Source organism: Rhodococcus sp. ACPA1, assembly GCF_002300195.1.
Taxonomy (GTDB): Bacteria; Actinomycetota; Actinomycetes; order Mycobacteriales; family Mycobacteriaceae; genus Rhodococcus_F; species Rhodococcus_F opacus.
In genome coordinates, this window is the sequence record NZ_NSDX01000001.1 from 918,954 (window position 1) to 1,375,363 (window position 456,410).

Annotated in this window: 448 protein-coding genes, 4 tRNA genes, 1 other RNA gene, 5 pseudogenes and 2 riboswitches (1 of these 460 only partly in view); of the genes and pseudogenes, 313 read left to right on the forward strand and 145 right to left on the reverse strand. The window is 67.9% G+C overall.

Features of this window, described 5'->3' with window-relative positions:
- Nucleotides 1-180: 180 nt before the first annotated feature.
- The 14 genes from CJ177_RS03850 (at nt 181) to CJ177_RS03915 (ending at nt 15,671) form a co-directional block, all read left to right on the forward strand.
- Complete coding sequence (locus CJ177_RS03850) at nt 181-1,416, forward strand: acetyl-CoA C-acetyltransferase (RefSeq protein ID WP_095867301.1); 1,236 nt, start codon at nt 181-183, stop codon at nt 1,414-1,416.
- 20 nt (nt 1,417-1,436) lie between these two features.
- Nucleotides 1,437-3,611, forward strand: coding sequence for a 3-hydroxyacyl-CoA dehydrogenase NAD-binding domain-containing protein (locus CJ177_RS03855; RefSeq protein WP_095867302.1), 2,175 nt, complete (start codon nt 1,437-1,439; stop codon nt 3,609-3,611).
- A gap of 1 nt (nt 3,612) precedes the next feature.
- The gene (locus CJ177_RS03860; protein ID WP_061041827.1) at nt 3,613-4,602 is read left to right on the forward strand and encodes a nitronate monooxygenase family protein; all 990 of its coding nucleotides are present in this window, start codon (nt 3,613-3,615) and stop codon (nt 4,600-4,602) included.
- Nucleotides 4,599-5,390 (forward strand): enoyl-CoA hydratase, encoded by a 792-nt coding sequence (locus CJ177_RS03865; protein ID WP_095867303.1) that lies wholly within the window; start codon nt 4,599-4,601, stop codon nt 5,388-5,390. Before CJ177_RS03860 ends, CJ177_RS03865 begins: the two co-directional genes overlap by 4 nt.
- A 126-nt stretch (nt 5,391-5,516) precedes the next feature.
- Nucleotides 5,517-7,109: a fatty-acid--CoA ligase FadD5 gene (fadD5, locus tag CJ177_RS03870; protein ID WP_095867304.1), complete on the forward strand. Its 1,593-nt coding sequence runs from the start codon at nt 5,517-5,519 to the stop codon at nt 7,107-7,109.
- Nucleotides 7,110-7,173: 64 nt separating this feature from the next.
- The gene (locus tag CJ177_RS03875; RefSeq protein WP_005239607.1) at nt 7,174-7,983 is read left to right on the forward strand and encodes an ABC transporter permease; all 810 of its coding nucleotides are present in this window, start codon (nt 7,174-7,176) and stop codon (nt 7,981-7,983) included.
- Complete coding sequence (locus CJ177_RS03880) at nt 7,983-8,843, forward strand: ABC transporter permease (protein WP_025432232.1); 861 nt, start codon at nt 7,983-7,985, stop codon at nt 8,841-8,843. Before CJ177_RS03875 ends, CJ177_RS03880 begins: the two co-directional genes overlap by 1 nt.
- Complete coding sequence (locus tag CJ177_RS03885; protein ID WP_061041829.1) at nt 8,843-9,895, forward strand: MCE family protein; 1,053 nt, start codon at nt 8,843-8,845, stop codon at nt 9,893-9,895. The genes CJ177_RS03880 and CJ177_RS03885 overlap by 1 nt, the downstream gene beginning before the upstream one ends.
- Entirely contained in the window at nt 9,892-10,908 is a 1,017-nt protein-coding gene (locus tag CJ177_RS03890) for an MCE family protein (protein WP_095867305.1), read from the forward strand. The genes CJ177_RS03885 and CJ177_RS03890 overlap by 4 nt, the downstream gene beginning before the upstream one ends.
- Nucleotides 10,905-11,945 carry an MCE family protein gene (locus CJ177_RS03895; protein WP_095867306.1) on the forward strand — a complete coding sequence of 347 codons (1,041 nt, stop codon included), beginning with the start codon at nt 10,905-10,907 and terminating at the stop codon, nt 11,943-11,945. Before CJ177_RS03890 ends, CJ177_RS03895 begins: the two co-directional genes overlap by 4 nt.
- Nucleotides 11,942-13,033, forward strand: coding sequence for an MCE family protein (locus CJ177_RS03900; protein ID WP_257014372.1), 1,092 nt, complete (start codon nt 11,942-11,944; stop codon nt 13,031-13,033). The genes CJ177_RS03895 and CJ177_RS03900 overlap by 4 nt, the downstream gene beginning before the upstream one ends.
- Nucleotides 13,030-14,079, forward strand: a complete 1,050-nt coding sequence (locus tag CJ177_RS03905) for an MCE family protein (protein WP_095867308.1) — start codon at nt 13,030-13,032, stop codon at nt 14,077-14,079. Before CJ177_RS03900 ends, CJ177_RS03905 begins: the two co-directional genes overlap by 4 nt.
- Nucleotides 14,076-15,263 carry an MlaD family protein gene (locus CJ177_RS03910; protein ID WP_061700650.1) on the forward strand — a complete coding sequence of 396 codons (1,188 nt, stop codon included), beginning with the start codon at nt 14,076-14,078 and terminating at the stop codon, nt 15,261-15,263. Before CJ177_RS03905 ends, CJ177_RS03910 begins: the two co-directional genes overlap by 4 nt.
- A 30-nt stretch (nt 15,264-15,293) precedes the next feature.
- On the forward strand, nt 15,294-15,671 hold the full coding sequence (locus CJ177_RS03915; protein WP_061041833.1) for a hypothetical protein: 378 nt from the start codon (nt 15,294-15,296) through the stop codon (nt 15,669-15,671).
- Between the two features lie 20 nt (nt 15,672-15,691).
- Here the strand turns inward: CJ177_RS03915 and CJ177_RS03920 are convergent, their stop codons facing one another.
- The 4 genes from CJ177_RS03920 to CJ177_RS03935 all read right to left on the reverse strand — a co-directional run bounded on the left by CJ177_RS03920 (nt 15,692) and on the right by CJ177_RS03935 (nt 19,081).
- On the reverse strand, nt 15,692-16,540 hold the full coding sequence (locus CJ177_RS03920; RefSeq protein WP_025432234.1) for an ABC transporter permease: 849 nt from the start codon (nt 16,538-16,540) through the stop codon (nt 15,692-15,694).
- A complete protein-coding gene (locus CJ177_RS03925; RefSeq protein ID WP_005239620.1) occupies nt 16,537-17,352 on the reverse strand; it encodes an ABC transporter permease in 816 nt (271 codons plus the stop codon). The genes CJ177_RS03920 and CJ177_RS03925 overlap by 4 nt, the downstream gene beginning before the upstream one ends.
- Nucleotides 17,349-18,317, reverse strand: coding sequence for an ATP-binding cassette domain-containing protein (locus tag CJ177_RS03930; protein WP_005239622.1), 969 nt, complete (start codon nt 18,315-18,317; stop codon nt 17,349-17,351). The genes CJ177_RS03925 and CJ177_RS03930 overlap by 4 nt, the downstream gene beginning before the upstream one ends.
- Before the next feature lie 287 nt (nt 18,318-18,604).
- On the reverse strand, nt 18,605-19,081 hold the full coding sequence (locus CJ177_RS03935; RefSeq protein WP_061700655.1) for a hotdog fold domain-containing protein: 477 nt from the start codon (nt 19,079-19,081) through the stop codon (nt 18,605-18,607).
- A 466-nt stretch (nt 19,082-19,547) separates the two neighbouring features.
- On the opposite strand from CJ177_RS03935, the gene rpsJ reads away from it, so the two are divergent.
- From rpsJ to map, 24 genes are all read left to right on the forward strand, one after another.
- Nucleotides 19,548-19,853, forward strand: a complete 306-nt coding sequence (rpsJ, locus tag CJ177_RS03940) for a 30S ribosomal protein S10 (protein ID WP_003938093.1) — start codon at nt 19,548-19,550, stop codon at nt 19,851-19,853.
- A gap of 20 nt (nt 19,854-19,873) precedes the next feature.
- On the forward strand, nt 19,874-20,530 hold the full coding sequence (rplC, locus tag CJ177_RS03945; protein WP_005239628.1) for a 50S ribosomal protein L3: 657 nt from the start codon (nt 19,874-19,876) through the stop codon (nt 20,528-20,530).
- Nucleotides 20,527-21,216 carry a 50S ribosomal protein L4 gene (gene rplD / locus CJ177_RS03950; RefSeq protein ID WP_005239630.1) on the forward strand — a complete coding sequence of 230 codons (690 nt, stop codon included), beginning with the start codon at nt 20,527-20,529 and terminating at the stop codon, nt 21,214-21,216. The genes rplC and rplD overlap by 4 nt, the downstream gene beginning before the upstream one ends.
- Nucleotides 21,213-21,518, forward strand: coding sequence for a 50S ribosomal protein L23 (gene rplW, locus CJ177_RS03955; RefSeq protein ID WP_005239632.1), 306 nt, complete (start codon nt 21,213-21,215; stop codon nt 21,516-21,518). The genes rplD and rplW overlap by 4 nt, the downstream gene beginning before the upstream one ends.
- 40 nt (nt 21,519-21,558) lie before the next feature.
- On the forward strand, nt 21,559-22,395 hold the full coding sequence (gene rplB, locus CJ177_RS03960; RefSeq protein WP_005239633.1) for a 50S ribosomal protein L2: 837 nt from the start codon (nt 21,559-21,561) through the stop codon (nt 22,393-22,395).
- Nucleotides 22,396-22,408: 13 nt separating this feature from the next.
- Entirely contained in the window at nt 22,409-22,690 is a 282-nt protein-coding gene (gene rpsS / locus CJ177_RS03965) for a 30S ribosomal protein S19 (protein WP_003940820.1), read from the forward strand.
- On the forward strand, nt 22,687-23,091 hold the full coding sequence (rplV, locus tag CJ177_RS03970; RefSeq protein ID WP_005239634.1) for a 50S ribosomal protein L22: 405 nt from the start codon (nt 22,687-22,689) through the stop codon (nt 23,089-23,091). Before rpsS ends, rplV begins: the two co-directional genes overlap by 4 nt.
- Nucleotides 23,091-23,897 carry a 30S ribosomal protein S3 gene (gene rpsC, locus CJ177_RS03975; protein ID WP_005239635.1) on the forward strand — a complete coding sequence of 269 codons (807 nt, stop codon included), beginning with the start codon at nt 23,091-23,093 and terminating at the stop codon, nt 23,895-23,897. Before rplV ends, rpsC begins: the two co-directional genes overlap by 1 nt.
- 3 nt (nt 23,898-23,900) lie before the next feature.
- Complete coding sequence (gene rplP / locus CJ177_RS03980; protein WP_005239636.1) at nt 23,901-24,317, forward strand: 50S ribosomal protein L16; 417 nt, start codon at nt 23,901-23,903, stop codon at nt 24,315-24,317.
- On the forward strand, nt 24,317-24,553 hold the full coding sequence (gene rpmC, locus CJ177_RS03985) for a 50S ribosomal protein L29 (RefSeq protein ID WP_005239637.1): 237 nt from the start codon (nt 24,317-24,319) through the stop codon (nt 24,551-24,553). Before rplP ends, rpmC begins: the two co-directional genes overlap by 1 nt.
- A complete protein-coding gene (gene rpsQ / locus CJ177_RS03990; protein WP_005239638.1) occupies nt 24,550-24,831 on the forward strand; it encodes a 30S ribosomal protein S17 in 282 nt (93 codons plus the stop codon). The genes rpmC and rpsQ overlap by 4 nt, the downstream gene beginning before the upstream one ends.
- A gap of 169 nt (nt 24,832-25,000) precedes the next feature.
- Nucleotides 25,001-25,369 (forward strand): 50S ribosomal protein L14, encoded by a 369-nt coding sequence (rplN, locus tag CJ177_RS03995; RefSeq protein ID WP_005239639.1) that lies wholly within the window; start codon nt 25,001-25,003, stop codon nt 25,367-25,369.
- On the forward strand, nt 25,369-25,686 hold the full coding sequence (gene rplX, locus CJ177_RS04000) for a 50S ribosomal protein L24 (RefSeq protein WP_005239640.1): 318 nt from the start codon (nt 25,369-25,371) through the stop codon (nt 25,684-25,686). The genes rplN and rplX overlap by 1 nt, the downstream gene beginning before the upstream one ends.
- Nucleotide 25,687: 1 nt before the next feature.
- The gene (gene rplE, locus CJ177_RS04005) at nt 25,688-26,254 is read left to right on the forward strand and encodes a 50S ribosomal protein L5 (RefSeq protein WP_005239642.1); all 567 of its coding nucleotides are present in this window, start codon (nt 25,688-25,690) and stop codon (nt 26,252-26,254) included.
- A 4-nt stretch (nt 26,255-26,258) separates the two neighbouring features.
- Complete coding sequence (locus CJ177_RS04010) at nt 26,259-26,444, forward strand: type Z 30S ribosomal protein S14 (protein ID WP_005239644.1); 186 nt, start codon at nt 26,259-26,261, stop codon at nt 26,442-26,444.
- Between the two features lie 153 nt (nt 26,445-26,597).
- Nucleotides 26,598-26,996, forward strand: a complete 399-nt coding sequence (gene rpsH / locus CJ177_RS04015) for a 30S ribosomal protein S8 (RefSeq protein WP_005239657.1) — start codon at nt 26,598-26,600, stop codon at nt 26,994-26,996.
- A 14-nt stretch (nt 26,997-27,010) separates the two neighbouring features.
- Nucleotides 27,011-27,550 carry a 50S ribosomal protein L6 gene (gene rplF / locus CJ177_RS04020; RefSeq protein WP_005239658.1) on the forward strand — a complete coding sequence of 180 codons (540 nt, stop codon included), beginning with the start codon at nt 27,011-27,013 and terminating at the stop codon, nt 27,548-27,550.
- 1 nt (nt 27,551) lies between these two features.
- Nucleotides 27,552-27,959, forward strand: a complete 408-nt coding sequence (gene rplR / locus CJ177_RS04025) for a 50S ribosomal protein L18 (RefSeq protein ID WP_005239660.1) — start codon at nt 27,552-27,554, stop codon at nt 27,957-27,959.
- 37 nt (nt 27,960-27,996) lie between these two features.
- Nucleotides 27,997-28,653 (forward strand): 30S ribosomal protein S5, encoded by a 657-nt coding sequence (gene rpsE / locus CJ177_RS04030; protein ID WP_005239662.1) that lies wholly within the window; start codon nt 27,997-27,999, stop codon nt 28,651-28,653.
- Nucleotides 28,653-28,832, forward strand: coding sequence for a 50S ribosomal protein L30 (gene rpmD / locus CJ177_RS04035; protein ID WP_005239665.1), 180 nt, complete (start codon nt 28,653-28,655; stop codon nt 28,830-28,832). The genes rpsE and rpmD overlap by 1 nt, the downstream gene beginning before the upstream one ends.
- Before the next feature lie 2 nt (nt 28,833-28,834).
- Nucleotides 28,835-29,278, forward strand: a complete 444-nt coding sequence (gene rplO / locus CJ177_RS04040; protein ID WP_005239667.1) for a 50S ribosomal protein L15 — start codon at nt 28,835-28,837, stop codon at nt 29,276-29,278.
- A gap of 190 nt (nt 29,279-29,468) precedes the next feature.
- Complete coding sequence (gene secY / locus CJ177_RS04045; RefSeq protein ID WP_005239668.1) at nt 29,469-30,782, forward strand: preprotein translocase subunit SecY; 1,314 nt, start codon at nt 29,469-29,471, stop codon at nt 30,780-30,782.
- Nucleotides 30,779-31,324: an adenylate kinase gene (locus CJ177_RS04050; RefSeq protein WP_005239670.1), complete on the forward strand. Its 546-nt coding sequence runs from the start codon at nt 30,779-30,781 to the stop codon at nt 31,322-31,324. Before secY ends, CJ177_RS04050 begins: the two co-directional genes overlap by 4 nt.
- A complete protein-coding gene (map, locus tag CJ177_RS04055) occupies nt 31,324-32,121 on the forward strand; it encodes a type I methionyl aminopeptidase (protein ID WP_061041834.1) in 798 nt (265 codons plus the stop codon). The genes CJ177_RS04050 and map overlap by 1 nt, the downstream gene beginning before the upstream one ends.
- Before the next feature lie 18 nt (nt 32,122-32,139).
- Here the strand turns inward: map and dtd are convergent, their stop codons facing one another.
- On the reverse strand, nt 32,140-32,577 hold the full coding sequence (gene dtd / locus CJ177_RS04060) for a D-aminoacyl-tRNA deacylase (RefSeq protein ID WP_005239675.1): 438 nt from the start codon (nt 32,575-32,577) through the stop codon (nt 32,140-32,142).
- A gap of 264 nt (nt 32,578-32,841) precedes the next feature.
- On the opposite strand from dtd, the gene infA reads away from it, so the two are divergent.
- The 9 genes from infA (at nt 32,842) to CJ177_RS04105 (ending at nt 38,224) form a co-directional block, all read left to right on the forward strand.
- Entirely contained in the window at nt 32,842-33,063 is a 222-nt protein-coding gene (infA, locus tag CJ177_RS04065; RefSeq protein WP_003418601.1) for a translation initiation factor IF-1, read from the forward strand.
- Nucleotides 33,064-33,150: 87 nt separating this feature from the next.
- Nucleotides 33,151-33,264 (forward strand): 50S ribosomal protein L36, encoded by a 114-nt coding sequence (gene rpmJ / locus CJ177_RS04070; protein WP_003938068.1) that lies wholly within the window; start codon nt 33,151-33,153, stop codon nt 33,262-33,264.
- Nucleotides 33,265-33,485: 221 nt separating this feature from the next.
- Nucleotides 33,486-33,860: a 30S ribosomal protein S13 gene (rpsM, locus tag CJ177_RS04075; RefSeq protein ID WP_005239677.1), complete on the forward strand. Its 375-nt coding sequence runs from the start codon at nt 33,486-33,488 to the stop codon at nt 33,858-33,860.
- Nucleotides 33,860-34,273: a 30S ribosomal protein S11 gene (gene rpsK, locus CJ177_RS04080; protein ID WP_005239680.1), complete on the forward strand. Its 414-nt coding sequence runs from the start codon at nt 33,860-33,862 to the stop codon at nt 34,271-34,273. The genes rpsM and rpsK overlap by 1 nt, the downstream gene beginning before the upstream one ends.
- 22 nt (nt 34,274-34,295) lie before the next feature.
- Nucleotides 34,296-34,901 carry a 30S ribosomal protein S4 gene (gene rpsD, locus CJ177_RS04085; RefSeq protein WP_005239683.1) on the forward strand — a complete coding sequence of 202 codons (606 nt, stop codon included), beginning with the start codon at nt 34,296-34,298 and terminating at the stop codon, nt 34,899-34,901.
- Nucleotides 34,902-35,017: 116 nt separating this feature from the next.
- Nucleotides 35,018-36,079 (forward strand): DNA-directed RNA polymerase subunit alpha, encoded by a 1,062-nt coding sequence (locus tag CJ177_RS04090; RefSeq protein WP_005239684.1) that lies wholly within the window; start codon nt 35,018-35,020, stop codon nt 36,077-36,079.
- A 27-nt stretch (nt 36,080-36,106) separates the two neighbouring features.
- Complete coding sequence (rplQ, locus tag CJ177_RS04095; RefSeq protein ID WP_005239685.1) at nt 36,107-36,676, forward strand: 50S ribosomal protein L17; 570 nt, start codon at nt 36,107-36,109, stop codon at nt 36,674-36,676.
- Between the two features lie 5 nt (nt 36,677-36,681).
- The gene (gene truA / locus CJ177_RS04100) at nt 36,682-37,575 is read left to right on the forward strand and encodes a tRNA pseudouridine(38-40) synthase TruA (protein WP_179443155.1); all 894 of its coding nucleotides are present in this window, start codon (nt 36,682-36,684) and stop codon (nt 37,573-37,575) included.
- Between the two features lie 82 nt (nt 37,576-37,657).
- Nucleotides 37,658-38,224 (forward strand): NADPH-dependent FMN reductase, encoded by a 567-nt coding sequence (locus tag CJ177_RS04105; RefSeq protein ID WP_005253865.1) that lies wholly within the window; start codon nt 37,658-37,660, stop codon nt 38,222-38,224.
- On the opposite strand, the gene eccE is transcribed toward CJ177_RS04105, so the two are convergent.
- Nucleotides 38,221-39,321 (reverse strand): type VII secretion protein EccE, encoded by a 1,101-nt coding sequence (gene eccE / locus CJ177_RS04110; protein WP_257014373.1) that lies wholly within the window; start codon nt 39,319-39,321, stop codon nt 38,221-38,223. The two genes, CJ177_RS04105 and eccE, sit on opposite strands and share 4 nt — an antisense overlap.
- Before the next feature lie 890 nt (nt 39,322-40,211).
- Here eccE and CJ177_RS04120 point away from each other — a divergent pair.
- Nucleotides 40,212-42,017: a zinc ribbon domain-containing protein gene (locus CJ177_RS04120; protein WP_095867309.1), complete on the forward strand. Its 1,806-nt coding sequence runs from the start codon at nt 40,212-40,214 to the stop codon at nt 42,015-42,017.
- Nucleotides 42,018-42,248: 231 nt separating this feature from the next.
- Here the strand turns inward: CJ177_RS04120 and CJ177_RS04130 are convergent, their stop codons facing one another.
- Nucleotides 42,249-42,701, reverse strand: a complete 453-nt coding sequence (locus CJ177_RS04130) for an Lrp/AsnC family transcriptional regulator (RefSeq protein ID WP_061041837.1) — start codon at nt 42,699-42,701, stop codon at nt 42,249-42,251.
- A gap of 81 nt (nt 42,702-42,782) precedes the next feature.
- Here CJ177_RS04130 and ddaH point away from each other — a divergent pair, with 81 nt between their 5' ends.
- From ddaH to CJ177_RS04170, 8 genes are all read left to right on the forward strand, one after another.
- On the forward strand, nt 42,783-43,700 hold the full coding sequence (gene ddaH, locus CJ177_RS04135; protein ID WP_095867454.1) for a dimethylargininase: 918 nt from the start codon (nt 42,783-42,785) through the stop codon (nt 43,698-43,700).
- A 6-nt stretch (nt 43,701-43,706) separates the two neighbouring features.
- Nucleotides 43,707-44,933, forward strand: coding sequence for an ornithine--oxo-acid transaminase (gene rocD / locus CJ177_RS04140; protein WP_061041838.1), 1,227 nt, complete (start codon nt 43,707-43,709; stop codon nt 44,931-44,933).
- A 168-nt stretch (nt 44,934-45,101) separates the two neighbouring features.
- Nucleotides 45,102-45,545 carry a 50S ribosomal protein L13 gene (gene rplM / locus CJ177_RS04145; protein WP_005239728.1) on the forward strand — a complete coding sequence of 148 codons (444 nt, stop codon included), beginning with the start codon at nt 45,102-45,104 and terminating at the stop codon, nt 45,543-45,545.
- The gene (gene rpsI / locus CJ177_RS04150; protein WP_005239729.1) at nt 45,542-46,078 is read left to right on the forward strand and encodes a 30S ribosomal protein S9; all 537 of its coding nucleotides are present in this window, start codon (nt 45,542-45,544) and stop codon (nt 46,076-46,078) included. Before rplM ends, rpsI begins: the two co-directional genes overlap by 4 nt.
- A gap of 137 nt (nt 46,079-46,215) precedes the next feature.
- Entirely contained in the window at nt 46,216-47,553 is a 1,338-nt protein-coding gene (gene glmM / locus CJ177_RS04155) for a phosphoglucosamine mutase (protein WP_095867310.1), read from the forward strand.
- A gap of 86 nt (nt 47,554-47,639) precedes the next feature.
- Nucleotides 47,640-47,948, forward strand: coding sequence for a type VII secretion target (locus tag CJ177_RS04160; protein WP_005239737.1), 309 nt, complete (start codon nt 47,640-47,642; stop codon nt 47,946-47,948).
- A complete protein-coding gene (locus tag CJ177_RS04165) occupies nt 47,945-50,065 on the forward strand; it encodes a hypothetical protein (RefSeq protein ID WP_257014374.1) in 2,121 nt (706 codons plus the stop codon). Before CJ177_RS04160 ends, CJ177_RS04165 begins: the two co-directional genes overlap by 4 nt.
- Before the next feature lie 38 nt (nt 50,066-50,103).
- Nucleotides 50,104-50,286, forward strand: coding sequence for a hypothetical protein (locus CJ177_RS04170; protein ID WP_025432244.1), 183 nt, complete (start codon nt 50,104-50,106; stop codon nt 50,284-50,286).
- A 9-nt stretch (nt 50,287-50,295) separates the two neighbouring features.
- Here CJ177_RS04170 and CJ177_RS04175 read toward each other — a convergent pair whose 3' ends face one another.
- On the reverse strand, nt 50,296-51,132 hold the full coding sequence (locus CJ177_RS04175) for a dienelactone hydrolase family protein (RefSeq protein ID WP_025432245.1): 837 nt from the start codon (nt 51,130-51,132) through the stop codon (nt 50,296-50,298).
- A 97-nt stretch (nt 51,133-51,229) separates the two neighbouring features.
- Here CJ177_RS04175 and glmS point away from each other — a divergent pair, with 97 nt between their 5' ends.
- A complete protein-coding gene (gene glmS, locus CJ177_RS04180) occupies nt 51,230-53,092 on the forward strand; it encodes a glutamine--fructose-6-phosphate transaminase (isomerizing) (protein WP_005239742.1) in 1,863 nt (620 codons plus the stop codon).
- Nucleotides 53,093-53,125: 33 nt separating this feature from the next.
- On the opposite strand, the gene CJ177_RS04185 is transcribed toward glmS, so the two are convergent.
- Entirely contained in the window at nt 53,126-53,467 is a 342-nt protein-coding gene (locus tag CJ177_RS04185) for a plastocyanin/azurin family copper-binding protein (protein ID WP_257014375.1), read from the reverse strand.
- 85 nt (nt 53,468-53,552) lie between these two features.
- Between CJ177_RS04185 and CJ177_RS04190 the strand changes: the two genes are divergently transcribed.
- Genes CJ177_RS04190 through tsaD form a run of 7 tightly spaced genes read left to right on the forward strand, consistent with a single transcriptional unit; the run spans nt 53,553 to nt 60,023 of the window.
- On the forward strand, nt 53,553-55,034 hold the full coding sequence (locus CJ177_RS04190) for an NAD(P)H-hydrate dehydratase (protein ID WP_095867312.1): 1,482 nt from the start codon (nt 53,553-53,555) through the stop codon (nt 55,032-55,034).
- A 17-nt stretch (nt 55,035-55,051) separates the two neighbouring features.
- Nucleotides 55,052-56,257 (forward strand): alanine racemase, encoded by a 1,206-nt coding sequence (gene alr / locus CJ177_RS04195; RefSeq protein ID WP_095867313.1) that lies wholly within the window; start codon nt 55,052-55,054, stop codon nt 56,255-56,257.
- Between the two features lie 3 nt (nt 56,258-56,260).
- Nucleotides 56,261-57,325: an alpha/beta fold hydrolase gene (locus CJ177_RS04200; RefSeq protein ID WP_095867314.1), complete on the forward strand. Its 1,065-nt coding sequence runs from the start codon at nt 56,261-56,263 to the stop codon at nt 57,323-57,325.
- Nucleotides 57,315-57,803: a tRNA (adenosine(37)-N6)-threonylcarbamoyltransferase complex ATPase subunit type 1 TsaE gene (gene tsaE, locus CJ177_RS04205; RefSeq protein WP_005239749.1), complete on the forward strand. Its 489-nt coding sequence runs from the start codon at nt 57,315-57,317 to the stop codon at nt 57,801-57,803. Before CJ177_RS04200 ends, tsaE begins: the two co-directional genes overlap by 11 nt.
- A gap of 50 nt (nt 57,804-57,853) precedes the next feature.
- Nucleotides 57,854-58,513: a tRNA (adenosine(37)-N6)-threonylcarbamoyltransferase complex dimerization subunit type 1 TsaB gene (tsaB, locus tag CJ177_RS04210; protein WP_025432247.1), complete on the forward strand. Its 660-nt coding sequence runs from the start codon at nt 57,854-57,856 to the stop codon at nt 58,511-58,513.
- Entirely contained in the window at nt 58,510-58,989 is a 480-nt protein-coding gene (gene rimI / locus CJ177_RS04215) for a ribosomal protein S18-alanine N-acetyltransferase (protein WP_061041844.1), read from the forward strand. The genes tsaB and rimI overlap by 4 nt, the downstream gene beginning before the upstream one ends.
- The gene (gene tsaD, locus CJ177_RS04220; RefSeq protein WP_095867315.1) at nt 58,986-60,023 is read left to right on the forward strand and encodes a tRNA (adenosine(37)-N6)-threonylcarbamoyltransferase complex transferase subunit TsaD; all 1,038 of its coding nucleotides are present in this window, start codon (nt 58,986-58,988) and stop codon (nt 60,021-60,023) included. Before rimI ends, tsaD begins: the two co-directional genes overlap by 4 nt.
- Here the strand turns inward: tsaD and CJ177_RS04225 are convergent.
- Entirely contained in the window at nt 60,016-61,620 is a 1,605-nt protein-coding gene (locus CJ177_RS04225) for an Hsp70 family protein (protein WP_005239754.1), read from the reverse strand. The two genes, tsaD and CJ177_RS04225, sit on opposite strands and share 8 nt — an antisense overlap.
- A 207-nt stretch (nt 61,621-61,827) precedes the next feature.
- Between CJ177_RS04225 and CJ177_RS04230 the strand changes: the two genes are divergently transcribed.
- Nucleotides 61,828-62,364: a potassium channel family protein gene (locus CJ177_RS04230; RefSeq protein ID WP_005239755.1), complete on the forward strand. Its 537-nt coding sequence runs from the start codon at nt 61,828-61,830 to the stop codon at nt 62,362-62,364.
- Here the strand turns inward: CJ177_RS04230 and CJ177_RS04235 are convergent.
- Nucleotides 62,361-64,079 (reverse strand): TIGR03767 family metallophosphoesterase, encoded by a 1,719-nt coding sequence (locus tag CJ177_RS04235; RefSeq protein WP_095867316.1) that lies wholly within the window; start codon nt 64,077-64,079, stop codon nt 62,361-62,363. The two genes, CJ177_RS04230 and CJ177_RS04235, sit on opposite strands and share 4 nt — an antisense overlap.
- A 230-nt stretch (nt 64,080-64,309) precedes the next feature.
- On the opposite strand from CJ177_RS04235, the gene groES reads away from it, so the two are divergent.
- Together groES and groL are read left to right on the forward strand one after the other, a co-directional pair.
- Entirely contained in the window at nt 64,310-64,609 is a 300-nt protein-coding gene (gene groES, locus CJ177_RS04240; RefSeq protein ID WP_003940763.1) for a co-chaperone GroES, read from the forward strand.
- 92 nt (nt 64,610-64,701) lie between these two features.
- Entirely contained in the window at nt 64,702-66,315 is a 1,614-nt protein-coding gene (gene groL, locus CJ177_RS04245) for a chaperonin GroEL (protein WP_005239759.1), read from the forward strand.
- 85 nt (nt 66,316-66,400) lie between these two features.
- Here the strand turns inward: groL and CJ177_RS04250 are convergent, their stop codons facing one another.
- The 3 genes from CJ177_RS04250 to CJ177_RS04260 form a co-directional block, all read right to left on the reverse strand.
- On the reverse strand, nt 66,401-67,120 hold the full coding sequence (locus CJ177_RS04250) for an anti-sigma factor domain-containing protein (RefSeq protein WP_025432249.1): 720 nt from the start codon (nt 67,118-67,120) through the stop codon (nt 66,401-66,403).
- A 1-nt stretch (nt 67,121) separates the two neighbouring features.
- Nucleotides 67,122-67,754: a sigma-70 family RNA polymerase sigma factor gene (locus CJ177_RS04255; protein ID WP_095867317.1), complete on the reverse strand. Its 633-nt coding sequence runs from the start codon at nt 67,752-67,754 to the stop codon at nt 67,122-67,124.
- A 166-nt stretch (nt 67,755-67,920) separates the two neighbouring features.
- Nucleotides 67,921-68,214 (reverse strand): WhiB family transcriptional regulator, encoded by a 294-nt coding sequence (locus tag CJ177_RS04260; protein WP_005239766.1) that lies wholly within the window; start codon nt 68,212-68,214, stop codon nt 67,921-67,923.
- Nucleotides 68,215-68,462: 248 nt separating this feature from the next.
- Here CJ177_RS04260 and CJ177_RS48075 point away from each other — a divergent pair.
- The 5 genes and pseudogenes from CJ177_RS48075 to CJ177_RS04280 all read left to right on the forward strand — a co-directional run.
- Nucleotides 68,463-68,711, forward strand: a pseudogene (locus tag CJ177_RS48075) (MerR family transcriptional regulator); the annotation flags it as partial.
- A 96-nt stretch (nt 68,712-68,807) separates the two neighbouring features.
- Nucleotides 68,808-69,479, forward strand: coding sequence for a hypothetical protein (locus CJ177_RS48080; protein ID WP_025432251.1), 672 nt, complete (start codon nt 68,808-68,810; stop codon nt 69,477-69,479).
- A 34-nt stretch (nt 69,480-69,513) separates the two neighbouring features.
- A complete protein-coding gene (locus CJ177_RS04270; RefSeq protein WP_095867318.1) occupies nt 69,514-70,347 on the forward strand; it encodes a hypothetical protein in 834 nt (277 codons plus the stop codon).
- A gap of 160 nt (nt 70,348-70,507) precedes the next feature.
- The gene (locus tag CJ177_RS04275) at nt 70,508-71,086 is read left to right on the forward strand and encodes a sigma-70 family RNA polymerase sigma factor (RefSeq protein ID WP_005239770.1); all 579 of its coding nucleotides are present in this window, start codon (nt 70,508-70,510) and stop codon (nt 71,084-71,086) included.
- Nucleotides 71,070-72,092, forward strand: coding sequence for an anti-sigma-D factor RsdA (locus tag CJ177_RS04280; RefSeq protein ID WP_095867319.1), 1,023 nt, complete (start codon nt 71,070-71,072; stop codon nt 72,090-72,092). Before CJ177_RS04275 ends, CJ177_RS04280 begins: the two co-directional genes overlap by 17 nt.
- A gap of 85 nt (nt 72,093-72,177) precedes the next feature.
- Here the strand turns inward: CJ177_RS04280 and CJ177_RS04285 are convergent, their stop codons facing one another.
- Complete coding sequence (locus tag CJ177_RS04285; protein WP_005239778.1) at nt 72,178-72,582, reverse strand: DUF5319 domain-containing protein; 405 nt, start codon at nt 72,580-72,582, stop codon at nt 72,178-72,180.
- A gap of 243 nt (nt 72,583-72,825) precedes the next feature.
- Here CJ177_RS04285 and guaB point away from each other — a divergent pair, with 243 nt between their 5' ends.
- The 4 genes from guaB to guaA all read left to right on the forward strand — a co-directional run bounded on the left by guaB (nt 72,826) and on the right by guaA (nt 79,110).
- The gene (gene guaB, locus CJ177_RS04290) at nt 72,826-74,349 is read left to right on the forward strand and encodes an IMP dehydrogenase (protein ID WP_095867320.1); all 1,524 of its coding nucleotides are present in this window, start codon (nt 72,826-72,828) and stop codon (nt 74,347-74,349) included.
- 33 nt (nt 74,350-74,382) lie between these two features.
- Nucleotides 74,383-75,522, forward strand: coding sequence for a GuaB3 family IMP dehydrogenase-related protein (locus tag CJ177_RS04295; RefSeq protein WP_005239789.1), 1,140 nt, complete (start codon nt 74,383-74,385; stop codon nt 75,520-75,522).
- Between the two features lie 209 nt (nt 75,523-75,731).
- A complete protein-coding gene (locus CJ177_RS04300) occupies nt 75,732-77,474 on the forward strand; it encodes a GMC family oxidoreductase N-terminal domain-containing protein (protein ID WP_005239790.1) in 1,743 nt (580 codons plus the stop codon).
- Nucleotides 77,475-77,538: 64 nt separating this feature from the next.
- On the forward strand, nt 77,539-79,110 hold the full coding sequence (gene guaA / locus CJ177_RS04305) for a glutamine-hydrolyzing GMP synthase (RefSeq protein ID WP_061042063.1): 1,572 nt from the start codon (nt 77,539-77,541) through the stop codon (nt 79,108-79,110).
- A 60-nt stretch (nt 79,111-79,170) separates the two neighbouring features.
- Here guaA and CJ177_RS04310 read toward each other — a convergent pair whose 3' ends face one another.
- Together CJ177_RS04310 and CJ177_RS04315 are read right to left on the reverse strand one after the other, a co-directional pair.
- The gene (locus CJ177_RS04310) at nt 79,171-79,401 is read right to left on the reverse strand and encodes a hypothetical protein (protein ID WP_095867321.1); all 231 of its coding nucleotides are present in this window, start codon (nt 79,399-79,401) and stop codon (nt 79,171-79,173) included.
- Nucleotides 79,394-80,851 carry a PspC domain-containing protein gene (locus CJ177_RS04315; protein WP_082764515.1) on the reverse strand — a complete coding sequence of 486 codons (1,458 nt, stop codon included), beginning with the start codon at nt 80,849-80,851 and terminating at the stop codon, nt 79,394-79,396. The genes CJ177_RS04310 and CJ177_RS04315 overlap by 8 nt, the downstream gene beginning before the upstream one ends.
- A gap of 68 nt (nt 80,852-80,919) precedes the next feature.
- Between CJ177_RS04315 and CJ177_RS04320 the strand changes: the two genes are divergently transcribed.
- The 6 genes from CJ177_RS04320 to CJ177_RS04345 all read left to right on the forward strand — a co-directional run bounded on the left by CJ177_RS04320 (nt 80,920) and on the right by CJ177_RS04345 (nt 85,334).
- Nucleotides 80,920-82,302, forward strand: a complete 1,383-nt coding sequence (locus CJ177_RS04320) for a PspC domain-containing protein (protein WP_373560032.1) — start codon at nt 80,920-80,922, stop codon at nt 82,300-82,302.
- Between the two features lie 155 nt (nt 82,303-82,457).
- On the forward strand, nt 82,458-82,961 hold the full coding sequence (locus tag CJ177_RS04325) for a YbaB/EbfC family nucleoid-associated protein (protein ID WP_095867323.1): 504 nt from the start codon (nt 82,458-82,460) through the stop codon (nt 82,959-82,961).
- Nucleotides 82,958-83,272, forward strand: coding sequence for a WXG100 family type VII secretion target (locus CJ177_RS04330; protein ID WP_005239798.1), 315 nt, complete (start codon nt 82,958-82,960; stop codon nt 83,270-83,272). Before CJ177_RS04325 ends, CJ177_RS04330 begins: the two co-directional genes overlap by 4 nt.
- Entirely contained in the window at nt 83,272-84,129 is an 858-nt protein-coding gene (locus tag CJ177_RS04335) for a hypothetical protein (protein WP_095867324.1), read from the forward strand. Before CJ177_RS04330 ends, CJ177_RS04335 begins: the two co-directional genes overlap by 1 nt.
- A complete protein-coding gene (locus tag CJ177_RS04340; RefSeq protein ID WP_005239803.1) occupies nt 84,126-84,635 on the forward strand; it encodes an RDD family protein in 510 nt (169 codons plus the stop codon). Before CJ177_RS04335 ends, CJ177_RS04340 begins: the two co-directional genes overlap by 4 nt.
- A 39-nt stretch (nt 84,636-84,674) precedes the next feature.
- The gene (locus CJ177_RS04345; protein WP_015889975.1) at nt 84,675-85,334 is read left to right on the forward strand and encodes a response regulator transcription factor; all 660 of its coding nucleotides are present in this window, start codon (nt 84,675-84,677) and stop codon (nt 85,332-85,334) included.
- A gap of 11 nt (nt 85,335-85,345) precedes the next feature.
- Here the strand turns inward: CJ177_RS04345 and CJ177_RS04350 are convergent, their stop codons facing one another.
- On the reverse strand, nt 85,346-86,557 hold the full coding sequence (locus CJ177_RS04350; protein ID WP_061042055.1) for a serine/threonine-protein kinase: 1,212 nt from the start codon (nt 86,555-86,557) through the stop codon (nt 85,346-85,348).
- A 211-nt stretch (nt 86,558-86,768) separates the two neighbouring features.
- Between CJ177_RS04350 and CJ177_RS04355 the strand changes: the two genes are divergently transcribed.
- The 9 genes from CJ177_RS04355 (at nt 86,769) to CJ177_RS04395 (ending at nt 94,307) form a co-directional block, all read left to right on the forward strand.
- Nucleotides 86,769-87,608: a hypothetical protein gene (locus tag CJ177_RS04355; RefSeq protein ID WP_025432258.1), complete on the forward strand. Its 840-nt coding sequence runs from the start codon at nt 86,769-86,771 to the stop codon at nt 87,606-87,608.
- Complete coding sequence (locus tag CJ177_RS04360; RefSeq protein WP_025432259.1) at nt 87,605-89,158, forward strand: DNA polymerase Y family protein; 1,554 nt, start codon at nt 87,605-87,607, stop codon at nt 89,156-89,158. The genes CJ177_RS04355 and CJ177_RS04360 overlap by 4 nt, the downstream gene beginning before the upstream one ends.
- Nucleotides 89,151-89,753 carry a dihydrofolate reductase family protein gene (locus CJ177_RS04365; RefSeq protein ID WP_095867325.1) on the forward strand — a complete coding sequence of 201 codons (603 nt, stop codon included), beginning with the start codon at nt 89,151-89,153 and terminating at the stop codon, nt 89,751-89,753. The genes CJ177_RS04360 and CJ177_RS04365 overlap by 8 nt, the downstream gene beginning before the upstream one ends.
- 145 nt (nt 89,754-89,898) lie before the next feature.
- Nucleotides 89,899-90,282 (forward strand): VOC family protein, encoded by a 384-nt coding sequence (locus tag CJ177_RS04370; protein ID WP_005239815.1) that lies wholly within the window; start codon nt 89,899-89,901, stop codon nt 90,280-90,282.
- A gap of 40 nt (nt 90,283-90,322) precedes the next feature.
- Nucleotides 90,323-91,108 (forward strand): alpha/beta fold hydrolase, encoded by a 786-nt coding sequence (locus tag CJ177_RS04375; protein ID WP_095867326.1) that lies wholly within the window; start codon nt 90,323-90,325, stop codon nt 91,106-91,108.
- 152 nt (nt 91,109-91,260) lie between these two features.
- A complete protein-coding gene (locus CJ177_RS04380) occupies nt 91,261-92,235 on the forward strand; it encodes a R2-like ligand-binding oxidase (protein WP_005239820.1) in 975 nt (324 codons plus the stop codon).
- Nucleotides 92,236-92,297: 62 nt separating this feature from the next.
- Entirely contained in the window at nt 92,298-92,810 is a 513-nt protein-coding gene (locus CJ177_RS04385) for a hypothetical protein (RefSeq protein ID WP_005239822.1), read from the forward strand.
- 10 nt (nt 92,811-92,820) lie between these two features.
- The gene (locus CJ177_RS04390; RefSeq protein ID WP_005239823.1) at nt 92,821-93,399 is read left to right on the forward strand and encodes a YdeI family protein; all 579 of its coding nucleotides are present in this window, start codon (nt 92,821-92,823) and stop codon (nt 93,397-93,399) included.
- 29 nt (nt 93,400-93,428) lie between these two features.
- Complete coding sequence (locus CJ177_RS04395) at nt 93,429-94,307, forward strand: sucrase ferredoxin (protein ID WP_005239831.1); 879 nt, start codon at nt 93,429-93,431, stop codon at nt 94,305-94,307.
- Nucleotides 94,308-94,312: 5 nt separating this feature from the next.
- On the opposite strand, the gene CJ177_RS04400 is transcribed toward CJ177_RS04395, so the two are convergent.
- The gene (locus CJ177_RS04400; protein WP_005239833.1) at nt 94,313-96,307 is read right to left on the reverse strand and encodes an SDR family oxidoreductase; all 1,995 of its coding nucleotides are present in this window, start codon (nt 96,305-96,307) and stop codon (nt 94,313-94,315) included.
- A 32-nt stretch (nt 96,308-96,339) separates the two neighbouring features.
- Nucleotides 96,340-98,460 (reverse strand): MMPL family transporter, encoded by a 2,121-nt coding sequence (locus CJ177_RS04405; protein WP_095867327.1) that lies wholly within the window; start codon nt 98,458-98,460, stop codon nt 96,340-96,342.
- A gap of 100 nt (nt 98,461-98,560) precedes the next feature.
- A riboswitch (cobalamin riboswitch) is annotated at nt 98,561-98,695 on the forward strand.
- A gap of 94 nt (nt 98,696-98,789) precedes the next feature.
- On the opposite strand from CJ177_RS04405, the gene CJ177_RS04410 reads away from it, so the two are divergent.
- The 7 genes from CJ177_RS04410 (at nt 98,790) to CJ177_RS04440 (ending at nt 107,005) form a co-directional block, all read left to right on the forward strand.
- The gene (locus CJ177_RS04410; RefSeq protein ID WP_095867328.1) at nt 98,790-99,785 is read left to right on the forward strand and encodes an ABC transporter substrate-binding protein; all 996 of its coding nucleotides are present in this window, start codon (nt 98,790-98,792) and stop codon (nt 99,783-99,785) included.
- Nucleotides 99,782-100,870, forward strand: a complete 1,089-nt coding sequence (locus tag CJ177_RS04415; protein ID WP_095867329.1) for an iron ABC transporter permease — start codon at nt 99,782-99,784, stop codon at nt 100,868-100,870. Before CJ177_RS04410 ends, CJ177_RS04415 begins: the two co-directional genes overlap by 4 nt.
- Nucleotides 100,867-101,643, forward strand: a complete 777-nt coding sequence (locus CJ177_RS04420; RefSeq protein ID WP_095867330.1) for an ABC transporter ATP-binding protein — start codon at nt 100,867-100,869, stop codon at nt 101,641-101,643. Before CJ177_RS04415 ends, CJ177_RS04420 begins: the two co-directional genes overlap by 4 nt.
- A complete protein-coding gene (locus CJ177_RS04425) occupies nt 101,636-102,379 on the forward strand; it encodes a (2Fe-2S)-binding protein (protein WP_095867331.1) in 744 nt (247 codons plus the stop codon). The genes CJ177_RS04420 and CJ177_RS04425 overlap by 8 nt, the downstream gene beginning before the upstream one ends.
- A gap of 149 nt (nt 102,380-102,528) precedes the next feature.
- Entirely contained in the window at nt 102,529-105,783 is a 3,255-nt protein-coding gene (locus CJ177_RS04430; RefSeq protein ID WP_025432261.1) for an error-prone DNA polymerase, read from the forward strand.
- Nucleotides 105,784-105,806: 23 nt separating this feature from the next.
- A complete protein-coding gene (locus tag CJ177_RS04435) occupies nt 105,807-106,700 on the forward strand; it encodes a DUF4349 domain-containing protein (protein ID WP_037203749.1) in 894 nt (297 codons plus the stop codon).
- A complete protein-coding gene (locus tag CJ177_RS04440) occupies nt 106,697-107,005 on the forward strand; it encodes a rhodanese-like domain-containing protein (protein WP_005257071.1) in 309 nt (102 codons plus the stop codon). Before CJ177_RS04435 ends, CJ177_RS04440 begins: the two co-directional genes overlap by 4 nt.
- Nucleotides 107,006-107,026: 21 nt before the next feature.
- Here CJ177_RS04440 and CJ177_RS04445 read toward each other — a convergent pair whose 3' ends face one another.
- Nucleotides 107,027-108,076, reverse strand: coding sequence for a TDT family transporter (locus CJ177_RS04445; protein WP_095867332.1), 1,050 nt, complete (start codon nt 108,074-108,076; stop codon nt 107,027-107,029).
- Nucleotides 108,077-108,165: 89 nt separating this feature from the next.
- Here CJ177_RS04445 and CJ177_RS04450 point away from each other — a divergent pair, with 89 nt between their 5' ends.
- Nucleotides 108,166-109,110: a LysR family transcriptional regulator gene (locus CJ177_RS04450; RefSeq protein ID WP_005239857.1), complete on the forward strand. Its 945-nt coding sequence runs from the start codon at nt 108,166-108,168 to the stop codon at nt 109,108-109,110.
- On the opposite strand, the gene CJ177_RS04455 is transcribed toward CJ177_RS04450, so the two are convergent.
- The gene (locus CJ177_RS04455; protein ID WP_025432262.1) at nt 109,091-109,558 is read right to left on the reverse strand and encodes a tRNA (cytidine(34)-2'-O)-methyltransferase; all 468 of its coding nucleotides are present in this window, start codon (nt 109,556-109,558) and stop codon (nt 109,091-109,093) included. The genes CJ177_RS04450 and CJ177_RS04455 overlap by 20 nt on opposite strands.
- Nucleotides 109,559-109,601: 43 nt before the next feature.
- On the opposite strand from CJ177_RS04455, the gene CJ177_RS04460 reads away from it, so the two are divergent.
- Genes CJ177_RS04460 through CJ177_RS04470 form a run of 3 tightly spaced genes read left to right on the forward strand, consistent with a single transcriptional unit; the run spans nt 109,602 to nt 111,387 of the window.
- Nucleotides 109,602-110,207 carry a pentapeptide repeat-containing protein gene (locus CJ177_RS04460; RefSeq protein WP_095867333.1) on the forward strand — a complete coding sequence of 202 codons (606 nt, stop codon included), beginning with the start codon at nt 109,602-109,604 and terminating at the stop codon, nt 110,205-110,207.
- A gap of 33 nt (nt 110,208-110,240) precedes the next feature.
- Nucleotides 110,241-111,101, forward strand: a complete 861-nt coding sequence (locus tag CJ177_RS04465; RefSeq protein WP_005239862.1) for a bifunctional methylenetetrahydrofolate dehydrogenase/methenyltetrahydrofolate cyclohydrolase — start codon at nt 110,241-110,243, stop codon at nt 111,099-111,101.
- A gap of 1 nt (nt 111,102) precedes the next feature.
- Nucleotides 111,103-111,387, forward strand: coding sequence for a DUF3017 domain-containing protein (locus CJ177_RS04470; protein WP_005239865.1), 285 nt, complete (start codon nt 111,103-111,105; stop codon nt 111,385-111,387).
- A gap of 31 nt (nt 111,388-111,418) precedes the next feature.
- Here the strand turns inward: CJ177_RS04470 and CJ177_RS04475 are convergent, their stop codons facing one another.
- Nucleotides 111,419-112,543, reverse strand: a complete 1,125-nt coding sequence (locus tag CJ177_RS04475) for a homoserine O-acetyltransferase (protein ID WP_095867334.1) — start codon at nt 112,541-112,543, stop codon at nt 111,419-111,421.
- Nucleotides 112,540-113,823, reverse strand: a complete 1,284-nt coding sequence (locus CJ177_RS04480; protein ID WP_005239868.1) for a bifunctional o-acetylhomoserine/o-acetylserine sulfhydrylase — start codon at nt 113,821-113,823, stop codon at nt 112,540-112,542. The genes CJ177_RS04475 and CJ177_RS04480 overlap by 4 nt, the downstream gene beginning before the upstream one ends.
- 117 nt (nt 113,824-113,940) lie before the next feature.
- Nucleotides 113,941-114,061, reverse strand: a riboswitch (SAM riboswitch).
- Nucleotides 114,062-114,335: 274 nt separating this feature from the next.
- Between CJ177_RS04480 and CJ177_RS04485 the strand changes: the two genes are divergently transcribed.
- The 5 genes from CJ177_RS04485 to yhjD all read left to right on the forward strand — a co-directional run bounded on the left by CJ177_RS04485 (nt 114,336) and on the right by yhjD (nt 119,942).
- Nucleotides 114,336-115,559: an NADP-dependent isocitrate dehydrogenase gene (locus CJ177_RS04485; RefSeq protein WP_005560536.1), complete on the forward strand. Its 1,224-nt coding sequence runs from the start codon at nt 114,336-114,338 to the stop codon at nt 115,557-115,559.
- Nucleotides 115,560-115,760: 201 nt separating this feature from the next.
- A complete protein-coding gene (locus CJ177_RS04490) occupies nt 115,761-116,984 on the forward strand; it encodes an MFS transporter (protein WP_095867335.1) in 1,224 nt (407 codons plus the stop codon).
- 35 nt (nt 116,985-117,019) lie between these two features.
- Nucleotides 117,020-117,826 carry an exodeoxyribonuclease III gene (locus CJ177_RS04495; protein WP_095867336.1) on the forward strand — a complete coding sequence of 269 codons (807 nt, stop codon included), beginning with the start codon at nt 117,020-117,022 and terminating at the stop codon, nt 117,824-117,826.
- Nucleotides 117,827-117,879: 53 nt separating this feature from the next.
- A complete protein-coding gene (gene trpS, locus CJ177_RS04500; RefSeq protein WP_005239873.1) occupies nt 117,880-118,914 on the forward strand; it encodes a tryptophan--tRNA ligase in 1,035 nt (344 codons plus the stop codon).
- The gene (gene yhjD, locus CJ177_RS04505; RefSeq protein WP_095867337.1) at nt 118,911-119,942 is read left to right on the forward strand and encodes an inner membrane protein YhjD; all 1,032 of its coding nucleotides are present in this window, start codon (nt 118,911-118,913) and stop codon (nt 119,940-119,942) included. Before trpS ends, yhjD begins: the two co-directional genes overlap by 4 nt.
- A 15-nt stretch (nt 119,943-119,957) precedes the next feature.
- On the opposite strand, the gene CJ177_RS04510 is transcribed toward yhjD, so the two are convergent.
- The 6 genes from CJ177_RS04510 to sdhC form a co-directional block, all read right to left on the reverse strand.
- The gene (locus CJ177_RS04510) at nt 119,958-121,238 is read right to left on the reverse strand and encodes a D-alanyl-D-alanine carboxypeptidase family protein (protein ID WP_005239875.1); all 1,281 of its coding nucleotides are present in this window, start codon (nt 121,236-121,238) and stop codon (nt 119,958-119,960) included.
- Between the two features lie 118 nt (nt 121,239-121,356).
- Complete coding sequence (locus tag CJ177_RS04515; RefSeq protein ID WP_005239876.1) at nt 121,357-122,352, reverse strand: malate dehydrogenase; 996 nt, start codon at nt 122,350-122,352, stop codon at nt 121,357-121,359.
- A 155-nt stretch (nt 122,353-122,507) separates the two neighbouring features.
- Nucleotides 122,508-123,287: a succinate dehydrogenase iron-sulfur subunit gene (locus CJ177_RS04520; RefSeq protein WP_005256985.1), complete on the reverse strand. Its 780-nt coding sequence runs from the start codon at nt 123,285-123,287 to the stop codon at nt 122,508-122,510.
- The gene (sdhA, locus tag CJ177_RS04525; RefSeq protein WP_005564176.1) at nt 123,287-125,038 is read right to left on the reverse strand and encodes a succinate dehydrogenase flavoprotein subunit; all 1,752 of its coding nucleotides are present in this window, start codon (nt 125,036-125,038) and stop codon (nt 123,287-123,289) included. The genes CJ177_RS04520 and sdhA overlap by 1 nt, the downstream gene beginning before the upstream one ends.
- 15 nt (nt 125,039-125,053) lie before the next feature.
- Complete coding sequence (locus tag CJ177_RS04530) at nt 125,054-125,497, reverse strand: succinate dehydrogenase hydrophobic membrane anchor subunit (protein WP_005239887.1); 444 nt, start codon at nt 125,495-125,497, stop codon at nt 125,054-125,056.
- A gap of 1 nt (nt 125,498) precedes the next feature.
- The gene (gene sdhC / locus CJ177_RS04535) at nt 125,499-125,903 is read right to left on the reverse strand and encodes a succinate dehydrogenase, cytochrome b556 subunit (protein ID WP_005239889.1); all 405 of its coding nucleotides are present in this window, start codon (nt 125,901-125,903) and stop codon (nt 125,499-125,501) included.
- A gap of 255 nt (nt 125,904-126,158) precedes the next feature.
- On the opposite strand from sdhC, the gene CJ177_RS04540 reads away from it, so the two are divergent.
- From CJ177_RS04540 to CJ177_RS04550, 3 genes are read left to right on the forward strand one after another with little or no spacing between them, the layout of a single operon-like run.
- Nucleotides 126,159-126,563 carry a cytidine deaminase gene (locus CJ177_RS04540; RefSeq protein WP_005239890.1) on the forward strand — a complete coding sequence of 135 codons (405 nt, stop codon included), beginning with the start codon at nt 126,159-126,161 and terminating at the stop codon, nt 126,561-126,563.
- Nucleotides 126,556-127,851, forward strand: coding sequence for a thymidine phosphorylase (locus CJ177_RS04545; protein ID WP_005239891.1), 1,296 nt, complete (start codon nt 126,556-126,558; stop codon nt 127,849-127,851). The genes CJ177_RS04540 and CJ177_RS04545 overlap by 8 nt, the downstream gene beginning before the upstream one ends.
- 9 nt (nt 127,852-127,860) lie before the next feature.
- Nucleotides 127,861-128,946 carry an adenosine deaminase gene (locus tag CJ177_RS04550; protein ID WP_005239892.1) on the forward strand — a complete coding sequence of 362 codons (1,086 nt, stop codon included), beginning with the start codon at nt 127,861-127,863 and terminating at the stop codon, nt 128,944-128,946.
- A 19-nt stretch (nt 128,947-128,965) separates the two neighbouring features.
- Here CJ177_RS04550 and CJ177_RS04555 read toward each other — a convergent pair whose 3' ends face one another.
- Nucleotides 128,966-130,210: a primosomal protein gene (locus tag CJ177_RS04555; RefSeq protein WP_095867338.1), complete on the reverse strand. Its 1,245-nt coding sequence runs from the start codon at nt 130,208-130,210 to the stop codon at nt 128,966-128,968.
- 236 nt (nt 130,211-130,446) lie between these two features.
- Between CJ177_RS04555 and CJ177_RS04560 the strand changes: the two genes are divergently transcribed.
- Both CJ177_RS04560 and CJ177_RS48085 read left to right on the forward strand, forming a co-directional pair.
- Nucleotides 130,447-131,301, forward strand: a complete 855-nt coding sequence (locus CJ177_RS04560) for a hypothetical protein (protein WP_257014376.1) — start codon at nt 130,447-130,449, stop codon at nt 131,299-131,301.
- Nucleotides 131,302-131,310: 9 nt separating this feature from the next.
- Nucleotides 131,311-131,691: a M23 family metallopeptidase gene (locus CJ177_RS48085; protein ID WP_257014377.1), complete on the forward strand. Its 381-nt coding sequence runs from the start codon at nt 131,311-131,313 to the stop codon at nt 131,689-131,691.
- A 3-nt stretch (nt 131,692-131,694) separates the two neighbouring features.
- Here the strand turns inward: CJ177_RS48085 and CJ177_RS04565 are convergent, their stop codons facing one another.
- The gene (locus CJ177_RS04565; RefSeq protein WP_257014378.1) at nt 131,695-131,835 is read right to left on the reverse strand and encodes a hypothetical protein; all 141 of its coding nucleotides are present in this window, start codon (nt 131,833-131,835) and stop codon (nt 131,695-131,697) included.
- Nucleotides 131,836-132,049: 214 nt separating this feature from the next.
- Between CJ177_RS04565 and CJ177_RS04570 the strand changes: the two genes are divergently transcribed.
- Nucleotides 132,050-133,192: an RNA-guided endonuclease TnpB family protein gene (locus tag CJ177_RS04570; protein ID WP_095867339.1), complete on the forward strand. Its 1,143-nt coding sequence runs from the start codon at nt 132,050-132,052 to the stop codon at nt 133,190-133,192.
- Nucleotides 133,193-133,399: 207 nt separating this feature from the next.
- Nucleotides 133,400-134,023 carry a uracil phosphoribosyltransferase gene (upp, locus tag CJ177_RS04575; RefSeq protein WP_095867340.1) on the forward strand — a complete coding sequence of 208 codons (624 nt, stop codon included), beginning with the start codon at nt 133,400-133,402 and terminating at the stop codon, nt 134,021-134,023.
- Between the two features lie 8 nt (nt 134,024-134,031).
- Here upp and CJ177_RS04580 read toward each other — a convergent pair whose 3' ends face one another.
- Nucleotides 134,032-135,621: a phospho-sugar mutase gene (locus tag CJ177_RS04580; RefSeq protein WP_095867341.1), complete on the reverse strand. Its 1,590-nt coding sequence runs from the start codon at nt 135,619-135,621 to the stop codon at nt 134,032-134,034.
- A complete protein-coding gene (locus tag CJ177_RS04585) occupies nt 135,618-136,400 on the reverse strand; it encodes a purine-nucleoside phosphorylase (RefSeq protein WP_095867455.1) in 783 nt (260 codons plus the stop codon). Before CJ177_RS04585 ends, CJ177_RS04580 begins: the two co-directional genes overlap by 4 nt.
- A 20-nt stretch (nt 136,401-136,420) precedes the next feature.
- Here CJ177_RS04585 and CJ177_RS04590 point away from each other — a divergent pair, with 20 nt between their 5' ends.
- From CJ177_RS04590 to CJ177_RS04600, 3 genes are read left to right on the forward strand one after another with little or no spacing between them, the layout of a single operon-like run.
- Complete coding sequence (locus CJ177_RS04590) at nt 136,421-137,119, forward strand: enoyl-CoA hydratase-related protein (RefSeq protein ID WP_095867342.1); 699 nt, start codon at nt 136,421-136,423, stop codon at nt 137,117-137,119.
- A gap of 12 nt (nt 137,120-137,131) precedes the next feature.
- Complete coding sequence (locus CJ177_RS04595) at nt 137,132-138,292, forward strand: M20 family metallopeptidase (protein ID WP_095867343.1); 1,161 nt, start codon at nt 137,132-137,134, stop codon at nt 138,290-138,292.
- On the forward strand, nt 138,289-139,440 hold the full coding sequence (locus CJ177_RS04600) for a M20 family metallopeptidase (RefSeq protein ID WP_061698309.1): 1,152 nt from the start codon (nt 138,289-138,291) through the stop codon (nt 139,438-139,440). Before CJ177_RS04595 ends, CJ177_RS04600 begins: the two co-directional genes overlap by 4 nt.
- Before the next feature lie 19 nt (nt 139,441-139,459).
- On the opposite strand, the gene CJ177_RS04605 is transcribed toward CJ177_RS04600, so the two are convergent.
- Nucleotides 139,460-139,921 (reverse strand): gamma-glutamylcyclotransferase, encoded by a 462-nt coding sequence (locus CJ177_RS04605; RefSeq protein WP_005239924.1) that lies wholly within the window; start codon nt 139,919-139,921, stop codon nt 139,460-139,462.
- Nucleotides 139,922-140,037: 116 nt separating this feature from the next.
- Here CJ177_RS04605 and CJ177_RS04610 point away from each other — a divergent pair, with 116 nt between their 5' ends.
- Together CJ177_RS04610 and CJ177_RS04615 are read left to right on the forward strand one after the other, a co-directional pair.
- Entirely contained in the window at nt 140,038-141,441 is a 1,404-nt protein-coding gene (locus CJ177_RS04610; protein ID WP_095867344.1) for an NAD(P)H-quinone dehydrogenase, read from the forward strand.
- 169 nt (nt 141,442-141,610) lie between these two features.
- Entirely contained in the window at nt 141,611-142,795 is a 1,185-nt protein-coding gene (locus CJ177_RS04615; protein WP_095867345.1) for a PLP-dependent aminotransferase family protein, read from the forward strand.
- Here the strand turns inward: CJ177_RS04615 and glpK are convergent.
- Nucleotides 142,780-144,273 (reverse strand): glycerol kinase GlpK, encoded by a 1,494-nt coding sequence (gene glpK / locus CJ177_RS04620; protein WP_061044096.1) that lies wholly within the window; start codon nt 144,271-144,273, stop codon nt 142,780-142,782. The two genes, CJ177_RS04615 and glpK, sit on opposite strands and share 16 nt — an antisense overlap.
- A 50-nt stretch (nt 144,274-144,323) precedes the next feature.
- Between glpK and glpD the strand changes: the two genes are divergently transcribed.
- Nucleotides 144,324-146,066 carry a glycerol-3-phosphate dehydrogenase gene (gene glpD / locus CJ177_RS04625; RefSeq protein WP_005239930.1) on the forward strand — a complete coding sequence of 581 codons (1,743 nt, stop codon included), beginning with the start codon at nt 144,324-144,326 and terminating at the stop codon, nt 146,064-146,066.
- On the opposite strand, the gene CJ177_RS04630 is transcribed toward glpD, so the two are convergent.
- Nucleotides 146,044-146,580, reverse strand: a complete 537-nt coding sequence (locus tag CJ177_RS04630; RefSeq protein ID WP_005239931.1) for a hypothetical protein — start codon at nt 146,578-146,580, stop codon at nt 146,044-146,046. The genes glpD and CJ177_RS04630 overlap by 23 nt on opposite strands.
- A gap of 184 nt (nt 146,581-146,764) precedes the next feature.
- On the reverse strand, nt 146,765-147,724 hold the full coding sequence (locus CJ177_RS04635) for an oxygenase MpaB family protein (protein WP_095867346.1): 960 nt from the start codon (nt 147,722-147,724) through the stop codon (nt 146,765-146,767).
- A 53-nt stretch (nt 147,725-147,777) separates the two neighbouring features.
- Between CJ177_RS04635 and CJ177_RS04640 the strand changes: the two genes are divergently transcribed.
- Complete coding sequence (locus CJ177_RS04640) at nt 147,778-148,356, forward strand: TetR/AcrR family transcriptional regulator (RefSeq protein ID WP_005239936.1); 579 nt, start codon at nt 147,778-147,780, stop codon at nt 148,354-148,356.
- Nucleotides 148,357-148,363: 7 nt separating this feature from the next.
- Nucleotides 148,364-149,095 (forward strand): DUF1353 domain-containing protein, encoded by a 732-nt coding sequence (locus CJ177_RS04645; protein WP_005239938.1) that lies wholly within the window; start codon nt 148,364-148,366, stop codon nt 149,093-149,095.
- Here CJ177_RS04645 and CJ177_RS04650 read toward each other — a convergent pair.
- Together CJ177_RS04650 and CJ177_RS04655 are read right to left on the reverse strand one after the other, a co-directional pair.
- Nucleotides 149,092-149,841, reverse strand: a complete 750-nt coding sequence (locus CJ177_RS04650; RefSeq protein ID WP_095867347.1) for a DNA-formamidopyrimidine glycosylase family protein — start codon at nt 149,839-149,841, stop codon at nt 149,092-149,094. The two genes, CJ177_RS04645 and CJ177_RS04650, sit on opposite strands and share 4 nt — an antisense overlap.
- Nucleotide 149,842: 1 nt before the next feature.
- Nucleotides 149,843-154,351 (reverse strand): ATP-dependent helicase, encoded by a 4,509-nt coding sequence (locus CJ177_RS04655; RefSeq protein WP_218835076.1) that lies wholly within the window; start codon nt 154,349-154,351, stop codon nt 149,843-149,845.
- A 76-nt stretch (nt 154,352-154,427) separates the two neighbouring features.
- On the opposite strand from CJ177_RS04655, the gene CJ177_RS04660 reads away from it, so the two are divergent.
- The 3 genes from CJ177_RS04660 to CJ177_RS04670 all read left to right on the forward strand — a co-directional run bounded on the left by CJ177_RS04660 (nt 154,428) and on the right by CJ177_RS04670 (nt 156,128).
- Nucleotides 154,428-154,889: a DUF222 domain-containing protein gene (locus CJ177_RS04660; RefSeq protein WP_005239944.1), complete on the forward strand. Its 462-nt coding sequence runs from the start codon at nt 154,428-154,430 to the stop codon at nt 154,887-154,889.
- 8 nt (nt 154,890-154,897) lie between these two features.
- The gene (locus CJ177_RS04665; RefSeq protein WP_226955724.1) at nt 154,898-155,455 is read left to right on the forward strand and encodes an HNH endonuclease; all 558 of its coding nucleotides are present in this window, start codon (nt 154,898-154,900) and stop codon (nt 155,453-155,455) included.
- Between the two features lie 136 nt (nt 155,456-155,591).
- Nucleotides 155,592-156,128, forward strand: a complete 537-nt coding sequence (locus tag CJ177_RS04670) for a LiaF domain-containing protein (protein WP_025432270.1) — start codon at nt 155,592-155,594, stop codon at nt 156,126-156,128.
- Here CJ177_RS04670 and CJ177_RS04675 read toward each other — a convergent pair.
- From CJ177_RS04675 to CJ177_RS04685, 3 genes are read right to left on the reverse strand one after another with little or no spacing between them, the layout of a single operon-like run.
- Nucleotides 156,125-157,129, reverse strand: a complete 1,005-nt coding sequence (locus tag CJ177_RS04675; protein WP_082764762.1) for an acyl-CoA dehydrogenase family protein — start codon at nt 157,127-157,129, stop codon at nt 156,125-156,127. The genes CJ177_RS04670 and CJ177_RS04675 overlap by 4 nt on opposite strands.
- 30 nt (nt 157,130-157,159) lie before the next feature.
- Entirely contained in the window at nt 157,160-158,677 is a 1,518-nt protein-coding gene (locus tag CJ177_RS04680; RefSeq protein ID WP_061044103.1) for an aldehyde dehydrogenase family protein, read from the reverse strand.
- Entirely contained in the window at nt 158,674-159,948 is a 1,275-nt protein-coding gene (locus tag CJ177_RS04685; RefSeq protein ID WP_095867349.1) for a 2-oxoadipate dioxygenase/decarboxylase family protein, read from the reverse strand. The genes CJ177_RS04680 and CJ177_RS04685 overlap by 4 nt, the downstream gene beginning before the upstream one ends.
- Before the next feature lie 30 nt (nt 159,949-159,978).
- Here CJ177_RS04685 and CJ177_RS04690 point away from each other — a divergent pair, with 30 nt between their 5' ends.
- From CJ177_RS04690 to CJ177_RS04700, 3 genes are all read left to right on the forward strand, one after another.
- Complete coding sequence (locus tag CJ177_RS04690) at nt 159,979-160,443, forward strand: Lrp/AsnC family transcriptional regulator (RefSeq protein ID WP_025432271.1); 465 nt, start codon at nt 159,979-159,981, stop codon at nt 160,441-160,443.
- 65 nt (nt 160,444-160,508) lie between these two features.
- On the forward strand, nt 160,509-161,852 hold the full coding sequence (lat, locus tag CJ177_RS04695) for an L-lysine 6-transaminase (protein WP_095867350.1): 1,344 nt from the start codon (nt 160,509-160,511) through the stop codon (nt 161,850-161,852).
- A complete protein-coding gene (locus CJ177_RS04700; RefSeq protein ID WP_005239957.1) occupies nt 161,849-162,637 on the forward strand; it encodes a tyrosine-protein phosphatase in 789 nt (262 codons plus the stop codon). Before lat ends, CJ177_RS04700 begins: the two co-directional genes overlap by 4 nt.
- Here the strand turns inward: CJ177_RS04700 and CJ177_RS04705 are convergent.
- The 7 genes from CJ177_RS04705 to CJ177_RS04735 form a co-directional block, all read right to left on the reverse strand.
- A complete protein-coding gene (locus tag CJ177_RS04705) occupies nt 162,601-162,933 on the reverse strand; it encodes a VanZ family protein (protein ID WP_005239960.1) in 333 nt (110 codons plus the stop codon). The two genes, CJ177_RS04700 and CJ177_RS04705, sit on opposite strands and share 37 nt — an antisense overlap.
- 2 nt (nt 162,934-162,935) lie before the next feature.
- Nucleotides 162,936-163,274, reverse strand: coding sequence for a hypothetical protein (locus CJ177_RS04710; protein WP_095867351.1), 339 nt, complete (start codon nt 163,272-163,274; stop codon nt 162,936-162,938).
- Between the two features lies 1 nt (nt 163,275).
- A complete protein-coding gene (locus CJ177_RS04715; RefSeq protein WP_061044100.1) occupies nt 163,276-163,686 on the reverse strand; it encodes a DUF1707 domain-containing protein in 411 nt (136 codons plus the stop codon).
- A 69-nt stretch (nt 163,687-163,755) separates the two neighbouring features.
- Complete coding sequence (locus CJ177_RS04720; protein WP_095867352.1) at nt 163,756-165,546, reverse strand: acetyl/propionyl/methylcrotonyl-CoA carboxylase subunit alpha; 1,791 nt, start codon at nt 165,544-165,546, stop codon at nt 163,756-163,758.
- Between the two features lie 131 nt (nt 165,547-165,677).
- Complete coding sequence (locus CJ177_RS04725; protein WP_005239966.1) at nt 165,678-167,054, reverse strand: condensation domain-containing protein; 1,377 nt, start codon at nt 167,052-167,054, stop codon at nt 165,678-165,680.
- A gap of 21 nt (nt 167,055-167,075) precedes the next feature.
- A complete protein-coding gene (locus CJ177_RS04730) occupies nt 167,076-167,492 on the reverse strand; it encodes a SufE family protein (RefSeq protein ID WP_005239978.1) in 417 nt (138 codons plus the stop codon).
- Nucleotides 167,489-168,388 (reverse strand): sulfurtransferase, encoded by a 900-nt coding sequence (locus tag CJ177_RS04735; protein WP_005239980.1) that lies wholly within the window; start codon nt 168,386-168,388, stop codon nt 167,489-167,491. The genes CJ177_RS04730 and CJ177_RS04735 overlap by 4 nt, the downstream gene beginning before the upstream one ends.
- A 147-nt stretch (nt 168,389-168,535) precedes the next feature.
- On the opposite strand from CJ177_RS04735, the gene CJ177_RS04740 reads away from it, so the two are divergent.
- Nucleotides 168,536-168,946, forward strand: coding sequence for a group III truncated hemoglobin (locus CJ177_RS04740; RefSeq protein WP_005239982.1), 411 nt, complete (start codon nt 168,536-168,538; stop codon nt 168,944-168,946).
- Here CJ177_RS04740 and CJ177_RS04745 read toward each other — a convergent pair.
- Together CJ177_RS04745 and CJ177_RS04750 are read right to left on the reverse strand one after the other, a co-directional pair.
- Nucleotides 168,913-170,355: a condensation domain-containing protein gene (locus CJ177_RS04745; protein WP_061043413.1), complete on the reverse strand. Its 1,443-nt coding sequence runs from the start codon at nt 170,353-170,355 to the stop codon at nt 168,913-168,915. The genes CJ177_RS04740 and CJ177_RS04745 overlap by 34 nt on opposite strands.
- Entirely contained in the window at nt 170,355-171,872 is a 1,518-nt protein-coding gene (locus CJ177_RS04750) for a condensation domain-containing protein (protein ID WP_061043414.1), read from the reverse strand. The genes CJ177_RS04745 and CJ177_RS04750 overlap by 1 nt, the downstream gene beginning before the upstream one ends.
- A gap of 249 nt (nt 171,873-172,121) precedes the next feature.
- On the opposite strand from CJ177_RS04750, the gene CJ177_RS04755 reads away from it, so the two are divergent.
- Nucleotides 172,122-173,840: an MFS transporter gene (locus tag CJ177_RS04755; RefSeq protein WP_095867353.1), complete on the forward strand. Its 1,719-nt coding sequence runs from the start codon at nt 172,122-172,124 to the stop codon at nt 173,838-173,840.
- On the opposite strand, the gene CJ177_RS04760 is transcribed toward CJ177_RS04755, so the two are convergent.
- The 3 genes from CJ177_RS04760 to CJ177_RS04770 are packed head-to-tail and all read right to left on the reverse strand — an operon-like array spanning nt 173,823 to nt 176,477.
- Nucleotides 173,823-174,467, reverse strand: coding sequence for a nucleoside triphosphate pyrophosphatase (locus CJ177_RS04760; protein ID WP_061043416.1), 645 nt, complete (start codon nt 174,465-174,467; stop codon nt 173,823-173,825). The two genes, CJ177_RS04755 and CJ177_RS04760, sit on opposite strands and share 18 nt — an antisense overlap.
- Before the next feature lie 10 nt (nt 174,468-174,477).
- On the reverse strand, nt 174,478-174,840 hold the full coding sequence (locus tag CJ177_RS04765; RefSeq protein ID WP_005239992.1) for an acyl-CoA carboxylase subunit epsilon: 363 nt from the start codon (nt 174,838-174,840) through the stop codon (nt 174,478-174,480).
- Nucleotides 174,837-176,477, reverse strand: a complete 1,641-nt coding sequence (locus CJ177_RS04770; RefSeq protein WP_061701058.1) for an acyl-CoA carboxylase subunit beta — start codon at nt 176,475-176,477, stop codon at nt 174,837-174,839. Before CJ177_RS04770 ends, CJ177_RS04765 begins: the two co-directional genes overlap by 4 nt.
- A 116-nt stretch (nt 176,478-176,593) precedes the next feature.
- Here CJ177_RS04770 and CJ177_RS04775 point away from each other — a divergent pair, with 116 nt between their 5' ends.
- From CJ177_RS04775 to CJ177_RS04795, 5 genes are read left to right on the forward strand one after another with little or no spacing between them, the layout of a single operon-like run.
- Complete coding sequence (locus CJ177_RS04775; protein ID WP_005239995.1) at nt 176,594-177,442, forward strand: biotin--[acetyl-CoA-carboxylase] ligase; 849 nt, start codon at nt 176,594-176,596, stop codon at nt 177,440-177,442.
- 16 nt (nt 177,443-177,458) lie between these two features.
- Complete coding sequence (locus tag CJ177_RS04780) at nt 177,459-178,016, forward strand: HdeD family acid-resistance protein (RefSeq protein ID WP_025432275.1); 558 nt, start codon at nt 177,459-177,461, stop codon at nt 178,014-178,016.
- Nucleotides 178,017-178,031: 15 nt separating this feature from the next.
- Nucleotides 178,032-178,589 (forward strand): PH domain-containing protein, encoded by a 558-nt coding sequence (locus CJ177_RS04785; protein WP_005240001.1) that lies wholly within the window; start codon nt 178,032-178,034, stop codon nt 178,587-178,589.
- Between the two features lie 39 nt (nt 178,590-178,628).
- Complete coding sequence (locus CJ177_RS04790; RefSeq protein ID WP_025432276.1) at nt 178,629-179,309, forward strand: response regulator transcription factor; 681 nt, start codon at nt 178,629-178,631, stop codon at nt 179,307-179,309.
- Between the two features lie 8 nt (nt 179,310-179,317).
- Nucleotides 179,318-180,652: a HAMP domain-containing sensor histidine kinase gene (locus CJ177_RS04795; protein WP_025432277.1), complete on the forward strand. Its 1,335-nt coding sequence runs from the start codon at nt 179,318-179,320 to the stop codon at nt 180,650-180,652.
- 3 nt (nt 180,653-180,655) lie between these two features.
- Here the strand turns inward: CJ177_RS04795 and CJ177_RS04800 are convergent, their stop codons facing one another.
- On the reverse strand, nt 180,656-181,201 hold the full coding sequence (locus CJ177_RS04800) for a GtrA family protein (RefSeq protein WP_037179117.1): 546 nt from the start codon (nt 181,199-181,201) through the stop codon (nt 180,656-180,658).
- Nucleotides 181,202-181,331: 130 nt separating this feature from the next.
- Here CJ177_RS04800 and CJ177_RS04805 point away from each other — a divergent pair, with 130 nt between their 5' ends.
- The 3 genes from CJ177_RS04805 to CJ177_RS04815 are packed head-to-tail and all read left to right on the forward strand — an operon-like array spanning nt 181,332 to nt 183,496.
- Nucleotides 181,332-182,591, forward strand: coding sequence for a 5-(carboxyamino)imidazole ribonucleotide synthase (locus CJ177_RS04805; RefSeq protein ID WP_061043492.1), 1,260 nt, complete (start codon nt 181,332-181,334; stop codon nt 182,589-182,591).
- A complete protein-coding gene (purE, locus tag CJ177_RS04810) occupies nt 182,584-183,102 on the forward strand; it encodes a 5-(carboxyamino)imidazole ribonucleotide mutase (protein WP_005240013.1) in 519 nt (172 codons plus the stop codon). The genes CJ177_RS04805 and purE overlap by 8 nt, the downstream gene beginning before the upstream one ends.
- Nucleotides 183,103-183,139: 37 nt before the next feature.
- Complete coding sequence (locus CJ177_RS04815; protein ID WP_257014407.1) at nt 183,140-183,496, forward strand: hypothetical protein; 357 nt, start codon at nt 183,140-183,142, stop codon at nt 183,494-183,496.
- Here CJ177_RS04815 and CJ177_RS04820 read toward each other — a convergent pair.
- Both CJ177_RS04820 and CJ177_RS04825 read right to left on the reverse strand, forming a co-directional pair.
- The gene (locus CJ177_RS04820) at nt 183,481-184,200 is read right to left on the reverse strand and encodes a TIGR03089 family protein (RefSeq protein ID WP_061043493.1); all 720 of its coding nucleotides are present in this window, start codon (nt 184,198-184,200) and stop codon (nt 183,481-183,483) included. The genes CJ177_RS04815 and CJ177_RS04820 overlap by 16 nt on opposite strands.
- Nucleotides 184,201-184,223: 23 nt before the next feature.
- Nucleotides 184,224-185,687, reverse strand: coding sequence for an LCP family protein (locus CJ177_RS04825; protein WP_061043494.1), 1,464 nt, complete (start codon nt 185,685-185,687; stop codon nt 184,224-184,226).
- A gap of 134 nt (nt 185,688-185,821) precedes the next feature.
- Between CJ177_RS04825 and rfbD the strand changes: the two genes are divergently transcribed.
- Genes rfbD through CJ177_RS04840 form a run of 3 tightly spaced genes read left to right on the forward strand, consistent with a single transcriptional unit; the run spans nt 185,822 to nt 188,673 of the window.
- Nucleotides 185,822-186,670, forward strand: a complete 849-nt coding sequence (rfbD, locus tag CJ177_RS04830) for a dTDP-4-dehydrorhamnose reductase (protein ID WP_095867354.1) — start codon at nt 185,822-185,824, stop codon at nt 186,668-186,670.
- A gap of 34 nt (nt 186,671-186,704) precedes the next feature.
- Complete coding sequence (locus tag CJ177_RS04835; RefSeq protein WP_061043495.1) at nt 186,705-187,604, forward strand: glycosyltransferase family 2 protein; 900 nt, start codon at nt 186,705-186,707, stop codon at nt 187,602-187,604.
- The gene (locus tag CJ177_RS04840) at nt 187,594-188,673 is read left to right on the forward strand and encodes a sugar phosphate nucleotidyltransferase (protein ID WP_005240024.1); all 1,080 of its coding nucleotides are present in this window, start codon (nt 187,594-187,596) and stop codon (nt 188,671-188,673) included. The genes CJ177_RS04835 and CJ177_RS04840 overlap by 11 nt, the downstream gene beginning before the upstream one ends.
- Nucleotides 188,674-188,760: 87 nt before the next feature.
- On the opposite strand, the pseudogene CJ177_RS04845 reads toward CJ177_RS04840, so the two are convergent.
- The 4 genes and pseudogenes from CJ177_RS04845 to cofD form a co-directional block, all read right to left on the reverse strand.
- Nucleotides 188,761-189,111 (reverse strand): annotated as a pseudogene (locus CJ177_RS04845) (zinc ribbon domain-containing protein); the annotation flags it as partial.
- A 297-nt stretch (nt 189,112-189,408) separates the two neighbouring features.
- On the reverse strand, nt 189,409-189,957 hold the full coding sequence (locus CJ177_RS04855; RefSeq protein ID WP_005240029.1) for an NUDIX hydrolase: 549 nt from the start codon (nt 189,955-189,957) through the stop codon (nt 189,409-189,411).
- Between the two features lie 10 nt (nt 189,958-189,967).
- Nucleotides 189,968-191,332 (reverse strand): coenzyme F420-0:L-glutamate ligase, encoded by a 1,365-nt coding sequence (locus tag CJ177_RS04860; protein WP_095867355.1) that lies wholly within the window; start codon nt 191,330-191,332, stop codon nt 189,968-189,970.
- On the reverse strand, nt 191,329-192,318 hold the full coding sequence (cofD, locus tag CJ177_RS04865) for a 2-phospho-L-lactate transferase (protein ID WP_061041180.1): 990 nt from the start codon (nt 192,316-192,318) through the stop codon (nt 191,329-191,331). Before cofD ends, CJ177_RS04860 begins: the two co-directional genes overlap by 4 nt.
- A gap of 467 nt (nt 192,319-192,785) precedes the next feature.
- On the opposite strand from cofD, the gene CJ177_RS04870 reads away from it, so the two are divergent.
- Nucleotides 192,786-193,046 (forward strand): WhiB family transcriptional regulator, encoded by a 261-nt coding sequence (locus CJ177_RS04870; protein ID WP_166680705.1) that lies wholly within the window; start codon nt 192,786-192,788, stop codon nt 193,044-193,046.
- Nucleotide 193,047: 1 nt separating this feature from the next.
- Here CJ177_RS04870 and CJ177_RS04875 read toward each other — a convergent pair whose 3' ends face one another.
- Complete coding sequence (locus CJ177_RS04875; RefSeq protein WP_029539455.1) at nt 193,048-193,539, reverse strand: metallopeptidase family protein; 492 nt, start codon at nt 193,537-193,539, stop codon at nt 193,048-193,050.
- An 80-nt stretch (nt 193,540-193,619) separates the two neighbouring features.
- Between CJ177_RS04875 and CJ177_RS04880 the strand changes: the two genes are divergently transcribed.
- The 15 genes from CJ177_RS04880 to secA all read left to right on the forward strand — a co-directional run bounded on the left by CJ177_RS04880 (nt 193,620) and on the right by secA (nt 212,320).
- Nucleotides 193,620-194,015, forward strand: a complete 396-nt coding sequence (locus CJ177_RS04880) for a DUF3499 domain-containing protein (protein WP_025432287.1) — start codon at nt 193,620-193,622, stop codon at nt 194,013-194,015.
- A 103-nt stretch (nt 194,016-194,118) separates the two neighbouring features.
- Nucleotides 194,119-195,486 (forward strand): phosphomannomutase/phosphoglucomutase, encoded by a 1,368-nt coding sequence (locus CJ177_RS04885; RefSeq protein WP_025432288.1) that lies wholly within the window; start codon nt 194,119-194,121, stop codon nt 195,484-195,486.
- 77 nt (nt 195,487-195,563) lie between these two features.
- On the forward strand, nt 195,564-196,643 hold the full coding sequence (locus CJ177_RS04890; RefSeq protein WP_025432289.1) for a hypothetical protein: 1,080 nt from the start codon (nt 195,564-195,566) through the stop codon (nt 196,641-196,643).
- Nucleotides 196,643-197,875 (forward strand): mannose-6-phosphate isomerase, class I, encoded by a 1,233-nt coding sequence (gene manA / locus CJ177_RS04895; protein ID WP_005240047.1) that lies wholly within the window; start codon nt 196,643-196,645, stop codon nt 197,873-197,875. The genes CJ177_RS04890 and manA overlap by 1 nt, the downstream gene beginning before the upstream one ends.
- Before the next feature lie 78 nt (nt 197,876-197,953).
- A complete protein-coding gene (locus CJ177_RS04900; protein ID WP_005240048.1) occupies nt 197,954-198,880 on the forward strand; it encodes a cation diffusion facilitator family transporter in 927 nt (308 codons plus the stop codon).
- Between the two features lie 28 nt (nt 198,881-198,908).
- On the forward strand, nt 198,909-200,417 hold the full coding sequence (locus CJ177_RS04905; protein ID WP_005240049.1) for an amino acid permease: 1,509 nt from the start codon (nt 198,909-198,911) through the stop codon (nt 200,415-200,417).
- Between the two features lie 84 nt (nt 200,418-200,501).
- The gene (locus tag CJ177_RS04910; RefSeq protein WP_005240050.1) at nt 200,502-201,122 is read left to right on the forward strand and encodes a TetR/AcrR family transcriptional regulator; all 621 of its coding nucleotides are present in this window, start codon (nt 200,502-200,504) and stop codon (nt 201,120-201,122) included.
- Nucleotides 201,123-201,212: 90 nt separating this feature from the next.
- Nucleotides 201,213-202,697, forward strand: a complete 1,485-nt coding sequence (ahcY, locus tag CJ177_RS04915; RefSeq protein ID WP_061041179.1) for an adenosylhomocysteinase — start codon at nt 201,213-201,215, stop codon at nt 202,695-202,697.
- Between the two features lie 56 nt (nt 202,698-202,753).
- The gene (locus CJ177_RS04920) at nt 202,754-203,437 is read left to right on the forward strand and encodes a dTMP kinase (protein ID WP_095867356.1); all 684 of its coding nucleotides are present in this window, start codon (nt 202,754-202,756) and stop codon (nt 203,435-203,437) included.
- 45 nt (nt 203,438-203,482) lie between these two features.
- Nucleotides 203,483-204,160, forward strand: coding sequence for an MtrAB system response regulator MtrA (mtrA, locus tag CJ177_RS04925; RefSeq protein ID WP_005240059.1), 678 nt, complete (start codon nt 203,483-203,485; stop codon nt 204,158-204,160).
- Entirely contained in the window at nt 204,157-205,929 is a 1,773-nt protein-coding gene (gene mtrB, locus CJ177_RS04930; RefSeq protein ID WP_005240060.1) for an MtrAB system histidine kinase MtrB, read from the forward strand. Before mtrA ends, mtrB begins: the two co-directional genes overlap by 4 nt.
- A complete protein-coding gene (lpqB, locus tag CJ177_RS04935) occupies nt 205,926-207,719 on the forward strand; it encodes an MtrAB system accessory lipoprotein LpqB (RefSeq protein WP_005240062.1) in 1,794 nt (597 codons plus the stop codon). The genes mtrB and lpqB overlap by 4 nt, the downstream gene beginning before the upstream one ends.
- A 31-nt stretch (nt 207,720-207,750) precedes the next feature.
- Nucleotides 207,751-208,449, forward strand: a complete 699-nt coding sequence (locus CJ177_RS04940) for a ComF family protein (RefSeq protein WP_095867357.1) — start codon at nt 207,751-207,753, stop codon at nt 208,447-208,449.
- Nucleotides 208,450-208,620: 171 nt separating this feature from the next.
- The gene (gene hpf / locus CJ177_RS04945; protein ID WP_005240066.1) at nt 208,621-209,298 is read left to right on the forward strand and encodes a ribosome hibernation-promoting factor, HPF/YfiA family; all 678 of its coding nucleotides are present in this window, start codon (nt 208,621-208,623) and stop codon (nt 209,296-209,298) included.
- 151 nt (nt 209,299-209,449) lie between these two features.
- Nucleotides 209,450-212,320 (forward strand): preprotein translocase subunit SecA, encoded by a 2,871-nt coding sequence (gene secA / locus CJ177_RS04950; protein WP_061041175.1) that lies wholly within the window; start codon nt 209,450-209,452, stop codon nt 212,318-212,320.
- Between the two features lie 16 nt (nt 212,321-212,336).
- Here the strand turns inward: secA and CJ177_RS04955 are convergent, their stop codons facing one another.
- A complete protein-coding gene (locus CJ177_RS04955; RefSeq protein WP_061041174.1) occupies nt 212,337-212,861 on the reverse strand; it encodes an Rv3235 family protein in 525 nt (174 codons plus the stop codon).
- A 105-nt stretch (nt 212,862-212,966) separates the two neighbouring features.
- Here CJ177_RS04955 and CJ177_RS04960 point away from each other — a divergent pair, with 105 nt between their 5' ends.
- The 6 genes from CJ177_RS04960 to CJ177_RS04985 all read left to right on the forward strand — a co-directional run bounded on the left by CJ177_RS04960 (nt 212,967) and on the right by CJ177_RS04985 (nt 219,242).
- A complete protein-coding gene (locus tag CJ177_RS04960) occupies nt 212,967-213,404 on the forward strand; it encodes an HAD-IA family hydrolase (RefSeq protein ID WP_025432293.1) in 438 nt (145 codons plus the stop codon).
- Complete coding sequence (locus CJ177_RS04965) at nt 213,398-214,822, forward strand: wax ester/triacylglycerol synthase family O-acyltransferase (protein ID WP_061041173.1); 1,425 nt, start codon at nt 213,398-213,400, stop codon at nt 214,820-214,822. The genes CJ177_RS04960 and CJ177_RS04965 overlap by 7 nt, the downstream gene beginning before the upstream one ends.
- Nucleotides 214,823-214,852: 30 nt before the next feature.
- Nucleotides 214,853-215,365 (forward strand): hypothetical protein, encoded by a 513-nt coding sequence (locus CJ177_RS04970; RefSeq protein WP_009479537.1) that lies wholly within the window; start codon nt 214,853-214,855, stop codon nt 215,363-215,365.
- A 91-nt stretch (nt 215,366-215,456) separates the two neighbouring features.
- A complete protein-coding gene (locus CJ177_RS04975; RefSeq protein WP_005240076.1) occupies nt 215,457-216,572 on the forward strand; it encodes a ferredoxin reductase in 1,116 nt (371 codons plus the stop codon).
- 62 nt (nt 216,573-216,634) lie between these two features.
- A complete protein-coding gene (locus tag CJ177_RS04980; protein WP_061041172.1) occupies nt 216,635-217,891 on the forward strand; it encodes an acyl-CoA desaturase in 1,257 nt (418 codons plus the stop codon).
- A 112-nt stretch (nt 217,892-218,003) separates the two neighbouring features.
- The gene (locus tag CJ177_RS04985; protein ID WP_005240079.1) at nt 218,004-219,242 is read left to right on the forward strand and encodes a fatty acid desaturase; all 1,239 of its coding nucleotides are present in this window, start codon (nt 218,004-218,006) and stop codon (nt 219,240-219,242) included.
- 29 nt (nt 219,243-219,271) lie between these two features.
- On the opposite strand, the gene rsgA is transcribed toward CJ177_RS04985, so the two are convergent.
- Together rsgA and aroA are read right to left on the reverse strand one after the other, a co-directional pair.
- Nucleotides 219,272-220,312, reverse strand: a complete 1,041-nt coding sequence (rsgA, locus tag CJ177_RS04990; protein ID WP_082764406.1) for a ribosome small subunit-dependent GTPase A — start codon at nt 220,310-220,312, stop codon at nt 219,272-219,274.
- A complete protein-coding gene (gene aroA / locus CJ177_RS04995) occupies nt 220,258-221,574 on the reverse strand; it encodes a 3-phosphoshikimate 1-carboxyvinyltransferase (RefSeq protein ID WP_095867358.1) in 1,317 nt (438 codons plus the stop codon). The genes rsgA and aroA overlap by 55 nt, the downstream gene beginning before the upstream one ends.
- Nucleotides 221,575-221,652: 78 nt before the next feature.
- Between aroA and CJ177_RS05000 the strand changes: the two genes are divergently transcribed.
- A complete protein-coding gene (locus tag CJ177_RS05000; RefSeq protein WP_061041189.1) occupies nt 221,653-222,411 on the forward strand; it encodes an SOS response-associated peptidase in 759 nt (252 codons plus the stop codon).
- Here CJ177_RS05000 and ybaK read toward each other — a convergent pair.
- On the reverse strand, nt 222,398-222,892 hold the full coding sequence (gene ybaK, locus CJ177_RS05005; protein WP_025432296.1) for a Cys-tRNA(Pro) deacylase: 495 nt from the start codon (nt 222,890-222,892) through the stop codon (nt 222,398-222,400). The two genes, CJ177_RS05000 and ybaK, sit on opposite strands and share 14 nt — an antisense overlap.
- Nucleotides 222,893-223,068: 176 nt before the next feature.
- Here ybaK and CJ177_RS05010 point away from each other — a divergent pair, with 176 nt between their 5' ends.
- Nucleotides 223,069-223,728: a sigma-70 family RNA polymerase sigma factor gene (locus tag CJ177_RS05010; protein ID WP_373560033.1), complete on the forward strand. Its 660-nt coding sequence runs from the start codon at nt 223,069-223,071 to the stop codon at nt 223,726-223,728.
- Nucleotides 223,725-224,006 carry a mycothiol system anti-sigma-R factor gene (gene rsrA, locus CJ177_RS05015; protein WP_005240092.1) on the forward strand — a complete coding sequence of 94 codons (282 nt, stop codon included), beginning with the start codon at nt 223,725-223,727 and terminating at the stop codon, nt 224,004-224,006. Before CJ177_RS05010 ends, rsrA begins: the two co-directional genes overlap by 4 nt.
- A gap of 70 nt (nt 224,007-224,076) precedes the next feature.
- Here the strand turns inward: rsrA and CJ177_RS49315 are convergent, their stop codons facing one another.
- Nucleotides 224,077-224,151 carry a 50S ribosomal protein bL37 gene (locus tag CJ177_RS49315; RefSeq protein ID WP_022597109.1) on the reverse strand — a complete coding sequence of 25 codons (75 nt, stop codon included), beginning with the start codon at nt 224,149-224,151 and terminating at the stop codon, nt 224,077-224,079.
- Between the two features lie 94 nt (nt 224,152-224,245).
- On the opposite strand from CJ177_RS49315, the gene CJ177_RS05020 reads away from it, so the two are divergent.
- Entirely contained in the window at nt 224,246-224,461 is a 216-nt protein-coding gene (locus CJ177_RS05020) for a biotin/lipoyl-binding carrier protein (RefSeq protein ID WP_005240095.1), read from the forward strand.
- Between the two features lie 17 nt (nt 224,462-224,478).
- On the forward strand, nt 224,479-225,981 hold the full coding sequence (locus tag CJ177_RS05025; protein ID WP_005240097.1) for a sensor histidine kinase: 1,503 nt from the start codon (nt 224,479-224,481) through the stop codon (nt 225,979-225,981).
- 60 nt (nt 225,982-226,041) lie between these two features.
- On the opposite strand, the gene CJ177_RS05030 is transcribed toward CJ177_RS05025, so the two are convergent.
- Together CJ177_RS05030 and CJ177_RS05035 are read right to left on the reverse strand one after the other, a co-directional pair.
- Nucleotides 226,042-226,296, reverse strand: coding sequence for a WhiB family transcriptional regulator (locus CJ177_RS05030; protein ID WP_005240099.1), 255 nt, complete (start codon nt 226,294-226,296; stop codon nt 226,042-226,044).
- A gap of 239 nt (nt 226,297-226,535) precedes the next feature.
- Entirely contained in the window at nt 226,536-227,492 is a 957-nt protein-coding gene (locus CJ177_RS05035) for a diacylglycerol kinase family protein (RefSeq protein ID WP_025432298.1), read from the reverse strand.
- Nucleotides 227,493-227,568: 76 nt separating this feature from the next.
- Here CJ177_RS05035 and CJ177_RS05040 point away from each other — a divergent pair, with 76 nt between their 5' ends.
- Nucleotides 227,569-228,006: a hypothetical protein gene (locus CJ177_RS05040; RefSeq protein WP_061041170.1), complete on the forward strand. Its 438-nt coding sequence runs from the start codon at nt 227,569-227,571 to the stop codon at nt 228,004-228,006.
- Here the strand turns inward: CJ177_RS05040 and CJ177_RS05045 are convergent.
- Both CJ177_RS05045 and CJ177_RS05050 read right to left on the reverse strand, forming a co-directional pair.
- The gene (locus tag CJ177_RS05045; RefSeq protein WP_095867359.1) at nt 228,003-228,482 is read right to left on the reverse strand and encodes a GNAT family N-acetyltransferase; all 480 of its coding nucleotides are present in this window, start codon (nt 228,480-228,482) and stop codon (nt 228,003-228,005) included. The genes CJ177_RS05040 and CJ177_RS05045 overlap by 4 nt on opposite strands.
- Nucleotides 228,479-229,093, reverse strand: a complete 615-nt coding sequence (locus tag CJ177_RS05050) for an acid phosphatase (RefSeq protein ID WP_005240106.1) — start codon at nt 229,091-229,093, stop codon at nt 228,479-228,481. Before CJ177_RS05050 ends, CJ177_RS05045 begins: the two co-directional genes overlap by 4 nt.
- Before the next feature lie 69 nt (nt 229,094-229,162).
- On the opposite strand from CJ177_RS05050, the gene CJ177_RS05055 reads away from it, so the two are divergent.
- On the forward strand, nt 229,163-229,960 hold the full coding sequence (locus CJ177_RS05055) for a ParA family protein (protein ID WP_025432299.1): 798 nt from the start codon (nt 229,163-229,165) through the stop codon (nt 229,958-229,960).
- Here CJ177_RS05055 and CJ177_RS05060 read toward each other — a convergent pair.
- Both CJ177_RS05060 and CJ177_RS05065 read right to left on the reverse strand, forming a co-directional pair.
- The gene (locus CJ177_RS05060; protein ID WP_095867360.1) at nt 229,932-230,762 is read right to left on the reverse strand and encodes an SDR family oxidoreductase; all 831 of its coding nucleotides are present in this window, start codon (nt 230,760-230,762) and stop codon (nt 229,932-229,934) included. The genes CJ177_RS05055 and CJ177_RS05060 overlap by 29 nt on opposite strands.
- An 8-nt stretch (nt 230,763-230,770) precedes the next feature.
- Nucleotides 230,771-231,601, reverse strand: coding sequence for an NAD(P)H-dependent oxidoreductase (locus tag CJ177_RS05065; RefSeq protein WP_095867361.1), 831 nt, complete (start codon nt 231,599-231,601; stop codon nt 230,771-230,773).
- Between the two features lie 100 nt (nt 231,602-231,701).
- On the opposite strand from CJ177_RS05065, the gene CJ177_RS05070 reads away from it, so the two are divergent.
- Entirely contained in the window at nt 231,702-232,688 is a 987-nt protein-coding gene (locus tag CJ177_RS05070; RefSeq protein ID WP_005240114.1) for a GlxA family transcriptional regulator, read from the forward strand.
- Between the two features lie 54 nt (nt 232,689-232,742).
- The gene (locus CJ177_RS05075; RefSeq protein ID WP_095867362.1) at nt 232,743-233,156 is read left to right on the forward strand and encodes a VOC family protein; all 414 of its coding nucleotides are present in this window, start codon (nt 232,743-232,745) and stop codon (nt 233,154-233,156) included.
- A gap of 9 nt (nt 233,157-233,165) precedes the next feature.
- Here the strand turns inward: CJ177_RS05075 and CJ177_RS05080 are convergent, their stop codons facing one another.
- Together CJ177_RS05080 and CJ177_RS05085 are read right to left on the reverse strand one after the other, a co-directional pair.
- On the reverse strand, nt 233,166-234,380 hold the full coding sequence (locus CJ177_RS05080; protein WP_095867363.1) for a hypothetical protein: 1,215 nt from the start codon (nt 234,378-234,380) through the stop codon (nt 233,166-233,168).
- Between the two features lie 9 nt (nt 234,381-234,389).
- Nucleotides 234,390-236,030: a DEAD/DEAH box helicase gene (locus CJ177_RS05085; protein WP_095867364.1), complete on the reverse strand. Its 1,641-nt coding sequence runs from the start codon at nt 236,028-236,030 to the stop codon at nt 234,390-234,392.
- A 322-nt stretch (nt 236,031-236,352) separates the two neighbouring features.
- Here CJ177_RS05085 and CJ177_RS05090 point away from each other — a divergent pair, with 322 nt between their 5' ends.
- Nucleotides 236,353-237,033, forward strand: a complete 681-nt coding sequence (locus tag CJ177_RS05090) for a ferritin-like fold-containing protein (RefSeq protein WP_005240122.1) — start codon at nt 236,353-236,355, stop codon at nt 237,031-237,033.
- A gap of 112 nt (nt 237,034-237,145) precedes the next feature.
- Nucleotides 237,146-237,376 carry a DUF3107 domain-containing protein gene (locus CJ177_RS05095; protein ID WP_025432303.1) on the forward strand — a complete coding sequence of 77 codons (231 nt, stop codon included), beginning with the start codon at nt 237,146-237,148 and terminating at the stop codon, nt 237,374-237,376.
- 57 nt (nt 237,377-237,433) lie between these two features.
- Here the strand turns inward: CJ177_RS05095 and CJ177_RS05100 are convergent, their stop codons facing one another.
- Nucleotides 237,434-238,105 carry a TetR/AcrR family transcriptional regulator gene (locus CJ177_RS05100; RefSeq protein ID WP_005259707.1) on the reverse strand — a complete coding sequence of 224 codons (672 nt, stop codon included), beginning with the start codon at nt 238,103-238,105 and terminating at the stop codon, nt 237,434-237,436.
- 224 nt (nt 238,106-238,329) lie between these two features.
- Here CJ177_RS05100 and CJ177_RS05105 point away from each other — a divergent pair, with 224 nt between their 5' ends.
- From CJ177_RS05105 to CJ177_RS05115, 3 genes are all read left to right on the forward strand, one after another.
- Nucleotides 238,330-239,469, forward strand: a complete 1,140-nt coding sequence (locus CJ177_RS05105; protein ID WP_005240130.1) for a DUF3152 domain-containing protein — start codon at nt 238,330-238,332, stop codon at nt 239,467-239,469.
- A gap of 134 nt (nt 239,470-239,603) precedes the next feature.
- Nucleotides 239,604-240,788 carry an adenylyltransferase/sulfurtransferase MoeZ gene (moeZ, locus tag CJ177_RS05110; RefSeq protein WP_005240132.1) on the forward strand — a complete coding sequence of 395 codons (1,185 nt, stop codon included), beginning with the start codon at nt 239,604-239,606 and terminating at the stop codon, nt 240,786-240,788.
- An 81-nt stretch (nt 240,789-240,869) separates the two neighbouring features.
- Entirely contained in the window at nt 240,870-241,724 is an 855-nt protein-coding gene (locus tag CJ177_RS05115; protein WP_005240135.1) for a TIGR02569 family protein, read from the forward strand.
- Here CJ177_RS05115 and CJ177_RS05120 read toward each other — a convergent pair.
- On the reverse strand, nt 241,721-242,386 hold the full coding sequence (locus tag CJ177_RS05120) for a FadR/GntR family transcriptional regulator (RefSeq protein ID WP_061041166.1): 666 nt from the start codon (nt 242,384-242,386) through the stop codon (nt 241,721-241,723). The two genes, CJ177_RS05115 and CJ177_RS05120, sit on opposite strands and share 4 nt — an antisense overlap.
- Nucleotides 242,387-242,397: 11 nt before the next feature.
- Here CJ177_RS05120 and CJ177_RS05125 point away from each other — a divergent pair, with 11 nt between their 5' ends.
- The 6 genes from CJ177_RS05125 (at nt 242,398) to CJ177_RS05150 (ending at nt 250,093) form a co-directional block, all read left to right on the forward strand.
- Nucleotides 242,398-243,648 (forward strand): MFS transporter, encoded by a 1,251-nt coding sequence (locus tag CJ177_RS05125; RefSeq protein WP_025432304.1) that lies wholly within the window; start codon nt 242,398-242,400, stop codon nt 243,646-243,648.
- 131 nt (nt 243,649-243,779) lie between these two features.
- On the forward strand, nt 243,780-245,192 hold the full coding sequence (locus CJ177_RS05130) for an MFS transporter (RefSeq protein WP_095867365.1): 1,413 nt from the start codon (nt 243,780-243,782) through the stop codon (nt 245,190-245,192).
- A gap of 52 nt (nt 245,193-245,244) precedes the next feature.
- The gene (gene nirB, locus CJ177_RS05135; RefSeq protein ID WP_095867366.1) at nt 245,245-247,755 is read left to right on the forward strand and encodes a nitrite reductase large subunit NirB; all 2,511 of its coding nucleotides are present in this window, start codon (nt 245,245-245,247) and stop codon (nt 247,753-247,755) included.
- An 81-nt stretch (nt 247,756-247,836) separates the two neighbouring features.
- Nucleotides 247,837-248,238 carry a nitrite reductase small subunit NirD gene (gene nirD, locus CJ177_RS05140; RefSeq protein WP_005240142.1) on the forward strand — a complete coding sequence of 134 codons (402 nt, stop codon included), beginning with the start codon at nt 247,837-247,839 and terminating at the stop codon, nt 248,236-248,238.
- The gene (locus CJ177_RS05145) at nt 248,235-249,392 is read left to right on the forward strand and encodes a uroporphyrinogen-III synthase (protein WP_005240143.1); all 1,158 of its coding nucleotides are present in this window, start codon (nt 248,235-248,237) and stop codon (nt 249,390-249,392) included. The genes nirD and CJ177_RS05145 overlap by 4 nt, the downstream gene beginning before the upstream one ends.
- Complete coding sequence (locus CJ177_RS05150) at nt 249,389-250,093, forward strand: sirohydrochlorin chelatase (protein ID WP_025432305.1); 705 nt, start codon at nt 249,389-249,391, stop codon at nt 250,091-250,093. The genes CJ177_RS05145 and CJ177_RS05150 overlap by 4 nt, the downstream gene beginning before the upstream one ends.
- A 4-nt stretch (nt 250,094-250,097) precedes the next feature.
- On the opposite strand, the gene CJ177_RS05155 is transcribed toward CJ177_RS05150, so the two are convergent.
- Together CJ177_RS05155 and CJ177_RS48095 are read right to left on the reverse strand one after the other, a co-directional pair.
- A complete protein-coding gene (locus tag CJ177_RS05155; protein WP_095867367.1) occupies nt 250,098-251,846 on the reverse strand; it encodes an NTP transferase domain-containing protein in 1,749 nt (582 codons plus the stop codon).
- 22 nt (nt 251,847-251,868) lie between these two features.
- Nucleotides 251,869-251,994, reverse strand: coding sequence for a hypothetical protein (locus CJ177_RS48095; protein WP_257014379.1), 126 nt, complete (start codon nt 251,992-251,994; stop codon nt 251,869-251,871).
- 61 nt (nt 251,995-252,055) lie between these two features.
- Between CJ177_RS48095 and CJ177_RS05160 the strand changes: the two genes are divergently transcribed.
- Nucleotides 252,056-253,501: a PLP-dependent aminotransferase family protein gene (locus tag CJ177_RS05160; RefSeq protein WP_095867368.1), complete on the forward strand. Its 1,446-nt coding sequence runs from the start codon at nt 252,056-252,058 to the stop codon at nt 253,499-253,501.
- Nucleotides 253,502-253,643: 142 nt separating this feature from the next.
- Complete coding sequence (locus CJ177_RS05165) at nt 253,644-254,909, forward strand: lipase family protein (RefSeq protein ID WP_095867369.1); 1,266 nt, start codon at nt 253,644-253,646, stop codon at nt 254,907-254,909.
- Between the two features lie 13 nt (nt 254,910-254,922).
- Here CJ177_RS05165 and CJ177_RS05170 read toward each other — a convergent pair whose 3' ends face one another.
- Nucleotides 254,923-255,231: an MGMT family protein gene (locus CJ177_RS05170; RefSeq protein WP_005240150.1), complete on the reverse strand. Its 309-nt coding sequence runs from the start codon at nt 255,229-255,231 to the stop codon at nt 254,923-254,925.
- 10 nt (nt 255,232-255,241) lie between these two features.
- Nucleotides 255,242-256,027, reverse strand: coding sequence for an alpha/beta fold hydrolase (locus CJ177_RS05175; RefSeq protein WP_061041188.1), 786 nt, complete (start codon nt 256,025-256,027; stop codon nt 255,242-255,244).
- A 56-nt stretch (nt 256,028-256,083) separates the two neighbouring features.
- Between CJ177_RS05175 and CJ177_RS05180 the strand changes: the two genes are divergently transcribed.
- Both CJ177_RS05180 and CJ177_RS05185 read left to right on the forward strand, forming a co-directional pair.
- A complete protein-coding gene (locus tag CJ177_RS05180; protein ID WP_095867370.1) occupies nt 256,084-259,380 on the forward strand; it encodes an ATP-dependent DNA helicase in 3,297 nt (1,098 codons plus the stop codon).
- The gene (locus tag CJ177_RS05185; RefSeq protein WP_005240158.1) at nt 259,377-262,724 is read left to right on the forward strand and encodes an ATP-dependent helicase; all 3,348 of its coding nucleotides are present in this window, start codon (nt 259,377-259,379) and stop codon (nt 262,722-262,724) included. The genes CJ177_RS05180 and CJ177_RS05185 overlap by 4 nt, the downstream gene beginning before the upstream one ends.
- Here CJ177_RS05185 and CJ177_RS05190 read toward each other — a convergent pair.
- Nucleotides 262,690-263,088, reverse strand: coding sequence for a MauE/DoxX family redox-associated membrane protein (locus CJ177_RS05190; protein WP_005240160.1), 399 nt, complete (start codon nt 263,086-263,088; stop codon nt 262,690-262,692). The genes CJ177_RS05185 and CJ177_RS05190 overlap by 35 nt on opposite strands.
- Before the next feature lie 121 nt (nt 263,089-263,209).
- Here CJ177_RS05190 and CJ177_RS05195 point away from each other — a divergent pair, with 121 nt between their 5' ends.
- Nucleotides 263,210-264,277, forward strand: a complete 1,068-nt coding sequence (locus CJ177_RS05195) for a TrkA family potassium uptake protein (RefSeq protein ID WP_005259666.1) — start codon at nt 263,210-263,212, stop codon at nt 264,275-264,277.
- A 20-nt stretch (nt 264,278-264,297) separates the two neighbouring features.
- On the forward strand, nt 264,298-265,209 hold the full coding sequence (nudC, locus tag CJ177_RS05200; protein WP_005240164.1) for an NAD(+) diphosphatase: 912 nt from the start codon (nt 264,298-264,300) through the stop codon (nt 265,207-265,209).
- On the opposite strand, the gene CJ177_RS05205 is transcribed toward nudC, so the two are convergent.
- The gene (locus CJ177_RS05205; protein WP_005240166.1) at nt 265,206-265,460 is read right to left on the reverse strand and encodes a mycoredoxin; all 255 of its coding nucleotides are present in this window, start codon (nt 265,458-265,460) and stop codon (nt 265,206-265,208) included. The two genes, nudC and CJ177_RS05205, sit on opposite strands and share 4 nt — an antisense overlap.
- A gap of 80 nt (nt 265,461-265,540) precedes the next feature.
- Between CJ177_RS05205 and CJ177_RS05210 the strand changes: the two genes are divergently transcribed.
- Nucleotides 265,541-267,679, forward strand: coding sequence for an ATP-dependent DNA helicase UvrD2 (locus CJ177_RS05210; RefSeq protein WP_095867371.1), 2,139 nt, complete (start codon nt 265,541-265,543; stop codon nt 267,677-267,679).
- Nucleotides 267,680-268,130: 451 nt separating this feature from the next.
- A complete protein-coding gene (locus tag CJ177_RS05220) occupies nt 268,131-268,472 on the forward strand; it encodes a WhiB family transcriptional regulator (RefSeq protein ID WP_016883149.1) in 342 nt (113 codons plus the stop codon).
- Between the two features lie 86 nt (nt 268,473-268,558).
- Here the strand turns inward: CJ177_RS05220 and CJ177_RS05225 are convergent, their stop codons facing one another.
- The 3 genes from CJ177_RS05225 to CJ177_RS05235 all read right to left on the reverse strand — a co-directional run bounded on the left by CJ177_RS05225 (nt 268,559) and on the right by CJ177_RS05235 (nt 272,350).
- A complete protein-coding gene (locus CJ177_RS05225) occupies nt 268,559-269,914 on the reverse strand; it encodes an AarF/ABC1/UbiB kinase family protein (protein ID WP_005564833.1) in 1,356 nt (451 codons plus the stop codon).
- On the reverse strand, nt 269,911-270,804 hold the full coding sequence (locus tag CJ177_RS05230) for a hypothetical protein (protein ID WP_095867456.1): 894 nt from the start codon (nt 270,802-270,804) through the stop codon (nt 269,911-269,913). Before CJ177_RS05230 ends, CJ177_RS05225 begins: the two co-directional genes overlap by 4 nt.
- A gap of 118 nt (nt 270,805-270,922) precedes the next feature.
- Nucleotides 270,923-272,350, reverse strand: a complete 1,428-nt coding sequence (locus tag CJ177_RS05235) for a zinc-dependent metalloprotease (protein ID WP_005240179.1) — start codon at nt 272,348-272,350, stop codon at nt 270,923-270,925.
- A 113-nt stretch (nt 272,351-272,463) separates the two neighbouring features.
- On the opposite strand from CJ177_RS05235, the gene CJ177_RS05240 reads away from it, so the two are divergent.
- A complete protein-coding gene (locus tag CJ177_RS05240; protein WP_179443156.1) occupies nt 272,464-273,486 on the forward strand; it encodes a PDZ domain-containing protein in 1,023 nt (340 codons plus the stop codon).
- A gap of 4 nt (nt 273,487-273,490) precedes the next feature.
- Here CJ177_RS05240 and CJ177_RS05245 read toward each other — a convergent pair whose 3' ends face one another.
- Nucleotides 273,491-274,102, reverse strand: coding sequence for a PPA1309 family protein (locus tag CJ177_RS05245; protein ID WP_005240184.1), 612 nt, complete (start codon nt 274,100-274,102; stop codon nt 273,491-273,493).
- 154 nt (nt 274,103-274,256) lie between these two features.
- Here CJ177_RS05245 and CJ177_RS05250 point away from each other — a divergent pair, with 154 nt between their 5' ends.
- On the forward strand, nt 274,257-277,235 hold the full coding sequence (locus CJ177_RS05250; protein WP_025432310.1) for a UPF0182 family protein: 2,979 nt from the start codon (nt 274,257-274,259) through the stop codon (nt 277,233-277,235).
- A gap of 76 nt (nt 277,236-277,311) precedes the next feature.
- Here the strand turns inward: CJ177_RS05250 and CJ177_RS05255 are convergent, their stop codons facing one another.
- Together CJ177_RS05255 and CJ177_RS05260 are read right to left on the reverse strand one after the other, a co-directional pair.
- Nucleotides 277,312-277,866 carry a transglycosylase family protein gene (locus tag CJ177_RS05255; protein WP_005240188.1) on the reverse strand — a complete coding sequence of 185 codons (555 nt, stop codon included), beginning with the start codon at nt 277,864-277,866 and terminating at the stop codon, nt 277,312-277,314.
- Nucleotides 277,867-278,341: 475 nt separating this feature from the next.
- Nucleotides 278,342-278,671 (reverse strand): annotated as a pseudogene (locus CJ177_RS05260) (transglycosylase family protein); the annotation flags it as partial.
- 440 nt (nt 278,672-279,111) lie between these two features.
- Here CJ177_RS05260 and CJ177_RS05265 point away from each other — a divergent pair.
- Nucleotides 279,112-279,188, forward strand: a tRNA-Met gene (locus CJ177_RS05265).
- Between the two features lie 73 nt (nt 279,189-279,261).
- Here CJ177_RS05265 and CJ177_RS05270 read toward each other — a convergent pair.
- The 4 genes from CJ177_RS05270 to CJ177_RS05285 all read right to left on the reverse strand — a co-directional run bounded on the left by CJ177_RS05270 (nt 279,262) and on the right by CJ177_RS05285 (nt 282,758).
- Nucleotides 279,262-279,906, reverse strand: coding sequence for a GntR family transcriptional regulator (locus CJ177_RS05270; RefSeq protein ID WP_061041159.1), 645 nt, complete (start codon nt 279,904-279,906; stop codon nt 279,262-279,264).
- Nucleotides 279,907-280,017: 111 nt separating this feature from the next.
- Nucleotides 280,018-281,073, reverse strand: a complete 1,056-nt coding sequence (locus CJ177_RS05275; RefSeq protein WP_095867374.1) for an isopenicillin N synthase family oxygenase — start codon at nt 281,071-281,073, stop codon at nt 280,018-280,020.
- Nucleotides 281,074-281,097: 24 nt separating this feature from the next.
- A complete protein-coding gene (locus CJ177_RS05280) occupies nt 281,098-281,979 on the reverse strand; it encodes an ABC transporter permease (RefSeq protein ID WP_061041157.1) in 882 nt (293 codons plus the stop codon).
- Nucleotides 281,976-282,758, reverse strand: a complete 783-nt coding sequence (locus CJ177_RS05285) for an ABC transporter ATP-binding protein (RefSeq protein WP_025432312.1) — start codon at nt 282,756-282,758, stop codon at nt 281,976-281,978. The genes CJ177_RS05280 and CJ177_RS05285 overlap by 4 nt, the downstream gene beginning before the upstream one ends.
- 347 nt (nt 282,759-283,105) lie before the next feature.
- Here CJ177_RS05285 and CJ177_RS05290 point away from each other — a divergent pair, with 347 nt between their 5' ends.
- The gene (locus tag CJ177_RS05290; protein WP_095867375.1) at nt 283,106-284,284 is read left to right on the forward strand and encodes a nitrate ABC transporter substrate-binding protein; all 1,179 of its coding nucleotides are present in this window, start codon (nt 283,106-283,108) and stop codon (nt 284,282-284,284) included.
- Here CJ177_RS05290 and CJ177_RS05295 read toward each other — a convergent pair.
- The 5 genes from CJ177_RS05295 to CJ177_RS05315 form a co-directional block, all read right to left on the reverse strand.
- Nucleotides 284,271-285,905, reverse strand: coding sequence for an acyl-CoA synthetase (locus CJ177_RS05295; protein WP_095867376.1), 1,635 nt, complete (start codon nt 285,903-285,905; stop codon nt 284,271-284,273). The two genes, CJ177_RS05290 and CJ177_RS05295, sit on opposite strands and share 14 nt — an antisense overlap.
- 164 nt (nt 285,906-286,069) lie before the next feature.
- The gene (locus CJ177_RS05300; RefSeq protein WP_095867377.1) at nt 286,070-287,275 is read right to left on the reverse strand and encodes an acyl-CoA dehydrogenase family protein; all 1,206 of its coding nucleotides are present in this window, start codon (nt 287,273-287,275) and stop codon (nt 286,070-286,072) included.
- A 29-nt stretch (nt 287,276-287,304) separates the two neighbouring features.
- The gene (locus tag CJ177_RS05305; RefSeq protein ID WP_095867378.1) at nt 287,305-288,717 is read right to left on the reverse strand and encodes an acyl-CoA dehydrogenase family protein; all 1,413 of its coding nucleotides are present in this window, start codon (nt 288,715-288,717) and stop codon (nt 287,305-287,307) included.
- Between the two features lie 466 nt (nt 288,718-289,183).
- Entirely contained in the window at nt 289,184-289,972 is a 789-nt protein-coding gene (hisN, locus tag CJ177_RS05310) for a histidinol-phosphatase (RefSeq protein ID WP_005240212.1), read from the reverse strand.
- A 49-nt stretch (nt 289,973-290,021) separates the two neighbouring features.
- Nucleotides 290,022-290,516: a carbonic anhydrase gene (locus CJ177_RS05315; protein WP_005240214.1), complete on the reverse strand. Its 495-nt coding sequence runs from the start codon at nt 290,514-290,516 to the stop codon at nt 290,022-290,024.
- 166 nt (nt 290,517-290,682) lie between these two features.
- Between CJ177_RS05315 and prfB the strand changes: the two genes are divergently transcribed.
- From prfB to CJ177_RS05395, 16 genes are all read left to right on the forward strand, one after another.
- Nucleotides 290,683-291,789: a peptide chain release factor 2 gene (gene prfB / locus CJ177_RS05320; protein ID WP_005572212.1), complete on the forward strand. Its 1,107-nt coding sequence runs from the start codon at nt 290,683-290,685 to the stop codon at nt 291,787-291,789.
- Nucleotides 291,790-291,794: 5 nt separating this feature from the next.
- Nucleotides 291,795-292,691, forward strand: coding sequence for a mechanosensitive ion channel family protein (locus CJ177_RS05325; protein WP_061041155.1), 897 nt, complete (start codon nt 291,795-291,797; stop codon nt 292,689-292,691).
- Nucleotides 292,688-293,149 carry a hypothetical protein gene (locus CJ177_RS05330; protein WP_005240220.1) on the forward strand — a complete coding sequence of 154 codons (462 nt, stop codon included), beginning with the start codon at nt 292,688-292,690 and terminating at the stop codon, nt 293,147-293,149. The genes CJ177_RS05325 and CJ177_RS05330 overlap by 4 nt, the downstream gene beginning before the upstream one ends.
- A 55-nt stretch (nt 293,150-293,204) precedes the next feature.
- Complete coding sequence (gene ftsE / locus CJ177_RS05335; protein ID WP_005240222.1) at nt 293,205-293,894, forward strand: cell division ATP-binding protein FtsE; 690 nt, start codon at nt 293,205-293,207, stop codon at nt 293,892-293,894.
- 66 nt (nt 293,895-293,960) lie between these two features.
- Nucleotides 293,961-294,866, forward strand: coding sequence for a permease-like cell division protein FtsX (gene ftsX, locus CJ177_RS05340; protein WP_005240225.1), 906 nt, complete (start codon nt 293,961-293,963; stop codon nt 294,864-294,866).
- Between the two features lie 76 nt (nt 294,867-294,942).
- A complete protein-coding gene (gene smpB, locus CJ177_RS05345) occupies nt 294,943-295,416 on the forward strand; it encodes an SsrA-binding protein SmpB (RefSeq protein ID WP_005240226.1) in 474 nt (157 codons plus the stop codon).
- An 8-nt stretch (nt 295,417-295,424) separates the two neighbouring features.
- Nucleotides 295,425-296,279, forward strand: a complete 855-nt coding sequence (locus CJ177_RS05350) for a DMT family transporter (RefSeq protein WP_080578160.1) — start codon at nt 295,425-295,427, stop codon at nt 296,277-296,279.
- A 95-nt stretch (nt 296,280-296,374) separates the two neighbouring features.
- Nucleotides 296,375-296,746, forward strand: a transfer-messenger RNA (tmRNA) gene (ssrA, locus tag CJ177_RS05355).
- A gap of 86 nt (nt 296,747-296,832) precedes the next feature.
- Nucleotides 296,833-297,210 carry a CrcB family protein gene (locus CJ177_RS05360; RefSeq protein ID WP_005240230.1) on the forward strand — a complete coding sequence of 126 codons (378 nt, stop codon included), beginning with the start codon at nt 296,833-296,835 and terminating at the stop codon, nt 297,208-297,210.
- Nucleotides 297,207-297,551, forward strand: coding sequence for a fluoride efflux transporter CrcB (gene crcB / locus CJ177_RS05365; protein ID WP_005240232.1), 345 nt, complete (start codon nt 297,207-297,209; stop codon nt 297,549-297,551). Before CJ177_RS05360 ends, crcB begins: the two co-directional genes overlap by 4 nt.
- A 74-nt stretch (nt 297,552-297,625) precedes the next feature.
- The gene (gene pgm, locus CJ177_RS05370) at nt 297,626-299,257 is read left to right on the forward strand and encodes a phosphoglucomutase (alpha-D-glucose-1,6-bisphosphate-dependent) (protein ID WP_025432316.1); all 1,632 of its coding nucleotides are present in this window, start codon (nt 297,626-297,628) and stop codon (nt 299,255-299,257) included.
- Nucleotides 299,258-299,316: 59 nt separating this feature from the next.
- Nucleotides 299,317-300,543, forward strand: a complete 1,227-nt coding sequence (locus tag CJ177_RS05375) for an MFS transporter (RefSeq protein ID WP_005259609.1) — start codon at nt 299,317-299,319, stop codon at nt 300,541-300,543.
- A gap of 26 nt (nt 300,544-300,569) precedes the next feature.
- The gene (locus CJ177_RS05380; protein ID WP_005240245.1) at nt 300,570-301,058 is read left to right on the forward strand and encodes a MauE/DoxX family redox-associated membrane protein; all 489 of its coding nucleotides are present in this window, start codon (nt 300,570-300,572) and stop codon (nt 301,056-301,058) included.
- 41 nt (nt 301,059-301,099) lie between these two features.
- Nucleotides 301,100-301,831, forward strand: coding sequence for a DsbA family protein (locus CJ177_RS05385; protein WP_005240246.1), 732 nt, complete (start codon nt 301,100-301,102; stop codon nt 301,829-301,831).
- A gap of 162 nt (nt 301,832-301,993) precedes the next feature.
- Nucleotides 301,994-302,066 (forward strand) — tRNA-Ala (locus tag CJ177_RS05390).
- An 87-nt stretch (nt 302,067-302,153) separates the two neighbouring features.
- Nucleotides 302,154-302,363 carry a hypothetical protein gene (locus tag CJ177_RS05395; protein WP_005240247.1) on the forward strand — a complete coding sequence of 70 codons (210 nt, stop codon included), beginning with the start codon at nt 302,154-302,156 and terminating at the stop codon, nt 302,361-302,363.
- Between the two features lie 279 nt (nt 302,364-302,642).
- Here the strand turns inward: CJ177_RS05395 and CJ177_RS05400 are convergent, their stop codons facing one another.
- Complete coding sequence (locus CJ177_RS05400) at nt 302,643-303,044, reverse strand: PAS domain S-box protein (protein WP_005240249.1); 402 nt, start codon at nt 303,042-303,044, stop codon at nt 302,643-302,645.
- A gap of 127 nt (nt 303,045-303,171) precedes the next feature.
- Here CJ177_RS05400 and CJ177_RS05405 point away from each other — a divergent pair, with 127 nt between their 5' ends.
- Nucleotides 303,172-303,657, forward strand: coding sequence for a DapH/DapD/GlmU-related protein (locus CJ177_RS05405; protein ID WP_005240250.1), 486 nt, complete (start codon nt 303,172-303,174; stop codon nt 303,655-303,657).
- On the opposite strand, the gene CJ177_RS05410 is transcribed toward CJ177_RS05405, so the two are convergent.
- Entirely contained in the window at nt 303,597-304,121 is a 525-nt protein-coding gene (locus tag CJ177_RS05410) for a MarR family winged helix-turn-helix transcriptional regulator (protein ID WP_025432317.1), read from the reverse strand. The two genes, CJ177_RS05405 and CJ177_RS05410, sit on opposite strands and share 61 nt — an antisense overlap.
- Before the next feature lie 64 nt (nt 304,122-304,185).
- Here CJ177_RS05410 and CJ177_RS05415 point away from each other — a divergent pair, with 64 nt between their 5' ends.
- Genes CJ177_RS05415 through bluB form a run of 3 tightly spaced genes read left to right on the forward strand, consistent with a single transcriptional unit; the run spans nt 304,186 to nt 306,779 of the window.
- Nucleotides 304,186-305,040, forward strand: coding sequence for an alpha/beta fold hydrolase (locus CJ177_RS05415; protein WP_061041154.1), 855 nt, complete (start codon nt 304,186-304,188; stop codon nt 305,038-305,040).
- Between the two features lie 45 nt (nt 305,041-305,085).
- On the forward strand, nt 305,086-306,123 hold the full coding sequence (locus CJ177_RS05420) for a GTP-binding protein (protein ID WP_095867379.1): 1,038 nt from the start codon (nt 305,086-305,088) through the stop codon (nt 306,121-306,123).
- Nucleotides 306,120-306,779: a 5,6-dimethylbenzimidazole synthase gene (gene bluB, locus CJ177_RS05425; RefSeq protein ID WP_005240257.1), complete on the forward strand. Its 660-nt coding sequence runs from the start codon at nt 306,120-306,122 to the stop codon at nt 306,777-306,779. Before CJ177_RS05420 ends, bluB begins: the two co-directional genes overlap by 4 nt.
- Here bluB and CJ177_RS05430 read toward each other — a convergent pair.
- The 4 genes from CJ177_RS05430 to glp all read right to left on the reverse strand — a co-directional run bounded on the left by CJ177_RS05430 (nt 306,776) and on the right by glp (nt 311,008).
- A complete protein-coding gene (locus CJ177_RS05430; protein ID WP_025432318.1) occupies nt 306,776-308,194 on the reverse strand; it encodes a DEAD/DEAH box helicase in 1,419 nt (472 codons plus the stop codon). The genes bluB and CJ177_RS05430 overlap by 4 nt on opposite strands.
- A 252-nt stretch (nt 308,195-308,446) precedes the next feature.
- Complete coding sequence (locus CJ177_RS05435) at nt 308,447-308,860, reverse strand: molybdenum cofactor biosynthesis protein MoaE (protein ID WP_025432319.1); 414 nt, start codon at nt 308,858-308,860, stop codon at nt 308,447-308,449.
- Nucleotides 308,853-309,827: a bifunctional molybdenum cofactor biosynthesis protein MoaC/MoaB gene (moaCB, locus tag CJ177_RS05440; protein WP_095867380.1), complete on the reverse strand. Its 975-nt coding sequence runs from the start codon at nt 309,825-309,827 to the stop codon at nt 308,853-308,855. The genes CJ177_RS05435 and moaCB overlap by 8 nt, the downstream gene beginning before the upstream one ends.
- Nucleotides 309,824-311,008, reverse strand: a complete 1,185-nt coding sequence (glp, locus tag CJ177_RS05445; protein ID WP_095867381.1) for a gephyrin-like molybdotransferase Glp — start codon at nt 311,006-311,008, stop codon at nt 309,824-309,826. Before glp ends, moaCB begins: the two co-directional genes overlap by 4 nt.
- A 121-nt stretch (nt 311,009-311,129) precedes the next feature.
- On the opposite strand from glp, the gene moaA reads away from it, so the two are divergent.
- Entirely contained in the window at nt 311,130-312,185 is a 1,056-nt protein-coding gene (moaA, locus tag CJ177_RS05450) for a GTP 3',8-cyclase MoaA (protein ID WP_005259589.1), read from the forward strand.
- Nucleotides 312,178-312,435: a MoaD/ThiS family protein gene (locus CJ177_RS05455; RefSeq protein WP_095867382.1), complete on the forward strand. Its 258-nt coding sequence runs from the start codon at nt 312,178-312,180 to the stop codon at nt 312,433-312,435. The genes moaA and CJ177_RS05455 overlap by 8 nt, the downstream gene beginning before the upstream one ends.
- Here the strand turns inward: CJ177_RS05455 and CJ177_RS05460 are convergent.
- Both CJ177_RS05460 and nadE read right to left on the reverse strand, forming a co-directional pair.
- On the reverse strand, nt 312,432-313,217 hold the full coding sequence (locus CJ177_RS05460) for an SDR family oxidoreductase (protein WP_095867383.1): 786 nt from the start codon (nt 313,215-313,217) through the stop codon (nt 312,432-312,434). The genes CJ177_RS05455 and CJ177_RS05460 overlap by 4 nt on opposite strands.
- A gap of 4 nt (nt 313,218-313,221) precedes the next feature.
- Entirely contained in the window at nt 313,222-314,061 is an 840-nt protein-coding gene (gene nadE, locus CJ177_RS05465) for an ammonia-dependent NAD(+) synthetase (protein ID WP_005240272.1), read from the reverse strand.
- Nucleotides 314,062-314,111: 50 nt separating this feature from the next.
- Between nadE and CJ177_RS05470 the strand changes: the two genes are divergently transcribed.
- Nucleotides 314,112-314,663: a nucleosidase gene (locus tag CJ177_RS05470; protein WP_005240273.1), complete on the forward strand. Its 552-nt coding sequence runs from the start codon at nt 314,112-314,114 to the stop codon at nt 314,661-314,663.
- On the opposite strand, the gene CJ177_RS05475 is transcribed toward CJ177_RS05470, so the two are convergent.
- Together CJ177_RS05475 and CJ177_RS05480 are read right to left on the reverse strand one after the other, a co-directional pair.
- Nucleotides 314,660-315,430, reverse strand: a complete 771-nt coding sequence (locus CJ177_RS05475) for an META domain-containing protein (RefSeq protein WP_095867384.1) — start codon at nt 315,428-315,430, stop codon at nt 314,660-314,662. The two genes, CJ177_RS05470 and CJ177_RS05475, sit on opposite strands and share 4 nt — an antisense overlap.
- A 34-nt stretch (nt 315,431-315,464) precedes the next feature.
- Nucleotides 315,465-316,064: a TetR/AcrR family transcriptional regulator gene (locus CJ177_RS05480; protein ID WP_005240279.1), complete on the reverse strand. Its 600-nt coding sequence runs from the start codon at nt 316,062-316,064 to the stop codon at nt 315,465-315,467.
- Between the two features lie 101 nt (nt 316,065-316,165).
- Here CJ177_RS05480 and CJ177_RS05485 point away from each other — a divergent pair, with 101 nt between their 5' ends.
- Nucleotides 316,166-316,729, forward strand: coding sequence for an NAD(P)H-dependent oxidoreductase (locus tag CJ177_RS05485; protein WP_095867385.1), 564 nt, complete (start codon nt 316,166-316,168; stop codon nt 316,727-316,729).
- A 28-nt stretch (nt 316,730-316,757) separates the two neighbouring features.
- Here the strand turns inward: CJ177_RS05485 and CJ177_RS05490 are convergent, their stop codons facing one another.
- The gene (locus CJ177_RS05490) at nt 316,758-317,591 is read right to left on the reverse strand and encodes a siderophore-interacting protein (protein WP_061041152.1); all 834 of its coding nucleotides are present in this window, start codon (nt 317,589-317,591) and stop codon (nt 316,758-316,760) included.
- Between the two features lie 564 nt (nt 317,592-318,155).
- Between CJ177_RS05490 and CJ177_RS05495 the strand changes: the two genes are divergently transcribed.
- The 4 genes from CJ177_RS05495 (at nt 318,156) to nrdF (ending at nt 322,138) form a co-directional block, all read left to right on the forward strand.
- Nucleotides 318,156-318,389 (forward strand): redoxin NrdH, encoded by a 234-nt coding sequence (locus CJ177_RS05495; RefSeq protein WP_005240286.1) that lies wholly within the window; start codon nt 318,156-318,158, stop codon nt 318,387-318,389.
- An 88-nt stretch (nt 318,390-318,477) separates the two neighbouring features.
- Nucleotides 318,478-318,954 carry a class Ib ribonucleoside-diphosphate reductase assembly flavoprotein NrdI gene (gene nrdI, locus CJ177_RS05500; RefSeq protein ID WP_005259574.1) on the forward strand — a complete coding sequence of 159 codons (477 nt, stop codon included), beginning with the start codon at nt 318,478-318,480 and terminating at the stop codon, nt 318,952-318,954.
- Nucleotides 318,912-321,095: a class 1b ribonucleoside-diphosphate reductase subunit alpha gene (gene nrdE / locus CJ177_RS05505; protein ID WP_005240290.1), complete on the forward strand. Its 2,184-nt coding sequence runs from the start codon at nt 318,912-318,914 to the stop codon at nt 321,093-321,095. Before nrdI ends, nrdE begins: the two co-directional genes overlap by 43 nt.
- A gap of 77 nt (nt 321,096-321,172) precedes the next feature.
- On the forward strand, nt 321,173-322,138 hold the full coding sequence (gene nrdF / locus CJ177_RS05510) for a class 1b ribonucleoside-diphosphate reductase subunit beta (protein WP_005240291.1): 966 nt from the start codon (nt 321,173-321,175) through the stop codon (nt 322,136-322,138).
- Nucleotides 322,139-322,249: 111 nt separating this feature from the next.
- On the opposite strand, the gene CJ177_RS05515 is transcribed toward nrdF, so the two are convergent.
- The 3 genes from CJ177_RS05515 to CJ177_RS05525 are packed head-to-tail and all read right to left on the reverse strand — an operon-like array spanning nt 322,250 to nt 324,842.
- A complete protein-coding gene (locus CJ177_RS05515) occupies nt 322,250-322,723 on the reverse strand; it encodes an NUDIX domain-containing protein (RefSeq protein ID WP_095867386.1) in 474 nt (157 codons plus the stop codon).
- A gap of 8 nt (nt 322,724-322,731) precedes the next feature.
- The gene (locus tag CJ177_RS05520; protein ID WP_095867387.1) at nt 322,732-323,799 is read right to left on the reverse strand and encodes an iron-siderophore ABC transporter substrate-binding protein; all 1,068 of its coding nucleotides are present in this window, start codon (nt 323,797-323,799) and stop codon (nt 322,732-322,734) included.
- Nucleotides 323,800-323,834: 35 nt separating this feature from the next.
- Nucleotides 323,835-324,842 carry an iron-siderophore ABC transporter substrate-binding protein gene (locus tag CJ177_RS05525; protein ID WP_005240297.1) on the reverse strand — a complete coding sequence of 336 codons (1,008 nt, stop codon included), beginning with the start codon at nt 324,840-324,842 and terminating at the stop codon, nt 323,835-323,837.
- Between the two features lie 301 nt (nt 324,843-325,143).
- Here CJ177_RS05525 and ctaD point away from each other — a divergent pair, with 301 nt between their 5' ends.
- From ctaD to CJ177_RS05540, 3 genes are all read left to right on the forward strand, one after another.
- Nucleotides 325,144-326,934 carry a cytochrome c oxidase subunit I gene (ctaD, locus tag CJ177_RS05530; RefSeq protein ID WP_005240299.1) on the forward strand — a complete coding sequence of 597 codons (1,791 nt, stop codon included), beginning with the start codon at nt 325,144-325,146 and terminating at the stop codon, nt 326,932-326,934.
- 104 nt (nt 326,935-327,038) lie between these two features.
- Complete coding sequence (serB, locus tag CJ177_RS05535) at nt 327,039-328,259, forward strand: phosphoserine phosphatase SerB (RefSeq protein WP_005240300.1); 1,221 nt, start codon at nt 327,039-327,041, stop codon at nt 328,257-328,259.
- Nucleotides 328,256-329,035: an aminoacyl-tRNA hydrolase gene (locus CJ177_RS05540; protein ID WP_005240302.1), complete on the forward strand. Its 780-nt coding sequence runs from the start codon at nt 328,256-328,258 to the stop codon at nt 329,033-329,035. The genes serB and CJ177_RS05540 overlap by 4 nt, the downstream gene beginning before the upstream one ends.
- Before the next feature lie 644 nt (nt 329,036-329,679).
- On the opposite strand, the gene glgX is transcribed toward CJ177_RS05540, so the two are convergent.
- The gene (gene glgX, locus CJ177_RS05550; RefSeq protein ID WP_095867388.1) at nt 329,680-331,827 is read right to left on the reverse strand and encodes a glycogen debranching protein GlgX; all 2,148 of its coding nucleotides are present in this window, start codon (nt 331,825-331,827) and stop codon (nt 329,680-329,682) included.
- A gap of 50 nt (nt 331,828-331,877) precedes the next feature.
- Here glgX and CJ177_RS05555 point away from each other — a divergent pair, with 50 nt between their 5' ends.
- From CJ177_RS05555 to CJ177_RS05575, 5 genes are all read left to right on the forward strand, one after another.
- Complete coding sequence (locus tag CJ177_RS05555) at nt 331,878-332,702, forward strand: ABC transporter ATP-binding protein (protein ID WP_009479645.1); 825 nt, start codon at nt 331,878-331,880, stop codon at nt 332,700-332,702.
- Nucleotides 332,703-332,767: 65 nt separating this feature from the next.
- Entirely contained in the window at nt 332,768-333,610 is an 843-nt protein-coding gene (locus CJ177_RS05560) for an NUDIX hydrolase (protein ID WP_095867389.1), read from the forward strand.
- Between the two features lie 57 nt (nt 333,611-333,667).
- Nucleotides 333,668-334,447, forward strand: coding sequence for an enoyl-CoA hydratase/isomerase family protein (locus CJ177_RS05565; RefSeq protein ID WP_005240312.1), 780 nt, complete (start codon nt 333,668-333,670; stop codon nt 334,445-334,447).
- 55 nt (nt 334,448-334,502) lie between these two features.
- Entirely contained in the window at nt 334,503-335,474 is a 972-nt protein-coding gene (locus CJ177_RS05570; protein WP_005240313.1) for a class I SAM-dependent methyltransferase, read from the forward strand.
- Between the two features lies 1 nt (nt 335,475).
- Nucleotides 335,476-336,633, forward strand: coding sequence for an SAM-dependent methyltransferase (locus tag CJ177_RS05575; RefSeq protein ID WP_095867390.1), 1,158 nt, complete (start codon nt 335,476-335,478; stop codon nt 336,631-336,633).
- A gap of 39 nt (nt 336,634-336,672) precedes the next feature.
- Here the strand turns inward: CJ177_RS05575 and CJ177_RS05580 are convergent, their stop codons facing one another.
- On the reverse strand, nt 336,673-337,980 hold the full coding sequence (locus tag CJ177_RS05580) for a PQQ-binding-like beta-propeller repeat protein (protein ID WP_095867391.1): 1,308 nt from the start codon (nt 337,978-337,980) through the stop codon (nt 336,673-336,675).
- Nucleotides 337,981-338,119: 139 nt separating this feature from the next.
- Between CJ177_RS05580 and CJ177_RS05585 the strand changes: the two genes are divergently transcribed.
- A complete protein-coding gene (locus CJ177_RS05585) occupies nt 338,120-338,863 on the forward strand; it encodes an acyltransferase (protein ID WP_095867392.1) in 744 nt (247 codons plus the stop codon).
- Nucleotides 338,864-338,888: 25 nt separating this feature from the next.
- Nucleotides 338,889-339,146, forward strand: coding sequence for a DUF3253 domain-containing protein (locus tag CJ177_RS05590; protein ID WP_061041312.1), 258 nt, complete (start codon nt 338,889-338,891; stop codon nt 339,144-339,146).
- Between the two features lie 8 nt (nt 339,147-339,154).
- Here CJ177_RS05590 and CJ177_RS05595 read toward each other — a convergent pair whose 3' ends face one another.
- From CJ177_RS05595 to CJ177_RS05605, 3 genes are read right to left on the reverse strand one after another with little or no spacing between them, the layout of a single operon-like run.
- On the reverse strand, nt 339,155-340,399 hold the full coding sequence (locus CJ177_RS05595; RefSeq protein WP_005240323.1) for a glycosyltransferase family 4 protein: 1,245 nt from the start codon (nt 340,397-340,399) through the stop codon (nt 339,155-339,157).
- Nucleotides 340,396-341,994, reverse strand: coding sequence for a glycoside hydrolase family 57 protein (locus tag CJ177_RS05600; RefSeq protein WP_179443157.1), 1,599 nt, complete (start codon nt 341,992-341,994; stop codon nt 340,396-340,398). The genes CJ177_RS05595 and CJ177_RS05600 overlap by 4 nt, the downstream gene beginning before the upstream one ends.
- Nucleotides 341,991-342,818 carry a bifunctional 2-polyprenyl-6-hydroxyphenol methylase/3-demethylubiquinol 3-O-methyltransferase UbiG gene (locus CJ177_RS05605; RefSeq protein WP_095867393.1) on the reverse strand — a complete coding sequence of 276 codons (828 nt, stop codon included), beginning with the start codon at nt 342,816-342,818 and terminating at the stop codon, nt 341,991-341,993. Before CJ177_RS05605 ends, CJ177_RS05600 begins: the two co-directional genes overlap by 4 nt.
- A gap of 241 nt (nt 342,819-343,059) precedes the next feature.
- Between CJ177_RS05605 and CJ177_RS05610 the strand changes: the two genes are divergently transcribed.
- From CJ177_RS05610 to CJ177_RS05650, 9 genes are all read left to right on the forward strand, one after another.
- Nucleotides 343,060-343,860 carry an electron transfer flavoprotein subunit beta/FixA family protein gene (locus CJ177_RS05610; RefSeq protein ID WP_005240334.1) on the forward strand — a complete coding sequence of 267 codons (801 nt, stop codon included), beginning with the start codon at nt 343,060-343,062 and terminating at the stop codon, nt 343,858-343,860.
- 46 nt (nt 343,861-343,906) lie between these two features.
- On the forward strand, nt 343,907-344,863 hold the full coding sequence (locus tag CJ177_RS05615) for an electron transfer flavoprotein subunit alpha/FixB family protein (RefSeq protein ID WP_005240335.1): 957 nt from the start codon (nt 343,907-343,909) through the stop codon (nt 344,861-344,863).
- 134 nt (nt 344,864-344,997) lie between these two features.
- Nucleotides 344,998-345,831 (forward strand): GNAT family N-acetyltransferase, encoded by an 834-nt coding sequence (locus CJ177_RS05620; RefSeq protein WP_095867394.1) that lies wholly within the window; start codon nt 344,998-345,000, stop codon nt 345,829-345,831.
- Complete coding sequence (locus CJ177_RS05625; RefSeq protein ID WP_061041310.1) at nt 345,828-346,751, forward strand: 1-acyl-sn-glycerol-3-phosphate acyltransferase; 924 nt, start codon at nt 345,828-345,830, stop codon at nt 346,749-346,751. Before CJ177_RS05620 ends, CJ177_RS05625 begins: the two co-directional genes overlap by 4 nt.
- A gap of 17 nt (nt 346,752-346,768) precedes the next feature.
- Nucleotides 346,769-347,989 (forward strand): cysteine desulfurase family protein, encoded by a 1,221-nt coding sequence (locus CJ177_RS05630; RefSeq protein ID WP_005240338.1) that lies wholly within the window; start codon nt 346,769-346,771, stop codon nt 347,987-347,989.
- Nucleotides 347,989-349,083 (forward strand): tRNA 2-thiouridine(34) synthase MnmA, encoded by a 1,095-nt coding sequence (gene mnmA / locus CJ177_RS05635; RefSeq protein WP_005240340.1) that lies wholly within the window; start codon nt 347,989-347,991, stop codon nt 349,081-349,083. Before CJ177_RS05630 ends, mnmA begins: the two co-directional genes overlap by 1 nt.
- A complete protein-coding gene (locus CJ177_RS05640) occupies nt 349,080-350,102 on the forward strand; it encodes a methionine synthase (RefSeq protein ID WP_095867395.1) in 1,023 nt (340 codons plus the stop codon). Before mnmA ends, CJ177_RS05640 begins: the two co-directional genes overlap by 4 nt.
- Nucleotides 350,103-350,143: 41 nt before the next feature.
- Nucleotides 350,144-352,234, forward strand: coding sequence for an NAD-dependent DNA ligase LigA (gene ligA / locus CJ177_RS05645; RefSeq protein WP_005240344.1), 2,091 nt, complete (start codon nt 350,144-350,146; stop codon nt 352,232-352,234).
- Nucleotides 352,235-352,291: 57 nt separating this feature from the next.
- A complete protein-coding gene (locus CJ177_RS05650) occupies nt 352,292-352,780 on the forward strand; it encodes a GNAT family N-acetyltransferase (RefSeq protein ID WP_095867396.1) in 489 nt (162 codons plus the stop codon).
- A 37-nt stretch (nt 352,781-352,817) separates the two neighbouring features.
- Here CJ177_RS05650 and CJ177_RS05655 read toward each other — a convergent pair whose 3' ends face one another.
- Entirely contained in the window at nt 352,818-353,468 is a 651-nt protein-coding gene (locus CJ177_RS05655) for an amino acid-binding protein (RefSeq protein ID WP_025432327.1), read from the reverse strand.
- Nucleotides 353,469-353,672: 204 nt separating this feature from the next.
- Here CJ177_RS05655 and CJ177_RS05660 point away from each other — a divergent pair, with 204 nt between their 5' ends.
- The 3 genes from CJ177_RS05660 to gatA are packed head-to-tail and all read left to right on the forward strand — an operon-like array spanning nt 353,673 to nt 356,068.
- Nucleotides 353,673-354,230 (forward strand): antibiotic biosynthesis monooxygenase, encoded by a 558-nt coding sequence (locus tag CJ177_RS05660; protein WP_005240350.1) that lies wholly within the window; start codon nt 353,673-353,675, stop codon nt 354,228-354,230.
- A gap of 60 nt (nt 354,231-354,290) precedes the next feature.
- On the forward strand, nt 354,291-354,590 hold the full coding sequence (gene gatC, locus CJ177_RS05665) for an Asp-tRNA(Asn)/Glu-tRNA(Gln) amidotransferase subunit GatC (RefSeq protein WP_005240352.1): 300 nt from the start codon (nt 354,291-354,293) through the stop codon (nt 354,588-354,590).
- Nucleotides 354,587-356,068 (forward strand): Asp-tRNA(Asn)/Glu-tRNA(Gln) amidotransferase subunit GatA, encoded by a 1,482-nt coding sequence (gene gatA, locus CJ177_RS05670; RefSeq protein WP_025432328.1) that lies wholly within the window; start codon nt 354,587-354,589, stop codon nt 356,066-356,068. Before gatC ends, gatA begins: the two co-directional genes overlap by 4 nt.
- Here the strand turns inward: gatA and CJ177_RS05675 are convergent.
- Complete coding sequence (locus CJ177_RS05675) at nt 356,065-357,516, reverse strand: alpha/beta-hydrolase family protein (RefSeq protein ID WP_005240357.1); 1,452 nt, start codon at nt 357,514-357,516, stop codon at nt 356,065-356,067. The two genes, gatA and CJ177_RS05675, sit on opposite strands and share 4 nt — an antisense overlap.
- The gene (locus CJ177_RS05680; RefSeq protein ID WP_005240359.1) at nt 357,513-358,154 is read right to left on the reverse strand and encodes a hypothetical protein; all 642 of its coding nucleotides are present in this window, start codon (nt 358,152-358,154) and stop codon (nt 357,513-357,515) included. Before CJ177_RS05680 ends, CJ177_RS05675 begins: the two co-directional genes overlap by 4 nt.
- Nucleotides 358,155-358,292: 138 nt before the next feature.
- Between CJ177_RS05680 and CJ177_RS05685 the strand changes: the two genes are divergently transcribed.
- The 4 genes from CJ177_RS05685 to gatB all read left to right on the forward strand — a co-directional run bounded on the left by CJ177_RS05685 (nt 358,293) and on the right by gatB (nt 362,843).
- Nucleotides 358,293-359,489, forward strand: a complete 1,197-nt coding sequence (locus CJ177_RS05685; protein WP_005240361.1) for a sensor histidine kinase — start codon at nt 358,293-358,295, stop codon at nt 359,487-359,489.
- 9 nt (nt 359,490-359,498) lie between these two features.
- Nucleotides 359,499-360,161, forward strand: coding sequence for a response regulator transcription factor (locus CJ177_RS05690; RefSeq protein WP_005240363.1), 663 nt, complete (start codon nt 359,499-359,501; stop codon nt 360,159-360,161).
- Between the two features lie 96 nt (nt 360,162-360,257).
- Complete coding sequence (locus tag CJ177_RS05695) at nt 360,258-361,289, forward strand: ATP-dependent 6-phosphofructokinase (RefSeq protein WP_005240365.1); 1,032 nt, start codon at nt 360,258-360,260, stop codon at nt 361,287-361,289.
- Between the two features lie 42 nt (nt 361,290-361,331).
- A complete protein-coding gene (gene gatB / locus CJ177_RS05700; RefSeq protein ID WP_005240367.1) occupies nt 361,332-362,843 on the forward strand; it encodes an Asp-tRNA(Asn)/Glu-tRNA(Gln) amidotransferase subunit GatB in 1,512 nt (503 codons plus the stop codon).
- A gap of 75 nt (nt 362,844-362,918) precedes the next feature.
- Here gatB and CJ177_RS05705 read toward each other — a convergent pair whose 3' ends face one another.
- Entirely contained in the window at nt 362,919-364,067 is a 1,149-nt protein-coding gene (locus CJ177_RS05705) for a sorbosone dehydrogenase family protein (protein ID WP_005240369.1), read from the reverse strand.
- 98 nt (nt 364,068-364,165) lie between these two features.
- Here CJ177_RS05705 and CJ177_RS05710 point away from each other — a divergent pair, with 98 nt between their 5' ends.
- On the forward strand, nt 364,166-365,035 hold the full coding sequence (locus tag CJ177_RS05710; RefSeq protein ID WP_025432330.1) for a DoxX family protein: 870 nt from the start codon (nt 364,166-364,168) through the stop codon (nt 365,033-365,035).
- Nucleotides 365,036-365,104: 69 nt separating this feature from the next.
- Here the strand turns inward: CJ177_RS05710 and CJ177_RS05715 are convergent, their stop codons facing one another.
- The 3 genes from CJ177_RS05715 to CJ177_RS05725 all read right to left on the reverse strand — a co-directional run bounded on the left by CJ177_RS05715 (nt 365,105) and on the right by CJ177_RS05725 (nt 369,356).
- Nucleotides 365,105-366,640: an amino acid permease gene (locus CJ177_RS05715; RefSeq protein ID WP_005240375.1), complete on the reverse strand. Its 1,536-nt coding sequence runs from the start codon at nt 366,638-366,640 to the stop codon at nt 365,105-365,107.
- A gap of 321 nt (nt 366,641-366,961) precedes the next feature.
- On the reverse strand, nt 366,962-368,806 hold the full coding sequence (gene ilvD, locus CJ177_RS05720; protein WP_005240376.1) for a dihydroxy-acid dehydratase: 1,845 nt from the start codon (nt 368,804-368,806) through the stop codon (nt 366,962-366,964).
- Between the two features lie 52 nt (nt 368,807-368,858).
- The gene (locus CJ177_RS05725) at nt 368,859-369,356 is read right to left on the reverse strand and encodes a PH domain-containing protein (RefSeq protein ID WP_025432331.1); all 498 of its coding nucleotides are present in this window, start codon (nt 369,354-369,356) and stop codon (nt 368,859-368,861) included.
- Nucleotides 369,357-369,623: 267 nt separating this feature from the next.
- On the opposite strand from CJ177_RS05725, the gene CJ177_RS05730 reads away from it, so the two are divergent.
- The 5 genes from CJ177_RS05730 to CJ177_RS05750 all read left to right on the forward strand — a co-directional run bounded on the left by CJ177_RS05730 (nt 369,624) and on the right by CJ177_RS05750 (nt 376,019).
- Nucleotides 369,624-371,567: an acetolactate synthase large subunit gene (locus CJ177_RS05730; RefSeq protein WP_005240381.1), complete on the forward strand. Its 1,944-nt coding sequence runs from the start codon at nt 369,624-369,626 to the stop codon at nt 371,565-371,567.
- Entirely contained in the window at nt 371,564-372,067 is a 504-nt protein-coding gene (gene ilvN / locus CJ177_RS05735; protein ID WP_005240383.1) for an acetolactate synthase small subunit, read from the forward strand. Before CJ177_RS05730 ends, ilvN begins: the two co-directional genes overlap by 4 nt.
- A 49-nt stretch (nt 372,068-372,116) precedes the next feature.
- A complete protein-coding gene (ilvC, locus tag CJ177_RS05740) occupies nt 372,117-373,118 on the forward strand; it encodes a ketol-acid reductoisomerase (RefSeq protein WP_061700158.1) in 1,002 nt (333 codons plus the stop codon).
- A gap of 223 nt (nt 373,119-373,341) precedes the next feature.
- On the forward strand, nt 373,342-374,937 hold the full coding sequence (gene serA / locus CJ177_RS05745) for a phosphoglycerate dehydrogenase (RefSeq protein ID WP_005240386.1): 1,596 nt from the start codon (nt 373,342-373,344) through the stop codon (nt 374,935-374,937).
- A gap of 71 nt (nt 374,938-375,008) precedes the next feature.
- Nucleotides 375,009-376,019: a 3-isopropylmalate dehydrogenase gene (locus CJ177_RS05750; protein WP_005240388.1), complete on the forward strand. Its 1,011-nt coding sequence runs from the start codon at nt 375,009-375,011 to the stop codon at nt 376,017-376,019.
- Here CJ177_RS05750 and CJ177_RS05755 read toward each other — a convergent pair.
- The gene (locus CJ177_RS05755) at nt 376,016-377,260 is read right to left on the reverse strand and encodes an MFS transporter (RefSeq protein WP_061041986.1); all 1,245 of its coding nucleotides are present in this window, start codon (nt 377,258-377,260) and stop codon (nt 376,016-376,018) included. The two genes, CJ177_RS05750 and CJ177_RS05755, sit on opposite strands and share 4 nt — an antisense overlap.
- Nucleotides 377,261-377,375: 115 nt before the next feature.
- Here CJ177_RS05755 and CJ177_RS05760 point away from each other — a divergent pair, with 115 nt between their 5' ends.
- From CJ177_RS05760 to CJ177_RS05775, 4 genes are all read left to right on the forward strand, one after another.
- Entirely contained in the window at nt 377,376-378,149 is a 774-nt protein-coding gene (locus CJ177_RS05760; RefSeq protein ID WP_005240391.1) for a fumarylacetoacetate hydrolase family protein, read from the forward strand.
- Between the two features lie 73 nt (nt 378,150-378,222).
- Nucleotides 378,223-379,698, forward strand: a complete 1,476-nt coding sequence (gene gltX / locus CJ177_RS05765) for a glutamate--tRNA ligase (RefSeq protein WP_061041987.1) — start codon at nt 378,223-378,225, stop codon at nt 379,696-379,698.
- Nucleotides 379,699-379,840: 142 nt separating this feature from the next.
- Nucleotides 379,841-379,912: transfer RNA gene (locus CJ177_RS05770), tRNA-Gln, on the forward strand.
- A gap of 76 nt (nt 379,913-379,988) precedes the next feature.
- Nucleotides 379,989-380,061, forward strand: a tRNA-Glu gene (locus tag CJ177_RS05775).
- A 61-nt stretch (nt 380,062-380,122) separates the two neighbouring features.
- Here CJ177_RS05775 and CJ177_RS47270 read toward each other — a convergent pair.
- The 3 genes from CJ177_RS47270 to CJ177_RS05785 form a co-directional block, all read right to left on the reverse strand.
- Complete coding sequence (locus tag CJ177_RS47270) at nt 380,123-380,290, reverse strand: DUF5302 domain-containing protein (protein ID WP_005240394.1); 168 nt, start codon at nt 380,288-380,290, stop codon at nt 380,123-380,125.
- Between the two features lie 82 nt (nt 380,291-380,372).
- The gene (locus tag CJ177_RS05780; RefSeq protein ID WP_005240396.1) at nt 380,373-380,891 is read right to left on the reverse strand and encodes a pyridoxamine 5'-phosphate oxidase family protein; all 519 of its coding nucleotides are present in this window, start codon (nt 380,889-380,891) and stop codon (nt 380,373-380,375) included.
- 38 nt (nt 380,892-380,929) lie between these two features.
- Entirely contained in the window at nt 380,930-381,631 is a 702-nt protein-coding gene (locus CJ177_RS05785; protein ID WP_005240398.1) for an IclR family transcriptional regulator, read from the reverse strand.
- A 138-nt stretch (nt 381,632-381,769) separates the two neighbouring features.
- Between CJ177_RS05785 and leuC the strand changes: the two genes are divergently transcribed.
- From leuC to CJ177_RS05800, 3 genes are all read left to right on the forward strand, one after another.
- Nucleotides 381,770-383,191, forward strand: coding sequence for a 3-isopropylmalate dehydratase large subunit (gene leuC / locus CJ177_RS05790; protein WP_025432333.1), 1,422 nt, complete (start codon nt 381,770-381,772; stop codon nt 383,189-383,191).
- A gap of 27 nt (nt 383,192-383,218) precedes the next feature.
- Nucleotides 383,219-383,827 (forward strand): 3-isopropylmalate dehydratase small subunit, encoded by a 609-nt coding sequence (gene leuD, locus CJ177_RS05795; protein ID WP_005240402.1) that lies wholly within the window; start codon nt 383,219-383,221, stop codon nt 383,825-383,827.
- A 158-nt stretch (nt 383,828-383,985) separates the two neighbouring features.
- Nucleotides 383,986-384,681 carry an HU family DNA-binding protein gene (locus CJ177_RS05800; RefSeq protein ID WP_095867397.1) on the forward strand — a complete coding sequence of 232 codons (696 nt, stop codon included), beginning with the start codon at nt 383,986-383,988 and terminating at the stop codon, nt 384,679-384,681.
- A 104-nt stretch (nt 384,682-384,785) separates the two neighbouring features.
- Here CJ177_RS05800 and CJ177_RS05805 read toward each other — a convergent pair whose 3' ends face one another.
- From CJ177_RS05805 to cofC, 3 genes are all read right to left on the reverse strand, one after another.
- On the reverse strand, nt 384,786-385,721 hold the full coding sequence (locus CJ177_RS05805; protein WP_005240406.1) for an NUDIX hydrolase: 936 nt from the start codon (nt 385,719-385,721) through the stop codon (nt 384,786-384,788).
- A 34-nt stretch (nt 385,722-385,755) separates the two neighbouring features.
- Nucleotides 385,756-387,960: an RNA degradosome polyphosphate kinase gene (locus CJ177_RS05810; protein WP_005240409.1), complete on the reverse strand. Its 2,205-nt coding sequence runs from the start codon at nt 387,958-387,960 to the stop codon at nt 385,756-385,758.
- A gap of 68 nt (nt 387,961-388,028) precedes the next feature.
- Complete coding sequence (gene cofC / locus CJ177_RS05815) at nt 388,029-388,751, reverse strand: 2-phospho-L-lactate guanylyltransferase (RefSeq protein WP_025432335.1); 723 nt, start codon at nt 388,749-388,751, stop codon at nt 388,029-388,031.
- A gap of 149 nt (nt 388,752-388,900) precedes the next feature.
- On the opposite strand from cofC, the gene CJ177_RS05820 reads away from it, so the two are divergent.
- From CJ177_RS05820 to CJ177_RS05830, 3 genes are all read left to right on the forward strand, one after another.
- Complete coding sequence (locus CJ177_RS05820) at nt 388,901-389,899, forward strand: NAD(P)H-dependent glycerol-3-phosphate dehydrogenase (RefSeq protein ID WP_005240412.1); 999 nt, start codon at nt 388,901-388,903, stop codon at nt 389,897-389,899.
- Between the two features lie 4 nt (nt 389,900-389,903).
- A complete protein-coding gene (locus CJ177_RS05825; protein ID WP_005240414.1) occupies nt 389,904-391,028 on the forward strand; it encodes a cystathionine gamma-lyase in 1,125 nt (374 codons plus the stop codon).
- Nucleotides 391,029-391,120: 92 nt separating this feature from the next.
- Nucleotides 391,121-392,227 carry a D-alanine--D-alanine ligase family protein gene (locus tag CJ177_RS05830; RefSeq protein ID WP_005240416.1) on the forward strand — a complete coding sequence of 369 codons (1,107 nt, stop codon included), beginning with the start codon at nt 391,121-391,123 and terminating at the stop codon, nt 392,225-392,227.
- A gap of 19 nt (nt 392,228-392,246) precedes the next feature.
- Here the strand turns inward: CJ177_RS05830 and CJ177_RS05835 are convergent, their stop codons facing one another.
- Nucleotides 392,247-392,843, reverse strand: a complete 597-nt coding sequence (locus tag CJ177_RS05835; RefSeq protein ID WP_025432336.1) for a DUF3515 domain-containing protein — start codon at nt 392,841-392,843, stop codon at nt 392,247-392,249.
- A gap of 2 nt (nt 392,844-392,845) precedes the next feature.
- Nucleotides 392,846-393,079, reverse strand: a complete 234-nt coding sequence (locus CJ177_RS05840) for an Lrp/AsnC ligand binding domain-containing protein (RefSeq protein WP_005240420.1) — start codon at nt 393,077-393,079, stop codon at nt 392,846-392,848.
- 246 nt (nt 393,080-393,325) lie between these two features.
- On the opposite strand from CJ177_RS05840, the gene CJ177_RS05845 reads away from it, so the two are divergent.
- The 3 genes from CJ177_RS05845 to CJ177_RS05855 are packed head-to-tail and all read left to right on the forward strand — an operon-like array spanning nt 393,326 to nt 395,442.
- Nucleotides 393,326-394,237 carry a thiamine-phosphate kinase gene (locus CJ177_RS05845; RefSeq protein ID WP_005240422.1) on the forward strand — a complete coding sequence of 304 codons (912 nt, stop codon included), beginning with the start codon at nt 393,326-393,328 and terminating at the stop codon, nt 394,235-394,237.
- A 9-nt stretch (nt 394,238-394,246) separates the two neighbouring features.
- The gene (locus CJ177_RS05850) at nt 394,247-394,768 is read left to right on the forward strand and encodes a gamma carbonic anhydrase family protein (protein WP_005240423.1); all 522 of its coding nucleotides are present in this window, start codon (nt 394,247-394,249) and stop codon (nt 394,766-394,768) included.
- A complete protein-coding gene (locus CJ177_RS05855; protein ID WP_025432337.1) occupies nt 394,768-395,442 on the forward strand; it encodes a uracil-DNA glycosylase in 675 nt (224 codons plus the stop codon). Before CJ177_RS05850 ends, CJ177_RS05855 begins: the two co-directional genes overlap by 1 nt.
- Nucleotides 395,443-395,519: 77 nt before the next feature.
- Here CJ177_RS05855 and CJ177_RS05860 read toward each other — a convergent pair whose 3' ends face one another.
- Together CJ177_RS05860 and rpmB are read right to left on the reverse strand one after the other, a co-directional pair.
- Nucleotides 395,520-396,308, reverse strand: a complete 789-nt coding sequence (locus CJ177_RS05860; RefSeq protein WP_061041990.1) for an enoyl-CoA hydratase/isomerase family protein — start codon at nt 396,306-396,308, stop codon at nt 395,520-395,522.
- Nucleotides 396,309-396,456: 148 nt separating this feature from the next.
- A complete protein-coding gene (gene rpmB / locus CJ177_RS05865; RefSeq protein WP_005240429.1) occupies nt 396,457-396,648 on the reverse strand; it encodes a 50S ribosomal protein L28 in 192 nt (63 codons plus the stop codon).
- Nucleotides 396,649-396,884: 236 nt separating this feature from the next.
- On the opposite strand from rpmB, the gene CJ177_RS05870 reads away from it, so the two are divergent.
- From CJ177_RS05870 to mutM, 10 genes are all read left to right on the forward strand, one after another.
- Nucleotides 396,885-398,579: a DAK2 domain-containing protein gene (locus tag CJ177_RS05870; RefSeq protein ID WP_095867398.1), complete on the forward strand. Its 1,695-nt coding sequence runs from the start codon at nt 396,885-396,887 to the stop codon at nt 398,577-398,579.
- Between the two features lie 8 nt (nt 398,580-398,587).
- A complete protein-coding gene (recG, locus tag CJ177_RS05875) occupies nt 398,588-400,846 on the forward strand; it encodes an ATP-dependent DNA helicase RecG (RefSeq protein ID WP_095867399.1) in 2,259 nt (752 codons plus the stop codon).
- Nucleotides 400,847-401,001: 155 nt separating this feature from the next.
- On the forward strand, nt 401,002-404,406 hold the full coding sequence (locus CJ177_RS05880; RefSeq protein ID WP_095867400.1) for a pyruvate carboxylase: 3,405 nt from the start codon (nt 401,002-401,004) through the stop codon (nt 404,404-404,406).
- Nucleotides 404,403-404,969, forward strand: a complete 567-nt coding sequence (gene rsmD / locus CJ177_RS05885) for a 16S rRNA (guanine(966)-N(2))-methyltransferase RsmD (RefSeq protein WP_061042902.1) — start codon at nt 404,403-404,405, stop codon at nt 404,967-404,969. Before CJ177_RS05880 ends, rsmD begins: the two co-directional genes overlap by 4 nt.
- A complete protein-coding gene (coaD, locus tag CJ177_RS05890; RefSeq protein WP_005240440.1) occupies nt 404,966-405,460 on the forward strand; it encodes a pantetheine-phosphate adenylyltransferase in 495 nt (164 codons plus the stop codon). The genes rsmD and coaD overlap by 4 nt, the downstream gene beginning before the upstream one ends.
- Nucleotides 405,461-405,568: 108 nt before the next feature.
- Nucleotides 405,569-406,342: a DivIVA domain-containing protein gene (locus CJ177_RS05895; protein WP_005240442.1), complete on the forward strand. Its 774-nt coding sequence runs from the start codon at nt 405,569-405,571 to the stop codon at nt 406,340-406,342.
- 157 nt (nt 406,343-406,499) lie between these two features.
- Nucleotides 406,500-407,060 (forward strand): DUF177 domain-containing protein, encoded by a 561-nt coding sequence (locus CJ177_RS05900; protein WP_095867401.1) that lies wholly within the window; start codon nt 406,500-406,502, stop codon nt 407,058-407,060.
- Nucleotides 407,061-407,062: 2 nt separating this feature from the next.
- Nucleotides 407,063-407,245: a 50S ribosomal protein L32 gene (rpmF, locus tag CJ177_RS05905; protein ID WP_005240446.1), complete on the forward strand. Its 183-nt coding sequence runs from the start codon at nt 407,063-407,065 to the stop codon at nt 407,243-407,245.
- A 19-nt stretch (nt 407,246-407,264) separates the two neighbouring features.
- Entirely contained in the window at nt 407,265-408,023 is a 759-nt protein-coding gene (rnc, locus tag CJ177_RS05910) for a ribonuclease III (protein ID WP_005240448.1), read from the forward strand.
- Nucleotides 408,016-408,894 carry a bifunctional DNA-formamidopyrimidine glycosylase/DNA-(apurinic or apyrimidinic site) lyase gene (gene mutM / locus CJ177_RS05915; protein ID WP_095867402.1) on the forward strand — a complete coding sequence of 293 codons (879 nt, stop codon included), beginning with the start codon at nt 408,016-408,018 and terminating at the stop codon, nt 408,892-408,894. Before rnc ends, mutM begins: the two co-directional genes overlap by 8 nt.
- On the opposite strand, the gene CJ177_RS05920 is transcribed toward mutM, so the two are convergent.
- Nucleotides 408,836-409,540: a pyridoxamine 5'-phosphate oxidase family protein gene (locus tag CJ177_RS05920; RefSeq protein ID WP_037179138.1), complete on the reverse strand. Its 705-nt coding sequence runs from the start codon at nt 409,538-409,540 to the stop codon at nt 408,836-408,838. The genes mutM and CJ177_RS05920 overlap by 59 nt on opposite strands.
- A gap of 147 nt (nt 409,541-409,687) precedes the next feature.
- On the opposite strand from CJ177_RS05920, the gene CJ177_RS05925 reads away from it, so the two are divergent.
- From CJ177_RS05925 to trmD, 14 genes are all read left to right on the forward strand, one after another.
- Nucleotides 409,688-410,128 carry an OsmC family protein gene (locus CJ177_RS05925; RefSeq protein WP_005240454.1) on the forward strand — a complete coding sequence of 147 codons (441 nt, stop codon included), beginning with the start codon at nt 409,688-409,690 and terminating at the stop codon, nt 410,126-410,128.
- Nucleotides 410,128-411,057, forward strand: coding sequence for a hypothetical protein (locus CJ177_RS05930; RefSeq protein WP_095867403.1), 930 nt, complete (start codon nt 410,128-410,130; stop codon nt 411,055-411,057). The genes CJ177_RS05925 and CJ177_RS05930 overlap by 1 nt, the downstream gene beginning before the upstream one ends.
- 5 nt (nt 411,058-411,062) lie before the next feature.
- The gene (locus CJ177_RS05935) at nt 411,063-411,332 is read left to right on the forward strand and encodes an acylphosphatase (protein ID WP_011598391.1); all 270 of its coding nucleotides are present in this window, start codon (nt 411,063-411,065) and stop codon (nt 411,330-411,332) included.
- Nucleotides 411,333-411,354: 22 nt separating this feature from the next.
- Complete coding sequence (gene smc, locus CJ177_RS05940) at nt 411,355-414,960, forward strand: chromosome segregation protein SMC (protein ID WP_095867404.1); 3,606 nt, start codon at nt 411,355-411,357, stop codon at nt 414,958-414,960.
- Nucleotides 414,961-415,026: 66 nt separating this feature from the next.
- Nucleotides 415,027-416,442 (forward strand): signal recognition particle-docking protein FtsY, encoded by a 1,416-nt coding sequence (gene ftsY, locus CJ177_RS05945; RefSeq protein ID WP_095867405.1) that lies wholly within the window; start codon nt 415,027-415,029, stop codon nt 416,440-416,442.
- A gap of 259 nt (nt 416,443-416,701) precedes the next feature.
- Nucleotides 416,702-418,021, forward strand: coding sequence for an ammonium transporter (locus CJ177_RS05950; protein WP_210752954.1), 1,320 nt, complete (start codon nt 416,702-416,704; stop codon nt 418,019-418,021).
- Between the two features lie 4 nt (nt 418,022-418,025).
- Complete coding sequence (locus tag CJ177_RS05955) at nt 418,026-418,364, forward strand: P-II family nitrogen regulator (RefSeq protein WP_005240467.1); 339 nt, start codon at nt 418,026-418,028, stop codon at nt 418,362-418,364.
- A complete protein-coding gene (locus CJ177_RS05960; RefSeq protein ID WP_005240469.1) occupies nt 418,354-420,906 on the forward strand; it encodes a [protein-PII] uridylyltransferase in 2,553 nt (850 codons plus the stop codon). The genes CJ177_RS05955 and CJ177_RS05960 overlap by 11 nt, the downstream gene beginning before the upstream one ends.
- A gap of 76 nt (nt 420,907-420,982) precedes the next feature.
- Nucleotides 420,983-422,569, forward strand: a complete 1,587-nt coding sequence (gene ffh / locus CJ177_RS05965) for a signal recognition particle protein (RefSeq protein ID WP_005240471.1) — start codon at nt 420,983-420,985, stop codon at nt 422,567-422,569.
- A gap of 3 nt (nt 422,570-422,572) precedes the next feature.
- On the forward strand, nt 422,573-423,658 hold the full coding sequence (locus CJ177_RS05970; protein WP_061042899.1) for an amidohydrolase family protein: 1,086 nt from the start codon (nt 422,573-422,575) through the stop codon (nt 423,656-423,658).
- Between the two features lie 179 nt (nt 423,659-423,837).
- Nucleotides 423,838-424,299 (forward strand): 30S ribosomal protein S16, encoded by a 462-nt coding sequence (gene rpsP / locus CJ177_RS05975; RefSeq protein ID WP_005240477.1) that lies wholly within the window; start codon nt 423,838-423,840, stop codon nt 424,297-424,299.
- The gene (locus CJ177_RS05980; RefSeq protein WP_005240479.1) at nt 424,296-424,538 is read left to right on the forward strand and encodes an RNA-binding protein; all 243 of its coding nucleotides are present in this window, start codon (nt 424,296-424,298) and stop codon (nt 424,536-424,538) included. The genes rpsP and CJ177_RS05980 overlap by 4 nt, the downstream gene beginning before the upstream one ends.
- Nucleotides 424,539-424,551: 13 nt before the next feature.
- The gene (gene rimM / locus CJ177_RS05985) at nt 424,552-425,103 is read left to right on the forward strand and encodes a ribosome maturation factor RimM (RefSeq protein WP_005240481.1); all 552 of its coding nucleotides are present in this window, start codon (nt 424,552-424,554) and stop codon (nt 425,101-425,103) included.
- 10 nt (nt 425,104-425,113) lie between these two features.
- Entirely contained in the window at nt 425,114-425,806 is a 693-nt protein-coding gene (gene trmD, locus CJ177_RS05990) for a tRNA (guanosine(37)-N1)-methyltransferase TrmD (protein ID WP_005240483.1), read from the forward strand.
- Nucleotides 425,807-425,831: 25 nt separating this feature from the next.
- On the opposite strand, the gene CJ177_RS05995 is transcribed toward trmD, so the two are convergent.
- Nucleotides 425,832-426,869 carry a class A beta-lactamase-related serine hydrolase gene (locus tag CJ177_RS05995; protein WP_257014383.1) on the reverse strand — a complete coding sequence of 346 codons (1,038 nt, stop codon included), beginning with the start codon at nt 426,867-426,869 and terminating at the stop codon, nt 425,832-425,834.
- A 75-nt stretch (nt 426,870-426,944) separates the two neighbouring features.
- Here CJ177_RS05995 and CJ177_RS06000 point away from each other — a divergent pair, with 75 nt between their 5' ends.
- The 7 genes from CJ177_RS06000 (at nt 426,945) to CJ177_RS06030 (ending at nt 433,668) form a co-directional block, all read left to right on the forward strand.
- Entirely contained in the window at nt 426,945-429,278 is a 2,334-nt protein-coding gene (locus tag CJ177_RS06000) for a Tex family protein (RefSeq protein ID WP_179443158.1), read from the forward strand.
- 74 nt (nt 429,279-429,352) lie between these two features.
- Nucleotides 429,353-430,258: a hypothetical protein gene (locus CJ177_RS06005; protein ID WP_025432344.1), complete on the forward strand. Its 906-nt coding sequence runs from the start codon at nt 429,353-429,355 to the stop codon at nt 430,256-430,258.
- Between the two features lie 94 nt (nt 430,259-430,352).
- Nucleotides 430,353-430,694 carry a 50S ribosomal protein L19 gene (gene rplS, locus CJ177_RS06010; protein WP_005240490.1) on the forward strand — a complete coding sequence of 114 codons (342 nt, stop codon included), beginning with the start codon at nt 430,353-430,355 and terminating at the stop codon, nt 430,692-430,694.
- Nucleotides 430,695-430,775: 81 nt separating this feature from the next.
- Nucleotides 430,776-431,558, forward strand: coding sequence for a signal peptidase I (gene lepB, locus CJ177_RS06015; RefSeq protein ID WP_061042895.1), 783 nt, complete (start codon nt 430,776-430,778; stop codon nt 431,556-431,558).
- Entirely contained in the window at nt 431,555-432,235 is a 681-nt protein-coding gene (locus tag CJ177_RS06020) for a ribonuclease HII (RefSeq protein WP_095867407.1), read from the forward strand. The genes lepB and CJ177_RS06020 overlap by 4 nt, the downstream gene beginning before the upstream one ends.
- 37 nt (nt 432,236-432,272) lie before the next feature.
- On the forward strand, nt 432,273-432,590 hold the full coding sequence (locus tag CJ177_RS06025; RefSeq protein WP_005240496.1) for a DUF2469 domain-containing protein: 318 nt from the start codon (nt 432,273-432,275) through the stop codon (nt 432,588-432,590).
- Nucleotides 432,591-432,624: 34 nt separating this feature from the next.
- Nucleotides 432,625-433,668 carry a patatin-like phospholipase family protein gene (locus CJ177_RS06030; RefSeq protein ID WP_095867408.1) on the forward strand — a complete coding sequence of 348 codons (1,044 nt, stop codon included), beginning with the start codon at nt 432,625-432,627 and terminating at the stop codon, nt 433,666-433,668.
- A gap of 52 nt (nt 433,669-433,720) precedes the next feature.
- Here the strand turns inward: CJ177_RS06030 and CJ177_RS06035 are convergent, their stop codons facing one another.
- Nucleotides 433,721-435,064, reverse strand: coding sequence for an MFS transporter (locus CJ177_RS06035; protein WP_061699604.1), 1,344 nt, complete (start codon nt 435,062-435,064; stop codon nt 433,721-433,723).
- Nucleotides 435,061-436,779 carry an amidohydrolase gene (locus CJ177_RS06040; RefSeq protein WP_061042892.1) on the reverse strand — a complete coding sequence of 573 codons (1,719 nt, stop codon included), beginning with the start codon at nt 436,777-436,779 and terminating at the stop codon, nt 435,061-435,063. Before CJ177_RS06040 ends, CJ177_RS06035 begins: the two co-directional genes overlap by 4 nt.
- Before the next feature lie 222 nt (nt 436,780-437,001).
- Between CJ177_RS06040 and CJ177_RS06045 the strand changes: the two genes are divergently transcribed.
- Nucleotides 437,002-437,904, forward strand: a complete 903-nt coding sequence (locus CJ177_RS06045) for an Lrp/AsnC family transcriptional regulator (RefSeq protein ID WP_061042891.1) — start codon at nt 437,002-437,004, stop codon at nt 437,902-437,904.
- Between the two features lie 53 nt (nt 437,905-437,957).
- Entirely contained in the window at nt 437,958-438,830 is an 873-nt protein-coding gene (locus tag CJ177_RS06050) for an LLM class F420-dependent oxidoreductase (RefSeq protein ID WP_061042890.1), read from the forward strand.
- Nucleotides 438,831-439,072: 242 nt separating this feature from the next.
- Here the strand turns inward: CJ177_RS06050 and CJ177_RS06055 are convergent, their stop codons facing one another.
- Nucleotides 439,073-440,488 carry an IS110 family transposase gene (locus tag CJ177_RS06055; protein ID WP_231914196.1) on the reverse strand — a complete coding sequence of 472 codons (1,416 nt, stop codon included), beginning with the start codon at nt 440,486-440,488 and terminating at the stop codon, nt 439,073-439,075.
- 490 nt (nt 440,489-440,978) lie between these two features.
- Here CJ177_RS06055 and CJ177_RS06060 point away from each other — a divergent pair, with 490 nt between their 5' ends.
- The 3 genes from CJ177_RS06060 to CJ177_RS06070 all read left to right on the forward strand — a co-directional run bounded on the left by CJ177_RS06060 (nt 440,979) and on the right by CJ177_RS06070 (nt 446,108).
- Entirely contained in the window at nt 440,979-442,784 is a 1,806-nt protein-coding gene (locus CJ177_RS06060) for a zinc ribbon domain-containing protein (RefSeq protein ID WP_095867459.1), read from the forward strand.
- A 924-nt stretch (nt 442,785-443,708) separates the two neighbouring features.
- Entirely contained in the window at nt 443,709-445,256 is a 1,548-nt protein-coding gene (locus CJ177_RS06065; RefSeq protein ID WP_061046001.1) for an acyl-CoA carboxylase subunit beta, read from the forward strand.
- Nucleotides 445,257-445,328: 72 nt separating this feature from the next.
- The gene (locus CJ177_RS06070) at nt 445,329-446,108 is read left to right on the forward strand and encodes a siderophore-interacting protein (RefSeq protein WP_061046002.1); all 780 of its coding nucleotides are present in this window, start codon (nt 445,329-445,331) and stop codon (nt 446,106-446,108) included.
- Nucleotides 446,109-446,126: 18 nt separating this feature from the next.
- Here the strand turns inward: CJ177_RS06070 and CJ177_RS06075 are convergent, their stop codons facing one another.
- Nucleotides 446,127-447,296 carry a multidrug effflux MFS transporter gene (locus CJ177_RS06075; protein ID WP_061701007.1) on the reverse strand — a complete coding sequence of 390 codons (1,170 nt, stop codon included), beginning with the start codon at nt 447,294-447,296 and terminating at the stop codon, nt 446,127-446,129.
- A gap of 49 nt (nt 447,297-447,345) precedes the next feature.
- On the opposite strand from CJ177_RS06075, the gene CJ177_RS48100 reads away from it, so the two are divergent.
- Complete coding sequence (locus tag CJ177_RS48100) at nt 447,346-447,576, forward strand: site-specific integrase (RefSeq protein ID WP_197436410.1); 231 nt, start codon at nt 447,346-447,348, stop codon at nt 447,574-447,576.
- A gap of 189 nt (nt 447,577-447,765) precedes the next feature.
- Nucleotides 447,766-449,045, forward strand: a pseudogene (locus CJ177_RS47930) (tyrosine-type recombinase/integrase).
- Here CJ177_RS47930 and CJ177_RS06085 read toward each other — a convergent pair.
- Nucleotides 449,042-449,643: pseudogene (locus CJ177_RS06085) on the reverse strand (M23 family metallopeptidase). The pseudogenes CJ177_RS47930 and CJ177_RS06085 overlap by 4 nt on opposite strands.
- Nucleotides 449,644-449,893: 250 nt before the next feature.
- On the opposite strand from CJ177_RS06085, the gene rpsB reads away from it, so the two are divergent.
- From rpsB to CJ177_RS06115, 6 genes are all read left to right on the forward strand, one after another.
- A complete protein-coding gene (gene rpsB, locus CJ177_RS06090; protein WP_005259344.1) occupies nt 449,894-450,778 on the forward strand; it encodes a 30S ribosomal protein S2 in 885 nt (294 codons plus the stop codon).
- A 112-nt stretch (nt 450,779-450,890) separates the two neighbouring features.
- Nucleotides 450,891-451,718, forward strand: coding sequence for a translation elongation factor Ts (gene tsf, locus CJ177_RS06095; RefSeq protein WP_005240533.1), 828 nt, complete (start codon nt 450,891-450,893; stop codon nt 451,716-451,718).
- Nucleotides 451,719-451,892: 174 nt separating this feature from the next.
- Complete coding sequence (gene pyrH, locus CJ177_RS06100) at nt 451,893-452,621, forward strand: UMP kinase (protein ID WP_005240535.1); 729 nt, start codon at nt 451,893-451,895, stop codon at nt 452,619-452,621.
- An 81-nt stretch (nt 452,622-452,702) separates the two neighbouring features.
- Nucleotides 452,703-453,260, forward strand: coding sequence for a ribosome recycling factor (frr, locus tag CJ177_RS06105; protein WP_005240537.1), 558 nt, complete (start codon nt 452,703-452,705; stop codon nt 453,258-453,260).
- 28 nt (nt 453,261-453,288) lie between these two features.
- On the forward strand, nt 453,289-454,215 hold the full coding sequence (locus CJ177_RS06110; RefSeq protein ID WP_082833611.1) for a phosphatidate cytidylyltransferase: 927 nt from the start codon (nt 453,289-453,291) through the stop codon (nt 454,213-454,215).
- A gap of 10 nt (nt 454,216-454,225) precedes the next feature.
- Entirely contained in the window at nt 454,226-454,927 is a 702-nt protein-coding gene (locus CJ177_RS06115; protein WP_005240542.1) for a class I SAM-dependent methyltransferase, read from the forward strand.
- 10 nt (nt 454,928-454,937) lie between these two features.
- On the opposite strand, the gene CJ177_RS06120 is transcribed toward CJ177_RS06115, so the two are convergent.
- Complete coding sequence (locus tag CJ177_RS06120; RefSeq protein WP_005259336.1) at nt 454,938-455,789, reverse strand: CoA ester lyase; 852 nt, start codon at nt 455,787-455,789, stop codon at nt 454,938-454,940.
- Nucleotides 455,790-455,872: 83 nt separating this feature from the next.
- Entirely contained in the window at nt 455,873-456,286 is a 414-nt protein-coding gene (locus CJ177_RS06125) for a lipopolysaccharide assembly LapA domain-containing protein (RefSeq protein WP_095867460.1), read from the reverse strand.
- A gap of 114 nt (nt 456,287-456,400) precedes the next feature.
- Between CJ177_RS06125 and rlmN the strand changes: the two genes are divergently transcribed.
- Nucleotides 456,401-456,410 carry the 5' end (the start) of a 23S rRNA (adenine(2503)-C(2))-methyltransferase RlmN gene (rlmN, locus tag CJ177_RS06130; RefSeq protein ID WP_061701006.1) on the forward strand. The gene runs 1,100 nt beyond the window's last position, so the window shows 10 of its 1,110 coding nt (coding positions 1-10); the start codon lies at nt 456,401-456,403; its stop codon lies off the right edge, out of view.

The window sequence follows — 456,410 nt, forward strand, 5'->3', positions numbered from 1 at the left end:
GAAGTCGTCACCCCACATTGTCGGAAAATGCCGGTGAATCTGGCTGTCGAGTTGCCGGAGAGCTATTGACACGTGAGGAACGCGCAGAATAAGTTAACCGCAATTCGCATGTGTCCGCGGTCTCCTGACGGTCGTGCGCTCCTGGATGTCACATTTCGAACTATCGGAGGTAGCTGGATCATGAGTGCAACCCGGCAGAGCGGGCAGGCATTGATCTTCGACGCGATCAGAACCCCTCGCGGACGGGGCAAGAGCAACGGTGCCCTCCACGGCACCAAGCCCATCGACCTGGCGGTCGGGTTGATCGAGGAGATCCAGGTCCGGAATCCGAATCTGGACCCGGCGCTGATCGACGACATCGTGCTCGGCATCGTGTCGCCGCTGGGTGAACAGGGCGGCGTGCTTCCGCGTCTCGCGGCGCTGGCCGCCGGACTGCCCGAGACCGTCGCAGGTGTCCAGATCAACCGCTTCTGTGCCTCCGGGCTCGAGGCCGTCAACCTGGCCGCGCAGAAAGTGGCCTCCGGCTGGGAAGACGTCGTTCTCGCGGGTGGCGTCGAGTCCATGTCGAAGGTGCCCATGGGATCGGACGGCGGTGCATGGGGACTCGATCCGGCGACCAACTACGACACCTACATGGTCCCGCAGGGGATCGGCGCCGATCTCATCGCGACGATCGAGGGATTCAGTCGCAGCCAGGTCGACGAGTTCGCAGTTCGCTCACAGGAACTGGCGGCCGACGCCTGGGCGGATGGGCGGTTCGACCGCTCGGTCGTCCCGGTGCGGGACCGCAACGGTGTCGTCGTCCTCGACCGGGACGAGCACATGCGGCCCGGCGCCACCGTCGAGGGCCTGTCGGCATTGACGCCGTCGTTCGCCGCTCTCGGGGAGCAGGGCGGATTCTCCGCGGTGGCACTGCAGAAATACCACTGGGTGGAGCGCATCGACCATGTCCACCACGCCGGCAACTCTTCCGGAATCGTGGACGGTGCCTCCCTGATGCTCATCGGCAGCGCAGAAGCAGGTGAACGGGCCGGCCTCGCGCCGCGCGGCCGGATCGTGTCCACCGCAGTCATCGGCTCCGAGTCGACGATCATGCTCACCGGTCCCGCACCCTCGGCGCGCAAAGCACTGGCGAAGGCCGGGCTCGACGTCTCCGACATCGATCTGTTCGAGATCAACGAGGCCTTCGCCTCCGTGGCGCTGAAGTTCGCCAAGGACCTCGAGATCCCGCTCGACAAGGTGAACGTGAACGGTGGCGCCATCGCGATGGGCCACCCCCTGGGCGCCACCGGCGCAATGATCCTCGGCACGCTGCTCGACGAACTCGAACGCCGGGGCCAGCGTTACGGCCTGGCCACCCTGTGCGTCGGCGCGGGCATGGGCATCGCGACGGTCGTCGAACGCATCCAGCACTGACCACAGGAGAAGCGAACAGTATGACTGACAGCACAATTCGGTACGAGAAGGACGCCGACGGAATCGTCACCCTCGTTCTCGACGACCCCGCCCAGTCCGCGAACACGATGAACGAGGGGTTCATCGTGTCCCTGGGCGAGGTCGTCGACCGCTTGACCACCGAGCGCGACACCATCGCCGGGGTCGTGGTCACCTCCGCGAAGAAGACATTCTTCGCCGGCGGCGACCTCAACGACATCCTGAAGTCCCGCGCGGGACAGGCCGAGGCTGTGATGGCGAACGTCGACCGCATCAAGGAACCACTGCGCAGGCTGGAGACGCTGGGCAGACCCGTCGTCGCGGCCATCGGCGGCGCCGCCCTCGGCGGCGGACTCGAGATCGCACTCGCCACCCACCATCGGATCGCGCTGAATGCCGCAGGCGTGCAGATCGGACTCCCCGAGGTGACGCTCGGTCTTCTTCCCGGCGGGGGTGGCGTCATCCGGACGGTGCGCCTGCTCGGAGTCGTCCCCGCTCTCACCCAGGTTCTCCTGCAGGGGCAGCGTCACACCGCGGAGAAGGCGCACGGTCTCGGCCTGATCGACGAACTCGTGGACGACGTCGATCACCTGGTGCCCGCGGCGAAGAAGTGGATCGCCGACAACCCCGACGCACTGCAGCCGTGGGATGTGAAGGGGTACCGGATTCCGGGTGGAACTCCCGCGTCCCCGGCGCTGGCCGCGAACCTTCCCGCCTTCCCCGCCAACCTGCGGAAACAGCTCAAAGGCGCGCCCTATCCGGCTCCGATCGCGATCATGAGCGCTGCCGTCGAAGGCGCGCTCGTCGACTTCGACACGGCTCAGAAGATCGAGAACCGTTACTTCGCCGGGCTGGCCACGGGGCAGATCTCGAAGAACATGATCCGCGCGTTCTTCTTCGACCTCCAGAAGGCCAACAGTCTGGTGAAGCAGTACGACGGAGCCGGCAGCGCACCCGTCGGCACGGTCGCGGTGCTCGGCGCCGGGATGATGGGCGCCGCCATCGCGTACGTGTGTGCCAAGTCGGGCATGAACGTGGTGCTGAAGGACGTGAGCCTGGCCGCGGCCGAGAAAGGCAAGGGCTACTCGAAGACTATTCTGGACAAGGCGGTCGCCAAGGGCCGGACGTCCCCCGAGAAGGCCGAATCGATCCTCGCGCGGATCCTCCCCACCGACAGGCCCGACGACACCGCGGGCGCCCAGCTGGTCATCGAGGCCGTGTTCGAGGACCCGGCCGTGAAGAACACGGTGTTCGCCGAGATCGACGGATTCATCGCGCCCGACGCACTGCTCTGCTCCAACACGTCGACACTGCCGATCACCCTCCTCGGCGAGAACGTCTCGCGCACCGAGGACTTCATCGGCCTGCACTTCTTCTCGCCGGTCGACAAGATGCCCCTCGTCGAGATCATCAAGGGGGAGAAGACGAGCGACGACACGCTCGGACGCGCGCTCGCCGTGGTCCGGCAGATCGGCAAGACTCCGATCGTCGTCAACGACAGCCGCGGGTTCTTCACGAGCCGCGTCATCGGTACCTTCACCAATGAAGGCATCGCGATGCTCGGCGAGGGCGTCTCCCCGGCGTCGATCGAGCAGGCTGCGTCGCAGGCCGGATACCCCGCTCCCGTCCTCGCGCTGATGGACGAACTCACGCTCACGCTGCCCCGCAAGATCCGCGAGGAGACGAAGGCCGCGATACTCGCCGAGGGGAAATCCTGGGAGCCGCATCCGGCGGATTCCGTGGTCGATCGCATGATCGACGAATTCGGCCGCAAGGGCCGCTCCACGGGCGCCGGCTTCTACGAGTACGCGGACGGTAAGCGCGTCGGATTGTGGTCCGGGCTCGAGACGTTCCGGCGCGACGGTGCGCACACCGAGATCCCGTTCGAGGACATCAAGGAGCGGATGCTCTTCATCGAGGCCGTCGAGACGGTCCGCTGCCTGGAAGAGGGGGTGCTCGAATCGACCACCGACGCCAACGTCGGTTCCATTCTGGGCATCGGCTACCCCGGCTGGACCGGTGGCGTGGCCCGCTACATCGACCAGTACCCGGGCGGGATCCAGGGATTCGTCTCCCGGGCGCAGCTGCTCGCCGCGCGGTACGGGGACCGATTCCTCCCACCCCGACTACTGCTGGACAAGGCCGCCACCGGCGGCACGTTCGAAGAGGTGAACTGACATGAGGACGAAATTCACCGAGGCCTTCGGTGTCGAGCACCCGATCGTCCAGGGTGGCATGATGTGGGTCGGCCGTGCCGAACTCGTAGCGGCCGTGGCCGATTCGGGGGCGCTCGGATTTCTCACCGCGCTCACCCAGCCGACTCCCGCAGATCTCGTCGCGGAGATCGCCCGCACACGGGAGCTCACCGACAAACCGTTCGGCGTGAATCTCACCATCCTCCCGTCGATCAACCCGCCGCCGTACGCCGAGTACCGCCAAGCGATCATCGATTCCGGAATCGGCATCGTCGAGACCGCCGGCTCCAATCCGGTGGACCACCTCCCGCACCTCAAGGACGCGGGGATCAAGGTGATCCACAAGTGCACGAGCGTGCGGCACGCGGTGAAGGCGGAACAGGTCGGTGTCGACGCGGTCAGCATCGACGGCTTCGAATGCGCAGGCCACCCCGGCGAGGACGACGTCGCGGGCCTGATCCTGATCCCGGCCGCCACCCGAAAGCTCACGATCCCCGTGATCGCGTCCGGCGGCATCGCGGACGCGCGCGGCCTCGTCGCCGCGCTCGCACTCGGCGCCGACGGCGTGAACATGGGCACCCGATTCATGTGCACGGTCGAATCCCCGGTGGCGCACGCCGTCAAGGAACAGATCGTCGCCAACACCGAACGCGACACCGAACTCATCTTCCGATCCCTTCGCAACACCGCCCGCGTCGCGACCAACGCGGTCAGCGCCGAGGTGGTCGACATCGAGTCCCGTGGCTGCGAATTCGCCGACATCCAGCATCTCGTCGCCGGAGCCCGCGGACGCACGGTGTTCGAAATGGGCGATCTCGACGCCGGAATCTGGACCGCGGGACAGAGCCAGGGCCTGATCGACGACATCCCGACCGTGCGCGAACTCGTGTCCCGGATGGTCACGGAGGCGGAATCGATCATCACCGGACGGCTCGCGCGCACGGTCGACTCGCGCATCGGAGCGGTGTCGTGACCGCGCCGGCGGTCGACGGGCTGCGCGTCGTCAACGAGGCCGGGGTCCTCCGGATCACGATCGACCGGCCCGACCGGATGAATGCCCTCGACCTGGCACACATGACGGCGCTGGGCGACGTGCTCACCGCAGCCGCCACGGACTCCTCTGTTCGTGTGGTGGTCATCGCGGGGGCGGGCAAGGCGTTCAGCACGGGCGCGGACCTCGCGGCGGCCGCCGCGGCCGGAGGCCGGGAAGCGCCCGCGGAGGTGGTGATGGACTCCGCCAACAGGGTGGTTCGTGCCATCGTCGAGTTGCCGGTCGCGGTCATCGCGCAGGTGAACGGGGCAGCCGCGGGCGTCGGGGCGTCCATCGCTCTGACGGCCGACCTGACGTATGCCTCCGAGAATGCCTATCTACTCCTCGCGTTCGTCAACATCGGGTTGATGCCCGACGGCGGTTCGAGCGCGCTGATCGCGGCGTCCATCGGCCGGGCACGGGCTACCCGGATGGCTCTCCTCGGGGAGCGCTTACCCGCCGCACAGGCGGAGCGGGACGGACTGATCGCGGGCGTCCTCCCGCCGGATGAACTCGCCGCGCACGTCGATGCCGTGGCGGCCCGGCTGGCTCGTGGTCCGAGGCGGGCCATCGAACTCACCAAGCGGGCACTCACCGCAGCGACGCTCACAGCTCTGGACGCATCACTCGACCGCGAGAAGGCAGGCCAGGCGGAACTGCTGCAGGCCCCCGACTTCGTCGAAGGTGTCACCGCGATGCTCACGAAACGCGCTCCGAGCTTCCGGAGCTGATGCGAATTGCGGTTAACAAGACTGTTCCGATAGACGTCGAGATCTGTAATACTCGTCACAGCTCGATGCAGGTCCGAACAGACGGTCGGGCGCCGGGCACGAGTACAGCGAAGGGACCACCACCACATGCCGTCACGTAGCGAGCTGCTGGAGCAGCCACTGCAATCCCGCCGCAACCACTGGAACAATTGGGTTGCGTCGCACGCGGAGATGAAGCCCGATCAGGCCGCGTTCCGCTTTCTCGGCCACCGTACGACCTGGCGCGAATTGCACGACCGATCGGAGGCGCTCGCCGGCGCGCTGTCCCGCCGAGGTGTGAACTTCGGCGACCGTGTTCTGCTGCTCACCCTCAACCGCACCGAATTCTTCGAAGCGGTTCTCGCGATCAATGCCCTCGGTGCCATCGCGGTCCCCGTCAACTTCCGGCTCACCCCGCCCGAGGTCGCGTTCATCGCCCGTGACTCGGGGGCTCGTGCGGTGTTCACCGAGCCTGCGCTCGCACCGCTGGTCGCGGCGGTGCGTCAGGACGTTCCCGAACTGAGCCTGGTCGTGAACATCGGCGCCGACACGGAAGCCGACGTGCTCGGTTACGAAGAACTCGTGTCGGAGGCCGGCCCGGCGTATGCACCTGTCGATCTGCCCGAGGACACACCGTCCCTGATTCTCTACACGTCCGGAACGACGGGTACACCCAAGGGTGCGGTGCTGTCGCACTCGAACATGGTCGGACAGTCCATCACCTGTATCCGCGCGATGCGCTACGACCGCGGCGACGACATCGGGTTCCTCGCGTCCCCCGTGTTCCACGTGGCCGCGCTCGGTTCCGTCGCCCCGATGCTGATGCTGGGCAGTACCACGGTGATTCACCCGCTCAAGGCGTTCAACCCCACCGAGATGCTCGACGTGTGGGAGCAGGAGCGGATCACGACGGTGTTCCTCGTGCCGGTGCAGTGGCAGGCCGTCTGCGCCGACCCGACCGTCCGGGGTCGCGATCTCGCCCTGCGCGTCATCAGCTGGGGTGCGGCGCCCGCATCGGACACGGTGCTGCGCGCCATGGCGGACACGTTCCCGCGGGCGCTCATCGTCGCCGTGTTCGGGCAGACCGAGATGTCGCCGATCACCTGCGTCCTCGACGGGGACGACGCGATCCGCAAGCTGGGCTCGGTCGGCAAACCGATCCCGACGATCCAGACGCGCGTCGTCGACGACGACATGAACGACGTCGCACCCGGGACCGTCGGCGAAATCGTCTACCGCGGACCGACGATGATGCTCGAGTACTGGCAGAACCCGGCCGCCACGGCGGACGCATTCGCCGGTGGGTGGTTCCACTCCGGAGATCTGGTGCGGCAGGACGACGAAGGATTCGTCTACGTCGTCGACAGGAAGAAGGACATGATCATCTCCGGCGGCGAGAACATCTACTGCGCCGAGGTGGAGAACGTCCTGTTCGGACACCCGCGGATCCGGGAGGCCGCCGTGGTCGGCCGGCCCGATCCCAAGTGGACCGAGGTGCCCGTCGCCGTCGTCGCACTCGACGACGAGGGATCCGACCTGACCGTGGAAGAACTCGCGGCGTGGCTCGACGACAAGCTTGCCCGGTACAAGCACCCGAAAGACGTCGTGATCGTCGACGCACTGCCCCGCAACGCCAGCGGCAAGGTTGTCAAAGGCGAGCTCCGAAAGGCACACGGCGCAACCGGCGTCGCGGTCGTCTGACCCAGTATCGAACATCTCGAGGCCGGTCGCCGCTCTGCGGTGACCGGCAACGGGGGAGGACCGCGTGACATTCGAGTTGCCACCCGCCAAAGGGCCCGTGAGTCATTTCGCCAACGAAGTCGGCGCACTCATCGGATTCTCGATCGCGACTACGGTGGCCGCGGTGCGAGTTCTGGTGCGGCGCAAGCTGGCCTGGCGGGAACTGCTGGACCAGGCCTGGCGGATCGCGTCGGTCACGTCGGCGCCCGCCCTGCTGTTGATGATCCCCATCGGAGTCCTCATCGCGGTCACGATCGGTAGCCTCGCCGGTCAGCTCGGTGCCGAGGGGTACACCGGGGCGGTCGTGGGGTTCGTGATCGTCGGGCAGGCGTCCGCCCTGGTCTGCGCGCTGATGCTGGCCGGGGTCGGGGGGTCCGCGATCTGTGCCGACCTCGGCTCGCGCACGATCCGCGAAGAGGTCGAGGCCATGGAGGTCCTCGGGCTCAACGTGATCGAGCGGCTCGTGGTCCCGCGAGTGCTCGCGGCGGTGATCGTCGGCGTCGCACTGTGCGCGATGGTCACCGCCGTCGGAGTGTCGGCCTGCTTCCTCTTCCAGGTGGTCGTCCAGAACAGTTCGGCGGGAAGCTTTCTCACCGCATTGTCCCAGTACACGCGGTTGTCGGATTTCGTGGTCGCCCTCGTCAAATCGATGGCCTTCGCGGTGACGTCGGCGCTCGTCGCCAGTTTCAAGGGACTGCACGCCAAGGGCGGGCCCAGCGGTGTCGCCGACGCCGTCAACGAGGCCGTGGTCCTGGCCTTCATCCTGGTCTTCATCGTCAACACTGTGCTCAGTCAGCTCTATTCCGTTCTCGTCGTCCCGGTAGGTGGTTACTGATGGTCGTGAGCACCAGATGGCCCGCCGTGCACTGGGTGCGGGCCCGGTCCCGCCAGCCCCTCGACCTGATGACGGGGCTGGGCCGGGAATTCACGTTCTACGGCAGCGTGATCGCCGGAGTTCCCCTCGCGATCGTGAAGTACTGGCGGCACATCATGCGTCAGATCGGCGACATCAGTTTCGGCGGTGCCACACTGCTCGCCGGCGGCGGAGCGATCGGCGTCGTCTTCGCGATGTCCGCCGTCGCCGCGACGCAGGTGGGCATCGAGGGGCTGCGCGGACTGGACCTGCTCGGCATGGGATCCCTGTCCGGACTTCTGTCAGCGATCCTCAACACCCGCGAACTGGCGCCCGTGATCGCCAGCATCGCGCTCGCGGCGAAGGTCGGAACCGGGTTCACCGCCCAGCTCGGAGCCATGCGCATCTCGGAGGAGATCAGCGCGCTGGACGCGATGGCGATCCGGTCGCTGCCGTTCCTCGCGAGCACACGACTCGTCTCGTGCCTGATCTGTGTGGTCCCGTTGTACGTCGTCGGCCTGCTGTCGTCGTACCTGGCTTCGCGGCTGGTGATCGTCACGTTCGGCGGGCAGTCGGCCGGAACCTACGACTACTACTTCCATCTCATGCTCACACCCACCGACGTCGTGTACTCGTTCGTCAAGGCTGTCGTGTTCGCGACGATCATCGCGCTCGTCCACTGCTCGTACGGGTACCACGCGTACGGCGGCCCGGAGGGCGTCGGCCGTGCGGCCGGACGCGCCTTGCGTACCAGCATCCTCGCCATCGGCATCGTCGACCTGCTGCTGACGCTCTCGCTGTGGGGCCTCGTCCCGTCCGCCCCCGCCCTGGGGTTGCCGTGATGCGCGGCCGCCCGGGGGGACCGGGCAACGGCGCACTCGCCGTGCGGGGGGTGATCGGAGTGGCCGTCCTGATCCTGGGATCGGCATTGCTGGTCGGTTTCGGCACCGGTGCGATCGTCACCGATCCGGTGGTGACAGCGACGCTTCCGGCCGACGCCGGTGCAGTGAAGTCGCACACCACGGTGTCCTACAAGGGGGCGACCGTGGGGACGGTGTCGAGTGTCGACCCCGGAATGAACGAGACGGGTATGGACATCAGTCTCCGCCCGGAACAGATGCGTCACATCCCGGCGTCCGTCCAGGTGCGGGTCGTGCCCCGCACGCTGTTCGGCGACCAGACCGTCGAGCTGGTGTCGACCGCCGGAACCGGCGGCGCCCGACTCGAGGCCGGCGCGCGGCTGCAACCCGACACCTCGGCCGAGACCGTGCAGATGTACGACCTGTACTCGAAGGTCTACGACATGCTGTCGCGGGTGAAGCCCGAGCAGATGCAGGCCGCACTCAGCGCGGTCGCAGACGCGTTGCGCGGCCGCGGTGAGCAGTTGGGGCACACCATCGACAGCCTCCACACGGTGGCGACGTCGACCGCGCCTCTCGTCGAGTCGGTCTCGGAGCGGGCGCCGCAGATCGCCCGGATCAGTGAGCAGCTGGCCGCGGCCGCACCGGACGTCCTCGCCACCATGGACGCGGCGGTGTCCCTGTCGAGCACTCTCGTCGAGAACACCGACAGCTTCACCGGTTTCCTCGCCGCATCACTCGTCGTGTCGAGGAACTCCGGCGACGTCCTGGAACAGAACGCGGACAACATGATCGCGGTGGCCCTGAACGTCTCGCCGACCCTGGGCACCATGGCCAGCAAGTCCGATCTGCTGCGGGCCACCCTCGACGAGGCAGGCCCGTTCGGCGAGGCCGGCGCCGCCGTCTTCTCCACCGGCAAGTTCGCGGTCCGCGTTGCCGCGGACCTGTCCAACCCGCGGCCCTACACGTCGGCCGACTGCCCGCGGTATCCCGGCGTGGACGGACCGAACTGCGGGGGAGGTGGCGGAGGATGAGCGTCCGGAACTCGGCAATCAAACTGGCGATCTTCGCCGTCCTCGGCATCCTCTCGGCAGTGCTCGTGGTGAACACTCTGCGGGTGCCGGTCGAGGGGCAGACCGTGACGTACAAGGCGTTGTTCACCGACGCCCAGGGGGTCACTCCCGGCAGCGACGTCACCATCGCCGGGGTGCGGGTGGGACGCGTCGATTCGATCGACATCGTCGACGGCGACGCCGGAAGTGCCACCGCCCTGGTGGACTTCGAGGTGCAGCGCGATCAGGAACTTCCCGCCGACACCACCGTCGCCATCCGGTACGGCGACCTGCTGGGGGTCCGGTATCTCGATCTCGCGGCCGGGCCGTCGGGCGAGGGCACTCTCGGGGAGGGCGACACGATCCCGCTCGACCGAACGTCGCCCGCACTCGATCTCACCAGTCTCTTCAACGGATTCAAGCCGCTGTTCGACGCCATCGACCCGAAACAGGTCAACGCACTCGCCACCGAAGTCGTCGCCGTGTTCGACGGCAGGAAGACGAGCATGGAAACTCTGCTGCGCAGGGTGACGGACGTCACCGGCAACCTGGCGAATCACGATCAGCTGATCGGTGATCTCATCCGAAACCTCGAGGTGGTGGTGGGAACGGCGGCGGCGCGGGGTCCCGAGCTGTCCCACCTCGTCGACAGCCTCACCCAGTTCACCGGAATGCTCGCCGAGAACAACGAGGTGCTCATGGACACCCTCGATCAGAGTGCGGCGGTGAGCCGCTCGGCGCTGCAGATCGTGGACGGCCGCGTCCCGGAGCTCAGCCGCACCGTGGAACAGCTCGATTCGCTGACGGGGTCGATGCTGGGCGCCAACCCGGAATTCGATCACCTGATGGTGGCAATGCCGGAGTTCTTCTCGTCCGTCGACCGCTCGGGCTCGTACGGCTCGTGGCTCAACATCTACCTGTGCACCTTCATCGTCAACGTCGACGGTCGCGAAGGTGTCCTCGGTCCCGACCTGCATTCGAGGTACTGCCAATGAGTGTCACCGAGAAGGTGCGCGACGTCTGGGACTCGCTGGCCGGAAATCAGCGAGTGCGGCCCGTAAACCCGCTGATCGTCGGTATCGCCGGAATCCTCGCGGCAACGCTGGCGCTGGCGCTGGTTCTGGTGATCCCGCGGGTGAGCTTCGCCGTGCGGACCGACGGTTACACGGCCGAACTCGCGAACGCTGCGGGCCTGACCGATTCGGACTACGTGTACGTGGCGGGTGTCCCCGCCGGCCGGGTGGCCGCAGTGGACCTGGCGGGCGATCACGTGGTCGTGCACTTCCGGCTCGACGGTGAACGTCACCTCGGATCGACGACGTCCGCGGGAGTGAAGCTGTCGACCATCCTCGGCAAGCGATATCTGGACGTGGCGCCGTCGGGGCCGGGAGACCTGGGGGACGACGGGGTGATTCCACTCCGCCGCACCAGCGTTCCGTACTCGCTCGACGACATCGGGTCGTCCGCGATCGAGACGGCGGACGAACTCGACCTCGGGGGACTGCAGAAGATGCTCGCCGTCGTGACGGAGACATTGCCGCAGGACGCGAATCTCAACCGGGAGGCATTGGCGGGTGTGAGTGCGGCGTCCGCGATCCTGGCGAAGAACGCCGATCAGGTCACGCAACTGCTCGACAGCTCGCGGACCCTCACGGACGTGCTGGTCGGTCAGCAGGATCAGCTCACCACCCTGCTCGGTAACGCGGACGTCGTGATGAACACACTCGCCACCCGGCGTGCGGCCATCCGCCAGATGGTCGACGATCTCCAGGCGCTCGTCGCGCAGGCATCCCAATTCCTGGGCGAGAACACCGCCGAGCTGGATTCCCTGCTCGCGAACGCGAGACAGGTGACGGACCGGCTGCAGGCGAACCTCGCGAACCTCGACGCGCTCCTGACCACGGGTGCACCGGCCGCGAGGGCGCTCGTGAACGCGACCGGGACCGGCGACTGGGCCGACGTCTCGGCGCCGTCGGCCGTGATCGCCGACAACCTGCTCTGCGTCGTCGGGCTGATCACGGGGTGCTCGTGAACGCGGGCACCGCGCGCAGGGCCGCCGGGATCGGCGGCGTGCTCGCCCTCGTGGTAGCGATCGTCGGGGCCGGCTGGCTGCTGATCTTCCGTACGTCGTCCACCGTCGTGCATTCCGAATTCGCCTACGTCAACGGCGTGTTCCCCGGCACCAAGGTCTCGGTGCTCGGGGTTCCGGTCGGCACCGTCGAGGCGGTCGAGCCGAGAGGCGCGACCGTGATGGTCACGATGTCCGTCGCGTCGGACGTCGTGCTGCCCGCGGATGCGAACGCGTACGTGCTGGTGACGTCCGCGATCGGTGAGCGCTTCGTCGAACTCGGTCCCGCGTACACCGGCGGCCCGGTGTTCGAGAGTGGGCAGACCATTCCACCCGAACGCAGTCATTCGCCCATCACCTGGGACCAGCTGATGGACAGCGTCGACACCGTCGTCAAGGCGCTCGGCCCGGACGGAGGCGACGCCGGCGCCGCGATCTCCGCTGCCGCCGCGTCCACGGACGGCCTCGGTCCCGCGATGAACGACGCCATCCGCACACTGTCGCAGGCGAGTTCGGTGGTCGCAGGCAACAGCGCGGACGTCGGCGCGCTCGTCGACAACCTCGAGGTACTCGTGAACACGATCTCTTCGCGTCAGGCGCAGGTCGATTCACTGGCCGGTTCGCTCACCGCGATCGGGGACGAGTTCACCGGCCAGCAGTTCGCGATCGGCGACACGGTGAACCAGTTGTCCGCGCTCCTGAACCAGATCGACCAACTCGTGTCCGCCAGGGGCGGCGACGTCGCCGCCGGCATCGACAACCTCGCGGGCGTGAGCGAGGTGCTGCAGCGGCACGACACCGACCTCGCCGAGATCATGGACCTGGTGCCCTTGCTGATCGACAACATCCAGCGTGCGGTCACTCCGGACCAGCGTGCCCGCATCCGACTGAACATCTCCACGAACCTGGCGCAGGCCGAGCCGACGTCCCCGCTCTGCGCGGTAGTCGATCCGATCCTCTGCCGCGGAGCGGGAATCACCAACCCGATTCAGTTTCCGCCCAGCATGTCCGACCCGTTCGGGCTGCGCGAACTCATGGTCGGAGGACGATGACGATCCGGACGACAACGAAATCGCTGACGGCGGCGCTGATCGTCGGTGTGACGCTGCCCGCCGCAGGGTGTTCGCTGAGCCTGCAGGATCTGTCGGTGGGCCGTTCGCCGGACGGTCCGTCGTATCAGATCTCCGCGCAGTTCGACGGAGTCGATCGCGTCGTCCCGGGCGCCGAGGTCCGGGTGGGCCAGGAAGTGGTGGGCCGCGTCTCGGACGTGTCGACCCGGGACTTCGCCGCTCACATCGAGATGCGGATCCGCGACGACGTCCCGATACCGCGGGATGCGACGGCCCGGATCGAATTGCCCACGGCCCTCGGCAATCCCTTCGTCCGGCTCGACGTCGGGGACGCGGCGGGCGCGCCGATGAGCGAGGGCGACACCATCCCACTGGATCGGACGTCGCGCGGTCCCGACATCGAGAGCGGCCTGGCCGCGCTGGCCACCGTGCTGAACGGCAGCGGCATCGACCAGATGCACGCCATCATGAACGAATTGACCGTCGCCTTCACGGGCCGCTCGGACAAGGTCCGGGAACTGGTGGACATGCTGAACGACACGTTGGGGGTCGTCGACGACCATCGGGACGAACTCGACCGGGCGATGGTGGCGTCCAATGCCTTTGCGGCGGAACTCGCTGCCGGGCAACCGATCCTCGACCGGGCGATGACCGGCCTGGCGCCCGCGGTGGATCTCCTGGTGTCGCAACGAGATCAGATCGTCGCGCTGATGGGGGAGGCGTCCCGTCTCAGCCGCGAGGCACAGCACGTCCTCGGAAGCGCCGGATCCGAACTGTCGGCCGAGATCAGCGACGCGGGGGCGGTGCTCACGGCGCTCGACGGGTTCGAGTCACAACTCGCGCCGACATTGAATTCGGTGGCCACGTTCCTGGGTGGATTCGCCGCGGCCACACCCGGCGATTACACGACGTTCGACGGAACGTTCGACGTCACCGCGGTCATCGCCAAGCTGCTCACCGGATCAGCTCCGCTCGAGGTGCCGGAAGCCCGCACGCTGCCCGAGGTACTCGGCGGAGGCGTCCGATGATGACACGTCACGTGGTGGCGCAGCTGGTCCTGTTCCTCGTGATCTCGATCGCCGCGATTCTGTTCGGGCTGCGGTACGTCGCCGGCCCGGACACGTTCGGAACTCCCATTCACCTGAGTGCCCGGCTCGACCACGCCGCGGGCCTCGCCCAGGGAGCGTCCGTCAACTATCGCGGCGTCGGAGTGGGCACGATCAGCTCCGTCGACGTGAACCCCGAAGGGACGGGCGTCGTCCTCGGCATCGAACTGCATCCAGGCACGCAGGTGCCGGCTGGTTCGACCGCGAAGATCACCACCGAGAACGCGATCGGCATCCAGGCGCTCGACATCATGCCCGACGGCGCGGAACCGCCGTACCTCGCGGACGGAGACGTCGTCGAGGTTCCGCAGGAGGGAATCCCGCGCTCGCTCGATGCGACCCTCGTCGAGACCACGGACCTCGTGAACTCGATGGACGTCACCGCTCTGTCCTCGCTGGCCGACACGTTCGGCACCGCCTTCGGGGGCACGGGACCGGACCTGCAGAACCTGCTCGACGGTTCCGCCGAGATCGCCCGGACACTCGAAACACGCACCGACGCACTGTCGACCATCGTGAACAACGGCATGCCGCTCCTGGACACGGCGGACGGCCTCACCGCGGCTCTGCCGGAATCGGCGAGCACTGCGCGGAACGTCCTCGAGCAATTGCGGGCCCACGACTCCGCCCTCGTCGACCTGCTCGGACGCTCGCCGCAGACGATGGCGAGCCTGGACGCGTTGCTGTCGGGGAATCGGGACTCACTGGGCGCGCTGATGGCGAATCTGGTTCTCCCCACCCGGATCGTCGGTGACCGCACACCCTCCCTCGACTACGGCCTGACGATCATGCCCGGCGCGCTGCCGAAGATCGCGTCGATCGAGAAGGGGGGACTCGCCGACCTACTCCTGGTCGGAACGCAGGGACCGATGTGCGTGTACGACGCCCCTCGCCGTCTGGTGACCGACGCGGAACCGAGTCAGCCCGCCCTGGACTGGACGTGCCAGTCGCAGCAGTACCTGGAGCAGCGGGGTGCCGTGAACGTTCCACGACCGGACGACCTGGGTCAGGAGAACGCGACGAGGAACGGCGGCGTCTACGGACCACCGGCTGCGGACGATCCGCTGGTGATCGAGCCGCCACTCACGGGGCACACCCCGCGCTAGGTCCGTGCACGAGCCGAGGAGAGAACATCGATGAGTAAACCGACGGGTGCGGCGGCGGGCGGCGTCGACACGGCCGGCCGTATCAGGAGGCTCACCCAGGCCGCACTCAATGCCGACGTCACGATCGGCCGCGTCGATGGCGTGGCACACGAGATCGGGACGTCCCTCGACGAATTCACCCGTGTGCTGGGCAGGTTCGACGCGTTGCTGGACAAGTTCGCCGACGGGCTCGACACCTTCGCAGGCACGGTCCGGTCGGTGGACGGCGTCGTCGGGTCGCTGGCGACCACCGAACAGGACCTCGACGAGCTACTGCAGCGCGTCGGCCGGATCGTCGAGACGGTCGACTGGCTGCTGACCCCCGCGACGGCGGCGCGTCACCGGTTGGCCGGCATCAGATTCTTCTGACGTCCGGGGAGGCGAGTGGGCTACGCCGGGTTTCCCGCGGCCCTGCGATAGCCGCGCACCGCGGGGTAGGTGAAGATCAGCAGCCCGGCGACCGACCACGCGATGGTCTTGAGCAGAGGTTCCGCGACGGGTCCGCCCATCGACAGTCCCTTCATCGCGTCGATCGCGCACGACATCGGCTGGTTCTCCACGAACGGCTGAAGCCAGGTGGGGTAGGCGCCGGTGGGTACGAAACCCGAGTTGAAGAACAGCAGGAGGGTGCATAGCAGGGAGAGGATTTCGACGAGCGGCGCCTTCGCCGCGTTGACGGCGAGGGCGGTCACCATCGTCGCGAAACTCACCCCGAACAGCAGCGGCAGGAGCATCAAGGCGATACCGGCGAGAATGCCCTGATCGAACCGGAACCCGATGGCGAAACCGACGGCGATGATCAGCACTGTGGTGAGCATGATCCGCACGGATTCGGCCATGAGTCGGCTGAGCAGGCCCGACGCGCGGTGGACGGGCAGCACCCAGAACCGGCTCAGGAGCCCGTCCGCCCATTCCTTCTTCAGCGACAGACCGCCGGCGATGGAACCGAACATCGCGCCGACGAGCGTGATCATCGGAACGGTCCCGAAGACGCTGTTGACCCCGGTTGCCTTGGTGATCGAGATTCCGAGCACCGCCCAGAACATCAGCAACATCAACGACGGGTACACGATCGCCTGAAGCATGGTGTACGGGTCGCGCGCCCAGCGGAGCAGCAGTCGTCTGGTCTGCAGCAGGCTGTGGGAGAAGAGTGCGGCAAGGGAATTCTCCGGGTGGGGCTCGAGCACCTCGGGGAATGTCACCGTCGCCGGTGTGTCGGATCGGTACTCGGTGGTCATCCGCGCCTCACATTCGACCAGATCGACAACGGAATGAAGACCAGCGCCAGCCCTCCGCACCACAACAGGGTGGGTGTCAGCTGGTGGAACGTGATCGTGCCTTCCGTCATGGCACGCATGGACGAGGAAAACTGCGAGATGGGCTGATTTCGCACGAAACCCTGCGCCCACTCCGGGAACTGCGACACCGGAACGAATCCGGACGAGAACATGCCGAGGATCAGCTGGGGGAGCGTCAGCGCCTGACTGGTGACCTCGGGGCTCCGGGTCAGGGTGCCGAGGGCGTCGGCGCCCGTCGTGAGCGTGAACCCGATCAGCATCGCCAGCCCGCAGAACGCCGCGGTCAGCCCGAAGCCGCCGTCGAACCGGAAGCCGATCGCGTATCCGTAGCCGATCGCGGCGACGAGTGAGATCGTCGAATGTACGAGGGAGGCCGTCATGCGCGCGGCCAGTGGGACCGCCGCCCCGACCGGCATCGTCTGGAACCGCGAATTCATGCCGTTCGACGCTTCGGTGGCCGCGCGGTGCGCCGCCGAGATCGCGGTGAAGGCCATGGCCTGCAGGACGATGATCGGCATGACGAATTGCGCGTAGTCGATGCCCTGGAACTTCATCACCAGACGCAGTGGCAGATAGAAACCGACAGTGAAGATCAGCGGGGCGAACACCGCGATGAAGAATTGACCGAACACCCACATCGTGTGCAGGTTCCGCTGGGACAGGGCAATCCACTGCTGGACGATCGACGGTTGCGGCCGCCGGTGCCTGCCTTCGAGGGCACTCTCGAATCCGAGCTGGGCGGGCGCCGTCACGACGGCAGGCTCTCGTCGACGCGGACGTGACCGGTGAGGGAGAGGAAGACGTCGTCGAGGGACGGGCGCCGCAGGGCGATGTCGGCGAGCGTGACCCCGGCGAGGTCGAGGCGGCGCAGCACCTCGGCGAGGGTCTGGGCGCCGTGTTCGGCGGGAATCGACAACCGGTCGGTGCCTTCTTCGATGACCCGGCCGGGTGGGCACAGGCTCGCGAGGATCTCCCGGACGCGCGGCAGGTCGTCGAGACTCACCGGGACGACCTCGCAGTAGCTTCCGCCGGTCCGGGCCTTCAGTTCGTCGGCCGTACCCTCGGCGATCACGGTGCCCTTGTCGATGACGACGATGTTGTCGCTCAGCAGGTCGGCCTCTTCGAGGTACTGCGTGGTCAGCAGGATCGTGATGCCCTGCTCCTTCAGCGCGGACACGAGGGACCACACGCCCTGGCGGCTGCGGGGGTCGAGACCGGTGGTGGGCTCGTCGAGGAACACCACCTCGGGGCGGATCACCAGGCCACAGGCGATGTCGACGCGCCGGCGCATGCCGCCGGAGTACCCGGACACCTTCCGGTCGCCCGCCTCGAGCAGATCGAACTGGGTCAGTAGGTCCTGCGCGCGCGACTTCGCGGACGCCTTGGGCAGGCCCATCAGGCGGCCGAAGAGCACCAGATTCTCGCGACCGGTCAGCGACTCGTCGAGGGCGGCGTACTGGCCCGTCATCATGATGCTGCGACGGACGTTCGCCGACTCCTCGACGACGTCGTGTCCCGCGACGAATGCGCGGCCCGCATCGGGTCGCAGCAGAGTGGACAGCACGTTGACGGTGGTGGTCTTCCCTGCGCCGTTGGGGCCCAGGATGCCCAGGACCGTGCCGCGGGGCACCTCGAAGCTCACACCCCGCAACGCTGCTACGTCACCGAAGGATTTCTCGATTCCCTCGACAAGAACGGCGGTGTCAGCTGCTGGCATGTCCCGAGTATGTCACGCGAAGAGGGTGATCAAGGCAGACCGGGGAACACCTTCGCGCCCGGGGAACGGGAGCGGAAATCTTCTGTAACGCGTAAAGACAGGTACGCGATAAATGCCGGACGTCTGTACCACTTCGGCCCCGGCGACCACGGTGGAAACCGGTCCGTCCGGCCGGAAGGTCGTGCTGTGCCGCGACGTTCCGGCTCCGGGGAAGTGCCACACGGCAATTCGGGTCACCGCCGATGACGCCGGAACGAATGTGAGCTTCGACATGCGCCTTTCGCGTTCTACCGCGGCGTGACCCACGTCGTGATGTCGGCGTGAACCACCTCTACCCCCTGCCCGTCGAAGATGCGTACCGGCACGACGACGTCGGTGCCCGCGGTGATCGCGGTGAAGTCCGGCAGCTCCGGCAGTTCCGCTACGGCGCGCAGCGTTCCGTTCGCCTTGGCGAGGTAGTCGACCGTCATCGACTTCGGGATCCACCGGTGGGTCGAGGGCACGGTCGCCTCGGACAGCATGCCCATCGCGGCCTCGGCGAGGTTGCACGCCGCGATCGCGTGGAACGTGCCCAGGTGGTTGCGGACGCCCCACCACTTCGGGGCGCGGACCTCGCAGCGGCCGGGCTGCATCTCGACGACGCGGGGGAGCACCGAGCCGAAGTAGGGGACACGGAGACACATGCCGACGGAGAAGAGGGCGTGTCCGAGCGCGTTGTCGGGGAGCTTCTGCCACGCGGTGTACGTGGGACTCGAGGTCGTCATCCCCATATCTTACTTCAGAGTAAGTTCAGGTACTCGCGGGTGGGATCGACCCCGGTTTGTAGTCTCCCGCCCGGTACGGCATACTGGTCGGGTTGCCTTGTCTGGGACGCGATCGTTTGCGGCCCGAAACAGGTGGGGTGAAACGTCGCGGTGTAGATCAAATGACCTGCTCGCGGCCACATGCAAGACGGAAGCAGTACCTACTGGCACTCGAATTCGAGTGCATCCGGTGCGCGTTCCTGGCCCGAAAAGCTGAAAAGTTCCGGGTCGGAGAATGAGTGGGAGGGCGACACGCCCGACCGCGTGTACCGGAGAACCATGACAGATGAACAGCGGCAGCGGATCGGGTGTGTCCCGGTCGCCTAGCGTTCGGACAGTTGCGGCCCAGGTAAGGGACTGTGCAGACGAGGTAGTTCGGCCCGACTCGGGTGGGACTACGAAACGCGGCAAGAAAAGGACACTAAGCGTGGCGGGACAGAAGATCCGCATCAGGCTCAAGGCCTACGACCATGAGGCGATCGACGCGTCAGCGCGCAAGATCGTCGAGACGGTGACCCGTACCGGGGCCCGCGTCGTTGGACCCGTGCCGTTGCCGACCGAAAAGAACGTGTACTGCGTCATCCGCTCGCCGCACAAGTACAAGGACTCGCGCGAGCACTTCGAGATGCGTACTCACAAGCGGCTTATCGACATCCTCGACCCGACGCCCAAGACGGTTGACGCGCTCATGCGCATCGACCTTCCGGCCAGCGTCGACGTCAACATTCAGTGAGCGCGGCGGAGACAAAAACAATGACTGATACCAAGATCAAGGGAATCCTGGGCACCAAGCTCGGCATGACCCAGGTCTTCGACGAGAACAACCGGGTCGTTCCGGTCACCGTCGTGAAGGCCGGACCGAACGTCGTGACCCAGATTCGTACCGAAGAGCGTGACGGCTACAGCGCCGTGCAGCTCGCGTTCGGCGCCATCGACCCGCGCAAGGTGAACAAGCCGACTTCCGGCCAGTTCACCAAGGCCGGCGTCACCCCGCGCCGCCACGTTGTGGAGCTCCGCGTTGCCGACACCTCGGAGTACGAGGTCGGCCAGGAACTTACCGCCGAGGTCTTCGAGGACGGCGCCTACGTCGACGTCACCGGAACCAGCAAGGGTAAGGGCTTCGCCGGAACCATGAAGCGCCACGGCTTCGCCGGTCAGGGTGCATCGCACGGTGCGCAGGCCGTTCACCGTCGCCCCGGTTCCATCGGTGGTTGCGCCACTCCGGGCCGCGTGTTCAAGGGCATGCGCATGTCCGGCCGCATGGGTAGCGACCGCATCACGACGCAGAACCTCTCCGTTCACAAGGTGGACGCCGAGAACGGCCTGCTGCTGATCAAGGGTGCGATCCCCGGCCGCAAGGGTGGCCTCGTGATCGTCAAGAGTGCAGTGAAGGGTGGTGCACGAGCATGACCAGCACCGAGACATCGACGACCAAGCTGACGCTGGACGTCAAGGTCGCCGGCGGCAAGACCAACGGCACCGTCGACCTCCCCGCGGAGATCTTCGACGCGCCTGCCAACATCGCGCTTCTCCACCAGGTTGTCGTCGCGCAGCTCGCTGCTGCACGTCAGGGCACCCACGCCACCAAGACCCGCGGCGAGGTTCGCGGCGGTGGCAAGAAGCCGTACCGCCAGAAGGGCACCGGCCGCGCTCGTCAGGGCTCGACCCGTGCACCGCAGTTCGCCGGTGGTGGCACCGTCCACGGCCCGCAGCCGCGCGACTACAGCCAGCGGACCCCCAAGAAGATGAAGGCCGCCGCCCTGCGCGGAGCCCTCTCCGACCGGGCCCGCAACGAGCGCATCCACGTGATCACCGAACTGGTTGCCGGTCAGACTCCGTCCACGAAGTCTGCCCGCACCTTCCTCGGCGAGATCTCGGACCGCAAGAAGGTCCTGCTCGTCGTCGGACGCGAGGACATCGCGGCCTGGAAGAGCGTGCAGAACCTGGACGGCGTGCACCCCATTGCACCCGACCAGCTCAACACCTACGACGTGCTCAACAGCGATGACGTCGTGTTCAGCGTCGAGGCGCTCAACGCGTTCATCCACGGGCCCGCCGAGACCGCCCAGGAAGAGAACAAGGAGGAGGGCAAGTGAGCACCATCGCCGATCCCCGCGACATCCTGCTCGCCCCGGTCATCTCCGAGAAGTCCTACGGACTGATCGAGGAAGGCACCTACACCTTCCTGGTGCACCCGGACTCGAACAAGACGCAGATCAAGATTGCCGTCGAGAAGATCTTCGGCGTCACCGTGACCAGCGTCAACACCGCCAACCGTCAGGGCAAGCGCAAGCGGACCCGGTTCGGTTACGGCAAGCGCAAGGACACCAAGCGCGCGCTCGTGACCCTCTCGGCCGACAGCAAGCCCATCGAGATCTTCGGAGGACCGGTCGCGTAAGCGCCCGGGACTTGACGAGACATAGAGGACGAGAAGACTCATGGCAATCCGTAAGTACAAGCCGACTACCCCGGGCCGTCGTGGCTCGAGCGTCTCGGACTTCGCCGAGATCACTCGGTCGACCCCCGAGAAGTCGCTGGTTCGCCCGCTCCACGGACGCGGTGGACGTAACGCACACGGTCGTATCACCACCCGGCACAAGGGTGGCGGACACAAGCGCGCCTACCGGCTGATCGATTTCCGTCGCAACGACAAGGACGGCGTGCCGGCCAAGGTCGCTCACATCGAGTACGACCCCAACCGCACCGCGCGTATCGCCCTGCTGCACTACGCGGACGGCGAGAAGCGCTACATCATCGCCCCCAAGGGCCTGGTCCAGGGTGCTCCGGTCGAGTCCGGCGCAGGCGCCGACATCAAGCCCGGCAACAACCTGCCCCTGCGCAACATCCCGACGGGTACCACCATCCACGCGGTGGAACTCCGCCCGGGTGGGGGCGCCAAGATGGCCCGCTCGGCCGGATCCAGCATCCAGCTGCTCGGTAAGGAAGGCACCTACGCCACGCTGCGTATGCCGTCCGGCGAAATCCGTCGTGTCGACGTTCGCTGCCGCGCCTCGATCGGTGAGGTCGGCAACGCCGAACAGTCGAACATCAACTGGGGCAAGGCCGGCCGTATGCGCTGGAAGGGCAAGCGCCCGACCGTCCGTGGTGTCGTGATGAACCCGGTCGACCACCCGCACGGTGGTGGTGAGGGTAAGACCTCCGGTGGTCGCCACCCGGTCAGCCCGTGGGGCAAGCCCGAGGGCCGCACCCGCAAGAACAAGGCGAGCGACAAGCTCATTGTCCGTCGTCGCCGTACCGGCAAGAACAAGCGCTAGGAGGGAGTGAAGGATGCCACGCAGCCTCAAGAAGGGCCCGTTCGTCGATGACCACCTCCTCGCGAAGGTGGACGTGCAGAACGAAAAGGGAACCAAGCAGGTCATCAAGACCTGGTCCCGTCGTTCCACGATCATCCCGGACTTCATCGGCCACACGTTTGCGGTTCACGACGGCCGCAAGCACGTCCCCGTGTTCGTTTCCGACTCGATGGTCGGACACAAGCTCGGAGAGTTTGCACCGACCCGCACGTTCAAGGGTCACATCAAGGATGATCGGAAGGCGAAGAGGCGATGAGCAACACCGAAACCGCCAACCCGACCGCCAAGGCAGTAGCGCGCCACGTGCGCGTCACGCCGATGAAGGCGCGTCGTGTTGTGGACCTGGTCCGCGGGCGTTCGGTTGAAGACGCCCTGAACATCCTGAAGTTCGCGCCGCAGGCAGCGAGCGAGCCGGTCGCCAAGGTGATCGCCTCCGCAGCAGCCAACGCCGAGAACAACCTCGACCTCGACCCGAGCACGCTTGTCGTCGCCACGGCGTTCGTGGACGAGGGCGCGACCCTCAAGCGGTTCCAGCCGCGTGCACAGGGACGTGCGTTCCGTATCCGCAAGCGCACCAGTCACATCACCGTGATCGTGGAGAGCCTGCCGAAGACCGGAACATCGACCCGTAATCGCCGGAAGGGAAGTGCTCAGTAGTGGGCCAGAAAATCAACCCGCACGGCTTCCGCCTCGGCATCACCACCGACTGGAAGTCTCGCTGGTACGCAGACAAGCAGTACGCGGAATACGTCAAGGAAGACGTCGCGATCCGTAAGCTCCTCGCCACCGGCATGGAGCGCGCGGGCATCGCGAAGGTCGAGATCGAGCGCACCCGTGACCGTGTGCGTGTGGACATCCACACCGCGCGCCCGGGCATCGTCATCGGCCGCCGCGGCGCCGAAGCCGATCGCATCCGTTCCGAGCTCGAGAAGCTGACCGGCAAGCAGGTCCAGCTGAACATCCTCGAGGTCAAGAACGCCGAGGCCGAGGCTCAGCTCGTCGCACAGGGTGTGGCCGAGCAGCTCTCGAACCGTGTCGCCTTCCGTCGCGCCATGCGCAAGGCCATCCAGTCGGCCATGCGTCAGCCCAACGTCAAGGGAATCCGGGTTCAGTGCTCCGGTCGTCTCGGCGGCGCCGAGATGTCCCGGTCGGAGTTCTACCGCGAAGGCCGTGTGCCGCTGCACACGCTTCGTGCGGACATCGACTACGGCCTCTACGAGGCCAAGACCACCTTCGGCCGCATCGGCGTGAAGGTCTGGATCTACAAGGGCGACATCGTCGGTGGCAAGCGTGAGCTCGCCGCCAACGTGGCTGCTCCCGCAGGCGACCGCCCGCGCCGTGAGCGTCCGAGCCGTCCCCGTCGTTCCGGTGCCACCGGCACCACCGCGACCAGCACCGAAGCCGGCCGCGCAGCGACCGCCACTGCCGATGCACCCGCTACGACTGAACAGAAGGAGGGCTGACGCATGTTGATCCCACGGCGGGTCAAGCACCGCAAGCAGCACCATCCGAGCCGTTCGGGTGCCGCCAAGGGTGGAACCCAGGTGACCTTCGGTGACTACGGCATCCAGGCTCTCGAGCCGGCCTACATCACCAACCGGCAGATCGAGTCCGCTCGTATCGCCATGACCCGGCACATCAAGCGTGGCGGCAAGATCTGGATCAACATCTTCCCGGATCGCCCCCTCACCAAGAAGCCGGCCGAAACCCGCATGGGTTCCGGTAAGGGTTCGCCCGAGTGGTGGATCGCGAACGTCAAGCCCGGTCGCGTGATGTTCGAGATGAGCTACCCCAATGAGGAGATCGCTCGTGAGGCCCTGCGCCGCGCGATGCACAAGCTCCCGTGCAAGTGCCGGATCGTGACAAGGGAGGAGCAGTTCTGATGGCTACTGGAACCCCAGCCGCAGAGCTCCGCGAGCTCACTGAAGAAGAGCTGGTCACCCGGCTTCGTGAGTCGAAGGAAGAGCTGTTCAACCTTCGTTTCCAGATGGCCACGGGCCAGATGGACAACAACCGTCGACTTCGTACCGTTCGTCACGAGATCGCGCGTATCTACACCGTTCTGCGTGAGCGTGAGCTCGGGCTGGCCGTTGGTCCGGACGCAGGTGACGCGGCATGAGTGAGGAAAAAGCAGTGAGCACTGAAGAGCGCGGCAGCCGCAAGGTCCGCACCGGATACGTCGTCTCCGACAAGATGGAGAAGACGATCGTGGTCGAGCTCGAAGACCGGGTCAAGCACCCGCTCTACGGCAAGATCATCCGGCGCACCAGCAAGGTGAAGGCGCACGACGAGAACGGCGTCGCAGGCATCGGTGACCGCGTGCAGCTGATGGAGACCCGTCCGCTGTCCGCGACCAAGCACTGGCGTCTCGTCGAGGTCCTCGAGAAGGCCAAGTAAGAACCGAATAATGTATCCAGTACGATGGTGGGGTTGCCTTGCGGCAGACGCACGGCAACCCCACCGTTGTGCCGCCCACCCGGGCGGCCCCTCTCGCAGGGCACGGGTACAGACCGCGCACGTCGGGTCGGAAATCTGCCGTGCAACAGTCCAGGTCAAGGAGAAGTAAGTGATTCAGCAGGAGTCGCGGCTGCGCGTCGCCGACAACACGGGTGCCAAGGAGATTCTCTGCATCCGCGTTCTCGGTGGTTCGTCTCGCCGCTACGCCGGGATCGGTGACATCATCGTCGCCACCGTCAAGGACGCCATCCCGGGTGGAAACATCAAGAAGGGCGAGGTCGTCAAGGCCGTCATCGTCCGTACCACCAAGGAACGTCGCCGTCCGGACGGGTCGTACATCAAGTTCGACGAGAACGCCGCCGTCCTCATCAAGCCGGACAACGATCCCCGTGGCACCCGCATCTTCGGCCCCGTCGGCCGCGAGCTGCGTGAGAAGAAGTTCATGAAGATCGTCTCGCTCGCCCCGGAGGTGCTGTGATGAAGGTGCACAAGGGTGACACCGTGCTGGTCATCGCCGGCAAGGACAAGGGCGCGAAGGGCAAGGTCATCCAGGCCTACCCCGCGACCAACAAGGTCCTCGTCGAAGGCGTGAACCGCATCAAGAAGCACACCGCGGTTTCCGCGAACGAGCGCGGAGCTTCCTCCGGCGGCATCGTCACGCAGGAAGCCCCGATCCACGTTTCCAACGTCGCGGTCGTCGACTCGGACGGCAACCCCACTCGCGTGGGCTACCGGACCGACGAAGAGTCCGGCAAGCGCGTTCGGATTTCCCGGAAGAACGGGAAGGACATCTGACATGACCTCCACTGAGAACAAGATCCAGCCGCGCCTGAAGACTCGCTACCGCGAGGAGATCAAGGCTGCGCTGAACACCGAGTTCGACTACGCCAACGTGATGCAGATCCCCGGCGTCGTCAAGGTCGTCGTCAACATGGGTGTCGGTGACGCCGCGCGCGACGCCAAGCTGATCAACGGTGCCGTCAACGATCTCGCTCTGATCACCGGTCAGAAGCCCGAGATCCGCAAGGCACGCAAGTCCATCGCGCAGTTCAAGCTTCGCGAGGGAATGCCGATCGGTGCCCGCGTCACGCTGCGTGGCGACCGCATGTGGGAGTTCCTGGACCGTCTCGTGTCCGTCGCGCTTCCCCGCATCAGGGACTTCCGCGGCCTGTCGGGCAACCAGTTCGACGGCAACGGCAACTACACGTTCGGCCTGAACGAGCAGTCGATGTTCCACGAGATCGACGTGGACAAGATCGACCGCCCGCGCGGCATGGACATCACCGTGGTGACCACCGCGACCAACAACGAAGAAGGCCGTGCCCTGCTGAAGCACCTCGGCTTCCCGTTCAAGGAGAACTGAGCTAATGGCTAAGAAGGCATTGGTCAACAAGGCCAACAAGAAGCCCAAGTTCGCGGTGCGCGCCTACACCCGCTGCCAGCGCTGCGGCCGTCCGCACTCGGTGTTCCGCAAGTTCGGCCTGTGCCGAATCTGCGTCCGTGAGATGGCGCACGCCGGCGAACTGCCCGGCGTTCACAAGAGCTCCTGGTGAGCCGGTGACGCCGTCGCCCTCTCCGGCGGCGGCGTCACCCCCACAGACTTCCGGTTCGTAACCTCGGACCGGGAAACGTAAGACCTACTTCGCGATAGGCCTGCGCCGGAAACGGCAGAGGGAACCGTTGTGAGAAAGGTAGAGGTCAACCTCATGACCATGACCGACCCCATCGCAGACTTCTTGACGCGTCTGCGCAACGCCAACACGGCGTACCACGATGAGGTGAAGTTGCCCCACTCGAAGATCAAGGCGAACATCGCCGAGATCCTCAAGCGCGAGGGTTACATCGCCGACTACCGCACCGAAGACGCCGAGGTGGGCAAGACCCTCATCGTCGACCTGAAGTACGGCCCGAGCCGTGAGCGCAGCCTTGCCGGCGTGCGTCGCGTCTCCAAGCCCGGTCTGCGTGTGTACGCGAAGTCCACCAACCTGCCCAAGGTTCTGGGCGGCCTCGGCGTGGCGATCATTTCCACGTCCACCGGCCTGCTCACCGATCGCCAGGCGGCCAATCAAGGAGTGGGCGGGGAAGTCCTCGCCTACGTCTGGTAAGGGAGGCCACCACAATGTCGCGTATTGGAAAGATTCCCGTCACCGTCCCCGGCGGCGTCGATGTCTCGATCGACGGCCAGGACGTCACGGTCAAGGGTCCCAAGGGCACGTTGGCCCTGACGATCTCCGAGCCGATTGCCATTGCGAAGAACGACGACGGCACGCTCAGCGTGACGCGTCCGGACGACGAGCGTCGCAGCCGCGCGCTGCACGGTCTGTCTCGCACCCTGGTGCAGAACCTCATCACCGGTGTCACCGACGGTTACACCACCAAGATGGAGATTCACGGCGTCGGTTACCGCGTCGCTCTCAAGGGCAAGGACCTCGAGTTCGCACTCGGCTACAGCCACCCGGTCCCGATCGAGGCTCCGGAAGGCATCACCTTCGCGGTCGAGTCGCCCACCAAGTTCTCGGTGTCGGGCATCGACAAGCAGAAGGTCGGGCAGATCTCGGCCAACATCCGTCGTCTCCGTCGTCCGGACCCGTACAAGGGCAAGGGCGTGCGTTACGAGGGTGAGCAGATCCGCCGCAAGGTCGGAAAGACGGGTAAGTGATATGAGCCAGACTGCAAACCAGAAAGCCAAGCGGATTCCGCTCGGCAAGGATGCGTCCACGAAGCGTCGCCTGTCGAAGGTGCGTCGTCACTTCCGTCTCCGCAAGAAGGTTTCCGGCACGCCCGAGCGTCCCCGCCTGGTCGTCAACCGGTCCTCGCGCCACATCCACGTCCAGCTCGTGGACGACCTCGCAGGCCACACCCTGGCCGCGGCGTCGACCACCGAGGCCGACGTGCGTGCAGCGGACGGCGACAAGAAGGCCCTCAGTGCGAAGGTCGGTCAGCTGATCGCCGAGCGTGCGAAGGCAGCCGGTGTCGAGGCCGTCGTGTTCGACCACGGTGGACACGGCTACCACGGTCGCATCGCGGCCCTTGCGGACGCAGCTCGCGAAGGCGGGTTGAAGTTCTGATGACCAAGACCGAGTACATGAACGGAAGGACAGCCTGATGCCGGGACGTCAGAGGCGTGACGGCGGAAGCGGACCCGCCGGACAGAATGGCCCCAACACGGGGGACAACCGCGGCGGCGGCGACCGTCGTGGTGGCGGTCGCGACGATCGTCGCGGCGGACAGTCGGCCGAGAAGTCGAACCACATCGAGCGCGTCGTCACGATCAACCGCGTGTCGAAGGTCGTCAAGGGTGGTCGTCGCTTCAGCTTCACCGCTCTGGTGATCGTGGGCGACGGCAACGGACTGGTCGGCGTCGGCTACGGCAAGGCCAAGGAAGTTCCTGCGGCCATCCAGAAGGGCGTCGAGGAGGCTCGCAAGAGCTTCTTCCGCGTTCCGATGATCGGCAGCACCATCACGCACCCGGTTCAGGGTGAGGCCGCAGCGGGCGTCGTCATGCTGCGTCCGGCAAGCCCCGGTACCGGTGTCATCGCCGGTGGCGCGGTGCGTGCCGTGCTGGAGTGCGCCGGTATCCACGACATCCTGTCGAAGTCGCTCGGTAGCGACAACGCCATCAATGTCGTGCATGCGACCGTTGCTGCGCTCAAGGGCCTGCAGCGTCCCGAGGAAGTTGCGGCTCGCCGCGGTCTCCCCCTCGAAGACGTGGCTCCCGCCGGCATGCTGCGTGCACGCGCACAGGCTGGGAGCGTGAAGTAATGGCCGAACTCAAGGTCACTCAGATCAAGAGCACCATCGGTACCAAGCAGAACCAGAAGAACTCTCTGCGCACGCTGGGCCTGAAGGGCATCCGTCAGACTGTTGTTCGCGAGGACAATGCGCAGAACCGCGGTCTGATCAACGTGGTGCGCCACCTCGTCACAGTTGAGGAGGTCTAACCATGACCATCAAACTGCATCACCTGCGCCCCGCACCCGGAGCCAAGTCCGACAAGATTCGTGTCGGTCGTGGTGAAGGCGGCAAGCGCGGCAAGACCGCCGGTCGCGGCACGAAGGGCACCAAGGCCCGCAAGAACGTGCCCGCAGCCTTCGAGGGTGGACAGATGCCGCTGCACATGCGTCTGCCCAAGCTCAAGGGTTTCACCAACCCGTTCCGCACCGAGTACCAGGTCGTCAACGTCGGCGACATCGCCCGTCTGTTCCCCGAGGGTGGACAGGTCACGGTCGAGGACCTCGTTGCCAAGGGTGCTGTTCGCAAGAACCAGCTCGTCAAGGTTCTCGGCGACGGCGACCTGACTGTCGCCGTCCAGGTGACGGTCGACAAGTTCACCGGCTCCGCCAAGGAGAAGATCGCTGCTGCCGGTGGTACCGCCACCGAGCTGTGAGCTATCACCGCTAGCCAGTAGATGGCCGCAGTACAGCCTCGCGCTGTACTGCGGCCATTTGCGGCTGTACGGGCAGCACTGCCGCAGGTCTCCCAACTGTGCGTTCAGTTGCCACTGTTAGAGTTCTAGAGTTCATTCACGGACAAGTCTGCTTTCGACTCGTCTCCCCACCGTCGTGCCAGGAGGATCTTTGCTTTCCGCCTTCGTCTCGGCCCTCAGGACCCCGGACCTGAGGCGGAAGATCCTCATCGCGCTCGGTCTCGTTGCGCTCTATCGCATCGGCGCCGTGATTCCGTCGCCGGGCGTCGACTACGGGAACGTCCGAGCCTGTGTCGATCAGCTGTCGGGCGGTGATTCCGCGGGTATCTACTCGCTGATCAACCTGTTCTCCGGCGGCGCACTACTCCAGCTGTCGATTTTCGCGATCGGCATCATGCCGTACATCACGGCCAGCATCATCGTCCAGCTGTTGACGGTCGTCATCCCGAAGTTCGAGGAACTCCGGAAGGAAGGCCAGTCCGGCCAGGCGAAGATGACGCAGTACACGCGTTATCTGTCGATCGCGCTGGCGATCCTGCAGGCCACCGGCATCGTGGCGCTCGCGTCGCGCGGCCAGCTGCTGCAGGGATGCCAGGAAGAGATCATCGCCGACAAGAGCATCTTCGGCCTCGTGATCATCGTGCTGGTCATGACCGCGGGCGCTGCGCTCGTCATGTGGTTCGGTGAGGTCATCACCGAGCGCGGTGTCGGTAACGGCATGTCGCTGCTGATCTTCTCGGGTATCGCGTCCCGCCTGCCCTCCGAGGGCAAGGCCATCCTGGACAGTCGCGGGGGACTGATCTTCGCGATCATCTGTGTCGCAGCCCTCGCCATCATCGCCGGTGTCGTATTCGTCGAGCAGGGCCAGCGCCGGATCCCGGTCCAGTACGCCAAGCGCATGGTCGGCCGCAAGATGTACGGCGGTTCGTCGACGTACCTGCCCCTCAAGGTCAACCAGGCAGGCATCATCCCGGTCATCTTCGCGTCGTCGCTGCTGTATCTGCCGAACCTCATCGCGCAGCTCACCGGCGCCACGTCGTCCGCCGATCCCAGCTGGTGGCAGCGGATCATCAACGAGTACCTGGTGAATCCGAACAACCCGGTGTACATCGTCATCTACTTCGCGCTGATCGTGTTCTTCGTGTTCTTCTACGTCGCGATCACGTTCAATCCGGAAGAGCGCGCGGACGAGATGAAGAAGTTCGGCGGCTTCATTCCCGGTATCCGCCCGGGTCGCCCCACCGCGGACTACCTGAATTACGTGCTCAACCGCATCACCGTTCCCGGCTCGATCTACCTCGGCCTGATCGCGGTGCTGCCCCACTTCTTCCTGTCCGGAAGCCAGACCTCCAGCAGCATCTTCGGTGGTGCGGCCGTGCTGATTCTCGTCAGCGTCGCCCTGGACACGGTCAAGCAGATCGAAAGTCAATTGATGCAACGTAACTACGAAGGGTTCCTCAAGTGAGACTTGTCCTCCTTGGTCCTCCCGGTGCAGGCAAGGGCACCCAGGCCGCGATTCTGTCCGAGAAGCTCGGCGTCCCGCACATCTCCACGGGCGACCTGTTCCGCGCGAACATCGGCCAGGCCACCCCCCTCGGCCTCGAGGCGAAGAAGTACCTGGACGCCGGCGACCTGGTTCCCAGCGAGATCACCAACAACATGGTGAAGGCCCGCGTCGGCGAGCCGGACGCGGCCAACGGATTCCTCTTGGACGGCTTCCCCCGGACGGTCGACCAGGCTCAGGCGCTCGAGGCGATCCTCGCCGAGCTGAACACGAAGCTCGACGCAGTGCTCTCCTTCATCGTCGACGAGGACGTCGTGGTCGAGCGGATGCTGGCCCGTGGCCGCGCCGACGACAAGGAAGACGTCATCCGCAACCGGCTCCGGGTGTACCGCGAGGAGACCGCACCGCTGCTGGACTACTACAAGGACCAGCTGGTGACCGTCGACGCCCTGGGCGAGGTCGACGAGGTCAACGCTCGTGCACTGGCAGCGCTGGGTCAGTAATGGGCTTCGGGCGTAAGCGCAAGGTCGTTCCGTTCCGGACCGCAGGCGAGCTCGACGCGATGGCGGCCGCCGGTGCCATCGTCGGTGCGGCTCTGGTGGCGGTCCGAGATGCGGCGAAGCCGGGTGTGAGCACGCTCGAACTCGACGAGGTGGCCGAATCGGTCATCCGCGACGCCGGCGCCGTGCCGTCGTTCAAGGGCTACCACGGGTTCAGCGGATCGATCTGTTCGTCGGTGAACGATCGTGTGGTGCACGGGATTCCCTCGGCGGAAGACATTCTCGCCGAGGGAGACCTCGTCTCCATCGACTGCGGCGCCATTCTCGACGGCTGGCACGGCGACTCTGCCTGGACCTTCGGTGTCGGAGACATCATCGAAGCGGACCAGCAGCTCAGCGAGGCCACCCGGCTGTCCATGGAGGCGGGGATCGCGGCGATGCTGCCCGGCAACCGCCTCACCGACATATCCCACGCCATCGAGCTCGGCACCCGCGCCGCCGAGGTCGCGCACGACCGCAAGTACGGCATCGTCGACGGCTACGGCGGCCACGGCATCGGCCGGGAAATGCACATGGAGCCGTTCCTCGCCAACGAAGGGGCTCCGGGCAAGGGGCCGCAGCTGGTGGTCGGTTCCGTTCTGGCGATCGAACCGATGCTGACCCTCGGCACCACCGATACCGTTGTCCTCGAGGACGATTGGACGGTTGTCACCTCCGACGGCACCCGTGCCGCGCACTGGGAGCACACGGTCGCCGTCACCGAGGACGGGCCGCGCATCCTCACCTTGCGTCCGGAGTAGCGGCCTGCGGGTGCGGGCCTACACGTCGATCAGCAGAGTCACCGGGCCGTCGTTGACGAGGCTGATCTCCATGTGTTCGCCGAACACGCCGGTCTCGACGGTCGCTCCCAGCTCGCGCAGGGCGCCGGTGAACTCGTCCACCAGTGGTTCCGCCACCGGCCTCGGCGCCGCGGCGGACCAGGACGGGCGCCGGCCCCGGCGGGTGTCCGCCATGAGCGTGAACTGACTGGCGACGAGTACGGGGGCGTCGAGGTCGGACGCGGATTGTTCGTTCTCCAGGATGCGCATGGTCCACACCTTCTTCGCGAGCAGAGCCGCCTTCGCCTCGTCGTCCGTATGGGTGACGCCGACCAGGACGAGCAGCCCGTGGCCGCCGGCCGGGGGAGTGATCCGTCCGACCTCGACGCCGTCGACGCGGACCGACGCGGACGTCACTCGCTGTACCAGGGCGCGCACGCACACCCTCCTTCGCATCGTTGCCGGTGGGTCTCGGAAGTCGAATTCTCGGCGGGCGGGCGGTCCGTCGGGGACCTCATTTGGCCTGGTGAGCAATTTCCCGTAACATGGATCAACGGTGCGCTATGCGTGCCGGTTGTCTGCGTGCCCAGTGCCGGATTCGATCCGGATTGTTCATGTTTCGGCCGGTGAAGATCCCATTGGGCGCCACGGTAACGGAAACAGATGCAATAAGCACGCCAAACCACATGGATCGCGGAGGATATGGCTAAGAAAGACGGGGCCATCGAGGTCGAGGGACGAGTAGTCGAGCCGCTGCCCAATGCGATGTTCCGCATTGAGCTCGAGAACGGCCACAAGGTTCTCGCCCACATCAGCGGAAAGATGCGTCAGCACTACATTCGCATCCTCCCGGAAGATCGCGTTGTCGTAGAGCTCTCGCCCTACGACTTGTCGCGCGGACGCATCGTTTACCGGTACAAGTAAAAGCTTCCCCGCCCGACCAGGTCGGGGAGAAGTACGTCCGCTGCGGATCTGCGTAGTGGGCTGCCACAAAACAGGAGATCAGAAGACGTGAAGGTTCAGCCGAGCGTCAAGAAGATCTGCGAAAAGTGCAAGGTGATCCGTCGTAACGGCCGGGTCATGGTGATCTGCGAGAACCTGCGCCACAAGCAGCGTCAGGGCTAGATCTCCGCTTTTCGAGGATCTGCTTGGCAACAAGCAAAGATGACCTCCCAGCACCAGCCAGTACTCACGGCTCTCGAGCAGGTACTGGTTCACCCCCGGCACGGAGGCCGGGGCCCCACTGAGTTAGTTGAAGCATTGTCGGTCGCGAGACCGCCGACGTTTGAAGAGGCACAGGGGATGGACTGGGAGCAGACCTCCGCACACCGATAGGAAATGCCGACATGGCACGTCTCGCAGGTGTCGATCTGCCCCGTGAAAAGCGGATGGAGATCGCACTTACTTACATCTACGGCATCGGCCGTACCCGCTCCAAGGAGATCCTGGACGCCACCGGCGTCAGCCCGGATCTGCGGAGCAAGGATCTCTCGGACGAGGATCTGGCCAAGCTCCGCGAGTACATCGAGGAGTCGCTGAAGGTCGAGGGTGACCTTCGCCGCGAGGTCCAGGCCGACATCCGACGCAAGATCGAGATCGGCTGCTACCAGGGCCTGCGCCACCGTCGTGGTCTGCCCGTGCGTGGTCAGCGCACCAAGACCAACGCCCGCACCCGTAAGGGTCCGAAGCGCACCATTGCAGGCAAGAAGAAGGCGAAGTAATGCCCCCCAAGTCACGTAGCACCGGTCCGAAGAAGACCCAGAAGGCGCGTCGCAGGGACAAGAAGAACGTCCCGCACGGCGCCGCTCACATCAAGAGCACGTTCAACAACACCATCGTGTCCATCACGGACCCCGCCGGAAACGTGATTTCCTGGGCGTCCTCGGGACACGTCGGCTTCAAGGGTTCGCGTAAGTCGACCCCGTTCGCCGCTCAGCTGGCCGCCGAGAACGCAGCCCGCAAGGCGCAGGAACACGGTGTCAAGAAGGTCGACGTCTTCGTCAAGGGCCCCGGCTCCGGCCGTGAGACCGCGATCCGCTCGCTTCAGGCCGCAGGCCTCGAGGTCGGCACCATCTCCGATGTCACCCCCCAGCCGCACAACGGCTGCCGTCCGCCCAAGCGGCGTCGGGTCTAGCGGGAAGGATAGGTAGAAGAAAATGGCACGTTATACCGGACCCATCACCCGCAAGTCGCGTCGTCTGCGCGTCGACCTCGTTGGAGGCGACCAGGCGTTCGAGCGTCGTCCCTACCCGCCGGGCCAGCACGGCCGCGCGCGGATCAAGGAGAGCGAGTACCTGCTCCAGCTGCAGGAGAAGCAGAAGGCTCGCTTCACCTACGGCGTCATGGAGAAGCAGTTCCGCCTGTACTACAAGGAGGCGAACAACCGCCCCGGTAAGACCGGTGAGAACCTGCTCCGCATCCTGGAGTCGCGTCTCGACAACGTCGTGTACCGCGCCGGACTGGCTCGCACCCGCCGCCAGGCCCGTCAGCTGGTCACCCACGGCCACCTCCTTGTGAACAACAAGAAGGTCGACATCCCCAGCTACCGCGTCTCGCAGTACGACATCATCGATGTCAAGGACAAGTCGCTGTCCACGCTTCCCTTCCAGGTCGCGCGCGAGACCCAGGGTGATCGCCCGATCCCGGGTTGGCTGCAGGTTGTCGGTGGACGTCTCCGGGTTCTGGTTCACCAGCTTCCCGAGCGTGCGCAGATCGACGTTCCTCTGCAGGAACAGCTCATCGTCGAGTACTACTCGAAGTAGGCCTGACGGCTCGTGCGCCTTTCCGGTAGTTCCGACTACCGGAAAGGCGCACGAGCACGAAGTGCCTTTCCCATCGTGGGCGTCAAATAGCGGACGCCCGTACAGGAGGAACTCCAATGCTCATTTCTCAGCGACCCACGCTGACCGAAGAGGTCATCGCTGACAACCGCTCGAAGTTCGTCATCGAGCCCCTCGAGCCAGGCTTCGGGTACACCCTCGGCAACTCGCTCCGTCGCACGCTGCTTTCGTCGATTCCCGGCGCTGCTGTCACCAGCATCCGCATCGACGGCGTTCTGCACGAGTTCACCACAGTTCCCGGTGTGAAGGAAGATGTCACCGACATCATCCTGAACCTCAAGGGCCTCGTCGTGAGCTCCGAAGAGGACGAGCCGGTCACCATGTACGTCCGCAAGCAGGGCCCCGGCGCTGTGACTGCAGGCGACATCGTGCCCCCGGCCGGCGTCACCGTGAACAACCCGGATCTGCACATCGCCACCCTGAACGACAAGGGAAAGCTGGAGATCGAGCTCGTCGTCGAGCGCGGTCGCGGCTACGTTCCCGCCGTCCAGAACAAGGCGTCCGGCGCCGAGATCGGCCGTATCCCGGTCGACTCGATCTACTCGCCGGTGCTCAAGGTCACCTACAAGGTGGAGGCCACCCGCGTCGAGCAGCGCACCGACTTCGATCGGCTCGTGCTCGATGTGGAAACCAAGAACTCCATCACCGCTCGGGACGCGCTCGCTTCGGCGGGCAAGACCCTGGTTGAGCTCTTCGGCCTGGCCCGTGAGCTGAACGTCGAAGCAGAAGGCATCGAGATCGGACCCTCGCCCGCCGAGGCCGATCACATTGCTTCGTTCGGACTGCCCATCGAGGACCTGGACCTGACGGTCCGTTCCTACAACTGCCTCAAGCGCGAAGGTGTTCACACCGTCGGTGAGCTTGTCGGCCGTACCGAGTCCGATCTGCTCGACATCCGCAACTTCGGACAGAAGTCCATCGACGAGGTGAAGGTCAAGCTGCATTCGCTCGGCCTGGCCCTCAAGGACAGCCCCGCGTCCTTCGATCCCACCACCGTTGCCGGCTACGACGCCGCCACCGGGACGTGGAGCGACACGGACGCAGGTTCCTTCGGTGATGCCGAGGGCACCGAGGACTACGCCGAGACCGAACAGCTGTAGCTCACGGTCCTTTACTAGGAGATCATCATGCCCAAGCCCAAGAAGGGTGCCCGCTTCGGCGGGTCGGCTTCGCACCAGAAGGCGATCTTCGCCAATCTGGCTACCGCGCTCTTCGAGCACGGCCGCATCACCACCACGGAGTCCAAGGCCAAGGCCCTGCGCCCGTACGCCGAGAAGCTCGTCACGCACGCCAAGGCCGGAACCCTGGCTCACCGTCGCGAGGTTCTGAAGGTCATCCGCAACAAGGATGTCGTGCACACCCTGTTCGCGGAGATCGGCCCGTTCTACGCCGATCGTGACGGCGGCTACACCCGCATCATCAAGACGGTTCCCCGCAAGGGCGACAACGCGCCGATGGCGATCATCGAGCTCGTCAAGGAGAAGACCGTCACCTCCGAGGCCGACCGCGCTCGTCGCGTGAAGGCATCGAAGGATGCGCCGGCTGCTGCTCCCGCCGAGGAGAACGTCGTCGAGGCCGTCGAGGCCGAGGCAACCGACGCCGAGGTCGAGAACGCTGACGCCGTCGTCGAGGCCATCGAGGACGAGACCGCCACCGCGGCCGACGCCCCCGAGGCCGAAGAGGCCAAGAAGGACTAGTCCACTTGGTTTCGGCACACGCTGAATCGAACGAGCCCGTCGTCCCCCCGAGGGACGGCGGGCCCGTTTCGTATGAGACCCGTCGCTTGCGCCTGGACATCGCGTACGACGGAACGGATTTCTCCGGGTGGGCCCGCCAGAACGGGCTGCGCACGGTGTGCGGGGAGATCGAGGAGAAGCTCGGCGCCGTCCTGCGCACATCGTTGCAACTCACGGTGGCGGGGCGCACCGACGCCGGGGTCCACGCCACCGGGCAAGTGGCGCACGTCGACGTTCCGCTCGACGCCGTGCCGGACGACCCGTCCCGGCTCGTCCGCAGGCTCGCGCGGTTCCTGCCGAAGGACGTGCGGATCAAACAGATCGCCTTCGCGCCCGAACACTTCGATGCGCGGTTCTCCGCGATGCGCAGGCACTACGAGTACCGCCTGACGTCGGCGGCCTACGGCGCCGATCCGCTCCGAGCCCGGGACACCGTGTCGTATCCGAAGGTCCTGGATCTCGAACTCATGCGCGCGGCGTCCGCGACGCTGCTGGGGTTGCACGACTTCGCGGCGTTCTGCAAACGCCGGGAAGGCGCCACGACTGTCCGCGATCTCCAACGTTTCGACTGGGAGCGCGACGGCGACGTGTTCACGGCCTTCGTCAGCGCCGACGCCTTCTGCTGGTCGATGGTGCGCAGTCTCGTCGGTGCGGTTCTCGCTGTGGGGGAGGGACGTCGCGACCTCGACTGGATCGAAGGACTCCTCCGCGAGAAGTCGCGGTCGAGTTCGATCCTGGTGGCCCCGGCGCACGGACTGTCCCTGGTGCGCGTCGACTACCCGGACGACGCGGATCTGGCGGCACGCAACGAGATCACCCGGGACGTCAGGACCGTGCCGGGCGGCTGCTGCGGCGACTGACCGGAACCCGCGGCGTCGATCGCCGCCGCGGTTGCGGAGGCGTCAGCACCTACGATGGCTCCGGAGGAGAAGGAGCCTGTTCATGACCGCAGTCGCACCCGTTCGGATCGAGATCATCATCGGATCCGTCAGAGTGGGTCGGATCGCTCCCGTCGTCGCCGGCTGGTTCGCCGAACGCGCTCGCGCCTACCCGGGACTGGACGTGGGCATCATCGATCTCGCCGACACGCCGTTGCCGCAGGATCTCGGCGCATCCCCGGTGACGGACGAATTCCGGGAGCGAGTGGGCAGAGCCGACGGGTTCGTGGCCGTCACCTCCGAGTACAACCACGGCTACCCTGCGGCGCTGAAGACCGCGTTCGACAGCGTCAAACACGAATGGCGCTCGAAGCCCATCGGTTTCGTGTCGTACGGCGGGTTGGCAGGCGGACTCCGGGCAACCGAACAGCTGCGCCAGGTAGTGGCCGAATTGCACATGGTGTCGGTGCGGCAGAGCGTGAGTTTCCACCGGGTGCGCAAGAGATTCGACGACCAGGGGCAGACGACCGACGGCGCCGCCATCGACTCGGCTGACCGCATGCTCGCGCAGCTCGTATGGTGGGCCGACGCGGTCCGTGTTCAGCGCGGGACCGCGCCGTACCCCGGCTAGAACTGGTGCACCGGCACGTACTCGTCCACCGCGCGAGGCCGGCCGATGAACGCCGTCTCGGACGAGATCGTGACCAGCATCAGTTCGATGCTCGTCCCTCCGGTCGACAGAAGAATGCGGTCGCCCAGCGCATTCGGTTGGACGATCGACAGGTCCGGTTCGGCACCGGGCCACTGGCTCGGTTCTCCGTAGAGGTAGATCGCGGTGACCCCGGCGCGGGGCGGCAGCGCGTTGACGCCGTCGAACACGACGGTGTTGAACCTGTTGTCGGACTGCGGATTGTGGCCGGCGATACGCAACCGGTCGGGCGTGGCGATGGAGTCGATCAACGACGACCACGCGTCCGGCCGATCGGTGTGAATGAGCACGCGGGCGCCGGTCGCGACGGCGCGGAACACCAGCTGCTGGGCGAGATACAGCTCACCCGCCACATAGACCATGCCGACGCCGGGACCTGCGATGCGAGCGGTGATTCCGTGACCGTAGTCGTCGGAGCCGATGAGCTGGCCGCACCCCGCTGGGGGCAACTGCAGCGCACGCAGGTCCTCGACGGACATGTCGATCAACGGCATCACGTCGTCGAGGTCCGACATCGCGACGGGAAGATTGGCAAGCAGCCCGTCCCGGTGCCTGCCCTGCATCGAGACGAGCCCGGGGATCGTGAGCGGTTCGGGCATCGTCCGGGTGGTCACCCGGCAGGCCGCACCGACCTTCACCTGCCCGTCGTGTCCGCTGGGGCGCAGCCGGATCGTCACGGTCGTGCCGAGGCTCGACGGAACCCAGAGCTTCGCGAGCAGGTCTCGCGTCAGGTAGCGCGGGTCGACGCCGTAGCCGGTGTTGCATACGCCGGGCAGCGGTGCATGCTTCCACGTCTCCGTGAAGGTCTTCGGATCGACGCCCCGACTGATCTGCAGCGCGGCCGATTCGATCTCTGGGGCGGTGAGAATGCGCGCGCGACATCCTGAATCGGCCAGTGCACGCACGACGCGACTTGCCGCGATCGTGATGGCGCGCGACGCGCCTTCCTCGCCGCCACCACGCCGCGCCACGGCAGCGACGCTCTCCGTGGCGTCGAATCGCAGGGCGAGCCAGACCATCCGGGTCGCCGTCGCCGGGAGCGGGACCTATCAGCCGGTCGTACACATCGGTGGCGAGGGAGCCCGCCGCGGCGCGACAACCGTGGCTGGCGATGTCGATTCCGCTCAGCGAGATGTCGTGCTGCACGAGACGCGCGGCGAGCGCGTCGGTGGGGAGTTCGTGCGTCGTCTGCAAGCCGTCCCGAGTGACCTGCGTGAGGCTCCAACTGTTGCCGCTACCTCTAATAACGTGGGCGCTTCGGTAGTTGGGGTGCGCAAGGAGGCATCGGAAGGCCGGTTACTTCCCGGCGTGTCGGTTCGGGTCACCGAATCATTGACCTCGCGGACCGCGACGCCTATCTGGGCAGGCCCGCATCAGAGTGGGCGGGAGCAGACGCCGGAGAGAGTGGACCGCATTGCATTGTCGGGCGCGATCGCAAGAGGCGTCGCTGCTCGATCAGGAAAAGATGTTGCGGGAGAGCGCCTGCTGGTGCGGTGTATCGGGTCTACAACGATCGCGTTCGGGTTTGCGGGAGCGGCGTGCCGCGGCTGGATGATCGACGACGCGGCCCTGGGCGGGTCGCGGTGGTGCGGGTCATGTGGCGAGATCGATTGCCTCGGCCAGCCTGCGGACTCCCACAGAGGCTAAATGTCGGAGGTCGGCGTTACAGTCGAGGTCCTGCGTGAAAAAGGGTGACGCATCGCTGGTGGAGGGGGTTGATGGATGATGTCATGGCACGGTTGGCATCGCTATCCGGCTGGTTGTCTCGGCTGCGGTCTACACGGAATCATCACCGGCTTCGGGGCGATGCCGCCGCACGGTTCGGGAAGGGGTGACCGGTGAGCATCTGGGGCGATCGCGGGTCTTCTCGGAACGCGACGGTGCTCGCCGCTCATGAATTGGGCCCGGCGTGACCGGGTCTGGATCGACCGTGCCGCGGCAGTTCTCGTTCACCACCCGCGCGTACACGGCGGTCGACGATGCGACCGGTGAGCCGATCGGCCTCGATGACGTCGATACCCGGGTGGGGTGGCTGCTCGATCTTATTGCCGCGGCCGGTGGCGAGTTGGTGTCGCGGCTGTGGCATCCGGCGACGTTCGATGTGCTCGCCGCCGGCCTAGACCGCCAGGACCGGAGGCTGCCCGCTCAGGGGCATGTCGCCGCGGCCCGTCTCGGCTGGGCTCCGATCTACCCGGCCGGGGTCTATGTGCCGTCGCGGGTGAGCCGGGTGGTGACCGCTCAGGTGGTGGCGACCCTGCGGACCCTGACATACCGGGACACCGCGATCATGGCACTGTCGGCCCTATTCGATCCGGCCACCGGGGTTGTGGCGCCGCCGATCGGGTCGGGCGATCACGTGTCGGCGGGTTTCGCTCGGGGCGTGCAACGCCAGCTCGTCGCATTCTCTCGCCGCAGTGACGGGGCGCAGTCGACCCGGTTGCGGATCACCGACCTGCAGGGACCGCCGCAGACAAGCGCGATGGCCCGACTGTCGGCCGCCGATCGGCAGCTCGCGCGGATCACCGTGGCAGACCGTGAGCTGGTGTTGACGGTGAAGCTGCCGACCAGCCCGGCCCCGGCGGGGCGGGCGCAGTGGCGGCGGGTGCGGCTGACCGCCACCATTCCTAAGCACCTGCACGGCCGGGCGATCACCGACTGGCATCTACCGACTTTGGTCCTCGACCACCGGGGCTTGCTTTGGCGGTGCGCGGCGACCGAACTCGCCCCTGCAGCCGATCTAATGGCCGGCACGGTCGCGGTGGGGGTCGATTGGTCCCCGTCCACGCTCGGTGCCGCCGCCACCGTGGTAGAGGGCCCGGCCGGGTTGTCGTCGGATTACCGGGGCTGGACTTACGACGACCGCGGCCTCGGGATCAAACTGGCGCGCCTGCAGGCAGAGGGGCAACTGCTGCACCGGAAGGCGGCCCGGCTGACCCGACTGGCCGCCACCGCCCCACAAGAGGTTCGCGCGCAGCTGGAGGAGAAGATCGCCGTCCTGAACGAGCATCGCGAGGCGGTGGGTGTCAAGCGGGGGAAGATCAATCGGGAGCTGTCTTTCCACTTCGCCCGCCAGGTTACCGACTACGCCGCCGACGCTCAGGCGCAGGTGATCGCGGTGGAAGATCTCACCACCCTCGAGACCCGCGGGCACGGGCGGGTCAACAACAATCGGGCCGCGCAGTCGGCCCGCCGCCAAGCGGCCGCCGCGCTCGCGCACACTGCCGCGGGTGCCGGTATCGCGGTAGTTTCGGTGCCCGCCCGGGGGTCGTCCGCATGGTGTCCGGGCTGCGACGCACCACTCGCCCGCCCCGGTGGGTACCACGACGCGTGGTGTCCACGCTGCCGGGTCGGCGGCAACCGCGACCACATTGCCGGGGTGAACTTGGCCAAACGCGCACTGCTCGGCAAAGGCAAAGTCACCCGTCGGCGCGGGCAGTCGCCTGCGGTCCGGGTCGCCGAGCATGCGCCGGTGCGCCGGTGCCGCGACAAGAACGGTCCAACACGGCGTAGGCCGCGGCATCGCCGGGTCCGCCGCAGCCGGCCCATCGTGACACCGCGGCTGGGGGTGACTCCGAACAAGCATGTTCCTGCATCACAAGCGTCGGTGTGGGACACGGTCAAATCCACACCACCACAAGGTGATGCGGGTAGCCGTGACACACGCATATCTCAAGCGCCCGCCACACCAGTGGCAGACAGTGTGAGATCTACGTAGACGCTACGTCAACGGTCTCGTGCTACCAAGCTGTGCAGGCGAAGTGGGACAACGCCCATGACGATCTGCTCCAGGTTCTGCAGACAATCTCGAAGGTCGTCCAGGAGGGCGCCGTCGACATGCAGACCGCGGAAGACCGGAACGCCGCGGCCTGCTCTGATCCTCACGTGACACGTCGAGTGTCCCAGCAGTTGCGGGGGCACTGTGGTCTCGGACGGTGGATCGAGTGGATCAGTCGGCAGGCGGTATCAGCCGGCTGAGGACGACGCTGCTCTTGGTCTGAAGGACAGCTGGCTCCGACCGCAGGTTCTCCAGGGTGCGTTCGAGGTGTGCCGTGTCGGTGGTGCGGACGCGGAGGAGGGCGTTGGCATCGCCGGTGACGGTGTATGCCTCCTGAACCTCGGTGTGACGAGACACGATCCGTGCGATCTCGATAGCCGAGGTGCGACCACTGCAGTACAACTCGACGAAGACCTCGACGCCGTGGCCGAGAGCGCGCGGATCGAGCGCCGCATGGAAGCCGGTGATCACTCCGGACTCGACAAGTCGATCGACCCGGCGCTTCACGGCGGGTGCGGACAGCCCGACCTCGGCGCCGATGGTGGCGAAGCTGGACCGTGCGTTGCGCTCCAGTCGCGCAACAATCCGCCGATCGAGCGCGTCCAGACGCAATGAATCATCCATGTGATGGAACGCTAGCGCATTGATCAGGTCTTTTGGTGGGTGGATACTGATTTCACCGACACCGATCGAGGGGGAGTGGAGATGGCGCCCACTGCTGGTATCGAGTCCGAGAACCCCTACGAGGAGACGGCGGAGGTGCCGGGCGACGCCGCCCGCGTGGCCCGGCGTGCTCACTCGCGGAGTTACCTGATGTGCCCGCCCACGTATTTCGACGTCGTCTATGCGATCAACGATTGGATGCGTCCCGAGGAGCCCGTGGACCGGGATCGTGCGATGTCGCAGTGGTCGGCGCTCGCGGACACCTACCGGCGACTCGGGCACGAGGTCCTCACGATCGACCCTGTCGAGGGACTTCCGGACATGGTGTTCGTCACCGACAGCGGACTCGTCGTCGACGGTGTGGCGCTCGGCGCCCGCTACCGGTCCGCCGAGCGGCGGGCCGAGGCCGAGCACGTGTTCCGGTGGTTCTCGGACAACGGGCTGATCAGGCCCACCCTGCCGCGGTACGTCAACGAGGGGGAGGGCGACTTCCTCGTCGTCGGCGACGTGATCCTCGCCGGAACCGGGTTCCGCTCCGACCCGCGGTCGCACGCCGAGGCCGCGGCGCACCTCGGCCGCACGGTGATCACGTTGAACCTGGTGAATCCCCGCTACTACCACCTCAACACCGCGCTGGGTGTGCTCGACGACTCGACCATCGCCTACCTGCCCGCGGCGTTCTCGCCGGACAGTCGCGCTCTGCTCGAGCAGATGTATCCCGACGCGGTGATCGCGGCCGAGACGGACACCGACTGGCTCGGACTGAACCTGGTCAGCGACGGCGCCAATGTGGTGCTACCCGTCCAGGCTTCGCACCTTGCCGACCAGTTGTCCGCCCGCGGGTACGAGCCCGTGCCGGTCGACTACTCGGAATTCCTCAAGTCCGGTGGTGGAATCAAGTGCAGCACGTTGGAGCTCCGCGGCTTCCGCGGGCTCCGGATCGCGGAAGATCAGGGGTGACCAGCAATGTCGGACGGAGTCGTTTCCGTGTCGGATGCCACGCGTGAGCAGCTGAGCAGGGCCGACGAACACAGCGCACACAACTACTCGCCGCTGCCGGTCGTGATCGAGTCGGGCGCGGGCTCGTGGGTGAAGGGAATCGACGGCGTCGACTACCTGGACGTCCTCGCCGGATACTCGGCGCTCAACTTCGGCCACGCACACCCCACCCTCGTCCGGGTGGCGAGCGAACAACTCGGCCGGCTCACCCTGACCAGCCGCGCCTTCCAGCACGATCGGTTCGCGTCCTTCTGCGAGGACCTGAGCCGGCTGTGCCGGAAAGAAGCCGTGCTGCCGATGAACACGGGCGCCGAAGCCGTGGAGACCGCGCTGAAACTGGCCCGCAAATGGGGTTACGACGTCAAGGGAGTGCCGCCGGGACGTGCCGAGGTGATCACGTGCGCCGGGAACTTCCACGGACGCACCATCTCGATCGTCGGGTTCTCGTCCGATCCGGACGCGTACACCGGGTTCGGTCCGTTCCCGCCGGGCTTCGCGTCCGCCGAATACGGGAACGCGGACGCGTTCGAGGCCGCGATCACCGAGAACACCGTGGCGGTGCTCCTCGAACCGATCCAGGGGGAGGCCGGAGTGCTGGTGCCACCACCCGGCTACCTCGCGGCGGTCCGGGACATCTGCACCCGCCGCGGGATCCTGATGATCGCCGACGAGATCCAGAGCGGGCTCGGGCGGACCGGCGACACGTTCGCGTGCGACCACGAGAACGTGACCCCCGACGTGTACGTCCTCGGCAAGGCGCTCGGGGGTGGCTTGATGCCGGTCTCCGCCGTCGTCGCCGACTGGCCGGTGATGGCGGTGATCGGCCCCGGACAACACGGGAGCACGTTCGGGGGCAACCCCCTCGCCTGCGCGGTCGGGAGCGCGGTCGTCGACCTGCTCGAGACCGGCGAATATCAGCAGCGAAGCCGTGAGCTGGGCGCCTACCTGCACAGCATGCTGTCGCAACTGCCCCCCGACCACGTGTCGGAGGTGCGTGGGCGCGGACTGTGGGCCGGTGTGCAACTGGCCGACGGTATGCCGTCCGCCCGAACGATCTGTGAAAGACTCCTGGCGCGCAGGGTCCTCGCGAAGGACGCGCACGAAGGAACGATCCGCATCGCCCCGCCGCTGGTGATCGAACGGGACGAGCTGACGTGGGCGGTCGAACAGCTCGCCGATGCGCTCGCCGAGTGAGTTTTGACCCTGGGCCTCACCGACCGGTATTGTTCTCCGTTGGCGTGCCGTGCGCCGCTGCGTCCTCGTGTCGCAGTGGCTGGCGGTTCCCGGGTCTCAACTGGCCGCCGGGAATCGCTCGACGATACGCAATGGCCAGCAGCGGATTGAACAAGACGAGGAAGTTCTGTGTCTACGTACACCCCGAAGGCCGGAGATGTGACCCGCACGTGGCACGTCATCGACGCCACTGACGTGGTGCTCGGCCGCCTTGCCGTCCAGGCAGCCAACTTGCTGCGCGGCAAGCACAAGCCCACCTTTGCACCGCACGTTGACGGCGGCGACTTCGTCGTCATCATCAACGCCGAGAAGGTTGCCATCAGCGGCAACAAGCGTGAGGGCAAGTTCCTCTACCACCACTCCGGACACCCCGGTGGTCTGAAGTCCCGCTCCGTCGGTGAGGTTCTCGACAAGAACCCCGACCGCCTCGTGGAGAAGGCCATCGTCGGCATGCTCCCCAAGAACAAGCTGGGTCGCGCCATCAGCAGCAAGCTGAAGGTCTACGCGGGCCCGAACCACCCCCACGCCGCGCAGCAGCCGGTGCCATTCGAGATCAAGCAGGTGGCCCAGTGACGGCGCCGGAGGAGCAGAACGTGTCCAACCCCGAAGAGATCACCGAGGCTGTCGAGGTCGCGGCGGACGAGTACGTGTCCGTCGAGGAGCCCGAGGTCGCCGAGGACATCGAGGCCGCTGCTGCGCCGCAGGCCCCGATCGTGATCGATCGCCCCATCCAGACCGTCGGTCGTCGTAAGGAAGCGGTTGTCCGCGTCCGTCTGACCCCCGGTTCGGGCGACTTCAAGCTCAACGGCCGCACCATCGAGGACTACTTCCCGAACAAGGTGCACCAGCAGCTGATCAAGGCTCCGCTGGTCACGGTCGAGCGTGCCGAGTCCTTCGACATCGTGGCGCTGCTGCACGGTGGCGGACCGTCCGGACAGGCCGGCGCACTGCGTCTCGCCATCGCCCGCGCGCTCATCGAGGTCACCCCGGAGGACCGTCCGGCTCTCAAGAGCGCCGGCTTCCTCACGCGTGACGCCCGCGCCGTCGAGCGCAAGAAGTACGGCCTGAAGAAGGCCCGCAAGGCATCTCAGTACTCGAAGCGCTGATGTGTCGCCGAAGCCGCCCTCCGGGGTCGGCTTCGGCACCTGTTCTTCCCGAGAGCAGGCGTCCATCGTTACCGGACGCCTGCTCTCGTGCTTTATCCGAGATGTAGTGGGTTTCCTAGGTGCGAGGGGTCTGGTCTGTGGGTCGATTGTTCGGGACGGATGGGGTTCGTGGTCTCGCGAATACCGAGCTGACCGCCGAGTTGGCGTTGCAGGTGGCGTCCGCCGCCGCGACGGTGCTGGCGTCGCCGGGTTCGGGGGGACGCAAGACGGCTGTGGTCGGACGTGACCCGAGAGCCAGCGGTGAAATGCTCGAGGCGGCGGTCGTCGCGGGCCTGACGTCTGCCGGCGTCGACGTTCTGAACGTCGGGGTGCTGCCGACACCCGCGGTGGCCTACCTGACCGCGGAGCTGGACGCAGCTCTCGGTGTCATGATCTCCGCCTCGCACAATCCCATGCCCGACAACGGCATCAAGATCTTCGCGGCCGGCGGGCACAAACTCGACGACGAGGTGGAGGACCGGATCGAGGCCGTCGCCGCCGGAACCACGACACGGAGAGCGCCGACCGGCGCGGGGATCGGACGTGTCCGCACGGTGCCGGACGCCGCGGAACGGTACCTGCAGCACCTGGCCACCGCACTCCCGAACAGCCTCGACGGGCTGACCGTGGTGGTGGACTGTGCGCACGGCGCGGCATCGGGCGTCGCTCCCGCCGCCTACCGGGCCGCCGGCGCCACCGTCGTCGCGATCAACGCCGAACCCGACGGACTCAACATCAACGAGAACTGTGGGTCGACGCACCTCGAGAGCCTGCAGAAGGCGGTCGTCGAGTACAGCGCCGACCTGGGGCTCGCGCACGACGGCGATGCGGATCGATGCCTCGCCGTCGATGCCGCCGGTTCCCTCATCGACGGCGACGCCATCATGACCGTCCTCGCCCTGGGCATGCGCGACGCCGGTGAACTGGTGGACAACACCCTCGTCGCGACAGTCATGAGCAATCTCGGTTTGCACATCGCGATGCGCGAGGCCGGGATCTCACTGGTCACCACTGCTGTCGGTGATCGCTACGTCCTCGAAGGGCTCCGGTCCGGCGGCTTCAGCCTGGGCGGCGAACAGTCCGGACACGTCGTGTTCCCCGCCTACGGCACCACCGGCGACGGAGTGCTGACGGGGCTGCGGCTGATGGGCCGGATGGCGGAGACCGGACAGCCGATCGCCGACCTGGCGGCGGCGATGACGACACTCCCGCAGGTTCTGGTCAACGTGAGGGTCGCCGACAAGCGCGCCGTCGCCGCGTCTCCGGTCGTGCTGGACGCGGTCGTGGCCGCCGAGCGCAGCTTGGGCGACAACGGCCGGGTACTGCTGCGACCGTCGGGCACCGAGCAACTCGTACGCGTGATGGTCGAGGCTTCGGACATCGAAGTGGCCAGGAAGCTCGCCGACGAACTGGCGGGCACCGTCGCCTCCGTGTGAGCGGACACAGCGCACCGATCGGCCGGGGGAACCGATCGGTGCGCTGTCGCGTCTAACGCAGTAGGTCGCGAAGAGAGGGTGGGGCAATGAGCGATGGGCTCGAGGTGGACGTCGCGGTGGTGACGGACGCGGGCGCGAGACTGCTGCGGTCGGCGGAGGTCCTGAGGCAGCAGGTCGCCGAGACCGCCCGGCTGGAATTCGGTGGGGCGCACGCGGGCCGCGACTACGCCGCGAAGGGTGACGCGGTGCGTGACGCCCTCGGCGTCGTCGAGGTCGCGCTCGGGCAGTGGGCCGCGGACGCGGAATCGTTCGGTCACGCGTTCCGGGCCGCCGCGGCGCGCTACTCGGGAACGGACGCGAACGTCACCGCCGACGTGAACGGGGTGCAGTGGTGACCACGGATCCGAGAACGCTGATCGACGACCCGAACCTGAGCCGCGAATACAAGGAGCAACTCCTCCAGGCCTGGGCCGCCTCCCGCGAGGAGGACGAGGAGTCGTGGCAGCCATACTTCGACGAGTACGGGCTCGACAAGCGTGACCGGACTCCGTCCGCCGATCAGCGGTACGCCGCGTTGTTGGAGGACGGCAGCGACGCCCAGACCGCGAACGCATCCCGGAACGCGCTGGGGGAGCACCTGCGCCCGGATGGTCTCAACGTTCCCGACGAGATGCTCGATCTCGGCGCGCGCGGCCTCGAATTCTTCGAGTTGTTCCTTCCCGCGGCGAGAAAACTGGGATACGAGTCTCGCGAACTCACCGACTACTACGCGAGGTTCGACGCCGAGCGGGGGATGCGACTGAACGTACTCGCCCGCGACGTCGACACCCTCGGACGCAGCCTCGACACGGCCCGCACCGAACTCGTTGAGAACGAGAGATGCGTCGCCGCAGTGCGAACCGGGTGGAGCGGAGTCGCCGCCGCGGCAGCGATCGACGCCGCCGACCGACAGAACGTCCAGGCGGACGCCACCATTGGTCGGCTCCACGGACTCGCCGAGGTGCTGTTCGAGGCGAACCTCACGCTGAGCGCCGCGGTGACGACCAAGGCGTACAAGGTGGTGTCTCTGCACCAGCCGACGGTCGGGGGGTACAGCGCGGCACAGATCGACGTTCTCGCGCAGATCTACGCCGACGGCAAGGACGGCGACAACTCCGCCGCGAAGGACTGCATGGAAGACGCGTCCTACTGGTTCCCCGAACTCGCCGACGACGACTACCGGCACGTCAACGGCCTGTACAAGGACGGGGGCGCTGGTGCGCTCCGCCGACTCGACCGTGGCGACGTGGTGCGGCGGGCCGCCGGAGTCACCAAGGACTGGCTCGACGCGAACTTCCGCCACGTGTACGAGGAGAAGCAGCAGGAGTTCACCGCTGCGTGTGCGGACTGCGCCGAAGCGGTGCACGCCGCCTACGACGCCGTCATCGCCGAGGCGCGGTCGATCGAGGTGCAGCCCGGTTTTCGTCCCGAGGACACAACCGATCCGGCACCCGCGCCGAGGGTGCCCGACGTGCCACACGCCGACACCGCCCCCACCGCTGCGCCGACTGCGCCCGCTCCCGCACCTGCTGCGCCGACTGCGCCCGCCGCGGTACCTGCAACGGACGGATCGGCGTACGTCCCGCCTCGATCCGGTGGCGGGGACGCGGTCACCAGTCCGATGGCTGCGACACCGCCGATGGCCGCGGGGCCTCCTGTGGCCGCGGCGCCCCCGACAACCGCACCGCCGATGGCCGCGGCACCGCCGATGGTCGCCGTGCCCCCGATGCCTACTGCTCCGGGCCTCGGGAGCATTCCCAGCCCCGGTGATCTGGTGCGTCAGGGGCTCGCCGGAGGTCTGGTGGATCTCGGTTCGATCCTTCGCCCGTTGATCGAGGACACCGTCTCGGCCCTCCCCGACAGGGACGACGAGGAACGGAACACCGAGGACCTCGGCGACGAACACGCCGATCCGCGGGAGGACGACGGCGAGTCGGCCGACGGCGCGTCACACGACAAGAGCCTCGAACTGAACCTCGACGGAAAGTCGTGGACGCTCGCCGTCGATGCCGACGGTCAGGGGATTCATCTGGAGATGAGCGACGGACAGGGCGGGACGGCCAGGTTCGGAGTCGAGATCGGCCCGGACGGCCTGCCGCAGATCACAGCGGAAACCGCTGCCGGCGAAGGAGACTCCGGTGACGCCGACTGCGCACCCGCCTCGCCGACCCCGGAATCGCAGGTCAGCGCTGGTGCCGCGGACGCCCCGAACGCGACAACCGAAGAAGCGCCGACGCCCGGTGGCGCTGCCGCGGACGACGTCCCGGACCACAAGAACACACCGGCCCTTGCGCCGGACGGCGCCGCCGCCGTCCCGCAACCACAGGTGGTGTCAGTGCAGCAGGAGCCGGTACCCGAGACACCCGTCGAGACCCCGCCGCTACAGGAACCGCGGTCCGCACCCGAACTGGCGACAGGTCCCGTGGCCGGATTCGACAGCGGCGCCGAGTTGGCCGAGGCCGGGCCGCTGTGAGCCACCGAGTCGCACAGTTGCGTGCACAACGGGCACAGATGCGAGCCGACCTGGAAATGTTCCGGGAGCGGATCGACGAGCGCAGAGCCAGAGACGAGGAAGCCTCGGGGAACCGGTCCGGCCGCGGCCGGACCGAGTCCGCAGAGGCGCCGCCTGCGGCTGCGCAACCGAGAACACTCGACGACGACGAGTTCTATCGGCCGCGCAGCTGGCTGGTGTGACCGGAGAACTCAGATGTGCGGGAGCACGCCCTTGAATCCGGCGTCGGTGTGCTCCTCGTGCGGATCGACGAGCGTGGTGTGGGGAAGTTCGGTATCCGCCTTCGCGAACGCCTCATACTTCTGGTCCTCGGTGAGGTGATACAGCAAAAAACCGGTGAGCAGCGCGCGTGTGATCTGCTGGGTCTTCCGCTCGGAACCGCCGATTCCGAGTGCACCCAGGAGGCGGCGTCCTTCGGTGAGCCCCGACTCCTTCGCCCCATTGACGGCGCGCAGGACGTGTTCGCCGCCCCACGCCTCGGCCAGCGCCTTGGCGTTGCTGTTCATGGTGTCGATGTCGGCACCGGCGACGACGAGACCCGGCGCTGTGATCTTGGACGCATATTTCTCGGCCTTCGGCGCGGTCGGTGCCGGGAAAAGGGCGGCGACCGCCGACACGTCCCGCTGCGCGGCGGCGAGCACTGCCACACCGGCACCCATCCCGTGTCCTGCGAACGCGACGCGGTCGGGCTGCACGCTGATCTGGCCGGGGCCGAGCCGCACGCCCACACAGATGTCGAGGGTGGCCCGCAGGTCGGTGGCGAGGCCCAGGTGGGAGGGCACGGGACCGCGTTCACTGTTGGGGGCGGCTACGACGATTCCCCACGAAGCCAGATGCTCGAGCGTCTTCCGGTAGTGGTCGGCACCTGCCATCCAGCTGTGCGCGAACGCGACGGCGGGCAGGTTGAAGCCTGATTCGGGCGTGTATACGACGCCCGGCTGTCCGGCGAGTGCGAGGTCACCCCGCAGCACGCGGTGCGGTCCTCGCTTGGACAGTTCACGGGCCAGGGTCTTCGGTTTCGGCGCCACGGGGAGAACGTTATCCGATTCACGGGCCGGCGAGAGAGCCGATGCGGCCCACACTCCGACTTCGCCGCGTCGCCCGGTCCAAGTACCCTGATGAACCATGTGCGGAATCGTGGGATACGTCGGCCACCGGCAGGCTCTGACTGTTGTGGTGGAGGCCTTGCGGCGAATGGAATACCGCGGATACGACTCTGCCGGCATCGCCGTGCTCGACGGACACGGCGGCATGGCGGTCGAGCGGAAGGCGGGTCGTCTCGCGAATCTCGAGGCCGAACTCGACGAGGTCGGGGCCGAACACTTCACCGGGAGCACCGGGATCGGTCACACGCGGTGGGCCACGCACGGCAGGCCGACCGACCGCAACGCGCACCCGCATCGTGACGCGGGCAACACGGTCGCCGTCGTGCACAACGGCATCATCGAGAACTTCGCCCCGCTGCGGGCCGAACTCGAGCACGACGGAGTCGACTTCGCCAGCGACACCGACACCGAGGTCGCGGTGCACCTCGTCGCCCGCGCCTACGCCTCGGGCGAGACGGCCGGTGACTTCGTCGCGAGCGCGCTGAGCGTGCTGCGCAGGCTCGAGGGCGCGTTCACGCTCGTCTTCACGCACTCGGACCACCCGGACACCATCGTCGCGGCGCGCCGCTCGACGCCCCTCGTCATCGGGGTCGGCGACGGCGAGACGTTCCTCGGGTCCGATGTCGCGGCGTTCATCGAGCACACCCGTGACGCGGTCGAGCTGGGGCAGGACCAGGTCGTGGTGATCACCGCGGACGGGTACTCGATTCTGAACTTCGACGGATCCGAGGCGCAGGGCCGCCCGTTCCGCATCGACTGGGACCTCGCCGCCGCCGAGAAGGGCGGCCACGACTACTTCATGCTCAAGGAGATCGAAGAGCAGCCGGCCGCCGTCGCCGACACCCTGCTCGGTCACTTCCAGGACGGGAAGATCGTTCTCGACGAGCAGCGACTGTCGGATCAGGAGCTGCGCGACGTCGACAAGGTCTTCGTCGTCGCCTGCGGCAGCGCCTACCACTCGGGGCTGCTCGCGAAGTACGCCATCGAGCACTGGACCCGCCTGCCCGTGGAGGTCGAGCTCGCCAGCGAATTCCGCTACCGCGACCCGGTCCTGGACCGGTCGACGCTGGTCGTGGCCATCTCGCAGTCCGGTGAGACGGCCGACACCCTCGAGGCCGTGCGCCACGCCAAGGACCAGAAGGCGCGGGTGCTGGCGGTGTGCAACACCAATGGCGCCCAGATTCCGCGCGAGGCCGACGCCGTCCTCTACACCCGGGCAGGTCCGGAGATCGGTGTCGCGTCGACCAAGGCGTTCCTCGCGCAGGTCACGGCGAACTACCTGGTCGGTCTGGCCCTCGCCCAGGCCCGCGGCACCAAGTACCCGGACGAGGTCGCACGCGAGTACGCCGATCTCGAGGCCATGCCCAACCTGGTGAGCCGGGTACTCGAGACGGTCGAGCCGGTGCGGGCTTTGGCGCGGGAGCTGGCGTCGTCGTCGACTGTGCTGTTCCTGGGCCGCCACGTGGGCTACCCCGTGGCGCTCGAGGGTGCGCTCAAGCTCAAGGAGCTGGCGTACATGCACGCCGAGGGCTTCGCGGCCGGTGAGCTCAAGCACGGGCCGATCGCGTTGATCGAGGACGGGCTGCCGGTGATCATCGTGATGCCGTCCCCGAAGGGGCGTGCGGTGCTGCACTCGAAGCTGCTGAGCAACATCCGGGAGATCCAGGCCCGCGGCGCGCGGACCGTCGTGATCGCGGAGGAAGGCGACGAGGCCGTGCGCCCGTTCGCCGACCACCTGATCGAGATCCCGGCGGCGCCGACGCTGCTGCAGCCGCTGCTGTCGACGGTGCCGTTGCAGGTGTTCGCGGCGGAGGTCGCGCAGACACGGGGCTACGACGTCGACAAGCCGCGTAACCTCGCCAAGTCCGTCACCGTCGAATAGCAGCGACCGTGGGGGCGTGGCCGGGCCGCGCCCCTACGGGGTGACCACGACGGTGCCCGTCATCTCGGGGTGCAGCGAACACGTGTATTCGTAGGTCCCCGGTTCGGTGAACGTGTGCGTGAACGTGCCGGTCTGCATCAACCGGCTCCGCAGCACGCTCTTCGCGGCGCCGACACCCACCACGTCGTGGGTGACGCCCCGGTCGTCGAAATTCCAGGTGACGGTGTCTCCTGCCGTGACGGTGAGCGTCGCGGGCGCATACGCCATGTTCGCGACCTGCACGACGGGTCCGGTCGGCGGCTCGGGCGGCGCGCTGTCCGGCGAACCGCATCCGGACACGGCGCCCGCCATCGAAATGCTTGCGGCGAGAGCCACTCCGGCGATCCACGAGCTTCCACGTCCACGCATGACGTCGAGCGTAGTCTGGCCCGGTACCGACCCTTCTCGACGAGGAGTTCCCATGCGGGGCTACTACACCGCTGACGAGGTTCGAGCCGCGGAGGCGCCGTTGCTGGCGTCTCTTCCCGACGGCGCGCTGATGCGACGCGCAGCGCACGGGCTCGCCGCGGTGGCGGCGGCGGAGCTGCGGGCGCGGACCGGGGGCGTCGCCGGTCGAACGATCACGGTGCTGGTGGGGTCCGGGGACAACGGCGGGGACGCGCTGTGGGCGGCGTCGATGCTGCGTAAGCGCGGTGCCGCGGCCACCGCGGTCCTGCTGAAACCGGAGAAGGCGCACGCGGCCGGGCTGGCGGCGTTCACCGCGGCCGGCGGCCGGGTGGCCGCCCCTTCGGACGAGCTGGGCCTGCCCGATCTGGTGATCGACGGGATCGTGGGGATCTCCGGCAGGGGGCCGCTGCGACCCGATGCTGCGGCGCTGGTCGACCGGATCGAGGCCCCGATCGTGTCGGCGGACCTGCCGAGCGGTGTGGACCCGGACACGGGAGCGGTCGACGGGCCCGCCGTGCGGGCCGCCGTCACCGTCGCATTCGGTGCCCTCAAACCGGTCCACGCGCTCGGTGCGGCCCACTGCGGCCGTGTCGAGCTCGTGGACATCGGACTGTCGCTCGGCGATGCCGGGATCACTGCCCTCGACGCCGCCGACGTGGGTGCCGCATGGCCGGTGCCGGGAGCCGACGACGACAAGTACTCGCAGGGCGTGGTGGGGGTGGTCGCGGGCAGCGACGGCTACCCGGGCGCCGGTGTGCTGTGCACGGGCGCCGCGGTCACGGCCACGTCGGGGCTCGTCCGCTACGCCGGGCCGTGCACGAACGAGGTTCTCGCGCACTCGCCGGAGGTGATCGCGACCGCCGATCGCGCGAAGGCGGGACGCGTCCAGTCGTGGGTGGTCGGGCCGGGCATGGGAACCGACGACGCCGCCCGTCGCACGCTGCGGACGGTGCTCGAGTCCGACGTGCCCGTGCTCGTCGACGCGGACGGTCTGACCCTGCTCGCCGAGGACCCGGACCTCGTGCGTTCGCGGACCGCCGCGACACTGCTGACCCCGCACGCCGGGGAGTTCGCCCGGCTGACGGGGACGGATCCGGGTCCGGACCGGGTGGCGTCGGCACGCGCTCTCGCTGCCGACTGGAATGTTCACCTGCTGCTCAAGGGGCGGGCCACGGTGATCGCGGAACCCGGGGGCCGGATCTTCGTCAACGAGGCGGGCGGATCGTGGTCCGCCACCGCGGGGGCGGGGGACGTGCTCGCCGGGATCATCGGCTCACTCATGGCGGCGGGCATCGCCCCGGCGCGGGCCGCCGCGGTGGGTGCGCGAGCTCACTCGCTGGCCGCGAACCTGGCTGCCCGTGGCGGTGGCGCGGACCTCTCCGCAGGGCGCGGAACAGCACCGATCTCCGCCGGGACGCTGCTCGCACACCTCAGGGAGTCGATCAGAGTCCTCCGTGCGGGGGTGTCACCCGAAGAAATGCCGGCCTCCTCGTGAATGGCAGGATCGAACATATGACGCTTGCTGAAGCAGTACCGGCCGACGACCACGGACACAGCGAACCCGCAGCGTCCGCACAGGCGGCGCCGGCACCGCAGGCCGAGGCCGTGGTCGATCTGGACGCGATTGCGCACAACGTCCGCATCCTGCGCGACAGTGCCCGGGACGCGGCGATGATGGCCGTCGTGAAGGCGGACGGCTACAACCACGGCGCGGTGCCCGTGGCACGCGCAGCGCTGGCCGCCGGAGCGTCGGAACTGGGCGTGACGACGGTGTCGGAGGCGCTGACTCTGCGCCGCGCGGGCATCGACGCACCCGTCCTCGCCTGGCTGCACACCGTCGACGCCGATTTCGCCCCCGCGATCGCGGCCGGCGTCGAACTCGGCGTGTCCTCGCCGCGTCACCTCGCCGCGGTGGTCGCAGCCGCCCGGAGCGTCGGTGTCACGGCGATCGTCACGATCAAGGTCGACACCGGACTGAACCGCAACGGGGTGGCACCCGACGAACTGGCGCAGGTCCTCGTCGATCTGGCGCGCGCACAGGCCGAGGGCTCGGTGCGGCTGCGCGGCATCTTCTCGCATCTCGCCCACGCCGACGAGCCGCACCACGCCTGGATCGATTCCCAGCGCGACCGACTGGTCAGCGCGATCGCGGATGCCAAGCGTCAGGGACTGATCCCCGAAGTGGTGCACCTGTCCAATTCCGCGGCCACCCTGACCCGTCCCGACCTGCGGTTTGACATGGTTCGCCCGGGAATCGCGATATATGGGTTGTCGCCCGTACCCGAACTCGGTCAGTTCGGGTTGCGCCCGGCGATGACACTGCGATCGAGGGTGGCTCTGGTGAAGAAGGTAGCGGCAGGTGAAGGCGTGTCCTACGGGCACCAGTGGGTGGCCCCACGGGATACGACGGTGGCGCTGCTGCCGTTCGGGTACGCAGACGGGCTCCCGCGCTCGCTCAGCGGCCGTTTCGAGGTCCAGCTGGGCGCGGAACGACGGCCGGGGATCGGGCGTGTGTGCATGGACCAGGTGGTCGTCGATCTCGGACCGGACGGCGGGGGAGTCCGGGAGGGGGACACCGCGGTGTTCTTCGGCAACGGAGATCTCGGCGAGCCCATCGCGCAGGCGTGGGCCGACGAACTCGACACCATCCACTACGAGGTGGTGACGGGGGTACGCGGACGCACGGTGCGCAGTTACGTCGGCGGAACGGGTACGTAGGACATGGGTGTGTCGAAGCGTCTGGGGCTCGTCGGCGGCCTGCTGAGCGCGCTGGCGCTCGGTTCGGTCGCCGGTGTCAACGCGCTGCGCAGCGCGACCCGGCCGGGCCGCGAGATCTACGGTGACGAGGACTTCACGCTGATGTCGCGGGACCGGCGCAGCGTCGTGGTCACCGAGGACGGCGTCGCACTCGCGGTCCGCGAGGTCGGTCCCGAGGCCGCGCCGGTGACGGCGGTGTTCGTGCACGGCTACTGCCTGGACATGACGTCGTGGCATTTCCAGCGCCGCCAGCTCGCCGAGCGGTGGGGCGACGACGTGCGGATGGTGTTCTACGACCAACGCGGGCACGGCGATTCGGGTGTGCCGTCCACTTCGAGCTGCACCATCGCTCAGCTGGGCGCCGATCTCGCGACCGTGATCGAGGCGAAGGTCCCCACCGGACCGGTTCTGCTCGTGGGGCATTCGATGGGTGGGATGACGGTGCTCGCCTTCGCCGGGCAGCGGCCCGACCTGGTGGCGTCGCGAGTGGTAGGTGTGGGCCTGATTGCCACGGCCGCCGCGGGCCTCAGCGAGACCGGATTGACGCGGAACCTGCAGAACCCGGTCATCGACGGCTTCCGGCTGGCCGTCCGGACGTCGCCCGAACTCGTCCAGCACGCGCGCGGCGCGGCCCGCGTGCTGATCACCCCGATCCTGCGGGCAGCGTCGTACGGCACGGACGTCAGCCCGCGGCTGCACAAATTCTCCGACTCCATGCTGGACCGGACGTCGGTGGTCACCATCGTGAACTTTCTGCGCACCCTCGAATTGCACGACGAGTCCACGTCACTCGAGGCGATCGAGCGCATCCCGTCCGTCGTGGTGTGCGGCGACAGCGACATGATCATCCCGTTCGGCAGCTCCCGGAAACTGGCAGCGGACCTTCCGGAGTCCGAACTGGTGCGGGTGCGCGGTGCCGGCCACCTCGTGCAGCTCGAGTTCCCGTCCGTGGTGTCGGATGCGGTCGACCGGGTGCTGCATCGTGGCCTGGCGACGTACGAATCGCGTGAGCAGTCCGATGTCGGCTGAAGAGGGAGTGTTGCCCGTGAGCGGGACCGTGGTGTTGCCGACGGCGGAGGACACCGAGCAGTTCGGGCGGGACCTCGCCCGGGGACTCGTCGCCGGGGATCTCGTGGTCCTCGACGGACCCCTCGGTGCGGGGAAGACCGCACTGACGAAGGGAATCGGAGCCGGGCTCGGCGTGCAGGGGCGAGTGACTTCGCCCACATTCGTGATCGCGCGGGAGCACCGGGCGGGAACGCGACCCGACGGGGGCGCACCGGTCGGAATGGTGCACGTGGACGCGTACCGACTGGGCGGAAGCGGCCCGCACGCGCTGGACGAACTCGACGCGCTCGACCTCGACACCGACCTGGCTGCAGCGGTTGTCGTCGTCGAATGGGGCGAGGGCATTGCCGAGCAGCTGGCCGATCGTCACCTGCGGGTGCGCCTGCGCCGCGAACCGGAGACGGATGTCCGCACCGCCCACTGGGAGTGGATTTCCTGACGGGGTCGGGTGTCGGGAGTGGTTCTGACGTGCGAGTACCCTCAGTTACCGTGCTTGTTCTCGCCATCGACACGTCCACGCCTGCCGTGACCGCCGGAGTCGTCCGGGTTTCGGCCGATTCCGCATCGGTGGAGGCGGTGGACACCCTCGCGGTGCGCGTGACGGTCAACCCGCGCGCCCACGCGGAAGTGCTCACCCCGCACATCCTCGAGTGCCTCACCGAGTCGGGTCACGTCGCCGCGGACCTCGACGCGGTGGTGGTCGGCGCCGGACCGGGGCCGTTCACCGGACTGCGCGTGGGGATGGCCACCGCCGCCGCGTTCGCCGACGCCCTCGGTATTCCGGCCCACGGCGTGTGCAGCCTCGACGCCATCGCCGCACAGGTGGACGGTGACCGGAATCTGCTCGTCGTCACGGATGCACGCCGGCGTGAGGTGTACTGGGCGCGCTACTCGGCAGGATTGCGCGTGGAAGGCCCCGCGGTGGTGAAGCCGCGCGAGCTCGAGCCGATGCCGTCCGAGGTGGTGGCGGGATCGCCGTCACACGTCGACTTCTTCGATCTGCCGGTCGAACCCGTGGAAACACCGTCGCCCGCAGGGCTGGTCGCGGTGGCCGCGGATGCCCTGTTCAGTGGTGCGGCACCGGCGGCGCTCGTACCGCTCTACCTGCGGCGCCCGGACGCGGTCGAACTGGCGGACCGGAAGAAATGACATTCCGCATCGAACCGATGGCGGCCGCGGACGCCGAACGGTGCGCGGAGCTCGAAACACTCCTCTTCGCCGGTGACGGGCCCTGGAGCGCCGGCGCATTCAGAGCGGAACTCGCCGCCCCGCACGTGCACTACACCGTGGCGCGGGACGACACCGGCCACGTCGTCGGGTACGCCGGAATCGCCCTGCTGGGCAACGGTTCGCATCCCGAATCCGAGATACACACCATCGGAACGGACCCGGCGTGTCAGCGCCGGGGGATCGGCGGGGCACTCCTCGACGAACTCCTGCGTGTGGCCGACGCGCGGGGTGGCCCGGTGTTTCTCGAAGTGCGCACCGACAACGACGCGGCGATCGCCCTGTACAGACGTGAAGGATTCGAGATCGTGGGAACCCGTAAGAAGTACTACCAACCGAGCGGTGCGGACGCCTTCACGATGCGTCGCCCCGGATCGGGTGAGGAGCCGGTGCAATGATCGTCATGGGGATCGAAAGCTCTTGTGACGAGACCGGAGTCGGCATCGTCCGGTGGAACGGTGACGGAACGTGCGAACTCGTCGCGGACGAGGTCGCATCCAGCGTCGAAGAGCATGCACGGTACGGCGGGGTGGTGCCGGAGGTCGCGTCCCGCGCGCACCTCGAGGCGATCGTCCCGACGATGCGGCGGGCCCTCGCCGCGGCCGGCATCGCCAAGCCGGACGCTCTCGCCGTCACCATCGGACCCGGTCTGGCCGGCGCCCTGCTCGTCGGTGTCGCGGCCGCGAAAGCCTATGCGGCGGCGTGGGACGTCCCGTTCTACGCGGTGAACCACCTCGGCGGTCACGTCTCGGTCGACACCCTCGAACACGGACCGATGCCGCCGTGCGTGGCGCTGCTCGTGTCCGGTGGGCACACCCACCTCCTGCACGTCGAGGATCTCGCGAAGCCCATCGTCGAACTCGGCACCACCGTGGACGACGCGGCCGGCGAAGCCTTCGACAAGGTGGCCCGCCTCCTCGGCCTCGGATTCCCCGGTGGCCCGGCCCTCGACGCCGCGGCGCAGGACGGCGACCGCAACGCCATTCCCTTCCCGCGCGGGATGACCGGGCCACGGGACGCCCGGCACGACTTCTCGTTCTCCGGGCTGAAGACGGCTGTCGCACGGTACGTGGAGTCCAAGGAGCGGGCAGGGGAGGCCTGTTCGGTGCCGGATATCGCCGCGAGTTTCCAGGAGGCCGTGGCGGACGTGCTGACGATGAAAGCGGTGCGCGCGGCCCGCGACGTCGGCGTGGACACACTCGTTCTCGGTGGCGGCGCCACGGCCAACTCGCGCATCCGCGCACTCGCCGAGGAACGCTGCGCCGAAGCCGGACTGACCCTGCGGGTGCCGAAACCGCGCCTGTGCACCGACAACGGAGTGATGATCGCCTCGCTCGGCGCGCATCTGATCGCCGGCGGCGCCGCGCCGTCCCTGCTCACCGTGGCGAGCGACCCCGGACTGTCGGTGGCGACCAGTCAGGTGTTCAGCTGACCGGAATCGTGACGGTCTGCGTGGCCGGGGGAGTGAGCGCCTCGCCGGGCTGAGCACCACTCGGTTGCGCCGCATCGGGACTCGGAGCAACGGTGCCCGGGGCCGGGATCATCGGGAAGAGCCCTTCGGGCGCCGCGGGTGCAGTGGATTCCGCGGGCGCGGCGGGCGTCTCGGTGGGCGGCGGTGCCACTTCCGGTACGTCGGGTGCGGGCGTACCCGGGCTCGGTTCGTTCGGTGTGGATTCTCCCGGAACCTGCGGCCACAGCGGCGGAATCGCGGGCCATTCGATGTGCGGCCACGACGGCTGCGACGGGTTCGTTCCGGGCAGCGTCGGACGCGGGGGAGCCGTGGGTGTCGGCACCGGGGTGGTGGTGCGCGGCGTCGTGGTCTCGCTCGTCGAATCGGGCGTCTGCTCGGGGGTCCGGTCCGTCTGCGGTTCGGACGTGGGCGGGGCAACCTGATTCGGGTAGTACTCCGACGTCGGCGTCGGATCGTACGACGGAATCCGCGTGGCGGGCGGTTCGTCCGACGTCGTGGTCGTGACCTGCTCGGTGGTCTGGAACATGTCCGTCCCCGCAGGGGAGACGTTGGGGTCGGGTGCGGGCGCGAGTTCCTTCACGCCGTAGCCGAGAACGAGTCCTCCGACCACGAGGGCGCCGACGAGTGCCCCCGACACCTTGGCGGCCGAACCGGGGCGGGTCGACTCGGTGGCCGGGTAGTCGCGGATGGCGGAGGAGACGGCGAGCAACGCCGCACCTTTCGCGGTCGCCGTGTCGGGTTCGGGCATCACGATGACCCGTGCGGTGAACGCGTCGGCGACGGCGGCGGTGATCGCGGGTATGTTCGCGCCGCCACCGACCAGGGCCAGGGCGTCCGGTTGACGCGGGGAGTCCGCGACGGTGGCACGGATGAACTCCACCGCGACCCGGACGGTCGGTGCGGCGATCTCGTCGAACCTGGTGCGGCTGATCTCGATCGGGCGGATGCCGTGCAGGTCGATGTCGACGTGCGCATTCGGCTCCGAGGACAACTGCTCCTTGGCGACGCGGCACCGCGCCGAGAGCAGGTCGCGGTCCAGGTGCCGCAGGGGATGCGGGGTGGCGAGCCTGCCGACGACGTGGTGGAAGACGAGGTCGTCGATTCCGGTGCCGCTCACGTGGCTCGTGCGGTCGGCGTGCAGGACGGTGCCGTCGACCTGGTCGACGACGGCGACGGACAGTCCGGACTCGCCGAAGTCGACGATCGCGACCGTGGCATGCTGGGCGACCTCGCCGGTGTGCCGAAGATAGGTGAGGGTGGCGGCGGTCTCGGGCACGAGATGCACGCGGTGCCGCTGCCTGCTGACGGCGCTGCGGATCGAATGCGCCTGCTCCGCCGTCCGGTACGCGACAGCGAACGCGTCGGGTGTGGTGGGGTCGGCAGGAACCTGGGTGGTCATCAGTGAGATGGAGGAACGGACCAGGTCGCCGAGGTCGGTGTGCGCCTGATCGGCCGACAGGTAACGGAACTCGACGTTCTGCGTACCGTTGGAGGCGGTGGTGACGAGGGCGGAACCCACACCGGCCGCACCGGTCGACATCCCCAAGGACATACCCATCACACACACCCCCTCACGTTTTCGACGCGTGACCTGCTGTCTCTGTCGGAACGCCCTGTTCAGCGGGGAATCCCTGCCCGTTGAATCGGCGACTGTTATCTGAACGTTACAGAAAACAAACGGATTTCGCTCCCGACTTTCGGCCGCGGAAGACGAGGATGGCGCTCGATATCCGGTCTCACCTGCACAGTTGTCCAAAGGAATCTGATGCGACGCGCCAGCGATTTTCGCAACCTCACCAGACGTGAGCGCCGACGGCTTCTGCTGCGTGCGGTTCTGCGCCCGCTGGTCACCGTCTTCCTGTGCACGGTGGTCTACTTCGCTCTGCCGTGGACGTCGCTCGGGGAAGTGTCCGCCCTGTTTTTCCTGGCGGGCGGCTTGCTCGTGGTCGCGCTGGTCGCGGGCTGGCAGATCTGGCGGATCGTCGAGTCCGACGTACCGGCGCTCCAGGCGATCGAGGCACTGGCCCTGATCCTGCCGCTCTACCTGCTCGGGTTCTCGGCAGGATATTGCCTGATGTCCGAAACTGATCCGGGTTACTTCACCGAACCCCTCACGCGGATGGGTGCGTTGTACTTCTCGCTCACCATCTTCTCGACCGTCGGGTTCGGCGACATCGCCGCGACGACGGATCCGTCGCGAGCCGTCGTGAGTGTGCAGATCATCGGAAATCTGATCCTTCTCGGCGTCGGCATCCGCGCGGTCGTCGCGGCCGTCGACTGGGCCCGCAGGCGCCGGGTCTAGCGACCCGACGCCAGTAGCAGTTCGACGTTCCGGTCGGGTGTCCCGCCGAGCAGGTCGGGGTCCGCGTGAATGTCGTTGAACGACAATTCCCGGTACAGCGACGCCAGCCCGAGCGGTGAGAGATCGGTGTGGTCGACGGAGTAGGGGCTGTCGGCCTCGAACAGCGTCGTGAGCAGCGACACGGTTCCGTCGACGTTGTCGACTACCTCGACGATCCGTCCGTGCTGGGGGAAGTCGATGTGCGAGGCTGTGTTGATCTCCCAGAACGATTGTTCCGGAGTCGATCCGGGCCACGGTGTGATCCGGTTCTCGTGGGTGTGTCCGTTGACCCAGGCGAGGACGTTCGGGAATCGGTGCAGCAGATCCACCAGTCGCGAACCCCGGATCCGGGGTTCCGCCGGGGCGGAGGGATCGGGGACGACGTTGTCCATGCTGCCGCTGGTGTGGTGACTGAACAGGACGAACCAGGTGTCGTTGCGTGCCTGGGACACCGGGTTGCCCGCCGTGTCGAAATACCGGCTGCTGCCGGCCACCAGGGTGTCCTCGATCCACCGGAACTGCGCAGCACCGAGCGAGCCGTCGACGAACCCCGCCCGGTTGGTGGAATCCATGCTGATGCCGACCACGCCGGGTGCGATCTCGAACGAGTAGTAGCCGATCCCGGTCTCGCCGGCGTCCGGTGCGAAGCCGTGACCGACCGGTCCGGGGCCGGTGTTGGCCGGGTCCAGGTGTGCGGCGATGAACTGGCGGGGAGTGAACGGGGCGCGTGCGGGGTCGGGTGTGACGACCCGCGCTGGTGTCGTGATCGCGGACAGGGCAGCGGGAATGGCGCCGGGGTCGAACCTGGTGGCGATGTCGACCGCCTTCGCCTCTTCCGGCGATCCGGGGACCTCGAATTTCAGCGAACCGGTGTACATGGCTTCGAGCGGTGGGATGCCGCTCGGGACGGTGCCCTGCACCGAGTCGTCGTGATTGCCGAAGACGCAGTACCAGGGGGTGCGCAGACCGGGGCTCGTGACGGGAGAGATCGCCGCGCCGAGCAGGCCGGGAATCTCGGGGAACCCGGCCTTCTTGTACATGTCCTGGATGGAGGACTCCGGGTTCCAGTACAGATCGGCACCCGAGTTCTGCACGCCTTCGTAGCGGTCCGGTGCGCCCGTGTTGGGGACGATGGTGCCGCCGTTGAGTGCGGTGAGGAACCAGCCGAGTTCGGCGAATTCCTTGTTGTCGGTGTTGTCGCCGGTGCTCACGACCGCGTCGAACGGGCGCTGGGTGTGCGGGCCGGATGCGAGCGCGTTGACGCGTGCGACGAGGGCGACGAGGCCCTGTGCGGTGAGTGTCTCGTGCGGGCGGAACGCGGAACCGGTGAAGGGGTGCACGTATTCGAAACGCATCGGGGACTGGGCGTCGACCAGGTGGACATCCGTGAGCTGGACGAGGGAGGCGAGGGCGGTGCGCCGGTCCTCGCGCCCGCTGCGGGCCTCGGCGAGTTCGGTGCGGACGATCGTCGGCCACCCCGGTCCCGCGCCGAGCCTGCGGTAGCCGGAGCTGCCGACGGGGACGGCCACCGCTTCGAGGGTGGTGCCGGCCCCGGACGTGGGAAGCGGCGCCGCGCCCGCGTACTGCAACCCCCACGGGCGTGCTTCGAATCCCGCTGCCCCGATCGCCCCGAGTCCGGCAAATGTCAGGAATTTACGCCGATTGATGTCAGACACCAGAGGAACCTTAGGTGACGACCCGTGAGACAGGCCGATATTCGGCTCGGCGCGGTCTACCACCCCCTTCTCCTTGAGCGTTGGCACTCTCACGTATAGAGTGCCAAGTGGCGCCGATCGAGCTCCGGCACCCGCGACGACGGGGCTGTGTGAAGTGCCGTAAACGGAACACTCAAACAGGAGTCCGGAGAAGTCTCCGGATCCGCATACCCCAAAGTGGAGGGCTCATCGTGGCGAGCGTCAACATCAAGCCGCTCGAGGACAAGATCCTCGTCCAGGCCAACGAGGCTGAGACGACGACTGCCTCCGGCCTGGTCATTCCCGACACGGCCAAGGAGAAGCCCCAGGAGGGCACCGTCGTCGCAGTCGGCGAAGGCCGCGTCAACGAGCAGGGCAACCGCATCCCGGTCGACGTCAAGGAGGGTGACACGGTCATCTACTCCAAGTACGGCGGAACCGAGATCAAGTACGCCGGCCAGGAGTACCTGATCCTGTCGGCACGCGACGTGCTGGCTGTCGTCTCCAAGTAAGCCATACGTGATCCGCCCCGGAGTCCCCACAGGATCCCGGGGCGGAGTGCGTTCACGCGCGTAACCCTGAGATCCAGGAGAAGACAGAACACATGTCCAAGCAGATTGAGTTCAACGAGATCGCACGCCGGTCTCTCGAGCGTGGAGTCGACAAGCTTGCCGACGCGGTCAAGGTGACCTTGGGTCCGCGTGGCCGCCACGTAGTGCTGGCGAAGGCCTTCGGCGGCCCGACCGTCACCAACGACGGCGTCAGCATCGCCCGGGAGATCGACCTCGAGGACCCGTTCGAGAACCTCGGCGCGCAGCTCGTCAAGAGCGTCGCCACCAAGACCAATGACGTCGCAGGCGACGGCACCACCACCGCGACCGTGCTGGCTCAGGCCATCGTGCGGGGCGGTCTGAAGAACATCGCCGCGGGTGCGAACCCGATGGCACTCGGCATCGGCATCAACGCCGCGGCCGACAAGGTCGTCGAGGCGCTGCTCGCAGCGGCCACCCCGGTCGAGGGCAAGAAGTCCATCGCCCAGGTGGCGACCGTGTCCTCGCGTGACGAGGAGATCGGCGAAATGGTCGGCGAGGCGCTCACCCGCGTCGGCACCGACGGCGTCGTGACGGTGGAGGAATCCTCGACACTGGCGACCGAGCTCGTGATCACGGAGGGCGTCCAGTTCGACAAGGGCTTCCTGTCGCCGTACTTCGTCACGGACCTCGATGCACAGAAGGCCGTGTACGAGGACGCGCTGGTGCTGCTGTACCGCGAGAAGATCACGTCCCTGCCCGACTTCCTGCCGTTGCTGGAGAAGGTTGCCGAGAGCGGCAAGCCCCTCCTCATCATCGCGGAGGACGTCGAGGGCGAGGTTCTCTCGACGCTCGTGGTCAACTCCATCCGGAAGACCATCAAGGCCGTCGCCGTCAAGGCGCCGTTCTTCGGTGACCGCCGGAAGGCGTTCCTCGACGACCTCGCCGTCGTCACCGGTGGCACGGTCATCAACTCCGACGTCGGCCTCACGCTGAAGGACGCCGGGCTGGACCTGCTCGGCAGCGCCCGCCGCGTCGTGGTCAGCAAGGACGAGACCACGATCGTCGACGGCGCCGGAACCGACGACGACATCAAGGGTCGCGTCGCGCAGCTGCGCCGCGAAATCGAGAACACCGACTCCGACTGGGATCGCGAGAAGCTCGAAGAGCGCCTGGCGAAGCTGGCCGGTGGCGTCGCCGTCATCAAGGTCGGCGCGGCCACGGAGACGGACCTCAAGGAGCGCAAGTTCCGCGTCGAGGACGCCGTCAACGCCGCGAAGGCTGCTGTCGCCGAGGGCATCGTCCCCGGTGGCGGTTCCGCCCTCGTCCAGGCGAGCACCGAGCTGGCCGACAACCTCGGTCTGACCGGTGACGAGGCCACGGGCGTCAAGGTCGTGCGCGAAGCACTGCAGGCGCCGCTGTTCTGGATCGCCAGCAATGCCGGTCTCGACGGTTCCGTCGTCACCAGCAAGGTTGCCGAGCAGCCCAAGGGCCACGGTTTCAACGCCGCGACCCTGACCTACGGCGACCTGCTCGCCGACGGTGTCGTCGACCCCGTGAAGGTCACCCGCTCCGCGGTCGTCAACGCGGCCTCGGTCGCGCGGATGATCCTCACCACGGAGAGCGCCGTGGTCGAGAAGCCTGCGGAAGAGGACGAGCAGCAGACCGGTCACGGGCACAGCCACTAGGCTCTGCCGTCGCGACCGATCGTTCGAGCGAAGAAACCCCCGTGCGGATCACCGCGCGGGGGTTTCTTCTGTCGGCAGCGCCGGATCAGCTCAATTGCAGCACCGCGAACGGTTCCGACGTCGGCTGGGGAGATCCTCCGGGCGGTTCGACGGTGACGGCCAGCTTCGACATCGACCCCACGTCGTCGAGTACGACCGTCGTGGTCGGCTGCACGTCTCCGGGAGAGATGGTTCCGGCGGGCACGGGCGCGTCCCCGGATGCCGGCATCAACCACAGCTGGTACACGGTGTCGGCACTGGGCGGGGCGACACCGTCCAGCACGAACACCACGGCGTCCTGCGACTTCGAGTAGTTGGCGGTCGCGGACCCGCCTGCGGCAATCGCACTCGTCGACGAGTGCACGTCGGAGGCGTCGAGAACCTGCTCCGCCACAGTCGGCGACGGACCTTCCGTGAGCTGCCGGACGATCACCGTCCCGCCGGCGAGCACCCCGATCGCCGCGGCGGCGGCGACGGCGACCTGCCAGCGGCGCCGGCGGGAGCGGCGTTCGGTGAGCGACGTCGGCCCGGACGCGGATTGCCGGACCTCGTCGAGGACTCGCGTCCGCACCCGGGGCGGGGGTTCGACGGCCCCCACCGCGCTCACCACCGCGAAAGCTTCGCGGATCCGCCGGACCTCGTCGGTGAACGTGGAGCGGGTGTCCTCGTCGGTGGTGGCGAGATCGGTGTCGAGTTCGCGGCGCTCACTGTCGTCGAGCGCATCGAGTGCGTACGGGTAGGCCATGCCCACGAGTTCGTCGTTCATGTCACAGACCTCCCAGGCACCCGCGAAGACGCGTCAGTCCGTCACGGATGCGCGTCTTCACCGTGGACAGGGCGACCCCCAGCTGGGAGGCGACCTCTCGGTAGGTGCGGCCGTCGTAGTACGCCATCGCGACGGACTCACGTTGTGTGTCCGTGAGCGAGTCGAGGCAGGCGAGCACCGATTGATGCTCGAGCCGGCGGGTCACCTCCTCGGTGACGTGGTCGAACGGCCCTGCGATGTTGGTGGTCTCGTAGAGCGCCTCACGGTCGGTGCCGGCCTGCTCGGACCGCACGCGGTCGACCGCCCGGCGGTGCGCGAGCGTCATCAGCCAGGACAGGACGGAACCGCGGGCCGGATCGAAGTTGGACGCGGTGCGCCACGCCTGGAGGAAGACTTCCTGCGTCGTCTCCTCCGCGTACCCGGGGTCGCGCAGGACCCGCAGGACAATGCCGTGGACCCGGGCGCTCGTCCGGTCGTAGAGTTCGGCGAACGCGTCGGCGTCCCCATTCGCGACGCGGGCCATGGTGTCGTACAGTTCCGCGGATTCGGTGGTTCGGGCCCTGTGTGCCCCGGCTGCGTCCGCCGAACACACGTCTTCTGCTGGAGTGTTGCCCTCGGGGTTCGTCACCGGCACTCGTCTCGGTTCATCGAGAACCACGGTAGCGTGCACATCCACTCAACTCCTCCAGCCGGTAGGCATTCGGAGACCGCGTCGCGGTGGATGGGTGGCGAGGGTATCGATGTGACGCGGGGAACCCCCGTGCGGCGACGAGGGTTCCCCGGTGAGTGTGGTCGAGCCGTCAGACGGCTATCCGGCCGCGTCTGTGCCGGGCGTGCATCTCGCGTTCCGTCTCGGACATTCCGCCCCAGATCCCGTACGGCTCGGACACGCTCAGGGCGTGATTGCGGCACTGGGCGAGGACCGGGCAGCGTCTGCACATTTCCTTGGCGCGGGTCTCCCGCTGCGCACGAGCTCGGCCGCGCTCTCCGTCGGGATGGAAGAACATCGAGGAGTCGACCCCGCGGCACAGTCCGTGCATCTGCCAATCCCAGATATCGGCGTTCGGGCCGGGCAGGTGGTTGGGTGCAGGCATGTGGACTCCTTAGCTGCAAGCTCGCCTCGGGCGACGAGTGGACCGTGGGCTCGTAGGTACGTTCAAGCCACTGAATCATTCACGTCGCTAACCGTAGAGTCGGTTGTGAAATCGCGTCAATAGTTGTTCACAGTGGCGATTTACATATCCCACGAGCTGAAAGTTAACCTGGAAAATATTTACTTTCCCGCGGTTCCGTGATTCCGTTTCGGGTTGAAAGACCCCCGTTCACGGGCGACGATGTCCGGGTGCCCCAGCCCGCGGAGCCTGAAACCCAGCCCCCTTCCGGATCCCCGGACGAGGGACCCACGATCTCGGTATCTGCCCTGGCCAGAAGGCTCGGGGTGGCTCCGTCGACGCTCCGCACCTGGGACCGCAGATACGGCATCGGGCCTTCCGTTCACCTGCAGGGAAGTCACCGGCGGTACACGCCGCGCGACGTCGCCCGGCTCGAATGCATGCAACATGCTCTGGACGGTGGTGCAAACTCCGCGGAGGCTGCGAGATATGCGATTAACGCAATGGCTACGTATTCGTCAGAAAGCGACCGCCGACCGGATGTGAAAAATCTGGATGACAACTCGGTGAACGGGATGAAAACAGACCCGTCGAACCTTTTGTCCTCCTTTTCCGGCCTCGGTGGCGCCGAGGCGTCCGTCCGGAATTTATCGGGTGCGTTGCTGGCGCGAGACGTCGTGACCATCCGGCGGATCGTCGTCCGCGCGGTCGCGGAGCGGGGATTCAGCTCCATGTGGACGACCCTGGTCGTTCCGGTGCTCGGATGGGCGGACGAGGGGAGGAATTCGGACGCTGCTGCTGCGAGTGTCCGCGTCTTCGCCGAATGCGTCGCAGGGATTCTGTCCACGTTGACACTGGACGCGCCGATCGGCCGCGGTGGCCGTGTCCTGCTCGTGCACGTGCCGGCGGACCCGCAGGACACGGCTCCCGCCGACCCGTACGGCCTCGAGTTCCGGGCCCTGGGCGCCGCCCTGGCCACGGCCTCGGTGGACACGCGGATGGCGCTGCCGCTGTGCCGGTCGGCGCTCCTCGCCTCCGTGACCAACGCCGAGCCGGACGTGATCGTCCTGTGGTTGCCCGCCGCCGGATGCGACCTCCCGTCGCTCCTGCGGGCGATCCGCCGTCGGCGCACAGGGCTGACGATGCTCGCGGGCGGACCTGGATGCCGGACGCAGTCGCTACCACGGTCGATAGCGGTGCTGGGCACGCTGGACGAGGCCGTGGACACTGTCACCGCGGTCACCTGACCGCAGAGCGGCCGCACGATGCGATGATCTCGGCGTGCCCGACTCCACTCTCCGTTCCGACGCCACGAGTTCGTTGCTCCGCGCGGCGTTCGGCGCCGACCCGGGCGCATGCCCGCTACCGGCGTCCGACGTTCCCGTCGAGCGCTGGATGCGAGCGGTGGTGTGGGGCGCCCGGGGGCACTACGCCCGATCCCGCGCCGAACTGGACGCACTGACGCGCGGAGAGGTGGCCGACCCCGCGGTCGTCTCGCTCGCCTGGAGCACGCAGGCGTCGTTGCTGAGGCAGCTCGGCTGGCACGGTGTGGCGTCCGGGTTCGACGGCCGGGCTCTCACCGCCGTCGGGATGCGTCCCGGCGACGAGGACGGCGTCCTGGTTCGCGAAGCTCGGTGCGACGCGTTGACGGGGCTGGCCGCCGACGCACTGGGGTGCGGCCGGCTGGAACTGGGCCGGCGGCTTCTCGCCCGGTGCTCCGAGCACCTGGACGAGCGTGCTCCCGACGAGCTGTGGCGACAGCGCGTCCGCAGGCACTGGGTCAGCGCGGAGTTGTTTCTCGCGGGCGGCGACTTCGCCTCGGCGCGCCGCCACGCCGAGACGGCTGCGGAAATTTCGGAGGCCGCCGGATCTGCGCGGCACCGCGTCAAATCGGATCTGCTGCGGAGCGCGTCGATGACGGGGGAGCCCGATTCGGGTCCGGCGACACGGCTTGCCGCGGATGTGCTCGACCGGTGCGATCGGTACGGCTTGATACCTCTGAAGTGGGCAGCTGCGATGTTGCTGAGTGGTGTGACATCCGACTCACGTGCGGAGGCCGTGCGTAAGGAGTGCGAAGCCGTCATCAGGGCGCGAGGTGGGAGCTTCCGAATCTGACCCCGCTGGTCGGGCCCCGTACGGCCGGGCTGCGCGCGAATCGCTGCGAATCCGGGCGAATACCGTTCGGTCCGCACCGTTACTCTTGGAGTGTTCCGCTGAGAGCGGGAGCACACCCATCGGGGGAGGTGCCACTGTAACGCCAGGATATTCAGCAACGATGACTAATACGAGCGAGGAGTTGGACTCCGCCGTCGCCGCTGCAACGCAGGGTGACCGGGCCGCTTTAGCTCTGGTCCTGGAAAACATTCGGCCCTTGGTTGTGCGTTACTGCAGAGCCAGGGTCGGTGCTGCGGAGAGGGGACAACTCTCCGCGGACGACGTGGCACAAGAAGTGTGCCTTGCCGTGATGACGGCCTTACCTCGCTACGAGGATCAAGGCCGCCCGTTCATGGCATTCGTCTACGGGATCGCCGCGCACAAGGTTGCCGACGCACATCGGAACTCCGCCCGTAACAAGTCGGAGCCCGTCGCCGAAGTACCGGATGTCGTAGCCAACGATGACGGACCCGAACAGAGGGCGCTGGACTCGGAAGCGAGCAGGCAGATGAACGAACTGCTGAGCACGCTGCCGGAAAAGCACCGGGAGATCTTGATCCTCCGCCTCGTGGTCGGTATGTCAGCCGAGGAGACGGCCGCGGCCGTGGGTAGTACCGCGGGAGCTGTCCGCGTGGCTCAACACCGAGCCATCGCGAAACTGAAAAAAGAAGTGACGAGGGCAGGTGAGAGGTTTGGCTAGGGGCATCAAGCGCAACGGCAATCCCGATGCCGATCTCCCAGGAGACGACGCACCGGTGAACGTCGCGGCAGTGCGCCGCGACGACGCTTTGATCGACGCGATCGCCGGTGGCGGTCCCGTCGCGACGGATTCGCCGGAGCAGTACGAGCTCGCGCTTCTGCTGACCAATTGGCGCGCCGACATCGTGGCGACGCCGATGCCGACCGGGCCGCTGCTCGACGACGTGATCGCGGCGATCGACGCCTCCGACGCCCGTTCCGCACGCAGCGCTGCCCGCGGCAAGCTCCGCTTGTTGCGACCCATCGCAGGCGCTGCCGCCGCGATCGCGGTCGTCATGGGTGGCGCCACCATCTTCTCGTACAACGCCGCACCCGGCGATCCGCTGTGGAGCGTCAAGTCGGTCGTGTTCAGCCAGCAGGCCGATTCGACCGTCGCGCAGATCGACACCACGTCCCAGCTGCAGGAGGCCGAGCGGCTGATCGCCGCGGGCGACGCAGAGGCGGCGAAGAACCTGCTCGAGGGCGCCGCAGGCCGTGCCGGCGGGGTGCGTGACGCCGACATGCGCAACGAACTCGACGTGTGGCGTGCGAAGCTCGCGGCGGAGGTCGAGAAGATCGCTCCCACCACGCCGCCGGCGACGACGACGCCCGGTACCACCACCACCGACACGCCGACGCAGGCCACCGAGTTGCCGGCCACCGTGCCGGGGACACCCGGTTCCACAACCGTGCCGGGAGTCGAGCAGCTGCCGGGAACCCTGCCCACGGATCTGCAGATTCCGGGACTGCCGCCCATTCCGCTGCCGCAGCTGCCTACGCTGCCGCCGCCGCCTCCGCCCGAGACGTTGCCGTCCACGAGCCCGGATCCCACGATCATGTTGGTTCCGACGCTGCCCTCGGACATTCCGGCGACGGAGCCATCCACCCAGCAGCCGCCGCAGGAGCCTTCGACGGTGCCGCTACCCACCACCACGACCCCGGTCCCGGTGCTGCCGCCCACCAGCTAGCGGTTCGGCGGACCTTCCGCACAGACCACTGTGGCCCGACACTTCGCGTGTCGGGCCACAGTGGTCTGTATCCGGTTGTGCCGGGTCAGGCGTCGAAACCGTCGCCGTGCAGAGCGTCGTTCATCGAGGCGTCCGCGTAGCCGCGGCAGTAATCCCAGGTGACGTATGCCTCGGGTGTCGGGTCGTAGGCGGGCTCGTGCGGGCGCACGGTGCCGTCGACCAGAAGCTGGAGGAGGTTGGCACGGAGCATGTCCCAATCGTGGTAGTGATCTTGCTGGCAGTCTTCGCAGCAGACGACGAGACCGCGGATCCCGCGATGCGCCAGCAGCGCCTCGTACACGGCGAGGTCGGCCAGATCTTCCTCCACGGCGAGACGCTCGTGGGGGTCGAGTGGCTGGCCAGGTTCGATCGCATCGAGAGCTGCGGACGGGTCGGCGGGGTCGCCGGCGAAGGGGTCCGGGGGCAGACCTGGAGGCAGTTGATCGCGCACAGCACCACGGTACGCAGGTCAGCCCGGTCTGCGCCAGCCGTTCGGCGTACGCCCAGCGTGGGTGGGCTCCGTGGTGATCGCGCCGAGCCGATATCATGGTTTGTGGAGCTGGGAATATCGATCGTCGCTCCGGCCTTTTTCTTGTATCCGTGTTCCCGAAAGTTTCCACCAGATCGAAGATCTGTATGTCCGCAGACGGCGCCACCGGCGCTGCACCTATGTTCCATGGAGGGCCCGAACCGCATGACAAGTTCAGCAGGGCATGTACACACCGGCGGTGACGACCCGAACAAGGTCGCGATGCTGGGTCTCACGTACGACGACGTCCTGCTCTTGCCGGCGGCGTCGAATGTCATCCCCGGCCAGGTCGACACATCCAGCCAGCTGACCAGGGACATCCGGCTACGAGTGCCGCTCGTCAGCTCCGCGATGGACACCGTCACCGAGGCGCGGATGGCCATCGCCATGGCCCGCGCCGGTGGGATGGGCGTCCTGCATCGCAACCTGTCGGTCGACGCCCAGGCCGGTCAGGTCGAGACGGTCAAGCGGTCCGAGGCGGGGATGGTCACCGATCCGGTCACCTGCAAGCCGTCGGACACGCTCGCCGAGGTGGACGCCAAGTGCGCCCGCTTCCGGATCTCCGGACTGCCGGTCACCGATGCGGCCGGGCAGCTGGTCGGCATCATCACCAACCGCGACATGCGCTTCGAGGTCGACCAGAACCGCGCCGTGTCCGAGGTCATGACCAAGGCGCCGCTGATCACCGCGCAGGAAGGTGTCACCGCGGAAGTGGCGCTGGGCCTGCTCCGCCGCCACAAGATCGAGAAGCTGCCGATCGTGGACGGGCAGGGCAAGCTCACCGGCCTCATCACGGTCAAGGACTTCGTGAAGACCGAGCAGCACCCGGACGCCACCAAGGACCGCGACGGCCGGCTCCTCGTCGGTGCCGCCGTGGGTGTGGGTGACGAGGCGTGGAGCCGTGCGATGGCTCTCACCGACGCCGGAGTCGACGTCCTCGTCGTCGACAGCGCCCACGGCCACTCGGCCGGTGTGCTGGACATGATCTCGAAGCTCAAGGCCGAGGTCGACGAGCGCGTGCAGATCATCGGCGGCAACGTCGCCACCCGCAGTGGTGCGGCCGCTCTCATCGAGGCCGGTGTGGACGCGGTGAAGGTCGGTGTCGGCCCCGGCTCCATCTGCACCACCCGCGTCATCGCCGGTGTCGGCGCCCCGCAGATCACGGCAATCCTCGAAGCGGTCGCTGCGGCCAAGCCGCACGGTGTGCCGGTGATCGCCGACGGTGGACTGCAGTTCTCCGGCGACATCGCGAAGGCCCTGGCGGCAGGCGCGTCGACGGCCATGCTCGGTTCGCTGCTCGCAGGCACCGCGGAGTCGCCGGGTGAGCTGATCCTGGTGAACGGCAAGCAGTACAAGAGCTACCGCGGAATGGGTTCCCTCGGCGCGATGCAGAGCCGTGGCGCCGCGAAGTCGTATTCCAAGGACCGCTACTTCCAGGACGACGTGCTGTCCGAGGACAAGCTGGTTCCGGAGGGCATCGAGGGCCGGGTCGCGTTCCGCGGTCCGCTGTCCCAGGTCACACATCAGCTGACGGGCGGTCTGCGGGCCGCCATGGGCTACACGGGAGCGTCGTCGATCGAGGAGCTGCAGAACGCGCAGTTCGTGCAGATCACGGCTGCGGGTCTGAAGGAGAGCCACCCGCACGACATCACGATGACGGTCGAAGCTCCCAACTACACCGCTCGCTAGCAACCAGTCACGATTCACGAGAAAGGGGCGCGCGTGCGCGACCTCGTTGAGATCGGCATGGGCCGAACAGCCCGACGAACCTATGAGCTGGACGACATCGACATCGTCCCCTCACGCCGGACCCGCTCCTCCAAGGAGGTGTCGACGTCCTGGCAGCTCGACGCATATCGGTTCGACATTCCTGTGCTGGCGCATCCGACCGACGCGCTCGTCTCGCCGTCGTTCGCGATCGAACTCGGCAAGCGTGGTGGCCTCGGGGTCATCAACGGTGAGGGTCTGTGGGGCCGGCACGCGGACGTCGAGGCGAAGCTCGCCGAACTCGTCGCACTGGCCGAGTCGGACGTCGACGTCGAGGCGCCGATCAAGAGGCTGCAGGAGCTGCACGCGGCGCCGTTGCAGCCGGGGCTTCTGGCCGCTGCCGTGGCCCAGGTCCGCGATGCAGGTGTCACGACGGCGGTGCGGGTCAGCCCGCAGAACGCCCGGGCGCTCACCCCGCAGCTGCTGGAGGCGGGCATCGACCTGCTGGTCGTGCACGGCACGATCATCTCCGCCGAGCACGTCGCGCACGGCGACAGCGAGCCGCTGAACCTCAAGACGTTCATCTCCGAGCTCGACGTCCCGGTGGTGGCCGGTGGGGTGAGCGATCATCGCACCGCACTGCACCTGATGCGCACGGGCGCGGCCGGGGTGATCGTCGGATACGGCTCCACCGAGGGCGCCACGACCACCGGTGAGGTGCTGGGCATCGGTCTTCCGATGGCGACGGCCATCGCGGACGCGGCTGCTGCCCGCCGCGACTACCTCGACGAGACGGGTGGACGCTACGTCCACGTCATCGCGGACGGCGACATCACGTCCTCGGGCGATCTCGCCAAGGCGATCGCCTGTGGCGCGGACGCCGCAGTGCTGGGCGCACCGTTGGCCGTTGCCGCGGAGGCCCCCGGCGGCGGTTGGTACTGGCCGTCGGCCGCGGCGCACCCCTCGGTTCCGCGCGGCACGATGCTGCCGGTCTCGTTCGGCGACCGTCCGTCGCTCGACCGGGTCCTCACGGGTCCGTCCGACGACCCGTTCGGTTCGCTGAACTTCGTCGGCGGGCTGCGCCGCTCGATGGCGAAGTCGGGGTACTCGGATCTGAAGGAATTCCAGAAGGTGGGCCTGACGGTCCGCGCCTGAGGCGTCCGTTCGTCACCGCTTCTTTCGTCGCCCGATGTCGCATCGGTGCAGTTCAACTGCACTGGTGAGGCATCGGGCGACGTGCATTTGCGGGTATCCCGACCGTTCCTGATACCTCTCGTTACAGTTAGGTGACCCTTGTGGCAGCTGTCACAGCCGCGGGGTGCATACTGGCGAGTAATAACTCAGGTGTCGTTGGAGGTCGAGTGATGAGCAAGCAGCGCGCAACGGAGTACGACGTCCTCATCGTCGGTTCCGGATTCGGTGGCAGTGTGACCGCACTCCGATTGGTCGAGAAGGGCTACAAGGTCGGCATCCTCGAGGCGGGCCGTCGCTACGCCGACGCGGATTTCGCGAAGACCAGCTGGGATCTCAAGAAGTTCCTGTGGGCGCCCGCTCTCGGCTTCTTCGGCATCCAGCGCGTCCACCTGCTGCGCGACTGCCTCATCCTCGCCGGCGCCGGCGTCGGTGGCGGTTCGCTCAACTACGCGAACACGCTCTACAAGCCGCCTGCCTCCTTTTTCCAGGACAAGCAGTGGTCGCACATCACCGACTGGCACGACGAGCTCACGCCGTACTACGAGCAGGCCCGCAAGATGCTGGGCGTGGTCCAGAACCCGCACATGACCCCGGCCGACGAGATCATCAAGTCGGTCGCCGAGGACATGGGCGTGGGCGACACGTTCATCCAGACCCCGGTCGGTGTCTTCTTCGGTGAGGCGGGCAAGACCGTGCCGGACCCGTACTTCGGTGGCGTCGGCCCCGACCGCACCGGGTGCATCGAATGCGGCGAATGCATGACCGGATGCCGGCACGGCGCCAAGAACACCCTGCTCAAGAACTACCTTGGCCTCGCAGAGAAGGCCGGGGCCGAGATCATCCCGATGACGACGGTCACCGGTCTGCGCGAGGCTTCCGACGGCACCTGGGACGTTTTCACCCGGCGCAGCGGGCCGCGCACGAACCGGAACCGCAAGACGTACACGGCCGCGAACGTCGTCCTGGCCGCGGGCACGTGGGGCACTCAGCATCTGCTGTTCGATCAGAAGGAGACGGGCGCGCTGCCCAAGATCTCCGACCGCCTGGGGGTACTCACCCGCACCAATTCGGAGTCGATCCTCGGCGCCGCCAAGAACAAGGTGGACCCCGCTCTCGAGCTCACGAAGGGCGTCGCCATCACGTCGTCGTTCCACCCGACGTCCGACACCCACGTCGAGCCGGTGCGATACGGCAAGGGGTCGAACTCGATGGCCCTGCTGCAGACGCTGCTGACCGACGGTGGCGGCCGGCGGTGGGTGACGTTCCTCAAGGAGCTGGCGAGGGATCCGAAAGCTCTGAAGGTTCTCACCCCGTACAAGTGGAGCGAGCGCACCATCATCGCCCTGGTGATGCAGAACCTCGACAACTCCATCACCACGTACACGAAGAAGGGCCTGTTCGGTCGGCGCAAGGTCACCAGCAAGCAGGGCCACGGTCAGCCGAACCCCAGCTGGATCCCGGCAGGCAACGAGGCGACCCGCCGGATCGCGGAGAAGATCGACGGCCGCGCGGGCGGTACCTGGGGAGACGTGTTCAACATCCCGCTCACCGCGCACTTCCTCGGCGGCTGCACGATCGCGTCGGAACCGTCGAAGGGCGTCATCGACCCCTACCACCGCGTGTGGGGTTACCCGACGCTGAGCGTGGTCGACGGTTCGGCCGTGTCCGCGAACCTGGGCGTCAACCCGTCGCTGACGATCTCGGCGCAGGCCGAGCGTGCGGCCTCGCTGTGGCCGAACAAAGGCGAGAAGGATCAGCGGCCGGCGCAGGGTGAGGGATACCGGCGCCTGAACCCGGTCGCGCCGATCACGCCGGTCGTTCCGGAAGGAGCGCCCGCCGCGCTCGTGCTGCCGATCGTCGAGATCCGCAACAGCTCTGTGGTGCCCGACACGCAGAAGCACGGCGTTGCATAGGGGCCGAGAGGGCCGGGTCATGGGGTCGCGCAGACCACAGAGCTGCGGCGATTAGACTGACCCGGTGGCAGATATCGAGCAACAGAGACCGGTCCTCGTCGTCGACTTCGGCGCGCAGTACGCGCAGCTGATCGCCCGGCGGGTGCGTGAGGCCAAGGTCTATTCCGAGGTGGTTCCGCACACCGCGACCGTCGAGGAGATCGCGGCCAAGAATCCCCTCGCCGTGGTGCTGTCGGGCGGGCCGTCGAGCGTCTACGCAGACGGGGCGCCCCAGCTCGATCCGGCACTGTTCGATCTGGACATTCCGGTGTTCGGCATCTGCTACGGATTCCAGGCCATGGCCGGCGCACTCGGCGGGACGGTGGCACACACCGGCACCCGTGAGTACGGGCGCACCGACCTGAAGGTGCAGGGCGGTCTGCTGCACGAGGGGCTACCGTCCAGCCAGCCCGTGTGGATGAGTCACGGCGACGCGGTCACCGAGGCCCCGGCGGGCTTCGAGGTGACGGCCACGAGCGAGGGCGCACCCGTCGCCGCGTTCGAGGACCGGGCCCGCAAGCTCGCCGGTGTGCAGTACCACCCGGAGGTGCTGCACTCGCCGCACGGCCAGCAGGTGCTCAGCCGGTTCCTCCACGAGATCGCCGGCATTCCTCCCGCATGGACGGCCGCGAACATCGCCGACGCCCTCGTCGAGCAGGTCCGCGAGCAGGTCGGCGACGGCAAGGCGATCTGCGGACTTTCGGGCGGTGTCGACTCCGCTGTCGCGGCGGCGCTCGTGCAGCGCGCGATCGGCGACAACCTCACGTGTGTGTTCGTCGACCACGGCCTGATGCGTGCAGGGGAGCGTGCCCAGGTCGAACAGGATTTCGTTGCCGCCACCGGCGCCAAGCTGATCACGGTCGACGCCGCCGACACCTTCATCGGTGAGCTGGCCGGGGTGTCCGACCCGGAGACCAAGCGCAAGATCATCGGCCGCGAGTTCATCCGCAGCTTCGAGGGTGCGGTCAGTGACGTGCTGGGCGAGAACGCCGCGCACGGCGACACGGTCGAATTCCTCGTGCAGGGCACGCTGTACCCGGACGTCGTGGAATCCGGCGGCGGTACCGGCACGGCCAACATCAAGAGCCACCACAACGTCGGCGGACTGCCGGAAGACCTGCAGTTCACGCTCGTGGAACCGCTCCGCCTGCTGTTCAAGGACGAGGTCCGGGCGGTGGGACGCGAGCTGGGTCTGCCCGAGGAAATCGTGGGACGCCAGCCGTTCCCCGGTCCCGGGCTCGGCATCCGCATCATCGGCGAGGTCACCCAGGAGCGGCTCGATCTCCTGCGTCACGCGGATTCCATTGCGCGCGAAGAGCTGACGGCCGCCGGGCTCGACGGTCAGATCTGGCAGTGCCCGGTGGTGCTGCTCGCCGACGTCCGCAGCGTCGGCGTGCAGGGTGACGGACGCACCTACGGTCACCCGATCGTGCTCCGCCCGGTGTCCAGCGAGGACGCGATGACGGCGGACTGGACGCGACTGCCCTACGACGTTCTCGAGCGGATCTCCACCCGGATCACCAACGAGGTGCACGACGTCAACCGTGTCGTGCTGGACATCACGAGCAAGCCGCCGGGCACCATCGAGTGGGAGTGACGCACTGTGCGCGGTGAGTGAGTCCTCGGACTCGCTCACCGCGCACACGGCGCTTGCGCCCTATTTTTTCCGCCGGTTCGGGGCGAACACGAGCACCACGCCGACCAGCACCGCGACCACCACGAACAGCCAGCGGAACTCGACGTTCGCGAGCGGTTCCAGCGAGAACGGCCCCGCGAGCGCCCAGCCGCTCACCAGGAGTGCGGCCAATCCCGCGATGAGCAGGAGCGGCGACGGGCGCTTCCGCGTCCGGGTCTGCTCGCTGTCCTGAGTGTCGTCGATGTCATCCACGGCGCACCTCCACACTTCCGAACTGGACATCTGCGTTGAGGTTCAGAACGGGGCCGTCCGTGCCGTCGACGCCACCGTCGAGACCGTCCGGGAGGCACTGCGCGTCGCCGAACTGGGCGGTGCAGTGGTTCTCGACGTTCATGCCGGGCGGCAGGAGCACCACGACCTCACCGAACTGCCCGCTGACGTCGACCGTCTTGTCCTCGGTGAGAGTGACGTTCCGGAGGTCGAGCGTGAAGCTGCCGAATCCACCGGAGTAGGCGGGCTCGATGGCGGCCGCTGTCGTCGGGTTCCACGTCCGATCGCCCATGTTCTCGCTGTTCAGGTCGAGGGACCCGACGATCGAGGCGAGGATCACGAAACCGATCAGGGGACCTGCGACGACGAGAAGGCCGTAGCCCTTGCGCAGGAATCCGCCGATCAGCAGCCCCACTCCGATGACGGCCAGCGCGACGGCGCCGATGCGACCGGGGTTCAACCAGTCGGATCCGGTGGCGACCGACAACGCCGTCGCCGCCGCGGCCGCGAGGATGGCCAACCCGATCACCATGGTGGTCAGACGGGAGTGGGTGCGCTCCGGTTGGACTGCGGGAGTGGTGGTCCTGGCCGGTTCGGGCAGGTCCCATGCGAACGGGGCGACACCGAGCGGGTCCCACGCCGGCGGTCGCGGTTCGAGCGGCGCGAACGGGGCCGAGGGTGCGTCGACCTGCGGACCGGAGGTCGGGGACTTCTCGAACGACACCGGACCCGATTGGGCGGCAGCGGTTTCGGGCTTCAGTGCCTCGGTGGGCGCGTCGGCCGGCTTGTCGTCCGAGATGGGAGGTGTGCTCGGCGTGTAGGAGTCGGGAAGCTTCGTGTACGGACCGTACGCACCCGGACCGTACGTGCCCGGGCCGAACGGGTTGGCGCCGAACTGACCTGGCGAGAAACTCGTCCCGGGATAGCCGGTCCCGACACCCGGGGCAACGGCTCCGGCGGGCAACGGCGGAGGTATCGGCTGCCGCTGGTATAGCAACCACAGGCCGCCGAGCATCAGCGCCATGCTGATCAGCCCGGAGCCGCCGAGGCCGACACCGAAGGGACCGACGGTGGTCAGCGCGATGGCCAGTGCGACGAGAAGGACGATGGTCTTGGTGCCCGAGTCGGAGCTGTGACCGCGTCCCACCAGCGACTCCGCGGGTGAGGCCGGGTCGCCCGACTTCGTGAGGGCGAGCCAGCACGCCAGGTAGAGGAGCACACCGGCGCCACCGAAAATGGTGGACACGACGAAGGCGACTCGTATCAGTACGGGATCGACGCCGTAGCGGTAGCCGATTCCCGCACAGACACCGGCGACGTGACCACGGCCCGGCAACCGCACCGGTCGGGTCCGCCACAGATCCTGTATCTGCTCTTGGAAGCTCCCATTGCTCATATGACCATCGTTCCGGTCGGCACGGCGCGCGTACATCGGGAACTACCCTGATCTTTCCGGCCGGGGTGGGCCGGAACGCGTGCCGAAGTCAGGGTTGGACCCTGATGCCACGGCCCGGGGATCGTGCCAGTATCGAAGATGTGCAACCTGTGTCGAACACGTCCGCGGGCGGCGCCCAGTACGCGGGCGCCGTGACCGCGCCTGTCCCGCCCGGCGGCATCCCCATGCCGCGGCTCGAACGCCGGACCGGTGGTCGCATCGTCGGCGGCGTCACGGGTGGAATCGCCGATCAGCTGGGTGTCGACGTGATGAAGGTGCGGGTCGCGTTCGCCTGTCTCGCCGCGCTCGCCGGCGCGGGCATCGTCGGCTACGGACTGTTGTGGATCTTCACGGCCGCAGGTTCCGACACCGAGAAGCCCAGTGCGTCCGAGCGACGGAGAGCGTACGGACTGATCGCGATCGGCCTGGCCGGTGCGTCCGCGCTGTCGTGGTTGTTCAGTGGCCGCGTCGGTTCGGTGATCGCGCCGATCATCGTGGTGGCGGTGGGCGCGGCCCTGGTCTGGCGCGAATTCGATTCGGAGGGGCCGCGCACCGTCATCGGGCTGCCGCAGCGTCCCACCGTCCTCACCTGGGCGCGGGTCCTCGGCGGCGTCACGTTGATCGTGTCGGGTCTCGGTGTGGTGATCCTCGCGCAGGTCGACTTCGCTGCGCTGCGTTCGTCGTTGCTGGCTGTGGTGGTCACCCTGGTCGGCGCCGGGTTGCTGACCGTGCCCCTGTGGTTGCGACTGTGGCGCGCGCTGGGCGCGGAGCGTGCCGCCAGGATCCGCAACGACGAGCGTGAGGAGATCGCGTCACATCTGCACGACTCCGTCCTGCAGACCCTGGCGCTGATCCAGAAGCAGGCCGACCATCCGCAGGAGGTCGCGCGGCTGGCCCGGGGGCAGGAACGGGAACTGCGGAAGTGGTTGTTCGGTGGGGGAGACGCCGACCATTCGAGTCTCGCGGAGGCGTTGCGCATCATCGCGGGCGAGGTGGAGGACCACCACGGCGTCACGGTGCGGCCGGTGACGGTCGGCGACGTGGCGCTCGACGTCGACGACACGGGCGAGGGTCTGTCGAAGGAGAGTTTCACGGCGGTGCTGGGTGCGACGCGGGAGGCTCTGGTCAACGCGGCCAAGCATTCCGGGGAGACGGACATCAACCTGTTCGCCGAAGCTGAGCGCGAACAGGTCAGTGTGTTCGTCCGGGACCGCGGCGTCGGATTCGACGTCGACGAGGTGTCCCCGGACCGTCAGGGCCTGGCGAAGTCGATCCGCGGACGGATCGAGCGGCGAGGCGGGCACGTCGACGTGCGGTCCGCGCCCGGCAAGGGCGCCGAGGTGCGAATCCACATGCCGCGGAACGGCCGGACGTGGGCGGCAGCGGCCGCTTCCGAGGACTCGGACACCGCCGGCGTCGAGGACGTGCCGTTCAGTCAGGGTGCGTGAGCACCACTTTCGCCGTGTCGGCACACTGGTGCGCGGTGTCTGCTCGCATGCTGTCCCACTGAAGGGGTAATGTTCGCCGGCGACACGACTGTGGGGGTCGTGTGGTCGCACCGTGCTGCGGCGGGGTGGGACGCGAGATGTCAAGGGGGGATTTCATGTTCGACCGTGAGGGTCTGCGCGTGCGCGAGCACGAGTTGCAGAATCAGATCGATTCGATGCTGGCCACGCTCGACCGGCAGACGCAGGATCTGCATGCCGCTCAGCAGCAGGTGGCGCAGCTGCGGGTGAGTGGGGCGTCGGCCGACGGACTGGTGCAGGTGGTGGTGAACTCGGTGGGCGGCGTAGTGGACGTGCACCTCGCCCCCGACGCGTTCCGGCGGTCCACTCCCGAGTCGTTGGGGCGTGCGATGACCGAAGCCGCCCGGCGTGCGGGCGAGGCCGGGCACACCGAGTCGACGCGCATCATGGGATCGATCGTGGACGCGACCGAGACTCTGCCGGATCTGCCGGACCTCGTTCCCGGTGCTCCGAGCCTTCGGGACTTCCTCCCGCGCCTCGAACCCGACGTCGGCGGCGTCCCGGCCGATCGGGAACCGGACCCGGACGATCCCGACGACGCGCGGTGGAATCGGCCGGTCCTGCGGGACGGGTGGCAGTGAGCGCGCAACTGTGGGTGGACCCGGCGCATCTGCGCAGCGTCGCGCCCCGATTCGATGCGCTCTCACAGCGGATGGCAGAGGTCGCCGCCGCACTGCACTCGACCCTCGAGGCCGAGGGGGAGTGCTGGGGCGGCGACGAGACCGGGACGACGTTCGCGAGCGGGTATGTGCCGTCCGCGGACGTGGCCGAGCGGTCGCTGGGGTTCGCGGTCGGGGCGCTTGCCGCGCTCGGATCCAGGCTCAGGAGCACCGCCGACTCGTTCGACGACACCGACCGCGGCACCGCCTCCAGCCTCACCGGGCTGTTCTGATGGGCATCGAGGTTCCGGGCAGTGTCCGGTGGCTGGCAGAGAAGGTGGTCGGGGCGGACTGGCCCGACGCGGACGAAACGGCGATGGAGCGGCTCGGGCAGGGGTGGAAGGACGCCGGAGCCTCGCTCGACGACATCATCGAGGAGGCCGACGCCGCGATGCGGTCGGCGATGTCCGGGGTCAGTGGTGACGTCGACACCGCGATGGCGCAGCACTGGGCGCGGATCGGTGCGGACGGGGCGCTACGCGAGTTGTCGGGGTTGCTCCACGAACTCGGCGACACCCTCGACTGGTCGGCCGACGACATCCGGGTCGCGAAACTGTCGATCATCGCGGCCCTGGTGGCGTTGGCGACCGAACTCGTGGCGGTAGCCGCGGCCAGCGCGATGACGTTCGGTGCGGCGAGCCCGGCCGCATTCGCGGCGGAAGCGGCCACACAGGTCACCGTCCGGATGATCATCCGGCAGCTGATCACCTCGATCCTCACCCGCGCCGCCATGGGCGCTCTGAAGGGCGCGGCAGGGACGGCGGCCATGCAGGCGACGTTGGAAGCCGGCCTGCAGTGGTACGAGAAGGAACATGGGCGGCGCGACAGCATGGACTGGGGCAACGTCGCCGAGGCGGGCGGCAAGGGTGCGGTTCAGGGAGGTGTGAAGGGTGCGGTCAACGGTGCGTTCGGGCTGAAGTTCACCGACCCTCGTTCTCAGTTCGGGGGCATGCTCGGCTCGTACGTGCAGGAGGAGACGGTCGGCACGCCGAGGTTCACCGGCGCCGACGTCGGCGAGGGGCTGGACCGAACCGGACTCGATGACGACGTCCGGCGGGCCCGCGACGAGATCGACGGGCGTCTGCCGTGAACGGCCCCGACAGCCACGGCTTCTGCCGGGAGACCGACCTGACGGTGGACTCACGCCCGGGCGTACCGAACAGGCACGGCATGCACGGTGACCCCCGCTACCCCTCGCCACGCAGGCTGCGGCGGGCGACCGCCTTCGCGATCGACTGGCTCCTCCATATCGGCGTGGCGATCGGGTTGTCGGCGGTGTGCGAGGCATTGCCGGAACTCGCGCCGTGGTCTTTTGCTGCCGCAGTGTCCTCCTGGATTGCAGTGTCGTTCGTGCACCGAACCGTTCTTCAATCGGTGTTCCATGCAACGGCGGGGAAAGCATTGTGTGGACTGTGCATCCTGAAGCCAGACGGATCGTGGCCAGGGTTCGGCTTCCTCACGAAATGGTGGGTGATCGGTGCATTCTCGACGGTTCTCGTCGCCGTCTCCGGCGCGGGTGGCGACAGTGACAAGGAGGACGACTGGTTTCCTCCGGTCGTTCGGCTCCGAGATGTCCGGCGCCTGCACGTCACCTAGAGTGGGGTGACACTACCGCCCACGCGAGGAACAGCCGCAGTGACTTTGCCTGAAACACCCCCGTACCGTGTCTTTCTCGTCGATGATCATGCCGTTTTCCGTTCCGGTGTCCGCGCCGAGCTCGGCAGGGAAGCGGACATGGAGGTGGTGGGCGAGGCGGGCGGTGTCGCGGAGGCGGTGTCCGGCATCAACGCCACGTCACCGCACGTCGTGCTGCTCGACGTCCATATGCCCGACGGCGGCGGTGTCGCGGTGCTGCGGGGCATCGAGTCGGGTCCGGTGTGCCTGGCGCTGAGCGTGTCCGACGCTGCCGAGGACGTGATCGCCGTGATCCGCGCGGGCGCCCGCGGGTACGTCACCAAGACGATCTCGGGCGCGGAACTGGCCGACGGCGTGCGCCGGGTCGCCGGCGGTGACGCCGTGTTCAGCCCGAGGCTCGCGGGATTCGTGCTGGACTCCTTCACCGGACGTTCCAATGCTCCTGAGCCGCAGCTGGATCCGGAGCTGGATTCGCTGACGCCGCGGGAGCTGGAAGTGCTGCGGCTGCTCGCGCGCGGTTACACGTACCGGGAGATCGCGGAGGAACTGGTGATCTCGGTGAAGACGGTCGAAACGCATGCGTCGAACGTGCTGCGGAAGACGCAGCAGTCCAACCGGAATGCGCTCACGAGGTGGGCGCACCGCCGGCGGATCGACTGACCGCCGGGGTGTCAGGGCTGGGCGAGGAGGACGATCACTGCCACGAGCACGGCCAGGATCAGGATCGCGACCATGACACCCATGGCGATCGGCGCCCACGCCACCACCTGGTCGCGGACAGTGGGGGCCGGCGAACCGGGAGCGGGTTTCGTCGGGCGCGGCGGCCACTGCAACCGGCCGAGCGGACGCGGCACGTTCTTGAGCGGTGTGCTCTGATGCACCGCGGGCAGACCGGCCTGGGTGGAACTCACCAGTTTGCTGCGCCGGCGTGAGTCGGGCAACGGCGTCGAGCGGTGTGCCCACGCCGGGATGGTGCCGTCTGCGGAATAGACGGGCGAGCCGACGAGGTGCGCGACGTTTCCGTCCCCGGCCATGGCCACCCGGGCCAGGGCGTCGCGGGCCTCGGCCATCGTCGGACGACGCGCCGGGTCGGGCTCGAGCAGGTGCAGCAGCGTGTCGGTGAGCGGTCCGGCCTTGCTCGGACGGTAGATCTCGGCCTTCGCGACCCGGTGCAGGAGTGCGATGGAATCCGAGTCGATCCCGAACGGCGGCTGTCCCTCGACGACGGTGTACAGCGTGGAACCGAGCGAGAAGACGTCGCTCGCCTCGGTGGGGTCCTGACCGCGGGCGACCTCGGGGGAGAAGTACGCGGGTGTGCCGGTGATGACCCCGTTCGTCGTGTCGGCGGAGTCTCCCTTGGCGCGGGCGATGCCGAAGTCACTGATCTTGACGGTGCCGAGTTCCCGGCCGCGGTCGGCGACGAGGATGTTGCCCGGCTTGATGTCCCGGTGCACGATCCCGGCGGCATGGGCGGCCGTGAGCGCGTCGGCCACTTGCGCGCCGATCTGGGCGACCTCGAGCGGGGGCAGTGTGTCGGCGATGTTCATCGCCTGGGCGAGGCTGCGGGACGGCAGGTACTCCATGACCAGCCAGGGCTCGCCCGCCTCGAGTGCGACGTCGTACATCGCGATGGAATGGCTGTGGGCGAGTTTGGCGGCGTTGCGCCCTTCCCGCATGGTGCGTTCGCGGACTCGGCGGGCCTCGTCGGGGTCGAGTCCGGCCGTCGTGGTGACCTGTTTGATGGCGACGTCGCGGTGCAGCAGGGTGTCCCGTGCGAGCCAGACCGCGCCCATTCCACCGCCGCCCAGTTTGGACCGCAGGCGGTATCTTCCGGCCACCAGGTATTCGGGTCCGATGCCCCTCTCGCTCTGCTCCTGCTCCATCACGCGTTCAGGTTAGAGGATTGTGCGGACACGGGATGCGTGACGGTCCTGACCTGGCCATTCGGGGTCCACTTGACGGGCCTCCACCGACCGGCTTTACTTGAAATGAGTTCGAAAATACGTTCGAACAAAGCGTCTGTTCGAGCCGCGTCTTCCCCGTGGTTGCCGACCGCTGTTGGTGCCGAGTGTCAGGGGTGTCGAGTTGGCTGAAGTGGCCGGCGAGCCGGGGTTTCCGGTGCCGGGGTCTCCCGAATTGTCCGGGCTGTCCCGGCAGGAGCGTCTGGACTACCTCCGACGACGGATGGCCGCTGTTCCCGCGCGCGGTGAATCGGTGGCGAGCCGCGCCCCGGTGGAGAGTGCGTTCCCCACGACGGGTACTTCCGCAGCGCCCGATTCCCATGCTGCCGGGGTACTCCCGGTTCCGGCTGCGCTGGCCGAACTCCTTCCCCGAGGCGGGCTCGTGCGCGGTTCGGTGGTGTCGGTGTCGGGTGCCACGTCGCTGCTGCTGGGGTTGGTCGCGTCCGTGACCGCGGGCGGCGGACACGTCGCGGTGATCGGGCATCCCCGGCTCGGGGTGCTGGCAGCGGTCGAGATGGGGGCGCAGCTGGAACGGCTGGCCCTGATCCCCGACCCGGGCGCCGATCCGGTGGAGATCGCCGCGGTGCTGCTGGACGGAATGGATCTGGTGGTGCTCGGACTGGGAGGGGCGTCGGTGGCGCCGTCCCGGGCGCGTGCAGTGGTGGCCCGGGCCCGGAGCAAGGGGTCGACCCTGGTCGTCACGGACGGGCACTGGGACGGCGCGGAGATGCGGCTGGAAGCCCGGGTGCACGGTTACGCCGGACTGGGCAACGGATCTCAGGACCGGGGATGCGGGCGGTTGCGTTCTCTCAGCCTGGCGGTGTGCGCCCGGGGGCGGTCGTTCCAGCCGCGCACCACCCGGCTGGACGTGCGGTCGGCGCAGGGCCGGGTGGAATGGGTGAGCACTCCGGAACCGGTGGCGTCCCTCGAGGCTGCCCCCTTCCCGGAGCCGGTGGAGGTGGTGGGTCTGTGAGCCGGGTGCTGGCGTTGTGGTGCCCCGACTGGCCCGCGGTCGCGGCGGCTGCTGCTGCGGACCTCCCGCCGACGCATCCGGTGGCGGTGACGTCGGGCAATCGGGTGATCGCTTGCTCGGCGCCGGCCCGCGCGGACGGGGTGCGCAGAGGACTGCGCCGCCGCGAGTCCCAGGCCCGGTGCCCCCGGTTGCACGTGGTGGCAGCCGATCCCGACCGCGACGCGCGGCTGTTCGAGCCGGTCGCCTCGGCCGTCGACGCGGTGGCGCCCGGTGTCGAGGTGCTGCGACCCGGGCTCGTGGTGCTGTCCGCTCGGGGCGTCGCCCGGTACTTCGGTTCGGAGGAAGCCGCCGCGGAACGGTTGGTGGACCAGGTGTCGGCGGTGGGGGTGGAGTGCCAGGTCGGTATCGCCGATGAGCTGTCCACGGCCGTGATCGCCGCGCGCAGAGCAACTCTCGTGCCGCCCGGTGAGGGGTCCGCCTTCCTGGCGCCGCTCCCGATGCGGGAACTGGCCGCCGAGCCGAGCCTCGCGGCACCTCACCGCGGTGAGCTGGTCGATCTGCTGCACCGGCTCGGGTTGCGCACGATCGGCAGTTTCGCCGCGCTGTCGGCGGGCGATGTGGCTTCGCGGTTCGGAACCGATGCTGTGCTGGCGCATCGGGCCGCGCGGGGTGAGCCGGAGCGCCCCCCGTCGGGGCGGTCGCTGCCTCCCGACCTGGAGGTCGAGGAACGGTGCGATCCCGTCATCGAACGGGTCGACGCCGCTGCCTTCGCGGGGCGTGCGCTGGCGGAGAAGCTTCATCGCACACTGTCGGACGCCGCGGTGGCCTGCACCCGGCTGTCGATCTCGGCGAGCACCGGCAACGGTGAGCAACTGTCCCGGATCTGGAGATGTGCGGAACCGTTGACGCCGGAGGCGACGGCGGACCGGGTGCGGTGGCAGCTGGACGGGTGGCTGACCGGGCGCAGCGAGAAGCGGCCCACCGCCGGTATCGCCGTCCTGCGGCTCGAACCGGTGGAAGTGGTGGCGGCCGGAGCCTTGCAGCTGGGGCTGTGGGGTGGGGTCGGCGACCAGGACGAGCGGGCCCGGCGGGCTCTGGTGCGGGTGCAGGGCCTGCTCGGGGGGGAAGCTGTGCAGGTGGGGGTCCTCAGCGGTGGGCGGGGCCCGGCGGAGCGCATCACGTTGCTGCCGTTGGGCGACGAGTTGATTCCGCGCAACGATCCGTCGGAGCCGTGGCCGGGCACGTTGCCGGAACCGGCACCTGCCGCGGTGCTGACCGCGTATCCGGAGGTGTGGATGTCGGACGAGCGGGGTATGGCTGTGACGGTCACGGAACGTGGTGTGTTCAGCGCGCCTCCCGCGCGGTTGCGGTGGGGGAGCCGAGAGTGGGCGGTGTGCGGATGGGCCGGACCGTGGCCGGTGGACGAGCGGTGGTGGGACCCTCCGGCCGCCCGGACGGCGGCCCGGGCCCAGGTGCTGCTGGAAGAGTCGCGGGCGCTGCTGGTGATCTGCACGGCAGGCCGATGGTCGGTGGAGGGAATCTATGAGTGACACGGAGCGGGACGCGCCGCACCGCAGGGTCGTCGTCCAGGAATTGACGAGCCTCGACGGGTTCGTCGCCGGGCGGTCCGGCGAGCTGGACTTCTTCGATGCGGTGCCGGATTACGGTGAGGTGGACCGGTACAACCTCCGCCTGCTCGCCTACACGGACCTCGCCCTGCTGGGGCGTAAGACGTATCAGATGTTCTCGGACTACTGGCCCACCGAACAGGCTCAGGGCGAGGTCGTGGCCGAGGCCGTCAACTCGATCCGGAAACTCGTGTTCTCCTCGACGCTGGACAGTGCCCCGTGGGGGGATCGGGAGCCGGCGCAGCTGTGGCCGGGCGACGCCGTCGAGCGGGTGCAGCAACTGCGGCAGGAGCCGGGTGGTGACCTCATCGTGTGGGGGAGCATCACCCTCGCGCGGTCGCTGCTCGCCGCCGAACTGGTCGACGAAATCCAGTTGCACGTGGTGCCGATCCTGCTGGGACAGGGACGCAGGCTCCTCGACGAGGACACCGGGATGCATGCGCTGACGTTGCTGGAGTCGAAGGGGTACGACTCCGGGGTCGTCACGTTGCGCTATCGCGTGGGGCGGGCGGCGTAACCCGCCCTGCCGATCTCCCTTGCGAACCGACCGTTCGAAATGCTTTGCTGTGCAGAGGGTCGCGTGCCGGTGGCGGACAGCGTCAGGCATGGAGGCCGGCCACGGCTGCATCGTCGGTTCGTGGCATACCTCGAAAGGGTCGACTGTGCCCATTTCTTTCAACCACACGATCGTCGCTGCCAAGAACAAGCAGGAGTCGGCGTCCTTCTTCACCACGTTGTTCGGACTGCCGGACGCCGTGCCCGCCGGCCATTTCCTGGCGGTCGCCCTCGACAACGGGGTGTCTCTCGACTTCGCGGAACCGCCGATCGAATTCCAGCCGCAGCACTATGCGTTCCTCGTCGGCGAGGACGACTTCGACAGGATCTACGGCCTGATCGTCGAATGGGGGCTCGATCACTGGGCGGATCCGCGGCAGACGCTGCCGGGCACCATCAACACCAACGACGGCGGGCGGGGCGTCTACTTCCTCGACCCGTCCGGTCATTATCTGGAGATCATCACCCGCCCGTACGGGTCGGGTCAGTAGTTCGCGGCCGGGATGTCCGTACTCGCTAGTCTGGATTCTCGTGGAGACGAGCAGGACTACCCCGACGCGAACCGGTATCGAGATCGCCTACCGAGACAGTAGCGAGTCCTCGGTGCCGGGGTCGTCGGACGTCCATCCCGTGCCGGTGGTTCTGGTGCACGGGATGGGCGGTGACGGCGGTACCTGGGACCGATTCGCCCGCGCACTCGTCGCCCGCGGGCGACGCGTCCTCGTCCTGGATCTGCGGGGGCACGGTCGCAGTGCCCGCGCCGGGTCGTATCTGTTCGAGGAGTTCGGCGCCGACGTGGTGGAGGTGTGCGACAACCTCGGGCTGACGCGGGTGGATCTCGTCGGGCATTCCCTGGGTGGTCATGCGGCGTCGCTCGCGGCCCAGGTCCGTCCCGGGCTGGTTCGCCGGCTGGTGATCGAGGAGGCGCCGCTCCCGTTGCGTCCCGGTGACCCGGAACAGGTCTTCGCGAATCGGCTGCCGTCGCTGCCGGAACTGTGGCACGCGACGACGAGCCTGATCCGGCATCCGCGGGCGGCGTTCGCCTTCGATCGGTCGATGACGGGCTCGGCGCTCGAGCAGTTCCGCCGCCCGGATCCGTTGTGGTGGGACAGATTGCCGGACATCGAGGCCGACACGCTCATCCTGCGGGGCGGTCCGGGCGGAATGGTGGATCCGCGCAGACTCGAGTCCGCGGTGGCGGCGATACAGAACTGCCGGGTGGTGGTGTTCCGCAGCGGGCACAGCATTCATCGCGACCGCTACGACGACTTCGCGGCGGCGGTCCTGCCGTTCCTGATGAAGCCTGAGACGAGCTGACAAAAAGTCCGAAAATGTAAACCGTGACGGCTTCGGCAGGACTAGCGTGGGAACCGAAGCGGGGGCTCGGAAAGAGACGGTTGTCACGACGAGCGACCCGAAGCTGCGGGGCGTCCGACGACGTCTTCCGCACGTCCGGAAGAAGGCCAACGATGTCGACACTTACGCCCGGACGCCCCTACGCGCCCGGCAGGCAGGGGTTCAGCTCGCTCCGCGCGGGAGGCCTCAACTGGGACGCGTTCCCGTTGCGGCTGTTCACGAAGGGGAACGCCAAGTTCTGGAACCCCACGGACCTCGACTTCAGCCGGGACGCGGAGGACTGGGATGAACTGAATTCGGAGCAGCAGCGCAACTCCACGTATCTGGTCGCGCAGTTCATCGCCGGTGAGGAAGCGGTCACCGAGGACATCCAGCCGTTCATGAAGGCGATGGCCGCCGAGGGGCGATTCGGGGACGAGATGTACCTGACTCAGTTCTGTTTCGAGGAAGCCAAGCACACCCAGGTGTTCCGGTTGTGGATGGATGCGGTGGGCCTGACACGCGACCTGCATCCCTTCGTCGCGGAGAACCCGTACTACCGGCAGTTGTTCTACGAGGAGCTGCCGGGATCGCTGAAGGTGCTCGAGACCGATCCCAGCCCGGCCAATCAGGTGCGGGCCAGCGTCACCTACAACCACGTCATCGAGGGCAGTCTCGCGCTCACCGGGTACTACGCCTGGCAGAAGGTGTGCACGACGCGCGGGATCCTGCCGGGGATGCAGGAACTCGTCCGCAGGATCGGCGACGACGAACGACGCCACATGGCGTGGGGGACGTTCACCTGTCGCCGGCACGTCGCCGCCGACGACAGCAACTGGGATGTCGTCCAGGAGCGGATGGCGGAGCTGATGCCGTTGGCACTGGGCATGATCGACTGGGTCAACAAGCAATTCGAGGTCCAGCCGTACGGGCTCGACGACCAGGAGTTCATCGCGTACGCCGCAGACCGGGCGCAGCGCCGGCTGGGGGCGATCGAGTCTGCGCGCGGACGCCCGGTCGAGGAGATCGATCTGGATTACTCACCCGAGGCCCTCGAGGAGAAGTTCGGCGAGGAGGATGCCAAGGCGATGTCCGAGGCCGCAGGCTGAGGCACGCGTCGCGGTGCGCGGGCTGAGGCACGCGTCGCAGTGGCAGATGGCAGGATCGGCTCATGGCGCTCACCGCACTCGACCGCAGACTCATCGGCTGGTCTGCAGCATTCGTGATCTCGCAGGCGAACATCGTCCGGCTTCTCGGTCCGGTGGCACCCCGGCTCGCCGACATCCAGACGGCCCGGTCCGCCCGGTCCTACACGGCGATCCTCGACGGAATGACCGCCGCCGACACGGCGCGCTACCGCAGTCACTACTACCCGGACTTCGTCCATCCCGTGATCTACGCGGTCGCGTTGCGCACGGGCGCACGACGTCTGGCAGAGCTGACACCACTCTCGGCGAGAACGCAGAGGGTGCTGGCGGCGGCCCCGGTGATCTCCGCGGCGGGCGACTACGCCGAGAACGTCGTCGGGCTGTATCTGCTGTCTCATCGCGAGCACATCACCGACGCGACCGTGCGCACCACCAGTGCGGTCAGCGTCACCAAATGGGTGCTCGCGCTCGGGGCGCTCGGATATCTCTCCCAGGGATTCGTCCGGGTCTGGGCGGGAAAGCTGTTCTCCCGCTAGATTCGGGCACATGTGTGCTGCCGAGCTCAGCGTCGAGTACTTCTCCGGACAGGCCGAGTTCCGGGAATGGCTCGGCGCTCATCACGACTCCTCGCCCGGCATCTGGCTGAAGATGGCCAAGAAGGGGTCGGCGCATACGTCGATCAACTACGACCAGGCTCTCGAGGTCGCGCTGTGCTACGGCTGGATCGACAGCCAGGTCCGCCGCGTCGACGACGACTTCTTCGTGCAGCGGTTCACCCCGCGCTCGTCGCGAAGTCCGTGGTCGAAGCGGAACCGGGAGTTCGCGGAGAAACTCGCCGAGGCCGGTCTCCTCGAGCCCGCGGGCGCGGCGGAGGTGGAGCGGGCCAGGGCCGACGGCCGCTGGGACCGCGCGTACGCGGGACAGAAGGCGGCGGAGATCCCGCAGGACTTCCTGGACGCCCTCGCACAGAACCCCGAGGCGGAGGCCTTCTACGCGACACTCGACAGCCACAACCGGTACGCCGTCTACTACCGCCTGCAGGACGCCACCCGCCCGGAGACGCGTGCCCGCCGTATCGAGAAGTTCGTCCAGCAGTTGTCGGAGCGCAGGAAGTTCCATGACTGATCGATTTTCGCGACTGACACAATGGCACCGTGCCTGACACGATCACCGCCACCTGCTCCGCTCTGTCCGCGACCGACGAACCCCTCGCAGGCACCGCTGCGCACGTCACGGGCTGGGTGTGCCTGGAGTTCCCCGGCGCCTGGGGCCGGGACGTACTCGACGGCACCGCGCTCGGACCGGACCTGGCCCGTGAGCTGGACGCCCGCGCCGACGCCGCCGGGGTGCGGGTCATGTTCATCCGCCGGCCGGGCCGCAGCACCGCAGCCCCGGATCGGCGGACGGTGCTGCTGGCGCAGTCGCATCCCGCGCGGTCGTGGTGCGAGCGGCTCGAGATCGCCTTCCCGGAAGACCTGCTCGACCTGGACCTCGGGCTGATCGCGGGAACCGCACCCGGTCTGGGCACGCCGGTGACGGACCCGGTCGTCCTCGTGTGCGCGCACGGGAAGAGGGACCAGTGCTGCGCCGTCCTCGGGCGGCCGGTCGCGGCGGGTCTGGCCGCGGAGTTCGGCGACGCGGTGTGGGAGTGCTCGCACACGGGTGGGCATCGGTTCGCGCCCTCGCTGATCCTGCTGCCGACGGGTTACACGTACGGCCGGCTGTCGACGCAGGAGAGTGCCGACGCGGTCCGCGCCGCCGCCCGGGGCGAGGTGTACCCGACCGGGCTGCGCGGCCGCAGTTGCTGGGACGCGCCGGGGCAGGTGGCGGAACTCGCCGTCCGCGATCTCGTGGACGCGGCCGCGGACGAGCTCACGGTGGACGCGAACTCGGTTGTCGCGCATCGCGACGGGCGCCGCTGGGTCGTCGACCTGGATCAGCGGGAACTGCCTCCCCGGCCGGCGAGCTGCGGGGCGGCGCCGAAGCCGGTGCGACCCGTCGTCGCCACCGGAGTCCGCGCCCTCGCCCCCTGAGGCGGTTACCAGTGGGTGCCGGGCACCAGCCTTCCGACCTTCCGGGCGGCGCGGCCGAGCACCGACGACGTGTGGTGGCGGGGTTCCGGCGTGTGCTGGGGGGCCGGCGCCGCGTCGTCCGTGTTCTGCCCCTTCGCCGCCGGGGAATCGGGGAACATGCGATACATCTGGTGCATCACGCGGTCCTTGACGGCGGGTGCGAAGACGTGGCCGAGTTCCCCGAGCGTGCCGGTCGGGACGTCGATGCGCTTGGGGCGTTCGATCAGCGCCCGGACGACCATCGCGGCCGCCTTCTCCGGCGAGGTGATCGGTCCGACGTTGTACCGGCCGGTGGGCGCGATCATCGGCGTCTCGACCAGTGGCATGTGGATGGTGGTGAACGTGATTCCGTCCGAGAGGGTTTCGGACGCCGCGACGTCGGTGAACCCGTCGAGGGCCGATTTGCTGGCGACATAGGCGGCGAACCGCGGCGTCGCGCCCTGGACCCCGGCGCTGCTGATGTTGACGATGTGCCCGAACCGCCGCTCGCGCATTTGCGGGAGGAAGGCGAGGACGAGCCGGACCGCGCCGAAGTAATTGACGGCCATGGTCCGCTCGAAATCGTGGAGCCGGTCAGTGGAGTGGTAGAGGCCCCGCCGGATCGACCGGCCGGCGTTGTTGACGAGCATGTCGACGTGATCGTGTTCGGCGAGAACGACTTTGACGGTGTGCTCGACCGACTCGTCGTCGGTGATGTCGCACGGGTAGCCGTAGGCGTCGCCGCCCGTCGCGCGGATCTCGGCCACCACGGCGTCGAGTTCCTCGGTGCGCCGGGCAAGGAGAATGACCTTCGCGCCCTTGCGGGCCGTCGCGATCGCGGAACTCCGGCCGATCCCGGACGACGCCCCGGTGATCACCACGTGCCTGCCCACGAGCGGTCCGGCCGGATGGGGCCGGCGCGCCCGATCGGGATCGAGGTTCTCGCGCCAGTACGACCACAGCCGGTCGGCGTACGACGCGAACCGTGGGACGTCGATGCCTGTGCCGCGCAGCGCCTTCCGGGTGTCGTCGTTCACGAACACTGTGGGCAGCGTCAGGTTCTCGACGAGTACCGGCGGGATGCCGAGGGCGCCGAGCACCACCTTGCGGCCCGTGTCGAGGGCCGAGTCGGGGGTGGGAGTGAGGAAGGGGCGGACGAGTCCGCCGGGCAGTCCGGCCGCGGGATGCGGTGCGCCGGCAGCCTTGGCAAGCGCGGCGTAGATCTCGCGGACCGGCTGGGGACGCGGATTGACGAGGTGGAACGTCTGGCCGTCCCTTCCCTGCGTGGACATCAGTTTCACGATGGCCGCGGCCACGTAGTCGACGGGTACGACGTTGGTCGATCCGATCCGGGGGACGGCCACGGGTAGGGCTGCGGGGAGCTTCGCGAGCGCCGCGATGGCGGGGAAGAGGTAGTACGGGCCGTCGATCTTGTCCATCTCGCCGGTGATCGAACTGCCGACCACCGCGGAGGGGCGGTAGATGCGCCATCGCAGGCCGTCGGCTTCCCGGACCAGCTTCTCCGCCTCGAACTTGGTGCGGTGATACGGGGTGGGGAATCCCTGCCCGAGATCGAAATCGGTTTCCCTGAACGGACCTTCGTGATCCCCCGCGACGGCGATGGACGAGACGTGATGCAGAGTCGCATCCAGTTCCCGGGCCAGCGCGATCACCGAGCGGGTGCCGTCGACGTTCGTGGTGGCCTGTTCGTCGCCCGCCGTGAGGTCGTAGATCGCGCCGAGGTGCAGGACGTGGTCGGCCGCCGGCACCGAGGTGAGTCCGAGGCCGGGCTCGGTCAGGTCGCCGATCAGTGGATGCACCCGTTCGCCGCCCGGCATGCCGTCGACGAGCGCCTCCCAGCGCGCAACGGACGCGCGCCGGACGAGGACGTGGATCTCGGCTGATGCATCGCGGTCGAGGATCAGGGGCAGCACGTGCCGACCCAGGAATCCGGTTCCGCCGGTGACGAGGTAGGTGGCCATGACCCGAACTTACTCCAAAGTAAGATAATGCACTAGTGGCCCAGACCCACCTTGGCGTGCACCTTCTTCATCCAGGCCGGGGCCCACCAGTTGGCCTCGCCCATCAGCTTCACGAGGGACGGAACGAGGAGCATGCGGACCACCGTCGCGTCGACGACGAGTGCGACGATCATGCCCACACCGAGGAACCGCATGATCGACAGACCGGAGATGGTGAACGCACCGGTCACCACCACGAGCAGCAGCGCCGCGGCCGTCACGATGCGGCCCGTGCGCTCGGTGCCGAAGCGCACCGCCTCCTCCGTGGTCGCGCCTGCCTCGTGCGCCTCGACCATGCGCGACATCAGGAAGACCTCGTAGTCGGTCGACAGGCCGAAGACCACGGCGAGGATGAGGACCACGAACGTCGCCTCCAGCGGCGCCGGACTGACCCCGAGCAGACTTGCGCCGTGGCCCAGCTCGAAGATCCAGGTGAGCACACCGAATGTGGCGGCGAGGCTCAGCCCCGCCATCGCGACCGCCTTGATCGGCAGCACCACCGAGCCGAACGCCAGGAACAGCAGCACGAGCGTCGAACCCACCATGATCGCGATCATCACCGGCATCCAGTGCACGATCGCCGCGTTCCCGTCGTCGACGGTCGCCTGACCGCCGCCGACGAGGAGTTCGGTTCCCTCGGGTGGCGTGATGGCACGGAGACCGTCCACCGCGGCGCTCTGGTCGTCGGTAGTGACGCCCTCGGAGTAGACGGCCTGGACCGCGACCAGCTCGTTGCCGGACGCGACGACGGTGGCCGCCCCGATGCCCTCCACCTGGCCGGCGGCCTGGGCGACCGCGGCGCCGTCGGCGGCGGTCGGGGCCGCGCCGTCGGTGCCCCGGAGAATGAGGGTGGCGCCGTTTCCGGTGGTGGGAAATTCGGTGGTGAGAGTGTCGGTGGCGATGCGGGCGGGATCGTTCTCCGGCAGCGCCGTGTACGTGACCTCGCCGAGTGACGCGCTGAGCAGGGGTGAGGCGAGGACAATCAACCCCACGACGATGCCGACCGCGATGGCGACCGGCCGCCGCATCACCCACGTGACGACGGAGCCCCAGAACGTGCGGGCGCGAACCTCCCCACGCTGCGCCGCATCCTTGCGCCAGGTCAGTGCGTTGATGCGATGACCCAGGATCGCGAGCAGTGCCGGGACTGCCGTGAGCGACAGCAGCGCCGCGCTCGCGACCGCGGCCATCGCACCGAACCCGAGCGACTTGATCACGTCCTGCGGAAATACGAGCATGCCCGAGAACGCGCACACGAGAAGCAGACCGGAGAACAGCACGGTGCGGCCCGCGGTCAGGACGGTGCGCCGCGTCGCCTCCGCGACGTCGGAGCCGGACTCCAGTTCCTCGCGGAAACGTCCGACGATGAACAGGCCGTAGTCGATCGCGAGCCCCAGGCCGAGCAGGGACGCCACGTTGATCGCGAACGAACTGACGTCGGTGAACAGGGTCAGCAGGCGCAGGGTGGCCAAGGCGCTGAAGATCGAGAGCAGCCCGACGAACACCGGAACGGCCGCGGCCACCAGTCCGCCGAAGATGAAGACCAGCAACACGAGAGTGATCGGGAGCGCGATCGCCTCGGCCAGCACCAGGTCCTGTTGCAGCCGGTTGTTGAACGCCACACCCACCACCGAATTGCCCGCGAACTCGGTGTCGATGCCCTCCACCTCGAGCTTCGGCAGCAGGTCGTCGAACGTGGCGGCGGTGATCCCGGCGTCGGGGTCGACGGTGATCGCGGCCGATGCCTTGGTGCCGTCCTCCGACACCATCAGCTGCTTCCTCGCCGCGTCCGCGGTCCAGTACGACGTCACGGAATACGTCGGCACCTCGGCGGCGAACCGGTCGAGACTCGCGGTGACCTCGGGGCCGATGTCGTCCAGGGTCTTCCCGTCGGGTGCCGTGTAGATGGCGATGATGTCCGGCGTCTGCGGACCCAGGTTGTCCTGGACGATCCGGGCCACTTCGGCGGATTCGCTACCGGGATCGGTGAACCCGCCAGAGCTGAGTTTCGCGAAGACACCGGTGCCCCACGCGCCGCTCACCAGAACGGCGACGACGGCGAGGCTCAGGACCCACCATTTGCGTGAAACAACGGTCGAGGCCCAACGTGTCATGCGTCATCTCCGGCTTGTCTGGGGCGGGCAGCTGCGACTGCCGACTGTAGTGCGGATCGGGGTGTCACCGACGGGGGTGTGATGCGGCTCCCGGCAAATCGTGCATACTCGGCATCGCACTTGCAGCCACACGCACGGGGGAAGCCGGTCCGAATCCGGCGCTGACCCGCAACGGTAGGCCACCAGATCATTTCGGTGGCGAGCCCGATTACCCGGCGTGGGGTGTGCGACATCCTTTTCGTCGTGGTCTACGAAGCGGAGTCCTGCAGGCGCCGCACAGGGCGTCTGCTGACTTCTCATTCGTGGCTCTGAGCCGCAATGAGGTTTACATGCACGGTCAGTTGTTCAGAAGTACCGGTCTGGTCACGCTCGCTGTGGCCGCGCTGGTGGTCGCCGGCTGTTCGCGCGGGGCGTCCGTGGGGCAGACCGCTTCCGCCGAATCCTTCGCCGAGCCGGTGTCCGTCACCAACTGCGATCGAACGGAGACGTTCGACGCCCCGCCCCAGCGCATCGTCAGCATGAACGATCACGTCACCGAGGTGCTGATCGAGATGGGGGCCGGCGACCGCATCGTCGGCACGGGTTACGGCGACGCGACCCCGCTGCCCGAGTTCGCGGACGCCTTCGCGAAGATCCCGAAACTCGCGAAGGAATACCCGACCCGGGAGCAGATCCTCGACCTCGACCCCGACCTGGTGGTCGGCGGAATGCGGAGCGCGTTCGACGAGAAGGAGGGGCGGTCGCGCGAATCCCTCGGCGACCAGGGCATTCCCACCTTCCTGTTCTCCGAGTACTGCGGGCAGGGTTTCCCCGACATCGGTCTGCTGCGCAGCGACTACACGCAGCTCGGCGAGATCCTCGGAGTCCCGGACCAGGCACGGGCGATCACCGACCGGGTGACGTCCGGATTGCAGGCAGTGCGCGACGAGATCGCGGGCACCGCCCCGGTTCCGACGTTCTTCTACGATTCCGGCGAGGACGTCCCGCTGACGATCGGCGGGGTGGGAGTCGGCCAGCTGATCGCTGACCACGCGGGTGCGGCCAACCTCTTCGCCGAGGGGGAGAAGCCGTATTCGAAGTCCACCTGGGAGATCATCGGTGAACGCGCCCCGGAGGCGATCGTCGTCCTCGACTACGGCACGACGAGTGCTCAGGCGAAGATCGACTTCCTGAAATCGCACCCGATCATGTCGACGACACCCGCCGTGAAGGCCGGCCGGTTCGTCGTGGTGCCGCTCGACGACTTCTTCGAGAGCCCGCGCCTGGTGCGGTCGGTGGAGACGATCGCGCGGGCACTGCATCCGGACGTCGTCGGCGCGCGATGACCGTCACCGCAGAACGTGCGGCACCACCGGCGCAGGCGCCGCACCCGGCCCGCGCACGCCTCGGCTTCGTGGGCCTGATGGTGCTGCTCGCACTGACGACCCTGTTCGTCGTCGGCCTCGCGGTGTCGTTCGGTTCGGTGCGCATCCCGGTCGGCGACGTCTGGGCGATCGTCGCGCACCGGGTGGCACCCGGCGCATTCGAGTCCTGGTGGTCGCAGGCGCGGGAGTCGATCGTCCTCGACTCCCGGCTGCCGCGGGCGCTGACCGCAGCGGCAGTCGGTGCGGCGCTGGCCCTGGCAGGCGCCGTGGCGCAGGCGGTGACCCGCAATCCACTGGCCGATCCCTATCTGCTCGGCGTGTCCTCGGGTGCGGGTTTCGGCGTGGTGGTGGTGACGGTGCTCGGGCTCGGGGTGGGAGCGCTCGGCTCGTTCACCATTCCCGTCGCGGCGTTCCTGGGCGCGATGGTGCCGCTGTTCCTGTCGCTGGCGATCGGCGGACGGTATCCGCAGCCGACGGCCGTCATCCTCGTGGGTGTCGCGTCGGCGCAGGTGTTCTCGGCTCTCATCACGTTCTCGATCCTGGTCGTCGCAGACGAGCATCAACTGAGTTCGGTGATGCACTGGCTGGCGGGCGGTTTCGGTGACTCGCGCTGGTCGACGGCGATCTTCCCGGCCGTGGCACTCGCGACGGTGGGGGTCGCGATGATGCTGAGCGCGAGCCGTATCGACCTGCTGCAGGCGGGAGATGACGGCGCCGCCGCCCTCGGCATGAACGTGCGGCGCTTCCGCGTGGTGCAGTTGCTCGGTGTGTCGATGCTGGCCGGGGCCGCCGTGTCCGTCGCGGGCGGCATCGGCTTCATCGGTCTGCTGGTGCCGCACCTGGCCGGATACGTCGTCGGTGCACGGGCGGTCAGGCTGCTGCCCGTCGTCGCATTCCTCGGCGCGATCGCGATGGTCGCGGCGGACACGGCCGCGCGGTCGGTCTCGCGGAGCATCGAGGTTCCGGTGGGCGTCGTCACCGCGCTCGTGGGAGCGCCGATCTTCGTGTGGATGCTCTACCGGCAGTATCGGAGGGCCGATCGGTGACCGCGCTGAGTCTGCAACGGGTCCGCGCCGAACTCGGGTCGCGGGAGGTGCTGCACGGCGTCGACTTCTCCGTGCGTCCCGGTGAGGTGCTGGCGTTGGTCGGGCCCAACGGTTCCGGGAAGACCACCGCGCTGCGCTGCTGCTACCGCGCGCTCACCCCGACCGGGGGTGCCGTCGTCGTCGACGGAGCGGACGCAGCCGATCTGGGCCGGCGGGAACTGGCCCGCACAATCGGGGCGAGCACCCAGGAACCGCGGGTGTCTGCGGGACTGACTGTGCGCGAATCCGTTTCGCTCGGACGCGTCCCGCACCGGGGCTGGTTCGAACGGGCGAACGGCGCCGACGGCGAGATCGTCGAAACGTGCGTCCGTCAGGTGGGGCTGGCCGAACTCGCCGGTCGCGACGTCCAGGCACTGTCGGGCGGGGAGCGTCAGCGGGTGTCGATCGCCCGGGCGCTCGCGCAGCAGCCGAGGGTCCTGCTGCTCGACGAACCCACCAACCACCTCGACCTGCGGCTTCAGCTGACGGTGATGAACTTGCTGCGCGACCTCGCGTGCGACGGTCTGGCGATCGTCGTGACCATGCACGACCTCCGGCTGGCCGTCGAGTACTGCGACACGCTGGCCGTGATGCACGATGGACGGGTGATCAGCACCGGTCCGCCCGCCGACGTGCTGGACGACGCCGTCCTCGGCGGGGTGTTCGGCATCCGCGCGATCGTGCGGTCGACGCCGCGGTTGTCGATGGAGATCCTGGGGTTGGCCGATGGATGAGCAACTGCGGCGTGTGTACGAGCTGACCGCCCGCCGCGTCCCGATGATCGCCGACCAGATCGAGTACTCCGGCGCCTCCTCGTTCCCGGCCGTGCGCTTGACCGATCCCGGCTGGCTCGCGGACCGGGTCGAGGACACGGCGAGGCGGTGGGGCAGCGACGATCCCCGGGTCAACGGCACCCTGTGGTGGTATTCGGCCAGCTCGACACTGGCCGGGATTCCGATCGCGACCGCGCTCGTCACGGGGGTCGCCGCCCGGCCGCGGCTCGGCGACGCCGTGGCATTCCTGCGGGACGACGGGTACCTCGGCGGCCTGACCGCGTCGTCGGCACTGCCGGTCACCGAGGGGCTGTCGGAGCTGGCGTCCGAGATGGCCGCCGCACTGACGCCGATCATCGACGCTCTCGCCGAGGCGTCCGGGGTGCGGCGGGCCGCGATGTGGGCGATCACGACGGATTCGATCGCCAACCGGGCGCTCGACGCGGGAACGGCGTGCGGCGATCGCGCACGCGGCAGCATCTTCGCCCGGGGGTTGGTGGACGCACTCCGCCGCGGCGGTGTAGTGATGCCGGACCCGCGGTTCGTCGACGTCCGGGCCGGGGCACTGTCGAGCCGGTTCACGCAGCGCGCGTCGTGCTGCCTGATCTACGAGACCCCCGGGTCGGGCAAGTGTGTGAGCTGCCCGAGGAGGCCGGCCGAGGACCGTCTGAGAGGTCTGGCCGCGCTCGTGACGTGAAATCCGGGTGGCCCGCGTTGACCGGTCCGCGCGGGTGATGGCAAACTGAAAGAGTTCGAACTCCCGTTCGAATGATGCGCCTTCCCCAGCGGCATCTTCCATGATTTCGGCACGGCACGGCACGTGCGCGACATGAAGAGGTGTGCCAGATGGGTTGGGGAAACGGTCCGCCGACGTGGTCCGAGATGGAGCGCGTCTTGTCGGGCAGGCCGGGGCGGGTCAGCCCGGAGTCGCTGTATCCGGGCGACGGCGGGGACAGCCCCGCGTGGTCCCGCAAGCGGGGGGAGTACCGGGCGGGCCGTCAGGAGCGCGCCGGCTCCACCGTTCCGTACGCCGAACTCCACGCGCACTCGGCGTTCAGTTTCCTCGACGGTGCCTCCCCGCCGGAAGAGTTGGTGGAGGAGGCCGTCCGTCTCGGTCTCGAGGCCATCGCACTCACCGACCACGACGGGTTCTACGGTGTGGTCCGGTTCGCGGAGGCGGCGAAGGAACTGAACATGCGCACCGTGTTCGGGTCCGAACTGACGTTGGACGACGCGCATCTGCTGGTACTGGCGCGAGGTCAGGAGGGGTACCGGCGGCTCTCCCGGGAAATCGCGGCGGCGCATCTCGCGGGCGGGGAGAAGGGCAAGCTGCGCTACGACCTCGACCGTCTCACCGACGCGGCCGGGGGGCACTGGCAGATCCTGACCGGGTGCCGGAAGGGGCATGTGCGTCAGGCGCTGGCCGACGGTGGCCCGGACGCCGCGGCCGCCCGGCTGCGGGAGCTGATCGACCGGTTCGGGGCCGACCGGGTCACGGTGGAACTCACCCATCACGGCATCGCGGAGGACGGTGAGCGCAACGCCGACCTCGCCGAACTCGCACAGCAGCACGGACTTCGGGTGATCGCGTCCACGGCGGCGCACTTCGCGGGACCGCCGCGCCGGAGGCTGGCCATGGCGATGGCCGCAGTCCGGGCCCGGCAGAGCCTCGACGACGCGGCCGGGCACCTGGCGCCCGCCGGGGGAGCGCACCTGCGGTCCGGTGAGGAGATGGCGCACCTCTTCGCCGCATACCCGGAAGCCGTGCGCGGTGCCGCGCACCTCGGGCTGGAGTGTGCGTTCGACCTGCGGCTCATCGCGCCGCAACTGCCACCGTTCGACGTGCCCGACGGGCACACCGAGGCGAGCTGGCTGCGGCAGCTCACGATGGACGGGGCGCGCCGCCGTTACGGTGCGCCGGCGGACCGCCCGGAGGCCTACCGGCAGATCGAGCACGAACTGGACATCATCACCGGGCTGAACTTCCCGGGCTACTTCCTGGTGGTCCACGACATCGTGTCGTTCTGCAAGAACAACGACATTCTCTGCCAGGGAAGGGGTTCGGCGGCCAACTCCGCCGTCTGCTACGCCATCGGCATCACCAACGTGGATCCCGTCCGCAACAAACTGCTGTTCGAACGTTTCCTCTCGCCCGAACGCGACGGCCCGCCGGACATCGACGTCGACATCGAATCCGATCGGCGGGAGGAGGCCATCCAGCACGTCTACGCCAAGTACGGCCGCCAGTACGCGGCGCAGGTGGCGAACGTCATCACGTACCGCGGAAAGTCCTCGGTGCGGGACATGGCCCGGGCGCTGGGTTTCTCGCAGGGGCAGCAGGACGCGTGGAGCAAACAGGTCAGCCGCTGGGGTGGCATCGGGAAGGAGGTCGGCACCGACATTCCGCCCGCCGTCCTCGAACTGGCCGCTCAGATCGAGGGGTTTCCGCGGCACCTCGGCATCCACTCGGGCGGCATGGTGATCTGTGACCGGCCGATCGCCGACGTGTGCCCGGTGGAGTGGGCGCGCATGGAGAACCGCAGTGTGCTGCAGTGGGACAAGGACGATTGCGCGGCGGTGGGTCTGGTGAAGTTCGACATGCTGGGCCTCGGCATGCTGTCCGCGCTGCACTACATGATCGACCTCGTGGCCGAGCACAAGGGCATCGAGGTGGATCTGGCGCAGCTGGACCTCTCCGAGGAGGCCGTCTACGAGATGTTGCAGCGGGCGGATTCGGTGGGGGTGTTCCAGGTGGAGTCGCGGGCCCAGATGGCCACCCTGCCGAGGCTGAAACCGCGGAACTTCTACGACCTGGTGGTGGAGGTGGCGCTCATCCGCCCCGGTCCGATCCAGGGCGGATCGGTGCACCCGTACATCCGACGCCGCAACAAGCTCGAACCGGTGACCTACGACCACCCGTCCCTGGAGAAGGCGTTGAAGCGGACGCTGGGTGTGCCGCTGTTCCAGGAGCAGTTGATGCAGATGGCGGTCGACGTCGCGGGTTTCAGCCCGGCCGAGGCCGACCAGCTCCGCCGGGCCATGGGTTCCAAGCGGTCGCCCGAGAAGATGGAACGGCTGAGGGGGCGGCTCTACCAGGGCATGCGGGAGATGCACGGGATCGGCGACGATGTGGCCGACCGGATCTACGAGAAGCTGTACGCCTTCGCGAATTTCGGTTTCCCCGAAAGTCATTCGCAGAGTTTCGCCGCCCTGGTGTTCTATTCGTCGTGGTTCAAGTTGCATCACCCGGCGGCGTTCTGCGCCGGTCTGCTGCGGGCGCAGCCGATGGGGTTCTACTCGCCGCAGTCGCTGGTGGCCGACGCCCGCAGGCACGGGGTGCAGGTGCACGGCGCGGACATCAATGCGAGTCTCGCCCACGCCACCGTCGAGGCGGGCGGGACGGAGGTGCGTCTCGGGCTCGGGGAGGTGCGGCACATCGGGACCGCGCTGGCCGAGCGGATCGTCGAATCCCGCGGCGACGGAGGGCCGTACACGTCGTTCCTCGACCTCACCGGCCGGGTGGAACTGAGCACGGCGCAAGCCGAATCGCTGGCCACCGCAGGTGCTCTCGACAGTTTCGGGTTGTCCCGCCGGGAGGCGTTGTGGGCGGCGGGCGCCGCGGCGGGGGAGCGCCGCGACCGGCTGCCGGGGATCGGGGCGTCCACCCGCGCGCCGACCCTGCCGGGGATGAGCGATCTCGAACTGGCCGCGGCGGACGTGTGGGCCACCGGGGTGTCCCCGGACACGTACCCTACCCAGTTCCTGCGCCCGCAACTCGACGCGCTCGGGGTGGTCCCGGCGGCGCACCTGCTCGATGTCCCCGACGGCGACCGGGTTCTGGTGGGTGGGGCGGTGACCCACCGGCAGCGCCCGGCGACGGCCGCGGGGGTCACGTTCATCAACCTCGAGGACGAGACCGGGATGGTCAACGTGGTGTGTTCGGTGGGGTTGTGGGCGAAGTACCGCAAGCTCGCCAACACGGCGCCCGCACTGCTGGTCCGCGGCAAGGTGCAGAACGCGGAGGGGGCGGTGACGGTGGTGGCGGATCGGCTGCAGCTGATGGATTTGCGGGTGTCCGCCAAATCCAGGGACTTCAGATGAGCGGGCACCGCTAGCATTCGGACATGAGGAGATACGTCTTGTCGGCGATCGTCGTGGCTTCGCTGGCGCTCGCGGGGTGTGGTGGTCCCGGCAGTGATTCCTCCCAACCGTCGCCCGCCCCGACACCGGGGGACTCGAGCCAGATGGAGATCGGTGGCGCAGTACAGCAACCCGCGAAGGACCAGGCGCCCACCGACCGCCAGGAGATCATCACCGGTCAGGTCGCGCTCACGGCGGACGACCCGGTGGCCGTCGGCAGGCAGATCGTGGACAAGGTCGACGATCTGGGCGGACGCGTCGACCAGCTCACCGAACAGCCCGGCTCCGACGATCAGGACGCGAGCAGTTCCCTCACCATCCGCGTGCCCGCCGATTCGCTCACCCGAACGCTGGACGATCTGCGGGAACTGGGCAAGGTCACCAGCGTCAGCGTCACGAAGAGCGACGTGACGATGCAGTCGCAGGATCTCGACGCCCGGATCGGCGCGTTGACGGCGTCCGTCACCCGGCTGCAGGGGCTCATCACGTCGGCGGCGAACACCGCGGATCTGATCGAGGCCGAGAGGGCGTTGTCGGAGCGTCAGGGCGAACTGGACAGCCTCACCGCCCAGAAGCGGTCGCTGAGCGACCAGGTGGCACTGGCGACGCTCATGATCGACGTCACCTCCACGGATGCCGAGCAGCCCAGTCCCGGTCCGGACAACTTCTGGGAAGGGCTCGTCGCGGGCTGGCACGCCCTGCTGTCCGCGATCAAGGGCGGCGCCGTGGTCGTGGGGGCGCTGATTCCCTGGTTCGGATTCGTGGCCGTCATCGCACTGGTCGTGTACGGCGCGTACCGTCTGCGCCGGATGTACAACAGGCCGCCCGGCCCACCGTCGGGCCCGGCGCCGGAACGAGAAGAGGCGAAGACGCAATGATCGAAGTCGACCTGAATGCCCTGGACGGCGCGTTGGCGTCGGGTGCCCCCGTCATCGATGTGCGCGAAGCCGACGAGTACGCCCAGGCGCGGGTGCCGGGTGTGACGCTGATTCCGCTCAGTGAGTTCGTCGCGCGCGTGGACGAGATCCCGGAAGCCGAGGTCGTCTACGTGATCTGCGGGGTGGGCGGCCGGAGCCTGCAGGCGGCGGAGTACCTGAACGCGCGGGGGATCAACGCCGTGTCGGTCGCGGGCGGGACGTCCGCGTGGATGCAGTCCGGACGTCCCGTCGAGTCGGGCGCCTGACACCCGCATCACGGTTCGCGGTCAGCGGACCGCGCTGAGGGCGTGGGCCGCGGGGTCGTCGCGGACCACGCGCCCACCCCGTTGCCCGGCGGCGTGCCGCAGTGTGCGGACCGCGACGGTGCTCCAGATCAGGACGAGCGCGCACCACAGGGTCACGCCTGCGCCGACGATCACGACCGAGTCCAGCGCGCCGCCCAGCGAGTTCGCGCCCAGCGCGCAGGTGCCGACGGGGAACGTGAAACTCCACCAGCTGGGCGTGAACGTCAACCCGCGGCGAAAAGCTCTGGCGGTCACCGTCACCAGGGTCACGAGGGCGAGGATGCCGAGTGCGCCGACCGTGGTCCCGTAGACCACGCCCACCGAGTGGAGCCACGTGTGGCCGGATGCCCCGCCGAGCAGATTGATCGCCGCCACCGACTGTCCGATCACGCCGAGCGGAATCCAGAGCGTGGGCACGAGCGGGGTGTCGGGGAGCCCGTTGCTCAGCAGATGGCGTCCGACGACGACGGCGACGGTCAGCGCGGCGCCCAGCGCCAGCGCGAACAGTGTGTAGCAGACCGCCAGCATCGCGATCTGCGGCGCGCCGTCCGGGAGGTGCTTGACCAGTGCGGCACCGGTGGCGGCCGACACCATGGGCGGCACGACGGGCATGAGCCAGGACGGCACCGGGGTCACCTGGTGGGGCCGGGTCAGCCGGCGCGCCATCACCACGTAGGTGACGAGCCCGATGACGGTCCCGACCGTCCACAGGATGGCCGACGCGGGGACGGCGACACCGCCGAGAAGTTCGCGACCGGCGGATCCGGTGCCGGCTCCGACCGTCAGCACCGCCATCGACACGGCACCGTAGAACGGGAACATCGTGTGGCTGCGCGCGTCCGCGAGTGCGTCGTCACGGCGACGGATCCAGTGCCGCGCCAGTGCGGTCGTCAGCACGACGAGCAGCGTCACGGCGATCAGCCAGAAGATCTCGGCGGCCGTCCGGGCGACCGGAAGGCCGGCCGGAAATGCCGCGGCGACGACTGCGAGGATGCCGGTGCCCATCACTGCTGCGAACCAATTCGGGGTCATACCTAGAGCTTGCCGACGCATCGTCGTGGCCGGTAGAAGGCTTGTGGTTGAATACCCACAAATCGCGTTTGTGGGACTAGCCTTGGGTTGTGCCGCTGTCTCCCCGAGTGCCCGAACTCAGTGCCCTCGACGTCCTGCTGTCCGTCGAGCGGCTCGGAAGCATGGGCGCGGCGGGGCGCGAACACGGGCTCAGCCAGCAGGCCGTCAGCGCCCGGGTGCGTTCGGCCGAGCGGCAGTTCGGTATCAAGGTGTTCAGCCGCGGCGCCAGCGGGGTGCGGCCCACGTCGGAGGGCGCACTCATCCTCGAATGGGCGAGCCACATCCTCGCCACGGCCGAGGAACTGGCGTCGGGAGTCGCGGCGCTGCGCGGCGAGCGGCAGGCCGGGCTGACGGTGGCGGCCAGCATGACGATCGCCGAGTACCTGGTCCCCGGGTGGACGGTCGCGATGCGGCGCAAGTACCCGAACGTGGTCACCAACGTGCGGCTGCTCAACTCGTCCGAGGTGACCGCCCGGGTGCTGTCCGGTGAGGCGGATCTCGGGTTCGTCGAGGGTCCGGACATTCCGGCGGGGCTGCAGGTGCGGGAGATCGGCCGCGACCACCTCGTGGTCGTGGTGCCGCCGGAGCACGAATGGGTCCGACGGTCGCCGATTCCCGTGTCCGAACTCGCCGCGACGCCGATGATCCAGCGGGAGTCCGGTTCCGGAACACGCACCACCCTGGAGAACGCGGTGCCGCAGTGCGTCCCGCCGTTGCTCGAGTTGACGTCGTGCACGGCGGTGAAAGCGGCGGTCGTGGCGGGTAACGCTCCGGCGGTGCTGTCGTCGCTGGCGGTGGCCGCCGACCTGACGGACGGCAGGCTCGCCTCCGTTCAGGTGGAGGGGTTGACGCTTCCGCGGCGGCTCTCCGCCGTCTGGGACCCGGTGCGCGGTGTTCAGGGTGCGGCGCGCGATTTCCTGGACATCGCGCTCGGTGCCGGCGCGGGCGCGGGTGTCGGGGCCGCAGCCGTCGGAGCTACAGCGCGGCCCCGCTGAATCCGTGCTGCCGCCACGCCTCGTACGTGACGAGGGCGGCGGCGTTCGACAGGTTCAGCGATCGCCGGCCGGGCAGCATGGGGATGCGGAGCCGCTCCGTCACGTGGGGATCGGCCAGCACTTCCTCCGACAGTCCGGTGGGTTCGGGACCGAACAGCAGAACGTCGCCGGGTTGGTAGGCGATGTCGGCGTACGACACGGTGGCGTGCGCGGTGAAGGCATACACCCGCGCAGGCTCCAGCGCAGCCCAGGCCGCCTCCAGGTTCTCGTGCACGGTCACCGACGCCAGGTCGTGGTAGTCGAGTCCGGCGCGTTTGAGTTTCGGCTCGGACAGGTCGAATCCGAGTGGACCCACGAGGTGCAGTTCGCACCCGGTGCCTGCCACCATGCGGATGGCGTTGCCGGTGTTGGGTGGGATTCGGGGTTCGTGGAACATCACTCGGAACACCCGCACAGCTTAGGGGCACACCGCGAGACGGCATGATGGACGCATGGATCCGGTAGAAGAGGTGGTGGGTGAGGACTACGGCGACGCACGACTCCCCGCGCAGAACTGGCAGCGGCGGCACTACACGAAATGCAACTTCCGTGACGCCGACCTGAGTGAACTCCGCACCGAGTCGGTGATCTTCACCGACTGCGATTTCACGGGCGCCGACCTCGCCGAGTCGCGTCATGTGGGGACGGCGTTCCGCTCGTGCTCGTTCACCAGAACGACGCTGTGGCACAGCGAGTTCCGTAACTGCAGCTTCCTCGGGTCGGAATTCGACAACTGCCGGCTGCGCCCGATGGTCTTCGACGAGTGTGATTTCACGCTCGCGTCGCTGGGCGGCGCGGACCTGCGCGGACTCGATTTCACGGACTGCCGGTTCCGGGAGGCCAACCTCGTCCGCACGGACGTCCGGCGCGCCGTGCTCCGCTCGGCCGACCTGTTCGGCGCCCGCACCGGCGGCGCGAAATTCGACGGCGCGGACCTGCGCGGCGCCCGCATCGACGCGAACTTGTGGACGGCGGTCTCGCTGGACAAGGCGCAGATCGAACTCACCCAGGCCATCGCGTACGCGACGGCCAACGGGCTCGTGGTGGAACCGACCTGACGCGCGTATGGCGAACCTGAGAGAATGGGGCACGTGACTGCAACGATCCTCGATGGCAAGGCGACCCGCGACGAGATTTTCGAAGACCTGAAGGTGCGGGTGAGCGCCCTGAAGGACAAGGGCATCACGCCCGGTCTCGGCACCGTTCTGGTGGGCGACGACCCGGGGTCGGCCGCCTACGTGCGCGGGAAGCACAACGACTGCGCGAAGGTCGGGATCACCTCGATCCGCCGCGACCTGCCCGGCGACATCACGCAGGAGAAGCTCGACGCCACCATCGACGAGCTCAACGCCAACCCGGACTGCACCGGCTACATCGTGCAGCTCCCGCTGCCGAAGCAGCTCGACGAGAACGCCGCCCTCGAGCGCATCGACCCCGACAAGGACGCCGACGGCCTGCACCCGGTCAACCTGGGCCGGCTGGTGCTGGGCAAGGAAGCGCCGCTGCCGTGCACGCCGCGCGGAATCCTGCACCTGCTGCGCCGGTACGAGGTGCCGATCGAGGGTGCACACGTCGTCGTCGTCGGTCGCGGTGTCACCGTGGGTCGCCCGATCGGTCTGCTGTTCACCCGGCGCAGCGAGAACGCCACCGTCACCCTCTGCCACACCCGTACGCGGGACCTCGGAGCGGAGGTCCGCCGCGCCGACATCGTGATCGCGGCTGCGGGTGTTCCCGGTCTGGTCACGGCCGACATGGTCAAGCCCGGTGCCGCGGTGCTCGACGTGGGTGTGAGCCGCACCGAGGACGGACTGCGCGGCGACGTGGCGGCGGACGTCGCCGAGGTCGCCGGCTTCCTGTCCCCGAACCCCGGTGGCGTCGGGCCGCTCACCCGTGCGTTCCTGCTGACCAACGTCGTGGAGCGGGCCGAGCGTGTCGCAGCGTCTCTCGGCTGACATGGCCGACTGGGGGCAGTTCGCGAAGAAGAATCTGCCGATGCTCGCAGTCCTCGTCGTCATCGTCGTGGCCGTCGTGTTCGTGCTTGCGGATCGGTGGCGACGAGGCGCGTTCGTGTTCGGTGTAGCCACGCTGCTCGCGGCGGTCTTCCGGTTGATGATGCCGTCGGAGCGCGTCGGACTGCTCGCGGTGCGGAGCAAGCCTTTCGACGTGGGCGCGCTCGTGGCCGTCGGGGGCGCGATCGTGTGGCTGGCCGTGTCGATCGACCCGCTCGGAACCGACTAGCGGTCCGAGCGGGCGTCGTCCGGCGCCGGTGTCAGCGTCCGGCGCGTGCCAGTTGCATCGTCTCGGAGAGCAGTTTCGCGACGGCGGCGGCCTCGGTGAGGAACCCGTCGTGGCCGTCCCGCGAGTTGAGCACCCGCAGACCGTCGCAGGTGGGGATGTCGTCGGCCAGATCCTCCTGCAGGCGGATCGGGTACAGACGGTCGGAGTCGACGCCGCCCACGATGACGGGGGCGGTGATCGTCCCCAGTGCCGCGGCGATGCCACCGCGACCGCGGCCCACGTCGTGCCGGTTCATGGCCTCGGACAGCAGCACGTACGTGCTCGGGTCGAACCTGCCGACCAGCTTGTCGGCCTGGTGCTGGAGGTAGCTCTCGACGGAGTACCGTCCGCCGCGCCACGGGTCCTCGCCGTCCTGCGGCGAGTTCGCGAACCGGGAGTCGAGTTCGCTCTCGGTGCGGTACGTCAGGTGCGCGATCCGGCGGGCGATGCGCAGACCGGCCCGGGGGATCCGGCCGGTGCCGTGATAGTCGCCGCCCTGCCAGTCGGGGTCGCTGGTGATGGCCGCGATCTGGGTGGTCTGCGTGCCGATCTGGTCGGCGGTCGCGCGGGCCCCGACCGCGAGTACGAGCGCCGCCGCCACCTGGTCCGGGTACGTGACGGCCCACTCGAGCGCGCGCATTCCGCCCATCGAACCACCGACGACGGACGCCACCTTGTCGATGCCCAGCAGGTCGGTGAACTTCTTCTCGGCCGCGATCTGGTCGCGGATGGAGATCTCCGGGAAGCGGCTGCCCCACGGGCGCCCGTCCTCGGCGATCGAACCGGGACCGGTGGTGCCGCGGCAGCCACCGAGGACGTTGGTCGCGACGACGCACCACTCGTCGGTGTCGATCGGCGCACCCGGACCGACCATTCCGGTCCACCATCCGGGGGAGGGGTGCTCGTCGGTGACGGGTCCGGTGACGTGGGAGTCACCGGTGAGGGCGTGCTCGACGAGCACGACGTTGTCCCGGTTGGGGGACAGCTCACCCCATCGCTGCACGGCAAGGGACACCGACGGGATCACTGTTCCGCTCTCGAGCTCGAGCGATCCGATGTCGATGGTGCCGAGACGTCCGTCCGCCACGGGCAGGTTCTGTACAGCGCTCACGGTCAAGATGCCGCCGCCGTAAGTCCGGTCTCGATATCGGCGATGATGTCGTCGATCCCTTCGATGCCGACAGCCAGGCGGACCAGTCCGGGGGTGACGCCGCTGGCGGCCTGCTCCTCGGGGGTCAACTGGGAGTGTGTGGTGGACGCCGGGTGGATCACCAGCGAGCGCACGTCGCCGATGTTCGCGACGTGGCTGTGGAGGGTGAGCGCGTTGACGAACTTCTTGCCCGCGTCGATGCCGCCGGCCAGTTCGAACGTCACGATGGCGCCCGCACCCCTCGGCGCGATCTGCTTGGCCCGGTCGTGCCAGGGCGACGACGGGAGCCCGGCGTATCCGACGGACACGACATCCGGTCGCGCCTCCAGGTACTGCGCGACGGCGGTCGCGTTGGACACGTGTCGTTCCATGCGAAGGCTCAGCGTCTCGAGGCCCTGCGCGATGAGGAACGCGTTGAACGGGGAGATCGCCGAACCGAGGTCGCGAAGCAGCTGCACGCGAGCCTTGAGCGCGAACGCAGGCGGTCCGAGTTCGGAGTAGACGACGCCGTGGTAGCTCGGGTCCGGCGTGGTGAAGCCCGGGTGGCGGCCCTGGGTCCAGTCGAACGTGCCGCCGTCGACGATGACGCCGGCGATCGCCGTGCCGTGACCGCCGAGGTACTTGGTGGCCGAGTGCACCACGATGTCCGCGCCGTGCTCGAGGGGGCGGATCAGGTAGGGAGTGGCCACTGTGTTGTCGACGATCAGCGGGAGTCCGTGCTGGTGCGCGATCCCGGAGATGCCGGGCAGGTCGAGGACGTCGTTGCGGGGATTGGAGATGGTCTCGCCGTAGAACGCCTTCGTGTTGTCCCGGACCGCATCCTTCCACTGCTCGAGGTCGTCGGGGTCCTCGACGAACGAGACCTCGATGCCGAGCTTGGGCAGCGTGTAGTGGAAGAGGTTGTACGTGCCGCCGTACAGCCGCGGGCTGGAGACGATGTGGTCGCCTGCCTCCGCGAGGTTCAGGATCGCAAAGGTTTCCGCGGCCTGTCCGGAGGACAGCAGCAGGGCGGCGACGCCGCCTTCGAGGGCGGCGATGCGCTGCTCGACCGCGTCCTGCGTGGGGTTCATGATGCGGGTGTAGATGTTGCCCGGCTCGGCCAGACCGAACAGCGCGGCAGCGTGATCGGTGCTGTCGAACGTGTACGAGGTGGTCTGGTAGATCGGCAGCGCCCGCGCCTTGGTGGTCGCGTCGGACGTCTGCCCGGCGTGGATCTGCTTGGTCTCGAACGACCAGTTCTCGGTCATGTGCTGTCTACTCCAGTGGTCTGACGAGGCGCGGACGGAGTGCTGGTTCGTTCGCGCGCAGGGCTTGTCTGGGGGCTATCTACGACAACAACAACACATCATGAACCTCCGATGTCGGACCCGCGCTTGTCACCCGACTGTTGTATGAATCAGGGAACCAGGTCATCACCCGGGGCACCCCACCGCGGTGGAGGGTTGCCGGCCAGCTAGCCGGGGCTCGTTGCTGGCACTCATGACCTGGAGTGAATCTTAGCGGCTGAGGTGGAACGACCGGAAACGGCACCGATCAGGGCCGCTAGCAGGGAAAAGTTACCCGCGAGTAGGGGTGGGTTGCGAGCCCCACATGTTGCGGGCCACGCGCATAGCAGTACGCTTGTCTTGTTTAGGTGCGGTCTCCCCGGGGGCCGCCTCGACCGTCTACGTTTGATAAGCGAACCGTTCGCGGACCCACTCACAAAGTGCGCCCGCAACCGTGTAACCAGGGAAACTTCCTAGGAGGACGCGAAGCACCCATGTCCAAAATCAAGGTTGAGGGCACCGTCGTCGAACTCGACGGCGACGAGATGACACGCATTATCTGGCAGTTCATCAAAGACAAACTGATCCATCCTTACCTCGATGTGAACCTCGAGTACTACGACCTCGGCATCGAGTACCGGGACGAGACCGACGACCAGGTGACCGTCGACGCGGCCAACGCCATCAAGAAGCACGGCGTCGGCGTCAAGTGCGCGACCATCACCCCGGACGAGGCGCGCGTCGAGGAGTTCGGCCTCAAGAAGATGTGGCGGTCGCCCAACGGCACCATCCGCAACATCCTCGGTGGGACGATCTTCCGCGCGCCGATCATCATCTCCAACGTTCCGCGACTGGTTCCGGGCTGGACCAAGCCGATCATCATCGGCCGTCACGCCTTCGGTGACCAGTACCGCGCCACCGACTTCAAGGTCCCCGGCCCCGGCAAGGTGATGATCACCTACACGCCCGAGGACGGCAGCGAGCCGATCGAGCACGAGCTGGTGAACTTCCCCGAGGGCGGCGGCGTCGTCCAGGGTCAGTACAACTTCACCAAGTCCATCGAGGACTTCGCGCGCGCCTCGCTCAACTACGGCCTGCAGCAGAACTACCCGGTGTACCTGTCGACCAAGAACACCATCCTCAAGGCGTACGACGGCGCATTCAAGGACATCTTCCAGCACGTCTACGAGACCGAGTTCAAGCCGGAGTTCGACGCGGCCGGACTCACCTACGAGCACCGCCTCATCGACGACATGGTCGCGTCGGCGCTCAAGTGGGAGGGCGGCTACGTCTGGGCCTGCAAGAACTACGACGGCGACGTCCAGTCCGACACCGTCGCGCAGGGCTTCGGATCGCTCGGCCTCATGACTTCCGTGCTGCTGACCCCGGACGGAAAGACGTGTGAGGCCGAGGCCGCGCACGGCACCGTGACGCGTCACTTCCGTCAGCACCAGCAGGGCAAGCCGACGTCCACCAACCCCATCGCGTCGATCTTCGCGTGGACCCGTGGACTCGAGCACCGCGGCAAGCTGGACAACACCCCCGACGTCATCGGCTTCGCCCAGAAGCTCGAAGACGTGGTCATCAAGACCGTCGAGGGTGGCCAGATGACGAAGGACCTCGCGATGCTGGTCGGCGGCGACCAGGGCTACCTGACCACCGAGGAGTTCCTCGGTGCGCTGGACATCAACCTCCAGAAGGCCATCGCCGAGCAGTAGGCACCGAGCCGCAGCGCTACGAACGGGACGTCCCCTCACGGGGGCGTCCCGTTCGCCGTCTCCGGGGCCCGGGTGAGTCATCTCACGGTCGCTCGAGGCGCGAAAGGCGGAATCCGGGGAAGAGAATTTCGATGTGGGTCGTTGCGCAACGAGGCGCCGTGCGCCGCGTAGCCGTATCTCTGCCTAGTCGAAAGTTATTCTGTGAGCACTTCCACCCCCGTCCGCCCCGAGCACCTCGGTGTCATCGCGCAACATCCGTCCGTCCGCAAGCTCGCCATGATCGCGCTCGCGCTCGGTGGCTTCGGGATCGGGACCACCGAGTTCGTGGCGATGGGACTGCTGCCCGAGATGGCGTCGAGTCTGGGGATCACCGAGCCGACGGCCGGGCACGTCATCTCGGCGTACGCGCTGGGTGTGGTCGTGGGCGCGCCCCTCATCGCGGCACTGACCGCGCGGGTGCCCCGCAAGACGCTGCTGATCGCGTTGATGGCGGCGTTCACGATCGGTAACGCCGCCACCGTGTTCGCGCCGAACTACGGCGTGCTGATGGCCGCGCGGTTCGTGGCGGGCCTCCCGCACGGCGCCTACTTCGGTGTCGCGGCCCTCGTGGCGGCGCACCTCGCGGACCGCGGCCAGCGGGCCAGGGCGGTCGCTCTCGTCATGATGGGGCTGTCGGTGGCCAACGTCGTCGGCGTTCCGGTCGCCTCGTGGCTGGGCCAGACGCTCGGCTGGCGCAGCGCCTTCGCGCTCGTGGCGGTGATCGGTGTGGTGACACTGGGCGCGATCTGGTCGTGGGTGCCCGCGCTCGCCGCCATGCGGATGTCGAATCCCCTCACCGAACTCGGTGCCCTGCGCCGCGCGCAGGTGTGGATGACGCTGATCATCGGCATGGTCGGATTCGGTGGCATGTTCGCCGTCTACACGTACATCAGCACGACGCTCACCGACGTCGCCGGGCTGTCGCGGTCGCTGGTGCCGCTGGCCCTGATGATCTACGGCCTGGGAATGGTCGCGGGCAATCTGATCGGCGGCCGGCTCGCCGACCGGGCGCTGATTCCCGGTCTGTTCGTATCGATGACGGCACTCGGGGTGTTGCTCGGCATCTTCGTGATCGCCTCCCACAACCCGTACACGGCGCTGCTGCTGGTGTTCTTCGTCGGTGCGGCGGGTGCGTCGATGGTGCCCGGACTGCAGACCCGGCTGATGGACGTCGCCGCCGACGCCCAGACCCTCGCCGCCTCGCTCAACCACGCGGCCCTCAACATCGCGAACGCGTTCGGGGCGTGGATCGGTGGTGTCGTGATCGCCGCCGGCTACGGCTACACCGCGCCCGCCGCGGTCGGTGCGCTGCTCGCCGTGGCGGGACTCGTTGTCCTCACCGTGGCGGTCGCGATGGAACGCCGCAGCGCCCGTTCGTCTCGGTAGCCGCGCTGTCGTACGCGTCCGCTACGGTGCTTGCCGTGCCACACATCATCACCACCGTCAATGTCAACGGCGTGCGCGCCGCCGCCCGCAAGGGGCTCACCGAGTGGATCGAGCGCACGGAGGCCGACGTCGTCTGCCTGCAGGAGACGCGGGCGTCCGACGAGCAGCTGGCCGAGACGCTCGCACCCGCCCTGGAGGGCGGATGGAACCTGGTGTCCGCGGAGCCGTCGTCGAAGGGGCGCAACGGCGTCGCGATCCTGTCCCGGAAACCTGCCGACGCCTTCCGCGTCGGCCACGGTGACGACGAGTTCGCGACCGCGGGCCGCTACCTCGAGGCCGACTTCGACGACCTGACCGTCGCGAGCCTCTACCTGCCCTCCGGGGAGGCCCAGACACCCCGGCAGGAGGAGAAGGAGCGGTTCATGGACTCCTTCGCCCGGTACCTCACCGACACCGCAGCGGCCGCCGTCACGGCGGGCCGGCACGTCGTGGTCTGCGGCGACTGGAACATTGCCCACACCGAACTCGACCTGAAGAACTGGAAGACCAACAAGAAGAACTCCGGATTTCTCCCGAACGAGCGGGAGTGGCTCGGGGCCCTGTTCGCCGAAGGCGCGTACTGGACCGACGTGGTCCGGCAGCTGAATCCCGACGTCGCCGGACCGTACTCGTGGTGGTCGTACCGCGGGAAGGCGTTCGACAACGACTCCGGCTGGCGCATCGACTACCAGATCGCCACCCGGGAACTGGCGGAGCGGGCCAAGCAGGCCGTCGTCGAGCGCGCCGAAACCTACGACCAGCGGTGGTCCGACCACGCGCCGGTCACCGTCCAGTACCGGTGACGGCCGGTATCTGATTCGTGTCGTCACGGGCGCACGTGAAAAGATCAGTACTCATGTCGACCCCTGCAGCTCAGAAGCCCACCGTGAAACCGCGGGTGCTCTCCGGCATCCAGCCCACCGCCGACTCGTTCCACCTCGGCAACCTCCTGGGTGCCCTGCAACAGTGGGTGCCTCTGCAGGACGACTTCGACGCGTTCTACTTCATCCCGGACCTGCACGCGATCACGGTGGCGCAGGACCCGAAGGAGCTGCGCCGTCGTACGAAGATCGCGGCGGCGCAGCTGCTGGCGCTCGGAATCGACCCCGACCGTGCCACGCTGTTCGTGCAGAGCCAGGTGCCCGAGCACGCGCAGCTGGCGTGGGTCCTCAACTGCATCACCGGTTTCGGTGAAGCGAGCCGGATGACGCAATTCAAGGACAAGTCGGCGAAACAAGGCAGTGAGAACGCGAGCGTCGGCCTGTTCACGTATCCGGTGCTGATGGCTGCCGACATCCTGCTCTACCGCCCGCAGCGGGTCCCCGTCGGCGAGGACCAGCGTCAGCATCTCGAACTGGCCCGTGACCTCGCTCAGCGGTTCAACACCCGGTTCGGGAAGGCGTTCGTGATTCCCGAGGCCCAGATCATCAAGGGCACCGCCAAGATCTACGACCTGCAGGATCCGACGTCGAAGATGAGCAAGTCCGGGCCGAGCCCCGCCGGCCTGATCAACCTCCTCGACGACCCGAAGGTGTCGGCGAAGAAGATCAAGTCCGCGGTCACCGACAACGAGCGGGAGATCCGCTACGACCCGCAGGCCAAGCCCGGTGTGAGCAACCTGCTCACCATCCAGTCCGCACTGTCCGGGACTCCGGTCGAGACGTTGGTGGCCGGGTACGAGGGCAAGGGGTACGGCGACCTGAAAACCGATACGGCCGATGTCCTCGCCGAGTTCGTGACACCGTTGAAAGCGAAGGTGGAGGGGTACCTCGCGGACGAGGCAGAACTCGATCGGATCATCGCCGCCGGTGCTCACCGCGCCCGTGAGGTGTCGTCGCAGACTCTGGCGGCCGTGTACGAGAAGGTTGGGTTTCTGACACCGAAGGGATGAGCACTGTGGCTGACGAACCGAGTTTTCTCGACAAGCAGCGGCCAGCGCGCCCCTGGTTCGACCATCTGATGCGGGCCGCACAGCGGTACCAGCAGCAGAAGGGCGACTATTACGCGGCGGGGATCACGTATTTCAGTGTGCTCGCACTGATTCCGATCCTGATGGTCGCGTTCGCCATCGCCGGTTTCGTCCTCGCCGGTCAGCCGGAATTGCTGCAGGAACTGCAGGACAGCATCACCAAGAACGTTCCCGGAAGTCTGGGTGACACGCTCAACACGGTCATCGATTCGGCGATCGCGTCCCGTGCCAGCGTGGGTGTTCTCGGTCTGCTCGGTGCCGCCTACGCGGGACTCGGGTGGATGGCGAACCTGCGCGACGCGCTGACGGCGATGTGGGAGAGCCAGCGTGAGTCGAAGGGATTCGTCCGGACCAAGCTGGGCGACGCGGCCGCGCTGCTCGGGCTGGGTCTGGCGATGGTGGTCTCTCTCGGATCCTCTGCGCTGAGCAGCGGTCCGGTGGCTCGAACGGTCGTCGAGGTGCTCAACCTCGACGACGTGACCGGGATCGACGCCGGGTTGCGAGCGCTGTCGACCGTGGTGACGCTGGTCGCGACGTGGGCGGTGTTCGCCTGGGTGATCGCCCGACTGCCGCGAGAGCCCGTGACATTCCGCAGTGCGCTCAAGGCGGCACTGCTCGCGGCCGTGGTGTTCGAGATCTTCAAGCAGGTCGGTGCCATCTACCTCTCGGCCGTCACTGCAGGTCCCGCCGGTGTGGCGTTCGGTCCGATCATCGGTCTGCTCGTATTCATCTACCTGACGTGCCGGATGTTGCTCTTCTCGACGGCGTGGGCCGCGACCACCCGCGCCAGCCTCGCGCTCGCCTATGTGCCGCCGCCGGATCCGGCCGTCATCAACCCCCGGATCGAGGTGCACGAGGGGCCGGGCGTGCGTGGGGGACTCGCCCTGGTGGGTGTGGGCGCCGTCGCGGCGCTCGGGTTGTCCGGACTGCTGACCCGCAACAAACGCTGAGACGGCCGCTGCCCGTCAGCGCCTGCGGGACAGCCGGCGTGCGCAGAGCACCAGCACCAGGACGACGGCCGCCCCGACGATCCCCACACCCGCCCGCAGGGCCAGCGTGTTGTCGGGGTGGTCGGAACCCGACGCGACGACGGAACTCGTCGCAGCGGCCGAATCCTGTTGCGGCGGTGCGGCAAGCACCGCCGCAGCGCCCTCGTCGGCCGGATACAGGTCCTCGAGTGACCCCACCTGGGCGTCGCGGTCGAGGGCGAAACCGTAGTCCAGCAGTCGAGCCGCCTGTTCCCACGGCCGGATCGGCTGGGCCTCGGCGCCCATCAACGTCACCATCAGGCGGCGACCGTCGTGATCGGCGCCGCCGACGTACGTGTGGCGGGCGTCGTCGGTGAATCCGGTCTTGCCGCCCAGCGCGCCGTCGTAGTTGTAGAGCAGCTGATTGTCGTTGGCCAGTGCGAACGGGGGCCGGTCCTGATCGTCCGGGATCGCCGGGTCCTTCGGGAAGCCCGGGAACTGCACCGTCTCGGTCGAGATCAGCTCCGCGAACGTCGGGTTCTTCATCGCGGTGTGGAAGATGAGCGCGAGGTCGAACGGCGAGCTGCTCATGCCGGGGCCGTCGAGCCCCGACGGCGTCGCGGTCCGCGTGTCGTGCGCGCCGAGGGTGTCGGCGAGGTGGTTCATCTTGTCGACCGTGGCGGCGTCGCCGCCGAGTTGCCGGGCGAGGAGGTGGGCGGCGTCGTTCCCCGACGCCATCACCAGGCCCTGCATCAGCTGCCGGTTCGTGTACTGACCGTTCTTGCCGATCCCGACCGCGCTGCCCTCCACCGCAGCGTCCTCGGCGGTGGCGGTCACGGTCTTGTCGAGATCCAGTTCGCCCAGCGCCACGAGAGCCAGCAGCATCTTGATGGTGCTCGCCGGCCGGTACCGGCCGTGCGGGTCCTTCGCCGCAAGCACGTCGCCGGTGTCGATGTCCGCGACCACCCAGCCGGACGCCGCGATGTCGGCGGGCACCGCGGGCGCATCGTCGGGAAGGATCACCCCGCACTCGGCCAGCTTCGACCCGCCCACCGGCTCGTCGGGCACCGACACGGCGCTCGGGGTCGGATCACCCGGCTGGGGTACCTCGGACAGGTCGATCGCAGGCGCGGGGGCCGACCTGTTGGGGCAGTTGTCGGTGTTCGGGGTAGTGAACGGTGTGGCGGTGGGGGAGGAGGGCACTGCAGGCGGAATCGCCCCGGCAGCACTCACCGAGAGTCCGGCCAGCAGGGTTCCGGACACGACCGCGGTACACACTCGACGCCACATCATCGAAGAGGCAGCGTATGCGACGACCGGCCGACTTCCGAAAACGGACACGTGTCGACACGATTTCGTGACGTCCGCGCGACCGTTCCGGGAGACGGACGCCGGATCAGATGAAACCCATACCCCGGACGGCGTCGCGCTCGGATTCGAGTTCCGCGACCGACGCGTCGATCCGCTTCCGCGAGAAATCGTCGATCTCCAGCCCGTCCACGATCTGCCACGACCCGCCGACCGAGCGAACCGGGAACGAGCTCACCAGTCCCTCCGGCACGCCGTACGCGCCGGTGGAGGGCAGCGCCACGGACGTCCAGTCGTCCTCGGGGGTGCCGAGCACCCAGTCGTGCACGTGGTCGATCGCGGCGTTGGCGGCGGAGGCCGCGGAGGATGCGCCGCGAGCCTCGATGATCGCGCTGCCACGGTTCGCGACCGTGGGAATGAAGTCGCCGGTGAGCCATTCGCGGTCGGCGGCGAACTCGGCACCGGACCGGTCGCCGACCCTCGCATGGAAGATGTCGGGGTACTGGCTGCTCGAGTGGTTGCCCCAGATCGCGACGCGGCTGATGTCCTTCACCGCGGCGCCGGAGTGCCGTGCCAGCTGGGCGATCGCGCGGTTGTGGTCGAGCCGGGTCAGCGCCGTGAATCGCTCGGCAGGGATGTCGGGGGCGTTGTTCGCGGCGACCAGCGCGTTGGTGTTGGCCGGGTTGCCCACGACCAGCACCCGGACTCCGTCCGCGGCAACCTGGTTGATCGCCCGGCCCTGCACGGTGAAGATCTGCCCGTTCGCGGCCAGCAGGTCGCCACGCTCCATACCCTTGGACCGGGGACGTGACCCGATGAGGAGCGCCACGTCGGTGCCGTCGAAGCCCCGCTTCGGGTCGTCGTGGACCTCGATGTCGCGGAGCAGGGGGAAGGCGCTGTCGTCGAGCTCCATCGCGGTACCTTCGGCGGCGGACACGGCGGACGGAATCTCCAAGAGCCGCAGCCGAATCGGGGTGTCGGGGCCGAGCATCTCGCCTGCGGCGATCCGGAACAGCGCCGCGTAGCCGATGCTGCCTGCCGCTCCGGTGACCGTGACCACTGCGGGACTGGGCGACTGCGCCATGGGTGAACCTCGCTGTCCGTCGGGAGCATCTGTTCTCGACACTAGCGCGGAGATTTCACCGCGGGACCGCTCGGACAGTGAGGTTGGACACGACGCAGGGCGCCCCCGGCCGGTGTGGTCGGGGGCGCCCTGGAACGTGCTCGGCAGACCTGGGGTCAGCGTGCGAAGAGCAGCGCGCGCTTGACTTCCTGAATCGCCTTCGTCACCTGGATGCCACGGGGGCACGCGTCGGTGCAGTTGAACGTGGTCCGGCAACGCCAGACACCGTCCTTGTCGTTGAGGATGTCGAGACGCTCCGACGCACCCTCGTCACGGCTGTCGAAGATGAACCGGTGAGCGTTGACGATGGCGGCGGGACCGAAGTAGCTGCCGTCGCTCCAGTACACCGGGCACGACGTGGTGCAGCAGGCGCACAGGATGCACTTGGTGGTGTCGTCGAAACGTGCCCGGTCGTGCTGCGACTGGATGCGCTCACGGGTGGGCTCGTTGCCGGTGGTGATGAGGAACGGCTTCACGGCGCGGAACGCGTCGAAGAAGGGCTCCATGTCGACGACGAGGTCCTTCTCCACCGGCAGGCCCTTGATGGGCTCGACGGTGATCGTGACCGGCTTGCCGTCCTTGGGCAGCATGTCCTTCATGAGGAGCTTGCAGGCCAGACGGTTGACGCCGTTGATCCGCATCGCGTCCGAACCGCACACGCCGTGGGCGCAACTGCGGCGGAACGTCAGGGTGCCGTCGAGGTAGCCCTTCACGTACAGGAGCAGGTTCAGCATGCGGTCCGTCGGCAGAGCCGGAACCTGGAAGCTGTCCCAGTGCTGGCCCTCGCCGGACTCCGGGTTCATCCGCGCGATCTTGAGGGTGACCATGACGGCGCCCTCGGGCACGGGAGGGAGATCCGACTTGTTCTCGCTCTTGTCGACTGCAGGTGCGCTCATCAGTACTTACGCTCCATCGGCTCGTAGCGGGTCTGGACTACCGGCTTGTAGTCGAGACGGATGTCGGAGAGCAGGCCGTCGCCCTCCTTGTATGCCATCGTGTGCTTCATGTACTCGGCGTCGTTGCGGTCCGGGTAGTCCTCGCGGGCGTGGCCGCCGCGCGATTCCTTGCGGTTCAGCGCGCCGACGACGGTGACCTCCGCCATTTCGAGGAGGAAGCCGAGCTCGACGGCCTCGAGCAGGTCGCTGTTGTAGCGCTTGCCCTTGTCCTGCACCGTGATGTGGTTGTAGCGCTCCTTGAGGGCGCGCACGTCCTCGAGGGCCTGGGTGAGGCGCTCTTCGGTACGGAACACCGAGGCGTTGTTGTCCATGGACTGCTGCAGCTCGCTGCGGATGTCCGCGACACGCTCGTGACCGTGGTCCGACAGGATGGTGGCCATCCAGTCGTCGACCATCTTCTCGGGCGCCTCGGGCATGTCGACGAACTCGCTGTTGTTGGCGTGCTCGGCGGCGGCGATGCCGGCGCGGCGTCCGAAGACGTTGATGTCGAGCAGCGAGTTGGTGCCGAGACGGTTCGCGCCGTGGACGGAGACGCAGGCGCACTCGCCGGCGGCGTACAGGCCCTGGACGATCTCGTCGTTGTTGCGCAGGACCTCACCGTTGATCCGGGTGGGGATGCCGCCCATGACGTAGTGGCAGGTGGGGTACACCGGCACCGGTTCCTTCACCGGGTCCACACCGAGGTAGGTGCGGGAGAACTCCATGATGTCGGGGAGCTTCTCGTCGAGGACTTCCTCGGGGATGTGGGTCACGTCGATGTAGACGTAGTCCTTGTTCGGTCCCGCGCCGCGTCCCTCGAGGACCTCGAGGACCATCGACCGCGCGACGATGTCACGGGGGGCGAGGTCCTTGATGGTGGGGGCGTAGCGCTCCATGAACCGTTCGCCGTCGGCGTTACGGAGGATGCCGCCCTCACCGCGCACGGCCTCGGAGATGAGGATGCCGAGTCCGGCCAGGCCTGTGGGATGGAACTGGTGGAATTCCATGTCCTCCAGCGGAAGGCCCTTGCGGAAGATGATGCCCATGCCGTCACCGGTGAGGGTGTGCGCGTTGGACGTCGTCTTGTACATGCGTCCCGAGCCGCCGGTGGCGAACACGATGGACTTCGCGTGGAAGACGTGGATCTCGCCGGTGGCCAGCTCGTAGGCGATGACGCCGGTGGCGACCGGGCCGTTCTCCGTCTCGGTGATCGCGATGTCGAGGGCGTAGAACTCGTTGAAGAACTCGACGTCGTGCTTGACGCAGTTCTGGTAGAGCGTCTGCAGGATCATGTGACCGGTGCGGTCCGCGGCATAACATGCGCGGCGCACGGGGGCCTTACCGTGATCGCGGGTGTGACCACCGAAACGACGCTGGTCGATCTTGCCCTCGGGCGTGCGGTTGAACGGCAGACCCATCTTCTCGAGGTCGAGCACCGCGTCGATGGCCTCCTTGGCCATGATCTCGACGGCGTCCTGGTCGGCGAGGTAGTCGCCGCCCTTGACCGTGTCGAAGGTGTGCCACTCCCAGTTGTCTTCCTCCACGTTCGCCAGCGCGGCGCACATGCCGCCCTGGGCCGCGCCGGTGTGGCTGCGGGTGGGGTAGAGCTTGGTCAGTACCGCGGTGCGGGCGCGGGGACCGGCCTCGATCGCTGCGCGCATGCCGGCGCCGCCGGCGCCGACGATGACCACGTCATAACGGTGTTCCTGCATGAAGTCTGTGCTCCCCTAGCTCGCCGAGATATTGGGGTCGAAGGTGAAGATGACGTACGTGCCGAGGCCCATGATCAGGATCATCGAGAGAACGAGGATCGTGGTCAGCCAGAAGCGCGTGGAGTCCTTGCGGGAGTAGTCCGCGATGACCGTGCGGAGTCCGTTTCCGCCGTGCAGCTGGGCAAGCCACAGCATGGTGAGGTCCCAGAACTGCCAGAACGGGCTGGACCAGCGGCCTGCGACGAACGCGAAGTTGATGCGGTGCACACCGTCGTCGAGCATCAGCATGATGAAGAGGTGGCCGAGCACGAGGAAGATCAGTGCGAGTCCGGAGAACCGCATGAACAGCCAGGCGTACAGCTCGAAGTTGTTCTTCGAGGTCCGGCGCGGAGAGCGCGGGTTGTCCAGGCTGGCGGGACGGTCGTAGGTCTTGCCGAGACTCTTGGCTTCTGTCGTCATGTCAGTGCCCCGCAAACATGTTGTAGAAGATGCGGCCGGCGCCCGGGATCATCACCAGGAACCAGATCGCGAGGATTACCCAGAGCATCAGGCGCTGGTACTGCGGTCCCTTGGACCAGAAGTCCACCAGCATCACCCGGACACCGTTCAGTGCGTGGTACAGCACCGCGGCGACGAGCGCGAGCTCCATGAGCCCGACGATCGGGTTCTTGTAGGTCTCGATGACACTGTCGTACGTGTCGGGATTCACGCGCACCAGCGCGGTATCCAGCACGTGCACGAATAGGAAGAAGAACGTCATTACGCCTGTGATCCGGTGCAAAACCCAGGACCACATTCCGGGGTCGCCCCGGTAAAGCGACCGTGTGCGCTCCTTGGCCGGAGCGGCTTCAGTCGTAGTACTCATCGAGTGCTGTGCCTCCAACGTCATTGGTGGACGTGTCGAGTCTGCGCAGCGTTGCGGACATACCACAACTAGGGACCCGACGTGATCCTGAACCGACTTCTCTGAACTCTAAACCCAACGGAAACGGGGGAACTAATTCGAGTCGGGGTTCGTACGCCCCCCGCAAATGAAGTTAGGTTTGCCTCTCCAATACGAACTGGGTCGTCGCGGGCGAATCTCTGCATCCATTCAGCCCACGTGATTGGATGGGAAACTATGGTCGAGATCGATTGGAAACTGTTGCGCGCCAACGCGCATGAGGTGATGGGCCGGGCCTACGCGCCCTACTCGGGCTTCGCGGTGGGAGCGGCGGCGCTGGTGGACGATGGACGAATCGTCGTCGGATGCAATGTGGAAAATGTCTCATACGGGTTGGGGCTCTGCGCCGAGTGTGTACTGGTCGGTAACTTATTTGCCGGAGGTGGCGGGCGATTAATCGCCTTCACCTGCTGTGACGCGAGTGGCGACATACTCATGCCGTGCGGACGCTGCCGGCAGATTCTCTTCGAGCACGGCGGCCCCGCACTGCTCGTCGACCACCGGGCCGGCGTGCGCCCATTGGAACAGCTGCTGCCGGACGCTTTCGGTCCGGAGGAGAAGGGGAGAATCAGCCATGCATGACGCCTCGTCGATCATCGCCGCCAAGCGCGACGGTAGGGAACTGTCCGGTGCAGAGATCGACTGGGTGGTCGAGGCATTCACCCGGGGAGTCGTGGCCGACGAGCAGATGTCGGCGCTGGCCATGGCGATCTACTTCCGCGGGATGACGCGCGAGGAGGTGAGCCGCTGGACCACGGCGATGATCTCGTCCGGTCGCCGCCTCGACTTCACCCACCTCGGCCGCCCCACCGTGGACAAGCACTCGACGGGTGGTGTCGGCGACAAGATCACGCTCCCGCTCGCGCCGCTGGTCGCCGCGTGCGGCGCCGCGGTACCGCAACTGTCGGGACGCGGGCTGGGTCACACCGGCGGAACCCTCGACAAGCTCGAGTCGATCCCCGGCTGGCGCGCCGACCTCGACACCTCCGAGATGGCCGAGATCCTGTCCGATCCCGCCGTCGGAGCCGTCGTGTGCGCCGCGGGCTCGGACCTGGCACCGGCGGACCGGCGGTTGTACGCGCTCCGCGATGTCACCGGGACGGTCGAGTCGATTCCCCTCATCGCCAGCTCGATCATGAGCAAGAAGATCGCCGAGGGCACCGGCGCGCTCGTGCTCGACGTCAAGGTCGGGTCGGGTGCGTTCATGAAGAAGCTCGACGACGCGCGCGAACTCGCCCAGACGATGGTCGACCTCGGGAACGACGCCGGAGTGCGGACCATGGCGTTGCTCACGGCGATGGACGCGCCACTCGGCCACACGGCGGGCAATGCGCTGGAGGTGCGGGAATCGTTGGAGGTGCTCGCCGGGGGCGGCCCGTCCGACGTCGTGGAACTCACTCTCGAGCTCGCGCGAGAAATGTTGAAGGCGGCCGGAATCGACGGTGTCGACCCCGCCGACAAACTGCGGGACGGGTCCGCCATGGATCGCTGGCGGAGGATGATCGCCGCCCAGGGCGGCGACCCCGACGCGCCTCTGCCGACGGCCCGGCACACCGAGGTGCTGCTGTCCGAGTCGGACGGGGTGGTGTGCGGTCTCGACGCCATGGCGGTCGGGCTCGCCGCATGGCGGCTCGGCGCGGGTCGGGCGCGACAGGGCGAGCCGGTGCAGGCGGGGGCGGGCATCGAGTTGCACGCGAAGCCGGGGGAGACGGTGTCGGTGGGCACCCCGCTCGTCACGCTGCACACCGACACGCCCGAACGGTTCGCCGCGGCGAAAGCCGCACTTTCCGAAGCCTGGACCGTCGTGGCCGACGCGCCGTCGGTGGCCACGCCGCTCGTCATCGAGCGGATAGAGGATCCCTCACGCTAACGTCGACGCATGACCGCACTGGATCTGTCGGCCCTGCGCCGAGCGCCGAAGGTGTTGCTGCACGACCATCTCGACGGAGGTCTCCGGCCCGAGACGGTCCTCGAACTCGCCCGCGACTGCGGCTACGACGCGCTGCCCGCCGACACCGCGCCCGCGCTCGCCACGTGGTTCCGGGAGGCCGCCGACAGCGGTTCGCTCGAGAGATACCTCGAGACGTTCGCCCACACGGTCGCGGTCATGCAGACACCCGCAGGGCTCGAACGCGTCGCCCGCGAATGCGCCGAGGACCTCGCCGGCGACGGGGTGGTCTACGCCGAGGTCAGGTTCGCCCCGGAGCAGCACCTCGAAGAGGGGCTGACCCTGGACGAGGTGGTGGAACAGGTCCTGCTCGGATTCGAGGCCGGGGAGTCGGCGGCGGAAGTGCGCGGTCAGAACATCCGGATCGGCGTCCTGCTCACCGCGATGCGGCACGCGGCACGGTCCCGGGAAATCGCGGAACTGGCGATCCGGTTCCGGGACCGCGGTGTCGTCGGGTTCGACATCGCCGGCGCCGAGGCCGGGAATCCGCCCAGCCGCCACCTCGACGCCTTCGAGTACATGCGGGGCAGCAATGCACACTTCACCATTCACGCGGGTGAGGCGTTCGGTCTGCCGTCCATTCACGAGGCCATCGCGTTCTGCGGGACGGACCGGCTCGGACACGGGGTCCGGATCACCGACGACATCACGATCGGCGACGACGGCGTCCCGGTGCTGGGCGCGCTCGCGAACTATGTGCGGGACAAGAGGATTCCCCTGGAATTGTGCCCCAGTTCCAACGTCCAGACCGGGGCCGTGGACGCACTCGAGAATCATCCGTTCGACCTGCTCGCCCGGCTGCGGTTCCGGGTGACCGTCAACACCGACAATCGGCTGATGAGCGACACCAGCATGAGCCAGGAGATGCTCCGCCTCGTCGAGACGTTCGGTTACGGCTGGACGGATCTCGAGCGCTACACCATCAACGCCATGAAATCGGCCTTCATCCCGTTCGATCAGCGGCTGCAGTTGATCGACGAGGTGATCAAGCCGGGATTCGCCGTGCTGGTGGGCTGAGCGCCCCGGGGGCGGGCGCTCACACCGTCCGCAGGCGGGCCTCGAACTCCCGCTCGAGCGTCCGCCACGCCTCGGCTTCGGCGTCGAACGGTGCGCTGGGCGCCATCCGCGTCGGATCCGGGTTGAGGACGAACGAGACGTACCAGCCCAGCGGCTCGGACGTCGCGAGTGCGGTTTCCACCGAATCGTCGTCTGCGAAATCGGCTGCATCGGTGAACAATTCGACGGCGAGGTCGAGCTGGTCGGCGTCGACGGACTCCGGGCCCGCGGCCAGGTCGTCGGCGAGACCGGGCAAGACGTACACGTTCTCGTCGGTGACCTCGACCTCGAGCGACCCGTCGACGGCCGCCACCTGGATCTCCTCGTACGTGCTGACCTGCGCGAGGGCGTGCTCATGGTTGTCGGCAAGGTAGCGGGCCAGCGCGCGTTCGGACGCGAAGACGAAGATCGCGCCGTCACGCCCGAGGAAGATCGCGTCGTCGTCGAGGTAGCAGCGGAGGGTGAAGTAGGTCTCCCCGGACGTGATGATCTTGACGGGGTCGACACCCACCGCACCCCAGAACGAGTCGTCCTCCTCCTCGTCCTCGGTATCGAGGTCGAGTGCGACGAACTCCTCGTCTTCCTCCGCCTCTTCGGCCACATCGTCCACGTCGACGGTGTTCTCGTCGGCGGCCACCAGTTCGGCCTCGGCGACGGCTACGGCCTCGGCGTCCACCTCGGGGGTGGCGACGATGTTGTCGACGGCGTCGAGGACGTCATCCCAGCCCTTCGCGATGGCGGTGCCGATCTGGGCCCACAGCTCCTCGCCCTCGCGGCCCTCGAATGCGCTGGCGCCTGCGGGCAGCGCGCCGAGAATGGGATTCGCGTTGAAGAACTTGGTGACCGCGTCCAGCTCGCAGACCTCACCGATGTTGCGCACCATGTTGAGCGTGTCTTCGAGTTCGCTCACGACGAGGGCCTCGGGGTCGCTCGCCGCCAGTTCCGGCACCCCGATCAGATCGAAGCAGAAGTTCTCGTCGGGCTCGAGCTCGGCGGCGGACAGTCCGGACACCACACTCCAGGCAGGGTGCTCGACGAGATCGTTGTCCGTGTTCGTGCGGATGAAGGCAGCGAGTTCTGCCACTGATTCGAACCCATAGAGGTCTTCCTCGTGACCAAGGAATGCTTCCCACTCGTCGTCGCCCTCACGCCACCGTGGTGCCCACAGTGTCACGAGGTCGCCGTCGGTGAGACCGAGTTCGATCGGGACGATATCTCCAGCCATGGCGCGAAGCCTATCGACCCCGCGGCCAAAGTTATACCCGGGCTGTGTGCGGACCGTTTCCGGCGCCCGTCGCCGCCGTGTCGCAGCAGCCGCGACCTAGTCGGTCCAATGGGGCGAACGGCGCGTATCGGAGCCCTACCATGACGTTCACTCTGCGTCGAACCGTTCGAGGAGGGTGCGTGTTCCGGACCGGCGAGGTAACTCGAAGACCCCGACGGCGACGGTCGTTCGTCTCCTTGATCGCAGTGCCGGGGATGTGCGCGGCGACGGTCGCGTGCGGCTCGTCAGACGCCTCCGGGTCGGGTTCGCCGGAGTGGGGGACTGAATGGTCCAGCGCCGAACGGCTGTCGTCGACCGCTCGGCTCGACGGTCCCTCACCCGTCGCGCTGTCCATGCCGTTCGCCCCGTCCCCCGTCGCCGCGACGGACGGTCGGAACGATCTGACGTTCGAGGTCCCCGTGACGAACACCGCGGCCGTTCCACTGGTCGTGCAGCGCGTGCAGATCGGCTCGGCCGACGGAGCGGACAGCGACCTCGCGAACTACGAGGGCGGGTCGGTCACGGCGAACATGAACCTCGTGGGTGACAACGCGACCCCGACCGATCGCCTGCAGCCGGCCCAGCTCGGTTTCTTCTTCGTCGACGTCGCCATGGACGAGGCGACCCCGGTGCCGGCAGGGATGAAGGCGACGGTTTCGGTCCGTGCGCTGGAGACGCCGCCGCCGGATCAGCCGATTCCCGGCCTCGCGGGCATGGTCGACGAATCCGGCGGTCCCGTGCCTGCCACCCTCGACACCTCGGTGACCGTCCAGGTCTTCGACGGGACGGTCCCGGTGATCGGCCCGCCCCTCCGCGGGGACGGGTGCGCGGCGATAAAAGGCTGCTGCGCCGACAACACCCATCATCGCCGCGGCGTCTGGTCGGTCGACGGACGGCTGCTGAACTTCGAGCGATACGCGATCGACTTCCTGGGGGTGGACCGCGAGGGCTTCGCGTACCGGGGCGACAACACCAAGGAGAACTACGTCGGGTGCCGGGCCGACGTGATCGCGGTGGCCGACGCGGAGGTCGTCTCGGTTCTCGACGGCTAGGAGGAGAACGTGATCGGGGAACCGCAGCCCGAGCGCAACCTCACCGAGGCGACTGGCAACCACATAGTCCTGGACCTCGGGAACGGCGTGTACGCGTTCTACGGCCACTTCGTGCCGGGCAGTATCTCGGTGAAGGAGGGCGATCACGTCGAGAAAGGGGCGGTGGTGGGTCAACTCGGCAACAGCGGACAGTCGACGGCGCCGCACCTGCACTTCCATCTGATGGACAACACGAATCCGGCGTTGGCCGAGAGCGTGCCGTTCGAGTTCGACGCGTTCGACCTGGCAGGGCACGCGACGCTCGAGGACGTCACGTATCTGCCCACTCCGGAACCCCGTACCGACGAAATGCCGCTCAGTCAGACGGTCGTCGACTTCGCTGGGGAGTGACCGTCACACCTTCCCGAACCCGTCCTGCAGCGTCGTCATGCCCCGGGTGCGCTGTCCGGTGGCGAGCCGGGCGGCCTCCTGGGTGGTGCTCGTGATCATCGTCGCGAGTGTGCGGGCGTCGAGCGTCGAGATGGAGTGGTCCATCCAGAGATCGGTCAGCGTGCCTTTCCCGTCATACTGCGGCTGTGACCTGATCGGACTCGCTCGACTCGGCGATACTCGCGGTAGCCGCCCTCAAGTCGTTCATCGTCATCCCCAGTCGGATTTGATCCGTGAATCTTTCGGGGCAAACCAGGTCCTTCAGGTCCGGGTAGCCGATCCCCTGCCTCTGGAATTTTAGGATGTTAGTCTCTCAGTCATGGCGGGGAGGGTGGTGAAGCGGGCGTTCAAGTACCGCTTCTATCCGACCGCGGTGCAGGCGGAACAGCTTGCTCGGACGTTCGGATGCACCCGGTACGTCTACAACCGGGCGTTGGCCGAGCGGTCGCGTGCCTGGTCGCAGGAACGGCGGCGGGTCACCTACAGCGACACCTCGAAGATGCTCACCGGATGGAAGCGGGACACCGAGACCGAGTGGTTGTCGGAGCCGTCGAAGGGGCCGTTGCAGGAGTCGCTGCGGCAGTTGCAGGGCGCGTTCGACAAGTTCTGGCGCAAACAGACCCGTTACCCGCAGTTCAAGAAGAAGGGCCAGTCGAAGGATTCGGCGACCTACTACTCGAACTGCTTCACCTACCGCGGCGGGCGGATCCGGTTGGCCAAGCAGTCCGAACCCCTGGACATTCGGTGGTCGAGGCCGCTACCGGAGGGGGCCGCGCCGTCGCAGGTGACGGTGTCGCGCAATGCTCGCGGTCAGTACCACATCTCGATCCTCGTCGAGGACATGATCACCGAGTTCGGGCCGACCGATCAGGTGGTCGGGCTCGACGCCGGGATCACGAGCCTCTACACGCTCTCGACGGGAGAGAAGATCACCAACCCGCGTCATGAGCGCAAGGACCGCAAGCGGCTGGCGAAGGCGCAGCGGGTGCTTGCCAAGAAGGAGAAAGGATCCTGTAACCGGGCCAAGGCCCGACAAAAAGTCGCGAAGATACATGGCCGGATCACCGATCGGCGTCACGATTATCTGCACAAACTCTCCACTCGACTGGTGCGCGAAAACCAAGTGATCGCCATCGAGGATCTGAGTGTGCGGAACATGGCCAAGAATCGGTCGTTGTCGCGGGCGATCTCCGATGCGAGTTGGTCCGAGTTTCGGTCCATGGTCGAGTACAAGGCCGATTGGTATGGGCGGCGGGTGGTGGCGATCGACCGGTTCTTTCCGTCGTCGAAGACCTGCTCGGTGTGTGGGGGAATCGCCTCGGAGATGCCGCTGACCGTGCGGGAGTGGACGTGCCGATGTGGCGTCGTCCACGACAGGGATGTGAACGCGGCGAAGAACATTTTGGCCGTCGGACTGACGGTGGCAGCCTGCGGAGATGGTGTGAGACCGCCCCGCACGTAAGTGCGGGGAGGCAACTATCTGTGAAACAGGAACCTCGGGACGCGAGTCCCGAGGGGAGTCTCGGTCGTTCACGGCCGAGAGGACGTCAAACCGGTCACCATATTGGACGGCGCCCGCCGCCGGTGAGACCCGATTCGGTTCCGCCCCCGATTCGCCGAGAATTGCTCTCCTGCGAAATCTCGCCCCGCGCCCCCTTATTCTTCGAGAATGAACACGCACGTCGTCGACCACCCGCTCGCAGCGGTCCTCCTGACAACGATGCGCGATGCGCGCAGCGACAATGCCACATTTCGCGCCGCCTTGCGAAGGCTGACACACATGTTGGTGTACGAGGCGATGCGCGAGGCTCCGGTCGAGACATTCGACGTGGTCACGCCCATCGCCACGACCGACGGGGTGCGGCTCACCCATCCGCCGTTACTCGTTCCCGTCCTGCGCGCCGGACTGGGCATGGTCGAGCAGGCCAGCAGCCTGATCCCGCAGGCGCGAGTCGGTTTCGTCGGCATGGCCCGGGACGAGGAGACGCATCTGCCGGTGCCGTACCTCGAGTCGCTCCCCGCGGACCTGTCCGGCATCCCGGTGTACGTCCTCGACCCGATGCTCGCGACCGGCGGTTCGATGGTGCACACGATCGAGTTGCTCGTCGCCCGCGGCGCCACGGACGTCACCGCCGTGTGCGTCGTGGCGGCGCCCGAAGGTGTTGCCGCCCTCTCGGCGTCGGGTCATCCCGTGCGACTCGTCACCGCTGCGGTTGACGAGGGGCTCAACGAGGACGCGTTCATCGTGCCCGGCCTCGGCGACGCCGGGGACCGTCAGTTCGGGCCGCGTTGACTCCTCGGCTACAGGGCTTCGGCGAACTCGCGCAACAGGTTCAACCGGGTCGCGGCCCTCTCGCGGGCTGTGGGTAGCGCCGATCGATCGGGCACCGGGACGACCGCCTCCAGGTAGCACTTGAGCTTGGGTTCGGTTCCCGAGGGACGCACGACCATCCGGACGGTGGACCCCGCGAGAACGACCGCGTCGGTGCGGGACTGCCCCCGCAGTTCCGCCAGATCCGTGGCCTCGATGGGTTCGCCGGCCAGTTCGGCAGGCAGATCCGACCGCAGGCGTCGCATCATCGCGGTGATGTCCGCGAGGTCGGTGACACGTCGCGACACCTGGTCTCCGGCGTGCAACCCGAATTCGAGCGCGTAGTCGTCCAGCCTGTCGAGGAGTGTCGACCCCTCTGCCCGCAGCGTCGCGGCGAGGTCGGCGGCCACCACCGCGGCGGAGATGCCGTCCTTGTCGCGCACCGACTCCGGGTCGACGCAGTGACCGATCGCTTCCTCGTACGCGTACACGAGACCCTCGCCGGCCCGCACGAGCCACTTGAAACCGGTGAGGGTGCGGGCGAAGCGGGCGCCGCGGGCCTCGGCGAGCTTTCCGAGGAGGGCGGACGAGACGATCGTCGTCGCGACGAGCGAATCGGCCGGGGCGGACGCGAGGACGTGCTCGCCGAGCAGGATGCCCGTCTCGTCGCCGCGGAGCATCCGCCAGCCGTCCGGTCCGCGCACGCCGACCGCGCACCGGTCGGCGTCCGGGTCGAGGGCCAGCGCGATGTCGGCGCCGACCTCCGCGGCGAGAGCGAGGACGGCGTCCGAGGCCCCCGGCTCCTCGGGATTGGGGAACTCGACGGTCGGGAAGTCCGGGTCCGGGTGGAACTGCGCGGCGACGGTGTGGACGTCGGTGAATCCGGCGGATTTCAGTGCGGTGACCGCGGTCTCGCCGCCGACGCCGTGCATGGCGGTGAGCGCGATGCGCAGTGTCCGCGACCGTCCCGTCGGCAGGGACGCGACCCGGTCGACGTAGAGGTCGAGGAGTTCCTCGGACGCCGGTGTCACCGGGGTGCGCGGCACGAGGTTCGCCGGCCCGACCCGGGTGATCGATGCTTCGATCTCCCGGTCGGACGGCGAGATCAACTGGGCGCCGCGGTCGAGGTAGACCTTGTATCCGTTGTCGGCGGCGGGGTTGTGGGAGGCGGTGATCTGCACGCCGGCCGCGGCGCGGAGGCGGCGGACCGCGAACGCGACGATCGGCGTGGGGAGCGGGCGGGGGAGGAGGACGACCGAGAATCCCGCGGCCGCCAGTACTTCCGCCGCGGCGACCGCGAACTTCTCGGATCCGTGCCGCGCGTCGCGCCCGACGACGACGGTGGAGCCGCCCAGGCACCGGTCTTTCAGCCACGCGCTCAGCCCGGCCGTCGTGCGGATCACGACGGCGAGGTTCATGCCGTTCGGGCCTGCCCGCACCGGCCCGCGCAGACCCGCGGTCCCGAAACTCAGCGGAGCGGCGAATCGGTCGGCGAGCTCGTCTGCGGAGAGATTCGCGAGTTCCGCCCGGGTTTCGGGGTCGGGATCGGCGTCGATCCAGTCCGCGATCGCATCGTTCATAAGCGTTCCACCAATTCTCGCAGGAGACCGCCCATGCGGTCGGCGGACGCCCGGCCCGCGGCGAGGACCTCCTCGTGGTTCAGGTGCTCGCCGGTGATGCCGGCCGCGAGATTCGTCACCATCGAGATCCCGAGGACACGGGCGCCGAGCGCCCGCGCCGCGATCGTCTCGTGGACGGTGGACATGCCGACGAGGTCCGCACCGATCGTCCGCAGCATGCGGATCTCGGCGGGGGTCTCGTAGTGCGGACCCGGCAGCCCGGCGTAGACGCCTTCGGTCAGCGACCCGTCGATGTCGCGGGCGAGGGTCCGCAGTTCGGGGTCGTACGCGTCGACGAGGTCCACGAACTCGGCGCCCACGAGAGGTGACCGGGCCGTGAGGTTGAGGTGATCGCTGATCAGCACGGGTTGTCCGACGGTGAAGTCCTCGCGGATTCCGCCGGCCGCGTTCGTCAGGATGACGGTCGTCGCTCCGGCGGCAATGGCCGTCCGCACCGGGTGCACGACGGACGACAGGGGATGGCCCTCGTAGGCGTGGGTGCGGCCGAGCAGAACGAGGATCCGCTTGCCGCCCACCTCCACGGAGCGGATCGTTCCGGCGTGACCCGCGGCGGACGGCGGTGTGAACCCCGGTAGATCGGCCATCGGGACGGTGCAGAGTGATTCGCCGAACCGGTCGGCGGCGGCATTCCACCCCGATCCGAGGACGACGGCGATCGAGTGTTCGGCGCAGTTCGTGTGCGCGGCGAGCGCGGCGGCCGCGGCGTCTGGCGTTCCCATGAGGCGATAGTCTTCCACTCATGCCCTATCTCGATCGCGACGGCGACGTATTCATCCTGAACCTCGGCAACGAGGGCCAGACGGACAACGAGAACCGCTTCCATCCGGACTGGATCGACGCCACCCACGCCGCGCTGGACGAGGTGGAAGCCCATGAGGGTCCCGCCGCACTGGTCACGACCGCGACGGGCAAGTTCTTCACGAACGGTTTGGACACCACGTGGATCTTCGCCAACACGGACAAGCTCCCGGAATACCTCGACCGTGTGCACACGATCTACAGCCGCCTCCTCGCGTTCCCGATGGCCACCGTCGCCGCCGTGCAGGGGCACAGTTTCGGTGCCGGCGCGATGCTCGCCACGTCGCACGACTTCCGGGTCATGCGCGCCGACCGCGGGTTCTACTGCCTCCCCGAGGTGTCGCTGAACATGCCCTTCACCGTGGGGATGTCGGCGCTCCTGAACACCCGTCTGCCCAAGCAGACCGCGGTCGAGGCGATGACGACGGGCCGCCGCTACGGCGGTTCGGACGCGCTCGGCGCGGGCATCGTCGACGAGATCGCGGACGGGGACGGCGTCCTCGCGGCCGCCGTGACACGGGCCGCCGCACTGACCGCCACCCGCGGCGCCAACCTCGCCGGGATCAAGCGCGGAATCCATCACGACACCCTCGCCGCGCTCGCCACGGTGACGGACAAGAGCAACTTCAGCTTCGGGTGAGAGAATGAGCACGTGAATGCGGATGTCGAGGCGGCGGTCAGGTCAATCGAGACCGATCTGATCGCGCTGTCCCATTCGATCCACAACGAACCGGAACTGGCATTCGAGGAGTTCCGGAGCGTCGCGAAGATCACCGAACTGCTCAAACGCAGCGGGTTCGACGTGCAGTCGGGCATCGCGGACCTGCCCACGGCGTTCGACGCCACGTTCGGCAGCGGCGACCTCGTCATCGGAATCTGCGCCGAGTACGACGCGCTCCCGGAGATCGGTCACGCGTGCGGGCACAACATCATCGCGGCGTCCGCGGTCGGTGCCGGCGTCGCGCTCGCCACGGTCGCCGACCGGCTCGGGATCACTGTGCGGGTCATCGGCACGCCCGCCGAGGAGAGCGGCGGCGGAAAGATCGCCATGCTCGAGAAAGGCGTCTTCGACGACGTCGCGGCCGCCCTGATGGTGCATCCGGGTCCGATCGACATCACGGGAGCGACGTCCCTCGCGCTGGCCGACATCGCGGTCACGTTCACCGGCCGCGAAGCGCACGCGTCAGCCGCACCGGAGTTTGGGCGCAACGCCGCCGACGCCGCGACCGTCGCCCAGGTCGGGATCGGCCTGCTGCGCCAACACCTCTCGCCGGGGCAGCAGATCCACGGGATCGTCTCCGACGGCGGCACCGCGCCCAACATCGTTCCCGCACGCTCCGAAATGCTCTACTACCTGCGCGCCGAGACGGCGTGGGCGCTGTCCGAGCTGACGACACGCGCGGAGGCGTGTTTCGCGGCCGGCGCACTCGCCACCGGGTGCACGCACGAGATCCGGACGGTGTCGCCCACGTACACGGAACTGACGCCGGACCCGTGGCTGGTCGCGACGTACCGGGAGCAGATCATCGACATGGGACGGACACCGTTGCCGCTCGAGTGGGAGGGCGTCCGTCCGCTGGGCAGCACCGACATGGGCAACGTCACCAACGTCCTGCCCGGAATTCATCCCGTCATCGGCCTCGATTCGGGCGGCGCGGTGACGCATCAGCCTCGGTTCGCGGCGGCGTGCATCACCGAGTCCGCCGACCGCGCGGTGATCGACGGAGCGATTGCGCTGGCTCGCACGGCAGTTCGCGCGGCGACGGACGACACACAGCGGGTGCGGTTGTTGGAAGGAGTTGATCGCCGGTGAACGCGGCAGTCGACAAATGGATTCTCGCTCACACCGACGAACTCTCCCAGTGGCGTCGACACATCCACGCCAATCCCGAACTCGCGCGACACGAATACGCGACGACGGAATTCGTGGCGACCCGGCTGGCTGCGGCCGGTCTGTCGCCCGAACTGCTGCCCGGCGGAACGGGCCTCACGTGTGATCTCGGACCGTCGAACGGTCCCCGCATCGCGTTGCGCGCCGACATCGACGCCCTTCCGCTCCAGGAACTCACCGGCGCCACGTACTCGTCGACGGTGCCGGGCGTGTCGCACGCGTGCGGACACGACGCCCACACCACGATCCTGCTGGGAACCGGTCTGGCGCTCAGCGAGATCCCCGACCTCCCGGTGGGTGTCCGGCTGATCTTCCAGCCCGCCGAGGAGGTCATGCCCGGCGGTGCGCTCGAGGTCGTCGCTGCCGGACGGCTCGAGGGGGTGTCGCGAATCTTCGCCCTCCACTGCGATCCGCGGCTCGCGGCCGGCCGGGTCGGTGTGCGGCTCGGCGCGATCACATCCGCGGCCGACACCATCGAGGTCGTGCTCGACTCACCGGGCGGCCACACCTCGCGTCCGCACCTGACCACCGACCTCGTGTTCGCGCTGGGCACCGTCGTGACCGGGTTGCCGGGCATGCTCAGCAGGCGGATCGACCCCCGCACCGGCACCGTGATGGTGTGGGGTGCCGTGAGCGCAGGCCGGGCGCCCAACGCCATTCCGCAGACCGGCATGATGACCGGCACCGTGCGGACCGGCGATCACGAGACGTGGGAGATGCTCGAGCCGCTGGTCCGGGAGATCGTCCACGGTCTGCTCGCGCCCACCGGGGTGCGGTACCAGCTCAACTACCGCCGCGGCGTCCCGCCCGTCGTCAACGACGAGGTGTCGACGCGCATGTTCGAGGACGCCATCCGCACGGTCGGCCCGGACGCCCTCGCCGACACGCCGCAGTCCGGCGGCGGCGAGGACTTCTCCTGGTATCTCGAAGAGGTTCCCGGCGCGATGGCCCGGCTCGGCGTCTGGTCGGGCGTCGGCGAGCAGCTCGACATCCACCAGCCCACGTTCGATCTGGACGAGCGGGCGCTGGGCGTGGGGGTCCGGGTGCTGTCGAGCCTCGTGCTGGGCTGAGGCGCGGCGTCAGGCGGTTCTATTCGGTGCCCGGTCCGACGTTGCGGCTGTTGCGGGTGCGCAGGTCGCGCACATAGTCGGACGGGGCCCCGGCGATCTCTGCGGCGTCGGCCATCACCCCGAGGTAGCGCGCGGACGGCAGGCCGCCCTCGTACGCGTCGAGCACGTACAACCAGGCGAGAACGGGTTCGCCCTCGGTGTCCACGCGGACGCGGATCTTGCGGTGGATGCCGAGTTCGGAGCCCTCCCATCGGTCGAGGCTGACCTCGTCCTCCTCGGGGACGTCGTAGAGCACGACGAACACCTTGGAATCGGGGTCCTCGACCACGGTTGCGAGTGCGCCCTCCCAGCCGATGTCCCCGCCACTGAACGTCAGTCGCCAGCCGTGCAGCCAGCCCGTCCCCGCCATCGGCGAGTGTGGGCAGCGCTGCAACATCTGCTCGGGATGCATGTTGGACCCGTAGGCGGCATAGATCGACACGGCGGCAAGCCTAAACGGTGGCTAGTAATCTGTTGCATGCAGTGCACGACACGACGCGCTGCGATCGCAGGAAAAGCCGGCCGGAGACCCCGGTCGACAGTTGAATTGGAGGACAGATGACCCGAATCGTGATCATTGGTGGCGGGCCTGCCGGATACGAGGCAGCGCTGGTGGCCGCACAGCACGGCGCCTCCGTCTCCTTGATCGATTCGGACGGCGTGGGCGGCGCCTGCGTTCTGTTCGACTGTGTGCCGTCCAAGACGTTCATTGCCTCCACCGGCGTGCGCACCGACATGCGGCGCGCCACCGACCTGGGCATTGCGCTCGATCCCGAGCAGGCCACGGTCGCGCTGCCGCAGATCCACGCCCGCGTGAAGAGCCTCGCGCAGGCGCAGTCCTCCGACATCCGCACCCGCCTGCAGACGGTGGGGGTCGAACTGCTGTCGGGCACCGCCGAGATCGCCGACCCGCGCCTGGGCATGGCGTCCCACCAGGTGTGTGCCACCCTCGAGAACGGCGAGAAGAAGACACTCGATGCGGACGTCGTCCTGATCGCCACGGGCGCGAGCCCCCGGGTGATCCCCGGGGCGGAGCCGGACGGCGAGCGCATCCTGACGTGGCGCGACCTCTACGACCTCGACGAGCTGCCCACGCACCTCGTCGTCGTCGGTTCCGGTGTGACCGGTGCCGAGTTCGTGTCCGCCTACACCGAGATGGGCGTCAAGGTCACGCTGGTGTCCAGCCGCGACCGCGTCCTGCCCGGTGAGGACGCCGACGCCGCCCTCGTGCTCGAGGACGTCCTCGCCGAGCGTGGCGTCACCCTGGTCAAGCACGCCAGGGCCGATGCCGTGAAGCGCACCGAGGACGGCATCGTCGTCGTGCTCGCCGACGGCCGGACGGTCGAGGGCAGCCACGCCCTGATGACCGTCGGTTCGGTTCCCAACACCCAGGGGCTCGGACTGGAGAAGGTCGGCATCGAGCTCGGCAAGGGCGGATACCTGCGCGTGGACCGTGTGTCGCGGACGCCGGTGTCCGGGATCTACGCCGCGGGCGACTGCACCGGCCTGCTGCCGCTGGCGTCCGTCGCCGCCATGCAGGGCCGCATCGCGATGTACCACGCGCTCGGTGAGGGCGTCAGCCCCATCAAGCTGAAGACCGTGGCCTCGGCCGTGTTCACCCGCCCCGAGATCGCCACCGTGGGCGTCAGCCAGGCCGCGATCGACGACGGCGAGGTGCCGGCCCGCACCGTCATGCTCCCGCTCAACACCAACCCGCGCGCCAAGATGTCCGGTCTGCGCCGCGGCTTCGTGAAGATCTTCTGCCGTCCGGCCACCGGTGTGGTCATCGGCGGCGTCGTGGTGGCCCCCAACGGCTCGGAGCTGATCCTGCCCATCGCGATCGCCGTGCAGAACAACCTCACCGTCAACGACCTCGCCGCGACGTTCTCGGTTTATCCGTCGCTGACAGGTTCGATCACCGAGGCGGCACGCCAGCTGATGCGGCACGACGACCTGGACTGATCCCGAAGTGTGGGATATGCATTTCACATAGTGGCTCCTCCAGTGAGATAGTCGAGGCACGGTTCGAAATCATCGACCCGTGCCTCGGCGCTCTCCCGCCCCGCAGACCCAGGACGGACAGGGTGTTCCTCACCTGATCCCTGCTTTGACGTGCCTCCTGGGAGTCGACATGCCGCAATCACTTGCCCGCCGCATGGATGGTCTGCGCAGCTCCGCCATCCGTGACCTTCTCACCCTCACCGCCCGGCCCGACGTGGTCAGCCTCGCAGGCGGGCTGCCCGACCCCGAATTCATTCCGCGCGAACGGATCCGGAAGGAAGCGGAACTCGCGCTCGCGGACCCGGCATCCGTCCAGTACGGCGAGACCACCGGGCTGCGCCGGCTCCGCGACGTGCTCGCCGCCCGGGAGGGCGCGAAGATCGGCCGGCCGCTCGGCGCCGCCGACGTCGTCGTCACCCACGGCTCGCAGCAGGCGCTGAGCCTTCTCGCGCAGGTGCTGCTCGATCCCGGCGACGTCGTGATCGTCGAGGATCCCGCCTACACCGGAGCGCTACAGGTGTTCCGGGCCGCGGAGGCCGACGTCCGGTCCGTCGCACTCGACGCCGACGGGATGGACACCGACGCACTGCAGGGCATGCTCGAGGACGGATTGCGGCCCACCGTGGTCCACACGGTGAGCAACTTCCACAACCCTCGCGGCGTCGTCCTGGCGCCCGGCCGCCGGGAACACCTGGCCGCACTGGCGGACCGCTACGGCTTCTGGGTGATCGAGGACGACCCGTACGGTGAACTCTACTTCGACGGACCACCGCCCGCGCCCGTCGCGGCGCTGTCGGACCGGGTGATCCGGCTGTCCAGCGCGTCGAAGATCCTGGCGCCTGCGCTCCGGGTCGGGTGGCTGCACGGCGACCGGCGGGTGTGTGAGGCCGTCGAGCTGCTCAAGCAGGGCGCGGACCTCTGCGGTTCGTCGCTGACGCACCAGATCGCCGCCGGACTGCTGTCGGACGAGCCGTGGCTGGACCTGCACCTGGAGATGCTGCGTGCCGGCTACGGGTCCCGGGCCCGAGCGCTCGCGGACGGCGTCACCTCGACGTTCGGCGACCGCGCCAGCGTGTCCTCGGCGGCGGGCGGGATGTTCTGCTGGACCGAGTTCACGGACGCAGACCTCGACACGGCGGCACTGTTGCAGACCGCCGTGGACCGCGGTGTCGCCTTCGTCCCCGGATCGGCTTTCGGCGTCGCCGCGGAGCACCGGAGCGCTGTGCGGCTGTGCTTTGCGACGTGTTCGGAGGACGTGCTGACGGGTGCGGTGGCGAGACTCGGCGCCGCGTACGCCGATCACGCCCAGTCGTAGGTCCGTTCGACCGCCTTGTTCCACTCGGCGTAGAGCCGGGTGGACTCGGCCTCGTCCATCGCGGGTTCCCACGTCTTGTCGACTGCCCAGTTCGCGCGGATGTCGTCCTCGCTCTCCCAGAAGCCGACGGCCAGCCCCGCGGCGTACGCGGCGCCCAGCGCCGTCGTCTCGTTGACGACGGGACGGATGACGGGCACGGCGAGAATGTCCGACTGGAACTGCATGAGGGTCTCGTTGACGACCATGCCGCCGTCCACCTTGAGGGAGGCGAGTTCGACGCCCGAATCGGCGCGCATCGCCTCGATCACCTCGCGGGTCTGATATGCGGTGGCTTCCAGGGCGGCCCTGGCGAGATGGCCCTTGTTCACGAACCGGGTGAGCCCGACGATGGCCCCGCGGGCGTCGGGCCGCCAGCGCGGTGCGAACAAACCGGAGAACGCGGGCACGAAGTAGGCGCCGCCGTTGTCGTCGACCGACTTGGCCAGATCCTCGATGTCCTTGGCGGACTCGATGATTCCCAGGTTGTCGCGCAGCCACTGCACCAGTGAGCCGGTGACGGCCACCGACCCCTCGAGGGCGTAGACCGCCGGCGCGTCACCGATCTTGTAACAGACCGTGGTGAGGAGTCCGTGCTTGCTGTGCACGGGTGTGGTCCCCGTGTTGAGCAGCAGGAAGTTCCCCGTCCCGTACGTGTTCTTCGCTTCGCCCTCCGACAGGCAGGCCTGCCCGAACGTGGCGGCCTGCTGGTCGCCGAGGATTCCGGCCACCGGCACGCCGGGCAGCGTCCCGTGCGGGCGTCCGACGCCGTAGACCTCCGACGAGCTGCGGATCTCGGGCAGCATCGACATCGGGATACCGAAATCGGCACAGATCTCCGGATCCCAGTCGAGGGTCTCGAGATTCATCAACAGGGTGCGGGAGGCGTTGGTGACATCCGTCACGTGGGTGCCCTCCGTGATGTGCCACAGAATCCAGCTGTCGATCGTGCCGAAGCAGAGCTCGCCCGCGTCCGCCTTCGCCCGTGCACCGTCGACGTTGTCCAGAATCCACCGGACCTTCGGCCCCGAGAAATACGTGGACAGCGGCAGCCCGGTGCGCTTCTGGTACCGGCCCGGGCCCTCGTCGCCGCCGAGTTGCGTGCACAGTTCGTCGGTGCGCGTGTCCTGCCAGACGATGGCGTTGTACACGGGTTCTCCGGTGTTCCGGTCCCACACGACCGCCGTCTCCCGCTGATTGGTGATGCCGATCGCGGCGATGTCGCGTTTGGTGAGATCGGCCTTCGCGAGCGCGGACGCCACCACTTCGCGGGTGTTGATCCACAGCTGCGTCGGATCGTGCTCCACCCAGCCTGCGCGCGGAAAGAACTGCTCGTGTTCCTTCTGGGCGACGCTGACCACGGCGCCGTCGTGATCGAAGATCATGCAGCGGCTGGAGGTGGTGCCCTGGTCTATCGCGGCGATGTACTGAATCACACGCATGAAGCTACTAGCCTGGCAGAGAATCCGTCGTCATCTCACAGGAGCCCGAGTTGAGTAGTCAGCCAGGTGTGCAGTTCCTCGGTCCCCGGCAGCGTGATGCCGCATGGGACAAGCTGCAGACCGAACAGTTCGACGTCGTCGTGATCGGTGGTGGTGTCGTCGGAGCCGGTGCGGCACTCGACGCGGCCACCCGCGGGCTGAAGGTGGCGTTGGTCGAGGCACGCGATTACGCGTCCGGGACGTCGAGTCGCTCGTCGAAGATGTTCCACGGCGGTCTGCGCTATCTCGAGCAACTCGAGTTCGGACTGGTCCGGGAGGCGCTCCGGGAGCGTGAGCTGTCGCTGACCACCCTCGCCCCGCACCTGGTGAAGCCGCTCAAGTTCCTGTTCCCGATCACCCACCGCGTGTGGGAGCGCCCCTATATGGCGGCGGGGATCTTCCTCTACGACCGGATGGGCGGCGCCAAATCGGTTCCGGCCCAAAAACATCTGACGCGAGCGGGTGCGCTGCGGATGGCACCGGGGCTCAAGCGCAACTCGCTGACCGGCGGCATCCAGTACTACGACACCGTCGTCGACGACGCCCGTCACACCATGACCGTCGCCCGCACCGCCGCTCACTACGGGGCGGTCGTGCGCACGTCCACGCAGGTGGTCGGATTCCTCCGGGAGGCGGACCGGGTCTCCGGAGTGCGCGTCCGGGACTGCGAGGACGGCCGCACCGCGGACGTGAAGGCGCACGTCGTCATCAACGCCACGGGGGTGTGGACCGACGAGATCCAGGCGCTGTCGCGGCAACGCGGCCGGTTCCGCGTCCGCGCGTCCAAGGGCGTCCACATCGTGGTGCCGCGGGATCGGATCGTGAGCGACGCCGCGATCATCCTCCGCACCGAGAAGTCGGTGCTGTTCGTGATCCCGTGGGGCAGCCACTGGATCATCGGGACCACCGACACGGATTGGAATCTCGACCTCGCGCACCCGGCGGCCACCAAGGCCGACATCGACTACATCCTCGGTCACGTCAACAAGGTGCTGGTGACGTCGCTGACCCACGACGACATCGACGGCGTCTACGCGGGCCTGCGCCCGCTGCTCGCGGGGGAGAGCGACGAGACGTCGAAACTGTCGCGGGAACACGCCGTCGCGCGTGTCGCACCGGGTCTCGTCGCCATCGCCGGCGGCAAGTACACCACCTACCGGGTGATGGCCGAGGACGCCGTGGATCTCGCCGCCGACGACATTCCCGCGCGAATGGCGCCGTCCATCACGGAGAAGGTGCCGCTCGTCGGCGCGGACGGCTATTTCGCGCTGGTCAATCAGACCGTTCACCTCGGCCAGATGTACGGCCTTCACCCCTACCGCGTGAAGCATCTGCTGGACCGGTACGGTTCGCTGATCGACGAGGTGCTCGACCAGGCGAGCGGGAAACCGGAGCTTCTCCAGCCCATCACGGACGCACCGGCCTACCTGCAGGTCGAGGTCGTGTATGCGGCGGCGGCCGAGGGTGCCCTGCATCTCGACGACATCCTCGCCCGGCGCACGCGCATCGCCATCGAGTACTCGCATCGGGGTGTGAACTGCGCCGAGCAGGTGGCGCAACTGGTGGCCCCCGTCCTCGGCTGGGACGCCGACGCCGTCGACCGTGAGGTGAAGACGTATCAGGCGCGGGTGGAGGCGGAGGTGCAGTCGCAGGCCCAGCCGGACGACCTGTCGGCCGACGCGTTGCGGGCGGCGGCGCCCGAGTCGCGGGTCGAACTGCTCGAACCACCGGTCAGTGTGTCAGAAATACCTTGATGACCACGATGATCGTCGCGATCACGGCGAGGCCGAACGCGGCGAGGTGCGTGCCGTTCGTGACTCTTTCGCGGCGGAGACGGCTGATCACGTAACTGATCGATCCGATACGGGCGATCATCACGATCTCGGCGGTCAGTTGCGCGGTTCTCGGCTCCAGCCAGCCCAGCAGGGCTGTGCCGAGGATCACGGCAGGCACCACCGCGGACGTCAGGACGGGGAGACTGTCCCGCAGTTCCCGTAGGCGTTCGGTGCTGGACAGTGATCTGCCGAGCCGGAGCGTCTGGCCTACCGACTCGGCGAACACGTGGGCGAGAAACGTGGACAGCGCGGCACCGACGACGATGGCGATGCCCAGGGTCTCCTGGGATTTGGTGACCGGGATGAGCGCGGCGAGCACCAGGATGTTGCCGTAGATGTAAGCGCTGATGCGGCTCGCCGCATGGTCGGGCGACAGCGGCTCGTCGCTGATCAGCGGCGGGCGATTCAAGAGCCTCGGAAGGTCCCAGTCCATCCTTCGAGCATTCCACGATCTCGTCGGTCAGCGGGTGTGGACGAGCCATTTCGGGGCGTGGGCGGCGACGACTCCCGACAGAGCCTTGACGACGAGGGCTGCGACAGCGATGTATTCCATGTGACCGAGCATCGTCCCGCAACCCGTGAGCGGTGTGGACGTTGTCTGTGAGCTCCCTGGGAACTCAGACCTTCGGGCTGTAGTGCTGCGGGTCGTCGCGCCGGCCGAGCGGTGGAAGATTGCGTCGGGGTGTGTGGACGAGCGGAGCGTGCGCAGGGGCGCGTCCGGTCTCGCGGTCCCAGCCTGCGCGGGCGCGCGGGTGGTAGCGGTAACGCCAGGGCACGAGCCGGAAGACGGCGCCCACGGCGCGGCCGGCGAGGGTGTGCAGGCGCTCGTCGCGTGTGGTCCAGCGGTAGCCGAGGAGGTCACGGACCGGTTGGTCGTACATGCCGACCGTCAGCCACACGAAACCCTTCGCCACCGGGATGCGGAGGATCGACCAGATCGGGTCGGGTAGCCACGACAGGAACGGGGGAACGCCGAGACCGGACAGGTCGAGGACGTCGCGGGTGGCCTTGTTGTCCTCGAGGACGTTGCGGCACATCTGATCCCAATACTTCTGGAACGCCTCCCAGGTTTCCGGGACGGGGCGCATGCTCATTCCGTACAGGCGGTACCACTGGATGTGCTCGGTGAACAGCCGGCGCTTCTGGTCCTCGGTGAGGCCACCCATGAAGTGGTCGCCCGTGAGGATGGTGCCCATGAAGAACGTGGCGTGCGCCCAGTAGAACGTGTCCGGGTCGAGGGCGTGGTACCTGCGGCCGTGTTTGTCGATTCCCTTGATGTTGTCGTGATACCCCCGCACCTGCTCGGCGGTCTGCTGAGCACGGTCGCCGTCGAAGACGACGCCGCCGATCGGGTACAGCGACCGGTAGAGCCGCTCCCACCGCTCGTCGAAGAAGCGGGAATGTTCCTCGACGCCCGCGCCGAGTCCGGGATGCATGTTCTGCATCGACCCGGCCCAGACGCCCTGCAGCATTCCGCGCCAGTCGCCGAAATACTTCCAGGTCAACGAGTCGGGTCCGAGGGGGACGGGAGCGGAGGCCGGGACGGGCGTACCGTCCGCGTTCAAGTGACTACGCACGTTGTCAGACTAAGATCTGACAACACACGTAGTCAAGGATTGGGGCGAGAAGAGTGACGCTGGAGGACCGGCGGGAAGCACGGCGGAATTCGCTACTCCGCGCGGGCATCGCGCTGCTCGGAGCCCCGGACGGGCCCGCGGTGAACGTGCGCGCGGTCTGCCGCGCCGCCTCGCTGACCGAACGGTACTTCTACGAGTCGTTCCAGGACCGGGACGAATTCGTGCGCTCGGTCTACACCGCAGTGGGCGACGAGGCGCAGGCCGCTCTTGTGGAGGCGGTCGCGTCCACCGAGACCGCGCGGCAGCGCGCCGAGGCCGCCGTGGACGCGTTCGTGAAACTCATGGTCGACGATCCCGCCATGGGCCGCGTGCTGCTGCTCGCACCGCTGTCGGAACCTGCGCTGAGCAGGCGCGGCATCGACCTGATGCCCGGCTTCGTCGCGCTCGTGCACGACCAGCTGTCCGCCGTCGCCGACGAGGTGGAGAAACAACTCGTCGCGGTCGGTGTGGTGGGCGCGCTCACGACGCTGTTCATCGGATATCTCGACGGAACTGTTGCCGCGTCGCGCGAGCAATTCGTCGCTCATTGCGTCACTCTGGTGGTGGAGGCAAACAAGGCCGGCCACGAGTGAGGTGCGCATGCCCTTCCAGGTATCCGTGGACGATCCGACTCGCCCACAACCCGAGCTTCGGGTGCTCGACCGCAAGTTCTTCCAACTCGTCGGCGAGTTCGTCTACGTCCACGGCGACACGGTGGTGACGGTGCCCGGTTGCGCCCCGATGCCGTGCCTTCTCCGCACGGATCTGGCATCGATCCCCGCGCCGCTGCAAGGCCTGCTCACCCCGTACGGCCGGCAGTTGCTTCCCGCGATCATGCACGACGACCTCTGCAAACGTGCGAGCGCGCAGGGACCGGAGGGAAACACGCTGCGACGGCACGCGGACGAACTGTTCCGGCTCGCCCTGCTCGACGAGGGCGTCGGACCGTTCCGCAGCCGCATCTTCTGGGTCGGCGTCGAGGTCGGCCGGTTCTGGACGTTCACCGACGTCGCCCGGTTCCTGCTCATCGCGCATCAGGTGCTCGGGATGCTGTGCTGGGTGGTGGGCGTGCCGTGGGCGCTGGCGACCTCGCACTTCGGCCTGGCCGCGCTCTTTCTCGTGCTTCCGGTGGTGCTGTCGCTGTTGTGGCGCAGAGACTTTCCCGTCGCCCTGCTCGGGTGCCTTCTCCTGCCCGTCATCGCGCCGACGTATCTGCTGACGATCGCCACGGCCGCGGTGCTGTGGGTGCCGGACGGTGCCGCGTGGTTGCTCGGCCGCAGGCGGACTCGCCGACCGCCGCCGCTCGGGCCGCCGACCACCGTCCTCCGCTAATCCACCATCGGCGGCTGGCAGTACGTGCAGAAGAAGATCTGCTGCTGACCGAGGTCGTGGCCTTCGATCACCGTCCCGCAACGGCGGCAACGCTTTCCGGCACGCCCGTACACCCATGGCCGATGGCGGACGGAGTTGTTCTTGTCGATGTGAATCATGCGATGCGCGAGCGTGACCAGCGCGGGCAGGTCGGCCACGCCACTCGACGGAGTGTAGGGGTGGACGCCGCGGAGGAAGCAGACCTCGTTGCGGTACACGTTGCCGAGACCGGCCAGGTTGCGCTGGTCGACCAGGGCGAGACCGATGGGCTGGTCGCCGGCCGCCCGCAGGTTGCGGATCGCCGTGTCGGCGTCCCAGTCCGGCCCCAGCAGGTCGGGGCCGAGGTGGCCGACCGCGGACTCCTCGTCGTCACGCCCCAGAATCTCGGTGATGCCGAGCGAGAATCCGACCGCCACCCTGTCGTCGGTGGCGAGCACGATCCGGGCCTGGTGCGTGGGACGGCGCCACTTCGTGTCCGGCGCGTAGATGTGCCACGCACCTTCCATCTTCAGATGCGTATGGATCGAGTAGTCGCCGACCCGGATGAGGAGGTGCTTCCCGCGGCTGACCACCTCGTCGACGAGCCGGCCGGACAGGTCGACGGTGGCGTACCGGGGGACCCGCACATCGCAGCGGGTCAGCACCTTGCCCGCGAGGGCGTCGCGAAGCGAGTTGGCGGTGCGCCAGACAGTATCGCCTTCGGGCATCTCAGGCTCGCAACCGGAATCCGCGGGGGGTGGGCGAGAAACCGGCCTCGGTCAGGATCGGCGCGAAGTCGCTGCCGTGGATGGTGTCGCCGTCGACCTTCTCGACCACGATCTTGTCGATCCCGCCGCGCTTGACCACACCGGCGAGCGTGACCGCCGCGGTGCGGAGCACGCCGGGGTCGTCGGCGAAGGTGAGGATCGTGCGCCCGCCGCGTTCGACGAACAGGATCAGGTCACCCTCCACGAGCACCACCAGGCCGCCGGCCTTGCGTCCCGGCCGGTGCGCGGGCGCGTCGTCGCCGCGCTTCGGCCAGGGGAGGGCCGCACCGTACGGGTTGGCGGGATCGCTGGCGGCGAGAGTCACAGCGGGCAGGGTGGTGTGCCTGCCCTCGAGCGAGTCGGCGTAGCTCCGGAGTCGATCCACCACGGGCGGGGTGGAGAACTGTGCACCGCCGAGCGACTCGACGAAATGGCCTCGCCGGCAGCGGCCGTTGTCCTCGAACGTGCCCAGCACCTTGTACATCAGCGCGAATCCGCCGGGAACGTTCTCGGTCATCACGGACCCGCGCGTCACCACCCCGTACCGCTCCAGGAGCAGTTCGGCCGTGGCGCTGGCACGCAGCGTGGCATCGGATTCGGCGGCGGGGAGGATCGACCACCTTCCCCCGACCGTGGGCGGTGCGGTGCGCACCGGGACCGTCAGGCTGCGGTACGCGCGGGCACGTGGGGGTCGTCGCGGCGACCGGTGGCTCGTGGTGGTCCTGGACGTGTCCGACAGCAGGGCGCGGACCGGGGCGAGTGTGTCGTTGCCGATGTGGCCCAGCCACACCAGATCCCACAATGCGGTGGCCAGCGCGGTGTCGTCGGACATCTCGAGGGTGTCCGCGAGTTGCCGGAAGAAGTACGCGCCGCCGCCGGACAGCGTGTCGAGCACCTGGCGCTGGACATCGGACAGGTCCGATTCCGCGGGCGTGGTCAGCGTGAGCGGTGCGGTGTCGGCGGGGTGGAGGCACACCCACCCGTCCTTGCCGGAGATGCTGCCCGCGCCCGACCACAGCACCTCGCCGGTGGAGGTGAGTTCGTCGAGCATGGCGGGGGAGTAGTCGGCCACCCGGGACGGCAGGATCAGCGACTCGAGTGCCGAGGCGGGCACCGGGACGCCGGCAAGCTGTTCCACCACGGTCGCGACGCCGTCGATGCCGCGCAGTGTGCCCCCCACGTGCTGCCAGCCCGGGAGGAAGCGGCCGAGCGTCGCGGTGCTGACCGGTTCGACCTCTTGCCGCGCCGCGGCCAGCGAGCGCCTGCGGAGTCGGCGGAGAACCTCGGCGTCGCACCATTCGCTCCCGGTCGCGCCGGGGCGGAACTCGCCCTCGACCACCCGCTTTCCCTGCGCAAGTCGCTGCAGCACGTCACGGGCCACCGCGGAACCGAGCCCGAAACGGGTGGCGGCGTCGGTGATCGTGAACGGGCCGTGGGTGCGGGCGTACCGGCTGATCAGGTCGGCCAGCGGATCGTCGACGGGTTCGATGAACGCGGCGGGAACACCGATGGGTAGCGGCACCCCGAGCCCGTCGCGCAGGCGGGCCGCATCCTCGATGGCCGTCCACCATTCGTGACCCGCGAAGGAGACGGCGAGCGCCCGCTTCGCCCGGACGAGTTCGTCGAGCCAGGGAGTGGGATCGCTGGTCGACCGTGCGGCGACCTCGTCGGAGGTGAGCGGACCCAGGAGGCGCAGCAGGTCGGCGACGCCTTCGAGATCCTTCGCCTTGCGGTCGGGAAGCAGGCGCTGGAGTTCGAGTTCGGCGTGGGCGATGACATCGGCGTCGAGCAGTTCGCGCAGTTCCACCCTGCCGAGCAGTTCCGCCAGCAGCGTCGAGTCCAGGGACAGCGCCGCCGCCCGGCGTTCGGCGAGCGGGCTGTCGCCCTCGTACATGAACTCGCCGACGTAGTTGAACAGCAGGGCGCCGGCGAACGGCGACGGCGACTGCGTTTCCACCTCGACGATGCGGATCTGGCGACGCGCGAGCCTGCGGAGCAGGTCCTTCAGGGCCGGTAGGTCGTACACGTCCTGCAGGCACTCGCGGACGGTCTCGAGCAGGATCGGGAACGTCGGATACCGGCGGGCCACGTCGAGCAGCTGGGCGGACCGCTGCCGCTGCTGCCAGAGCGGTGCGCGTTTCCCGGGCGTGCGGCGCGGAAGCAGCAGCGCCCGGGCCGCGCACTCACGGAACCGGGACGCGAACAGCGCCGAACCGCCGACCTGTTCGGTGACGATGTCCTCGATCTCGTCGGTGTCGAAGACGAAGAGGTCGGCGCCGGGCGGGGTGTCCTCGGTGTCGGGGAGGCGCACGATGATGCCGTCGTCGGAGGCCGTCGCGTTCGAGTCGAGGCCGTACCGCTCGCTCAGCCGTGCACTCACGGCCAGCGCCCACGGTGCGTGAACACGCTGGCCGTACGGCGAATGCAGGATCAGTCGCCAGTCGCCGAGCTCGTCACGGAATCGTTCGACCACCAGGGTGCGGTCGGTGGGGACCTGCCCGGTGGCGGTCTTCTGCTCGGCGACGAGCTGAACGAGATTGTTCGTGGCGTTCTCGTCGAGCCCGCCGGTGCGGCAGCGTTCCTGCACCTCGGTCTCGTGCCCGAGCGAGATCTCCCGCAGGAACTGCCCCAGCGCCTCGCCCAGTTCCGCCGGCCGGCCCAGACCGTCACCGTGCCAGAACGGCAGCCGCCCCGGCTGCCCGTAGGCGGGGCTGACCAGCACCCGGTCGAACGTGATCTCCTCGATCCGCCAGCTGGTGGCCCCGAGCGCGAAGACGTCGCCGACCCGCGATTCGTACACCATCTCCTCGTCGAGTTCGCCGACGCGGGACGCCTTCTCGCCGACCATGTAGACCGTGAACAGACCGCGGTCGGGGATGGCTCCTCCCGAGGTGACCGCCAGCCGCTGCGCGCCGGGGCGTCCCGTGAGCGTGTTGGCCTCGCGGTCCCAGACGAGGCGGGGCCTGAGCTCGGCGAACTCGTCGGACGGGTAGAGGCCCGCGAGCAGATCGAGGGTGGACTCGAACGCCGAGCGCGGCAGCGTCGCGAAGGAACCGCTGCGCCGGACCGTCTCGAACCAGTCGTCCACGTCGAGCGGCTCGAGCGCGGTGGCCGCCACCGTGTGCTGGGCGAGGATGTCGAGCGGATTGGCGGGGACGGCGAGCGCCTCGATCTTCCCGGTGACCATGCGCTCGACGGTGACGGCGCAGTGCACGAGATCGGTGCGGTGCTTCGGGAACACGACACCCCGGGAGATCTCCCCGACCTGGTGTCCGGCGCGGCCGACCCGCTGCAGACCGTTCGCCACCGACGGTGGTGCCTCGACCTGGATCACCAGATCGACCGCGCCCATGTCGATTCCGAGTTCGAGGCTGCTCGTCGCGACCACGCACCGCAGTCGCCCCGACTTCAGGTCGTCCTCGATCAGGGCCCGCTGGTCCTTGCTGACCGACCCGTGGTGGGCGCGCGCGAGCAGGGGGTCCGCGCCGAAATTGACCTCGGACGGCGTGCCGATCTGCGATGCCGGTTTCGGGTTCTTGTCGACGGCGGTCCCGGCGCGTTCGGCGTAGATCTCGTTGAGCCGAGCCGTCAGGCGCTCGGCGAGGCGCCGCGAGTTGGCGAACACGATGGACGACCGGTGCGCCAGGACGAGGTCGACGATCTGTTCCTCGACGTGCGGCCAGATCGACCCCGCCTGCGGGGTCGCCGACGCCGAACCCTCGGCGGGTTCGGCGAGGCCGAGTTCGGTCATGTCCTCGACCGGTACCTGCACGGTGAGGTCGAACGTCTTCGGCGACGGCGGTGCGACGATCCGGATGGGCGCCGAACCGGACAGGAACCGGCCCACCTCCTCGTGCGGGCGCACCGTCGCCGACAGCCCGATGCGCTGCGCCGGGGTCGCGAGAAGCTGGTCGAGACGCTCGAGCGACAGGGCCAGGTGGGCGCCGCGCTTGGTGCCGGCCACCGCGTGCACCTCGTCGACGATGACGGTGTCGACCTGGGTCAGCGTCTCGCGCGCGGCGGACGTGAGCATGAGGAACAGCGACTCGGGGGTGGTGATGAGGATGTCGGGCGGATTCTTGATCAGGGCGCGCCGGTCGCCTGCCGGTGTGTCGCCGGAGCGGACCCCCACCGAGATCTCCGGCGGCGTGAGCCCGAGCCGCTTGGCCGTCTGCGTGATCCCGACGAGCGGGGCGCGCAGATTGCGTTCGACGTCGACACCCAGGGCCTTGAGCGGGGAGATGTAGAGGACCCTGGTCTTGCGGTCCTTCCCGTCGGTGGCGGCGAGTTGGTCGAGGGACCACAGGAAAGCGGACAACGTCTTGCCCGAACCGGTCGGGGCCACGACGAGCGTGTGCGCGCGGCTGGCGATCGACTCCCACGCACCGAGCTGCGCGGCCGTCGGCGCCGGGAAGGCGCCGCCGAACCACTCGCGGGTGGCAGCGGAGAACCTGCCCAGGACGTCGCTCACCGTTCCATAGTGCACCGGGGGTACGACACGCAGCGGGAACATACCGTGCGGTCTCTGGAATCCGTCCGGTCAAATCATGCGGCAGATCCCGCATGCGGTCACCAACGCCGACGTCGCATTGGCGGAGTCGATCCTGGCGCAGTGTGCGAGAGGAGGTACGCCCGACGATGTCGAGAGTGCCGGCCACCGCCTCCTCTCTCATCTCGATCCCGACGGAAACCTGGGTGACGATCGTTATCGCTCCCGGCGGCGTGGTGTTTCGTTGGGCCGTCGAGATTCCGAACTGATGTCGACGATCTCCGGTGAGCTCGACCCCACAGCGCGCGCTCTGCTCGACCCGGTTCTCGCGAAATGGGCTCGCCCCGGCATGAACAACCCGGACGACCCGGAGTCACCGTCCGGCGACGCCGAGAATCCGTCGATCGACCGTGAAGCACTGGTAGCGGCAGAGAAACCACGACGCCCTCGGTGCGATATTCCGGGTCATGCTGTAATCCAGGGATCCTGGGCCGGCATCGGGGTCTGCCCGTCACGGTGATCATCACCGTGACCCTCGACCGACTCGAGAAGGCGGCGGGCGGCGTGACCACCACGGCCACCGGCGGACTCCTTCCCCTCGGCGACGCGCTGAAGCTCGCCGAGCGCGCCCACCCGGTGCTCGGCCTGTTCGACCACGACTGGTTGCGCGGCCCCCCGGCCGGCATGTGTGCGGTGCACCACGTGCAGGAGTGGCGCAACAGCGGATACACCGACATCGACTCACTGACGCTCGCGTGCGATGCCTGCCACGCCCAGGTCCACGACGGGCCTACAGCCTGGCCGACCACCAGCGCGCCAGCCGGTGACACGTACGCGGGGCGCACCGAATGGCTTCCACCACCGCACATCGACCCGGCCAGAAACCCGCGAATCAATCACCGACATCACGCCGGTGAGTTGATCGCTCGCGCTCGCCGGAACACCCGCGACCGGGCACGAACCGTGGACGGAGTGCCCTCACCGTGCGCCGCCCCTCACACTGTCGTGAGTTCCGCTGTCGCCGGAGCGAACGACGGCGACGGCAACTCGACGGTGGCGGGCTCGTGCTCGGAGACCACCACGTAGGCGCCCACAGCGAGTAGCGCCAGAGCAACTGCGCGGATCATCCTGAACACGTTGTCTCGCTTCGGTCGAAGGGGCGGTGTGTCACGGGTGTAGCCGTCAGACCGTAGACGAGGGCACCGACAGCTACGGTGGAGCCATGACTGCTGCAGGGGACAGCCACGAACTCGACCGACTCCGGGAGGCCGCACAAGCCCGCCTCGAGAAGAGGGTGGGGGACGGAAAGCTGACATTGGAGGAGTATTCGGAGCAAGCCGCGATCGTCTGGTCCCGCGACGTCGACGTCGAAGGTCTTCGGCGGCTGGTTCCCATCGAGGCTCCGGCGGCGCCGGTGTCGCGTCCTCAGTCCACCATCGTCGGAATCTTCGGCGACACCAAGCGTTCCGGCCGTTGGTCGCTCGCGGTCAAGACACTGGCCCTGCTCGTGTTCGGGGACGTGAAGCTCGACCTCCGGTCGGCCGTGATCGGCGCCCGCACATCGACGATCACACTCGTCACACTGTTCGGCGACAGCACGATCACCGTTCCGGAGGGCGTGCATGTCGAGGTGGGTGGTTTCGACCTCTTCGGCGACCGCGAACTCGACGCCGGTGCACAGGATCCCGGGCCCGGAGCCCCGACGATCCGCATCGTGTCGTACTCGCTGTTCGGTGACCTGAGGGTGCGCACCCGCTAGTCGCGGCCGAGGCGCTCCAGCAACGCCGACTTGATCGCCGGACGTCCCGCTGCGACGAGCGTGAAGGTGGCTTCACGCATGAGGCGTTCGGCGGTGTTCCCGGCCAGCAGTGACGAGCTGCCCTTCGCCGTGACGAGGGCGGTGGCGGTGCGGATGGCGAGTTCCGAAGCGCGGGCCCGTGCTTCGGCGATCTCGGCGCGGCCTTCGAGCGCCGCGTTCAGGTCGAGTCGCGCGCGTGCGGCCTGCTCTTCGAACGGGTCGGCGTCGACGCCGAGAGCCTCCAGTTCGCTGATCGCCCGGCGGGTGATCCCCATCGCCATGCACCCGTTGATCCACGACCCGAACAGCTGGCTCTTCGCGAAGTCCTCGGCGGAGACGACGGCACTCACCAGATCACGTGGCACGGCGAGCCCGTCGAATGTCAACCGGACCGTGTTGGACCCGCGGGCCGCGATCAGCGGGAGTTCCTCGGCGGTGAGTCCCCGAAGCGGTTGTGCGGGAATGATGACGTGCACGATGGAGTCGTCGAATTCGTCGCGCGCCGACACCTGGAGCAGATCGACGATGCCCCAGCCGGTGACGAACGGCGACACCCCGTCGAGCACGTAGCCGTCGTCGACGCTGCGTGCCCACAGAGTGGGCGGGACGGGAATCGCTCCGGCCAGGGCGACACCGGCCCGCACGGTGCCGTCGATGAGCCCGTCGAGGTAGCGACCCTGCAGGGCCGTGTTCGGCGAATCGGCGAGACCGGCGACGACGCCGTGATGCTGCATCCACGTGAATGCCGTCGCGAGGCAGCCGCCGCACAACGTCTCGATCACGTCGACCAGCACCGACGGCGACACACCTTCGTCGCCCGGTGCCGCGAGTCCGTAGAAGCCGTCGGCGGCGAGAGTCTCGAAGTGACTGTCGGGAATCTCGCCGTCGGCATCGACGCTGTCGGCCACCGGGAACAACACGTTCTCGGCAATTTCACGCGCCATCTCGGTCCAGTTGCTCACGCCCCGAGAGTAGCGGGTCGACGCCGCCGATCAGGTGAACTCCACCCCCTGCGCGAGGGGGAGTCGATCGGAGTAGTTGACGGTGTTCGTCGCGCGGCGCATGTAGGCCTTCCATGCGTCGGATCCGGACTCGCGTCCGCCGCCCGTCTCCTTCTCGCCGCCGAACGCCCCGCCGATCTCCGCACCAGACGTGCCGATGTTGACGTTCGCGATGCCGCAGTCGGAACCGTCTGCCGCGAGGAACCTCTCGGCCTCACGCTGATCGGTGGTGAAGATCGACGACGAGAGCCCTTGGGGCACTTCGTTGTGCAACGCGATCGCCTGGTCGAAGTCGTCGTAGGTGAGGACGTAGAGGATCGGCGCGAACGTCTCCTCCTGCACCACCGATGTCTGCGCGGGCATCCGGACGAGGGCGGGCGAGACGTAGTAGGCGGAGTCGCTGCCACCGCTGCGTTCGCCGCCGCAGACGACGGTCCCGCCGTCGGCGCGGGCCTTGTCCAACGCGGTCTGCATGGCCTCGAACGCGGAGCGGTTCACCAACGGTCCGACGAGGACGCCGTCGTCGAACGGGTTCCCGACCTTCAACTGGCCGTACGCCGAAGAGATGCGCTGCACCAGCTCGTCGGCGACGGAGGAGTGCACGATCAGCCGCCGCAGGGACGTGCAGCGCTGGCCCGCGGTGCCCGCGGCGGAGAAGACGATTCCCCGCACGGCCAGATCGAGATCGGCGGACGGAGCCACCACCGCTGCGTTGTTGCCGCCCAGCTCGAGTAGACATTTGCCGAAGCGCGCGGCGACACGCGGACCCACGGCGCGACCCATCCGCACCGACCCGGTGGCGCTGACCAGCGCCACGCGTGCGTCGTCGACGAGACGCTCGCCGACGTCCCCCTCGCCCTGGACCAGGGCGTGGATCCCGGCGGGTGCACCGACGTCACGGGCAGCGCGCGCCAGCAGCGCATCACAGGCGATCGCGGTGAGCGGAGTCCGGTCCGACGGCTTCCACACCACCGTGTCGCCGCAGACCAGCGCGACGGCGGTATTCCACGACCACACCGCCACGGGGAAATTGAACGCCGAGATCACCCCGACGACTCCCAGCGGATGCCACGTCTCCATCAGCCGGTGTCCCGGACGTTCCGAGGCCATCGTCCTGCCGTACAACTGGCGTGACAGACCGACCGCGAATTCGCAGATGTCGATCATCTCCTGCACTTCGCCCTGCGCCTCGGACGGAATCTTGCCCGCCTCGAGGGTGACCAGTTCCGCCAGGTCCGTCTTGTGCTCCGTCAGAAGCTGACCCAGGCGGCGAACCACCGCGCCGCGCTGGGGGGCGGGGACGGTACGCCACTCGAGGAAGGCGTCGTGCGCTGCGGTGATCGCCCGGTCCACGTCGTCCGCGCTGCTCGCGGTCACCGTGCGCAGTTCGGTCCCGGTGATCGGGGTCCGCGCGACGAGCGGTCCACCGGCGTCGGTGATCTCGGCGCCGCACCGGATCAGTGCTTCCTCGGCGCGTCGGCACAACTCCTCAGGGGCGGGAAGGTTCACGATGCTGTCCTCTCTCGGGTTCGATCCTGCTGCTGTCGGTAGAGCGTGAACGGGTCGTGCACGGGCCGGCCGAGTGTCTCGGCGAGCCACGGTAGGTGGTCGGGGCCGGAGTCCACCGCCACCGGGAGGTAGTCCTCGTAGAGAATGGGCTCCGCGACATGTTCGTCGCCGGACAGCCGATGGTTGAAGTACGCCAGCCCGCTCGCCTCGAGTTGGGCTTCCGTTCGCGGGAACTCGCGGTCCCAGCGGGCGGAGTCGGCGTCCGCCAGACGGTCGTACAGTTCCCGTCCGTCCGGTGTCAGTGCGATGCCGCGTGACTCCGCCACGACGACTCCGCGTGACTCCGCCACGACGACTCCGCGTGACTCCGCCACGACGACTCCGCGTGACTCCGCCACGACGACTCCGCGTGACTCCGCCACGACGACTCCGCGTGACTCCGCCACGACGACTCCGCCTGGTTCGCCGACGGCGCGGAACGACGCCTTCCGCAGAAGTACGTCCGGGCCGCTCCACGCGGGCGGTCCCTGGATGCGGTCGATCATCGTGAGGCCGCGGCGCGCCGACTGCAGGCGCAGGTCGTCGAGGTCGAAGACCCGCGGCGCCAGATGGACGATGCGGACGTTAGTGCGCCCACCGATGTCGGCGGCGACGGGGGAGATACGTTCGAGTTCGGCGTGCCAGGACCGGTCGGCCGCAGTGTCCGACGATGCGAAGGCCGTGGCCGCCAGTGCGACGAACCGCTCCGCCGTCGGCGCCGTCAGCCCGCCTTCCTCGGTCGCGAGCGTGGCCAGGTGCAACACCTCCGTGGGAAAAACCGTGCGTGCGGCGAGAACGTTCTCGAGGCGGCGCTGCCGGTCGCAGTCGAAGAACCGGCGATCGGCGGTGGTGAGCATCGACGTGAACATCCCGAACGGGTTGCGGCCCAGTTCGATCGGATCGACGGGACGAAACGCCGTCGAGACGACGGGGTCGGGTGCGGGTGCGTCGCGCAGGTCGTAGCAGCCGACAGGGTGCATTCCGAAGCCCGCGAACAGGATGGCCGCCTGGCGCAGCTCCGTGGGTCCACCGAGCCGGATCGCGCCGCGGCGTTCGGATGTGATCCGGGCGAGGCCGCCACGGCGTTCGGCGTCGGCCGGGTTTCGCGCCGCGAAGTCCGCGTTGACCGCACCGGCCACGTCGACCAGCGTGTCGTAGGCGGGCACCTCCCGGCCGTACATTGCGGCCAGCACCCGGGCAAAGCGGGCGCGGAGCTCCCACGTTTCAACCATGATGCACCTCCGCTGGGCTAGCCTGCGCTGGTGGTGGAATCTTTTCGTAGCGACGCACCCCATACTCCTCTCGACGACATCGATCGGGTACTGATGCAGGAGTTGGTGGCCGACGGCCGGGCGACCCTGGCGACACTCGCCGAGAAGGCGGGGCTGTCGATCTCCGCCGTGCAGTCCAGGGTGCGCAGGCTCGAGGCCCGCAAAGTGATCCGCGGGTACACCGCGAAGGTCGATCCGGATGCGCTCGGGCACGGTCTGTCCGCATTCGTCGCGATCACCCCTCTCGATCCGTCGCAGCCCGACGATGCACCCGCCCGGTTGCGGAACCTCCCCGCGATCGAAGCGTGCCACTCGGTCGCGGGGGAGGAGAGCTACGTGCTGCTGGTGCGCGTCGCTTCCCCACGGGAGCTGGAACACCTGCTGCAGGAGATCCGTGCCACCGCCAACGTACACACGCGCAGCACCATCATCTTGCAAACATTTTACGACAGATGAGCCCTGTTCCGGATATGTTGCCGAATTGTCGCCGGTTCACAGGAATTTTGACGTAATCTCTCGGTATGAGCACAGCGATTCGATTTACCGGAGATGGGGGCGAGCTGCCGGCGAGCCAGGTGCACGACGTGCTGCGCGAGCGCATTCTGGTCGACGGTTTCGACCTGGTGCTCGACCTGGAACGCTCACGCGGTACGCATCTCGTCGACCAGCGCGATGGCACCGACTACCTGGACATGTTCGGATTCTTCGCCTCGTCGGCGCTGGGGATGAACCACCCGGAACTGGCGGACGACGACGCCTTTCGCCGGGAACTGGCGGCGGCGGCGATCAACAAGCCGAGCAACTCCGACATCTACACCGTCCCGATGGCACGGTTCGTCGAGACGTTCGCCCGGGTGCTGGGGGATCCCGCACTGCCGCATCTCTTCTTCATCGACGGTGGCGCACTCGCCGTAGAGAACGCTCTGAAGGTCGCATTCGACTGGAAGAGCAGGCTCAATGAGAGCCGTGGCCTCGACCCCGCGCTCGGCACGAAGGTGCTGCATCTGACAGAGGCGTTCCACGGGCGCAGTGGATACACCATGTCGCTCACCAACACCGAGCCCGGCAAGGTGGCTCGGTACCCCAAGTTCGACTGGCCGCGCATCGACTCCCCGTACCTCGCGGACGGGCGGGACGTCGTCGAAGCCGAGCGCCACGCGCTGGACCAGGCACGGCGCGCGTTCGCCGAGAACCCCTCGGATGTGGCGTGTTTCATCGCCGAGCCGATCCAAGGAGAGGGGGGAGACCACCACTTCCGCCCGGAATTCTTCCAGGCGATGGAGGTGCTCTGCCAGGAGAACGACGCCCTTTTCATTTTCGACGAGGTGCAGACCGGGTGCGGTCTCACCGGCACGGCCTGGGCGTACCAGCAATTGGGAGTGCACCCGGACGTCGTCGCGTTCGGCAAGAAGACTCAGGTCTGCGGCATCATGGCCGGCGGCCGGGTGGACGACATCCCCGACAACGTGTTCGCCGTCAGCTCGCGGATCAACTCCACCTGGGGTGGCAACCTCACCGACATGGTGCGGTCCCGCAGGATCCTCGAGATCGTCGAGGAGGACAGGCTCGTCGACCGAGCACGGATGACCGGGGCGCATCTCCTCGAACGACTGCGGGAACTCGCACGCGCGAATCCCGACGTGACCGAGCCGCGGGGACGCGGCCTCATGTGCGCGATCACGGTCCCCACGCCGCAGCGACGGGACCGCGTCGTCGCCGACCTCAGGGACCGGGAGCGGGTGCTGATCCTGCCGACTGGCAAGCGCGGGATCAGGTTCCGCCCACCCCTGACGGTGACGACCGCGGAACTCGACGCCGCCGTGGATGCACTGGCCCGAGTGCTGGGCGGTACCGTCGACGCATGACGCCGATACCGCTCACGTCCGTGCCCAATCTGCGAGACGTCGGTGGCTACCGAACCCGGGACGGCGCGAAAGTGCGCACCGGCGTGTATTTCCGTTCGACCGATCTCAGCCGCGTCGCGGACACGGACATGCCGCTGCTCGACGGCCTCGGGATCCGGACGGTGTACGACCTGCGCACCGCGGACGAGCGTGACGCGGCACCCGACAAACTCCCGGACGGGGCTCGCGCGGTCGTGTTGGACGTGCTCGCCGACAAGGGGATTCGGTCCATCCCCGCGCAGATGCTCCAGGTGATCGCCGATCCGATGATCGCGGAACGGGAGCTCGGCGGCGGACGCGCGATCGAATACTTCGAGGGCAGCTACCGCGACTTCGTCGTGATGCCGAGCGCGGTGTCGTCGTACCGGGAGTTGTTCGGCGACCTGGCCTCGAACGGCAACACGCCTGCCCTCGTGCACTGCACCACCGGCAAGGACCGGACGGGTTGGGCCACGGCGGCGCTGCTGCTTCTCCTCGGAGTCAGTGAGGACGACGTGTTCCACGACTACCTGCTGACCAACGAACTCCTGCTTCCGTCGTTCGCGGGCGTGTTCGAGAAATTCGTGGACGCGGGTGGAGATCCGGCGTTGCTCGAGCCCGTGCTCGGAGTCCGTGAGCAGTACCTGGAGGTGTCCCTGGCCACCATGCGCGAGCAGTACGGGACCGTCGAACGGTACTTCTCCGACGGACTCGGCCTCGACGCCGGGGTTCAGACTCTGCTGCGGGAGCGCATGATCGCGGACTGAGCGGACAACCCGATCGCCACACCCACCATGTCGGCGCAGAGGTCCCAGACCGATCCGTGCCGGCCGATCGGCAGCACGCCCTGCAGTATCTCGGTGATCACCGCGAACGCCGCGAGCCAGAGCACGGTGATCCGTGGCGTCAGGAGCGCGTACCGGGAGGCGGCCGCCAGCGCCGCGAACAGCAGGGCGTGCACCACCTTGTCGGCATGTTCGGGACCCGACGGCGTCGCGGACGCAGGGGAGAGCAGCATGACCAGTGCCAGCACGGTGAGTACCGCCACCGGAACGAATCGCATAGTCACCGCTCGACCGTGAACCCCAGTGCGCCCTCGGCAAACCGTTGCACCGCATCCGATCCGCTCGCGAGCGCGTCCTCGTGGCCGGTCCGCGCCCAGCCCGTGAGGGTCGCGGAGTCCTCGGACGGAGTGAGGCCCACCTCGGCGAGCAGTTCGCCGGTGTTGGGCTGGCAGATCGCCCACGAATAGTGCTCGTCGCTCAGCCACTGCGCCGTGCGGCGGGCGACGTACTCGGGTTCGGCGATTCCACCGTCCGCGAGCGCCGGACGATCATCGACCCGTTCGTCCGCGCGCAGCGCGCGCAGGTACCAGCCACCCGCATTGACCTCGACAGGTTCCACGTCAGCGGTCCCGGTCGCGGCGGCGATCGCGACCGTGGCGGTCGTCGCGGGTGCCGAACAGGATGGCGCCGGCGGCAGGGATCATCAGGAAGAACAACCAGCTGTTGTCGACCGGGACGACGAAGAACAGCACGAGGGCGACGAGCGGGATCACCGACATCACGATGCGACGCCAGTTCTGGTCGCTGTCGGTGCCGGCCGATTCGGCCTTGGCGGGCGTGCCGACCGTGGTCGCGGGGAGGTCGGTGAACACTCGGTCGAGTTCGCCGCGGGTCGTGGCATTCGTGACCGCGAGACTGCGCTCATCGAACTCGGGGACCGTCAAACGGCCCGCCGCGAAATGTTCGCTCAGCAAGTTCAGGGCCTGCTCACGTTCGGCAGTGCCGATACGGATCTCGGGAACGTCAGACATGCGTACAGACTACTGTGAGTCCTTCTCGACCCCCGGGGGTCGAGAAGGACTCACGAGTGGTGCAGGTGCCTATTTCAGTTCGGCGAGGACGGTGCCCTGGGTGATGGCGGCGCCGGGTTCGACGGCGAGGCCGGTGACGGTGCCGGCCTTGTGGGCGTTGACGGGGTTTTCCATCTTCATGGCCTCGAGGACGGCGATGAGGTCGCCCTCGGCGACTTGCTGGCCTTCTTCGACGGCGACCTTGACGACGGTGCCCTGCATGGGGGCGGTGACGGCGTCACCGGAGGCGGCGCCGCCGTGGGCGCCGCCGCGGGTGCGGGCCTTGGGCTTCTTGCGGACCGCCCCGGCCGCGGTTCCGGCGCCGGTGCCGAGGGTGAACTGTCCGGGCAGGGACACCTCGACGCGGCGGCCGCCGACCTCGACGACGACGTTCTGCCGGGGCCCGGTCTCGTCCTCGTCGATCGGCTGGTTACCGGTGAACGGTTCGACCTGGTTGTCCCATTCGGTTTCGATCCACTTGGTGTAGACGTCGAAGGAGGTGCCGTCGCCGATGAAGGCGGGGTCGGAGACGATGGCCCGGTGGAACGGGATGACCGTGGCCAGTCCTTCGACCTGGAATTCGGCGAGGGCGCGGCGGGCGCGGGCCAGGGCCTCGTCGCGGGTGGCGCCGGTGACGATGAGTTTGGCGAGCATGGAGTCGAACTGGCCGCCGATCACGCTGCCGGTTTCGACGCCGGAGTCCATCCGCACACCGGGGCCGGTGGGCGGGACGAACTTGGTGACCGGGCCGGGGGCGGGCAGGAAGCCGCGGCCGGCGTCCTCGCCGTTGATGCGGAATTCGAAGGAGTGCCCGCGGGGGGTGGGGTCCTCGGTGAGGTCGAGGTGTTCGCCGTTGGCGATCTTGAACTGCTGCAGGACCAGGTCGAGGCCGGCGGTTTCCTCGGTGACGGGGTGTTCGACCTGCAGGCGGGTGTTGACCTCGAGGAAGGAGACGGTGTCGCCCTGGACCAGGTATTCGACGGTGCCGGCGCCGTAGTAGCCGGCCTCCTTGCAGATGGCCTTGGCGGAGGTGTGGATGCGGTGGCGTTGGTCGTCGGTGAGGAACGGGGCGGGGGCCTCCTCGACGAGTTTCTGGAAGCGGCGTTGCAGGGAGCAGTCGCGGGTGCCGGCGACGATGACGTTGCCGTGCTGGTCGGCGATGACCTGGGCTTCGACGTGGCGGGCCTTGTCCAGATACTGTTCGACGAAGCATTCGCCGCGGCCGAACGCGGCGACGGCCTCGCGGGTGGCGGAGTCGAACAGTTCGGGGATTTCCTCGATGGTGTGGGCGACCTTCATGCCGCGGCCGCCGCCGCCGAACGCGGCCTTGATGGCGACGGGGACCCCGTATTCCTGGGCGAAGGCGACGACCTCGTCGGCGTTTTTGACCGGGTCCTTGGTGCCAGCGGCCATCGGGGCCTTGGCCTTTTCGGCGATGTGGCGGGCGGTGACCTTGTCGCCGAGGTCGCGGATCGATTGCGGGGAGGGGCCGATCCAGATCAGGCCGGCGTCGATCACGGCCTGGGCGAAGTCGGCGTTTTCGGAGAGGAAGCCGTAGCCGGGGTGGATGGCGTCGGCGCCGGACTTTTTGGCGGCGTCCAAAATTTTGTCGAACACCAGGTAGGACTCGGCGGAGGTCTGCCCGCCGAGGGCGAATGCTTCGTCGGCCAGGCGCACGAACGGGGCGTCGGCGTCGGGTTCGGCGTAGACGGCGACGCTGGCCAGGCCGGCATCGGCTGCGGCCCGGATCACCCGCACTGCAATCTCACCGCGGTTCGCGACGAGCACCTTCGTGATGTGCGCGCTGGCATGACTGGGCACTGAGCCTCCTGTGGTTCGCATGGTCTGTCTCCGCGGTGGCTCCCGTGGGTGTCACCAGCGGTCGTTTACGGCATCACTTCGGAGTCTAAGCACCGAACCGATCCGTGTTGTCACCGGACCGAAATTTCCCGTCAGGGCTGTCCGACGCTCCGCAACCCTACCGAGGGGTAGCTGGTTGAAACCTGTTCCAGTTGCCGGCGGAGGCTCCCGACCCACGTGTGGACGCTCGCGGCAGCGATGTCGTTGCCCGGATATCGGACCGCCAGATTGACACCTCGAGGGGTGCGATTGATCCACGCGTACACGTCGTGGGTGTACTGCCGGCTCCTCAGCGCCCGGGCGTTGCGCTCGTGCCAGCGGCCCGCTTCGGGCACGAACCGGACGTCCATGTAGGAGACGACGAAGCGCGGCCGGATGGGGATGTCGAGTTCCTTCTCGATGCGGTCGAACGGGACCACCGAGATCGGTTTCGTCCGGGCCACGCTCTCGGCGGCGTCGCGGGCGACGGCGGCGAAGTCGTCCGATGTCACCTCGAAGTCGATCGGGCTGAGTCCCACGAACCATCCGAGCGCGGACGCCCACTGCGGGGAGTGCCGGGTATGGACCGGAGTGACCGTCCGAAAGCGTTGATGCCCGGCCACTTCCGCCCCGGCCATGCCCAGGCACGCGAGCAGGCCGGGGAAGAACCCCACATCCGCCTCGCGGCACGCCGAATTGAACGCCGCAGCCTGGTCGGAATCGAGAATCCAGGCAGACAGGTTCTGCTGGGCGTACGACGTGCGCGGGCCGACCTCGAGCGGGAACTCGGGGAGTCCCGGTCCCTCGAGCGCCGAGCGCCACACGTCGAGCGCCTCACGTTTCACGTCGGCGTCGGTGGAGTTCTCACGCTCCTCACGGCCGAAGTCGATGTAGCTGCCGACGGGAAACAGGTTGGCCGTGCGTCCGGACAGTGCTTCCTCGTACAGGGCGGTCAACTCGTGGGCGACGAGCACGATGGAGAACCCGTCGATGATCGAGTGATCGGCCGCGAAGAACACCGTGAATCGGTCGCGTTGGACTGTTTCGAGCGTCGCGAAGACGTACGACGGCCAACTGTGCGGCGACGCGTACTCGTCGAACAGTTGCTGCAGGTGCGCGAAGTTGTCGCCGCCGGCGGCGTCGTACCCGTGGCTGACGACGCCCACGTGCAGCCCGCCCTGCGGCACGGTGCGCCGGTGCACGCGCTCGGTCTCCGTGTCGAACGTCGTGTGCGAGCGCAGCACCTCGTGACGATCGGTCCACTTCTCCAGTGCCGACCGGAAAGCGGTGACGTTCAGCGTGCCGTGGATCTCGAACGCGGTGCCCAGCCAGGATTCGCGACCACCGGAGTCGGAGCACCGGCGCAGGTGCGCCTCGTGGATGTACGAGGCCGGGCGGGGATCGTCCACCCATTCCGAGCGGGCGCACGGTAGCCATTCGGTGAGCGCGCCCACCGGAACGGGGTAGTCGGCAAGTTCGGTGAATTCCATCAGTGTGTGTTCAGACCCTGCCTAGCCGCGAAGATGCCGCTTGATTCGCGCGAGCATCGCGGACATGCCGCGCAGTCGCAGGGGACTGACGGCGTCGGCGAGCCCGAGCGCGGAATAGAAATCGTCCGGAATGCCGAGGATGGTGGCAGCACTGTGCCCGTCCAGGCCCTGGTGCAGTATCGACGCGAAACCCCGCGTCGTCGGCGCTTCCGCGGGCGCGCTGAAATGCAGCCGCACGTGGTCGGGATCGGAGTCGTCGACCGACAGGAACAACGGAGACTGGCACTCGGGCACCGGTTCCATGGCGTCCTGCTCGAGTTCGGCAGGCAGAGGCGCCAGTTCGCGGCTGAACTCCAGCAGCAACTGCAGCTTGTCCGAGCCGTCGACGGCAGCGAAGTCGTCGACGATCTCGGCAAGCGAATCGGGTAGTTCGGTCATGACGATGCGCCGGGAACGTCTCCCGGCTCTTCACCCCTGACGATCGGAACGCGAACCATGTTGCCCCACTCCGTCCACGAACCGTCATAGTTGCGGACAGTGGGGTAACCGAGCAGGTGGGTGAGGACGAACCAGGTGTGGCTGGAACGCTCACCGATGCGGCAGTACGCCACGATGTCGTCGTCGGCGGACACACCGCCGTAGATCTCGTTCAGTTCACCGCGCGAGCGGAACCGGCTGTCGGGGGCGGCTGCCTTGGCCCACGGAATGCTCAGCGCGCTCGGGATGTGGCCGCCGCGCAGCGCCCCCTCTTCGGGGTAGTCGGGCATGTGGGTGCGTTCGCCGGTGTACTCCTGGGGCGAACGCACGTCGATCAGCGGCCCCTTGCCGAGGTGATCGAGCACGTCGTCCTTGAATGCGCGGATCGGGGCGTCGTTGCGCTCGACCACCGGGTAGTCGGTGGGGGAGGTTTCGGGGACGTCGAATGCGGTGTCCCGGTTCTCGGCGATCCACGCGTCGCGGCCGCCGTCGAGGAGACGGACGTCCTCGTGTCCGAACAGCGTGAACACCCAGAGGGCGTACGCCGCCCACCAGTTGCTCTTGTCGCCGTAGATCACGACGGTGTCGTCGCGGCTGATGCCCTTGCGGCTCATCAGGTCGGCGAACTGCTCGCCGTTGATGTAGTCACGGGTCACCGGATCGTTGAGATCGAGGTGCCAGTCGACCTTGACGGCGCCGGGGATGTGGCCGACGTCGTAGAGGAGCACGTCCTCGTCCGACTCCACCACCTTGAGGCCGGGAGTGCCCAGATTCGCGGACAGCCACTCCGTCGACACGAGCCGACCGGGGTTGGCGTACTCGGCGAAGGACTGGGTGGGATCTGGCGCTACGGGCACGGGTGGGCTCCTGGGGCAGATGCGACGGGGACGGCGTCAATTCTAGGCGGACGCCGGAAGTTCTTCCGACCGGCGTTCACACTTACCGGCCGTGGACGGTGAGGGAGCCCGCCCAGGCGCGTAGATTCGCACCCGAACGGAGGCCTCATGCCCGACATCTCGACGCGCGCCGACCTGGAACTGTTGCTCCGGCACTTCTACGGCCGGGCATTCGCCGATCCGGTCCTCGAACCGGTCTTCGAGACGCTCGCGGTGATCGGCCTGGACGACCACCTGCCCGTCATGTGCGACTTCTGGGAGACGATCCTGCTGCGCACGGGCGTCTACCGAGGCAGCGCGTTCGCCGTGCACCGGGCGCTGCACGGCCGGCACGGATTCACCGACCGGCACTTCGACCGCTGGGTCGAACTGTGGACGTCGAGCGTCGACGAGTTGTTCGCCGGCGACGTCGCTGGGCGGGCCAAGGTCGAGGCAGTCAAGATCGCCGACGCCATACGGCGACGACTGTTCGAGCCCTCCGGCGGTCAGACGACCGGCGTGCCTTCCATGTTCAGCTGACTGGTCAGCTCCGCGATGGGAGTGACGCCGTTCTCGCAGATGTCGTGCATGATCTCCCGCAGCCGCACCAGGAACTCGGTGACCGCGCGGCGTGCCGTCGGCGTCTCGGGGAACCGCGACCGCAGCGCGAGACCCCGCTGCGTGCGGGAGATCCAGAACTGCGCGTCGTCCGCGACCGTCACGTTGCTGATGTGGTGGGCGTTCAGCTCGTCGTGATCGTCGGTGCCGGGCAGTTTGCGGTAGTCGATGTACGAGACCATGAACACATCCGTGCGGGTGCGGCGGTATCCGTCACCGAGCGCCTCCCGCACCTGGGCCATCGTCACGCCCTTGAGCGTGAGGGCCGTGCGGAACGAGGCGTGGGTATGCGCCAGGGAGGATTGGAAGTCGCAGTCGGGTGTCAGTTCGACCGTCAGCGGCGCGCTCGTCGTGAGCCACCCGATCGCATTGGCCCACTGCGGGTCCTGGCGAATGTGCAGCGGAAACTGCAACGGCATCCGGGAGATGCCGTTGATCGAGTGCACTGCCATTCCCATCGCGGTGAGCGTCCCGGTGAACAGGCTTCCCCCCGAGTCCAGGCAGATTTCCTCGAACCGCTCGGTGTCGGTGGCGTCGAGGAGGGGCCGGACGTCGGCTCCCTGCGGAGCGGGCCTGCCCGCCTCGACACCCAGATCGAGCGGGAAACTGGGCGCGGTGCCGCCGCAGCGCTCGTAGAAACGTGCCCATTCGCGAACCCGGGGGTCGCCGATCTCGGTGACGGGCGCCTCGGCCTCGAGTTCGCAGTACCGCAGGAAGCTCCCGGGGTCGCCGAGATCCTTTGTCAGGTCCGCTTCCGTGAGCACGCCCGAGCCGCCGAGTCCGATGAGTCGCTGATAGATCTGCCGGAGTTCACCCAGTGCGATGACGAGCGAGTATCCGTCGACGAGAGTGTGATCGAACGCACTGACCACGGTGTAGTGCGAGTCGCGTTCGATGGTCGCGAACAGGTACGCGGGGAACGTCAGAGGGTCGCACGCCTCGGTGAACCGGTACCGCAGATGGTCGCGGAGCTCGTGCGGTGACGTCGTCACCGAGGACTCGGACGCGACCACGGTGATGTCCTCGGGGTCGAGATCCACGCGCGCCATCGCGTCCGGGCTCACGTCGAAGCCGGTCTGCAGCGTGTCGTGACGCCGGATGAAGTGCACCAGCGCCTGCGCGAGAGCAGCCCGGTCGAGTCGCCCGGGAAGGTCGAAAGCTGCTGCCATCCAGACGCTCCGGCCGACGCCGTGGGTGCGTGCGGTGTCGAGATGGAATTGCTGGTTGTACGACGGCGGCACCGCGGACGGGGAGACCGTGCCCGGCGCGACGGACCATTCCGTCACCAGACCGGGTTCGAGCATGTACCGGTCGATCGACGTGACGTGCACTACTCCACCCCTGCGGCAGGCGCGGAGTCCGCTGTCGGCGCGAACGAGGTCACCGTGTAATCTCCTTCGCGGGCAACGGTTTTCATGATGGTCGACAACCGTTCCGCATATGCGGTCACAGACCGGTGCGCCTCGTCGGTGTCGGGGTGCGAGACGGCCATCCACGTGCCCTCGAGCATGCGGTTGACCCAAATGGACGCGATCTGAGTGGCCTTGCCACCCACGATGCCGGTCGCCCGGGTCGACACGAAGCTCTCGGTCTGCGGCAACCGCCGGCCGTCGATGTACGACACGATCGGGGGCGGTGCGAGCGTGGTGGCGTGTTGCGACATCGCCTCGGGGCCGGCCTGAGCGAGCACGGTGTCGATCACCTGCTGCACGGACACCTCGCCGAGCGCCTTGCCGGACCGGTAGGCGTCCTGCGCGCGCTGGGCGAGTCCCGTGAACGTCGTGGCGTCCTCGAGGGCGAACCCGACCGGAATGAGATTGATGAACCACCCCTGGGACCAGTAGAACTGCGGGTCGTTGCGGGTGGTGAGGGGGGACAGCGCCATGTAGCGGTCGCGCCCGACCAGTTCGTGTTCGGTGATCGCGAGAGCCGCGAACACGCCGCCGATGAAGTTGGAACCGTGGGCCTTGCACACGGCGCCGAACTGCTCGCACTCGTCGGCGTCGGCGAGGTCGAATCGGCTGCCGATGGCCGGCTTCGGTTCGTCGGACGCCCCGAGGTCGAGGGGGAAGCTCGGGAAGGTACCGCCGTTGCGGGTGAGGTGACCGATCCAGCCGTGCACCTCGGGGGAGGCGAGGGTCAGTGTCGCCGCTTTCTCCCGCTCCCGGCGGCTGTACTCCACGTAGCTTCCCGGATCGGGTAGTTCGGGCTCTACGCCGTCGAGTTCGGCCTGATAGATGATCCGCGTCTCGGCGAACGTGAGAATCATCGACTGCATGTCGGTGTGCGCGTGATCGACGGCGTGGAACAGGGTGAAGCTGTCCTCGGACCCTGGAGCGCCGGCGTCGTGATGTTCCACCACGCCGAACACGAAAGCAGGCCAGGCCAGCGCGCTCGTGTCGTTCGCGAAGCGCGTGGCGACGTGGTCGCGGACCTGTTCAGGGGTGGTGAGGGTCTCGCCCTCGTGTGCGGTGAGGGCGATGGAGTCGGCGGGCACGACGTGCCGCTGTACCGCGTTCGCGGTGTCCGTGGGGTCGGCATCCGCGTTCTCGAACGAAAACCAGCTGTGTAGGGTGTCGTGCCGCAGGATGTAGCGCTCGAGAGTGCGGGTCATCGCGGCGCGGTCGAGCCTGCCCGGGAAGTCGAATGCGATGCCGATCCAGGGGGACTGCGTCTCGCCGTTGTTCGCCGCCAGCCGGGCCCGCCGCAGGTGCCGCTCCTGCATGGTGGTCGGCAGTGCCGGATCCACCGGCGCTTCGACAGCCGCACGTGCACTCACGTCCGTGACTTTCCACTCGACGACCCGCCCAGGCTCTGGCTTCCAGTGGGTGATCAAGTTCAAGTCCATCGAGCGGCTCCTGGTGTGTCGAATCGGTTGCGAGTTCGGTCGGGTGTGGCACGGACTTCTCGCAACAGGATGCGGCACCGAGTGCCTTACCGCGAGAGGTAAAGAAGTATGAGACTGATTACAGGTCGGTCCCGGTCTAGTCAAGTGTCGGGCAAAAGGGTTCTACGCTGCAAGTTCCTCGCGTAGCATGCAGCAACCTCTGAACCACCTCACAGCGTTCTGTGAGCTTCGAGCCGCTAGCCTGTCCGGATGCCTGTGACGCAGCGTGACGCACTCTATCGAGGCGAACTCGGTCGGTGGGTCCCGTGGCTGGGACTGGCCACCAGCCTCGCCGCCGTGTTCATGCAACTCCTGGACGCGACCATCGTCAACGTCGCGCTTCCCAGCATCGCGGTCGATCTGGGTGCTTCGGTGTCGGCGCAGCTGCTGATGGTGAGCGTCTACACGCTGTCCTTCGCATGTTCGCTGATCACAGCGGCACGACTGGGGGATCTACTCGGCCGACGACGGGTCTTCCTCACCGCGTTGGCCGTCTTCATCGTTGCCTCACTGCTCTGCGGACTGGCCCAGTCGCCGACCGCTCTCGTGGTGTCGCGGGCGTTGCAGGGTCTCGCGGCGGGGTCGATGTCGGCTCAGACGTTCGCCATCATCTCGGGACTCTTTCCGAAACGCTCGCACCCGCGGGTGTTCGGCATCTACGGCGCGACCATCGGGCTCGCCACGATCTGCGGCCCACTCGTCGGCGGACTTCTCATCCAGTGGGACCTCTTCGGCTTGGGCTGGCGGCTGATCTTCTTCGTCAACCTCCCGATCGGTCTCGCGGCCCTGGTTCTGGGCTACTTCTATCTCGTCGACGCGAAGCCCGACGGCATCCGCCGACTCGACGTGGGCGGCGCCGTGCTGTCGGCGGCCGGGCTGTTCCTCCTGATCTTTCCGCTCGCGGAGGGACGGGAACGTGGCTGGCCGACCTCGATCGTGGTGATGCTGCTGTGTTCGGTGCCGGTCCTGATCGCGTTCGTCGTCTACGAGTGGCGGCTCGGGCGCCGCGGCGGCGACCCGGTGCTGCGCCTCGAGTTGTTCACCGACCGCGCGTTCTCGCTCGGCGCGGCCATCGCGTTCGTGTTCTTCGGGACGCTCACGTCGCTGATCTTCACCATCTCCCTCACCCTGCAGTTCGGGTTCGGGTTCTCCCCGCTCAGGGCCGGGGTGATGACGCTGCCGTGGGCGCTGGGGACTGGTCTCGCCGCGCTGGCCTCCGCAGCCGTCTACCGGCGCATCGGCAACCTCGTCCTGTCTCTCGGGATGGTGCTCTTCGCCGGCTCTCTCGTCGTGCTGGCGGCGCAACTGCAGCACGAGGGCACCGATCCGCGGTGGTCGGCGCTGGCCGGGCCGCTGTTCATCGGGGGAGCCGGACTCGGACTGTTCGTGGCGCCGCTCCAGACGGCGATCCTCGCGACCGTGCAACCGCAGAACGCGGGGTCGGTGTCGGGGCTGCTCCCGACCGTGCAGCAGGTGGGTAGTTCGATCGGGCTCGCGGTGATCGGTGTCGTGTTCTTCAACCTCGTCGCGACGCAATCGGCGGACGCGGTTCAGGCCGAGCGGCCTGCGCTGACCGCGCAGCTCGCCGAGGCCGGGGTGCCGTCGGCGCTGATCCCGCGTGCCGAGGAGACGTTCGTACGGTGCGCGACGGAGCAACTCGGGTCCACGTCCCCGATGACGGTGCCCGACGAATGCCGTTCACCGGCATCCGGCGGTGCGGCGCTCGGCGCCGCTCAGCAGCAGATCGCCGACTCGGCGGTGGTGGCCGCACGGGAATCGACCCGTAATGCAGCGGGTGAGGCGTTTCTCCAGGCAGAACGCCGCATCCTCTGGATCATCGCGGCGGTGGCGGCGGCGATCGGTGTGGCCTCGCTGACGCTCCCGCGCCGGAACCAGCAGGTCGACGAACGGTCAGCCGACGCGGCCTGACGACGCCCACAACTCGGCGACGCCGACTCCGACCTCCGCGAGCAACCTCCGGACGAGCGGCAGACCGATCCCGATCACGCTGGACGGATCACCCTCGATGCGGTCCACGAACCAACCCCCGAGGCTGTCCAGGGTGAACGCGCCCGCGACCTGCAGTGGTTCCCCGGTCGCGAGGTAAGCCTCCAGATCGGCGTCCGGCGGGCTCGCGAAATGGACGACGGTGGCGCTGTGATCGTGTGCGTCACCCACCACCGCACCCTCCGCGATCCGCAGGACGCTGTGCCCGGTGAGCAGGGTCGCGCTACGGCCGGCCATCGACGACCACCGCGCGCGGGCGATGTCGACGGTTCCGGGTTTGCCCTGCAGGGACCCGTCGATCAGCAGCATGGAGTCGCATCCGACCACCACGGCGTCCGAGATCCCGTCCCGTGCGAGAACGGGGAGGACGTCGCTGGCCTTGGCGCGGGCCAGTTCGGTCACCACGTGCTCGGGGGCCGCGCCGGCACCGAGTGCCGCGATGACGGCGTCCTCGTCGACTCCGGAAACTCGCACGACCGGCTCCACCCCGGCGCTGCGCAGAACAGCCAGCCGCGCCGGGGAAGCCGAGGCGAGAACGAAGGACGTCACCGGATCCGGATCAACGCCGGTACGCCGACACGTTCGGAAACGCGTACGGGGAGAACGGGGCGACGCTCCGGTGCATCCGCGTGGGAGCACCCCAGGACTCGGGCGGGACGTGCGCATCCGGATCACCGCTGCCTGCGGCGGCGACCGCGGACAGCACCGCGACGAGCGCCGCGATCTCCTCGTCGGACGGTGAGCCCTTGACCACCTTCAGGAACGGCTCACGGGCCGCATCGGCGGCTGCGCCGTCCGTGTCACCCGGCAGGTCGGTGGCCGCACCCTCGGCGAGCGTGGTGTCCGCTGCGGAACCGTTGACTGACGACGTCGCGTCGGAACCGGTCTCGGTGCGCACGTCGTCCTCGGTGATAGCGGTCATAGGGGGATGTTCCCATGCTTCTTGGGCGGGAGGGTGACCATTTTGCGTTCGAGCAGGCGCAGGGCGGCCACGATCTGTCCGCGGGTGTGGGACGGGGGGATGACGGCGTCGACGTAGCCGCGTTCGGCGGCGACGTACGGGTTGACGAGGGTGTCCTCGTATTCCTGTTGCAGTTGCAGGCGCAGCGCGTCGACGTCGTCGCCGTTCTTGGCGGCCTCGAGGAGGCGTTTGCGGTAGACGAACCCGACGGCACCGGACGCGCCCATGACGGCGATCTGGGCGGTGGGCCAGGCCAGGTTGACGTCGGCGCCCATGTGCTTGGAGCCCATCACGTCGTAGGCGCCGCCGTAGGCCTTGCGGGTGATGACGGTGATCTTCCCGACGGTGGCCTCCCCGTAGGCGTAGAGCAGTTTCGCGCCGCGGCGGATGATGCCGTTGTATTCCTGGTCGGTGCCGGGCAGGAAGCCCGGGACGTCGACGAGGGTGATGATGGGGACGTTGAATGCGTCGCAGGTGCGCACGAAGCGGGCGGCTTTTTCGGAGGCGTCGATGTCGAGGCAGCCGGCGAACACGGTGGGCTGGTTGGCGACGATCCCGACGGAGCGGCCGTCGACGCGGCCGAAGCCGACGACGATGTTGCCGGCCCGTTCGGCCTGGACCTCGAGGAATTCGTCGTCGTCGAGGATGCGGCGGATGACCTCGTGCATGTCGTAGGGCTGGTTCGCCGAGTCCGGGATGAGGGTGTCGAGTTCGAGGTCCTCGGCGGTGAGGGAGTCTTCGATGGACCCGGTGATCGGGTCGGTGGGCAGCATCCGGGGGGCCGCGGCCTGATTGTTGCTGGGTAGGTAGGACAGCAGGTCCTTGACGTAGTCGAGGGCGTCCTGTTCGCCGGAGGCGACGTAGTGGGCGACGCCGGACTTGACCATGTGGGTGTGCGCGCCGCCGAGGTCTTCCATGGTGACGTCTTCGCCGGTGACGGTTTTGATGACGTCGGGGCCGGTGACGAACATCTGGGAGGTCTGGTCGACCATGACGACGAAGTCGGTCAGGGCGGGGGAGTAGACGTGGCCGCCGGCGGCGGGGCCCATGATCAGGGAGATCTGCGGGATGACGCCGGAGGCCTGGACGTTGCGGTGGAAGATTTCGCCGTACAGGCCGAGGGAGACGACGCCTTCCTGGATGCGGGCGCCGGCGCCTTCGTTGATGCCGATCAGGGGGCGGCCGGTCTTGAGGGCGAGGTCCATGACCTTGACGATTTTTTCGCCGTAGATTTCGCCCAACGAGCCGCCGAAGACGGTGGCGTCCTGGGAGAACACGCAGACGTCGCGGCCGTCGACGGTGCCGTAGCCGGTGACGACGCCGTCGCCGACGGGGCGGTTGTCGGCGAGGCCGAAGTTCACCGAGCGGTGCCGGGCGAGGGCGTCGAGTTCGACGAAGCTGCCGTCGTCGAGCAGGGCGGTGATGCGTTCGCGGGCGGTGAGCTTGCCCTTGGCGTGGACCTTCTCGACCGCGGCTTCACCGCTCGGGTGCTGCGCCTCGGCCTGACGATTACGCAGGTCGGCGAGCTTTCCCGCCGTCGTGTGAATATCGGGCGTACTCGCCGACTCCGCCGCGCTCGGCTCCTGAACAGTGGTCATGACAGGTCAGCTTAACGAGAGCCGGCGAGCTTCTGCCAAGGGAGGTGGTCAGGCGGCGGGTTGCCCGGACCCGGCTACTGACCAGTACCTTTTCCGCCTCGTCTTAGGCTGTGGTGATGTGGACCGACCTGAACCGACCCCCTCTCAACGCCGACAATCTGCGTGCGGCGCTCGTCCGCGGTGACGACGACAGCGATACCCGCAGGTTCTGGGCGCGGCTCGACGTGGTCCAGGAGACCGGGTCCACCAACGCCGATCTCCTCGCGCGGGCCGCGGCGTCGGACAGCGACCGGCACGTGTTGCTCGCGGAGTTCCAGGGCAGCGGCCGCGGCCGCCACTCACGCGCCTGGGTGAGTCCGCCGCAGGCGCAGATCGCCGTCTCCGCGCTGTTGACGATGCCGGGCATGAGCGTCAACGACATGGGGTGGCTGCCGCTGCTGACCGGAGTCGCCGTCGTCGACGCGCTGCGGGCCGTCGCGAAGGTGCCCGCGGACCTGAAGTGGCCCAACGACGTGCTGATCGACGGTCGTAAGGTCGCCGGGATCCTCGCCGAGGTGTCCGCCACCACACCGGATCCCGCGGTGGTCGTCGGGATCGGACTCAACGTCAGCCTCACGCGGGACGAACTTCCGGTGACACACGCGACGTCGCTCGTGCTCGAGGATGCCGAGGTCACCGACCGCGACACCCTCGTGCGGGCGGTGCTCCGCGCGATCGCCGATCGCTGGCAGCAATGGCACGACTCCAACTGGGACGTCACCGAAATCGCGGAGGCTTACCGCGCGCGCTGCGGCACGCTCGGTCAGCGGGTGCGTGCCGAACTGCCCGGCGGGCGCGAACTGATCGGGATCGCCACGGACGTCGACGCCGAGGGGCGGGTCGTGATCGCGCCCGACGGGCAACCGGGCACCGTCGCCGTCTCCGCAGGTGACATCACACATTTACGCCCGGTGCGCACCGAGTAGTGCGACACTGTGGTACATGAGTACCTCAATTCCGGAGTCCTCCGTCACCGCAGCCCGGCGCACGTTGACCGGCCTCACGGTGGTGCTCGGTCTGCTCACCCTGGGACTGGGCATCGCAGTGCTCGTCTGGCCGCACGTCACGCTCACCGTGGTGGCCGTCCTGATCGCCATCCAATTCTTCGGATTCGGCATCGTCCAGATCATCCGGGCGTTCGCCGACGTCGACGCCGGGGGCGGTGCACGAACCCTGCTGGGCGTATCCGGCGCTCTGGCAATACTTTTGGCGTTCCTCGTACTGCGGAGCCCACTCCAGACGGTCGTGATCATCGCGCTCGTCGTCGGCGCGTGGTGGGTGTTCCGCGGTGTCCTCGACATCGTCGCGGGAGCGTCGGGTTCGGTCGCGGATCGCGGGCTGACCATCGTGCTCGGGGTGATCAGCGTCGTCGCCGGGGGCTTCGTGCTCCTGCAGCCCGAACTGTCACTCGAGGTGTTCGTGATCGTGGTCGGCGTGTGGATGGTGCTGTACGGCATCATCATCGTCATTACCCCGATCGTGCTCAGCCGCATGCGGTAGAGGCGCACTCTTCGCATGGGATATCCGGAGGACGCCCTTGCCGAGGACGAGGAACTGCTGCTTCACCGTCATCCACACTGGAAGATGCTGTTGCTCCCCGCCGTCACCTTTCTGCTGGCAACGGCCGTGGCGGGTTTCGCGGCGGGCTTCGCCGAGAACAAGCTGGACGGCTCCGCGCTGAACGTCGTGCTCGTCGTCGTCCTCGTGGTGTGGCTGGGCCTTGTCGTATGGCGCTGTGTCGCGCCGTTTCTCAGCTGGAAGTTCACCCACTTCATCGTCACCGATCGTCGCGTACTCATCCGCCAGGGTGTGATGACGCACACCGGGATCGACATTCCGATGGGGCGCATCAGCAACGTCCAGTTCCGGCACGGCCTCCTCGACCGGGTGCTCCGTACCGGAACGCTGGTCATCGTGTCGTCCTCCGACGATCCACTGGAATTCGACGACATCCCCGACGTCCAGCGCGTCCACTCGCTGCTCTATCACCAGGTGTTCGACGCGATGGATCTCCACCGCGAACGAGAGCGAGACGACCCGCGCGGCGACGCCGACACCGGCAAAGGCTGGTAACCGGTCACAGCCGTCTGCGCACCTCCGTACGCTGTGGAGGTGACTGCTGTATTGCTTGCCGAAGATGACGAAGCCATCGCCGCCCCGCTGTCGCGGGCACTGGGCCGGGAGGGATACGACGTCACCATCGAGCAGACCGGCCCGGCAGCGCTGGAGCAGGCGCTCGACGGAGCGTACGACCTGTTGATCCTGGACCTCGGACTCCCCGGGATGGACGGGCTCGAGGTGTGCAGGCAAGTGCGCGCCCACAGTTCGGAACTGGCGGTGCTCATGCTCACCGCGCGCACCGACGAGGTCGACTTCGTCGTCGGACTCGACGCGGGCGCCGACGACTACGTGGGCAAGCCGTTCCGGTTGGCGGAACTGATGGCACGGGTGCGCGCCCTGCTGCGCCGCCGCGGCGGCGGCGAGGATTCCGTCGTCGAGGTCGGCGGGATCCGACTCGAACCGGCGGCCCGGAGGGTTCTCGTGAACGGAACCGAGATCGCCCTCGCCAACAAGGAGTACGAGCTTCTGCGGGTGCTGCTCGAACACGCGGGACAGGTGGTGTCCCGCGACACCATCCTCGCGGAGGTGTGGGGCGACGTGGAACTGCGCGGCTCGAAGACACTCGACATGCACATGTCGTGGCTTCGCCGGAAGATCGGTGACGAGGGCCCCGCCGCCGAGCGTCGCATCGCGACGGTCCGCGGCGTCGGTTTCCGCATCAACACCGACTAGGCGGGGTAGTGCGCCGCAGAATTCTCCAGTCGATCCTCGCAGTCGTGATCCTGACGGCGCTGCTGCTCGGTGTGCCGCTCATCTACACGGCGTGGTTGTGGGTCGAGGATTTCAATCGGAGCGATCTTCAGGTCCGCCTCGATCGGATGGCGACGGAGATCATCACCCAGGAGGGCATCAACGGCGTCGTCGAGGGCGATCTCGACACGAACTCGCTGCGTCTGCTGACGCCCGCCGGGGGCCGCCTGGTGGTGGTCTATCCGACCACCGACGACGGCGCCGCCCGAGTGGACATCGGCGAATCGTCCGTGCAGTCGCCTCTCGTGGAATCCCTCGCGATGGGCACGTCCGGTTCGCTCCGCCTCGAGGTGCCGTCCGACGAGATGCGCACCCAGCAACGGCAGGCGGTCGGTGCCGTCGCGCTGCTGGTGCTCGTATCCATCGCCGCAGGCACCGTAGTCGCCTACGTCACGGCGAAGCGGCTCGCCGATCCGCTGCGGGACGTCGCCAACCGGGCGGCCCGGCTCGCGGAGGGCGACTTCCGGCCGGACGTGCGACGTCACGGCATCCCCGAACTCGACCGTGTCTCCGACGTCCTGGATTCCGCGACCGTCGAGATCGCGGGCCGGCTGCAGCGCGAACACGCGCTCGTCGCGGACGTCTCCCATCAGCTCCGCAGCCGCCTCACAGCTGTCCGTCTCCGGCTCGACGAGCTGTCCGTGCACTCGGATCCCGCAGTCGTGGTCGAGGCCGACGAGGCGATGGCGCAGGTGGACCGTCTGACCGTCGCGATCGACGAACTGGTCCGCTCGTCACGCAGCAGCGGCACCGAGACCCACGTGTCGGTGATCCGGGAACTCAGCGTGGTCATCGCGGACTGGAAGCGGCCGTTCGAAGACGCGGACCGCGAGCTGGTGCTGCGGGGGGACACGAACGTGATGGCGTCGACCACCGGTTCCCGGCTCCGCGAGGCCGTCGCGGTGCTCGTCGACAACGCACTCATGCACGGGGCGGGGACATGCACCGTCGCGGTGCGTCTGATCCAGGGTCAGAATCTCAGGACGCCCGGCGAGGAGACGTCGCCCCGCGAGACGATGGTGTGCGTCGAGGTGTCGGACGAGGGGGTCGGGGTCAGCAACGACCTGGCGCCACACATCTTCGACCGTGGGTTCTCGGGGGCCGGTTCGACCGGTGTGGGCCTGGCGCTGGCCCGTGCACTCATCGAGGCGGACGGCGGCCGGCTGGAGCTGCAGCGTCGCCGCCCGGCCCTGTTCGCGATCTTCGTTCCCATCGCGCGCGAACACGTGCCGACGCGAGTCACCGGGACCCGGGAACCGCGCTGACGATCAGGAGTGGCCGAACTCTTCCTCGACGGCCTCGTCGACGAGATCCGGATCGATGATGTGCACGTTCTCGTCGGGGAAGGCGAACCGGCGGAGTGCCCAGAAGCGGAACACCATCTGCAGCAGGTTTCCGATGATGTAGTTGAGCACGAAGTCGACGACCACCAGCGTGGTCAGGTTCTCCTGGCTGGCACGGATGTCGAACACGTTGTTGGCGATCCACAGGGGCGCGGCGGCGAGGAGCACGCCGATCCCGCTGATCGTGAAGAACAGCAGGGCCTCGTGGTGTCGTTCACGCCCACCACGGTTCTTGAACGACCATTCGCGGTTGAGAATGTAGCTCAGGACGGTCGCGAGAATTCCGGACAGAACTTTTGCGACTACGGGCTTCTCTTCGAGGATCGTCAGGCTCAGCGAATAGAAGATCGCGAGGTCGAAGATCATGGTGGTGCCGCCCACAATCGCGAACTTGATCAGTTCGTGATGCCGCAACGCGAGAGCCCGAAAAGGCTGGGGAACGCGTGCTAGGACGCCGTCGACAAATGACACAACGGATGAGTTTACGAAAGTCCGACCGAATACCACCAATTGGCGGCGAGATCATCAGGAGAATCACAGAAACTGCGGTCCGGCACCTCGGCGGCGGAACCTCGCGCCGGACGTGACAAACTAGTGACCCGTGACCGGCAACTCTGACTCCACACCGCGTCCCACGACACCCCGCGATCTGACCGCCGGGCAACCCGTCGTGACGATGATCGGTGGCGGCCAACTCGCGCGGATGACCCACCAGGCCGCGATTGCGCTCGGCCAGACCCTGCGGGTGCTCTCCGGCACCGCCGACGAACCCGCGGCGCAGGTGACTCCCGACGTCGTCCTCGGCAGCCACACCGACCTCGACGCGCTCCGCAGGGCCGCGGTCGGGTCGCACGCGCTGACCTTCGACCACGAGCACGTGCCGACCGAGCATCTCGACGTCCTGGTCGCCGAGGGTGTCAACGTGCAACCGCCGCCGACCGCGCTCATCTACGCGCAGGACAAGCTGGCGATGCGCCGCAAGCTCGCCGAACTCGGCGCACCCGTTCCGGCGTACGCCGAGGTGACCTGGGCCGAGGACGTCGTCAAGTTCGGCGCCGAACACGGATGGCCGGTCGTGATCAAGGCCGTCCGCGGCGGATACGACGGTCGCGGCGTCTGGATCACCGACGATTCCGACGAAGCCGAGCGCATCGTCACCCGGCAACTCGACCAGGGTGTCTCCCTCATCGTCGAGGAGAAGGTCGAGATGCGGCGTGAGCTGTCCGCGATGGTGGCGCGGTCGCCGTTCGGGCAGGGCGCCACGTGGCCCGTCGTGGAGACGGTGCAACGGCACGGACAGTGCGCCGTCGTCCTCGCCCCCGCCCCCGCACTGCCCGACTCGGTCGCCGAGGCCGCCGAGGAACTGGCGCTCCGCATCGCCTCCGAACTCGGTGTGGTCGGCGCGATGGCCGTCGAACTGTTCGAAACCACCGACGGCGCGCTCGTCGTCAACGAACTCGCGATGCGCCCGCACAACTCCGGCCACTGGACCATGGACGGTGCCCGCACCTCCCAATTCGAGCAGCACCTGCGCGCGGTCCTCGACTACCCGCTCGGCGACACCGCACCGCTCGCGCCGATCACAGTGATGGCGAATGTGCTCGGTGCGCCGACCGCCCCCGAGATGAGCATGGACGAACGCGTCCACCACCTCTTCGCCCGGATGCCCGACGCGAAGGTTCACCTGTACGGCAAGGGTGAACGTGAGGACCGGAAGATCGGCCACGTGAACATCGTCGGCGGACCCGGCTCGATCGACGACCCCGAGTACGTGGCGCGGGTGCGCGAGCGCGCCGAGCGCGCCGCGCACTGGCTCTCGCACGCTGAATGGACCGACGGATGGGATATACACGGTGAGTGACACGGCAGCACGACAGGGCGCACAGGTCGGGCTCATCATGGGCAGCGACTCCGACTGGCCCACCATGGAGGCCGCCGCGGAGGCGCTCGCCGAGTTCGGTGTGCGCTTCGAGGTCGGGGTCGTCTCCGCGCACCGCACACCGCAGCGCATGCTCGACTACGCGAAGGACGCGGCCGGCCGCGGCATCCAGGTGATCATCGCCGGCGCCGGGGGCGCCGCCCACCTACCGGGCATGGTCGCGTCGGCCACCCCACTGCCCGTCATCGGTGTGCCCGTCCCGCTGAAATACCTCGACGGCATGGACTCGCTGCTCTCGATCGTGCAGATGCCCGCAGGCGTCCCCGTCGCGACCGTGTCCGTCGGCGGCGCCCGCAACGCCGGTCTGCTCGCCGTCCGCATCCTCGGCGCCTCCGACCCCGCCCTGCAGCAGCAGATGGTCGCGTTCCAGGACGGGCTCGAGAAGATGGTCCTGGACAAGGACAAGGCACTGCGCGACAAGCTGCTGGGCTGAGTATCCTGCGCCGGTGAAACGCAGCCGCGGTGTGCCGATGATCCGCGCTTCGCGGGGGAACGCCCAGTCCGCGGCGATCACACGGCTGGCGTTGGCGTATGCCCGGCTGTGGGGCGCCCGCATCACGTTCGACGCCGAGTACGGCATCTTCGCGTGCAGCGGGATGCGGGGTGGGTACGCGCGCGGCGGGACGACGATCGGCGGTGCATTTCTCACCGGCCGGGACCCGGCGAGAGCGCTCGTGCGACACGAAGCGGTCCACGCCGACCAATGGGCTACGTACGGGTGGACCTTCGCGCTGCGGTACCTGTCCGAGGACTTGCGGCACCGCGGTGCCCGCAACAGGTTCGAGATCGCCGCGGGCCTCGCGGACGGCGGCTACCGGGAGAGCTGACGGGTGATCTTCTCGGTGTCCACGCGCCTCGACCGGGCTGCGGGGTCGGGGTTGGTGACCTGCACGAGCGACGCGCCGGCCACGAAGACGGCCACCAGACCGTCGATCAGGGCGTCGGGGGAGTCCCACGCCTCTTCGGAGAGCACCCGGTCGGTACCGGTGATCCCCTGCGATTCGGCGGAGGCGAGCGCTGCGGCGAGAACGTCGTCGACGCTCTTACCCGCCAGTGCGGGTCCGGCGACCGTCGGCCGGAACTGGTCGCCGTGGACGCGCACGGACGTGGCGTAGTCGGTGATGCCGACGGGGAGGTCGGGGACGGGCCTGCCGAACGCGTCCAGCGACAGCGCCGCTACCTCGGGTACGTCCTCGACGTCGCCCAGGTGCTGGGCCGAGACGAGTGCGATCTCGGCGTCCGCATCGGGTTCGAGCACGACCTCGGCGCCGGCCCACCATGCGCCGAGCAGAACCGCGGCGGTCTGCCAGTGTGCGGGAAGGAGCACCGCGACGCGAGCGCCGGGCTCGACGCCGAATTCGTCACGCAGCAGGTTGGCGGTCTTGGCCGCCCAGTTGGCGAGCGTGAGGGCCGAGAGTTCGACCCGTTCGCCGGTGGCGTCGTCGTAGAAAGTGACGCGCGGTCCGGCCGGGTCGTTCTTCAGGATGGGGTCGAGCAGGGCGTCGGTCAGCGTGCGGGACGCATGGTTCATGGACACGATCCGTCTCTCGTTTTCTAGTTCACACAACGCGGGCCCGACGAGCCGGCATCGATGGGCGGGCCGGGCGGTGCCGGGGTGGGGGTCGTTCCGGCCGTGGACGCGGGCTCGAGGCCTGTCTCCGACGACTCGGATGACGTGGTGGTGCTGGTGGTCTCGGCGGACGTCGGGCCCTGGTAGTCACTCGACAGCACCACCCGCACCGAGCCTTCGGGCAGTGTCGCGTCGGTGTCGGTGGGGAGTCCACCGAGTGCTGCGGCGACCGCCTTGGCGCTGTCGTCGTCCGCGGAGTGCGCGAAGACGGTGGTCTCGCTCACCGACGCGCCCGTGTAGTTGCCGACCTCACCCTGGCCGTAGCCGAGCGACGTCAAGGCGTCGGCGACGCCGTTCGCGAGGCCCCCGACGTCGCTGGCATTGGCGACGTCGACGGTGACGGTCGAGGCGTCGATCTCGGGGGTCTCGGACGTGGTGGTGTCTTCCGAGTCGGTGGGTTCCTCGCCGACGAGACCGGCCACGTACTTCTTCACGTCCTTCGGCTTGACCTCGACGATGGACTCGCCGTAGTCGGTCATGCCGTTGAGATCCGCGACCGGAATCGTCTCGAACTGCACCTTGCCGCCGGCGAGGTCCTGCAGTTGGGTGGCGAATTCGATGATGTCCCAGTCGTCGTCGAGCACGACCGAGCGTTGCACGGCGCCGCTGAGTTCGTTCAGTTTGCCCGGGTCGCTGAGAGTCTTCGCGGACAGCACCTTGCCGACGAGCGAGGCCATGAACACCTGCTGACGCACGATGCGGTCGAGGTCGCCGCGCGGGAGGTCGTGGCGCTGACGCACGAAGCTCAGTGCGTCCGCCCCCTTCAGGGTCTGCTCACCGGCGGGGAAGTGCGCGCCGGACATGTCCTCGTCCACCGGTTCGTTGAGGCAGACGTCGACGCCGCCGACGGCATTGGTGAGGAGGACGAACCCGAGCAGTCCGACCTCGGCGTAGTGGTCGACGGTGATCCCGGTGAGATCGGCCACCGATTGGATGAGCGCCTCACGGCCGGCCTTCGTCGACTCCTCCTCGGCTTCCTTGTCGGTGGCTCCGTCCTCGACGAGTTGGAGCCGCTCGGTCTCCTTGGTTGCGCCGTACGCGGCGTTGATCTTCGACATGCCGATGCCCGGCACGTCGACGTAGGAGTCGCGGGGGATCGAGATGGCGGTGGCGGAGCTTCCGTCGTTGGGAACGCGGATGAGGACGATGGTGTCGGTGTTGGACGCCACTTCTTCGCCGGCCCGCAGCGAGTCGAGTTCGTCCTGGGACAGGGGGTTGCCGTGGGCGTCGGTGCGGCTGTCGGTTCCGACCATGAGAATGTCGACGGCGCCGTCGGCGCTTCCGCCGAGTCCCAGACCGCCCGCGGTTGCCAGATTGTTGCGCAGCGAGTCGATGCTCCGCCAGGCGAATCCCGTCACGACGAGGGCGAGCACCGACAGCACCGCCACAGCGATGTGAATCGGCCGCCGAGCCGTGCTCAGGGGTGCGTCTGGTGGGGGTTGCTCGTGTGACACGGAAACCAGGCTACTGGTCGACGCGCCGGGAGCAGGGAGGCGTCGATCGGCGTGCCAGACTGACCCCCGTGACGAACATCCTTGTGACCGGCGCCCGGGGACAGCTGGGCGGGCATCTTCTCCGGCGGGCCGAGGCGACCGGAATCCCGGCTCGGGGTGTGGGGTCGAACGAGCTCGACATCACCGATGCCGACGCGGTGAATGCGCAGGTCGAAGGTGGATCGGTGGTGATCAACTGTGCCGCGTACACGGCGGTCGACGCTGCGGAGTCGGATGAGGACACCGCCCGGGCGGTGAACGAGCTGGGGCCTGCGAATCTGGCGGCGGCGTGCGCCCGGGTAGGTGCCCGGCTGATCCATGTGTCCACCGACTACGTGTTTGCCGGGCAGGGCGACACGCCGTACGAGGTGGACGCTCCGACCGGTCCGGCTACTTCCTACGGACGCACCAAACTCGCCGGCGAACGCGCCGTCCACGCAGCACTTCCGTCCGCCCATGTCGTTCGCACCGCATGGGTCTACACCGGGGTCGGCTCCGACTTCGTCTCGACCATGCTCCGGCTCGAGCGTGAACGTGACACGGTCGACGTCGTGGACGATCAGGTGGGCTCGCCCACATTCGCCGGCGACCTGGCCGGCGCGCTGCTCGAACTCGCCGGTCGCAGCGACGTCGACGCGCCGGTGCTGCACGCCACCAATTCGGGCCGGGCGAGTTGGTTCGACCTCGCGCGCGCCGTGTTCGAGGAAGCAGGCGCGGACCCGCAGCGAGTGCGGCCGTGCACGAGTGCCCAGTTCGTGCGGCCCGCCCCTCGACCGGCGTTCTCGGTGCTGTCCGGTCGCGCCTGGGCCGATGTCGGGTTGACCCCGTTGCGGCCGTGGCGAGACGCGTTGCATGCCGCCCTGCATGCAGCGGTGTGAGGCGGACCCTCTCTCAACGGCTACGCTTGCCCGCGTGAGTTCGAAGCTGGCCGTGGTGACGGTGACCTTTTCGCCAGGTGAGCATCTGGAGCAATTCCTGGGCACTCTCGCCGAGGCGACGAAAGAAGATCCGCAGGTCGTGATGGCCGACAACGGATCGACGGACGGCGCCCCCGAGGCCGCGGACGCGGCGCACGACCACGTGCGCCTGCTGCGCACCGGCGGGAACATCGGCTACGGCGGTGCCATCAACAGGGCTGTGGCGGAGATCGACGACGAGATCGAGTTCGTCGTCATCGCCAATCCGGATGTTCGCTGGGCGCCCGGATCGATCGACGTACTCCTCGCGGCCGCCGAGCGCTGGCCGCGAGCGGGGGCGCTCGGACCTCTCGTTCTGGAACCCGACGGGAGCGTCTACCCGTCGGCGCGCCAGGTGCCCGACCTCGTGTCGGGGGCAGGGCACGCGATTCTGGGCACGGTGTGGCCGTCCAACCCGTGGACTGCCGGCTACCGCCAGGAGAACGAGACGGTCAGTGAGCGGTCGGTCGGCTGGTTGTCCGGTTCGTGCCTGCTGATGCGGCGGGCGGCCTTCGACTCGATCAACGGCTTCGATTCCCGCTACTTCATGTACATGGAGGACGTCGACCTCGGCGACCGACTGGGCAAGGCCGGGTGGCTCAACGTGTACGTGCCCTCCGCCGAGGTCACCCACGCGAAGGGGCACGCCGCGGGCAAGCATCCGGAACTGATGCTGCCCGCTCACCATCAGAGCGCGTACCGGTTCCAGGCCGATCGTCATCCCCACTGGTGGCAGGCGCCGCTGCGGTGGGCACTTCGGGGAGGATTGGCAGTGCGGTCGAAGATCGCCGTGGCTGCCGCGGTCCGGGAACGACGCACGAACCAGAACGAGGGGGGAACGACTCATGGCAATTGAGAAGACGACCGATGCAGTGGTGCTGGTCGGCGGTAAGGGAACGAGGCTTCGCCCGCTGACGTTGTCGGCGCCCAAGCCCATGCTGCCCACGGCGGGTCTGCCGTTCCTCCAGCATCTGCTCGCGCGGATCGGGGCGGCCGGGATCAAGCACGTGGTCCTCGGCACATCCTTCAAGGCGGAGGTCTTCGAGGACTACTTCGGCGACGGCTCGAAGCTGGGACTCGAGATCGACTACGTCACCGAGACCGAGCCTCTCGGCACCGGTGGCGGCATTCGCAACGTTCTGCCGAAGCTGCGTGGTGACCACGCCATGGTCTTCAACGGCGACGTCCTGGGCGGCACCGACCTGGGCGCGATCCTCGACACCCACCGGAACCGGGACGCGGACGTCACCCTGCACCTCGTGCGGGTGGGGGATCCGCGGGCGTTCGGCTGCGTGCCCACCGACGCCGACGGCCGGGTCACCGCGTTCCTCGAGAAGACGCAGGACCCGCCGACCGACCAGATCAATGCCGGCTGCTACGTCTTCAAGCGCGAGATCATCGAACGGATCCCCGAGGGACGCGCGGTGTCGGTGGAGCGCGAGGTGTTCCCGTCGCTGCTGGCCGAGGACGCCCGCGTGTACGGACACGTCGACTCCTCGTACTGGCGCGATATGGGCACCCCCGAGGATTTCGTGCGCGGTTCCGCGGACCTGGTGCGGGGCATCGCTCCGTCGCCTGCGCTCGACGGTCCCCGCGGCGAATCGCTCGTCCACCCGGGTGCGGGTGTCGCCCCGGGTGCGCTGCTGATCGGCGGAACCGTCGTCGGTCGCGGCGCCGAGGTGGGTGCGGGCGCACGACTCGACGGCGCGGTGCTGTTCGACGGCGCCGTGGTCGAGGCGGGAGCGACCGTCGAACGGTCCATCATCGGTTTCGGGGCACGCATCGGGCCGCGGGCTCTGGTGCGTGACGCGGTGATCGGTGACGGAGCCGACATCGGCGCCCGATGTGAACTCCTGCGCGGCGCCCGGGTGTGGCCGGGAGTGACGTTGCCCGACGGCGGGGTCCGCTTCAGCACGGACGTGTGAGAGATCAACGTATCCCTGCCCTGAAGGGCGGGTTTGCCAGTCGCGTCCCCGACTGGCTGTCAGGCGCGCCGACTGTAGGCCGGTTGATTAGGCGGCCCAATAGCCGTGCGTCGTGGTCATGTACTTCACGTACCCCAGGTAGCCGATGTTCAACGCGGCATTGTGATCTGCCTGATCGACATGTCCACACACCCGGCACACAAACCGATCCTGTGTGATCCGGTTCGCCTTGTCGACGTGCCCGCACGGGTAGCACGTCCGCGAGGTGTTCCGCGGGTTGATGACCTCCACAGGGACACCCACCGACGCGGCTTTGTAGGTGACGAAGTCCCGCAACTGTGCATACGCCCACGAGTGCAGTTGTTGCCGCTGTGCCTTGGCCAGCCGTACCCGCTCGCGGATCCCGGAAAGGTCTTCCAGGACGATTCCACGTGCAGTCCCGGCTCTACCACGCAACGCTGATCGGCTACCTCCGGCCATGAAGGGCCCGGCTTCCGCCGAAGCGCTGGTGAAGTGACGCACGGCTTCACACGCTGAGTGGCGCTCGACGATTCGTTCACGGAGGGATCGGCGATCCGGACCCGAGGCGTCCCAACGGATTACGCGGACGATCGGATCGGGTTGCCGAGCACCTTGCGGCCGTTCGGGGGATCTCGGCTACGCCGACCCGGCGATCTGGGGAACATCCTCCGGCGACCGTATCTCGGCGAAACGCCCGACGTCGGAACAGCGCCCCTAGCGCAGTCCGGCCAGGTGTACGAGCTGGTCGATCGTGGACTTCTCCGCGTTCGGCGGCAGTGCGTCCACCGGCCACCAGCGGAGGTCCGTCGATTCGGAGCTGCGCACGATGTGGGCGTCGGGACGCGCGCGGACGAGGAACCGGAGATCCAGGTGCCGGGTGGGCTGTCCGAGTGAGCACGTGATCGGGTGGGTGTGCGCCGACAGCAGGTCGGGATCGATGCGGAGGTCGGGAATTCCCGATTCCTCGCACGCCTCCCGCAGCGCGGCGTCGACGACGGTCTCGTCGGAAGGCTCGCAGTGCCCGCCCAATTGGATCCACCGGCCGACCCGGGGATGCAGGGTCAGAAGCACGTGACATCCTCCCTCGTCCAGGACGAGGGACGACGCCGTGATGTGTCCGGGTGCGTGCTCACGCAGGCACCCGAGCGGCGCCGACGCGAGGAACGCGAGCATGGTGTGGCGCAACGATTCGTCGTTCTCGTCGAGCGTTTTCCAGCCCTCGAGCGCGGCGGTCGCGGTGCGGTGTAGTGATTCGGCGCTCATTGCGCGTGGGTCATCTCTCGATCAGGGCGTCGCCGGGGTCGGCGGCGTGTCGGGGGGTGAGTGGTTCGAGGGGGTGGCCGACGGCGACCGCGCCGAGTGGTTGCCAGTCGGCGGGCACGTCGAGGGTGCTGCGGACGAGGTCCGGGGCGAAGATCGTCGACCCGATCCAGCAGCTGCCGATTCCCTTGGTGGCCAACGACACCAGCAGTGCTTGCACTGCGGCACCGGCCGCGACGGTGAACATCGTCGCCTCGGCCGCCTGCCGGCGCTTGTCGGGGTAGCTGTGGGCGCCGTCGGGGACGCAGAACGGGATGATCACCTCCGGTGCGTCGAACAGGATGTTGCCGCGGGCCACCCGCGCCGCCACCGCGTCTGCGCTCATCCCGTCGGCGGCCAGGTCGGTGCGCCACTGCTTCCGCATCCGGGTCAGCAGTGCGTCGCGGACGGCGGGGGTGCGGACCCACACGAAACGGACCGGTCGGGTGTGGTGCGGTGCGGGCGCGGTCAGGGCGTCCGCGAGAGACGCCCGCACCGCATCCGGATCAACCGGGTCGGTCGCGAACTGCCGGACCGAGCGGCGCAGCAGCAACGCCTCCGCCCGCCCCATCTCGACCGATTCGGCGGTGCCGAGCCAGAACAGGTCCTCGGCGCCGCGCCGGATCAGATCCTGTGCCCGCGAACCGTCGTCGACCAGATCCAGGCCACGCACGACCGCGACCGGTACCCCGCCGAGTTTGCCCTTGACCAGATCCCCCGCCGCGGCGATCTCGTCGGCGACCGCCACCTCCGTCACCACCAGTTCGTTGCCCTGACTGTCGCGGGACCCGGCGTACCCGTGCAACACCGGAAGCCCGGCTGCGCCGATCGCGGCGTCGATCTGGCCGTTGCGCCACGCCCGGCCCATGGTGTCGGTGACCACCACCGCCACCCGCACCCCGAGCGCCACCTCGATCGCATCGCGCAAGGTTCGGGCGCTGGCATCGGGATCCTCCGGCAGCAGCGCCAGTTCGGAGCCCTCCACGTTCGAGCCGTCGATGCCCGAGGCGGCCTGCACGATCCCGAGCCGGTTCTCGGTGATCAGGGTCCGGCCCTTGCGGGCCACGACCCGGACCGCTTCCTGCTCGACCAGCCGCCGGCGGGCGGCATCGCGTTCGTCCGGGTCGGTCGGCGAGGACACGATCCGGCCCTCGACCTTCGAGAACACCTTGCTGGTGACCACCAGCACGTCCCCTTCGGCGAGCCACGGCGCGGCCGCGACCACGGCTGCCGCCAGGTCGTCGCCGGGCCGGAACTCGGGCAGACCGATCACCGGGCGGATCTCGAGCGCGCCGCCCGGGGCGTGATCGAGCCGGGCGGAACCGGTGCGGTCGCTCACAGCGTCACCCCCGCCACGTCCAGCGCCGCCCGCACCATCGCGGCGGTGGCGTCAGGGTCGGTCATGATCAGCGGCACCCGGGCCACCTCGACACCGGGGACCTCGGCGGTGTCGGTGTCGTGAACCAGCCAGCCGTCGAGGATCCCGGTCCCGGACCGGGCCCCGTACCAGCGGCCGATCGCCTCCGCGGAGGTTTCGACGCCGATCACGTCGAGGCATTCGTCGGCCATGCCGCGCAACGGTTTTCCGCCGACGATCGGCGAGATCCCGACCACCTTCGCCGCGGTGGTGCGGAGCGCACCCCGGATCCCCGGCACCGCCAGGATCGCCCCGACACTGACCACCGGATTCGACGGTGCCAGCAGCACGATGTCGGCGGTCTCGATCGCCTCGAGCACCCCCGGCGCCGGGGCGGCCTGCTCGGCGCCGATGTGCGCGAAGCTGTGCGTCGGGACCTGGGCGCGGTACCGCACCCACCACTCCTGGAAGTGGATCGCCCGCTGCTCCCCGTCCTCGGGATCGGTGATCACGACGTGAGTTTCACTACGATCGTCGGTCACCGGCAGCAGCGTCACACCCGGCTGCCACCGGTTGCACAACGCCTCGGTCACCGCCGACAACGGATACCCCGTCCGCAGCATCTGCGTGCGGATCAGATGCGTCGCGATGTCCCGGTCACCGAGCCCGAACCAATCCGGTTTCGCACCGTAGGCGGCGAGTTCGGCCTTGGCGTTCCAGGTTTCACCGGCATGCCCCCACCCACGCCCGGTGTCGATGCCGTCCCCGAGGGTGTACATGCAGGTGTCCAGGTCCGGGCAGATCCGCAACCCGTGCATCCACACGTCGTCACCGACATTGACCACCGCGGTGATGGAATGACCGGAACCGGCACCCCCACGACCGGGCGCATCGACCCCGAGCAACCTCCGCACACCTTGCAGGAACCGGGCCCCGCCCACCCCGCCAACCAATACAGTCACGTTCACGATGCAAGCCTAGGCGGTGGCCGCCCGCCTCCTGTGGGCTGCTTCCGCGGAGCGAATCGAGAGCGCGAAATAGTAATCGACTTTCGACGGTTAGCTTGACCGCGACACGCTGGGCGTGTCTAATCACAAATATGTCATTCCGACGTTGTGGGCGTGGAATCACTTGCAGCGGGGATCAATTCGAACGGTTGTTCGAAGGGGTGGCAGGGGTGTTCGGTTCGGGGTACATGATCGATCGAAATTTTCTGCGCTATCACAGGTGAGGAGGCGGAACGATGCCCAATGAGCAGATCGAGTCGGAGACTCGCTGGAGCACAGTAAGCGACGAACCGCAGACCAATTCCGAAGCAGGCGCAGCGGACGGCGTCTGTGTTCAAGAAGTCTGTGTGCAAGAAGGCAGTGTGAAAGAAATTCCTGTGCCGGAACTCGTCGCACAGGAAGTCGAGACGACGGGCCCCCGCCCGGCGTTGAGTCTGGTGACCGGTTTCGACGAACTGTTCGAGACCATCGAGGATCAGTGGCAGGAACGCGCGCTCTGTGCGCAGACCGACCCGGAGGCCTTCTTCCCCGAAAAGGGAGGCTCCACCAGGGAAGCGAAGCGCATCTGCCTGGGCTGTGAGGTGCGGGACGAGTGCCTCGACTACGCACTGGCCAATGACGAGCGGTTCGGTATCTGGGGTGGCCTGTCGGAGCGTGAGCGCCGGCGCCTGAAGCGGGGGATCGTCTAGTTCAGTCTTCGTCGCCCGGCAAATCCGGGTCGATGACCTCGGGTTCGACTCCGAGGTACGTACTCACCTGCTGTACGAGCACGTCGTGCACCAGGTCGGTGAGGTCGTCCGGGTCCTTGGCGCGCTGTTCGAGCGGTCGTCGGAACAGGACGACTCGCGCCCGCGTCGTGGATCCGTGCCGGTCGATGCCGGCCGGGATCAGTCGGGACAGTGGCACGGGCCCGTCCGCCACGACCTCGGCGGGCCAGTTGACCGAATCCGGGTCGAGCGCATGAATCTTCGGGACCTCGTCGACAGCGATGTCCAGCTTCGTCAGGCGTTCGCGCCAGCGCGCGTCGATCGGCGCGAATGCCTCGAGCACCACCAGATCGAACTTCTCTGCGCGGCTCCGTCGTGCCGGCGCGTCCGGAGGAAACACGGAGCCGCGGATTCCCCGTCCCCGTCGGTCGACGGATCGGGTGGTCACGGGACGCCTGCGTCGTGCTCTGGACATGGTGTGGACATTACGACAGCCGCACACTCTCGGTGTGTCCGAGTAGGTGTCGGGCCTTCGTGGGGCTAGGCTTCCTAGCTGTGAGATCTCTGCGTCGATGCTGCCGCCCCGGGTGCAAGAACCCCGCTGTCGCGACGCTCACGTACGTCTACTCCGACTCCACCGCCGTCGTCGGCCCGCTTGCCACGGTCGACGAGCCGCACTCGTGGGATCTGTGCGAAACGCACGCGTCGAGGATCACCGCACCCAAGGGCTGGGAACTGGTTCGGTACGAGGGTGGGTTCTCGTCGAGCACCCCGGACGAGGACGATCTGACCGCGCTGGCGGAGGCCGTGCGGGAGGCGGGCCTCGGCGATCGCGGGCGGTCCGAACGGGCCGTGTCCACCGAGGATCGCGCGGAGACCGGCACCCAGCCCAGCCCGGCGCGCACCGGTCGTCGCGGCCACCTGCGGGTACTTCCCGACCCTTCCAACTGACGTCCAGCCTGCTTCCGGGCCTGCGGTCCGCGGCGTGCCGTGCCCGCGACGGGCAGGCATTAGGCTTGCGCCAGCACTGGTGCTCGTAAAGGAGAAACAAGAAGTGGCGCGAACAGCCGAGTCCGTACATGCCGTGATCAAGGCTTACGACGTGCGGGGTGTCGTCGGTGAACACATCGACGCCGCGTTCGTGCAGGACGTGGGTGGCGCATTCGCACGACTCGTTCGCGAGGACAGCGCCACGAAGGTCGTGATCGGCTACGACATGCGCGCGTCGTCCCCGGAACTGGCCCGCGCATTCGCCGACGGCGTCACCGACCAGGGCCTGGACGTCGTCCTCATCGGACTCGCGTCCACCGATCAGCTGTATTTCGCTTCGGGGCTGTTCGACTGCCCGGGTGCGATGTTCACGGCGAGCCACAACCCGGCGAAGTACAACGGCATCAAGCTGTGCCGCGCAGGCGCGAAGCCGGTGGGCCAGGAGACGGGCCTCGCCACGATCGCGGCCGAGGTCGTCGACGGGGTTCCCGCGTTCGACGGCGCTCCCGGCACGGTGTCCGAGGAGGACGTGCTCGAGCAGTACGCGAGTTTCGTCCGCGGACTGGTGAACCTCTCCGACCTCCGCCCGCTGACGGTGGCCGTCGACGCGGGCAACGGCATGGGCGGGCACACCGTCCCCGCCGTGTTCGAGCCGATGCCGGTGAAGCTGGAACCGCTGTACTTCGAGCTCGACGGCACGTTCCCGAACCACGAGGCGAACCCGCTCGACCCGGCCAACCTCGTGGACCTGCAGCGGTACGTCCGTGAGACCGGTGCCGACATCGGTCTGGCGTTCGACGGCGACGCCGACCGCTGCTTCGTGGTCGACGAGCTCGGCAACCCGGTGTCGCCGTCCGCCGTCACGGCCCTGGTCGCCGAGCGGGAGCTGGCCAAGGAGCCCGGCGCGACCGTCATCCACAACCTCATCACGTCCCGCGCGGTGCCGGAGCTGGTGACCGAGCTGGGCGGACACCCGATCCGCACCCGGGTGGGGCATTCGTTCATCAAGCAGCAGATGGCCGAGACGGGCGCGATCTTCGGCGGCGAGCACTCCGCGCACTACTACTTCCGCGACTTCTGGGGCGCCGACTCCGGCATGCTCGCCGGACTGCACGTCCTCGCGGCACTGGGGGAGCAGGATCGTCCGCTGTCCGAGCTGATGGCGAAGTACGAGCGGTACGCGGCGTCGGGCGAGATCAACTCGACCGTCGCGGACGCCGCCGAACGGACCGACGCGGTGCTGTCGGCGTTCGCCGAGCGCACCACGGACGTGGATCGGCTCGACGGTGTCACGGTCGCACTGGCGGACGGCGCGTGGTTCAACTTGCGGGCCTCCAACACCGAACCGCTCCTGCGACTCAACGTGGAGGCGGCGACGGCGGCCGAGGTAGATGCACTCGTTACCGAGATACTGGGCATCGTCCGAGCCTGACTGCCATAGTTGGAAGTACAGGTTCTGCTCGTGCTGCGGATGTGGCTTGCACTGATGAAGAAAGGGGGTGCGGTGTCATGACAGCGCCGACGCCCCTGGTCGATCTGGACGACGGGGACGCACTGGTTGCGGCGGACACCGAGGGTGTGTTGCGATCCGCCGCCATGGGGGGTGCCCAGATCCGGGCCACCCGGTCCGCGGTCGAGGAGGGGGCGCTCGAACGACTGCAGGGGCTGCGTCCGCGCAGTGTGGTGGTGGTGACCGGTGCGGGGCGGGCCAGCCGCGGGGCGGCGATCCTGACGGCGGTCCTCGCCGAACGGATCGGTTTCCCGCTGGTGCGCGCCACCCGGACCCCCGTGTGGGTGGGCCCGCTCGACGTGGTCGTGGTGGCCGGCGACGACGCAGGCGACCCGCGGCTCGTGCAGGCCATCGACGCGGCGGTGCGCCGCGGCGCCGAAGTGGTGGTGGCGGCACCGGACGAGGGACCCTTGCAGGCCGCGGCGGCCGGACGCGTCGTCATGTTCGCGCCGCGGGTCCGGGCACTCACCCGGCACGGTCTGCTCCGGTACTTCGCCGTTCTGCTGGCCGTCCTCCGGGTGGTCGGTTCGGAACGCTGGGGTGACGAGGTTCCCGACCTCGAGCAGATCGCCGACGCCGTCGACGGTGAGGCGCTGCGCGACAGGCCGAACAGCGAGGTGTTCCACAATCCCGCGAAATCGTTGGCCTCCCGCATGCAGGGACGCCGTATCGTGCTCACGGGCGATACGGAGAGCACGGTGGAACTGGCCCGGCACGGCGCCGAGGCGCTGCTGCACGCGGGCCGGGTGGCGACCGCGTCGGAGCTTCCGGACGTTCTGAGCGCGGCGGGCACGTTCCGTGTCGACCAGGCGCTCTCCGCGCACGACTCGATATTCCACGATCCCGAGTTGGACGGTCCACCGTCGGCGAGCCCGGTGCGCACGTTCGTGTTGTCGGCCGACGCCGATCGGATGCTCGTCGAACGCCGGATCGCCGCTCTGGGCGACGTCGATCTCGTCGTCGCGTCCTCGGACGAGGGTCAGGTTCCGTCGCAGCGTCCCGAGCTGGAACAGGCGGCGGTTCTCGTCGGCAGGCTCGACATGACTGCCGCGTATCTCCAGTTGATCGGCGGTATCTAGTGCACCGACTCGAAGGTGCGCTCCGGTCCTACGCGTGGGGATCGCGCACAGCCATCGCACAGCTGCGTGGACTTCCGGTTCCCACGGCGCATCCGGAGGCGGAACTGTGGTTGGGCGCGCACCCGGGTGACCCGGCCCGCGTCCTCACGGAGGAGGGCCCCCGGTCCCTTCTGGACCTGGTGCACTCGGAACCCGAACGCCAGCTCGGCAAGCGGAGTGTGGAGACGTTCGGCGAACGTCTCCCGTTCCTGCTGAAGTTGCTCGCGTCGGAGGAACCACTGTCGTTGCAGGCCCATCCGAGCGCCGAGCAGGCGTGGGAGGGTTTCGCCCGGGAGAACGAAGCGGGAATTCCGCTCGAATCCTCGGTGCGCAACTACAAGGACGCCAGCCACAAACCGGAACTCGTCGTGGCCCTCAGCCGGTTCCACGCGCTCGCCGGTTTCCGGGACCCGCAGCGGACCGTCAAACTGCTCGAGGCGATCGCGGTTCCGGAGCTGCAGCCCTACGCCGGCCTGATTGCCGGGCAACCCGACTCGGACGGTCTCCGCGCGTTGTTCACCACGTGGATCACGTTGCCGCAGCCGGTGCTCGGCGCACTGATGCCGAGGGTGCTCGACGGATGCGTCGCCTATCTGTCGAACACCAAGGACGGTGAGTTCGCGGCGGAGATCCGCACCGCCCTCGAATTGAGTGAGGTGTACCCGGGGGATGCGGGGGTGCTGGCCGCGCTCCTCCTGAACCGGGTCACCCTCGAACCAGGGCAGGGCCTGTACCTCGACGCGGGCAACCTCCACGCCTACCTGCACGGGATGGCCGTCGAGATCATGGCCAACTCCGACAACGTGCTGCGCGGGGGACTCACGCCCAAGCACGTGGACGTTCCGGAGTTGCTGCGCGTCCTCGACTTCGACACCGTCGACATTCCGATACTGGAAGCGGAAGAACGCCCGGGCCGTGGCGAATTCGTGTACTCCACACCGGCGCCGGAATTCGTCCTCGCGCGGATCGATCTGTCGCCGGACGGCCCCACGGAGCACCGGCTCGACTCGGAGGGGCCCCACATTCTGCTGTGCACCTCGGGTTCGGTGGAGTTGCGGTGCGGAACCGATGCCCTCGACCTGTCCCAGGGCAACGCCGTCTGGATCGCGGCCGAGGACCCCGAAGTCGTGGTGACCGCGGGCACCGAGTCCGCCCAGTTGTTCAGTGCGAGGGTCGGCCCGCCGATCGCGTAGCCTGTGACCCGCCCTGCGATCCGAGAAGGGCTCCGCGGCCCGTCGTGAGGGTCGTGTGCGACCGAGAGGAGAAGTCAGTTGTCGGCTCATGGGGGAAAGAAGGCGATTCTCGCCGCGCTCGGCGCCAATGCCGGTATCGCGGTAGCCAAGTTCGCCGGCTTCCTGATCACCGGCTCGTCGTCGATGCTGGCGGAATCCGTGCACTCGGTGGCCGACACCTCCAACCAGGGCCTGCTCCTGCTCGGCCAGAAGAAGGCCGAACGCGCCGCCGACGACCTGCACCAGTTCGGTTACGGGCGTAGCCGCTACTTCTACTCGTTCGTCGTCGCGCTCGTGTTGTTCAGCCTCGGTTCGCTGTTCGCGATCTACGAGGGCATCCACAAGATCCAGCACCCCGAGGAACTCACGTCGCCCCTCGTGGCGGTGGTCATCCTGGTAATCGCCATCGGGCTCGAGGCGTTCAGCTTCCTCACCGCCGTGCGGGAGTCGCGTCCCCTCAAGGGGCAGGCGAGCTGGTGGGGATTCATTCGCACGTCGCGCAGCCCGGAGCTTCCCGTCGTGCTGCTCGAGGATACCGGCGCACTGGTCGGTCTGGTCCTCGCGCTCGGTGGTGTCGGACTGACGATGCTCACCGGGGATCCGGTGTGGGACGGTGTCGGCACCCTCTGTATCGGCGCCCTGCTCGGAATCATCGCGATCATCCTCATCGTCGAGATGCAGAGCCTGCTGATCGGTGAAGGAGCCACCGCCGACGAGGAGTCGCGCATTCTCGCCGCCCTCGTCGACGGCGAGAAGATCGAGCGCGTCATCCACTGCAAGACGCAGTACCTCGGACCCGAGGAAATTCTCGTGGCCGCGAAAGTGGCGGTGGCCGCCGGATCGGACATCAGCGCCGTCGCCGAGGCCATCGACGAGGCCGAGGCGCGAGTGCGCGGCGCGGTCCCCGCGGCTCGCCGCATCTACATCGAACCCGACCTGTTCCGGGCAACCGAAGGCATAGGCTGAACGGCAACTTTCGATTGAGGAGGCTGATGTGGCCATCCAGGACAAAGGCAGCGGAGAACCGCACCTAGGCGGCAGGCCGACCGGATTGTTCCGCACCAAGTCGATCGAGCAGTCGATCCGAGACACGGACGAACCGGAAACCAAACTCCGCAAGGATCTGACGGCGTGGGACCTGACCGTCTTCGGCGTGGCCGTCGTCATCGGTGCCGGCATCTTCACGCTCACCGCGCGCACCGCAGGCAACGTCGCCGGTCCGTCCGTGTCGGCGGCGTTCGTGATCGCCGCCATCGCGTGCGGGCTCGCCGCGCTCTGCTACGCCGAGTTCGCCTCGACCGTTCCGGTCGCGGGCAGCGCGTACACGTTCTCGTACGCGACTTTCGGTGAGCTGATCGCGTGGATCATCGGCTGGGACCTCATCCTCGAATTCGCGCTCGCCGCGTCGGTCGTGGCGAAGGGCTGGTCGCTCTATCTCGGTGAGGTGATCGGCAACCACACCCCGGTGGCGCAGCTCGGCTCGGTCACGTTCGACTGGGGTGCGGTACTCATCGTCGCGATCATCACCGTCGTGCTGGCGACGGGCACCAAGCTGTCGTCGCGGGTCTCACTCGTGATCACCTCGATCAAGGTGGCCGTGGTGCTCGTCGTGGTGGTGGTCGGCGCGTTCTACATCGACACCGACAACTACTCCCCGTACATCCCTCCGTCCGAGGCGGGCAGCACGGGCGAGGGCATCCACCAGTCCCTGTTCTCCTACGTCACGGGCGCCGGCGGCAGCACGTTCGGCTGGTACGGCCTGCTGGCGGCGGCGAGCCTGGTGTTCTTCGCGTTCATCGGTTTCGACATCGTCGCCACCACCGCCGAGGAGACGAAGGATCCGCAGAAGGCGTTGCCCCGCGGAATTCTGGGATCGCTGCTGATCGTGACGATCCTGTACGTGGCGGTGACGCTGGTGCTCACCGGCATGGTCGACTACCACGAATTGGCCGGGGACAGTTCCAATCTGGCCACCGCTTTCGGCATCCACGGGATCACGTGGGCGAAGAACCTGATCTCGTTCGGTGCGCTCGCGGGCCTCACCACCGTGGTGATGGTGCTGATGCTCGGGCAGACCCGGGTTCTGTTCGCCATGTCCCGGGACGGACTGATGCCCAGGCGCCTGGCGCCGACCGGCAAGCACGGCACACCTGTTCGGATCACCGTGCTCGTCGGTGTCGTGGTTGCCGTGCTCGCGGGCATCTTCCCGATCGGCACCCTCGAGGAAATGGTCAACATCGGAACGCTGTTCGCGTTCGTCCTCGTGTCGATCGGCGTGATCGTGCTGCGCCGGACACGACCGGACCTGCCCCGCGGATTCCGTGTCCCACTGGTTCCGTGGGTGCCCATCCTCGCCGTCCTCGCCTGCCTGTGGTTGATGGTGAATCTGTCGGTCGAGACGTGGATCCGGTTCATCGTGTGGATGGCGCTCGGCGTGATCATCTACTTCGCCTACAGCCGCCGCCATTCGATGATGGAGAGACGAAGCCGCGGCGAGGTCTGACACGCAACGGGATTCGGCGTCCGGTGGCCGGAGCGGCAGTACCGGGCGAGTACCCCGGAGGCGGCGGGCACTAATGTCTTCGCCATGACTTCGTCGCGTGTCCGGGTGCCCTATCAGGAGGCTGCGCGGCTGCTGCTGCGTCAGTCGGTGCTCGATGCGATGCGGGATCTCCTGTTCGAGAAGGACTGGTCGGACATCACGATGTCGGATGTCGCGGCCGGTGCCGGGGTGAGCAGGCAGACGCTCTACAACGAGTTCAAGTCGCGGCAGGGGCTGGCGGAGGCGTACGCCCTCCGGCTGGCCGACGAACTGGTCGACGCGGTCGACGAGGCGCTCGAGGCGAACGTCGGGGAAGGCCGCGCCGCGCTGCTTTCCGGATTCACCGCGTTCTTCGCAGCCAGCCTGTCCGACCCGCTCGTGCAGTCACTTCTGCGCGGCGAGACCAAGCCCGATCTGCTGCGTCTGATCACGACCGAGAGCGCGCCGATCATCGAGCGGGCGTCGACGCGGCTCGCCGACGTTTTCCAACGGGGCTGGGTGCGGGCGAACCCGTCGGACGCGGGGATTCTCAGCCGCGCCATCGTGCGCCTCGCTATGAGTTACATCTCGATGCCACCCGAATCCGAGGCCAACGTCGCCGAGGATCTGGGTGCTCTTCTGGGGCCTTTCGTGGACGAGGCGGTCGACGGGGCCGATCGGGAGTGACCGCCCCGCGGCGCAGCCTCACGTGAGTGTGACCCTCGGGCCGCAGTACCGATAGCCTTGACCGAAACAGCAGTCAACCAGGAGAGGCAGATGACGACCTCAGTTTCAACCACGCCCGTGGCCGAGAGCCGAAACGGGATCGATTTCAAGGTGGCGGACCTTTCGCTCGCCGAGTTCGGCCGCAAGGAGATCCGGCTCGCCGAGCACGAGATGCCGGGACTGATGGCGCTTCGCCGCGAGTACGCAGAGGTGCTGCCGCTCAAGGGTGCTCGCATTTCCGGTTCGCTGCACATGACCATCCAGACGGCCGTCCTCATCGAGACGCTCACCGCGCTGGGCGCCGAGGTCCGCTGGGCCTCGTGCAACATCTTCTCGACGCAGGATCACGCCGCCGCCGCGATCGTCGTCGGCCCGCACGGCACGCCCGAGGCGCCGCAGGGCACCCCGGTCTTCGCGTGGAAGGGCGAGACGCTCGAGGAGTACTGGTGGGCCGCCGAGAAGATGCTCACCTGGCCGGACGCCGACAAGCCCGCGAACATGATCCTCGACGACGGCGGCGACGCCACGATGCTCGTCCTCAAGGGCGCGCAGTTCGAGAAGGCCGGCGTCGTGCCGCCCACCGACGACGAGCAGGATTCCGACGAGTACAAGGTGTTCCTCGCCCTGCTGCGTCAGTCCCTCGAAGCGGACAAGACCAAGTGGACCAAGGTTGCGGAGTCGGTCCAGGGCGTCACCGAGGAGACCACGACCGGTGTCCTGCGTCTCTACCAGGTCGCGGCCGCCGGTGAACTCACGTTCCCGGCCATCAACGTCAACGACTCGGTCACCAAGAGCAAGTTCGACAACAAGTACGGCACCCGGCACTCGCTGCTCGACGGCATCAACCGCGGCACCGACGTCCTGATCGGCGGCAAGGCCGCGCTCGTTTGCGGTTACGGCGACGTCGGCAAGGGTTGCGCGGAGGCTCTGCGCGGGCAGGGTGCCCGCGTCGCGGTCACCGAGGTCGACCCCATCAACGCCCTCCAGGCGCTGATGGACGGCTTCGAGGTGAAGACGGTCGAGCAGGCCATCGGCTGGGCCGACATCGTCATCACGTCCACGGGCAACAAGGACATCATCACGTTCGAGCACATGAACCAGATGAAGCACCAGGCCATCCTGGGCAACATCGGCCACTTCGACAACGAGATCGACATGGCCGGCCTCGAGCGTTCCGGCGACGTCACCCGCATCAACATCAAGCCGCAGGTGGACGAGTTCCGGTTCAAGGACGGCCACTCGATCATCGTGCTGTCCGAGGGCCGCCTGCTGAACCTCGGTAACGCCACCGGCCACCCCTCGTTCGTGATGAGCAACAGCTTCTCCAACCAGGTGATCGCGCAGATCGAACTGTGGACGAAGCCGGAGGAGTACGACAACGAGGTGTACCGCCTCCCGAAGCACCTCGACGAGAAGGTCGCGAAGATCCACGTCGAAGCGCTCGGTGGCACGCTCACCAAGCTCACGAAGGAGCAGGCGGAGTACATCGGCGTCGACGTCGAGGGCCCGTTCAAGCCTGAGCACTACCGGTACTAGAGATCGCGGCGTCCCCCGGTCCGTCGCGTACGGGCCGGGGGATACCCTTCTTCCTCGTGGGAAAACTGATTGCGCTGGAAGGCCTGGACGGCGCGGGCAAGCGAACACTCGTCGGCGCAGTGGTGACACGCCTCACCGAACAGGGCCTGGCGGTCGGCACCCTCGACTTTCCGCGGTACGGCAGGTCCGTGCACGCCGATCTGGCGTCCGAGGCGCTCAAGGGCGCGCACGGTGACCTCAGCGACTCCGTGCACGCGATGGCCGTGATGTTCGCGCTGGACCGGTCCGGCGCCGTCGGGGAACTGTCGGCGCTGCTCGCCGAACACGATCTGGTGATTCTCGACCGCTACGTGGCGTCCAACGCCGCGTACGGTGCGGCCCGGTTGCATCAGGGGGCGGACGGGGAGTTCGTCGGCTGGGTGGGGAACCTCGAATTCGAGCGGCTGGGGCTGCCCCGGCCCGACCTGCAGCTGTATCTGGACGTTCCCGTGGCACTCGCCGAGCAACGCGCCCGCGGCCGTGAATCGGCGGATGCGAGCCGGTCGCTCGACGCCTACGAGCGCGACCGTGGACTGCAGGAACGCACCGGCGAGGTGTACCGGGAGCTGGCCGTGAAGGACTGGATTTCGCCGTGGTGGGTGCTCACCCCGGACACCGATCCGGTCACGCTCGCCGAAAACCTGGCACTCTTGAGTGACGACACGGCACGCCGTGACGAGAAAGAACACGGCACGCCGTAACGGCGAACGGGCTGTTACGGCCTCCGAAGATGCAACGATAGGGACATGAAGCCAAGGATTCTGGTTGTCGACGACGACACTGCGCTCGCGGAGATGCTCACGATCGTCCTCCGCGGCGAAGGATTCGATCCGTATGTGGTGGGGGACGGGACCCAGGCGCTCACCGCGGTCCGGGAGACACGCCCGGACCTGGTGCTGCTCGACCTGATGCTGCCCGGCATGAACGGCATCGACGTGTGCCGGGTCCTGCGCGCCGATTCCGGTGTCCCCATCGTGATGCTGACCGCGAAGACGGACACCGTCGACGTGGTCCTCGGATTGGAATCCGGCGCGGACGACTACATCATGAAGCCGTTCAAGCCGAAGGAGCTGGTGGCGCGGGTCCGGGCACGGCTTCGCCGGACCGAGGACGAGCCGGCCGAGCTGCTCAGCATCGCAGACATCGTCATCGACGTCCCCGCCCACAAGGTGAGCCGGGGCGAAGAACTGATCTCCCTCACCCCCCTCGAGTTCGACCTCCTGGTGGCTCTGGCGCGCAAACCGCGACAGGTGTTCACCCGTGAGGTCCTGCTCGAGCAGGTGTGGGGTTACCGACATGCAGCCGACACCCGACTGGTCAACGTGCACGTTCAGCGTCTGCGGGCCAAGGTCGAGACTGATCCCGAGAATCCCGAAGTGGTTTTGACGGTCAGGGGGGTCGGCTACAAGGCCGGACCGCCGTGACAGGTGTTTCCCGATGGCGGCGTCGTGTCAACCGACGCGTTTCGCCGATCCTTCGGTGGGGTCACTCACTGAGCAATACCCTCGCGCACACGTGGCGTCGTTCGCTGCAGCTGAGGGTCGTCGTCTCGACGTTGACGTTGTCGCTCATCGTCATCGTCGTGCTCGGCGTCGTGCTGACGAGCCAGATCACCGACCGTCTGCTCGAAACGAAGATCAACGCGGCGACCGAGGAGATGGACCGTGCCCGCAGCACGGTCGAGGGGCAGCTGGCAGGCGCGGACGACAGTAGTTCGCCCACCACCCAGCTCGACGGTGCCCGGGCGGCGCTGACGAACCGGGAGCCCGACGCCGGTCAGGCGTCGGGGTCGGCGGGAACGTTCGATCCTGTGCTGATCGTACCCGGTGACGGCCCTCGCGCACCGACGTCCAGCGGTCCGGCGGACCAGATCCCGGAGTCACTGCGGGCGTTCGTCCAGGCCGGTCAGGTGGCCTACCAGTTCGCCACGGTCAACGATCCCGAAGGCTATTCGGGGCCGGCGCTGATCGTCGGGAGCCCGACCGCATCCGCGATCTCCACGCTCGAGCTGTATCTGGTGTTCCCGCTGGCCAGTGAGGACCGCAGTCTGTCGCTGGTTCGCGGCACGCTGCTGGTGGGTGGTGCGGTGCTGGCCGTGCTGCTCGCGGCCATCGCGCTCCTCGTCGCCCGGCAGGTGGTTCTGCCGATCCGGTCGGCGTCCCGGATCGCGGTGCGCTTCGCCGACGGCCGGCTGAAGGAACGCATGCCCGTGCGCGGCGAGGACGACATGGCCCGGCTGGCGATGTCGTTCAACGAGATGGCGGAGAGCCTGTCCAAACAGATCACTCAGCTCGAGGAGTTCGGAAACCTCCAGAAGAGATTCACCTCCGACGTGAGCCACGAGCTGCGGACACCGCTGACGACGGTGCGCATGGCGGCCGATCTCATCCACGACGGCAGCGACGATCTCGACCCTGTGCTCCGGCGGTCGTCGGAGTTGCTGGTCGCCGAACTCGACCGGTTCGAGGGGCTGCTTGCCGACCTCCTCGAGATCAGCAGGCACGACGCCGGTGTCGCGGAACTGGCCGCCGAGCAACTCGACGTCCGGATGTGTGCGCGTGCGGCGGTCTCGACGGTCCGTCACCTGGCGCGCGAGAGCGGGACCGAACTGATCGTGGACCTGCCCGATCAGGCAGTCATGGCCGAGGTGGACCCGCGTCGCGTGGAACGCATTCTGCGGAACCTCCTCGCGAACGCGATCGATCACGGAGAAGGCAAACCGGTGCTGCTGCGCCTGCGCGCCGACGACAGCGCTGCGGCGTTCATCGTGCGCGACCAGGGCGTGGGGCTGCGGCCGGGCGAGGAGAAGCTGGTGTTCAACAGGTTCTGGCGGTCCGATCCGTCGCGTGTGCGACGGTCGGGCGGTACCGGCCTCGGGCTCGCGATCAGTGTGGAGGATGCGAATCTCCACGACGGCAGGCTCGAGGCGTGGGGCGAACCCGGCCAAGGCGCCTGCTTCCGGCTGACGCTGCCGCGGGTGCGGGGCCGCAAGGTTGTGTCGAGCCCGCTGCCGTTGAAACCGGGAACCGCGAAATACGTTCAAGGGCAGCCTGTCCCGGGCGACACCACGTTGCCGGTGCGCAACGAGAGCCCGGAGACGGTGGCCGACGAATCCCGCACGGTTCCCCAGAAGCGCGAGCGTGCGCACGTCGGTGACCGAGACGGTTCGCACCTTCCGGAGCAGGACCTGTGACGCCCCGTCGGCGATCCGCCCTGCTGTCGCGGTCGGTGTGCGGAGCGATCGTCCTCGCGGTGCTCGTGACCGTCAGCGGGTGCGCGAGCCTCCCGGATTCCTCCACACCGCAGGCGATCGGCACGATCAACCGTGACTCGCCGGGATCGAGCGTCGCGGCCCCCGCGCCGGGGCGTGAACCCGACCTGCTGCTCCGCGACTTCTTCAAGGCCAGCACGGACCCGACCGACCGGCATCTGGCGGCCCGCCAATTCCTCACCGCCGGGGTGTCCGGCAGCTGGGACGACGCGGCCAGCGCGACCATCGTCGACAAGGTCGACGTGCTGCCGGAGACCCGGTCCGCCGACAAGGCGACGTACACGATCCGCGCCAACAAGGTGGGGCAGCTCGAGCCCGGCGGACTGTACGTGGCGGAGGAGGGCAGCTTCGAGACGAAGATCAGCCTCGAGCTACTCGACGGGGAGTGGCGGATCTCCGAGCTCCCCGCCGGCGTGATCCTGGACCGGGCACAGTTCCTGAACACCTATCAGCGCAAATCGCTGTACTTCCTCGATCCGGCCGGGACGACGGTCGTGCCGGATCCGCGCTGGGTGTCGGGCGCCCAGGACCAGATGGCGTCGCAGCTGATCGGCCTGCTGATCGACGGGCCGAAGGCCGCCCTCGCCCCGGCCGTGCGCAACGAGCTCGGCGACGGCGTGTCGGTGCGGGGGCCGATCACGAAGGCCGACGGCCGCACCGCGCAGGTGGGGGTGGGGCTCGGCGGCATCCGGATCGATTTCGCCGGCGTGCCGCCCATGGACGCGCAGGCGAAGCAGCTGTTCGCGGCACAGGTGATCTGGACGCTGGCCAACGCGGAGATCTCGGGCCCCTACGTGCTGCTCGCCGACGGCGAGCCCTTCGACGAGCGGTTCCCGAACGGGTGGACCACCGCCGACGTCGCGTCGATGAATCCGTTCGCGACCTCGAGCGCCACCGTGGGGCTGCACGCGCTGCGCGAGGGGTCGATGGTGAGCGTCACCGAGACCGGCGTCACCCCGGTGCCCGGGTACTTCGGTTCGGCCCGCAACATGCGTTCGCTCGCGCTGTCGCAGGACGGAAAGCTGGTCGCCGCGGTCGCGGACACCGGACGTCCCGCCCCGGAACCCGCGAGTTCGCTGATGGTCGGCGCCTACGAGGACGGTGCCGCGTCGGTGCTCGAAGGCGGCGCGATCACCCGCCCGACATGGGCGCCCGACAATTCGGCGATCTGGGCAGCGGTCAACGGCAACACGGTGATTCGGGTGTTGCGCGAGCCCGGCACCGGCCGGACGTCGGTGGTCAACGTCGACGCCGGCGCCGTCACCGCGCTGGGTGCCACGATCACCGAGTTGCGGCTGTCCCGCGACGGGGTGCGCGCGGCACTGATCGTCGACGGCAAGGTCTACCTCGCGATCGTCACCCAGATGCCGGGTGGTGAGTACGCTTTGACGAATCCCCGAGCGGTCGCGATCGGTCTGGGCAGCCCGGCGCTGTCCTTGGACTGGAGCACGAGCGACACGATCGTCGTCGCGCGCGCGGCCTCGGACATCCCGGTCGTGCAGGTGGCCGTCGACGGTTCGCGGATGGACGCGCTGCCGAGCCGTAACCTGACCGCGCCGGTGGTGGCCGTGGACGCGTCGACGACCACGGAGTTCGTCGCCGACTCCCGGGCGGTGTTCCAGTTGAACAACAACGATCCGGCGGGCGACCGGTACTGGCGGGAGGTTCCCGGATTGACGGGTGTGAAGGCGATCCCGGTCCTGCCGGGCTGAGGCTGTCGGTGCGGTCGCCGATACTGCCCGCATGCGCGCCCTGCCCGGCCTCCGGAGCCTGCTCGACCTGATCCTGCCCGGCGAATGCGGCGGGTGCGGGGTGCCGGGCACTCAGTGGTGTGCTCGCTGCGCCACGGAGTTGGCCGACGACCCCGTGCTGCTCCGGCCCCGCGTGGATCCCGGGGTCGGGGTGTGGGCCCTCGGACCGTACTCGGGTGCCCGCCGTCGGGCTGTGATCGCCGCGAAGGAACGCGGGCGGCGTGATCTCGCTGCGCCCCTCGGATCCGCCGTCGCGGGCGCCCTGGGCCGTCTGCAGCAGTGGGGTGAACTCGACCCGCCGGACGTGGCCCCGGTGGTTCTGGTGCCGGCTCCGACGCGTCCCCGGGCCGCCCGTGCACGCGGCGGCGACCCCGTCACCCGGATCGCCGTCGCCGCGGTGGGAGGCAGACGCGTGTGCCCCGCGCTCGTGATGCGACGCGCCGTGCGCGATTCGGTCGGACTGAGCGCAGATCAACGTCGAGTAAACCTCGAGGGTGGTGTCCGGTTGACGCGCAGCGGTCAAGTATTCGCGCGGCATCTCGCGTCGGAACCGGATGCACTGCACCGCATCTCGGTGGTCCTGCTGGATGACGTGTCGACCACCGGGGCGACCGCCGCCGAGTCGGTCCGGGTGCTGTCGCGAGTGGGTATCCGAGTGAGCGCGGTGGTCGTCGTGGCGGGTGTCAGATGAAATTCTGCCGAACAGTGGCACTCGCGCGCGTTACGTACTAGCGTCGCGGACACACCCGAAAACACAGGTAGGAGGTGGAACTTCGAACCTGGTGCCGGGCGGACCCCCTTCCGGCATTGCTCAAACTCGCCGCCGCCCATCAAGGGGCGGGGCCGTAATCGGGAGGTACGAGTGACGACCCCTTCGCAAGCCTCGGTTTTCGTCGACGACCGCACAACGGATGCACAAGAGAAGACGGATACCCCCAACGCCGAGATCGTCGTCAAGGGACGCAACGTCGAGGTACCCGACCACTTCCGCGTGTACGTCTCCGAGAAGCTGTCGCGCCTCGAGCGCTTCGATCCCTCCATATTCCTGTTCGATGTCGAACTTCACCACGAACCCAATCGACGCCAGAGGAAAAACTGCCAGCGCGTCGAGATCACTGCCCGAGGCAAGGGGCCGGTAGCCCGAGCCGAGGCATGCGCCGACAGCTTCTATGCAGCATTCGAGTCGGTGACCGCCAAGCTCGAGAGCAGGCTCCGCCGCACCAAGGATCGCAAAAAGGTCCACTACGGGGAAAAGACCCCGGTGTCGGTGGCGGAGGCCACCGCCGCACTCGCCGAGGACGACAGTCTCGGCATCAGTCCCGACATCTCCCTGGACGGTCAGATGCCGGACGAGCACACACCGGGTCATGTCGTGCGTACCAAGGAACACAAGGCCACGCCGATGACCGTCGACGATGCTTTGTACGAGATGGAGCTGGTAGGACACGATTTCTTCCTGTTCCACGACAAGGAGTCGGACAAGGCGTCCGTCGTCTACCGGCGGCACGCGTTCGACTACGGATTGATCCGTCTGGCGTGATGTACTCCCGTTCCGCCTGACGATCCGAGCGGTCGGTCTACTCGTCCGATCGCGGAAGCGCCTACCATGGAATCCGGCCGGGGTTCTCGGACCTCCGGCCGGATTTTGTGTGTCACCCATCCACTGCCGAAGATTGAGGACGAACAAGACTGTGCCGTCGCTGTCGCTATCGAAGCTGCTCCGTGTTGGTGAAGGTCGCATGGTCAAGCGGCTCAAGCACATCGCCGACCACGTTTCCTCGCTGTCGCCCGAGGTCGAAGACCTGACCGACGAGCAACTCCGCGCGAAGACCGAGGAGTTCCGCGCCCGCTACCGCGACGGCGAGACGCTCGACGAGCTGCTGCCCGAGGCGTTCGCGGTCGCCCGCGAGGCGTCCTGGCGGGTCATCGACCAGCGGCACTTCCACGTGCAGATCATGGGCGGCGCCGCCCTCCACTTCGGCAACATCGCCGAGATGAAGACGGGTGAGGGCAAGACCCTGACCTGCGTGTTGCCCGCGTACCTCAATGCGATCGCCGGTGACGGCGTGCACGTCGTCACGGTCAACGACTACCTCGCCAAGCGCGACTCCGAGTGGATGGGCCGCGTCCACCGCTTCCTCGGCCTCGACACCAGCGTGATCCTGTCCGGCATGTCGCCGGCCGAGCGTCGCGCAGCCTATGCGGCCGACATCACATACGGCACCAACAACGAGTTCGGGTTCGACTACCTGCGCGACAACATGACGCACTCCCTGGACGATCTCGTCCAGCGCGGTCACAGCTTCGCCGTCGTCGACGAGGTCGACTCCATCCTCATCGACGAGGCCCGGACCCCCCTCATCATCTCCGGCCCCGCCGACGCCTCGAGCAAGTGGTACGCGGAATTCGCGCGCATCGCGCCGCTGCTCAAGCGTGACGTGCACTACGAGGTCGACATCCGCAAGCGCACCATCGGCGTCCACGAGGCCGGCGTCGAGCTCGTCGAGGACCAGCTCGGCATCGACAACCTGTACGAGGCCGCCAACTCGCCGCTCGTGAGCTACCTGAACAACGCCATCAAGGCCAAGGAGCTCTACACGAAGGACAAGGACTACATCGTCCGCGACGGCGAAGTGATCATCGTCGACGAGTTCACCGGCCGCGTCCTCGTCGGCCGCCGCTACAACGAGGGCATGCACCAGGCGATCGAGGCCAAGGAGAAGGTCGAGATCAAGGCCGAGAACCAGACCCTCGCCACGATCACGCTGCAGAACTACTTCCGTCTCTACGACAAGCTGTCGGGCATGACGGGTACGGCCGAGACCGAGGCCGCCGAGCTGCACCAGATCTACAACCTCGGCGTCATCCCGATCCCCACCAACCGGCCGATGGTCCGCGTCGACAACGGCGACCTGATCTACAAGACCGAGGAAGCCAAGTTCGACGCCGTCGTCGACGACGTGGTGGAGCGGCACGAGAAGGGCCAGCCCGTTCTGATCGGTACCACCAGCGTCGAGCGGTCCGAGTACCTGTCGAAGCAGTTCACCAAGCGCGGCGTGGCGCACAACGTGCTGAACGCGAAGTTCCACGAGCAGGAAGCCCAGATCATCGCCGAGGCCGGCAGGTCGGGCGCCGTCACCGTGGCGACCAACATGGCCGGTCGTGGCACCGACGTCGTGCTCGGCGGCAACCCCGACATCATCGCGGACATCGCGCTCCGCAAGCAGGGACTCGACCCCGTCCACACGCCCGACGACTACGAGGCGGCGTGGGACGACGTCCTCGACCAGGTCAAGGCCGAGGTGAAGGCCGACGCGGACAAGGTTCGTGAGGCGGGCGGACTGTACGTCCTCGGCACCGAGCGGCACGAGTCCCGGCGTATCGACAACCAGTTGCGCGGCCGCTCCGGCCGTCAGGGGGATCCGGGTGAGTCGCGCTTCTACCTGTCGCTCGGCGACGAGTTGATGCGACGGTTCAACGGCGCGGCACTCGAGTCGATCATGACCCGGCTCAACCTGCCCGACGACGTTCCCATCGAGGCGAAGATGGTCTCGAAGGCCATCAAGAGCGCTCAGACGCAGGTCGAGCAGCAGAACTTCGAGATCCGCAAGAACGTCCTCAAGTACGACGAGGTGATGAACCAGCAGCGCACGGTCATCTACAACGAACGCCGCCAGATCCTCGAAGGCAAGGACATGGAGGGCCAGGTCGAGAAGATGATCACCGACGTGGTCACCGCCTACGTCGACGGCGCCACCGCAGAGGGATACGTCGAGGACTGGGATCTCGAACAACTGTGGACGGCCCTCAAGACGCTGTACCCGGTCGGCCTCGACTACAAGGAACTGGTCGGCGACGGCGACGACGGTGAGACCAACGACATCACCGCCGACGAGCTGCGCGAGACCCTGCTGAAGGACGCGCACGACGCCTACGCCCGGCGCGAGGCCGAGATCGACGGCGTCGCCGGCGAGGGATCGATGCGCGAACTGGAGCGTCGCGTCCTGCTGAGCGTGCTCGACCGCAAGTGGCGCGAACACCTCTACGAGATGGACTACCTCAAGGAGGGCATCGGCCTGCGGGCGATGGCCCAGCGTGATCCGCTCGTCGAGTACCAGCGCGAAGGTTTCGACATGTTCGGCGGCATGCTCGAGGGCCTGAAGGAGGAGTCGGTCGGATTCCTGTTCAACCTTCAGGTCGAGGCGGCCGCCCCGCAGGCGGCACAGGCCCCGGGCGTCAGCGTCACCGCGGCTTCCGCAGCGGCGACGGCGTCGGCCTCGCCCGCGCCGGCAGCCCCGCGGCCACTGCCCACCCAGGAGGCGGCGCAGCAGGCGCAGGGCACGGCGGCACCGTCCGCCCTCCGCGCGAAGGGACTGGACGACGGCGAGCCCCGCGGGCTCACGTACTCCGGGCCTGCCGAGGACGGCAACGCCCAGCTCAGCCGCCGCGGAGCCGCCGAATCGGACGATGCCGCCGACGCCGGAACCCGTCGTCAGCGGCGTGAGGCCGCGCGGTCGCAGTCCAAGGGCAAGAAGGCCCCGCGGACCAAGCGCAAGCGCTGACCGCAGAAGAAGACGATCAGCCGATCACCAGCGAGGTGACGGTCCAGCCCGTGTCGGACTGCTGTTCGACACGGGCTGCGATCACGAAGATCCGCGGTCCCCGGCCGTAGGTGCCGAAGGCCTCGAACGCGCACGGCTCCACCGCGCGCAGGTGCACGCGGACGAGCGTCGCGACACCGAGTCGCCGGGCGGGCGACTCCGACAGCGCGAGCGTGCGCACGACGTCGACGAGCGACGGCGTCACCAGCGGCCGCAATTGCCGTACATTGCGGCGCCGATCCAGCACTTCGAGGACGAGCCGGAACGCCTGCTCCGTGAACCGCTGGACGTCCGGCGAGGGAAGAGGCAGCGTTCCCGTCTGCGTCGTGGCGGTGCGTGGCGACGCCCCCGAGTGGGGCGACGAGCGGTGCCTGCCGCGCCCGGACGCGTGACGCCCGCCCGACGGCGCCGCCGAACGCCCCGGCAGAGGCGGTGCGGGAACGTCACCGGCTGCCGGCTCGAAGCGCGGCACCCGTGACAGGAACGTGTAGGACTCACTCATTTCTTACCCCCCGGTTTCGGCATGAGACGGCCGTCGTAGCGGTCATACTCGCACGGATCCCGTCGTCGTGTCGCCGAACCGGGGAGCGGACCCTAGGGTGGGGACGTGCGGGGATTGATATTGGACTTCGGAGGCGTTCTCGCGGGTCCCGGTTCGGACATGGACGGCCTGTCGTCCGTCCTCGCCGGTGCCCGGAGTCGTGGGGTGCGGACCGCGATCCTCAGTAACGATCCCGGTGGTCCCGGCGCGCAGTGGCTGCGGGAACTCGGTGACGGCCGGCTGGTCGATCAGGTCGTGCTGTCCGGGGATGTCGGTGTCGCCAAACCTGATCCGCGGATCTACCGGCTGACGGCCGACGCGCTCGGTCTGGCCCCGGGGGACTGTATCTTCGTCGACGACCTGTCGGCCAATGTCCGGGGTGCGGTTGCCGTCGGGATGGTGGGTATCCACCACGTCGACGGCGGCGCCACCGCGGACGAGATAGCGATACTTCTCGAGGTCGATCGAGACGGGATGCAAGGGGGACAGGCGCCGACATGGTGACGAGACTGACTACGCAGGACGCGTCGTTCTATTTTCTCGAGGCGAGCAGTACGCCGATGCACGTGGGTTCGCTCGCGATCTTCCGCAAGCCGCGAAACGGGTTGTCCTACGAGGAATTACTGAGCCTCGTCGAGGAACGTCTGAGCCTGGTACCCCGTTACCGGCAGAAGGTGCGGGAGGTCGCGCTGGGTCTGTCGCGGCCGGTCTGGGTGGACGACCAGGACTTCGACATCGAGTACCACGTCCGGCGGTCGGCGCTGCCGAAGCCCGGATCGGATGCCCAGTTGCACGATCTGGTCGCACGGCTCACGTCCCGGCCGCTCGACAACACGCGACCGCTGTGGGAGATGTACCTGGTGGAGGGGTTGTCGAACAATCGCTTCGCCATCTTCACGAAGTCCCATTCCTCGCTGGTCGACGGTGAGACGGCGCTCGAGATCGGTCAGGTGATTCTGGACCCGGCGAAGACCCGGCGGCCCATGGCCGAGGAACTGTGGATGCCGAGCCCAGCCCCCAGCGAGTCCACTCTCATCGCCGGGGCGCTGGCGGAGATGGTGGCGCGGCCGGGCGAAGGGCTGGCGGCGCTGCGGATGACGTTGGGTGACATGGCGTCTGCGCTCGGTGAGACCGTGCGCGCCGTCGGTAAGGTCGCCGCCGTCGTGCGCACCGCCACGCAGGTGGCGCCCACGAGTCCGCTGAACGCGACCATTTCACGCAATCGGCGCTTCGCGGTGGTCAAGACCGAACTCGGTGACTACCGGAAGATCCGCGCGCAGTACGGGTGCGAGGTCAACGACGTCATCCTCGCCGTCGTGTCGGGTGCGATGCGGTACTGGCTGCTCTCCCGCGGCGAGCCGGTGGCCGAGTCGACCACGGTCCGGGCCATGGTCCCGATGTCCGTGTACGCGACGGATCCCGAGGCCGACGACGAGGCGTCACGCCGCGGCGAGTGGGCGGATCCGCGGAGCATGGTGTCGTCGTTCCTCATCGACCTGCCGGTCGGGGAACCGAATGCCGTGGTGCGGCTGTCGCACGTGGCGCACGCCATGGAGGCGCACGCCAAGCAGAGCCAGCGGGTCACCGCGGAGACCCTCGTGCGTTTGTCGGGATTCGCGCCCGCCACGCTGCACGCGATGAGTGCCCGTGTCGCCAGCAGCTTCTCGCAGCGGATGTTCAACCTGATGATCACCAACGCGCCGGGACCGCAGCTGCCGCTGTACGTCGGCGGTGCGCGGATGCTCGAGATGTATCCGGTGTCGCCGCTGCTGAAAAACCAGACTCTGAGCATCGGCCTGACGTCCTACGACGGCAACGTCTACTACGGTTTGAATGCAGACCGTGACGCCATGGCCGACGTGGACGTGGTGGCGGCGCTGCTGTACGAATCTCTCGAGGAGTTGTTGGATGCCAGCCGGTGAGAAGTCCGCGGTGCGAATGACGGGTGACGCATGACGAGGGTGTACGTTCCCGCGACGATCGAGATCCTCCAGCGGCTCGTCGCCGACCGGGAGTTCGATCCGATGAGCCGGACCGCCTTCGCCGTCACTCCCACCCTCCGCGAGGCGTACTCGTCGGGCGACGACGAAGAACTGGCCGAGGTCGCGATGGCCGAGGCCGCCCGGGCCTCGCTGCGACTGATCGCGGGCCGGGTGGGGGAGAGCGGGAGCGACGGGGTTCGCTTCCGTCGCGCCGTGGTCGCCGCGGACGTGGACGACGTGACGCCGCGGCCGGACCTCGACGACGCCGTGGTCCGGCTGCCCGGCCCCGTGACGATCGGCACGGTCGCGTCGGTGCACGTGGATCTCGCGGAGGCGGAGCCGGACATCGAACGGGCCGTGTCGGCGATCGACGAGGCGGATCTGGGGGACCCCGACGCCGAGTTCGTTCTCGGTGACGCGGAGGATCATGTCCTGGCGTGGTACGCCACTCAGGAGCTTCCGTTCCTCCTCGAACTACTCTGACCGGTGCGTCCTCTTACCTCGGGGTAACCTACGGTACCGTAACTTGATAACCTACGGTAGCGTAGGTCATGACGGAAAAGGTGGAGGTCGGATGGGTCTGAAGGATTGGATCGAGGCGCCCGCAGCAGCGGTTGTGCCCGCCAAGCGGTCCAAGCTCAATTGGTTGCGGGGTGCGGCGGCACGGCTCACGACGCCGTTGCTGCCCGACGACTACCTACATCTTGCCAACCCACTGTGGTCGGCTCGCGAACTGCGCGGACAGATCGTGGAGGTGCGCGCGGAGACCGCGGACTCGGCCACGATCGTCATCAAGCCGGGCTGGGGATTCGACTTCGACTACGAGCCCGGCCAGTACATCGGCATCGGTCTGCACATCGACGGACGCTGGCACTGGCGCTCGTACTCCCTCACCTCGCCGCCGAACTGGGACGACAAGCTCATCTCCATCGCCGTCAAGGCGATGCCCGAGGGGTTCCTGTCGAGTCACCTCGTCAACGGTGTGCCCTCGGGAACGATCGTGCGGCTCGCGACCCCCACGGGCAACTTCGCGCTGCCCGACCCGCCGCCGCAGCGGATCCTGTTCCTCACCGCGGGCAGCGGCATCACTCCCGTCATGGCGATGCTGCGCACGATGAACCGGCGCGGTCAGCTTCCCGACGTCTTCCACGTCCACTCCGCCCCCACCGACGCCGACGTGATGTTCGCCGACGAACTCACCCGGCTCCACGAGGAGCACGACGACTTCCGGTGCAAGATCCAGCTCACCCGCAGCCAGGGCAAGTTCGCGTTGTCCTCGCTCGACGACGTGTGTCCCGACTGGCGCGAACGGCAGACGTGGGCGTGCGGGCCGCTGCCGATGCTCGACGAGATCGAGACGCTGTGGCGTGACGAGGGCATCGAGGACAAGTTGCACCTCGAGCGGTTCGCCGTCTCCCGCGCGGACACGTCCGGCGAGGGCGGGACCGTCACGTTCGCCAAGGCCGACAAGACCGTGACGATCGACGGTGCCACCACTCTTCTCGAGGCGGGTGAGCAGGTCGGGGCACTGATGCCGTTCGGCTGCCGGATGGGTATCTGCCAGACCTGTGTCGTGCCGATTCTCGCCGGGCACGCCATCGACCTGAGGTCCGGTAAGCAGCACGCCGAAGGTGACCGAGTCCAGACTTGTATCTCCGCGGCGGCAGGGGACTGCACGCTCGACGCGTAAGCGTGGGCGTGTTGTTCACCTGACTCCGCTATTCTCGGACTCTCACCAGACGGAGGAGCACGGTGGCGATCACCGACATCAAAGAGTTCGCGCATCTGACCGAAGCGGACATCGAATCGCTCGGGCGTGAGTTGGATGCGATCCGGCTCGACGTGGAGGATTCGCGGGGCGTTCGCGACGCCCGCTACATCCGCCGGGCCATCAGGGCGCAACGGCTGTTGGAGCTCGGTGGCCGGGTTGCGTTGTTCGGAAGCCGCTATCGCCCGGCCTGGCTCGCGGGCACCGCGATGCTGTCCCTCTCGAAGATCATCGAGAACATGGAACTCGGCCACAATGTGATGCACGGCCAGTGGGACTGGATGAACGATCCGGAGATCCACTCCATGTCGTGGGAGTGGGATCAGACGGGCCCCTCGGAGCATTGGAAGCGGGCGCACAACTACTCCCACCACACGTTCACCAACATCGTGGGAATGGATTCCGATGTGGGGTTCGGCATCCTCCGGATGACCCGCGACGAGGAGTGGCGGCCGATCAATCTGCTGCAGCCGTTCGCCAACATCATCCTGGCCGCCACGTTCGAGTGGGGGATCGCGCTCCACGACCTCACCTTCGCGGCCGAGCTCGAGGGCGCGGAGAAGGGTCAGCTCAATTCCCAGGCCAACAAGGATTTCGGTCGCAAGATCTTCCGTCAGGTCGGCAAGGACTTCCTTCTGTTCCCGGTGCTCGCGGGGCCGGCGTGGAAGTCGACGCTGACGGCCAACGCCACCGCCAATCTCGTGCGGAATCTGTGGGCCTATGTGGTGATCTTCTGCGGGCACTTCCCGGACGGTGCCGAGAAGTTCACGGTGGACGAGTACGAGAACGAGACCCGGCACGAGTGGTATCTCCGGCAGATGCTCGGCAGCGCCAATTTCGATTCCGGCAAGGTCATGGGTTTCATGAGCGGCAATCTCAGCTACCAGATCGAGCATCACCTGTTCCCGGACCTGCCGAGCAACCGGTACCCCGAGATCGCCGTGAAGGTGCGGGCGCTGTGCGAGAAGTACGACCTGCCGTACACCACGGGTTCGCTCGCCAAGCAGTACCTGCTGGCTCTGCGCACGATCCACAAGCTCGCCCTGCCCGACCGGTTCCTGCGGGCGACGGCGGACGACGCCCCGGAGACGTCCTCCGAACGGAAGTTCCGCGACGCCCGTGATGCGGGTGCCGCCATGGTCGAGACGTTGCGCACGGATCCCGTCACGGGGCAGCGGCGGGGTCTGCTGTCGGCGTTGCGCGCTCGCGCGGAGGCCAAGATTCCTCGACGCCGACGGTGATTTCACTCACACCTACACTCAGGTAACCTACGGTGTCGTAACTTACGGTACGGTAGGTCGAGTCAGCGCCCTTCGGGTGTGAACTGTCGACCCAGCCAGGAGGAGGTCCCCCATGGCGATTGCAGACGTCAAGGAATACGCACATCTCACCGAAGCCGACATCGAGTCGCTCGGACGCGAGCTCGATGCGATCCGGCGCGATATCGAAGAGTCCCGCGGGGAGCGTGACGCGCGGTACGTGCGAAACACGATCAGACTGCAGCGTTCCCTCGAAATCGGTGGCCGAGCCGTCCTCTTCGCGAGCAAGCGGCGTCCCGCCTGGCTGGCGGGCACAGCCATGCTGTCCCTCTCGAAGATCATCGAGAACATGGAACTCGGCCACAACGTCATGCACGGCCAGTGGGACTGGATGAACGATCCCGAGATCCACTCCACCTCGTGGGAGTGGGACGTGACGGGACCGTCCGCTCACTGGAAGCAGACGCACAACTACATTCACCACAAGTACACCAACGTCCTCGGCATGGACGACGACGTGGGATACGGACTGCTGCGCGTCACGCGTGACCAGCGGTGGAAGCCGTTCAACACCGGCAATCTCCTGTACAACACGCTGCTCGCGCTGTTCTTCGAGTACGGGATCGCGGCACAGCATCTCGAACTCGGCAAGGTAGCCAAGGGGCGCGTGCCGAGCGAGGAGACCCAGCGCAAGCTCCGCGAGGTCGGCGAGAAGGTCGGCAAGCAGATCCTCAAGGACTATGTCGTCCACCCCGCGGTCACGGGCCCCGCGTGGAAGAGCACGCTCACCGCCAACATCGCCGCGAACATGATCCGCAACGTGTGGACCAACGCGATCATCTTCTGCGGGCACTTCCCGGACGGCGCCGAGAAGTTCACCAAGGCGGACATCGACAAGGAAACGCCGGCCCAGTGGTACCTGCGGCAGATGCTCGGTAGCGCGAACATCGAGGGCGGCAAGCTGATGGACTTCATGTCCGGCAACCTCAGCTACCAGATCGAGCACCACCTGTTCCCCGACCTGCCCAGCAATCGCTACTCGGAGATCGCCGTGCGTGTGCGGGAACTGTGCGACAAGTACGACCTGCCGTACACGACCGGGCCCTTCCTCGTGCAGTACGCGAAGTCGTGGCGCACCATCGCCAAGCTGTCGTTGCCGAACAAGTACCTCAAGGCGACCGCGGACGACGCGCCGGAGACGGCGTCGGAGCGCAAGTTCGGTGGAAACACCACGGCGACAATCGATCCCGTGACCGGTCGCCGTCAGGGTTTGAGTACCGCGATCAAGCGCACCCGCAAGCGCCGCGGTCTTCGCGCGCTGCTGTCCCGCTAGAAAGTTCCGCTACAGACGCGGTTCGTCCCTCACCAGGCTTCGTTGGACGCGATGGCCGTGAGGAGGTGACGGACCGCGTCGACGCGTTTGGCGGCCTTGCCCTCCAGCCGGTCGAGGGCGCATTCCGGGTCCGCGGGCGGCCCGAGGTGGGTACATCCCCTCGGGCAGTCCTCGATGGCCGCGGCCAGATCGGAGAACGCGGCCACCACGTTCTCCGGGGAGATGTGGGCCAGCCCGAACGACCGGATGCCGGGGGTGTCGATCGCCCAACCGCCCGTCGGGAGCGGCAGCGCCACCGATTGCGTGGACGTGTGCCTGCCCTTGCCGACGCCGGAGACCACACCCACGGCCCGGTCGGCGTCGGGCACGAGGCGGTTGACGAGAGTCGACTTCCCGACCCCCGAGTGGCCGATCAGCGCGGTGAGCCGGCCCGACAGCATCGACAGGACCTCGTCGACCGGATCGTCGCGACCGGCCACGACGACGGGGACGTCGAGGTCGGCGAACGCGCTCGCGAACTCCTCGGGCGGCTCGAGATCGCTCTTCGTCAGGCACACGATGGGACTCAACCCGCCCGCATATGCGGCGACCAGTGCACGTTCGACGAATCCCGTCCGGGGCGGCGGGTCGGCGAGCGCCACGACGATCAGCAGCTGCTGGGCGTTGGCCACGACGATCCGCTCGTACGGATCGGTGTCGTCGGCGGTGCGTCGCAGCACCGTGGAGCGTTCGGCCACCCGCACGATCCGCGCCAGGGTGTCGGGCTTGCCGGACAGATCGCCGACGACACTCACCTCGTCGCCGACCACGATGGGGGTGCGGCCCAGTTCCCGGGCGCGCATGGTGACGAGGGGACGCTCGGGGTCGCCGCCCAGCACGCAACCCCACCGGCCGCGGTCGACCGAGACGACCATCGCCGACTCCGCGGCGAGGTGCTCCGGCCGGGTCTTCGTGCGCGGGCGCGTTCCTCGGCCCGGGCGTACCCGGACGTCGGACTCGTCGTACTGCCTGCGACTCAGAAGCTCGCCTTCCGCTCGGTGTCCGCGGCTGCGGACAGCATTGTGGCCCACAGGTTCTCGAAACCGGGCAGGGTCTTGGCCGTGGTGCCGACGTCCTCGATCTCGATGCCGTCGACCCGCAGCCCGACGATCGCGCCCGCGGTCGCCATCCGGTGGTCGGCGTAGGAGTGCCATGTCCCACCGTGCAGGTCTGCCGGGACGATCGTGAGGCCGTCCTCGGTCTCGGTGACGTTCCCGCCCAGCGAGTTGATCTCGTGTGCGAGCGCGGCCAGCCGGTCGGTCTCGTGACCGCGCAGGTGCGCGATGCCCCGCAGGTGCGACGGACCGTCGGCGAGTGCGGCGAGCGCCGCGACCGTCGGGGTGAGTTCGCCCACGTCGTGCAGGTCGATGTCGATGCCGGTCAGCTGCTGCGGACCGCGGACGGTGAGGTTCGCGCCGTCCAGCCGGACGTCCGCGCCCATCGCCAGGAGGATTTCCCGGATCGCGTCGCCGGGTTGCGTCGTCCTGCTCGGCCACAGGGGAACGGTCACCTCACCGCCGGTGACGGCGGCGGCGGCCAGGAAGGCGGTGGCATTCGACAGATCGGGCTCGATCACCCGGTCGACGGCCCGGACGACACCGGGGCTCACCCGCCACGTGTCGGCCTCCCCGCCCGTCGCCGGGGTCGTGACCTCGACACCCGACTCGCGCAGCATCTCGACCGTCATGTCGATGTGCGGCATGGACGGGACCGTCTTGCCGTCGTGATGCACCGTGACACCCTCGTCGAACGCGGCCGCCGACAGCAGCAGCCCGGAGACGAACTGTGACGAGCCGGACGCGTCGATGGTGACCCGTCCACCGCGCAGCGAGCCCGCACCGCGGACCGTGAACGGAAGGGAGTCGCCGTCGATGTCCGCGCCGAGACCGCGCAGCGCATCCAGGATCGTGTCGAGAGGCCGGGTGCGCGCCTGCTCGTCCCCGTCGAAGTGAACCGTTCCGCTCGCGAGCGCCGCGAGCGGCGGAAGGAACCGCATGACGGTGCCCGCCAGTCCGCAGTCGACCGCACCGCCCTGGAGTTGTCCGGGGGTGACCCGCAGCGTCGTGTCGGCGCCGACCGTCTCGATGCTGATGCCGAGCGTGCGGAGCGCGCCGATCATGAGGTCGGTGTCCCGGCTGCGCAATGCCCCGGTGAGGGTGGACGGACCGTCCGCGAGTGCGGCGAGGATCAGCGCGCGGTTGGTGATCGACTTCGATCCGGGCAGGGCGACCGTCGCGACGACGGGCGCTTCGGCACGGGGGGCGTTCCACAGGCTCAGGCTCACGGTCTCCATCTTCGCCTATCGGGCGGGTCGCCGGGCGGGGTGGGCGGCGTGTCGCGGGTGTCGGTGGTTCGTGCCACTCTGGTGGGCATGTGCGGCAGGTATGCGACCACTGCGAATCCGGCGACACTCGCGGCCGACCTCGATGCGATCAACGAGGCGGGCGAGGAGGAGAGTCCGCCCGACTACAACGTGGCGCCCACCACGGAGGTCCTGACGGTCGTCGACCGCCACGACGCCCGGCGGATCCGGCGGATGCGGTGGGGGCTCGTGCCGTCGTGGACGAAGGAGCTCGGCAAGGGGCCGGTGCTGTTCAACGCGCGAGCGGATTCGGTCGACACCAAACCGGCCTTCCGGAACGCGTTCACATACAAGCGCTGCCTCGTTCCGATGGACGGCTGGTACGAGTGGCAGACCGAGGTCGATGCGGCGGCCGCCGGGAAGAAACCGGGCAAGGCGAAGAAGATCCCCTACTACATGTCGCCGGAGGACGGCTCCCGCCTGTACATGGCCGGGCTGTGGTCGGTCTGGCACGATCCCGCGGTCGCGGAGTCGCTCCCCGTCCTGAGCTGCAGCATCATCACGGTCGACTCCGCCGCCCAGCTCGAGAACGTGCACGACCGGATGCCGCTGGTGATGCCCCGCGACCGCTGGACCGCGTGGCTCGATCCCGAGCATCCCGCGTCGACGGATCTGCTCGAGGTGTCACCCGACGCCATCGCCGACATCACCGTCCGGCGGGTGTCCACGCTGGTGAACAGTGTGAAGAACAACGGACCGGAACTCCTCGACCCCGACGCGGCCGGTCGTGACGAGGCACAGGTGGGAGAGCAGATCAGCCTGCTGTGACCGCCGCGGTGACGGCTCCGCTGAGCCGCACCAGGTCGGCGGGCGCGAGTTCGATCTCGAGTCCGCGCCTGCCGGCGCTGCACAGCACCCGGTCCCAGTCGAGCGCCGACGCGTCGACGACCGTCGGGAGTGCCTTGCGCTGGCCGAGCGGTGAGATGCCGCCGAAGACGTACCCGGTGGACCGCTCCGCCTCGGTGCGTTCGGCCATCACGGCCTTGCCCGCGCCGAGCGCCGCGGCCGCCGCCTTCAGTGACAGTTTCTCCGGCACCGGCACGACCGCCACCGCCAGCTTGCCGGTGTCGAGTTTGATCACCAGCGTCTTGAACACCTGGTGGGCGGTGACGCCGACCGTCTCGCCCAGGGCGTCGACGGCCTCCGAACCGTACGATTCCGCCCGCGCATCGTGCGCGTAGCTGTGCACGTTGTGGTCGATGCGGTGTTTGACGAGCAGCTTCGTCGCGGGAGTGGCAGTTCCGGCCATGGACAGACACTCTGCCACGCGGTCGGGAACACAGCGGACGGGAGGCGTGTTGGTACCTGCAGAAGAACAGTGCATCGAAGGGAGTGGTCCGTATCGTGATGTCCTCGGTGATGGAGCCCACGTCGCGTCTGCAGTTGGCGGTAACGTTGACGCCCACGGCGACCGAAGGGATCAGCGTGCAGGAACATGACCGTCCGACGGCAGACCAGGCCGAGCCACAGGACGAGTTGATCGCGCGTTTCGAAAGGGATGCGCTCCCACTTCTGGATCAGCTGTACGGCGCTGCTCTGAGGATGACCAGGAACCCGGCGGACGCCGAGGACCTCGTGCAGGAAACGTACGTGAAGGCCTACACGGCGTTCCGTTCGTTCCGCGAGGGCACCAACCTCAAGGCATGGCTGTACCGGATTCTCACGAACACGTACATCAACTCGTACCGCAAGAAGCAGCGCCAGCCCGCGCAGTACCCCACCGACGAGATCACCGACTGGCAGCTGGCGGCGACGGCGGAACACTCGTCGACCGGTCTGCGGTCCGCCGAGGTCGAGGCCCTGGACGCGCTCCCCGACGACGACATCAAGGAAGCCCTGCAGGCCCTGCCGGAGGAGTTCCGGATGGCCGTCTACTACGCCGACGTCGAGGGATTCCCCTACAAGGAGATCGCCGAGATCATGGGCACCCCGATCGGGACCGTGATGTCGCGACTGCACCGCGGGCGCAAGCAGCTCCGGGGTCTGCTCGCCGATGTCGCACGTGAACGTGGATTCAACCGTGGGGGCACCGACGAGGTGCCCGGCGACAGTGTAGTGAGCGCGGAGCAGGAGGTTTCTCGGTGAGCGAGCAGGACGAATTCGAGCAGCTCGACTGCTCCGCCGTCATCGCGGACGTCTGGCTGATGCTGGACCGTGAATGCGACGAGGCGTCGAGGGCGCGGCTGCAGAGGCACCTCGACGAGTGCGGGTCGTGCCTCGAGGCGTACGGGATCGAGGAGAAGGTGAAGAGCCTCGTGAACCGCAAGTGCGGTGGGGAGCACGCGCCGGAAAGTCTGCGTCAGAGGCTCTCCATCGAGTTGCGGCGGACCATCCTGATCACGAACACCGAACCCGACGCGTAACTCGTCAGAACAGCAATCAGGGGCCGGAAAGCATCGCTGCTTTCCGGCCCCTGGTGCGTTCTACGGCGCGTCAGGCGTTGGGACGCTTGCCGTGGTTTGCGGCGTTGCCCTTGCGACTGCGCTTCTTACGACCACGCTTACCCATGAGTAGATCTCCCTTCTTTTCACCACAGTCTTCCACGTGTGGTTGGGTGTCCTTGCAACAGGGCTTTCTCGACACCCGGGAGTGAAGGATCACAATGGCAGAAGACGTGCGCGCCGAAATGGTTTCGACGGTGTATCAGGTTGTGGTGAGCGCGGGTGACGAGGTGAAGGAGGGCGACACCCTCGTCATCCTCGAGTCGATGAAGATGGAGATCCCCGTCATCGCCGAGGAGCCCGGCACGGTCACGTCCGTGGACGTCAAGGTCGGCGACGTGATCCAGCAGGGCGACCTGATCGCTGTCATCTCCTGAGCTGACACCCACCGACGATGTCCACACTGAGTGACCTGCTCGCCGAACACACCGACCTGCCCGGCGAGGCCGTCGATCATCTCCAGCGAGTCGTCGGTGAATGGCAGTTGCTCGCCGACCTCTCCTTCGCGGACGTTCTGCTCTGGGTCGGAACGGATTCCGCGGCCACCAACCCCACCGGCACCGTGATCTGCGTCGCGCACTGCAGGCCCACCACCGCGTCGACCGCGTTCCCGGAGGACGTCGTCGGGACCGTCGTGTCGGAGTCGGAACACCCGCAGGTGCTGCAGGCGCTGCTCGAGGGCCGCGTCGTGCGCCCCGAGGACGGCGGCGGGCACGAGGGTCTGCCGCCGCGCGGGGAGGCCGTCCCGGTGCGGTGGAACGGCGAGGTGATCGCGGTCCTGAGCCGGGACACCAACCTGTCGCACCAGCGGGCGCAGAGCCCGCTCGAGGTCGCGTATCTCGACTGCGCCGAGGATCTGTGCCAGATGATCAGCGACGGCACCTTCCCGATCCGGGAGGCCCGGTCGGACACCAACTCGAGTCCCCGTGCCGGCGACGGCTTCATCCGCCTCGACACCGACGGCAGCGTGGTCTACGCGAGTCCCAATGCGCTGTCGGCCTATCACCGGATGGGTCTCAGCTCGGACCTGATCGGTCGGAACCTCGCCGCCACCACGCGGTCGCTCGTGACGGACCCGTTCGAGTCGCAGGAGGTCGCCGGGTACATCCGCGACACCATCGCCGACAAGCCGGGCCGCCGCATGGAGATCGAGGCCAGGGGGGCGACCGTGCTGCTCCGGGCGCTGGTCCTCAAACCCGGCGGAAAGCGGGTCGGCGCCGCTGTCGTGGTCCGGGACGTCACCGAGGTGAAGAGGCGGGATCGTGCCCTGCTCAGCAAGGACGCGACGATCCGCGAGATCCATCATCGGGTGAAGAACAATCTGCAGACCGTGGCGGCGCTCCTGCGACTGCAGGCCCGCCGCACCAACAACGAGGAAGCCCGGCAGGCGCTGAGCGAATCGGTGCGCCGCGTCACCTCGATCGCCCTCGTGCACGACACACTGTCGATGTCGGTGGACGAGGAAGTGAACCTCGACGAGGTCGTCGACCGCCTCGTGCCGATCCTGTCCGACGTGGCGACGGTGAGCACGCCGATCAAGGTCCGCCGGGAGGGCAGCTTCGGGGTGTTCTCCGCGGAGCGGGCCACTCCGCTGGTGATGGTGCTGACCGAACTCGTGCAGAACGCGATCGAGCACGCCTTCGAACCCGGCGCTCCGGGGACGGTCACCATGCGGGCCGAACGCTCCGCGCGGTGGCTGGACGTCGTGATCCATGACGACGGCAGGGGATTACCACCCGGTTTCAGCCTCGAGCGGTCCGACCGTCTCGGTCTGCAGATCGTCCGGACCCTGGTGGCCGCCGAACTGAACGGTTCGCTCGGGCTGCATCCCGGGGCGGACGGTGGAACGGATGCCGTGTTACGCGTACCGCTGGGCCGTCGTGGGCCGCGGTACTGATCGGCGGGCAAGCAAAAGGCCCGGCACCATGTGGTGCCGGGCCCGTCTCCTTCTGAAGTGTCAGACGGTGGTGCGGGCACGCGTCCGAGCGTTGCGGCGCTTGAGTGCGCGTCGCTCGTCTTCGCTCATGCCGCCCCACACACCGGCGTCCTGGCCCGACTCGAGTGCCCACGAGAGGCACTCGGCGGTCACCGGGCAGCGGTTGCAGACAACCTTGGCATCAGCAATCTGCGCGAGGGCCGGACCGCTGTTGCCCACAGGGAAGAACAACTCGGGGTCTTCGTCGCGACAGATTGCCTTGTGGCGCCAGTCCATCCTTCTGCTCCTTAACTGGGTGCGAAATGCACCGTTTCGTCTTCATGAGTTCATGTGTGCGTAGAGAATGTTTCCGCACTGTTGCTTGTGAATGCTTTCACGAACTGGCGGGATGTCAATAGAAAACCGCCGCACCGTGGGGGAGCTCACGTACTTAGGCTGCCCTTCGAGGCGCGCCGTCCTTTGTACCCCGTGCAGGCACTTCCCGCTAGGTGAAAACGGGGATTCTCGAGATTTGCTCAGGGTCGCGCCGGGGCGACCACATCCAGCGCCTCGGGCACCGACACGAACTCGACGACTTTGCGTAGTCCGATGTAGTCGCCGTCCATCTGCAGTCCGATGGGCTCCGACGCGGAGATCCGCACGGACGGCACGTCGTCGACCCGGACCAGCTTCTTCGCCTTCGGACGGGTTCCGGGAGTCAGCAGCTGGCGGGCCACCCGCAGCGTGGTGAGGATCGCGGTGGACCGCATCGCGAAGACGCCGAGGCCGGTGTCGTAGGTGGTGTCGGGATTCGTGTGCACTTCCCGCTTGTTCAGATACGTCCAGGGACTCGCGTTCGACACGAATGCGTAATGAACGCCCTCGACCGGATCGTGATCGGGAACCTCGACGGTGAGCGTCGGCTCCGCGTATTTCGATCGGAAGAACACGCGCACCGCCGCGCGGACATACTGCGCAGGTGTGGCCGGCCGCCCGTTCTTGCGGTGCATGTCGACCGCCTCACACACCTGGGCGTCCCAGCCGAGACCGGCGTTGAACGTGAACCATCGGTTGTCGCAGTGCGCGAGACCGATCCTGCGCCGCTGCCTGCGGGCGAGGAGATCGATGAGCTGGTTGGTGGCGTCCACCGGGTCGGGCGCAATGCCGAGCGAGCGGGCGAACACGTTCGCCGACCCGCCGGGGACGACGGCGATCGGGGGAATCGGCCCCACCGTCACCGCGCTCATCGACTTCGGTGCCGGGGTGCCGAGCAGTCCGTTGACCACCTCGTTCACGGTGCCGTCGCCGCCGTGGACGATGATCAGGCCCATTCCGTCCACGCAGGCCTGCTGCGCCAGTTCCGCGGCGTGGCCGCGGTGTGTCGTGTGCGCGACCGTCAACCGCACCCGGCTCGACAGCGCGTGGGCGAGGAGATCACGCCCGGCCGGGGTCGTCGATGTGGCATTGGGGTTGACGATCAGCAGCGCGCGCACGGGGCCCAAGCCTAGCGGGGGCGGCACGTGTCACCGTCCGAGGCCGCCGGCGACGGGGTGTTCTAGGCTGGCCGACGTGCCGAAGCCGTCTCTCAGCAAGTCCACGCCCACCACGGTCCGTGCGGCGGGCGCCCTGGTGTCGCTCGAGGGCGCGGTGGCGGTCGGGGTCGCCGTGGTGCTGGTGATCCGGGGACTCCTCGGGCACGACCAGAGCGTCAGCAGTGGATACGGCACCGCGGCCTGGTTCGCGATTCTCGGTGGCGCCGTGCTCGCCGCCGGGCTCGCCCTGATCTTCGGCCGGCGCTGGGGGCGGGCGATCGCGATCGTCGCCCAACTGCTCCTGCTCCCGGTGGCGTGGTCGCTGCTCACCGATTCGCACCAGCCGTTCTTCGGTGTGCTGCTCGGAGTCGTCGTGGTGGCGGCCCTCGGGTGCCTGTTCAGCAGTCCCACGTCGAGGTGGATGGCTGCCGAGTACGGCCAGGAGGCCGACGCCGACAACCCGTCGGATCGCTAACTCACCTCGGACGCGAGGCGGCCGAGCGGATCCCCGGTGAGCCGGTACGTGGTCCATTCGTCCTGCGGGTGCGCGTCCAGCGACTCGTAGAACGCGATCGACGGCTTGTTCCAGTTGACCACCGACCACGACAGTCGCGTGTAGCCGTTGTCGACGCACTCCTTCGCGAGTGTGGCGAGCAGGGCCTTGCCGTGCCCGGACCCGCGCTCCGACGGGCTGACGAACAGGTCCTCGAGGTAGATGCCGTGCGTTCCGTCCCAGGTGGAGAAGTTCCGGAACCACACCGCGATCCCGACGACCCGGTCGTCTTCGTTCGCCGCGACGTGGGCGAAGGTCGACGGCTGCGGACCGAACAGGGCGTCGTCGATCTGGTCGGCGGTGACGGTGCACTCGTCATGGGCCCGCTGGTGTTCGGCGAGTTCGTAGATCATCGCGGTGATCGCGGAGACGTCCTCGGGTACTGCGCGTCTGATCATCGGGCACCTTCCTCGCTTGTCACGTTGTGGCTGACCACCTGTTGCGCCCCGTGCTCGAAACCGAGGACGGAGTACGCGCCCGGCGACATCGCGAACCGTCGTCCCTCGCTGATGGGAAGTTCCGCCCAGCGGGCGATGAGCGCGCGCGAGAAGTGACCGTGCCCGACGAGGATCACGTCACGGTCGACGAGTTGCGAATGCGCGACGGACAGTACGAGGTCGCACCGGGTGTGCACCTGCTCGGCCTGCTCGCCGCGAGGGCACGGGTGGGTCCACACGGTCCAGTCCGGCACCTGCTGCCTGATCTCGGGGGTCGTCATACCCTCGTAGATCCCGTAATCCCATTCGGCGAGCGCGTCCCACGTGCGCTGGATCTTCAATCCCGCCAGCTCCGCCGTCTCCCGGGCGCGTTGCCGCGGGCTGACGATGACGAGGGGGTCGCGCAGTTCGAGGGCGTCCATCGCCGGACCCACCCGCCGCGCCTGGGCTTCACCCAGTTCGGTGAGGTGGACGTCGGTCCGACCGGTGTGTTTACCCCAACGGGCCCATTCCGTTTCGCCGTGTCGGAGGAGGACGATCCGACGGCCGCGCGGCGAATCACTGGGTGGCATCCATCCATCATGTCAGTCAATCTGCGTGTATGGCTCGCCTCCGGGGACGAAGTAGGTAAGGATCGAGCCGTGACAACGGTTCTTGCAGTGGCAAATCAGAAGGGTGGGGTCGCGAAGACCACCACGGTCGCTTCTCTCGGCGCAGCCCTCGTCGGGCTGGGCCAGAAGGTTCTGGTGGTGGATCTCGACCCGCAGGGATGTCTGACGTTCTCCCTCGGGCACAACCCGGACCGCCTGGACGCCTCCGTCCACGAGGTGCTGACAGGTGATCTGGCGGTGCAGGAGGCCGTGATCGACACCGAGGACGGTGTCGCCCTTCTGCCTGCGACGATCGACCTCGCCGGCGCGGAAGCGTTGCTGCTCATGCGTCCCGGTCGCGAGTTCGCCCTCAAACGCGCTCTGGCGCCGCTGCTGGACGACTACGACACGATCATCATCGACTGCCCGCCGTCTCTCGGTGTGCTCACGCTCAACGGGCTCACAGCGGCGCAGTCGGTGCTGGTGCCGCTGCAGTGCGAGACGCTCGCCCACCGCGGTGTGGGGCAGTTGCTGCGGACGGTCACCGAGGTACAGCAGATCACCAACCCCGACCTGGTGCTGCTCGGAGCGCTGCCGACGCTGTACGACGCCCGCACGACGCACAGCCGGGACGTGCTCTCCGACGTGTCCGACCGCTACAACCTGCCGGTCCTCGCTCCGCCGATCCCGCGGACGGTGCGATTCGCGGAGGCGACGGCGTCGGGTGCCACCGTGCTGGCGGGGCGCAAGAACAAGGGTGCCCAGGCGTACCGGGACCTCGCCGAGAACCTCGCCAAGCACTGGGCGGGATCCGAACTCGCTACGTTTTCGCCTGGAAGTGCCGAGTAAGTTCTTCCGGCGTCGGATTCCACGCGGCGGGCCAATCCTGTTGGCGTAACTGGGCGTCCGTGCCCCCGTCGGCGAAGACGACGCTGCCGCAGAACAGTGTCGACCCCGGTCCGAGCAGGAACTCGACGAGCGTGGCAATCTCGTCCGGGCGTCCACGTCGGCCCAGCGGCACCGGATAGAAGTCCAGCGCCTTCGCCAGTTCCGGGTCGAGGTCGTCGCCGCTGGTCATCGGCGTGTCGATCATGCCCGGCGCGATCGCGTTGAGTCGTATGCCGTTGCCGATCCACTCGGTTCGTACCGCTTCACGCCGAATCCACCAGGCCAGCGCGAGCTTGGACGCCGGGTACGCCGGGATGGCGGTCACCTGGTCGCCGATGCGCACCGCCTCCGCCTCGTCGCCGTCGAGGCACGCGGTCACCAGATTCTCGGGAATCCCCGGCTGCGTGGTGGTGCTGCTCGACGAGATCGCCACCACCGAGGCGCCGCCCGCGCGCTCGAGGGCGGGCTTCAGTGCTGTCACGAGTTCGACGGCCCCGAAGTAGTTGACGGCGACGAGTTTGCCGCCCGGGACGTGCGACAGCGACCCGAGCCCGGCGCAGCAGACGAGACCGTCCACGACGCCGCTGCTCGCCTCGGACACGGCGTCGGCCGCTGCGGCGCGTCCGCCGGGGGTCGACAGGTCGGCGGTGACGTCGGTCTGCGCGAGGTCGACCCCGATGACGGTATGACCGCCGGACTCGAGTGTGCGGCGGCTCGCCGCCCCGATTCCCGAGGCGGCGCCGGTGATCACGTAGGTTGCCATGCCGTGAATTAGAACACGTTACAGATCGCGGTGGTGCGGACTTCGGCCTCCGATTCCCCCGTGCCGGACTCTGCGTCGGCATAGTGGGCGCGCAGGCCCGTGACGCCGGGCGCCCGGTCCTCGTGCAGCACGAACCGAGCGTCGTAGTCGCCGCCGTTCTGTGAGCGGAAAGGCAACGGCGCATCGGTGAACAGGCCGGACAGGCGATCGATCAGCCGCGCCGCGACGCCTGGGTAGTGCTCGGCGGGCAACCGGTCCGCGCTGTCGATCAGGACCGGGGGCACCACCGACATCCCCGTGTACCAGAAGATTCCGTGGTGGATCGGGAACAGGAGTTCGTCAATCTGTCCGTTGATACCGCGGGGGCCCGCACTGTCGGCGCTGCCGCCGAAACTGACGACCGTCATCGCCCGCTTGCCGGCCAGGGTTCCGTCGCCGTACCGCCGGGTGGAGCCGTCCTCGCGGCGCAGCCCGTAGCCGTAACCCTCGACGAAAACCCGGTCGAACCAGCCCTTGAGGATCGCGGGCATGCCGTACCACCACAGCGGGAACTGCACGATCACCGCGTCGGCCCACGCGAGCTTGCGCTGCTCGGCGCGGATGTCGGGGGCCAGAGTGTCGTCGGCCAGGGCCTGACCCGACCGCGCTCCGACGAGGAGGCGGTGGTGGGGGTCGTGTCCGAAATCGTCCGCCGTCACCACCGGGTTCCATCGCATCTCGTACAGGTCGGAGGTCCGGATGTCGTGGCCGGCGCCGCGCAGCGCCGCGAGGGCGTCGCTGCGGAGAGCCGCGTTCAGGGACTTCGGCTCGGGATGTGCCGATACCCACAGGATCTTCATGGTCCACCTTTCCGTTCGGTCGTCCTGACCCCTCCGATCATGGACGCGCGGCGGTGGTCGCGACAGTGGCTGGCAGGACGATATGTGAAATAATCGGGCCATGTCCGATTCGAGAGGCGGACGGACTGTGCGCCGTCATCGCGTGGTCGTGTTCGTGCGCGACGGTCTGCTCCCGATCGAATTCGGAATTGTCCACCGACTGTTCGGTGAGGCGCGATCGCGGGAGGGCGAACCGCTGTACGAGGTCCTCACGTGCACCCCCACACCCGGCGCCGTCCGGACCGACACCGACGTGACGATCACGGTCGAGCACGGCCCGGCATTGCTCGGCACGGCCGACACCGTCGTGATCCCGGCGTCCGATCAGGACTACGACCCGCCGGAGGACGGGCGCCTGCCTCGTCACCTCGCGGACGCTCTCGCACACATTCGCCCGGGCACGCGGGTGGCGTCGATCTGCACGGGCTCGTTCGTCCTCGCCGCGGCAGGCCTTCTCGGGGACCGGCGTGCGACCACGCACTGGAAGTCGGCGGACGCGTTCCGGCGGCTGTACCCGGACGTGCACCTGGACCCCGGCGTGCTCTACACACACGACGGCAGCGTGCTCACCGCCGCCGGCGTCGCATCCGGAATCGATCTGTGCCTGTACATGATTCGCATCGACCACGGTGCGTCGGTGGCCAACGAGGTAGCACGGGGAACGGTCGTGCCGCCTCATCGCAGCGGCGGTCAGGCGCAGTTCATCACCGAGCCCGTTCCGGAGGCCGACGGTGCGTCCACGGCGCGAGCGCGAGCCCGGGCGCTGTCGCATCTCGATCAACCGCTGTCGCTGCGGGAGCTGGCAGAGTGGGAGTCGATGAGCGTGCGCACGTTCACCCGGCGATTCCGGGCCGAGACGGGGATGTCGCCGACGCAGTGGATTCTCGAACAGCGGATCATCCGTGCTCGCGAGCTGCTGGAGAACACCGACCTGCCGGTGGACGACGTTGCCGCGGCCGCGGGATTCGGCACCGCGACGTCGCTGCGACAGCACCTCTCGCGCACGGTCGGCGTCTCACCGTCCGCGTACCGCGCCACTTTCCGTTGACGGCATGCTCATTCGTCCAAGTGCGGGGGAGTGCACGGCGCTAACGTCGGGGGCATGACAGTCTCGGATACGCCTCGAAGCAACACCCTGACGATGCGGGCGCAGCCGCTCCTCGCCGTCGGCGACGTCGAACGCGCAGGCGAGTGGTACCGGAAGGTCCTGGACGCGCGCAGCGGCCACGGCGGACGGGACTACGAGCAACTCCTCGTCGACGGGCACATGATCCTGCAACTGCACCGGCTCGACGAGGGCCACCACCACGGCACCCTCGGCGACCCTGCGCTCCCGCGGGGAAACGGGGTGGCGATCTGGTTCGAGACCCCCGACTTCGACGGCACCGTCGCGAGGGTGCGGGAGGGAGGTGCCGACGTGGTCACGGATGTGCACCTCAATCCCAATGCGGGACATCGCGAGATCTGGATCCGCGACCTCGACGGCTATCTGGTGGTGTTCGCCGAACCCGCGTGAGGGGCGACCTCAGCGCAGCGCCACGACCTCATCGCCGCGCTGCTCGAGCACGACGTCGCCGGCCACCGTCGTGATGATCGGCCCCGCCGCGGCGTCACGCGTCACCGGGATCGTGCGAAGCAACGCGCCGGTCGACAGGTCGAGCACGGCGATGCCGGATTCCACCGGGACCAGCAGGTTTCCGGCCATCACAGCGCCCGGGCCGAGAGCGCCGGGGAAGATCCAGCGCGGTGCGAGATCGGATGCGCCGAGCGATACCACGTCCGCACCGGTCCACCAGGTGACCACCGAACTGCTCGTCGACGTGACGGGATCAGGTCCGACCTGTTGGGAGAGCGCGTATTCGGACACGGCGTTGCCGGTGCCGTCGAACAGGCCGATCCGCGGTCCGTACGACGTGCCCGCGGGGAGGTAGACGGCCGTGGTCTCGCCCGACACCCCGAGGATGCGCGCACCCTCGACGCCGGCATCCACTCCCGCCAGGACGCTCGATCCGTACTCCTCGGGCTCCTGATTGTCCTTCGGCGACGGGTTCATGACCGTCAGACGATCGGCCACCTCGCCGGGGCAGCGTTCGAGAACGGACAGCCTGCTGCTGCTCGAACCGACGTCGATCAGCGTGCAGCCGCTGCGTGGCTGCTTCTTGGGATTCACGGGCGCGTCGACCCGTCCGTACTCGACGGTGCGGACGAGGTCGGAGCGCCACAGTTCCAGCCGGCGGTCGCCGAGGGACGCCACATACGTTCCGTCGGCCTTCAGCGTCACCTCGGAATCGGCGTCGCTGCTCCGCTGCGCCAGGCGCTCGCCGGTACCCCCGTCGAGTTCGGTGACCTGGGAGCAACCGCGGTCGTCGCGGTAGACGGCCACGACCTTCTCCCACGACGCCGTCACATCGCACAGGTCGAGATCACGCTCGTACCGCCACAGCTCCGTACCCGACATCCGGTCCCGTCCCACGACGTCCCCACCGTCGGCGGTGACGACCGCACCACCGACCACGAGGGGCGCGGTGGTGGCGGAACTGGCGGAATCCCAGATCGGGCTCAGCGTCTCCGGAACCGTCAGGGCCGTGGTTAGCGCAGGCGGCGGTTCGGCGGCGGTGACTGAGGTGGTGCCCCGGGCATCGCTGCGGAACCACACCACGGTGAGGGCGACCACGACCGCAATGGCGATTCCGGCAGCGACGCCGAGATCGGCGCGCGAGCGCCGCTCAGGTGCGAGCACGGTGGTTGGTTACTCCGCGTTCGTCGCGGCGGCGCCGACCTTCGTGGTCCGGCGGCGGCGACGGCGGCGGGGCTTGGAGGCACCCTCGCCGTCGGTGTCCCCGCTCGGAGCGGATTCGGGTGCCGTCGGCTCCGGCGACACGGACTTGGGGCCCACGGAGTCCGCGGGGCGGCCACCACGGGTGCGGCGGCGGGTGCGGGTGCGTGCCGGACGCTCGGTGCGCTCGGCCTTCTCGCCCCGCTCGGTATCGGCGCTCTCGCTCTGCTCCGCGCCCGTCTTCTCGCTCTGCTCGGGTGCGACCTTCTCGGCCTTCTCCACCCGGGGGCGCTTGATCGTGCCGGTCGCGCCGGCCGGGATCGACAGCTCCTCGAACAGGTGCGGGGAGCTGGAGTACGTCTCCGCCGGATCGGGGATGCCGAGGCCGAGAGCCTTGTCGATGAGCTGCCAGCGGGGGATGTCGTCCCAGTCCACCAGCGTCACGGCGATGCCGGTGCGCCCCGCCCGGCCGGTGCGGCCGATCCGGTGGACGTACGTCTTCTCGTCTTCCGGGCACTGGTAGTTGATGACGTGGGTGACGTCGTCGATGTCGATACCGCGGGCCGCGACGTCCGTCGCGACCAGCACGTCGATCTTGCCCGTGCGGAACGCCTTCAGCGCCTTCTCGCGAGCGACCTGATTGAGGTCGCCGTGGACCGAGCCGACGGAGAAACCGCGCTCGGCGAGATCGTCGGCGACCTTCTGGGCGGTGCGCTTGGTGCGGGTGAAGATCATCGTCGCGCCGCGGCCGTCGGCCTGCAGCACGCGGGCCACCATCTCCGCCTTGTCGAGCGCGTGGGCCCGGTAGATGTGCTGGCTGGTCCGGTCGTGCACCGCCGAGTCGTCGGCCTGCTCGGCGCGGATGTGCGTCGGCTGGGTGAGGAATGTACGGGCGAGCGTGATGATCGGACCCGGCATGGTGGCCGAGAACAGCATCGTCTGACGCTTGTCCGGCACCATCCCGAGGATGCGCTCGATGTCGGGCAGGAAGCCCAGGTCCAGCATCTCGTCGGCCTCGTCGAGAACGAGGACCTCGACCTTGCCCAGGATCAGGTGACCCTGGTTGGCGAGGTCGAGCAGACGGCCCGGGGTGCCCACGACGACGTCGGCGCCCTTCTGGAGCGTCGCGATCTGCGTCTCGTAGGGGCGGCCACCGTAGATGGCGAGGACCTCGAGCTTGTTCTTCTCGCCCTTCAGGTACTTAGCGGCGCCCTCGAGGTCCTTGGTGACCTGGATGCACAGCTCGCGGGTGGGGACGATGACCAGCGCGCGGGGAGTGCCGTCGAGTGCGGCCGTCCCGGTGGTGCCGCTGGAGATGCGGTGGAGCAGCGGGACGCCGAAACCGAACGTCTTGCCCATGCCCGTGCGGGCCTGACCGATCAGGTCGTCGCCGGCGAGGGCGAGGGGGAGCGTCAGCTCCTGGATCGCGAACGTGCGCTCGATGCCGATCTCGTCGAGAGCGCGGACGATCTCGTCGCGAACTCCGAGCTCGGCGAAGGTGGGGGCGACGTGCGTGGAGTCGAGTTGCGCCGACAGCGTGGTCTCGGTTGCGTCGTCTTCATGGTCGACGGTGATCTTGCTCAGGGGACTGGCCTTCCTCGTAGCTGCACGCACGCACGAGGTAAGGGCCAGGCCGCTGGTCGGCCCGATTTCCCAGTCGACGCTCGTCGATGTCCTCTTCCGAGTCGATCCTGCCTCTGCCTCAGCGCAGAAATCGAAGATTTCGGCGAGGCGCGGCTGGGACCGTCGATCAGGTGCGCGCACATTATCGGTGGGAACCGCTGATCGGATCGTGATCGATCATCACTCAAACCGCGTTCTCCGTGGAGGCGAACGTGGTGACGAGCGGTTGCCCATGATCATTGTAGCCGGAGAACGCCCCAGAACCGGTTACGCATGGCAAACATCACTGGCCGACACACTAGGCTGTGGCGCCATGGAGCCCAACACGCCTGCATCCTCTGATTCCACCATTCCCGCTGATCACCCCGGCGTCAGTGAACTCTTCGCGGTCCTCGCGTACGGCGAGATCTCCGCGTTCTACCGGCTGTCCGAGGACGCGCAGATGGCGCGGACCCTGCAGGGCAAAGTGGCGCTCGCGAGCATGGCCGCCGCCGAGATGGGCCACTTCGAGATGCTCGAGAAGGCGCTGACCGCGCGTGGGTTCGACATCTTCGAGGCGATGGATCCGTTCGTCCGCGCCCTGGACAACTACCACGCGTCCACCACCCCGTCGACGTGGCTCGAGGCCCTGGTGAAGGCGTACGTCGGTGACGGGATCGCCGCCGACTTCTACCGTGAGATCGGGCACTCGCTGCCCGCCGAGGTCTCGCGGACGGTCGAGGAGGTGCTCTCGCAGACCGGCCACTCGGAATTCGTCGTCCACGAGGTGCAGCAGGCGATCAAGGCCAGCAACCGCGACAAGGACCGCCTCATGCTGTGGGGTAGGCGACTGCTCGGCGAGGCCATCACCCAGGCGCAGTTCGTCCTGGCGCAGCGGGAAGCGCTGACCGAACTCGTCATCTCCGCGTCCGGCGACCTCAACGGCGTCGTCGCACTCTTCGACCGCATGCAGGAGATGCACGCCGAACGCATGGCCGTGCTGGGCCTTGTGTGAGGTGTGACGGCATGTTCGCTCAGGGCACAGCCCACAGACGCGCACCGGCGGCGGCCGCTGCATTAGCCTTGCCAGGACAGCTGATGTTTCTCGGAGAGTTCGGAGGTTGACCGTGGAGGTCAAGATCGGTGTAATCGACAGCCCGCGTGAGCTCATCGTCAGCAGCGAGCAGACCCCGGACGAGGTCGAGACATTGGTCTCGGACGCCCTCACCGGTGGCGACGGGATCCTGTCTCTGCAGGACGACAAGGGACGCAAGTACCTCGTGCAGTCCAGCAAGATCGCCTACGTGGAGATCGGCCCGTCCGATATCCGCAAGGTCGGATTCGCTCCGGCCAAGTGAACACACGAGAAAGGGCCCGCAGTCGAGTCGACTGCGGGCCCTTTCTCGTGCACGGTGCTAGCGCTGTTCGGGATGCAGCGGTACGCGGGACAGACCGCCCCACGCGAGCGTGACCGTCGTGTCGACCGCTTCTTCCTTCGGGATCGGGCGCGCCGCCTCGAGCCAGTACCGTGCGGTGAACTGGCTGGCGCCGACGAGGCCGACAGCGAGGATGCGGGCGCGGTAGGGGTCGAGACCGGAGTCGTGGCTGACGAGGTCGAATACGGCGTCGACGCACGCCTCGGTGGCCTGCTCGACGCGGCTCTGCACCTGCGGTTCACCCATGAGGTCCGACTCGAACACGAGCCGGAATCCCTGCGAGTCGTTGTCGACGAAGTCGAAGAACGCCTGCACCGCGGCGCGGACACGCTGCTTGTTGTCCGTGGTCGAGCGCAGCGCCTGCCGGACGCCGGAGATCAGGCTGTCGACATAGCTCTGCAGCACCGCCACGTACAGCTCGAGCTTGCCGGGGAAGTGCTGGTAGAGGACGGGCTTGCTCACACCGGCGCACTCGGCGATCTCGTCCATACCGGCAGCGTGGTATCCGCGTGTGACGAAGACCTCGCTCGCTGCGGCGAGTAGCTGCAGTCGCCGGGCGTCACGGGGGAGTCGCGTGCTGCGACGGGCCCCGGTGCCCTTTCCGGGGGTGGCATCGCGATCGGAGTTCGTCCGATCCGCGAGTTCAGTCATAGCGCTTCCAATCTGCACAAGTATTCCGCGTCACATTCTGTGTAACTGTGTGAACGATACCCGCGCGTAGTGAACCGTTCATGGTGGACTCGCTGGACTCGCCCGGTCAAGCATATTGCCTGACTGGTAACTGGGGCCCTGTCGGGGTCGGGGGCACCTGGTGATCCGGGTAGCCGCGACGTTGCGGAACGTATCCGCGTGACACGCCGAATGACCTGCGGACGGTGCACTGGGACGAGGCGGTGCCGGACTGTGAGATTCTGGGCTGCGTGACTGACCGAGGAGGACCGCGTGTTCGCGGCCGGGCTCCCCAGAGCTCCGAGGACGGGGAGCGACGATCGCGCAGCATCGACCGGCGTGACGTCGGTCCCCGCGCTTCGCAGTCGGCACCGACGGCGCAGTCGCATCAACCGCTCCGCGCGCAATGGGACCCGACCAGCCGCGACGTCGGCAGGCCCCGGAACCCGCGCCCCGAGCGGCAGGCGAGGAAGCAGAGCCGCATCGGCCGGTTCGTCTCCACCTACGGTTGGCGGGCCTACGCGATCCCGATCCTGCTGGTGGTCACCGTTCTCGTCGTGGTCGACGCGGTCCGGGACACCGGCGGTGGCAGCGAGACGACGGCCGAGACCGACACCCCCGGATTCGGCACCCTGTCCCGGGACACCGACGGTTCGAGCGTCATCGGGATCCCACCGGAGGCCGACGGCAACTTCGCCGCCGAACTTCCCTCGGGCGCGCTGCCCGAGGGAGGTCCGTTCACGGCGGTCGGCGCAGGCACCTGGCACGTGGTTCCCGGGAGCGGGACCAAGGTCGGGCAGGGCACCGAACGCGAATTCACGTACAGCGTCGAGATCGAGGACGGGGTCGACACGTCCGGATTCGGCGGCGACGAGTCGTTCGGCCGGATGGTCGACCAGACGCTGTCGAATCCGAAGAGCTGGACGAAGGACCCGCGGTTCGCGTTCCGCCGCGTCGACCAGGGCGACCCCGACTTCCGGGTGTCGCTGACGTCGCAGATGACCATCCGCGAGGCGTGCGGCTACGACATCCAGCTGGAGGTGTCCTGCTACAACCCCGGCATCGATCGCGTCGTCCTCAACGAGCCGCGCTGGGTGCGGGGCGCCATCGCGTTCCAGGGCGACATCGGGTCGTACCGGCAGTACCAGATCAACCACGAGGTCGGGCACGCCATCGGCTACCAGGACCACCAGCCGTGCGAGACCGAAGGTGGCCTCGCGCCGGTGATGATGCAGCAGACGTTCGGAACGGCCAACAACGACATCGCGCAGCTCGACCCCGAGGGAATCGTCCCGATGAACGGTCTGACCTGCCATTTCAATCCGTGGCCGTTCCCGAGGGCGTGAGCCGGGCCCGCCACGCGCGACTGCCGGTGGGAGGGGAAGAATGGACCCCGTCGGAACGTTGAACTCAATGCTGTCCGACACATCGGAAGCTGTCGCGCAATCGTCAGGAGTGGACCGTGTCGCTTGACCGTTCTGTGAAGACCACCGAGGCATTGCCGCCGCTGGTGGAACCGGACGCCGAACTTTCCCGCGACGAGGTGGCGCGGTACAGCAGGCACCTGATCATCCCGGACGTCGGCATGGCGGGGCAGAAGCGTTTGAAGAACGCGAAGGTCCTCGTCATCGGCGCGGGAGGCCTCGGCTCACCCGCCTTGCTCTACCTTGCGGCGGCCGGTGTCGGGACGCTCGGCATCGTCGAGTTCGACGAGGTCGACATGTCGAACCTGCAGCGGCAGGTGATCCACGGCCGGTCCGACGTGGGCCGTCCCAAGGCCGAGAGTGCGCGCGACTCGATCCGTGAGATCAACGACAACGTCGACGTCCGGTTACACGAGTTCCGGCTCGAGCCCGACAACGCCGTCGAATTGTTCGAGCAGTACGACCTGATCCTCGACGGCACCGACAACTTCGCCACCCGGTACCTCGTCAACGATGCTGCCGTCCTCGCGCACAAGCCGTACGTGTGGGGCTCGATCTACCGATTCGAGGGCCAGGCGTCCGTGTTCTGGGAGGACGCGCCGAACGGTCGCGGACTCAACTATCGGGACCTGTACCCGGAGGCGCCCCCGCCGGGCATGGTCCCGTCGTGCGCCGAGGGCGGGGTGCTGGGTGTGCTCTGCGCGTCGATCGGTTCGATCATGGCCACCGAGGCGGTCAAGCTGATCACCGGCATCGGGGAGTCGCTGCTCGGGCGACTGATGGTCTACGACGCACTCGACATGACCTACCGCACCATCACGCTGCGCCGGGATCCGGCGCGGACCCCGGTCACCGAACTGATCGACTACGACGCGTTCTGCGGCGTGGTGTCCGACGAGGGGCAGGCGGCGGCGGCCGGTTCGACCATCACGGCCACGGAACTGCGCGATCTCCTCGACTCCGGCAAGGACATCGAACTGATCGACGTGCGCGAGCCGGTCGAGTGGGACATCGTGCACCTGCCCGGTGCGGTGCTGATCCCGAAGGACCGCATCCTGTCGGGCGAGGCGCTGTCGGAGCTTCCGCAGAACAAGCCGATCGTGCTGCACTGCAAGACCGGGGTCCGGTCGGCGGAGGCGCTGGCCGCGCTGAAGAAGGCCGGCTTCTCCGACGCCACACATCTGCAGGGCGGCGTGATCGCGTGGGCGAAACAAGTCGACACCAGCCTGCCTGTCTACTGACCTCCGTCGTGGCGGGATTGCCGACTCCGGGCCAGCGCGCCTTGCGCTGTCCCCGGCCCACCCGGCGGTAGCGTTGAGTTCGTGAGCACAGGCCAACCCCCTCAACACGTGTGCTCCACGTTCGGCCTCCGGGAAGTCGAGCCCATCCCCCTCGGTGCGGACTGGGACGGCGGGTGGCTCTGTGGAGACGTAGTCCTGTCAGCCGTCGCCGACCACGCGCGCGCCGCGTGGTCCGCCAAGGTCCGCGAGACGCTCGAGGTGGAGGGGGTGCGGCTCGCGCGTCCCGTGCGGTCCACCGACGGCAGGTATGTGGTGTCCGGGTGGCGCGCCGACACGTTCATCGAGGGCACACCCGAGCCGCGTCACGACGAGGTCGTGTCGATGTCGGGGCGGCTCCACGCCGCGACCTCGCAGCTCGACCGTCCCCGGTTCCTCGTGCAGCCCCCGGTCGCGCCGTGGGCGGAGGTCGACGTGTTCGTGGCGGCGGATCGGGCCGCCTGGGAGAAGATCCCGCTGCGCAGCGCGAAGGGTGCCGAACAGCTCGAGACGCCGTCCCCCGACGGTCGCAAGAGCCTGGAACTGATCACCGGGCTCGCGACGCTGCGCAAGCCCGTCACCAGCCCGGACCAGCTGGTGCACGGGGACCTGTTCGGTACCGTCCTGTTCGCCGGTGCCCTCGCACCCGGGATCACCGACATCACTCCGTACTGGCGTCCCGCGTCGTGGGCGGCGGCGGTGGCCGTGGTGGATGCCATTTCCTGGGGTGGAGCCGACGAGGCCCTCATCGGCCGTTGGGAAGATCTGCCCGAATGGCCGCAGATGCTTCTGCGTGCGGTGCTGTTCAGGCTCGCCGTCCACGTGCTGCACCCCCGCTCGACCGCGGAGGCGTTTCCCGGACTCGCCCGCACGGCCGACGTGGTACGGCTCCTGCTCTAGGTGAGCAGCTCCGCGAACAGATCGCGGGCCGCCGTGGTCGCGGCGGACTCGTCCCCGTCGACCACCGCCTGGATCAGACGCCCGTGCTCGTCGTGGAACCCCGCACCGGTCGCGTGCACGTGCCGGTCGACGGTCTGGGCGATCGAGGGCAGTAGCGAGTCGTAGAACTCCAGATACACGGCGTTGTGACTCGCTTCGACGATCGCGCGGTGCAGGCTGATGTCCGCCGCGACGGCGGCCTCCGTGTCGGATTCGGCCCAGCATCGGGAGCGTTCGTCGAGGAGATTCTGCAGGCGTGCGATGTCGTCCGGGGTGCGGCGCCGGGCGGCGAGGGCGGCGGCGGTGACGTCGAGCGCCTGCCGCAGTTCCGTGACGTCGCGCTCGTGCGCGCCGGCGAAGTACTTGCCGAGTGTGCCCCCGACATCGGAGATGGCGACGACGTACGTGCCGGATCCCTGCCGCCGTTCGAGCAGCCCGGTGTGGACGAGGGCCTGGACTGCCTCGCGGACGGTGTTGCGTCCGGTTCCGGTGAGTTCGGACAGCGCGGTCTCGGTGGGGATCTTCTCGCCGACCGCCCACCGACCGCTGCAGATCTCGACGCGCAGCTGCTCGGTGACCTGTGAGATCAGACTCGAGCGGCGCACGGGTTTTCCAAAGGTCATCCTGTCATCCTATGATTTATCTCGTGACTCTTCTACGCGGCCGCCTCCTCGTCTTCTGTGCGATCGCCATGTCTGCTCTCGTCCTGAGGCTGGCGGTCACCTCGTTCACACCGCTGGCCTCGCAGATCCGGGAGGACATCGGATTCTCGCCGACGGTCGTCGGGGTGTTCGGGATGGTGCCGACGGCCATGTTCGCGCTGTTCGGACTGGGAACCCCGCTCATCGCCAAGCGGTGGGGCCTGGAACGGACCGCCCTCGTCGCGATGCTGATGGCCGCGGTCGGCATGCTCACGAGAGCCCTGATGAGCGACACCTGGTCGTTGCTGGCGCTGTCCGCGCTCGCGCTGGCCGGCATGGGGATCGGCAACGTGGTGATTCCGCCGCTCGTCAAGCGTTACTTCTCCGACCGGCTGGCCGTGATGAGCTCGGTGTACATCGTCGGCGTGCAGATCGGAACCATCGCACCCGCCTTCGTGGCCGTCCCACTCGCCGAGGCCTTCGGCTGGCGGTTGTCGATCGGCATCTGGGCGCTCCTCGGCTTCGCCGCGGCGGTCCCGTGGATCCTCCTTCTCACCCGCGAACGACGTCGCGCCGTGGTCGTGACGGCGCAACCGCCCGCGGACGCTCCGGCCGACCGTCCCCACGGGAAGGCCTGGCGATCGCCCGTCGGCTGGGGAATGGCCGGCATGTTCGGGATGACGTCGATGATCACGTACTCGATGTTCACCTGGATCCCCGACATCCTGTCCGACGCCGGCGCGAGCGAGGCGTTCGGCGGAGCCATGGTGGGTCTGTTCTCGTTCATGGGTCTCGTCGCGGCGTTCGGGGCCCCCACGCTGTGCGCGCGCATGCGCAACCCGTTCCCGGTCGTGATCGGGTGCGCGGTCTGTTACCTCGTGGCCTTCAGTGGACTGCTGCTCGCCCCGATGAGCGCGCCCATCCTGTGGATCGTGCTGCTCGGGCTCGGGCCCAGCACGTTCCCGATGTCGCTGACGCTGATCAATCTCCGCACACGCAGCCACATCGGCTCGGCGACGCTGTCGGGTTTCACCCAGGGCGTGGGCTACGCCGTCGCGTGCCTCGGTCCGTTACTGTTCGGGGTGTTCCACGATGCCTCCGGCGGGTGGACCCTGTCGTTCGGATTCTTGACGTTCGGCGTGGTGATCCTCCTCATCGCAGCGTTCCAGGCGTGCAAGCCGCGCATGCTCGAGGACAGCTGGCACGTCGATTCCGAGCCTGCGGACGCTCTTCGACACGCCTAGGAAACATGCAGGAAACCTCACATCGGCCCGGCTGAAAAGTGAGGATCAGTTGACGTTGCGGTCACCGACCGCAGCACCGCCGCAACACCGGTTTTCTACCTTTGGGTCTCCCACACAACGAGGAGGCCCGGGTGAAGAAGCACTACATCGAGCACTGGGACGCGGAAGACGTCGACGCCTGGGAGGCGGGCGGCAAGGACATCGCCAAGCGGAACCTGATCTGGTCGGTAGTCGCTGAGCACGTCGGCTTCTCCGTCTGGTCGATCTGGTCCGTCATGGTGCTGTTCATGCCGACCGACATCTACGGGATCGACGCGGCGGGCAAGTTCTTCCTCGTCGCAGTCCCGACCCTCGTCGGCTCGATTCTGCGAATCCCGTACACGGTGGCGACGGCGCGCTTCGGCGGCCGCAACTGGACCGTCTTCAGCGCCCTCGTCCTGCTCGTGCCGACGCTGTTCACCCTCTACCTGATGATGAACCCCGGCGCGTCGTACACCACGTTCATCCTCGTGGCCGCACTCGCCGGCGTCGGCGGCGGCAACTTCGCCTCGTCGATGACCAACATCAACGCGTTCTACCCGCAGCGACTCAAGGGCTGGGCCCTCGGCCTCAACGCCGGCGGCGGCAACATCGGCGTCCCGATGATCCAGGTGATCGGCCTGCTCGTGATCGCCACCCTGGGTAACACGGAGCCCTGGATCGTCTGCGCCGTCTACCTCGCCTTCATCGCCGTCGCCGCGGTCGGCGCCGCCCTGTTCATGGACAACCTCGGCAACCAGAAGTCCGATCTCCGGTCGATGGCCAAGGCGCTGAAGTTCTCCGACTCGTGGGTCATCAGCTTCCTCTACATCGGCACCTTCGGATCGTTCATCGGCTTCAGCTTCGCGTTCGGCCAGGTCCTGCAGATCAACTTCCTCGCCGGTGGCGCCACCCCCGCCGCGGCTGCGCTGCACGCCGCGCAGATCGCCTTCATCGGACCGCTGCTCGGCTCCATCGCGCGGCCGATGGGCGGCAAGCTCGCCGACCGCATCGGCGGCGGCAAGATCACGCTCTACACGTTCGTCGCCATGGCGCTCGCCGCCGCAGTGCTGGTCACCGCAGGCACCGTCGACGACGGCACGCCCGGCGCGGCCACGGCCGGAGTGCTGGTGGCGTTCGTGGTCGGCTTCATCACGCTCATCCTGCTGGCGGGCATCGGCAACGGCTCGGTCTACAAGATGATTCCGTCGATCTTCGAGGCCAAGGCGCAGGGACTCGAGGGCCTGAGCCGGGACGCCAAGGCGGCGTGGTCGCGCGCGATGTCCGGCGCCCTCATCGGGTTCGCGGGCGCCATCGGCGGCCTCGGCGGCGTCGGCATCAACCTGGTGCTGCGCGCGTCCTACGGCGGCACCGCGAAGTCGGCGACCATGGCGTTCTGGGTGTTCCTCGCCTTCTACATCGCCTGCATCTTCGTCACCTGGTTCGTCTTCCTGCGCCGCCCGTCCGTCACTCGTGGGCTCACCGTCTCCGACGGCGACGACGAAAAGGTGTCGGTCTCGGCGTGACCTCACGCAGTACCGCATGAACTCGAGTAATTCAGCTAGAAGGAGCGACGGCATGAGCCGCAAGTCAGCAGTGGTCATCGGGCACGGAATGGTCGGACATCGATTCGTCGAGGCGTTGCGTGCGCGCGACGAGTCGGACGACTGGTCGGTGACGGTGCTCTGCGAGGAGCCCCTCCCCGCGTACGACCGGGTGGGACTGTCCTCCTATGTGGGGGCGTGGGACCCCAAGGAGCTTGCGCTCGCGGGTAACGACTACCCGGACGACGCTCTCGTCGATCTCCGGATCGGCCGCCGGGCCGCGACCATCGATCGGGAGTCCCGCAAGGTCACCACCGATTCGGGCGAGGTCGTCGCGTACGACGCTCTCGTGATGGCCACCGGTTCGTACCCGTTCGTGCCGCCGATCCCCGGGCACGACCGGCCGGAGTGCTTCGTCTACCGCACGCTCGACGACCTCGACGGCATCCGGAAGCGTGCCGACACGGCCGGCCCCGGCGCCGTCGGTGTCGTCGTCGGCGGTGGCCTGCTCGGGCTGGAGGCCGCGAACGCCCTCAAGTTGATGGGCATGACACCGCACGTCGTCGAGTTCGCGCCCCGGCTGATGCCGCTGCAGGTGGACGAGGGCGGCGGAGCGCTGCTCGCCAACCTGGTCACCGACCTGGGTCTCACCGTCCACACGGGTGTCGGCACCGCGGGCATCACCGAGGGTCCGGACGGGATCAGCGTCGAATTGTCCGACGGTTCGGTGATCGAGGCCGCGCTGCTGGTGTTCTCCGCTGGTGTGCGGCCGCAGGATCAGCTGGCCCGCGACGCCGGACTCGAGGTCGGCGAGCGGGGCGGGATCATCACGGACCTCGGCTGCCGTACGTCGGACGAGAACATCTACGCGGTCGGCGAGTGCGCCGCGGTGGAGGGACGGTGCTACGGCCTCGTCGCTCCCGGTTACACCACCGCGGAGATCGTCGCGGACCGGTTGCTCGGCGGGGCGGCGGAGTTCCCGGGCGCGGACCTGTCCACCAAGCTCAAGCTGATGGGTGTGGATGTCGCCAGCTTCGGCGACGCGCACGCGCAGACCCCCGGCGCCCTGGAGGTGGTCCTGAGCGACGCCGCCAAGGGCACCTACGCCAAGCTGGTCGTGTCCGACGACGCGAAGACGCTGCTCGGCGGCATCCTCGTCGGCGACGCCTCCGCGTATGCGTCGCTGCGCCCGCTCGTCGGACGTGAGCTGCCGGGCGATCCGGCCTCGCTGATCTCGCCGGCGGGGGAGAAGCCCGGCGCCGGGTCCCTGCCCGACGACGCCGAGGTGTGCTCCTGCAACGGCGTCACCAAGGGTTCGATCTGCGGGGCCATCGCCGACGGTGCCTGCGACATCGCGCAGGTCAAGAGCTGCACCAACGCCGGAACGACGTGCGGCGGCTGCCTGCCGACCATCAAGCAGCTCCTCGCGTCGTCCGGCGTGGTGATGTCCAAGGCGCTGTGCGAGCACTTCGAGCAGTCCCGCGCCGAGCTGTTCGAGATCGTGCAGGCCACCGACACGCGCACGTTCTCCGCGCTGATCTCGAAGTACGGGAAGGGTTCGGGCTGCGACATCTGCAAGCCCGTCGTCGCATCGATCCTCGCGTCCACCGACTCGGACCACATCCTGCACCGCAACCAGGCGGGTCTGCAGGACACGAACGACCACTTCCTTGCCAACATCCAGAAGAACGGCACCTACTCCGTGGTGCCGCGGATGCCAGGCGGCGAATGCACTCCCGAACAGCTCATCGTCATCGGCGAGGTGGCCCGCGACTTCGGCCTCTACACGAAGGTCACCGGCGGTCAGCGCATCGACTTGTTCGGCGCCCGCGTCGAGCAGCTGCCCGCGATCTGGAAGCGTCTCGTCGACGCGGGCATGGAGTCCGGTCAGGCCTACGGCAAGTCGCTGCGCACCGTGAAGAGCTGCGTCGGATCCACCTGGTGCCGATACGGTGTGCAGGACTCCGTCGGTATGGCGGTCGACCTGGAGAATCGGTACCGCGGCCTGCGGTCCCCGCACAAGATCAAGTTCGGCGTGTCGGGCTGCGCCCGCGAATGCGCCGAGGCCCGCGGCAAGGACGTCGGCGTCATCGCCACCGAAAACGGCTGGAACCTGTACGTCGGTGGCAACGGCGGCCAGTCTCCGAAGCACGCCCAGTTGCTCGCCGGTGGGCTCGACGACGAGACCCTGGTCCGCTACATCGACCGGTACCTCATGTTCTACATCCGGACCGCGGATCGTCTCCAGCGCACCGCGCCGTGGGTCGACTCCCTAGAAGGCGGGCTCGACCACCTCAAGGCCGTGGTGTGCGAGGACAGCCTGGGCATCGCCGCCGATCTCGAGGCGGCCATGGCCAAGCACGTTCTGGGATACAAGGACGAGTGGGCGGGCGTGCTCGAGGACCCGGAGAAGCTGTCGCGGTTCGTGTCGTTCGTCAACGCGCCCGAGGAAGCCGATCCGACCGTCTCGTTCGACGACACGGGCGTCCGGAAGGTTCCGGTGTTGATGGGAATGCCGAAATTCGCAGCTTCTACATCGGAGTAATCCCCGCTTAACGCTGCGGAAACACCGACCCCGAACGATGTATCCAAGCACGGATACACACCAGCCCGAAGGAGGACTGTGATGACCGTCGTCGACATGAACGTGCACAGTGCCAGTGGAACCAGGCGTGAAAGCGTCCAGTCAGGCCGTCTCGAATGGACGTCCGCGTGCCCGCTCAGCCAGCTGATTCCCGGTCTCGGGGTGGCGGTGCTGCTGCGGGACGGGGAGCAGGTGGCACTGTTCCTGCTCGAGGACGGATCGCTGCGCGCCGTGGGCAACATCGACCCGTTCGGGCGCGCGGCCGTGATGTCCCGCGGCCTCGTGGGTGACCGGGCCGGTGAGCCCACCGTGGCGTCGCCGCTGCTCAAGCAGGTGTTCTCGCTGGTCGACGGACGCTGCCTCGACGACGAGTCGGTGCGGCTGCCCGTGTACGACGTGCGGGTGTGGGCCGGCGTCGTCCAGGTTCACAGCACGAACGCGTGAACGACGACACGCCGCTGTGCGGGTTCACGATCGGAATCACGGCGTCCCGGCGTGCGGAAGAGTTCGCCACGCTGCTGACGCGGCGTGGTGCCACCGTGGTGCACGCCCCGGCCATCCGCATCATCCCGCTGGCCGACGACACGGAACTCGAGCGCGTCACGCGCCAGATCATCGACAACCCGCCGGAGATCGTCGTCGCGACGACGGGGATCGGCTTCCGCGGCTGGATGGAGGCCGCGGACGGCTGGGGCGAAGCGGAGGAGCTGGGCCGGGCACTGGCCTCGAGCAGACTGCTGGCCCGCGGACCCAAGGCGAAGGGCGCGATCCGGGCCGCGGACCTGCGGGAAGAGTGGTCACCCGCCTCGGAGTCGTCGGCGGAGGTGCTCGATCACCTGCTCGGTGAGGGCGTCGAAGGAAAGCGCATCGCGGTCCAGTTGCACGGCGCCACCACGGAATGGGAGCCGGTCGCGGACTTCTGCGAGGTGCTCCGCTGTGCGGGCGCCGACGTGATCGCCGTCCCCGTCTACCGGTGGACGGCGCTCGAGGACCAGGCCCCGATGGACCGGATGATCGAACTGATCGCCTCCGGCGGGCTCGACGCGGTCAGCTTCACCAGCGCACCGGCGGTGGCCTCGCTGCTGACCCGCGCCAAGGAGACCGGAATGATCGAGATGGTGCTGCATTCGTTCCGGCACCGAGTTCTCGCGGCCTGCGTGGGACCGGTGACCGCTGGACCGCTGCGCGAACTCGAGGTGCCGACGACGATGCCGGCGCGCTCGCGGCTGGGGGCACTCGCCCGGCACATCGCCGACGAGCTGCCGAGGCGGGCGAACAAGATCCAGACCGCCGGACACGAATTGAGCATCCGGGGCGGCTGCGTCGTCGTCGACGGCGAGGTGCGGCAGCTGCCCCCCGCCGCGATGTCGCTGATGCGCACGCTCGGCGCCCGGCCCGGCCGGGTCGTTCCGCGGGACGAACTGCTCGCGGCGCTGCCCGGTGGCGGCGGCGACACCCACGCCGTGGAGACGGCCGTGGCTCGGCTGCGGGCGTCCCTGGGCGCACCGAAAGCCGTCCAGACGGTGGTTAAGCGGGGATACCGCCTCGCTCTCGACCCCGTCGACTGCGTCGATTCACGTGAGGAGGGACAGCAATGAACGAGACAGCACTGGTATTGGTGGCACACGGAACGCGGAGTCCCCGGGGCGTGGAGATGATCGCCGCGCTCGCCGACGCCGTCGCCGAGCAGGTCGGACCCACCCGGGTCTCCTTCGTGGACGTTCTCGGGCCGTCGCCGGCCGAGGTACTCCGCGACATCACCGGGCCCGCCGTCGTGGTTCCGGCGTTTCTCGCGTCGGGCTACCACGTCCACACCGATGTTCCGCGGGAAGTCGCGGACAGCGGTCACCCCTCGGTGGCCGTGACCCGGGCGCTGGGACCGGACCCCGTTCTCGCCGAGGTCTTGCTGCGGCGCCTGGTCGACGCGGGCTGGCGGCCCGGCGACGCGGTCGTGATTGCCGCGGCCGGCTCGTCCGACCCCCGGGCCCTGCGCGACGTCCGGCGCGCCGCGGCGCTGCTGTCGGAGCTCGTGGCGTCGCCGGTCCGGATCGGCTACGTGGCGACAGCGCAGCCGCGCGTCCCCGACGTGGTGGCCGGATTGCGCGCGGACGGCGAGAAGCGCGTGTTCGTCGCGTCGTATCTCCTGGCCCACGGACTGTTCCACGCGCGTCTCGCCGATGCCGGTGCGGACGGAGTGGCCGAGCCGCTCGGTGTCGATCCGGCCATCGTCGGCCTCGTGGCGGAGCGCTACCGCAGCGGAATTCCGGCCGCGCAGCGCACCCTGTCGTTCCAGCGCTGACCCGTCAGCGCGGTAGCGGCACCAGCTCGGCCAGATCCCCGTCGGCCGCGCCCGCCGGGACCAGCGCCAGCGCTTCGCGGTCGATCAGGCCCGCGAGATGCGCGGTGCGGATTCCGGGGTCGACGCGCCACGTGCCGTCCGGTTGCGGGACGGCGGGCAGGATCCGGGTGGCGTCGCCACTGACCTCGGACGCATTCGCGATACGCGCCAGCTGACGTGGTGCCGGGGTGCGACCCGTGAGTGCGGCCGCGATGGACGGAACCGTGGTCAGGAGCGTCACGACCGCGGCGTACGGGTTTCCGGGCAGCCCGAGCACCACCCGTCCGTCCGGCAAAAGGGCGGTCACCTGCGAACCGCCGGGGCGGCACCGCACCCTCCCCACCACGATCCGGGCCTCCGCCCGGTCGAGCGCCGCACGCAACTGGTCGGCCGCGCCGCCTCCGGTCGCCCCGACGATCACGATCAGATCGGGCTGGCGGACTTCCCGGAACAGTTCGTCGAAGCTGTCGGACGTGTCCCGTAGGTGCGTATCCGCGACCGTCCGGATGCCACACCACGAGAGGAACTGAGGGAGAACGGGTCCGAGAGCGTCCCGCGTCTGCCCTCGTCGCAGCGGACCGTCTCGCCGGATCTCGTCCCCCGTCACCACCACGTGCGCGCGGACGGGGCCGCGGACCCCCGCGGTGGTCACCTCCGCGCTCGCGGCGGCGGAGACGAGTGCGGGCGTGACGGTCGTGCCCTCCACCGCGAGCCGGTGCCCCTCGTGCCAGTCCTCGCCGCGCCGCCGCGCGTCGTCGCGCACGGGGGCGTCCTGACTGCGGGACAGTCGCGGTCCCTCGGAAGTGTCTGTCACCACAGCGAATTCATCCCGCACGACGGCGGTGGCGCCGCTGGGGAGGTGCGCGCCCGTCGCGATCCGGGCCGCCTCGCCCTCCGCCAGCTCGAGTTCCTCGGAGCTCCCCGCGTACCGGATGTCGTCGCGCAGCACCCACGGACCGTCGCCTGCGACGGCGTATCCGTCCATGGCGGAAACGGCGATGCGCGGCAGAGCTTCGGCGGCGAGCAGCGGCTCGGCGAGGGTGGCGCCGAGCGACGAGCCGAGCGCCGCGGACCGCGGTGGGAGCGGGGGGACCGCGGTCAGGATCGCGTCCCGGGCCTCGGCGATCGTGACCGGCGCCGCCGCGGCCCTGCTCCGGGCCCGCTCGACGTCCTCCGGTGTGTCGCAGTCGGTGACGCCGCGGAAGAGGACCGTGTCGAACGTGTCCGGAACGAGCGCCTTCATGGGCTGATTGACCGCCGACCCGAGCGAGCGCACGCGGTCGGTCAACGCACCGACGCGCCACGCGGACAACAGGAACTGCAGGCGGCCCGACTCGTCGACCGCGAACACGGTGTCGGCGTCCTGCACGACGGCGGCGAGGGTCTCCACCATCGCGGGCTCCGCGAACGGCAGGTCCGACGCGAGCAGTATCACCCGGTCTCCCGGTTCGGCGTCGAGCACCGCCAGTCCGGCGGCCACCCCCGCGACCGGCCCGGCGCCTGGTGGCGTCTCCTGCGTCTGGAGCACCGTCGAATCGAGGTCGGCGCGCCGAGGTCCCACGACGACGATGCGCTCACAGTCGTCGACGGCGTCGAGAGCGGTGTCGAGCATCCGGCGTCCGCCGACCACCACGGCCGGCTTGTCGACGCCGCCCATCCGAGTGGCTCGTCCACCGGCGAGGACGATCGCGTGAACGGGTGCGGCAGAGTTCATTCCCTCATGCTGCCGCACATCCTCAGTCGCTGTGCAGGTGGCTGCGCGGGGGTCCGGTGAGCCCGGACCGCCCGCCGTGCGCCGTGCTGACGCAGAGCCAGGCCACCGACACCAGGCTGAGGGTCAAGAGGATTCCAATTACCAGCATGTATCGATTGTGGGTGCGAAGTGGACCGCGATGTCCAGTCCTCTGTGGGAAAGTGGCCTGTATGAGTGGTGAACCAGTCCGAATCGTCTCGGCAGCCGAGTTGGCGGTGCTGCTCGGTGCGGCGCCCACCGGCGGGCAACCGCTGTACCGCGGGCTCGCCGACGCCGTCCGTGAGAGGGTCGCGGACGGATCGATTGCCGTGGGAGTGCGGCTGCCCGCCGAACGGGCCCTCGCGGAGGAGCTCCGGCTCAGCCGGGTGACCGTCAGTGCCGCGTATCGCGAACTGCGCGAGGCCGGTTGGGCGTCGGCGCGACACGGATCGGGGACCTTCGTGGCGATGCCGTCGGGCCCGCCGGCGTGGGGGAGCATGGTGGGTGCGCCGGTGGACGGTGTCATCGACCTCGTCAACGCCGCGCCGGCCGCCGCCTCCGAGCTCAGGGAGGCCTATCTGGACGCCGTCGACCAGCTGCCCCGTTTCATGCCCCAGCACGGATACCACCCCGGCGGACTGACGACGCTCCGCGCGGCGATAGCGGGCCACTACACGCGCCGGGGTCGCCCGACCACCGCGGACCAGATCCTCGTCACCGGCGGCGCGGGCGATGCGACCGAAGTGGTGTTCGAGGCTCTGGTCGAGGCGGGCGACCGGGTCCTGGTCGAACATCCGACCTATCCCGGCGCGGTCGAGTCCGTGCAGGCCGCCGGCGGCAGGCCCGTTCCGGTGCCGATCGACGCGACCGACCCGGACGCGTTCGTCGCCGAGGCGGACCGGGCCGCGCGGCAGAGCGCCCCGACGGTGGCGTACCTGATGCCGGACTTCTCCAATCCGTCGGGAGCCAGGGCGACTCCCGACGGCAGGCGGCGGCTGGCCGCGACCCTGGCCCGCCACGGCGTGGTGACCGTCGTGGACGAGGTGGCGGCGGAACTCGTGCTGGACGGTTCGGACGACCTCGAGCCGTTCGGCGTCCCGGTCCCGGAATCGACGACCGTGGCGATCGGCAGCCTCAGCAAGACCGTGTGGGGAGGAATCCGCATCGGCTGGGTCCGCGCCGAGGTCGCCCGCACCGCGCAGATGGCCAAGATCATGGCGCGCAGGCAATTGTCGGTCTCGGTGCTGGATCAGCTTGCTGCCGTGCGCTTGTTCGCCTGGCACGACCGTCTGGTCGCGCAGCGCCGCCGCGACCTCCGGGTGCAGCGGGACGCGCTCGCGGCGGCCGTCGACGAGCAGTTGCCCGGGTGGGACTACGTGCTGCCCGCCGGGGGTCTGTCCCTGTGGTGCACGCTCCCCGCCGGAACGAGTTCGACGGAACTCGGCGCCGCAGCACGGTCGAGGGGTCTGCTGCTGGCTCCCGGGCCCCGATTCGGCACCGGCCATCTTTTCGACGACCACCAGCGGTTACCCTTCACGCGGCCGGTGTCCGAGCTGACTGCGGCCGTGAATGTCCTTGCCACCCTGGTCGTGTCCGGCGACGCCTCGATGTCCGCGACGCCGACGCTCGTCGTGTGATCCGCGGGTGTTCGACGGCGAAAGTACCTGTGAATCGAAGTATCAGTCAGAGACCACTTCGGTACCGGGAAAGGGGCTGATCTTTATCGACGCTCTGGCATAGTGATGCCGTCGACCCGCTCGCTGAATTGTGGGGTATGTCATGGGCTCGTTGTTCCGCAGATCCTTCGGCACCGCTGTACTCGGCTCGGTCCTCGCGCTGACTGCCGCCCTCGTGGGCGCAGGCACCTCCGCGGCACAACCACCATTGCTGTTGCCCCCCTTACTGTCCCCGCCGGCCGCCGACGCCATCTTCCCCGTCGCCGACCCGGACCCCTTCTACATCCAGCCCGCGGACGTCGCCGACCATGCTCCGGGCGAAGTACTGAAGATCCGCCAGCTGCCGCCGTCGTACTACTTCCCCGGTAGCGCGATGTGGGAGCTGCTGTTCCGGACCACCGACTCCGAGGGCAAGCCGATCGCGGCGAACACCACGTACGTGCTGCCCCCGAACCACGTCCCGGACGGCCCGCTGGTGTCGTACCAGCACATCATCAATTCGCTCGGCAACAAGTGCAAGATCGTCACCGAGCTCTACACCACCGACCCCCTGCACCAGATCCGCGAGGCTGCCGGACTCAACATCGCACTCGCGCGCGGGTGGGCAGTGGCGCTGCCCGACCATCTGGGACCGAGGATGGCGTACGGCGCGGCGAAGCTCGGTGGCCAGATCACCCTCGACGGCATCCGCGCCGTCCAGCGGGTCCCCGAACTGCAGGTGCAGAACAGCAAGGTCGGACTGGGCGGGTATTCCGGCGGCGGCATGGCCACGGCCTGGGCGGCGGCGCTGGCACCGAGCTACGCCCCCGAACTGAACATCGTCGGCGCCGCCGAGGGCGGAACCCCGATGAACCTGGTGAAGATGGCGGAGGCTCTGGGCACCAACCCGCACCCCGCGTTCGGTCTCGCGATGGCCGCCGCGCTGGGGCTGGAGCGCGAATACCCGGACCGCATCGACGTCAGCGGCCAGCTCAACGATCAGGGCCGCTGGATGAAGCAGATGATCGGCAACGGATGCACCAACGAGATCATGCTGTTCGGAATCGGGCGCAGCGCATCACAAATGACCGACAACAAGAACTTCATGGACGATCCGGAAGCGTGGAAGGTGATGGAGGAGAACAGCCTGGAGCTCTATCCGGGCGTGCCCACCACGCCGATCTTCGAATGGCACAGCCCGACGGACGCACTGATCCCGGTCGATTCGATCGACATCACCCTGCGGCGGTACTGCGACGCGGGCACTCCGGTGCAGACGCTGCTCACCCCGACCCCCGACCACCTGTCGGCTGCGGCGCTGGGACTGCCCCAGGGGCTGGACTGGATGGACGCCCGGTTCCGCGGGGATCCCGCGCCGAGCACCTGCTGAGGCGGGCGGGACGTCAGCCGGACTGATCGAACCGGTGCCGGGCCGCCGCGAGATCTACGCGGCCGTCCCGGATGGGAACACCCTCGAGTTCGAGCTTCGCGATCTGCCGGTGTGCGAGATGCGGCGCCGGTCGTCCCGACGCGCCCAGCACCCGGTGCCAGGGGAGATCGGCGGAGTCGGTGCGCATGATCCAGCCGACCGTCCGCGCACTGGACAGCCCTGCCGCCGAGGCGATGTCGCCGTACGTGGCTACCCGTCCGGACGGAATCGACGCGACCAGTGCGCGGACCGCCTCGACTTGTTCCTCCGTCGTCGCGACCATCACGCGACCATCAGAGGAGTGTCCGGACGAGCTCGGCGACCTCGTCGGGCCGGGCCTGCGGCACCATGTGATCGCAGTCGAGGTCGACGGCGGTGAGGTTGTCGCCCAGATGGTCGGTGAGAGCCTTGCGGAACTCGGGTGTGACATACGGCGGCTGCACCTTCGACGCCTGCACGAGGACGGTCGGCAGGTGCGCGGGCGGCAGGACGGCCTCGCGCGCGAGTTCCCCCCACGCCGTGACGACGGCGGGGGTGGACAGCCGCCAGTTGACCCGGCCGTTCGCCAGCGGCACCAGGTGTTCGGCGATCTCGTTCTCGAGGACGTCGCGGGCCACTTCACCCCACGAGCCGTGCACCTTCTCGGATCGGGCCTCCGCGACGTCGGTGTAGTCGGGGGACGAGATGGTGAGATCCGCCACCGACTGCATCACCTCGGGATCGAGCCCGATCGCGGGATCGAGCAGCACGAGTCCCCGGACGCGGTCGGGGACGGCGCGCGACAGGTGCAGTGCCAGGGCGCACCCGAACGAGTGGGCCACCACCAGGACGGGTCCCCGCGCATGTGCGTCGAGTGTGTCGACGAGGCTCGCGACGTGGGCTTCGAGGTTCCACGGCGGCGCCCACGTGGAACGGCCGTGCCCGAGCAGGTCCGGGGAGATCCAGCGGGCGTCCGGCAGCTGGTCGGTGGCCAGCGCCTCCCACCGTCTGCCGTGACCGGTGAGTCCGTGCAGGGCGAGGATCTCGGTGCCGTCCTCGGCGCCGAACAGGTACGTATTCAGTGCTGACACGTGACCCATGATGCCGGATCGGGTCGCCGCACGAGATGTCGGACCGTTCTGGTGGAATGCCACCCATGACGGAATCGGCGGTGCGCACCAGGACGTCGGTTCCCCGTGCCCGGCTCGTGCACCGTCAGAACACGGTCCGCGAGGCCCGGGTGTGGGACGACGCCACGCAGCGGGTCCTCACCGCGCCGCCCCTCGGAATGGGCTGGAATCCCTGGCAGGTGCTCGGCGGCCCGGGAACGGGCAAGACGTCGCTTCTCGTGGACGTCGCGGTCGACCGGATCGCCGGTGGCGACGACCCGGAGTCGGTGCTCGTGCTGACGCAGTCGAAGCGAGCGGCCGGCCGAGTGCGCGAAGAGGTCACCGCCGCGCTCATCGGCCACGACGAGCACCACGGCCCCCGCGCCACGCGCGAACCGCTCGTACGCACCGTCCACTCCTACGCCTTCGCGGTGCTGCGACTGCAGGCCGCCGCCCACGGAAATCCGCCCCCGCGCCTCATCACCGGCGCCGAGCAGGACGCCGTGCTGCGCGAGATGCTGCACGGCGACATCGCGGACGGCGGCGAGATGTGGCCCGAACGTCTGCGTCCCGCACTGGCACTGGGCGGCTTCGCCGTCGAATTGCGCGACCTCATGCTGCGCTCGAGCGAGCGCGGCCTCGGCCCCGAGGACCTGATCAAACTGGGTCGGCGGCACGCCCGTCCCGAGTGGGTGGCGGCGGGAATGTTCGCCGCCCGGTACGAGCACGGCATGCTGCTACGCGGAGCCGTCGGTGTCGAGGCCCCCGAGGCCACTGCGCCTGCACTGGACGCCGCCGAACTGATCGGTGCGGCCCTCACCGCGTTCGCCACCGACCCGGACCTGCTGCGCACGGAGCGGGCCCGGGTGCGGCACCTGCTCGTCGACGACGCCCAGCACCTCGATCCGCAGGCCGCGGAACTCGTCCGGCTCGTCGGCACCGGTACCCGCACCACGGTCGTCGCCGGCGACCCGGACCAGTCGATCTACGGCTTTCGAGGGGCCGACCCGACATTCCTCGCCGAACTGGCCGACAAGGGTGATCCCCGGCAGGTGTTGCTGCCGGTCAACTTTCGCAGTACGGCGGAGGTCGCGACCACGGCAGCCCGGATCACGTCCCGGCTTCCGGGGCATCTGCCGCATCGGATCTGGAGCCCGGCGCGGGACGGCGGACGGACGTCGGTCCGGGTCCTGAGCACGGCGGCGAAGGAGGCTGCGCTCATCGCCGACACCCTGCGTCGCGCCCACCTCCTCGACGAGGTGCCGTGGTCGGAGATGGCGGTGATCGTGCGCTCGGTGCCGCGCGCCCTGGCGCCGCTGCGTCGTGCCCTGCTGGGTGCAGGTGTGCCCGTCACCACCGCGGCGTCCGAGTTGCCGCTGGCCCGTCAGCACGGGGTGTCGGGACTGATGCTCGTGCTGCGGGCGCTGTCGGGGCAGGAATTCACGGGCGAGGACGCACTCGCCCTGCTCGCCGGCCCCGTCGGCGGCGCAGAACCCGTGGCGCTCCGGCGTCTTCGCCGGGGCCTGCGGCGCGCCGAGCTGGCGTCCGGAGGCGACCGCGACTCCGCCGAGCTCCTCCGTCTCGTGCTGGTGGGCGAGACCGACAGCACCCGCAGGGTCACGGCCAAGCTGACCGACGTCGAAGCGGCATCCCTGAACCGGGTGCTGTCCGTGCTGCGCAAGGCGAAGGTGCCCCTGGACCGTGGGCGCGGCATCGAGGACGTGCTGTGGGCGGCATGGCAGGCCACCGGACTCGAACGCCGCTGGTCGGCGGCCTCCGCCCGCGGAGGTCCGATCGGGGCACAGGCCGACCGCGACCTCGACGCCGTGGTCGCCCTGTTCGACGCCGCGGCGAGTTACGTCGACCGTCTCCCGCGCGCACAGCTCGCCGGGTTCGTCGACTACCTCACCGGGCAAGCCATTCCCACCACGCGGAACGTCTCCGCCGTCCCGGTCGACGCCGTCTCGGTGCTCAGCGCCCACTCGGCTGCCGGCCGCGAATGGGACGTCGTCGCGGTCGCGGGTGTGCAGGAAGGGCTGTGGCCGAGCCTGCGGGCGCGCGGCAGCCTACTCGGCACCGAGGCGCTGATCGACCTGACCGCCGGAGTGTCCGACGGCAGCGAGACGGCCGCCGACCGGATGTCGCGCACCGCACCGCTCCTCGCCGAGGAACGCAGGCTGTTCCTGGTGGCGTGCAGCCGGGCGAGGCGGAGTCTGCTCGTCACCGCGGTCGACTCGGCCAGCGGCGACGCCGATCTCGTTCACTCCCGTTTCGTCGACGAGTTGCTCGCCGGAGACCAGGATTCGGACGTCGATGAGGCGGTCGTGCAGGCGGAGGATCCGGCGACCCGGGTCCTGGCGCTGCCTGCCCTCGTCGCCGAATTGCGCAGCGTGGTCTGCGATCCGGACGTCGCGGAATCCGATCCCGCCCGGCAGGGCCGTGCGGCGCGGCAACTCGCCCGGCTCGCCGACGCCGGAGTGCGCGGCGCACACCCGGACCAGTGGTACGGCACAGCCGAACCGAGCACCGGCGTGGCGTTGTGGAACGAGGAGGACGGCCCGGTGTCGCTGTCGCCGTCCACCATCGACCTACTCGACACGTGCCCGTTGCGGTGGCTGCTCGAACGCCACGGTGGGACGGACGGCGACAACACCCACGCCATCGCCGGAACGCTCGTGCACACGCTGGTGCAGGCGCTCGCCGGCCGCATCCCGCCCGATCAGGTGGAACGCGCACTCGAGAACGCCTGGGATTCGATCGATCTGGGATCTCAGTGGTACTCACGGCGCGAACTCGACCGCACCCGGGACATGCTCGCCACGTTCACCGCCTGGCTCGGGAACACCCGATCCGAACTCACCGAGGTCGGTGTCGAGGTGGCAGTCGACGGTGTCCTGGAACCGCTGGAAGAGGGTTCCCCGACGATCCGGCTGCGGGGGCGGATCGACCGGCTCGAGCGCGATGCCGAGGGCAGGCCCGTCATCGTCGACGTGAAGACCGCCCGCTCACCGGTCACCAAGGACGACGCCCAGCAGCACGCCCAGCTGGCGGCGTATCAGGTGGCGGCGGCGACCGGCGCGATCGACGGGGAGCCCGCGTCGAAACCCGGTGGGGCGCGGCTGGTGTTCGTCGCCAAACCGCACAAGAAGGAAGGCGCGACCCAGCGGGTGCAGGCACCACTGTCGGACGAGGACCTCGAGACGTGGCTCGCGGTCATCCACGCGGCAGCGGCGGCCACCAAGGGGCCGGAGTTCCTCGCCCGCGTCAACGACGGTTGCCGGCACTGCCCGGTGCGCACGAGTTGCCCCGCGCACGACGAGGGACGGCAGGTGACGTCGGAATGACCGTCCGTATCGACCCGGTGGAACTCGCCATCGGCCTGGGGCAGCATCCACCGACCCCGGAGCAGGCCGCCGTCATCGCGGCGCCCCTCGGCCCGACCCTCGTCGTCGCGGGGGCAGGTGCGGGCAAGACCGAGACGATGGCTGCCCGCGTCGTGTGGCTGGTGGCCAACGGTGTCGTCGACCCCGAGGCGGTGCTGGGGCTGACGTTCACCCGGAAGGCGGCGCAGCAGCTGACCGCCCGGATCAGGAAACGCCTTGCCCGGCTGGCGGGTTCGGACCTGCTCCGCAGGGTCGACCCGAGCGGCGACCTGCGATCGCGGATCCTCGCGGGCGAACCGGAAGTCAGCACCTACCACTCCTACGCCGGGCGACTGCTGTCCGAACACGGGCTCCTGCTGCCCATCGAACCCTCGGCGACGCTCCTGTCGGAGACGGAACTGTGGCAGCTGGCGCACCGGGTGGTCAGCTCGTGGGACGGCGACCTCGACACCGACCGGAATCCGGCGTCCGTCACCGAAGCCGTGCTCGCGTTGTCCGGGCAGCTGGCCGAGCACCTCGTCGAACCGGACGATCTGCGGGAGGCGCACACCGAACTCGACAAGCTCGTCCACACCCTGCCCGCCGGACCGCGACAGCGCGGGGGCCCCGGCAAGGAACTGCTCGACATCCTCGACACCCAGCACCGGCGGGTGGACCTCCTTCCCCTGGTACAGCGTCTCGCGGACACGCTGCGCCGCGAAGGTGCGCTCGACTTCGGCAGTCAGATGTCGCTCGCGGCACGCGTCGCCGCGGACCACCCCGAGGTCGGAGTCGCCGAGCGGACCCGCTTCCGGGTGGTGCTGCTCGACGAGTACCAGGACACGGGACACTCGCAGCGGGTGCTGCTGTCGTCCCTGTTCGGTGGCGGTCTCGACGGCGAACTCGCGCTCACCGCGGTGGGCGACCCCATGCAGTCGATCTACGGCTGGCGGGGTGCCTCGGCGGCCAACCTGCCCCGCTTCGCGACGGACTTCCCGCTGACGAACGGAGATCCGGCGCCGACCCTGGAACTGCTCACGAGCTGGCGCAACCCGCCGGAGGCCCTGGCGCTGGCCAACATGGCGTCGGCGTCCCTGCGTGAGCGGGGCGTGTCGGTCAGCACGCTGCGGGCGCGACCACAGGCCGTCCCGGGTGATGTGCGGCTGGCCCTCACCGGTGACGTCGTGCAGGAACGCGAATGGGTGGCCGACCGCATCGCCGAACAGTACGCGGATGCCACGAACCGGGGCGAGGACCCGCCGACCGCCGCGGTGCTGATCCGCCGCAACGCCGACGCCGCACCGATCGCGGAGGTGCTGCGGTCCCGGGGTCTGCCGGTCGAAGTGGTCGGTCTCGGCGGACTTCTCCACACCCCCGAGGTGGCCGACGTGATCGCGATGCTCCGGGTGGTCGCCGACCCGATGGCGGGCAGTGCCGCCGTGCGGATGCTGACCGGGGCGAGATGGCAGATCGGGGCCGCCGACCTGACGGCGCTGTCGCGGCGAGCCTCCGAACTGGCCATCGGAACCGGTTACGGCACCACCGGCGCCGTCACCGATTCGTCCGCACTGGCCGACGCCGTCGGCGAGGCGCTGCCCGGTGAACACGCCGAGCAGGCCGGGCTGGCGGACGCACTGGCGGATCCCGGTCCCGCCGAACGCTATTCGCAAGTCGGCTACGCACGGATCACCGCCGTCGCGGCGGAGTTGGCGTCTCTGCGGGAGCGGATCGGGCAGCCGCTCACCGAGCTGGTGGCCGAGGTCGAACGGGTGCTGGGTATCGGCATCGAGGCGCAGGCCCGGACGCGCCGGTCGGCGCGGGGGAGTGCGGGCCGCGAACATCTCGACGCCTTCGCCGATGTCGTCGCCGGGTACGCGAGTCGTACGTCGGCCACCGTCACCGGACTGCTCGCCTTCCTGTCGGCCGCGGAGTCGGTCGAAAAGGGTTTGGCGCCGGGCGAAGTCGAGGTGGACCCACACCGCGTCCAGGTGCTGACGGTGCACTCCGCCAAGGGGCTGGAGTGGGAAGTGGTGGCGGTACCGCACCTGACGGCCGGCGTCTTTCCCTCGAGGACGGCGTCCGGGTCCTGGCTCGGAGCCGTCGGTGAACTGCCGCCCTCGCTGCGCGGAGACCGTGCGCGGCCGGGGGAGTCGGCCGACGGCGTGCCCGTTCTCGAGCTCGAGAACCTGTACGACCGGAAAGACCTCGAGGAGGCCGTGAAGGCGCACAAGGCGGCGCTGGCGGCCCGCAAGCTCGACGAGGACCGCAGGCTGTTCTACGTTGCACTCACCCGCACCGAACGGGTGCTGTTCGCGTCGGGTCACCACTGGGCAGAATCCGGAACCGAGCCCAAGGGTCCGTCGGAGTTCCTCACCGAACTGCGTGACACGGTGACCGACGAGGAGCACGAGGGAATCGGGATCGTCGACATCTGGGCGCCCGCACCCGAACCCGACGAGCAGAACCCGCTGACCAGTACCCCCAAGTCGGCTGTGTGGCCGCGGGATCCGCTCGGGCTCCGCCGGGAGTCGGTCGAGCGCGGCGCGGCGTTGGTCGTCGCGGCGCTGAAGAGTGCCGGCGAGACGGCACCGGTAGGCGAGGACGACGATCCCGAGAACTGGGCAGCCGACGTCGACGCCCTTCTCGCCGAGCGGGAGGCGCGGGCGAACGCCCGCACCGAGGTGGTGTTACCCGGTCAATTGTCGGTGAGCCAGCTCGTCGAACTCGAAGCCGACCCGGACGCCCTGGCCGCCCGGCTGAGGCGTCCGCTGCCGTACCCGCCGAATCCACTCGCGCGGCGCGGTACCGCGTTCCACGCCTGGGTGGAGCGCCGCTTCGGGGCCACCCGGCTGCTCGACCTCGACGAGCTGCCCGGTGCCGCCGACACCGGAGCGGGCCCCGACACCGACCTCGCGACCCTGCAGGACGCGTTCCTGCGCTCGTCCTGGGCCGACCGCAACCCGACCGAGGTCGAGGTGCCGTTCGAGACGTCGGTGGCGGGGACGGTGCTGCGCGGCCGGATCGACGCGGTATTCACCGACCCCGACGGGGGGTGGACGGTGATCGACTGGAAGACCGGCGCCGAGCCGAGCGCGGCCAACGAGAAGGCCGTCGTGATGCAGCTGGCCGCGTACCGGCTGGCGTGGGCCGAACTGATGGACGTTCCGATCGAGCGGGTGCGCGCCGCGTTCCACTACGTGCGGACCGGACGGACGATCGCACCGGATCACCTGCCCGACGCCGACGCGCTCGCCCGTCTGCTCCGTTCCGCCGGTTCTCCCGAAGAGGAGTTCAGGCCCGACGCCGAGCCTTCAGCGACTCGGTGACCAACGGGATCTGCAACGGAAGACGCAGCAGCGCACCGGCTTTCTGCACGTTCGTCGTCTTCGAGCTCTTCACCCAGTCCACTGCCATGTTGACGTTGGCGGGGAAGACGGCGACGAAAAGGAGAGCAGCGAGGCCGCCACCGAGCCGGCGGGTTCGCGGCACGGCGAGCGCGGTGCCGATGGCGAGCTCGGCGACCCCCGACGCGTACGTGTAGGTCCGGGCATCGCCCGGAAGTTGGGTGGGGACCGTGGAGTCGAAGAACTTGGGGGCGACGAAGTGCATCGTCCCCGCGCCGAGCAGCAGCGCGGCAAGGCGGAGTGCGGGCTTTTGGCTCGGTCGTGGTGTGTGGCTCTCTCGTTGCATGACGTCAGCTTGCCCGAACAACTCGGTTCGCGACAACGAGGCTCCGACGTGTCACCGATGGGGCAATCGGGGTTAGGCTGCCAGCCGATGTCGGAGTTCAGTGCAACGTGGAGACGAACATATGGCCGGTAGGCTGCGTGAGAGATTGAGCAGGTCGGACACCCTGACCGACCGGCCTGACTTCGCGTTGGTGGGTGTACTCCGGATTCCGGAGCTGCAGACCAGTCCGGCGCGGGCGATCTACCGCCGCGTGGGTATCGCCCTCGCGGCGTTGGCGTTGGCGGTTCTCATCGTCTACATCGACCGGGCGGGCTACCGCGACGCGCAGGACAACGAATTGTCGCTGCTCGACTGCATCTACTACGCGACGGTGTCGTTGTCGACGACGGGCTACGGCGACATCACGCCGTTCACCCCGTCCGCGAGGCTCGTCAACGTTCTCCTGATCACGCCTCTTCGAATCTTCTTCCTCATCGTCCTGGTCGGTACGACTCTCTCCGCGCTCACGCAGAGCTCCCGGCAGGCGTTCAAAATTCAGCGTTGGAGGCAGCACGTGCGCAATCACACCGTGGTGATCGGCTACGGAACCAAGGGACGCACCGCGATCGACGCGATGCTCGGCGACGACGTTCCGCCGTCGGAGATCGTGGTGGTCGACACCGACCACGCGGTGCTCGACTCGGCGGCCAGCAAGGGCCTCGTCACGGTCCACGGGTCCGCCACCAAATCGGATGTCCTGCGGTTGGCGGGCGCGCAGAACGCGTCGGCGATCATCGTCGCGGCCAACCGTGACGACACCGCGGTGCTGGTGACGCTGACGGCGCGCGAGATCGCACCGAAGGCGAAGATCGTCGCGGCGATCCGCGAATCCGAGAACACGCATCTGCTCCGGCAGTCCGGCGCCGATTCGGTCGTCGTGTCCTCCGAGACCGCGGGCCGGCTCCTCGGCATCGCCACGAAGACACCGAGCGTCGTCGAGATGATGGAGGACCTCCTGACTCCGGAGGCCGGTTTCGCGATCGCGGAACGCCCCGTGGAGCGGGACGAGATCGGCGGCTCCCCGCGTCACCTCGCGGACATCGTGCTCGGTGTGGTGCGGGAGGGGCGGTTGATCCGGGTCGGCTCGCCGGAGGTCGATTCGATCGAGGAGAACGACCGACTGCTGTACATCCGTCGGGTCGCCAACTGATCGGCAGTAGTGTCGACGGCGTGACTGCATTCCGGCTGAACGACACCCCGCTCCTGTCCCGCTCCGCCGTCGGGCGGGCCGAGGAATTGCGTTCGGACACGGACGCGCTGCGAGCGGGCTGGCGGGATGCGCTGCTACTGCGCGTCAATCACCGCGGACAGGTGCGGGTGGGCGACGACGGCCTGGTGTTCGCGGACGCCACCGAACTCGGCCCCGAGCCGCAACGGGGGGCGGTCTTCCTCGGCATCCGCAAGGATCGGCACGTGTGGGCGGTGCGGGTGCAGGCGCTGACCGGTGAGCTGGCCGATCTCCGGATGCTGGGCGGGACGCTGGACGACGCGGACGCCGGGGTACTCACCGGGGCCCTCGCGATGCTCAACTGGCACGACAGCGCAGGCTTCAGTGCGCTCGACGGCGCGCCGTCGGAGCCGACGATGTCGGGATGGTCGCGGATCTCGACGAGCACCGGGCACGAGGAATTTCCCCGCACCGATCCGGCGGTCATCTGCCTCGTGCACGACGGCGGAGATCGCGTCCTGCTGGCCCGGCAGCCCACGTGGCCGGCGCGGCGGTTCTCGATCCTGGCCGGATTCGTCGAGGCCGGTGAATCGCTCGAAACGTGCGTCGTCCGGGAGATCAAGGAAGAAGTGGGGGTCGACGTCCGTGACGTGCGCTACCTCGGCAGCCAGCCGTGGCCGTTTCCCCGTTCGGTGATGATCGGGTTCGCGGCCGTCGGCGATCCCGACGCCCCGCTGACGTTCGCGGACGGCGAGATCGCCGAGGCCCGGTGGTTCACTCGGGACGAGGTGCGCACGGCACTGGAACTCGGCGACTGGGCGTCGGACACCGACGCCCCGCTGCTGCTCCCCGGCTCGATTTCCATCGCGCGCGGAATCATCGAGTCCTGGGCGGGAGCAGCGACGGAGTCCTAGACGCCGAGGAGCTTCTTGACCTGCGACAACGACGGGTTGGTCGCGGTGCTGCCGTCGGCGAACTTGACGGTGGGGACCACGTGGTTGCCGCCGTTGACGCTGCCGACGAACTCCGCCGATGCCGGATCGTCCTCGATGTCGATCTCCATGTAGCCGATGCCGGATTCGTCCAGCTGCGTCTTCAGGCGCCGGCAGTAGCCGCACCAGGTGGTGGAGTAGATGGTCAGGGCGGGGGTGTCGGTAGCAGTCACGGCGGATATAACACCACGACTCCGTCGTGTGTTCCCACTGCGGTGTTCGTCCGCTTCGCGCCGTGTCGGTTGCCCCTGTCATGATGGACGCCATGTCAGCAGCCGGCGCAGCAGAGGTGACGAGTACCGGTCTCGATCCCGAACAGTCCGCAGCGGTACTCGCTCCCCGGGGTCCGGTGTGTGTGCTGGCGGGGGCCGGAACAGGGAAGACCCGGACCATCACCCGGCGTATCGCGCACCTCGTGGCCAGTGGGCACGTCGCCGCGGGGCAGGTGCTGGCGGTGACGTTCACGGCTCGCGCGGCAGGCGAGATGCGTGGCCGGCTGCGCAGCCTGGGGATCGGCGACGGGGGAGCGCAGGTTCAGGCGCGCACGTTCCACGCCGCCGCGCTGCGGCAGCTGAGGTACTTCTGGCCGCAGGTGATCGGCGACACGGAGTGGCGGCTGCTGGACCGCAAGTTCGCGGTCGTGTCGTCCGCCGCCGGACGGGTCGGACTGTCCACCAGCACAGAGAGCGTCCGCGACCTGGCGAGCGAGATCGAATGGGCCAAGGCCTCGCTGATCGCGCCGGAGGACTACCCGCGCGCGGTGGCGAAGTTGCGCCGGGAGGCGCCGGTCGACGCCGCGAAGGTCGCCGAGGTATATCACGGCTACGAGCAGCTGAAGGCCCGCGGCCAGGACGGGATGCTGCTCGATTTCGACGATCTCCTGCTCCACACGGCGGCGGCGCTCGAGGAGCATTCCGCTGTCGCCGAGGAGTTCCGCGACCGGTACCGGTGCTTCGTCGTGGACGAGTACCAGGACGTCACTCCGCTGCAGCAGCGAGTCCTCGACGCCTGGCTCGGGGAGCGGGACGACCTCACCGTCGTCGGTGACGCCAACCAGACCATCTATTCGTTCACCGGCGCCACACCCAACTACCTGCTTGACTTCTCGCGCCGGTTCCCGGAGGCCACCGTCGTGCGTCTCGAGCGCGACTACCGTTCGACCCCCGAGGTCGTGTCGATGGCGAACCGGGTGATCGGAGCGGCCCGCGGCAGGATCGCGGGCACCCGCCTGCAGCTGATCGGGCAACGCGACTCCGGGCCGGAGCCGAGTTTCGTCGAGTTCGACGACGAGCCGGCCGAGGCAGCCGGGGTGGCGCGCACGATCAAGCGGCTCATCGCCTTCGGCACTCCGGCCGCGGAGATCGCGGTCCTGTACCGGATCAACGCCCAGTCCGAGGTACATGAGCAGGCGCTGACGAAACTCGACATCCCGTACCAGGTCCGGGGAGGTGAGGGATTCTTCACCCGCACCGAGGTGCGTCAGGCCGTGGCGGCGCTGCGCCAGGCCGCTGGTCGTGACGACCTGCCGGATGCGGTCGGCGCCGACCTGGTCACGCTCGTCCGCGCCGTCCTCGCTCCGCTGGGGCTGACCGACGCGGAACCGGCGGGTGCGCAGGCTCGCGAACGGTGGTCGTCGCTGTCGGCGCTGGTCGCGCTCACCGAGGAACAGCTGACCCAGGATCCGGAGTTGACCCTCGACGCGCTGTTGCGCGAACTGAGTCTGCGGGCCGAGGCGCGGCATCCACCCGTCGTGCAGGGTGTGACACTCGCATCCCTGCACGCCGCCAAGGGGCTCGAGTGGGACGCCGTGTTCCTCGTCGGGCTCACCGACGGAACGCTGCCCATCCAGCACGTGCTCGGCGACTCCAACTCGGCACCGGACGAGGCGGCCGTCGAGGAGGAACGCCGGTTGCTGTACGTCGGCGTGACCCGCGCCCGGGAGCACCTGCAGATGTCGTGGGCACTGTCCCGGAACGAGGGCGGCCGCAAGTCGCGGCGCCGTTCGCGATTCCTGCACGGACTCATCCCCGAAGATTCACCGGCCTCGCGGATCGCGGCGCCCGTCAAGAGCAACAAGAAGCGTCCACGGTGCCGGCTGTGCGGAAAACAGCTGATCGGGACGACCTCGACCATGCTCGGTCGCTGCGAGGGGTGCCCGTCCAATGTCGACGTGGAACTGCTCGAATCGCTGCGGTCGTGGCGTCTCGAGAAGTCGCGGGAGCTGAAGGTTCCGGCGTACGTGGTGTTCAGCGACAACACGTTGACGGCTCTCGCCGAGCAGCGGCCGCAGGACGATCGCGGGCTCGTCGCGATCCCCGGGATCGGTGCGAAGAAGCTCGAGCAGTTCGGCGAGGACGTCCTCGGTGTGATCAAGGGAAGCGGTAGTCTCTGAACGACTCCCACGCGGCAGGGGAGTAGTGCGCATCACTGCAGGTCAAAAATAGGTTGTGCGGTTCTGGAGAATTGCCTACTGTGGTTTCAGTGCGCGGGGAGACCCGTGTGGTTCACATCGGATCGAGAAGAAATGGAGGTGGCAGTGAAATGACGAAGTTCCAAGCACATGAGACGGCAGTCGGTGCTGCCTCCGCGCTGTTCGGCATGAACGCGGCGGAAACGGCACCGGCGATTGTCTGGTCGGCAGCCCGTCGTCGTCCCGCAGCAGCAGTCGAGTCCGTGTATCGGAGTTGTCGAGGAATTCCTCGGTAGATCAACTCCCACCGTCTTTTCAAGGCCACGGACCCGCATCGCGGACCGTGGCCTTTGTAGTTCGAGCACTTTTCCCGCTCGCAGCCTCGGCTCTGGTTCGCACCCACTTCATCGAACCGAAGAGATTGACCGTCGCAATGAGAGCAGAGGAGAAGGACGTGTCTACCGTGACATGCCGAGGGGTATCCGAAACCTCAACCGCCACAAGCGGATTTGTTCAGATAGTGTCCGCGCGTGGTGACCTGCCCTGCCGGGTCGATGATCCCGACCTGTGGTTTGCGGACTCTCCCACCGAGCTGGAACAGGCGAAGGCGCTGTGCGCGTCCTGCCCGATCCGCTCCCGCTGCCTCGACGCGGCCCTCGATCGGGGTGAGCCGTGGGGCGTGTGGGGTGGGGAGATCTTCGACCAGGGCGTCGTGATCGCACGCAAGCGTCCCCGGGGACGTCCACGCAAGACGCAGACTCTGGTCTGTGCGTAGAAACCGGTACGGGGCGGGGGATTCGGGCGTTCGCCCGGCCACTCACACGAGTGGGCCGGGCGAACGCCCGTTCTGTGTCTTCGGGCTCAGACGGTGTCTTCGTCCTCGGGAGCGGGGTCGGCGAACCCGGGGAGCCACCGCGTGAGGATCTCCATGTACGGCGCGTATGCGTCCAGCTGAGCGCAGATTCCCACCGAGCCGACGAGAACCCGGAAGATCATCAGATACTCGGCGGGCAGATTCAGTGCCCGGGCCGTCCGGAACTGCGCACTGTTGAAGTCGGTCGCGGAACCCGCGGCCTTCTGCAGCCAGGCGCGGGTGAAGTGGAACGATTCGGTGCGGATCGGGTCGGTGACGGGACGCAGGTAGTCCGCGATCTCCTTGTCGGTGACCGTTCGGCCGGGCAGGACGAATCCGTTGGCGTGCAGCAACTCCGTCAGTTCGTCGAACTGCTCGTGGAGCGCCAGCCGGACCATGGACCCGAGCACCGGGGGGAGCCCGTGCGGAAACGGCGCCGCGGCACCGAAATCGATGACACCGAGGCGGCCGTCGCTGTGCAGCATGAAGTTACCCGGATGCGGGTCGCAGTGGAGCAGGCCGACGCGGGTGGGTGAGGCGAAGTGGAACTCCGCGAGCAGTGCGCCCGCGGTGTTGCGTTCCTCGGGGGTGCCGTCGGCGATGATGGCCGACAGCGGCTTCGCCGACATCCATTCGGTGACCACCACCTTGGGGGCACTGGCGACCACGTGCGGAATCGCGAACTGCGGATCCCCGTCGTACACCTTGGCGAAGCGGCGCTGATTGTTCGCCTCGATCCGGTAGTCGAGCTCTTCCTCGGTGCGGGCCGTGAACTCGTCGATGACCGGGCGCACGTCGACGCCGGGCATGACCGAGGCGAACAGTCCCGCGAACCGGCCGAGAGTCTTCAGGTCGGCGCGCAGGGCCTCGTCCGCGCCGGGGTACTGAACCTTGACGGCCACGTCGCGACCGTCGGCCCACACCGCGCGGTGTACCTGGCCGATGCTGGCCGATGCGGTCGGGGTGTCGTCGAACGACTGGAACCGGTCACGCCACTTGGTGCCCAGCTGCTGGTCGAGCATTCTGTGGACGGCCCGCGCGGGCAGGGGAGGCGCCTGCGCCTGCAGCTTGTTCAGCGATTCACGGTACGGCTCCGCGAACTCCTCGGGGATCGCCGCCTCCATGACGCTGAGCGCCTGCCCGAGTTTCATGGCGCCGCCCTTGAGTTCGCCGAGGACCGCGAACAATTGCTCGGCCGCCTTCGCGCTCAGCTGGGCGTCGATCTCGTCCTTGTCGCCGCCGGTCAGCTTCCGGCCGAAGCCCATCGCAGCACGCCCCGCGATCCCCAACGGGATGCTCGCGAGTTTGGCGGTGCGGGCGGAACTCCTGCGGGGGATGTCGGACACCCCACCATCATGCATCATGACCGAAGGCGGTTCGATTCGCCCACAGCGGGTGCCAGGTACGTGCAGCTGCAGCTCGCCTGCCGCGGCCAGCGCCGGGTCACCAGCCGGTGCGCGCCGAGATCGATCTCGAGCGTCGCGTCGAGACTGCTGGGCGGCGCGCCTCGCGGGGCGGCCAAGACGGCCTCGAGCTGGCCGAGGGCGACTGCGGCCGTGGCCATGATGACGGCGGGGCTCGCGTGCCCGACCGTCCCGAGGAGCTGAGCGGACAGGTGCGGCCAGTCCTCGTCGTACGCGGCACGGAGGAGATCGGCGCACCGCAGGCAACTGGTGTGGCCCGGGAGCACGAGCGGGCCGACCACACCGCGGCCGTCACGCAGCCGGACCTGCAGGTGCGGTATCCCGTTCTGGACCAGATCCGCGACGAGCCGAGGTTCGGCCACCAGATCGTCCGCGAGCACGACGCACAGGGCGTTCCACCGCCGGACGTCGCCGTCGGCGGAATAGCGGAAGGAGCGGGAGACCCGAATGCCGCCGTCCGTGAGCCCGGCCGACACCGCATCCGACAGCGGTCCGCGCCCGTGCACGCGGATCGTGACCGTGTCCGCGACGGGAGATGTGCCGGCGACATCGATCAGACCCGCCCGGTCGAGGTCGCCGAGAAGCTTCGACACGTCGGTGGGCGCCAGGCCGTACCCGACGGCAGCCCACAGGATGTGCGGCCGCGAATTCTTGCCGTCGAGAAGCCGGACGACGGCGAGGAGTTGCTCGGTGCGGACCCCGGGAGGCGGGGCGAGTACGAGAGCGCGCTCGGGATCCCAGCCGAACTGCACCCGCCCGTCGGGGCGGACGAGTACGGCGATCCGGGGATCGAGAGTGACACCGACGTGGGGTGTGGGCTGGATGGTCACACGCTGAGGATCGCAGGCCACGACCGGGCCTCAGCGCCGAAAACGCGAGTTGTCCACAGGCCGAAACGTACTTCGACCTGTGGATTTCCCGTTATTGCAAAGTGGTGGGATCAGCAGGTCAGGACTCGGGCTCGTCGTCCTTGCCGGACTTGCCGCGTTCGGCCTCCTCGGCCCGCTCGCGGGCCTCGGTCGCCTCCAGTTGCGCCATCGGATTGTCGAAGTCGCCGCCGTCGCCGCCTCCGAGCACACGTTCGACGAACGCATCCGGGCTGTCGAGATCGGACGAGTCGGGCAACAGGTCGGGGTGGGCCCACACACCGTCACGGGCGTCGACGGTCGACTCGGACGTGAGGCGAGTCCACAGCTGCGCGGCCTCCCGGACCTTGCGGGGACGCAGTTCGAGTCCGACCAGCGTCGCGAACGTCTGTTCGGCGGGTCCGCCGGTCGCACGCCTGCGGCGCAGCGTCTCGCTCAGGGCCGCGACGCCGGGGAGGCGGTCGTTCAGCGCCGACGCGACGACGACCTCGACCCAGCCCTCGATGAGGGCGAGCAGCGTCTCGAGTCGCTCGAGCGCCTGCTTCTGCTCGGGCGTGGTCTGCGGTTCGAACGCACCCTGCTGCAGGATGTTCTCGAGCTGCGACGGATCGGTCAGCGCGGACGGGTCGAGTCCCTTCGCCATGTCCTCGATGGCCGAGAAGTCCATCGTGATGCCGCGGGCGTATTCCTCGACGGTGGCGAGGAGACGCTGACGCAGCCACGGAACGTGGCTGTACAGGCGCTGGTAGGCGGCCTCACGCGCGGCGAGGAACACGAGGATCTCGCGGTCGGGCTGTTCGAGCCCCTTGCTGAACCGCTCCACCGCGGCGGGAAGCAGTGCGCCCGTGCCTGCCGGACCGAGGGGGAGACCGATGTCGGTGGAGGTCAGCACCTCCTTCGACAGCTGGCCCAGGGCCTGGCCGAGCTGGGAGCCGAAGGCGAGGCCACCCATCTGGCTCATCATGCCGATCATCGGCCCGGCCATCTGCTGCGCTTCCTCTGGCAGCCCCTGCACCCACATGCCGGACACCTTCTCCGCGACGGGGTCGCACAGCCGCTTCCAGGTGTCGAGGGTGTTGTCGAGCCAGTCGTTGGGCGTCCACGCGACGGTCTTCGTCGCGCCCGCCGGCAGCGTCGTCGCGGCGTCGAGCCACAGTTCCGCGAGCCGTGAGGCATCGGCGATCGCCTCGGAGTTGCCCTGCGTGATGGGTGCGACGGACCCCATCTGCTGGCGCGCGAGTTTCTTCGCGATCTCGTAGTTGACCGGGCCGGTCTGCTCACCAGACCCCATCGACGTGCCCATCCCGCTCAGCATCTGGCCGAACTGGGTCAGCATCTGACCGAGGGAGGCCGGATCGAAGCCCCCGGCGGGGAAACCACCCGCCCCGAAACCGAAGTCGTCGGAACCGCCCGCGTTCTTGTCGCGGTCGGGCCCGTTCTGATCCCCCGTGTTCTTGTCACGATCGGGATCGTCGTCGGGTTTGGAGAAGCCGAAGGGCGGATTGCTCATGACTCAACGGTACAAGGCGCATGGTTCCGTGGCTGTCCACCTCGTCACGCTGACGGCGAACACGCGGACGGCCGACAGTCGTGTCCGCGGGTTCGCGCTCTACGCTGGTCCAGGTGAATCGACGGATCGTGACGCTTCTGGCTGCGCTGGCCCCGATCGTGGTACTCGGAATTCTCGGCACGGTGATCACGGTGCCGTACGTGGCCCTCGGGCCGGGACCCACGTTCAACACACTCGGCGAAGTAGGTGGTGAGGAAGTCGTCGCCGTCGAGGGAACGGAGGTCGACGACACCACCGGCCACCTCAACATGACGACGGTCGCCGTGCGCGACGACCTCAACGTGTTCGAAGCGTTCGGATTGTGGGCCAGTGGGCGCCAGGGCATCGTCCCCCGCGAGGAGGTCTACCCGCCGGACAAGTCGAAGGACGAGGTCAAGCAGGAGAACGACGCCGACTTCCAGCAGTCGGAGGACAGCGCGGAACTCGCGGCACTCCATTTCCTGGGCAAGCCGGTGGACCTGCGGATCGCCAAGGTCGGTGAGGACGGCCCCTCCCAGGGACTGCTGCGCGAGGGCGACGTGCTGGTGAGTGTCGACGGAAAGCCGGTGTCGACGGTCGGTGGCGTGCAGGCGGCGGTGGCCGATGTGCCCCCGAACACGGAGGTGCCGATCGTGATCCGGCGCGACGGCGCCGAGACGACGGTGCGGGTGGTGCTCGGCGCACGGCCGGACGACGAGTCCAAGGGCTACCTGGGGATCACTCCCGAGGAGATCCCGGACGTCCCGTTCACGATCGACTTCAACCTCGCCGACGTGGGCGGCCCCTCGGCAGGTCTCATGTTCACCCTCGCCGTGATCGACAAACTCAGCCCGGGCGAACTCAACGGCGGCAAGTTCGTCGCCGGCACCGGCACGATCGACTCCGACGGCGACGTCGGGCCCATCGGCGGCATCAAGTACAAGTTGATCGCCGCGGAGGAGGCAGGCGCCGAGACGTTCCTCGTGCCGGCGAAGAACTGCGACGAGGCACGCCAGGGTGCGCCCGACGGGCTCCGGCTGGTGAAGGTCGAGAACCTCGACGGAGCCGTCGATGCGCTCGAGGCCATCGATACCGGAGCGGACGCGCCGCACTGCTGAGCGGTCAGTCCTCCTCGGTCGCGTCGAGGGTGGCGTACAACGCGCTGATGAGATTCGGTGCCAGATCCTCGTAGGTGAGAAGTTCGATCCCGGCGTACGGGTCGGCGTCCTCGTCGGGGCGCAACTGCATCAGGCACAACGACGGTCCGTCGCGCAGCACGGCGGCGATCAACCGGGCGGACCGGCGGTCGGGATGCGACTCGGCCGCTGCCCGCGCGGCGTCGTCGGCGGCGTCGCGATCGGACAGCAGGGGGACGAGCGCGTCGTCGAGATCGGACTCCGCCTCGGGCGGCAGAACGACGATCTCCTGAACGAGTGCGCACCCCACCACGGACTCCGGCCAGCTGGTGGTGGCGAGGAACTCGTCGAGTGCGCGTGACCCGCCGTCGATGTCGTCGGGGAACGGATCCTGTTCCACCGGGGTCAATTCCGCGCCGTCGGCGAGTTGGTCGAGCAGGCTCGGTTCGGCGGCCGCGAGCAGTTCGGTCGGGACGAGTGCGAACATCTGGGGCGGCTGATCCCACCCTCCGGCATCGACGAATTCGACCACCTCGCGCACACAGCGGGCGAGGGCGTCCGTCTCTCGGTTCACATTCTCTTCACTCACGAGACCCATCTTCGCACCCCCGGAACAGGACCGACGGCCGCATCTCTCGGTTGTTACGTAGAGTGGGACGAAACGGTCACGCCCGTGCTGTTCGGGTGTGGACGAACGAACGGTGCAGTTGATCGCGGCGCGACAGCGTCGCCGAGTTCTTGGAGTGTGGCACGTGGGCATGCGGCCCCCCGCAGGTTTACCGTCGTTGTCCAAACGCAGCCGAGTGCTGCTGGTGCTGGCGCTTGTCGTCGCTGCCCTGTTGCTGGTGGGCCCTCGGCTCATCAGTACCTACACGGACTGGTTGTGGTTCGGTGAGGTCGGATTCCGTGGTGTCTTCACCACGGTCCTCGTCACCCGTCTGCTCCTCTTCCTCGTAGTCGGGGTCGTGGTCGGCGGAATCGTCTGGCTGGCACTGCTGCTCGCCTACCGTTCACGGCCGGTGTTCGTCCCGGTGTCGGGTCCCAACGATCCGGTGGCGCGGTACCGAACCACTGTGATGACTCGGCTGCGCCTGTTCGGCCTGGCCATTCCGATCGCGGTGGGACTGCTCGCCGGGCTGATCGCCCAGTCCAGCTGGGTGACGGTGCAGTTGTTCGTCAACGGCGGCGCGTTCGGCGTCGCCGATCCCGAATTCGGCCTCGACGTCGGCTTCTACACGTTCGATCTGCCGTTCTACCGGTTCGTCCTCAACTGGCTGTTCGTCGCGGTTCTGCTGGCGTTCTTCGCGAGCCTGGTGACTCACTACATCTTCGGCGGGCTGAAGCTGGCGGGCCGGGGCGGGGCACTGACCAATGCGGCGCGAGTCCAGTTGGCGGTGCTCGCGGGAACGTTCATTCTTCTCAAGGCCGTCGCGTACTGGTTCGACCGTTACTCGCTGCTGTCGAGCAGCCGCAAGGAACCCACGTTCACCGGTGGTAGCTACACCGACATGAATGCGGTGTTGCAGGCGAAGTTGATCCTGCTGGCCATCGCGGTCATCTGCGCGGGCGCGTTCTTCGCGGCGATCTTCCTCCGCGATCTGCGGATTCCCGCAATGGCGACAGCGCTTCTCGTGCTCTCCTCGATCCTGGTCGGCGCCGTGTGGCCGCTCGTGGTCGAGCAGTTCTCGGTGCGTCCCAACGCAGCCGACAAGGAGAGCGCGTACATCGAGCGGAACATCGCCGCCACGCGGCAGGCGTACGGCATCACCGACGACAAGGTCGAGTACCAGGACTATCAGGGGTACGGAACGAAGCCGCCGCGGGACGTGCCCGCCGACGTCACGACCATCGAGAACACGCGACTACTCGATCCGAACATCCTGTCGCGGACGTTCACCCAGCAGCAGCAGTTGAAGAACTTCTACGGGTTCCCGCCGACGCTCGACATCGACCGGTACGACATCGACGGGCAGTTGCGTGACTACATCGTCGCGGCCCGCGAGTTGTCGTCCAAGAGCCTGACGGGCAACCAGACGGACTGGATCAACAAGCACACTGTCTACACGCACGGCAACGGACTGGTCGCGGCCCCCGCGAACCGGGTGAACGCCGCTGCCGGCGAGTCCGCCGAGGAAGCCGCGAACAGCAACAGCGGTTACCCCGTCTACATGGTCAGTGACATCGCCTCGCAGGAGGCGGGTAACCAGGTCATCCCGGTCGAGCAGCCGCGCATCTATTACGGCGAGGTCATCGCCGACACGGACGCCGACTACGCGATCGTCGGCGGATCCCAAGGCTCGGATCCGCGGGAGTACGACACCGACACCTCGCGCTACACGTACACCGGTTCGGGTGGTGTGCCGATCGGCAACTGGTTCAACCGGCTGGCGTTCGCGGCCAAGTACACCGAGCGCAACATCCTGTTCTCCGGTGCCATCGGTTCGGATTCCAAGATCATCTACAACCGGGACCCACGGGACCGTGTCACGCACGTCGCCCCGTGGCTGACCGCGGACGGCGACTCGTACCCGGCCGTCGTCGACGGCAAGGTCGTGTGGATCGTGGACGCCTACACCACCCTGCAGGACTACCCGTACGCCCAGCGCAGTTCGCTCGACGGACTCGTCGAGGACAGCATCGACCAGAACACCGGCCGCCTGCTGCCCCGTAAGGAGGTGTCCTACATCCGCAACTCGGTGAAGGCCACCGTCGACGCGTACGACGGCACCGTGAAGCTCTACCAGGTGGACCAGAACGATCCGGTGCTCGATGCGTGGATGGGTGTCTTCCCGGATGCGGTTCAGCCGGCGGATTCGATTCCCGACGAACTGCGTGCGCACTTCCGCTATCCCGAGGACCTGTTCAAGGTGCAGCGCGAGATGCTCGCCAAGTACCACGTGGACGATCCGAAGGAATTCTTCACCAACAACGCGTTCTGGTCGGTGCCGAGCGACCCCACGATCGACACGAGCGCGAACCAGCCGCCGTACTACGTGCTGGTCGGTGATCCCGAGACCGGGAAACCGTCGTTCAATCTGACCAGTGCGATGGTGGGTTACAGTCGCGAGTTCCTGTCCGCATATCTGTCGGTGAAGTCGGATCCGGAGAATTACGGCAAGTTCACGGTGCTCCAGTTGCCGACGGACACGCAGACCCAGGGCCCGCAGCAGACGCAGAACTCGATGATCTCGGATCCTCGGGTGGCATCGGAGCGAACCCTGCTCGAGAGATCGAACAAGATTCAGTACGGCAACCTGCTGACCTTGCCGATCGCGGACGGCGGCATCCTCTATGTCGAACCGATGTATACGGAGCGAAGTTCGACGGGCCCGAACACGTCGACGTTCCCGCAGCTGTCCCGAGTGCTCGTGAGCTACCGCGAGCCACCGCCGAGTAACAGTGTGCGTGTCGGGTACGCCCCGACGTTGGCGCAGGCGCTCGACCAGGTGTTCGGTGCCGGCACGGGCTCGGTGGCGACGGCACCCAGTGCGGAAGAAGGGACGCCCCCGGAGTCCGGCACCACGCCGCCGGTCGATCAGGGTGCGGCACCGGCGCCGACCGCCCCGGCGACACCGCCGTCCGGCACGGATGTCTCGGCGGCCGTGGCGGAGTTGGACGCGTCGCTCGACGCGTTGACGTCGGCGCAGCGCAGCGGTGACTTCGCGGCCTACGGCGCAGCGCTTGCTCGCGTCCAGAAGGCGGTCGCCGCGTACGAGGCGATCCCGAAGTAGAGGCGCTTCAGCCGCAGGCAGAACGAGGCCCTGTCATCCGAACCGGATGGCAGGGCCTCGTCGTGCGAGCGGAAGATCAGCGCAGTGCGTCGACCAACTGCGGGTTGGTGTCCACCAGCTGCTGGAACTGCTGTCCGTAGCCGTTCTGCTCGGCGACCTGACGCGCGGCGTCGAGCGCCTGCTGTGCGGCGGGCTGGACCGGGGCGGGTGCCTGAACCTGAGCCGGAGCGGCGGGGGCGGGAGCCGGGGTGGGCTCCGGAGCGGGGGCCGGAGCCTCGGCGACGTCGCCGCCACCGGTGGACAGGTACTGACCGCACACCGGCCATGCACCCTGGCCCTGGGTCGCGAGAACATTCTCGGCGACGCGGACCTGCTCGGCCTTGCTGGCGTTCGATGCCGAGCCGGTGCCGCCGTTGGCCTCCCAGGTGCTCTGCGAGAACTGCAGGCCGCCGTAGTAGCCGTTTCCGGTGTTGATTCCCCAGTTGCCGCCGCTCTCGCACTGGGCGACGCCGTCCCAGTTGTGGGAAGCGGCGGAGGCGGTGCCGGTGCTCAGTCCGAGCGGGACGGCGACGACGGCTCCGGTGACGGCGATCCAGCCGAGGGCACGCTTGCTGATGCTGTGATTGGTCATGCGGGGTCAATCCTCTCCGCGCTTGCTGGCGTGGCCGGCCTGCGGGTGACGACGTTCGCGTCGTCACGCCGGGCTGCGATTTTGTGCCGCGTCCCTGCCCCTCGAAGGTTTCGGGGATTCCGAACCCGCGGGGCAGAGCTAGCAGCGGCGGGCCGGCTTTCGCCCGGTTGTTTCGGGCCGAGAGCGACCGTACGGGAGCTTTGCCCGCAGTTCACCTGGCGAAAATGGTGGACAGCTGTCCGGCGGCGAAGGCGAATTTTCCCTGTTGCTCCAGGTCAACGCGCCTCGATATCGTTTCGGAGTCCATTCGTTACCCCACTGTTATGTGGTGGGGATCACCACGAATTTGTGCAGCGGCTCACGTCGAAATGGCGGGGAAACGAATCCCGGTGGTGTAGGGCGGAGCCTTGCAATGCAGGAGTGCCCCGCGCGCAGTCGTGCTGCGCGCGGGGCACTTCGAGCAAGGTGCGGATCAGAGGTACTGTCCGCAGACCGGCCAGGCGCCGGGTCCCTGGGTTGCCAGGACGTTCTCGGCGACGCGGATCTGCTCCTCGCGCGAGGCGTTGGCCGGCGAGCCGGAGCCACCGTTCGCCGCCCAGGTGCTGTCGGTGAACTGCAGACCGCCCGAGAAGCCGTTTCCGGTGTCGGCGCCCCAGTTGCCGCTGCTCTCGCACGCTGCAACGGCGTCCCAGTCTCCGGAAGCGGCCGATGCGGTGCCGGTGCTCAGACCGAGCGGCACTCCGATGACTGCTCCGGTGAGTGCGATTGCGCCCATGGTCCGCTTGACGATGCTGGAATTGGTCATGTGGTTGTTTCCTCTCCGCGCCTGCTGACGAGGTGGTGGTGCGGTAACGGCTGGTGTGCCGACCCGGTGGTCGATCTGTCCTCGTCCCTGCCCCTCGAGGTGTCGGGATTCCGAATCCCGCGGGGGCAGGTCGAGCTGCGGCGGGTCGGCGTTGCCCGGTAGTTTCGGGCTGGCAACGAACGTACGCGGTGATCACGGAATGGTCACGGGTCGATTTTCTGTGACGGGCGTCCAAATACTGGGACGAACGACCGCTGTTTTCCCAGGTCGTCCCCGAAGTTTCAGGTTTCGGCAGCGTTACAGATTTGGCACGAAATGTGACGAGCGTCATAACATTCAGGTAACGGATGTGACTCGAGTGGTGCTGAAAGGTTGCTACTCGGACGCTTTCCGGGCGATTTGCAATCCGTTCGTTCGCTCGTGTAACTTTGTTCATGCAACGCGGGGTGGAGCAGCTCGGTAGCTCGCTGGGCTCATAACCCAGAGGTCGCAGGTTCAAATCCTGTCCCCGCTACCACCGAAGAACCGGCGTCCTGGAATCCAGGACGCCGGTTCTTTTTTGTCTCCGCTCGCCCCCGTCGGGGCGGTTCTCACATCCGCGTCGTTCGGACCAGCAATCCCGCCACATGGGCGCATGCTGCTGCCCGCGCTCCGACCGCGTCGCCGGACTCGATGGCGCCGACGATCCGCTCGTGCTCGGTGACGGCCAGCCTCCGATTCAGATCCGCACTCCACATGTCCGACCGGTACAGATGTGATTGCCCGTCCAACCGCAGGAGGGCTTCGCTCAGTGGCTTGTTGCGGGCGGTTTCCCGGATGAGGGTGTGGAATTCGAGGTCGAGCCGTGAATCGCGGCGCTGATCGGCGGGCCCGTCCAGCAGCTCACGTTGGACCTGCACCATCTTCTTCAATTGCTGCACCGTCTCGTGGGTGGCAGCGGTAGTCGCGTGAAATGCGGCGAGCCCGTCGAGTACCTCGCGGACCTCGAAGACGGCGCGGATCGAGTCCGCGTCGAGAGAATCGACCTTGGCGCCCGCATTGCGGGTGTAGACCGCGATGCCCTCGTAGATGAGTTGCTGCACGGCCTCCCGGACGGGGGTACGGCTGACGTTCAGTTTCGCGGCCAGCGCCGGAACGCTGAGTGGCGTACCGGGGGGCAGTTCGCCGGAGAAGATCTGTTCACGAAGAGTGTCGTGAACGGATTCGGTGAGCAGGGCTCGTTCCGTGTGTGTCATCGATCCTTCCGAACCCTTCCTCGAGGCGGGTCGTGACCTCGCCGCCCGGCCCGGCTCCTGCGTCGACTCTATTCGATCGCCGGCGGGAGGGCGCCCCACCGACTGATCCTGCTAGCGGGCGGACAGGACCCGCGCGGCTTCGCGAAGTGCCGCAGTCGGTTTGACGCCCGCCTTCAGGCCGGCGACCTTGGCCGCGATGTTCTCCGCGACCGTGATCGGCGGATATCCCGGCTCCCCGTCGACGAGAGTCCCGGGGAGCGGTTCGATCACGGCGTCGTGGTTCCCGTCGAAGAAGAACGCCGCGGATCGCCGGCGAATGATCTGCCCGTCGGTGACGGGCGGATTCACCCGATGCACGGTCGAGCGCCACCGGTCGTTGGTCCACCGGGCCATGGCGTCGCCGAGGTTGATGAGAAACGCGTCGTCGGCGGGCTGCGCATCGTGCCACGCGTTGTCGGAGCCGAGGATCTGCAGGCCGGGAACCTGATCGGCCCAGAGAATCGTGAGAATACCGAAGTCGGTGTGGGCGCCCATGCCGGTGGCATCACCGTCGAATGCGACCTCGCCCTCGGGAAGCGCATAGTTGTTCATCTTCAATGCGTTGATCGAATGGTCGACCATCGCGTCGAAGTATCCCGGTTCCACCCGAAGGGCATCGGCGAACGCGGCCATGAGAATTCGCGCCAGTTCCTGGGCGTGTGCGAAGTACTCCTGCACCCCGCTGTGGAAGGACGGGGCGTCGTCCGGCCAGGTGTTGGTGGCGTAGCTGGTCTCGGGGACTTCGACGTCGGGGTAGTCGGTGGTCTCGGTTCCGACGACGAAGGCTTCGTAGAAATCGTTCATCCTGTTCGCGGACTCCACCCCGAGGCTCATGCTCAGGGACTCGGACGCGGGCGGCGAGTACCCGCGGTTCTCGGAGGAGGAGCGCCGGTACTTCTTCTTGGTCTCGAGCGGGAGTCCGAAGAATTCGTCGAGTGCACTGGCCAGGCGGTCGACCGTCGCTCCGGGAACCCGGTGACCGACGATCTGGACGAAACCGACCTCACGGCAGGCGGTGTCGAGTTCCGCCGCCACACGTGCGCATTCGGCACTGTTGTGGGCGCGGGCTCCCTCGGCGAGATACGCGCTGATGTCGACGGTCGGGACGGTGAACGGGGAAGTGGGCATGACGGCCTTTCGGGGAAGGTGTGCTCAGGACTTGTGGCCGGACGCGTGCCAGCTGCCGACCAGCAGTCGGGACAGGATGCCGAACGCGGAGAACACGGCGACACCGAAGAGCGACGCGATCACGATCGCGGCGATGAGATCCTCGGATTGGAGCCGGCTGCGGAACACGTCGAGAAGCGTGCCGATGCCGGGCTCGCCTTTGGCGAAGAACATGTCTCCGATGATCGCGCCGACCACGACGAGGCCGGACGCGGTGCGAATGCCGGTGAGAACGGCGGGCAGTGCCGCGCGAAGTTCCAGCTTCACCAGGCGATCCCATCGGGATGCCCGGCCGAGAGTGAACAGTTCGTGGAGGCCGCGGTCGACGGACTGGAGTCCGAAGTGAGTGTTGGTGATGATGGGAAAGGCGGCGATGAGGACGCACACGAGTGTGCGGGCCGTCATCCCGTAACCGAACCACAGACCGATCAGCGGGACGATCGCGAGGATCGGAATCACCTGGAGCACCACGGCGTACGGGTAGACGATCCGTTCGATCCACTTCGCGCGGCTCATCAGGACCCCCGTACCGACTCCGACGAGCACGGCCACGACGAAGCCGACCAGCGCGACGCGGGCAGTGACGGCGAGGGCCTCGAGCATCGGGGACAGGTGCTTCCAGTCCAGGAGCGACTGCGTGAGAACGCGATTCGGCGGAGGAAGGAGGAACTGTCGTTCGGGGGAGAGGACGAACCAGCTCACCGCGGACCACAGGACGAGTGCTCCCGCTAGCGACAGCACGGGAAACAGCAGTCCCGCGGCCACCCTGACCGTTCGCGGCCGCCGCGCCGAGGGGCCGCTCGGCTCCGTGACGGCCGGGGTCCGCGCGCTCACGATGGGACGGGGCAGGACAGGTGCTTCGGTCATCGTGTGCTCCCGTGCAGGCTGTTCGAGATCTGGGCGACGTACTCGGTGTACTTCGGGTCGAATCGCAGTTCGGGGCTTCGCGGGTGAGGGAAGTCGATGTCGATGACCGAGGCGATCCGTCCGGGCCGCGCGGTCATGACGACGACCCGGTTGGCGAGGTACACCGCCTCGGACACCGAGTGGGTGATGAACATCGACGTGAACCCCTTCCTGCTGTACAGGCTGTGGAGTTCGACCTGCATGTCGAGCCTGGTCAACTCGTCGAGTGCCCCGAACGGTTCGTCGAGCAGCATCACCTCGGGTGCGAGTGTCAGGGCGCGGGCGAGCGAGACGCGCATCTTCATTCCGCCGGACAGCGACCGGGGCAGCTGGTCGGCGAAACCGTCCAGTCCGACGGCGGCGATGGCCTCGGCCGCGCGTGCCCTCCGGACCGCCGCGTCGCCCCGGCCGAGTTCGGCCGAGAGTTCCACGTTGGCGCGTACGGTCCGCCAGGGCAGCAGGGTGGGTTCCTGGAAGATGAACCCCACGGAGTCGGTGGCCAGAGCCACGGATCCGTCGGTCGGACGTTCCAGTCCGGCTGCCATTCTCAGCAGTGTCGACTTCCCGCAGCCCGAAGGTCCGACCACGGCGACGAAGTCGCCGCGGTGGACGTCGAGGTCGATGCCGTCCAGTGCGACGGTTCCCGTGTCGAACCGTTTCACGACGGTGCTGAAGGCGATCGCGACGTCGTGTGTGAGCCGGCGTGCGTCGACGTCCTGCGTCGTGTCGGCGAGTCTCATCCCAACCTCCAAGGTGGCCGTGAAATGCATGCAAAGAATGGATAGTTCGATGAAAATAGTCTGGATTGCATGCATGTCGTCCGGGTTGCGGAGTGTTAACACGTGGTGACATGTGGTCGAGCGTGCGCGGAATGCAGAGTAAGTAGACGTGATAGGGAGCGGGAGGGCGTCCGTTCACGTGAATGAAACAAAACCGATATTGCATGTAATCAGACCGGGTGCACACTTGGCGCACCGGTCGCCGACGCGTGGAGTCGGCACCGAATTCCCTTGGTCGTCATGAGTGTTCACCGCGGCTCCGCGGTACCCGGCGACCACCGACTTCGATCGTGTTCGCGAGGAGAACGATGAACCGCAACAGTAGGACCCTTCGGCAGGCGGGCATGTCCGCCGTCGTGCTGGCCACACTCGGCCTCTCGGCGTGCACTTCGTCCGACGGCGGCAGCGCCTCCGGGGTCACCCTCGAACCCGCGGCCGAATCGCAGAACCTCGCCGGGGTATGCCCGGAGAACGTCGTGGTCCAGCTGCAGTGGCAGCCGCAGTCGGACATGGGTGGGCTGTTCCGGATGCTCGGCCCCGGATACGCCGTCGACGCCGACGACAAGTCCGTGACAGGACCGCTGGTGGCCGACGGCAAGGACACGGGGGTGGATCTGACACTCCGCGCCGGCGGTCCGGCGATCGGCTTCCAGTCGGTGACTTCGCAGATGTACGTGGACGATTCGATCGCACTCGGCGTGGTTCACGGGGATCAGGTGATCGCCGCGGCCGCGAACCAACCGGTCGTGGCGGTGACGCCGCTCCTGAAGTACAGCCCGGCGATCCTGATGTGGGATGCGGAGACCCACCCGGACTGGCGGACCGTGGCCGACATCGGAAGGTCGGATGCCTCCGTCGTGGTCTCGAAGGAACAAATGTTTCCCCAGTGGCTGGTGGCGCGGGGTCTGCTGAAGGAGTCGCAGCTCGACACGAGTTACGACGGCGCGCCGTCCCGGTTCGTCGGGGATCCCGCCATCGCGCAACAGGGTTTCGCGAACTCGGAGCCGTACACCTACGAGTACGAGACACCCGCCTGGGACAAACCGGTCGCCTACGACCTCCTGAAAGACTCGGGCTTCGACATCTACGCGTCCAACGTCTCCGTCCGCGCGGACAAGGTGGAATCGCTGACGCCCTGCCTGCAGAAGCTGGTGCCGATCATCCAGCAGTCCACCGCCGACTATGTCACCGCTCCGGAGTCCACCAACGAGGCCATCGTGGACGTCGTGTCCCAGGACTCCTCGTTCTCGCCTTATACCGAGGGCGAGGCGGAGTTCAGTGCGCAACTGCTGAAGGACGAAGGGCTGATCGCGAACGAGGCCGACGGATCGGTCGGAACGTACGACATGGCGCGAGTGCAGGGGACGGTCGACGAACTGAAACCGATCCTCGTCGCCGGTGGTGCCGCGATCCCGGATTCGCTGACCGCGGAACAGATCTACACGAATCGATTCACCGATCCCGCGATCGGGATCAGCTCTCCGTAACGTCCATCTCGATCAGGACGCGACGCAGCAACTTGCCCGTCGCGTTGCGGGGAAGTTCCTCGATGAAGATGACCTCGCGGGGCACCTTGTACCGCGCCAGGTTCGACTTGACGTGGGCCTTCAACTCGTCGGCGTCCTTCGCGGATCCCGGGCCGGGTACCACGAAAGCCCTGAGGCGATGGCCGAATTCGGAGTCCTCGACACCGATCACAGCGGCCTCGAGCACGTCCTCACGGTCGGCGAGCAGGTTCTCGACCTCGAGGGGGTAGACGTTCTCGCCGCCGGACACGATCATGTCGTCGTCCCGGCCGTCCACGAAGAGGAGGCCGTTGCGGTCGAAGTGGCCGACGTCGCCGGTGGACATTAGACCGTTGATGCGCTCCTTGTCGCGACCGTCGGTGTATCCGGAGAAGCTGAGACCGCTGGCGACGAAGATCCGTCCGACGGTCTCGGGTTCGGTGATCCGTTGACCCGACTCGTCATAGAGTTCCACGTGGCAGGTGACGGGTGCCCGCCCCGCGGTGCCCGGCGCCAGCGCGAGGTCGGCCGGAGTCGCGACGGTGGCGACGGCGACTTCGGTGGAGCCGTACAGGTTGTGGAGGACCTCGCCGAAAGCGGCGGTGGTGCGTTTGCAGAGGTCGGGGGAGAGGGCGGACCCGGCCGCGAAGATGATCTTCAGGCTCGACGTGTCGTACTTGGCCAGGGTCTCCGGCCCGAGGTCGATGATGCGCTGCAGCATGGTGGGAACGACGACCAGTGTGTCGCAGCGGTGCTGCTCGACCAGGCGGATCGTGTTCTCCGGATCGAACTTGCGATGCATCACCACGGTCTGGCCCAGTGCCAGCGCGAGTGCGAACTGGGAGACTCCCGTCCCGTGGAATGCGGGTGCCGCCATCATCATCGTCTGCCCGCGTCGCAGTGGAACCCGGTCGAGGAACTGGGCCGACGCGAGCGGCGACGTGTGTCCGCGGGGAGCGCCCTTCGGTGTGCCCGTGGTGCCGCTGGTGAGGAGGACGAATCCGCCCTGAGTGGACGGCGCGGGCAGCGAACTGCGGTCTCTGCCCTCCATCACGTCGTCGAGCGTGCGGACCTGGGACGTCGAATCGTCCTCCGCCCAGGAGCGATAGGCGATGACCTCGTCCGGAAGGGCTTCGGCGACCGCGTGGAACTCGTCGTCGTACACGAACGCCTGAACCTGCTCGCGGGCGGCGACGTCGACGAGTTGGGGCCGGGCGAACCCGGTGTTCATCAGCACCAGCTTGGTGCCGTTCTTGGCGGCGGCGAGCATCGTCAGGACCAGGCCCCGATGATTGCGGCACATGCATCCCATGACGGAACCGGGAGTGATGCCGTCGGCCTGCCACGCCCGCACCAGGGCGTTGGACTGCTCCTCGATGTCGGTGTAGGTGAGCGAGCCGCGCTCGTCGATCAGGGCCACCGCATCCAGTCCGGCCTCGGCATTGGCGTGGACCGGCCCGGCGAACGGACCGTACTTCCGCACGGCCAGAATCGATCGGACGCCCTGGTCGACGCGGGGAAAGGGAACGAGGCCTGCGCGGTTCATCACCCGCACAGCTCCCACGGTGTCCGTGATCTTGGTGAGGAAGTGCTGAGCTGGCATGGAGAACCCCTCCGGCTGCAGTGACGGATTTCCCGTCCAGCGTAGATGACGACAGGGGTCCGGCCGCGCGGTCCGGTGAAGCCGGGCGTCCCGCACGAAGAAGCCCCCGCCGCAGCTGAGTGCGGCGGGGGCTACACCCCTCGATGAAAGTCCCCCTCGAGCTGCTACTTCAGCTCGGCGGACGACTTTCCGAGCAGACGGCGAGCGACGATCAGCTGCTGGATCTGCTGCGTTCCCTCGAAGATGTCGAGGATCTTGGAATCGCGCGCCCACTTCTCGAGCAGCGGGCGCTCCGAGTAGCCCAAGGTGCCGGCGAGTTCGACGGCCTTGAGGGAGATGGCGGTTCCGGTGCGACCGGCCTTCGCCTTCGACATCGATGCTTCGAGAGAGTTCGGCTTCTTGTTGTCCGCCATCCACGTTGCGCGCAGCGCGAGCAGGTAGGCGGCTTCCCAGTCGGCCTCGAGCTGCAGGAACTCGGCGGCGGCCGCGTGCTGGTTGTACGCAGGAGTGTCGTAGGAGATCTCCACACCGGCGTCGGAGAGGATGCTGCGTAGTTCCTCGAGCGCGGCGCGGCCGAGGCCGACCGCCATGCCGGCGACGATCGGACGGGTGTTGTCGAACGTCTGCATGACGCCGGCGAAGCCCTTCTCGACGTTGACCTCCGGCGTGCCGAGCAGGTTGTCCTTGGGGATCCGGCAGTCCTGCAGCAGCAGGACCGCGGTGTCGGACGCCTTGATGCCCAGCTTGTGCTCGAGGCGGGCGACGCTCAGGCCCGGGGCGTCGCGCGGGACGACGAACGACTTGATCGCGGCGCGGCCCTTCGTCTTGTCGACGGTGGCCCACACGACGATGTGCGTGGAGCGCTCGCCGGCCGTGACGAAGATCTTCTCGCCGTTGAGCACGTACTCGTCGCCGTCGAGCACCGCGGTGGTGGTGACGGCGGCGGAGTCGGAACCGAAACCGGGTTCGGTGATGGCCATCGAGGCCCACACCTTGCCGAAACGCTCGAGCTGCTCGTCGGTGGCGACGGCGGCGATGGCCGAGTTGCCGAGGCCCTGGTACGGGATCGCCAGTGTGAGACCCACGTCGCCCCAGCAGGTTTCGATGACGTTCATCAGCGACGACATGTTGCCGCCGTTCACGTTCCCGATGACCTTCGGCTCGTCGCCCCGTCCGAGGGCGGCGCCCGCCGCGCCCTTACCGGAGTCGTTGAGTCCCTCCACCATGGCGGCCATGGTGTCGAGTTCCTTGGGGTAGGCGTGCTCCGCGAGATCGTACTTGCGGGAGATCGGCCGGAAGATTTCCGCGGCGACCTGGTGCGCCTGATTCGCGGAGGATTTGAGCTTCTTGGGAAGTTCGAGGTTGATCATGACAGTTTCCTTAGTTCGAATCCGGCCGCTCAGATCAGGACGATGCCCTCGGCGACGCCGATGGCGCGCAGATCGCGGTACCAGCGCTCCACGGGATGTTCCTTGGTGTAACCGTGGCCACCGAGCAGCTGGACGCCGTCGAGGCCGATCTGCATGCCCTTCTCGGATGCCAGCTTTCGGGCGAGGGCCGATTCGCGGGCGAAGGAGAGCCCCTGCTCGGCGCGCGAGGCGCCGCGCAACGTCACCAGACGCAGGCCGTCGAGTTCGATGCCGATGTTCGCGACCATGAACGCGACCGCCTGACGGTTGCTGATCGGTTCGCCGAACGCGACCCGCTCGTTGACGTACGGGATCACGTAGTCGAGAACGGCCTGTCCGGTTCCGACCGCGAGCGACGCCCAGCCCAGGCGGGCCAGCCGGATGGCGTCGGCGTACTCGGCCTTCCGGACGTCGGCGTCGGCGTCGCCGAGCAGACCCGACTCGGGCACGGCGACGTCGGTGAGGTTGAGCCGGCCGAGGCCCGCGGCGCGCAGACCCATGCTCGGGTCCGCCTCGACGACGAGCCCCTTCGTGTCGGCCTCGACAATGAAGAAGGAGGGCTTGCCGTCGAGTTCGGCTGCCACGATGAACAACTCCGACGAGGCGGCGGCGGGAACGAGGCTCTTGACGCCGTTGAGCTTGTAACCGCTGGGCGAGCGAACCGCCTTGGTCTGCAACGCGAACGGATCGAACAGTGCGCGGGGCTCGTTGACGACCACGGCGGCGTTCGGAACCTGCTCGCCCGTGAACGAGGGCAGGTAGGTCTTCTGCTGGGAGTCGGTGCCCCACTGGGTGAGGGCGACGGCGACCCCGCTCGGCGCGAGGATCGGCAGGGCGAGTCCCATGTCGCCGTGGGCGAGAGCCTCGGCGACGAGGGAGTTGGTGACGGCCCCGCGCTCACTGGCGGCCCCGTCGAGTTCCTCGGGAACATTGATCAGGGTGATGCCGAGTTCGGCGGCGCGCTTCACGAGATCCGCAGGGGCCGCGGCGGCAGCGTCGGCGTCGTGGCCCGCGGGTCGCAGGATCTCGGCCGCGAACTCCCGCACGGTCTCGACGATCATCTGCTGCTCGTCGCTCGGGGTGAGGTCGAAGTAGCCGGCCTTGGCGGTCGGGTTGTCGGGGAGGCGCTTCGGCGCACCGCCGCCGGACGCCTTCTGGAACCCGCGGGTCGCGGCGCCGAGCGTCTTGAAGCCGGTCTTCGTGCCTTCGTAGGTCACCCGGTCGATCGTCTGGCGCAGGTTGTACTTCTCGGCCAGATCGGAACCGGTGATCTTGGTCAGCACGCGCATCGCGGCACCCATGGCGTCGCGCTTGACCGGATTCAGTCCGACGGCGGACGTGTCGCGGGGCTTCCGCTTCGCGCTGTCGTTGGGGGCAACAGTGTCTTGCTTGCTCATGATCACCAGCTGTTTCTCGGTGTTCGGGCGTGGACACGATCTATCTTACTCAGCAGTAAGGTGGGTGTCTACTATCGAGTAAGTTCGAGTGCCTGCGATCGTCCGCGGAAGCGTCCCGGCGCCTGTTCGGGGAGGAGGTGGCGGCGAATCCGCACCCACGGTGAAGCGGGTGATCGAGATCCGCGCGATTCGTCGGCTCCGTCCCCGCCGGGGCGAGTCGAGGGACGGCGCGAGCGAGGGCGGAATCGGCTCGACCGAGCAGCGGTTCGCCGCAACCCCAGGTGGGGGTCCTGCGACCAGGCAGGATCCCGAACCTGCCCGCGCGTGCGGTGGGCGTGAAGTAGCGGCCCCGGAATCGTCGACGGTGGACGCGGTCAACGGTGGAATCGGGGAGTCTCGCGGCCGAGGATGGCGGAGGCGGACTCCTCTGTCGGAGTCTTGTCAGAACCCGCTGTCTGTGCCGGCCCTTACGTCAGTTCGAGCGCAGACGGGACAGCGCCTCGTCGTGCAGCAGCGTGTTGGTGGCCAGTGCGCTGCCTCCGTGCGGGCCGTCGGCGCCGGCGAGGTTGGTGAAGCGGCCGCCGGCCTCGCGCACCAGAACGTCGAGGGGCGCGAGGTCCCACAGCGACACCTCGGGCTCGGCGGCGATGTCGACAGCGCCCTCGGCGAGCAGGCAATAGGAGAAGAAGTCACCGAAGCCCCGGACCCGCCACACGTCGTCGGTGAGGGAGAGGAACTGTTCGCGGATGCCCAGTTCCTTCCATCCCGACAGGCTCGAGAATGTGAGGCTGGCAGATCCAAGTCGGTCGACGGCGGAGACGGCGAGGCGAGTGGGCTCCGATCCGTCGAACGTCGACCAGGCGCCCGCGCCCGACGCGGCCCACCAGCGGCGTGCGAGTGCCGGGGCGCTCACCACGCCGACGGTGGGAACGCCGTCCTCGAGCAACGCGATCAGGGTGGCCCAGATCGGGACGCCGCGGACGAAGTTCTTGGTCCCGTCGATCGGGTCCACCACCCACTGGCGTCCTGTGAACTGCGCGTCGCCGCCGAACTCCTCACCCAGGACGGCGTCGGCGGGCCGCTCGGCTTCCAGCGTCGCGCGCACTGCCCGTTCCACGGCCAGGTCGGCGTCGGTGACCGGGGTGAGGTCCGGCTTGTCGTCGACCGACAGGTCGAGCGCCCCGAATCGGGCCCTGGTGATCGCGTCCGCCTCGTCCGCGATTCGGAGGGCGAGTTGCAGGTCGGCGTGGAGGTCGGTCACGGTCGCCCAGATTACTCGTACCGCTTACTCCTGCCGCGCAGGCGCGAACTCAGTCGATCTTCACTTCGGCGAGTTTTCCGGTGGCGACGTCGAAGACGAATCCGCGAAGGGACGTGGTCGCCGTGATGAACGGGCTGGACCGGATGCGGCGCAGCGACTGCCGGACGTCCTCGTCGAGGTCGGAGAACGCCTCGGCCGACCAGGCCGGCTTGATACCGACCTCGTCCTGGATGGACTTCTTGAAGTCGTCGTCCGTGAACGTGAGCATTCCGCAGTCCGTGTGGTGGATGAGGATGATCTCGGTGGTGCCGAGCAGTCGCTGGCTGATCGCGAGCGACCGGATCTCGTCGTCCGTCACCACACCGCCGGCATTGCGGATGACGTGCGACTCACCCTCCTGGATGCCGAGGGCCCGGTAGACGTCCAGACGCGCGTCCATGCAGGCGAGGACGGCGACGTGCTTGCTCGGGGGGAGGGGGAGCGGCCCGGTGAATCCGGCGGCGTACTCCTCGTTGTTCTTCAGGTACTGGTCGGTCACGGTCATCGTCGACTCCGTCCGGAATGGCGGCACAAACATGTGCGTACTCGTGCATGTAACAAGGAGCGTCCGGGGTGCGCAAGGGTTCGACTCGACGTGAACGGAAGGGGTGACTTCGGCAGGGAAGCAGGGGTGAGAGGGCCCGCGCGCGCACCCGGTAACCTTGGGAACCGTGCATCCCGACGTATCCGCAGACCTCAGCGAGCTCGACACCACCCTCCGTACCGTCGAATCGGTGCTGGACGTGGAGGAGTTGCGCCGCCGCATCGACGAGCTCGAACACCAGGCCGCCGATCCGGAGCTGTGGAACGACCAGGAGCACGCCCAGCAGGTCACCAGCCAGCTCTCGCATTCGCAGGCCGAACTGCGCCGCGTCGAGGAACTGCGGTCGCGGCTCGACGACATGCCGGTGCTCTACGAACTCGCCGAGGACGAGGGCGCGGAGGCCATCGCGGACGCCGACGCCGAGCGGCACAGCCTGCGCGAGGACATCGCCGCGATGGAAGTCAAGACGATGCTCTCCGGCGAATACGACGAGCGTGACGCGCTGGTCAACATCCGCTCCGGCGCGGGTGGCGTCGACGCCGCCGACTGGGCCGAGATGCTGATGCGCATGTACGTCCGCTGGGCGGAGAAGCACGGCTACGGCGTCGAGGTCTATGACACGTCCTACGCGGAAGAGGCCGGCATCAAGAGCGCGACGTTCGCGGTCAAGGCGCCGTACAGCTACGGAACCCTGTCCGTCGAGATGGGCACGCACCGGCTGGTCCGGATCAGCCCGTTCGACAACCAGGGTCGCCGCCAGACGTCGTTCGCCGAGGTCGAGGTCCTGCCCGTGGTCGAGACCACCGACCACATCGACGTCAACGAGAACGACGTCCGCGTCGACGTGTACCGATCCTCGGGGCCCGGTGGGCAGTCCGTCAACACCACCGACTCCGCGGTCCGGTTGACGCACATCCCGACAGGCATCGTCGTGACCTGTCAGAACGAGAAGTCGCAGCTGCAGAACAAGGTGTCGGCGATGCGCGTTCTGCAGGCCAAGCTGCTCGAGGTCAAGCGCAAGGAGGAGCGCGCCGAGATGGACGCGCTCAAGGGCGACGGCGGCAGTTCCTGGGGCAACCAGATGCGGTCGTACGTGCTGCACCCGTACCAGATGGTCAAGGATCTGCGCACCGAGTACGAGGTCAATAACCCGTCGGCGGTGCTCGACGGTGACATCGACGGATTCCTCGAATCGGGCATCCGCTGGCGGATGCGCGAGAATCAGGCGTCCTAATACCTATGGAAGCGACGGCGGCGATGTTCGCTCCCACCCAGAACCTGCTCGACTGGCTCTCGTCGACGGGGCTTGCGGTGTCGCTCACCGTCCTCGGGGCGATCCTGATGGCGCGATTCGTCAGTTGGGGCGGCAGCAAGGTCACCGACCGGATCGACAGTAACTACATGCAGGGCGACGCTCTTGTGCGGTCCGAGGCGACCAAGCATCGGCACTCGGTGGCGCAGGTGATCACCTGGGTGATCATCACCATCATCTACGTCATCGCGACGATGAAGGTGCTGGATCAGCTGAGCCTGCCGATCGGCAGCCTGGTGGCCCCGGCCACCGTGCTCGGTGCGGCGCTCGGTTTCGGCGCGCAGCGCGTGGTGCAGGACATCCTCGCCGGCTTCTTCATCATCACCGAACGGCAGTACGGGTTCGGCGACACGGTGCAGCTCGCGGTGACAGGGTCGTCGGAAGACGCCGAGGGTGTGATCGAGGACGTCACGCTCCGGGTCACCCGGATGCGGAACTCGGACGGTGAGGTCATCACCGTTCCCAACGGCCAGATCGTGAAGGCGATCAACCTGTCCAAGGACTGGGCGCGCGCCGTGATCGACGTTCCCGTCCCGGCGACGTCGGACATCAACCGGGTCAACGAGGTGCTGCACCAGGTCGGTGTCGAGGCCTTCGCGGATCGCGGGCTGAAGAAACTACTGCTCGACGAACCGACGGTGATGGGAGTGGAGAGTCTGACGGTCGACGAGGTCAGCGTTCGCGTCGTGGCGCGAACCCTGCCGGGTAAGCAGTTCCAGGTGGGGCGCGCACTGCGCGTGCGCATCGCCACCGCGATGAGACGGCAGGGGATCACCGTCGAACCGGACCTCCAGACGGTCCGGGCAGCGGAGGGCGAGGGATGACCGACGAACCCCGGCGCGGACTGGACCGGATTCTGCACTCGTCGTTCCTTCCCGCGAAGATCTTCGGCGGACGGGTACGGACGTCGACGCTGGTGCTGTGCATCCTCTGGGTGGTGCTGTACACGCTGTACACGTACCTGAACCCTGTCGAAGAGGTGGTCCAGGGACCCGTCGCGCCGGCGGTCGTGCCCACCCGGGAAGCGCCCCTTCAGGAGACCACGCTGCCGACATCGGAGATCGAGACGACGACCGAGTCGACGTCGGAGACGGTCACGACCACCGAGACGACGCCCGAGCCGACCCCGCAGGAGACGACGCCCACCGGGACCAGTCAGGTGACGTCGACCCCGACGTTGCCGTTCGGGATTCCCAACCCGTTCCCGCCTCCGCCGACGGGCACACCGCCGACCACGTCTTCCGTCCCGACGACGTCGGCGACACCGCCGAGTGGGCGATGACGTCCGCGCGTCGCTCCATTTGGTCACTGTTCGATAACGTCTAGACTGGCTCCTCGTGATCAGCGTCGAGAATGTGTCGAAGTCGTACAAGACCTCCACGAGGCCCGCCCTGGACAAGGTGAGCGTCGAGGTGGACAAGGGCGAGTTCGTCTTCCTCATCGGCCCGTCGGGCTCGGGAAAGTCGACCTTCATGCGCCTGCTCCTCAAGGAGGAGTCGCCGACGTCGGGTGACATTCACATCGCGGACTTCCACGTCAACAAGCTTTCCGCCCGGCGCGTGCCGAAGCTGCGGCAGAGCATGGGCGTCGTCTTCCAGGACTTCCGGCTCCTGCAGAAGAAGACCGTGTCCGAGAACGTCGCGTTCGCGCTCGAGGTGATCGGGAAGCCCCGCGCGATGATCTCCCGGACCGTCCCCGAGGTGCTCGAGATGGTCGGGCTGTCCGGGAAGGCGGACCGTCTCCCCACCGAACTGTCGGGCGGTGAGCAGCAGCGTGTCGCCATCGCGCGTGCGTTCGTGAACCGGCCGCTGGTGCTGCTGTGTGACGAGCCCACCGGAAACCTGGACCCGGAGACCAGCCAGGACATCATGCTGCTGCTCGAACGGATCAACCGCACCGGAACGACGGTGGTGATGGCCACCCACGACCACCACATCGTCGACTCGATGCGCCGTCGGGTGGTGGAGCTGGACCTCGGCAGAGTGGTGCGCGACGAGGCTCGGGGTGTGTACGGCGTGGGGCGTTAGCCGCCCTCCCTGCACTCCAGCTTCAGTATTGTCCCCAAGTCTCCTACGAAGGACTCTGATTCCCCGATGCGTGCCAGTTTCATTTTCAGTGAGGTCCTGACCGGCCTCCGTCGCAACGTCACCATGACCATCGCGATGATCCTCACCACCGCGATCTCCCTCGGCCTGTTCGGCAGCGGGTTGCTGGTGGTGCAGATGGCCGGCAAGACCCAGCAGATCTTCCTGGACCGCGTCGAGGTGCAGATCTTCCTCACCGACGACATCTCCACGTCGGACCCGGGGTGTGAGGGTGAGATCTGCAAGACGCTGCGCACCGAGCTGGAGGAGACGCCGTCGGTGGTGTCGGTGGAGTACCTCAACCGGGACGACGCCGTGAAGGACGCGACGGAGCGGGTGTTCAAGGATCAACCCGAGCTCGCCGCACTCGTCAGCCCCGACAGCTTCCCGGCCTCGTTCAAGGTCAAGCTCAGCGACCCCGAGCGCTTCGGCGTGATCAACGAGAAGTTCGGCACCCGCCCGGGAGTCGAGAGCGTCCTCAACCAGCGCGAGCTGGTGGAGCGGCTGTTCAGCGTCCTCAACGGCGTGCGCAACGCGGCATTCGCGATCGCGATCGTGCAGGCCGTGGCGGCAATCCTGCTGATCGCGAACATGGTTCAGATCGCGGCATTCACCCGGCGCACCGAGGTCGGCATCATGAGGCTGGTCGGAGCCACCCGCTGGTACACGCAGTTGCCGTTCCTCCTCGAGGCGGTGGTCGCCGCGCTGGTGGGTGCCGTCCTCGCCATCGTCGGCCTGTTCACCGCGAAGAACATGTTCATCGACGACGTGCTCGCGGACGTCTACGAGGCCAACATCGTGGCCCGGATCTCCAACAGTGACGTGCTGTTCGTCTCACCGGTGCTGATCCTCGTGGGCGTCGGAATGGCGGCGGTCACCGCGTACGTGACCCTGCGCTTGTACGTCCGCGAATAATTCGGCTTGCCTCTTCTCCTATGCTGGAGGGTACGAACTGTTCACCTCGGACATCGCGGACTGAAAGGCCCGGAACGTGAAGGAAAAGGGCCGCAAGGTCATTGCGACCAATCGCAAGGCGCGTCACAACTACACCATCCTCGACGTGTACGAGGCGGGGATCGCCCTCGTCGGTACCGAGGTGAAGAGTCTGCGCGAGGGCAAGGCGTCGCTGGTAGACGCGTTCGCCACCGTCGACGACGGTGAGGTCTGGTTGCGCTCACTGCACATTCCCGAATACACGCAGGGCACGTGGACCAACCACGCGCCGCGCCGTACCCGGAAGTTGCTGCTGCACAAGCGGGAGATCGAACACCTCGTCGGCAAGACGCGGGAGGGAAACCAGACTCTGGTTCCCCTGTCCATGTACTTCTCCGACGGCAAGGTCAAGGTGGAGCTCGCGCTCGCGAAGGGTAAGCAGGACTACGACAAGCGCCAGGATCTGGCCAGGCGGACCGCCGAGCGCGAGGTGACCCGCGAACTCGGCCGCCGAGTCAAGGGCATGCGCTGACGTCCATCCTGCTCGCGCTCGTGGCCGCGATCGGTTACGGCGTGAGCGATTTCATCGGTGGAGTCGCGTCCCGCAGGGTCGCGGCTCTACGCGTCGTCATCGTGTCGTACCCGCTGTCGCTGCTGATCGTGCTCGTGATCGCCCCGTTCGCCGGGGGCACCCTCACCTCGTCCTCCCTCGTCTGGGGCGCCCTGGCGGGAGTGGCCGGTGGCGTGGCGGTCTGGTGGTTCTACCTCGCGCTGGCCTCGGGACCGATGTCGGTGGTGTCGCCGCTGACGGCCGTGCTGGTCGCGGGCATTCCGGTACTGATCGGGCTCGCGTTCGGCGAGCGACCCGGGCCCATCGCGTACATCGGGATCGCCGTGGCCCTCGTTGCCGTCGTCCTCGTCAGCAGGGAATCTCCCGACGAGACCGCGGGGGAGGTCGCCGGAGGCAGGGTGCTGCGCTTCACCCGCACCGTGGCGCTGCTCACCGTCGGATCCGGCATCGCGTTCGCGCTCTCCTTCGTCTCGCTGCACCAGATCGGTGACGACGGCGGGATGTGGGCGCTCGCCGTGTCCCGTGCCGCGGCGACCGCGGTGGTGTGGCTCGTCGCATTGTCCGCCGGCCACTTCGTGCTGCCGCACGGCGAACCCCTCAAGCTCGCCGTGTACGTGAGTTTCCTCGACGTCCTGGCCAACGCGGCGATGATGTACGCGTTCCAGGGCGGTCTGCTGTCGCTCGTCAGCGTGATCGGATCGCTGTACCCCGCCGCCACCGTGCTGCTGGCGATGGTGATGCTCGGTGAACGGGTGAGCAGAATGCAGCAGGCGGGGATGCTCCTCGCCCTCGCGGCCGTCGGAATGATCGCCGTGGCCAGCTGAAATACGGCCGCCGACACTCGGGAGGAAAACCGGGATGAATCCGGACCGGGTTCGCGTTACACTAGGTGGCCCCGCGAGACTCGTGGGGCACGTACGGGGCTGAACGGTTTCGACTGCGTACGTTGAGGTAGGGGAAGCGTGTCGGTGCAGGCAAGAGACCACCGTAAGCGTCGCTGCAAACATATAAGCGCCGATTCCAATCAGCGCGACTACGCACTCGCTGCCTAAGTAGCGACTGCGTGTCTGTCAGTCCGGGTTCGCCCTCGGCCCGGGTACTGGCATCAGCTAGAGGGCTTTACCGTTCGACTCGGTCGCGGAGTCGAATGGGACAACCAACAGCGACTGGGATCGTCATCCTGGCTTGTTTGCGAGACTGGGAGATCCAAGTAGAGACATAGCAAACTGCACACGGAGAAGCCCTAGCTTTGCTGCGGAGGACCCGGGTTCAATTCCCGGCAGCTCCACCGAGTCCGGGCCGGACACCACCAGGTGTCCGGCCCGGATTTTTTTGTGCCCTGCGGAGTTCGAACGCCCGCCCCTCAGCCGTGACACGATGTGTGCCGTGTCCCTGACGAAACCGGTGGCCGTGGTCGCCCTGGGTGGTGCACTCGGTGCGTCCGCGAGATTCCTGCTGGCCGAACTGTGGCCGGGCATCTGGACCGTCCTGCTGATCAACGTGGTCGGATCACTGATGCTCGGGTACCTCGCCGAGACGGTCGGACCGGACCGGTTGTGGCGACTGTTCCTGGGAGTCGGGGTCCTCGGCGGTTTCACCACGTTCTCGACGTTCGCCGTCGACGCGGTGCGGGAGGACGCCGTCACCGCGACGCTCTACGTGGTGGCGACCCTGATACCGGCTCTGCTCGCGGCGCGACTCGGGATGCTCGTCGGTCACCGGCACCGGCTGGCGCGACAGGCGGCGGCGGCATGACCGTCCTCCTCGTCGCCCTGGGCGGCGCGCTCGGTGCGACGACGCGGTACCTCACCGGCCGGTACGTCGACTCGTACCGCAGCTTTCCGGTGGCCACCTTCCTGGTGAACGTCGCCGGGTGCCTGATCCTCGGACTGCTGTCGGGGGCGTCGATGTCCGTGCAGACGTTCGCCTTGCTGGGCACGGGTTTCTGCGGCGGACTGACCACGTACTCGACGTTCGCGGTGGAATCGGTGGGACTGCTGCGGATCCGGCGGGCGCTCCCGTCCGTCGTCTACGTGGTCGCGAGTGTGGCGGCCGGACTGGCCGCCGCCTGGCTGGGATTCCGATTGACGTCTTGAGGGCAGACTCCGGTGCGAGGGTGCAGGATGGGTGGGTAGTCGAGTTCGATCCCGATGAGTTTGCAGGAGGTCTCGTGGCGCACGACAGAGCGGGTCAGGTGGCACTGCCGGAGGATCTCGTAGACATCGCGCACCTGGTGACCGCGTACTACAGCGGGGTGCCCGACCCCGAGAATCCCTTGCAGCAGGTGGTGTTCGGGACATCGGGGCACCGGGGGTCGAGCCTGGACAACGCATTCAACGAGGCACACATCCTGGCCACAACCCAGGCCATCGTCGAGTACCGGGCGTCCCAGGGCATCGACGGACCGCTGTTCGTCGGGCGCGACACCCACGCCCTGTCGGAGCCGGCGTGGACGTCGGCTCTCGAAGTGCTGGCCGCGAACGACGTGACGGTGCTGATCGATTCGCGGAACCGGTACACCCCGACCCCCGCGGTCAGTCACGCGATTCTCCGCTACAACCGCAGCGGCCCGGAGTCGCAGGCCGACGGCATCGTCGTGACGCCGTCGCACAACCCGCCCCGCGACGGCGGCTTCAAGTACAACCCGCCGCACGGAGGCCCCGCCGGCTCCGAGGCGACGACGATCATCGCCGATCGTGCCAACGAGTTACTCCGCCGGGACCTCTCGGGGGTGCGGAGAACGTCCGCGGACCGGGCGATCCAGCGGGCCGAGCGGTACGACTTCCTCCGCTTCTACATCGACGACCTGCCGAGCGTCCTCGATCTCGACGCCATCCGGACCGCCGGAGTGCGGATCGGCGCCGACCCGCTGGGCGGAGCGAGCGTCGACTACTGGGGTGCGATCGCCGACACCCATCGACTCGATCTCGAGGTCGTCAATCCGCTCGTCGATGCCACGTGGCGGTTCATGACCCTCGACACCGACGGCAAGATCCGCATGGACTGCTCGTCGCCGGACGCCATGGCGTCGCTGATCGGAGCCCGGGACCGGTTCGACATCTCCACCGGAAACGACGCCGACGCGGACCGGCACGGGATCGTCACTCCCGATGGGGGACTGATGAATCCCAATCACTACCTCGCGGTGGCCATCGACTACCTGTTCTCGCACCGCAGGGGGTGGGGTTCGACGGTGAAGGTGGGCAAGACGCTCGTCAGTTCGTCGATGATCGACCGGGTGGTCGGGAGCCTCGGCCGCGAACTGCTGGAGGTGCCGGTGGGTTTCAAGTGGTTCGTCCCCGGACTTCTCGAGGGCTCGCTCGGCTTCGGTGGCGAGGAGAGCGCGGGTGCGTCGTTCCTGCGTCACGACGGCGGGGTGTGGACCACCGACAAGGACGGGATCATCCTGGCCCTGCTCGCTTCGGAGATGACGGCGGTGACCGGCAAGACACCGTCGGTCCGGTATCGGGAACTGGCAGAGCAGTTCGGCAGCCCCGCCTACGCCCGCATCGATGCCCCCGCCACCCGCGAGCAGAAGGCGGTACTGGCGAAACTGTCGCCCGAACAGGTGTCGGCCACCGAACTGGCGGGGGAGCCGATCACCGCGACGCTGACGAGTGCCCCGGGTAACGGCGCGGCCCTCGGCGGCCTGAAGGTCACCACCGAGTCGGCGTGGTTCGCGGCGCGGCCGTCGGGCACCGAGGACGTCTACAAGATCTACGCCGAATCCTTCAAGGGCCCGGATCATCTCGCGGAGGTGCAGGCGGCGGCCAAGGAACTGGTGGCCGACGTCCTGAGGTAGGTGTTCGGCCGGGGTAGGTGCCGCCGCCGAAGCGGGGGCACCTACCATCGGATTCAACTATGAACACTCGCGCAGCCGGGCTGCCCGCCGGGCGCAGCCCGCGGCTCCCATCGGAAATCTGGGTGCTGGTCTCGGCCAGCTTCGTCATCGCACTCGGATTCGGGATCGTCGCACCCGCCCTCCCGCAGTTCGCCCGCAGTTTCGACGTGAGCGTGACGGCGGCCACCGTCGTGATCTCGTCGTTCGCGTTCATGCGCCTGGTCTTCGCCCCGGTCAGCGGCCGGCTCGTGCAGAAACTGGGGGAGCGGCCGGTCTACATCACCGGTCTCCTGATCGTCGCCGCCTCGACCGCCGCCTGCGCGGTCGCGGGGGACTACTGGCAGTTACTCGTCTTCCGCGCACTCGGGGGCATCGGCTCGACGATGTTCACGGTGTCGGCGATGGGCCTGGTGATCCGCATCGCACCGGTGGACAGCCGCGGCCGAGTGTCCGGGCTCTATGCGACGAGCTTCCTGATGGGATCGATCTCCGGACCCCTCGTCGGCGGGCTGCTCGTCGGATTCGGACTGCGGGTTCCGTTCGTCATCTACGCGATCGCCCTCGTCATCGCGGCCGCGGTCGTCTTCGTGAGCCTGCGCGGTTCGCACCTGACGGCGCCCGACGCCACCGCCGCCGGAGCTGCCATGACGCTCCGGGAGGCGCTCGGGCAGCCCGTCTACCGCGCCGCGCTCGGCTCCAATTTCGCGTTCGGCGGGGTGATCTTCGGCGTGCGGGTCGCGATGGTCCCGCTGTTCGTCGTCGAGGCGCTGCACCGCGACGCCGCCCTCGCCGGCATCGCCCTCACCGTCTTCGCCGTCGGCAATGCACTCGTCCTCATCGTGTCCGGGCGGTTGTCCGACGTCTACGGCCGGAAGCTGTTCGTCCTGCTCGGACTGCTGGTGTGTGGCGCCAGCACCGTCGGGATGGGACTCAGCGAGAACCTGCTGGTTTTCCTGGTGCTGTCCGGTATCGCGGGCATCGGTTCCGGAGTGATGAGTCCCGCGCAGCAAGCCGCGGTCGCCGACGTCGTGGGCGCGAAGTCCCGGGGTGGTCCCGTGCTGGCGACCTTCCAGATGGTCGCCGACGTCGGCGGAGTCCTCGGACCGGTCGGAGCGGGTCTGCTCGCCCAGCACCTGTCCTACGCGGTCGCATTCGGCGTCACCGGCGGGGTCATGCTCCTCGCCGCAGTGGGCTGGCTGCTCGTGCCGAACAAGCCGGCGCCCAAGGTGTCGGTCGAGGCAGTCTGACCGGCGCCTTCGGTACGCTCGTTCGAGTGTGGATCAAGGTCGTCTCCCTTCTCGCCCGGCTGTCTCTCGCCGCCGTCTGGCTGGTTTCCGGCGCACTCAAAGTCGCCGACCCCGCCCAGACGATCATCGCGGTCCGCGCCTACCAGCTGCTTCCCGAGGACCTCGTCCGGCCCGTCGCCAACACGTTGCCGTTCTTCGAGATCGCGCTCGGGCTGCTCCTGCTGATCGGGCTCGCCGTCCGCGCCACTGCCGCGGTGTCCGCCGCGCTCCTGCTCGTGCTCATCGCTGTGATCGTCTCGGTGTGGGCCCGCGGGCTGTCCATCGACTGCGGATGCTTCGGCGGCGGCGGTGCGGCCGACGTGAACGGCTGGGACTACACCAAGGAGATCCTCCGGGATGTGGGCTTCCTCGCACTGGCCGTGTGGCTGATCGTGTTCCCCCGTTCCCCGTTCGCGCTGGGGCTCGGCTCCCGCGCCACTTTCTCAGTGACCCCTCAGCAGACGGTGGCAGAGTAAGCATTCGGTAAATCGATCCGACGTCGAAGGACTGCATCCACGTGAGCTCGAAGAACAAGTACAACCCGCAGCCGGAGTCCAGCCGGTCCACCTACATTCTCGGTGGGCTCGCGGTACTGGTCATCGCCGTACTGGTCATCGGTGGTGTGATCTGGCAGAGCAACCGCAGCAAGCCGCGCAACGACGGTTACGGCGGGGTCCAGAACTCCGAGGTCCAGGTGGCGCTGCAGGACGACGGTGTCGTACTTCTCGGCCGCCCCGACGCGGCCACCACGGTCGACCTGTTCGAAGATCCCATGTGCCCGTACTGCGCCGAGCTCGAGAACAAGAACGGCCAGGAACTCGCGCAGGCCATCGACGACGGCAAGGTGGCCGTCCGGTATCACGTCCTGAACTTCCTCGACCAGCTGTCGGCCAGCGGTGACTACTCCACCCGGGCCGTCGCGGCATCCGAGTGCGTCGCAGAAACCGGTGACGCCGTGGCGTATTCGGCGTTCCACGCCGCGCTGTTCTCCCCGTCGAACCAGCCGAAGGAGAACGGCAGTTCCGATCACACCAACGAGGAGCTGGCGCAGATCGCCGGCGACGCCGGAGCCTCCGACGAGGCCGTCCAGTGCATCACCACCGGTGCGAAGGTCGAGCAGGCCCGTGCGCACGCCGAGGCGGGCCGTCAGGCCCTCGCCGCGAGCGGCGCTACCGGCACCCCTGCCGTGGTCAAGGACGGCACCGTGATCGATGCACTCTCCAATGAGAACTGGGTGTCGCAGCTGTAGGCGGCTCCGCCGCCCGTGCGCGGTTGACGAGTGTCTGGACTCCTTAACCACGCACGGGCGCGAAGCGCCTCTGACCAGGCGATTTGTTGGCCAGGTCGGCAATGGTGTAACTTTCTTCGAGCACGGAGGAAGTCATTCCGAGTGCGGAGAACAACCGAATACGGGGCTATGGCGCAGCTGGTAGCGCACCACACTGGCAGTGTGGGGGTCAGGGGTTCGAGTCCCCTTAGCTCCACTTTCGAGAGAAGCCTCTCATCCGCAGACAATGCGGGTGGGAGGCTTTCCTCATTCATCCCCCTTGTCCCGGTGGGACACTGGCGTCATGACATTCACTGTGACGCATCGATCATTCGACCAATTGGCGGAGTTCGCCGTCACCGACTTCGGCGACGACGACAGCTATAGCGTTCACGAGTCCGGGGCGCTCGTCATCGTCCGTGCCGCCCGGGAGTTGATCTACGCCCCTGGAAGCTGGTTCCTGGTGGAGCGGGAGGACGGGCAGGAGGACGGTTCGCCGGGCAACTACATGTGACCGACCAGCGCAGCGACGGCACTCAGGGTCGAACTCGCACATACGTTCGATAACCGGGTAGATTCGACGTGTGGCCGCCAGCACCGAAACAGCGCCGGGGCGCTGTCCGAACGGGCACACGCTGGCCGCCAACACGTGCCTGGTGGGGTGGGAGGTGTGCGGGTGCGCGACGTCGAACAACGGCGGGCACCGCACCCATTTCTGCCGGCGATGCGGCGCGACCGTCCGGACTCCGCCGTGCAGTGGCGCGGCGTCCGGCGACGGTCGGTGAGCGGGCGGTTATCGGATCGGTTGCCTCGCGGCCGTGGGGTTGCCCCAGATCGTGTCGGATTCGTCCTGGAGCACGAGTGCGACCAACCTCTCGGTGCCTGCCATGAATGTGGACGCCGCGACGCGCACCCAGATCCAGTGGCCTTCCCGGTGGCGGATTCGCAGATATGCTGTCGCGCTGGTGCTTTCCGTGCCCAGGACGCGGGCGAGCATGGTGCCCCACAGTTCGGCGTCGTCGGGGTGGAACAGATGCTCGTGTTCGAGGTCTGCGAATTCTTCGGTGTCGTAGCCGATCAGGGCCGCGCAGGCGGGGTTGCTGAACACGAGGTTTCGTTCCCGGTCGTGAACGCTGATCGCGTGGGGGATGGACTCCATCAGTGCAGCGAATCCGTCGCTATCCAGTTGTCTCACTGTCCCCCCTCGGGCATCTTCGATGGCGCCCACATCGTACGCCGCGCCTCGGATCTTCGGGCGGTGTCGCAGTTAACGACGAGCAACGTCCGATAGCGAACCTGATCCGTGGGGATAGGGTGACGGGATGCGGTTCGTCACCATCGTCCAGGCCTCCGCGTTCGTCCCCGTGTGGCTGCGGGTTCTCCTGCTGATGGCGGCAGGCGCGAAAGTGTGGGGAGCCGGCATCTATTCAGGCTGCCACTTCGGCAGCAAGGACGTCACGATGGGGCTGGGGACGTTCGTCAACCGCGGAGTGCTGTTCGACGGCACCGCGCCCATCACGCTCGGCAGGCAGGTCGCTGTCGGGCACCGGGCCCAATTCATCACGAGCACGCACGAGATCGGTCCGAGCTCCGGCCGGGGCGGGCGGGTGGTCGACCGTCCGATCGTGATCGGCGACGGATGCTGGATCGGCGCAGGCGCGATCATCCTCCCCGGAGTGACGGTGGGGGACGGATGTGTCATCGGGGCGGGCACGGTGGTCACCCGCGACTGCGAGCCGAACGGGCTCTACGCCGGGTCGCCCGCGCGTCGTGTCCGCGACCTCGACTCGTCGCCGTCCGTGCGCTGAGCGCCGGCCCGGCGTTCGACGGCGACCGCTCGGTTCACGCCGTCGAGAAACCGTGAAATGGTGGCTCTTTCGACAACGTCGAAGTCGTCGAGGACGGCGGCCGTCCGGTCGATGAGCGGTCCGAAGAACGTCTGACCGAGATCGACGGCGCGGGGTGTCACGGCGAGCAGCGACCTGCGACGGTCGTCGGCGTCCCGGTCGCGCCGGATCAGGCCGGCTTTCTCCATGCGGTCGAGGAGGGCGGTGACCGAGGCGGAGTTGATGCCGAGCTGACCTCCGAGCCATCCGGGAGTGGCGGCGAGTCCCGCGCGGTCGGCGTCGAGGATGCAGATCAGGGCGCGCAGATCGGTGGTGTGCAGTCCGTGTAGTTGCGCGAATTCGGCACCGAGCAGGTTCAGCTCGACTGCGAGTGCACGCAGCCGGTGCACGGTCCGTGCGCCTTCGTCCGGGTTCACGCCCTGCAATCTACTGCGCCTTTTCGTTCGATTGTCTAGTATCTCGATAGTCGAGATAATTGGAGGAGGGCTGATGTCGGCAGTCGACGACTTCTTCGCCGCCTACGACGCGCTGCTGGACGACTGGCCGGTGAACGTCACCCCCGTCGACGTCCCGACACCGTTCGGGTCCACCCGGGTGAACGCGTGCGGACCCGAGTCGGGGGCGCCGCTTGTCCTGCTGCCGGGAGGCGGGGCGACGTCGACCGTGTGGATCGCGAATGTCGCGGCGCTCGCCCGCAGTCACCGGGTGCTCGCGGTGGACGTCATGGGCGACGTGGGGCGCAGCGTGAACGACGGTGCACCGCTGCCGCTGCGCACGGCCCTGAATCTGTTCGAGTGGCTGGATGCGGTGCTCGACCACCTCGGAGTGAACGCGTCCGCGGTGGTCGGTCATTCGTACGGCGCCATGATCGCCCTCGCCTACGCGCTGCACGGTTCCCGTCGCGTCGAGAGCCTGGTGCTGCTCGACCCGACGTCCTGCTTTGCGGGCATGAGTCCGAAATACCTGCTCCGCGCGGTGCCGGTGCTGATCAGGCCGACACAGAAGCGGCAGCGGAGCCTGATCGACTGGGAGACGGCAGGCGCCGGAGTCGACCCCCGGTGGCTTCGTGTCACCGCGCTCGGGACGGCCGCCTTCGGCCGCACCACGCTCGTGGTGCCGCCACGCCCGAAGCCGGACGCGCTGGCGAGGCTGACCGCCCACACGGCGGTGGTGCTGGCAGGAGAGAGCCGGGCGCACGATCCGGGCAGGGTGGCGGCGAACGTTCGCCGGTTGCTCCCGTCGGCCACGGTCACGACGATTCCCGGAGCCACACATCACGGGCTGCCGATGGCGCCCGCTGCCGACGTCGACGCGGCGATCCTCTCCGCGGGGGCGGGGCGCTAGGATGGGCGCCCGGTAGATCGTCGAGGTCCCACGGAGGTCGCAGCGTTGGCGAAGAAGCGGATTCCCGTCGTCATCGTCGCCGGATTCCTCGGTTCGGGAAAGACCACTCTGCTCAACCACGTGCTGCGCAACAACCGCGGGGTCCGGGTCGGCGTCATCGTCAACGACTTCGGTGCCGTGAACATCGATTCGATGATGGTGGCCGGTCAGGTCGATTCCATGGTGTCGCTGAGCAACGGCTGCATGTGCTGCGCCGTCGACGTCAGCGACATGGACGAGATGCTGGACCGCCTGGCCCATCCCACGTCGCAGATCGACGTGATCATCGTCGAGGCGAGCGGACTCGCCGAGCCGCGCAACATGATTCGACTCGTTCTCGGTAGCACCAACCCGCACGTCGTGTACGGCGGTCTCGTCGTGATGGTCGACGGTGAGCAGTTCGAGGACATGTCGGCGCAGCACCCGGACCTCGGCAAGCACGTCACACTCGCCGACCTCGTGATCCTGAACAAGACGGACCGCATCGACGACGGCCGACGCGCCGCCGTGCAGGCGATGGTCCGCGACTACAACGACCGCGCGCCCGTCCTGACCACCGACCACGGCCGGATCGAGCCCACCCTGTTGTTCGACCGGGAACCCGGGCGTGAACCGGCGGCGGGGGAGCAACTCACCCTCGACCAGCTCCTGCTGGACCAGCACGACCACTGCGAAGACCACGATCACCTGCACTCGTCCTACGAGGCAGTCGATTTCGCCTCGAACGACCCGATCGATCCGCGGCGGCTCGTCGAGTTCCTCGAGAAGCGGCCGGTCGGGATCTACCGGATCAAGGGATTCGTGCACTTCGCGGTGCCCGGGCAGTCGCGGAAGTTCGAGGTGCAGACGGTCGGTCCGCACATCAGATTCACGTCGACGCGGTGGGAAGCCGGCGAGGAGCGGGCGACCCAGCTGGTGCTCATCGGCGCCGACATCGAGGCCGAGCAGGTGCGGACCCGGCTCGCGGACTGTGTCGTGGCGGAGGGAGAAGAGGCGGACCCCGGCGCGATGCTGGGCGTGCACCGCTATACCGTGACCGCGTGACCGAGTCTGCGTGTAGTCCTGAAACGAATCCCGAGCCAGCGCTGTCCGTGTACGACGCGATCCGTCGTCGTCGCGACGTGCGGGCCGAGTTCACCGGGGAGCCGATCGCGGCCGACGTGCTCGACCGCATCCTGGGCGCGGCGCACTGCGCCCCCAGCGTCGGCAACACGCAGCCGTGGGATTTCGTCGTCGTGCGCGACACCGAGACACTGACCACGTTCGCCGACCACGTGGCGGGCGCGCGGCGACGTTTCGCGGACTCGCTGCCCGAAGACCGGAAGAAGACGTTCGATCCCATCAAGATCGAAGGGATCTGCGAGAGCGGCATGGGCATCGTCGTCACCTACGACCGGAGCCGCGGCGGCGAACACATCCTCGGCAGGCACACGGTCGACGACACCGGTCTGTTCTCCGCGGTGCTCGCGATCCAGAATCTGTGGCTCGCCGCGGCCGCCGAGAACGTCGGCGTCGGCTGGGTGTCGTTCTACGACGAGCCCTATCTCACCGAGCTGCTGGGAATCCCCGACCCGGTGCGTCCCATCGCCTGGCTGTGCGTGGGGAAGGTTGCCGAGTTCCAGCAGGTGCCGGACCTCGAGCGCTTCGGGTGGCGGGGGCGCCGGCCACTGGCCGACGCCGTCCACCTCGAGAAGTTCTAGCCCTGACGGCGGCGTGAGCCACCGGCGGACGCCGTCCGGGTGCCGCCGCCCGTGGACGCAGCGGCACGCGGGCGTCCGGCCGCACCCGAGCGGGAGCGACGTGCGCCGCCGCCCTGACCGTGTGCGCGACCGCCCTGGCCGCGTCCACCCTGGGCGCCGCCCGGTCGCTGATTGCGTCCGCCGCCGTTCGACGCCGGTGCCGCCTTGGGGGCGGGGGCGACGTGCGGTGCGATGTCGCCGACGAGGTCGAGCACGTGTGCGGAATCCGCGGTGCTGCGGACGGGGGTCACCTTGATCGCGGCCTTGCGCATGAGCACGGCGAGGTCCTTGCGCTGCTCGGGCAGCACGACCGTCACGACGTCGCCTGCGCTGCCCGCGCGTGCGGTGCGACCGGAACGGTGCAGGTACGCCTTGTGCTCGGCGGGCGGATCGACGTGGACGACCAACTGCACGTCGTCGACGTGGACGCCGCGCGCGGCGACGTCGGTGGCCACCAGCACGCGTGCCTCACCGGCGGAGAACGACGCGAGGTTGCGGTCACGGGCCGCCTGCGACAGGTTGCCGTGCAGGTCGACCGAGGGGATTCCCGCCTCGGTGAGCTGACGGGCCAGCTTGCGGGCCTGGTGCTTGGTGCGCATGAACAGGATCCGGCGTCCGGTTCCGGACGCCAGTCGCTCGACCAGCTTGCGCTTGGCTTCGACGCCGTCCACGTCGAACACGTGGTGCGTCATGGCCGCGACAGGCGAGTTCGCCTCGTCGACCGAGTGCAGGACCTCGTTCTTCAGGAACCGCTTCACCAGCTTGTCGACGCCGTTGTCCAGGGTGGCGGAGAACAGCAGCCGCTGCCCCTGCTGGGGAGTCGCGGTGAGGATGCGGGTGACGACGGGCAGGAAGCCGAGGTCGGCCATGTGATCGGCCTCGTCGAGCACGGTGATCTCGACGGCGTCGAGGCTCACGAACTTCTGCTTCATCAGGTCTTCGAGTCGTCCGGGGCACGCGACGACGATGTCGACGCCGGCCTTGAGAGCGCTCACCTGACGGTTCTGGGAGACACCACCGAAGATCGTGGTGACCCGCAGGTCGTAGGCGGCTGCGAGGGGCTCGAGGGTTGCGGTGATCTGCGTGGCGAGCTCGCGGGTGGGGGCCAGGATCAGGCCCACCGGGCGGCCCGGGCGACGCTTTCCGCCCGACAGTTCACCCGCGAGGCGGGACACCATCGGGATGGAGAAGGCCAGCGTCTTACCGCTGCCGGTCTTGCCCCGGCCGAGCACGTCGCGGCCCGACAGCGTGTCGGGGAGGGTGTCGACCTGGATGGGGAACGGGGAGGTGATCCCCTTGTCGGAGAGTGCTTTCACCAGTGGTTCACGGACACCGAGCGCGGCGAACGTCGTGTCGGGAGTATGTGTATCAGACAAGTGGTCAGGCCTTTCGGGCACAGGGTTGTGCCCGGAGGGCCGATACGGAAGGTCTCCGTCGGAGCTCGAGCACAGGTTGGCGGCGTTGCCGGTCGGCAAGCTTCTTCGCCGTAAGAAGAGCGGATGCGGTGGTGCACATCCAACAGGATTCGGGTGACCGAACTGAATGCGTTCTACGACGCTGGATGACCGTCGTGGTCACCTAGTGATCGCCACTCTACCCGGTGGCAGCCGAACGGTCCGACCGAGGAGTCACAAACCGACCCATTCCGAGGCCCCGTCGGCGAATTTCTGCCGCTTCCAGATCGGTACCTCATGCTTGATGCGCTCCACCAGTTCGGCGCACGCGGCGAACGCCTCGGCGCGGTGTGGTGCGGCGACCGCGGCGACCACCGCGAGGTCGCCGACGGTGAGGGATCCGACCCGGTGGATGGCCGCCACGGGCAGTCCGGTGGACGCCGCGACCTCCTCGCAGACGGTACGGAGGAAGCGTTCGGCGTCCGGGTGCGACTGGTATTCGAGGTCCGAAACGGATTGTCCGCCATCGTGATTGCGCACGACTCCGGTGAACACCACGACGGCGCCGTGCTCGGGCCCGGCCACGGCGGCGTCGACGACGGCGGGATCGAGGGGTTGATCCGAGATCTGGGCGAGGATGTCAGGCATCGTGCGCACCTCCGCCGGCGACCTGAGCGAGGAGATGGTCGACGATGGGGTCGAGGACGGACAATCCGTCCTTGACGCCGCCCGGCGAACCGGGGAGATTCACCACGACTGTGCCGTTCGCCACACCCGCGAGTCCGCGGCTCAGCGAGGCGTGTGGGGTGACCTCCGTCCCGCGATTACGGATGGCGTCGGCCACACCGGTCAGTTCGCGGTCGAGCACCGCACGGGTGGCCTCCGGGGTCGCATCCGTGGGGGAGACGCCGGTGCCGCCGGTGCTGATGATCAGCGCCGGATTGCCGGACAGTGCGTCGGCGAGGCCGGCCGCGATGTCGGCGTCCGCGTAGATCAGCGGACCCCGGGTGGTGAAGCCACGGTCCTCGAGCCACGCGGCGATCACCGGGCCGGTCGTGTCTTCCCGAGTGCCCTTCGCGGCGCCGGTCGAGGCGACCAGAACGGCCGCGGATCGCGGCGTCACCGTGGGGGTTCCGGTGCTCTGCTGCTCACGCGTCCAGTGTCCGCGTTTGCCGCCGTCCTTGGTGAGCAACCGGACACCGTCCAGTGTCGCGGCAGGGTCGACGGCTTTCACCATGTCGTGCAACGTCAATCCGGCCACCGCCACGGCGGTGAGGGCCTCCATCTCGACACCCGTCGGGCCCTTCGTCTTCGCCGTGGCCTCGATCGTGATGGCATCGTCGGTGAAACCGAACTCCAGCTTCACCGACGACAGCGCGAGCTGATGGCACAGCGGAATCAGCTCGGACGTCTTCTTCGCCCCCGAGATCCCGGCGATCCTGGCCGTCGCGAGAACGTCCGCCTTGGGCAGATCGTCGGCCCGGACCAGCTCGATCACCGCAGGTGTGGTGACCAATTGCCCGGCGGCCACCGCGATTCGGGTCGTGTCCGCTTTCGCGCTCACGTCGACCATGCGGGCGCGGCCCTCACTGTCGAGGTGCGTCAGGTCGCTCATAGGGGTATCACCTTCACGAGTTGGCCGGCGTCGAGCGCGGTGACGTCGGCGGGAACGTCGACGAGGACGTCCGCCCATGCCATCGCGGCGACGAGATGGGAACCGGGGCCGGACACGAGTTCGACTCCGGCGTCGGTGCGGCGTGCGCGGAGGAACTGCCGCTTGCCGGGAATGGAGGTGACGGCCGCGGCGAGCGGCAGCTCCTCGGGTTCCGTCTCGGGGAGCCCGGCCGCGCGCCGGATCTCGGGACGCGCGAACACCTCGAACGAGACGAGCGTGCTCACCGGGTTCCCGGGAAAGTTGAGGACGGGCGTGCCGTCCACGACGGCGGTGCCCTGCGGGCCGCCCGGTTGCATCGCGACGTGACCGAACTGTGCGCCGAGCGGGGAGAGCGTCTCCTTGACCACCTCGAAGTCGCCCATCGACACCCCGCCGGAGGTGAGGACGAGATCGGCGGTGGTGGTCGCCTCCGCGAGCAGGGTCCGGAACTCGGCCGGGTCGTCGCCGCTGCGGGTGATCGAGACGACCTCGGCGCCGTTGGCCCTGGCGCTCGACGCGAGGGCGATGCCGTTGGAGTCGTAGATCTCTCCGGGGTGCAGCGTGGTCCCGGCGTCCACCAGTTCGGCCCCCGTGGTGATCACGGCGACGCGGGGACGCGGACGCACCGGGACGCGCTGCAGCCCGACGGCGGCAAGGACGGCGATGTGCCGGGCGGCGAGAACACTGCCTGCGGGCAGCAGGAGCGTGCCCTCCCGGACGTCGCTGCCGCGCTCGCGCACGAATTCGCCCGCGGCGCGTGAGCGTTCGATGCGGACCTGTCCGTCCGCGGCCTCCGTGTCCTCCACCGGGACGACGGCGTCGGCACCGTCGGGGATCGGCGCACCGGTCATGATCCGGTAGGCGGTCCCGGGAGTGTGGGTGGTGGTGCCGGCCGGTCCCGCGGCGATCACGCCCAGCACCGGCAGCACAGCAGGCACCGACGCGACGGATTCGGCGTCGACCGCGTACCCGTCCATCTGCGAATTCCGGAACAACGGCAGGTCGACGGGGGAGTGGACGTCGGCGGCGAGGGCGCGCCCGAGTGCCTCGCCGAGCGGAATCTCCTCGGCCGGGCGCTCATGGAGCGTCGCGAGGAGTTCGGCGACGTGCTGGGTGTGCTGCTCCACAGAGCGTGCGGTCACGATGTTCCTCCGGCCATGGTCACCAATCCTAGGCATCCCTCCAACAGGGCGACGAGGGCACCGCGCCGGACAACGGTCACCCCTCGCGGCATACTGGACAGATGCAGCGAAAGGCAACTCGATGACGGCGGTGGCGATGGGCATCCCGACCGTCCGGTCGTCGGTCTCGCTCGCGGGCAGGCCCGACGTCGACCAGCTGGTCGACCGGTTCGGCCGGGTCGCGCGTGACCTGCGGGTGTCCATCACCGAGAAGTGTTCGCTGCGCTGCACGTACTGCATGCCCGAGGAAGGCCTGCCCGCCATCCCGGCGGAGAACCTCCTCACCGCGGATGAGATCGTCCGGCTCGTCGACATCGCCGTCCACCGCCTCGGTGTGCGCGAGGTGCGGTTCACCGGGGGCGAGCCGCTGATGCGCGTGGATCTCGAGCAGATGATCGCCGGGTGCGCCGAGCGCGCGCCGGGGATCCCGCTCGCGATGACCACCAACGCGGTAGGTCTCGAGCACCGCGCGGCCGGGCTCGCACGCGCCGGACTGACGCGGGTCAACGTCTCCCTCGACTCGGTCGATCGTGAGCACTTCGCGAGACTGACGCGGCGCGACCGGCTGCCGTCGGTGATCGCCGGTATCCGCGCCGCCGCCCGAGCCGGACTGGCGCCGCTGAAGATCAATGCGGTGCTGATGCCCGAAACGCTCAGTGGAGCGGCCGATCTCCTGGAGTGGTGCCTGAGCGAGGGCGTCGCACTGCGGTTCATCGAGGAGATGCCGCTCGACGCCGATCACGAGTGGGCACGCGAGAACATGGTCGCCGCCGACCGGTTACTGGCCGTCCTCGGCGAGCGGTTCACCCTCACCGAACACGGGAGGGAAGATCCGTCGGCGCCCGCCGAGGAGTGGCTCGTCGACGGCGGACCGGCCACGGTCGGGATCATCGCGTCCGTCACTCGCTCGTTCTGCTCCGACTGCGACCGCACCCGCCTCACAGCCGAGGGAACGGTACGGTCGTGCCTGTTCAGCGATCAGGAGATCGACCTGCGGGCGGCCCTGCGGTCGGGTGCGGGCGACGAGGAGCTGGCGCAGTTGTGGCGCGGCGCGATGTGGAACAAGTGGGCGGGCCACGGAATCAACGCGGACGGCTTCGCGCCGCCGCAACGGAGCATGGGAGCAATCGGTGGTTGACGTGACGGGCATCTCGGTTCGGTACTTCGCGGCCGCCGCCGACGCGGCGGGCTGCACCAAGGAAACACTCGACCTCCCGGCCGGCGCGGATCTCGGCCAGGTGAAGGCACTTCTCCTCGCCAAGTACGGTCCCGAGATGCAGCAGGTGCTGTCGGTCTCGGCCTTTCTGGTGGACTCCGAGCTGACACGCGATCTAACCCGCACCGCCGGCACGCAGGTGGACGTGCTGCCGCCGTTCGCCGGCGGCTAGCGGGCCGCGTTCACGGAGTCGGCCAGCCACCGGTCGAATGTGATCGTTCCGAACCGATTGTCGGGCACCAGGTTCGATCCGTCCCGAAAGAACTGGCCCATCGCGCCGGGAAGAGGCACGGTCACGACGAACCCGTGCGTCCCGGTGGCCTTCTTCCACGCCGCCGTCAGATCGCGGGCGGTGCGGACCTCCGGTCCACCGATCGTGATCGGCCCCTCCGGCGCCGGTTCGGCGGCCAGGGCGGCGTCGACCAGCGCGGTCGCGACGTCCCTGGTGTCGATGGTCTGGAAGCTCGTCTTGGAGAACGCGGGGATCAACCCGGCCCGGCTCGCCGGCTTCGCGATCATCGGAATGAAGTCGTGGAACTGGGTCGCCCGCACGATCGACGTCTCCATCGCGGCGCTCTCGTAGACCCGTTCCTGCTTCCGCTTCGCCCGGTAATAAGGGAATTCGCTGCGGTCGACGTTGACGATGGAGAGCAGCACGGCGCGCCCGACTCCTGCGCCGTCCGCGGTGGCGAGGAGGTTCTCGGCGCCTTTCTCCAGCACGGCCCGGGTGCCGCGGGTCTTGCCGTCGGTGGTGTCCACCACGACGTCGACCCCGTCGAGGGCCTCGGCGAGGCCGTCACCGGTGACGAGATCACCGTGGAAATGGGCGATCTCGCTGCCCGGCGCACCGCCGTGCCGGGTCAGGACCCGGACGGAGTGACCGCGCGCGAGGAACTCCTTGACCACCTGCCGGCCTGCAGTGCCGGTACCGCCCGCGACGAGCGCCTGGACCATCGGGTCACCGCCACCACGTGTCGAGCGGGGTCACCGGGACCGTGCGCTTGTGGCGGGTATTCAGGAACATCGTCTCCAGCTTCTGCGCGACGGCGTCCGGCACGTCCTTGCCTTCGAGGTAGTCGTCGATCTGGGCGTACGTGACGCCGAGCGCTTCCTCGTCGGGGAGGGCGGGGCGATCGTCCTCGAGGTCGGCGGTGGGGACCTTCTTCCACGTGCTCTCGGGTGCGCCGAGTTCGCGTAGGAGTGCGGCGCCCTGACGCTTGGACAACCCGGTCAACGGGGTGACGTCCACGCCGCCGTCGCCGAACTTGGTGAAGAAGCCGGTGATCGCCTCGGCGGCATGGTCGGTGCCGACCACGAGGTATCCGAGCTGGCCGGCGATCGAGTACTGGATCACCATGCGTTCGCGGGCCTTGATGTTTCCGCGGACGAAGTCGCGGAGTTCGCCGCCGTCGCCGATGATGTCGCGCAGCGCCTCGGACGACTCCTTCGCGGTGGCGTCCGCGCCGGGCTTCACATTGACGACCACCGACCGGTCGGGCTTGATGAAGTCGAGCGAGATCTGCGCGTCGGACTCGTCCGCCTGGGTGCCGTAGGGCAGCCGCACGGCGACGAACTCGGCGTCGTGGCCCTCGTCACGCAGTTCGCTCGCCGCGAGCTGGGCGAGGCGTCCGGTGAGGGTGCTGTCCTGACCGCCGCTGATGCCCAGGACGAATCCCTTGGCCGGGGTCGACAGCAGGTAGTCCTTCAGGAACTGAACACGTTTGCGGATCTCGTCAGCCGCATCGATGGTGGGCCGGGCACCGAGTTCCTCGAGGATCTGCGCACGTAGATTCGCCATGACAGAACTCTAGCGAGTGCCCCTGACGAGCGCAGGGTACGGTTCCGCGCATGAGTAGATCGGACGTTCTGGTGGTCAGCGCGACCAAGGCGGAGGCGGTGCACGTCCCGGCCGAGTTCGAGGTCCTGATCACCGGGATCGGCAAGGTGAGCGCCGCCGTGGCCGTGGCGTCCGCACTCGCCGACTACCCGCGAACCGACAAGCCGCTCGTCGTCAACATCGGCACCGCCGGTGCGTTGCACGAGCACCACAGCGGCCTGTTCACGCCGTCGACGGTCCTCAACCACGACATCAGTGGCGACGCCATCCGGGCGCTCGGGCACGAGGTGGCCGATCTCCTCGCCCTGCCGGACGGCGACGGTTCCGTGCTCGCGACCGGCGACCTGTTCGTGGCGGATGCCGCGGTGCGCGACGTACTGGCCCGGCGAGCCGACCTCGTGGACATGGAGGGTTTCGCCGTCGCCTACGCCAGCGCTCGCGGCGGCGCCCGGTGCCGGCTGGTCAAGCACGTCAGCGACACCGCCGACGACTCGGCACTGGACTGGCCTGCCCGGATCGATGCGAGTGCCCGGGAACTCGGGTGCTGGCTCGCGGCTCTCTAGCTTGCCCGCAGTGTCAGCCCGATCCCGTCGCTGTTGACCAGTCGCAGCGAGTCCGAATGGACGCTGTAGCCCGTCTCCCCGGTCAACGCCGCGAGCACGGCACGCTCGACCTCGGAGACGTCCGGGGGGCACGCCATCCGGGTGGTGGCCCAGGGTCCGAACGAGATCGAACTCTGCTGCACGTCCGCGGTTCCGGTCATGCGGTTGCAGCCGGTGAAGCCGGACGCCGAACCGTCGCCGGCGATGAGCAACTGGGGTGCCGTCCTTTCCAGTGCCTCCGTCGTCGTGACCGCGTCCGGGCTGATCAGCGCGGTGACCGTCCAGGTGGTCCCGACGACGGGCCGATCCGGCCGGACGACCTTCTCGTCCGTCAGCGTCACCGAACCGGTGGGGGTGGTGAGGGTGAGCGTGTCGCCGCCGAGGGTCCAGTTCGGCTGCGCGTCCAGCAGTGCCGCCACCCAGGCGTCCGCGCCGGCGGCCTCTCCCGGACACGCCATCAGCGTCATCGCGAGCGGACCTGCCACGACCTTCCCGCCGGACAGATCGACGTCGGCGCTGCCCTGATTGCATCCGGCCTCGACGGAGAGGCGTCCGGGGTCGGTGAAGCCGAGCACGAGCGGCCCACCGCCGGGAATGGGATCGCCCTCGACGGAGGTGGAGATGTAGGTGCGACCCACCGGATCCGGGGGCGTGGTCTGCGCGTTCCCGCCGCAGGCGGTGAGCGAGGCGAACGTCAGGAGGCCGAGAACGGTGGCGGTGGTGCGCATTCCCCGAGGTTAGACAAATTGTCCGGATTCGGGATCAACATCGGGTGACGCGCCGGATCAGGTCCTCCCAGGCGTCGCCGAGACGCTCCACGGACATCCCGAGGTCGCGCAGTTCGTGCAGTACCAGCGTGGCCTCGAGCGGTGCGAGCAGGGAACACGCCAGCAGTTCGTGGTCGCCGTGCACCCCGGCCGCGCGAAGCAGGGACACGACGTGGCGCACGGACACCGCCCGGGCGGGTGCGGCGAACCGGAACTCCAGAGAATTCTCGGCCGCGCGCTGGACCTCACCTTGCACCTCGACGATCGCGATGCGGGCGTGCCCGAAGGCGATCAGCCGGTCGATCGGGTCGGCGCCAGGACCGAGCGGTGGTGGACCGAACATGAAGGACTGCTGGAGTTCCCGTTCGGTGTGGTCGAGGAGTGCGTGCATGAGGCCCGACCGGCTGCCGAACCGGCGGAACACTGTGCCCTTGCCCACACCGGCCTTGCAGGCGACCGCGTCCATCGTGACGGCGTCGACGCCGCGCTCCGCGACCAGCAGCGCGGCCGCATCGAGCAGAAGGCGCCGATTACGTGCGGCGTCTCCGCGTTCCGGGGGATCGACCCCGATCTGGGGCAGCAGGGGACTGGTCACGCCTCGCATCCTACCGCGACGGGAACATAAGTGGACCGCGGTCCGTTTAGTTGCTATACATGTTCACGAGTCGCCCTACGCACCATCGAAGGATTATTGACATGTCACAGACCAACGTTCTCGTTCTCGTCGGCAGCCTGCGCGCCGCCTCGGTCAACCGTCAGCTCGCCGAGACCGCGATCGCCGTGGCGCCCGAGGGTGCCGAGGTGACCGTGTTCGACGGCCTCGGAGACGTCCCCTTCTACAACGAGGACATCGACGTCGCCGGTTCCATCCCCGCCGTCGAGGCGCTGCGCGACGCCGCCGGCCGCGCCGACGCGCTCCTGCTCCTCACGCCCGAGTACAACGGCACCATCCCCGCCGTCCTCAAGAACGCCATCGACTGGATGTCCCGGCCGTACGGCACCGGCGCCGTGAAGGACAAGCCCGTCGCCGTCATCAGCGCCTCGCCAAGCGGCAACGGTGCCCAGTGGGCGCACGAGGACACCCGCAAGGCCGTCCGCATCGCAGGCGGCAAGGTCCTCGAGGACGTCACCCTCGCCATCGGCGGCACCATCGACAAGTTCGGTGACCGGCACCCGCGCGAGAACGCCGAGGTCGCGCAGCAGGTTGCCGACGTCGTCGCCAGCCTCGTCGACGCCACGAAGCAGCTCGTCGACGCCTGACGATTCCGCTCACGCGGCGCCGCCGTCGCTACAGCCCGGTTCGATCCAGGGCTGCGTCGACGGCGTCGCGCACCGAGTCGAAGTCTTCTCCGGCCGCCAGGGCAGAGTCCCTGGCGGCTTCTATCTGTTCGCGCACCGTCTCGTACCGCGCGACCCACTCCTCCTTGTTGTCGCGCCAATATCCGATGACGTCGTAGCGGTCCGCGTGCCAGCCCAGGTCGTGGCGCAACCAGCGCCGCACCACCCGCGACACCTTCGCCTCGCCCGCGAACCACACGTATCCCGGTGCATCCGGTCGCGGCCAGTCGCGAGCCGCCTCGGCGAGCAGACTGTCGCCGGCGCCGTTTCCGCTCCCGTCCAGCCACGTCACGGTCAGCGCGGCATCGGTGGCGAACTGCTGCCGGTCCTCGGGGGTCGTGACCTCCGCGATCACGTGTACCCGCGCCGAGCCGGGTAGCTCCTCGACGATCCGGCCGACCGCGGGCAGTGCCGTCATGTCGGCGACGAGGAGCTGCCACCTGGTGTCGGCGGGCGGCGCGTACCATCCCGAGGCGGTCGAGAACCCGAGCGTCTCGCCCGGGCGCGCGCCCGCGGCCCAGTGCGCCGCGGTCCCGCCCGCATGGACGGCGAAATCGATGTCCATCTCCAGTGCGTCCGGGTCCCAGCGGCGCACGGTGTAGCTGCGCTTCTCCGCGCCGTCGGGCGGGAAGGCGAGGAGCAGGCGCTCGTCCGGCCTCCCGCTGGTCTCGAATCGACGGAGGTCTCCGCCCGCGAGGGTGATCCTCTGCATGTTCGGCGTGACCCGCTTCGTGCGCGCCACGGGCGCCGACCAGTCGAGGTGGTCCTGGGAGTCGTCGGACATGCGCTCAACGTACCGGGACGGGCCCGGCAGTTACCGGTCGGCAAGCGTGCGGCGCGCGTCGTGCGCGCCGCCCCGGTGTGCCCGGCCGCGGGCGGTCGGGGAGCGGCGTCGCCGGGTGTGACGAGTGCGCCGCTCGGCGGGCTCCGCGATGGTCCGGCGGAGTCGTCTCCGGCCGGCCCGGACGGCGCTCTCCCGGGGCCCGCACCGCGGATGCGGGCGTGTCCTCCGAGGTGACGTAAGCTCCCGGAGCCTCCAGTGCACGAGCGCGATGCGAGGGGTGTTCCGCGTCACGCCGAAAATGTGATGTGCGACACGCCGGAGCGAGCACGAAATTTATGGTCCGCGGGATGACGACCTGGGAATTTCATCAATGTGACTCACAACATCTCGGGTTAAGTGTTTCTGTCGGCCACTAGGTGTAGTGTCTTGAGCACTGAGAGACCACAACGAGAACCGACTCGGGAGCATCTCCATCGGGGGTCACCGCCATCTCGATCAGGGGAAGTCTCAGTGCGCTGAACACACACTTCGTCAGCTCCATTCGGCAGTGGAAAGAGGGACTTCATGAGCATCACCGTCTACACCAAGCCCGCTTGCGTTCAGTGCAATGCCACCTACCGGGCCCTCGACAAGGCGGGTATCGAATACTCCGTCGTCGACATCACCGAAGACCCCGAGGCCCGGGACTACGTCATGGCACTGGGATACCTGCAGGCGCCCGTGATCGTGGCCGGTGACGAGCACTGGTCGGGCTTCCGCCCCGACCGCATCAAGACCCTCTCGGCAAACGCTGCTTGAAGCGAGGCGATCGCACCGCCCGAGGCGGAGTTCGATCCGATTCCCGGGCGGCAGTAAACGGTAGTACTAGTCCAGATGGTGGAAACCGATGACATCGCTGGTGTACTTCTCCAGCGCCTCGGAGAACACGCACCGATTCGTCCAGCGGCTCGGGCTGCCTGCGACGCGCATACCCATTCATGACCGCGAGGGCACCTTCGAGGTTCGCGAACCCTACGTGCTGATCGTCCCCACCTATGGCGGGGGAACGACGGCCATGGGCCGCGACACCAGTTACGTCCCGAAGCCGGTCATCCGATTTCTCAACAACACACACAACAGGTCGCTGATCCGAGCAGTGATCGCGGCAGGAAACACCAATTTCGGTGAATCCTATTGCTTTGCAGGAAACATCATTTCTCAGAAATGCCACGTTCCCTACCTCTACCGCTTCGAACTCATGGGCACAGCCGAGGACGTCGAGCGGGTCAGGGCCGGTCTGGGTGAATTCTGGGATCACTTAGACGACGAGGAGCACGAGAAGTGGCGCCGACCATCACAGACACCATCGACGCGGGGAGCGTAGAGCGCGACGCGCGCGGTGGAGACTCGACGAACGGTCTCGATTACCACGCACTCAACGCAATGCTCAACCTGTACGGCCCCAACGGTGAGATCCAGTTCGACAAGGACGTCGCCGCCGCCCGCCAGTACTTCCTGCAGCACGTCAACCAGAACACCGTCTTCTTCCACAATCTGGACGAGAAGCTCGACTACCTCGTGGAGGAGAACTACTACGAGCCCGAGGTCCTCGACCAGTACTCGCGCGCGTTCGTGAAGTCGCTCATCGATCACGCCTACGCTAAGAAGTTCCGCTTCCCGACGTTCCTGGGCGCGTTCAAGTACTACACCTCGTACACGCTGAAGACGTTCGACGGCAAGCGCTACCTGGAGCGGTTCGAGGACCGCGTCTGCATGGTCGCGCTGACGCTCGCCGCCGGCGACGAGGAACTGGCGACCAAGCTCGTCGACGAGATCATCGCCGGCCGGTTCCAGCCCGCCACCCCGACGTTCCTCAACTCCGGCAAGAAGCAGCGCGGCGAGCCCGTGTCCTGCTTCCTGCTGCGCATCGAGGACAACATGGAGTCCATCGGCCGCTCCATCAACTCCGCCCTGCAGCTGTCCAAGCGCGGCGGCGGAGTTGCGTTGCTGCTCAGCAATGTTCGCGAGCACGGTGCCCCGATCAAGAAGATCGAGAACCAGAGCTCCGGTGTCATCCCGATCATGAAGCTGCTCGAGGACTCCTTCTCGTACGCCAACCAGCTCGGTGCTCGTCAGGGCGCGGGCGCGGTGTACCTGCACGCGCACCACCCGGACATCTACCGCTTCCTCGACACCAAGCGTGAGAACGCCGACGAGAAGATCCGCATCAAGACGCTGTCGCTGGGTGTGGTCATCCCGGACATCACGTTCGAGCTGGCGAAGAAGAACGAGGACATGTACCTGTTCTCGCCGTACGACGTCGAGCGCATCTACGGTGTCCCGTTCGCGGACGTCAACGTCACCGAGAAGTACTACGAGATGGTCGACGACAAGCGGATCCGCAAGTCGAAGATCAAGGCGCGCGAGTTCTTCCAGACCATCGCCGAGCTGCAGTTCGAGTCGGGCTACCCGTACATCATGTTCGAGGACACGGTGAACCGGGCCAACCCCATCGAGGGCAAGATCACCCACTCCAACCTGTGCTCGGAGATCCTGCAGGTCTCGACGCCGTCGCTGTTCAACGACGACCTCTCGTACAGCGAGGTCGGCAAGGACATCTCCTGCAACCTCGGCTCGCTGAACATCGCGAAGACCATGGACTCGCCCGACTTCGCACGCACCATCGAGGTGTCGATCCGCGCACTCACCGCGGTGTCCGATCAGACGCACATCTACTCGGTGCCGTCGATCGAGCAGGGCAACAACGACTCCCACGCCATCGGCCTCGGACAGATGAACCTGCACGGGTACCTGGCCCGTGAGCGGATCTTCTACGGCTCCGACGAGGGCATCGACTTCACGAACATCTACTTCTACACCGTCGTATTCCACGCGGTGCGGGCGTCCAACCGGATCGCCATCGAGCGGGGCACCCACTTCAAGGGCTTCCCGCAGTCCAAGTACGCGTCCGGCGAGTACTTCGACAAGTACACCGATCAGGTGTGGGAGCCGAAGACGGAGCGGGTGCGGCAGCTGTTCGCCGAGTCCGGTGTGCACATCCCGACGCAGGACGACTGGCGCGAGCTGAAGGCGTCCGTGCAGAAGTACGGCATCTACAACCAGAACCTGCAGGCCGTCCCGCCGACGGGCTCGATCTCGTACATCAACTACTCCACCAGCTCCATCCACCCGGTGGCGTCGAAGATCGAGATCCGCAAGGAAGGCAAGATCGGCCGCGTCTACTACCCGGCGCCCTACCTGACCAACGACAACCTGGAGTACTACCAGGATGCCTACGAGATCGGGTACGAGAAGATCGTCGACACCTATGCCGCCGCGACGCAGCACGTCGACCAGGGGCTGTCGCTGACCTTGTTCTTCAAGGACACCGCCACCACCCGCGACATCAACAAGGCGCAGATCTACGCGTGGCGCAAGGGCATCAAGACGCTGTACTACATCCGGCTACGCCAGATGGCTCTGGAGGGTACCGAGGTCGAAGGTTGCGTTTCCTGCATGCTGTAGGCGGCTCCGCCGCCCGTGAGTACTTGTCAACCGCCGGCGGTTGACAAGTACTCACAGCCGAACGAAGTGAGGAATCAATGGTCAAGCTGGTGAGTCGCGTATCCGCGATCAACTGGAACCGCGTCCAGGACGAGAAGGACGCCGAGGTGTGGGACCGTCTCGTCGGCAACTTCTGGCTGCCCGAAAAGGTGCCGGTGTCCAACGACATCCCGTCGTGGGGGACGCTCACGCCGCAGGAGAAGCAGCTCACGATGCGGGTGTTCACGGGGCTGACGCTCCTCGACACCATTCAGGGCACCGTGGGCGCGGTCAGCCTCATCCCCGATGCCATCACCCCGCACGAAGAGGCGGTGTACACCAACATCGCGTTCATGGAGTCGGTACACGCGAAGAGCTACAGCTCGATCTTCTCGACGCTGTGCTCCACCCGCGACATCGACGACGCCTTCCGCTGGTCCGAGGAGAACCCGAACCTGCAGCGCAAGGCCGAGATCGTCATGGACTACTACCAGGGCGACGAGCCGCTCAAGCGCAAGGTGGCATCCACCCTGCTCGAGAGCTTCCTGTTCTACTCGGGCTTCTACCTGCCGATGTACTGGTCGTCGCGGGCGAAGCTCACCAACACCGCCGACCTCATCCGCCTCATCATCCGCGACGAGGCCGTGCACGGGTACTACATCGGCTACAAGTACCAGAAGGGCCTCGAGCAGCTCACCGAGGCCGAGCGCGACGACCTCAAGAACTACACGTTCGAGTTGCTCTTCGAGCTCTACGACAACGAGGTCGACTACACCCAGGACCTCTACGACGAGGTGGGCCTCACCGAAGACGTCAAGAAGTTCCTGCGGTACAACGCCAACAAGGCGCTGATGAACCTCGGCTACGAGGGTCTGTTCCCCAAGGACGAGACGGACGTCAACCCGGCGATCCTGTCGGCGCTCTCACCCAACGCGGACGAGAACCACGACTTCTTCTCCGGCTCGGGCAGCTCCTACGTCATCGGCAAGGCCGTCAACACCGAAGACGAGGACTGGGACTTCTAGAGCGACCCGCTCGCGACTTCTAGAGCGACCCGCTCGCGACTTCTAGACCCGTCGCCCAATGTCACACCGGTTCGGTTCGACTGCACCGGTGTGACATTGGGCGAACTGCGTTCAGCGGCGGAACCACGCCTCGGGCTCGTCCTGCAGCGCCTTGTCGAGCCGCAGCCGCGACGACGGGGTGAGGTCCGGCGGCAGCGCGCCGGGGGAGAACCAGGCGACGTCGTGGTTCTCGTCGTCCGACACGGCAGCCTCCCCGCTCAGATACCGCGCGAGGAAACACACGTCGAGATACTGCGCGACGTCGCCGTTGGGATAGGTGATCGGATCGGTGACGTCGACACTCGTGATCCGGACCAGTTCGGCGTCCACGCCGGTCTCCTCGCGTACCTCACGCAGCGCGGCGGGTCCGGGTTCCTCCCCGGGTTCGAGGATGCCGGACACGACCGCCCATTTGCCGTTGTCGACGCGCCGGGTCAGCAGCACCCGGCCGTCGGCGTCACCTACGACGACACTCACCCCGGACAGCCACAGCGGCGCGGTGCCGACGTGGCCGCGCAGGGCGGTGACGAACTCGGGTACGGGCACCGGGCCTCCTAGCCGACGTAACCGTTCAGCGTGTTCCTGAGGTCGGTGAGCATCGCGCGCGCAGCGACGACGCCGTTTCCGCCCCACACGTCACCCTCCACGGCGAAGACCCGCTTGTCGGAGGCCGCCTCGAGGTCTTCCCATGCCTCACCGGACATCACGTCCTCCGCGTGCGCGGTGCCCTCCTCGCCGTCGAGGACGGCGTAGATGAGGTCGCCCTCGGCCTGGTCGATGTCGGATTCGGAGATCGGTTCGGTGACTGTGCCGTCGAGGTTCTGATAAGCGGGTCGCCGCACTCCGGCGTCGGTGAGGACCTGGCCGGCGAACGTGGCCGGACCCTCGACCTCCATGCTGTCGGCGTCGAATCGGACGACGGACGCCTGTGTCTGCGCGGCATCGATGTCGACGCCGAGCTGCTTGGCGTCCTGCTGGTATTGCTCGAGCGCGGCCGTCGCCGCGTCGGCCCGGCCCAGGGCGTTGCCGGCGAGGAGGAACTGGGCCTTCCAGTACACGGGGTCGGAGCCGACGAACACGGTGGGCGCGATGGGGGAGAGCGCACCGTACAGCTGGTCGGACGCCGGACTCGATCCGAGGATCAGGTCCGGGTCCGCCTGCGCGATCTTGTTCACGTCCGGGGCGTCGACGGATCCGACGCTCGGGATCTCGGAGATGCCCGTGCCGAGGTATCCGGGCTGAGGCGAGTCCCCGTCGAGGGTCGCCGCGCCGACCACGTTCTTCCACAGACCGAGTGCGCACACCGCGTCCAGTGCGGCGCTGTCGAGTACCACGATCCGCTGCGGATCGGACGGAACGTCGCTCTCGCCTTTCGTGTGGACCACCCGGTGCGTCGAGCCGGCCGCGAGTGCGGCGTCGACCGGGGCCGGCTCGGCGCAGGCGGTCGTGGTGTCCCTCTCGATGCCGACCACGCCGGCTCCAGCGATCTGCGTGGTGGTCCGGACGATGGACGCTGCCGGATCGTCGTCGGACGGTTGAGAGCAGCCGGCGACTGCGAGCGCAGCGACGGCGGCGACGAGACCGGTGGACGCGCGGCGGGCGGAAAACCTACGAGGGGACAATTCGGCGACTTCCTGTGTGTGCGGGCGCGTTCAGGTTAGCCGCTGTGCTTGTCCACCCCGAACGTGTCCGACAGGTCGTCGAGGATGAGGTGCGCGCCCTGGATGCTGACCGGCGACATCCAGCGGGCGTCGTCGACGTCGACCTTGCGTCCCTTCAGCGTCTGCCACAGCGGGCTCTCCAAGAACGGCTTCGCCGCTTCGGCGCTCTTGCCTGCCGGGTCCTGCCAGGTGCTGACGAAGATGGCGTCGCCCTCCGCTTCGCTGATCAGCTCGGGGCTGATGGCTTGCATGATGTTGTCCGGATCGGCCGGATCGGGGCCCTGGCTCTGCGGACGGGCAAGCCCGGCGTCCGAGAGGACGATCCCGCTGAACGAGGTGGTGCGGTAGAGGCGTGCCGTCGGCTCGCCCGCGAACCGGACGACCGAGATCACCGGATTCGACGCCGTGTCGTTGATCTCCGCGCCGACGGCGGCGGCCCGCTCCTCGTAGGCGCCGATCTTCTGCTCCGTGAGTTCCTCCTTGCCCAGTGCCGTGCCGACGAGCCGGATGTTGTCCTTCCACGTGGGCCCGGTCGTCTCGGTGAAGATGGTCGGCGCGATAGCGGACAGTTGCTCGTAGTTCTTCGCGTCGCGCACTTCGGCGGAGATGATCAGGTCGGGTTGCAGCGCGGCGATCTGCTCGAGGCTCGCGTTGCTGACCTTGCCCACCGATTCGGCTTCCGCCGCGAACTCGTCCCGCGAGGAGCCGAGGTAGTCGGGCAGGCCGGGTTCGCGGTAGTCGACGTATCCGACGAGCGGCGCCTCGAGGAGGAGGACGGCGTCGGTGAAGCTGTTGTCGAGTGCCACGATGCGCTGCGGCGCGGCCGGGATCTCGGTACTGCCGCGGAAGTGGTCGACGGTGCGGGGGAACTGCCCGGTCGACGAGGTGGTGCTCGACGCGGCGTCGGAGTCGTCACTGCTGGAGCAGGACGTGATCGAGAAAGTGGCTGCAGCGGCTAGTGCGACCGCGCCGGCGACGACCCGGCGTCGGGAGAGAACGTTCACATGGAGCTCCTGATCGAAGTTAGGTGAGCGAAACCTTAGCACCGGGGATTCGGGGTGTCGGAGCCTCCGGGCTCCGTGTCGACCGGTCACGTGCGACACGCCGGACCGCGTGACAGTGAGCACTCCCCGGTGCGACAAACCGCAGGTCGCATGCGCCACAATTTGCTCTGAGTCCGGGTAAGTACGACAGTGGGTAGGACCCAGTCGGAGGCCGCTCAGGGCACGGTCTACGATTCGATGAGCGCAAGCCAGAGACCGTTCGCCTCGCAGCCCGGGGACGGACGCGCATTCAGGAGGATCAGTGACTGCCGTAGCGCCCCAGCCAGTCCCCGCGATAGCTGCAGCCAGGCCTTACCCGCCGCGGCAGGGACCCAAGGGCTCGTTCATCTTCAAAATGATTACGACCACCGACCCCAAGGTGCTCGGAATCATGTACTTGACGACCTCGATCGCGTTCTTCCTCATCGGTGGTCTCATGGCCCTGATGATGCGCGCCGAGCTCGCTGTGCCCGGTATGCAGTTCTTGTCGAACGAACAGTTCAACCAGCTGTTCACGATGCACGGCACGATCATGCTGCTGCTGTACGCGACGCCGATCGTGTTCGGGTTCGCCAACTACATCCTGCCGCTGCAGATCGGTGCCCCCGACGTGGCGTTCCCGCGACTCAACGCGTTCAGCTACTGGCTGTACGTGTTCGGCGCGATCATCACGACCGCCGGCTTCATCACCCCCGGCGGTGCCGCGGACTTCGGCTGGACCGCCTACACGCCCCTGACGAGTGCGCTGCACTCCCCGGGCGTCGGCGCCGACCTCTGGGTCATGGGCCTCGCGGTCGCCGGCCTCGGCACCATCCTCGGTGGTGTCAACATGATCACCACCGTCATCTGCCTGCGTGCCCCCGGCATGACCATGTTCCGCATGCCGATCTTTACGTGGAACATCTTCATCACCAGCATCCTGATTCTGCTGGCGTTCCCGCTGCTGACCGCTGCATTCATGGGCCTGTTCGTGGACCGTCACCTCGGTGGCCACATCTTCGACCCGGCCACCGGCGGTGTGCTGCTGTGGCAGCACCTGTTCTGGTTCTTCGGTCACCCCGAGGTGTACATCATCGCGCTGCCGTTCTTCGGCATCGTCTCGGAGATCTTCCCGGTCTTCAGCCGTAAGCCCGTGTTCGGTTACAGCGGCCTGGTCTACGCGACCCTGGCGATCGCCGCCCTCTCCATCGCGGTGTGGGCTCACCACATGTACGCCACCGGCGCCGTGCTGCTCCCGTACTTCTCGTTCATGACGTTCCTGATCGCCGTCCCGACGGGTGTGAAGATCTTCAACTGGATCGGCACCATGTGGAAGGGGCAGTTGACGTTCGAGTCGCCGATGCTGTTCTCCATCGGCTTCCTCATCACGTTCCTCTTCGGTGGTCTGTCCGGCGTCATCCTCGCGAGCCCGCCCCTCGACTTCCACGTCACGGACACCTATTTCGTGGTCGCCCACTTCCACTACGTGGTCTTCGGCACCGTCGTGTTCGCCACCTACGCCGGCATCTACTTCTGGTTCCCGAAGATGACCGGACGCATGATGGACGAGCGTCTCGGCAAGTGGCACTTCTGGACCACGTTCATCGGCTTCCACGGCACGTTCCTCGTCCAGCACTGGCTGGGTAACGAAGGTATGCCGCGTCGCTACGCCGACTACCTGCCCTCGGACGGCTTCACGTTCCTGAACTCGTTCTCGACGATCTTCGCGTTCGTCCTCGGTGCCTCGACGCTGCCGTTCATCTGGAACGTCTTCAAGAGTTACCGGTACGGCGAAGTCGTCACTGTCGACGACCCGTGGGGTTACGGCAATTCGCTCGAGTGGGCCACCAGCTGCCCGCCGCCGCGGCACAACTTCACCGAGCTGCCGCGCATCCGCTCCGAGCGTCCCGCGTTCGAGCTGCACTACCCGCACATGGTCGAGCGGATGAAGGCAGAGGCGCACGTCGGACCGGGCCACGGTGGCAAGCACGCCAGCACCGTGCTCGAGAAAGAACGCCACGAGCCGCTGACCGTCGGCGACGAAGGCGACCCCGGAACCGACACCGGCCGCTGACACATCAGTTTCGGAAAGGCCCCGCCCCAGCAACGGGCGGGGCCTTTCAGTTGGCACAATGGGTGCCGGACAAGCCGCGCGAGCAACATGATCGGAGTACATCGGTGGGTGCAGCTGACACCACTGTCCTGGTGACCGTGACGGGCCCCGACCGACCCGGCGTCACCTCGGTGCTCTTCGGGTCGCTCTCCCGCCACGACGTGAGCCTTCTCGACGTGGAGCAGGTGGTGATTCGTGGGCGACTGACCCTCGGTGTCCTGGTGGCCTGCCCCGAGAACGGGGAAGCGCTGCAGGAGGAACTCGAAGAGGCGATGGCCACCGTCGGGATGTCGGTGGACGTCGAGATCGGTGCCGATCCGGGCAGGCAGTCGCTGTCCACCCATGCCGTGGTCGTTCTCGGTAGCCCGGTGTCGGCTCGCGCGCTGCGTTCGGTGGCCCGGGAGATGGCAACACTCGGGGTCAACATCGACTCGATCCGCGGCGTCGCCGACTACCCGGTGACGGGCCTCGAACTCCTGGTGAGCGCTCCCGGCACGGCAGAGGCGGACAAGAGTCTGCGCACCGTGCTGGCAGAAGTGGCCGTCCGCGAGAACGTCGACATCGCCGTCGAACGCGGGGGACTGGCCCGTCGCGCCAAACGGCTCATCGTGTTCGACGTCGACTCCACCCTCGTCCAGGGCGAGGTCATCGAGATGCTCGCCGCGCGGGCGGGCGTCGAGGACGAGGTGCGCGCCGTCACCGAATCGGCGATGCGCGGCGAGATCGACTTCACCGAGTCCCTGCACCAGCGGGTCGCGACCCTCGCCGGCCTCGACGCGTCCGTGATCGACGACGTCGCGGAAAACTTGGAACTGACACCGGGCGCCCGCACCACCATCCGGACGCTGCGCAGGCTCGGCTTCCACTGCGGTGTGGTGTCCGGCGGATTCCGGCAGGTCATCGAGGGTCTGGCCCACGAACTGGAACTGGACTTCGTGCAGGCCAACACACTCGAGATCGTGGACGGCAAGCTCACCGGCCGGGTGATCGGCGACATCGTCGACCGGGCCGCGAAGGCGACCGCACTGCGCAAGTTCGCCGCTCAGGTCGGCGTCCCGATGGAGCAGACGGTGGCGGTCGGCGACGGCGCCAACGACATCGACATGCTCAACGCCGCCGGGCTGGGAATCGCGTTCAACGCCAAGCCCGCTCTGCGCGAGGTCGCGGACACCGCACTGTCGCACCCCTTCCTCGATGCCGTGCTGTTCATCCTCGGGGTCACCCGCGACGAGGTCGAGGCCGCGGACGCGGTGGACGGCGTGGTGCGACGAGTCCCGCTGTCGTGACGGAGTCGTGCCGGGGCGCGGTCACCGGGGAGACCGGTGACGACACCCTGTGGGCGGCGCGTCACGCCGTCCTCGCGGCCGGATACGGCGGCCGGCCGGACCCGGACGACCCGGCGCAGGTCCTCGCCATGCCGATCGTGCTGCACATTCCGAAGGCCGACCCCCCGCCGCGTAGTGCTCTGCTCGAAGCTGCAGCCACCGCGGCCGTGGCGTTGTGCCTCGACCCTCGCGTCGGCCCCGACGAGACGGGCGCGCCCGGACCGTGGCAGGAGGATTACCTCGCCTGGATCGGGTCCCGGATCCGCAAGGTGACGCGGCGGGCGCGGGGAGCCGGGTGGCGTGCGGCGCAGGAGGTCGACGGGATCACCGTCGACGTCGACGGGGCACAGGCCCGCGCACTCGTGCCCGTCGCCGTCGGTGCGCTCGATCCTCGCATCCGGAAGTTGCAGATCGGCGGGACCGATCTCGACCACGACGACCCCGGAGAGATCCCGGACGGGGATCCGGTGCTGTGGATCAACTCCGCTCTGGACATGACGGTGGGGAAGGCCGCGGCCCAGGTGGGTCACGCGTCGATGCTGCTCGCCGGTGCGATGCCCACCGAGCAGGCCCGCGCGTGGGCGGCCACCGGCTACCGCTGCACGGTGCGGGACGCCGACGTCGGACTGTGGGAGGAGCTGACCATCGAGGTGGTGCGGGGCCGGGCGATCGCCGTTCGCGACGCCGGTTTCACCGAAGTGGCTCCCGGCTCGATGACCGTGATCGCCTGCCCCTGAGCGTCGACGCATCGACAGTCCAGTGTGCGCGTCGTGGCTATGGGGTGCGGCAGGATTTCCCGGAACACTGACGTCATGCTCGCTCGACGCCTGATCGCTCTGTTCGCCGGACTGTGGCTGTACGGCTTCTCGATGGCCATGATGATCACCGCCGGCCTCGGTCTCGACCCGTGGGACGTGTTCCATCAGGGGGTCGCGGATCGCACGCCACTCAGTTTCGGTGTGGTGACCGCGCTGACCGGTGTCGTGGTGCTCGCGCTCTGGATCCCGATCCGTCAGAAACCGGGCTTCGGGACGGTCGCCAACGTCGTAGTCATTGCCGTCTCGGTGGACACCTCGCTCGCGTTCCTCGAACCCGCCGACTCCCATCTCGTGCGCATCGTGGTGATGCTCGGTGGCGTGGTCCTCAACGCGCTCGCCACCGTGCTGTACATCGGTGCGGGGATGGGCCCCGGTCCGAGGGACGGTCTCATGACCGGTCTGGTCGCGCGGACCGGGCTGTCGGTGCGGGTGATCCGCACGTCGATCGAGGTGACCGTGCTGGCCACCGGCTGGTTGCTCGGCGGCACCGTGGGTGTGGGCACCGTCGTCTACGCGCTGGGCATCGGCCCGCTCATTCAGCTGATGATGCGCTTCGGTGGCATCTACCCGACCGCACGGAAGACGAGCAGCGTCGGACCGGACAGTGCGATCGTGGAGTCTCCGGAGATCGGGCCGCCCGGCGCGGGTGCGCCGTCGGGGGACGCCGAGTCGAATTCGGCGAGCACCGTGCCGTAGAACCATTCGGGACAGCCCAGCGTGATCACGGTGGGTCCGCCCGAGTGGAGGACGAGAAGCCAGCTGTCGTCGGTGAGCTGGTGCCCGTCTTCGGTGTGGGAGCGGATGTCGGATCCGTCGATCCACGCCTGGAGGGTGCGCCTGGAGTCGTCGTACCACGCGGGGTCGTCCATCTCCGCGCCGTCGGCGCCGAACCACACGAGGTCGGGATGGCCGGTGGGTGTGCGCCTGCCCTCGAAGAATTCCGGCTGGCGCAGCGCGGGGGAGGCGCGTCGGAGGTCGAGGGCGCGGGTGACGAATGCGGTGAGACTCGTGTCCCCGGTGCTCCAGTCGAGTGGCCAGGAGTCTTCACGAGGGGTGTCCTCGGGGACGCAGTACGCGTTGTTGTTGCCGCCGAGGGTGTGACCGAACTCGTCGCCTGCGGTGAACATCGGCGTGCCGGTCGACAGTGCGAGCGTGGCGAGGAGCGCGCGGACGTGCCGGGACCGCGCCTCGATGATCGACGGATCGTCGGTGGGACCTTCGACGCCGTGGTCGACGGAGTCGTTGTGATCGGCGCCGTCCCGGTTGTCCTCGCCGTTGGCCTCGTTGTGTTTGCGGTCGTACGACACGAGGTCCGCGGCGGTGAACCCGTCGTGCGCGGTCACGAAATTGACGGACGCCCACGGCCGCCGGTTTCCGAATACGTCCTCGGAACCCGCCACCCGGGAGGCGAGATCGCGTACCCCGGTACCGCCGTTCCAGAACCGCCGAACGGTGTTGCGGTACTTGTCGTTCCATTCCGACCACTGAACGCCGAAGTGCCCGACCCGATATCCGTCCGAAGTGGCGTCCCACGGTTCGGCGATCAGTTTGCACCGGGAGAGAACGGGATCCGCCGTGATTGCGGAGAAGATCGAAGCGCGGGAATCGAATCGGCCGCCACCGGGCCGGCCGAGAGCGGACGCGAGGTCGAACCGGAAGCCGTCGACGCCCATGTCGTGCGCCCAGTAGCGCAGGCTGTCGCCGATCATCCGGACGGCGACGGGCGACTGTGCGTCGACGGTGTTCCCGCAACCGGTGAGATCGATGTCGCGACCGTCGGAGTCGAGGAGGTAGTAGCCGGGGGCGTCGAGGCCGCGCCAGCTGAGGCTGATGCCGTCGACGCCCTGCTCACAGGTGTGGTTGTACACCACGTCGAGGACGACCTCGATCCCCGCGGCGTGCAGCGCGTCGACCATCGTGTGGAATTCGGTGATCTCCTCACCGGGCACCACCGCATAGCCCGGGTGGGGAGCGAAGAACGCCGCGGTGGAGTATCCCCAGTGGTTGCGCATGCCCCGCGAGCGGACGGTGGCCTCGGAGACGTACGCCTGGACGGGAAGCAGTTCGACCGCGGTCACCCCGAGGCGGACGAGATGACCGACGACAGCGGGTTCCGCGAGACCCAGATACGTTCCGCGGTACTGCGGTGGCACGTCGGGGTGCCGTGCGGTGAACGATCCCACGTGAAGTTCGTAGACAACGGTTTCCTCCCAGGGCCTTTCGATCCGCGGTCCGCTCGTGCGGGCGTGGTCGGCCGTCACCACCGACAGCGGGGTGTGGCCCAGGCTGTCGACGCGCGACGGGCCGCCGAACGGGTCGCCGTCGTGGGAGACCAGTGCGTCGTGGTCGCCGAGTTCGCCCGTGATGCGGGTCGCCCACGGATCCAGAAGCAGCTTGGCGGGGTTGAGGCGCACGCCGCGTGCGGGGTCCCAGCGCCCGTGCGCGCGGTAACCGTAGCGCTGTCCCGCACCGACCCCCTCGACGATGCCGTGCCAGATGCCGTACGTCCGCTGGACCAGATCGATCCGCGTCTCGTCGCCGCCCTCGGAAATCAGGCACACCTGTACCAGTTCGGCGTCGGGAGCGTGAACCGCGAACTGCGTTCCGGTGCCACGCACTTTCGCTCCCAGGGGAAACGGTGATCCGGGCAGCCGCAGACTCGGCGGGAGCGACGACATCTCGCCGGGGTGCGAATCGATGTGAGGCGACACGCAACTGATCCTGCCGTGAATGCTCGGAAGATGTGCGGGAAGATGGGTCCGTGCATGAACCTGATCCTGATCTCCTCATCGAATTCGACGACGTTCTCCTCCGCCGCGGGGGCAACACTCTGGTGGGCCCGGTCACCTGGAAGGTGGAACTCGACGAGCGGTGGGTCGTCCTCGGACCGAACGGGGCAGGAAAGACGTCGTTGCTCCGGATCGCGGCCGCCGAACTGCATCCCACGAGCGGAAGTGCCTACCTTCTCGGCGAGCGGCTCGGCCGCGTCGACATCAACGAACTGCGACCGCGGATCGGACTGTCCTCCTCGGCTCTCGCCAACCGGGTGCCGTCCGAGGAGATCGTGACCGATCTCGTCGTCTCCGCGGGCTACGCGGTCCTCGGACGCTGGCGTGAGCGCTACGACGACATGGACACCGACCGTGCCGTCGAGATGCTCGAGAGCCTCGGTGCCGAGCACCTCGCCAAGCGCACGTACGGCACCCTGTCCGAGGGCGAGCGCAAGCGCGTCCTCATCGCCCGTGCGCTGATGACCGACCCGGAACTGCTGCTGCTCGACGAGCCTGCCGCCGGTCTCGACCTCGGTGGGCGCGAGGAACTCGTCGCGCGCCTCACCGATCTCGCCGCCGACCCCGACGCCCCCGCGACGGTTCTCATCACCCACCACGTCGAGGAGATCCCGCCGGGATTCACTCATGCGCTGCTCCTCAAGGAGGGGGAGGTGGTCTCGCAGGGGCTCCTGGATCAGGTCATCACGGCCGAGAACCTCAGCGAGGCGTTCAGCCAGTCCATCAGCCTGGACAAGGTCGACGGCCGGTTCTTCGCGCGGCGGACCCGCGTCCCCGGCGCGCACCGGCGGGGCTGAGGACCGGCCGTCACACCGGGGGACCGACTGCGACCCGCGTCACCCGGCGGCGTAGGTTCCGAGACATGGTCTCGAAGCAAGAGCAGGCGCCCCGCGACAGTACCGACGTGGCACCCAAGGACGCGTCCACCGTCATCCTCATCCGTGATGCCGCGGCAGACGCCGCGGCGTCCGGTATCGAGGTGTTCCTCCTCCGCCGGGTGAAGGGGATGGCGTTCGCCGGCGGCATGACCGTGTTTCCCGGCGGCGGGGTCGACCCGTCCGACGCCGACGCCGAGGTCGACTGGGCGGGACCGTCCGTCGACTGGTGGGCCGGGCGGTTCTCCACCGATGCGGCGCGCGCGAAGGCCCTCGTGTGCGCGGCGGTGCGCGAGACGTTCGAGGAATGCGGCGTGCTTCTCGCGGGACCGAGTGCGGACACGGTCGTGGCGGACACGTCCCGTTACGCGCAGTCCCGCATCCAGCTCGAGAAGCGGGAACTGTCGTTCAGCGACTTCCTGAAGCGCGAGAACCTCGTCCTGCGAGCCGACCTGCTGCGGCCCTGGGCCAACTGGATCACCCCCGTCGGCGAGAGCCGCCGCTACGACACGCGTTTCTTCGTCGCCGCCGCACCGCACGGTCAGATCGCGGACGGCGCGACGTCCGAGGCCGAGCACGTGCAGTGGCAGAGTCCCGCCGCGGCGCTCGCGCACTGGCAGGGCGGCGGAAGCATCCTGCTGCCGCCGACGTGGAGTCAGCTCACGGCGCTCAGCGCGTTCGGTTCGGTCGCGGAGGTGCTGGCCGCGGAGCCGGGGATCCCGGTGATCCTGCCGACGCTGATCACGGACGAGGAGCAGCTCCGAGTCGAGTTCCCGGGGCAGGACGGCTACTACGAAGCCGGTCCGCATCCGTGGGCGTCCCGCGACTGATCGCGATGCGGCGGGCCGCGAAACCGGGTCGGGGGCAGACAAGTAGCCTTTTGCCTCATGGCTGAGTTTGTCACTCTCGAGGTATCCGAAGGCATCGGCACGATCCGGCTCGCGCGTCCACCGATGAACGCCCTGAACCGTCAGGTTCAGCAGGAGTTGCGGGCAGCGGCGCGGGAGGCGACCGTCGACGCCGACGTGAAGGCCGTCATCGTCTACGGCGGCGAGAAGGTCTTCGCCGCGGGCGCGGACGTGAAGGAAATGTCCGAGATGGACTTCGGGCAGATGTCCGACGTGATCGGCGACCTGCAGTCCGACCTCGCGGCGGTCTCCGAGATTCCGAAGCCCACCGTCGCCGCCATCACGGGGTACGCGCTCGGCGGCGGCCTGGAGGTCGCGCTGTCGGCGGACCGGCGCATCGCGGGCGACAACGCCAAGCTCGGCGTGCCGGAGATCCTGCTCGGCGTCATTCCCGGCGGCGGCGGCACCCAGCGTCTCGCCCGGCTGATCGGACCGTCCAAGGCCAAGGATCTGCTGTTCACCGGCCGGTTCGTCGACGCCGAGGAGGCTCTCGCGATCGGTCTGGTCGACGAGGTCGTGGCGCCGGACGACGTGTACGAGGCGGCCCGCACGTGGGCGTCGCAGTTCACGAAGGGAGCGGGCCGCGCCCTGGCTGCGGCGAAGGCCGCCGTGGACCGTGGGCTGGACGTCGACCTGGGTACGGGGCTCGCGGTGGAGCGTCAGCTGTTCACCTCGTTGTTCGCCACCCGGGACCGCACGATTGGGATGGAATCGTTCATCGAGAACGGCCCAGGTAAGGCTCAGTTCACGGGCGAGTAGTCTGGACCCCGAAACTAGAACCTGTTCACTCTTACCAGCGAGTAGGATTTGCCGCATGACTGCAAGCGCCCATGACGACCCAGCTCCTCATCCGCACGCCACCGCCGAAGAGGTAGAGGCTGCGCTGAAGGACACCAAACTCGCCCAGGTGCTGTACCACGACTGGGAAGCCGAGACGTACGACGAGAAGTGGTCGATCTCGTACGACGAGCGGTGCATCGACTACGCGCGCGGACGTTTCGACGCCGTCGCGGGCGATCAGCCGCTGCCCTACGAGCGGGCGCTCGAACTGGGCTGCGGCACCGGATTCTTCCTCCTCAACCTGATGCAGGGTGGGGTCGCGAAGACCGGTTCGGTCACCGACCTCTCGCCCGGCATGGTGAAGGTCGCCCTCCGCAACGCCGAGGGCCTGGGATTGTCCGTCGACGGCCGAGTCGCCGACGCCGAAACCATCCCGTACGCGGACGACACGTTCGACCTCGTCGTGGGTCACGCTGTCCTGCATCACATCCCGGATGTCGAGCAGTCGCTGCGTGAGGTTCTGCGCGTCCTGAAGCCGGGCGGGCGTTTCGTGTTCGCCGGTGAGCCGACCACGATCGGCAACTTCTACGCCCGCTGGCTGGGTCGCGCGACGTGGGAGGTCACCACCCGGGTCACCAAGTTGCCGTTCCTCGCCGACTGGCGTCGCCCGCAGGCGGAATTGGACGAGTCCTCCCGCGCGGCCGCGCTCGAGGCCGTCGTCGACCTCCACACGTTCGATCCGAGCGACCTCGAGAAGATCGCGAGGTCGGCAGGCGCCGAGCAGGTTCACGCGGCCACCGAGGAATTCGCCGCCGCTCTGCTCGGGTGGCCCGTCCGCACGTTCGAGGCCGCTGTGCCCCCGGAGAAGCTGGGCTGGGGCTGGGGCCGTTTCGCGTTCACCGGATGGAAGACGCTCAGCTGGGTCGACGAGAAGGTTCTCCGGCACGTGGTTCCGCGGGGATTCTTCTACAACGTCATGATCACCGGCGTGAAGCCCGGCAACTGAATTGGGCTATGCGTTCACTGCCGGGGACGTGGAGTTCCTGCAGAGCCCGGAAGGGGCAGCCGCTCTCGCGGAGATGGACGGCTTCGCACTGACCACGTCTACGCGCCTGGCCGACATCGGCCGGGCGCGTACGCGTTTCGGCTCACACGTGGCGTTGCTGGTGGAGACCGTGCTGTTGCGGCGGAAGGCGGCCGCCAAACTTCCCGGCACCGAAACCTGGTTCTTCACGGACGACGCCCTGCAACAGGCGACGCCGCGTGCGGTCGCCGCGCACCGTGCGATGCGGCTGAAGGGCCGGGACGTCCACGACGTCACGTGCTCCATCGGCGCCGAACTGGACGCGGTGGTCGGGACGGCCGCAACCGTGATCGGCAGCGACCTGGACCCGGTCCGGCTCCTGATGGCGCAGCACAACGTTCCCGGGGCGGTCGTTCTCCGCGCCGACGCGCTCGTCCCGTGCACCCGCGGCACCGTCGTGCTCGCGGATCCGGCGCGACGGTCCGGCGGCAGGCGCACACACGACCCCGCCGCGCTGGAGCCGCCGCTGCCCGATCTGATCGACGCGTACCGTGGACGGGATCTCGCGGTGAAGTGCGCCCCCGGACTCGATTTCGATCGGCTCGGCTGGGACGGCGAGGTGGAGGTGGTGTCGCTCGACGGCGGCGTGCGCGAGGCGTGCCTGTGGTCGCCGGGACTGTCCGGAGCCGGTGTCACCCGGCGGGCGAGCGTCCTCGGCTCCGACGGCACCGCGTGGACGGTGACGGACGCCGAGGACGACGACATCCCCGAACGCGCTCCGGGCGAGTGGATCATCGACCCCGACGGCGCCGTCGTGCGTGCGGGCCTGGTGCGGCACTACGCCGCCCGGCACGGGCTGTGGCAGCTGGATCCCCGGATCGCCTATCTCACCGGCGATTCGGTTCCCGACGGCGTGCGGGGCTTCCGCATTCTCGAACAGGTGAAGTATTCGGAGAAGTCGCTGCGGCAGGAGCTGGCGCGGCACGATTGCGGGGTGGCGGAAATCCTCGTGCGCGGCGTCGACGTCGATCCCGCGGTCCTGCGTCCCAAGCTGAAGCTACGCGGAAGTCGTTCGCTCAGTGTGGTGATCACGCGGATCGGCCGAGCCGGCGTCGCGTTCATCTGCGCTTCGCGCCCGTGAGTACTTCTCAACCGCCGGACGTTGACAAGTACTCACGGGTCAGCGGAGGACGAACAGCTCCCCGAGCAGTGTCGGGGTGAGGACTTCACCCTTCGGCCCGACGGACGTGCCGACCGTGAAGCCCTTCGCCCCGGGCAGGGTGTCCTGGTCGAGGGTTTTGCCGGTCCCGGTGTCGAACGTGAGCATCGCCAGCCCGTCCGTACCCTCGCGGACCACCGCGTAACCGGTCGACCCGGCTGTCTGCGCCGGGACGCCCAGCTGCAGCAGATCCTTCCGCTCCCAGACCAGTTCGGCGTGATCGCCCTTGTCCTGCAACGCCAGGAGGTGACCGTCGAGTCCGCCGGCGGGGATGATCAGACCGTCCGCGGACGTCGACGGGCTACCGGCAGCGGCGTACCCGATGTCGTAGCTCCACTTCGCATCACCGGTCGCGGAATCGATCGCCCACAACGTGCCCCAATTGTCGTTGGTGTAGACGACGGAGCCGTCGGCCGACAAGTCGGGGCTGGACGCGCTACCGCCCGGCAGCGCATCGCTGGACCATTCCTGGGTGATGGCGGGGTTGTCGCCGCCGGAGTACTTCATCGCGACGAGTTCCGCCGCGGGTGCTCCTGGGGCGAAGAGCGTGAAGTAGAACTTGCCCGACTCGAGGTCGATCGCCGGCATGTTCGCGACCGGGCAGTCGGGTGCGCCGAAGAAGCAGCCGCTGAGACCCTTGTCGTCGGGCAGGATGTCGACGTTCGCGCCCTCGGCGACGGACGGCGGCGGGACGAGGTCGTACGGTGCCACGACCTTCTGACCGGTCTGCGTGTCCACGACGTTGATCTGGCCGAGCTGGGTGATGAAGAGGAGATTGCCGTCGCCGGTGAACTGCGCCGACAGCGGCGTCCCGACCACCGGTGTGCGCCAACGCAGCTGGCCGTACTCGTTGAACGAGTTGATGGCACCGTTCTCGCCCACGTACACGTTGGCGGCGCCGTCGACGATCGGCGTGGACGCCACGACACCCGGCGCGAGCTGACGGCACCAGCGTTTGCGGCCGCTGTCCATCTGGTAGGAGAAGAGGTTGCAGCCCTTCTCGGTGCGGGCCGTGATGAAGATCTGGCCGCTGGCGGCCACCGACGCGTAGTTCGCCACCGGACCGCCGAGCGGACGCGACCAGGCGAAGGAGAGGTCGCGGGAACCGGTGACGGGGCTGGTGTCGCTGTTGCGGGCGTCGGCGTGCATGCCGGGCCACCCGCCGGCGGAGAAGATGTCGTCGACCTGCGTTCCGCTGCTGCAGCCGCTGAGGACGACAGCCGAGATCGTCGCCAGCGCCAGTACTGACGAACGTAGGACCCGCCGCATTACATCTCCTCGTCTTCGATAACGCTCGGCCCAGAGACTATCCCGCCGAGGCTGCGCCGATCGGCACACCCCGATGCCGGTGTCGGAGTCCGGACACACCCGAACGGGGGCGCGAGCCGTGAACGTAGGCTGACAGGCTATGACGAGCATGTGGGGCGCACCGTTGCGTACGAGGTGGCGAGGATCGCGGCGGAGCGACAGCGAGCAGGCCCGCTTCCTGACACGCGACTCGCTGCGATGGGTGCTGGCGAACAAGGCGTACACGCCGTGGTACCTCGTGCGGTACTACCGGCTCGCGAAGTTCAAGCTGGCCAACCCGCACGTGATCCTGCGCGGCATGGTGTTTCTCGGCAAGCGGGTGGAGATCCATTCGACCCCCGACCTGTCGCGGCTCGAGATCGGCCGCTGGGTGCACATCGGTGACGGCAATGCGATCCGCTGCCACGAGGGCTCGCTGCGCATCGGCGACAAGGTGGTCTTCGGCAAGGACAACGTCGTCAACACGTACCTCGACATCGAGATCGGCGCGTCGACGCTCGTGGCCGACTGGTGCTACATCACCGACTTCGATCACCGCATGGACGACGTGAACGTCCCGATCAAGGATCAGGGCATCGTGAAGGGCCCGGTCCGCATCGGACCCGACACGTGGGTGGCGGCCAAGGTCGCGGTTCTCCGCAACACGCGGGTGGGGCGAGGCTGTGTCCTCGGCGCGCATGCCGTCGTGAAGGGTGACATCCCGGACTTCAGCATCGCCGTCGGTTCGCCGGCCAAGGCCGTGAAGAACCGAAAGGCCGAGTGGGAGGCGGGCGCGTCCGAACGCGCGAAGTACATCGCCGCCCTCGAGGACATCGCCCGGAAGAAGGCGGCGCAGGAGAACTGACCGCCGCGGTGGCATAGTCGGCGTCATGACCGTGTCGGACAGTGAACTCGAGGAGCGCATCCGGGCGCTCCTCGACGCGCGGTCCGCGAGGTCGAGCATCTGCCCGTCGGATGTCGCGCGGGCCGTCGCACCGGACGACTGGCGTCCCCTCATGGAGCCGGTGCGGGAGGCCGCCCGGCGTCTGGCCGACGCCGGGGAGGTCGAGGTCACTCAGAAGGGTGCCGTGGTGGATCCGGGATCGGCACGGGGTCCGATCCGGATCCGGCGGGCCCGCACGGCCTGAGGGCCACGTCAGCGACCGGGCAGCGGACGCTCGGGAATCTCCGGCCTCGCCAACGGGTGCCGCACCCGCCGCTTGGCGCCCGCGTAGACGTGGACGGTGTCCTCGGCCACCGTGTGCCAGTCGAAATCCGCGGTGAGACGGTCACGGGCGGCCACCGCGCGCTGCTGGGCGCCCGCCGGGTCGTCGAGGACTTCCCGGACCGCGGACGTGAGCCCGGTGACGTCGCCCGGCTGGAACGACATGCCGGTCTCCCCGTCGACGACCGCTTCACCGAGGCCGCCGGCGGTGGACGCCACGAGCGGGGTGCCGGAGGCGGCGGCCTCGAGTGCGATGATGCCGAACGGCTCGTACCGGCTGGGCAGGACGATGGCGTCGGCGCCGTGCAGCCACCCGAGCAGTTCGATGTGGTCGAGGTTGCCGAGGAAGTTCACGGCACGGGCGACGCGATGGGTGCGGGCCTGCTGGTAGAGCCAGGTGAACTGGGTGCCCTCACCGGCGATCGACAGAGTGGTCCCGGGGTGGCTGCGGCGGATGCGGGGGAGCGCGGCGATGGCGTCCTGCACACCCTTCTCGTATTCGAGGCGGCCGACGAACAGTAGTTTCGGCGGTCCGGACCGTGGCGCGCGCTCGCGGAAGCTCCAGGTGGTGAGGTCGATTCCGTTGCGGATCACCGTGATCGGCGGGAGCTGCGGACCATAGAGGGTGGTCACTTCGTCCTGCATCGACGCGGAACAGGTGATGAGCGCATCGGATTCGTTGGCCAGCCACCATTCCACCGAATGCACCTGCCGGTTGATCCGGCCGGACACCCAGCCGCTGTGCCGTCCGGCCTCGGTGGCATGGAGTGTGGAAACCAAAGGGACGTCGTAGAATTCGGCCAACGCGATGGCGGGGTGGGCCACGAGCCAGTCGTGTGCGTGCACCACGTCCGGCTGCCAGCCCTCCCCGACACCGGGCTTGTGCAGGGCGACGCCGGCCCGCACCATCGCGTGCCCCATCGCGAGTGTCCACGCCAGCATGTCCTCGCCGAAGACGAAGTGCGCGGGGTCCTCGGCGACGGCGACGACCAGGACGCCGTCCTCGATGTGGGTGACGGTGGGATGGGTGGAGGCGTCGGTGCCCGACGGCCGCCGCGACAGCACCACCACTTCGTGTCCGGCCGCCGCGAGTTCGGTGGCCAGGTGGTGGACGTGGCGGCCGAGACCGCCGACCACGACGGGTGGGTATTCCCACGACACGATCAGGATCTTCACGACGCCCCTCCCTCGGTGCCCGTCAGCCGGTGGTCCCTGCCGGGCAGACGCCGCGCGTCGAGCCCGGGGAACACGCCGTCGGCGCGGTTCCATCCGTCTGCGAGCCGGTTCGCGGCCGCGTCCTTGCCCGCCGACATCGCGGCCGCGATTTCGCGGGTGGCATGTGCGTGCTTGTGTGCCCGGTCGCGGGCATATCCGGCCGCCGAATCCTTGCTGACCATGAACGCCCAGTCGCTCGACACCGTCATGAGTGCCTCCCGCAGTATCTGATCGTTCACGCGGTTCCGGAGCGCGGGACGTCCGGGGGCAGCATCGGTGTCGCGGGCCTTGTCCACGGTGTCGAGGGCAGTCGCGACGACCTCGGAGTTGAGTTGCACCAGGTCCGAGACCTGATCGCCGGCCCACACCCGCCAATCCTTGCCGGATCCCCACGACGAGTTCTCGAGCTGGACGGGTTCGCCCACGTAGCCCTGCCGGCGGGCGTCATCGAGGGTGCCGACCCGGATTCCGGCCTCGGGCAGCGCCCGCAGCACCTTCTCGAGCCACTCGGGGCCCTCGTGCCACCAGTGCCCGAACAGTTCCGTGTCGAACGCGGCGACGACGAGCGCGGGCCGTCCGATGCGCTCGGACTCGTCGCGCAGCCGCCTGCGGACGGTGGCGACGAAGTCGGCCACGTGCCGGTCGACCGCGGCCGTAGCAAGGGCGGGGTCGTACGGCGCCTTGTCGGCCGAGTCGACCGTGCGGCCGGTCACCCGGGCCGGTTTGAGGCCGGTGTCGTGGTCGTACGTGTGGAAGTCGCGGTAGGCGCCGTGCCCGGGGTAGCCCGACTTCGGCGACCACACCCGGTAACTCACCTGCAGGTCGCGTCCGAACGCGACCACGTCGGACTCACGGACCGGCCTGCCGAGCGACGTGTCGCCGCGCAGGGCGGGACCGTCGACCATGAAATGAGTGACACCCGCCTCGGCGTATCCGGTCTCCATGCCGGGGGTGTACCCGCATTCGGGCCCCCAGATACCTGTCGGCGTGCAGTTCCACCGCGCGGCGGCGTCGGCGAGCCCCTCGCGGAGGGAGAAGGCGCGCAACCGCGGGTCGAGCAGCGGCTGGAACGGGTGTGCCAGCGGCCCGCCGAGCAGTTCGAACGCCCCGCGGTCGAGAAGGTCGCGCAGTACCGGTGAGCCGCCGTGCCGCCAGCGCAGTTCGAAGTCGGCGAGTGCGGCGGCGGACGCGCGGTGCTCGCGGGCACCGAGATCGCGGTGCGCGTCGTCGGGCATGCCTGCCGCCTCGTGCGCGCGGATCTGCCAGTTCCCGAGCCAGTGGTGCATTCCTGCCAGACAGTGCGGATCGTCGAGCTGAGCGGCGAGAACGGGGGTGATGCCGAGGGTCAGCAGATGCGAGCGACCCTCGTCGGACAGCCGCCGCAGCATCGCGGTGAGAGGGAGGTACGACGCCGCCCACGACTGGTACAGCCACTCCTCGCCCACCGGCCACCGGCCGTGGTTGGCGAGCCAGGGCAGGTGGGAGTGCAGGACCAGGCAGAACATGCCCGGTTCCGTCGCGTCGCCCGCTCCGGTGCGGTTGTCGGATTCGGTCACCGAACGGGATCTTTCACCGCGACGGCCACCAGGTCGAGGCTGTCGTCGATGTCGCCCTCGTGCAGGGCGAAATCGTCGACGGTGATGCCCTCGACGTCGCGGGTCAGTTCGTCGGGCCAGGGTTCGCCGGCGAGTGCGCGGTCGATCTGCGCGCCGATGAACGAGCCGCCGTGCTTCGCGTCGAGGGATTTCAGCCGGTCGCCGTGATGGACGCCGGTCATGAGTGCGACCCTGAATCCGGCCTCCTCCAGGAGTTCGGTCAGCTCGGCCGCGTCGAGTTCGCGGGTGTGGAACGGATTGAGGGGCGTGTCGCGGCCAGGCGAGAACGTGATGCGGTTGGGGGTGCTGACGAGCAGTTCCCCGCCGGGCGTCAGCACCCGGAAGCATTCGCGCAGGAATTGCGCCTGGTCCCACAGATGTTCGATCACCTGGAAATTGACGACGGTGTCTACGGATTCGTCGTCGAGGGGAAGCTCCGCGAGGTTGCCGTGCAGCATCTCGACGCGGGGGTAGCGCGCACGCACGTGCTCGACCGCGGAGATGTCGTAGTCGAGTCCGGTGACGCTCTGTGCCACATCGGCAATCATGTTGGCGCCGTAGCCTTCTCCGGATCCGGCCTCGAGTACCCGGCGTCCCGCGCAGCGGGGGAGGAGGTCGCGGTAGACCACCTCGTGACGCCGGAACCAGTAGTTCTCCTCGGGGATCCCGGGCACGGTCCGCTCGCCCGTGAGGGGCAGTTGCTCGTCTCCGGTCGATGGCAGTTGCTCGTGACCGAGCGGGGGAAGCGGTGCGTCCTCGCGGTCGCCGACAAATGATTCGCTCACCGCTGCGAGGTTAGTGCCACTGGCAAGGTCGCTCGTCCAGGTGGTCTACATCACAGGGATGAAATGCGCATTCGGCCGTTATGGTGAACGAGACTTTCACGCAAGTTACCGACCGGTAACTTAACGTGGGGTAATCTGTCGCAGAGCCATCGTGCGACGAAATATCGACAACGAGAGCTCGGCCCACGCGGAGCAACTCACGATAACCACGCAAGAACACACAGGAGGTCGACGAAGACCCATGACGAACATCGTTGTTTTGATCAAGCAGGTCCCCGACACGTGGTCCGAGCGCAAGCTGACCGACGGTGACTACACGCTTGACCGCGAGGCCGCCGATGCAGTGCTCGACGAGATCAACGAGCGCGCCGTCGAAGAAGCGCTCCTGATCAAGGAGGCTCAGGGCGGCGAGGTGACCGTCCTCTCCGCAGGTCCGGACCGCGCCACCGACGCCATCCGCAAGGCCCTGTCCATGGGTGCCGACAAGGCAGTGCACATCAACGACCCGGCCCTCCACGGCTCCGACGCGGTGCAGACCGCGTGGACCCTGGCCGCGGCACTCGGACAGATCACGTTCGAGAACGAAGAGCCTGCCGACCTGATCATCGCCGGTAACGAGGCCACCGACGGCCGCGTCGGCGCCGTCCCGGCCATCATCGCCGAGTACCTGGGCATCCCGCAGCTCACGCAGCTGCGCAAGCTCACGGTCGCCGACGGCACCGTCACCGGCGAGCGCGAGACCGACGAGGGCGTCTTCGGCCTCCAGGCGAGCCTGCCGGCCATCGTCAGCGTCACCGAGAAGATCAACGAGCCCCGCTTTCCCTCCTTCAAGGGCATCATGGCCGCGAAGAAGAAGGAAGTTCTCGTCTACACGCTGGCCGACCTCGGTGTCGACCCGGAGACCGTCGGTGTCGCCAACGCGGGCACCACCGTCACCGCCTCCACCCCCAAGCCCCCGCGTACCGCTGGTGAGCGCATCGTCGACGAGGGCGACGGCGGCAGCAAGATCGCTGCCTACCTCGTGGGCCAGAAGATCATCTGATCGCGCCCCTCTACAGACCAGCAGACACATACAGGGAGAGTTAGACATGGCAGAAGTACTGGTGCTCGTCGAGCACGCAGAGGGTGCGCTGAAGAAGGTCAGCACCGAACTCATCACCGCCGCTCGCGCGCTCGGTGAGCCGGCCGCAGTGGTCACCGGTCCCGCCGGTACCGCCGACAAGCTGGCCGAGGGCCTCGCCGCCGCAGGCGCGGCCAAGATCTACGTCGCCGAGTCGGACGACATCGACGGCTACCTGGTCACCCCGAAGGTCGACGTGCTCGCATCGCTCGTCGAGTCGGCCGCGCCGGCTGCGGTCATCACCGCCGCCAGCGTCGAGGGCAAGGAGGTCTCCGGACGTCTTGCTGCCCGCATCGGCTCCGGCCTGCTCGTCGACGTCGTCGACGTGAAGTCCGACGGCAGTGCCGTGCACTCCATCTTCGGTGGCGCGTTCACCGTCGACGCCAAGGCCAACGGCGACGTCCCGGTCATCTCGGTCCGCCCGGGCGCCATCGAGGCGAAGCCCGAAGCCGGCGCAGGCGAGAAGGTCTCCGTCGAGGTCCCGGCCCAGGACGAGGGCGCCGTCAAGATCACCTCGCGTGATCCGATCGTCGGTGGCGACCGCCCCGAGCTCACCGAGGCGACAGTCGTCGTCTCCGGTGGTCGCGGTGTCGGCAGCGCCGACAAGTTCTCCGTCGTCGAGGAACTCGCCGACTCGCTGGGTGCCGCTGTCGGCGCCTCGCGTGCCGCAGTCGACTCGGGCTACTACCCGGGCCAGTTCCAGGTCGGTCAGACCGGTAAGACGGTCTCCCCGCAGCTGTACATCGCGCTCGGCATCTCCGGTGCCATCCAGCACCGCGCCGGCATGCAGACGTCGAAGACCATCGTCGCCGTGAACAAGGACGAGGAAGCCCCGATCTTCGAGATCGCGGACTACGGCATCGTCGGCGACCTGTTCAACGTCGCTCCGCAGCTCACCGAGGCAGTCAAGGCCCACAAGGGCTGATTCTCGGCCGACGGCGGCCCCGTTCTCTTCCCGGGAGCGGGGCCGCCGTCGTATCTTCCGTCGTTCATCCGGGCTGCATCGACACGACACCCGGCCGATGCCCTCACGCCGCCCCTGCTCGGTAAACCTGCGCCATGACAACTTCGTCAGTTCTCCGCGCACCGAGTGAGACCGCCGATTCTGTTGTAACCGCGCCCCGATACTCCCTGGTCGTCTCGTCCGACCGCGAACACCGCGTGGCCGCCCAGCGGCTGCGCTACCGCGTGTTCGCCTCCGAACCCGGATTTTCCGTCCCCGCGCACGCGGACGCCCTCGACGCCGACCGGTTCGACGACTTCTGTGACCACCTCCTCGTCCGCCACGAGGAGACCGCCGAGTTCGTCGGCTGCTACCGCATGCTCCCGCCCGACGCCGCTGCCCAGGCCGGCGGCTATTACACCGCCACCGAATTCGACATCTCCGCGCTCGACCCCGTCGGCAATCGCATCGTCGAGATGGGCCGGGCGTGCGTCGACCCCGACCACCGCTCCGGTTCGGTACTGAGCCTGATGTGGGCAGGCATCCTCCACTACCTGCAGCTCACCGGATACGAATGGGTCATGGGGTGCGTCTCCGTGCCGATGCGGGAGCATCCGGACGCGGTGGCCGGTTCCAACGTCCGCGGGGTGCGAGACCTGCTGCTCCGCAAGTACGGCAACGACCCGGCCGCGCGGGCCGTCCCCAGGAACCCGGTGCGCGTCGACGGGCGGTCGCTCGACGAGATCGAGCCGCCCGCCCGGCCGACCCTGCCGCCGCTGCTCCGGGGCTACCTGCGCCTCGGCGCCAAGGTGTGCGGTGAGCCCGCGCACGATCCGGAATTCGGTGTCGCCGATTTCGTCGCACTGCAGGGACTGCACGGCGCCAACGAGCGCTACCTCGAACGCCTGCGTTCGGCGTCGGCCACTCTCGAGGCGGGAGCACAGGCATGAGCACGGCCGTGTCCGAATCGTCCGAGACGACCGTGCACTCGTGGATGCCGTCGAGTCCGTGCGGCGCGGGATGTCTGCCCGCGGAGGCGAACGGAGTGTCGACCCCGACCGTGGTCGTTCGATGGTGCCTCGTGGTGTCGGCACTGGCGACGGCGCCGCTCCTGACCGCGGGATGGCTGCTGCCCCGGTCGTGGCGGACCGGTCTGCAGCGGCGGTACGCGGCAATCCTGTTGCGCTGCGTGGGAATCCGCCTCGTCGTCGTCGATCATCGTGGAAAGCGCCGCCACACCGGCGGGATCCTAGTGGTGGCCGGCCACGTGTCGTGGACCGATGTGCTGGTGCTCAGCGCGCTCGCACCGGCGAACTTCGTCGCCCGCGGGGATCTGCTGGACTGGCCGGTTCTGGGGTCGCTCGCGCGGCGGATGAGGGTCGTCCCGATCGAGCGGCAGAACCTGCGCGCCCTCCCGGCCACGGTGGCCACGACGGCGGTCAGGCTGCGCGACGGCGAACGAGTCGTGGCGTTCCCGGAGGGCACGACGTGGTGCGGTCGGGCGTACGGCGGCTTCCGGCCCGCGCTGTTCCAGGCGGCGATCGACGCGGAATGCCCGGTCCAGCCGATCTCGCTGCGGTACACCGGCCGGGGCGGGGACCTGACGACCGGACCCTGCTTCGTCGGCGAGGAGACGATCGGTCAGTCGATCCGGCGCATCATCCGCCAGAAGGGAGTCACCGCGGAGGTCCGGCTGGCGCCGATCGAGTATCCGGGGGAGTGCCGCCGCGATCTGGCGACCCGGTGTGAGCGCGCCGCGCGAGGCGACGAACGGATCGATCTCGCAGCGCACGACATCGTCGATCCGCTGCAGGGCGCGGTCGGGACGGCGGCCGTGGGCATCGAGGCGGCGGAGCGTCTCGTCGCCTGAGCTATCCTGGTCACGTCATGACCTCTGCCCGCAGTGCCGATCACCCCGTCTACCTGGACCACGCAGCCACCACTCCCATGGTGCCCGCGGCCGTCCGGGCGATGACCGACATCTTCACGACCGTGGGCAATGCGTCCTCGCTGCACGGTTCCGGGCGCGCCGCCCGCCGTCGCATCGAGGAGGCCCGCGAGTCCATCGCCGCCGACCTCGGTGCCAGGCCGTCCGAGGTCATCTTCACCTCCGGCGGCACCGAGAGCGACAACCTCGCGGTCAAGGGCATCTTCTGGGCCCGGCGGGACGCCGACCCCGACCGGGTGCGGATTCTCGCCAGTTCCGTGGAGCACCATGCGGTCCTCGACGCGGTGGAGTGGCTCGAGAAGCACGAGGGTGCCCAGGTCACGTGGCTGCCCGTCGACGAACTGGGCCGGGTGTCCCCGCAGACGCTGCGCGACGAACTCGCCGTCCACGCGGACGAGACGGCCCTGGTCACGATCATGTGGGCCAACAACGAGGTCGGCACGATCATGCCGATCACCGAACTCGCCGCGGTCGCAGCCGAGTTCGGTGTGCCGATGCACAGCGACGCCGTCCAGGCCGTCACGCACATCCCCGTGGACTTCGCTGCGAGCGGGCTGTCCGCGCTGAGCATCGCCGCGCACAAAGTCGGCGGACCGCAGGGCGTCGGTGCACTGCTGCTGGGACGGCAGGTCCCGTGTGTGCCGCTGCTGCACGGCGGGGGACACGAGCGCGACCTGCGTTCGGGCACCCCGGACACGGCCGGCGTCGTCGGTATGGCGGCGGCGCTGCGCGACACGACGGCCGACCTCGACTCCCGCGCGACGGAACTGACCGTCCTGCGCGACCGCCTGATCGAGCGCGTCGGCGAGACCGTTCCCGACGCCGTGCTGAACGGGCCGCTGGGCAGCGCGCGACTGCCGGGCAACGCCCACTTCACGTTCCCCGGCTGCGAGGGCGACTCGCTGCTGATGCTGCTCGACGCCGCCGGGATCGAGTGTTCCACGGGCTCGGCCTGTACCGCCGGGGTCGCTCGTCCGAGTCACGTCCTGACCGCGATGGGCGTGGATTCCGCGACCGCGCGGGGATCGTTGCGCTTCTCGTTCGGGCACACGTCGACGGTCGCGGACGTGGATGCAGTCATCGCGGCACTGCCGCAAGTTGTGGAGCGGGCCCGCGCCGCCGGGCTCGCCGGTGTCGGAGCGCGTGGAGGGGATCGTTGATGCGAGTACTGGCGGCCATGAGTGGCGGCGTGGATTCCGCGGTGGCCGCGGCACGGGCGGTCGCTGCCGGGCACGACGTGGTGGGCGTGCATCTCGCGCTGTCCGCCGAGCCCGGCACGCTGCGGACCGGATCCCGGGGCTGCTGCTCCAAGGAGGACGCCGGTGATGCCCGGCGTGCCGCGGACGTGCTCGGAATCCCGTTCTACGTCTGGGATTTCGCCGACCGCTTCAAGGAAGACGTGATCGACGACTTCGTGGCGTCGTACGCCGCGGGGGAGACCCCCAACCCGTGCCTGCGGTGCAACGAGAAGATCAAATTCGCGGCGCTCGCGGACCGGGCGATCGCCCTCGGGTTCGACGCGGTGGCCACCGGCCACTACGCGCAGCTCGAGAACGGCGTGCTGCGCCGCGCCGTCGACGCGGACAAGGATCAGTCGTACGTGCTCGGTGTGCTCACGGCCGAGCAGTTGTCGCGGGCGATGTTCCCGGTGGGGGACACCCCGAAGGACCGGATCCGGGAGGAGGCCGCCGACCGCGGCCTCGCCGTGGCGAACAAGCCCGACAGCCACGACATCTGCTTCATCCCGTCCGGCGACACCCGCGCATTCCTCGGTGCCCGCATCGGTGTTCGTCCGGGCAGTGTGGTCGACGCCGATTCGGGTGAGGTGCTCGCGGAACACGAAGGCGTGCACGGTTTCACGATCGGCCAGCGGAAGGGCCTCGGCGTCCAGGGTCCCGCGGCCGACGGGCAACCGCGGTACGTGACGTCGATCGAACCCGACACCGGCACCGTCCGCGTCGGTTCTGCACGCAACCTCGAAGTGCACGCGATCACGGCGGACCGCGCCGTGTGGACGTCCGGGAGCACGCCGACCGGGCCGCTCGAATGCACCGTCCAGGTCCGGGCCCACGGTGGACTCGCCGAGGCTGTCGCCGAAGCGGTCGACGGCGGCATCTCCATCTCCCTTCGGGAGCCGCTCACCGGCGTCGCGAAGGGGCAGGCCGTCGTCCTGTACCGGACCGACCCGGCAGGCGACATCGTGCTGGGCAGCGGAACCATCTCGGGTACCGACGCGCGTCCGAACACGCAGTGACGCAGGGTATCTCACTGGCCGGAGCCGTCACCGGCGTCGGCTCGTGGCCGGGCACGGATCCGCGGGAAGCCGCCACGATCGTCCTCGGCGAACTCGGCAGGCTCCCGCACCTCGTCGAGTTGCCCGTCCGCGGACTCGGCGCCGACATGATCGGCCGCGCCAGCGCTCTGCTCGTGGACCTGCAGCTGGACGTGTCCACGACGGCCTACCGCGTGGTGCAGCGTCGCGGCTCGGTCGCCAAGCGGGCGACCGACCTTCTGAACCAGGATCTCGATGCGCTCGAGGAGGCGTGGGAGAGTGCGGGCCTCGTCGGCGCCGACCACGTGGTGAAGGTGCAGTCGGTGGGGCCGCTCACGCTGGCGGCCGAGGTGGAACTCGGCACCGGCCGGCGCGTGCTCACCGATCCCGGCGCGGTGCGCGACTTCGCCGAATCGCTGGGCGAGGGGCTCGCGCGGCACGCCGCGGAGGTCACGCGACGCCTCGGCGCGCAGGTGCTGGTCCAGTTCGACGAGCCGCGACTGCCCGCGGTGCTGGCGGGCACACTGTCCGGTCGGTCGCGGCTCGAGACCGTGCGGGCGATGCCGGAACCGGAGGCTCTCGCCGTGCTCGAGGCCGCCCTCGCCGGCTGCGGCGCGGTGACCATGGTGCATTGCTGCTCCGCCGATCTGCCCACCGACCTTCTGCGGCGCAGCAGCGCCCGCGCGGTGGGTCTGGACGTGTCTCAGCTGGCGTCCGCTGACCTGGACGGCATCGGCGAGCTGCTCGACGCGGGCAAGGAGCTCGCACTCGGCCTCGTCCCGACCGACGCCCCCGCCGTGCCTGCAACGTGGCGCGACCTGGCCCGACCTGCGGTGACGCTGATCGACCGGCTCGGATTTCCGCGCACGACACTACGGACCCAGGTCGCCGTGACTCCCGCCTGTGGACTCGCGGGCGCCGGCGCGTCCTGGAGCCGGGACGCGCTGAAGTTGTGCGCCGAGGTGAGCAGCGCGTTCACCGACGACCCCGAATCACTCTGAGTCCGGCGTTCGGTGTCGGCCGGACCGGTTAATCTTCGGTAGTGAGTGAATCGACCGAAGCCCCGACACCGGCCCCCGGACACGTCCGGGAGCATTGGAACGAGCTGGCCGAGGAAGTGCGGCAGCACCAGTTCCGCTATTACGTCCGCGACGCGCCCATCATCTCCGATGGGGAGTTCGACGTGCTGCTGGGCGAGCTGAACGACCTCGAGAACCAGTACCCCGACCTGCGGACGCCCGATTCGCCGACGCAACTCGTCGGCGGCGGTTTCGCCACCGACTTCGCTTCCGCCGATCATCTCGAGCGGATGCTCAGCCTCGACAACGTCTTCGCCACCGACGAACTGCGCACCTGGATCAGCCGGGTGGAGCAGGAGACCGGCCCCGACCTGCACTACCTGTGCGAGGTGAAGATCGACGGAGTCGCGCTGAACCTCGTCTACGAGAACGGCCGGCTCGTCCGGGCCGCCACGCGCGGCGACGGCCGGACCGGTGAAGAAGTCACTCTGAACGCGCGAACCATCGACGACATCCCGGAAAAGCTCACCGGCACAGACGAATACCCGGTCCCCGCGCTCCTCGAGGTGCGCGGCGAGGTGTTCTTCCGGCTCGAGGACTTCGCGGCACTCAACGCGGCGCTCGTCGAGGAAGGCAAGGCGCCGTTCGCGAATCCCCGGAACTCCGCGGCCGGGTCGCTGCGGCAGAAGAATCCGGCCGTCACCGCCCGCAGGCGTCTCGGAATGATCTGCCACGGACTCGGCCGCAGCGAAGGATTCGAGCCGGTCTCCCAGTACGACGCGTACACGGCACTGGCGGCGTGGGGCCTGCCGGTGTCGACTCACACCGCCCGCGTCACGGGCGCGGACGCCGTCGTGGACCGGGTGCAGTACTGGGGCGAGCACCGGCACGACGTGGAGCACGAGATCGACGGTCTGGTGGTCAAGGTCGACGAGACGTCGCTGCAACGCCGGCTCGGGTCCACGTCCCGGGCGCCGCGCTGGGCGATCGCCTACAAATACCCGCCGGAAGAGGCCACCACCAAGCTCCTCGACATCCGGGTCAACGTCGGTCGCACCGGCCGGGTCACCCCGTTCGCCTACATGGAACCGGTCACGGTCGCCGGCTCCACCGTCTCACTCGCCACCCTGCACAACGGTTCCGAGGTCAAACGCAAGGGCGTGCTCATCGGCGACACGGTCGTGCTGCGCAAGGCCGGCGACGTCATTCCCGAGGTCCTCGGGCCCGTGGTCGACGCCCGGACGGGCGACGAGTACGAGTTCGTGATGCCCACCCACTGCCCGGAGTGCGACACGCCGCTGGCCCCCGCCAAGGAGGGGGACGCGGACATTCGCTGCCCCAACCAGCAGTACTGCCCCGCGCAGCTCCGGGAACGCGTGTTCCACGTCGCGGGCCGCGGCGCGTTCGACATCGAGGTCCTCGGCTACGAGGCCGCCACGAGCCTGCTCGAGGCCAAGGCGATCGGCGACGAGGGAGACCTGTTCTCGCTCACCGAGGACGATCTGCTCAAGACGTCGCTCTTCCGGACCAAGGCCGGCGGGCTGTCGGCCAACGGCCGCCGGCTGCTCGACAATCTCGATTCCGCCAAGGACAAGCCGCTGTGGCGGGTGCTGGTCGCGCTGTCCATCCGTCATGTCGGTCCCACGGCGGCGCGTGCGCTGGCCGGTGAATTCGGGTCGCTCGAGCGGATCCGGGAGAGCTCCGTCGAGGAACTCGCCGCTGTGGACGGGGTCGGCGGCACCATCGCCGCGGCCGTCGCCGAGTGGTTCGGCGTCGACTGGCACCAGCAGATCGTGGAGAAGTGGTCCGCGGCCGGGGTTCGCATGGAAGACGAACGCGACGAATCGATTCCGCGCAACCTCGAGGGACTGTCGATCGTCGTCACGGGTTCGCTCGAGACGTTCTCGCGCGACCAGGCGAAGGAGGCGATCCTCGTCCGAGGCGGTAAGGCCGCGGGTTCGGTGTCGAAGAAGACGGCATTCGTGGTGGTCGGCGAATCGCCGGGTTCGAAGCACGACAAGGCCGTCGAACTCGGAGTGCCGGTCCTCGACGAGGACGGGTTCCGTCGACTGCTGGAGGGCGGACCGGACGCGGTCGCGGATTCCGGAGTGTGATCGGAACCTCACGTCCGCATTTTGGGCGGCGTGAGCAGTCCTGTCATAGTTCTGGACATGATCGAGATTCGGAATGCGACGCCGGACGAGTACGAGGTCGTCAGTGACCTCACGGTGATCGCCTACGTGGGCGGCGGGTTCGTCGAGGCGCACGATCCGTACACGAACCGGTTGCGCGACACCGCGGAGCGGGCGGAGAAGGCGGATGTCCGGGTTGCCGTGATGGAGGGCCAGATCGTGGGTTCCGTCACGATCGCGGAACCGGCGTCCCCGTACGCCGACGTCGCGCAGCCGGGTGAACTCGAATTCCGGATGCTCGCCGTGTCACCCGACGCCCGCGGTTCCGGGGTCGGGTCGGCGCTCGTGCGGCACGTGCTGGACACGGCATACGACCGCGGGGACCGCGCGGTCGTGATGTCCACCCAGCCGGACATGGAAGATGCCCGACGGATCTACGAACGCAACGGTTTCGTGCCTGTGCCCGAACGGAACTGGGCGCCCGTGCCGGGCGTCGAGCTCACCGTCCTGGTCCGCGAACTCGTCTGAGGCGACCACCGCCGGACCTCCCGGCCCGGGACGGTGGTCAGCTCAGAACCGTCGCGATGATGCCGGCGAGGTAACCCAGCCGGGCGATCTCGGACGGACGGAATTCCGGGCCGCCGGGGCGGCCGAGCATCAGCACGCGGCCGGTGGTCCCGAGGGGAGCCGCCGCGAGTGTGGTGTTCATGTCGCGCCACACCTGCGGCACCCAGTCGCCCTCGCCGTCGAGCGCCGTGGGCTTCTCCAGCGGCATCCACGGGATCTCGGTGGCATGGGTCTCGGGAGCTCCCGAGCTGCCGACCACCCGGTATGCGCCGTGCGGACCGAGGTCGGCGACCACGGACCAGCCGACCCGGAGCACGCGCGGCGCTCCGTCCACGAGGACCTGCAGTCGATCGTCCGCCGCGGTGGCGACCTGGTCGATGAGCTCGAGCTCACGGTGGGTGTCGAGGATTCCGGCGTACGGCCGGATGGAGTCGACGGTGACGCCGGGCAGGTTCTCGGCCGCCGTGATGAGGGTGTCGGGGAGTGATCCCGGCTCGACATCGACCACGAGGTCGTCGATGGCGAATCCGGCACCCCGTTCCACCACGTCGAGCGACAGAATGTCAGCACCCACCGAGCCCAGGGCGACGGCGAGAGAGCCGAGGCTACCGGGACGGTCGGGGAGCTGGACGCGAAGCAGATACGACACGTGCGTCCCTTTCACCACGAGATAGACGCGGGAGTACCTGCGACCCCCGTCGCTCACCATCCTTGCACTTTCGTTCCCGAGTATGCGGTCCCCCCTGCGGCTTCGCCGGGGACGGGACGGGGACGTGCAGGTCGCGCTCGATTCGTGACACTGCCGATACGGATTCGCCTCGTCCGCGAAACACGACAGCCCAAACATGGGTGCATGAACACCACGGCAACGGGAGTGACGACGTCCGTCTCGCGGCGGGTGGCGGCGGGCCGGGAACAGGAATTCCTGCGCTGGACGGACGCCGGGATGGCGATGGCGGGCACGTTCCCGGGGTTCCTCGGCGGGGGCTGGCTGCGTGCGGCGTCCGATCCCGAGCAGTACCACGTGGTGTACCGGTTCGCCGACGAGGACACTCTCGACGCGTGGACGACGTCGCCCGCCAGGAAGGTGTGGGTGGGCCGGGGGACGGGTCTCGCACAGGACACGGTCACGCACCGGCTGACCGGGGTGGAGGGCTGGTTCGAACCGCAGTCGACGCTGACGCACGCCGTGCGGGTCACGCCGCCACCGCCGAGGTGGAAGCAGGCGGTCACCATCTGGCTCGGCTTCTTCCCGATCTCACTCCTCATCGCGCTGTTCGTCACCCCTCGGCTCACGGCCCTGGACGTCGTGACCCGCACCCTGGTGGCGTCGGTGGTCACGACTCCGGTGATGGTCTTCGTGGTTCTGCCGTTCCTGACGGGCAGGTTGCGGCGCTGGCTGCACGGCTGATCGGGCCACGCTCTAGGCTGGGACCCACTTGTGTACGTCCGAACCGAAAGGGGCCCCGCGGTGCCTGCCATCTCCCGTGACGAGGTCGCGCACCTCGCGCGGCTGTCTCGACTCGCCCTGACCGATGCCGAGCTCGACGAGTTCGCCGGTCAGCTGGACTCGATTCTCAGCCACGTGAAGGTGGTCACCGAGGTGCCCGCCGAGGATGTTCCGCCGATGGCGAACCCGAACGCGGTCACCAACGTGACCCGTCCCGACGTGATCGTTCCCGGCCTGACTCCCGAGCAGGCGCTGTCCGGCGCCCCGGCTGTCGAGCAGGATCGCTTCGCTGTCCCGCAGATCCTTGGAGAGGGCGAATGAGCGCCGAACTGACCACTCTCGACGCCGCAGATCTCGCGTCGAAGATCCACAGCCGTGAGGTGTCGTCCGTCGAGGTCACCCAGGCGCATCTCGACCGGATCGCCGCAGTCGACGGTGAACTGAACGCCTTCCTGCACGTGGCAGGCGAGCAGGCGCTCGTGTCGGCGAAGGAAGTGGACAGCAGCCTCGCCGCAGGCAATGCGCCCGCATCGCCGCTCGCGGGAGTTCCGTTGGCGCTCAAGGACATCTTCACCACCACTGACATGCCCACCACGTGCGCGTCGAAGATTCTCGAAGGCTGGATCGCACCGTACGACGCCACGCTCACGAAGAAGCTGCGCGACGCCGGCATCCCGATCCTGGGTAAGACCAACCTCGACGAGTTCGCGATGGGGTCGTCCACCGAGAACTCCGCCTACGGCCCCACCCGCAACCCGTGGGACACCACGCGCATCCCGGGCGGCTCGGGTGGCGGCAGCGCCGCGGCCCTCGCGTCCCGGCAGGCCCCGCTCGCGATCGGCACCGACACCGGCGGCTCGATCCGTCAGCCCGCCGCCGTCACGGCGACGGTCGGCACCAAGCCGACGTACGGCACGGTTTCCCGTTTCGGCCTCGTGGCGTGCGCGTCCTCGCTCGACCAGGGTGGTCCCTGTGGCCGCACGGTCCTCGACACGGCGCTGCTGCACGAGGTCATCGCCGGGCACGACCCGCGCGACTCCACGTCGATCGACGCGCCCGTGCGCCCCGTGGTGGCGGCTGCCCGTGAGGGTGCCGGTGGCAACCTCGAGGGCGTGAAAGTGGGTGTGGTCAAGGAACTGCACTCCGACAGCTACCAGCCCGGGGTCATCTCCTCGTTCGACGCCGCCGTCGCGCAACTCACCGAACTCGGTGCCGAGGTCGTCGAGGTGTCGTGCCCCAACTTCGAATACGCGCTCGCGTCGTACTACTTGATCCTGCCGAGCGAGGTGTCGTCGAACCTCGCGCGCTTCGACGCGATGCGCTATGGACTGCGCATCGACGAGGGCGACATGAGCGCCGACCAGGTGATGGCCGCGACGCGTGCCGCCGGCTTCGGCCCGGAGGTCAAGCGCCGCATCATGATCGGTACCTACGCGCTGTCCTCCGGCTACTACGACGCCTACTACGGTCAGGCGCTCAAGGTGCGGACGCTCATCGCCAGGGACTTCGAGAAGGCCTACGAGAAGGTGGACGTCCTGGTGTCGCCCACCAGCCCGTTCACCCCGTGGAAGCTGGGCGAGAAGGTCGGCGACCCGCTCGCGATGTACCTCTCGGACCTGTGCACGCTGCCGACCAACCTGGCCGGGCACTGTGCGATGTCGGTTCCGTCGGGACTGTCCGTGGACGACGGTCTGCCGGTGGGACTGCAGATCATGGCTCCCGCACTGGCCGACGAGCGGCTGTACCGCGTCGGTGCCGCGTACGAAGCGGCACGCGGTCCGATCGGCTCGCCGAACTAGGAGCAGTCGGGCAGGGCGGTGCCCTGCTCGCTGCCGTAGCGGTGTCCGTGCCCGGGCGCGAAGTTCAGCGCGGACACCAGGTCGACACTCGTCTGCAGGAACGTGATGCCCGGAATCCATTGGGGTACCGGCGCATCGCGTACTGCGAGCGAGAGGTCGGGTCGGTGCGCGATCAGGTCGGGTGACCACCACACCACCGGGTCGGACGTGTTCGCCAGCACCGTCGCTCCGTCCGTCAGGACGGAGCCGGCGGGCGGGCCCGCCCACAGTGCGCCGCAGACTCGCTCGCGCAGTTGGTCGGCGTCGGTGAAAATTGCACTGCCGCCGACGGATCCGAGGCTCTGGCCGTAGACGTACAGCGCCGGGCGCAGAAGGTCGGGGAGGTCGGCGATCCGCTCGGCGACGGCATCGAACAACGCTGCCGCCGATTCGTCGGCGGCGGAACGTCCGAACACGAACGTGATCCAGCTCGGCAGGTACGAGTACTGCATGCCGACGATGGCGACGTCGTCGGCGAAGCGTTCCTCGAATCCTTCGGCGGCGTTCTCGTCGATCCACCCCGAGCCGGTGGGCACCGTGACGACGATGGCGGACCGGTTGAATCCGCCTGCCCGCTCGAGCTCCGAGACCGCCAGTGCTGCACGCGATTCGACGTCCGGCGCCGAATCCATCCCCACATACGTGCGGATGCCGGCCGACTGCTCGCCCGCCGCCACGAACCGTCGTCCCTGGCGCCCGAGTGACTCCCAGCTGATCGCGGAGTCCGGGCTGCCGGACAGTTCGGCGGACATCGGCCGGTGCAGGGACACGTCGACGAGCGCGTTGGAGTCGCTGTAGGAACGCGACATCATTCCCCACAACGCGGGTCCGGCGACCAGTTGCAACCCGGTCGCGAGAACGACGGCGGTGGTGGCGCTGCCGATCCAGCCGAGACGGCGGGCGACCGTGCCGACGACGCTGCCGATACCGGCAAACAGCAGGAACGTCAGCGCCGCCCCGAGGATCGCCTGCATCCAGTGGTCCGGCCCGATGCCCGGCATGCCCATGACGGCGCGCAGTGAATCCTGCCAGTGGTCGGCGAGCACGATCGCCCAGGTCACGACGATCATGGCGCCGATCAGGACCAGCAGACGGACCGAGTCCCGCGGAGGGTGGTGGCTGCGTGAACGCGTGACGAGGTGCCACAGTCGACGGACGAGGACGACGAACCCGAAACCGCATGCTGCGAGGACACCGGTGAACAGAGCCTGCGTCAGCGCACTCCGGGGGAGCAGTGAGGGAGCGAGAGAAGCGAGTGTGACGGCGGTGACGACGATCGTGGAGGAGACGCGGGGGAGGGCGGAGACCGGGATCGTCGTGACCAGTGTGCGGCGCAGGGCGTTCGGCTTCGTTCGCGAGCGACTGTGCACCGTGCTCCGTCCGGGACCGGACAGAGCGGTGATGGTCATGCGACGGCTCCGACCGGATGCGGGCGGCGGCGGATCGACCAGGCCGCGCCGGCGAGGAGCACGACACCGACACCGCCGGCCAGTACGTACGGGAGCGCGGATTCGGTGACCGGTGCCGAATAGCTTTGGCGCCAGCTGTTTCCGGTGACAAAAGTGGTCGCGACGTTCGCCATGACGAAGCACTGCGCCCGTGCCTGCTCGTCGGCGCGGGTGTCGCACGCCGCGTGCATGCGCTGATCCAGTTGCGCGTCGAGGCTCTGCCGCGCCCAGGGACCCAGGTCCTCGCCGGACCGGGACGCGTACCGCAGAAGGTCGTAACCGAGGTCGTGGGCCTTGCACGACGTGTCGAACTCGAGTGGCAGCGGGACGGGCGACGAGCAGTCTCCGCCGGGATTGGCGAGCATCCCGTCGATCCGCACCGGCGTGTACCCCATCACGGAAGCGAAGTCCGCGGGAACGGAGTCCTCGGAGAGTTCGGCCGGTGCCGTGAGGGTCTGCACCGCGGCGGAGGCGGCGACGTTCTCGTGCCGGGGCGTGCTCGCCGCGCCGGTGCCTGCGAATCCTGTCGTGGTCAGTAGTGCGGTTGCGGCGCATGCCACCGCGGCCCAAGTCGTTCTCCGTGTCCCCGTCTTTCGCATGACGAGAACGTTATGAATTCGTGTTGCGCGGCACATCACCCCGGAGACCGGTTCGATCCCTGGCCTCGTGGTGCGAGGGGGCCCCGATCTCATACTCCGGTGCTACGCCGACATGAGCCCGGGGTATGAGGACACTGCGTGACCACGGTTTCTACTGTCGACAGTGTGAAGACGAAGACGCGCATCCGGAGGGCCGCCGAAGGTCAGTGGCTGAACGTGGCAATCGTCGTGGTCACGGCGATTTTGTTCGCCGTGGCGTGGCCGACCCTGCAGCTGACCCACCAGGTCAGTCCCCCCATCCAACCGTTCGTGGCGGCGCTCGCGACGTTCCCGTTCCTGCTCATCCGGTCGAATCCGGCGCTGGCGTGGGCCGTCTCCGCGGTCTCGGCGCTGGTGATTCCGCGTGTCTTCGCACTGCAGGACGGTTACGACTACCCCTGGCAGGTGGTCCACATCCTGGTGATGCTCGCCCTGCTGGCCGCCGTCAGCATGCGGGCCGCGATTCCGGTCGTGGGTGTGGCATGGATCTCGACCGTCCTGCTGTTCCTGGCCGACACCCCGGGCACCAACGGCCGCGGGTGGGCGGTGGGCCTGACCGCGATCGTCGTCTTCGGCCTGCTGATCCGGTGGCTGGTGCTCTCCCGCCGGCAACTCGCGCAGCAGGAGGAGCTGAGTGAGCTCGAGCGCACTCGCCGGACGATCCTCGAGGAGAAGGCGCGCATCGCGCGGGACCTGCACGACGTCGTCGCGCACCACATGTCGATGGTCGTGGTGCAGGCGCAGAGCGCGCCGTACCGCATCGCCGATATGTCGGACGAGACGCGGGCCGAGTTCGAGTCGATCGGAGCCGCCGGCCGCGCAGCGTTGAATGAGGTGCGCGGACTGCTCGGAGTGCTGCGCAGTGACGGCCAGCTGGCCGAGCACGCGCCCCAGCCAGGGGTTCAGCAGATCAGCGAGCTGCTCGAGGGCAGCCGCAGGGCAGGCATTCCCGTCTCCTGGCACGTCGATGGCGACCCGACGCTCGTGTCGGAGTCGGTCGGGCTCGTGATGTACCGCATCCTGCAGGAATCCCTCGCCAACACGGCCCGCCACGCGGCGGGCGCCGCGGTCGAGGTGAAGATCGCGTACGAGTCGCCGATAGCGTCCGTGTCGATCGTCAACGGGCCGCCGAGGCGGAGCCTCGTCTCCGCACTGACCAGGCACGAGTCGACCGGCGGCAACGGCATCATCGGTATGCGTGAGCGTGCGCAGGCAGTCGGTGGCGTACTCACCACCCACCTGCACGACAACGGCGGATTCGACGTCCACGCCGAGTTCCCGGTCGCCTCCGCCTAGGCTGGCTGGGTGGCCATCACCGTATTCATCGCCGACGACCAGGCTATGGTCAGGCAGGGCTTCGGAGCCCTGCTCGCCTCACAGCCCGACATCAGTGTCATCGGTGACGCTCCGGACGGGGCCGTGGCGGTGAGCGAGGTCCGGCGTCTGCGACCCGACGTCGTCCTGATGGACGTCCGCATGCCGGAGATGAACGGACTCGACGCGGCCCGCGTCATCCTGTCGGCCGGTTTCGATCCGCCGGTGCGCGTGCTCATGCTCACGACGTTCGACGTCGACGACTACGTGTACGAGGCGCTGAGCATCGGGGCCAGCGGCTTCATGCTCAAGGACGCGCCCGCGGAGGAACTCATCCGTGCGGTGCGGGTGGTCGCGGACGGCGAGGCGCTTCTCGCGCCGACCGTCACCCGGCGTCTCATCGCCGACGTGACCAGCCGCCGCAGCACCGCGCGCCGCAAACCGGCCGCGCTGTCGGCGCTGACGCCCCGCGAACGCGAGGTACTCGAACTCATCGCCCGCGGCATGTCCAACACCGAGATCGCGGAGCGCCTGTTCGTCGCCGAGCAGACCGTCAAGACACACGTCGGCAAGGTGCTGTCCAAGCTGGATCTGCGCGACCGCGCACAGGCAGTGGTCCTGGCATACGAGAGCGGTCTCGTCACACCCGGCTGAGTGAACCTGCCGGTCCGAGGTGCCCGAACACGGTTCGAGCGGCAAGATGTGTAATGAGAACCACCATCACCACACGAGACGACGAGGGGTGCTTGGATGCGGATCGGAATGCTCACCGGAGGCGGAGACTGCCCCGGACTGAATGCGGTGATCAGGGCGGTGGTTCGGACCGCCGCCGGCCGATACGGCAGCTCGGTGGTGGGATTCCGTGACGGCTGGCGCGGCCTGCTCGAGGATCGCAAGGTCGTGCTGTCCAACGACGACCGGATCGATCGAATCCTCACCCGGGGCGGCACCATCCTCGGTACCGCGCGGGTCAACCCCGACAAGTTGAAGGCCGGCCTCGACCAGATCCGGCAGACTCTCGACGACAACGGGATCGACGCGCTCATCCCGATCGGCGGGGAGGGCACGCTCACGGCCGCGAGCTGGCTCGCCGAGAGTGGGGTGCCCGTGATCGGGGTTCCGAAGACGATCGACAACGACATCGACTGCACCGACGTGACGTTCGGTTTCGACACCGCACTGTCCATTGCGACCGATGCGATCGACCGCCTGCACACCACCGCCGAATCCCACCAGCGGGTGATGCTCGTCGAGGTGATGGGCCGGCACGCAGGCTGGATCGCGTTGCACTCCGGGCTCGCGACCGGTGCGCATCTCACTCTCGTTCCCGAGGTCCCGTTCGACGTCGGCGAAGTCTGCTCCCTCGTGAAGAAGCGATTCCAGCGCGGCGATTCGCATTTCATCTGCGTCGTCGCCGAGGGCGCCACCCCGACCCCGGAGTCGATGAGTCTGCGCGAGGGCGGTATCGACGAGTTCGGTCACAAACGATTCACCGGTGTCGCACAGCAGCTCGGCGACGAGATCGTCCGCCGCATCGGCAAGGAGGTGCGGACGACGGTGCTCGGGCACGTGCAGCGCGGTGGAACCCCGACGCCGTACGACCGGGTGCTCGCCACCCGCTTCGGGGTGCACGCCACCGACGCCGTCCACCGCGGCGACTTCGGAAACATGGTGGCCCTGCACGGCACGTCGATCGACCTCGTACCCCTCCAGGAGGCGACCCGGCGCCTCAAGACGGTGCCGAGGGAGCGGTACGAGGAGGCGGCCGCATTTTTCGGCTGACCGCGTTTTTCGGCGAACGCCCGGACGCATAAACTCTGTGGCATGACTGCTGTCGATGCTCCGGACCTCCTCGACTACGACGATGTGCTCGCCAAGTACGAGCCTGTTCTCGGCATGGAGGTGCACGTCGAGCTCGGCACCGAAACGAAGATGTTCTGCCCGTGCCCCACCGAGTTCGGCGCCGAGCCGAACACGCAGGTGTGCCCGGTGTGCCTCGGTCTGCCGGGGTCGCTGCCCGTCGTGAACGAGGCGGCGGTCGAGTCCGCGATCCGGATCGGACTCGCGCTGAACTGTTCCATCACACCGTGGGGCCGATTCGCGCGGAAGAACTACTTCTACCCGGATCAGCCGAAGAACTACCAGATCTCCCAGTACGACGAGCCGATCGCCACCGACGGCTACCTCGACGTCGTCCTCGACGACGGCACCACGTGGCGCGTGGAGATCGAGCGTGCGCACATGGAAGAGGACACCGGAAAGTCGCTGCACGTCGGCGGTGCGACCGGGCGCATCCACGGTGCCAGCCACTCGCTGCTCGACTACAACCGCGCCGGGGTCCCGCTCGTCGAGATCGTCACCAAGACCATCAGCGGTGCCGGTGCCCGCGCCCCCGAGGTGGCCCGCGCGTACGTCACCGCGCTCCGCGACCTGCTGAAGTCGCTGAACGTCTCCGACGTCCGCATGGACCAGGGTTCGATGCGCTGCGACGCCAACGCGTCGCTGATGCCGATCGGGGCGACCGAACTGGGGACCCGTACCGAGACGAAGAACGTCAACTCCCTCAAGAGCGTCGAGGTGGCGGTCCGGTACGAGATGCGCCGGCAGGCCGCGGTGCTGGAGGCCGGCGGTGAGGTGATCCAGGAGACCCGGCACTTCCAGGAAGCCGACGGGACCACGTCGCCGGGCCGCCGAAAGGAGACCGCTGAGGACTACCGCTACTTCCCGGAGCCCGATCTCGAGCCGGTCGCGCCCAGTGCGGAATGGATCGAGGAGCTGCGTGGCACTCTGCCGGAGCTGCCGTGGGTCCGCCGCGCCCGGATCCAGGCCGACTGGGGTGTCTCGGACGAGGTCATGCGCGACCTCGTCAACGCGGGGGCCCTCGACCTCGTCATCGCCACCGTCGACGCCGGCGCCTCCCCGGAGGCCGCACGGTCCTGGTGGGTGTCGTACCTGGCGCAGCAGGCGAACACCCGCGGGGTGGAACTCGCCGAGCTGCCGATCACGCCGGCTCAGGTCGCGCAGGTGGTGGCGCTGATCGACAGCGGGAAGCTCAACAACAAGGTGGCCCGCCAGGTGGTCGACCACGTCCTCGAGGGTGAGGGCGACCCCGAGCAGGTCGTCGCGAACCACCCCGAGCTGGTCGTCGAACGCGACGACACGAAGCTGAAGGCGGCCGTCGACGAGGCTCTGGCCGCGAACCCCGACATCGCCGAGAAGATTCGCGGCGGCAAGGTCGCGGCCGCGGGCAAGATCGTCGGCGACGTGATGAAGGCCACGCGTGGTCAGGCCGACCCGGCCCGCGTCAAGGAACTGGTCATCGAGGCCTGCGGCTGAACCCCTTCTGCACCAACGGGACGCTCGTTCGGATCAACCGAACGAGCGTCCCGTTCGTTTCGACGGGGCGGGCCGTCAGTCGAATCCGCCGCCGCCGGACGGCAGGGGCATCTTGATCACGCGGTCGTCATTGGGTCCGGGCTGACCGCCGGTCTTGTTGACGGTGCTCACCCAGATGAGACCGTCGGGTCCGAGCGCGGCGCCGCCGAGTTGGCCGTACCGGTCCTGGACGATGACACCGGGGGCGGTGGTGACGGCTCCCGTGCCGGGGTCGGCAGCGAGTGCGGACATCGCCTTCGCGGTGCTCAGTGACACCGCCACGACGTCACCGGCGGCGACGCAGCCGCCGACGCCGGGCCGCTCCGGCCACGTCCACACCGGAGACGACACGGCTCCGTCGGCGCTGACCCGCAGCAGCCGATCCTCGAGCGGTGTGCGGTCCGTGACCCACACGGCGACACCCGGGTCGACGCACACCCCTCCGGCGACCCCGATGCCCGACAGCACCACCTGAGGGCGGGGCTGCGCCGGAGTCGGTGCGGGCGACAGGGCGGTGACCTTCAGCAGTTTCCCGGCGAGGGACGCCGGATCGGCGGCCGCGGCGGCGTTGCCCGCGTTTCCGGTCAGGACCATCAGTTCGTCGCCCGAGAATTCGAGCGAACCCGCATTGCCCGCGTCGCCGCGCGGGATCCCGCCGAGAACCTCCTTGGCGGAGTCTCCCGGTGCGATCCGTACCACCCGGTTGTCGGTCGGGGTCGTGACGTACGCGTAGATGAGGTTGTCCTCGACGAAACTCGGCGACAGCGCGATGTCGAGGAGTCCACCGTCGGTGGTGCCGTCGACGTCGACGTGCGCGATCTCCTTGGGGGTCTGCCCCTGAGCTACCTGAAGGATGCGCCCGGTCCGGCGCTCCGCGACCAGGGCGGTGGCCCCGTCGGGGAGGACGACGAGTCCGCCGGTGGTGTCGAGACAGGTCGCGATCACGCTGGGGTCCGGATCCTGGCACGGTCCCAGAGGCCCGCTCGGCGGTGGGGTGGTCGTTGTGGACGGTGGTGGGTTCTCCGGCTCCACCTCGGCGCCCGACGCACCCGTCGGCTCGGGTGTGAAGGGTGAGGACGCGGAGTCGTCGAATTTCGCGCACCCGGCGGCGAGGACCGCCGTCACGCACAGCGCGGACATCGCCATCTTGCGGGACGCCGTGCGGCGCCGCCCACCCACCATCATGATGGAGACGTTACGGAAGAGTGCGAGGTCGCCGCCACGCCGGTTCCGCCTACCAGCGATGTCCGGCCGATCGACCTAGGCTTGACGGTGTGACTGACATGCGGAAAGACCCCAGCGAGTCGTCGGACCAGGGTGCTGCGGACCAGAGCGCCTCACCCGGCTACGGCAAGGTCTCGAGCCCTTACGACCTTCCCACCGAGCGCTTCCCGTCGGCCACGCCGACGTCCGGATCCACGGGGCAGGGCCTGCCGCACACCGACGACGAACTCGACTACGGCGATGCGCGCGGCGCGGGCCTCCCCACCGAGCAGATCCCCGCATACCGGCAGTCGGCGGCGTCCGACACGTCGGACCAGCCGACGCAGGTGATCGGCGCGGGTTCCGGCGCGTCCCTCGGGGCCACGGCGGGTGATCGGTCGACCGATCGGATCGGCGAGGGCGACGTGAAGATCGGCCGCGGCACCCTGGACCTCGGACTGCTGGCCCTGCGACTCGCGGTCGGCGGAACGGCACTCGTGCACGGTCTGCAGAAGCTGACGGGGATGTGGAACGGTCCGGGACTCGACGGGTTCGAAGAGGTGCTGGTGAACTCGGGGTTCCAGCAGGCGAAACTGCTCGCGATCCTGGGTGCTATCGGTGAGGTCGCGGGCGGGGCGCTGCTTATCCTCGGTCTCGTCACCCCGCTGGCCGCCGCCTCGGTGCTGGCCGTGATGATCAATGCGTGGGCGTTCCGGCAGATCGCGGAACCGGGGCTCGAGTACTTTGCGCCCGCAGGCACCGAGTACGAGACGCTGCTGGGTGTGTGCGCCGGCGTGATCATTCTCACCGGGCCGGGGCGTATCTCGCTCGACGGCCGTCGCGGCTGGGCGACGCGCCCGTTCATCGGGTCGTTCGCGGCACTGATCCTGGGCATCGGCGCCGGTGTGTGCGTGTGGATCTTCCTGAACGGCGCCAACCCGCTCATCTGATCGCCTCGTACATTCCACGACTGCGCCGCACCCCCGGATCGGGGGTGCGGCGCAGTCGTTTTCGTCAGATCAGCGCTGGACGAGTTCCGGGATGTTCTCCTCCTCGGGCGGGCCGGCCTGTGCGGCCAGCTTCTGTCCGAGGACCGACTTGCGCCGGCCGTAGGCGAGGTACACGACGACGCCGAGGGCCATCCACACGAGGAATCGGATCCAGGTCTCGACCGAGAGGTTCAGCATCAGCCATCCGCAGGCCAGGACGGCGAGGATGGGAACCAGCGGAACGAGCGGAACGCGGAATCCGCGGGGCAGATCGGGACGCGTGCGGCGGAGGATGATGACGCCGATGCAGACGAGTACGAACGCGAAGAGGGTGCCGATGTTCACCATCTCCTCCAGCGTGCCCATCGGGAAGAAGGCGGCGAGGAGTGCGACCACGGCGCCGACGAACAGGGTGATGCGGACCGGGCTGCCGTTCTTGCCGGTCTTGGCGAGACCGCGGGGCACGAGTCCGTCGCGGGACATGGCGAACAGGACGCGGGTCTGGCCGAGCATCATCACCATCACGACGGTGGTGAGGCCCGCGAGTCCGCCGAAGTTGATCGCGGTCTGGGCCCAGGTGATGCCGTGTGCCTCGAAGGCGGTCGCGAGGGTGGCGCTGCTGTCGCCGACGAGTGGGCTACCGGTCTTGAGGTCGGTGTACTTCACCATGCCGGTGAGCACGAGGGTGACGGCGACGTAGAGCACGGTGACGATCGCGAGCGAGCCGAGAATGCCGCGGGGGAGCGCCTTCTGCGGGTTCTTGGTCTCTTCGGCGGTGGTGGCGACGACGTCGAATCCGATGAAGGCGAAGAAGACGAGGCTTGCTGCGGCGAGGAGGCCGTACCAGCCGTAGCTGCTGCCGTCGGCTCCGGAGAGGAAGGAGAAGAGGGTCTGGTGCACACCCTGCGCGGCGCTCTCGTTGCTCTCGGCGGGCGGGATGTACGGGGCGTAGTTCTCCTTCTTGATGTAGAACACGCCGACGGCGATGACGAGGAGGACGACGGCGATCTTGATGGCCGTGATGACGGCGGACACGCGTGAGGACACCTTGGTCCCGATGGCGAGCACGATCGTGATGCCGCCGACGATGATCAGCGAGCCCCAGTCGAAGTCGATGGGACCGAGGTGGGCTGTGGTGGATCCGCTGAACCCGAGGACGTTACCCAGATACAGCGACCAGCCCTTGGAGACGACGGCCGCTGCGAGGGCGAATTCGAGGATGAGGTCCCAGCCGATGATCCAGGCGACGAACTCGCCGAAGGTGGCGTAGGAGAACGTGTACGCACTGCCCGCGACGGGGACGGTGGATGCGAACTCGGCGTAGCAGAGGGCGGCCAGGCCGCACGCGATGGCGGCGAGGACGAAGGCGAGCGAGATGGACGGCCCGGCGACGTTGCCTGCAGTCCGGGCGGTGAGCGTGAAGATACCGGCGCCGATCACGACGGCGACACCGAAGACGGTGAGGTCCTTCGCGGTGAGTTCCCTCCGCAGCCGGGTGTCGGGTTCGTCGGTGTCCGCTATGGATTGCTCAACGGATTTCGTTCGCCAAATGCCGACTCCTGGCATGTGTCGCTCCTAGGTTGTGTTCCCGATGGCCTCGTGGGCCGGAGATGTTCCGGTGGTGCTGCCGATTGTGATGTAGGTCTCAACGGCCAACTGAGGGAACCACTACTGAGCGCCGTGTGCAAGAAGCGCGGGCTCAACTGATCATTTCGATCAGTAGAACGTGTTCTGGGGTGTTTCCGTCTGAGCGAGTTGATCACCCGTGAGCGCGGTCACATCCGAGGTGGAATCCGTGAGCGCCCCGACGACGGAAGCCGGGTGCCGCGGCAGGAAGCTCCTGCTGCGGCACCCGGCTTCGTGTCCGTGTGCCCGGTGCGGGGTGCGTCAGGGGACCTGACGGACCGCGCCCTTGTCGGCGGACGTGGCCAGCGCGGCGTACGCGCGCAGGGCCGTGGTGACGGTGCGTTCGCGGTTCACCGGCTGCCACGGACGCTCGGACGACTCCATCTTCGCCCGGCGCTCGGCGAGCACCGCGTCGTCGACGAGGAGCTTCAGCGTGCGGGTCGCGATGTCGATGAGGATCTGGTCGCCGTCCTCCACCAGGCCGATGGCGCCGCCGCTGGCGGCCTCGGGGGAGATGTGGCCGATGGACAGTCCGGAGGAACCGCCGGAGAATCGGCCGTCGGTGATCAGCGCGCACTTCTTTCCGAGGCCGGAGCCCTTGAGGAATGCGGTGGGGTGCAGCATCTCCTGCATGCCCGGGCCGCCTGCGGGACCCTCGTAGCGCACGACGAGGACTTCACCGGGCTGGATCTTCTTGCCGAGGATCACCGACACCGCCTCCTCCTGCGACTCCACGACGCGCGCGGGTCCCTGGAAGTGGAACAGGTCTTCGTCGATGCCCGCCGTCTTGATGACCGCGCCGTCGACGGCGATGTTGCCGCGCAGCACGGCCAGGCCGCCCTCGACCGTGTGCTTGTGCTCGAAGTCGCGGATGCAGCCGTTGGCGGCGTCCGTGTCGAGCGACGACCAGCGGTTGTTCGTCGAGAACGGCTCGGTGGTGCGGACGCCGCCGGGCGCGGCGTGGAAGAGTTCGACGGCCTCGTCGGATGCCTTGCCGGACCGGATGTCCCACGTGTCGAGCCACTCGTCGAAGCTCTCGGTGTGCACGGTCGAGACGTCGCTCTCGAGCAGTCCGGCCCGGCGGAGTTCGCCGAGGATGGCGGGGATTCCGCCCGCCCGGTGCACGTCCTCCATGTGGTAGTCCGAGTTGGGCGAGACCTTCGACAGGCACGGCACCTTGCGGCTGATCTCGTCGATCTTGTCGAGGTCGAAGTCGTAGACCTCACCCTCCTGCGCGGCCGCGAGGGTGTGCAGCACCGTGTTGGTGGAACCGCCCATCGCGACGTCCAGCGCCATCGCGTTGCGGAACGCGGCAGGCGTCGCGATGTTGCGGGGGAGGACGGAGTCGTCCTCGTCCCGGTAGTACCGCAGCGCGGCTTCGACGACGGTGGTTCCCGCGCGGGTGAACAGCGCGCGACGGGCCTCGTGGGTGGCCAGCGTGGAACCGTTGCCCGGCAACGCCAGACCGAGCGCCTCGGTGAGGCAGTTCATGGAGTTCGCGGTGAACATCCCCGAGCACGACCCGCACGTCGGGCAGGCGCTGCGCTCGACCTCGGACAGTCCTTCCTCGTCGACCTCGTCGTTGGCGCTCGCCGAGATCGCCGTGATGAGGTCGGTCGGTGCCTGGGCGACACCGTTCACCACCACCGCCTTGCCGGCCTCCATCGGTCCGCCGGACACGAACACGGTGGGAACGTTCAAACGCAGTGCGGCATTGAGCATTCCCGGGGTGATCTTGTCGCAGTTGGAGATGCAGACGAGGGCGTCGGCGGTGTGCGCGTTGACCATGTACTCGACGGAGTCGGCGATGATCTCGCGGCTGGGAAGGGAATACAGCATGCCGCCGTGCCCCATCGCGATGCCGTCGTCGACAGCGATCGTGTGGAACTCACGAGGTACACCACCGGCGGCGCGGACGGCGTCGGCGACGATGTCGCCGACGTTCTTCAGGTGGACGTGCCCGGGAACGAACTGCGTGTACGAGTTCGCGATCGCGACGATCGGCTTCCCGAAGTCGGAGTCGGTCATTCCGGTGGCGCGCCACAGTGCGCGGGCGCCTGCGGCATTTCGTCCTGCGGTGGTGGTTCGGGACCTCAGCGGGGGCATGAGCGTATTCCTTAGTCAGCGTACGGAAGTACTGACAAACGCTACTCGCGCACTATTCCCCGTCTGTGTCCGGCCGGTTCTTCACCGGCTGCTCGCCATTCGATTCGGTGTCGGCGTGGTGGGCCGCCTCGTCCGCCGCGGCGGCTGCCGCGTAGGGGTCGGTGATGCGGCCGCCGCTCGCCTGGGCGATATCGGGAAGCCGGTCGAATGTGACGACGGGAAGGGTCACCTCGCCCCCGTCCGTCAGCGTGGCCCGGGCCCAGCCGCGCTTGGGGAAGCGGAATCCCGTGATCTCGGACCACGCCAGCGACCGGCCGCCGAACAGCCGGCGCACCTCGAGTCCGTCGGGCGTGACCGTGGTCCGCACCCGCGCGACCCAGGCCACCGCGACGATCGGGGCGATCACGAGCCAGCCGAAGGCGGCCGGCCAGCCGAAGATGGGGAACGACACGGCGAACAGGAGGAAGGCGCATCCCAGATAGGCCAGGGGAGAAATCCGGATGACCTGCTTGGGTGGGTTCGTCGTGTGGGATGATGATTCTGGTGGCACGGGCTGCTGCGGAGTTGACACCTCTACATCTTCGCACCGCAGCCGATGTATCTCATATTCTGGGACGGCCGACTCACCAAGTTGACTGTTCACTATTAGCGCGCCTACCGTCGAGCGCGTGAAACAGAATGAGTTGCTCGTAATCGGCCGGCGCGTCGTCGCCTGAGTCGATTCCTTCAACTCGCCAGATAACGACGCGCCACCCTCGTACAGCATCAGCTGACGGGGGTTTTTTGTTGCCCGGAGCCAGAATCAGAGGATTTCCCAGTGAGCGCACCAACCGCACGGCCTCAACCCACGCCGCGCAAGTCGGGGGCAGCAAGCCCGACGACCGCGGCCGCCGCGACTCAGACCGGTAGCCGCCGCCAACTCGCCCCCGAGCGGGTCAGCGGCGCCCAGTCCGTGGTCCGAGCCCTCGAGGAGCTCGAGGTCGACACGGTATTCGGCATTCCGGGTGGCGCCGTTCTCCCTGTCTACGACCCGCTCTTCGATTCGAAGAGGGTCCGGCACGTGCTCGTCCGTCACGAGCAGGGTGCAGGCCACGCCGCCACCGGGTACGCCCAGGCGACCGGCAAGGTCGGCGTCTGTATGGCGACGTCCGGTCCCGGTGCGACCAACCTCGTGACGCCGCTCGCCGACGCGCAGATGGACTCCGTTCCGGTCGTGGCCATCACCGGACAGGTCGGCCGCGCGCTCATCGGCACGGACGCGTTCCAGGAAGCCGACATCTCCGGCATCACGATGCCGATCACCAAGCACAACTTCCTCATCACCGACGGCGTCGACATCCCCCGGATCATCGCGGAGGCCTTCTACCTCGCCTCCAGCGGTCGTCCCGGCGCGGTGCTCGTCGACATCCCGAAGGACGTTCTCCAGGCCCAGACCACGTTCTCGTGGCCGCCGGAGATGCGGCTGCCCGGCTACCGTCCCGTCACCAAGCCGCACGGCAAGCAGGTCCGCGAGGCGGCCCGCCTGATCGCCGACGCGAAACACCCGGTGCTGTACGTCGGTGGCGGGGTCATCAAGTCGGAATCGTCTCCGGAACTGCTCGAACTGGCCGAGCTCACCGGCATTCCGGTGGTCACCACGCTGATGGCGCGCGGCGCGTTCCCGGACAGCCACACGCTGAACTGTGGCATGCCCGGCATGCACGGCACGGTCGCGGCAGTGGCGGCACTGCAGCGCAGCGACCTGCTGATCACGCTCGGCGCGCGTTTCGACGACCGGGTCACGGGTCAGCTCGATTCGTTCGCCCCCGACGCCAAGGTCATCCACGCCGACATCGACCCTGCGGAGATCGGCAAGAACCGGTACGCGGACGTCCCGATCGTGGGCGACTGCAAAGAGGTCATCGTCGAACTGATCGAGGCGATCAAGGCCGACCTGGCCACCGGAACCACGCTGGACCTCACCGAGTGGTGGGCGTACCTCGACGGCATCCGTCGCACGTACCCCCTCAGTTACGACCGTCCGTCCGACGGCGCGCTGTCCCCGGAGTACGTGATCCAGTCGGTCGGCAAGCTCGCCGGTCCCGACGCGATCTATTGCGCCGGCGTCGGCCAGCACCAGATGTGGGCCGCACAGTTCGTCAACTACGAGAAGCCGCGCACCTGGCTGAACTCCGGCGGTCTCGGCACGATGGGTTACGCCGTCCCCGCCGCGATGGGCGCCAAGATGGGCATGCCCGACACCGAGGTGTGGGCCATCGACGGTGACGGCTGCTTCCAGATGACCAATCAGGAACTCGCCACCTGCGCGCTCGAGGGCATCCCGATCAAGGTTGCGCTCATCAACAACGGAAACCTCGGCATGGTGCGCCAGTGGCAGACGCTGTTCTACGACGAGCGCTACTCCAACACCAATCTCGGCACGCACGGCGCGATCCGCATCCCCGACTTCGTCAAGCTGGCGGAGGCGTTGGGCTGCCACGGGATTCGCGTCGAGCGCGAAGAGGACGTCGAGGCGGCGATCCGTGAGGCGCAGGCCATCAACGACAAGCCCGTGGTGATCGACTTCATCGTCGGCGCCGACGCTCAGGTGTGGCCGATGGTCGCGGCGGGCACGAGCAACGACGAGATCATGGCGGCGCGGGGCATCCGTCCGCTGTTCGACGACGACGAGGCGGCCGCCGAGCCGGCCGTCATTCACGAGGCCATGGAGCGCGAGCAGCGTTCGGGCATGGCCGCAGCGGCCGGGGAGGAAGATCAGTGAGTACGAGCCACACCCTCAGTGTTCTCGTCGAGGACAAGCCGGGCGTGCTGGCCAGGGTGGCCGCGCTGTTCTCCCGTCGTGGGTTCAACATCGAGTCGCTCGCCGTCGGTGGCACCGAGCTTCCCGAGATCTCCCGCATGACCATCGTCGTGACCGTCGACGAGTTCCCGCTCGAGCAGGTGACCAAGCAGCTCAACAAGCTCATCAACGTCATCAAGATCGTCGAGCAGGACGGTGAGGCCTCCGTCGCCCGTGAGCTGGTGCTCATCAAGGTGCGAGCCGACGCCAGCGTGCGCACGCAGGTGATCGAGACGGTGAATCTGTTCCGCGCCAAGGTGATCGACGTCTCCCCGGAGTCGGTCACGATCGAGGCGACTGGAACGCGATCCAAGCTGGATGCGCTGCTGCGGATGCTCGATCCGTACGGTATCCGGGAGATCGTGCAGTCCGGGGTCGTGGCCGTGGGACGGGGGCCGAAGTCCATCACGGCCACTCGCTAGTACTTTAGATACGCAAATCCAAGAAAGAGGTTGAACTGTGGCAGTCGAGATGTTCTACGACGACGATGCCGATCTGTCGATCATCCAGGGCCGTAAGGTCGCTGTGATCGGTTACGGAAGCCAGGGCCACGCGCACTCGCTGAGCCTGCGCGACTCGGGCGTCGATGTGCGTATCGGCCTCAAGGAGGGCTCGAAGTCCCGCGCGAAGGCCGAGGAGCAGGGCCTGACCGTCGGTACCCCCGCCGAGGTCTCCGAGTGGGCCGACGTGATCATGGTGCTGGCACCCGACACCGCGCAGGCGTCGATCTTCACCAATGACATCGAGCCGAACCTGAAGGACGGCGACGCGCTGTTCTTCGGACACGGCCTCAACATCCACTTCGACCTGATCAAGGCTCCGGAGTTCGTCACCGTCGGCATGGTCGCCCCCAAGGGCCCCGGCCACCTGGTGCGTCGTCAGTTCGTCGACGGCAAGGGTGTTCCCGCGCTCATCGCGATCGACCAGGACCCGAAGGGTGAGGGCCAGGCCCTCGCACTGTCCTACGCCAAGGGCATCGGCGGCACCCGCGCCGGCGTCATCAAGACCACGTTCAAGGAAGAGACCGAGACGGACCTCTTCGGCGAGCAGGCCGTGCTCTGCGGCGGCACCGAGGAACTGGTCAAGACCGGTTTCGAGGTCATGGTCGAGGCCGGCTACGCGCCCGAGATGGCGTACTTCGAGGTGCTGCACGAGCTCAAGCTCATCGTCGACCTCATGTACGAGGGTGGCATCGCCCGCATGAACTACTCGGTGTCCGACACCGCGGAGTTCGGTGGCTACCTCTCCGGCCCGCGCGTCATCGACGCCGGCACCAAGGAGCGCATGAAGGCGATCCTGGCCGACATCCAGTCGGGTGAGTTCACCCGCCGCCTCGTCGCCAACGTCGAGAACGGCAACACCGAGCTCGAGGGCCTGCGCAAGGCCAACGCCGAGCACCCGATCGAGGTCACCGGCAAGAAGCTGCGCGACCTGATGAGCTGGGTCGACCGCCCGATCACCGAAACCGCCTAGGTTTCACTGCTTTACAGTTCCACCAACCGCCGGCCCGATGTCGCATCGGTCTCGTCAGAGGCCCCCGATGTGACATCGGGCCGGTGTTGTTTCGTGTCCGATTCCGTTGTTGCAGGCGTCCACTATGTGGTATCGCAGACCAGGATGCGGTTTCCCTGTGAGGGCGGACTAAGCTGTGTGTGGTTAAAACACCCCCACACCCACCTACTCAGGGAGTTTGCACGTGAGCCAGCCAGGCCGTCCTGTAGTTCTGATCGCCGACAAGCTCGCGCCGTCCACCGTCGAGGCATTGGGCGACGGTGTGGAGGTGCGATGGGTCGACGGACCTGATCGACCGGCCCTGCTCGCGGCGGTGCCCGAGGCCGACGCGATCCTCGTCCGTTCCGCCACCACCGTGGACGCCGAGGTCCTGGCGGCCGGTACCAAGCTCAAGATCGTCGCCCGCGCCGGCGTCGGCCTCGACAACGTCGACGTGCCCGCCGCCACCGAGCGCGGTGTCATGGTCGTCAACGCCCCGACGTCCAACATCCACACGGCCGCTGAGCACGCCGTCGCGCTGATGCTCGCCACCGCCCGCCAGATCCCCGCTGCCGATGCCACCCTGCGCGACCGCGAATGGAAGCGCAGCAAGTTCAACGGTGTCGAGATCTTCGGCAAGACCGTCGGTGTCGTCGGCCTCGGCCGGATCGGCCAGCTGTTCGCGCAGCGTCTCGCCGCGTTCGAGACGCACGTCATCGCGTACGACCCCTACGTGTCGGCCGCCCGTGCCGCGCAGCTCGGCATCGAGCTCGTCACCCTCGACGAACTGCTCGAGCGCGCCGACCTCATCTCCGTGCACCTCCCCAAGACTCCCGAGACCAAGGGACTGCTCGGCACGGAGAACCTGGCGAAGACCAAGAAGGGCGTCGTCATCGTCAACGCTGCCCGAGGCGGTCTGATCGACGAGGCCGCGTTGGCCGAGGCCATCAAGTCGGGTCACGTGCGCGCCGCGGGCCTCGACGTGTTCGAGACCGAGCCCTGCACCGACAGCCCGTTGTTCGACCTGCCCGAGGTCGTCGTGACTCCGCACCTCGGTGCGTCCACGAGCGAGGCGCAGGACCGCGCCGGAACCGACGTCGCGAAGTCTGTACTGCTCGCTCTCGCAGGCGATTTCGTTCCCGACGCCGTCAACGTGTCCGGTGGCGCCGTGGGCGAGGAAGTTGCCCCGTGGCTCGAGATCGTCCGCAAGCAGGGTGTGCTCATCGGCGCCCTGTCGGGTGAACTGCCCGTCAACCTCTCCGTCGACGTGCGCGGTGAGCTCGCCTCCGAGGACGTCGAGGTGCTCGCGCTCTCGGCTCTGCGTGGTGTGTTCTCCGCCGTCATCGAGGACGCGGTCACGTTCGTCAACGCTCCCGCACTCGCGGAAGAGCGCGGCGTCACGGCCGAGGTCACCAAGGCCGCCGAGAGCCCCAACCACCGCAGCGTGGTGGACCTGCGCGCCGTGTTCGGCGACGGCAGTGTCATCAACGTCTCGGGCACGCTGACCGGCCCGCAGCAGGTCGAGAAGATCGTCAACATCAACGGCCGCAACTTCGAACTGCGCGCCGAGGGTCTCAACCTGGTGGTCAACTACACCGATCAGCCCGGCGCGCTGGGCAAGATCGGCACGCAGCTCGGCAACGCCGGCATCGACATCCAGGCTGCGCAGCTCAGCCAGGACGCCGAGGGCGAGGGTGCGACCATCCTCCTCCGCGTCGACCGGGAGGTGCCGAGCGAGGTGCGGGACGCGATCTCCACCGCCGTCGGTGCCACCAAGATCGAGCTCGTCAACCTGGCCTAATCCCCACTGTGCGCGTGTCACGACCCCCGTTGTCGTGGCACGCGCACAGCTCTATGTGAAGTGAGGCGTTCATGAAGCTTGCGGTCATTCCGGGTGACGGCATCGGTGTCGAGGTCACGGCCGAGGCGCTGAAGGTGCTGCGGAAGCTCGTACCCGATCTCGAGACCACCGAGTACGACCTCGGTGCCCGTCGATACAACGCCACCGGGGAGCTCCTCCCGGACGCCGATCTCGCGGCTATCCGCGAGCACGACGCGATCCTGCTGGGCGCCATCGGCGACCCGTCGGTGACGCCGGGTGTGCTCGAGCGGGGTCTGCTGCTGAACATGCGATTCGCGTTGGATCATCACGTGAATCTGCGTCCCTCGCAGCTCTATCCGGGATCGAAGTCGCCGCTCGCGGCGCAGCCGGACATCGATTTCGTGGTCGTGCGCGAGGGCACCGAGGGTCCGTACACCGGCAACGGTGGCGCGATCCGCGTCGGCACCCCGCACGAGATCGCGACCGAGGTGTCGATCAACACGTGGTTCGGTGCCGAGCGGGTGGTGCGTTACGCGTTCGCGCTCGCGCAGACCCGGCGTAAGCACGTCACCCTGATCCACAAGACGAACGTCCTCTCCAACGCCGGTGCGATCTGGACGCGTGCCGTGGAGACGGTGTCGGCCGAATACCCGGACGTGGAGACGGCGTACTGCCACATCGACGCGGCCACCATCTACATGGTCACCGATCCGTCACGCTTCGACGTGATCGTCACGGACAACCTGTTCGGCGACATCATCACCGACCTCGCGGGTGCGGTCACGGGAGGCATCGGACTGGCGGCGTCGGGGAACATCGACGCGTCGGGGACCAACCCGTCGATGTTCGAGCCGGTGCACGGCAGCGCCCCGGACATCGCCGGCCAGGGGATCGCGGATCCCACGGCGGCCATCCTGTCCGCGGCGCTGCTGCTGCGTCACCTCGGCCGGGACGGCGATGCCGCGCGCATCGAAGCTGCCGTCGAGGCCGATCTGGCGTCCCGCGGTGACTCGAAGGTCGTCACGTCGGAGGTCGGCGACCGGATCGCCGCCGCCCTCTAGGACCGCGATTCGATCTTGTCTCCCTCGATCCCCGTGGCCCGGTCTTCGGACCGGGCCACGGGGATCAGTGGTATCGAGGCGGCCGGAAATCCCGCAGCTATGGCGAAAGTCACCGGGAAGCCGACGATTCCGATCAGTGCGCCGAACACCGGGGGAACGATCGAGGCCGCGACGAACTGACCGGTGTTCTGGACGCCGAGCGCGCGCCCGCCCCAGAACGGACCCGCGATCTCGGCGACGGCGGTGAAGGCGAGGCCGTTCGGTGCCACGGTCGCGACGGACGCCGTCAGCAGCGCCGCGATCGCCAGCGGCGAGTCCAGCGCATCCGTCACGGCGAGCGCCGCCATCGACACTCCGCCTGCGACGGCGACCCAGCGAAGCGGACGCATGCGACTGCCCACCACGTCGGACCAGAAACCGACTCCCATCCGGCCGAACGCGCCGAGGATCTGGGCGACTGTCACGATCAGGCCTGCCGCCGTTGCTTCCCAATGTCTTTCGGAGATCAACCACACGAGCGCGTACGTCCATACCGTGTACTGGGGCACGACGAGCAGCACCGAGACGGCGTGGATGCGCCACAGTGTTCCGCTGTCGCGATACGGATTCGCGAGCATGCCGAGATCCTCCGCGGCGCTTCGGCTCGGCCGGGGCGGATCGACCACCCAGAGTGCACAGGCCAGCGCGGCAGTCGCGCACAGGGCAGCGGGCAGCGCGAGCGCCCATCCGATGCCGTGGTCGTGTGCGACCGAGGGGAGCGTCAGCGCAGCGCAGGCAATGCCCAGCGGCAGCGACATCTGCCGGATACCCATCGCCAGTCCGCGGCGCTCGGGCGGGAACCATCCGACGACGACGCGCCCGCTCGCGGCGTTCGCCGAGGCCGCCGCCATGCCGCCGAGCAGCAGGAAGGCTGCGGTGGCCGTGAGCGATCCGGACAGGGCCGCGCCGATTCCCGCGGCCGCTGTGGCCGCCATTCCGGCGGCCAGCACTCGGCGTTCGCCGTAGCGGTCGGCCAGGGCGCCCCACGCGATCAGCGTCAGCATGACTCCGAGGGTGGGTGCGGCGACGAGGAGTCCGGTGCGGGCGAGGCTGAGCCCGTGGTTCTCCTGGAGTTCGGGGATCAGGAAGGCGACGCCGTTGACGAAGACCGCCTGTGCGGCCTGGGCGAACATCCCGAGGGCGAGCATCCACCATCTGCGGGCAGTTCCGACGGCGGACGGCGTGTCGATCGATGCAGTCATGTCATCTCAATATCTAGGATTGAAGTCTCATATATTGGGGAACATGCGGAGTCTATACCTCGCGTCCCCCGGCGTCCCGGTACGGCGGTGAACCGGGGCCGATAGACTCGGCGCCATGCGTCTTGGTCGAGTGGCAAGTCCCGATGGTGTTGCGTTCGTCAGTATCGAGGGGGACGAGGAGTCCCGGATCGCGAAGGAGATCGCCGAGCACCCCTTCGGCACCCCCACTTTCACCGGCCGGAGCTGGCCGCTCGCCGATGTGCGACTGCTGGCCCCGATCCTCGCGAGCAAGGTCGTCGCGATCGGAAAGAACTACGCCGCCCACGCCGCCGAGATGGGGGGAGAGGCGCCTGCCGATCCTGTGATCTTCCTCAAGCCCAACACCTCGATCGTGGGCCCCGACGCCGCAATCGTCCTGCCGAAGTCCTCCAATGAAGTTCATTACGAAGGAGAACTCGCGGTCGTCATCGGCCGCCCCTGCAAGGACGTGCCCGCTGCCAAGGCTCTCGACGTGGTGCTCGGGTACACGGCCGCCAACGACGTGTCGGCCCGCGACCACCAGCGCCACGACGGGCAGTGGACGCGGGCGAAGGGCCACGACACGTTCTGTCCACTGGGACCGTGGATCGAGACCCGGCTCGACGCCTCCGACGTCGACATCACCACCGAGGTGGACGGAGTGGTGAAGCAGCGGAGCAACACTTCGCTTCTGCTGCACGACATTCCGAAGATCATAGAATGGGTGTCGGCTGTCATGACGCTGCTCCCGGGCGACGTCATCCTCACGGGCACCCCCGAAGGCGTCGGTCCGATCGTCGACGGCCAGAGCGTGAGCGTGACCATCGGTGGCATCGGCACCCTCACCAACCCGGTGACTGCCAAGCGCTGACGGCTCTCGTGTCGAAATCGGGAGCGGACTAGCCTGTAGGAGTCCGTTTTCCCAGCGTCGACCCAAGTGAGCCATGACCACAAGCGAAGTTCGCGTCCGTTTCTGCCCGTCGCCCACCGGAACCCCGCACGTGGGGCTCGTCCGAACCGCCCTGTTCAACTGGGCGTTCGCCCGACACAACGGTGGGTCGTTCGTGTTCCGCATCGAGGACACCGATGCTGCCCGTGACAGCGAGGAGTCGTACCAGGCGATCCTGGACGCGCTGCGCTGGCTCGGATTGAACTGGGACGAGGGCCCGGAGGTCGGGGGACCGTACGAGCCCTACCGTCAGTCCCAGCGACGGGACCTGCATCTGGACGTCGTCGCGAAGTTGCTCGCGGCGGGCGAGGCGTACGAGTCGTTCTCGACACCCGAGGAGGTCGAGGAGCGGCACAAGGCGGCCGGCCGCGATCCCAAGCTCGGCTACGACAACTTCGATCGTGATCTGACACCGGAGCAGCGGCAGGCGTTCCTCGACGAGGGCCGCAAACCCGTGGTCCGCCTCCGGATGCCGGACCACGACCTGACGTGGGACGACCTCGTGCGCGGCGAGACGACGTTCAAGGCCGGAACCGTTCCCGACTTCGCCCTCACCCGCGGCAACGGGATTCCGCTGTACACGTTGGTCAACCCCGTCGACGACGCGTTGATGAAGATCACACACGTCCTGCGCGGCGAGGACCTGCTGTCGTCGACGCCGCGGCAGCTCGCCCTCTACGAGGCAATGCAGCGGATCGGCGTGGCCGAGTTCACTCCGAAGTTCGGGCATCTGCCGTTCGTCATGGGACAGGGCAACAAGAAACTGTCCAAGCGCGACCCCGAGTCGAATCTCTTCATCCATCGCGATCGCGGTTTCGTCCCCGAGGGACTGTTGAATTACCTGGCGCTGCTGGGCTGGGGTATTTCCGACGACCACGACGTGTTCTCGCTGGACGAGATGGTCGCCGCCTTCGATATCTCCAAGGTCAATTCCAATCCGGCCCGGTTCGACCAGAAAAAGGCCGACGCGATCAACGCCGAGCACATCCGGCTGCTCGAGCCCGCTGATTTCGCGGCGCGCCTGCGCGCGTTCCTGACGCTCCACGGCCATCTCGGGGAGACCGTGGACGAGTCCGTCTTCGCGACCGCTGCCGAACTGGTTCAGACGCGCATCGTTGTCCTGTCCGACGCCTGGGACCTGCTGAAGTTCCTGTTCGTCGACGAGGCCGACTTCGCGATCGATCCTGCCGCCGCTGCCAAGAACCTGGGCGCCGACTCCGCACCCGTTCTGGACGCCGCCCTCGCGTCGCTGGACGCAGTCGAGGCGTGGGATGCGGCCTCACTGGAAGAGGCCCTCAAGACCGCTCTCGTGGACGAACTGGGCCTCAAGCCACGTAAGGCGTTCGCTCCGGTGCGGGTGGCCGTCACGGGCTCGCACATCAGCCCGCCGCTCTACGAATCGATGGAACTGCTCGGACGCGACGTTTCGCTGTCCCGGCTGCGCTCTGCGCGGGCCGGCATCGCCGGCTAGAACGCCGCTCTCGGGCCGAAAAGGGTGCAAAAATAGCCTCTGACCATACGATTTGGTAAATCCCGGCAGTAGGCTGGTAATCTCTTCTTCGGCCCGAGGCGGGCCGCAGAGCCCAGAAGCTCAGCGGTTCGAGAACGGCCATTGGGGTATGGTGTAATTGGCAACACAGCGGTTTCTGGTACCGCCATTCTAGGTTCGAGTCCTGGTACCCCAGCGGAAGTTCGGCCAATTTTGACTCCGAACTTCTGGAAGCTATGCTTGCTGAGCTTCCAAAGCAAGACAAAGTTCCTGGCCCCGTCGTCTAGCGGCCTAGGACGCCGCCCTCTCAAGGCGGTAGCGCGGGTTCGAATCCCGTCGGGGCTACAAAAAGAAACACCCTCCAAGAAATTGGAGGGTGTTTCTCTTTATTCGGACGATGTGTCGTTTATCCGGTCTTGCGGCGGAATTCGCGTTTGTGGTCGGCAGGGCCGTGGGCCTCGTGCGCCTTGGAATGTCCGTCCTTGTGATCGGTGGACAGCCCGGCCTGATGATTCTTCCGCTCGAGTGCTTCGCGGAATTTCTTTTTCGTGTCCTCGTTACTGGCGTCAGTCATGGTGAACTCCCTCGGGTAGTCGGTTCACTCTGTGAAGCTACGCCGAGGGCACCGAGAATGCTCCCGTTTTTCCGGCCCGGGATCAGGCGCGGCGGTCGGCCGTCTCCAGGTACGCGGCCGTGGTCCCGCCCACCGGCATCGCGGGCATGCCGAGCTTGGCGTGATCCCAGCTCCTGATGCGCTCGGGAACGATCCGCACGACCACCCGCTTGTACAGCAGCTGATCGATGGCGGGACGCAGATCGTCGGTGTAGGGCCCGGTGTAGCGTTCCCACACGCTGACCCCGACCGCGAACATCGCGTCCGGGTCCTCCACGATCTCCGCCCGGCCCTCGATGGAAATTCCGCGCAGGGTGTCGTACGTCTGGCCGTCCTCGATCAGGACGGTGACCCGATCGTCACGGCGCAGGTTGACCGCCTTCTGCGATTTCGACTTCGTCTCGAACCAGATCTCGCCGTCGATCACGGCGTACCACATGGCGACCAGATGAGGTCTGCCGTCCGCTGCCACCGTTGCGAGCGTGGCGATCCGGCTCCGATCTACGAATTCGGCGATCTCCGAATCCGTCATCGTGATCTGCGATCGTTGGTTCTTCCCCATCGGCTTCTCCTGTCGCGGTGAACGTCGGTCGTGAGTGGTCAGAGTCTCTTGTGCAACGCCTCCGCGGCGGCGAGCAGGTCGGCCGCCCACCGGGCCCCGGGGCGCCTGCCCATTCTGTCGATGGGTCCGGACACCGAAATCGCTGCGATGACAGCGCCGCCGGCATCCCGCACGGGTGCGGCGACACTGGCGACACCGGGTTCCCGCTCGGCGGCACTCTGTGCCCAGCCACGTCTGCGGACTTCGAGCAGCACGCGTTCGCCGAACGCCGCGTCGGGGAGAATCGCGCGCTGAGTCTGTGGGTCGGCCCAGGCGAGAAGGACCTTGGCGCCCGAGCCGGCGCTCATCGGCAGTCGTGCCCCGACGAGAACGGTGTCGCGGAGGCCCGTGGGCGGCTCCATCGCCGCCACACAGATGCGCTGCGTGCCTTCCCTGCGGTACAGCTGCACGCTCTCACCGGTGATCTCGCGCAGTCGCGGAAGGACGAGCGCCGCCGCCGAGACGAGCGGATCGTTAGCCGTTGCAGCGAGTTCGGCGAGGCCGGGACCGGGGCACCACAGCCCGTCGGAGTCGCGGGTCAGGAGGCGGTGGACCTCGAGCCCGACGGCCAGCCGGTGGGCGGTGGCGCGGGGGAGTCCGGTGCGCGAGCACAGTTCGGTGAGGCTGCAGGGCTTCTCGGCCACGGCATGCAGCACGCCCACCGCTTTGTCAAGGACCCCGATGCCGCTATGCTGTCTCATAGGTCGATACCACTTTCTCGCATACTGGGATCATAGCGCACCTTCGCCTCACGTCGAGTGCGTGTCCGGGAAGAGGGTAACGACATCAAGCGCACGGCGGACCGGCCCGATGCCCGCGGTGCGAGAAGACACACAGAGGTGGAGAAGATGGCGGAGAAAGCACGCACCCTGGCAGAGAAGGTGTGGGAAGACCACGTCGTGGTCCGGGGTGAGGGAGACAACCCCGACCTCATCTACATCGACCTGCATCTCGTTCACGAAGTGACGAGTCCGCAGGCATTCGACGGACTCCGGCTGGCGGGGCGCCCACTGCGCCGGCCCGACCTGACGATCGCCACCGAGGACCACAACGTCCCCACCGTCGACATCGACAAGCCGATCGCAGACCCCGTGTCCAAGACTCAGGTGGACACGCTGCGGCGCAACTGTGAGGAATTCGGTGTCCGGCTGCACCCGATGGGAAACATCGATCAGGGCATCGTCCACGTCGTCGGACCCCAGCTCGGTCTCACCCAGCCCGGCATGACCGTGGTGTGCGGTGACAGCCACACGTCCACCCACGGCGCGTTCGGCGCGCTCGCGATGGGTATCGGCACCAGTGAGGTCGAACACGTCATGGCGACGCAGACGTTGTCGTTGCGTCCTTTCCGGACGATGGCGATCACCGTCGACGGCGAATTGCCCGAAGGCGTGACGAGTAAAGATCTCATTTTGGCTGTCATTGCGAAGATCGGAACGGGTGGAGGCCAGGGCTACGTCCTGGAGTACCGCGGCGAAGCGATCCGGAAGATGTCGATGGAAGCGCGGATGACCGTCTGCAACATGTCCATCGAGGCGGGTGCGCGAGCAGGCATGATCGCCCCCGACGAGATCACCTACGAGTTCATCAAGGGACGACCCCACGCGCCGAAGGGTGCCGACTGGGACGCCGCGGTGGAGGCCTGGGAGCAGTTGAAGACCGACGAGGGCGCGGTTTTCGACAACGAGGTCCACATCGACGCGAGCTCGCTGACGCCGTTCGTGACCTGGGGCACCAACCCGGGGCAGGGCCTGCCGCTCGGCGAGGCCGTGCCGAATCCGGCCGAGATCGTGGACGAGAGCGAGCGTCACGCCGCGGAGAAGGCGTTGACCTACATGGGTCTCGAAGCCGGAACTCCCTTGCGTGAGGTGGCGATCGACACAGTTTTCGTGGGTTCGTGCACCAACGGCCGGATCGAGGATCTGAGGGCCGTGGCCGACGTGTTGCGCGGCCGCCACGTCGCCGACGGGGTCCGGATGCTGATCGTGCCGGGCTCGATGCGCGTTCGCGCGCAGGCCGAAAAGGAGGGTCTCGGCGAGATCTTCACCGCCGCGGGCGCCGAATGGCGGCAGGCGGGGTGCTCGATGTGCCTCGGGATGAACCCGGACCAGCTCGCGCCCGGCGAGCGTTCGGCGTCCACGTCCAACCGCAATTTCGAAGGCCGTCAAGGCAAGGGCGGCCGGACTCACCTGGTTTCGCCGCTGGTCGCCGCCGCGACCGCAGTCCGGGGAACACTGTCCGCGCCGACAGATCTGGCCTAGGACCCAAGGAATTTAGGAGATTTTTCGATGGAATCCTTTAGCACACACAAAGGTATCGGCGTTCCGCTGCGGCGATCCAACGTGGACACGGACCAGATCATTCCGGCGGTCTACCTGAAACGAGTGACCCGCACCGGTTTCGAGGACGGTCTGTTCGCCGCGTGGCGAAACGATCCGAACTTCGTTCTGAACGTCGCCCCGTACGACAAGGGCAGCGTTCTGGTGGCCGGGCCCGATTTCGGCACGGGCTCCTCCCGGGAGCACGCCGTGTGGGCGCTATCCGACTTCGGATTTCGGGTCGTGATCGCGTCTCGCTTCGCGGACATCTTCCGAGGCAACGCCGGCAAGGCCGGTCTGCTGGCCGCTCAGGTGGCCCAGTCGGACGTCGAACTGCTCTGGAAGTTGCTCGACGAGCAGCCCGGTCTCGAATTGATTGTCGACCTCGAGAACAAGACTGTGACGGCCGGAACCACCGTGGTGCCCTTTGCGATTGATGACTACACGCGGTGGCGTCTGATCGAGGGTCTGGACGACATCGGATTGACATTACGGCAGGTAGAAGCCATTTCCGAGTTCGAAAAGTCAAGGCCTTCTTGGAAACCTGCGACTCTTCCGGAGCCCACTCCGGCCGACTGAAAGTTGGAATCGGAGCCCTGTCTGCCAGATAATAAGTTCCTGAGAATGGTGCCGCGTTGTATGAGAATTGGCGTGGCACATAGACTCCTGCGGTATTCAGGTTTACCGTAGTTCGTAGTCGGTCCGATGATGGACCATTAGTTCGCGGAGGAATTTCAATGAATAAGGCAGAGCTCATCGATGTTCTGACCGAGAAACTGGGCACGGACAGGCGCACGGCAACGGAAGCTGTCGAGCATGTCGTGGACACGATCGTCCGGGCAGTGCACCGCGGCGACAGCGTGACCATCACCGGTTTCGGTGTCTTCGAGCAGCGTCGTCGCGCGGCACGTGTCGCACGTAACCCGCGCACGGGTGAGACCGTCAAGGTCAAGCCGACGTCGGTGCCGGCGTTCCGCCCGGGCGCTCAGTTCAAGGCGGTTATCGCTGGCGGCCAGAAGCTTCCGGCCACCGGTCCGGCAGTCAAGCGCGGTGCAGCGGCACCCGCCACCAAGGCCGCCGCCAAGAAGGCTGCTGCCAAGAAGACGGCTGCCAAGAAGACCGCAGCCAAGAAGGTGGCTCCGGCCAAGACCGTGGCTGCCAAGAAGACCGCGGCCAAGAAGGCTCCGGCCAAGACCACGGCTGCAAAGAAGACCGTGGCGAAGAAGGTGGCTCCGGCCAAGACCGTGGCTGCCAAGAAGACTGCGGCCAAGAAGGCTCCGGCCAAGACCACGGCTGCAAAGAAGACCGTGGCGAAGAAGGTGGCTCCGGCCAAGACCGTGGCCGCCAAGAAGACCGCGGCCAAGAAGGCTCCGGCCAAGACTGCCGCCAAGAAGACCGCAGCAAAGAAGGCTCCCGCGAAGCGCGCCAAGTAATACAGCGCACACAGGACTGCCCGAACACAGACAGGCGCCGAACCCTGGGGGTTGGCGCCTGTCTGTGTTCTCCTGGTGTCCCGGTGAACTCCGGCCGGCGGGTCTCAGTCCTTCCGGGTGGGAGGCAGCGGACTGTCGATATGGTCGGCGGCGATGAGTTTGCCACCGGACAGCGAGAGCACCCAGGTGCTCGCCTTTCGGTTCCGCGCCGGGGGAAGCGCGATGCCGTCGATCTCCGCCCACCAGTCGAGCAGATCGGGAATGACGCCACCCTGACTGCAGATCACCTGAACTCCGCCGAGAGCGGCGATCTTGCGGACCCGTGTGCGAGTGGCCACCGGGTCGGCGGTGTAACTCTCCTCGGACAGCAGCGGATCCAACCGGACGGTCGTGTCCAACGCGCGTGCCAGCGGCTCGACCGTCTGTGTGCACCGCGTCCGGTCGGCCGACGTGATGTCCGTGGCTCCGAACGCCTCGAGCTGCGCGACGAGCGCTTCGGCCTGGAGTTGGCCGTTCGCATCCAGGGGCCGGGTGGTGTCGTCACCCTTGTACCGTTTCCGGCTTCCAGCCTTGGCGTGCCGGACCAGTAGCACGGTCGCGGTGTCGGGTGGCTGAGCCGTGAATCGACGGAGCATCTTGCGATCCATGGGATACGACAGCTGATCGGCGACCTCGGATACGGGAAGCCACCGCATTTCGTCCACTTCGCTGTTGGAGACGAATTCGCCGGCGCGGGCTTCTGCAGCCCAGTATTCGACTCGTTTCAATCGGCGGTGGCCCGGAATCGGATACGTCAACGCGCCGAGATGCCGGCCGAGACGCCCGCGAATTCCCGTCTCTTCTTCCACCTCACGCAGTGCGGCCACCACGGCGGTCTCGCCGGGGTCGAGCTTTCCCTTGGGAAATGACCAGTCCTCGTATTTGGGCCGGTGAATGAGCGCGATCTCGATCTCGTCGGGATTGCCGGGAGATTTTCGCCACAGCACGGCGCCCGCGGCGAAGATATTGGCTTTGACCGGTTTGCCGGGTGAACTGCTCACCGAGTTCCTTCCTTCTTCCGCGGATTCGCCGCGATCAGGATCCGGTGCCCATTCGTTTGCGCATCATGGCCTCCTGGTGGTCGCGAACCTCCTCGCCGTGGGCAGGCGACGGAACCCACCGGCCGTCGGCCCCGAGCACCCAGCACCGCGTGACGGGATCGAGCGCGGAATCGACGATCTCGCCTATCTGAGCGGTGAGTCGAGGATCTTTCACCTGCGCCATGACCTCGACGCGTCGGTCGAGGTTGCGGTGCATCATGTCTGCGCTGCCGATCCAGAATTCGTCGGCGCCGCGGAAATGGAAGACGCGGGAATGCTCGAGGAAACGTCCGAGAATCGACCGGACGTGGATGTTCTCGCTCAGGCCGGGAACTCCGGGTTTGAGGGCGCAGATGCCACGCACGACGATCTCGACGGGCACACCGGCCTTGGATGCGCGATAGAGCGAGTCGATCACCTGTTCGTCGACCAAGGCGTTGGCCTTCAGCAGGATTCCGGCGTCCTCGCCCCGCAGCTTGTGCGCGATCTCACCGTCGATGCGCTCGATGATTCCCCGGCGCACACCGTACGGCGCGACGAGGAGGTTGCGGTACTGCGTCTTCCGCGAGTAGCCGGTGAGGGAATTGAACAGGTCGGTGAGGTCTGCGCCGATCTCGGGTGCCGCGGTGAGCAGGCCGATGTCTTCGTACAGCCGGGCGGTCTTCGGGTTGTAGTTGCCGGTACCGATGTGGCAGTAACGCCGGATGGTGGACCCTTCGCGGCGGACGACGAGGCACGTCTTGCAGTGGGTCTTGAGCCCGACCAGTCCGTACACCACGTGCACCCCCGCGTGTTCGAGCTTGCGGGCCCATTTGATGTTCGCCTGCTCGTCGAATCGCGCCTTGATCTCGACCAGTGCCACAACCTGTTTGCCCGCCTCGGCGGCGGTGATCAACGCGTCGACGATGGGGGAGTCGCCGGAAGTGCGGTAGAGAGTCTGCTTGATCGCCAGAACCTGGGGGTCGGCCGCAGCCTGTTCGATGAAGCGCTGGACGCTCGTGGAGAACGAGTCGTACGGGTGGTGGACCAGGACGTCGCCGTCGCGGAGGGTGGAGAAGACGCTCTTGGGCGTTTCTCGCTCGCCGAACGCCGGATGCGTTGCCGGGACGAACGGTGCGTCCTTGAGGGCCGGCCGGTCGACCGCGTACACCTGCCAGAGGCACGACAGATCCAGCAGTCCGGGTACCTGGATGACGTCACCGGGATCGACGTCGAGTTCGCGCAGGAGGAGTTCGAGCATGTGCTCGGTCATGTCGTCCGCGACCTCGAGTCGCACCGGTGAACCGAAGCGGCGGCGGGCCAACTCACGCTCGAGCGCCTGCAGGAGATCTTCGTCGCGGTCTTCCTCGACCTCGAAATCGGCGTTGCGTGTAATCCGGAATGCATGGTGCTCCACGATCTCCATGCCCGGGAACAGCATGTCGAGGTGTGCGGAGATCAGATCTTCCAGGGGCAGGAACGCGTCGATGGAGGAGGGAGTCTCGTCGCGGCGGACGCGGACGAACCGGCCCACGTTGTCCGGAACCTTGACCCTCGCAAAGTGTTCGCCACCGGTGACCGCATCCTTCACCGTCACCGCGAGGTTGAGACTCAGGCCGCTGATGTACGGGAACGGGTGGGCGTGGTCGACGGCGAGCGGAGTGAGTACGGGGAAGATCTGGTCCTGGAAATGCACCGACAGGCGCTCGCGGTCGTCGTCGGTGAGATCGTCCCATCCGATGATGGAGATCCCTTCGGCGGCAAGCGCGGGACGAACGGAGTCGAGGAAGACCCGGGCGGCCTTCTCCGAGATCTCCTGGGTCCGGGTCGCGATCAGCGAGAGCTGTTCACGGGGGGAGAGACCGTCGGCGGACCGGACGGACAGCCCGGTCTCGTCGCGGCGCTTGAGTCCGGCGACGCGGACCATGAAGAACTCGTCCAGATTGGACGCGAAGATGGCGAGGAACTTGGCGCGTTCGAGCAGCGGCAGCGACGTGTCCTCGGCGAGGGCGAGAACCCGGGCATTGAAATCGAGCCAACTGAGTTCGCGGTTCAGGTAACGATCTTCGGGGAGCCCGTCGGTCAGTGCGCTCGTGAGGGCACTCGTGGCAGCGGGGGGCGCCATGGGAACGTTCGTGGGATTCGCCGTGACGATGCCGTCGCGGGTTCCGTTCTTTCCGTCGACGTCGGTCTGCTGGTCGAGTGCTTCTCGGTTACTCACCCCACGATCATCCCTCGAGAATTCGGCCGCGGACAATCGATGGGGCAAATTCACGCGGGGTGCGTTGCCTACTCGTTTCCGCAGCGCGAGGGGGCGGTGTGTTCGAGCGCGTCGAGTGCGGCACGCGTCGCAGGTCCGACGCCGAGAGCCTGCGCGGCATCGAGATCGTCGGCGGTGTCGACGTCGGTCCGCAGACCCGGCCAGTGCCCGTCGAGGGGACGGGCCCCGGATTCGAGATGCCGCTTCGCCGATCCGGGTCCGAACCGGGGATCGAGCGGAATTTCCGGGTCGCAGGAGAACAGTGCGGCGGTTCCGGTGCCGTGATGATCGACGACCACCGACCTGCCGCCGGTTCTCGCCGCGGCGAGTGCTTCACCGAATTCGCCTCCGCGCAGAGACGGAAGATCGGCCTGGAGTGCGACGACGTCGACTCCGCGCTCGTTGCTGCGGACGTGCTCGGCCGCCGCCGACAGCGCCGCATTGAGACTGTGCTCGGTACCGGTCTCGTCCGGCCGGTCTTCGGCGGACACGGGTGCGGGGTCGGCGTAGACGTGCGCGCCGACACTGCGTGCGAGCCGCGCCACCGCGGGGTCCGGCGTGACCACGGTGACACCGACGACCGTCGCGACGTCGCTGACGACGGCGAGAGTGTCGCGCAGCATCGACAGCACCAGTCCGGTGCGGTCGTCCGTGTCGAAGACTCCCGACAGCCGCGTCTTGGCCGCGTGGAGTTCCTTCACCGCGACGAGTACGTGCGCGCGCGGCGCCACGGATCGGGTCGCTGTGCTCATGCGGATATCTTGCCAGCCCGCGCGGGGTGGTGCTCCGGACGCCCGGTCGTGGCTGAGCAGCGAACGAGTTCGGTAGCGGGGCGGCGCTCGACCTCGGCATCGGCAATACTGTGGGCGACGCATCGGGTAACGAACGACGAGGGGGCTGTGTGAGCAAGGCTGCGGTACTGGGAGCGGGTTCATGGGGGACTGCATTTGCGAAGGTCCTGGCCGACGCCGGGACCGATGTCACCATGTGGGCGCGACGCGGTGAGGTCGCCGAGTCGATCGTGTCGCGGCACGAGAACACGGACTACCTGCCGGGCATCGCCCTGCCTCCGTCGTTGACCGCCACCGACGACGCGCGGGCCGCACTCGACGGCGCCGACATCGTCGTCCTCGCGGTGCCGTCGCAGTCCCTGCGCGACAATTTGCAGGTCTGGAGTCCGATGATCCCCGAGAACGCCACCCTCCTGAGCCTCGCCAAGGGCATCGAGACCGGCACCCTCATGCGGATGAGTCAGGTGATCATCCAGGTCACCGGCGCAGACCCCGGGCGGGTCGCCGTCCTGTCCGGGCCCAATCTGGCCCGGGAGATCGCGATCGGTCAGCCGGCGGCGACGGTCGTCGCGTGCACGGATTCGACGCGGGCGCTGGAACTGCAGAAGGCCTCGGCCACCGGATACTTCCGTCCGTACACGAATTCGGACGTCATCGGGTGCGAGATCGGCGGCGCCTGCAAGAACGTCATCGCCCTCGCCTGCGGTATGGCATCGGGAATCGGTTTGGGAGAGAACACGATTGCGAGCATCATTACTCGCGGTCTGGCCGAGATCATCCGGCTGGGAGTAGCACTCGGTGCGAAACCTGCCACCCTCGCGGGTCTCGCGGGAGTGGGCGATCTGGTTGCCACGTGCACGTCGCCCCTATCGCGCAATCGGTCGTTCGGTGAACGCCTCGGCCAGGGTGGTTCGATCGAGAGTGCCCAGGCGGCCACTCACGGTCAGGTCGCCGAGGGCGTCAAATCGTGCTCGTCGGTGCGGGCTCTCGCCGCCAGTTACGACGTCGAGATGCCGTTGACCGATGCCGTGCACCGGGTGTGCCACGAGGGCCTCGTGGTGCAGGACGCGATCGGTCAGCTGCTCGGCCGCCGCACGAAGCCGGAGTGAGCTCGTGAGTGGTGATTCCACCCGCTGCGTCAAAGCCGTTGCCGCAGAAAATGTTCCCGGCTCACCGATGCAGAGGGGTCCGGTTTTCGCTGCGCCGTATCAGCTGAGCGCGGACGAGGGAACCGAATCCGACACCTACGCGCGTGCCTCCAATCCGGGCTGGCGCGACCTCGAATCGGCGCTGGCGACGCTCGAGGGCGCCGCGGGCGCACTCGTCGTCGGCTCCGGGATGTCGGCGGTCACCGTCGTGCTCAGGAGTCTGCTCACCGCCGGTGACACCGTCGTCGTTCCGTCCGACGGTTATTACCAGGTGCGCGCGTACGCGCGGGAGCGCCTGGAGCCGATGGGCATCACCGTGCACGAACTGCGGACCGCCGACATGGCCGGCGAGGCGGCCGCCGCACTGCTGGCGTCCGCCGAGGGGACGACGGTGGTGGTGGCCGAGACTCCGGCCAACCCCTCCCTCGACGTGGTGGATCTGCGCGCCGTGTCCGAGCAGTGCGCCAACGCGGGCGCCGTTCTCGTGGTGGACAACACGACCGCCACCCCACTCGGCCAGCAGCCGCTCGCACTCGGCGCCGACGTGGTAGTCGCCAGCGGCACAAAGACTTTGAGCGGGCACAGCGATCTCCTCATGGGGTACATCGCCGCGTCGGACGCCGACTTCCTGGCCGGAATGGAACGCGAGAGGGCGCTGTCGGGCACGGTGCTGGGGCCGTTCGAGACGTGGCTCGCCCACCGGAGTCTCGGGACGGCCGGTCTGAGATTCGAGCGTCAGTGCGCCAACGCCCTCGCCCTCGCGGCCTTGCTCGAGTCGCATCCGGCGGCTCACCGCGTCCGGTACCCGGGACTGCCCGGAGATCCTGCACACGCCGTCGCCGCCGGTCAGATGCGTCGATTCGGCGGGCTGGTGAGCTTCGAGGTGGACTCCGCCGAACAGTTCCACCGACTCGTGGCCGGAAGTGAGCTCCTCGTGCCTGCGACGAGCTTCGGCGGCATCCACACCACCGCCGACCGCCGGGCCCGGTGGGGTGACCCCGTGCCCGACGGATTCGTGCGGATCTCGTGTGGAATCGAGGACACCGAAGACCTCGTCGCCGATCTCGAACAGGCCCTGTCCGCATTGTGAGTGCGGGACCCGACGTGTCGTGAGGTCGGCGAAGGAAATATGAGGAGAGGTGGGTGCGGTGAGCGTGTCACGGCGACGGTACGGTTTGTGTCGTGAGTAAACCGCGTACCCGGGTAGCCGTCATCTTCGGTGGCCGCAGCAACGAGCATTCCGTGTCCTGTGTGTCGGCCGGAAGCGTCCTGAGGAACCTCGACCCGGAACGGTACGAGGTGGTGCCGATCGGCATCACCACCGAGGGCTCGTGGGTCCTCGGCTCCACCGACCCCGAGACGCTGGCCATCCGCGGCCGGGCACTCCCCAGCGTCGACGCAGACGGGTCCGCACTGGCCCTCACCGCCGACCCGACGCGGTCCGGCGACCTCGTCGCCCTCGACGACGGCGAAGCGGGCAAGATCCTGGCCTCGGTCGACGTCGTCTTCCCCGTCCTGCACGGCGCTTACGGCGAGGACGGCACGATCCAGGGGCTGCTCGAACTCGCAGGTGTCCCGTACGTCGGTCCCGGCGTGCTCGCCAGCGCGGCCGGTATGGACAAGGAATTCACGAAGAAGCTGCTCGCCGCGGAAGGCCTGCCCGTCGGGTTCCAGGTCGTCCTCCGCCCGGGCACCACCACGCTGACCGACGAACAGAAGTCCCGCCTCCACCTCCCGGTATTCGTGAAGCCGGCCCGCGGCGGATCGTCGATCGGCATCACCCGGGTGGCCGAGTGGGCCGGGCTCGACGACGCCATCGCCCACGCCCGTCTGCACGACCCGAAGGTCATCGTCGAATCCGGGATCGTCGGCCGCGAGGTCGAGTGCGGAGTCCTCGAGTTCCCGGACGGCGACGTGCGGGCCAGCGTCATCGCCGAGATCCGGATGCCCGAAGGTGCGGACGACGACGAGGCGTTCTACGACTTCGACAGCAAATACCTCGACGACGTGTGCGAGTTCGACGTACCCGCGAAACTCGACGAATCGGTCAGCGAAGAGATCCGCGAACTCGCGGTGCGCGCGTTCTCCGCGCTCGACTGCCAGGGACTCGCGCGCGTCGACTTCTTCGTGACCGAGGACGGCCCGGTGATCAACGAGATCAACACGATGCCCGGATTCACGTCGATCTCGATGTACCCGCGCATGTGGGGTGCGGTGGGCGTCGACTACGGCACCCTCGTCTCGACCCTGGTCGACACCGCCCTCGCGCGCGGCATCGGCCTCCGCTAGAGAAACGGCGGTCCGGCGCTCAGGGATTCGCCACAGGCGCCGGATCGAGGGGTTTCTGCGGCAACGCCCGCGACACCGCGCCGGAAATGTCCTGAAGCGGCGTCGGTCCCACCCCGGTGGGAACCGTGAGTCCGATGTACACGCCGCGGTCGACGGCGAAATAGCTGCTCGCGTCGATTCCGGCGCTCGCGCCCGAGATCTCGAACCACTGAACTCCGTCGATCACCTGCAGCGGCGAAGCCTGATCGAACTCCGCGGGACGGTCCAGACCACAACGCAGGACGAGTGGTTCGCCCTCGGCCGGCTGCCACGCGGCGGTCGCCTCGGGTGCGGGTTCGGTGAGTTCGGCGCGTGTGTAGTCGCCTAGCGCGTCGGGGAGGCCCGCCATCAGGGTGGCGCACTCCGCGGAGCCGGATGTGGGCGCGGGCACGGGGCCCAGCGACACGGGTTCCTTCACCGGGTTCCGGCCGGCGAACACCGCCGCGACGACGATGCCGATGACCAGGGCCACGGGAAGCGCGACGGCCGTCGCGATGAGTGCGGGATTGCGCCGCTCCGCGGGAACCGGGTCGGAGTTGCCGGCGGGTGTGCTCTGTTCGGGTTCGAGGTCGGACATGCTCAGTTCTTGTTCGCAGACTTTTCGGGGACATCGCAGGTGAGGGTGCGGGTGATGCCGGAGACCTGACGGATCTCCTTGACGACGGGGGCGACGTCGTCAGCGGACACCCGCACGATGACGTCGTACGGTCCGACCACGTCCTCGGCGGTCCGGACTCCGGTGATCTTCGCGATCTCGGTCGCGATCGCCGCAGCCTTGCCGACTTCGGTCTGGATCAGGATGAACGCTTGCACTCTCGCTCCGGCCCTTCCCTGCTCCGCGCCGCATGATCTCGGTAGAGTCGCGGGTGCTTCGGCGCGCTGATCGGTCACGTGCCGAGAAGTCCCGGCAACAGCTAAAAGGTACCGCAGTCGCACATTCCGTCGACCGGACCCACAGCCGCTGCCCGGGCCACCCGACACTGGAGGCACACCATCACACCCACGGATTCCCCGGACCCGAACCCGCCCCTCACCGTCGCCGACGTCGGCGAGTTCGCCGTGATCGGCCGAGCGGTGGAGGGACGGGTGCAGCCCCCGTCCACCCTGATCGGCCCCGGCGACGACGCCGCCCTCGTCCGGGCGGACGACGGCCGGGTGGCGGTGTCCGCCGACATGCTGGTGCAGGACAGGCATTTTCGGCTCGACTGGTCGTCGCCGCGGGACGTGGGCCGCAAAGCGGTGGCACAGAACGCGGCCGACGTCGCGGCGATGGGGGCGCGGCCCACCGCTTTCCTGGTTTCCCTCGGCCTGCCGCCGGACACGTCGATCGACGTGGCGGACGGCATCTCGGCGGCAATCGGAGAGAGCGCGGAGGAACTCGGGGCCGGCGTCGTGGGCGGTGATCTCGTGCAGGCCGGGCAGGTCGTGATTTCCGTCACCGTTCTCGGTGATCTGGGTGGCAGGAGCCCGATCCGGCGATCGGGCGCGCGGCCGGGCGACGTCGTCGCCGTGGCCGGCGACCTCGGCCGGTCGGCGGCCGGTCTCGCGCTGCTGGTCGGCGGGTCCTCGGACTTCCCGGATCTTCTCGCCGCGCATCGTGTCCCCACTCCGCCGTACTCCGCCGCCTGGGCCGCCGCGGACGGGGGCGCGCACGCGATGACCGACATCTCCGACGGGCTCCTCGCCGATCTCGGTCACATCTGCGACGCCTCCGGCGTCGGAATGGCCCTCACCCGATCCGAAATCGCCGTCTCACCCGAACTGGTGTCGGCGGCGAAGCTTCTCGGCGCCGACCACTGGGAATGGGTGCTGACCGGGGGAGAGGACCACGGCTTCGCCGCCACCTTTCCTGCCGACGTCCCGCTCCCGGCGGGGTGGACGACGATCGGCGCGGTGCACGACGGGTCCGGCATCTCGGTCGACGGCGAGACCTGGCCGGGGGCCGGCGGCTGGCAGAGTTTCTCGGTATAGGTTGCACGCATGGCTATCTACGCGCTCGGGGACCGCGAACCCGACATCCATCCGGACGCCTACGTCCATCCCGACGCCGTGGTGATCGGGAACGTGACCCTGGCGGCAGGCACCTCGGTGTGGCCGCAGGCCGTGCTCCGCGCCGACTACGGCACCATCACCGTCGGCGCCGACACGAACATCCAGGACGGCACCGTGATCCATTGCACGTCGAACGATCCCACCGTCATCGGCTCGGGGTGCGTCGTCGGTCACGCCGCCCACATCGAGGGATCCACGATCGGCGACCACTGCCTGATCGCGTCCGGTTCGATCGTGCTCAACGGTTCGGTCATCGGTGCCGGTTCGGTCGTCGGTGCCGGCGCCGTCGTTCCGTTCAAGTTCGAGGTTCCGCCGCGGAGCATGGCGCTCGGCGTCCCCGCGAAGATCCGGCAGAACTACGAGGTTCCCGAGGGGCATCTCGAGATGAACGTGAAAATGTACGCCGCGAACGCGGCCTACTACCGCGACTCGCTGCGCAGGCTCGACTGATGGCGGCGCCGCTGTCGGACCTCGTCGAGGCCGGATGGGCAGACGCACTCGAACCCGTGTCCGGACGGATCACGGAGATGGGCGAGTTCCTGCGCGCGGAAATCGCCGACGGGCGTGAGTACCTCCCCGCCGGAGAGAACGTCCTGAGGGCGTTCACCCACCCGTTCTCCGAGGTCAAGGTCCTGATCGTGGGCCAGGACCCGTACCCCACACCCGGTCACGCGGTCGGTCTCAGTTTCTCGGTGGCCCCGGACGTGCGCCCGGTGCCACGCAGCCTCGGCAACATCTTCACCGAGTACAGCAAGGACCTCGGCTACGAGACGCCCACCACCGGGGACCTCACGCCGTGGTCGCGGCAGGGAGTGCTTCTGCTGAACAGGGTTCTCACCGTGCAGCCCGGACTTCCGGCCTCGCACCGGAAGAAGGGCTGGGAGGCGGTGACCGAGCAGGCCATTCGTGCTCTCGTGGCGCGCCCCGAACCCCTCGTCGCAATTCTGTGGGGCCGGGACGCGTCGACGTTGAAACCGATGCTCGGCGACGTGCCGACCATCGAGTCGGCCCACCCCTCACCGTTGTCCGCGTCGCGCGGATTCTTCGGATCGCGGCCGTTCAGCCGGGCGAACGAACTCCTCGACGGCCTGGGCGCCGAGCCGGTGAACTGGCAGCTGCCGTAATCGGCGAATTCCCCTCCTGCGCAGACGAGAAGTCGGCGCGCCGCTTCACTGCGCAGACGAGAAGTCGGCACGCCGCTTCACTCCACAGACGAGAAGTCGGCACGTCGCTTCTCGACGAAGGCGTCGACGCCCTCGCGTCCCACCGGGCTGTCGGCCGCGGTGGCGATCGACGCGGCCTCCGCGTCGAGTTGCTCGGCGAGCGTGCGATATCGGGAGGCGCGGACGAGCGTCTTGATCCCCGAGAAGGACGGCGTCGGGCCGGCAGCGAGCGTGCGGGCGAGCCGGAGTGCCTCGTCCTGGACGACGTCGTCGCCGACGAGGCGGCTGAGGATTCCCAGGCGGACGGCCTCGTCACCGCTGAGAACGGCATCGGTGATCAGGATCTCGCGCGCGCGGGCGTCGCCGACGATGCGCGGGAGGGTCCAGGACATGCCGCCGTCCGGGGTGAAGCCGATGGACGGGTAGGCCGGGCGCAGCTTGGTGCCCGGGCCGCCGATGGCGACGTCCGTGAGGCAGACGAGGCTCATGCCGGCGCCCGCCGCCCACCCGTGAACACCGGCGATCACCGGAACGGTCACAGCGTCGAGCGCACGAACGAATTCGTGGAACACGCGCGCTACCTCGGCGACGTATTCGCTTCGCACCGGTGCGGCCGCGAAGGCGTGGACGTTGCCGCCCGCGCAGAAGTTCGGGCCCTCCCCGACGAGAAGGACGCTGCCGATTCGGTCACCGACCGCTTCGAGTGCCCGGGCACCCTGCACCATGCCCTCGCCGTCCAGCGAGGTGCCGTTCTCCGCCGTCGCGATCGTGATGCGCAGGACGCCGTCTTCGAGCTGTACTTTGCTGAGTCCATCGAGAGAAGTCACCGTTGCACCTTACGTGGGCCCCTGCGGGTGCCCGACGTGCCCCGATGCGCTGCGACGATGCCGAATAGGGCAGGTGTGGCGACACAAAAAAACTGCGCCCCCGACACCGAAGTGTCGGGGGCGCAGTGACATCGCACGCAGCGTCGGGTCAGCCCCGAGCAACCTTTCCAGCCTTCAGGCAGGAGGTGCAGACGTTGACCTTCCGGGTGTTTCCGGGGGCAACCTCGGCACGAACAGTCTGAATGTTCGGGTTCCAGCGACGGTTGGTACGCCGGTGCGAGTGCGAGACCGACTTACCGAAGCCGGGCCCCTTGGCGCATACGTCGCAGACGGCAGCCATAGTCGCGAACTCCTTCAAGATAGTGAACTGTGAAATTTGCTGGCCTCGTGGAGACAGGGCACAGCAAGCGCGCCCTGTACGAGGCAACCGTGCAAGAGTAGCCGCTCGAGTGCGGATTGGCCAAACCCGGTCCCGAAGGGCTCGGACCGCGGGCCCGATCATCGTCCCCCGACTAGTCTGACGGCACCTTCCCATTCCCCTGGCCGGAGAGGACGACAGTGGCCCCTGAGCTCCCGATGGACGGTCGAGTCCTCGAATCGTGGGCGCGGACCGCCGTCGCGGGTCTGGAAAAGCGGTGCGAGGAGATCAACAGCCTCAACGTCTTTCCGATCCCGGACTCCGACACGGGTACCAACCTGCTGTTCACCATGCGGGCGGCACTGGGTGCGATCGACGAGTACGCGGGCACCGAAAGCGGCGCCAAGGACGTCCGGCAGGTTGCCATCGCCCTGGCTCGGGGCGCAGTTGCAGGCGCGCGGGGGAACTCCGGGGTGATCCTGTCCCAGGTGCTGCGAGGGGTCGCGGAAGCGGCCGTCACCTCCGTCGTCGACACCCGGACGGTCCGGACCGGACTGCTGATGGCCACCAATCTGGTGACGGACGCGGTGAGCTACCTGGTGGAGGGCACCATCGTCACCGTGCTGCGCTGCGCGGCCGACGCGGCGGCGGAGTTCCCGGACGAGGCGCCGATCGCGGTCACGGCACGCGCAGCCGCGGATGCGGCGGCGTCCGCGCTCACCAGGACGCCGTCGCAACTCGACGTGCTGGGCACCGCGGGCGTCGTCGATGCGGGAGGACTCGGCCTCGTCGTGATCCTCGACGCGCTCGTCACGGCCGTGACGGGTGCGCCGCCGGATCGCGCACCGATCGCGCTCCACGTTCCGCGCCGCACCCCGTCCACTCATCGCGCAGAGCCCGTCCCCGTTGTCGTGCCGCCCGCGTCGCAGGGCCCGCATGCGCATCCGGGACCCGGACCCGACTGCGGCGAGGGCTCGGATCAGGACTTCGAGGTGATGTACCTGGTCGCGGAGTCCGACGAGGACCGCATGGGGGAGTTGCGCACCACGCTGAACGCCCTCGGGGACTCGATCGTGATCGTCGGAGACGGCGGCGGAGGCTGGTCGGTGCACGTGCACTGCACGGATGCGGGCGCCGCCGTGGAGGCCGGACTGTCGGCGGGACGCATCCACGGAATCAGGGTCAGCAGTTTCCTCGTGGATGCGCGGGACCAGGGTTTGCTCGTTCCACCGGTCCGGACCCGGCCGGATCAGGGCGAGCGGGGCATCGTCGCCGTCGTGGCCGGGGACGGCGCCGCCGAACTGTTCGCGAGCGAGGGCGCGACAGTCCTCCGGTGCGACGACGCCCCCGTCACCCGGGCCCAGCTCCTCGGCATCATCAGGCAGATGGGACGCACCGAGGTGCTCGTCCTCCCCAACGGCGCGCTGACGGCCCAGGAACTCGTCGCGGTCAGTGCCGCGGCGAGGGACGCCCGCCACGAGGTCCTGCTGCTCGCGACGTCCGCGATGGTGCAGGGACTCGCATCCCTGGCGGTGCACGACCCCGAACGTGAGGCGGTGGACGACGCGTTCGCGATGTCGGAGGCGGCCGCCGCCACCCGCTGGGGATCGTTGCGCATCGCCCGGGAACGGGCCCTCACCTACGTGGGCACCTGCGAACCGGGCGACGGCATCGGACTGATGGGTCACGAGGTGATCGTCATCGAACCGGACGCGGTCGGGGCCGGACGGCGGCTCGTCGACCTCGTCCTCGGCGCAGGTGGCGAACTGGTGACGCTCCTGATGGGGTCGGAGGCGCCGGAGGGGCTGGACACTGAATTGGCCGATCACATCTCGCAGCGGCACCCCGGCGTCGAGGTGATGATCTACCACGGTGGACAACCTGGAGATCTGTTGCAACTCGGGGTGGAATGAGGAATTCGATGGCCACATTGTCCGACCGGCTCGATCATCTGCTGGGGAAGAAGACCGCCGACGCGCTCGAGGAGGCGTTCGACATCCGCACGGTCGAGGACCTGCTGCGGCATTACCCGCACCGGTACGCCTCGCAGGGCCGCGAGCTCGCGGAGAAGGACCCGCCGGAGGGCGAGCACATCACGATCATCGCCCGGGTCACGTCCGCGGCCGTCGTGAAGATGAAGAACCGGCCGGGCAGCATGCTCAAGGTGGTCCTGTCGACCGACACCCAGAACGTGGACGTCACCTTCTTCAGCCCGCAGAAGGTCAAGCACGTGATCAAGCCGGGTGTGCGCGCGATGTTCTCGGGAACGGTCAAGTACTTCCGCCAGAAGTGGAGCCTCACCCATCCGAGCTACCTCATCCTTCCCGAGCCGCGTGCCGGCAGCGAGGACCCCGTCGTGAACGTCGACAGGATCCGCGGTGCCGGGGATCTCGCCGGAATCGCCCGGGCGTCGCAGGAACCCGGTGCGGGGGTCGATCTGTCCGTGTTCGACCGGGCGCTGATCCCGCTCTATCCCGCCACGCGGGACGTCGAGAGCTGGACGATCATGAAGTGCGTCCGCCAGATCCTGGACCAGCTCGATCACGTCGACGACCCGCTGCCGGAGACCATCCGGGCCGAACGCGACCTGATCGGTCTCGACGAAGCCCTCCGGTCGGTTCACCTGCCCGACACCCGCGAGGACGTGGAGAACGCCCACGACCGCCTGCGGTTCGACGAGGCGACGGCGCTCCAGCTGGTTCTCGCCCGTCGCCGTCACGACAACGCCGAGCGAGTCGCGCCCGAGTGCCCGCCGGTGCCCGGCGGGATCGCCGACGTGTTCGAGAAGATGCTTCCGTTCCAGCTCACCGACGGTCAGCACGCGGTCGCCGACGAGATCTCGGCCGATCTGGCGCAGCCACACCCGATGAGCAGGCTGCTGCAGGGTGAGGTGGGTTCGGGTAAGACGATCGTGGCCCTGCGCGCCATGCTCCAGGTGGTCGACGCCGGTTACCAGTGCGCCCTGCTCGCGCCGACCGAGGTCCTCGCGACGCAGCACGCCCGGTCGTTGCGGGCGATGCTCGGCTCCCTCGCGACCGCCGGGGAACTCGGGGCGCACGAGAAGGCCACACGGGTGGCGCTGCTGACGGGGTCGATGCCGGTCGCCGCCAAACGCACCGCTCTCAACGAGGCGATCACCGGCGACGCCGGGATCGTCATCGGCACGCACGCCCTGATCCAGGACAACGTCGAATTCTTCAATCTCGGGATGGTGGTGGTCGACGAGCAGCACCGGTTCGGTGTCGAGCAGCGCGACCGGCTGCGGTCGAGGGCGCGGGAGGGCCTGAGCCCGCATCTGCTGGTGATGACGGCGACGCCGATTCCCCGCACCATCGCGATGACGGTGCTCGGCGATCTCGAGGTGTCGACGCTGCGCCAGCTGCCGAAGGGGCGGTCACCGATCAAGAGCAGTGTGGTACCCGCGTCCCAGAAGCCGCAGTGGGTTGCGCGCGCGTGGGAACGGATCCGCGAGGACGTGGCCGAGGGGCGGCAGGCGTACGTCGTGTGCTCGCGCATCGGAGACGGCGAGAAGGGTGACGGTGAGGACGCGTTCGACGAGAAAGCGCCCGAGACGAAGTCCGCCGTCGAGGTGTTCGAGGAGTTGAGCGGCACGATCATGCCGGACCTGCGGGTGGGTCTGCTGCACGGCCGGCTTCCCGCGGACGAGAAGGATGCGGTGATGCGCGACTTCACGGCCGGCGACATCGACGTCCTCGTGTGCACCACGGTCGTGGAGGTCGGCGTCGACGTCCCGAACGCGACGATCATGGTGATCGTCGACGCGGACCGTTTCGGTGTGAGTCAGCTGCACCAGCTGCGCGGACGCGTCGGCCGTGGCAAACACCAGGGCCTGTGCATTCTCGTCACGAAGATGAATCCGGGCGGTCCCGCCTACGAGCGATTGTCGAGCGTGGCGTCGACCAACGACGGTTTCGAACTGGCGCAACTCGACCTCGCCACGCGCCGCGAGGGCGACATTCTCGGTGCGGCGCAGTCGGGCACGACATCCACGTTGCGGCTGTTGTCGCTACTCGGCCACGAGGACGTCATCGCCGCGGCGTCCGAGTTCGCGCGTTCGGTGATCGCGGACGACCCGCGCCTCGAGAACCATCCCGGACTGTCGGCGATGGTGACGTCGGCGCTCGACGCCGACCGCATCGAATATCTGGAGAAAACGTGAGAACTTACTTCGCTTCACGTAAATCTTTGCTCGTCTGTTTCGGGTCTGTTGCAGAATTCGCACACGTCAGGGGGGTCTTTGTGAAGTTTGTGGAGGATCCTGAAATGTGGGATGCCATTTATCCGCGGCCGTCGACGGCGGGGTAGTTTGCTCCAATGTTCTCCAAAGTCCTGGTCGCCAACCGTGGCGAAATTGCGATCCGCGCTTTCCGTGCCGCCTACGAACTAGGTGCTGGAACGGTCGCGGTGTTCCCGTACGAGGATCGGAACTCGATCCACCGTCTGAAGGCCGATGAGAGTTATCAGATCGGCGAGGAGGGACACCCGGTTCGGGCGTACCTCTCCGTCGACGAGATCGTCTCCGCGGCCAAGCAGGCAGGCGCCGACGCCATCTACCCCGGCTACGGCTTCCTTTCCGAGAACCCGGATCTCGCCGCCGCGTGCGCCGAGGCGGGCATCACGTTCGTGGGTCCGTCCGCCGAGGTGCTCGAGCTCACCGGCAACAAGGCGCGCGCGATCGCCGCCGCGAAGGCCGCCGGTCTGCCGGTGCTGGCGTCGTCGGAGCCGTCCGCCGACGTGGACGAGTTGCTGGCCGCGGCCGAGACCATGCAGTTCCCGCTGTTCGTGAAGGCCGTCGCCGGCGGCGGTGGCCGCGGCATGCGGCGGGTCGCCGAGCCGGCGCAGCTCAAGGAGTCCATCGAGGCCGCCGCCCGTGAGGCCGAGTCGGCGTTCGGTGACCCGACGGTGTTCCTCGAGCAGGCCGTCGTCGACCCGCGTCACATCGAGGTTCAGATCCTGGCCGATGGTCAGGGCAACGTCATCCACCTGTTCGAGCGGGACTGCTCGCTGCAGCGCCGTCACCAGAAGGTGATCGAGCTCGCGCCGGCCCCGAACCTGTCGGAAGAGTTGCGGGCGAAGATCTGCGCGGACGCCGTGGCGTTCGCGAAGGAGATCAACTACTCCTGTGCGGGCACCGTCGAATTCCTCCTCGACACCCGCGGCAACCACGTGTTCATCGAGATGAACCCGCGCATCCAGGTCGAGCACACCGTCACCGAAGAGGTCACGGACGTCGACCTGGTGCAGTCGCAGTTGCGGATCGCGTCGGGGGAGACTCTCGCGGATCTGGGGCTGAGTCAGGACAAGATCACGCTGCGCGGTGCGGCGCTGCAGTGCCGCATCACCACCGAGGACCCCGCCAACGGGTTCCGCCCGGACACCGGTCGGATCACCGGCTACCGCACCCCGGGTGGTGCCGGTATCCGCCTCGACGGCGGGACGTCGGTCGGGGCAGAGGTGTCCGCGTACTTCGATTCGATGCTCGTCAAGCTGACGTGCCGCGGCCGCGACTTCGAAACCGCCGTCGCCCGGGCCCGCCGCGCGGTCACCGAGTTCCGCATCCGCGGTGTGTCGACGAACATCCCGTTCCTGCAGGCGGTGCTCGACGACCCCGATTTCAAGGCCGGCCGGGTCACCACGTCCTTCATCGAGGAGCGCCCCCAGCTGCTCACGCTGCGCAGCTCCGCCGACCGTGGCACCAAGATCCTCACCTACCTCGCCGACGTGACGGTCAACAAGCCGCACGGCGAGCGGCCGTCGGCGGTGTACCCGCGCGACAAGCTGCCCCAGATCGACCTGTCCACCCCGCCGCCGGACGGCAGCCGCCAGAAGCTCCTCGCCCTCGGCCCGGAAGGATTCGCCAAGGCACTGCGGGAGCAGAAGGCCCTCGCCGTCACGGAGACCACCTTCCGCGACGCACACCAGTCGTTGCTGGCGACCCGCGTGCGCACCAGCGGTCTGCTCGACGTCGCCGGACACGTCGCCCGGCTGACCCCGGAACTGCTCTCCATCGAGGCGTGGGGTGGTGCGACCTACGACGTGGCGTTGCGGTTCCTGCACGAGGACCCGTGGTACCGGCTGGCCGCGCTGCGGGAGGCCGTGCCGAACATCTGCCTGCAGATGCTGCTGCGTGGCCGGAACACCGTCGGCTACACCCCGTATCCGGAGAAGGTGACGCGGGCGTTCGTCGAGGAGGCCACCAACAGCGGCATCGACATCTTCCGCATCTTCGACGCCCTCAACAACGTCGACCAGATGCGGCCGGCCATCGACGCCGTCCGCGAGACCGGCACCGCCCTCGCCGAGGTCGCCCTGTCCTACACCGGCGACCTGTCGAACCCGAACGAGAACCTGTACACCCTCGACTACTACCTGCGCCTGGCGGAGGAGATCGTCGAGGCCGGCGCGCACATCATCGCGATCAAGGACATGGCCGGACTGCTCCGCGCCCCGGCCGCCACCACCCTGGTGACGGCGCTGCGCACGAACTTCGACCTGCCCGTGCACGTGCACACCCACGACACCCCGGGCGGTCAGCTCGCGACCTACCTGGCCGCGTGGCAGGCGGGCGCCGACGCGGTCGACGGGGCCTCGGCCGCGCTGGCCGGCACCACCAGCCAGCCGGCGTTGTCGGCGATCGTGGCCGCGGCCGCGCATTCGGAGCACGACACCGGCCTGGACCTGCAGGCCGTGTGCGACCTCGAGCCGTACTGGGAGGCGCTGCGCAAGGTCTACAAGCCGTTCGAGTCCGGGCTGCCGGCCCCGACCGGACGCGTCTACACCCACGAGATCCCCGGCGGTCAGCTGTCGAACCTGCGCACCCAGGCGGTGGCCCTCGGTCTCGGTGACAAGTTCGAGGAGGTCGAGGCCAAGTACGCGGCCGCCGACCGGATGCTCGGCCGCCTGGTGAAGGTCACCCCGTCGTCGAAGGTCGTCGGCGACCTCGCCCTGCACCTCGTCGGATCCGGTGCCTCCACCGAGGAATTCAAGGACAACCCGGCGAAGTTCGACATCCCCGACTCGGTGGTCGGATTCCTGCGCGGCGAACTGGGCACCCCGCCCGGTGGCTGGCCCGAACCGTTCCGCACCCGGGCCCTCGAAGGCCGCGGCGAAGCCAAGCCCGAGGTGCCGCTGTCCGCGGAGGACGAGAAGGCCCTCTCCGGCACGTCCACGGAACGCCGCGCGACGCTCAACCGGCTGCTGTTCCCCGGCCCGACGAAGGAATTCCTCGAGCACCGCGACAAGTACGGCGACACCTCGCAGCTCTCGGCGAACCAGTTCTTCTACGGGCTGCGTCGCGGCGACGAACACCGGGTCCGCCTCGCGCAGGGTGTCGAGCTGATCATCGGGCTCGAGGCCATCTCCGAACCCGACGAGCGCGGATACCGCACCGTGATGTGCATCCTCAACGGGCAGCTGCGTCCGGTGTCGGTGCGCGACCGCTCCATCTCCAGTGAGCTGCCCGCCGCGGAGAAGGCCGACAAGAACAACCCCGGCCACGTGCCGGCACCGTTCGCCGGGGTGGTGACCCTCGCCGTGACCGAGGGCCAGCACATCTCCGCCGGCGACACGATCGCGACCATCGAGGCCATGAAGATGGAAGCGGCCATCACCGCCCCCCGCGGTGGCACCGTCTCCCGGCTGGCCATCGGATCGGTCCAGCAGGTCGAGGGCGGCGACCTCCTCGCCGTCGTGGCGACAGGGGAGTCCGCGAGCGAGTGACTCGGATCATCGCGGGACTCGCGGGCGGTCGACGCCTGCGGGTCCCGCCGAGCGGGACCCGGCCCACCTCGGACCGGGTCCGCGAGGCATTGTTCAGCGCACTGCACAGCCGGATGGACCTCGAGGGCGCGTCCGTCCTCGATCTCTACGCGGGCTCGGGGGCGCTCGGGCTGGAGGCGCTCTCCCGGGGTGCGGACCGCGTCGTCCTCGTCGAGTCCGACGCGAAAGCGGCGGGCATCATCAAGAACAACGTGACGACCGTCGGGCTACCGGGCGCGGAAGTGCGCGGCGCTCCGGTGGCGGCGGTGCTCGCGGGCATCGCCGACCGGCCGTACGACCTGGTGATGGCGGATCCGCCGTACGCCGTCGACGACCAGGCGGTGCAGACGGTGCTCGGCCACCTGCGGGTCAACGGCTGGGTCGGCGACGGCTCGATCGTGGTGCTCGAGCGGTCGTCGAGGTCACCCGAGACGGCCTGGCCCGAAGGCTTCGCACCCGTCAAGGCGAAGAAGTACGGCGAGGCGAGAATCGAATTGGCGACCTGCTACGGTCTGGACTCATGACTGGCGCTGTCTGCCCCGGATCCTTCGACCCCGTGACCAATGGCCACCTTGACGTGATCGGCAGAGCTGCCGCGCAGTTCGACGAGGTAATCGTGACGGTCATGGTCAACAAGAGCAAGCGTGGCCTGTTCACCGTCGAAGAGCGCATCGAGATGCTCGAAGACTCAACCAGTGAGCTGCCCAACGTGCGGGTCTCGTCCTGGCACGGCCTGCTGGTGGATTACGCCAAGCAGCAAGGGATCACAGCGATCGTCAAGGGCCTGCGCGGCGCCAACGACTTCGACTACGAGCTGCAGATGGCGCAGATGAACCAGAAGCTCAGTGGCGTCGACACCCTCTTCATCCCGACCAACCCCACGTACAGCTACCTGTCGAGTTCGCTCGTGAAGGAAGTGGCCACGTTCGGTGGCGACGTCTCCGACATGCTGCCCGAGAAGGTCCACGCCCGTCTTCTCGCGAGGATCGCCGAGCGCGCCGCCGAGAGCAGCTGATACCCGACACACCGGCTGCCACGACACACCCTCGGCGTCCGGTCGGGCAGACTTGCACGAAGAAGGCTGCGCCGACCTGCTGAGGGTCATGGATGATTGGGGTTGCTTGTGTACCGGGTATTCGAGGCGCTCGACGAACTTGTCGCGATTGTCGAAGAGGCACGCGGCGTACCGATGACCGCCGGCTGCGTAGTCCCACGCGGTGACGTCCTCGAACTGCTCGACGACGTGCGCGATGCGATTCCCGGTGAACTCGACGACGCCCAGGACGTCCTGGACCACAAGGACAAACTGGTGGGGGACGCGCGGTCCAACGCGGAGAAGACGATCTCCAGCGCCAACGCCGAGGCGAACTCCACCATCGAGAACGCCCGCGACGACGCCGACCGCATTCTGGCGGACGCGAAGGCGCAGGCCGACCGGATGGTCGCCGAGGCCCGCGCGCACGCCGAGCAGTTGGTCGCCGACGCGCGCGCCGAGGCCGAGTCCTCGGTTGCGGAAGGCCAGCGCGAATACGACGCACTCACGGGTCGAGCGCGGACCGAGGCCGATCGCATGATCGAGTCGGGCAAGGCCTCGTACGAGAGGTCCGTTGCGGAGGGTACGGCGGAGCAGGCGCGCCTCGTCTCGCAGACGGAGGTCGTCCAGGAGGCGCACGCCGAGTCGGCCCGGGTGATCGACTCCGCGCACGCCGAATCCGATCGTCTCCGCTCGGACTGCGACCTGTACGTCGACACGAAGCTCGCGGAATTCGAGGACTTCCTGAACGGCACCGTCCGGTCCGTCGGCCGGGGACGTCAGCAGTTGCGGACCGGTTCGGGTGTACCCGACTACGCCTCGGACTACGACGTCGACGACCGTCGCGCCGAGCGTCGCCGCTGAGCGACCGTCGGTCGCCGCACTCGATCGAATTTGGCTCCACCGCGCAGATTGCGTATCGTGGAGTGGTTGCCCTTAGTCGTTTCCCTTTTCTCGAAAGTGAAGTTTGTTGTCATCCCATCGCCACAGCTCATCGCGTTCCCGACGGGACGCGGATTTCGTGCTGGACACGGTCAAACTCGGCCGTCGTCCCGGTTCGATGCGCACCGTGGAACGGGTGGTGACGGCGCCACAGCGCATCGGTCTCGACCTGATCGCCATCGAGGAAGGATCGGAGATCGATCTCGATCTCCGGTTGGAGGCCGTATCCGAGGGGGTCCTGGTCACCGGTTCGTTGCGAGCCGACACCGTGGGGGAGTGCTCGAGATGTCTCGAGCCGTTCTCCGGCACGGTGGACCTGACTCTCACGGAGCTGTTCGCATACCCGGACAGCGCCACGGAAGAGACCACGGAGGAGGGGGAGGTCTATCACGTCGTGGACGACGAGATCGACTTCGAACCCGTCGTGATCGATGCCGTCGGCCTCGCACTGCCATTGCAGCCGCTCTGCAGTGACGACTGCCAAGGATTGTGCCCAGAATGTGGCGTTCGCCTGGCGATTGCCGAATCTGGCCATGGGCATGACATACTTGATCCTCGCTGGGCTGGTCTTGCAGCCAAATTTGGCGTGGAATCAGAACCCAGCAAGAATCTTGTGAACACCGAAGCCGAGGAGAAGTAGAAGTGGCTGTCCCCAAGCGCAGAATGTCGCGATCCAACACGAGGTCGCGTCGCAGCCAGTGGAAGACCACTGTGCCTACTCTCGTCACCTGCCCCAACCGTGGCTGCGGCGAGAAGACGCTGCCCCACGTCGCGTGCCCGTCGTGTGGCACATACAAGGGCCGCCAGGTCACTGCCGCCGTCTAGTTCTCCGCGGAGAGGCGTTGTGACGAGCGACATCAGTAATACACCCGCCGGCGGCGAGGAGGATCATGCTTCCCTCCTCGCCGCCCTCGGCGTAGAAATCGAGCCTTCGCTGCTCACCTTGGCGTTGACGCACCGCTCGTATGCGTACGAGAACGGTGGTCTCCCCACCAACGAGCGTCTCGAATTTCTCGGCGACTCCGTGCTCGGAGTCACCGTGACCGAGAAGCTCTACCTTGCGCATCCGGACAAGTCCGAGGGCGATCTCGCGAAGATCCGGGCGAGCATCGTCAACATGCACGCGCTCGCGGAGGTGGCCCGCACTCTCGGGGAGGGCGGCCTCGGTGCGCATCTCCTGCTCGGGAAGGGCGAGGAGATGACCGGTGGCCGTGACAAGCCGAGCATCCTGGCCGACGGCATGGAGTCGATTCTCGGCGCCATCCACCTCGAGCACGGCATCGACACGGCGCGACGCGTCGTACTCGACCTCTTCAGCGATCTCCTTCAGCGGGCCCCCCGTCTCGGTGCGGGTCTCGACTGGAAGACGAGTCTGCAGGAGTTGACCGCGGAGCGTGGCGTCGGCGTCCCGGCGTACGAGATCACCGCGACCGGCCCGGACCACGACAAGGAATTCACCGCCACCGTGATCATCGGCGGCAAGCCCCTCGGCGTCGGTATCGGCCGCTCCAAGAAAGAGGCCGAGCAGAAGGCTGCGAGCACGGCGTGGAATGCGTTGTCCGACGCAGGCCCCGACGTAGCGGCCGACGACGTCAGTGCCTGAACTACCCGAAGTCGAGGTGGTCCGGCGCGGACTCGAACGCCACATCGTGGGGGCGTCGATCGATTCCGTCGACATCCTGCATCCGCGGGCGATCCGGCGTCATCTGCCCGGCGCCGCCGACCTCGCCGGACAGCTCACCGGCGAACGCATCGCGAGCGCCGACCGTCGTGGAAAGTATCTGTGGCTGGTCCTCGAACCCAGCACCGTCGCTCTCGTGGTGCATCTGGGCATGAGTGGTCAAATGCTCGTGCAGCCACCGGAATTGCCGACCGAGAAGCATCTGCGCATCCGGGCCCGGCTCGATTCCGGTCTCGACCTCCGGTTCGTCGACCAGCGGACGTTCGGGGGCTGGGCGCTGGCACCTCTCGTCGACGTCGACGGATCGCTCGTGCCGGACTCGGTGGCGCACATCGCCCGTGATCCACTGGATCCGCGGTTCGACCTCACGGCGACCGTGAAGGTCGTGCGCGGCAAGCACACCGAGATCAAGCGTGCGCTTCTGGACCAGACCGTCGTCTCCGGCATCGGCAACATCTACGCGGACGAGGCGCTGTGGCGCGCCCAGATCCACGGGAATCGGCTCACCGACAGGCTGAGTGGTCCCAAGATCCGTGAAGTGCTCACGGCCGCGCAGGAGGTCATGCGTGAGGCGCTCACCCAGGGCGGCACGTCCTTCGACGCTCTCTACGTGAACGTCAACGGCGAGTCGGGCTATTTCGACCGTTCGCTGTCCGCCTACGGTCAGGAGGATCGCCCGTGCCGGCGGTGCGGCACCGCGATCCGGCGGGAGAAATTCATGAACCGCTCGTCGTTCAGTTGCCCGAAGTGCCAGCCGGCACCACGGAGAAGCCCGGCGAAATCGTCTGTGTGAGTTCGGCGGTCACGGGCTCGTCGGCGAACTGTCCGTCGGGGTCGTGGCGCGGTGTCGCCTTGGCGTCGAAGTAGTCGCCGCCCTTGCGTTTCACGTCGTCGGTGCCCCACTCACGGTGGCGGGGCACCGGTGCCATTCTCGGAATGTGCTTGCGGCAATGGATGTATGCCTCCTCCACCTCCACCACCACCCAGCGTTCCGGGATCCGGCCGTTCGCGTGGTCCGCAGGCAGATCTGCGACGTCGGAGCGCAGGACGGGGTCTTCGACGATCCGGGCCGAACCGTTCACGTGCAGTCCGATGAGGTCCTGCACGAAGTCCACGAGAATGATTCCGACGTGCGGGTTTTCCCGGATGTTGCCGAGGCTCGCCATCACGCCGTTGCCGCGGTACTCCGGGTACGCGAGGGTCTTCGAGTCGATGACGTGTATGAATCCCGGTGTCCCGGCGCGCAGACTGTTGTCGCATTCGCCGGAGGCGTCGGCGGTGGCGATGAAGGCCATCTCCTGGCGTCCGATGAACTCGATCATCGTCGGATTGAGATGGTCCAGCATCTGATCCGAGTAGAACTTGGCGGCACGATCCTCGGTGCCGTACTCGGACTGAAGTTGGCGCTCTCCCGCACTACCGATCTGGCCCATCTGCATTCCCCGTTACCCCTCGGCGTCATTGGTCGGTTCACCCTACGGCCCACCGGTTCCCTCTGCTGAGAATCCTCGTTCACAATTCCGCGGAAACCACTGCCGCCCACCCACCTACCTGGCGGTGCGCCGATCGGTGGCAGGATTGAGCGCATGGCAGAACAGACTTCCGACACGACGGCGCCCACCTCACTGTGGGTCGAGCGAACGGGCACCCGGCGGTACACCGGTCGCAGCTCGCGCGGCGCCGAGGTCCTGATCGGCTCCGAGGGCGTGGAGGGCGTGTTCACCCCCGGGGAACTCCTGAAGATCGCACTCGCCGCGTGCAGTGGAATGAGCTCGGACTTCCCGCTGTCGCGGCGGCTGGGTGACAACTACGACGCCACCATCCGGGTGTCCGGTGCCGCGGACCGGGAGAACGAGGTGTACCCGCAGCTGGACGAGGTCATGGAACTGGACCTCAGCGAACTCGACGCCGATGCGCAGGAGCGTCTGGTTGCGCTCGTGGAACGGTCGGTCGACAAGGTCTGCACGGTCGGGCGGACGCTGAAGGCCGGGACGAAAGTGACACTGACCGTCGAGAGAGAAGCATGATGCGGCGTGAGCTGGCCGCGGTCGCGGGCGGGGCGGCGCTCTGCGCGGGTCTGCTCGTGGTCGCGCCCGCGGCCGCCGGGCCCGCGTTCTCGCCTCCCGGCGGCGCGTGCACCCCGTGGTCGGTGTCGGAGGTGACGTCCGGGGCGGGGGTTCTCGAGAACCTGGCCTTCGACGGGGCGGGCACCATGCTGGTGTCGCGGACAGGCCTGGTCGGCGGCGGAGCCCTCGACGGGGTCGCCCCCGACGGCACCGTCACCCCGATCGTGCCCGAGGTCGAGTCGCCCGGCGGAATCGCCGTGGACGGCGCCGACGCGTACTTCGCCACGGGGAACTCCTTCGCCGCCGGGGTCACGGGCTCGGCGAGCGGCACGGTCGACGTCGTGAACCTCGGCACGGGTGACACACGAACCGTGGCCGACGGGCTGGTCATGCCGAACGGGCTGGTCCGGCTGAGTAACGGAGACATTCTCACCGCCCGGAATCTGGGCTCCGGGGCGGGCCTGACCCGCGTCCCCGCCGCGGATCCCCACACCCCGGAGGTCGTGCGCACCGATCTGGGAACGGTCGACGGTCTCGCCGCGCACGACGCCAACGTCTACACGGTGACGACGTTCGACACGACCACCACGCTGCGCATCCTCCGCGAGGACGACCTGAGCGGTCCCGTCGTGTCGGTCGAGCTGCCCGGCTCCGGGCCCCTCAATGCGGCCGACGATCTCACCGTCGGACCGGACGGCGTCGTCTACGTCGCCTACAACGGCGGCGGCAAAGTGGTGCGGGTCGATCCCGCGACGGGGGAGAGCTGCGCCCTCGCGTCCGGGCTGCCGCTGGTGTCGTCGGTGCGGTTCGGCGCCGGGCCGGGCTGGGATCCGGACGCGCTCTACGCCACCAGTTTCACCGGGAAGATCTACAAGCTCGAACGGTCGTGACGGACATGGAGAGAATGACCGCGTGGGTGCACGGATTCGTGCAGGGTGTGGGATTCCGGTGGTGGACCCGCGCCCGTGCGCTGGAACTCGGCCTCGTCGGATACGCGGCCAACCAGAAGGACGGCCGCGTGCTCGTCATCGCCGAGGGGCCTCGCGACAAGCTGGAGACCCTGCTGACGCTGCTGCGGTCGGGAGACACGCCGGGCGCGGTCGATCTCGTCGTGGAGCAATGGGATTCCGCCCGCGGCGACCTCACCGGGTTCGTGGAACGGTGAACCGCAGGTAAAGTTCTCCGTCATGCATCTGAAGAGTCTGACGCTGAAGGGATTCAAATCCTTTGCGTCCGCAACGACTCTGCGATTCGAGCCGGGAATCACCTGTGTCGTAGGGCCCAACGGATCGGGTAAGTCCAACGTCGTCGACGCGCTCACCTGGGTGATGGGCGAGCAGGGGGCGAAGGCCCTTCGCGGCGGCAAGATGGAAGACGTCATCTTCGCCGGCACCGCCGGGCGGGCGCCCCTCGGACGCGCCGAGGTCACACTGACGATCGACAACTCCGACGGCGCCCTGCCGATCGACTACTCCGAGGTGTCGATCACCCGGCGCATGTTCCGCGACGGCGCCGGCGAATACGAGATCAACGGCAGCTCGTGCCGGCTGATGGACGTGCAGGAACTGCTCAGCGACTCCGGCATCGGCCGGGAGATGCACGTGATCGTCGGTCAGGGCCGCCTCGCCGCCATCCTCGAATCCCGTCCGGAGGACCGGCGCGCGTTCATCGAGGAAGCAGCAGGCGTCCTCAAGCACCGCAAACGCAAGGAAAAGGCGGTCCGCAAACTCGACGCGATGCAGGCCAACCTGGCGCGCCTGAACGACCTCACGGCGGAACTGCGGCGCCAGCTCAAACCACTCGGACGGCAGGCCGAGGTGGCACGCCGCGCCCAGACCGTGCAGGCCGACCTCCGCGACGCGAAGCTGCGGCTCGCCGCGGACGACCTGGTCACGCGGCGCGAGGACCTGGCCAGCCAGGCTCAGGACGAGAAGGTCGCGCGCGAGCAGCACGACCAGGTCACCGAGGCACTCGACGAGGCCAATCTCGAGCTGGGACGGCACGAACAGGAACTGTCGAGGCTCACACCGGGTGCGGAAGCGGCCGCGCAGACCTGGTTCCAGCTGTCGGCACTCGCCGAGCGCGTCAACGCGACCATCCGTATCGCCCGCGAGCGGGCACGCCACCTCGACGCCGAGCCCTCCGCGAACCGCGGTCAGGATCCCGACGAGATGGAGGCCCGCGCCGACCGGATCGCCGCGGAGGAGATGGAGCTCGTCGAAGCCGTCGAGATGGCGCGCGCGGCGCTGGACGCGGCCAAGGAGCAGCTGGCACTGGGGGAGGAGACCGCCGCCGAGGCGGAACGGGCTCACATGGCGGCGGTCCGGGCGATCGCCGACCGCCGTGAAGGCCTGGCGCGGCTGTCCGGCCAGGTCGACACGCTGCGCACCCGCGCCGACTCCGTCGACGCCGAAGTGTCCCGGCTGACCGTCGCGATCGAAGAGGCCCGCCAGCGCGGCGACGCGGCACAGTCCGAGTTCGAGGTCGTCCAGGACGAGATCGGTGACCTCGACGCCGGCGAGCTCGGACTGGATTCCCACCACGAGCGTGCCGTCGAGGCACTGCGCCTGATCACCGAACGCGTTACCGAACTCCAGGCCGAGGAGCGCGCAGCCGGGCAGGAAGTGGCATCCCTGCGTGCCAGGATCGACGCGCTGGCGATGGGCCTCGAACGCAAGGACGGCGCCGGCTGGCTCGTCGAGAATCGCGGCGAACACGGCATCCGCGGACCGATCGGTGGCCTCATCACCGTCGAGAAGGGGTACGAGGGCGCCGTCGCGGCGGCCATGGGCCCCGCCGCCGACGCCGTCGTCGCCGAATCCCTCGACGCCGCCCGCAGCGCAGTCGGTGCGCTGAAGGAGACGGACAGCGGTCGGGCGTCCCTGTTCATCGGAACCGATCAGGCGGCGGCGAACGGCGGACACCTGGACTCCGGCGCCCGGTGGGCCGTCGACGTCATCGACTGCCCCGCCGAACTGCGGACCGGACTCGCGGCGCTCCTGGGTGGAGTGGTCGTGGTCGATTCCCTCGACGACGCCGTCGAGACCGTCCGGCGCAGGCCCGACGTGCGCGCCGTCACCCGCGAGGGAGATCTCCTCGGAGCGGGCTGGATGAGCGGCGGGTCGGACCGTCAGCCGAGCACCCTCGAGGTCCAGGCTGCCATCGACAACTCGGTGCAGGATCTCGCCCGCGCCGAACGTCGCGCCGAGGAACTGGCCGCGGCACTGTCCGGCGCGGTCGCGGAACAGGCCGACCGCCAGGAGAACGCCGAGCAGGCACTGGCCGCGCTGAACGAGTCCGACGCCGCGATGTCCGCCATCTACGAGCGCCTCGGCCGCCTCGGCCAGGCCGCGCGGGCCGCGCACGCCGAATCCGATCGGCTCATGGCGCAGCGCGACAAGGCCGAGAGCGGCCGAGAGGACACGCTGACCGCGCTGGCCGAACTCGAGGAACGGCTGCGCCTGGCGGAACAGGACGGGTCGTCCGCCGGTGCCGACACGGGCGGTTCCGACACGACGAGCATCGATCGTGAGATGGCGGCCGCCGCACTGGCCGAAGTGCGGGCCGTGGAAGTGGAAGCCCGGCTGTCCGTGCGCACGGCCGAGGAGCGCGCCGAGTCGGTGCGCGGCAAGGCCGACTCCCTGCGCCGCGCCGCACAGGTGGAACGCGACGCGCGCGCCCGGGCCGAACGCGCGATGAAGGCCCGCCAGAACGCGGCCGCCGTCGCGGCGGCGGTCGCCGAGTCGGGACAGCGGGTCGCCGAGCACCTCGGTGACGTCGTCGACGCCGCGATGGCGCACCGTGACGAACTCGCCCGGGCCCGCACCGAGCGGACGACCCAACTCGAACAGGTGAAGGAAAGGGTGCGTCAGCTGACCGGACAGCTGGCGTCGCTCACCGATTCCGTGCACCGCGACGAGGTGGCTCGCGCCCAGGCCGCGCTGCGCATCGAGCAGCTCGAGGAGGCGATCCTCGAACAGCACGGGATCGGCCTGGACGATCTGATCGCCGAATACGGCCCCGATGTCGCGCTGCCGCCGTCCGCACTCGAGATGGAGGAGTACGAGCAGGCGAAGGAGCGCGGCGAGCAGGTCACGATGCCCGCACCGATTCCGTACGACCGCGCCACGCAGGAACGTCGCGCGAAACGTGCCGAGAAGGACCTGGCGACGCTCGGCAAGGTCAACCCCCTGGCACTCGAGGAGTTCGCCGCGCTCGAGGAGCGCTACAACTTCCTCTCGACTCAACTCGAGGACGTGAAGACCGCCCGCAAGGATCTCCTCGGGGTGGTGGCCGACGTCGATGCCCGCATCCTGCAGGTGTTCACCGAGGCCTACTCGGACGTCGAACGCGAATTCGTGCAGGTGTTCGCGAAACTGTTCCCCGGTGGTGAAGGCAGGCTGGTGCTCACCGATCCGTCGGACATGCTGACCACCGGCATCGAGGTGGAGGCCCGCCCGCCCGGCAAGAAGGTCAAGCGGCTGTCGCTGCTGTCCGGTGGCGAGAAGTCTTTGACGGCGGTGGCGATGCTCGTGGCGATCTTCCGGGCCAGGCCGTCCCCCTTCTATGTGATGGACGAGGTGGAGGCCGCGCTGGACGACACGAACCTGCGTCGTCTCATCGGGTTGTTCGAGCAGTTGCGGGAGAAGTCGCAGCTGATCGTCATCACTCACCAGAAGCCGACGATGGAGGTGGCCGACGCGCTCTACGGCGTCAGCATGCGCGGCGACGGCATCACTACCGTCATCTCCCAGCGGCTCCGTGGCCAGGACATGGCGGCCGCGGACGTCTGATTTCGACCCGCTCCGGGACGGCGCGGGCGGGAAGGCAGTGCGCGACGAAATCCGGAGCCTGAAACAATGGGCGGCGTGACTACCGGAGCTTGGATTGCCATCGCGGCCGCACTGGCCGTACTTCTCGTCGTTCTCGTCGTCGGGTCCCTGCTGTATCGGCGTCGCCGGATTTCCCTGAAGGCGCCGGACACCCCGCAGGTCACCACGGCGGAGAAGGACCGTTCGGGCAGTTACCGGGCGGACGGCGGGTTCAACTTCAGCCAGGGGTCGACGGCGACGGCACCGCCACGTCCGCCTGCGCCCGAGCCGGTTCTGCCGAAACCGGCGCCCGAACCCGAGGTGGCCGCGCCCGAACCCGAGGTCGTCGCGCCCCCGGCGCCCGAGAAGGCCCCCGAGAAGGCCCCCGAGAAGGCCCCCGAGAAGGCCCCGGAGAAGCCGACGGCCCCGCCGGAACCGGTCACCTACGAACCGGTCGTCGCGCCCGAGGTCGAACCGGAACCCGAGGTCGCGCCCGCACCCGAACCCGAACCGGCTGCCGCCGCGCCGGTGCTCGACGTCATCGCCCCCACCGAAGGACGGCTCGACCGCCTGCGTGGGCGGCTGTCCCGCTCCCAGTCCGCGGTGGGCAAGAGCCTGCTCGGACTGCTCGGCGGTGGCGATCTCGACGAGGACTCCTGGGAAGAGGTGGAGGACACGCTCCTCATCGCCGACCTCGGCTCGGCGACCACCACGAAGATCGTCACGTCGCTGCGTGAGCAGATGGCATCGCGCAGCGTCCGCACCGAGGCCGATGCCCGCGCGCTGCTGCGTGAAGTCCTGGTCGCCGAACTCCGGCCGGAACTCGATCGCTCGATCCGTGCCCTGCCGCACGACGACCACCCGGCGGTCCTGCTGGTCGTCGGTGTGAACGGCACCGGCAAGACCACCACCACCGGCAAGCTCGCGCGTGTGCTCGTGGCCGACGGCAGGCGCGTCCTGCTCGGTGCCGCCGACACGTTCCGTGCCGCAGCCGCGGACCAGCTGCAGACGTGGGCCGAGCGAGTGGGCGCCGAGGTGGTGCGCGGGAAGGAAGCCGCAGATCCGGCGGCCGTCGCGTTCGACGCCGTGTCCAAGGGAATCGATACCGGCGTCGACGTCGTGCTGATCGATACCGCCGGCCGGCTCCACACGAAAACGGGACTGATGGACGAGCTCGGCAAGGTGAAGCGGGTCATCGAGAAGAAGGCCTCGGTCGACGACGTGCTCCTCGTCCTCGACGCGACCATCGGCCAGAACGGCCTCGCGCAGGCGCGGGTGTTCGCCGAGGTCGTCGACATCACCGGTGTGGTCCTCACCAAGCTCGACGGCACCGCCAAGGGTGGCATCGTGTTCCAGGTTCAGCACGAACTCGGGGTTCCCGTGAAGCTCGTCGGGCTCGGTGAGGGCGCCGACGATCTGGCTCCGTTCGAGCCGGGCGCCTTCGTCGACGCGTTGCTCGGCTGACGCAGCGATTCGGGGTCGTCGCGGGGTCCCGGACCGCTCCGGGGCGATGAAACCGACCGCAAATCGCCTGGCGAAACCTGCACGCAACAAAATAGGCCGATGCGTTCACGAGCGCGAAACAGTGCAGTGGCATAGCCGAAACACCAACTGAGCACCCTTCTTCTCAGGTCGTCAGCCGCTACCGGCTGGGCAGAGAAGGAGGAGGCTCAAGGTGGATTTCCCCACTATCGGTGCACCGGACACCGGGGACACAGCGTGGATGCTGACCAGCGCCGCGCTCGTGTTGCTCATGACTCCGGGTCTTGCGTTCTTCTACGGCGGCATGGTGCGGGCCAAGAGCGTGCTGAACATGCTCATGATGAGCATCAGCGCGATGGGTGTCGTCGGCATCCTGTGGGTTCTCTACGGCTACTCCATGGCCTTCGGTGAGGACAAGGGAAACCTTGTCGGTGATCCGTTCCAGTACTTCGGACTCAAGGGACTGTTCGGCGGGTCCTACCTCGCCGAGACCGACGACGCCGGTTCGGTCATCGCCGACTCCGCGATCCCGCTCGTCGGCACCATCCCCGCGACGGTGTTCGTCGCGTTCCAGGCCATGTTCGCGATCATCACCGTCGCCCTCATTTCGGGTGCCGTGGCGGATCGCCTGCGCTTCGGGCCCTGGCTGCTGTTCGCCGGCCTCTGGGCGACGGTCGTGTACTTCCCCGTGGCGCACTGGGTCTTCGCCTTCGACGGTGTCACCGCCGAGACCGGTGGCTGGATCGCCAACAAGCTCGCCGCGGTCGACTTCGCGGGTGGTACCGCCGTCCACATCAACGCCGGCGCCGCCGGCCTCGTCCTCGCGATCATTCTCGGCAAGCGCAAGGGATGGCCGGGAACCCCGTTCCGCCCGCACAACCTGCCCTTCGTGATGCTCGGCGCCGGCCTCCTCTGGTTCGGCTGGTTCGGTTTCAATGCCGGTTCGGCCGTCGGGTCCAACGGCATCGCCGGAGCAACCTTCATCACCACCGTCATCGGAACGTGCGCGGCCATGCTCGCCTGGCTCCTGGTCGAGCGGATTCGCGACGGCCACGCCACCACACTCGGCGCGGCGTCCGGAATCGTGGCCGGCCTGGTTGCCATCACGCCTTCCTGCTCCTCGGTGAACGTCCTCGGCGCACTCGCCATCGGCGTCGTGGCAGGCGCACTCTGCGCACTCGCGGTCGGACTCAAGTTCCGCTTCGGATTCGACGACTCGCTCGATGTCGTCGGTGTCCACCTCGTCGGCGGCATCGTCGGAACGCTGATGGTGGGCCTGGTCGCAACGGCTGAGGCGCCCGCGGGTGTTGTCGGACTGTTCTATGGTGGAGGCCTCGACCAACTCTGGCGTCAGGCAGTGGGCGCCGGAGCAGTACTGCTTTACTCGCTCGTCGGGACGGCCGTCGTCGCGTTGATCGTGAAGTTCACGATCGGTCTGCGGCTCAGCGACGAGGGTGAATCACTTGGAGTGGACGAGTCGGAACACGCAGAAACTGGCTACGATTTCGCCGCTCTCGGCGGAAACTCGGCAACTGCTCGTGTATCCGGCAAGGAGGGATGAGGAAATGAAGCTGATCACAGCAATTGTCAAGCCGTTCACTCTGGAGGACGTGAAGACGGGACTCGAGCAGGCGGGTGTCCTCGGGATGACCGTCAGCGAGGTTCAGGGGTACGGCCGGCAGAAGGGCCACACCGAGGTCTACCGAGGTGCCGAGTACTCGGTCGATTTCGTTCCGAAGGTCCGGGTCGAGGTCGTCGTGGACGACGCTGCTGTGGACAAGGTCGTCGAGGTGATCGTCGAGGCGGCACGCACCGGCAAGATCGGTGACGGCAAGGTCTGGGTCTCACCGGTCGAGTCGGTGATCCGGGTGCGTACCGGGGAACGCGGCGCGGATGCACTCTGACCCCAACGGGTCCGGTAAGACCGGCCCTGGTCCCGTCGCCAAGGCGACGGAACCAGGGCCGGTTGCGTCAGGCGGATCGGACCAAGCAGCGGACCTGGCCCGCGCACGCAGGCAACTGCTCACCGGTGGCTCCGAGACCGGCCCCGGCGCAAGGAATCCCGCAGGTCACGGGCGTCGGCTCGACGCCGCCGCGCTCCGTCACGCGCTCGTCGACCTGCACGAGTTCTGGTTGACGACAAAGGGTGCCGAGCTGGGCATCAAGCCCGACAGCGGTTTCGCGCTCGTCGCGGTCGGTGGGCTCGGTCGCCGGGAACTCCTGCCGTACTCGGATCTCGACCTTCTTCTGCTTCACGACGACATGGATCCGGCGGTCGTCGCGCAGGTGGCCGACCAGCTCTGGTATCCGTTGTGGGACGCGCACATCAAGCTCGACCACAGCGTCCGCACCATCCCTCAGGCCCTACAGGTGGCGGACACGGACATCACCGCGGCGCTGGGAATGCTCGAGGCCCGTCACATCGTCGGTGACGTCGAGCTGACCAATCTGCTCATCAGCGGGGTGCGCCGGCAGTGGCGCACCGACATCCGCAACCGTTTCGACGGTCTCATCGAGCAGACGCGGTCGCGCTGGGAACGCAGCGGCGAGATCGCCCACCGCGCAGAGCCCGACCTGAAGAGCGGTCGCGGTGGACTGCGGGACGTACAGCTGCTCAACGCGCTGTCCATCGCGCAGCTCACCGACGGCATGCCCGGGCTCGGTCCCGAGTCGCCCGGCGGGGGACTGGCACTCGCGCATCGCCGGCTCCTCGACGTCCGCACCGAACTGCACCGGGTCGCAGGCCGCTCCCGGGATCAGTTGCGGGCGCAGGACGCCGACGAGATCGGCGCCGCACTGCGGATCGGCGATCGATTTGACCTCGCGCGCATGCTCAGTGATGCCGCACGCACCATCAGCTATTCCGTCGACGTCGGTGTGCGGACGGCCGGACACGCCCTGCCGCGGCGCGGTCTGGCGCGGTTGCGCCGACCACCGGTGCGACGGCCCCTCGACGAGGGTGTCGTCGAGCACGCCGGGGAGGTGGTGCTGGCGCGCGACGCCCGGCCGGCGAAGGACCCCGGCCTCGTGCTGCGAGTCGCGTCGGCGTCGGCGACGACGGGGATGCCGATGTCGGCGTCCACTCTGAATCGCCTGGCCGACAACGCCCCCGAGCTGCGCGAGCCGTGGCCGAAGGAGGCGCTGAACGATCTGCTGGTGATGCTCGGCTCGGGTAGCCGTGCCGTCGCGGCGATCGAGGCTCTCGATCGGACCGGGCTGTGGGGCAGGCTTCTTCCCGAGTGGGGTGCCGTCCGGGATCTGCCGCCGCGCGACGCGGTGCACACGTGGACGGTGGATCGTCATCTCGTCGAGACCGCCGCCTATGCCAGTGGGTTCACCACCCGCGTCGCGCGCCCGGACCTGCTGATGCTCGGTGCGTTGCTGCACGACATCGGAAAGGGCCGCGGCGGCGACCACAGCGTGGTCGGCGCGGAACTGGCCACCCAGATCGGTAAGCGCCTCGGATTGTGGCCGTCGGACGTCGCGCTGCTGACGGCGATCGTGCGCCACCACCTGCTGCTGCCGCACACCGCGACGCGGCGTGATCTCGACGATCCCGAGACGGTCGAGCGGGTCGTGGAGGCGCTCGGCGGTGACGGCGTCCTGCTGGAGTTGCTGCACGCGCTGGCGGAGGCGGATTCACTGGCGACGGGTCCCGGGGTGTGGGGTGACTGGAAGTCGTCGCTGATCGGGGAACTCGTGCGCCGCTGCCGCCTCGTCATGGCGGGAGAAGTGTTTCCCGCACCCGATCCGCTCGATCCGGAACACGTCGCGCTGGCGGCATCGGGTGGCGTGCACGTCGCGCTGGTCCCCGCCGACAGTCCGCACACGTATGTGGTGACGGTCATCGCCCCCGACCAGCGGGGTCTGCTGTCGAAGGCGGCGGGCGTGCTCGCGCTGCACTCCCTGCGGGTCTACTCCGCGTCTCTGGGCAGCGCCGAGGGGTCGGCGGTCAACTCGTTCGTCGTGTCTCCGAGGTTCGGGGCGCCGCCGCAGGCGGGTCTGCTGCGGCAGGAACTGATCCGCGCGCTCGCGGGGGAACTGAACCTGCTGGAGATGCTCACGGCCAAGGAAGAGGAGGCTCGCGAGAGCCAGCGCGTCGCCGCCGTGGAGGAACGGGGCGAAGCCGCGGTTCCCGTGCAGTACGCGCAGGCGCCGCCGCGAGTCATCTGGTTCGACACCGCATCGCCCGGCGAGGTCATCCTCGAGCTGAGGGCCGAGGACCGGCTGGGGCTGCTGTCCCGGCTGGCCGACGCGTTCGACACGTGCGGCGCGGACGTCCGATGGGCGCGGGTGACCACCCTGGGTTCGTCGGTGATCGACTCGTTCTGCCTCGATCTCGGCGGCGGAGACACCCGGGCGAGCCGGGAACAGGTCGAGAGCGCGATCCTCGGCGTCGTTCCCCTCACGAAGCCGAAGAAGCAGGAGGGCAGCGGGGGAGAATGAACGACAGGACGTGAGCGGCTAGGCTGGGGCCCGAGAATATCCACCGCACACTCGCATGACTTCAGGAGCGCACTCGGTGTTCGAATCCCTTTCCGACAGGTTGACCGGAGCCCTCAAGGATCTGCGTGGCAAGGGTCGCCTTTCCGGAGCCGACATCGATGCCACCTGCCGTGAGATCCGGTTGGCCCTGCTCGAGGCAGACGTCGCGCTGCCCGTCGTACGCTCGTTCATCGCCAAGATCAAGGAACGCGCCAAGGGCGTCGAGGTCTCGGGGGCGCTGAACCCGGCGCAGCAGGTCGTCAAGATCGTCAACGAGGAACTCGTCGGGATCCTCGGGGGCGAGACCCGCCGGCTGGCGTTCGCCAAGACGCCGCCGACGGTCATCATGCTCGCCGGTCTGCAGGGTTCCGGTAAGACGACCCTCGCCGGCAAGCTCGCGAAGTGGCTGCGCGACCAGGGGCACACCCCGCTGCTCGTGGCCTGCGACCTGCAGCGTCCCGGCGCCGTCACCCAGCTGCAGATCGTCGGTGAGCGCGCGGGGGCAACGGTGTTCGCACCGCACCCCGGCACGTCCATCGGCGGCGGCGACAACGAGCTGGGCATCACCGCGGCCGACCCGGTCGAAGTGGCCCGGGCAGGTGTCGAGGAAGCCCGCAACAAGCAGTTCGACGTGGTCATCGTCGACACCGCGGGTCGCCTGGGTATCGACGCCGACCTGATGGCGCAGGCTGCGGGTATCCGCGACGCCGTGAACCCGGACGAGACGATCTTCGTTCTCGACGCGATGATCGGTCAGGACGCGGTCAGCACGGCCGAGGCGTTCCGTGAGGGTGTCGGATTCACCGGTGTCGTGCTCACGAAGCTCGACGGTGACGCCCGCGGTGGTGCGGCGCTCAGCGTCCGCGAGGTCACCGGGCAGCCCATCCTGTTCGCGTCCACGGGTGAGAAGCTCGAGGACTTCGACGTCTTCCACCCCGACCGCATGGCCAGCCGCATTCTCGGCATGGGTGACGTCCTCAGCCTGATCGAGGCGGCCGAGCAGCACTTCGACGCCGAGCAGGCCGAGGCCACCGCACAGAAGATCGGCTCGGGACAGCTCACGCTGGAGGACTTCCTCGAGCAGATGATGGCCGTCCGCAAGATGGGCCCCATCGGCAACCTCCTGGGCATGCTCCCGGGTGCGGGACAGATGAAGGACGCTCTCGCGAACGTCGACGAGAAGCAGCTCGACCGTGTGCAGGCGATCATCCGCGGCATGACCCCCGCCGAGCGCGACGATCCCAAGATCATCAACGCCTCCCGCAGGCTGCGGATCGCCAACGGTTCGGGCGTCAAGGTCTCCGACGTCAACCAGCTCGTCGACCGTTTCTTCGAGGCCCGCAAGATGATGGCCGCGATGGCCGGGCGGATGGGCATGCCCGGTTCACGGAAGCAGCAGCGCAGCAAGAAGGGCAAGAAGGGCAAGAAGGGTGGCAAGGGACCCACGCCGCCGAAGGTGCGCGGAGGATTCCCCGGCGGCCTGCCCGGCGGGTTCCCGGGAATGCCGCCCGGCGGTCTCCCCTCGGGTATGCCCGATCTGTCGAAAATGCCGAAGGGCCTGGACGAATTGCCGCCCGGACTCGAGGGCATCGACCTGTCCCAGCTGAAGCTGCCGAAGAAGTAGCCGATGGGCGCGTTGCACTTCCGGGGCACCGGTCTGCCCGACGAACAGCCGGTCGAGTTCTGGGTCGACAACGGTGTGATCTCGACCGAACCGGTTCCCGGCGCCGAGACCGTCTGTGAATCCGGGTGGATCGTTCCCGGTCTCGTCGACGCCCACTGCCACGTCGGCATCAGATTCGGCGGCGGCGGTGGCGAGAGCGTCGAGGGGCTGATCGCGCAGGCGGAGACCGAGCGCGACTGCGGGGTCCTGCTGATTCGTGACGCGGGTTCGCCGGTCGACACCCGGTTCGTCGACGACCGCCCCGACCTGCCGAGGATCATCCGCGCCGGGCAGCACATCGCCGCCCCCAAGCGGTATATCCGCGGACTGCCGGTCGATCTCGAGGACGAGTCGCAGCTTCCGGACGAGGTGGTGCGCCAGGCCCGGGCCGGTGACGGGTGGGTCAAGCTCGTCGGCGACTGGATCGACCGCTCCGCGGGCGACCTCGCGCCGTTGTGGAGCGACGACATCCTCGTCGAAGCGATCGCGGCCGCACACCGCGAAGGGGCTCGCGTCACCGCGCACGTCTTCGCCGAGGATGCGCTTCCGGGCCTGATCAACGCCGGAATCGACTGCATCGAGCACGGCACCGGGCTCACCGACGAGACGATCGAGCTGATGGTCTCGCACGGAACCGCCCTCGTCCCGACGCTGATCAACATCGCGACGTTCCCGGACATCGCCGAGTCCGCCTCGCGGTTCCCGATCTACGCCGCACACATGCGTGACCTGCACTCGCGGGTGAAGGACACGATCGGTGCCGCACACGACGCGGGGATCCCGATCTACGCAGGCACCGACGCCGGCGGATCGATCGTCCACGGACGCATCGCCGACGAGGTCGAGGAACTGAAGGCGGTCGGACTGACCCCGTCCGAGGCGCTCGGCGCCGCGTGCTGGGACGCTCGCGCGTGGCTCGGACATCCGGGAGTTCAAGCGGGTGCGCCCGCGGATCTGCTGGTCTTCCGGAACGACCCGCGCGCGAGCAGCGACGCCCTCGCCGCGCCCGATGTCGTGGTGCTGCGGGGCAACGTGGTCAAGACCCGATGACCTGGTTTCCCCCTGACGGTGTTCGTCTGGCAGAATGAACCGCTGTTCGTCGCATCCGGTCACGCACCGCGCGGCGGTCACAGGTTGGAGGCAAAACCGGGCGCGCTATTCCTGCGCGTCGCCGAATTGCACGTGACACGTGGGCACACTCGTGTGCGCACTGAAGGAGAAGTACAGCAGTGGCTGTCAAGATCAAGCTCACCCGGCTCGGCAAGATCCGGAACCCGCAGTACCGCATCGTCGTCGCCGACTCCCGCACCCGCCGCAACGGCCGTGCGATCGAGACCATCGGCAAGTACCACCCCAAGGAAGAGCCCTCGCTGATCGAGGTCGATTCCGAGCGCGCGCAGTACTGGCTCGGCGTCGGCGCCCAGCCCACCGAGCCCGTCGAGGCCATCCTCAAGATCACCGGTGACTGGCAGAAGTTCAAGGGCCTGCCGGGCGCCGAGGGCACCCTCCGCGTCAAGGAAGCCAAGCCCTCCAAGCTGGAGCTGTTCCAGGCTGCGCTCGCGCAGGCCGAGAACGAGCCCGTCGGTGAGGCCATCACGCCCAAGAAGAAGAAGGCGAAGGCCGAGGACGCCGAGGCTGCTGCCGACGCTCCCGCCGAGGCTGCTGCAGAGTCCGAGGCTGCTGACAAGTGAGTGCCGTCGTCGCCGATGCCGTGGAGCACCTCGTTCGTGGCATCGTCGCCAACCCCGACGACGTTCGTGTCGAGCTGATCACCGGGCGTCGGGGGCGCACTGTCGAGGTGCACGTCAACCCTGACGATCTCGGCAAGGTCATCGGTCGCGGTGGTCGCACCGCGACCGCTCTGCGGACGCTGGTCTCCGGTATCGGTGGCCGCGGGATCCGTGTCGACGTCGTCGACACCGATCAGTAGAGGCCTTACAGCAGTGGAGCTCGTCGTCGGCCGTGTCGCCAAGTCGCACGGCATCAAGGGTGAGATCGTGGTCGAGGTTCGCACCGACGAACCCGAGGATCGATTCGCCGTCGGTGCCGTGCTGCGGGGACACAAGCCGCGCGAGCAGACTGTGAGCACATACACGGTGGAAGCCGCCCGGGACCATTCCGGGCGGCTTCTGCTGCGCCTCGACGGTGTGTCGGACCGCACCGCGGCGGATGCCCTGCGGGGCACGCTGTTCGTCATCGACAGCGCCGAACTCGAGCCGTCCGACGACCCCGACGAATTCTACGATCACGAACTCGAGGGACTGTCGGTGCGACTCGCGGACGGCACCGAGGTGGGAACCGTCATCGAGGTATTGCATTCCGCGGCAGGCGAATTGCTCTCGATCCGCCGGGCCGGCGAACAGTCCGGCGAACTTCTCGTCCCGTTCGTGGCCGCGATCGTCACGTCGGTGTCCGTCGCCGACGGCGTCGTCGAGATCGATCCGCCTGAAGGGTTGCTCGATCCCGACTTCGGTGAATCGGCCGACGGGAAGTGAGTCGGTAGCCATGCGTCTCGACGTGGTCACCATCTTCCCCGAGTACCTCGAGCCGCTTCGAGCGGCGTTGCTCGGCAAGGCCATCGACAAAGGCCTCATCTCCGTCGACGTGCACGATCTGCGGGACTGGACGCACGACGTCCACAAGGCCGTCGACGATTCTCCGTACGGCGGCGGGCCGGGGATGGTCATGAAGCCCACCGTGTGGGGGCCCGCGCTCGACGACGTCCTCGCCGCGGGCGACGGCGACTCGGACACGCTGCTGGTCGTCCCCACACCGGCCGGTGTTCCTTTCACGCAGGCCACCGCCGAGCGCTGGGCGGGGGAGAAGCGCATCGTCTTCGCCTGCGGACGTTACGAAGGCATCGATCAGCGCGTGTTCGACGACGCCGCCCGCCGGGTGCGCGTCGAAGAAGTGAGCATCGGCGACTACGTCCTCATCGGGGGCGAGGCGGCCGTGCTGGTGATGACCGAGGCGTTCGTGCGCCTGATTCCCGGAGTGCTCGGCAATCAGCAGTCGCACCAAGAGGATTCGTTCTCGGACGGACTCCTCGAAGGACCCAGTTACACGCGGCCGGCGACGTGGCGCGGACTCGACGTCCCGCCGGTCCTGCTGTCGGGTGATCACGCGAAGGTGGCTGCGTGGCGACACGAGCAGTCGCTGCAACGCACCGCCGAGCGCCGTCCGGACCTGTTGCGCTGAACCGATTTCCGGCCCTGCCCGGGCACTAACTCTGGGGCTGCGCCCAGTCGTCGACGACACCGGTGGGGAACAGGGACTTCACGAATCCGGTCATCGTGTCCCGTGCATGCCGGGCGCTGGAATCCTCGGTGACATCCGTGATCGCGGTGTCCGGGTACGACTCCTCGTCGTCCTCGTACCGGATGTCCTCCCGCGACGCGACGGCCACGATGTAGCGGTTGTCGTCACCGATCAGACCCGTCGACACGTGGATCCACCGATCGCCCACACAGCACATCCAACCCTGCTTCACCCCGACGACGTTCTCTCCGGGCAAGCCCTCGGGGAGGCCGAACCGCTGATCGTAACCGTCGATCCCCTCGGGTGTCGACGAGCGCAGGTAGTCGACGAACTCGGCGATGCGACCCGGGCCCAGGCCGTCGCGGTCGTCGAGAAGCCCGGCATAGAACGTCACGAGGTCGGCGGCGGTCGTCTCGGTGTTCCACCACAACCCGTCCCAGGGTGGTGTGGTCGCGGCGAGTCCGTACCGCCCGGCGACGTCGACGACGACGTCCGAACCGCCGAGATCGTCCCAGAGTGTGTTGGCCGCGTCGTCGTCGGACGATTCGAGCATCCGCTTCAGGAGGAGATGGTCGTTATCGGACAGCGGCCGCTCACCGATTGCGTCGAGGTGATACATCTGGGCGGCGATGAACAGCTTGGCCAACGACGCCGTTTCGACCGGTTCGGCGGCGGCGCCCTCCAGATAGCTGCCGGTGGCGCGGTCCAGAACGGCGATCGACACCTCGGCGCCGCGCTCGGTGGCCGCCGTCGCGACCGCCGCCGAGATGCGTTCGGCGAGGGGCGCCGAGACGGGGACCCGCGCGGAGGGGAACGGCTCCGGGCTCACAGTCACGCCGTCACCCGCCGGCGGTTCGTCGGCCGGGAGGAGGTCGGGGGTCGCGACGGCCGGTGACGTCGCCGGGATGTCGACCACGGAGTTCGTCTCGGTCGGGATGGTGCAGGCCAGTGGCGCACCCAGCAGGAAGACCATGACCGTCAGGCAACGGAACAGCCTGGACATGAAATTCTCCCGAGATTTCCGTGACGGCCTCACCGCCGACGATTTTGTCTCAGAGTAGCGGTAGGGTCCATTTCCGTGACTCTCAAGACCGTGAACCAGCGCATTGCCGAGGAGCTCGACGTCCGGGAGGGACAGGTCGCGGCCGCCGTGGACCTCCTCGACGGTGGAGCCACCGTGCCCTTCATCGCCCGGTACCGCAAGGAAGTCACCGGAACGCTCGACGACGCTCAGCTCCGCCAGCTCGAGGAACGCCTGCGGTACCTGCGGGAACTGGACGAGCGCCGGGTTGCCGTGCTCGAGTCGATCGACTCGCAGGGCAAGCTCGACGACCAGTTGCGTGGGCAGATCATGACCGCCGACACGAAGGCGCGCCTGGAGGACATCTATCTGCCGTTCAAGCCGAAGCGTCGCACGAAGGCGCAGATCGCCCGCGAAGCCGGTCACGAACCTGTCGCCGACGCGCTGATCACCGATCCCTCCACCGATCCGGCGTCCTACACGGCCGAACAGCTCGAGGGTGCGCGCGCGATCCTCGTCGAGCATTTCGCCGAAGACGCAGACCTGGTGGGTGAACTCCGCGAGTTGATGTGGACCCGGGGGCAACTGGTGTCCGCGGTCCGCAAGGGCAAGGAGACCGAGGGTGCGAAGTTCGCCGACTACTTCGAGTTCTCCGAGCCGTTCGGCAAGCTCCCGTCCCACCGCATCCTGGCGGTGCTGCGCGGCGAGAAGGAAGAGGTGCTCACGCTCACCCTGGCACCCGACACGGAGGAGCCCGTCCCCGGCGAGCCCACCGTCTACGAGGGCCGGATCGCCGGCCGGTTCGGCATCGCCGATCGCGGCAGGCCCGCCGACCGGTGGCTGCTCGACACCGTGCGGTGGGCGTGGCGCACCAAGATGATCGTCACGCTGGGCATCGACACTCGGATGCGCCTGCGACAGTCGGCGGAGAAGGATGCCGTCGACGTGTTCGCCAACAACCTGCGCGACCTGCTGCTGGCAGCGCCTGCCGGTACCCGCGCCACGATGGGCCTCGACCCCGGTTTCCGGACCGGTACGAAGGTCGCGGTCGTGGACGCCACCGGCAAGGTGGTGGCTCACGAAACGATCTACCCGCATCAGCCGCAGAACAAGTGGGACAGTTCTCTGGCCACCCTCGCCGGTCTCGTCGCCAAGCACGGCGTGGAGCTCATCGCCATCGGGAACGGCACCGCCTCCCGCGAGACGGATGCGCTCGCGACCGAGCTGATCGCCAAGTCGGGCGCGACCAACCTGACGAAGATCGTGGTGTCCGAGGCCGGGGCGTCCGTGTACTCGGCGTCCGCGTACGCCTCGGCGGAGCTGCCCGACCTCGACGTGTCGATCCGTGGAGCAGTCTCCATCGCGCGCCGCCTGCAGGATCCCCTCGCCGAACTGGTGAAGATCGACCCGAAGTCGATCGGCGTCGGGCAGTACCAGCACGACGTGTCGGAGACGCTGCTCGCGCGGTCGCTCGGCGCGGTCGTCGAGGACGCGGTGAACGCGGTCGGCGTCGACGTGAACACCGCGTCGGTGCCGCTGCTGTCCCGCGTGTCCGGTATCGCCGGTTCGCTGGCCGAGAGCATCGTCGCGCACCGGGACCAGAACGGCCCGTTCCACAGCCGCAAGGGACTCAAGGACGTCGCGAGACTCGGTCCGAAGGCGTTCGAGCAGTGCGCCGGCTTCCTGCGGATCCCCAACGGGGACGACCCGCTCGACGCCTCCAGCGTCCACCCCGAGGCCTACCCGGTGGTGCGCAAGATCGTCGGCGCCAGCGGCACCGGCGTGCGCGAGATCATCGGCAACACGTCCGCGCTCCGCAGCCTGAACCCGGCAGACTTCGTCGACGACCGATTCGGTCTGCCCACGGTCACCGACATCATCGGTGAGCTCGAAAAGCCCGGCCGCGACCCCCGCCCGGAGTTCAAGACGGCCACATTCGCGGCCGGAATCGAGAAGGTGTCGCACCTGAAGCCGGGAATGACGCTCGAGGGCGTCGTCACCAACGTCGCGGCGTTCGGCGCGTTCGTCGACATCGGCGTTCACCAGGACGGCCTCGTTCACGTGTCCGCGATGTCCCACAACTTCGTCAAGGACCCGCGGGACGTCGTCAAGTCGGGCGACGTCGTGAGGGTGAAGGTCCTCGAGGTGGACGAGGCCCGTCAGCGCATCGGCCTGACGCTGCGGCTCGACGACGAGGTCGGGGCCGGCCGCAAGAACGACGGTCCCCGCGGCGGCGGGCAGCGGCAGGATCGGCGGGGTGGCGGGCAGCCGCAGGATCGGCGCGGCGGCAAGCCGCAGCAGCAGGGTGGACGCGATCGCGGGCGTGACTCCCGCCCGGCGCCCGGCGGTTCGATGGCCGACGCGCTGCGGAAGGCGGGGTTCGGCAAGTAGAGAGGTCACCATCCCGACACGAGCCACCACTTTTCGATGGAGTGACCAGTTCTTTACTGGGATAGTGGATGCCGATGTACGAATGGCTGGATCGGGAAATCGTCGGGCACGGGCGCCTGCCTCTGCTCTTTTTCCTGCTCGGGTTTCTCGCGGCCTTCCTGTTCATCCGATTGAGCGTGCGGATGATCCGCGCCGAGGTGTCGTGGTGGCCGGGCAACGTGAAACCCGGCGGGCACCACGTCCACCACGTGGTGTTCGGCGTCGTCACGATGCTCGTGTCGGGAGTTTCCCTCATCGCCGTGTACGAGGACGGCACCCAGACCACCGGCGCCGTCCTCGCCACGTTGTTCGGGATCGGCGCCGCGCTGGTGCTGGACGAGTTCGCGCTGATCTTCTACCTGCAGGACGTGTACTGGGCGGATGAGGGCCGGACGTCGGTCGATGCCGTATTCGTGGCGATCGCGGTGACGGGTCTGCTGCTGCTCGGACTCCGGCCGCTCGAACTGATCAACGTCACCGACTTCCGGGATTCGCCGGATCCGTGGGTGCGGGTCGCAATCGGGTTGTCTTCCGTGATCAACCTGCTCATCGCGGGGGTGGTGCTGCTGAAGGGGAAGATCTGGACCGGGCTGCTCGGCCTGTTCGTTTTCCCGATCCTGCTGATCGGGGCGCTCCGATTGAGCCGGCCGAGCGCACCGTGGGCCCGGTGGCGGTACACCTCCAAGCCGAAGCGGATGCTTCGCGCGCTCGAGCGGGAGCGAAAGTGGCGTCGGCCGGTCATCCGGGCCAAGATCTTCGTGCAGGACTTCATCGCGGGGACGCCCAGCGCGGAGCACGTGAAGGAGGCCGCGGAGCATGCCAGGGTGGCGGCGGAGGTGGAGCTCGACCATGTGGTGCATGCGGCGCCGCCGCCGATTTCGCTTCACCCGGTGGCGTCTGGCACAATGGACGGGTTGCCTGGACCAGGCAGCAATACTTGATCTGGGCACGAACCAGACGAGCACCGGGGTTCTCCGAACGTCCGGGTGCCGCTCGGTTCCTCTGCTCCTGCGAAAACGCAAGGATGGAACACCGATGAACACTCTCGATTTCCTGGACAAGAAGTCCCTCCGCGACGACATTCCCGAGTTCCGTCCCGGCGACACCCTCAACGTGCACGTCAAGGTCATCGAAGGCTCGAAGGAGCGCGTGCAGGTCTTCAAGGGCGTCGTGATCCGCCGTCAGGGCGGCGGCGTCCGCGAGACCTTCACCGTCCGCAAGGTCTCCTTCGGTGTCGGCGTCGAGCGCACCTTCCCGGTCCACAGCCCGAACCTGGCACAGATCGAGGTCGTCACCCGCGGTGACGTCCGTCGCGCCAAGCTGTACTACCTCCGCGATCTGCGTGGCAAGGCCGCCAAGATCAAGGAAAAGCGCTGACCTTTCCGATGAGCCCGGCACTGCGTACTCGCAGTGCCGGGCTAATCTGATTTCGTGACAGATTCTTCGAAGGAGCGGGCATTGTCGTCGGAATCCGAGACCACCGGCGATTCGGCCGCCACCTCCGCCGTGAACGGCGGTACGGCGGAGCCCGAGAAGAAGCCCCGCTCCTTCCTCCGCGAGTTGCCGATCCTGATTCTGGTCGCGCTCGTCCTGAGTTTCCTGTTGCAGACGTTTGTCGCCCGGGTGTATCTCATTCCGTCGGAATCGATGGAACCGACGCTGCACGGGTGCGCGGGCTGCACCGGCGACCGCATCGTGGTCGAGAAGATCGGTTACCGCTTCGGTGAACCGCAACCGGGTGACGTCATCGTGTTCCGCGGCCCCGATTCGTGGTCGCAGGATTTCGTCTCCACCCGGTCCTCCAACGTGGTGATCCGCGGTGCGCAGGAACTCGGTTCCCTCGTCGGACTCGTCCCCCCGGACGAGAACGACCTCGTCAAGCGGGTGATCGCCACCGGTGGTCAGACCGTCGAATGCTGCGACGACCAGGGCCGCATCCTGGTCGACGGCACACCGCTCGACGAGCCCTACGTCGTCATGGACTTCCCGTTCGTCCCCGGCTCGCAGGCCTGCGACACCGCGTTGAAGTCGGCACGCTGCTTCGGTCCGGTCACCGTCCCCGACGGCCACCTGTGGGTGATGGGCGACAACCGCAGCAACTCCGCGGACTCGCGGTACCACGTGGGCGACGACATGCAAGGCACCATCCCGCTCGACAACGTGATCGGTAAGGCGGTCTTCATCGCGTTGCCGCCGGCGCGGATGGGCACGATCAGCTCACCCGATATCCAGGGCAAGTGACTTCCTGGCCTCCACGCATCGTCATTCGCAGGTCGTCCGGTCTGCGGACGATGGAGTCGGCCCTGGTCCGCAGCGGTCTCGGGCCGGTGGCCGGTGTCGACGAGGCAGGCCGGGGTGCGTGTGCGGGCCCGCTCGTCGTGGCGGCCTGCGTGCTCGCACCGAAGCCGTATCCGGCGCTGGCGCGCCTCGACGATTCGAAGAAACTCACCGAACGCACGCGTGAAGAGCTGTTCCCGGCCATCACCCGGCTGGCAGTGGCGTGGAGCGTCGTGTCTTTCCCGGCCGAGGAAGTCGACCGCATGGGTGTCCACGTGGCCAACATCGAGGGCATGCGACGTGCGGTCGCCGGGCTCTCGACCACCCCGGGTTACGTTCTCACCGACGGCTTCCGCGTCCCGGGCCTGCCGACCCCGTCGCTGCCGGTGATCGGCGGCGACGCCGCGGCGGCATGCATCGCGGCGGCGTCGGTGCTGGCCAAGGTCTCTCGCGACCGGGTAATGGTCGCGATGGACGAGACACATCCCGGTTACGGTTTCGCGATCCACAAGGGCTACAACACGCCCGCGCACCTGACGGCCCTCGAGAAGCTGGGCCCGTGCCCGGAGCACCGCCGCTCGTGGTCGAACGTCGCGGCGCTGATACACCGAGTGGATAACAGTTCCGGAAGTGCGAGATGATGACAATTCACACCAGAGCAGGAGGACTCCGAGACCGATGAGTGCCGAGGATCTCGAGAAGTACGAAACCGAGATGGAGCTGTCGCTCTACCGCGAGTATCGGGACATCGTCGGTCAGTTCTCCTATGTCGTGGAGACCGAGCGCCGGTTCTATCTGGCCAACTCGGTGGAGTTGCTGCCGCACAACGCGGACGGGGAGATCTACTTCGAGCTGCGCATGTCCGATGCATGGGTGTGGGACATGTACCGTCCCGCGCGCTTCGTGAAGTATGTCCGCGTCATCACGTTCAAGGACGTGAACATCGAGGAGCTCGACAAGCCGGACCTGCGGCTCCCGGACAACGGTCTGTCCTGACGGTCCGACGTTCTCGTCCGCGTACGATCATCCGATGACCGGACCGAGGCGCGTTGGGCTGGCTCTGGGTAGCGGCGGTGCGCGGGGGTACGCCCACATCGGAGCGATCCAGGTACTCGAGGAGCGCGGATTCGAGATCGTCGGAGTCGCAGGATCGTCGATGGGTGCCCTGGTGGGGGGACTCCACGCTGCGGGCAAGCTCGACGACTTCACCCGGTGGGCGATCGGCCTGACACAGCTCGACGTCGTGCGGCTTCTCGACCTGTCGGTGTCCGCGCCGGGAGCCATCCACGCCGAGAAGATCCTGCAACGGGTCAGAGAGATGCTCGGCGAGATCCGCATCGAGGACCTTCCCATCCCGTATACGGCCGTGGCCACCGATCTCGCTGCGGGCCGGTCGGTGTGGTTCCAGCGAGGACCCGTCGACGCGGCCATCCGTGCGTCGATCGCCATCCCCGGCGTCATCACGCCGTCCGTGCTCAACGGCCGGGTGCTCGCCGACGGTGGGGTGCTCGACCCTCTGCCGATGGCGCCGCTCGTCTCCGTGAGCGCCGACCTGACCGTCGGGATCAGCCTGAGCGCCGAGGATCGGGACGGTCGCTCGCTGGCCCCGGAGAACGTCAGCGCGGATTCGCGGCCGGTGGACGAATGGGTGGCACGCTTTCGCCGGAGCGCCGCGCAGCTGCGCGACCTGGACATCGTGCGGTCGGTCGTCGGACGGTTCGGCGCCGCGCAGACCGATCCGGATCCGTCGGACGAGCCGGACGGCCAGGCGATCGACGATCAGACCGTGGTCGGGGGCGACGCGGTGGCCGTCCCGAAGTTCAGCCGGTTCGCGGTGATGAACCGCTCGCTCGACGTGATGCAGGCGACGTTGGCTCGCTACCAGCTCGCCGCGTACCCACCGGACGTGCATGTTCGGGTGCCCCGGAACGCGTGCCGCAGTCTCGACTTCCATCGCGCCGCCGAGATGATCGAAGTGGGTCGGGTGCTCACCGGGCGTGCGCTCGACGACGCCGGGCTCATCTCGCCGGCAGCCGCTGCGTCTCCGGCAGACTCGGACGGCGCGCCCACCTGACAGGAGAAAGGGCCGGTGCTGCGCAGCACCGGCCCTTCCGTCACGGGGAATCTCAGCTCGAGGCAGAAGCCCGGGCACCGCCCAGGTCACCCACCGATTCGTCGGGCTTGCCGTCGACGTGATCGACGTGCTGCGGCGCGACGAGCAGGCAGAGAATGCTGACCGCGCACATTCCGATCAGGAGCCCGATCACCGGCCACACGCTGCCGGTGGCCTGGTACATGAGCGTGGACACCAACGGCGACAGTCCACCGAAGATCGCGCCCGCGCCCTGGTAGGCGAGGGAAATGCTGGTGTATCTCGCCTGCGGCCGGAACATCTGCGACAGCACCGCCGCGATCGGGCCGTAGGTCGCGGCCAGGACGAGCCGCATGACGGCGAAGGTCAGGAAGATCAGGACCACCGAACCGGATGTCAGGACCAGGAACTGTGGTGCCGCGAGCACCGCGACGGCCAGCAGCCCGTAGATCACCACGCGGATCCGGCCGACCTTGTCACCGAGCCACGCCACTCCGAGAGTGGCGATCAGCTCCACCACCGCGGCGACGCTGAGCGCGTTGAGGACGAGTGTTTCGGACAGCCCGACGTCCGGGTCGGTGGCGTACGCCGTGATGAACGTCGTCACCAGGTAGTAGCCACCCACCGCGACGGGCAGGATGCCCATGCCGAGCAGGATCGGGCGCCAGTTGGTGACGATGGCGTACTTCAGCGGCAGCGCTTCGGGTTCGGTCGCCGTCTGCACCTCGGATTCGAAGACGGGGGATTCCTCCACCTTCAGTCGCACCAGCAGACCCACGCCGATCAGCAACGCCGAGCACAGGAACGGCAGCCGCCAGGCCCAGTCCCGCAGGGCGTCGTCGCCGAAGGTCGAGAGGACACTGAAGAACCCGGTGGCGAGCAGCGCGCCGGCGGGATTACCCAGCTGTGCGAATCCACCGTAGAACGTCTTCTTGTCCTCGGGCGCGTGTTCGACGGCCATCAACACGGCGCCACCCCATTCGCCGCCCACCGCGAAGCCCTGCACGAACCGCAGCATCACCAGCAGCAGCGGCGCCCAGAATCCGATCTGCGCGTACGTCGGCAGCGCACCGATCAGGAACGTGCCCGCGCCCATCAGGGTGAGCGTCACGACGAGTGCCGTCCGCCTGCCGATCCGGTCGCCGACGTGTCCGAACACGATGCCACCGAGTGGGCGGGCGAAGAAGCCCACCGCGTAGGTGGCGAACGCCGCGGCGATGCCGGTCAGACGGTCGGTGTCGGACGGGAAGAAGATCTCACCGAACACCAGGGCCGCCGCCGTGGCGTACACGTAGAAGTCGTACCACTCGATGGTGGTGCCGACGAAGGCCGCGAAACCCGCCTTGCGGGCCTTCGCGATCTGAGTGTCGTGACTCATGACTGATCCTCGGTGGTTGCAGTGGTCGAGAATAGGTCGCTGCGGGTGGAATGCGCCAATTCGCCGTCGATCCAGGTTTCACGGACCTCGATGTCGGCGATGGTGTGCGGGTCGACGGTGAGAGGGTCGGCGCCGAGGACCACGAAATCGGCGCGCTTTCCGGGGGAGATGCTGCCCAGTTCGGATTCCCGTCCGAGGGCGCGGGCCCCGTTCAGCGTGTGCGCGGTGAGGGCCTGGGCGGCGGTCAGTCGCAACGCGTTCGAGCCGAGTTGATGCCCCTGCCGGGTGATGCGGGTGACGGCGGCCTGGATGGCCTCGAGCGGTTTGGGCTCGGCGACCGGCGCGTCGGAACTGATCGTGACCGGCACGTCGGCCTCGACGAATTCGCCCAGGGGATTGAAACGCTCACCCGGGGTGCCGATCGCCGCGGTCACGCCCTCGCCCCAGTTGTAGTAGTGCTGCGGCTGGTTGACGGGATACACGCCGAGTGCGTGCATCCGCGTGATCTGCTCGGGGGTCGGCAACCCGCAGTGCTCGATGCGGTGACGGGCATCGGCGTCGGGATGCGCCTTCTGCGCGGCCTCGATCGCGTCGAGGACCATGTCGATCGCGGTCGGCGACTGCGCATGCGTCGCAGTCTGCAGGCCGACGGCGTGTGCCTTCGCGATCAGCGCCGCATAGTCGGCGGGCTCGTGATAGAGCTGCCCGGTCCGGCACGGGTCGCCCACGTACCCATCAGGGAAGTAGGCGGTCCAACCGCCGAGAGTGCCGTCGGCGTAGAACTTGATCCCGCCGAACGCGAGGCGTGAGTTGCCGAACGCACCGTGCAATCCGGTGTCGAGCGCGTGATCGAGCAGGTGGCTGAGCAGGTACATGCTCACCCGGGTCTCGAGCCGGCCCTGCTCCGCCAGGCGCAGGTACATGTCGAACTCGCGCCGCGTCACCTGGCAGTCGCCGATCGTGGTGACGCCGCCCTCGAGGAACTTCTCCTGCGCCACGGAAAGCTGCCGCAGATGCTCCTCGGGTTCGTCCTCGAGGTGGAAGTTCGGGCCGTGATGACCGACCTTGACGCCGTTCACACCGGTGAGGATGTTGCAGGCGGCATCGGACAGTTCGCCGGTCAGTTCGCCGTCCGCGTCGCGGAAGAACTCGCCGCCGGGCGGATTCGGGGTGTCGCGGGTGACGCCGTGGAATTCGAGGGTGAACGTGTTGACGACGCCGCCGTGGCCGCTGGCGTTCATCAGGTACACCTCGCGGTCGGTACCGACCTGATCGAGTTCCTCCTTCGTGGGATGACGGCCCTCGACGAGGTTGCGGTGCTCGTAGCCGTACCCGCGGACCGGGATCCCGGCAGGCTGGTTCCGGGCCGCCTCCTGCAGCAGCGCAACGATCTCGGGAATGGTGCGCGCCTTCTCGGGACCGCAGTCCACCCAGCTGAGCATCTGGCCGTACATCAGGGGGTGGGCGTGCGGATCGACGAACCCGGGTACGACGGTCGCCCCGGCGAGATCGATGACGTCCGTGGTCCGGGTGCCGATCCTCCGCGCTTCCTCACGACATTCCGCAACGGTGCCGACGGCGGCGAACCGATTGCCGAAGACGAGGAAGGCCTCGGCGCCCTCGGTCTCTGCGTCCACGGTGCGGAGCGTGCCACCGGTGAAGACTGTGGCGGTGGCGTCGAGGGGGGACGCCTCGTGGTGAAACAGCTTGCGCATGGAGATCCTTCGAGATGGTGGTGTGGGTCACGTCCGGCTGGGAGGGAAAATTACGCCCTGACCAGCTGCTGCGCAATACATCAAAGTTCCGGACCGAGCGGTCTACGGCGAATATGTTCAGCACGCCGAGCTAATTCGCACCGATTCGCAGAATCTGGTGATGTGTGCGATTCTTCTTCTCCGTCAAGAGTGCAGAAAGAAATCGAGAAATCTCGGGGCATCATGAGTATCGAACTGGATTCCAAGCTCATCGCGGCGTTGCAGTCGAATGGTCGCGCGACCTATCGGGAGCTCGCCGCGACCGTGGGCGCACCCCGCGCCGCGGTGTCCACGCGCGTGCAGACGCTGCTCGACACCGGCACGGTGAGCGTCGTTGCCGTCGCCCATCCCGAGTTGCTGGGCCTCAAGGCGATGGCTCACGTGTCCGTCGCCGTGTCGGGGCCGGTGGGTCCCGTGGCCGAGGCGCTCTGCGCGACGGAGGCGGCCGTCTACATTTCCGCCGTGAGCGGGCAGTACAACATCATCGCCGAACTGCGCGTCCCCAGCCAGCAGGACCTCTACGACGCCATCGCCGCGATCCGTGCGGAACCCGGCGTCCGCACAGTCAACACGCTGTACTACGCCGATGTCATCAAGGGAATCTTCATGCCCAAGAGCGCATTACGGGCCGATGTTCGACTGGACGCGAAAGACGTCGCGCTCATCGAGTTGCTGGAGAGGAACGGGCGGATGCCGTTTCTGGAACTGGCCGAACGCACCGGGCTCTCGCCCAGTGCGGCGCGGAATCGAGTGAACCATCTGATCGACAGCACCGCGTTGCGCGTCGGAGCTGTCGTGAAGCGCCGCGGCGGCGGCAGAACCCTCGCCATGGGCATCGGCGTCAGCCTCGGATCGCGGGACCGGGAGGCGTGCGCGCAGATCGAGGCCCTGCCGGGTATCGAGTTCCTGGCGCGGACACTCGGCAGATTCGACCTGATCGGCACGGTCGCCGCTGATTCGTCGGGTGACCTTTACTCCCTCGCCGAGCACATCCGGACGATCGACGGTGTGATGGCCTTGGAGACCTGGACGCACCTCGAGGTGTTCAAGGAGCACTACGCCCGCAGCCTCGACGTCCGCGGATAGGAGCGTCCCGGAAGTGAGCCACGTCGACCGGGCAACTGTGAGACGATCGGCCGATGCGCCTCGGGTTGCACGCACTCGGGATCGGTACCGGCGCTCGTCGCGCGGTGATCGACTCGGTCGCGGTTGCCGCCGAGAACAGCGGATTCGCCACGCTGTGGGCCGGAGAGCACGTCGTGATGGTGGACCGGTCGGAGTCGCGGTATCCCTACGCGGACGACGGCCGGATCGCGGTCCCCGCCGTCGCGGATTGGCTCGACCCGATGATCGGGCTGAGCTTCGCCGCCGCTGCCACCCACACGATCGGCGTCGCCACCGGTGTGTTGCTGCTGCCCGAACACAATCCCGTCCTCATGGCCAAGCAGGCGGCCACGTTGGATCTGATGAGTGGTGGCCGGCTGACGCTCGGCGTCGGCATCGGCTGGTCCAGGGAAGAATTCGCTGCGCTCGGCATTCCGTTCGAGGGCCGTGGCGAGCGCGCCGCCGAATACGTCGCGGCGATGCGCACGCTGTGGCGTGACGACATCGCGACGTTCGAGGGTGAGTTCGTCCGTGTCGACTCGGTGCGGGTCAATCCGAAACCCGTGCGCGATCGCCGGATTCCGGTCGTGCTCGGGGGCAACAGCGACGCCGCGCTCCGCCGGGTCGCGGCGTGGGGCGACGGCTGGTACGGGTTCAACCTGGACGGCGTCGACGCCGTCACTGAACGGATCCGGACGATCCACGCACTGTGCCGGGACGCGGGGCGCGACGTCGCGGAGTTGCGTCTCGCCGTCGCCCTGCGGGAAGTGGACCCCTCCGACGTCGAGGCGCTGGCCGATGCGGGAGTCGACGAACTCGTCCTCGTCGAGTCGCCACCCGACGAACCCGTTGCGGCCGCCGACTGGGTGGCGTCACTCGCGCGCCGATGGATGCCCGCTGTCGGCTGACCGTTCAGTTGCAGGCTTGACCGGCCTGTCCTGGGCCTTTGGAGTGAACACTTCCTGCAAGGTGCCGAGTTGTCCACAACGTACACTTCATGCACAGCCCAATTCGTTCGCCCACTTCGAGCGAATCTTCCTGGAATCCGGGGCGGGGACAGCGGTGCGAGAGGCGCGGGTGGTGTGGCGGGATCGGTTGGCGCGGTTCTCCGGTGGCGTGGATCGAGCGTTATCTGAGTTCCTAGCGCAGGTCAAGCCACATGGCGGCTCGTAGGCTTGGTCTTGGCGGGCTGGGCTGTTGGAGCGCATCGCGACTCCTGGGACTCCTGGGACTCCTGGCCCGCCGCCTGCTTGCGGCGCTCACGCATCCGCTGGTATCGGACGTTGTCGCGCCGCCGCGGGTCGATCTTGTAGCGCGCCGTGACGATCGCCCGGCCCTCGGCCTCGGTGATCGGCGTGCCGTCGACGTCCCGCAAGGCGTACGGCTGGCCGGCACGCATACAGGCGGCGATCCGGGTGACCAGATGGGTGGCCAGATGACAGATCGCGGACTCGTGGTGCCGGTCGCCGACCATCAACCGCTGGTACTTCGCCGCGAACTGGGGATCGACCCTGCGGGCCTGGTCGGCAGCGGTGCACAGCATCTCACGCAACAGCGGATCCCCGGCCTTGGTGATCGAGGACTCGACCTTGCTCACCCCGGACTGGCTGACGTTGGGAACCAGACCGGTGTACGCGCGGATCGCGGCAAGGGACGTGAACCGGTGCGGGTCGCCGATCCGTCCAGCGATGACCGCGCTGATCACCGCCCCCACGCCGGGAGCAGAGGCAACGATGCCGGCCGGGTCGGCGTCGGCGTAGAGGTTCGCGACTCGCTCGTCTATCTGCTTGATCTGACGGGTCAGGAACAGTGCCTGTTCGGCTTCGTGGGCGATGTCCTCAGCGAGCTCGGCGAAGTCCATCCCGTCAGACCCGTCGCTGGTGCCCCACAGGGCGAGGGTCTCTCGGGCCGCGGTGATGAGCCCGGCGGCGTGATCGTCGCGCCACGCACCGCGGGACCGGGCGATCAGGAACCTGGTCAGCCGCGCTCGGCCTAACCGGATCACGGCATGCGGATCGGCATAGCGGGAAAGGAACTCGAGCGCCGCGGCGCCGTAGTTGGACCCGAGTACCGCGTACCACGCCGGCCCGAGCAACTCGACCAACGCATCGAGCCGGGCATAGACCGCGACTCGGCGCTTGACCATCGTGGAGCGCTGCTTGACCAGTCGTCGCAGCGAGTGGGCGGGGCCCCTGCCCGGAGTACTCCCGCAGGCCTTCGGGGTGCAGCAAGGGCAGCCGGCGAGCAATTCGGAGTCGATCCGGTCGTTCTTGGTGTGCTTGGAGTAGTACTTACGCAGGTCGGCCGACTGGGTGGTCGGGACCATCACCACGCGTGCACCGTGGCGACGGAACCACTCCGCCAACACGATCCACGCGTTCCGGGTCGGCTCGACCACCACGGTCAGCTCGGCCGGATCGGGCAGGTCCAAGTCCGCCCACAACCGTTCCAGGTCGGCCGGCCGTGTCCAGAACTTCCGGCCACGCCATACCGTGGCACCATCACGGGCGAGCGTTGCCTGATGCTCCGCCCGGACAGCCACGTCGATCCCCAACGTCAATGCCATTGTCATTGCTCCTGTCGGTCCACATCCCTGTTCACCAGGTGACTGACCATCGCGGCCACGGCCCAGACATTCTCTAAGCAGGAGTCCACGCCTACCGGCCGGCTCCAAGTTCCCGAACAAGGACACCGCCCGATCAGACACCGAGCCCGCAGACGACCACTCAGAAAGCCAGGGATCACCAGGTGTCCCGGTCGGACGTTCGGCCCGCCTGCGGACTCCCTCCGAGGCTAAATGTCGGAGGTCGGCGTTACAGTCGAGATCCTGCGAGACAAGCGCGGCACATCGCTTGGGGGAGTTTGATGGAGGACGTCATGGCGTTGCTGGCATCGTTGTCCGGCCGGTTCTCTCAGCTGCGGTCGAAACAGTATCAACACCGGCTTCGGGGCGACGCCGCCGCACGGCTGGAACAGGGTTAACCGATGAGATCTCGGGCGATCTCAGGTCTTCTCGGAACGCGAAGGTGCTCGCCGATCGTGAATTGTGCCCGGCATTGACCGGGCCGGGATCGACTGCGCCGCGGCAGTTCGCGTTCACCACCCGCGCGTACACGGCGGTCGACGACGCTACCTGTGAGCCGATCGGCCTCGACGACGTCGACACCCGGGTGGGGTGGCTCCTCGACCTGATCACCGCGGCCGGCGCCGAGTTGGTGTCGCGGCTGTGGCAGCCGGCGACGTTCGATGTGCTCGCCGCCGGCCTGGACCGCCAGGACCGCAAGCTGCCCGCACAGGGGCATGTCGCCGCGGCCCGCCTCGGCTGGAACCCGAACTATCCGGACGGTATCTACGTGCCGTCGCGGGTCACGCGGGTGGTGACCGCGCAGGTGATGGCGACCCTGCGGACCCTGACGCACCGGGACACCGCGATCACGGCACTGTCCGCTCGATTCGACCCGGCCACCGGGGCTGTGGCGCCGCCGACCGAACCGGCGGACTACGTGCCACCGGGTTTTGCTCGAGGAGTACGACGCCAGCTCATCGCACACGCCCGCCGCACCGACGGGGCACAGGCGACCCGATTGCGGATCACCGACGTGCAGGAACCGCCCCGGATGGCCGCGATGGCCCGACTGTCGGCTGTCGATCGGCAGCTCGCACAGATCGCCGTGACAGACCGTGAGCTGGTGTTGACGGTGAAGCTGCCCACCAGCCCGTTCCCGGCGGGGCGGGCGCAGTGGCGGCGGGTGCGGCTGACCGCCGCCATCCCCAACCACCTGCACGGCCGGCCTGTCATCGAGTGGCATCTGCCGACCCTCATCCTCGACCGGAAGGGCCTGTTGTGGCGGTGCGCCGCGACGGAACTCGTCTCCGCAGGCGACCTGGAATTGGCGACCGTTGCGGTCGGGGTCGACTGGTCCCCGTCCACGCTCGGCGCCGCCGCCATCACCACCGACCACCCTGACGGGCTGGTGTCGGACTACCGGGGCTGGACCTACGACGACCGTGGCCTCGGAATCAAACTCGCGCGCCTGCAAGCCGAAGGCCAGCTGCTGCACGCCAAGGCCGCACGGTTGACCCGACTGGCCGCCACCGCCCCACCCCAGGTCCGCGCTGAGTTGGAGGCAAAGATCGCCGTCCTGAACGAGCACCGCACCGCGGTGGGTGCCAAGCGTGGATGGATCAACCGGGAACTGGCGTTCCACTTCGCCCGCCAGGCCACCGAGTACGCCAGCGCCGCTCACGCGCAGGTGATCGCGGTGGAGGATCTCACAACCCTCGAGACTCGGGACCACGGGCGGGTCAACAACAACCGGGCCGCCCAATCAGCCCGCCGCAAAGCCGCCGCTGCGCTCGCGCACGCCGCCGCCGGTGCCGGCATAACAGTGGTCTCGGTGCCCTCCCGAGGATCCTCTGCATGGTGCCCGGGCTGCGACGAACCACTTGCCCGCCCCGGCGGCTACCACACCGCGTGGTGTTCCCGCTGCCGAGTCGGCGGCAACCGCGACCATGTAGCCGGTGTGAACTTGGCCAAACGCGCCTTGCTGGGTCGAGGCAAGGCCACTCGTCGGCGTGGGCAGATGCCCGCGGTCCGGGTCGCCGAACACGCGCCGGTACGGCCATCGCGCGACAAACACGCTCCCACCCCGAGCAGACCGCGGCACCGCCGGGTCCGCCACAGCCTGCCCACCGTCACACAGCGGATGGGGGTGAATCCGAAACAGCATGTTCCTGCACCACAAGCGTCGGTGTGGGACACGGTCAAACCCACACCACCGCAAAGTGATGCGGGTAGCCGTGACACACGTCTATCTCCAACATCTGCCACACCAGTGGCAGATAGTATGAGATCTACGTAGACGCTGCTGTGGCGCACAAGTAGCGACACAGCGCAGGATCCGGTTGCTGGTCGTCGAGTGGCGGCGGGACTCGGGCCGGTCGGCATCTTTCTCATTCTGAGGTGGTGCCCGCTCGATTCGGTTGGGCTAGAAATGATTCCATGTTCGATTGAACGCTGCCTGGTCGCAGGGCACTAGCAAGCCAGTACACCGGAAGATCGAACACGACGCCGATCATAATGTCTCCTAGAACTGATTCCACCAGTTGACGAAGTTGTAGTACCAGCTGGTCGGAGGCTACATGGGGTCTCCCGATCCGAGCACGACGATGGTCGCTCGATGTCGGTGACGCAGGTGGCGTGACGGAGTGCTTCGTCGGATCCTAGGACACCGGCTGGTCGCGGCAGAGGTGAGACCTCGAGCCCTTCGAGAGTCCGCTCGGCGCACACTTCATCGTGCTCGCGTGTCTGTAGTGCGAGTCGAAGCGACTGATCGACGACAGGTTGGGGTAGAAACTTTCATATAGCGCACCTCACAACTGCATGAAGGAGTGAGATATGGGGTCAACCGAGGAATTGTGGCGGAACTTCGTCGCGCAGGTGTTGAGCCTGTTGATGGCGTCCGGCTCGTAGCGGAGCTATTTGCCGGCCCATCCGCCCGCGTCATCCCCGGATCGCCCTGTCCGCCTGGCGCGGTTGGCCATGTTCGTTTGCCGGCGGTTTAGCACTAACTGAGAGCACGCCGCGGACCGACATCGAGTCCTGATCGAGTCTGTGAGTCCTAACAGCGTTGTGCCGGAGGGGGTAGTTGTGCCCGTCGTGGGTACTTAGAGTCCAGTCGGCTCACCCATAGGGCCCGGTCGGTGCACGTACGGTCTCCGATGAGGGAACTACCGGCGCTCCGGGAGTGCAGTCTGCTCGGGGGCGTCTTGAGGAGGAATCTCACATGACTAGGACCACGGCGGAACTGCTCGCTGACCTGGAGGTTCGGCTCGAGCAGTCGCTGAATCCGGGGAGCCCGAGGGCGATCGCGCGCCGCGCGGAGAAAGGCCTGCCCGGACCCCGCGAACGGATCCGGATGCTGCTCGACCGCGGTAGTTTCATCGAGGTCGGACAGATGGCGAGGAACCCGGGAGCCCCCGACAACCCGTACGGTGACGGCGTCGTCACCGGCCACGGAACTGTCGACGGACGTCCGGTGGCGGTGTTCTCGCACGACCACACCGTGTTCGGTGGCAGCGTGGGGGAGATGTTCGGTCGCAAGGTCGCGTCGATCATGGAGTTCGCGGCGCGGATCGGCTGCCCCTGCGTGGGCATCAACGACTCCGGCGGCGCACGCGTGCAGGACGCTGTCACGTCGCTCGCCTGGTACGCCGAGATGGGCCGCCGCCAGATCCCGCTGTCCGGAGTGTGCCCGCAGGTCTCGATCCTCCTCGGCAAATGTGCGGGCGGTGCGGCGTACGCACCGATCAACACCGATCTCGTCGTCGCCGTGGACGAGCAGGCGTACATGTTCGTCACCGGTCCCGGAGTCATCAAATCCGTCACCGGCGAGGACGTCACCCTCGACGAACTCGGTGGCGCCCGCGCTCAGGCCGAGAACGGGAACGTCCACCATGTCGCGCCGAGCGAAGAGGCGGCGTTCGCCTGGGTGCGGGAGTATCTCGGCTTCCTCCCGTCCAGCAGGCACGAAGAGGCGCCGATCGTGAACCCCGGCCTCGAACCCGACATCACCGACAACGATCTGGCGTTGAACGAGTTCATGCCGGACGCGGACAACGCCGCCTACGACATGCAAGACCTGCTGTTGAACATCTTCGACGACGGTGACTTTCACGAACTCGCCGCGCAGACGGCACCGAACGTGATCACCGGATTCTCCCGGGTGGACGGGCGATCCGTCGGAGTCGTGGCCAACCAGCCGCAATTTCTCAGTGGGGCACTGGATCAGGTCAGCGCGGACAAGGCGGCCCGCTTCGTGCGGATCTGCGACGCCTACGAGATTCCCCTCGTGTTCGTCGTCGACACGCCGGGCTTCCTGCCCGGGCTGGAACAGGAGCGGAACGGTGTGCTCCGCAGCGGCGGCCGCTTCCTGCAGGCGTTCGCGGCGGCCACGGTGCCGAAAGTGACTGTGGTGGTCCGCAAGTCCTACGGCGGTGGATATGCGGTGATGGGGTGCAAGCAACTCGGTGCCGACGTGAACTTCGCGTGGCCGACCGCACGCATCGCGGTCATGGGCGCCGAGGCCGCGATCAGTCTCCTCTACCACCGCGAACTCGAAGCCGCCGGCGACGAACAGGACGCGATGCGGCAGCAACTCGTCGACGCCTACAACGAGAACGTCGCGACACCGTATTCGGCCGCCGAGCGCGGCTACATCGACGCGGTGATCGAACCGTCCGCCACCCGGCTCGAGATCCGGCGGGCGCTGACGTTGCTCCGCGACAAGCACTCCGCCCGCGGCGAGCAGAAGCACCACCTGATTCCGCTCTGACCGCCGTCGGTAGTCACTCCTGTACCGTAGTTAGGTAACACTAACCAACTTGAGTTCATTGGAGAGATGCCTGTGGCAAAGCCGACTGCGACACTGACCGTGCTCCGGACCGAATGGCTGACCCCGCACATGGTGCGGGTATTCCTCGGCGACCCGGGATTCGACAGCTTCGTTCCCAATGCCTCCACCGATGCGTACGCGAAACTCGAATTCGGGGGTCCCGAAGAGCCCGTCCTGCGCACGTACACGATCCGGTCGGTGGATCCGGTGAAGCGAGAGATCGCCATCGACTTCGTGGTGCACGGCGACGCCGGTGTCGCCGGACCGTGGGCGGCGTCCGCGGCGGCCGGCGACGTGCTCCGGCTGCGCGGCCCCGGAGGCGCGTTCGCGCCGGACCCGGCAGCCGACTGGTACCTGCTCGCGGGAGACGAGACCGCAATCCCCGCCATCTCGGCGTCCGTCGAGAAGCTGGACGCGTCGGCGGTCGGACGGGTGATCATCGAGGTCGCCGGCCCCGAGGACGAAATCGTCTTCGGCTCGCCCGCAGGCGTCGACGTCACGTGGATCCACCGCGGCGACACGTCGGACCGGATCGGCGAAGACGCGTCGGGGGACAACGCACCCCTCGTCGCGGCGGTGCGCGACACCGCGTGGCTGCCCGGAACGGCGCAGGTGTTCATTCACGGTGAGGCGCAGGCAGTCATGCACAACCTGCGCTCCTACGTACGCAAGGAACGGGGCGTCCCCGCGTCGGCCGCGTCGATCTCCGGTTACTGGCGTCGCGGTCGCACCGAGGAGGGGTTCCGGGTGTGGAAGTCCGAGCTCGCCGCGAGCGACGGTGCCTCCCGCTGACTCACTGCGGCGGACGCGCTACGAGATGTGCGTCCGCCGCGTCAGCACCAGCAGTGACAGCATCGCCACGGCGCCCGCCGACGGGATCGCGACGGCCATCGGAACCGCGGTGTCGGGGCCGGCGATGCCGACGAGCGGCGAGACCACCGCGGCGAGGCCGAACTGGCCGGCACCGAGGAGCGCGGACCCGGTGCCGGACGCCTTGGTCACCTCACCCTGAGCCAGCGCCGTCGCATTGCCCATGACGAAACCGATGCTCGACACCGAGACGAACAGCGGAATGAGGATCGCCCACCAGGGCGGCGAATCGATCAGCGTCGCGGCGAGCAGCAGCACGACGCCCGCTGCCAGGAGCAGCGTGACCCCGAAACCCAGCAGCTGCCGCGCGTGGAATGTGCCCACGAGCCGCGTGTTCACGATCGCGGCGCCCACCATGCCCGCCGCGTTCACCGCGAACACCATAGAGAACTGCCCCGGGCTGAGCCCGAGGACGTTCTGCGCGACGAACGGGGACGCGGAGATGTACGAGAAGAGCGCGACGAACCCGAACATGAACGTGAACGCGTAACCCAGATAGACACGGTTGCCGACGACGTAGCGCACGTTCCGGAACAGTGCAGTGAGCCCGCCGCCGTGCCGGTTCTCCACGGGAAGCGTCTCCGGGACCAGGATCAGCACTCCCGCGAACATCGCCACACCGGCGGCAGTGAGAACCCAGAAGATCCCTCGCCAGCCGACCGGCCCGAGCAGGGCGCCCCCCATCAGCGGCGCGACGACCGGCGCGACCCCGCCGATGATCATCATGATGCTGAAGAGCCGGGCGGCGCTGTCTCCGCGGGCCCGGTCGGCAATGCAGGCGCGTGCGAGCACGATCGCCGCGCCACCGCTCAGCCCCTGGAAAAGTCGTGCAGCGATGAGGGTTTCGACGGTCGGCGCGAGAGCGCACGCCATCGCGGCGAGGGTCGTGACGACGGTGGCGCCGATCAGCAGGCGCCGGCGTCCGAGGCCGTCCGACAGCGGTCCCACGACGAGCTGACCGATGCCGAGCCCGGCCATGAATGTGGTCAACGTCAGCTGCACGCTCGGCGCGGATGTGTTCAGGCTCTCCGTCATCAGGGGGAGACCGGGGAGATACATGTCGGTGGCCAGCGGAGCGATCGCGGACAGTAACGCTAGGACACACAACATCGGGATGGAGATCGTTCGCTGCACAAAAGAACTCTAGCGGCGCGGCTGCTTGATTTATCTCCCGCCCGAGTCGACTGCTACCTCTACGAGCAGCGACCTGCCGGCACCGTTGGAGCTGGTACTCGACGAGTACGCGCGGCATCTCGGGCTCGATCGCGGCCGATCGCAGCACACCGTGAAGGCGTACGTCGCGGACGCGAAGTCGCTGCTGCAGCACTGGTTGTCGACGTCACCGGAGGCACACCTCGGCGAGCTCGACATCCAAGTGCTGCGGTCGTGACTCGCGGGCCAGTCCGCGGCCGGCATCGCCCGGACGACCCTCGCCCGGCGGACGTCGTCGGTGCGCAACTTCACACCCTGGCTGCTGCGGACCCGGCGCATCGCCACCGATCCCGGCGCCCGGTTGGGTGCCGCGAAGGCCCACCGCACGCGGCCCCCGGTGCTGCGGCAGTCGCAGGCGGCCGGCGTGATGGATGCCGCCGGATCGGGCGCGCAGCAGAACGATCCGATCGCCCTGCGCGACCGTCTCATCGTGGAACTGCTCTATGCGACGGGAATACGGGTGGGGGAGCTGTGCGGCCTCGACCTCGGTTCGGTGGATCGCGAACAGTGGCTGCTGCGTGTGATCGGCAAGGGAGACAAGGAGCGCTCCGTGCCGTATGGGAAACCGGCCGCCGACGCCGTGGACCTCTGGTTGCACGTCGGCAGGCCCGCGGTCGCGACGGACAGTGACACCGCGGCAGATCCGTGGGGGCAGCAATCCTGGGACGGTCCCGCCCCCGAGCCGAGCCGGCATCAGGTGACCAGTCAGGATCTGGTGGCGGATGCTCTCCTCAAACGGGCACGCAGGGCGCCGAGCCGAGGGTGGCGGCGCGGACTGCACCGGCTCACGGGGGATCGGTGAATCCGGGGGAGTCGGCAGGTGAGGCGCGCGATGCGCCACTGCTCGACCGCATCCGGCAGCCGATCCAGGGGGACTATCGAATTGCATTCCTGTCCTTGAAGGGCGGCGTCGGCAAGACGACGACCACGATCGGGCTGGGATCGATGTTCGCGTCACTGCGCGGCGACTGCGTGATCGCCGTCGACGCCAACCCCGACTTCGGGACACTCGCGCAGCGCGTGCCGCTGCAGGCGCATTCGACCGTCGGTGATCTCATCGCGGCGGAGTCGACGATCCGGCGTTACTTGGATGTGCGGGCCCACACGTCGCAGGCGCCGAGCCGTCTCGAGGTTCTCGCGAGTGAACAGGACCCGGCGATTTCCGAGGCGTTCAGTGAGGACGACTACCGGCGGGTGATCGACATCCTGCAGGTGTACTACACCATCATCCTCACCGACTGCGGCACCGGCATCATACATTCGGCGATGAACGGTGTTCTGCAACTCGCCAATTCCGTGGTGCTGGTGAGCTCGCCGGCAATTGACGGCGCCCGCAGTGCCGCCGCCACGCTGGACTGGTTGCAGCACCACGGTTACGGGCACCTGGTCTCGCGGACGGTCGTCGTGATCAGCGCCGCCCGGCCCGGCTCGAGCACGATCGACATGACGGAACTGACCAATCACTTCCTGCTCCGGTGCCGGGCCGTGAAGGTGGTGCCGTTCGACGAGCACCTCGCCGAGGGTGCGGTGGTGGATCTGGATCTGCTGCGTCCCGCGACGCAAAAGGCGTTCGTCGAACTCGCGGCGATGGTCGGGGACGACTTCCCGGAGTCGGCAGGCAGGCACGCCGTCGCGGAGTGGCGCTAGCCGCCGACGGGTTCGAGCCGTACCGGAGCCGCGCGGACGAGTCTGAGCGGGTCGAGGTATTCGCGGTCGCGGCGAAGACCCAGTGCAGGCACGCGGCGACGGGTGCGATGCAGCCCGGGTGCCCGGGTTCGAGCGTGCCGACGACGGTCCCGCGGCCCACGTGCTGCCCGGGGGTTACCCGGGCGGTCACCGGTTCGTACGTGGTGCGGAGCCCACCCGGGTGGTCGACGGAGACGACGGGCTTGCCGGCCACCGTGCCGGCGAACACCACTACACCCGCACCTGCCGACAGGACGGCCTCGTCGGGCACGCCACCCAGATCCACGCCGCGATGGCCGGGAAGTCAGTCGTGCTCGGGGTTGTCGAACGCCCGGACCACCCGCGGTCGTGGGTGCAGCGGCCAGTCGAAGTCGCCGCTCGGCGCGGCATCGGCGGGCGGGGCGAAGGCCGCCGCGGCGGTCAGCAGCGTCGACGCCGTGGCCGTCGCCGTGAGCGCCCGCAGAATCGCCCCGAACTTCGTCATGGATGAACGATCCCGCACGTCCGGGCCGATGAACGGGCAGCGGTCGAGAATGTGGATCGAACGCGCTTTGTCCACAGATCCCGCAAGACCCTTGCACGCGCGGCCGCGGGCCGCGGTGTGGCAGGGGCGGTTAGGGCGTTCGGCGTGGAGGCCGTACACTGATCGAGCGGTCTGTGCTCCCACAGTCCGACTTCGCGCGCCCGCGCAGGTTATCGGCCATCGGCTGGTCTCGCATCTCGGTGTGAGTCCGATGGTCTGCGGGCGCCAGGGTGGAGCGTCTCGAGATGCTCTGCATCAACCGGCAATGAAAGAGAGATACACAGCCATGGCTGTCGTAACAATGAAGCAGCTGCTCGACAGCGGCACGCACTTCGGTCACCAGACCCGTCGTTGGAACCCGAAGATGAAGCGTTTCATCTTCACCGACCGCAACGGCATCTACATCATCGACTTGCAGCAGACGCTGACGTACATCGACAAGGCGTACGAGTTCGTCAAGGAGACCGTTGCCCACGGCGGCACCGTCCTCTTCGTCGGCACCAAGAAGCAGGCCCAGGAGTCCATCGCGGCCGAGGCCACTCGCGTCGGGATGCCCTACGTCAACCAGCGTTGGCTCGGCGGCATGCTCACCAACTTCACCACCGTCCACAAGCGTCTTCTCCGCCTCAAGGAGCTTGAGGCGATGGAGCAGACCGGTGGCTTCGAGGGTCGCACCAAGAAGGAAATCCTCATGCTCACGCGTGAGATGACCAAGCTGGACCGCACTCTCGGTGGTATCCGCGACATGGCCAAGGTCCCCTCCGCGGTGTGGGTCGTCGACACCAACAAGGAGCACCTGGCCGTTGCCGAGGCTCGCAAGCTGAACATCCCGGTCATCGCGATCCTGGACACCAACTGCGACCCCGACCTCGTCGACTACCCGATCCCGGGCAACGACGACGCCATCCGCAGCGCCGCCCTGCTCACCAAGGTCGTCGCTTCTGCGGTGGCCGAGGGCGTGCAGGCCCGTGCCGGACTGAGCGCCGACAAGGACGCGAAGCCCGAGGCCGGCGCCGGCGAACCCCTCGCCGAGTGGGAGCAGGAACTGCTCTCGCAGGCAGCGCCCGCCGCTGAGGCTGCGCCCGCCGCAGAGGCCGCTCCCGCAGCTGAGGCACAGGCGGCTCCGGCTGCCGAGGCCCCCGCAGCAGAGGCACCCTCCACCGAGGCCTGATCCGATGCACACGGCCCTGACCAGAGATCTTTTGGTCAGGGCCGTTTCACGGTCTGGTCCGAGTACTACCCTGACTTACGTCCCGACAGACATATGAGGAGGCTCGCTCACCATGGCGAACTACACCGCCGCTGACGTCAAGCGGCTCCGCGAGCTCACCGGCTCCGGAATGATGGCCTGCAAGAACGCTCTCGCTGAGGCCGAGGGTGACTTCGACAAGGCTGTCGAGCAGCTGCGCATCAAGGGCGCCAAGGACGTGGGCAAGCGTGCCGAGCGCACCACGGCCGAGGGCCTGGTCGTTTCCAAGGACGGCGTCCTGCTCGAGCTCGACTGCGAGACGGACTTCGTCGCGAAGAACGAGGACTTCCTGAAGCTCGCCGAGTCGATCGTCACGGTCGCCGCGGCAGCGAAGCCCGCCGATGTCGACGCGCTCAAGGCGCTCGACCTCGACGGCAAGACGGTCGACACCGTCATCCAGGAGCAGTCCGCGAAGATCGGCGAGAAGCTCGTCCTGAGCAAGATCGCCTCGTTCGACGGACCGGTCGCGGTCTACCTGCACAAGCGCAGCGCCGACCTGCCGCCCGCCGTCGGCGTCCTCGTCGAGTACACCGGTGAGGGTGACGCTGCTGCGGAGGCCGCTCGCGGTGCCGCCATGCAAGTCGCGGCGCTCAAGGCCAAGTACGTCACGCGTGACGAGGTCCCCGAGGACATCGTCGCCAACGAGCGTCACATCGCCGAGGAGACCGCTCGCGCCGAGGGCAAGCCGGAGCAGGCTCTGCCGAAGATCATCGAAGGCCGCGTCAACGGCTACTTCAAGGACGTCGTGCTGACCGAGCAGTCCTCGGTGCAGGACTCCAAGAAGTCCGTGAAGGCGATCCTCGACGAGGCCGGCGTCACCATCAAGCGTTTCGTTCGCTTCGAGGTCGGTGCTTCGAGCTAGTCGTGTGAGTCGTATGGCCCCGTCGGACGAGTGCGCTCGCCCGGCGGGGCCTACGTATACCGCCACCGTCCTGATGAGGCAGGATGAAGATGGCCGTCTGAATGGGTCGAGTAGGCGCGTGGGTGCACTCGGCCGCTGTCGAGATCGACGAGTGCTGTGGAACTGAGGAGAGCAATGTCCGAACCAGCCAACGAACGTACGGGATTCCATCGAGTCCTTCTCAAACTCGGCGGAGAAATGTTCGGTGGTGGCAAGGTCGGCCTCGACCCCGATGTGGTGACCAAGGTCGCGGAGCAGATCGCCGAGGTCGTGCGATCCGGGGTGCAGGTGGCGGTGGTCATCGGCGGCGGCAACTTCTTCCGTGGTGCGGAACTGCAGCAGCGAGGTTTGGACCGCGCGCGTTCCGACTACATGGGCATGCTCGGCACCGTGATGAATTGCCTTGCTCTGCAGGACTTCCTGGAGAAAGAGGGTATCGACAGCCGCGTGCAGACGGCGATCACCATGGGACAGGTGGCGGAGCCCTACATTCCGCTGCGCGCTCAGCGTCACCTCGAGAAGGGCCGCGTCGTGATCTTCGGCGCCGGCATGGGCATGCCCTACTTCTCGACCGACACGACCGCGGCACAGCGTGCACTCGAGATCGGCGCCGAGGTCGTCTTGATGGCCAAGGCCGTCGACGGCGTGTTCACCGCGGACCCGAACCTCGACCCGACCGCGACGATGTACACGCAGATCACGCACCGTGAGGTCATCGAACAGGGGCTCAAGGTGGCCGACGCGACCGCCTTCAGCCTCTGTATGGACAACGAGATGCCGATCATGGTGTTCAATCTGCTGACCGAGGGGAATATCGCTCGGGCAGTATCCGGTGAGAAGATCGGAACGCTCGTCAAGTCATGACGCGAGTGACACGCTCGACACAGGGTTTTCTCGAAACAGAGGCAGTGACGAATCGATGCAGAACGACATGGAGGACCAGCCGTGATTGATGAAGCTCTCTTCGAAGCCGAGGAGAAGATGGAGAAGGCTGTCACGGTCGCCAAGGACGATCTCGGATCGATCCGCACGGGCCGCGCGAATCCTGGCATGTTCAATCGCATCGGAATCGACTACTACGGCGCGTTCACCCCGATCACGCAGCTCGCCAGCATCAACGTGCCGGAAGCGCGACTGGTCGTCGTCAAGCCGTACGAGGCCTCGCAGCTCGGCGCCATCGAGACGGCGATCCGGAACTCCGACCTGGGCGTGAACCCGTCCAACGACGGAAACCTGATCCGCATCTCGGTACCCCAGCTCACCGAGGAACGCCGCCGCGAACTGGTCAAGCAGGCCAAGTCCAAGGGCGAGGACGCGAAGGTGTCCGTGCGCAACGTGCGCCGCAAGGCGATGGACGAGCTGTCCCGGATCCAGAAAGACGGCGAGGCCGGCGAGGACGAGGTCGGTCGGGCCGAGAAGGAACTCGACAAGACGACCGCCCGGTACGTCGCGCAGGTCGACGAACTGGTGAAGCACAAGGAAGCCGAGTTACTGGAAGTTTAGTCACGAGACGAGGAGTGGATCGGGGACAGTGACCGTGCCAGCAGAACACGGGACCCCAGGGGGACCCATCTCCGAGGGCGACCCCTCGGAACCGGTCTCCGAGGGGTCGCCCGCGCCGGGGGCGGCCCCGGCCGCGAAGTCGAAGGCCGGGCGTAACCTGCCCGCCGCGATCGGCGTGGGCGTCGGTCTCGGCGTCGCGCTGATCCTGATCCTCGTCTACGTGCCGCTGGTGTGGATCGGCGTGGTGGCTGTCGCGATGGCAGTCGCCACCTGGGAGGTCACCAAGCGCCTGCGGGAGGCCGGGATCAGCGCCCCCCGGATCCCGCTGCTCGCGGGCGGTCAGGCGATTTTGTGGCTGGGGTGGCCGTTCGGCCCGGTCGGGGTGCTCAGCGCCTTCGCGGGGACCGTGCTGGTGTGCATGGTCTGGCGGCTGTTCGACCACGGGCTGAAGGCGACACCGCAGAATTTCCTCCGGGACACCGCGATCACCGTGTTCGTCGCCTCCTGGATCCCGCTGCTGGCGTCGTTCGCAGTGCTGATGGTGTTGCAGGACGACGGCGCCGGGCGGGTGCTGTGCCTGATGATCGGCGTGGTCTGCTCCGACGTGGGCGGCTACGCGGCGGGTGTGCTGTTCGGCAAGCATCCGATGGTCCCGGCGATCAGCCCCAAGAAGTCGTGGGAAGGGTTCTTCGGTTCGCTGCTGTTCTGCGTCATCGGCAGCCTGCTCACGGTCACCCTGATTCTCGACGAGAACTCGATGATCGGTGTGCTCCTCGGTGTCGTCCTGGTGGTCACCGCCACGCTCGGCGATCTCATCGAATCCCAGGTCAAGCGAGAGCTTCGCATCAAGGACATGGGCACCCTGCTTCCCGGGCACGGCGGCATCATGGACCGTCTCGATTCCCTGCTGCCGTCGGCGTTCGTGACGTGGCTGGTGCTCACGGTCCTCGTCTGACCGCCCTGCCGTGACCATTCCCAGCCCGAACATCTGGCACTGGCCGGAGTGGTACGAGGTCGAGAATCGTGCCCAGGACGTGGACGGGGCGATCTTCCGGCACCTGCGCGGGGCCGTGGACTGGACGGGCGGCACCGTCGCCGACCTGGGCTGCGGCTCCGGCTTCCACCTCCCGGTCTTCGCCGAGTCCGCGGCCACGGTCTACGGAATCGAACCGCACCCGCCGCTACTGGAACGTGCTCGCACCCGCGTGGGGCACCTGCCGAACGTCCGCGTGATCGACGGCTCGGCCGAGGGCATACCCCTCGGCGACGCGAGCGTGGACGTCGTGCATGCGCGGACCGCCTATTTCTTCGGTCCCGGCTGCGGCCGCGGAATCTGCGAGGCGATGCGGGTGCTGCGCCCGGGCGGCGCGCTCGTGGTGGTCGATCTCGATGCCACGGCCCATCCCTACGGCGAGTGGATGCGGGCCGACCTGCCGCAGTACAACCCGGCGACCGTCGAGGCCTTCTTCGCGGCGCAGGGGTTCGACCTGATGCGGGTGGAGACGCGGTGGCGATTCCCGGACCGGGAATCGCTGCGCGGGGTCCTCGGTATCGAGTTCACCAGGAAGACGGCATCGAAGGCGTTCGCGCGGACACCCGGCGTGGCTCTCGACGTGCGCTACCGCGTGCACGTTCGCCGAAAGCCCGCCGGGCTGGAGATGCTCTGACCGGGTGTCGTTACCGCGGTGCGATGTGGAAGAGCTGTGCGAGCGCGTTGATCTTCTTGGCCTTCGCCAGCTTGGGGAGGTCACTGCCGTCCCGCACCCGGGAGCCGTCCTCGCCGAGGTCCGCGATCACGTCGCGCGCCCATTCGGCCTCGGCCGGGGACGGGCTCAGTGCGTCGTTGACCGGGGCCGTCTGCGCGATGGTCATGCACAGCTTCCCGGTCATGCCCATCGACAGGGTCAGCGCCGACGCGCGGACCAGGGCGTCGACGTCGGTGCCGAGGGTGGGGCCGTCGATCGGCGGTGCGATCCGGGCGGCCCGGCTGGCGACCGTCAGCCGGGACCGGGGGTAGGCCATCGCCAGCGGCGAATCGTCCATCCCGGTGTCGCGGCGGAAGTCGCCGCTGCCGAACGCGAGCCGGAACGTCGCCTCCGTCCGGGCGATCTCGGGTGCCGCCTCGAGTCCCATCGCGGATTCGACGAGGGCGAGCACCTTCGTGCCCTCGGGGAGTCGCTCGGCGGTGGCGTCGACCTGCATTCCACTCTCGGTCTTGGCGAGCATGACGCCCTCGAGCCCGGGAACACCGTTCAGGGCTGCCAGATCGTCCGCCCAGTAGGGGGTGGTGGCGTCGTTGATCCGCACCCACGCGCGGCGGTTCTCGCCGAGCCAGGCGACGACGTCGGCGCGCGCCCGGGGTTTGCGGTCGGGGGTGACGGCGTCCTCGAGGTCGAGGATCACGGCGTCGGCGGCGCTGGCATGGGCCGCCTCGAAACCCTCGGGTTTGCCGGCGGGAACCAGCAGCCAGGATCGTGCTTGTTCAGCTGCGATACGCGGTGCCACAGTCGTCTCCATGTCGGCCTTCACAGTCGTGCCGTTCCGGTGATATCCACGACAGTAATTCTGCTCGCTCAGGGTCTGCGCAATCCACTTGCGTAACTAATGTTCAGTTAGAAATTACTGTTCAGGCGCCGCTGCCGGTTCGCTGCCCGCCGGATCTGGATGATGCGGACCCCGCCCGCGAGGGCCATGATCACCGCGCCTGCGATCGCCGCGAACAAGAGTGTGACGCCCAGCGGGAGGGTGAATTCCCAGGCGAACATTTCGAGGGTCGCGCTGTCGAGGTTCTGCAGGATGAACACGAGAAGCAGTACCAGAACGACGATTCCGATCACCAGACCGGTCCACGTGGCGCCCACCCGGGTGTGCTTGATGCCCTTGCGGCGTGCGACGTCGGGATGCTCGGCGCCGGCCGGTGTGGTGTCGGCGTGCGGCGGGTCGGTGGGCACCGGACCGGTGTTCGGACCACGGTGTGCCGGGACGTCCGGAGGGAAGTTCGAGGGGTCGTCCGGTGTTGTCGACATAAGTTGATCTTCACCCACCTGGGCGGGTTGCGCATGCGCATCGGGCGGCGAATCGACGTCGATCAGGCATCCGCGCGACAACGACCCCCGAATCAATGGGACAATGGAGAAACTATGGCTGTCT

Excerpts from the sequence above, each read along its gene's own strand:
- CJ177_RS03850 (WP_095867301.1), top strand. The coding sequence starts at position 181 with ATGAGTGCAACCCGGCAGAGCGGGCAGGCATTGATCTTCGACGCGATC.
- CJ177_RS03855 (WP_095867302.1), top strand. The coding sequence starts at position 1,437 with ATGACTGACAGCACAATTCGGTACGAGAAGGACGCCGACGGAATCGTC.
- CJ177_RS03860 (WP_061041827.1), top strand. The coding sequence starts at position 3,613 with ATGAGGACGAAATTCACCGAGGCCTTCGGTGTCGAGCACCCGATCGTC.
- fadD5 (WP_095867304.1), top strand. The coding sequence starts at position 5,517 with ATGCCGTCACGTAGCGAGCTGCTGGAGCAGCCACTGCAATCCCGCCGC.
- CJ177_RS03880 (WP_025432232.1), top strand. The coding sequence starts at position 7,983 with ATGGTCGTGAGCACCAGATGGCCCGCCGTGCACTGGGTGCGGGCCCGG.
- CJ177_RS03885 (WP_061041829.1), top strand. The coding sequence starts at position 8,843 with ATGCGCGGCCGCCCGGGGGGACCGGGCAACGGCGCACTCGCCGTGCGG.
- CJ177_RS03890 (WP_095867305.1), top strand. The coding sequence starts at position 9,892 with ATGAGCGTCCGGAACTCGGCAATCAAACTGGCGATCTTCGCCGTCCTC.
- CJ177_RS03895 (WP_095867306.1), top strand. The coding sequence starts at position 10,905 with ATGAGTGTCACCGAGAAGGTGCGCGACGTCTGGGACTCGCTGGCCGGA.
- CJ177_RS03905 (WP_095867308.1), top strand. The coding sequence starts at position 13,030 with ATGACGATCCGGACGACAACGAAATCGCTGACGGCGGCGCTGATCGTC.
- CJ177_RS03910 (WP_061700650.1), top strand. The coding sequence starts at position 14,076 with ATGATGACACGTCACGTGGTGGCGCAGCTGGTCCTGTTCCTCGTGATC.
- CJ177_RS03915 (WP_061041833.1), top strand. The coding sequence starts at position 15,294 with ATGAGTAAACCGACGGGTGCGGCGGCGGGCGGCGTCGACACGGCCGGC.
- CJ177_RS03920 (WP_025432234.1), bottom strand. The coding sequence starts at position 16,540 with ATGACCACCGAGTACCGATCCGACACACCGGCGACGGTGACATTCCCC.
- CJ177_RS03930 (WP_005239622.1), bottom strand. The coding sequence starts at position 18,317 with ATGCCAGCAGCTGACACCGCCGTTCTTGTCGAGGGAATCGAGAAATCC.
- CJ177_RS03935 (WP_061700655.1), bottom strand. The coding sequence starts at position 19,081 with ATGACGACCTCGAGTCCCACGTACACCGCGTGGCAGAAGCTCCCCGAC.
- rplC (WP_005239628.1), top strand. The coding sequence starts at position 19,874 with ATGACTGATACCAAGATCAAGGGAATCCTGGGCACCAAGCTCGGCATG.
- rplD (WP_005239630.1), top strand. The coding sequence starts at position 20,527 with ATGACCAGCACCGAGACATCGACGACCAAGCTGACGCTGGACGTCAAG.
- rplB (WP_005239633.1), top strand. The coding sequence starts at position 21,559 with ATGGCAATCCGTAAGTACAAGCCGACTACCCCGGGCCGTCGTGGCTCG.
- rpsS (WP_003940820.1), top strand. The coding sequence starts at position 22,409 with ATGCCACGCAGCCTCAAGAAGGGCCCGTTCGTCGATGACCACCTCCTC.
- rplV (WP_005239634.1), top strand. The coding sequence starts at position 22,687 with ATGAGCAACACCGAAACCGCCAACCCGACCGCCAAGGCAGTAGCGCGC.
- rplP (WP_005239636.1), top strand. The coding sequence starts at position 23,901 with ATGTTGATCCCACGGCGGGTCAAGCACCGCAAGCAGCACCATCCGAGC.
- rpmC (WP_005239637.1), top strand. The coding sequence starts at position 24,317 with ATGGCTACTGGAACCCCAGCCGCAGAGCTCCGCGAGCTCACTGAAGAA.
- rpsQ (WP_005239638.1), top strand. The coding sequence starts at position 24,550 with ATGAGTGAGGAAAAAGCAGTGAGCACTGAAGAGCGCGGCAGCCGCAAG.
- rplX (WP_005239640.1), top strand. The coding sequence starts at position 25,369 with ATGAAGGTGCACAAGGGTGACACCGTGCTGGTCATCGCCGGCAAGGAC.
- rplE (WP_005239642.1), top strand. The coding sequence starts at position 25,688 with ATGACCTCCACTGAGAACAAGATCCAGCCGCGCCTGAAGACTCGCTAC.
- CJ177_RS04010 (WP_005239644.1), top strand. The coding sequence starts at position 26,259 with ATGGCTAAGAAGGCATTGGTCAACAAGGCCAACAAGAAGCCCAAGTTC.
- rpsH (WP_005239657.1), top strand. The coding sequence starts at position 26,598 with ATGACCATGACCGACCCCATCGCAGACTTCTTGACGCGTCTGCGCAAC.
- rplF (WP_005239658.1), top strand. The coding sequence starts at position 27,011 with ATGTCGCGTATTGGAAAGATTCCCGTCACCGTCCCCGGCGGCGTCGAT.
- rplR (WP_005239660.1), top strand. The coding sequence starts at position 27,552 with ATGAGCCAGACTGCAAACCAGAAAGCCAAGCGGATTCCGCTCGGCAAG.
- rpsE (WP_005239662.1), top strand. The coding sequence starts at position 27,997 with ATGCCGGGACGTCAGAGGCGTGACGGCGGAAGCGGACCCGCCGGACAG.
- rpmD (WP_005239665.1), top strand. The coding sequence starts at position 28,653 with ATGGCCGAACTCAAGGTCACTCAGATCAAGAGCACCATCGGTACCAAG.
- rplO (WP_005239667.1), top strand. The coding sequence starts at position 28,835 with ATGACCATCAAACTGCATCACCTGCGCCCCGCACCCGGAGCCAAGTCC.
- map (WP_061041834.1), top strand. The coding sequence starts at position 31,324 with ATGGGCTTCGGGCGTAAGCGCAAGGTCGTTCCGTTCCGGACCGCAGGC.
- infA (WP_003418601.1), top strand. The coding sequence starts at position 32,842 with ATGGCTAAGAAAGACGGGGCCATCGAGGTCGAGGGACGAGTAGTCGAG.
- rpsM (WP_005239677.1), top strand. The coding sequence starts at position 33,486 with ATGGCACGTCTCGCAGGTGTCGATCTGCCCCGTGAAAAGCGGATGGAG.
- rpsK (WP_005239680.1), top strand. The coding sequence starts at position 33,860 with ATGCCCCCCAAGTCACGTAGCACCGGTCCGAAGAAGACCCAGAAGGCG.
- rpsD (WP_005239683.1), top strand. The coding sequence starts at position 34,296 with ATGGCACGTTATACCGGACCCATCACCCGCAAGTCGCGTCGTCTGCGC.
- CJ177_RS04090 (WP_005239684.1), top strand. The coding sequence starts at position 35,018 with ATGCTCATTTCTCAGCGACCCACGCTGACCGAAGAGGTCATCGCTGAC.
- rplQ (WP_005239685.1), top strand. The coding sequence starts at position 36,107 with ATGCCCAAGCCCAAGAAGGGTGCCCGCTTCGGCGGGTCGGCTTCGCAC.
- CJ177_RS04105 (WP_005253865.1), top strand. The coding sequence starts at position 37,658 with ATGACCGCAGTCGCACCCGTTCGGATCGAGATCATCATCGGATCCGTC.
- eccE (WP_257014373.1), bottom strand. The coding sequence starts at position 39,321 with ATGGTCTGGCTCGCCCTGCGATTCGACGCCACGGAGAGCGTCGCTGCC.
- CJ177_RS04130 (WP_061041837.1), bottom strand. The coding sequence starts at position 42,701 with ATGGATGATTCATTGCGTCTGGACGCGCTCGATCGGCGGATTGTTGCG.
- ddaH (WP_095867454.1), top strand. The coding sequence starts at position 42,783 with ATGGCGCCCACTGCTGGTATCGAGTCCGAGAACCCCTACGAGGAGACG.
- rocD (WP_061041838.1), top strand. The coding sequence starts at position 43,707 with ATGTCGGACGGAGTCGTTTCCGTGTCGGATGCCACGCGTGAGCAGCTG.
- CJ177_RS04160 (WP_005239737.1), top strand. The coding sequence starts at position 47,640 with ATGAGCGATGGGCTCGAGGTGGACGTCGCGGTGGTGACGGACGCGGGC.
- CJ177_RS04170 (WP_025432244.1), top strand. The coding sequence starts at position 50,104 with ATGCGAGCCGACCTGGAAATGTTCCGGGAGCGGATCGACGAGCGCAGA.
- glmS (WP_005239742.1), top strand. The coding sequence starts at position 51,230 with ATGTGCGGAATCGTGGGATACGTCGGCCACCGGCAGGCTCTGACTGTT.
- CJ177_RS04190 (WP_095867312.1), top strand. The coding sequence starts at position 53,553 with ATGCGGGGCTACTACACCGCTGACGAGGTTCGAGCCGCGGAGGCGCCG.
- alr (WP_095867313.1), top strand. The coding sequence starts at position 55,052 with ATGACGCTTGCTGAAGCAGTACCGGCCGACGACCACGGACACAGCGAA.
- CJ177_RS04200 (WP_095867314.1), top strand. The coding sequence starts at position 56,261 with ATGGGTGTGTCGAAGCGTCTGGGGCTCGTCGGCGGCCTGCTGAGCGCG.
- tsaE (WP_005239749.1), top strand. The coding sequence starts at position 57,315 with ATGTCGGCTGAAGAGGGAGTGTTGCCCGTGAGCGGGACCGTGGTGTTG.
- rimI (WP_061041844.1), top strand. The coding sequence starts at position 58,510 with ATGACATTCCGCATCGAACCGATGGCGGCCGCGGACGCCGAACGGTGC.
- tsaD (WP_095867315.1), top strand. The coding sequence starts at position 58,986 with ATGATCGTCATGGGGATCGAAAGCTCTTGTGACGAGACCGGAGTCGGC.
- CJ177_RS04225 (WP_005239754.1), bottom strand. The coding sequence starts at position 61,620 with ATGGGTATGTCCTTGGGGATGTCGACCGGTGCGGCCGGTGTGGGTTCC.
- CJ177_RS04230 (WP_005239755.1), top strand. The coding sequence starts at position 61,828 with ATGCGACGCGCCAGCGATTTTCGCAACCTCACCAGACGTGAGCGCCGA.
- groL (WP_005239759.1), top strand. The coding sequence starts at position 64,702 with ATGTCCAAGCAGATTGAGTTCAACGAGATCGCACGCCGGTCTCTCGAG.
- CJ177_RS04250 (WP_025432249.1), bottom strand. The coding sequence starts at position 67,120 with ATGAACGACGAACTCGTGGGCATGGCCTACCCGTACGCACTCGATGCG.
- CJ177_RS04260 (WP_005239766.1), bottom strand. The coding sequence starts at position 68,214 with ATGCCTGCACCCAACCACCTGCCCGGCCCGAACGCCGATATCTGGGAT.
- CJ177_RS48080 (WP_025432251.1), top strand. The coding sequence starts at position 68,808 with ATGAAAACAGACCCGTCGAACCTTTTGTCCTCCTTTTCCGGCCTCGGT.
- CJ177_RS04275 (WP_005239770.1), top strand. The coding sequence starts at position 70,508 with ATGACTAATACGAGCGAGGAGTTGGACTCCGCCGTCGCCGCTGCAACG.
- guaB (WP_095867320.1), top strand. The coding sequence starts at position 72,826 with ATGACAAGTTCAGCAGGGCATGTACACACCGGCGGTGACGACCCGAAC.
- CJ177_RS04300 (WP_005239790.1), top strand. The coding sequence starts at position 75,732 with ATGAGCAAGCAGCGCGCAACGGAGTACGACGTCCTCATCGTCGGTTCC.
- CJ177_RS04315 (WP_082764515.1), bottom strand. The coding sequence starts at position 80,851 with ATGTACGCGCGCCGTGCCGACCGGAACGATGGTCATATGAGCAATGGG.
- CJ177_RS04320 (WP_373560032.1), top strand. The coding sequence starts at position 80,920 with ATGCCACGGCCCGGGGATCGTGCCAGTATCGAAGATGTGCAACCTGTG.
- CJ177_RS04325 (WP_095867323.1), top strand. The coding sequence starts at position 82,458 with ATGTTCGACCGTGAGGGTCTGCGCGTGCGCGAGCACGAGTTGCAGAAT.
- CJ177_RS04335 (WP_095867324.1), top strand. The coding sequence starts at position 83,272 with ATGGGCATCGAGGTTCCGGGCAGTGTCCGGTGGCTGGCAGAGAAGGTG.
- CJ177_RS04350 (WP_061042055.1), bottom strand. The coding sequence starts at position 86,557 with ATGGAGCAGGAGCAGAGCGAGAGGGGCATCGGACCCGAATACCTGGTG.
- CJ177_RS04365 (WP_095867325.1), top strand. The coding sequence starts at position 89,151 with ATGAGTGACACGGAGCGGGACGCGCCGCACCGCAGGGTCGTCGTCCAG.
- CJ177_RS04380 (WP_005239820.1), top strand. The coding sequence starts at position 91,261 with ATGTCGACACTTACGCCCGGACGCCCCTACGCGCCCGGCAGGCAGGGG.
- CJ177_RS04385 (WP_005239822.1), top strand. The coding sequence starts at position 92,298 with ATGGCGCTCACCGCACTCGACCGCAGACTCATCGGCTGGTCTGCAGCA.
- CJ177_RS04390 (WP_005239823.1), top strand. The coding sequence starts at position 92,821 with ATGTGTGCTGCCGAGCTCAGCGTCGAGTACTTCTCCGGACAGGCCGAG.
- CJ177_RS04400 (WP_005239833.1), bottom strand. The coding sequence starts at position 96,307 with ATGGCCACCTACCTCGTCACCGGCGGAACCGGATTCCTGGGTCGGCAC.
- CJ177_RS04405 (WP_095867327.1), bottom strand. The coding sequence starts at position 98,460 with ATGACACGTTGGGCCTCGACCGTTGTTTCACGCAAATGGTGGGTCCTG.
- CJ177_RS04410 (WP_095867328.1), top strand. The coding sequence starts at position 98,790 with ATGCACGGTCAGTTGTTCAGAAGTACCGGTCTGGTCACGCTCGCTGTG.
- CJ177_RS04415 (WP_095867329.1), top strand. The coding sequence starts at position 99,782 with ATGACCGTCACCGCAGAACGTGCGGCACCACCGGCGCAGGCGCCGCAC.
- CJ177_RS04425 (WP_095867331.1), top strand. The coding sequence starts at position 101,636 with ATGGATGAGCAACTGCGGCGTGTGTACGAGCTGACCGCCCGCCGCGTC.
- CJ177_RS04430 (WP_025432261.1), top strand. The coding sequence starts at position 102,529 with ATGGGTTGGGGAAACGGTCCGCCGACGTGGTCCGAGATGGAGCGCGTC.
- CJ177_RS04435 (WP_037203749.1), top strand. The coding sequence starts at position 105,807 with ATGAGGAGATACGTCTTGTCGGCGATCGTCGTGGCTTCGCTGGCGCTC.
- CJ177_RS04440 (WP_005257071.1), top strand. The coding sequence starts at position 106,697 with ATGATCGAAGTCGACCTGAATGCCCTGGACGGCGCGTTGGCGTCGGGT.
- CJ177_RS04445 (WP_095867332.1), bottom strand. The coding sequence starts at position 108,076 with ATGACCCCGAATTGGTTCGCAGCAGTGATGGGCACCGGCATCCTCGCA.
- CJ177_RS04460 (WP_095867333.1), top strand. The coding sequence starts at position 109,602 with ATGGATCCGGTAGAAGAGGTGGTGGGTGAGGACTACGGCGACGCACGA.
- CJ177_RS04470 (WP_005239865.1), top strand. The coding sequence starts at position 111,103 with ATGGCCGACTGGGGGCAGTTCGCGAAGAAGAATCTGCCGATGCTCGCA.
- CJ177_RS04480 (WP_005239868.1), bottom strand. The coding sequence starts at position 113,823 with ATGACCGAGAACTGGTCGTTCGAGACCAAGCAGATCCACGCCGGGCAG.
- CJ177_RS04485 (WP_005560536.1), top strand. The coding sequence starts at position 114,336 with ATGTCCAAAATCAAGGTTGAGGGCACCGTCGTCGAACTCGACGGCGAC.
- trpS (WP_005239873.1), top strand. The coding sequence starts at position 117,880 with ATGTCGACCCCTGCAGCTCAGAAGCCCACCGTGAAACCGCGGGTGCTC.
- yhjD (WP_095867337.1), top strand. The coding sequence starts at position 118,911 with ATGAGCACTGTGGCTGACGAACCGAGTTTTCTCGACAAGCAGCGGCCA.
- CJ177_RS04515 (WP_005239876.1), bottom strand. The coding sequence starts at position 122,352 with ATGGCGCAGTCGCCCAGTCCCGCAGTGGTCACGGTCACCGGAGCGGCA.
- CJ177_RS04520 (WP_005256985.1), bottom strand. The coding sequence starts at position 123,287 with ATGAGCGCACCTGCAGTCGACAAGAGCGAGAACAAGTCGGATCTCCCT.
- sdhA (WP_005564176.1), bottom strand. The coding sequence starts at position 125,038 with ATGCAGGAACACCGTTATGACGTGGTCATCGTCGGCGCCGGCGGCGCC.
- CJ177_RS04530 (WP_005239887.1), bottom strand. The coding sequence starts at position 125,497 with ATGACGACAGAAGCCAAGAGTCTCGGCAAGACCTACGACCGTCCCGCC.
- sdhC (WP_005239889.1), bottom strand. The coding sequence starts at position 125,903 with ATGAGTACTACGACTGAAGCCGCTCCGGCCAAGGAGCGCACACGGTCG.
- CJ177_RS04540 (WP_005239890.1), top strand. The coding sequence starts at position 126,159 with ATGGTCGAGATCGATTGGAAACTGTTGCGCGCCAACGCGCATGAGGTG.
- CJ177_RS04545 (WP_005239891.1), top strand. The coding sequence starts at position 126,556 with ATGCATGACGCCTCGTCGATCATCGCCGCCAAGCGCGACGGTAGGGAA.
- CJ177_RS04550 (WP_005239892.1), top strand. The coding sequence starts at position 127,861 with ATGACCGCACTGGATCTGTCGGCCCTGCGCCGAGCGCCGAAGGTGTTG.
- CJ177_RS04555 (WP_095867338.1), bottom strand. The coding sequence starts at position 130,210 with ATGGCTGGAGATATCGTCCCGATCGAACTCGGTCTCACCGACGGCGAC.
- CJ177_RS04565 (WP_257014378.1), bottom strand. The coding sequence starts at position 131,835 with ATGGACCACTCCATCTCGACGCTCGACGCCCGCACACTCGCGACGATG.
- CJ177_RS04570 (WP_095867339.1), top strand. The coding sequence starts at position 132,050 with ATGGCGGGGAGGGTGGTGAAGCGGGCGTTCAAGTACCGCTTCTATCCG.
- upp (WP_095867340.1), top strand. The coding sequence starts at position 133,400 with ATGAACACGCACGTCGTCGACCACCCGCTCGCAGCGGTCCTCCTGACA.
- CJ177_RS04580 (WP_095867341.1), bottom strand. The coding sequence starts at position 135,621 with ATGAACGATGCGATCGCGGACTGGATCGACGCCGATCCCGACCCCGAA.
- CJ177_RS04585 (WP_095867455.1), bottom strand. The coding sequence starts at position 136,400 with ATGGGAACGCCAGACGCCGCGGCCGCCGCGCTCGCCGCGCACACGAAC.
- CJ177_RS04590 (WP_095867342.1), top strand. The coding sequence starts at position 136,421 with ATGCCCTATCTCGATCGCGACGGCGACGTATTCATCCTGAACCTCGGC.
- CJ177_RS04610 (WP_095867344.1), top strand. The coding sequence starts at position 140,038 with ATGACCCGAATCGTGATCATTGGTGGCGGGCCTGCCGGATACGAGGCA.
- CJ177_RS04615 (WP_095867345.1), top strand. The coding sequence starts at position 141,611 with ATGCCGCAATCACTTGCCCGCCGCATGGATGGTCTGCGCAGCTCCGCC.
- glpK (WP_061044096.1), bottom strand. The coding sequence starts at position 144,273 with ATGCGTGTGATTCAGTACATCGCCGCGATAGACCAGGGCACCACCTCC.
- CJ177_RS04630 (WP_005239931.1), bottom strand. The coding sequence starts at position 146,580 with ATGGACTGGGACCTTCCGAGGCTCTTGAATCGCCCGCCGCTGATCAGC.
- CJ177_RS04645 (WP_005239938.1), top strand. The coding sequence starts at position 148,364 with ATGCCCTTCCAGGTATCCGTGGACGATCCGACTCGCCCACAACCCGAG.
- CJ177_RS04650 (WP_095867347.1), bottom strand. The coding sequence starts at position 149,841 with ATGCCCGAAGGCGATACTGTCTGGCGCACCGCCAACTCGCTTCGCGAC.
- CJ177_RS04660 (WP_005239944.1), top strand. The coding sequence starts at position 154,428 with ATGCGGCAGATCCCGCATGCGGTCACCAACGCCGACGTCGCATTGGCG.
- CJ177_RS04670 (WP_025432270.1), top strand. The coding sequence starts at position 155,592 with ATGACTGCTGCAGGGGACAGCCACGAACTCGACCGACTCCGGGAGGCC.
- CJ177_RS04685 (WP_095867349.1), bottom strand. The coding sequence starts at position 159,948 with ATGGTTGAAACGTGGGAGCTCCGCGCCCGCTTTGCCCGGGTGCTGGCC.
- lat (WP_095867350.1), top strand. The coding sequence starts at position 160,509 with ATGAGCACAGCGATTCGATTTACCGGAGATGGGGGCGAGCTGCCGGCG.
- CJ177_RS04700 (WP_005239957.1), top strand. The coding sequence starts at position 161,849 with ATGACGCCGATACCGCTCACGTCCGTGCCCAATCTGCGAGACGTCGGT.
- CJ177_RS04705 (WP_005239960.1), bottom strand. The coding sequence starts at position 162,933 with ATGCGATTCGTTCCGGTGGCGGTACTCACCGTGCTGGCACTGGTCATG.
- CJ177_RS04715 (WP_061044100.1), bottom strand. The coding sequence starts at position 163,686 with ATGTCTGACGTTCCCGAGATCCGTATCGGCACTGCCGAACGTGAGCAG.
- CJ177_RS04725 (WP_005239966.1), bottom strand. The coding sequence starts at position 167,054 with ATGGAATTCACCGAACTTGCCGACTACCCCGTTCCGGTGGGCGCGCTC.
- CJ177_RS04730 (WP_005239978.1), bottom strand. The coding sequence starts at position 167,492 with ATGACCGAACTACCCGATTCGCTTGCCGAGATCGTCGACGACTTCGCT.
- CJ177_RS04740 (WP_005239982.1), top strand. The coding sequence starts at position 168,536 with ATGCCCGACATCTCGACGCGCGCCGACCTGGAACTGTTGCTCCGGCAC.
- CJ177_RS04750 (WP_061043414.1), bottom strand. The coding sequence starts at position 171,872 with ATGGACTTGAACTTGATCACCCACTGGAAGCCAGAGCCTGGGCGGGTC.
- CJ177_RS04755 (WP_095867353.1), top strand. The coding sequence starts at position 172,122 with ATGCCTGTGACGCAGCGTGACGCACTCTATCGAGGCGAACTCGGTCGG.
- CJ177_RS04765 (WP_005239992.1), bottom strand. The coding sequence starts at position 174,840 with ATGACCGCTATCACCGAGGACGACGTGCGCACCGAGACCGGTTCCGAC.
- CJ177_RS04770 (WP_061701058.1), bottom strand. The coding sequence starts at position 176,477 with ATGACCACTGTTCAGGAGCCGAGCGCGGCGGAGTCGGCGAGTACGCCC.
- CJ177_RS04775 (WP_005239995.1), top strand. The coding sequence starts at position 176,594 with ATGTGGACCGACCTGAACCGACCCCCTCTCAACGCCGACAATCTGCGT.
- CJ177_RS04780 (WP_025432275.1), top strand. The coding sequence starts at position 177,459 with ATGAGTACCTCAATTCCGGAGTCCTCCGTCACCGCAGCCCGGCGCACG.
- CJ177_RS04785 (WP_005240001.1), top strand. The coding sequence starts at position 178,032 with ATGGGATATCCGGAGGACGCCCTTGCCGAGGACGAGGAACTGCTGCTT.
- CJ177_RS04815 (WP_257014407.1), top strand. The coding sequence starts at position 183,140 with ATGATCCGCGCTTCGCGGGGGAACGCCCAGTCCGCGGCGATCACACGG.
- CJ177_RS04820 (WP_061043493.1), bottom strand. The coding sequence starts at position 184,200 with ATGAACCATGCGTCCCGCACGCTGACCGACGCCCTGCTCGACCCCATC.
- CJ177_RS04840 (WP_005240024.1), top strand. The coding sequence starts at position 187,594 with ATGGCAATTGAGAAGACGACCGATGCAGTGGTGCTGGTCGGCGGTAAG.
- CJ177_RS04855 (WP_005240029.1), bottom strand. The coding sequence starts at position 189,957 with ATGAGCGCCGAATCACTACACCGCACCGCGACCGCCGCGCTCGAGGGC.
- CJ177_RS04875 (WP_029539455.1), bottom strand. The coding sequence starts at position 193,539 with ATGTCCAGAGCACGACGCAGGCGTCCCGTGACCACCCGATCCGTCGAC.
- CJ177_RS04890 (WP_025432289.1), top strand. The coding sequence starts at position 195,564 with ATGACAGCGCCGACGCCCCTGGTCGATCTGGACGACGGGGACGCACTG.
- CJ177_RS04910 (WP_005240050.1), top strand. The coding sequence starts at position 200,502 with ATGACTTCGTCGCGTGTCCGGGTGCCCTATCAGGAGGCTGCGCGGCTG.
- ahcY (WP_061041179.1), top strand. The coding sequence starts at position 201,213 with ATGACGACCTCAGTTTCAACCACGCCCGTGGCCGAGAGCCGAAACGGG.
- mtrA (WP_005240059.1), top strand. The coding sequence starts at position 203,483 with ATGAAGCCAAGGATTCTGGTTGTCGACGACGACACTGCGCTCGCGGAG.
- CJ177_RS04940 (WP_095867357.1), top strand. The coding sequence starts at position 207,751 with ATGCGCGCCCTGCCCGGCCTCCGGAGCCTGCTCGACCTGATCCTGCCC.
- CJ177_RS04955 (WP_061041174.1), bottom strand. The coding sequence starts at position 212,861 with ATGAGTGAGTCCTACACGTTCCTGTCACGGGTGCCGCGCTTCGAGCCG.
- CJ177_RS04965 (WP_061041173.1), top strand. The coding sequence starts at position 213,398 with ATGGTGACGAGACTGACTACGCAGGACGCGTCGTTCTATTTTCTCGAG.
- CJ177_RS04970 (WP_009479537.1), top strand. The coding sequence starts at position 214,853 with ATGACGAGGGTGTACGTTCCCGCGACGATCGAGATCCTCCAGCGGCTC.
- CJ177_RS04975 (WP_005240076.1), top strand. The coding sequence starts at position 215,457 with ATGGGTCTGAAGGATTGGATCGAGGCGCCCGCAGCAGCGGTTGTGCCC.
- CJ177_RS04985 (WP_005240079.1), top strand. The coding sequence starts at position 218,004 with ATGGCGATTGCAGACGTCAAGGAATACGCACATCTCACCGAAGCCGAC.
- aroA (WP_095867358.1), bottom strand. The coding sequence starts at position 221,574 with ATGGAGACCGTGAGCCTGAGCCTGTGGAACGCCCCCCGTGCCGAAGCG.
- CJ177_RS05000 (WP_061041189.1), top strand. The coding sequence starts at position 221,653 with ATGTGCGGCAGGTATGCGACCACTGCGAATCCGGCGACACTCGCGGCC.
- ybaK (WP_025432296.1), bottom strand. The coding sequence starts at position 222,892 with ATGGCCGGAACTGCCACTCCCGCGACGAAGCTGCTCGTCAAACACCGC.
- CJ177_RS05020 (WP_005240095.1), top strand. The coding sequence starts at position 224,246 with ATGGCAGAAGACGTGCGCGCCGAAATGGTTTCGACGGTGTATCAGGTT.
- CJ177_RS05025 (WP_005240097.1), top strand. The coding sequence starts at position 224,479 with ATGTCCACACTGAGTGACCTGCTCGCCGAACACACCGACCTGCCCGGC.
- CJ177_RS05030 (WP_005240099.1), bottom strand. The coding sequence starts at position 226,296 with ATGGACTGGCGCCACAAGGCAATCTGTCGCGACGAAGACCCCGAGTTG.
- CJ177_RS05045 (WP_095867359.1), bottom strand. The coding sequence starts at position 228,482 with ATGATCAGACGCGCAGTACCCGAGGACGTCTCCGCGATCACCGCGATG.
- CJ177_RS05050 (WP_005240106.1), bottom strand. The coding sequence starts at position 229,093 with ATGCCACCCAGTGATTCGCCGCGCGGCCGTCGGATCGTCCTCCTCCGA.
- CJ177_RS05060 (WP_095867360.1), bottom strand. The coding sequence starts at position 230,762 with ATGGCAACCTACGTGATCACCGGCGCCGCCTCGGGAATCGGGGCGGCG.
- CJ177_RS05065 (WP_095867361.1), bottom strand. The coding sequence starts at position 231,601 with ATGAAGATCCTGTGGGTATCGGCACATCCCGAGCCGAAGTCCCTGAAC.
- CJ177_RS05070 (WP_005240114.1), top strand. The coding sequence starts at position 231,702 with ATGTCCGATTCGAGAGGCGGACGGACTGTGCGCCGTCATCGCGTGGTC.
- CJ177_RS05075 (WP_095867362.1), top strand. The coding sequence starts at position 232,743 with ATGACAGTCTCGGATACGCCTCGAAGCAACACCCTGACGATGCGGGCG.
- CJ177_RS05090 (WP_005240122.1), top strand. The coding sequence starts at position 236,353 with ATGGAGCCCAACACGCCTGCATCCTCTGATTCCACCATTCCCGCTGAT.
- CJ177_RS05100 (WP_005259707.1), bottom strand. The coding sequence starts at position 238,105 with ATGACTGAACTCGCGGATCGGACGAACTCCGATCGCGATGCCACCCCC.
- CJ177_RS05120 (WP_061041166.1), bottom strand. The coding sequence starts at position 242,386 with ATGACCTTTGGAAAACCCGTGCGCCGCTCGAGTCTGATCTCACAGGTC.
- CJ177_RS05125 (WP_025432304.1), top strand. The coding sequence starts at position 242,398 with ATGATTTATCTCGTGACTCTTCTACGCGGCCGCCTCCTCGTCTTCTGT.
- nirB (WP_095867366.1), top strand. The coding sequence starts at position 245,245 with ATGAGCCGCAAGTCAGCAGTGGTCATCGGGCACGGAATGGTCGGACAT.
- nirD (WP_005240142.1), top strand. The coding sequence starts at position 247,837 with ATGACCGTCGTCGACATGAACGTGCACAGTGCCAGTGGAACCAGGCGT.
- CJ177_RS05150 (WP_025432305.1), top strand. The coding sequence starts at position 249,389 with ATGAACGAGACAGCACTGGTATTGGTGGCACACGGAACGCGGAGTCCC.
- CJ177_RS05155 (WP_095867367.1), bottom strand. The coding sequence starts at position 251,846 with ATGAACTCTGCCGCACCCGTTCACGCGATCGTCCTCGCCGGTGGACGA.
- CJ177_RS48095 (WP_257014379.1), bottom strand. The coding sequence starts at position 251,994 with ATGCTGGTAATTGGAATCCTCTTGACCCTCAGCCTGGTGTCGGTGGCC.
- CJ177_RS05160 (WP_095867368.1), top strand. The coding sequence starts at position 252,056 with ATGAGTGGTGAACCAGTCCGAATCGTCTCGGCAGCCGAGTTGGCGGTG.
- CJ177_RS05165 (WP_095867369.1), top strand. The coding sequence starts at position 253,644 with ATGGGCTCGTTGTTCCGCAGATCCTTCGGCACCGCTGTACTCGGCTCG.
- CJ177_RS05170 (WP_005240150.1), bottom strand. The coding sequence starts at position 255,231 with ATGGTCGCGACGACGGAGGAACAAGTCGAGGCGGTCCGCGCACTGGTC.
- CJ177_RS05175 (WP_061041188.1), bottom strand. The coding sequence starts at position 256,027 with ATGGGTCACGTGTCAGCACTGAATACGTACCTGTTCGGCGCCGAGGAC.
- CJ177_RS05180 (WP_095867370.1), top strand. The coding sequence starts at position 256,084 with ATGACGGAATCGGCGGTGCGCACCAGGACGTCGGTTCCCCGTGCCCGG.
- CJ177_RS05185 (WP_005240158.1), top strand. The coding sequence starts at position 259,377 with ATGACCGTCCGTATCGACCCGGTGGAACTCGCCATCGGCCTGGGGCAG.
- CJ177_RS05190 (WP_005240160.1), bottom strand. The coding sequence starts at position 263,088 with ATGCAACGAGAGAGCCACACACCACGACCGAGCCAAAAGCCCGCACTC.
- CJ177_RS05195 (WP_005259666.1), top strand. The coding sequence starts at position 263,210 with ATGGCCGGTAGGCTGCGTGAGAGATTGAGCAGGTCGGACACCCTGACC.
- CJ177_RS05210 (WP_095867371.1), top strand. The coding sequence starts at position 265,541 with ATGATGGACGCCATGTCAGCAGCCGGCGCAGCAGAGGTGACGAGTACC.
- CJ177_RS05220 (WP_016883149.1), top strand. The coding sequence starts at position 268,131 with ATGAGAGCAGAGGAGAAGGACGTGTCTACCGTGACATGCCGAGGGGTA.
- CJ177_RS05225 (WP_005564833.1), bottom strand. The coding sequence starts at position 269,914 with ATGATGCATGATGGTGGGGTGTCCGACATCCCCCGCAGGAGTTCCGCC.
- CJ177_RS05235 (WP_005240179.1), bottom strand. The coding sequence starts at position 272,350 with ATGAGCAATCCGCCCTTCGGCTTCTCCAAACCCGACGACGATCCCGAT.
- CJ177_RS05245 (WP_005240184.1), bottom strand. The coding sequence starts at position 274,102 with ATGGGTCTCGTGAGTGAAGAGAATGTGAACCGAGAGACGGACGCCCTC.
- CJ177_RS05255 (WP_005240188.1), bottom strand. The coding sequence starts at position 277,866 with ATGACCAATCACAGCATCAGCAAGCGTGCCCTCGGCTGGATCGCCGTC.
- CJ177_RS05270 (WP_061041159.1), bottom strand. The coding sequence starts at position 279,906 with ATGACACACACGGAACGAGCCCTGCTCACCGAATCCGTTCACGACACT.
- CJ177_RS05275 (WP_095867374.1), bottom strand. The coding sequence starts at position 281,073 with ATGCCCACTTCCCCGTTCACCGTCCCGACCGTCGACATCAGCGCGTAT.
- CJ177_RS05280 (WP_061041157.1), bottom strand. The coding sequence starts at position 281,979 with ATGACCGAAGCACCTGTCCTGCCCCGTCCCATCGTGAGCGCGCGGACC.
- CJ177_RS05285 (WP_025432312.1), bottom strand. The coding sequence starts at position 282,758 with ATGAGACTCGCCGACACGACGCAGGACGTCGACGCACGCCGGCTCACA.
- CJ177_RS05290 (WP_095867375.1), top strand. The coding sequence starts at position 283,106 with ATGAACCGCAACAGTAGGACCCTTCGGCAGGCGGGCATGTCCGCCGTC.
- CJ177_RS05295 (WP_095867376.1), bottom strand. The coding sequence starts at position 285,905 with ATGCCAGCTCAGCACTTCCTCACCAAGATCACGGACACCGTGGGAGCT.
- CJ177_RS05300 (WP_095867377.1), bottom strand. The coding sequence starts at position 287,275 with ATGATCAACCTCGAACTTCCCAAGAAGCTCAAATCCTCCGCGAATCAG.
- CJ177_RS05315 (WP_005240214.1), bottom strand. The coding sequence starts at position 290,516 with ATGACCGTGACCGACCAGTACCTGAAGAACAACGAGGAGTACGCCGCC.
- CJ177_RS05325 (WP_061041155.1), top strand. The coding sequence starts at position 291,795 with ATGGAAGCGACGGCGGCGATGTTCGCTCCCACCCAGAACCTGCTCGAC.
- CJ177_RS05330 (WP_005240220.1), top strand. The coding sequence starts at position 292,688 with ATGACCGACGAACCCCGGCGCGGACTGGACCGGATTCTGCACTCGTCG.
- ftsX (WP_005240225.1), top strand. The coding sequence starts at position 293,961 with ATGCGTGCCAGTTTCATTTTCAGTGAGGTCCTGACCGGCCTCCGTCGC.
- CJ177_RS05360 (WP_005240230.1), top strand. The coding sequence starts at position 296,833 with ATGTGTGCCGTGTCCCTGACGAAACCGGTGGCCGTGGTCGCCCTGGGT.
- crcB (WP_005240232.1), top strand. The coding sequence starts at position 297,207 with ATGACCGTCCTCCTCGTCGCCCTGGGCGGCGCGCTCGGTGCGACGACG.
- CJ177_RS05375 (WP_005259609.1), top strand. The coding sequence starts at position 299,317 with ATGAACACTCGCGCAGCCGGGCTGCCCGCCGGGCGCAGCCCGCGGCTC.
- CJ177_RS05395 (WP_005240247.1), top strand. The coding sequence starts at position 302,154 with ATGACATTCACTGTGACGCATCGATCATTCGACCAATTGGCGGAGTTC.
- CJ177_RS05405 (WP_005240250.1), top strand. The coding sequence starts at position 303,172 with ATGCGGTTCGTCACCATCGTCCAGGCCTCCGCGTTCGTCCCCGTGTGG.
- CJ177_RS05415 (WP_061041154.1), top strand. The coding sequence starts at position 304,186 with ATGTCGGCAGTCGACGACTTCTTCGCCGCCTACGACGCGCTGCTGGAC.
- CJ177_RS05435 (WP_025432319.1), bottom strand. The coding sequence starts at position 308,860 with ATGCCTGACATCCTCGCCCAGATCTCGGATCAACCCCTCGATCCCGCC.
- moaCB (WP_095867380.1), bottom strand. The coding sequence starts at position 309,827 with ATGAGCGACCTGACGCACCTCGACAGTGAGGGCCGCGCCCGCATGGTC.
- moaA (WP_005259589.1), top strand. The coding sequence starts at position 311,130 with ATGACGGCGGTGGCGATGGGCATCCCGACCGTCCGGTCGTCGGTCTCG.
- CJ177_RS05460 (WP_095867383.1), bottom strand. The coding sequence starts at position 313,217 with ATGGTCCAGGCGCTCGTCGCGGGCGGTACCGGCACTGCAGGCCGGCAG.
- nadE (WP_005240272.1), bottom strand. The coding sequence starts at position 314,061 with ATGGCGAATCTACGTGCGCAGATCCTCGAGGAACTCGGTGCCCGGCCC.
- CJ177_RS05470 (WP_005240273.1), top strand. The coding sequence starts at position 314,112 with ATGAGTAGATCGGACGTTCTGGTGGTCAGCGCGACCAAGGCGGAGGCG.
- CJ177_RS05475 (WP_095867384.1), bottom strand. The coding sequence starts at position 315,430 with ATGCGCACCACCGCCACCGTTCTCGGCCTCCTGACGTTCGCCTCGCTC.
- CJ177_RS05485 (WP_095867385.1), top strand. The coding sequence starts at position 316,166 with ATGTCACAGACCAACGTTCTCGTTCTCGTCGGCAGCCTGCGCGCCGCC.
- CJ177_RS05490 (WP_061041152.1), bottom strand. The coding sequence starts at position 317,591 with ATGTCCGACGACTCCCAGGACCACCTCGACTGGTCGGCGCCCGTGGCG.
- CJ177_RS05495 (WP_005240286.1), top strand. The coding sequence starts at position 318,156 with ATGAGCATCACCGTCTACACCAAGCCCGCTTGCGTTCAGTGCAATGCC.
- nrdI (WP_005259574.1), top strand. The coding sequence starts at position 318,478 with ATGACATCGCTGGTGTACTTCTCCAGCGCCTCGGAGAACACGCACCGA.
- nrdF (WP_005240291.1), top strand. The coding sequence starts at position 321,173 with ATGGTCAAGCTGGTGAGTCGCGTATCCGCGATCAACTGGAACCGCGTC.
- CJ177_RS05560 (WP_095867389.1), top strand. The coding sequence starts at position 332,768 with ATGGTCTCGAAGCAAGAGCAGGCGCCCCGCGACAGTACCGACGTGGCA.
- CJ177_RS05565 (WP_005240312.1), top strand. The coding sequence starts at position 333,668 with ATGGCTGAGTTTGTCACTCTCGAGGTATCCGAAGGCATCGGCACGATC.
- CJ177_RS05570 (WP_005240313.1), top strand. The coding sequence starts at position 334,503 with ATGACTGCAAGCGCCCATGACGACCCAGCTCCTCATCCGCACGCCACC.
- CJ177_RS05580 (WP_095867391.1), bottom strand. The coding sequence starts at position 337,980 with ATGCGGCGGGTCCTACGTTCGTCAGTACTGGCGCTGGCGACGATCTCG.
- CJ177_RS05585 (WP_095867392.1), top strand. The coding sequence starts at position 338,120 with ATGACGAGCATGTGGGGCGCACCGTTGCGTACGAGGTGGCGAGGATCG.
- CJ177_RS05590 (WP_061041312.1), top strand. The coding sequence starts at position 338,889 with ATGACCGTGTCGGACAGTGAACTCGAGGAGCGCATCCGGGCGCTCCTC.
- CJ177_RS05610 (WP_005240334.1), top strand. The coding sequence starts at position 343,060 with ATGACGAACATCGTTGTTTTGATCAAGCAGGTCCCCGACACGTGGTCC.
- CJ177_RS05615 (WP_005240335.1), top strand. The coding sequence starts at position 343,907 with ATGGCAGAAGTACTGGTGCTCGTCGAGCACGCAGAGGGTGCGCTGAAG.
- CJ177_RS05620 (WP_095867394.1), top strand. The coding sequence starts at position 344,998 with ATGACAACTTCGTCAGTTCTCCGCGCACCGAGTGAGACCGCCGATTCT.
- CJ177_RS05625 (WP_061041310.1), top strand. The coding sequence starts at position 345,828 with ATGAGCACGGCCGTGTCCGAATCGTCCGAGACGACCGTGCACTCGTGG.
- CJ177_RS05630 (WP_005240338.1), top strand. The coding sequence starts at position 346,769 with ATGACCTCTGCCCGCAGTGCCGATCACCCCGTCTACCTGGACCACGCA.
- mnmA (WP_005240340.1), top strand. The coding sequence starts at position 347,989 with ATGCGAGTACTGGCGGCCATGAGTGGCGGCGTGGATTCCGCGGTGGCC.
- CJ177_RS05650 (WP_095867396.1), top strand. The coding sequence starts at position 352,292 with ATGATCGAGATTCGGAATGCGACGCCGGACGAGTACGAGGTCGTCAGT.
- CJ177_RS05660 (WP_005240350.1), top strand. The coding sequence starts at position 353,673 with ATGAACACCACGGCAACGGGAGTGACGACGTCCGTCTCGCGGCGGGTG.
- gatA (WP_025432328.1), top strand. The coding sequence starts at position 354,587 with ATGAGCGCCGAACTGACCACTCTCGACGCCGCAGATCTCGCGTCGAAG.
- CJ177_RS05675 (WP_005240357.1), bottom strand. The coding sequence starts at position 357,516 with ATGACCATCACCGCTCTGTCCGGTCCCGGACGGAGCACGGTGCACAGT.
- CJ177_RS05680 (WP_005240359.1), bottom strand. The coding sequence starts at position 358,154 with ATGCGAAAGACGGGGACACGGAGAACGACTTGGGCCGCGGTGGCATGC.
- CJ177_RS05695 (WP_005240365.1), top strand. The coding sequence starts at position 360,258 with ATGCGGATCGGAATGCTCACCGGAGGCGGAGACTGCCCCGGACTGAAT.
- gatB (WP_005240367.1), top strand. The coding sequence starts at position 361,332 with ATGACTGCTGTCGATGCTCCGGACCTCCTCGACTACGACGATGTGCTC.
- CJ177_RS05705 (WP_005240369.1), bottom strand. The coding sequence starts at position 364,067 with ATGATGGTGGGTGGGCGGCGCCGCACGGCGTCCCGCAAGATGGCGATG.
- CJ177_RS05710 (WP_025432330.1), top strand. The coding sequence starts at position 364,166 with ATGCGGAAAGACCCCAGCGAGTCGTCGGACCAGGGTGCTGCGGACCAG.
- CJ177_RS05715 (WP_005240375.1), bottom strand. The coding sequence starts at position 366,640 with ATGCCAGGAGTCGGCATTTGGCGAACGAAATCCGTTGAGCAATCCATA.
- ilvD (WP_005240376.1), bottom strand. The coding sequence starts at position 368,806 with ATGCCCCCGCTGAGGTCCCGAACCACCACCGCAGGACGAAATGCCGCA.
- ilvC (WP_061700158.1), top strand. The coding sequence starts at position 372,117 with ATGTTCTACGACGACGATGCCGATCTGTCGATCATCCAGGGCCGTAAG.
- CJ177_RS05750 (WP_005240388.1), top strand. The coding sequence starts at position 375,009 with ATGAAGCTTGCGGTCATTCCGGGTGACGGCATCGGTGTCGAGGTCACG.
- CJ177_RS05755 (WP_061041986.1), bottom strand. The coding sequence starts at position 377,260 with ATGACTGCATCGATCGACACGCCGTCCGCCGTCGGAACTGCCCGCAGA.
- CJ177_RS05760 (WP_005240391.1), top strand. The coding sequence starts at position 377,376 with ATGCGTCTTGGTCGAGTGGCAAGTCCCGATGGTGTTGCGTTCGTCAGT.
- gltX (WP_061041987.1), top strand. The coding sequence starts at position 378,223 with ATGACCACAAGCGAAGTTCGCGTCCGTTTCTGCCCGTCGCCCACCGGA.
- CJ177_RS47270 (WP_005240394.1), bottom strand. The coding sequence starts at position 380,290 with ATGACTGACGCCAGTAACGAGGACACGAAAAAGAAATTCCGCGAAGCA.
- CJ177_RS05780 (WP_005240396.1), bottom strand. The coding sequence starts at position 380,891 with ATGGGGAAGAACCAACGATCGCAGATCACGATGACGGATTCGGAGATC.
- CJ177_RS05785 (WP_005240398.1), bottom strand. The coding sequence starts at position 381,631 with ATGAGACAGCATAGCGGCATCGGGGTCCTTGACAAAGCGGTGGGCGTG.
- leuD (WP_005240402.1), top strand. The coding sequence starts at position 383,219 with ATGGAATCCTTTAGCACACACAAAGGTATCGGCGTTCCGCTGCGGCGA.
- CJ177_RS05800 (WP_095867397.1), top strand. The coding sequence starts at position 383,986 with ATGAATAAGGCAGAGCTCATCGATGTTCTGACCGAGAAACTGGGCACG.
- cofC (WP_025432335.1), bottom strand. The coding sequence starts at position 388,751 with ATGAGCACAGCGACCCGATCCGTGGCGCCGCGCGCGCACGTACTCGTC.
- CJ177_RS05835 (WP_025432336.1), bottom strand. The coding sequence starts at position 392,843 with ATGTCCGACCTCGAACCCGAACAGAGCACACCCGCCGGCAACTCCGAC.
- CJ177_RS05850 (WP_005240423.1), top strand. The coding sequence starts at position 394,247 with ATGGCTATCTACGCGCTCGGGGACCGCGAACCCGACATCCATCCGGAC.
- CJ177_RS05855 (WP_025432337.1), top strand. The coding sequence starts at position 394,768 with ATGGCGGCGCCGCTGTCGGACCTCGTCGAGGCCGGATGGGCAGACGCA.
- rpmB (WP_005240429.1), bottom strand. The coding sequence starts at position 396,648 with ATGGCTGCCGTCTGCGACGTATGCGCCAAGGGGCCCGGCTTCGGTAAG.
- CJ177_RS05870 (WP_095867398.1), top strand. The coding sequence starts at position 396,885 with ATGGACGGTCGAGTCCTCGAATCGTGGGCGCGGACCGCCGTCGCGGGT.
- recG (WP_095867399.1), top strand. The coding sequence starts at position 398,588 with ATGGCCACATTGTCCGACCGGCTCGATCATCTGCTGGGGAAGAAGACC.
- CJ177_RS05880 (WP_095867400.1), top strand. The coding sequence starts at position 401,002 with ATGTTCTCCAAAGTCCTGGTCGCCAACCGTGGCGAAATTGCGATCCGC.
- coaD (WP_005240440.1), top strand. The coding sequence starts at position 404,966 with ATGACTGGCGCTGTCTGCCCCGGATCCTTCGACCCCGTGACCAATGGC.
- CJ177_RS05920 (WP_037179138.1), bottom strand. The coding sequence starts at position 409,540 with ATGCAGATGGGCCAGATCGGTAGTGCGGGAGAGCGCCAACTTCAGTCC.
- CJ177_RS05925 (WP_005240454.1), top strand. The coding sequence starts at position 409,688 with ATGGCAGAACAGACTTCCGACACGACGGCGCCCACCTCACTGTGGGTC.
- CJ177_RS05930 (WP_095867403.1), top strand. The coding sequence starts at position 410,128 with ATGCGGCGTGAGCTGGCCGCGGTCGCGGGCGGGGCGGCGCTCTGCGCG.
- CJ177_RS05935 (WP_011598391.1), top strand. The coding sequence starts at position 411,063 with ATGGAGAGAATGACCGCGTGGGTGCACGGATTCGTGCAGGGTGTGGGA.
- smc (WP_095867404.1), top strand. The coding sequence starts at position 411,355 with ATGCATCTGAAGAGTCTGACGCTGAAGGGATTCAAATCCTTTGCGTCC.
- ftsY (WP_095867405.1), top strand. The coding sequence starts at position 415,027 with ATGGGCGGCGTGACTACCGGAGCTTGGATTGCCATCGCGGCCGCACTG.
- CJ177_RS05950 (WP_210752954.1), top strand. The coding sequence starts at position 416,702 with ATGCTGACCAGCGCCGCGCTCGTGTTGCTCATGACTCCGGGTCTTGCG.
- CJ177_RS05955 (WP_005240467.1), top strand. The coding sequence starts at position 418,026 with ATGAAGCTGATCACAGCAATTGTCAAGCCGTTCACTCTGGAGGACGTG.
- CJ177_RS05960 (WP_005240469.1), top strand. The coding sequence starts at position 418,354 with ATGCACTCTGACCCCAACGGGTCCGGTAAGACCGGCCCTGGTCCCGTC.
- CJ177_RS05970 (WP_061042899.1), top strand. The coding sequence starts at position 422,573 with ATGGGCGCGTTGCACTTCCGGGGCACCGGTCTGCCCGACGAACAGCCG.
- trmD (WP_005240483.1), top strand. The coding sequence starts at position 425,114 with ATGCGTCTCGACGTGGTCACCATCTTCCCCGAGTACCTCGAGCCGCTT.
- CJ177_RS05995 (WP_257014383.1), bottom strand. The coding sequence starts at position 426,869 with ATGTCCAGGCTGTTCCGTTGCCTGACGGTCATGGTCTTCCTGCTGGGT.
- CJ177_RS06005 (WP_025432344.1), top strand. The coding sequence starts at position 429,353 with ATGTACGAATGGCTGGATCGGGAAATCGTCGGGCACGGGCGCCTGCCT.
- rplS (WP_005240490.1), top strand. The coding sequence starts at position 430,353 with ATGAACACTCTCGATTTCCTGGACAAGAAGTCCCTCCGCGACGACATT.
- CJ177_RS06025 (WP_005240496.1), top strand. The coding sequence starts at position 432,273 with ATGAGTGCCGAGGATCTCGAGAAGTACGAAACCGAGATGGAGCTGTCG.
- CJ177_RS06030 (WP_095867408.1), top strand. The coding sequence starts at position 432,625 with ATGACCGGACCGAGGCGCGTTGGGCTGGCTCTGGGTAGCGGCGGTGCG.
- CJ177_RS06035 (WP_061699604.1), bottom strand. The coding sequence starts at position 435,064 with ATGAGTCACGACACTCAGATCGCGAAGGCCCGCAAGGCGGGTTTCGCG.
- CJ177_RS06040 (WP_061042892.1), bottom strand. The coding sequence starts at position 436,779 with ATGCGCAAGCTGTTTCACCACGAGGCGTCCCCCCTCGACGCCACCGCC.
- CJ177_RS06045 (WP_061042891.1), top strand. The coding sequence starts at position 437,002 with ATGAGTATCGAACTGGATTCCAAGCTCATCGCGGCGTTGCAGTCGAAT.
- CJ177_RS06050 (WP_061042890.1), top strand. The coding sequence starts at position 437,958 with ATGCGCCTCGGGTTGCACGCACTCGGGATCGGTACCGGCGCTCGTCGC.
- CJ177_RS06055 (WP_231914196.1), bottom strand. The coding sequence starts at position 440,488 with ATGGCATTGACGTTGGGGATCGACGTGGCTGTCCGGGCGGAGCATCAG.
- CJ177_RS06065 (WP_061046001.1), top strand. The coding sequence starts at position 443,709 with ATGACTAGGACCACGGCGGAACTGCTCGCTGACCTGGAGGTTCGGCTC.
- CJ177_RS06075 (WP_061701007.1), bottom strand. The coding sequence starts at position 447,296 with ATGTTGTGTGTCCTAGCGTTACTGTCCGCGATCGCTCCGCTGGCCACC.
- rpsB (WP_005259344.1), top strand. The coding sequence starts at position 449,894 with ATGGCTGTCGTAACAATGAAGCAGCTGCTCGACAGCGGCACGCACTTC.
- tsf (WP_005240533.1), top strand. The coding sequence starts at position 450,891 with ATGGCGAACTACACCGCCGCTGACGTCAAGCGGCTCCGCGAGCTCACC.
- pyrH (WP_005240535.1), top strand. The coding sequence starts at position 451,893 with ATGTCCGAACCAGCCAACGAACGTACGGGATTCCATCGAGTCCTTCTC.
- CJ177_RS06125 (WP_095867460.1), bottom strand. The coding sequence starts at position 456,286 with ATGTCGACAACACCGGACGACCCCTCGAACTTCCCTCCGGACGTCCCG.